At 52.1% G+C, this 461,373-nt stretch carries 401 protein-coding genes, 30 tRNA genes and 1 other RNA gene (2 of these 432 cut by a window edge); 288 read left to right on the forward strand and 144 right to left on the reverse strand.

The genetic code is table 11. The features are described from left to right. The 3 genes from K0I31_RS05865 to K0I31_RS05875 form a co-directional block, all read right to left on the reverse strand. Positions 1–205, reverse strand: partial view of a hypothetical protein gene (locus K0I31_RS05865; RefSeq protein ID WP_011864962.1) — the 5' portion only. Its footprint begins 2 nt before the window's first position; only the first 205 of its 207 coding nucleotides appear in the window; it begins with the start codon at positions 203–205; only part of the stop codon is in view: it crosses the left edge, with 1 base visible at position 1. Between the two features lie 135 nt (positions 206–340). Beyond that, positions 341–1,642 carry an NAD(P)/FAD-dependent oxidoreductase gene (locus K0I31_RS05870; protein WP_220080212.1) on the reverse strand — a complete coding sequence of 434 codons (1,302 nt, stop codon included), beginning with the start codon at positions 1,640–1,642 and terminating at the stop codon, positions 341–343. Positions 1,643–1,954: 312 nt separating this feature from the next. Next, the gene (locus K0I31_RS05875; protein ID WP_011864964.1) at positions 1,955–2,329 is read right to left on the reverse strand and encodes a hypothetical protein; all 375 of its coding nucleotides are present in this window, start codon (positions 2,327–2,329) and stop codon (positions 1,955–1,957) included. A 466-nt stretch (positions 2,330–2,795) separates the two neighbouring features. On the opposite strand from K0I31_RS05875, the gene K0I31_RS05880 reads away from it, so the two are divergent. Together K0I31_RS05880 and K0I31_RS05885 are read left to right on the forward strand one after the other, a co-directional pair. Continuing rightward, a complete protein-coding gene (locus K0I31_RS05880; protein WP_220080213.1) occupies positions 2,796–3,953 on the forward strand; it encodes an efflux RND transporter periplasmic adaptor subunit in 1,158 nt (385 codons plus the stop codon). A gap of 12 nt (positions 3,954–3,965) precedes the next feature. Then, positions 3,966–7,088 carry an efflux RND transporter permease subunit gene (locus K0I31_RS05885; protein WP_220080214.1) on the forward strand — a complete coding sequence of 1,041 codons (3,123 nt, stop codon included), beginning with the start codon at positions 3,966–3,968 and terminating at the stop codon, positions 7,086–7,088. 104 nt (positions 7,089–7,192) lie between these two features. On the opposite strand, the gene K0I31_RS05890 is transcribed toward K0I31_RS05885, so the two are convergent. The 3 genes from K0I31_RS05890 to yiaY all read right to left on the reverse strand — a co-directional run bounded on the left by K0I31_RS05890 (position 7,193) and on the right by yiaY (position 12,171). Further along, complete coding sequence (locus K0I31_RS05890) at positions 7,193–8,338, reverse strand: hypothetical protein (RefSeq protein ID WP_220080215.1); 1,146 nt, start codon at positions 8,336–8,338, stop codon at positions 7,193–7,195. Next, on the reverse strand, positions 8,335–10,353 hold the full coding sequence (locus tag K0I31_RS05895) for a DUF3857 domain-containing transglutaminase family protein (RefSeq protein ID WP_220080216.1): 2,019 nt from the start codon (positions 10,351–10,353) through the stop codon (positions 8,335–8,337). The genes K0I31_RS05890 and K0I31_RS05895 overlap by 4 nt, the downstream gene beginning before the upstream one ends. A 669-nt stretch (positions 10,354–11,022) precedes the next feature. Then, entirely contained in the window at positions 11,023–12,171 is a 1,149-nt protein-coding gene (yiaY, locus tag K0I31_RS05900) for an L-threonine dehydrogenase (protein WP_220080217.1), read from the reverse strand. A gap of 515 nt (positions 12,172–12,686) precedes the next feature. On the opposite strand from yiaY, the gene malQ reads away from it, so the two are divergent. The 6 genes from malQ to K0I31_RS05930 all read left to right on the forward strand — a co-directional run bounded on the left by malQ (position 12,687) and on the right by K0I31_RS05930 (position 25,008). Beyond that, positions 12,687–14,924 (forward strand): 4-alpha-glucanotransferase, encoded by a 2,238-nt coding sequence (gene malQ / locus K0I31_RS05905; RefSeq protein WP_220080218.1) that lies wholly within the window; start codon positions 12,687–12,689, stop codon positions 14,922–14,924. A gap of 47 nt (positions 14,925–14,971) precedes the next feature. Further along, positions 14,972–17,269, forward strand: a complete 2,298-nt coding sequence (glgB, locus tag K0I31_RS05910) for a 1,4-alpha-glucan branching protein GlgB (RefSeq protein ID WP_220080219.1) — start codon at positions 14,972–14,974, stop codon at positions 17,267–17,269. After that, complete coding sequence (gene glgX, locus K0I31_RS05915) at positions 17,260–19,485, forward strand: glycogen debranching protein GlgX (protein ID WP_220080220.1); 2,226 nt, start codon at positions 17,260–17,262, stop codon at positions 19,483–19,485. Before glgB ends, glgX begins: the two co-directional genes overlap by 10 nt. After that, a complete protein-coding gene (locus K0I31_RS05920; RefSeq protein WP_220080221.1) occupies positions 19,482–21,992 on the forward strand; it encodes a glycogen/starch/alpha-glucan phosphorylase in 2,511 nt (836 codons plus the stop codon). The genes glgX and K0I31_RS05920 overlap by 4 nt, the downstream gene beginning before the upstream one ends. A gap of 78 nt (positions 21,993–22,070) precedes the next feature. Beyond that, the gene (gene glgC, locus K0I31_RS05925) at positions 22,071–23,345 is read left to right on the forward strand and encodes a glucose-1-phosphate adenylyltransferase (RefSeq protein WP_220044626.1); all 1,275 of its coding nucleotides are present in this window, start codon (positions 22,071–22,073) and stop codon (positions 23,343–23,345) included. Then, positions 23,338–25,008 carry a glycogen synthase gene (locus tag K0I31_RS05930; protein ID WP_220080222.1) on the forward strand — a complete coding sequence of 557 codons (1,671 nt, stop codon included), beginning with the start codon at positions 23,338–23,340 and terminating at the stop codon, positions 25,006–25,008. The genes glgC and K0I31_RS05930 overlap by 8 nt, the downstream gene beginning before the upstream one ends. 121 nt (positions 25,009–25,129) lie before the next feature. Here the strand turns inward: K0I31_RS05930 and K0I31_RS05935 are convergent, their stop codons facing one another. Further along, complete coding sequence (locus K0I31_RS05935) at positions 25,130–25,603, reverse strand: LabA-like NYN domain-containing protein (RefSeq protein WP_220080223.1); 474 nt, start codon at positions 25,601–25,603, stop codon at positions 25,130–25,132. 193 nt (positions 25,604–25,796) lie between these two features. Here K0I31_RS05935 and K0I31_RS05940 point away from each other — a divergent pair, with 193 nt between their 5' ends. After that, positions 25,797–27,380, forward strand: coding sequence for a tetratricopeptide repeat-containing sulfotransferase family protein (locus tag K0I31_RS05940; protein ID WP_220080224.1), 1,584 nt, complete (start codon positions 25,797–25,799; stop codon positions 27,378–27,380). Positions 27,381–27,533: 153 nt separating this feature from the next. Here K0I31_RS05940 and K0I31_RS05945 read toward each other — a convergent pair whose 3' ends face one another. Both K0I31_RS05945 and K0I31_RS05950 read right to left on the reverse strand, forming a co-directional pair. Then, positions 27,534–28,685 carry an aspartyl/asparaginyl beta-hydroxylase domain-containing protein gene (locus K0I31_RS05945; RefSeq protein WP_220080225.1) on the reverse strand — a complete coding sequence of 384 codons (1,152 nt, stop codon included), beginning with the start codon at positions 28,683–28,685 and terminating at the stop codon, positions 27,534–27,536. Positions 28,686–28,701: 16 nt separating this feature from the next. Beyond that, positions 28,702–29,769, reverse strand: a complete 1,068-nt coding sequence (locus K0I31_RS05950; protein ID WP_220080226.1) for a sulfotransferase family protein — start codon at positions 29,767–29,769, stop codon at positions 28,702–28,704. A gap of 324 nt (positions 29,770–30,093) precedes the next feature. Between K0I31_RS05950 and K0I31_RS05955 the strand changes: the two genes are divergently transcribed. From K0I31_RS05955 to K0I31_RS05970, 4 genes are all read left to right on the forward strand, one after another. Beyond that, positions 30,094–31,308 carry an efflux RND transporter periplasmic adaptor subunit gene (locus tag K0I31_RS05955; protein WP_220080227.1) on the forward strand — a complete coding sequence of 405 codons (1,215 nt, stop codon included), beginning with the start codon at positions 30,094–30,096 and terminating at the stop codon, positions 31,306–31,308. Beyond that, positions 31,308–34,412, forward strand: a complete 3,105-nt coding sequence (locus tag K0I31_RS05960) for a multidrug efflux RND transporter permease subunit (RefSeq protein WP_220080228.1) — start codon at positions 31,308–31,310, stop codon at positions 34,410–34,412. The genes K0I31_RS05955 and K0I31_RS05960 overlap by 1 nt, the downstream gene beginning before the upstream one ends. Before the next feature lie 1,084 nt (positions 34,413–35,496). Next, the gene (locus K0I31_RS05965; protein ID WP_258406635.1) at positions 35,497–39,066 is read left to right on the forward strand and encodes a pilus assembly protein; all 3,570 of its coding nucleotides are present in this window, start codon (positions 35,497–35,499) and stop codon (positions 39,064–39,066) included. 81 nt (positions 39,067–39,147) lie between these two features. Continuing rightward, complete coding sequence (locus tag K0I31_RS05970; RefSeq protein WP_220080230.1) at positions 39,148–39,459, forward strand: TapY2 family type IVa secretion system protein; 312 nt, start codon at positions 39,148–39,150, stop codon at positions 39,457–39,459. Between the two features lie 124 nt (positions 39,460–39,583). Here the strand turns inward: K0I31_RS05970 and K0I31_RS05975 are convergent, their stop codons facing one another. The 3 genes from K0I31_RS05975 to ettA all read right to left on the reverse strand — a co-directional run bounded on the left by K0I31_RS05975 (position 39,584) and on the right by ettA (position 44,123). Next, positions 39,584–40,714, reverse strand: coding sequence for a PepSY-associated TM helix domain-containing protein (locus K0I31_RS05975; RefSeq protein WP_220080231.1), 1,131 nt, complete (start codon positions 40,712–40,714; stop codon positions 39,584–39,586). Positions 40,715–41,130: 416 nt separating this feature from the next. Continuing rightward, positions 41,131–42,249 carry a metallophosphoesterase gene (locus tag K0I31_RS05980; RefSeq protein WP_220080782.1) on the reverse strand — a complete coding sequence of 373 codons (1,119 nt, stop codon included), beginning with the start codon at positions 42,247–42,249 and terminating at the stop codon, positions 41,131–41,133. Positions 42,250–42,458: 209 nt separating this feature from the next. Then, complete coding sequence (gene ettA / locus K0I31_RS05985) at positions 42,459–44,123, reverse strand: energy-dependent translational throttle protein EttA (RefSeq protein ID WP_011864985.1); 1,665 nt, start codon at positions 44,121–44,123, stop codon at positions 42,459–42,461. Positions 44,124–44,434: 311 nt separating this feature from the next. On the opposite strand from ettA, the gene K0I31_RS05990 reads away from it, so the two are divergent. The 11 genes from K0I31_RS05990 (at position 44,435) to K0I31_RS06040 (ending at position 54,548) form a co-directional block, all read left to right on the forward strand. Continuing rightward, positions 44,435–46,060 (forward strand): DUF3943 domain-containing protein, encoded by a 1,626-nt coding sequence (locus K0I31_RS05990; protein ID WP_220080232.1) that lies wholly within the window; start codon positions 44,435–44,437, stop codon positions 46,058–46,060. A gap of 329 nt (positions 46,061–46,389) precedes the next feature. Continuing rightward, on the forward strand, positions 46,390–47,643 hold the full coding sequence (glyA, locus tag K0I31_RS05995) for a serine hydroxymethyltransferase (protein WP_220080233.1): 1,254 nt from the start codon (positions 46,390–46,392) through the stop codon (positions 47,641–47,643). Positions 47,644–47,767: 124 nt separating this feature from the next. Further along, a complete protein-coding gene (nrdR, locus tag K0I31_RS06000; RefSeq protein WP_011864988.1) occupies positions 47,768–48,241 on the forward strand; it encodes a transcriptional regulator NrdR in 474 nt (157 codons plus the stop codon). 37 nt (positions 48,242–48,278) lie between these two features. Continuing rightward, the gene (gene ribD / locus K0I31_RS06005; RefSeq protein WP_220080234.1) at positions 48,279–49,439 is read left to right on the forward strand and encodes a bifunctional diaminohydroxyphosphoribosylaminopyrimidine deaminase/5-amino-6-(5-phosphoribosylamino)uracil reductase RibD; all 1,161 of its coding nucleotides are present in this window, start codon (positions 48,279–48,281) and stop codon (positions 49,437–49,439) included. A gap of 6 nt (positions 49,440–49,445) precedes the next feature. After that, positions 49,446–50,111, forward strand: coding sequence for a riboflavin synthase (locus tag K0I31_RS06010; protein ID WP_220080235.1), 666 nt, complete (start codon positions 49,446–49,448; stop codon positions 50,109–50,111). Positions 50,112–50,193: 82 nt separating this feature from the next. Further along, positions 50,194–51,297, forward strand: coding sequence for a bifunctional 3,4-dihydroxy-2-butanone-4-phosphate synthase/GTP cyclohydrolase II (gene ribBA, locus K0I31_RS06015; protein ID WP_220080236.1), 1,104 nt, complete (start codon positions 50,194–50,196; stop codon positions 51,295–51,297). Between the two features lie 123 nt (positions 51,298–51,420). Next, complete coding sequence (gene ribH, locus K0I31_RS06020) at positions 51,421–51,897, forward strand: 6,7-dimethyl-8-ribityllumazine synthase (RefSeq protein ID WP_011864992.1); 477 nt, start codon at positions 51,421–51,423, stop codon at positions 51,895–51,897. A gap of 14 nt (positions 51,898–51,911) precedes the next feature. Next, positions 51,912–52,316 (forward strand): transcription antitermination factor NusB, encoded by a 405-nt coding sequence (gene nusB / locus K0I31_RS06025; protein ID WP_011864993.1) that lies wholly within the window; start codon positions 51,912–51,914, stop codon positions 52,314–52,316. A gap of 131 nt (positions 52,317–52,447) precedes the next feature. Further along, positions 52,448–53,404 carry a thiamine-phosphate kinase gene (thiL, locus tag K0I31_RS06030; protein WP_220080237.1) on the forward strand — a complete coding sequence of 319 codons (957 nt, stop codon included), beginning with the start codon at positions 52,448–52,450 and terminating at the stop codon, positions 53,402–53,404. Between the two features lie 2 nt (positions 53,405–53,406). Next, positions 53,407–53,901 (forward strand): phosphatidylglycerophosphatase A family protein, encoded by a 495-nt coding sequence (locus K0I31_RS06035; protein WP_220080238.1) that lies wholly within the window; start codon positions 53,407–53,409, stop codon positions 53,899–53,901. A 209-nt stretch (positions 53,902–54,110) separates the two neighbouring features. After that, positions 54,111–54,548, forward strand: a complete 438-nt coding sequence (locus K0I31_RS06040; RefSeq protein WP_220080239.1) for a GFA family protein — start codon at positions 54,111–54,113, stop codon at positions 54,546–54,548. Between the two features lie 91 nt (positions 54,549–54,639). On the opposite strand, the gene K0I31_RS06045 is transcribed toward K0I31_RS06040, so the two are convergent. The 7 genes from K0I31_RS06045 to barA all read right to left on the reverse strand — a co-directional run bounded on the left by K0I31_RS06045 (position 54,640) and on the right by barA (position 63,874). Next, positions 54,640–55,845: a hypothetical protein gene (locus tag K0I31_RS06045; protein ID WP_220080240.1), complete on the reverse strand. Its 1,206-nt coding sequence runs from the start codon at positions 55,843–55,845 to the stop codon at positions 54,640–54,642. A gap of 158 nt (positions 55,846–56,003) precedes the next feature. After that, a complete protein-coding gene (locus K0I31_RS06050; RefSeq protein WP_220080241.1) occupies positions 56,004–57,218 on the reverse strand; it encodes a hypothetical protein in 1,215 nt (404 codons plus the stop codon). Between the two features lie 202 nt (positions 57,219–57,420). Continuing rightward, positions 57,421–59,082, reverse strand: a complete 1,662-nt coding sequence (gene recN / locus K0I31_RS06055; RefSeq protein ID WP_220080242.1) for a DNA repair protein RecN — start codon at positions 59,080–59,082, stop codon at positions 57,421–57,423. Positions 59,083–59,232: 150 nt separating this feature from the next. Next, positions 59,233–60,201: an AEC family transporter gene (locus tag K0I31_RS06060; protein WP_220080243.1), complete on the reverse strand. Its 969-nt coding sequence runs from the start codon at positions 60,199–60,201 to the stop codon at positions 59,233–59,235. Between the two features lie 96 nt (positions 60,202–60,297). Beyond that, a complete protein-coding gene (locus tag K0I31_RS06065) occupies positions 60,298–60,492 on the reverse strand; it encodes a DUF3319 domain-containing protein (protein WP_011865000.1) in 195 nt (64 codons plus the stop codon). Between the two features lie 3 nt (positions 60,493–60,495). Continuing rightward, positions 60,496–61,098, reverse strand: a complete 603-nt coding sequence (locus K0I31_RS06070; protein WP_011865001.1) for a YjaG family protein — start codon at positions 61,096–61,098, stop codon at positions 60,496–60,498. Beyond that, positions 61,091–63,874, reverse strand: coding sequence for a two-component sensor histidine kinase BarA (barA, locus tag K0I31_RS06075; RefSeq protein ID WP_434086788.1), 2,784 nt, complete (start codon positions 63,872–63,874; stop codon positions 61,091–61,093). Before barA ends, K0I31_RS06070 begins: the two co-directional genes overlap by 8 nt. A 115-nt stretch (positions 63,875–63,989) precedes the next feature. Between barA and rlmD the strand changes: the two genes are divergently transcribed. The 13 genes from rlmD to rpoS all read left to right on the forward strand — a co-directional run bounded on the left by rlmD (position 63,990) and on the right by rpoS (position 77,915). Then, positions 63,990–65,324 (forward strand): 23S rRNA (uracil(1939)-C(5))-methyltransferase RlmD, encoded by a 1,335-nt coding sequence (rlmD, locus tag K0I31_RS06080; RefSeq protein WP_220080245.1) that lies wholly within the window; start codon positions 63,990–63,992, stop codon positions 65,322–65,324. Positions 65,325–65,488: 164 nt separating this feature from the next. Next, positions 65,489–67,693 (forward strand): GTP diphosphokinase, encoded by a 2,205-nt coding sequence (gene relA / locus K0I31_RS06085; protein WP_220044647.1) that lies wholly within the window; start codon positions 65,489–65,491, stop codon positions 67,691–67,693. 102 nt (positions 67,694–67,795) lie between these two features. Continuing rightward, positions 67,796–68,593 (forward strand): nucleoside triphosphate pyrophosphohydrolase, encoded by a 798-nt coding sequence (gene mazG, locus K0I31_RS06090; RefSeq protein ID WP_220080246.1) that lies wholly within the window; start codon positions 67,796–67,798, stop codon positions 68,591–68,593. Positions 68,594–68,703: 110 nt separating this feature from the next. Continuing rightward, positions 68,704–70,341: a CTP synthase gene (gene pyrG, locus K0I31_RS06095; protein ID WP_011865006.1), complete on the forward strand. Its 1,638-nt coding sequence runs from the start codon at positions 68,704–68,706 to the stop codon at positions 70,339–70,341. 131 nt (positions 70,342–70,472) lie between these two features. Next, positions 70,473–71,768 carry a phosphopyruvate hydratase gene (eno, locus tag K0I31_RS06100; protein ID WP_011865007.1) on the forward strand — a complete coding sequence of 432 codons (1,296 nt, stop codon included), beginning with the start codon at positions 70,473–70,475 and terminating at the stop codon, positions 71,766–71,768. Positions 71,769–71,867: 99 nt separating this feature from the next. Then, positions 71,868–72,170, forward strand: a complete 303-nt coding sequence (gene ftsB, locus K0I31_RS06105) for a cell division protein FtsB (protein ID WP_220080247.1) — start codon at positions 71,868–71,870, stop codon at positions 72,168–72,170. Between the two features lie 42 nt (positions 72,171–72,212). Next, the gene (gene ispD / locus K0I31_RS06110; protein ID WP_220080248.1) at positions 72,213–72,941 is read left to right on the forward strand and encodes a 2-C-methyl-D-erythritol 4-phosphate cytidylyltransferase; all 729 of its coding nucleotides are present in this window, start codon (positions 72,213–72,215) and stop codon (positions 72,939–72,941) included. 3 nt (positions 72,942–72,944) lie between these two features. Next, the gene (ispF, locus tag K0I31_RS06115) at positions 72,945–73,430 is read left to right on the forward strand and encodes a 2-C-methyl-D-erythritol 2,4-cyclodiphosphate synthase (RefSeq protein ID WP_220080249.1); all 486 of its coding nucleotides are present in this window, start codon (positions 72,945–72,947) and stop codon (positions 73,428–73,430) included. 9 nt (positions 73,431–73,439) lie between these two features. After that, positions 73,440–74,507 (forward strand): tRNA pseudouridine(13) synthase TruD, encoded by a 1,068-nt coding sequence (gene truD, locus K0I31_RS06120; RefSeq protein WP_220080250.1) that lies wholly within the window; start codon positions 73,440–73,442, stop codon positions 74,505–74,507. After that, positions 74,500–75,249: a 5'/3'-nucleotidase SurE gene (surE, locus tag K0I31_RS06125; RefSeq protein WP_220044652.1), complete on the forward strand. Its 750-nt coding sequence runs from the start codon at positions 74,500–74,502 to the stop codon at positions 75,247–75,249. Before truD ends, surE begins: the two co-directional genes overlap by 8 nt. Continuing rightward, positions 75,246–75,881, forward strand: a complete 636-nt coding sequence (locus tag K0I31_RS06130; RefSeq protein WP_220073922.1) for a protein-L-isoaspartate(D-aspartate) O-methyltransferase — start codon at positions 75,246–75,248, stop codon at positions 75,879–75,881. Before surE ends, K0I31_RS06130 begins: the two co-directional genes overlap by 4 nt. Positions 75,882–75,930: 49 nt before the next feature. Continuing rightward, on the forward strand, positions 75,931–76,863 hold the full coding sequence (locus K0I31_RS06135; RefSeq protein ID WP_258406580.1) for a peptidoglycan DD-metalloendopeptidase family protein: 933 nt from the start codon (positions 75,931–75,933) through the stop codon (positions 76,861–76,863). Between the two features lie 77 nt (positions 76,864–76,940). After that, the gene (gene rpoS / locus K0I31_RS06140; protein WP_011865015.1) at positions 76,941–77,915 is read left to right on the forward strand and encodes an RNA polymerase sigma factor RpoS; all 975 of its coding nucleotides are present in this window, start codon (positions 76,941–76,943) and stop codon (positions 77,913–77,915) included. Positions 77,916–78,198: 283 nt separating this feature from the next. Here rpoS and mutS read toward each other — a convergent pair whose 3' ends face one another. Then, entirely contained in the window at positions 78,199–80,766 is a 2,568-nt protein-coding gene (gene mutS, locus K0I31_RS06145; protein WP_220080251.1) for a DNA mismatch repair protein MutS, read from the reverse strand. A 330-nt stretch (positions 80,767–81,096) separates the two neighbouring features. On the opposite strand from mutS, the gene recA reads away from it, so the two are divergent. The 14 genes from recA (at position 81,097) to K0I31_RS06215 (ending at position 91,213) form a co-directional block, all read left to right on the forward strand. Continuing rightward, positions 81,097–82,158: a recombinase RecA gene (recA, locus tag K0I31_RS06150; RefSeq protein WP_011865017.1), complete on the forward strand. Its 1,062-nt coding sequence runs from the start codon at positions 81,097–81,099 to the stop codon at positions 82,156–82,158. A gap of 79 nt (positions 82,159–82,237) precedes the next feature. Next, positions 82,238–82,690 (forward strand): recombination regulator RecX, encoded by a 453-nt coding sequence (recX, locus tag K0I31_RS06155; RefSeq protein ID WP_220080252.1) that lies wholly within the window; start codon positions 82,238–82,240, stop codon positions 82,688–82,690. 244 nt (positions 82,691–82,934) lie between these two features. Continuing rightward, positions 82,935–85,559: an alanine--tRNA ligase gene (gene alaS / locus K0I31_RS06160; RefSeq protein ID WP_220080253.1), complete on the forward strand. Its 2,625-nt coding sequence runs from the start codon at positions 82,935–82,937 to the stop codon at positions 85,557–85,559. A 306-nt stretch (positions 85,560–85,865) separates the two neighbouring features. Further along, a complete protein-coding gene (gene csrA / locus K0I31_RS06165) occupies positions 85,866–86,063 on the forward strand; it encodes a carbon storage regulator CsrA (protein WP_011865020.1) in 198 nt (65 codons plus the stop codon). 213 nt (positions 86,064–86,276) lie between these two features. Then, positions 86,277–86,368 (forward strand) — tRNA-Ser (locus K0I31_RS06170). Positions 86,369–86,389: 21 nt separating this feature from the next. Then, positions 86,390–86,466, forward strand: a tRNA-Arg gene (locus K0I31_RS06175). A gap of 37 nt (positions 86,467–86,503) precedes the next feature. Continuing rightward, positions 86,504–86,580 (forward strand) — tRNA-Arg (locus K0I31_RS06180). A gap of 25 nt (positions 86,581–86,605) precedes the next feature. Further along, a tRNA-Arg gene (locus tag K0I31_RS06185) sits at positions 86,606–86,682 on the forward strand. A gap of 54 nt (positions 86,683–86,736) precedes the next feature. Beyond that, a tRNA-Arg gene (locus K0I31_RS06190) sits at positions 86,737–86,813 on the forward strand. Positions 86,814–86,821: 8 nt separating this feature from the next. Continuing rightward, positions 86,822–86,913 (forward strand) — tRNA-Ser (locus tag K0I31_RS06195). Positions 86,914–87,458: 545 nt separating this feature from the next. Then, a complete protein-coding gene (locus K0I31_RS06200) occupies positions 87,459–87,698 on the forward strand; it encodes an OadG family protein (protein ID WP_258406185.1) in 240 nt (79 codons plus the stop codon). 19 nt (positions 87,699–87,717) lie between these two features. After that, entirely contained in the window at positions 87,718–89,523 is a 1,806-nt protein-coding gene (oadA, locus tag K0I31_RS06205; RefSeq protein ID WP_220080254.1) for a sodium-extruding oxaloacetate decarboxylase subunit alpha, read from the forward strand. An 8-nt stretch (positions 89,524–89,531) separates the two neighbouring features. Then, a complete protein-coding gene (locus K0I31_RS06210; RefSeq protein ID WP_220044658.1) occupies positions 89,532–90,665 on the forward strand; it encodes a sodium ion-translocating decarboxylase subunit beta in 1,134 nt (377 codons plus the stop codon). A 362-nt stretch (positions 90,666–91,027) separates the two neighbouring features. Beyond that, entirely contained in the window at positions 91,028–91,213 is a 186-nt protein-coding gene (locus K0I31_RS06215; protein ID WP_011865024.1) for a hypothetical protein, read from the forward strand. 29 nt (positions 91,214–91,242) lie between these two features. On the opposite strand, the gene K0I31_RS06220 is transcribed toward K0I31_RS06215, so the two are convergent. Together K0I31_RS06220 and K0I31_RS06225 are read right to left on the reverse strand one after the other, a co-directional pair. After that, positions 91,243–91,428: a hypothetical protein gene (locus K0I31_RS06220; protein WP_011865025.1), complete on the reverse strand. Its 186-nt coding sequence runs from the start codon at positions 91,426–91,428 to the stop codon at positions 91,243–91,245. Between the two features lie 131 nt (positions 91,429–91,559). Beyond that, on the reverse strand, positions 91,560–92,810 hold the full coding sequence (locus K0I31_RS06225; RefSeq protein WP_220080255.1) for a dicarboxylate/amino acid:cation symporter: 1,251 nt from the start codon (positions 92,808–92,810) through the stop codon (positions 91,560–91,562). A gap of 277 nt (positions 92,811–93,087) precedes the next feature. On the opposite strand from K0I31_RS06225, the gene K0I31_RS06230 reads away from it, so the two are divergent. The 8 genes from K0I31_RS06230 to K0I31_RS06265 all read left to right on the forward strand — a co-directional run bounded on the left by K0I31_RS06230 (position 93,088) and on the right by K0I31_RS06265 (position 101,997). Beyond that, a complete protein-coding gene (locus K0I31_RS06230) occupies positions 93,088–93,510 on the forward strand; it encodes a YqaA family protein (protein WP_220080256.1) in 423 nt (140 codons plus the stop codon). Positions 93,511–93,595: 85 nt separating this feature from the next. After that, positions 93,596–96,430, forward strand: coding sequence for a M16 family metallopeptidase (locus K0I31_RS06235; protein WP_220080257.1), 2,835 nt, complete (start codon positions 93,596–93,598; stop codon positions 96,428–96,430). 180 nt (positions 96,431–96,610) lie between these two features. Further along, complete coding sequence (gene gshA, locus K0I31_RS06240; RefSeq protein ID WP_258406581.1) at positions 96,611–98,200, forward strand: glutamate--cysteine ligase; 1,590 nt, start codon at positions 96,611–96,613, stop codon at positions 98,198–98,200. Between the two features lie 2 nt (positions 98,201–98,202). Next, complete coding sequence (locus tag K0I31_RS06245; RefSeq protein WP_011865030.1) at positions 98,203–98,643, forward strand: hypothetical protein; 441 nt, start codon at positions 98,203–98,205, stop codon at positions 98,641–98,643. Between the two features lie 98 nt (positions 98,644–98,741). Continuing rightward, positions 98,742–99,359 carry a transglycosylase SLT domain-containing protein gene (locus K0I31_RS06250; RefSeq protein ID WP_220080258.1) on the forward strand — a complete coding sequence of 206 codons (618 nt, stop codon included), beginning with the start codon at positions 98,742–98,744 and terminating at the stop codon, positions 99,357–99,359. A gap of 320 nt (positions 99,360–99,679) precedes the next feature. Beyond that, entirely contained in the window at positions 99,680–100,189 is a 510-nt protein-coding gene (gene purE, locus K0I31_RS06255) for a 5-(carboxyamino)imidazole ribonucleotide mutase (RefSeq protein ID WP_041510500.1), read from the forward strand. Between the two features lie 447 nt (positions 100,190–100,636). After that, positions 100,637–101,185: a sigma-70 family RNA polymerase sigma factor gene (locus K0I31_RS06260; RefSeq protein WP_220080785.1), complete on the forward strand. Its 549-nt coding sequence runs from the start codon at positions 100,637–100,639 to the stop codon at positions 101,183–101,185. Then, complete coding sequence (locus K0I31_RS06265; protein WP_220080259.1) at positions 101,185–101,997, forward strand: hypothetical protein; 813 nt, start codon at positions 101,185–101,187, stop codon at positions 101,995–101,997. The genes K0I31_RS06260 and K0I31_RS06265 overlap by 1 nt, the downstream gene beginning before the upstream one ends. Positions 101,998–102,047: 50 nt before the next feature. On the opposite strand, the gene K0I31_RS06270 is transcribed toward K0I31_RS06265, so the two are convergent. Next, the gene (locus K0I31_RS06270; RefSeq protein WP_258406583.1) at positions 102,048–102,491 is read right to left on the reverse strand and encodes a hypothetical protein; all 444 of its coding nucleotides are present in this window, start codon (positions 102,489–102,491) and stop codon (positions 102,048–102,050) included. Positions 102,492–102,638: 147 nt separating this feature from the next. On the opposite strand from K0I31_RS06270, the gene K0I31_RS06275 reads away from it, so the two are divergent. Together K0I31_RS06275 and K0I31_RS06280 are read left to right on the forward strand one after the other, a co-directional pair. Beyond that, positions 102,639–105,953, forward strand: a complete 3,315-nt coding sequence (locus tag K0I31_RS06275; RefSeq protein ID WP_220080261.1) for a S41 family peptidase — start codon at positions 102,639–102,641, stop codon at positions 105,951–105,953. 276 nt (positions 105,954–106,229) lie between these two features. Then, positions 106,230–107,057 carry a DUF2490 domain-containing protein gene (locus tag K0I31_RS06280; protein ID WP_258406584.1) on the forward strand — a complete coding sequence of 276 codons (828 nt, stop codon included), beginning with the start codon at positions 106,230–106,232 and terminating at the stop codon, positions 107,055–107,057. A 34-nt stretch (positions 107,058–107,091) separates the two neighbouring features. Here K0I31_RS06280 and K0I31_RS06285 read toward each other — a convergent pair whose 3' ends face one another. The 5 genes from K0I31_RS06285 to K0I31_RS06305 all read right to left on the reverse strand — a co-directional run bounded on the left by K0I31_RS06285 (position 107,092) and on the right by K0I31_RS06305 (position 110,328). Continuing rightward, a complete protein-coding gene (locus K0I31_RS06285) occupies positions 107,092–107,487 on the reverse strand; it encodes an OsmC family protein (RefSeq protein WP_220080263.1) in 396 nt (131 codons plus the stop codon). A 217-nt stretch (positions 107,488–107,704) separates the two neighbouring features. Beyond that, positions 107,705–107,923, reverse strand: coding sequence for a hypothetical protein (locus K0I31_RS06290; RefSeq protein WP_220080264.1), 219 nt, complete (start codon positions 107,921–107,923; stop codon positions 107,705–107,707). Between the two features lie 110 nt (positions 107,924–108,033). Next, complete coding sequence (locus tag K0I31_RS06295) at positions 108,034–108,384, reverse strand: DUF3325 domain-containing protein (RefSeq protein ID WP_220080265.1); 351 nt, start codon at positions 108,382–108,384, stop codon at positions 108,034–108,036. After that, complete coding sequence (locus tag K0I31_RS06300) at positions 108,381–110,093, reverse strand: PepSY-associated TM helix domain-containing protein (RefSeq protein WP_220080266.1); 1,713 nt, start codon at positions 110,091–110,093, stop codon at positions 108,381–108,383. Before K0I31_RS06300 ends, K0I31_RS06295 begins: the two co-directional genes overlap by 4 nt. A 4-nt stretch (positions 110,094–110,097) precedes the next feature. Further along, the gene (locus K0I31_RS06305; RefSeq protein WP_220080267.1) at positions 110,098–110,328 is read right to left on the reverse strand and encodes a hypothetical protein; all 231 of its coding nucleotides are present in this window, start codon (positions 110,326–110,328) and stop codon (positions 110,098–110,100) included. 488 nt (positions 110,329–110,816) lie between these two features. Between K0I31_RS06305 and hpf the strand changes: the two genes are divergently transcribed. Beyond that, complete coding sequence (hpf, locus tag K0I31_RS06310; RefSeq protein WP_011865043.1) at positions 110,817–111,173, forward strand: ribosome hibernation-promoting factor, HPF/YfiA family; 357 nt, start codon at positions 110,817–110,819, stop codon at positions 111,171–111,173. Between the two features lie 151 nt (positions 111,174–111,324). Here hpf and K0I31_RS06315 read toward each other — a convergent pair whose 3' ends face one another. Both K0I31_RS06315 and K0I31_RS06320 read right to left on the reverse strand, forming a co-directional pair. After that, the gene (locus K0I31_RS06315) at positions 111,325–111,741 is read right to left on the reverse strand and encodes a hypothetical protein (RefSeq protein ID WP_220080268.1); all 417 of its coding nucleotides are present in this window, start codon (positions 111,739–111,741) and stop codon (positions 111,325–111,327) included. Between the two features lie 139 nt (positions 111,742–111,880). Further along, positions 111,881–112,966 (reverse strand): M35 family metalloendopeptidase, encoded by a 1,086-nt coding sequence (locus K0I31_RS06320; protein ID WP_220044671.1) that lies wholly within the window; start codon positions 112,964–112,966, stop codon positions 111,881–111,883. A 504-nt stretch (positions 112,967–113,470) separates the two neighbouring features. On the opposite strand from K0I31_RS06320, the gene ohr reads away from it, so the two are divergent. Next, positions 113,471–113,905: an organic hydroperoxide reductase Ohr gene (gene ohr, locus K0I31_RS06325; RefSeq protein WP_220080269.1), complete on the forward strand. Its 435-nt coding sequence runs from the start codon at positions 113,471–113,473 to the stop codon at positions 113,903–113,905. Positions 113,906–113,971: 66 nt separating this feature from the next. Here the strand turns inward: ohr and K0I31_RS06330 are convergent, their stop codons facing one another. Further along, complete coding sequence (locus tag K0I31_RS06330; RefSeq protein ID WP_220080270.1) at positions 113,972–114,913, reverse strand: LysR family transcriptional regulator; 942 nt, start codon at positions 114,911–114,913, stop codon at positions 113,972–113,974. Between the two features lie 138 nt (positions 114,914–115,051). Between K0I31_RS06330 and K0I31_RS06335 the strand changes: the two genes are divergently transcribed. Genes K0I31_RS06335 through K0I31_RS06350 form a run of 4 tightly spaced genes read left to right on the forward strand, consistent with a single transcriptional unit; the run spans position 115,052 to position 117,823 of the window. Beyond that, positions 115,052–115,300 carry a hypothetical protein gene (locus K0I31_RS06335; protein ID WP_220080271.1) on the forward strand — a complete coding sequence of 83 codons (249 nt, stop codon included), beginning with the start codon at positions 115,052–115,054 and terminating at the stop codon, positions 115,298–115,300. A 1-nt stretch (position 115,301) separates the two neighbouring features. Beyond that, the gene (locus K0I31_RS06340; protein ID WP_220080272.1) at positions 115,302–116,234 is read left to right on the forward strand and encodes a sodium-dependent bicarbonate transport family permease; all 933 of its coding nucleotides are present in this window, start codon (positions 115,302–115,304) and stop codon (positions 116,232–116,234) included. Positions 116,235–116,243: 9 nt separating this feature from the next. Then, complete coding sequence (gene purE / locus K0I31_RS06345; RefSeq protein WP_011865050.1) at positions 116,244–116,726, forward strand: 5-(carboxyamino)imidazole ribonucleotide mutase; 483 nt, start codon at positions 116,244–116,246, stop codon at positions 116,724–116,726. Continuing rightward, positions 116,726–117,823 carry a 5-(carboxyamino)imidazole ribonucleotide synthase gene (locus tag K0I31_RS06350; RefSeq protein WP_220080273.1) on the forward strand — a complete coding sequence of 366 codons (1,098 nt, stop codon included), beginning with the start codon at positions 116,726–116,728 and terminating at the stop codon, positions 117,821–117,823. The genes purE (K0I31_RS06345) and K0I31_RS06350 overlap by 1 nt, the downstream gene beginning before the upstream one ends. Before the next feature lie 238 nt (positions 117,824–118,061). Here the strand turns inward: K0I31_RS06350 and ssrA are convergent. Together ssrA and smpB are read right to left on the reverse strand one after the other, a co-directional pair. Next, positions 118,062–118,417: a transfer-messenger RNA gene (gene ssrA / locus K0I31_RS06355) on the reverse strand. Positions 118,418–118,538: 121 nt separating this feature from the next. Next, on the reverse strand, positions 118,539–119,030 hold the full coding sequence (gene smpB / locus K0I31_RS06360; protein WP_011865070.1) for an SsrA-binding protein SmpB: 492 nt from the start codon (positions 119,028–119,030) through the stop codon (positions 118,539–118,541). A gap of 202 nt (positions 119,031–119,232) precedes the next feature. Between smpB and K0I31_RS06365 the strand changes: the two genes are divergently transcribed. After that, the gene (locus K0I31_RS06365) at positions 119,233–119,664 is read left to right on the forward strand and encodes an SRPBCC family protein (protein WP_011865071.1); all 432 of its coding nucleotides are present in this window, start codon (positions 119,233–119,235) and stop codon (positions 119,662–119,664) included. 28 nt (positions 119,665–119,692) lie between these two features. After that, complete coding sequence (locus tag K0I31_RS06370; protein ID WP_220080274.1) at positions 119,693–120,025, forward strand: RnfH family protein; 333 nt, start codon at positions 119,693–119,695, stop codon at positions 120,023–120,025. Positions 120,026–120,232: 207 nt separating this feature from the next. Here K0I31_RS06370 and K0I31_RS06375 read toward each other — a convergent pair whose 3' ends face one another. Next, positions 120,233–120,733: an outer membrane protein assembly factor BamE gene (locus K0I31_RS06375; protein WP_220044679.1), complete on the reverse strand. Its 501-nt coding sequence runs from the start codon at positions 120,731–120,733 to the stop codon at positions 120,233–120,235. Positions 120,734–121,129: 396 nt separating this feature from the next. Here K0I31_RS06375 and K0I31_RS06380 point away from each other — a divergent pair, with 396 nt between their 5' ends. The 6 genes from K0I31_RS06380 (at position 121,130) to K0I31_RS06405 (ending at position 130,206) form a co-directional block, all read left to right on the forward strand. Continuing rightward, on the forward strand, positions 121,130–121,939 hold the full coding sequence (locus K0I31_RS06380) for an SAM-dependent methyltransferase (RefSeq protein WP_220080275.1): 810 nt from the start codon (positions 121,130–121,132) through the stop codon (positions 121,937–121,939). Positions 121,940–122,022: 83 nt separating this feature from the next. Then, positions 122,023–122,244: a hypothetical protein gene (locus K0I31_RS06385; RefSeq protein WP_220080276.1), complete on the forward strand. Its 222-nt coding sequence runs from the start codon at positions 122,023–122,025 to the stop codon at positions 122,242–122,244. 47 nt (positions 122,245–122,291) lie between these two features. Continuing rightward, the gene (locus tag K0I31_RS06390; protein WP_220080277.1) at positions 122,292–124,040 is read left to right on the forward strand and encodes a tetratricopeptide repeat-containing diguanylate cyclase; all 1,749 of its coding nucleotides are present in this window, start codon (positions 122,292–122,294) and stop codon (positions 124,038–124,040) included. A 1,302-nt stretch (positions 124,041–125,342) separates the two neighbouring features. Then, the gene (gene aceB / locus K0I31_RS06395; protein ID WP_220080278.1) at positions 125,343–126,977 is read left to right on the forward strand and encodes a malate synthase A; all 1,635 of its coding nucleotides are present in this window, start codon (positions 125,343–125,345) and stop codon (positions 126,975–126,977) included. 106 nt (positions 126,978–127,083) lie between these two features. After that, a complete protein-coding gene (aceA, locus tag K0I31_RS06400) occupies positions 127,084–128,409 on the forward strand; it encodes an isocitrate lyase (protein WP_041406525.1) in 1,326 nt (441 codons plus the stop codon). A gap of 348 nt (positions 128,410–128,757) precedes the next feature. Next, complete coding sequence (locus K0I31_RS06405) at positions 128,758–130,206, forward strand: HDOD domain-containing protein (RefSeq protein ID WP_220073459.1); 1,449 nt, start codon at positions 128,758–128,760, stop codon at positions 130,204–130,206. Positions 130,207–130,208: 2 nt separating this feature from the next. Here the strand turns inward: K0I31_RS06405 and K0I31_RS06410 are convergent, their stop codons facing one another. The 4 genes from K0I31_RS06410 to K0I31_RS06425 form a co-directional block, all read right to left on the reverse strand. Next, positions 130,209–130,682: a nuclear transport factor 2 family protein gene (locus tag K0I31_RS06410; RefSeq protein WP_220080279.1), complete on the reverse strand. Its 474-nt coding sequence runs from the start codon at positions 130,680–130,682 to the stop codon at positions 130,209–130,211. A 23-nt stretch (positions 130,683–130,705) separates the two neighbouring features. Then, entirely contained in the window at positions 130,706–131,530 is an 825-nt protein-coding gene (locus K0I31_RS06415) for a M90 family metallopeptidase (protein WP_220080280.1), read from the reverse strand. Between the two features lie 251 nt (positions 131,531–131,781). Continuing rightward, positions 131,782–132,207 (reverse strand): CopG family transcriptional regulator, encoded by a 426-nt coding sequence (locus K0I31_RS06420; protein ID WP_220080281.1) that lies wholly within the window; start codon positions 132,205–132,207, stop codon positions 131,782–131,784. Beyond that, positions 132,167–132,910: an AAA family ATPase gene (locus tag K0I31_RS06425; RefSeq protein WP_011865083.1), complete on the reverse strand. Its 744-nt coding sequence runs from the start codon at positions 132,908–132,910 to the stop codon at positions 132,167–132,169. The genes K0I31_RS06420 and K0I31_RS06425 overlap by 41 nt, the downstream gene beginning before the upstream one ends. 616 nt (positions 132,911–133,526) lie before the next feature. Here K0I31_RS06425 and K0I31_RS06430 point away from each other — a divergent pair. From K0I31_RS06430 to K0I31_RS06440, 3 genes are all read left to right on the forward strand, one after another. Further along, positions 133,527–133,751, forward strand: a complete 225-nt coding sequence (locus tag K0I31_RS06430) for a DUF3820 family protein (RefSeq protein WP_220080282.1) — start codon at positions 133,527–133,529, stop codon at positions 133,749–133,751. A 127-nt stretch (positions 133,752–133,878) separates the two neighbouring features. Then, on the forward strand, positions 133,879–134,181 hold the full coding sequence (locus tag K0I31_RS06435; RefSeq protein WP_011865085.1) for a hypothetical protein: 303 nt from the start codon (positions 133,879–133,881) through the stop codon (positions 134,179–134,181). Positions 134,182–134,431: 250 nt separating this feature from the next. Then, positions 134,432–134,932 carry a GNAT family N-acetyltransferase gene (locus tag K0I31_RS06440; RefSeq protein WP_220080786.1) on the forward strand — a complete coding sequence of 167 codons (501 nt, stop codon included), beginning with the start codon at positions 134,432–134,434 and terminating at the stop codon, positions 134,930–134,932. Positions 134,933–135,073: 141 nt separating this feature from the next. On the opposite strand, the gene K0I31_RS06445 is transcribed toward K0I31_RS06440, so the two are convergent. Together K0I31_RS06445 and K0I31_RS06450 are read right to left on the reverse strand one after the other, a co-directional pair. Next, positions 135,074–136,834: a bifunctional metallophosphatase/5'-nucleotidase gene (locus K0I31_RS06445; RefSeq protein WP_220080283.1), complete on the reverse strand. Its 1,761-nt coding sequence runs from the start codon at positions 136,832–136,834 to the stop codon at positions 135,074–135,076. A 141-nt stretch (positions 136,835–136,975) separates the two neighbouring features. After that, positions 136,976–138,109 carry a CNNM domain-containing protein gene (locus tag K0I31_RS06450; protein WP_220080284.1) on the reverse strand — a complete coding sequence of 378 codons (1,134 nt, stop codon included), beginning with the start codon at positions 138,107–138,109 and terminating at the stop codon, positions 136,976–136,978. 145 nt (positions 138,110–138,254) lie between these two features. Between K0I31_RS06450 and rlmN the strand changes: the two genes are divergently transcribed. The 9 genes from rlmN to K0I31_RS06495 all read left to right on the forward strand — a co-directional run bounded on the left by rlmN (position 138,255) and on the right by K0I31_RS06495 (position 147,893). After that, positions 138,255–139,376, forward strand: a complete 1,122-nt coding sequence (gene rlmN / locus K0I31_RS06455) for a dual-specificity RNA methyltransferase RlmN (protein ID WP_144203467.1) — start codon at positions 138,255–138,257, stop codon at positions 139,374–139,376. A gap of 32 nt (positions 139,377–139,408) precedes the next feature. Then, positions 139,409–140,197, forward strand: a complete 789-nt coding sequence (pilW, locus tag K0I31_RS06460) for a type IV pilus biogenesis/stability protein PilW (RefSeq protein WP_011865090.1) — start codon at positions 139,409–139,411, stop codon at positions 140,195–140,197. Then, positions 140,197–141,207 carry a RodZ domain-containing protein gene (locus K0I31_RS06465; RefSeq protein WP_220080285.1) on the forward strand — a complete coding sequence of 337 codons (1,011 nt, stop codon included), beginning with the start codon at positions 140,197–140,199 and terminating at the stop codon, positions 141,205–141,207. The genes pilW and K0I31_RS06465 overlap by 1 nt, the downstream gene beginning before the upstream one ends. 19 nt (positions 141,208–141,226) lie before the next feature. Then, positions 141,227–142,342 carry a flavodoxin-dependent (E)-4-hydroxy-3-methylbut-2-enyl-diphosphate synthase gene (gene ispG / locus K0I31_RS06470; protein WP_011865092.1) on the forward strand — a complete coding sequence of 372 codons (1,116 nt, stop codon included), beginning with the start codon at positions 141,227–141,229 and terminating at the stop codon, positions 142,340–142,342. A 153-nt stretch (positions 142,343–142,495) separates the two neighbouring features. Then, positions 142,496–143,767, forward strand: coding sequence for a histidine--tRNA ligase (hisS, locus tag K0I31_RS06475; RefSeq protein WP_220044695.1), 1,272 nt, complete (start codon positions 142,496–142,498; stop codon positions 143,765–143,767). 14 nt (positions 143,768–143,781) lie between these two features. Next, positions 143,782–144,405, forward strand: a complete 624-nt coding sequence (locus K0I31_RS06480; RefSeq protein ID WP_011865094.1) for a tetratricopeptide repeat protein — start codon at positions 143,782–143,784, stop codon at positions 144,403–144,405. Between the two features lie 11 nt (positions 144,406–144,416). Next, on the forward strand, positions 144,417–145,604 hold the full coding sequence (bamB, locus tag K0I31_RS06485) for an outer membrane protein assembly factor BamB (protein WP_011865095.1): 1,188 nt from the start codon (positions 144,417–144,419) through the stop codon (positions 145,602–145,604). 94 nt (positions 145,605–145,698) lie between these two features. Next, positions 145,699–147,168 (forward strand): ribosome biogenesis GTPase Der, encoded by a 1,470-nt coding sequence (der, locus tag K0I31_RS06490; RefSeq protein ID WP_220044696.1) that lies wholly within the window; start codon positions 145,699–145,701, stop codon positions 147,166–147,168. A gap of 191 nt (positions 147,169–147,359) precedes the next feature. After that, entirely contained in the window at positions 147,360–147,893 is a 534-nt protein-coding gene (locus tag K0I31_RS06495) for a hypothetical protein (protein WP_011865097.1), read from the forward strand. Positions 147,894–147,960: 67 nt separating this feature from the next. Here K0I31_RS06495 and xseA read toward each other — a convergent pair whose 3' ends face one another. After that, a complete protein-coding gene (gene xseA / locus K0I31_RS06500; RefSeq protein WP_220080286.1) occupies positions 147,961–149,289 on the reverse strand; it encodes an exodeoxyribonuclease VII large subunit in 1,329 nt (442 codons plus the stop codon). A gap of 119 nt (positions 149,290–149,408) precedes the next feature. On the opposite strand from xseA, the gene guaB reads away from it, so the two are divergent. The 3 genes from guaB (at position 149,409) to tadA (ending at position 153,238) form a co-directional block, all read left to right on the forward strand. Then, entirely contained in the window at positions 149,409–150,875 is a 1,467-nt protein-coding gene (guaB, locus tag K0I31_RS06505; protein WP_011865099.1) for an IMP dehydrogenase, read from the forward strand. Between the two features lie 102 nt (positions 150,876–150,977). Further along, on the forward strand, positions 150,978–152,555 hold the full coding sequence (gene guaA, locus K0I31_RS06510) for a glutamine-hydrolyzing GMP synthase (protein WP_220080287.1): 1,578 nt from the start codon (positions 150,978–150,980) through the stop codon (positions 152,553–152,555). Positions 152,556–152,701: 146 nt separating this feature from the next. Further along, positions 152,702–153,238 (forward strand): tRNA adenosine(34) deaminase TadA, encoded by a 537-nt coding sequence (tadA, locus tag K0I31_RS06515; protein WP_220080288.1) that lies wholly within the window; start codon positions 152,702–152,704, stop codon positions 153,236–153,238. Between the two features lie 54 nt (positions 153,239–153,292). On the opposite strand, the gene K0I31_RS06520 is transcribed toward tadA, so the two are convergent. Together K0I31_RS06520 and mltF are read right to left on the reverse strand one after the other, a co-directional pair. Beyond that, positions 153,293–153,430: a hypothetical protein gene (locus tag K0I31_RS06520; RefSeq protein ID WP_190272411.1), complete on the reverse strand. Its 138-nt coding sequence runs from the start codon at positions 153,428–153,430 to the stop codon at positions 153,293–153,295. 50 nt (positions 153,431–153,480) lie between these two features. Beyond that, positions 153,481–154,911, reverse strand: coding sequence for a membrane-bound lytic murein transglycosylase MltF (gene mltF / locus K0I31_RS06525; RefSeq protein WP_011865102.1), 1,431 nt, complete (start codon positions 154,909–154,911; stop codon positions 153,481–153,483). Positions 154,912–155,236: 325 nt separating this feature from the next. Between mltF and purL the strand changes: the two genes are divergently transcribed. From purL to K0I31_RS06560, 7 genes are all read left to right on the forward strand, one after another. Then, positions 155,237–159,118 (forward strand): phosphoribosylformylglycinamidine synthase, encoded by a 3,882-nt coding sequence (purL, locus tag K0I31_RS06530; RefSeq protein ID WP_220080787.1) that lies wholly within the window; start codon positions 155,237–155,239, stop codon positions 159,116–159,118. A 1,241-nt stretch (positions 159,119–160,359) separates the two neighbouring features. Then, positions 160,360–161,916, forward strand: coding sequence for a cytochrome ubiquinol oxidase subunit I (locus K0I31_RS06535; protein ID WP_220073471.1), 1,557 nt, complete (start codon positions 160,360–160,362; stop codon positions 161,914–161,916). 15 nt (positions 161,917–161,931) lie between these two features. Continuing rightward, positions 161,932–163,071, forward strand: coding sequence for a cytochrome d ubiquinol oxidase subunit II (cydB, locus tag K0I31_RS06540; protein ID WP_011865105.1), 1,140 nt, complete (start codon positions 161,932–161,934; stop codon positions 163,069–163,071). Between the two features lie 14 nt (positions 163,072–163,085). Further along, complete coding sequence (gene cydX, locus K0I31_RS06545) at positions 163,086–163,202, forward strand: cytochrome bd-I oxidase subunit CydX (protein ID WP_041510590.1); 117 nt, start codon at positions 163,086–163,088, stop codon at positions 163,200–163,202. An 848-nt stretch (positions 163,203–164,050) separates the two neighbouring features. After that, positions 164,051–164,599, forward strand: coding sequence for a hypothetical protein (locus K0I31_RS06550; RefSeq protein WP_220080289.1), 549 nt, complete (start codon positions 164,051–164,053; stop codon positions 164,597–164,599). Positions 164,600–164,701: 102 nt separating this feature from the next. Next, positions 164,702–165,766, forward strand: coding sequence for a hypothetical protein (locus K0I31_RS06555; protein ID WP_220080290.1), 1,065 nt, complete (start codon positions 164,702–164,704; stop codon positions 165,764–165,766). Positions 165,767–165,872: 106 nt separating this feature from the next. Continuing rightward, on the forward strand, positions 165,873–166,355 hold the full coding sequence (locus K0I31_RS06560; RefSeq protein WP_220080291.1) for a hypothetical protein: 483 nt from the start codon (positions 165,873–165,875) through the stop codon (positions 166,353–166,355). Positions 166,356–166,913: 558 nt separating this feature from the next. Here K0I31_RS06560 and K0I31_RS06565 read toward each other — a convergent pair. From K0I31_RS06565 to K0I31_RS06575, 3 genes are all read right to left on the reverse strand, one after another. Next, positions 166,914–168,917 (reverse strand): methyl-accepting chemotaxis protein, encoded by a 2,004-nt coding sequence (locus K0I31_RS06565; RefSeq protein ID WP_220080292.1) that lies wholly within the window; start codon positions 168,915–168,917, stop codon positions 166,914–166,916. Between the two features lie 186 nt (positions 168,918–169,103). Beyond that, positions 169,104–172,175: an efflux RND transporter permease subunit gene (locus K0I31_RS06570; RefSeq protein WP_220080293.1), complete on the reverse strand. Its 3,072-nt coding sequence runs from the start codon at positions 172,173–172,175 to the stop codon at positions 169,104–169,106. Between the two features lie 3 nt (positions 172,176–172,178). Next, positions 172,179–173,294: an efflux RND transporter periplasmic adaptor subunit gene (locus K0I31_RS06575; protein ID WP_220080294.1), complete on the reverse strand. Its 1,116-nt coding sequence runs from the start codon at positions 173,292–173,294 to the stop codon at positions 172,179–172,181. Positions 173,295–173,436: 142 nt separating this feature from the next. On the opposite strand from K0I31_RS06575, the gene K0I31_RS06580 reads away from it, so the two are divergent. Together K0I31_RS06580 and K0I31_RS06585 are read left to right on the forward strand one after the other, a co-directional pair. Beyond that, positions 173,437–174,048 (forward strand): TetR/AcrR family transcriptional regulator, encoded by a 612-nt coding sequence (locus K0I31_RS06580; protein WP_220080295.1) that lies wholly within the window; start codon positions 173,437–173,439, stop codon positions 174,046–174,048. A 239-nt stretch (positions 174,049–174,287) separates the two neighbouring features. Further along, entirely contained in the window at positions 174,288–175,202 is a 915-nt protein-coding gene (locus K0I31_RS06585; RefSeq protein WP_220080296.1) for an outer membrane beta-barrel protein, read from the forward strand. Between the two features lie 150 nt (positions 175,203–175,352). Here the strand turns inward: K0I31_RS06585 and K0I31_RS06590 are convergent, their stop codons facing one another. The 3 genes from K0I31_RS06590 to K0I31_RS06600 form a co-directional block, all read right to left on the reverse strand. Then, complete coding sequence (locus K0I31_RS06590) at positions 175,353–175,925, reverse strand: chalcone isomerase family protein (RefSeq protein WP_220080297.1); 573 nt, start codon at positions 175,923–175,925, stop codon at positions 175,353–175,355. A 32-nt stretch (positions 175,926–175,957) separates the two neighbouring features. Then, entirely contained in the window at positions 175,958–176,437 is a 480-nt protein-coding gene (locus tag K0I31_RS06595; protein ID WP_220080298.1) for a DUF2947 domain-containing protein, read from the reverse strand. Between the two features lie 107 nt (positions 176,438–176,544). After that, positions 176,545–179,025: a 6-hydroxymethylpterin diphosphokinase MptE-like protein gene (locus K0I31_RS06600; protein ID WP_220080299.1), complete on the reverse strand. Its 2,481-nt coding sequence runs from the start codon at positions 179,023–179,025 to the stop codon at positions 176,545–176,547. Between the two features lie 431 nt (positions 179,026–179,456). Here K0I31_RS06600 and pseB point away from each other — a divergent pair, with 431 nt between their 5' ends. Beyond that, the gene (gene pseB / locus K0I31_RS06605) at positions 179,457–180,455 is read left to right on the forward strand and encodes a UDP-N-acetylglucosamine 4,6-dehydratase (inverting) (RefSeq protein ID WP_011865119.1); all 999 of its coding nucleotides are present in this window, start codon (positions 179,457–179,459) and stop codon (positions 180,453–180,455) included. Next, positions 180,455–181,621, forward strand: a complete 1,167-nt coding sequence (pseC, locus tag K0I31_RS06610; protein WP_220080300.1) for a UDP-4-amino-4,6-dideoxy-N-acetyl-beta-L-altrosamine transaminase — start codon at positions 180,455–180,457, stop codon at positions 181,619–181,621. Before pseB ends, pseC begins: the two co-directional genes overlap by 1 nt. Here pseC and K0I31_RS06615 read toward each other — a convergent pair. From K0I31_RS06615 to K0I31_RS06680, 14 genes are all read right to left on the reverse strand, one after another. Continuing rightward, a complete protein-coding gene (locus K0I31_RS06615) occupies positions 181,605–182,810 on the reverse strand; it encodes a class I SAM-dependent methyltransferase (RefSeq protein WP_220080301.1) in 1,206 nt (401 codons plus the stop codon). The two genes, pseC and K0I31_RS06615, sit on opposite strands and share 17 nt — an antisense overlap. Further along, entirely contained in the window at positions 182,811–184,001 is a 1,191-nt protein-coding gene (locus K0I31_RS06620; protein ID WP_220080302.1) for a class I SAM-dependent methyltransferase, read from the reverse strand. It lies immediately after the preceding gene. Between the two features lie 10 nt (positions 184,002–184,011). After that, complete coding sequence (locus K0I31_RS06625) at positions 184,012–184,740, reverse strand: SDR family NAD(P)-dependent oxidoreductase (protein ID WP_220080303.1); 729 nt, start codon at positions 184,738–184,740, stop codon at positions 184,012–184,014. Continuing rightward, positions 184,740–185,882, reverse strand: a complete 1,143-nt coding sequence (locus K0I31_RS06630; protein ID WP_220080304.1) for an AMP-binding protein — start codon at positions 185,880–185,882, stop codon at positions 184,740–184,742. Before K0I31_RS06630 ends, K0I31_RS06625 begins: the two co-directional genes overlap by 1 nt. Continuing rightward, the gene (locus tag K0I31_RS06635) at positions 185,882–186,127 is read right to left on the reverse strand and encodes a hypothetical protein (protein ID WP_011865125.1); all 246 of its coding nucleotides are present in this window, start codon (positions 186,125–186,127) and stop codon (positions 185,882–185,884) included. Before K0I31_RS06635 ends, K0I31_RS06630 begins: the two co-directional genes overlap by 1 nt. Then, positions 186,124–186,690, reverse strand: coding sequence for a UDP-4-amino-4,6-dideoxy-N-acetyl-beta-L-altrosamine N-acetyltransferase (gene pseH, locus K0I31_RS06640; protein WP_011865126.1), 567 nt, complete (start codon positions 186,688–186,690; stop codon positions 186,124–186,126). The genes K0I31_RS06635 and pseH overlap by 4 nt, the downstream gene beginning before the upstream one ends. 9 nt (positions 186,691–186,699) lie before the next feature. After that, entirely contained in the window at positions 186,700–187,461 is a 762-nt protein-coding gene (locus tag K0I31_RS06645) for an SDR family NAD(P)-dependent oxidoreductase (protein WP_220080788.1), read from the reverse strand. A gap of 18 nt (positions 187,462–187,479) precedes the next feature. Further along, complete coding sequence (locus K0I31_RS06650) at positions 187,480–187,713, reverse strand: acyl carrier protein (protein WP_220080305.1); 234 nt, start codon at positions 187,711–187,713, stop codon at positions 187,480–187,482. Positions 187,714–187,797: 84 nt separating this feature from the next. Next, complete coding sequence (locus K0I31_RS06655) at positions 187,798–188,535, reverse strand: cytidylyltransferase domain-containing protein (protein ID WP_220080306.1); 738 nt, start codon at positions 188,533–188,535, stop codon at positions 187,798–187,800. Next, positions 188,536–189,612 (reverse strand): pseudaminic acid synthase, encoded by a 1,077-nt coding sequence (pseI, locus tag K0I31_RS06660; RefSeq protein WP_220080307.1) that lies wholly within the window; start codon positions 189,610–189,612, stop codon positions 188,536–188,538. A gap of 1 nt (position 189,613) precedes the next feature. Next, positions 189,614–190,723, reverse strand: coding sequence for an aromatic ring-hydroxylating oxygenase subunit alpha (locus tag K0I31_RS06665; protein WP_220080308.1), 1,110 nt, complete (start codon positions 190,721–190,723; stop codon positions 189,614–189,616). Continuing rightward, the gene (pseG, locus tag K0I31_RS06670; protein WP_011865132.1) at positions 190,720–191,790 is read right to left on the reverse strand and encodes a UDP-2,4-diacetamido-2,4,6-trideoxy-beta-L-altropyranose hydrolase; all 1,071 of its coding nucleotides are present in this window, start codon (positions 191,788–191,790) and stop codon (positions 190,720–190,722) included. Before pseG ends, K0I31_RS06665 begins: the two co-directional genes overlap by 4 nt. Further along, on the reverse strand, positions 191,768–192,520 hold the full coding sequence (locus tag K0I31_RS06675) for an SDR family NAD(P)-dependent oxidoreductase (RefSeq protein ID WP_220080309.1): 753 nt from the start codon (positions 192,518–192,520) through the stop codon (positions 191,768–191,770). Before K0I31_RS06675 ends, pseG begins: the two co-directional genes overlap by 23 nt. Next, a complete protein-coding gene (locus K0I31_RS06680) occupies positions 192,520–193,611 on the reverse strand; it encodes a 3-oxoacyl-ACP synthase III family protein (protein ID WP_011865134.1) in 1,092 nt (363 codons plus the stop codon). The genes K0I31_RS06675 and K0I31_RS06680 overlap by 1 nt, the downstream gene beginning before the upstream one ends. A gap of 132 nt (positions 193,612–193,743) precedes the next feature. Between K0I31_RS06680 and K0I31_RS06685 the strand changes: the two genes are divergently transcribed. Next, complete coding sequence (locus tag K0I31_RS06685) at positions 193,744–194,766, forward strand: ketoacyl-ACP synthase III (RefSeq protein WP_220080310.1); 1,023 nt, start codon at positions 193,744–193,746, stop codon at positions 194,764–194,766. Here the strand turns inward: K0I31_RS06685 and K0I31_RS06690 are convergent. Both K0I31_RS06690 and K0I31_RS06695 read right to left on the reverse strand, forming a co-directional pair. After that, a complete protein-coding gene (locus K0I31_RS06690) occupies positions 194,749–195,012 on the reverse strand; it encodes a hypothetical protein (RefSeq protein ID WP_258406585.1) in 264 nt (87 codons plus the stop codon). The two genes, K0I31_RS06685 and K0I31_RS06690, sit on opposite strands and share 18 nt — an antisense overlap. Continuing rightward, positions 195,009–196,304, reverse strand: a complete 1,296-nt coding sequence (locus K0I31_RS06695) for a motility associated factor glycosyltransferase family protein (RefSeq protein WP_220080311.1) — start codon at positions 196,302–196,304, stop codon at positions 195,009–195,011. The genes K0I31_RS06690 and K0I31_RS06695 overlap by 4 nt, the downstream gene beginning before the upstream one ends. 234 nt (positions 196,305–196,538) lie before the next feature. Here K0I31_RS06695 and K0I31_RS06700 point away from each other — a divergent pair, with 234 nt between their 5' ends. Beyond that, positions 196,539–197,873, forward strand: a complete 1,335-nt coding sequence (locus K0I31_RS06700) for a tyrosine-type recombinase/integrase (RefSeq protein ID WP_220080312.1) — start codon at positions 196,539–196,541, stop codon at positions 197,871–197,873. A gap of 61 nt (positions 197,874–197,934) precedes the next feature. On the opposite strand, the gene K0I31_RS06705 is transcribed toward K0I31_RS06700, so the two are convergent. From K0I31_RS06705 to K0I31_RS06745, 9 genes are all read right to left on the reverse strand, one after another. Beyond that, on the reverse strand, positions 197,935–199,494 hold the full coding sequence (locus K0I31_RS06705) for a hypothetical protein (protein WP_220080313.1): 1,560 nt from the start codon (positions 199,492–199,494) through the stop codon (positions 197,935–197,937). A gap of 49 nt (positions 199,495–199,543) precedes the next feature. Next, entirely contained in the window at positions 199,544–200,740 is a 1,197-nt protein-coding gene (locus tag K0I31_RS06710; RefSeq protein ID WP_220080314.1) for a reverse transcriptase family protein, read from the reverse strand. 127 nt (positions 200,741–200,867) lie between these two features. After that, complete coding sequence (locus K0I31_RS06715; RefSeq protein ID WP_350354879.1) at positions 200,868–202,262, reverse strand: retron Eco8 family effector endonuclease; 1,395 nt, start codon at positions 202,260–202,262, stop codon at positions 200,868–200,870. After that, entirely contained in the window at positions 202,235–203,107 is an 873-nt protein-coding gene (locus tag K0I31_RS06720) for a retron Eco8 family effector endonuclease (RefSeq protein WP_220080316.1), read from the reverse strand. Before K0I31_RS06720 ends, K0I31_RS06715 begins: the two co-directional genes overlap by 28 nt. Positions 203,108–203,318: 211 nt before the next feature. Continuing rightward, positions 203,319–205,094, reverse strand: coding sequence for a replication endonuclease (locus K0I31_RS06725; RefSeq protein ID WP_220080317.1), 1,776 nt, complete (start codon positions 205,092–205,094; stop codon positions 203,319–203,321). After that, on the reverse strand, positions 205,087–205,488 hold the full coding sequence (locus K0I31_RS06730) for a hypothetical protein (RefSeq protein WP_220080318.1): 402 nt from the start codon (positions 205,486–205,488) through the stop codon (positions 205,087–205,089). The genes K0I31_RS06725 and K0I31_RS06730 overlap by 8 nt, the downstream gene beginning before the upstream one ends. A 276-nt stretch (positions 205,489–205,764) precedes the next feature. Next, positions 205,765–205,953, reverse strand: a complete 189-nt coding sequence (locus tag K0I31_RS06735; RefSeq protein WP_039034371.1) for a helix-turn-helix domain-containing protein — start codon at positions 205,951–205,953, stop codon at positions 205,765–205,767. Positions 205,954–206,071: 118 nt separating this feature from the next. Further along, positions 206,072–207,217 (reverse strand): hypothetical protein, encoded by a 1,146-nt coding sequence (locus tag K0I31_RS06740; protein ID WP_220080319.1) that lies wholly within the window; start codon positions 207,215–207,217, stop codon positions 206,072–206,074. A gap of 203 nt (positions 207,218–207,420) precedes the next feature. Further along, complete coding sequence (locus K0I31_RS06745) at positions 207,421–208,314, reverse strand: hypothetical protein (protein WP_220080320.1); 894 nt, start codon at positions 208,312–208,314, stop codon at positions 207,421–207,423. Positions 208,315–208,702: 388 nt separating this feature from the next. Here K0I31_RS06745 and K0I31_RS06750 point away from each other — a divergent pair, with 388 nt between their 5' ends. From K0I31_RS06750 to K0I31_RS06770, 5 genes are all read left to right on the forward strand, one after another. Continuing rightward, a complete protein-coding gene (locus K0I31_RS06750; RefSeq protein WP_220080321.1) occupies positions 208,703–209,980 on the forward strand; it encodes a tyrosine-type recombinase/integrase in 1,278 nt (425 codons plus the stop codon). Positions 209,981–209,982: 2 nt separating this feature from the next. Then, complete coding sequence (locus K0I31_RS06755) at positions 209,983–210,588, forward strand: hypothetical protein (protein ID WP_220080322.1); 606 nt, start codon at positions 209,983–209,985, stop codon at positions 210,586–210,588. 104 nt (positions 210,589–210,692) lie between these two features. After that, complete coding sequence (locus K0I31_RS06760; protein ID WP_220080323.1) at positions 210,693–210,884, forward strand: helix-turn-helix domain-containing protein; 192 nt, start codon at positions 210,693–210,695, stop codon at positions 210,882–210,884. A gap of 128 nt (positions 210,885–211,012) precedes the next feature. Then, positions 211,013–211,438: a hypothetical protein gene (locus tag K0I31_RS06765; RefSeq protein WP_220080324.1), complete on the forward strand. Its 426-nt coding sequence runs from the start codon at positions 211,013–211,015 to the stop codon at positions 211,436–211,438. Between the two features lie 163 nt (positions 211,439–211,601). Next, positions 211,602–212,258 carry a YagK/YfjJ domain-containing protein gene (locus tag K0I31_RS06770; RefSeq protein ID WP_220080325.1) on the forward strand — a complete coding sequence of 219 codons (657 nt, stop codon included), beginning with the start codon at positions 211,602–211,604 and terminating at the stop codon, positions 212,256–212,258. A 289-nt stretch (positions 212,259–212,547) separates the two neighbouring features. Here K0I31_RS06770 and K0I31_RS06775 read toward each other — a convergent pair whose 3' ends face one another. From K0I31_RS06775 to K0I31_RS06785, 3 genes are all read right to left on the reverse strand, one after another. Continuing rightward, positions 212,548–213,033 carry a hypothetical protein gene (locus tag K0I31_RS06775; RefSeq protein ID WP_220080326.1) on the reverse strand — a complete coding sequence of 162 codons (486 nt, stop codon included), beginning with the start codon at positions 213,031–213,033 and terminating at the stop codon, positions 212,548–212,550. Between the two features lie 180 nt (positions 213,034–213,213). Next, positions 213,214–213,289 (reverse strand) — tRNA-Arg (locus K0I31_RS06780). A 76-nt stretch (positions 213,290–213,365) separates the two neighbouring features. After that, positions 213,366–214,526, reverse strand: a complete 1,161-nt coding sequence (locus tag K0I31_RS06785; RefSeq protein ID WP_220080327.1) for a flagellar assembly protein FlgT — start codon at positions 214,524–214,526, stop codon at positions 213,366–213,368. Positions 214,527–215,054: 528 nt separating this feature from the next. On the opposite strand from K0I31_RS06785, the gene K0I31_RS06790 reads away from it, so the two are divergent. Together K0I31_RS06790 and K0I31_RS06795 are read left to right on the forward strand one after the other, a co-directional pair. Beyond that, positions 215,055–215,564 (forward strand): FlgO family outer membrane protein, encoded by a 510-nt coding sequence (locus K0I31_RS06790; RefSeq protein WP_258406637.1) that lies wholly within the window; start codon positions 215,055–215,057, stop codon positions 215,562–215,564. Further along, positions 215,561–216,007 (forward strand): LPP20 family lipoprotein, encoded by a 447-nt coding sequence (locus K0I31_RS06795; protein WP_220080329.1) that lies wholly within the window; start codon positions 215,561–215,563, stop codon positions 216,005–216,007. The genes K0I31_RS06790 and K0I31_RS06795 overlap by 4 nt, the downstream gene beginning before the upstream one ends. A 78-nt stretch (positions 216,008–216,085) precedes the next feature. Here K0I31_RS06795 and K0I31_RS06800 read toward each other — a convergent pair whose 3' ends face one another. The 3 genes from K0I31_RS06800 to flgA all read right to left on the reverse strand — a co-directional run bounded on the left by K0I31_RS06800 (position 216,086) and on the right by flgA (position 217,667). Continuing rightward, on the reverse strand, positions 216,086–216,511 hold the full coding sequence (locus tag K0I31_RS06800) for a flagella synthesis protein FlgN (protein ID WP_220080330.1): 426 nt from the start codon (positions 216,509–216,511) through the stop codon (positions 216,086–216,088). Positions 216,512–216,521: 10 nt separating this feature from the next. Beyond that, entirely contained in the window at positions 216,522–216,839 is a 318-nt protein-coding gene (gene flgM / locus K0I31_RS06805) for a flagellar biosynthesis anti-sigma factor FlgM (RefSeq protein ID WP_220080331.1), read from the reverse strand. 120 nt (positions 216,840–216,959) lie between these two features. Beyond that, entirely contained in the window at positions 216,960–217,667 is a 708-nt protein-coding gene (flgA, locus tag K0I31_RS06810) for a flagellar basal body P-ring formation chaperone FlgA (protein ID WP_220080332.1), read from the reverse strand. A gap of 209 nt (positions 217,668–217,876) precedes the next feature. Between flgA and K0I31_RS06815 the strand changes: the two genes are divergently transcribed. The 50 genes from K0I31_RS06815 (at position 217,877) to K0I31_RS07060 (ending at position 266,841) form a co-directional block, all read left to right on the forward strand. Then, positions 217,877–218,797: a chemotaxis protein CheV gene (locus tag K0I31_RS06815; RefSeq protein WP_011865144.1), complete on the forward strand. Its 921-nt coding sequence runs from the start codon at positions 217,877–217,879 to the stop codon at positions 218,795–218,797. A 137-nt stretch (positions 218,798–218,934) separates the two neighbouring features. Beyond that, on the forward strand, positions 218,935–219,774 hold the full coding sequence (locus K0I31_RS06820) for a CheR family methyltransferase (protein ID WP_220045234.1): 840 nt from the start codon (positions 218,935–218,937) through the stop codon (positions 219,772–219,774). 188 nt (positions 219,775–219,962) lie between these two features. Continuing rightward, a complete protein-coding gene (gene flgB / locus K0I31_RS06825; protein ID WP_011865146.1) occupies positions 219,963–220,361 on the forward strand; it encodes a flagellar basal body rod protein FlgB in 399 nt (132 codons plus the stop codon). A 2-nt stretch (positions 220,362–220,363) separates the two neighbouring features. Further along, positions 220,364–220,783 carry a flagellar basal body rod protein FlgC gene (gene flgC, locus K0I31_RS06830; protein ID WP_011865147.1) on the forward strand — a complete coding sequence of 140 codons (420 nt, stop codon included), beginning with the start codon at positions 220,364–220,366 and terminating at the stop codon, positions 220,781–220,783. 10 nt (positions 220,784–220,793) lie between these two features. Further along, a complete protein-coding gene (gene flgD, locus K0I31_RS06835) occupies positions 220,794–221,576 on the forward strand; it encodes a flagellar hook assembly protein FlgD (protein WP_011865148.1) in 783 nt (260 codons plus the stop codon). Positions 221,577–221,639: 63 nt separating this feature from the next. Further along, entirely contained in the window at positions 221,640–223,001 is a 1,362-nt protein-coding gene (gene flgE / locus K0I31_RS06840) for a flagellar hook protein FlgE (RefSeq protein ID WP_011865149.1), read from the forward strand. Positions 223,002–223,200: 199 nt separating this feature from the next. Next, on the forward strand, positions 223,201–223,944 hold the full coding sequence (gene flgF, locus K0I31_RS06845) for a flagellar basal-body rod protein FlgF (protein ID WP_220080333.1): 744 nt from the start codon (positions 223,201–223,203) through the stop codon (positions 223,942–223,944). A gap of 10 nt (positions 223,945–223,954) precedes the next feature. Beyond that, positions 223,955–224,743: a flagellar basal-body rod protein FlgG gene (gene flgG, locus K0I31_RS06850; protein ID WP_011865151.1), complete on the forward strand. Its 789-nt coding sequence runs from the start codon at positions 223,955–223,957 to the stop codon at positions 224,741–224,743. A gap of 24 nt (positions 224,744–224,767) precedes the next feature. Then, a complete protein-coding gene (flgH, locus tag K0I31_RS06855; RefSeq protein ID WP_041407052.1) occupies positions 224,768–225,442 on the forward strand; it encodes a flagellar basal body L-ring protein FlgH in 675 nt (224 codons plus the stop codon). A gap of 11 nt (positions 225,443–225,453) precedes the next feature. Then, positions 225,454–226,545: a flagellar basal body P-ring protein FlgI gene (locus tag K0I31_RS06860; protein ID WP_220080334.1), complete on the forward strand. Its 1,092-nt coding sequence runs from the start codon at positions 225,454–225,456 to the stop codon at positions 226,543–226,545. 47 nt (positions 226,546–226,592) lie between these two features. Then, entirely contained in the window at positions 226,593–227,618 is a 1,026-nt protein-coding gene (gene flgJ, locus K0I31_RS06865) for a flagellar assembly peptidoglycan hydrolase FlgJ (protein ID WP_220080335.1), read from the forward strand. Between the two features lie 64 nt (positions 227,619–227,682). Further along, on the forward strand, positions 227,683–229,599 hold the full coding sequence (gene flgK, locus K0I31_RS06870; protein ID WP_220080336.1) for a flagellar hook-associated protein FlgK: 1,917 nt from the start codon (positions 227,683–227,685) through the stop codon (positions 229,597–229,599). A gap of 11 nt (positions 229,600–229,610) precedes the next feature. Continuing rightward, positions 229,611–230,801: a flagellar hook-associated protein FlgL gene (gene flgL / locus K0I31_RS06875; RefSeq protein WP_220080337.1), complete on the forward strand. Its 1,191-nt coding sequence runs from the start codon at positions 229,611–229,613 to the stop codon at positions 230,799–230,801. A gap of 87 nt (positions 230,802–230,888) precedes the next feature. After that, positions 230,889–231,710 carry a flagellin N-terminal helical domain-containing protein gene (locus K0I31_RS06880; RefSeq protein ID WP_011865157.1) on the forward strand — a complete coding sequence of 274 codons (822 nt, stop codon included), beginning with the start codon at positions 230,889–230,891 and terminating at the stop codon, positions 231,708–231,710. A 236-nt stretch (positions 231,711–231,946) separates the two neighbouring features. Next, entirely contained in the window at positions 231,947–232,765 is an 819-nt protein-coding gene (locus tag K0I31_RS06885) for a flagellin N-terminal helical domain-containing protein (protein WP_011865158.1), read from the forward strand. A 104-nt stretch (positions 232,766–232,869) separates the two neighbouring features. Then, complete coding sequence (locus tag K0I31_RS06890; protein WP_011865159.1) at positions 232,870–233,259, forward strand: flagellar protein FlaG; 390 nt, start codon at positions 232,870–232,872, stop codon at positions 233,257–233,259. Positions 233,260–233,289: 30 nt separating this feature from the next. Next, the gene (fliD, locus tag K0I31_RS06895; protein ID WP_220080338.1) at positions 233,290–234,663 is read left to right on the forward strand and encodes a flagellar filament capping protein FliD; all 1,374 of its coding nucleotides are present in this window, start codon (positions 233,290–233,292) and stop codon (positions 234,661–234,663) included. Between the two features lie 27 nt (positions 234,664–234,690). Then, positions 234,691–235,011 carry a hypothetical protein gene (locus K0I31_RS06900; RefSeq protein WP_220080339.1) on the forward strand — a complete coding sequence of 107 codons (321 nt, stop codon included), beginning with the start codon at positions 234,691–234,693 and terminating at the stop codon, positions 235,009–235,011. Positions 235,012–235,017: 6 nt separating this feature from the next. After that, entirely contained in the window at positions 235,018–235,428 is a 411-nt protein-coding gene (gene fliS / locus K0I31_RS06905) for a flagellar export chaperone FliS (protein WP_144204202.1), read from the forward strand. A 267-nt stretch (positions 235,429–235,695) separates the two neighbouring features. Continuing rightward, a complete protein-coding gene (locus K0I31_RS06910) occupies positions 235,696–237,129 on the forward strand; it encodes a sigma-54 dependent transcriptional regulator (RefSeq protein WP_220044735.1) in 1,434 nt (477 codons plus the stop codon). Positions 237,130–237,350: 221 nt separating this feature from the next. Further along, complete coding sequence (locus K0I31_RS06915; protein ID WP_434086919.1) at positions 237,351–238,373, forward strand: sensor histidine kinase; 1,023 nt, start codon at positions 237,351–237,353, stop codon at positions 238,371–238,373. Beyond that, positions 238,366–239,709: a sigma-54-dependent transcriptional regulator gene (locus K0I31_RS06920; protein ID WP_220080341.1), complete on the forward strand. Its 1,344-nt coding sequence runs from the start codon at positions 238,366–238,368 to the stop codon at positions 239,707–239,709. The genes K0I31_RS06915 and K0I31_RS06920 overlap by 8 nt, the downstream gene beginning before the upstream one ends. Positions 239,710–239,908: 199 nt before the next feature. Continuing rightward, positions 239,909–240,241, forward strand: coding sequence for a flagellar hook-basal body complex protein FliE (fliE, locus tag K0I31_RS06925; RefSeq protein WP_011865166.1), 333 nt, complete (start codon positions 239,909–239,911; stop codon positions 240,239–240,241). Between the two features lie 58 nt (positions 240,242–240,299). Continuing rightward, positions 240,300–241,997, forward strand: a complete 1,698-nt coding sequence (gene fliF / locus K0I31_RS06930; RefSeq protein WP_220080342.1) for a flagellar basal-body MS-ring/collar protein FliF — start codon at positions 240,300–240,302, stop codon at positions 241,995–241,997. Further along, on the forward strand, positions 241,990–243,033 hold the full coding sequence (gene fliG / locus K0I31_RS06935) for a flagellar motor switch protein FliG (protein WP_011865168.1): 1,044 nt from the start codon (positions 241,990–241,992) through the stop codon (positions 243,031–243,033). The genes fliF and fliG overlap by 8 nt, the downstream gene beginning before the upstream one ends. Then, on the forward strand, positions 243,033–244,052 hold the full coding sequence (gene fliH / locus K0I31_RS06940) for a flagellar assembly protein FliH (RefSeq protein WP_220080343.1): 1,020 nt from the start codon (positions 243,033–243,035) through the stop codon (positions 244,050–244,052). The genes fliG and fliH overlap by 1 nt, the downstream gene beginning before the upstream one ends. Then, positions 244,024–245,364 carry a flagellar protein export ATPase FliI gene (gene fliI / locus K0I31_RS06945; RefSeq protein ID WP_144204208.1) on the forward strand — a complete coding sequence of 447 codons (1,341 nt, stop codon included), beginning with the start codon at positions 244,024–244,026 and terminating at the stop codon, positions 245,362–245,364. The genes fliH and fliI overlap by 29 nt, the downstream gene beginning before the upstream one ends. A gap of 29 nt (positions 245,365–245,393) precedes the next feature. Beyond that, positions 245,394–245,840 carry a flagellar export protein FliJ gene (gene fliJ, locus K0I31_RS06950; protein ID WP_220080344.1) on the forward strand — a complete coding sequence of 149 codons (447 nt, stop codon included), beginning with the start codon at positions 245,394–245,396 and terminating at the stop codon, positions 245,838–245,840. Positions 245,841–246,229: 389 nt separating this feature from the next. Then, positions 246,230–247,927 (forward strand): flagellar hook-length control protein FliK, encoded by a 1,698-nt coding sequence (locus K0I31_RS06955; RefSeq protein ID WP_258406586.1) that lies wholly within the window; start codon positions 246,230–246,232, stop codon positions 247,925–247,927. 98 nt (positions 247,928–248,025) lie between these two features. After that, positions 248,026–248,547 (forward strand): flagellar basal body-associated protein FliL, encoded by a 522-nt coding sequence (gene fliL / locus K0I31_RS06960; RefSeq protein ID WP_144204209.1) that lies wholly within the window; start codon positions 248,026–248,028, stop codon positions 248,545–248,547. Between the two features lie 42 nt (positions 248,548–248,589). Beyond that, positions 248,590–249,615 (forward strand): flagellar motor switch protein FliM, encoded by a 1,026-nt coding sequence (gene fliM, locus K0I31_RS06965; RefSeq protein WP_011865174.1) that lies wholly within the window; start codon positions 248,590–248,592, stop codon positions 249,613–249,615. Between the two features lie 25 nt (positions 249,616–249,640). Then, positions 249,641–250,024, forward strand: a complete 384-nt coding sequence (gene fliN, locus K0I31_RS06970; protein WP_011865175.1) for a flagellar motor switch protein FliN — start codon at positions 249,641–249,643, stop codon at positions 250,022–250,024. A gap of 27 nt (positions 250,025–250,051) precedes the next feature. Continuing rightward, the gene (gene fliO, locus K0I31_RS06975) at positions 250,052–250,411 is read left to right on the forward strand and encodes a flagellar biosynthetic protein FliO (RefSeq protein WP_434086920.1); all 360 of its coding nucleotides are present in this window, start codon (positions 250,052–250,054) and stop codon (positions 250,409–250,411) included. A gap of 11 nt (positions 250,412–250,422) precedes the next feature. Beyond that, entirely contained in the window at positions 250,423–251,175 is a 753-nt protein-coding gene (gene fliP / locus K0I31_RS06980) for a flagellar type III secretion system pore protein FliP (RefSeq protein WP_434086921.1), read from the forward strand. 8 nt (positions 251,176–251,183) lie between these two features. Continuing rightward, positions 251,184–251,453 (forward strand): flagellar biosynthesis protein FliQ, encoded by a 270-nt coding sequence (gene fliQ / locus K0I31_RS06985; protein ID WP_011865178.1) that lies wholly within the window; start codon positions 251,184–251,186, stop codon positions 251,451–251,453. A 42-nt stretch (positions 251,454–251,495) separates the two neighbouring features. Further along, positions 251,496–252,293 carry a flagellar biosynthetic protein FliR gene (fliR, locus tag K0I31_RS06990; protein ID WP_220073505.1) on the forward strand — a complete coding sequence of 266 codons (798 nt, stop codon included), beginning with the start codon at positions 251,496–251,498 and terminating at the stop codon, positions 252,291–252,293. Next, positions 252,293–253,426, forward strand: coding sequence for a flagellar biosynthesis protein FlhB (flhB, locus tag K0I31_RS06995; RefSeq protein WP_011865180.1), 1,134 nt, complete (start codon positions 252,293–252,295; stop codon positions 253,424–253,426). Before fliR ends, flhB begins: the two co-directional genes overlap by 1 nt. A gap of 152 nt (positions 253,427–253,578) precedes the next feature. Further along, positions 253,579–255,678 carry a flagellar biosynthesis protein FlhA gene (gene flhA, locus K0I31_RS07000; protein ID WP_144204212.1) on the forward strand — a complete coding sequence of 700 codons (2,100 nt, stop codon included), beginning with the start codon at positions 253,579–253,581 and terminating at the stop codon, positions 255,676–255,678. A gap of 11 nt (positions 255,679–255,689) precedes the next feature. Then, positions 255,690–257,114 (forward strand): flagellar biosynthesis GTPase FlhF, encoded by a 1,425-nt coding sequence (gene flhF, locus K0I31_RS07005; RefSeq protein ID WP_220080348.1) that lies wholly within the window; start codon positions 255,690–255,692, stop codon positions 257,112–257,114. Between the two features lie 4 nt (positions 257,115–257,118). Beyond that, positions 257,119–258,000, forward strand: coding sequence for a MinD/ParA family protein (locus K0I31_RS07010; protein WP_041406542.1), 882 nt, complete (start codon positions 257,119–257,121; stop codon positions 257,998–258,000). After that, positions 257,993–258,712, forward strand: coding sequence for an RNA polymerase sigma factor FliA (locus K0I31_RS07015; protein ID WP_011865184.1), 720 nt, complete (start codon positions 257,993–257,995; stop codon positions 258,710–258,712). The genes K0I31_RS07010 and K0I31_RS07015 overlap by 8 nt, the downstream gene beginning before the upstream one ends. A gap of 42 nt (positions 258,713–258,754) precedes the next feature. Further along, complete coding sequence (gene cheY / locus K0I31_RS07020; protein WP_011865185.1) at positions 258,755–259,138, forward strand: chemotaxis response regulator CheY; 384 nt, start codon at positions 258,755–258,757, stop codon at positions 259,136–259,138. Positions 259,139–259,151: 13 nt separating this feature from the next. Then, positions 259,152–259,889, forward strand: a complete 738-nt coding sequence (locus K0I31_RS07025; RefSeq protein ID WP_220044748.1) for a protein phosphatase CheZ — start codon at positions 259,152–259,154, stop codon at positions 259,887–259,889. A 15-nt stretch (positions 259,890–259,904) separates the two neighbouring features. Further along, complete coding sequence (locus K0I31_RS07030) at positions 259,905–262,160, forward strand: chemotaxis protein CheA (RefSeq protein ID WP_220080349.1); 2,256 nt, start codon at positions 259,905–259,907, stop codon at positions 262,158–262,160. 93 nt (positions 262,161–262,253) lie between these two features. Then, positions 262,254–263,363, forward strand: a complete 1,110-nt coding sequence (locus K0I31_RS07035) for a protein-glutamate methylesterase/protein-glutamine glutaminase (RefSeq protein WP_220080350.1) — start codon at positions 262,254–262,256, stop codon at positions 263,361–263,363. Next, positions 263,356–263,979, forward strand: coding sequence for a hypothetical protein (locus K0I31_RS07040; RefSeq protein WP_220080351.1), 624 nt, complete (start codon positions 263,356–263,358; stop codon positions 263,977–263,979). The genes K0I31_RS07035 and K0I31_RS07040 overlap by 8 nt, the downstream gene beginning before the upstream one ends. A 46-nt stretch (positions 263,980–264,025) precedes the next feature. Beyond that, complete coding sequence (locus K0I31_RS07045; RefSeq protein ID WP_220080352.1) at positions 264,026–264,817, forward strand: ParA family protein; 792 nt, start codon at positions 264,026–264,028, stop codon at positions 264,815–264,817. Next, positions 264,801–265,802, forward strand: coding sequence for a chemotaxis protein CheW (locus K0I31_RS07050; protein WP_220080353.1), 1,002 nt, complete (start codon positions 264,801–264,803; stop codon positions 265,800–265,802). Before K0I31_RS07045 ends, K0I31_RS07050 begins: the two co-directional genes overlap by 17 nt. Before the next feature lie 7 nt (positions 265,803–265,809). Then, complete coding sequence (locus tag K0I31_RS07055; RefSeq protein ID WP_011865192.1) at positions 265,810–266,304, forward strand: chemotaxis protein CheW; 495 nt, start codon at positions 265,810–265,812, stop codon at positions 266,302–266,304. Positions 266,305–266,433: 129 nt separating this feature from the next. After that, positions 266,434–266,841, forward strand: coding sequence for a DUF2802 domain-containing protein (locus K0I31_RS07060; RefSeq protein WP_011865193.1), 408 nt, complete (start codon positions 266,434–266,436; stop codon positions 266,839–266,841). A 30-nt stretch (positions 266,842–266,871) separates the two neighbouring features. On the opposite strand, the gene K0I31_RS07065 is transcribed toward K0I31_RS07060, so the two are convergent. Further along, positions 266,872–267,228, reverse strand: a complete 357-nt coding sequence (locus K0I31_RS07065; RefSeq protein WP_220044754.1) for an EscU/YscU/HrcU family type III secretion system export apparatus switch protein — start codon at positions 267,226–267,228, stop codon at positions 266,872–266,874. Further along, positions 267,228–269,396 (reverse strand): hypothetical protein, encoded by a 2,169-nt coding sequence (locus K0I31_RS07070; RefSeq protein ID WP_220080354.1) that lies wholly within the window; start codon positions 269,394–269,396, stop codon positions 267,228–267,230. The genes K0I31_RS07065 and K0I31_RS07070 overlap by 1 nt, the downstream gene beginning before the upstream one ends. 238 nt (positions 269,397–269,634) lie before the next feature. On the opposite strand from K0I31_RS07070, the gene K0I31_RS07075 reads away from it, so the two are divergent. Further along, complete coding sequence (locus K0I31_RS07075; RefSeq protein WP_434086922.1) at positions 269,635–270,366, forward strand: MlaA family lipoprotein; 732 nt, start codon at positions 269,635–269,637, stop codon at positions 270,364–270,366. A 130-nt stretch (positions 270,367–270,496) separates the two neighbouring features. Continuing rightward, the gene (locus K0I31_RS07080) at positions 270,497–271,600 is read left to right on the forward strand and encodes a response regulator (RefSeq protein WP_220080356.1); all 1,104 of its coding nucleotides are present in this window, start codon (positions 270,497–270,499) and stop codon (positions 271,598–271,600) included. Between the two features lie 104 nt (positions 271,601–271,704). Here K0I31_RS07080 and K0I31_RS07085 read toward each other — a convergent pair whose 3' ends face one another. Then, positions 271,705–273,174, reverse strand: coding sequence for a peptide MFS transporter (locus K0I31_RS07085; protein WP_011865198.1), 1,470 nt, complete (start codon positions 273,172–273,174; stop codon positions 271,705–271,707). A gap of 576 nt (positions 273,175–273,750) precedes the next feature. On the opposite strand from K0I31_RS07085, the gene rfaH reads away from it, so the two are divergent. The 32 genes from rfaH (at position 273,751) to cysC (ending at position 311,930) form a co-directional block, all read left to right on the forward strand. Next, complete coding sequence (rfaH, locus tag K0I31_RS07090; protein ID WP_220080357.1) at positions 273,751–274,278, forward strand: transcription/translation regulatory transformer protein RfaH; 528 nt, start codon at positions 273,751–273,753, stop codon at positions 274,276–274,278. A gap of 704 nt (positions 274,279–274,982) precedes the next feature. Continuing rightward, a complete protein-coding gene (locus tag K0I31_RS07095) occupies positions 274,983–277,718 on the forward strand; it encodes an SLBB domain-containing protein (protein WP_220080358.1) in 2,736 nt (911 codons plus the stop codon). 85 nt (positions 277,719–277,803) lie between these two features. After that, positions 277,804–278,778: a Wzz/FepE/Etk N-terminal domain-containing protein gene (locus K0I31_RS07100; protein WP_220080359.1), complete on the forward strand. Its 975-nt coding sequence runs from the start codon at positions 277,804–277,806 to the stop codon at positions 278,776–278,778. 206 nt (positions 278,779–278,984) lie between these two features. Next, positions 278,985–280,109, forward strand: a complete 1,125-nt coding sequence (wecB, locus tag K0I31_RS07105) for a non-hydrolyzing UDP-N-acetylglucosamine 2-epimerase (protein WP_220080360.1) — start codon at positions 278,985–278,987, stop codon at positions 280,107–280,109. Between the two features lie 16 nt (positions 280,110–280,125). Further along, positions 280,126–281,391: a UDP-N-acetyl-D-mannosamine dehydrogenase gene (wecC, locus tag K0I31_RS07110; protein WP_220080361.1), complete on the forward strand. Its 1,266-nt coding sequence runs from the start codon at positions 280,126–280,128 to the stop codon at positions 281,389–281,391. Then, on the forward strand, positions 281,391–282,581 hold the full coding sequence (locus tag K0I31_RS07115) for a UDP-N-acetylglucosamine 4,6-dehydratase (protein ID WP_220080362.1): 1,191 nt from the start codon (positions 281,391–281,393) through the stop codon (positions 282,579–282,581). Before wecC ends, K0I31_RS07115 begins: the two co-directional genes overlap by 1 nt. Before the next feature lie 12 nt (positions 282,582–282,593). Then, the gene (locus K0I31_RS07120; RefSeq protein WP_220080363.1) at positions 282,594–283,739 is read left to right on the forward strand and encodes a LegC family aminotransferase; all 1,146 of its coding nucleotides are present in this window, start codon (positions 282,594–282,596) and stop codon (positions 283,737–283,739) included. Positions 283,740–283,749: 10 nt separating this feature from the next. Next, a complete protein-coding gene (neuC, locus tag K0I31_RS07125; RefSeq protein ID WP_220080364.1) occupies positions 283,750–284,928 on the forward strand; it encodes a UDP-N-acetylglucosamine 2-epimerase in 1,179 nt (392 codons plus the stop codon). 6 nt (positions 284,929–284,934) lie between these two features. Beyond that, on the forward strand, positions 284,935–286,008 hold the full coding sequence (gene neuB, locus K0I31_RS07130) for an N-acetylneuraminate synthase (RefSeq protein WP_220080365.1): 1,074 nt from the start codon (positions 284,935–284,937) through the stop codon (positions 286,006–286,008). Next, entirely contained in the window at positions 286,001–286,648 is a 648-nt protein-coding gene (locus tag K0I31_RS07135; RefSeq protein ID WP_258406587.1) for an acetyltransferase, read from the forward strand. The genes neuB and K0I31_RS07135 overlap by 8 nt, the downstream gene beginning before the upstream one ends. A gap of 16 nt (positions 286,649–286,664) precedes the next feature. After that, positions 286,665–287,726, forward strand: coding sequence for a nucleotidyltransferase family protein (locus K0I31_RS07140; RefSeq protein WP_220080366.1), 1,062 nt, complete (start codon positions 286,665–286,667; stop codon positions 287,724–287,726). Beyond that, the gene (locus tag K0I31_RS07145) at positions 287,726–288,724 is read left to right on the forward strand and encodes a Gfo/Idh/MocA family protein (protein WP_220080367.1); all 999 of its coding nucleotides are present in this window, start codon (positions 287,726–287,728) and stop codon (positions 288,722–288,724) included. The genes K0I31_RS07140 and K0I31_RS07145 overlap by 1 nt, the downstream gene beginning before the upstream one ends. A gap of 4 nt (positions 288,725–288,728) precedes the next feature. Next, positions 288,729–289,418 (forward strand): acylneuraminate cytidylyltransferase family protein, encoded by a 690-nt coding sequence (locus K0I31_RS07150; RefSeq protein ID WP_220080368.1) that lies wholly within the window; start codon positions 288,729–288,731, stop codon positions 289,416–289,418. Beyond that, on the forward strand, positions 289,418–290,191 hold the full coding sequence (locus tag K0I31_RS07155) for an oxidoreductase (protein WP_220080369.1): 774 nt from the start codon (positions 289,418–289,420) through the stop codon (positions 290,189–290,191). The genes K0I31_RS07150 and K0I31_RS07155 overlap by 1 nt, the downstream gene beginning before the upstream one ends. After that, positions 290,188–291,531, forward strand: coding sequence for a polysialyltransferase family glycosyltransferase (locus K0I31_RS07160; protein WP_220080370.1), 1,344 nt, complete (start codon positions 290,188–290,190; stop codon positions 291,529–291,531). The genes K0I31_RS07155 and K0I31_RS07160 overlap by 4 nt, the downstream gene beginning before the upstream one ends. Further along, a complete protein-coding gene (locus K0I31_RS07165) occupies positions 291,524–292,954 on the forward strand; it encodes a lipopolysaccharide biosynthesis protein (RefSeq protein ID WP_220080371.1) in 1,431 nt (476 codons plus the stop codon). The genes K0I31_RS07160 and K0I31_RS07165 overlap by 8 nt, the downstream gene beginning before the upstream one ends. Beyond that, positions 292,944–293,960 (forward strand): N-acetylneuraminate synthase family protein, encoded by a 1,017-nt coding sequence (locus K0I31_RS07170; RefSeq protein WP_220080372.1) that lies wholly within the window; start codon positions 292,944–292,946, stop codon positions 293,958–293,960. Before K0I31_RS07165 ends, K0I31_RS07170 begins: the two co-directional genes overlap by 11 nt. Continuing rightward, positions 293,953–295,116, forward strand: coding sequence for a UDP-N-acetylglucosamine 2-epimerase (neuC, locus tag K0I31_RS07175; RefSeq protein WP_220080373.1), 1,164 nt, complete (start codon positions 293,953–293,955; stop codon positions 295,114–295,116). The genes K0I31_RS07170 and neuC (K0I31_RS07175) overlap by 8 nt, the downstream gene beginning before the upstream one ends. A 10-nt stretch (positions 295,117–295,126) precedes the next feature. Next, entirely contained in the window at positions 295,127–295,810 is a 684-nt protein-coding gene (locus tag K0I31_RS07180; RefSeq protein WP_220080374.1) for an acylneuraminate cytidylyltransferase family protein, read from the forward strand. Next, positions 295,807–297,039 carry a glycosyltransferase family protein gene (locus K0I31_RS07185; protein ID WP_220080375.1) on the forward strand — a complete coding sequence of 411 codons (1,233 nt, stop codon included), beginning with the start codon at positions 295,807–295,809 and terminating at the stop codon, positions 297,037–297,039. Before K0I31_RS07180 ends, K0I31_RS07185 begins: the two co-directional genes overlap by 4 nt. Beyond that, positions 297,036–298,280 carry a hypothetical protein gene (locus tag K0I31_RS07190; protein ID WP_220080376.1) on the forward strand — a complete coding sequence of 415 codons (1,245 nt, stop codon included), beginning with the start codon at positions 297,036–297,038 and terminating at the stop codon, positions 298,278–298,280. The genes K0I31_RS07185 and K0I31_RS07190 overlap by 4 nt, the downstream gene beginning before the upstream one ends. Next, complete coding sequence (locus K0I31_RS07195; RefSeq protein WP_220080377.1) at positions 298,270–299,103, forward strand: glycosyltransferase; 834 nt, start codon at positions 298,270–298,272, stop codon at positions 299,101–299,103. Before K0I31_RS07190 ends, K0I31_RS07195 begins: the two co-directional genes overlap by 11 nt. Next, complete coding sequence (locus tag K0I31_RS07200; protein WP_220080378.1) at positions 299,103–300,041, forward strand: UDP-glucose 4-epimerase family protein; 939 nt, start codon at positions 299,103–299,105, stop codon at positions 300,039–300,041. Before K0I31_RS07195 ends, K0I31_RS07200 begins: the two co-directional genes overlap by 1 nt. 9 nt (positions 300,042–300,050) lie before the next feature. Then, complete coding sequence (locus K0I31_RS07205) at positions 300,051–300,599, forward strand: sugar transferase (RefSeq protein ID WP_220080379.1); 549 nt, start codon at positions 300,051–300,053, stop codon at positions 300,597–300,599. Positions 300,600–300,937: 338 nt separating this feature from the next. Further along, a complete protein-coding gene (locus tag K0I31_RS07210; RefSeq protein WP_220080791.1) occupies positions 300,938–302,884 on the forward strand; it encodes a nucleoside-diphosphate sugar epimerase/dehydratase in 1,947 nt (648 codons plus the stop codon). A gap of 63 nt (positions 302,885–302,947) precedes the next feature. After that, positions 302,948–304,306 (forward strand): phosphoglucosamine mutase, encoded by a 1,359-nt coding sequence (gene glmM / locus K0I31_RS07215; protein ID WP_220080380.1) that lies wholly within the window; start codon positions 302,948–302,950, stop codon positions 304,304–304,306. A gap of 146 nt (positions 304,307–304,452) precedes the next feature. Next, on the forward strand, positions 304,453–305,337 hold the full coding sequence (gene rfbA / locus K0I31_RS07220; RefSeq protein WP_220080381.1) for a glucose-1-phosphate thymidylyltransferase RfbA: 885 nt from the start codon (positions 304,453–304,455) through the stop codon (positions 305,335–305,337). 196 nt (positions 305,338–305,533) lie between these two features. Then, complete coding sequence (locus K0I31_RS07225) at positions 305,534–306,277, forward strand: phosphatase (RefSeq protein WP_220080382.1); 744 nt, start codon at positions 305,534–305,536, stop codon at positions 306,275–306,277. Positions 306,278–306,968: 691 nt separating this feature from the next. Continuing rightward, positions 306,969–307,874 (forward strand): sulfate adenylyltransferase subunit CysD, encoded by a 906-nt coding sequence (gene cysD / locus K0I31_RS07230; protein WP_220080383.1) that lies wholly within the window; start codon positions 306,969–306,971, stop codon positions 307,872–307,874. Positions 307,875–307,939: 65 nt separating this feature from the next. After that, positions 307,940–309,349 (forward strand): sulfate adenylyltransferase subunit CysN, encoded by a 1,410-nt coding sequence (cysN, locus tag K0I31_RS07235; RefSeq protein ID WP_220080384.1) that lies wholly within the window; start codon positions 307,940–307,942, stop codon positions 309,347–309,349. 161 nt (positions 309,350–309,510) lie between these two features. Beyond that, positions 309,511–311,238: an SLC13 family permease gene (locus K0I31_RS07240; protein WP_220080385.1), complete on the forward strand. Its 1,728-nt coding sequence runs from the start codon at positions 309,511–309,513 to the stop codon at positions 311,236–311,238. 62 nt (positions 311,239–311,300) lie between these two features. Then, positions 311,301–311,930: an adenylyl-sulfate kinase gene (cysC, locus tag K0I31_RS07245; protein WP_434086911.1), complete on the forward strand. Its 630-nt coding sequence runs from the start codon at positions 311,301–311,303 to the stop codon at positions 311,928–311,930. Between the two features lie 35 nt (positions 311,931–311,965). Here cysC and K0I31_RS07250 read toward each other — a convergent pair whose 3' ends face one another. The 12 genes from K0I31_RS07250 to K0I31_RS07305 form a co-directional block, all read right to left on the reverse strand. After that, the gene (locus tag K0I31_RS07250) at positions 311,966–313,222 is read right to left on the reverse strand and encodes a CDP-glycerol glycerophosphotransferase family protein (RefSeq protein ID WP_258406588.1); all 1,257 of its coding nucleotides are present in this window, start codon (positions 313,220–313,222) and stop codon (positions 311,966–311,968) included. Positions 313,223–313,300: 78 nt separating this feature from the next. After that, entirely contained in the window at positions 313,301–313,717 is a 417-nt protein-coding gene (tagD, locus tag K0I31_RS07255) for a glycerol-3-phosphate cytidylyltransferase (RefSeq protein WP_220080387.1), read from the reverse strand. A 100-nt stretch (positions 313,718–313,817) separates the two neighbouring features. After that, positions 313,818–315,299 (reverse strand): sugar phosphate nucleotidyltransferase, encoded by a 1,482-nt coding sequence (locus tag K0I31_RS07260; RefSeq protein ID WP_220080388.1) that lies wholly within the window; start codon positions 315,297–315,299, stop codon positions 313,818–313,820. 21 nt (positions 315,300–315,320) lie between these two features. Continuing rightward, positions 315,321–317,366 carry a WecB/TagA/CpsF family glycosyltransferase gene (locus K0I31_RS07265; RefSeq protein WP_258406589.1) on the reverse strand — a complete coding sequence of 682 codons (2,046 nt, stop codon included), beginning with the start codon at positions 317,364–317,366 and terminating at the stop codon, positions 315,321–315,323. 443 nt (positions 317,367–317,809) lie between these two features. Beyond that, entirely contained in the window at positions 317,810–318,856 is a 1,047-nt protein-coding gene (locus K0I31_RS07270; RefSeq protein WP_220080389.1) for a glycosyltransferase family 2 protein, read from the reverse strand. Continuing rightward, the gene (locus tag K0I31_RS07275) at positions 318,853–320,151 is read right to left on the reverse strand and encodes an oligosaccharide flippase family protein (protein ID WP_220080390.1); all 1,299 of its coding nucleotides are present in this window, start codon (positions 320,149–320,151) and stop codon (positions 318,853–318,855) included. Before K0I31_RS07275 ends, K0I31_RS07270 begins: the two co-directional genes overlap by 4 nt. A gap of 281 nt (positions 320,152–320,432) precedes the next feature. Then, entirely contained in the window at positions 320,433–321,737 is a 1,305-nt protein-coding gene (locus K0I31_RS07280; protein ID WP_220080391.1) for an O-antigen ligase family protein, read from the reverse strand. Continuing rightward, positions 321,692–323,107 (reverse strand): GumC domain-containing protein, encoded by a 1,416-nt coding sequence (locus tag K0I31_RS07285; RefSeq protein ID WP_350354875.1) that lies wholly within the window; start codon positions 323,105–323,107, stop codon positions 321,692–321,694. Before K0I31_RS07285 ends, K0I31_RS07280 begins: the two co-directional genes overlap by 46 nt. A gap of 16 nt (positions 323,108–323,123) precedes the next feature. Then, complete coding sequence (locus K0I31_RS07290; RefSeq protein ID WP_220080392.1) at positions 323,124–324,440, reverse strand: polysaccharide biosynthesis/export family protein; 1,317 nt, start codon at positions 324,438–324,440, stop codon at positions 323,124–323,126. A gap of 11 nt (positions 324,441–324,451) precedes the next feature. After that, positions 324,452–324,811, reverse strand: a complete 360-nt coding sequence (locus K0I31_RS07295) for an STAS domain-containing protein (protein WP_220080393.1) — start codon at positions 324,809–324,811, stop codon at positions 324,452–324,454. A 440-nt stretch (positions 324,812–325,251) separates the two neighbouring features. Continuing rightward, complete coding sequence (locus tag K0I31_RS07300; RefSeq protein ID WP_220080394.1) at positions 325,252–325,644, reverse strand: ATP-binding protein; 393 nt, start codon at positions 325,642–325,644, stop codon at positions 325,252–325,254. Further along, a complete protein-coding gene (locus tag K0I31_RS07305; RefSeq protein WP_220080395.1) occupies positions 325,641–326,879 on the reverse strand; it encodes a PP2C family protein-serine/threonine phosphatase in 1,239 nt (412 codons plus the stop codon). The genes K0I31_RS07300 and K0I31_RS07305 overlap by 4 nt, the downstream gene beginning before the upstream one ends. A 400-nt stretch (positions 326,880–327,279) precedes the next feature. On the opposite strand from K0I31_RS07305, the gene K0I31_RS07310 reads away from it, so the two are divergent. Genes K0I31_RS07310 through K0I31_RS07320 form a run of 3 tightly spaced genes read left to right on the forward strand, consistent with a single transcriptional unit; the run spans position 327,280 to position 333,195 of the window. Then, the gene (locus K0I31_RS07310) at positions 327,280–328,140 is read left to right on the forward strand and encodes a phosphate/phosphite/phosphonate ABC transporter substrate-binding protein (protein WP_220080396.1); all 861 of its coding nucleotides are present in this window, start codon (positions 327,280–327,282) and stop codon (positions 328,138–328,140) included. Continuing rightward, the gene (locus K0I31_RS07315) at positions 328,137–331,667 is read left to right on the forward strand and encodes a PAS domain S-box protein (protein WP_258406590.1); all 3,531 of its coding nucleotides are present in this window, start codon (positions 328,137–328,139) and stop codon (positions 331,665–331,667) included. Before K0I31_RS07310 ends, K0I31_RS07315 begins: the two co-directional genes overlap by 4 nt. A gap of 16 nt (positions 331,668–331,683) precedes the next feature. Beyond that, positions 331,684–333,195: a sigma-54-dependent transcriptional regulator gene (locus K0I31_RS07320; protein WP_220080397.1), complete on the forward strand. Its 1,512-nt coding sequence runs from the start codon at positions 331,684–331,686 to the stop codon at positions 333,193–333,195. A gap of 35 nt (positions 333,196–333,230) precedes the next feature. On the opposite strand, the gene K0I31_RS07325 is transcribed toward K0I31_RS07320, so the two are convergent. Continuing rightward, complete coding sequence (locus K0I31_RS07325; RefSeq protein WP_220080398.1) at positions 333,231–334,697, reverse strand: capsule assembly Wzi family protein; 1,467 nt, start codon at positions 334,695–334,697, stop codon at positions 333,231–333,233. Positions 334,698–335,081: 384 nt separating this feature from the next. Between K0I31_RS07325 and cysQ the strand changes: the two genes are divergently transcribed. The 4 genes from cysQ (at position 335,082) to K0I31_RS07345 (ending at position 338,291) form a co-directional block, all read left to right on the forward strand. Then, positions 335,082–335,876 (forward strand): 3'(2'),5'-bisphosphate nucleotidase CysQ, encoded by a 795-nt coding sequence (cysQ, locus tag K0I31_RS07330; protein ID WP_220080399.1) that lies wholly within the window; start codon positions 335,082–335,084, stop codon positions 335,874–335,876. Between the two features lie 28 nt (positions 335,877–335,904). Then, entirely contained in the window at positions 335,905–336,795 is an 891-nt protein-coding gene (gene mak / locus K0I31_RS07335) for a fructokinase (RefSeq protein ID WP_220080400.1), read from the forward strand. Between the two features lie 110 nt (positions 336,796–336,905). Then, complete coding sequence (locus tag K0I31_RS07340; RefSeq protein WP_258406591.1) at positions 336,906–337,610, forward strand: YdcF family protein; 705 nt, start codon at positions 336,906–336,908, stop codon at positions 337,608–337,610. Between the two features lie 12 nt (positions 337,611–337,622). After that, on the forward strand, positions 337,623–338,291 hold the full coding sequence (locus tag K0I31_RS07345) for a DUF2982 domain-containing protein (RefSeq protein WP_220080402.1): 669 nt from the start codon (positions 337,623–337,625) through the stop codon (positions 338,289–338,291). A 172-nt stretch (positions 338,292–338,463) separates the two neighbouring features. Here K0I31_RS07345 and K0I31_RS07350 read toward each other — a convergent pair whose 3' ends face one another. The 4 genes from K0I31_RS07350 to galU form a co-directional block, all read right to left on the reverse strand. After that, a complete protein-coding gene (locus tag K0I31_RS07350; protein WP_011865230.1) occupies positions 338,464–338,919 on the reverse strand; it encodes a bactofilin family protein in 456 nt (151 codons plus the stop codon). 110 nt (positions 338,920–339,029) lie between these two features. Further along, positions 339,030–339,506, reverse strand: coding sequence for a ferredoxin-type protein NapF (napF, locus tag K0I31_RS07355; protein ID WP_220058563.1), 477 nt, complete (start codon positions 339,504–339,506; stop codon positions 339,030–339,032). Positions 339,507–339,550: 44 nt separating this feature from the next. Further along, on the reverse strand, positions 339,551–340,564 hold the full coding sequence (gene galE, locus K0I31_RS07360; protein WP_220080403.1) for a UDP-glucose 4-epimerase GalE: 1,014 nt from the start codon (positions 340,562–340,564) through the stop codon (positions 339,551–339,553). Continuing rightward, positions 340,564–341,484, reverse strand: a complete 921-nt coding sequence (gene galU / locus K0I31_RS07365; protein ID WP_220044803.1) for a UTP--glucose-1-phosphate uridylyltransferase GalU — start codon at positions 341,482–341,484, stop codon at positions 340,564–340,566. The genes galE and galU overlap by 1 nt, the downstream gene beginning before the upstream one ends. 454 nt (positions 341,485–341,938) lie before the next feature. On the opposite strand from galU, the gene phhA reads away from it, so the two are divergent. The 5 genes from phhA to maiA all read left to right on the forward strand — a co-directional run bounded on the left by phhA (position 341,939) and on the right by maiA (position 346,859). Next, positions 341,939–342,736, forward strand: coding sequence for a phenylalanine 4-monooxygenase (phhA, locus tag K0I31_RS07370; RefSeq protein WP_220044804.1), 798 nt, complete (start codon positions 341,939–341,941; stop codon positions 342,734–342,736). A 33-nt stretch (positions 342,737–342,769) separates the two neighbouring features. Next, positions 342,770–343,108: a 4a-hydroxytetrahydrobiopterin dehydratase gene (locus tag K0I31_RS07375; protein ID WP_011865235.1), complete on the forward strand. Its 339-nt coding sequence runs from the start codon at positions 342,770–342,772 to the stop codon at positions 343,106–343,108. Between the two features lie 233 nt (positions 343,109–343,341). Beyond that, positions 343,342–344,886 (forward strand): transcriptional regulator TyrR, encoded by a 1,545-nt coding sequence (gene tyrR, locus K0I31_RS07380; RefSeq protein WP_011865236.1) that lies wholly within the window; start codon positions 343,342–343,344, stop codon positions 344,884–344,886. A gap of 246 nt (positions 344,887–345,132) precedes the next feature. Next, entirely contained in the window at positions 345,133–346,119 is a 987-nt protein-coding gene (locus K0I31_RS07385; RefSeq protein WP_011865237.1) for a fumarylacetoacetate hydrolase family protein, read from the forward strand. A gap of 95 nt (positions 346,120–346,214) precedes the next feature. Continuing rightward, positions 346,215–346,859, forward strand: coding sequence for a maleylacetoacetate isomerase (gene maiA / locus K0I31_RS07390; protein WP_220080404.1), 645 nt, complete (start codon positions 346,215–346,217; stop codon positions 346,857–346,859). Positions 346,860–346,888: 29 nt separating this feature from the next. Here maiA and K0I31_RS07395 read toward each other — a convergent pair whose 3' ends face one another. Then, positions 346,889–347,779: a LysR family transcriptional regulator gene (locus K0I31_RS07395; protein ID WP_220080405.1), complete on the reverse strand. Its 891-nt coding sequence runs from the start codon at positions 347,777–347,779 to the stop codon at positions 346,889–346,891. 200 nt (positions 347,780–347,979) lie between these two features. On the opposite strand from K0I31_RS07395, the gene K0I31_RS07400 reads away from it, so the two are divergent. After that, positions 347,980–349,197: an MFS transporter gene (locus tag K0I31_RS07400; RefSeq protein ID WP_220080796.1), complete on the forward strand. Its 1,218-nt coding sequence runs from the start codon at positions 347,980–347,982 to the stop codon at positions 349,195–349,197. Positions 349,198–349,212: 15 nt separating this feature from the next. Here the strand turns inward: K0I31_RS07400 and K0I31_RS07405 are convergent, their stop codons facing one another. The 13 genes from K0I31_RS07405 to K0I31_RS07465 all read right to left on the reverse strand — a co-directional run bounded on the left by K0I31_RS07405 (position 349,213) and on the right by K0I31_RS07465 (position 358,303). Further along, on the reverse strand, positions 349,213–350,580 hold the full coding sequence (locus K0I31_RS07405) for a sigma-54-dependent transcriptional regulator (protein WP_220080406.1): 1,368 nt from the start codon (positions 350,578–350,580) through the stop codon (positions 349,213–349,215). Between the two features lie 2 nt (positions 350,581–350,582). Further along, positions 350,583–352,406, reverse strand: coding sequence for a sensor histidine kinase (locus K0I31_RS07410; RefSeq protein ID WP_220080407.1), 1,824 nt, complete (start codon positions 352,404–352,406; stop codon positions 350,583–350,585). 83 nt (positions 352,407–352,489) lie between these two features. Further along, a complete protein-coding gene (locus K0I31_RS07415; RefSeq protein WP_220044809.1) occupies positions 352,490–353,887 on the reverse strand; it encodes a TRAP transporter large permease in 1,398 nt (465 codons plus the stop codon). Next, a complete protein-coding gene (locus K0I31_RS07420; RefSeq protein ID WP_220073564.1) occupies positions 353,887–354,525 on the reverse strand; it encodes a TRAP transporter small permease in 639 nt (212 codons plus the stop codon). The genes K0I31_RS07415 and K0I31_RS07420 overlap by 1 nt, the downstream gene beginning before the upstream one ends. Positions 354,526–354,612: 87 nt before the next feature. Next, complete coding sequence (locus tag K0I31_RS07425) at positions 354,613–355,578, reverse strand: TRAP transporter substrate-binding protein (RefSeq protein WP_220045243.1); 966 nt, start codon at positions 355,576–355,578, stop codon at positions 354,613–354,615. 309 nt (positions 355,579–355,887) lie between these two features. Beyond that, positions 355,888–357,120, reverse strand: a complete 1,233-nt coding sequence (locus tag K0I31_RS07430) for an MFS transporter (protein ID WP_258406592.1) — start codon at positions 357,118–357,120, stop codon at positions 355,888–355,890. A gap of 141 nt (positions 357,121–357,261) precedes the next feature. Then, positions 357,262–357,489: a hypothetical protein gene (locus K0I31_RS07435; protein ID WP_011865247.1), complete on the reverse strand. Its 228-nt coding sequence runs from the start codon at positions 357,487–357,489 to the stop codon at positions 357,262–357,264. 152 nt (positions 357,490–357,641) lie between these two features. Next, positions 357,642–357,717 (reverse strand) — tRNA-Val (locus tag K0I31_RS07440). Between the two features lie 38 nt (positions 357,718–357,755). Next, positions 357,756–357,831: transfer RNA gene (locus K0I31_RS07445), tRNA-Val, on the reverse strand. 37 nt (positions 357,832–357,868) lie between these two features. Beyond that, positions 357,869–357,944: transfer RNA gene (locus K0I31_RS07450), tRNA-Val, on the reverse strand. A gap of 38 nt (positions 357,945–357,982) precedes the next feature. Continuing rightward, positions 357,983–358,058: transfer RNA gene (locus K0I31_RS07455), tRNA-Val, on the reverse strand. Positions 358,059–358,117: 59 nt separating this feature from the next. Beyond that, positions 358,118–358,193 (reverse strand) — tRNA-Val (locus K0I31_RS07460). Between the two features lie 34 nt (positions 358,194–358,227). Continuing rightward, a tRNA-Val gene (locus K0I31_RS07465) sits at positions 358,228–358,303 on the reverse strand. A 1,042-nt stretch (positions 358,304–359,345) separates the two neighbouring features. Between K0I31_RS07465 and gltX the strand changes: the two genes are divergently transcribed. From gltX to K0I31_RS07520, 11 genes are all read left to right on the forward strand, one after another. Continuing rightward, entirely contained in the window at positions 359,346–360,755 is a 1,410-nt protein-coding gene (gene gltX / locus K0I31_RS07470) for a glutamate--tRNA ligase (RefSeq protein WP_220080409.1), read from the forward strand. A gap of 103 nt (positions 360,756–360,858) precedes the next feature. Continuing rightward, positions 360,859–360,934: transfer RNA gene (locus K0I31_RS07475), tRNA-Ala, on the forward strand. Between the two features lie 80 nt (positions 360,935–361,014). Next, positions 361,015–361,090, forward strand: a tRNA-Glu gene (locus tag K0I31_RS07480). 107 nt (positions 361,091–361,197) lie between these two features. Next, a tRNA-Glu gene (locus tag K0I31_RS07485) sits at positions 361,198–361,273 on the forward strand. Between the two features lie 107 nt (positions 361,274–361,380). Then, positions 361,381–361,456, forward strand: a tRNA-Glu gene (locus K0I31_RS07490). 107 nt (positions 361,457–361,563) lie between these two features. Further along, positions 361,564–361,639, forward strand: a tRNA-Glu gene (locus K0I31_RS07495). A 106-nt stretch (positions 361,640–361,745) separates the two neighbouring features. After that, positions 361,746–361,821: transfer RNA gene (locus K0I31_RS07500), tRNA-Glu, on the forward strand. A gap of 106 nt (positions 361,822–361,927) precedes the next feature. Continuing rightward, positions 361,928–362,003, forward strand: a tRNA-Glu gene (locus K0I31_RS07505). Between the two features lie 121 nt (positions 362,004–362,124). Then, a tRNA-Glu gene (locus K0I31_RS07510) sits at positions 362,125–362,200 on the forward strand. A 74-nt stretch (positions 362,201–362,274) separates the two neighbouring features. Next, positions 362,275–362,350: transfer RNA gene (locus K0I31_RS07515), tRNA-Ala, on the forward strand. Positions 362,351–362,768: 418 nt separating this feature from the next. Further along, positions 362,769–363,191, forward strand: a complete 423-nt coding sequence (locus K0I31_RS07520) for a cytochrome P460 family protein (protein ID WP_258406593.1) — start codon at positions 362,769–362,771, stop codon at positions 363,189–363,191. Positions 363,192–363,325: 134 nt separating this feature from the next. Here K0I31_RS07520 and K0I31_RS07525 read toward each other — a convergent pair whose 3' ends face one another. Next, positions 363,326–365,155: an ABC transporter ATP-binding protein gene (locus K0I31_RS07525; protein WP_220080411.1), complete on the reverse strand. Its 1,830-nt coding sequence runs from the start codon at positions 365,153–365,155 to the stop codon at positions 363,326–363,328. Between the two features lie 182 nt (positions 365,156–365,337). Between K0I31_RS07525 and K0I31_RS07530 the strand changes: the two genes are divergently transcribed. From K0I31_RS07530 to K0I31_RS07565, 8 genes are all read left to right on the forward strand, one after another. Beyond that, positions 365,338–366,945, forward strand: coding sequence for a DNA-3-methyladenine glycosylase 2 family protein (locus K0I31_RS07530; RefSeq protein ID WP_434086912.1), 1,608 nt, complete (start codon positions 365,338–365,340; stop codon positions 366,943–366,945). Positions 366,946–367,011: 66 nt separating this feature from the next. Then, positions 367,012–367,599, forward strand: a complete 588-nt coding sequence (locus tag K0I31_RS07535; protein WP_258406595.1) for a methylated-DNA--[protein]-cysteine S-methyltransferase — start codon at positions 367,012–367,014, stop codon at positions 367,597–367,599. A gap of 114 nt (positions 367,600–367,713) precedes the next feature. Then, on the forward strand, positions 367,714–369,039 hold the full coding sequence (locus K0I31_RS07540; RefSeq protein ID WP_258406596.1) for a DEAD/DEAH box helicase: 1,326 nt from the start codon (positions 367,714–367,716) through the stop codon (positions 369,037–369,039). Positions 369,040–369,072: 33 nt separating this feature from the next. Next, a complete protein-coding gene (locus K0I31_RS07545; protein ID WP_011865254.1) occupies positions 369,073–369,543 on the forward strand; it encodes a dual specificity protein phosphatase family protein in 471 nt (156 codons plus the stop codon). 190 nt (positions 369,544–369,733) lie between these two features. Beyond that, on the forward strand, positions 369,734–371,230 hold the full coding sequence (locus tag K0I31_RS07550; RefSeq protein ID WP_258406597.1) for a phospholipase D family protein: 1,497 nt from the start codon (positions 369,734–369,736) through the stop codon (positions 371,228–371,230). Between the two features lie 94 nt (positions 371,231–371,324). Next, a complete protein-coding gene (locus K0I31_RS07555; protein WP_220080412.1) occupies positions 371,325–372,218 on the forward strand; it encodes a chemotaxis protein CheV in 894 nt (297 codons plus the stop codon). 300 nt (positions 372,219–372,518) lie between these two features. Continuing rightward, positions 372,519–373,742 carry a serine/threonine transporter SstT gene (sstT, locus tag K0I31_RS07560; RefSeq protein ID WP_220044820.1) on the forward strand — a complete coding sequence of 408 codons (1,224 nt, stop codon included), beginning with the start codon at positions 372,519–372,521 and terminating at the stop codon, positions 373,740–373,742. Between the two features lie 372 nt (positions 373,743–374,114). Continuing rightward, positions 374,115–374,519 carry a hypothetical protein gene (locus K0I31_RS07565; RefSeq protein ID WP_011865258.1) on the forward strand — a complete coding sequence of 135 codons (405 nt, stop codon included), beginning with the start codon at positions 374,115–374,117 and terminating at the stop codon, positions 374,517–374,519. A gap of 86 nt (positions 374,520–374,605) precedes the next feature. On the opposite strand, the gene K0I31_RS07570 is transcribed toward K0I31_RS07565, so the two are convergent. Beyond that, on the reverse strand, positions 374,606–375,259 hold the full coding sequence (locus K0I31_RS07570; protein ID WP_220080413.1) for an RluA family pseudouridine synthase: 654 nt from the start codon (positions 375,257–375,259) through the stop codon (positions 374,606–374,608). Between the two features lie 248 nt (positions 375,260–375,507). On the opposite strand from K0I31_RS07570, the gene K0I31_RS07575 reads away from it, so the two are divergent. Continuing rightward, positions 375,508–376,428, forward strand: a complete 921-nt coding sequence (locus tag K0I31_RS07575; protein ID WP_220080414.1) for a M14 family metallopeptidase — start codon at positions 375,508–375,510, stop codon at positions 376,426–376,428. 68 nt (positions 376,429–376,496) lie between these two features. Here the strand turns inward: K0I31_RS07575 and K0I31_RS07580 are convergent, their stop codons facing one another. Together K0I31_RS07580 and K0I31_RS07585 are read right to left on the reverse strand one after the other, a co-directional pair. After that, positions 376,497–377,147: a LysE family translocator gene (locus K0I31_RS07580; RefSeq protein ID WP_220080415.1), complete on the reverse strand. Its 651-nt coding sequence runs from the start codon at positions 377,145–377,147 to the stop codon at positions 376,497–376,499. A 138-nt stretch (positions 377,148–377,285) separates the two neighbouring features. Beyond that, on the reverse strand, positions 377,286–378,125 hold the full coding sequence (locus K0I31_RS07585) for an AraC family transcriptional regulator (protein ID WP_220080416.1): 840 nt from the start codon (positions 378,123–378,125) through the stop codon (positions 377,286–377,288). 208 nt (positions 378,126–378,333) lie between these two features. On the opposite strand from K0I31_RS07585, the gene nadE reads away from it, so the two are divergent. After that, positions 378,334–379,167: an NAD(+) synthase gene (nadE, locus tag K0I31_RS07590; protein ID WP_286670309.1), complete on the forward strand. Its 834-nt coding sequence runs from the start codon at positions 378,334–378,336 to the stop codon at positions 379,165–379,167. Between the two features lie 107 nt (positions 379,168–379,274). Here nadE and K0I31_RS07595 read toward each other — a convergent pair whose 3' ends face one another. Beyond that, complete coding sequence (locus K0I31_RS07595) at positions 379,275–379,781, reverse strand: DUF6942 family protein (protein WP_220080417.1); 507 nt, start codon at positions 379,779–379,781, stop codon at positions 379,275–379,277. 114 nt (positions 379,782–379,895) lie between these two features. Here K0I31_RS07595 and K0I31_RS07600 point away from each other — a divergent pair, with 114 nt between their 5' ends. Then, the gene (locus K0I31_RS07600) at positions 379,896–381,473 is read left to right on the forward strand and encodes an alpha/beta hydrolase (RefSeq protein ID WP_220080418.1); all 1,578 of its coding nucleotides are present in this window, start codon (positions 379,896–379,898) and stop codon (positions 381,471–381,473) included. Positions 381,474–381,578: 105 nt separating this feature from the next. Here the strand turns inward: K0I31_RS07600 and K0I31_RS07605 are convergent, their stop codons facing one another. From K0I31_RS07605 to K0I31_RS07620, 4 genes are all read right to left on the reverse strand, one after another. Continuing rightward, entirely contained in the window at positions 381,579–383,747 is a 2,169-nt protein-coding gene (locus K0I31_RS07605) for a sensor domain-containing diguanylate cyclase (RefSeq protein WP_220080419.1), read from the reverse strand. A gap of 408 nt (positions 383,748–384,155) precedes the next feature. Next, a tRNA-Pro gene (locus tag K0I31_RS07610) sits at positions 384,156–384,232 on the reverse strand. A gap of 179 nt (positions 384,233–384,411) precedes the next feature. Further along, the gene (locus tag K0I31_RS07615) at positions 384,412–386,199 is read right to left on the reverse strand and encodes a DUF3413 domain-containing protein (protein WP_220080420.1); all 1,788 of its coding nucleotides are present in this window, start codon (positions 386,197–386,199) and stop codon (positions 384,412–384,414) included. Between the two features lie 100 nt (positions 386,200–386,299). Next, positions 386,300–386,515, reverse strand: a complete 216-nt coding sequence (locus K0I31_RS07620; protein ID WP_011865270.1) for a YejL family protein — start codon at positions 386,513–386,515, stop codon at positions 386,300–386,302. A 77-nt stretch (positions 386,516–386,592) separates the two neighbouring features. On the opposite strand from K0I31_RS07620, the gene yejK reads away from it, so the two are divergent. From yejK to K0I31_RS07705, 17 genes are all read left to right on the forward strand, one after another. Further along, entirely contained in the window at positions 386,593–387,624 is a 1,032-nt protein-coding gene (gene yejK / locus K0I31_RS07625) for a nucleoid-associated protein YejK (protein ID WP_011865271.1), read from the forward strand. A gap of 231 nt (positions 387,625–387,855) precedes the next feature. Next, positions 387,856–388,740, forward strand: a complete 885-nt coding sequence (locus K0I31_RS20185) for a 6-carboxytetrahydropterin synthase (protein ID WP_144198469.1) — start codon at positions 387,856–387,858, stop codon at positions 388,738–388,740. Between the two features lie 69 nt (positions 388,741–388,809). After that, positions 388,810–389,664 carry a M23 family metallopeptidase gene (locus K0I31_RS07635; RefSeq protein ID WP_434086923.1) on the forward strand — a complete coding sequence of 285 codons (855 nt, stop codon included), beginning with the start codon at positions 388,810–388,812 and terminating at the stop codon, positions 389,662–389,664. A gap of 273 nt (positions 389,665–389,937) precedes the next feature. Continuing rightward, entirely contained in the window at positions 389,938–390,669 is a 732-nt protein-coding gene (locus K0I31_RS07640; protein WP_220080422.1) for an LON peptidase substrate-binding domain-containing protein, read from the forward strand. A gap of 57 nt (positions 390,670–390,726) precedes the next feature. Further along, complete coding sequence (locus K0I31_RS07645) at positions 390,727–391,365, forward strand: sigma-70 family RNA polymerase sigma factor (RefSeq protein ID WP_220080423.1); 639 nt, start codon at positions 390,727–390,729, stop codon at positions 391,363–391,365. Then, on the forward strand, positions 391,358–392,116 hold the full coding sequence (locus K0I31_RS07650) for a ChrR family anti-sigma-E factor (RefSeq protein WP_220080424.1): 759 nt from the start codon (positions 391,358–391,360) through the stop codon (positions 392,114–392,116). The genes K0I31_RS07645 and K0I31_RS07650 overlap by 8 nt, the downstream gene beginning before the upstream one ends. A gap of 49 nt (positions 392,117–392,165) precedes the next feature. Next, complete coding sequence (locus K0I31_RS07655) at positions 392,166–393,110, forward strand: YbgA family protein (protein ID WP_220080425.1); 945 nt, start codon at positions 392,166–392,168, stop codon at positions 393,108–393,110. Beyond that, positions 393,107–394,555: a deoxyribodipyrimidine photo-lyase gene (gene phrB / locus K0I31_RS07660; protein WP_220080426.1), complete on the forward strand. Its 1,449-nt coding sequence runs from the start codon at positions 393,107–393,109 to the stop codon at positions 394,553–394,555. Before K0I31_RS07655 ends, phrB begins: the two co-directional genes overlap by 4 nt. A gap of 1 nt (position 394,556) precedes the next feature. Next, the gene (locus K0I31_RS07665) at positions 394,557–395,000 is read left to right on the forward strand and encodes a nuclear transport factor 2 family protein (RefSeq protein WP_220080427.1); all 444 of its coding nucleotides are present in this window, start codon (positions 394,557–394,559) and stop codon (positions 394,998–395,000) included. A 9-nt stretch (positions 395,001–395,009) separates the two neighbouring features. Further along, positions 395,010–395,732, forward strand: coding sequence for an SDR family NAD(P)-dependent oxidoreductase (locus K0I31_RS07670; protein ID WP_220080428.1), 723 nt, complete (start codon positions 395,010–395,012; stop codon positions 395,730–395,732). Beyond that, the gene (locus K0I31_RS07675; RefSeq protein ID WP_220080429.1) at positions 395,729–396,982 is read left to right on the forward strand and encodes an NAD(P)/FAD-dependent oxidoreductase; all 1,254 of its coding nucleotides are present in this window, start codon (positions 395,729–395,731) and stop codon (positions 396,980–396,982) included. The genes K0I31_RS07670 and K0I31_RS07675 overlap by 4 nt, the downstream gene beginning before the upstream one ends. Beyond that, the gene (locus K0I31_RS07680) at positions 396,979–397,782 is read left to right on the forward strand and encodes a DUF1365 domain-containing protein (RefSeq protein WP_258406598.1); all 804 of its coding nucleotides are present in this window, start codon (positions 396,979–396,981) and stop codon (positions 397,780–397,782) included. The genes K0I31_RS07675 and K0I31_RS07680 overlap by 4 nt, the downstream gene beginning before the upstream one ends. Before the next feature lie 102 nt (positions 397,783–397,884). Continuing rightward, positions 397,885–399,165, forward strand: coding sequence for an SAM-dependent methyltransferase (locus K0I31_RS07685; RefSeq protein ID WP_258406599.1), 1,281 nt, complete (start codon positions 397,885–397,887; stop codon positions 399,163–399,165). Further along, positions 399,143–399,643: a DUF2878 domain-containing protein gene (locus K0I31_RS07690; protein WP_220080430.1), complete on the forward strand. Its 501-nt coding sequence runs from the start codon at positions 399,143–399,145 to the stop codon at positions 399,641–399,643. The genes K0I31_RS07685 and K0I31_RS07690 overlap by 23 nt, the downstream gene beginning before the upstream one ends. A gap of 47 nt (positions 399,644–399,690) precedes the next feature. Continuing rightward, complete coding sequence (locus tag K0I31_RS07695; protein ID WP_220080431.1) at positions 399,691–400,179, forward strand: chalcone isomerase family protein; 489 nt, start codon at positions 399,691–399,693, stop codon at positions 400,177–400,179. Then, complete coding sequence (locus K0I31_RS07700) at positions 400,176–400,709, forward strand: DUF3833 domain-containing protein (protein WP_220080432.1); 534 nt, start codon at positions 400,176–400,178, stop codon at positions 400,707–400,709. The genes K0I31_RS07695 and K0I31_RS07700 overlap by 4 nt, the downstream gene beginning before the upstream one ends. Before the next feature lie 254 nt (positions 400,710–400,963). Next, on the forward strand, positions 400,964–402,349 hold the full coding sequence (locus tag K0I31_RS07705) for an FAD-binding oxidoreductase (RefSeq protein ID WP_220080433.1): 1,386 nt from the start codon (positions 400,964–400,966) through the stop codon (positions 402,347–402,349). A gap of 94 nt (positions 402,350–402,443) precedes the next feature. Here the strand turns inward: K0I31_RS07705 and K0I31_RS07710 are convergent, their stop codons facing one another. Together K0I31_RS07710 and K0I31_RS07715 are read right to left on the reverse strand one after the other, a co-directional pair. Continuing rightward, positions 402,444–403,034 carry a VOC family protein gene (locus tag K0I31_RS07710; RefSeq protein ID WP_220080434.1) on the reverse strand — a complete coding sequence of 197 codons (591 nt, stop codon included), beginning with the start codon at positions 403,032–403,034 and terminating at the stop codon, positions 402,444–402,446. Positions 403,035–403,106: 72 nt separating this feature from the next. Next, positions 403,107–403,646 (reverse strand): L,D-transpeptidase family protein, encoded by a 540-nt coding sequence (locus tag K0I31_RS07715; protein ID WP_258406600.1) that lies wholly within the window; start codon positions 403,644–403,646, stop codon positions 403,107–403,109. Positions 403,647–403,815: 169 nt separating this feature from the next. Between K0I31_RS07715 and K0I31_RS07720 the strand changes: the two genes are divergently transcribed. Together K0I31_RS07720 and K0I31_RS07725 are read left to right on the forward strand one after the other, a co-directional pair. Beyond that, positions 403,816–404,643, forward strand: a complete 828-nt coding sequence (locus tag K0I31_RS07720) for an ion transporter (RefSeq protein ID WP_011865290.1) — start codon at positions 403,816–403,818, stop codon at positions 404,641–404,643. A gap of 58 nt (positions 404,644–404,701) precedes the next feature. Beyond that, positions 404,702–406,189 carry an MATE family efflux transporter gene (locus K0I31_RS07725; protein WP_220080436.1) on the forward strand — a complete coding sequence of 496 codons (1,488 nt, stop codon included), beginning with the start codon at positions 404,702–404,704 and terminating at the stop codon, positions 406,187–406,189. Between the two features lie 168 nt (positions 406,190–406,357). On the opposite strand, the gene K0I31_RS07730 is transcribed toward K0I31_RS07725, so the two are convergent. Beyond that, positions 406,358–406,627: a DUF2986 domain-containing protein gene (locus K0I31_RS07730; RefSeq protein WP_220080437.1), complete on the reverse strand. Its 270-nt coding sequence runs from the start codon at positions 406,625–406,627 to the stop codon at positions 406,358–406,360. A gap of 124 nt (positions 406,628–406,751) precedes the next feature. On the opposite strand from K0I31_RS07730, the gene yqfB reads away from it, so the two are divergent. Together yqfB and K0I31_RS07740 are read left to right on the forward strand one after the other, a co-directional pair. Further along, positions 406,752–407,075 (forward strand): N(4)-acetylcytidine aminohydrolase, encoded by a 324-nt coding sequence (gene yqfB, locus K0I31_RS07735; protein WP_220080438.1) that lies wholly within the window; start codon positions 406,752–406,754, stop codon positions 407,073–407,075. A 75-nt stretch (positions 407,076–407,150) separates the two neighbouring features. Beyond that, positions 407,151–407,795, forward strand: a complete 645-nt coding sequence (locus tag K0I31_RS07740) for an esterase/lipase family protein (RefSeq protein WP_258406601.1) — start codon at positions 407,151–407,153, stop codon at positions 407,793–407,795. A gap of 20 nt (positions 407,796–407,815) precedes the next feature. Here K0I31_RS07740 and K0I31_RS07745 read toward each other — a convergent pair whose 3' ends face one another. After that, positions 407,816–408,274: a hypothetical protein gene (locus tag K0I31_RS07745; RefSeq protein ID WP_258406602.1), complete on the reverse strand. Its 459-nt coding sequence runs from the start codon at positions 408,272–408,274 to the stop codon at positions 407,816–407,818. A gap of 273 nt (positions 408,275–408,547) precedes the next feature. On the opposite strand from K0I31_RS07745, the gene K0I31_RS07750 reads away from it, so the two are divergent. The 4 genes from K0I31_RS07750 to K0I31_RS07765 are packed head-to-tail and all read left to right on the forward strand — an operon-like array spanning position 408,548 to position 410,811. Then, positions 408,548–409,282, forward strand: coding sequence for a DUF1538 domain-containing protein (locus tag K0I31_RS07750; RefSeq protein WP_220080441.1), 735 nt, complete (start codon positions 408,548–408,550; stop codon positions 409,280–409,282). Then, positions 409,282–410,070, forward strand: a complete 789-nt coding sequence (locus K0I31_RS07755) for a DUF1538 domain-containing protein (RefSeq protein WP_220080442.1) — start codon at positions 409,282–409,284, stop codon at positions 410,068–410,070. Before K0I31_RS07750 ends, K0I31_RS07755 begins: the two co-directional genes overlap by 1 nt. Beyond that, complete coding sequence (locus K0I31_RS07760; RefSeq protein WP_011865298.1) at positions 410,060–410,410, forward strand: P-II family nitrogen regulator; 351 nt, start codon at positions 410,060–410,062, stop codon at positions 410,408–410,410. The genes K0I31_RS07755 and K0I31_RS07760 overlap by 11 nt, the downstream gene beginning before the upstream one ends. Beyond that, positions 410,407–410,811 carry a CBS domain-containing protein gene (locus K0I31_RS07765; RefSeq protein WP_011865299.1) on the forward strand — a complete coding sequence of 135 codons (405 nt, stop codon included), beginning with the start codon at positions 410,407–410,409 and terminating at the stop codon, positions 410,809–410,811. The genes K0I31_RS07760 and K0I31_RS07765 overlap by 4 nt, the downstream gene beginning before the upstream one ends. An 80-nt stretch (positions 410,812–410,891) precedes the next feature. Here K0I31_RS07765 and K0I31_RS07770 read toward each other — a convergent pair whose 3' ends face one another. Both K0I31_RS07770 and K0I31_RS07775 read right to left on the reverse strand, forming a co-directional pair. Next, positions 410,892–411,248, reverse strand: coding sequence for a glutathione S-transferase N-terminal domain-containing protein (locus K0I31_RS07770; protein WP_220080443.1), 357 nt, complete (start codon positions 411,246–411,248; stop codon positions 410,892–410,894). A gap of 212 nt (positions 411,249–411,460) precedes the next feature. Then, entirely contained in the window at positions 411,461–414,811 is a 3,351-nt protein-coding gene (locus tag K0I31_RS07775) for a DUF748 domain-containing protein (RefSeq protein WP_220080444.1), read from the reverse strand. A gap of 170 nt (positions 414,812–414,981) precedes the next feature. Between K0I31_RS07775 and K0I31_RS07780 the strand changes: the two genes are divergently transcribed. From K0I31_RS07780 to K0I31_RS07805, 6 genes are all read left to right on the forward strand, one after another. Next, positions 414,982–415,974 (forward strand): 2Fe-2S iron-sulfur cluster-binding protein, encoded by a 993-nt coding sequence (locus tag K0I31_RS07780; RefSeq protein WP_220044855.1) that lies wholly within the window; start codon positions 414,982–414,984, stop codon positions 415,972–415,974. Positions 415,975–416,105: 131 nt separating this feature from the next. Then, the gene (locus K0I31_RS07785) at positions 416,106–416,537 is read left to right on the forward strand and encodes a GNAT family N-acetyltransferase (protein ID WP_220080445.1); all 432 of its coding nucleotides are present in this window, start codon (positions 416,106–416,108) and stop codon (positions 416,535–416,537) included. 72 nt (positions 416,538–416,609) lie between these two features. After that, on the forward strand, positions 416,610–417,314 hold the full coding sequence (locus tag K0I31_RS07790; protein WP_220080446.1) for a DUF445 domain-containing protein: 705 nt from the start codon (positions 416,610–416,612) through the stop codon (positions 417,312–417,314). 218 nt (positions 417,315–417,532) lie between these two features. Then, a complete protein-coding gene (locus K0I31_RS07795) occupies positions 417,533–417,883 on the forward strand; it encodes a VOC family protein (protein ID WP_144198548.1) in 351 nt (116 codons plus the stop codon). Between the two features lie 2 nt (positions 417,884–417,885). Beyond that, entirely contained in the window at positions 417,886–418,233 is a 348-nt protein-coding gene (locus tag K0I31_RS07800) for a 5-carboxymethyl-2-hydroxymuconate Delta-isomerase (protein ID WP_220080447.1), read from the forward strand. Between the two features lie 73 nt (positions 418,234–418,306). Further along, the gene (locus K0I31_RS07805) at positions 418,307–419,080 is read left to right on the forward strand and encodes a substrate-binding periplasmic protein (protein WP_220080448.1); all 774 of its coding nucleotides are present in this window, start codon (positions 418,307–418,309) and stop codon (positions 419,078–419,080) included. Positions 419,081–419,154: 74 nt separating this feature from the next. Here K0I31_RS07805 and asnB read toward each other — a convergent pair whose 3' ends face one another. The 5 genes from asnB to purM all read right to left on the reverse strand — a co-directional run bounded on the left by asnB (position 419,155) and on the right by purM (position 425,735). Then, a complete protein-coding gene (asnB, locus tag K0I31_RS07810) occupies positions 419,155–420,813 on the reverse strand; it encodes an asparagine synthase B (protein ID WP_220080449.1) in 1,659 nt (552 codons plus the stop codon). Between the two features lie 338 nt (positions 420,814–421,151). Next, positions 421,152–422,813, reverse strand: a complete 1,662-nt coding sequence (locus K0I31_RS07815) for a M28 family metallopeptidase (RefSeq protein WP_220080450.1) — start codon at positions 422,811–422,813, stop codon at positions 421,152–421,154. A gap of 221 nt (positions 422,814–423,034) precedes the next feature. Continuing rightward, positions 423,035–423,781: an HAD-IIA family hydrolase gene (locus K0I31_RS07820; RefSeq protein ID WP_041406575.1), complete on the reverse strand. Its 747-nt coding sequence runs from the start codon at positions 423,779–423,781 to the stop codon at positions 423,035–423,037. A 272-nt stretch (positions 423,782–424,053) separates the two neighbouring features. Then, on the reverse strand, positions 424,054–424,698 hold the full coding sequence (gene purN, locus K0I31_RS07825; protein ID WP_220080451.1) for a phosphoribosylglycinamide formyltransferase: 645 nt from the start codon (positions 424,696–424,698) through the stop codon (positions 424,054–424,056). Continuing rightward, positions 424,698–425,735: a phosphoribosylformylglycinamidine cyclo-ligase gene (purM, locus tag K0I31_RS07830; RefSeq protein WP_144198564.1), complete on the reverse strand. Its 1,038-nt coding sequence runs from the start codon at positions 425,733–425,735 to the stop codon at positions 424,698–424,700. The genes purN and purM overlap by 1 nt, the downstream gene beginning before the upstream one ends. A 211-nt stretch (positions 425,736–425,946) precedes the next feature. Here purM and upp point away from each other — a divergent pair, with 211 nt between their 5' ends. After that, the gene (gene upp, locus K0I31_RS07835; protein WP_011865313.1) at positions 425,947–426,573 is read left to right on the forward strand and encodes a uracil phosphoribosyltransferase; all 627 of its coding nucleotides are present in this window, start codon (positions 425,947–425,949) and stop codon (positions 426,571–426,573) included. 93 nt (positions 426,574–426,666) lie between these two features. Here upp and K0I31_RS07840 read toward each other — a convergent pair whose 3' ends face one another. Continuing rightward, positions 426,667–427,986 (reverse strand): Na+/H+ antiporter family protein, encoded by a 1,320-nt coding sequence (locus K0I31_RS07840; RefSeq protein WP_220080452.1) that lies wholly within the window; start codon positions 427,984–427,986, stop codon positions 426,667–426,669. A gap of 313 nt (positions 427,987–428,299) precedes the next feature. Between K0I31_RS07840 and K0I31_RS07845 the strand changes: the two genes are divergently transcribed. Continuing rightward, positions 428,300–428,905 carry a peroxiredoxin gene (locus K0I31_RS07845; RefSeq protein WP_011865315.1) on the forward strand — a complete coding sequence of 202 codons (606 nt, stop codon included), beginning with the start codon at positions 428,300–428,302 and terminating at the stop codon, positions 428,903–428,905. 122 nt (positions 428,906–429,027) lie between these two features. On the opposite strand, the gene cyaB is transcribed toward K0I31_RS07845, so the two are convergent. Continuing rightward, positions 429,028–429,594: a class IV adenylate cyclase gene (gene cyaB / locus K0I31_RS07850; protein WP_258406603.1), complete on the reverse strand. Its 567-nt coding sequence runs from the start codon at positions 429,592–429,594 to the stop codon at positions 429,028–429,030. Between the two features lie 296 nt (positions 429,595–429,890). On the opposite strand from cyaB, the gene K0I31_RS07855 reads away from it, so the two are divergent. Next, positions 429,891–430,637, forward strand: a complete 747-nt coding sequence (locus K0I31_RS07855) for a substrate-binding periplasmic protein (RefSeq protein ID WP_220080454.1) — start codon at positions 429,891–429,893, stop codon at positions 430,635–430,637. Between the two features lie 151 nt (positions 430,638–430,788). Further along, positions 430,789–431,805, forward strand: a complete 1,017-nt coding sequence (locus K0I31_RS07860; RefSeq protein ID WP_220080455.1) for a DUF3137 domain-containing protein — start codon at positions 430,789–430,791, stop codon at positions 431,803–431,805. A gap of 100 nt (positions 431,806–431,905) precedes the next feature. Here K0I31_RS07860 and rnt read toward each other — a convergent pair whose 3' ends face one another. Next, on the reverse strand, positions 431,906–432,619 hold the full coding sequence (gene rnt, locus K0I31_RS07865; RefSeq protein ID WP_220080456.1) for a ribonuclease T: 714 nt from the start codon (positions 432,617–432,619) through the stop codon (positions 431,906–431,908). A gap of 168 nt (positions 432,620–432,787) precedes the next feature. Between rnt and K0I31_RS07870 the strand changes: the two genes are divergently transcribed. From K0I31_RS07870 to K0I31_RS07945, 16 genes are all read left to right on the forward strand, one after another. Continuing rightward, positions 432,788–433,648, forward strand: a complete 861-nt coding sequence (locus K0I31_RS07870; protein WP_258406604.1) for a flagellar protein MotY — start codon at positions 432,788–432,790, stop codon at positions 433,646–433,648. Between the two features lie 609 nt (positions 433,649–434,257). Beyond that, a complete protein-coding gene (locus K0I31_RS07875) occupies positions 434,258–436,411 on the forward strand; it encodes a prolyl oligopeptidase family serine peptidase (protein ID WP_220080458.1) in 2,154 nt (717 codons plus the stop codon). 158 nt (positions 436,412–436,569) lie between these two features. Further along, entirely contained in the window at positions 436,570–436,968 is a 399-nt protein-coding gene (gene ybgC, locus K0I31_RS07880; RefSeq protein ID WP_011865322.1) for a tol-pal system-associated acyl-CoA thioesterase, read from the forward strand. Then, positions 436,958–437,647: a protein TolQ gene (gene tolQ, locus K0I31_RS07885; protein ID WP_220080459.1), complete on the forward strand. Its 690-nt coding sequence runs from the start codon at positions 436,958–436,960 to the stop codon at positions 437,645–437,647. The genes ybgC and tolQ overlap by 11 nt, the downstream gene beginning before the upstream one ends. Next, entirely contained in the window at positions 437,647–438,081 is a 435-nt protein-coding gene (tolR, locus tag K0I31_RS07890) for a protein TolR (protein ID WP_220080460.1), read from the forward strand. The genes tolQ and tolR overlap by 1 nt, the downstream gene beginning before the upstream one ends. Positions 438,082–438,084: 3 nt before the next feature. Continuing rightward, positions 438,085–439,020, forward strand: coding sequence for a cell envelope integrity protein TolA (tolA, locus tag K0I31_RS07895; protein WP_220080461.1), 936 nt, complete (start codon positions 438,085–438,087; stop codon positions 439,018–439,020). Positions 439,021–439,029: 9 nt separating this feature from the next. Then, on the forward strand, positions 439,030–440,355 hold the full coding sequence (tolB, locus tag K0I31_RS07900; RefSeq protein ID WP_220080462.1) for a Tol-Pal system beta propeller repeat protein TolB: 1,326 nt from the start codon (positions 439,030–439,032) through the stop codon (positions 440,353–440,355). A gap of 34 nt (positions 440,356–440,389) precedes the next feature. After that, positions 440,390–440,932 (forward strand): peptidoglycan-associated lipoprotein Pal, encoded by a 543-nt coding sequence (gene pal / locus K0I31_RS07905; protein ID WP_011865327.1) that lies wholly within the window; start codon positions 440,390–440,392, stop codon positions 440,930–440,932. Between the two features lie 19 nt (positions 440,933–440,951). Continuing rightward, the gene (gene ybgF / locus K0I31_RS07910) at positions 440,952–441,674 is read left to right on the forward strand and encodes a tol-pal system protein YbgF (RefSeq protein WP_220080463.1); all 723 of its coding nucleotides are present in this window, start codon (positions 440,952–440,954) and stop codon (positions 441,672–441,674) included. A 159-nt stretch (positions 441,675–441,833) separates the two neighbouring features. Further along, positions 441,834–441,909, forward strand: a tRNA-Lys gene (locus K0I31_RS07915). Between the two features lie 38 nt (positions 441,910–441,947). Further along, positions 441,948–442,023 (forward strand) — tRNA-Lys (locus tag K0I31_RS07920). A 38-nt stretch (positions 442,024–442,061) separates the two neighbouring features. Further along, positions 442,062–442,137: transfer RNA gene (locus K0I31_RS07925), tRNA-Lys, on the forward strand. 38 nt (positions 442,138–442,175) lie between these two features. After that, positions 442,176–442,251: transfer RNA gene (locus tag K0I31_RS07930), tRNA-Lys, on the forward strand. Between the two features lie 38 nt (positions 442,252–442,289). Further along, positions 442,290–442,365, forward strand: a tRNA-Lys gene (locus K0I31_RS07935). Between the two features lie 38 nt (positions 442,366–442,403). Continuing rightward, a tRNA-Lys gene (locus K0I31_RS07940) sits at positions 442,404–442,479 on the forward strand. Between the two features lie 39 nt (positions 442,480–442,518). Next, a tRNA-Lys gene (locus tag K0I31_RS07945) sits at positions 442,519–442,594 on the forward strand. A 183-nt stretch (positions 442,595–442,777) separates the two neighbouring features. On the opposite strand, the gene K0I31_RS20120 is transcribed toward K0I31_RS07945, so the two are convergent. Further along, positions 442,778–442,906 carry a hypothetical protein gene (locus K0I31_RS20120; protein WP_258406605.1) on the reverse strand — a complete coding sequence of 43 codons (129 nt, stop codon included), beginning with the start codon at positions 442,904–442,906 and terminating at the stop codon, positions 442,778–442,780. A gap of 869 nt (positions 442,907–443,775) precedes the next feature. Between K0I31_RS20120 and K0I31_RS07950 the strand changes: the two genes are divergently transcribed. Further along, a complete protein-coding gene (locus tag K0I31_RS07950) occupies positions 443,776–444,918 on the forward strand; it encodes a DcaP family trimeric outer membrane transporter (protein WP_220080464.1) in 1,143 nt (380 codons plus the stop codon). A 53-nt stretch (positions 444,919–444,971) separates the two neighbouring features. Here the strand turns inward: K0I31_RS07950 and K0I31_RS07955 are convergent, their stop codons facing one another. From K0I31_RS07955 to acs, 3 genes are all read right to left on the reverse strand, one after another. Continuing rightward, a complete protein-coding gene (locus K0I31_RS07955) occupies positions 444,972–445,229 on the reverse strand; it encodes a GrxA family glutaredoxin (protein WP_011865330.1) in 258 nt (85 codons plus the stop codon). A 65-nt stretch (positions 445,230–445,294) separates the two neighbouring features. Next, positions 445,295–447,040 (reverse strand): DNA repair helicase RadD, encoded by a 1,746-nt coding sequence (radD, locus tag K0I31_RS07960; protein WP_491573763.1) that lies wholly within the window; start codon positions 447,038–447,040, stop codon positions 445,295–445,297. Positions 447,041–447,157: 117 nt separating this feature from the next. Continuing rightward, the gene (gene acs, locus K0I31_RS07965) at positions 447,158–449,110 is read right to left on the reverse strand and encodes an acetate--CoA ligase (protein ID WP_220080466.1); all 1,953 of its coding nucleotides are present in this window, start codon (positions 449,108–449,110) and stop codon (positions 447,158–447,160) included. Positions 449,111–449,288: 178 nt separating this feature from the next. On the opposite strand from acs, the gene K0I31_RS07970 reads away from it, so the two are divergent. The 5 genes from K0I31_RS07970 to K0I31_RS07990 all read left to right on the forward strand — a co-directional run bounded on the left by K0I31_RS07970 (position 449,289) and on the right by K0I31_RS07990 (position 456,114). Next, positions 449,289–452,711, forward strand: a complete 3,423-nt coding sequence (locus tag K0I31_RS07970) for a hybrid sensor histidine kinase/response regulator (protein ID WP_220080467.1) — start codon at positions 449,289–449,291, stop codon at positions 452,709–452,711. Between the two features lie 28 nt (positions 452,712–452,739). Continuing rightward, positions 452,740–453,351, forward strand: a complete 612-nt coding sequence (locus K0I31_RS07975; protein ID WP_220080468.1) for a fumarylacetoacetate hydrolase family protein — start codon at positions 452,740–452,742, stop codon at positions 453,349–453,351. Between the two features lie 88 nt (positions 453,352–453,439). Continuing rightward, positions 453,440–454,066: a type B chloramphenicol O-acetyltransferase gene (gene catB, locus K0I31_RS07980; RefSeq protein ID WP_220080469.1), complete on the forward strand. Its 627-nt coding sequence runs from the start codon at positions 453,440–453,442 to the stop codon at positions 454,064–454,066. Positions 454,067–454,402: 336 nt separating this feature from the next. Next, the gene (locus tag K0I31_RS07985) at positions 454,403–455,692 is read left to right on the forward strand and encodes an NAD(P)/FAD-dependent oxidoreductase (protein ID WP_220080470.1); all 1,290 of its coding nucleotides are present in this window, start codon (positions 454,403–454,405) and stop codon (positions 455,690–455,692) included. 176 nt (positions 455,693–455,868) lie between these two features. After that, a complete protein-coding gene (locus K0I31_RS07990) occupies positions 455,869–456,114 on the forward strand; it encodes an HP1242/YdcH family protein (RefSeq protein WP_011865337.1) in 246 nt (81 codons plus the stop codon). A 102-nt stretch (positions 456,115–456,216) separates the two neighbouring features. Here the strand turns inward: K0I31_RS07990 and K0I31_RS07995 are convergent, their stop codons facing one another. Then, entirely contained in the window at positions 456,217–457,086 is an 870-nt protein-coding gene (locus tag K0I31_RS07995; protein ID WP_220080471.1) for a LysR substrate-binding domain-containing protein, read from the reverse strand. 200 nt (positions 457,087–457,286) lie between these two features. On the opposite strand from K0I31_RS07995, the gene K0I31_RS08000 reads away from it, so the two are divergent. Both K0I31_RS08000 and fghA read left to right on the forward strand, forming a co-directional pair. Then, a complete protein-coding gene (locus tag K0I31_RS08000) occupies positions 457,287–458,417 on the forward strand; it encodes an S-(hydroxymethyl)glutathione dehydrogenase/class III alcohol dehydrogenase (RefSeq protein ID WP_258406606.1) in 1,131 nt (376 codons plus the stop codon). Positions 458,418–458,477: 60 nt separating this feature from the next. Next, positions 458,478–459,314 (forward strand): S-formylglutathione hydrolase, encoded by an 837-nt coding sequence (gene fghA, locus K0I31_RS08005; RefSeq protein ID WP_220080472.1) that lies wholly within the window; start codon positions 458,478–458,480, stop codon positions 459,312–459,314. 22 nt (positions 459,315–459,336) lie between these two features. Here fghA and K0I31_RS08010 read toward each other — a convergent pair whose 3' ends face one another. Both K0I31_RS08010 and K0I31_RS08015 read right to left on the reverse strand, forming a co-directional pair. Then, positions 459,337–460,875, reverse strand: coding sequence for an MFS transporter (locus K0I31_RS08010; protein ID WP_220080473.1), 1,539 nt, complete (start codon positions 460,873–460,875; stop codon positions 459,337–459,339). Positions 460,876–460,889: 14 nt separating this feature from the next. Beyond that, a protein-coding gene (locus tag K0I31_RS08015) for an HlyD family secretion protein (protein ID WP_220080474.1) crosses the window boundary here: on the reverse strand, positions 460,890–461,373 show its 3' portion. It continues 575 nt past the right edge of the window; only the last 484 of its 1,059 coding nucleotides appear in the window; the start codon falls outside the window, past its right edge — the gene reads right to left on this strand; it ends in the stop codon at positions 460,890–460,892.

Consider the following 461,373-nt stretch of genomic DNA (forward strand, 5'->3'; position numbering starts at 1 on the left):
AATTTTCTTTGCTCAGGTCTTCTTTGACCGATTTGACCGCATCGCGGGACGCATGACCAATCGCCTTGGTAGTGTCGCGGGTGGCGTGGCCGATATCTGTGGTCACCTCTTTGGTGGTGTTACCTATTGAGCGACCTGCATGCTTAAGGTCGGCGCAGGCGCTAAGGGCGCCAAGGATCATAACCGCGCTAATAATTTTTTTCATAATGATCTCTTGTTGACAAAAGTTGTCACATTTTAACCCGTTAGCCCATCGAGCGAAAGCCTCCCCAAAAGGGAGGCTCATAATGGCTAGGGCTGTGCACTCGATTAGCGCCTCGACTGTTACTTGGTGAACGTCTTAGTGCAGCTTGAGGTGAGGGTGGATGATGCGGCTGATCCCTTTGGCGAACATCAACAGGGTGCCTTTAAATATCCCATGTAGTTCAATTAGATGGCGACGATAGAGCGAGGTATAGACGAACCTGGCTATTTTGCCTTCCACCAATACGCCACCGCCGATGAAGGACATCAGGTTGCCCACGGTATGGAACTTGGATAGGTTTACCAGCGAGCCGAGATCTTTATAGAGGTACTCCTTGCTGGGGGGCTGCCCGGCTAGCATCAGGCTGATGTTGTCCGCCGTCATCAGCGCCATCTGCCGTGCCGACTGGCCTCTCGGCGGCACCCAGGAGCCGTCTGGCTGCGGGCAGGCGGCGCAGTCGCCGATGGCGAAGATGTGGGGATCCCGGGTAGTCTGCATGTTGGGTTTAACCATCACCTGATTGATCTGATTGCTTTCCAGGCCGCCAATCTCACGCATAAAGTCGGGCGCCTTCACCCCGGTGGACCAGATGGTCATGTCGCTGGCGATGGTCTGGCCGTCGCAGGTATGCAGCGCATTTACATCCACCCGGTCGATACGAGTATTGGTCATGACCCGAACGCCAATCTGATTAAGCTGGTTCGTTACCGCCTGGGAGATCTCCTGCTTCTCCACCTTGGGCAGGATGCGTGAGTCGGCCTCGATCAGCGTGACCTCTAACAGGCTGGTGTCTATCTTATAGCCGAAGCCGCTGAGCTGCTCGACCGCATGGTGCATCTCGGCGGACATCTCGACGCCGGTCGCCCCGGCGCCGACCACGGCGATTTTGATCTTGTCGTCCAGCTGGTGGTGGCTGGCATAACGCATAAATTTATTGAGCAGCATGGTGCGGATCTGCATCGCCTGTTGGGTGTTGTCGAGGAAGACGCAGTGTTCCCTGACCCCAGGGATCTTAAAATCGTTGGCGATACTGCCGATGGCCAGCACCAGATAGTCGTAATCTATGCGTCTGGCAGGCAGGAGTTCATTGCCCTTTTCGTCTAAGATGGGGGCCAGGATCACTTGCTTGTGCTCGCGGTCGATATCTGTCATCGCCCCCTGCTGAAAATGGTAGCCGTGGGCGGCGGCATGACCTCGGTAGCTGATGGCATCTATGCCGATATCCAGCGCCCCGGTGGCGACCTCGTGCAGCAGGGGTTTCCAGATATGGCTGTCGGCGCAGTCGATAAGGGTGATCTTGGCCTTGCCCTTACGTCCCAGTTTACGACCTAACTTGGTCGCTATCTCCATTCCACCCGCACCACCGCCAACGATGACGATATTGGCCACTGCACCCATGAGGCTATTGCTCCTATATTCAGCTTAACTTGATGATTGGCCGGCATTGTTCTGCCAGTAAAACTGTCTTGAATCGAGAAAAGTGTAAGCTTGAGGTGATATTTTGGCAATTAGCCTAAGTTGGCGTGATTAAGTGGGTAAAAATAGCGGTTTTATATATAACTAATTGTTTTGTATGTAGTGTCGTTTGTGGTTTCTGCGGTTTTATTCTGTGTTTGTCACATTTTGGTGCGGCGTAAATGTGATCTAGATTGTTTTGTGAGCGGAAAAATGTGAGCCAGATCTTGTGTGTGATCTGGCTCCGGGGGATGGCTACGCGGCAGAGTCGAGCTTAGATAATCTCTGGTGATAATCTTTGATCAGATGCGCCATGATCTCCTGCACCGAGCTGTCTTTGGTGGCATCGTCCATGAAGATCTTAAAGGTCACTAATACATGGCCATCATTTTTCAGGCGGTCGCTTTGCATCGAGAAGTAGGCGCTCTCGCCATCGGCTTCCCTGATGGTAAAGCCGTCATGTTCGAAGATGCGGTGACCGGATCTGTCGTGCCACTTGGTGATGCGACTCAGGCCGATTTCGCATGACTGATTGAATTCGATATGGTTTTGCCAGGTGGTTGGGTGAGCGGGATCCTTAATATGCGGGCATCTGACTGTATAGTTATAGACATGAGAAATGGCTGTCATAAATTACCTTCCTGATTATGGATACAAGGGCCATCATAGGCACTGCATTTCTTTAGGGTCAACAACTATTCGTCCAGTATTTGCCGATTTACCCGGCCATGGGAGAAGACCCTTAACCTGTTGTAGCACGATAGGATTGGCCATAACCTTGTGCTGTGTCTCATTTTTAAGCCCATTTTGCCATCTGCTTAATAAAGCATCAGCTAATAGACGTTTTTTTCCCGAATCGGCCTATTTTGTGAAAACTTGCGCTCAGAAAAATCCACTGACCCACGCCGCTAGCCCAAGATGAAAAATTTAAAAAATGCCAAATGAGTCAGTTAATTGCCCTTGCTATTCCTGGTGAAAGTATTAGCTTGTTACTAATATGATAAGCAGTTGTAAATGACGCTGCCCGTCATTCACATCTGTCTGCCGTCTGATGAAAGTTATCCATGAATTGTCGCTTGGCGCTCTGGAGGCCCTAATGCTTGGTAGAAACGCTTCACCTCTCGCTCGACTCACCCTGTTTAGCACGGCGCTGCTGCTCTCGGCTTGCGGCAAGGCGCCGGCCCCCGGGCCCGCCGTTATGCCCAGCGTGATAGTCAACACCGCCCAGGTTAAGGAGATCCGCGCCAAGACGGAGATCGTCGGTCGCACCCGGGCATCGGAAGATGTGGTGATCAAGTCGCAGATCCAGGGGCAGCTGCTGAAGCGTACCTTTGTCGAGGGGGAAGACATAGATGCCGGCGAGCTGCTGTTTGAGATAGACCCCTCCACCTTCGAGGCCGAGCTGGCGCAGCAACAGGCGGTGCTCAAGCAGGCCATCGCCTCTCGCGATGTTGCTGTGATGAACTGGGAGCGTGGCCGTCGCCTGCTGCCCGATGGCATGATCAGCGCCCAGGATATGGACGAGCTTACCAGTCGTAAGCTGACCACGGCAGCGGGTGTGGTGCAGGCCGAAGCGGCGGTGAAGGCCGCCGAGTTGCAGCTCAGCTATACCAAGGTTTACGCCCCCATCTCGGGCCGCATCAGCGGCGCCAAGGTGAGTCAGGGGGATATCATCACGCCTCAGTCTGAGCTGGCCAGCCTGGTGCAGTTGCAGCCCATGTGGGTCAACTTCCAGGTTGCCGAGAAGACCATCATCTCCGCCAAACAGAATTTTTCCAAGGCCGCCAAACATGAGGTGAAGATCTCGGATATCGTGATCCGCCTGCGTCTGCCCAACGGCACCATGTTCGACGAGACTGGGTATATCGACTTTATCAGCAATAGGGTCGATGCCGCCACCGGCACCCTGGAGCTCAGGGCCACCTTCAATAATGAGAGTAAGCTGATGCTGCCTGGGCTGTTTGTGACTCTGGTTATCGAGTCCCCCATTAGTGAGCAGGCCATTTTAATTCCACAGGCGGCGGTGCAGGAAGATCAGCAGGGACGTTTCGTCATGGTGCTGGATGGTGACAACAAGGTGCAGAAGCGGGTGGTCGAACTGGGTGATAGATTCGGCGTCGACTGGCGCGTGCTCAGTGGCCTCAACGAGGGTGAACGTATCGTGGTGGATGGTCTGCAGAAGATCCGTCCGGGTATCGAGGTGAAGGCTGTCGAGCAGCAAGCGGTGCCTTTCCAAGAAGCTAACGATGCCTAATCGGGGGTCATTATGATCAGTGAGTTTTTTATTCATAGGCCGAAATTTGCCTTCGTGATCTCAACCGTGCTGACCCTGGTGGGATTGATCTCCATCCCCATCTTGTCGGTGGCCGAGTTTCCCGAAATTGCGCCGCCACAGGTGAGCGTTAGCACCAGCTATTCCGGGGCCAGTGCCGACATAGTCAAAGACACCATAGCCCAGCCCATCGAGGCGGAGGTTAACGGCGTCGAGGGGATGCTCTACATGCAGTCCAAGAGCGCCAACGACGGCAGCTACTCCCTCAACGTCACCTTCGATGTGGGCACTGACGCCGACATGGCCCAGGTGAAGGTACAAAACCGGGTGCAGCAGGCGATGCCCAGACTGCCCGAGGAGGTGAAACGCCAGGGGGTGAAGGTTGAGAAGCAGAGCCCCAACATCCTCATGGTGGTGAACCTAGTTTCCCCCAACGAGACCTTCGATTCCCTGTTTATTACCAACTATGCCGGCCTGAACGTCAAAGACGCCCTGGCGCGACAGAATGGTGTCTCTAAGGTGCAGGTGATCGGCGCCCTGGATTACGCCATCCGTATCTGGCTGGATCCCAATCAGATGGCCAGCTTTGGCGTGACCGCCAGCGATGTGATCGCTGCCCTGAGAGAGCAAAATATTCAGGTGGCCGCCGGTCGTATCGGCGCCGCGCCGGTGGATCCCCAGCAGCAGTTTCAATATACCCTGCAGACCAAGGGCCGTCTGAAAGACCCCGAGGAGTTTGGCCGGGTGATGATCCGCGCCAATCCCGATGGCTCTAAGGTGATCGTCTCAGATGTCGCCCGGGTCGAGCTGGGCTCTCAGACCTATGACGCCCAGGGTAAGCTGAACAACAAACCCTCAGCCATCATTGCCATCTATCAGGCACCGGACGCCAACGCCCTGGAGGTCGCCAAGGCGATCAAGGCCGAGATGGATACCCTCGCCAGCCGCTTCCCGGACGACCTCGAGTACAAGGTACTCTATGACACCACAGAATTTGTCGAGACCTCGATCACCGAGGTGGTGCAGACCCTGTTTATCTCGGTCGCCCTGGTGGTGTTTGTGGTCTACATCTTCCTGCAGGATGCGCGTTCGACCCTAGTGCCGGGGATCGCCATTCCCGTCTCCTTGGTAGGTACCTTCGCCTTCCTGTTGGCCTTCGGCATGAGCATCAACACAGTCTCTCTGTTCGCGCTTATCTTGGCGATCGGTATCGTGGTGGATGATGCCATTGTGGTGGTGGAGAACGTTACCCGCCTGATGGAAGATGAGGGGCTGTCGCCCACAGAGGCGACCTCCAAGGCGATGAAGGAGGTGACGGGCCCCGTTATCGCCACCACCCTGGTGCTGCTGGCGGTGTTTGCCCCCACGGCGGTGATGCCTGGGATCACGGGGCAGATGTATGCCCAATTCTCTGTGACTATCTGTATCTCAGTGCTTATCTCCTCGGTCAACGCCCTGACCCTGAGTCCGGCCCTGTGCGCCTCCCTGTTAAAGCCACCCAAGAAACATACCCACGGCTTCCACTACCTGTTTAACACCTACTTCGAGCGCTTCACCGGCGGCTATATGAAGCTGGTCTCCTCTCTGGTACGTAAGCTGGTGCTGGTTGGCGTGGCCTATGCTTGCTTGATCGGCGTCACCGGCGGCATCGCCAAAGTGCTGCCATCGGGTTTCGTGCCCATGGAGGATAAGAAGGCCTTCATGGTGGATATTCAGCTGCCAGATGGTGCCTCGCTCAACCGCACCGAAGAGGTGATGCGTAATCTGGTCAAGCTGACGCTGGAAGAGCCTGGGGTGGAGAATGTGATCCATGCCAGTGGCTTCAGTATCCTGACCGGTTCTGTCTCCTCTAACGGCGGCCTGATGATCGTGACCCTGTCGACCTGGGAGGAGCGTGATTCGCCCGACATGGTGGAGGCGGCGATTGTCGCCAAGTTGCAGGCCAAGTATGCCGCCAATCCGTCGGTGAAGGCGATGGCCTTCTCGCTGCCACCTATCCCGGGAGTTGGGAGCGTCGGCGGTTTCGAGTTTGTGCTGCAGGACACCCAAGGGCGTTCGCCCCAGGAGCTGGCCTCTGTGATGCGGGCGCTTATCATGAAGGCCAACGGTCAGCCTGAGATCGCCATGGCCTTTAGTAACTTCCGCGCCGATGTGCCGCAGATGTATGTGGATGTGGATAGAGACAAGGCCAAGGCGTTGGGGATCTCGTTAAATGAGATCTTCTCTACCATGCAGACCATGCTCGGCTCTATGTATGTCAACGATTTCAACCGCTTCGGTAAGGTGTTCCGGGTGATACTCCAGGCCGAAGGCGAGTTTAGAAATTCCGACAAGGATATTGCCAGCTTCTATGTGCGCTCGGCAAGTGGCGAGATGGTACCCCTGAGCACACTGGTGAAGGTGACGCCCATCCTGGGACCGGACGTGATGAACGCCTACAACATGTTCAGCTCGACCACCATCAACGGCTTCCCGGCACCGGGCTTTAGCTCGGGTGATGCCATCGCCGCCATGGAAAGGGCGGCTCAGGAAACGCTGCCTGCGGGCTACAAGTTTGAGTGGACGGGGCAGACCTACCAAGAGATCAAGGCGGGTAACCTGGCACCGTTGATCTTCGCCCTGGCGTTGGTGTTTACCTATCTGTTCCTGGTGGCCCAGTACGAGAGTTGGAGCATTCCCTTCGCGGTCATGCTGGCGGTGCCTATTGCTATCCTGGGGGCCTTCCTCAACATCTTGCTGGTGGGGAGCGAGCTCAACCTCTACGCCCAGATAGGCCTAGTGCTCTTGATCGGTCTGGCCTGTAAGAACGCCATCCTGATCGTCGAGTTTGCCAAACAGCTCAGGGAAGAGGGCAAGAGTATTCTGGACGCGGCAGAAACCGCTGCTAGGTTGCGTTTTCGCGCCGTACTCATGACCGCCTTCTCCTTCCTGCTGGGGGTATTACCCTTGGTGATTGCCACTGGCGCCGGCGCAGGAAGTCGTCGCGCCCTGGGTTATTCCGTCTTCGGAGGCATGATGGCGGCGACTCTGGTGGGCACCCTGTTAGTGCCTGTGTTTTACGTCATCATGCAGAAACTGCGTGAGCGCATGAAGGGAGAGAAAACACAGGACGTGTAGCACTCATACCATTAAAAAGGCGGCTTAGGCCGCCTTTTTCGTTTACTGCAATATGAAGCTTGAACGGAGGGCGCTCCCCAAATGAGTTTGGGGAGTGCTGTCGATTAGAGGCGAGAGATCTGTTTGTAGCTTTGGCTATCGAAGAAGGCTGCAACCTTCTGTGGATCCGTTTCGCTAAAGTCTTCCTGGGTTAATTTAACCTTGAACTGTAGCTGAAAGGCCCTAAAGATATGGCTGGCTTCCTGATGATGTTCTAGCTCAATGAGTCGGTTTAGGTAGATAGCATAGGCTAGGGCATCACTAGGATTACTTTGAATATATTTTACAAACTCTTGACGTGCGAAGCTCAAATCATTCTGAGTTAAGGCGTAAAGTATCCCTTCTAGAGAGAAACTGGTTTGTAGATTATTTAAATAGATCAACTCTTGTTGGCGAGCCTGTTGGTACCCTTGGTACTCATCCTTGTGCAGATAATAGTATCCCCAGAAGGCGCCTGTCCTTGGGGCCAATGGCGGTGCATCTTGGTACAGTTTATCGATTGTGGATGAGGATGGATTGTCCACTAATGCTATGGCCGCATATACAAAGTCATTGAGTAGTGTTGGCTGTTGTTTAATCTTGGTCGGCAGCTTGTCAAAAATCGCCATAACCTCCTGCTCACTCATTTTGCCACCAGTCTGCGCCGCCTTGAGCACCTTCACATAGTCAGATTTGAGTAGCGCCTCGACATTTCTTGTATATGAAAAATAAGCGTCCAGTCCCGAGCTTATGTGATTGATTAGTTGCCAGTTAACAATTTTAAGTTCATGTTTTTCATTGCTTTTATTGTAACGATACTGCATTAGGAACGCGGTCGGGAGCTCGTCAAGATAAGTGCTAAAGACTAAGTTGTCGGCAATGACACCTTCGAAACGCCAGTATTTAGTCGATTTAAGGGTCTTTATAAACTTGGTCGTGAAAAAGCGATAGAATAGTTCCTCTTCTTTGTTGCTTAGGTCTGGATACGCCTGGTGTGCATAGTCTAATAAGGTCTTCTTATCCCACCATTTTTCGGCCAGTGCTGGATTGCTATTAGTGATGTCTTCGGCGATCAATTGTCCCTGCTGAAGAACAAACGCCAGAGAAGACTGTTCTGATTTTGCCTGTTTATTGGGCGTCGTACTCCCTTGGCTCTTGGGCGTCGACTGACATCCGCCGAGTAAGAATAGGAAGGCGAAGAGCGAGAAAGCAATTACCTTAGCATTTATCATTGTGCGCCCTCCGAGCCAAGTTGTTGTTGAAGATATTCAATCCCTGGATTGATTGGCTGACTAAAGTCTCCCGTGACGCCGCCACTGTAATAGAGATCGTCGTCTACCTCTCTTAACGCATCGATAAAATCTTTACTCTCTTTAGTGCTGAGGGTTTTCTCATCGATAATCAGCTTATGGCGGCGAATAAATTGTCCGTTGATGTAGGCTTCGGTGGAACGATAGTCTATGCCTTTGCTGCTTATCTGCTTGTCTTGTTCACTTATCTGATAGTCGATGTTCTCAGGCATGGAGACCTTGAGTGTCTGTTCGACCGTCACCATGCTAGGTAGGGCCAATGGTTGGCTACGATGTATCACTTTAGGGAGTTCGACGTAGTTTTTAACGTAACTGGCAAATAGGCCGAAATTGAGGGTCTTATTTTGAGGCTGCCAAAAATCACCTATACGGTAGTGCTCAGACAGGATGAGTTCGTTACTCTTATCTTTGATGTCAGTAACTTGTGTCGGTGTGGCGAGCTGTATGTCGCGATAGAATTTCGCGTAATAGTTCAGGTAATGCTGCTCGATCTCACTGTGGGATACGCTAGCCAGTTGGTAACGCATGTAGTCTGCTTCGTGGCCAAAATACTTGGTGGTGATGTAGAGATCCACTGGCGACTCATAATTTGAAGAGACGTAATGCTGTTCTATTTCGACCCTATCGACCTTGATGTCTGCCTTAGGCATAGCCGTAAGGGATTGGGTCTTTTCATCCAGCACTAGGGCGAAACCGAAGTCGGGTTGGGTGATGGCATTCAACCCAACCGCCTGATGGTTATTGGTGGCGTCGATGAAATATGGTTTACCATCGTAGCTAAAATAATTGATCACGTGATTGAAAAGCATTGGTGAGGCCTGCCGTTCGTTCAGCGCTTCACCGCGCTCACTATTGACCAGTGCGGGAGAGCTCTTCACATCTATGGCATCGAACAGGGCAATGAGCAGACTGGCTTTGTCTTTACAGTCTCCATAACGACGCTCGAAGACGGTATTAGGGCTGTGGGGAATATGACTATTCTGACCGATTTCAATCCCAAAATAACGAACATCTTGTTGAACGAAGCGGATGAATTCGGCTATCTGTTCGGTCTTGGTTGAATACGTCTTGGTGACCTCATCGATATAATCTTGTAGTAGCTTGGATCGCTGCTCGGCAAAGTGATAATGGGCTAATGCCCAACGATTAACTTCTGCCCAAGAGCCTGTGCTGCTGACAAAGATCACTGGCGCCCAGAGGTAACTGGCCGGAATACCCTCTTCATATTTATATTTGCCGACATTCGAGAGGTTCCATTCGTAGACTTGGCCATGAACCGAATCACTCGTGGTCGGCTTGCCAATCTTGTTCTCTTGAATATAAAAGGGTTTATCGCTGGCGTTCACTATCCTTAGGTGAAGTTTATCAACCGCAATTTCCCATCCCATTGGGTAGGTGCTGCCAAATTCCTCGCCATAGACGGGGTTTCTTCCTTCGATAGTGTATTGATAACGTACCGTATCACCGACGCGCACATCCTTTAAAACGATAACCGCCGTTGCTAGGCCATTGAAAAGGTCGCTGCTAAGCTCTTGTTCTTGATGAATAACGTCTATTTTGGCGCTATCGAGTCTATCCTGCCAGGAGGATTTTCGCTCCACTTCGAGTGTATGTAGTGTCAACTTCTCGAATTCGGGATTAAAGGTCAGCTCAATTTTCGATAGCTCCTTTACCCCTTCCTGATTGAGGGCTGTCGCGGCAAAGTCTTGATAATACTCGTTACTGTTTGCCGTAAAACGTTCTTGTCGCCCAACCATACGATAATGAATTGGACTCTTGTCTTTATTGAGGCCAATCGAAGCGAGAGGCTGAGGGATGATCCATTGGCTGGTCGGGGCAATGGCTATCTGATAGTCCCCAGATTTTATTGTTTTTGCTTCGCCGTATAGAGAGATGAGGGATAGGTAGCAAACAATGAGTAATTTAATAAGTTTCACGTGGTGATACTCCTTCCATAGATGCTGGCAGAGTATCACAAGTTCGCAACATTAGAAAAATAAGCCTAACTTTCTTTGACTTAAACCATTCTATCCGCTGAAAAGAAAAAGGCTCGCCGGCAATAGTTGCCGACGAGCCTTTTAGCTAGCTGAATCTTTGCAGGGAAAAAGCGAGCTGACACCATTTTATAACACATGTATCCGAAGGGACTAGTCCAAAAGTGTGACATGAAAAGAGTATTTAGCTATTAGTGCTGGATTTTTATGATAAAAACTTCGAAAAGCCGGGTGTTTCATCGCTAGATGAGTGATTTTGTTTGTATCACGGCCGTTTGCCGAGGCTTTGACCCGGGAGGCTGGATAGAAGTGGCCTTGCTCGTGTGGGTGTAAGTCTCGACCAGCTCGCATGTCGATTGGCTAATCGCTAGCCAATAACAAGCGAACTAATAGTAAGCCAACTAGTAACAAGCGACGAATAAAAAGCGTATGAATCGAGAGCTGGCTGATAAAAACTGTGTGGGCTTAAGGAGCTGCTCGAGCCGAGCGGTGACAATACACGATTAAATCCTCTACAGGAGGTGGTTTAAGGTTGGCAATAAAAAGGCCCACCAGAGGTGGGCCTTGGGAATTTCAACTTGCAGGGAGAAATTCGAAACTTGCTAGGCTAGCCTATAGCGCGTTGGTGAAGATCTGGCAGATCTCTTCGTGGGTCGCCTGTTTAGGGTTGGTTAGACCGCAGGCATCTTTCAATGCGTTGTCGGCAAGCGTTGGAATATCTTCCGCCTTCACGCCCAGCTTGGTGAGGTTCTCTGGGATCTTCACCGCAACAGACAGCGCCTTGATCGCTTCGATTGCGGCCGTTGCGCCTTGCTCGTCAGTCATGGCGCTGACATCGACCCCCATCGCTTTGGCTACATCTTTAAGACGCGGCGCGGCAACCTGTGCGTTGTAGGCCTGAACGTGTGGCAGTAGCAGGGCGTTACAGACACCGTGTGGCAGGTCATAGAAACCGCCTAACTGGTGCGCCATGGCGTGTACATAACCCAGGCTGGCGTTGTTAAAGGCCATACCCGCCAGGAACTGAGCGTAAGCCATCTGATCGCGGGCCTCCAGGCTCTGACCGTTCTCAACAGCTTCCACCAGGTTACCCTTGATAAGCTCGATCGCCTTGATAGCGCAGGCATCTGTGATAGGGTTGGCGGCGATAGAGACATAGGCCTCGATGGCGTGTGTCAGGGCGTCCATACCGGTCGCGGCGGTGAGGCCGGCAGGCTTGAGCAGCATCAGCTCGGGATCATTCACCGACAGGATAGGCGTGGTGTGCTTGTCGACGATCGCCATCTTGATGTGACGGGCTTCGTCTGTGATGATGCAGAAACGTGTCATCTCACTGGCGGTACCGGCTGTGGTGTTGATGGCGACCAGCGGCAGTTGCGGCTTAGTCGACATATCCAGGCCTTCATAGTCCTTGATGTTGCCGCCGTTGGTGGCAACCAGGGCGATACCTTTGGCGCAGTCGTGTGGTGAGCCGCCGCCCAGTGATACCACGAAGTCACAGTCATTCGCCTTGAGCAGCGCCAGACCCGCCTCGACATTGCCTACTGTTGGGTTAGGTTGCACGCCATCGAAGATAGTCGATGTGATGCCCGCCGCGCCAAACTTCTCGACGATCTGACCCACAAGGCCGATCTCTACCAGTGGCTTGTCGGTGACGATCAGCGCACGCTGAAAGCCTAAGGTTTTAATATCACCAATTGCGTCGTCAACAGCATTTTGTCCCAATACGTTGACTGATGGGATAAAAAATTTAGCAGCCATAAAATCACCTTTTTTATGCTTAAAGTTAAAAGTTGTTATCTTTTCTGGTAACTAAAGTACCAACGCGGTTATCGCAAAGGTGTGATCTTCCTCATAATTAGTGGTTATCCAGTCGAAAGCATGGCAAAAACTTAGATCAATACGACTAAATTTGTAAATTTATGACAAATACGAAATTTGACTGATTTTCAATTTCGAAAATCTATCACGGCAACTTTCATAAGTTGAAATTGACTCGTTGAGGCCAAATCACCCGATAATTAGCTGTTTGTTTTTCGTGCATCTAATTAGGTCGTCTGCACAATATTTGTGCAGGCTGATTTTCATCAAACGCCTGAGTGTCCAGTCAGCTCATCTGTCTTATCCCAAAAGCAAGTTTTATAAGCTATTGATTATTATGTTTAAAAAGAGTTCATCTGATTGACATAAATCTGTCGTCAAGCTGTTACCTGTGCTTGGCATGTTTACTGCTCAAGGAAATAGGGCAGTTTGACTGACTAGCAGGGAAATGGGCGATGGGCTTAGAAAAGTTACTCTATTTGCAGGGCGTAGGCGCCAGCTATAGCGATTACTCGGGCCGCCTGGTGCACCATAGCCAGGCCGAGCGCTTAAGGCTCCTCGCCTGTCTACTGGCTAACTGCACTCAGCCTAAGTTTCATCTGGATGATCTCAGCCCAGATGGTTTCGTCGCCGCCAATGGCGAGGCGATTGAAAAACGTAATTTCGACCTAGATGTCGCGCCCTGGCAACGCCCGTTGGCGATCTTTCAATTTGCCTGTCTGACTGAGCCAAGCTTTACCTTATCGCTGCCAGCCGAGATGCAGCGTGACCTTAGGGTGCGCATCCTCACCGAAGGCGGTACGCAACTCGAGATGAGCATACCTTTTGCAGCGCTGGAGCGGGTGGGCGACTATTATTGTGAGCCCCACCTCTATTACCGTTACCGGGTATCCATCGCGCCTTACCTGACGCAGGGCCAATCCCTGCCCATGGGCTATCACAAGCTGTCGGTGGGTTTCTGTAAAGGGACCCTTGATGGCAAGAGTAAGCTCAATACCATGGCCATCGACTGGCAAACCGAGGGCCATCACGGCACCTGGCTACTGGCGCCGCCCAAGGCCAAACAGCTACGGGAGACGGATAAACCCTGGGGGGTAAGCATCGCCCTCTATAGCCTGCGCAGCGACAGTCAGTGGGGCATAGGGGACTTTGGCGATCTGGGGGCCTTGATCGCCTGGCTCGGAGATTATGGCTGCGACTTTATTCAGCTCAATCCGCTTCATGCCCTGGGGGATTCCTTCAATCTGGAAGAGGCCTATATCAGCCCCTACAGCCCGAGCGACAGACGCAGGCTCAATCCTCTCTATATTCATATCGAGTCTGTGCCCGAGGCCAATGAGATAGCGCCGCTGCTGCAAACTCTCGCCCTGGATCGCGAGCGTCTCAACCGTGACAACTGGCTCGATTATCCCAAGCTCACCCAGCTAAAGTATCGCCTCTTCATCGCCCTCTATCAGGTGTTTAGCCGTGACGTGCTGGGTAGCGGTGGGCCGCGCGAGCAGGCCTTCATGCAGTTTGTGGCCCAGGAAGGGGAGGCGCTGAGCAGTTTCTGCCAGCTGGAGGCAGACAAGGCCCAAGCTCAGGGAGAGCAAATGGCCGCAGATCCGCAGTTACATAGTTACTTGCAGTTTGTTGCCCACGAGCAGCTGATCGCCTGTCAGCATCAAGCGCTGGCGGCGGGCATGAGCATTGGCCTTATCGGCGACATGGCCGTTGGCGTGCGCGGCGATGGCGCCGAAGTCCATCACAATCGAGACGCCTATTGCCAGCAGGCCAGCATAGGTGCGCCGCCGGACGATTTTGCCCCCAAGGGGCAGAACTGGGGGCTGACGCCGCCGGATCCTATCGCCATGGCCCAGTCGGGATTTAGCCATTTTATTGCGCTGGTTCGCAGCAACATGCGCTACTACGGCGCCATCAGACTCGATCATGTGATGGCGCTGCTGCGTCTCTGGTGGTGGCCGAGTGAACCCCAGGAGGCTCCCGGGGCCTATGTGTACTACCCCATAGATACTCTGCTAGCGATCGTGCGCCTTGAGAGCATGCGCAGCAACTGTGTGGTGATAGGCGAAGATCTCGGCATAGTGCCGGACGAGGTGCGCGCCAAGCTAAGTGATGGCGGCATCTATGCCAACGAACTCTTCTATTTCTGCAAGAAGGGCGAATCCTTTAAGTCGCCACAAGATCACAGGGCCGACAGCCTGATGATGCTGGCCAACCATGACGTGCCTACGCTACTGGCCTGGTGGTCTCAGAGTGACCTGCATCTTAAGCGTCAACTGGAACTTCTCGAAAGTGACCAGGCGCTAGAGCAAGCCCTGGAGCGACGCGACGGCGAGCGCCAGCAGCTGCTGGCCTGGCTCGAAGCCAACGGCGAAACCGCCTCGCTGGAGGAAGATTATCTGCTCCTGCTCAGCGCCTGGGTAACGGTGGCGGCGCGTTCTCATTCGCGGCTGTTTAGCGTGCAGCTGGCGGATCTCTGCTGCGAGCGACACGGGGTCAACATCCCCGGAACTTGGCAGGAATATGCCAACTGGCAGCGACGACTGCCCTATAGCCTGACCAGCCTGAGACAGTCGCCCTCAATCAAGCGCCTGCTACGCAGCATCGTCGAGGGACGCAGCTCGGCCGAGGCCAGCGAGCAATTTTGCCGGGCAGACGAGCGTCTTCGTCAGCCTGTTTTCAGTCGATGACACAGCTATGACACTCCTATGAAACAGACAAGCAAAGGGATAACCAGATGACTAAGCAGATACCAGTGCAGACACCTGCGCCGACACCACTGATAGCGCCAAGTGAAATTGAAGCCCTGCTGGCTGCCGACTACGTGGATATCTTCGCCTTGTTGGGGATGCATGCCATAGAGATGGCTCCGGCGACTAAAGCGGGTAAGGGCATCAAGGAGGCTAAGGCGGTAAGCTTGGTTAAACGCTTGGTGGTGCGCTGTTTTCTGCCGGGGGCCGAGCGCGTCGAGCTGATCGCCAAGCAAGATGGCCGCAAGGTGGCCGAGCTGGAAAAGTGCCATGAAGAGGGGATCTTCGCCGGACTCGCCGGGCGGCGCATCAACCCCTTCGAGTATCGCCTGCGGGTGCATTATCCCTTCAGCGTCGAGGAGATAAACGACCCTTACCGATATGCCAGCCTGCTGAGTGATGAGGCGTTGTACCTCTTCAGCGAGGGGCGTCAGGAGCAGGCCTATCGTTTCATGGGGGCCAACTGGCGTGAGGTTGATGGGGTGAGCGGCGTGCAGTTTTGTGTCTGGGCGCCCAATGCCAAGCGGGTCTCCTTGGTGCACGATGCCATCGACTGGGACGGTCGCCGTCAGGTGATGCGCCATCATCCGGCCAACGGCGTGTGGGAGATCTTCATCCCCTCGATGAAGGCGTTGACCCACTATAAATATGAGATTGTCACCCAGGAGGGAGAACGAGTGCTCAAGGCCGACCCCTTCGGCCGCGCCATGCAGGGCGCCCCGGGTAACGCCTCAATCGTGCCGCCTCAACTTGACTATGCCTGGCAGGATAAGCGCTGGCTGGCGAAACGGGCCAAGCAGAGCTGGCACGATCAGCCCATCTCCATCTATGAGGTGCATCTTGGATCTTGGCGTCGCCAGGGGGAAAACGGCGAGCAGTACCTCAGCTATAGTCAGCTCATCGATCAGCTGATCCCCTATGTGGTCGAGATGGGCTACACCCATCTGCAGCTGATGCCCCTGTGCGAATATCCCTTCGACGGCTCCTGGGGTTATCAACCTGTGGGCCTGTTTGCGCCGACCCACAGATTCGGCCAGCCCCACGAGCTTAAGGCCTTCGTCGATGCCTGTCATCAGGCGGGCGTTGGGGTGATCCTCGACTGGGTCGCGGCGCATTTCCCCAAGGATCCCCATGGGCTGACCCGCTTCGACGGCTCCTGTCTCTATGAGCATGAGGATCCCCGTCAGGGAGAGCATCCAGATTGGGACACCCTTATCTACAACTACGGCCGCGGCGAGGTGCAGAGCTACCTGCTCAGCAACGCCCACTACTGGCTGCAGGAGTTTCATTTAGATGGCCTGCGCCTGGATGCCGTCTCTTCCATGCTCTATCTCGACTACAGCCGCGAGCCACATCAGTGGCTGCCTAATGCCCATGGCGGGCGCGAGAATCTGGATGCCATCGCCTTCTTGCAGGACCTTAACACGCGTCTCTACCAAGGCTTTCCCGGCATAATGATGATCGCCGAAGAGTCCACCGCCTGGCCCGGCGTCACCAAGCGGGTCGATGAGGGCGGCCTGGGCTTCGGCTTCAAATGGAACATGGGCTGGATGAACGACAGCCTGAGCTATATCGGCCGGGACCCCATCCATCGCAGCCATCATCATAACGAGTTGACCTTCAGCCTGATGTACTGCTTCACCGAGCAGTTCATCCTGTCGTTGAGCCATGACGAGGTGGTGCATGGCAAGGGCTCCTTGCTGCATAAGATCCCAGGCGACGACTGGCAGAAGTTTGCCACCCTGCGAGCCTATCTGGGTTTCATGTGGGGGCATCCGGGTAAGAAGCTGCTCTTCATGGGCGCGGATTTTGCCCAGCGCGACGAGTGGGATCATCAGCATAGCCTCGACTGGCACCTACTGGCGTTCGAGCCCCACCAGGGGATGCAGCGCTGGGTGAAAGATCTCAACAGCCTCTATCGTCAGAGCGTTGCCCTCTATGGTGACGATCACCACGGCGAGAGCTTTCGCTGGCTCGACTGTGACAACGCCAGCGCCGGCGTGCTGAGTTTTTTCCGCCAGAGCGGCGACAAGCAGCTGATCTTTATCGTCAACATGACCCCTGAGGTCTACCGCGAGTTTCGTATCGGCCTGCCGCAGCCCGGGCGCTACCATGAGCGCCTCAACAGCGACAGCCACTACTATGGCGGCAGCGACGTGGGCAATCAGGGGGTTATCCACACCGAGCCAGAGGCCTATCAGGGCCAGGCTCAGAGTGCCTGCATCAGCGTGCCGCCGCTGGCCTGTCTGGTGCTGGAACTGGACGAGAGTGTGTCATGCGACTGACCCACGGTAAGCCTTATCCCTTGGGGGCAACCTTAGATAGCGAGGGGGTGAACTTCGCGCTGTTTTCCGCCCACGCCACTGCCGTCTACCTCTGTCTGTTTGACGAGGAGGATAGGGAGGTGGCCAGGCTGCGTCTCGAGCGTCAGTCCCAGCAGATCTGGCACGGCCATGTGTCTGGGCTTAGGGCGGGTTGCCGCTACGGCTACCGGGTTGATGGCCCCTATCAGCCCTTGATTGGCCACAGATTTAATGTCAACAAGCTGCTGCTCGACCCCTATGCCAGGCGCCTGAATGGCGCGATTAAAGATCATAAATCCCACTACGGCTATCAGTTTGGTCATGAGCAGGAAGACTTAAGTTTTTGCGAGCTGGATAACGCCGAGTTGATGCCCAAGTGTGTGGTGGTGGATCTCGACAACCTTAAGCCCATAACGCCCCTGGTGAATCCTTTCGATCTGGGCGATAGCCCGCTGTCCCTGCGCCGCAGCGTGATCTATGAGCTGCATGTGAAGGGCTTTAGCCAGCAAAATCCCGAGGTGGCCAGTGAGCGTCGTGGTCGCTTCGCAGGCCTCGGCGACCCTGCCAGCCTACAGCACCTGAAAAGCCTTGGGGTCACTGCCGTCGAGCTTCTGCCTGTGCAGCAGTTTGTCACCGAGGCCTTCCTGCAGCAGAAGGGGCTGACTAACTACTGGGGTTACAACACCATAGGCTATTTCGCGCCCCATCAGGCCTACCTAAGCGAGTCTGAGGGTAATGAGGCGATAGAGGAGTTTCGCGACATGGTCAGCGCCCTGCACGGCGCCGGCATAGAGGTGATCCTGGATGTGGTCTACAACCATAGCGCCGAGGGCAATCGTCTCGGGCCTACCTACTGCTTTAAGGGGATAGATAACCTCAGCTACTACCGTCTCCACCCCAGCGAGCCGCGCTACTACATCAATGACACAGGCTGCGGCAATACCCTCAACCTGTCACACCCCAGGGTGTTGCAGCTGGTGATGGATTCGCTGCGTTACTGGGTCGAGGTGATGGGGGTCGACGGCTTCAGGTTCGATCTGGCCAGCACCTTGGGGCGTGAGGATCATGGCTTCGATGTGGGCTCCGGCTTCTTCGATGCCATCAGCCAAGATCCTGTGCTCAGTCGGGTGCGTCTCATCGCCGAGCCTTGGGACATAGGCCCTGGTGGCTATCAGCTGGGGCAGTTTCCCATAGGCTGGAGCGAGTGGAACGACAGGTATCGCGATACGGTGCGCCGTTTCTGGCGCGGCGATGCCGGCATGTTGCCCGAGTTCGCCACCCGTTTTCATGGCTCCAGCGATCTGTTCGAACACGCCGGGCGCAAGCCCGCCGCCAGCATCAACTTTATCACTAGCCACGACGGCTTTACCCTGATGGATCTGGTGAGCTATCGCCACAAGCACAATCAGGCCAACGGCGAGCAGAATCGTGATGGCCACAACGAGAACTACAGCGACAACTATGGCCACGAGGGCCAGAGCGACGAGCTGGCGCTCACCGCGCTGCGTGCCCGCCAGTGCCGCAACATGCTCACCACACTGTTTATGTCTCAGGGGGTGCCCATGCTGCTGGCCGGCGACGAGGTGGGTCATAGCCAGCTGGGCAACAACAACGCCTATTGCCAGGACAATCCCGCCAGCTGGCTCGATTGGCGCAAGGATATCGACAGCGACGAGCTGCTGAGTTTCACCGCTAACCTCATCAAGCTGCGCCGCCGTTTCCCCATGCTGTGCCACAGAGACTATATCCACGAGAGTGCCAACCAGGCCTCCCCAGGCCTCGACTGGTTCTGTAGGCAGGGCGAGCCCATGACAAAGGCCCACTGGGGCGAGGCGCAGACCCGCACCCTGAGCCTAGTGATCAGCGGCGAGTTGGAGGCCCAGGCCGGGTGCCGTCAGGCGCTGCTGCTGATGTTTAACGCCGACAATAGGCCCCAACAATTCACCCTGCCGAGTCTCGAGGGGATAGTGCAGTGGCAGTGTCTGCTCACTACCCAGGACAGCCCACAGTATGGCGAGTCCGCCAGCTATCAGGCCTTGCTGCAAGGCGCCAGTCTGGTGCTACAGGACCGTAGCCTGATGATCTATTACGCCCAATTTACCTCGTTCGCAGTAGAGCCCTCAGCGGTAAAAGAGCCTTCAGCGAAAGAAGAGCTCTCAGCGAGAGAAGAGCCTTCAGCCAAAGGAGAGTCTAGATGAGTTCGACAGCTAAGCCGGTGAAGTCCACTAAAACGAGTAAGACTAGCAGCAAGCCTGTGGTAAAGGTCGAAGCCAAGGCTGACAGCCTTATCTGCGATCCCTGTGAGACCCTGGGGGCCTGTTTCGAGCGTCACATCGACAAGAGTCTGACCCCCAAGGAGCGTGACGAGCAGGCGCTGTTTTACGCCTTCGCCATGAGCGTGAAAGATCAGATGCTGCCCAAGTGGCGCGCCACCCGCCAGCTGGATCGCGACACGGGCAACAAGAAGGTCGCCTATCTGTCGCTGGAGTTCCTCATGGGGCGGGCCCTTGGCAATGCGCTGCTGAATCTGGATATGAACGATGAGAGCGCCCAAGTATTGAAAGACTATGCTGTGGCGCTGGAGACTCTGGAGGCTCAGGAGCATGACGCCGGGCTGGGCAACGGCGGCCTGGGACGCCTGGCGGCTTGCTTCCTCGACAGCTGCGCCAGCCTAGATCTCAATGTCACCGGCTACGGCATAAGGTATGAGTACGGCATGTTCGCCCAGAAGCTGTGTGACGGCTATCAGGTGGAGCGCCCCGACCGCTGGCTCAGGGACGGCAACCCCTGGGAGGTGAGGGTGCCGAGCCACAACGTGACTGTGCCTTTCTTCGGCCATACCGAGTCCTATATCGACCGCGACGGTAAGCGCCAATACACCTGGGTGGAGACTCAGGATGTGCTGGCGGTGGCCTATGACATCCCTGTGCCCGGCTATCGGAACGAGCGGATAAACACCCTCAGGCTGTGGAAGTCTGAGGCCACGGACGATTTCGATCTCGAGGAGTTTAACCAGGGGGATTATACCGAGGCGGTGGCCCGTAAGAACCTGGCGGAGCAGATCACCATGGTGCTCTATCCCAACGATGCCAGCGAGAACGGTAAGGAGCTGAGGCTGCGCCAGCAATATTTTCTTTCTTCTGCCAGCCTGCAGGATCTGCTCAATACCTGGGTGAGCCAGCGCGGCCCCGACTTTAGGGATTTTGCCCGCCAGCATGTGATGCAGCTTAACGACACTCACCCCAGCGTGGCGATCCCCGAGTTGATGCGCCTCTTGATGGACAAGTATGGTCTGTCCTGGGAGCAGGCCTGGGATATCACCAGCCAGACCATGGCCTACACCAACCACACCCTGCTACCCGAGGCGCTGGAGCGTTGGCCGGTGCGCATGTTCGCCCACATGCTGCCCAGGTTGCTGGATATCATCTATGAGATCAACGCCCGCTACCTGGACATGGTAGCTCACCATTGGCCGGGCGATGGCGACAAGCTGCGAGCCATGTCGATCATCGAAGAGGGCGATGAGCCCCATATCCGCATGGCATACCTGGCGATTGTCGCCAGCTTCTCGGTGAACGGCGTCGCCGGGCTGCATACTCAGCTGTTAACCTCTGGCCTGTTTAAGGACTTCTACGCCTTGTGGCCCGAGAAGTTTAACAACAAGACCAATGGCGTAACACCGAGGCGTTGGCTGGCTCAGAGTAACCCTGCGCTGGCCGAGCTGCTGGGCAAGCGATTGGGTGAAGGCTGGGTGAAAGATCTTAGCCGCCTCAGCGCCCTCAATGCCTTCACCGATGACGAGGGGCTGCTCAAGGCCTGGCAGGAGGTCAAGCATGGCAACAAGCAACAGCTGGCCGAGCTGGTGGAGCAGGAGTGCGACGTTCGCTTCGATCCTAAGATGATGTTCGATGTGCAGGTGAAACGCATTCACGAATATAAGCGTCAGCTGCTCAATATCCTGCATGTGATCCACCTGTATCACCAGATCCAGCAGGGCAAACTCACGGATATCACCCCAAGGTGCGTGCTGATCGGCGGCAAGGCGGCCCCTGGCTATGCCATGGCCAAGCTGTTGATTAAGCTCGCCAACAATGTGGCCCACATGGTCAACTCAGATCCCCTGGTGACCCCATATCTGCGTTTCGCCTTCTACCCCAACTATAACGTCAGCGCCATGGAGCGTATCTGCCCGGCGACGGATCTCTCCGAGCAGATCTCTACCGCCGGCAAGGAGGCCTCGGGCACCGGCAACATGAAGTTTATGATGAACGGCGCCCTCACCATAGGCACTCTGGATGGCGCCAATATCGAGATGCTCGAAGAGGTGGGCGAGGATAATTTCTTCCTTTTCGGCCTCACCGCCGACGAGGTGGAGGCTTTGAGGCCCCACTACGATCCCCTGCACTTTATCGCCAAGTCACAGGCGCTGACCGAGGTGATGAGCCTGCTGGAGAGTGGCCACTTTAACCTGCTGGAGCCGGGGATCTTCGACCCCATCATCAACAGCATTCGTTGTCCTCGGGACCCCTGGATGACCGCCGCCGATTTCGAGTCTTACCGGCTCGCCCAAGTGCAGGCGGCCAAGGCCTACCGGGATCCCCACCATTGGACACAGATGAGCATACGCAATACCGCCGCCAGTGGTCGCTTCTCCAGCGATGTCACCATTGGTCAATATCGAGACGAGATCTGGGGGATAGCCTAATGACGTTTATCGAGCTAAGTCGGGCCGCTGCGGCGCCCAAGCAACTGGTGTGTTTTTTATCTCAAGGAGTGAGTACCTATGCCTAACATGAATCCTAGCCCACGTTATATCAGTAATTTAACCCGAGAAACCTATGCATTAATCTTGGCCGGGGGGCGAGGTTCACGTCTGCATGAATTGACCGACTGGCGCGCCAAGCCGTCGCTCTATTTCGGTGGCAAGTTCCGCATCATAGATTTCCCGCTGTCGAACTGCATCAACTCGGGCATTCGCCGCATCGGTGTGGTGACCCAGTACAAGTCGCATTCGCTGATCCGCCACGTGATGCGCGGCTGGGGCCACTTCAAGAAGGAGCTGGGGGAGTCGGTAGAGATCCTGCCTGCCTCTCAGCGTTATTCCGAGAGCTGGTATAAGGGCACCGCCGATGCGGTATTTCAGAATATCGACATCATACGCCACGAGCTGCCCAAGTATGTGATGATCCTCTCTGGCGATCACGTCTATCGCATGGACTATGCGGGTCTGCTGGCCGCCCATGCCGAGTCGGGCGCCGATATGACGGTCTCCTGCCTCGAGGTGCCTGTGGCCGAGGCTGCGGGCGCCTTTGGGGTGGTCGAGGTGGATGAGCGCAACAAGATTTTGGGCTTCGAAGAGAAGCCTGAGCTGCCCAAGCACCTGCCGGAAAATCCCGAGATGTGTCTGGCGTCTATGGGTAACTATGTGTTTAACACCGAGTTTTTGTTCGAGCAGCTCAAGAAAGATGCCATGAACGAGAATTCGGATCGCGACTTTGGCAAGGATATCATCCCGTCGATCATCGAGGGGCACGAGGTCTACGCCCACCCCTTCAGAAGCGGCTTCACCGATGAGGAGGCCTACTGGCGCGACGTGGGCACTTTGGATTCCTTCTGGCAGGCCAACATGGAGCTGTTATCGCCCACGCCGGCACTCAATCTCTATGATGCCAAGTGGCCCATCTGGACCTTCCAGGAGCAGCTGCCGCCGGCCAAGTTTGTCTTCGATGACGACGAGCGCCGCGGCATGGCGGTGGACTCCATCGTCTCCGGTGGCTGTATCATCTCTGGCTCCACCGTGAGACGCAGCGTGCTGTTTAACGAGGTGCAGGTCTGCTCCTACTCCACGGTGGAAAATTCTGTGGTACTGCCCGATGTGGTGGTGCTGCGTCACTGCCAGATCAAGAATGCCATATTAGACAGAGGCTGCATCATCCCCGAGGGTACGGTAATTGGCCACGACCATGATCACGACAGGGCGCGGGGCTTTAGGGTCTCGGAAGGTGGGATCACCCTGGTGACCCGTGACATGTTGGGGCTACCGGTGGGTTATGAGTAAGACGCAGGGGGAGAGCGCCATGAAGCGCGTGTTGATGGTCGCCGCCGAGAACGGCGCGCTCAAGGGCGCCAAGGTGGGCGGCATGGCCGATGTGATCCGCGACCTGCCGGGTGCCCTTTATCCGCTGGGCGTATGCAGCGATGTGATCATGCCAAGCTATGGTTTTCTGCATCGTCAGCAGGGGGCCGAGCCCCTGGGCGAGCTGGTGGTCGACTTCTATGGTCAGCCCCACTGGCTGACCCTCTACCGCGCGGCGCATCCCAGCCTGCCTGAGGTGAACCTCTTCTTGTTGGATCACCCGCTGTTCGATCAGGGCGGTAAGATCTACACCCCGGGGGCGAGCGATCGCCCTTTCGCCGAGGATGCCAACAAGTTCGCCCTGTTCTGCCTCGGTGTCGCCAAGGCGGTGTTGTCCGGCTTGATGCCAAGGCCGGATCATCTGCATCTGCATGACTGGCACTGCGGCGTGCTGGCGCTGCTGCGGGCCTTTGCCCCCGAGTATGCCGCGCTGCAGGCGATCCCCTGTGTGTTGTCTATCCACAACCTGGCAATTCAAGGGGCGCGGCCCTTAACTCAGGAGCACTCCTCCTTGCAGGCCTGGTTGCCGAGTCTGTTTGCCTCGCTTGGCAGTGATGCGCTCAATCAGGTGATCGATCCCAGGTACCCCCAATGTTTCAATCCGCTGCGCGCCGCCATAGTGCTGAGCGATCGCGTGCATCTGGTGTCCCCCAGCTATGCCCAGGAGGTGCTGCATTCCTCATCGCCTGAAAAGGGGTTTATCGGCGGTGAAGGCTTAGAGGCGGACCTAAAGCAGAAACAGCAAGCAGGCGCGCTGCATGGCATCTTAAACGGCTGCGAGTATCCGAGTAAGTTGAAACGTTCGGGTCAGCTCAGCAAGCGTCAGGCGCTGCTCAGGGGCAACACAGACAAGCTGTTGCCGCTCATCGACAGCGCCGAGCAGGCGATACAAGGCTGGTTATGCCAGACGCCTTGGGTGCGCAGCGTCGATCAGCAGGCGCTGATGACTCTTGCCCGGCTGAGGCGACAATCGGAATTTCAGGATGCCCCCAGGCTGCTGCTGACCTCTGTGGGGCGCCTGACGGATCAGAAGATGGCGATCCTCTGCTATCGTGATGAGCAAGGTATCAGCACACTAGAACATCTGCTAAAGCTCTTGGCTGAGCATGCGCCTAACGGCCTGATGGCTATCCTGGGGAGCGGCGATGAGGCGATAGAGGCGCAACTGGCACAGCTCGCCGGGCGCTATCAGAACCTGCTCTTTATCAACGGCTTCGACTTGCCATTGTCTGACACCCTGTACGAGTGCGGTAACCTGTTTATCATGCCCAGCTCCTTCGAGCCCTGCGGCATCAGTCAGATGCTGGCGATGCGGGCCGCTCAGCCCTGTCTGGTTCATGGCGTCGGGGGGCTGAAAGATACGGTGAGTCATGGCGAAGACGGGTTTGTCTTCTATGGCGACAGTCTGGCGGAGCAGTCGAGCGCCTTGTTGGAGACCCTGTCGCAGACCCTGCCGCTCATCGGTAAGGAGGCCTGGCACGTTATCTGTGATAATGCCAGTCAGAAGCGTTTTAGCTGGGGCGCCTCGGCAAAGCGTTACTGTCAGCACCTCTACTGCCTGACAGCCTCAGGCGATAATGACTGACCTTGAGGGACTAACGTGAGTGGTTAACGTCAGGGGCTAATGTGAGGGGCTAATGTCAGGGGCTATCGTGATGGGTTAACGTCAGGAGCTAGCTTGAGCGGCTAGCTCCCGAGATGTGCGACTAGCGCAGCAGTTCACCTTCTATGGGATGAAACTGGGTGGCTGCGTCCATCAGCGCCTTGGCACTGAGCTCAGGCACGCCGTAAACTTCAGTTTCTAGGGAATACTTGCGGCCAATATGCTCGAGCAGCATGGCGAAGTCGCCATCGCCCGAGAGTAAGATGACAGTATCCACCTCTGGGGCATGCTCCATGATATCTATGGTGATCCCAACGTCCCAGTCGCCCTTTGCGCTGCCATCGCTGCGCTGGATAAAGGGTTTCAACTTGACCTCGAAACCGATATGTTTCAGCGCATCCTGAAACTTTATCTGGCCATCATCACCCCGGTCGATGGCATAGGCTAGCGCCGCAACTATCTCCCCCTGCTCACTAAGACGCTGCCACAGCGCGTGGTAGTTAAACTGACGACCATAGGCCTGGCGGCAGGTGTAATAGATGTTTTGTACATCGACAAAGAGGGCGATCCGTTTCAATTTGACAGCTTAGCTTGTTGAGTCATGGCTTGACCTTAACTTAGTGGCTTGATGAGGGGAAGGGGCTGGGGGAATAAACTGACTTTGTTAACACTTCGTTGCTTTTGTCTGGGGGCGATGTTTAGAATAGGCCTGCAAACCAAGATCACAGTCGCAGTCACTTAAATAATAACGATAACAACAGGAGTATGACTTGAGTCGAGAAGCGCGCTATTTAGAAGAAGCCAGAGGCTTTTATCAGAGTGGAAAATTCTCCTCTGCCGGTATCTATGCCCGTAAGGTGATTCGCAGAGAACCCAGTAATGGTGAGGCGCAGGCGCTATTGGGTCACCTCGCTTTTCGAAGTGGTGAGCATCAAGAAGCCTTGAGCTGCTACCTAAAGGCCCAAGCCGCTGGATTTCAAGATAAAGAACTGCGCCTAAATATGGTGACCCTGCATGAGCGCCGCGAGGCCTTCTTCGATGCCGTCAACTTACTCAGAGACTTGGTTGAAGAAACGCCGCAAGATTTAAGCCTGCAACTGCGTCTGGGGATAAACGCCAGCCGCACCGGCGATATGGCGACGGCCGAGTCGGCGCTACTCGCTGCGTTAGCGGGTAATGAGCAGGCGGCGCAGGCAAGCCTCAACCTTGGGCATGTCTATAAGGCCAAGGGGGACACAGATAAGGCCGCAGCCTTCTACCATGATTATATTCATCTGGCGCCCAGTCAGCAGGCGACCGCCTACTGGAGCCTGGCGGATCTGAAAAACTACCGGTTCACCGAGCAAGATGAAACTGCTCTTAAGGCCAATATTGCTGCCGAGGAGTTCTCTCAGGCGAGTCAGTCGCTATTTCATTTTGCCCTGAATCGTGTCTATGAGCAGCGCAAGCAAGGTGAGCAGGCCTTCGATGCGGTGCGAATGGCCAACCAGCTGATGCGTCCACTACGCCCCTTTAAGAGAGAGGCCTTTACCCGCTTGGTCGATAGCCTCAAATCGGCTGAGGTGAAGCCGTGCGGTGAAGAGACTAGCGGGCCTTGGACACCTATCTTTATCGTTGGCATGCCGCGCTCGGGCACCACCCTGTGTGAGCAGATCCTGGCCAGCCACTCTCAGATTGCGGCGACAGATGAGCTGCCCTTCATGGAGCGTCTGGCATTGAGTCTGGAGATGAAGGGAGGCTATGGCGCCATGTTGCCCCGGCTGTCAGATGAGCAGATAGCCCAGATGCGCCAGCAGTATATCGAGCAGGTGAACCAGTATCTCCAGGCCCAGGGTGAAGCGTCGCCAAGCCTTGTGATAGACAAGAACCCCAACAATTTCATCCATATTGGTCTCATCAAGACACTGTTTCCTGAGGCCAAGATCATCAATGTGATCCGCGATGCCAGAGACAACGCCATGGGGGTCTATAAGCAGCACTTTAGCCATGGTCATGACTACTCCTACCATCTGGATGATATCTGCCACTATTGGCAGCTATATCTGGAGTTGATGGCCCATTGGCAGCAGGCCTACGGCGATAGCCTGTATCACCTCTGTTTCGAGCAGTTGGTGAAGGCGCCGGATAAGCAGATCCCGGCCATGGTGGACTATGTCGGTCTGGCGCTCGAGCCTGCCTGTCTTAAGTTCTATGAATCAAAACGCAGCGTGCTGACTCCTAGCGCCAGCCAGGTTAGACGGCCGATGAATGTAAAGGCGATAGGTCAGAGTGAGGCCTATGCAGCCTTTATTCCCAATGCCTATCGCACCCTGACCGAGATTGCCGATAGGGCCCACAAGAGCTTCTTGAGTTGACGTGGCGTTAGCCAAGCTTGTTGAAGTAAAAGTTGACTAAAACAAAGGGCGACACAAGTGTGTCGCCCTTTGTTATATGGCTGAAGCCGATTGGCTAACGTTAACGGCCATCGCTAACGGCCAGCGCGAACGGCCATTACGAACGCCTAGAGGTTAGTTAAGCTGACCGTGGCACTGCTTATATTTCTTGCCAGAGCCGCAGGGGCAGGGGCTGTTGCGAGTCAGTCCGGGCTCGGGTTGCTGTTTCTTCATCGTGCTAGCGACTGGCGACGATGGTGCGGGTCTTGTTTGTGAAGATATGGGGGCGCTGGGTGTTGACGTAGGTTGAGGCGCGGCTGTATTTATCTGAGCCAATTCAGGGCTCATGGCCGGCCCCATGATCAGATGCACAAGTATCTTCATCGCCGACGTCTGACTGTCCACCATCACCTGCTGTTCCAGCGGTGCCGCCTGCGCCAAAGTTTGTTGTCGCAGTCGATGGAAGGCGTCCCAGCCGGCCTTATCATCGCCAAACTGTGACCAGAGTGCCTGCCAGTCTAGCGCGAAGTCATTGAGTAACTTGATAAAGGCCCGAGTTGCCACTGAGCTATTGCCCGTTGCGCTTTGGACCTGAGCAGTCAGCTCCTGGGTTAGCAGACGTACCTCGCTGGGGGGCATCACCAAGGGGAAGTTCACCTTCTCTGTGATGATCTCTGCAGGTTTTTCAGGGATGAAATTTAAGTGTTTAGGCTTAAAGCTTGGGTCATCTAAGTCGCCATAGGCCAGCGATGCCTCGTTGACCATTTGCCAAAAACGACTCGAGCCCATGGTGTCGATAACCAGATGCACCCGCATCTTGTCACTCTTGTTCACCACCTTGTGGTATTTCCAGGAGTCGAAAATCCAGCATTCTCCCTCGCCCATGTGTACCTGCTTATCGTCGCAGTGAAACTGCACCGCCTCGTCTGTGACTATGGGGATATGGATACGCACCCGGTTGTGCCAATGGTAGTTGATGTCGCTGTGCAGGGGCACCTCGCAGCCGGGGGCTAGACGCATCAGACGAGAGCGGCCAATTACCTCGCCGAAGGAGGCGATCACCTGCTGGAGATAGGGACTCTGCAGCAACGCAGGAGTGGGGCTCATAGGGCCCTTAAATTCGTTGTTAAAGCTGCCGCCGACCGAGATAAGGGCGATGGCCGAATTGCCTTTAAAGCTCTCATGATGGGCGCGCCAATCATCTTCATCGAAGGCGGCTAGCTCCTGTTGCAGGCGCTCGACATCGAAACTCAGGGGCAGGCGGTAGAACTCTTTCGCTAACTTCATAATCTCTCTTGTATCCCTATTGCAGTTTGCCGTGGCAGGCCTTGTATTTCAGCTCAGAGCCGCAGGGGCAGGGGGCGTTACGGGCGGTGTTTGGGTAGCGAGTGATCGAACCCTCGGTTGACTGGGCATTAGCTTGCTCGGGTTTGGTCTCTACCTTATAAGGGGGAGTTGACGCTGGCGTTTGTTGGTCCTCTGGTGGCGAGGGCAGATTTGTCGCAAAAGGCAAGATGTCTCGTGACGCCAGTCGCTGATTTATCTTATGCAAGCAAGCTTGTGTTTTTGGCCAGATGGTGGCGATGGCCGAATAGTTGGCCAGCCATTTATCGGCCTTAGGGGCCGAGACTGTGTAGCGTGAGAGAGGCAGCTTGGCTTCGCAGCGCTCGGCTAGTGAAGCGTCTAAAGGAAGCTGGCAGAACTTGACTATTTTCTGGGTGGTGCCCTTAGGATCGGCAACCAGATCATGATAGCTGACTAGGTGCCAACGCTCTTTCGGCAGCTTGTCCAGCGAGGCCATGATGTGCTCGTTGGCCTGACACCACTGGAAGCAGGCGACCTGTTCTAGTGGCTTTCCTCTGAGCGCCTGCCAACCCGGTGGCAGTAGGAGTGACCAGTCGCCGCCCCAGCCGGGCAGGCCAGGGTAGGTGCGAAAACGGCCGCTGCGCCAGGCCTGCATTATGCTGGCAACATTTTCCTTGGGATCCCGCACCAGATAGATGAAGCGGGCGTCGGGAAAGAGCTTAGCGAGAAAGTCGATACGCAGGCTGTTTTTTGGGGTTTTCTCCAGAAAGCGGATCGGTCCTAAGCTCTTCTGGTAGGGTTTCTCCTGATGATCCCTCAGTGCGGCCTCAAAATCTGCCTTGAGCTGCTGGTCAATATCCGCATCCCAGTCGCTGATATCCAGCGCGTTGGAAGCAAATCCCTTGGCGGTGATGTTGAGCTGCCTGTGCTTTTCTATTACAGCGTGGCTCTCGCCACCAATGGTCCAGAGTGATTCGCTATGGCTTAGGAGTTCAAAAAGCAGGGTGCTGCCGGATCGCGGCGCCGAGATGATGATAATGGGTCTATCGAAACAGGATTGATGCAACAGCGCCACCTTCTGTAGGGTGTTTTGATATTGTTATGGTGGCTTTACTTTAATGTTATTGCAGAAAAACTCAAGTGGGCGGCTCGTTTGGCCGTTCCAAGTTATGGCTCTGGTAGAGGGGATGTGCAGGGTTCAACAAAAGTGAAGTCTGGGCGTCTGAATGAGTTTTGGCGATAGGTAGATGCGGGCCGACACATCTGCTTGCACTCTAACGCTTCAATGAATGTGACGCTTTGCGCAGCTTTACATTGCTTTACCCTCCAAAGGGCGGCGCCATTTTACAATAGGGGCAGTCGAAAAGCCCATGGATAAGATACCGCCCCAATGGATAAAAAATACCTGTATGTTCCTCTTGGCGTGCTGGCGCTAGCCGCCTTGCTCACCTTTGCCGTCGCCGCCAATCAGGCCAAGAATCCGTCGTCAATATCTCAGCCCCAAGCTGTAAACGGCAAAGCTGCTAATGCCAACACAGCTAATGTCAAAGCTGGGGCCAGAGCCGTGCCGATTGCCAGTGCCCGGGTCGAGGCCCATGAAGTGGCTCAGCATCTCTCTTTGGTGGGCAAGCTTGCCGCCAATCGCTCGGTGCAGATAGCTGCCGAGGTATCGGGTAAGGTGCAGGCGATCAACTTAAGCGACAACCAGGCTGTGTCTCAGGGGCAGGTATTGGTGCATCTCGAAGATGCCAAGGCCAAGGCAAATCTTGCAGAGGCCAAGGCCTATCTGAACGATGAGCGGCGCAAGTTAGGCGAGTACAAACGGCTCATAGAACAGCACGCCATTACCCAGACAGAGATAGATGCTCAGCTGGCCAGTGTCGATATCGCCGAGGCCAGGCTGCAGGCCGCCCAGGCGGATCTGGATTATCACACCCTCAAGGCCCCTTTCGACGGTGTGATTGGGCTGGTGGACTTTAGTCTGGGCAAGCTGGTGAGCGTGGGCAGCGAGCTGGTCAGCCTGGACGATCTCTCCAGCATGCGTCTGGATCTGCAGATCCCCGAGCGTTATCTGTCGCAGATCTACTTGGGCATGCCAGTGGTGGCCAGCAGCAGCGCCTGGCCAGGCGCCCAGTTTCATGGTCAGGTGGTGGCCATGGCGCCGCGGATCAATCCCGAGACCCTTAATCTTAAGGTGAGGGTGAATTTCGACAATCCCAGCCTTCAGCTCAGGCCTGGCATGTTGATCTCGGCGCGGCTTAATTTTGCCCCTGTGACTCAGGCGGTGGTGCCGGTTCAGGCGCTGGAATACTCAGGCACCAAACGTTTCGTCTATGTGATCGATGGCGACAATATTGCCCGCCGCACTCAGGTGACCCTGGGGGCGCGTATCGACGATCAGGTGTTGATCGATGAAGGCTTGTCTTTGGGCGACAGAATCGTGGTTAAGGGGCTGGTCAACATGCGTGATGGCATCATGGTTGAAGATGTTGAAGCTGGCCAGCTCGCCGAGGGGCTGGGAGGCAGGCGTTTGACTCAGACCCAGGCTCAGACTCAGACTCAGGTCCAGACGGGCGAGACCGAAACCGCGCGGGGGCAGAGCTAATGTTGCTGTCGGATGTGTCGGTAAAACGCCCTGTGGTGGCGATCGTCTTAAGCTTACTGCTGTGTGTATTTGGTCTGGTGAGTTTCTCCAAGCTGGCGGTGCGAGAGATGCCGGACGTGGAGAGCCCCGTGGTGACTGTGATGACCAATTACAGCGGCGCCTCGGCCAGTATCATGGAGAGTCAGATCACTACAGTGCTCGAGGGTGAGCTGACGGGGATCAGCGGCATCGACGAGATCACCTCCGTGACCCGCAACGGCATGTCGCGCATTACCATCAGCTTCGATCTGGACTGGAACCTGACCGAAGGGGTGAGCGATGTGCGCGACGCCGTGGCCCGCGCCCAGCGTCGTCTGCCCGACGAGGCCGATGAGCCCATCGTCTCCAAGGATAATGGATCGGGCGAGCCTTCCGTTTACATCAACCTCAGCTCCAGCACCATGGATAGGACTCAGCTGACCGATTATGCCCAGCGGGTGCTTGAGGACAGGTTTAGCCTGATCACCGGGGTGAGCTCGGTAAATATCTCCGGCGGTCTCTACAAGGTGATGTATGTGCAGTTGGATCCTAAGTTGATGGCCGGGCGCGGGGTGACCACCACAGATATTACCGATGCGCTGCGCAGCGAGAACGTGGAGAGCCCAGGCGGTGAGGTGCGCAACGACACGACTGTGATGACGGTGCGCACCGCCAGACTCTACCTGCACCCTGAAGACTTCGATTACTTGGTGGTGCGAACCGCCAGCGACGGTAGCCCCATCTATCTCAAGGACGTGGCGCGGGTGTTTATCGGCGCAGAAAATGAAAACTCCACATTCAAGAGTGACGGTGTGCCTAACCTCAGCTTAGGAATTGTGGCGCAGTCGGACGCCAATCCTTTGCAGGTGGCGCAGCGGGTGCGCGAGGAGGTGGATAAGCTACAGAAATTCCTGCCCGAGGGCACTCAGCTGTCGGTGGATTATGACTCGACCGTCTTTATCGACCAGTCTATCGGTGAGGTGTACAACACCCTCTATATCACCGGGGCTCTGGTGGTCTTGGTGCTCTATCTGTTTATCGGTCAGGCGAGAGCGACGCTGATCCCCGCGGTGACTGTGCCTGTGTCGCTGATCTCGGCCTTCATCGCCGCCAACTACCTGGGTTACTCCATTAACCTGCTGACCTTGATGGCGCTCATCCTGGCTATCGGCTTGGTGGTGGATGATGCCATCGTGGTCGTTGAAAACATCTTCCATCATATCGAGCGGGGGGAACCTGCGATTCTGGCGGCCTATAAGGGTGCCAGAGAGGTGGGGTTTGCCGTGGTGGCGACTACCGCCGTGTTGGTGATGGTGTTTCTGCCTATCTCCTTCATGGAAGGCATGGTGGGGCGCCTCTTTACCGAGTTTGCCGTGATGCTGGCCATGGCGGTGATCTTCTCATCGGTTATCGCCCTAACCCTGACCCCAGTGCTTGGCAGCAAGCTCCTCAAGCGTAAACACAGGCCTAATGCCCTTAACCGCCTGATGGACAGCGGCTTTGCTCGACTCGAAGCCTGGTATCGTCGCGCCGTAGCCTGGGCGGTAGGTTACCGCTTGGCGGCGCCAGTGGTGATTGTCGCCTGTGTCATAGGTAGCGGTCTGCTGATGAACCAGGTGCCGGCGCAGCTGGCGCCTCAGGAAGATAGAGGCGTGATCTTCGCCTTCGTCAAGGGCGCGGAGGGCACCAGCTACAACCGGATGACGGCCAATATGGATATCGTCGAGCAGCGCCTGATGCCGCTGCTCAGTCAGGGCGTGATCAAATCCTTTAGCGTACAGGCGCCGGCGTTCGGGGGGCGGGCCGGGGATCAAACCGGCTTTGTGATCATGCAGCTAGAGGATTGGCAGACCCGTGATATCAACGCGCAGCAGGCGCTGGCTGTGGTGGCTAAGGCGCTGAAGGGGATCCCCGATGTCATGGTGCGGCCCATGTTGCCCGGCTTTAGGGGCAAGTCCAGCGAGCCGGTGCAATTTGTGCTGGGCGGCAGTGACTATGATGAGCTGTTTAAGTGGGCGAGCGAGCTTAAGGCGATCGCCGATGCCTCGCCAATCGTCACGGGGGCCGATCTTGACTATGCCGAGACTACCCCAGAGCTGGTGGTGAGCGTGGACAGGCAGCGCGCCGCCGAGTTGGGGATCAGCGTGGCTCAGGTGTCCCAGACGCTAGAGGTAATGCTAGGTGGACGCAGCGAGACCAGCTTTATCGAGCGCGGCGAAGAGTATGACGTGTATCTGCGGGGCAAGGAGGAGAGCTTTAACAGCATGGCGGACCTGAGTCAGATCTATATGCGCGCCGCCAACGGTGAGCTGATCACCCTAGATGCCATCACTCATATCGAAGAGGTCGCCTCGGCCCATAAGCTAAGCCATACCAATAAGCAGAAGTCGATAACCCTCAAGGCCAACCTCGGTGAGGGCTATACCTTAGGTGAGGCGCTGGACTTCCTCGATGCCAAGGCTATCGAGATCTTACCTGGCGATATCAGCATCAGCTACACGGGGGAGTCGAAAGAGTTTAAGGAAAATCAGAGCAGCGTCATGCTGGTCTTCGGCTTAGCGCTGCTGGTGGCTTACCTGGTGTTGGCGGCCCAGTTCGAGAGCTTCATCAACCCGCTGGTGGTGATGCTGACGGTTCCCATGGGGATCTTCGGCGGCTTCATAGGTCTCTATCTGATGGGGCTCGGGCTCAACATCTATAGCCAGATCGGGATGATCATGCTGATCGGCATGGTGACTAAGAATGGCATCCTGATCGTCGAGTTTGCCAATCAGCTCAGGGACAGGGGCGCCTCGCTGGATCAGGCGATACTGGACGCCTCGGCGCGTCGCTTGCGACCCATCCTGATGACGGCCTTCACTACCTTGGTCGGTGCCGTGCCCTTGATTTTATCGAGCGGCGCCGGTTCTGAGAGCCGGATCGCCGTGGGCACAGTGGTGTTCTTCGGCATGGCGTTCGCCACCCTGGTGACCCTGTTGGTGATCCCCGCCATGTATCGGCTGATCTCGGGTCGCACCCGCTCACCTGGCTTCGTCGCCGCCCAGCTTGAGACCGCCATCGCCAAACAGCAGGCTAGTGGCGCCTGAGTGGCTGATTGTTAGATTAGACGACTCGATGCAAGAGTGACGCTCCTGTCTTGCCTCTGTGTGAGATAGGGGCAAGACAGAGACAAGACCTTCACAGTGCTTCATCTGATCCTTAGGGGGTAAAGGTAAAATGCCTTTCACAGAGAACTTGTCTCAGTGCCAATGCTGTCGAGGTCGATGTTGAGCCGGTTGACCCTGTAAGTTGCCAACTCTTGGCTTGCTAACTTGTTTCCTTAAATACAGAGAGTGTTATTCAAAGGCATTAGTTAGGAAGAGCAGATTTAAAGATGGAGCTGACTCATTGCCGATGAAATTGAGGCGTTGGATTATCTTTTACTTATTATTTCACATTGATAATCGTTTCTAAATTTGTTGTCTTAAAGATGATTGTCATAAAATGTGATTGTCATAAGAGATGATTACCTCAAACAATTCATTAGATTAATTTCATGTTTCTATGTTTGGCCTAAATAGCCATTAAGTTGAAAAATTTACATCTTAAAGAAAAAGTGAATATTTCACAGGTTTTGTTGATTAAATATTCACCATAATAACTGAGATGGAGCGAGTGTCATTAATACGACGGCTGACTCTATCTTGTTTTCATCTGGCTAGTTGTTTAATTAACGCCACCTGCTTTCTAATAAATCCTTTTTTCTCAGTTGTTTAATTTATGTTGGATTTTTTGCTTTAGTTTGGGATTGTTTGTTTATTAAACTGGTCATGCCAGTGTCAATAAAATAGCACTCCTGCTGGCTAAGTCCGCTATTCATTCAAAATTCGATGTTCCTCCTGTTTGCATGATTCAATTTGGTTAAAAATGTTGCATTTTGTATCGATGGCGTGTTAAATCCGCTTTCTATCGCACTTTTGTCTCATCTTGTATTGCCAAATTCATGCTTCCGGCTAGTTTTCTCTTGTCTGAAAGTCTGTCTTTGGTTGATAGCCTTTGTCATCTAGGGTTGAGAGTGGAGCCGTAAGAGTGGGGTAAGGGGTCATTTAAAAAATTAAAAAAATTTGAAGTAATAGGTTTAGTGAAATGGATATTTTGCGCGCTGGTCAGTCTGCTCTGGCAAATATCATAATGCAGCGAAAGGGAGAGCTTGTGAAAAGCTTTGTTGCTCTGTTGACTGCCATCATGAGTCTTCTCTCGGCTTCTTCGTGGGCCGACGATACCGAGTTATATGTCTATGAGGCGAGCGCCCGTACTGGGGCTAGGCCACAAATCCTGATCATCTTCGATAACTCTGGCAGTATGAGCACCAAAGTCTATGACGTGGATAAACCTTATACGCCGGGAGCTGGGGGCGGCTCGCGTTACAATAACGGCAAGAAAGGGATGCTCTATTACGTAAAAGGTGATCAGGGTAAGAATAAGTTGCCCGACCCCGATGACCCTAATGAACGACGTAAATTTTCAGGCACCATCAATAGCTGCGGTAGCTCCTGGGAGTTCCTGAACGACTATGGCATCTTTACCGGTTTCTTCCGTAAGTATACCTTTAGCGGTGCCAACGGTGCCTGGCGTGAGTTTGGCGATAACAATGGTCTGAATGCTAAGGCGGTGGATTGCTACGAAGATATTCAGGAAGGCAATTATCTTAATGCTAAGGGATTAACCTCGGGGCTACCTGTCGATAGTTTGGGATCTCCCACCACGCCTATCATGTATAACAATGTCAGCAGTAGTTCGAGTGATAGCATCAAGAAGACCGCCAAGGAGCAGGCGCAGCTTACCGGCTTTGGTACCGGGCGGGTGCTCACCGTGTATACCGAGGATTACCTTCGCTGGCATCACAATGCAAACAAGAAACAAGAAGATAAAACTCGCTTAGAGCTGGCCAAAGATGCGATTAAAAACGTCATCTTAACCACCCCGGGAGTGGATTTCGGCCTGGCAATTTTCAACATGAATGGCCCAGATGACACCCTATATAATGGCCGTAACGGTGGGCGCATCATCAAAGCCATTCAGACCCTGACGCCAGGGCAAAAAAAGACACTACTCAGTGGGGTTAAAGATATTGAGTATGGCTGGAACACCCCCCTGTGTGAAACCCTTTACGAGGCCTATCGTTACTTCGCCGGTAAGTCTGTGGAGTTTGGCGATGATGATAAGGATTATACCTATGAATCATGGGGCCGATGGGTAACTTATAGAGCCAATAAAAATGATAGTTTGGACAAGGATGCGCTTGTTAAGGGAACAAATACCTATCAATCCCCCTTTAAGAAGTGTCAGAACAACGCCTATATCGTCTTCATAACAGATGGGGAACCGACCCTAGACAGCGCCGCCGATGTGGAAGTCACGAAGTTAACCGGTGGCGTCGATAAGCACAGCACTAGTTACATGAGCGCGCTTTCAAGCTGGATGTATCGCAAAGATGTAAACCCTAACATGGATGGCGATCAGCATGTGATCACCCACACCATTGGCTTCAGTGAGGGGGCAAAAAATGCCGAAGATCTGTTGAAGAAGGTGGCGAGCAAGGGGGGCGGAAGCTATTTCGATGCCACCGATGCGACTAAGCTGCAGGGCTCTATTCAACAGGCGGTGAATGAGGTGTTGGCCAACAGCGCCAGCTTTACCTCGCCTTCTGTGGCCAGCAACAACTTTAACCGTACCCAGACTTTTAACTATGCCTATTATTCCATGTTCCTGCCGGACAGAGGTCCGCGCTGGACTGGGAATATCAAGAAGTTCAGAGTCGCCGCCGATGGGACAGTTTTGGACGCAGAGGGTAAAATAGCGCTGGGTGATGACGGTAACATCAAGGACAGTGCCTGCTCCTACTGGACGCCCAAGAAGCTTTGTGGCGATGGCAACGATGTGCGCAAGGGGGGCGTCCTGTCGGCGATGCAGAGTGCCGATAGCCGAACCCTCTACAGTAATCTGGGGGGCGGCATGGATACGCTCAGCCTGTCGGCGGCGGCCAAGAAGGCAGGTGGCCAGGAAGACCTGGCCAATTTCATGGGTGTTGATAAGAGTCAGCTTACTAACCTATTCGATTGGGCCAAGGGGCTGGATGTGGACAACGATAAGAACCAGACGACCATTGCCGATCCCGCCAAGAACTGGCGCAATGACATCATGGGTGATGCCCTACACTCTAAACCTTTGGCATTGAACTTTGGCAGTAAGTCTAGCCCGGATATTCGTATTTTGGTTGGTACCAACCATGGCTTCATGCATATGTTCAAGGATGACACCACTGCCAATGAAGTTAGCGAGAGCTGGGCCTTCATGCCTTATGAACTGCTGCCAAATATTCAGACCCTGAGAAACAATGTGCCGACGGGCGTGCACTCAGTCTATGGTATCGACGGTTCTCCAGTGGCCTATGTGAAAAATGGCGCCTCAGGAGTAGAAAAAGCCTGGCTCTTCTTCGGCATGCGTCGCGGTGGTGATAGTTACTATGCCCTGGATATCAGCAACCCTGATTCGCCAAGCTTCAAGTGGCGTATCGATGCGAGCTCTCCGGGCCTGAGTGAGCTTGGACAATCCTGGTCGACACCAGTGGTGACCACTATTCGCAGCGCCAGCGGCACGGAAAAACCTGTGCTCATCTTCGGTGCAGGGTATTCACCTGCGGGTAAAGATGGTAAAGACCTTGGCACTAAGGATAACAAAGGGCGTGGCGTGTTTATCGTCGATGCCGATACCGGCAAACTGATCCATCAATTTGGCGCCGGTGGTGGCACGGCCCTGCCAGGGATTCAGGACAGTATTCCTAGCGGTGTGGCGGTACTCGATGCCAGTGGCGATGGCAATACCGACCGTATCTATGCGGTCGATACCGGTGGTAGTGTCTGGCGCATGGATATGCCAAGGGCGGATAAGGCTAGCTGGTCAGCCTTTAAGTTTGCCGATCTAGGTGGCAAGTCGCTGCTGCAGAATCGTCGCTTCTACTCGGCCCCAGTTGTAGCGCAGACCATGATTAACAATGTTTCAGTGGTTGATTATACAGTCAATGGCAAGACTACTAGGGTAACCACGAGTCAGAATGTACCTTACGATGCCGTGGTGGTGGGCAGTGGCCACAGGGCGGCGCCGTCCGATACCTCCCGCGAAGACATGTTTTTCACCCTACAAGATAGAAACGTGGTGACTCAGACCTTCGGCGGCACGGGCAGGCCTAAGGCGCCAGCGCCTTTGACTCTTAGCGACCTCTACGAAACGACCAAGTTGAAGGCTAATCAAGCGCCCGACAAGATTGCTATTAGTAAGAAGCGCGGGTGGTATTTTAAACTTCCTGGGCTTGGTGAGAAGAATCTGTCACCGGCGACCATCATTAACGGTCAGGTGTTCTTCACGACCTTTGTGCCGGGTACAGCAGCGAGTAACAACCAGTGCTTAACGTCGGGCATGGGCTTCCTCTATCCCTTTAATCTGCACTATGGCACGAGTAACTACACGTCGGTCGCTCTAGAGGCGGGTAACTTGGTATTAGACACTCCTCAGCTTGTGATCCCTGCCGACAACAAGGGGGGGCAAGGAAAGGATGGTGATGCCTACATGTATCTGATCGGCATAGGTAACGCCGCCGAGAAGATGGAGAAGGTTAAACCCGACGACGATTGCCCCGCCGGGGACAATCGCTGCATAGGTGGCCGACTGCGTGCTCATAAGATCTACTACTATAGTGAGTAGCAAGTGGTCAGAAGCAAATTACACCGTTGACTAATAGAGGCTGAGCGCCTAGCTACTCAGCCAAAGAGTGAGAGGAATAGCGTGAATAAATTAATTTTGCTGGTGCTACTGGCATTATGTGTAATAGCCGGGCCGCTCAAGGCCGAGCCGAGGGAAGACTATAAGTGTTTCATTGAGACCAATGAGGGGCAGGTGCTGGTGCGTTTCTCCTGGCAGCCCAGCAAGGCGCCACAATATAAAAAGCAGCTCGTCGGTAGTCAGCTGTCCGCGTTACTGCACACGGACGGTAAGCCCATGACGGTGAAGCGCGTCTATGAGTGTGCCAAGAAAGAAGAGGCGTTTAGTACCAGTCAGGGCCGCATGCTAGAGCACAATTGGCCCATGGAAGGTTAGTTGCCACTAAGAGTGTAATCGAGAGTGCCGTCAAGAGTGTCATTGAGAGCGCTATCGAGGCGTCATAAAAAAAGCCGGGTTATTACCCGGCTTTTTACTTCTATCAAGTGCGAATTATCAAATATCAGGCCTTGGCCAAACCTTCTTTAGCGTCTCGTTTGCTAGGACTCTCGATCGTTTGTTTTACGCGGCGCCGTGTTTGCGGTTTACGCCGCGATCGCCACATCAGGTAACCGGAAAGGGCCATCAGGCTAGGTAAGAAGCCCACTACACACCAGAGGATTTTGCTGACCAGTCCGCCGAAGTTGCCGTAATGCAGCGGACGGAAACTATCGACAAACTGATAAAGCGCGCCGGCCTTGGTGGCATCGACACTGGCACTGAGCTGCCCGGACTTATCATCGAAACTGACGATAGAGCCATAGTCGCTGCGAAGCGCGCCGCGATCTTGGGCGGCGCCAAAAAGGTGGATGCCGGCATAGCTCTTGTCGGGGAAGCGCACATAGTGGGTCTGAAAGCCTGGGATCACCTGAGTCGCCTGTGTCAGCAGCGCTTCCACATCCAGCTGCTTGTTGTAGTAACTCTGGGTGATGACTAGGGTCTTGGGGTCGGGTTCGTGCCACTCCTCGATGATGTGCTCTATGTTCCACCAGGCACCGGTGAAACCCAGGATCAGGAACAGTGGCGCGCCTATGATCCCCAGCATCTTGTGGCTATCGCTGAGAAACAGGCGCAGGCTCTTGCCCCATCTAAGGGTGAAGAAGGTTCGCCAAAACTGACGGTGTAGTATAAATCCAGATAAGGAGAGCAAGATCAGCAAGATAGATACTAATGCGGTAACCGCTAGCCCCAGATGATCCGCAAGCAGGGTGTAGTGCAGCTCCAGCAGCCAGTCCAGCAGGTAGTGACTCAGGCCGACCGGTTGGCTCAGTAGGCTGCCTTGGCTTGGGTCGACAAACAGGAGTTGCCAGTCATAGGTCCCCTGTTTGGCGACATAGAGCTTATCTGCCTCGCCGGCGTTAGTCGCAAACTGCCAGCCAAGAATTTCATGTTGCGGCAACGCCTCGTCAGCCGACCTCAGTAGCTGGGTGAAACTCAGGCGAGTCTCGCTGGCGGCGAGCACCTTTTCGGGCATCAATAGGTGTTCGAGCTCGCTCTTAAACACCAGCACACTACCGGTCAGGGCGATGATAAAAAGCGGCAGGGCGGCGACGAGTCCGAGCCAGCCATGCCATTTCCATAGGAGACGACGCATTAGATTATTACCTTTCGTTATGGCGCCATTGCCATGCTCCACGCTGTGTGGGCGGCAGGGCAGAAGAATAAAATTGGAGTTTAACATTAATGAGAATTAATTTCATTCTCAACTTGTGGCATATGGAAATGGGTCACACTTTGGCTAAAAACAGTTGGCTAAAAACAGTGGATGAAAGCGTCTGGTGAAAGGCAAAAGAGGTGACTGCATAATAGGTGGAAATGGAAGGATGACAAGGCGTGAGGCTCTCGAGTTAAGCCTCTGTTTTTAGACTCTGTTTTTAGCTTCTGTTTTTAGGCTGTTTTTTAGAGGTTGTGTAGAGCTTGCTGAAAGGCAAGGGCCTAGCCAAGTCCCTGCATGGTTAAGTTAAGAAGTCGCCTAGCTAGTCGATTAGTCGCCTAGCTAGGCGGCGGATATCATAGCGGTGTTTGACTGCCGTCATACTGACCGCGGATCAGCTGGTCTTTCTCTATGAGGAGCAGTTCACCAGACAGGCCTTTTTTGATGCTGCTGTCGATGGCGATAACCCGGTTGTCGAACAGGCCTAGTACCCGAGTCTGCGAGGTATGGCCCACGACGATGCGCTTGACCTTGAAATAGTCCAGGATGTTGGCCAGCTCCTGGGTATCGAAGTCGGGCTTGAAGTAGCCGCGATACCAGGTGGGGCCGTTGCCGAAGAAGAGAAAGTTGAGCAGCTCATCTTGCTTCAGCTCGGCCTTACTCTTGTCGATATTTTCCCGATAGAGGCTGTTGGCCCTGGCCAGAGTTAGGCCGCGGTCGACCCACTCCTGACTGATGCCGCCGTGGAGGAAGAGGGTGTCGTTGAGCTTAACGATAGTGTGCTTACTTCTCAGCCATTGGCCGAGTTCGCTGTCTTGACCGTAGAGCGCATCATAGGGGCGATCAAGCAGCTTGCTTGCAGTCTGGTACTTGTCGTTGACGTAGCGCAGGTCACCGCGCATCACCATCTGTTCGTGGTTGCCCATCAAGAGGTGCAGCTGGCCGCCGGCGGCCTTGGCCTGCTTGTCGAGCTTGTACATGAACCAGAGCACCTCGTTAACCTGAGGGCCGCGGTCGAACATATCGCCCGTCATCACCATATGGCCCTTGCCGAAGGCCCAGTTGTTATCCTGGTCGATGATCTTATGGCGGCGCAGCAGCTGCAGCAGCACCTCATATTGACCATGAACGTCGCTGAGTGCCACTATCTTATCCACTCCCTGATAGCTGTCCGCCAGTACCTCTTTAGCCTGCGGATTCAGGCTGGGCTCAGGAAGCTTGCCGCAATGTTCGGGGCGACTCAGCTTACCTTGATTGACGCGGGTCTGTTTATGCTCGCCTTCGCAGATCCAATCGGCTATCTCGGCCTTGGGGTTAAGAAATAGATAGGGGCCGTCATTAATGCCTGAATTGGTACTGGCTTGAGTCACTGCCTTAGTATCTTGCTGAGTTTGCGCCTGAACGGCTAAAGCCTGTAGGGGCAGTAGACCGGCCAGGCATAAGCTGGCCGCCTTTAGCGCTGAGTCTAGTGGCATTAGCCAGAGTGATCTATTCAAGACAAATCCTTTGATTATTCTGATGTTGTTGGCGGATAGGCGTTCAATCGTAGCACGCTTTTGTTCCCATGTTACCCCTTTTAAAGAGGGGAGCAGCGTTGGGAAGAGAAGATAAAAAAACGGAGGCTGCTGCCTCCGTTTGTGTGCTTTGCGCTACTGAAATTGCTCGAGAGTGCGAGATGCGCGCGTTAACTCATGCGCTTGTACTTGAGACGGTGGGGCTCAATCACATCCGTACCCAGAGTCTCTTTCAGCCAGGTCGAGTATTCTGTGTAGTTACCTTCGTAGAAGTTCACCTGACCTTCGTCGCGGTAATCCAGGATATGGGTGGCGATTCTGTCGAGGAACCAACGGTCATGCGAGATCACCATGGCACAGCCAGGGAATTCAAGCAGGGCTTCTTCCAGGGCGCGCAGGGTTTCGACGTCGAGATCGTTGGTGGGCTCATCGAGGAGCAGCACGTTGCCACCTGCCTGGAGCAGCTTGGCTAGATGCACACGGTTGCGCTCACCGCCCGAAAGGGTGCCGATGATCTTCTGCTGATCGCCGCCGCGGAAGTTGAAACGGCCCACATAGGCGCGGCTCGGGATCTCAGTGTTGTTGATACGCATGATATCTTGACCGCCGGAGATCTCCTCCCATACGGTCGCCTTGTCGTTCATGGCATCGCGGAACTGCTCCACCGAGGCGATCTGAACCGTATCACCCACTTCGATGCTGCCGCTGTCTGGCTGTTCGGCGCCGCTGATCATCTTAAACAGGGTCGACTTACCGGCACCGTTAGCACCGATAATACCGACGATGGCGCCTTTAGGTACGCTGAAGCTCAGGTTGTCGATCAGCACGCGGTCGCCATAGGACTTGGTAAGGTTGTTCACCTCGATCACCTTGTCACCCAGGCGTGGCCCTGGCGGAATAAACAGTTCGTTGGTCTCGTTACGTTTCTGGTAGTCGTTGGTGTTCAGCTCTTCGAAGCGTGCCATACGGGCCTTGCCCTTTGACTGACGACCCTTAGCGCCCTGGCGAACCCACTCGAGTTCCTTGGCGATGGTCTTCTGACGGGCACTTTCGGCAGCCGATTCCTGCTTCAGACGGGCCTCTTTCTGTTCAAGCCATGAAGAGTAGTTGCCTTCCCATGGGATACCCTCGCCACGGTCGAGTTCTAGGATCCAACCGGCGGCATTGTCGAGGAAGTATCTATCGTGGGTAATGGCCACAACGGTACCCGTGTATTCCTGCAGGAAGCGCTCTAACCAGGCCACAGACTCGGCGTCTAAGTGGTTGGTCGGTTCGTCCAGCAGCAACATGTCTGGCTTTTCAAGCAGCAGGCGACAGATGGCCACACGGCGACGCTCACCCCCTGACAGTACCTCAATCTTCTCGTCCCAGTCCGGCAGACGCAGGGCGTTGGCGGCGCGCTCGAGAATGTTGTCCAGGTTGTGGGCATCCTGGGCCTGGATGATGGCTTCCAGCTCACCCTGCTCCTTGGCCAGGGCGTCGAAGTCGGCATCTGGCTCTGCGTACAGGGCGTAAACCTCATCGAGACGGGTCAGGGCGTTCTTGGCCTCGCTAACCGCCTCTTCGATCGCTTCGCGCACTGTCTGCTGGGGATCTAGCTTAGGCTCCTGGGGCAGGTAACCTATCTTAAGATCTTGCATCGGACGCGCTTCACCCTCGATCTCGGTATCGATACCGGCCATGATGCGCAGCAGGGTGGACTTACCCGAACCGTTAAGACCCAAGACACCAATCTTGGCGCCGGGGAAAAAGCTTAGGGAAATATCTTTGAGGATCTGCTTCTTCGGCGGGACTATCTTGCCCACGCGTAGCATGCTGTATACAAACTGAGCCATAAAAAAGTTTACTCACTGACGAAACAATGGGGGCAATTCTACTGTAATCGCCTTAGAACTTAAATCGGATTTTCGGTCCCTTTTCGCTGGCCTCGCCGCCATGTTCTATGATGAGAAGTTTTTGTTTTGTGACATCTTGTAAAAATTGTTAACATCCTGAGCCGCTCAAGGGGGCACAGCTAAATGCTAGGCGCCATGAATTGAGCGGATGAACACAGTTTCTGATAAAAAGCATCGATTAAAAGCTTTGACCTCAAGCGTTGAAGAAAGAACACAAGAATAAGAATAACGATAAAGATAAGGGATTGATCTTGAAAGCCACATCACCTGTTATTGCCGCCTCCCTGTTAGGTGGTGCCAGCCTGTTATTGCCACTTGTCGCACATGCCGAGCCAGAACAGGCCAAGCCTGTTCAAAAAGCGCTAGCTCAAGGCCAATTGGCGTATGCCTTAGCCTCTGCGTCTCAAGTGCAGCGGCCAGCGGATAAGCCGGCGCAAATAGCGCCGGTAGAGACCATAGACTTGCCACTTTCACCCAGCGAGAAGGATTGGTGGGGCGCGACACTGGAACTCTCAACCGTGCTGGTGCTTGGCGAGCTGCTGTACAAGACAGGCTCACAGGCCATGGAAGATGATTTCGATTATGAAATCGATGGCAATGCGGCGGAGTTTTTCTACGACAGGCTGACCACGGGGGCCTCCTGGAAGTATGACGATAACGATATCGGTATGAACTGGGGCCACGCCTACGCCGGCGCCCTCTATTATCAGGCATTTCGAAACCACGGTTTCAACTACTACGAGTCGACCCTGGGCACCTTTGCCGCCTCCACTATCTGGGAGGTGTTTGCCGAGTATAAGGAGGTCGTGAGCATCAATGATCAGATAGTCACCACCTGGGGCGGCGCCGTGCTGGGGGAGAGCCTGTTTCAGTTTTCTGAGATGTTGGCCGCCAAAGAGGGCTGGTTGCCAACCGGCCTGAGTTACCTGTTTAACCCGTCGCGCACGCTGCGGAGCTGGTTTGGTTACCCGAGTCCCAACCGATTCGATCGCAGCCAGACTCAAGACAGCTTCTCCGTCTATACCGGCGTGCGTTACGCCAGCAAAGACAAGGCGGATGTTAGCAGCACCATGGCGATGCTAGGGATGCGAGCGGCCATCGACAGCCGCGAAGGGAAATATGACACCCTCAGTGGCACCCCGAGCCGAGTCGAGATGATGATGGAGACCGCGGTTTCTCAGGAAGGCGTGGAGGAGTGGCAGATGGCCACGCAACTGCTGCTGGCAAGCTATGGCCGCAAGCATAAAGGCGGCGGGCTCGCCAGCGACTGGTCCCATAGTTTCTATGTCGGTCCGTCGACCGGCATGGAATACACCAGCTTGGGGCTGGAGCTGGATGAAGACTTCTACGCTGTGGTCAACCTGCTGGGCTTATCAATGGGGGCCAACTGGTCCAATCAAGATATCAGCATCGACCTGCGCGGCGATCTCTTTGGTGACTTTGCCATGGTGAAACCTTTCGCCACCAAAGATTATCTCTCCCAAGGACGTTACTTCTGGGGCACCAAGTCTGTGCTCTGGGAGGGGGAATATGGCTATGCCTGGGGGCACACCTTTAACCTGTCGCTGGAGGCCAGCTATCGCAACCTCCTATTAGGCATGAAGCTTAAGTCCCAGCGCTGGAGCTCAATCAACGACAAAGAGAACGAGCGCGCGCCCCAGTGGAACCCCAATAACAGCGATCTGGACTTCGACGATGCCAGAGACAGATATGAGATCTATCTCAGCTATGGTATCAGTAAGGATCTGACCCTGAGCCTGCACCATGAGCGGATCGACCGCAGCGGCGAGATCCATGGCATAGACAATCCGGGTATCTACAGCCGCCTCGATGACAGTGAGCAGCGCAGCTGGCTGCAACTCGAATACTACTACTGAGTACCATGACTGATCACGGTTACTGATTACCGTTACTGATTACGATTGCTAATGCCAAATGACGGCCCTGTGCCGTCATTTTTGTTGGGTAATTAAAACAGTGTTTTCGTTCAAAAGGCTGTAAACCAGCCATTTTGTCCCTTGCAAAAAAGGAGGCTTGGCAAATCAGGCCACCTTAGCCCCACTTTTGTCCTAAGGTGCATTTTGATGAACATTTCTCAGCCTGAATCGCAACTAATTTCATGTCGCAAATGCTGGGATTGTGATCGAATGCACTGTAGAATACCGCGCAACCCTACCTTATAAGACTTTCACAGCTGGAGTGACCAATGCTGAAAAAAGAGATGAACATCGCTGACTTTGATCCGCAACTGTTTCAAGCGATCCAGGAAGAGACTCGTCGTCAAGAAGAGCACATCGAGCTAATCGCCTCGGAGAACTACACCTCTCCTCGCGTGATGGAGGCTCAAGGTTCTCAGCTTACTAACAAGTACGCCGAAGGCTATCCTGGCAAGCGTTACTACGGTGGTTGTGAACATGTCGACATCGTCGAGAACCTGGCCATCGAACGCGCCAAGGAACTTTTCGGTGCGACCTATGCTAACGTTCAGCCTCACTCCGGCTCACAGGCTAACAGCGCAGTCTACATGGCGCTACTGCAACCAGGCGATACCGTTCTGGGTATGAACCTGGCTCACGGCGGTCACCTGACGCACGGCTCTCCAGTAAACTTCTCTGGCAAGCTGTACAACATAGTTCCTTACGGCATCGACGAGTCTGGCAAGATCGACTACGACGAGATGGAGTGTCTGGCCGTTGAGCACAAGCCTAAGATGATGATCGGTGGTTTCTCTGCCTATTCTGGTATCGTCGACTGGGCGCGCATGCGTGAAATCGCCGACAAGATTGGCGCTTACCTGTTTGTCGACATGGCTCATGTTGCAGGTCTTATCGCCGCCGGTGTCTATCCAAACCCAGTACCACACGCACACGTGGTGACTTCTACTACTCACAAGACCCTAGCCGGTCCTCGCGGCGGTATTATCCTGTCTGCGGCGAACGATGAAGACCTGTACAAGAAGCTGAACTCTGCGGTATTCCCAGGTGGTCAGGGTGGTCCTTTGATGCACGTTATCGCCGGTAAGGCGGTAGCCTTCAAGGAAGCGCTGTCTCCTGAGTTCAAGGAATATCAACAGCAGGTAGTGGTTAACGCCAAGGCGATGGCTAACACCTTCATCGAGCGCGGTTTCGATGTGGTTTCTGGCGGAACCGAAAACCACCTGTTCCTGCTGGATCTGATCGCTAAAGATATCACAGGTAAAGATGCCGATGCGGCGTTGGGCCGTGCCAACATCACGGTAAACAAGAACTCAGTACCTAACGACCCACGTTCACCTTTCGTGACCTCGGGCCTGCGTATCGGTTCGCCAGCCATCACACGTCGTGGCTTCAAAGAAGCTGAAGCGGTTGAGCTGACCAACTGGATCTGTGATGTGTTAGATGACATCAACAACGAAGCCACTATCGAGCGCGTGAAGAACCAGGTGCTTGAATTGTGCGCTAAGTTCCCTGTTTACGGTTAACCTTAAGGGGTAAATCGGGTAAACTCCGATGGCCGCTACTGATTTAATATTGGTAGCGGCCATTTTTGTATCTATTTCAAGGGAAAGCTCCCCAAGATACCGATTAGCATTTGCTGGAGGCTCAATGCATTGTCCGTTTTGCAGCGCAACCGACACTAAGGTGATCGATTCTCGTCTGGTGGCCGATGGTCATCAGGTGCGTCGTCGCCGCGAGTGTCTGCTTTGCCACGAGAGATTTACCACCTTCGAAGGCGCCGAACTGGTGATGCCGCGTGTGGTTAAACAAGATGGCAGTCGCCAACCCTTCGACGAAGACAAGCTGCGTGGCGGCATGCTGAGGGCGGTCGAGAAACGCCCGGTGTCGATGGACGAGATAGAGCAGGCGCTAAGCAAGATCAAATCGACCCTGAGAGCCACGGGCGAGCGCGAAGTGACCTCTAAGATGATAGGTAACCTGATGATGGATCACCTGGTCAACCTCGATAAGGTGGCCTATATCCGCTTCGCCTCTGTGTACCGCGCCTTCGAAGATGTCTCCGAGTTCGGCGAGGCGATTGCCAAGTTGCAAAACGATAAGAGCAAGTCGGGTAAGTCGTAATCGATGCGTATCGGGCTTCCCCAATTATTCTCAAGAGATGGCGATGAGCATGGCCTGGTCCAAATTTGATTCCCAGATGATGGCGCGTGCCATCCAGTTGGCCCGCAAGGGGCAATACACCACCAGTCCCAACCCTAATGTCGGCTGTGTAATAGTCCAGGGAGAGACCCTGGTGGGCGAAGGATTTCATATCGCCGCCGGCGGCCCTCACGCCGAGGTGCATGCGCTGCGTATGGCCGGCGATAAGGCCAAAGACGCCACCGCCTACGTAACCTTAGAGCCCTGTAGCCACTATGGCCGCACGCCCCCCTGCGCCGAGGCGCTGATCAAGGCTGAGGTTTCCCGCGTGGTGGTGGCGGTGACCGACCCTAATTCTCAGGTGTCAGGTCGTGGCATCAAGATGCTTCAAGATGCAGGCATTGAGGTCGAGGTGGGTCTGCACCAGGAAGAGGCCGCAGCACTTAACCCAGGCTTCATGAAGCGGATGCGCAGCGGCCTGCCTTGGGTCGGCATCAAGCTTGCCGCCAGCTTGGATGGTAAGACGGCGCTCTCTAACGGCGTCTCAAAGTGGATCACAGGTCCAGAGGCGCGCCGTGACGTGCAGCGCATGCGCGCCCGTTTCGATGCCGTCGTGACCGGCATAGAGACGGTACTGGCCGACGACCCTAGCCTGAATGTACGTCATCAGGAGCTGGGCAGCCTGGGCGAGCAGTTAACCGAGGTCGATATTCGTCAGCCACTTCGCGTGGTGCTCGACTCCCGTGCGCGCCTAAGTGCCAAGGCTAAACTGTTTGAGACACAATCCCCCGTGCTGCTGGTGAGCTGTCAGCCCTATCCCGAGGCCGTGGCGAGCGCCTGGCCTGAGCATGTGAGTCAGTTGCAACTGCCGAGTGACAATGGGCAGGTGCCACTAAAGGCGCTGCTGGAACATCTGGGATCTCAGCTTAACAGCGTGATGGTCGAGGCTGGGGCGACCCTGGCCGGCGCCTTCATGGCGCAGGGGCTGGCAGACGAGCTGGTGCTGTATCAGGCGCCGAAAATCTTAGGCGGCCATGGCCGTAACCTGCTGGCACTGCCGGACTATACTGAGATGACGCAGCTGCCCGCGCTCAAGCTTTGCGACGAGCGTGCGATCGGGGCCGACAGACGCCTCACCTTTCAATTGAGTCACAATCATTTACCGAGCGATAAAGAGTAGTTAGTCATGTTTACTGGGATCATCGAGGCTGTTGGCAGCCTGAGAAAAATTGAGCGTCGCGACGATGATATTCGCCTGACGGTGGCTAGCGGCAAGCTGGATTTAAGTGACGTTAAACTCGGTGACAGTATCGCCACCAATGGCGTGTGTCTGACCGTAGTCGAGCAGATGGCCGACGGCTATGTGGCCGATATCTCAGCCGAGACCGTGGCCCTTACCGGCTTTGCCCATTATCAGGTGGGGCAGAAGGTTAATCTGGAAAAGGCGGTGACGCCGACGACCCGCCTTGGCGGTCATATGGTTAGCGGTCATGTCGATGGCGTGGCTAGCGTGGATGACAGACAGTATCGCGGCAAGGCGATCGAATTTTGGCTGACGCCCCCCAAGGGGCTGGCCCGCTATATCGCCCACAAAGGCTCTATCACCATAGATGGTGTCAGCCTGACGGTGAACGAGGTGGACGGCGAGCGTTTTCGTCTGACCATAGTGCCTCATACCGCCAGCGAAACCACGCTTATCGATTTGAAGGCGGGTGACAGGGTCAATATCGAGGTGGATCTGATCGCCCGGCATCTGGAGCGCCTACTGAGTTTTCAGGCGGCAGAGGAAAATCCAGCCAAAGGCTCAGAGGTCACCATGGATCTGTTAGCTCGCTCCGGCTTTTTAAGATAGACGCTGGCAATCCCAGCCAATAGCAGATTAAATAACTCTTACTATAAGAATATTTCAAGCTCTAATAAATCAAGGTCTAACAATGGCACTACACAGCATAGAAGCGATTATCGAAGATATCCGTCTGGGTAAGATGGTTATCTTGATGGATGACGAAGACAGAGAGAATGAAGGCGACCTGATCATGGCCGCTAACCTAGTGACGCCCGAGGCGATCAACTTCATGGCCACCTATGGCCGTGGCCTCATCTGTCAGACCATGACCAAGGCGCGCTGCGAGCAGCTCAACCTGCCGCTGATGGTGAGCAACAACAATGCCCAGTTCTCCACCAACTTCACCGTGTCTATCGAGGCGGCCGAAGGGGTGACCACTGGTATCTCGGCCTATGACAGAGCCGTTACCGTGCAGGCCGCCGTGGCTCGTGACGCTAAGCCGTCGGACATCGTGCAGCCAGGGCATATCTTCCCACTGATGGCCCAAGAGGGCGGGGTGCTGATCCGTGCTGGTCATACCGAGGCGGGTTGCGACCTGGCCCGTCTGGCGGGCCATGAGCCGTCGGCGGTGATTGTTGAGATCCTCAACGAAGATGGCACCATGGCGCGTCGTCCAGATCTTGAGGTGTTTGCCGAGAAGCATGGCCTCAAGATAGGCACCATCGCCGATCTTATCGAATACCGTAACACCAAGGAAACGACCGTGGTGCGCGAGGCCAAGTGTAAGCTGCCGACCCGTTTCGGCGAGTTCGACATGATTACTTACCGCGATACCATAGACAACCAACTCCACTATGTGCTGGTGAAGGGTGAAGTTCAGCCTAACGCTCTGGTACGCGTGCATCTGCAAAACACCTTCAACGACCTGCTGCACTCAGAGCGCGACGAGAAGCGTAGCTGGCCGCTGGAGAAAGCCATGGCGTGTATCGCCGATGAAGGCGGCGTCTTGGTGGTGCTGGGTCATCAGCAGAGCAACGAAGAGTTGGTGGCCAAGGTGAAGGCCTTCGAGGCAGAAGACAAGGGCGAAGTCGGCGCACCGGCGCAGTGGCAAGGCACCTCACGTCAAGTGGGCGTGGGCTCGCAGATCCTGGCCGATGTGGGCGTAACCAGCATGCGTCTGCTCAGCTCGCCTAAGCGTTACCATTCGCTGTCGGGATTCGGCTTGGAAGTTACTGAATATATTGCAGAATAAGCTAGTCTGCTTGTAATTCATCGAATTGAGTTAAATTGCATGGGGATCAACGCGGTGGGCTGTGGTATCATACCGCCTCTTTTTTCCCGTGCCGGGTTTGTTAAGCTAATTTAGGTAAGATAAATGAACGTAGTTCAAGGTAATATCGAGTCGAAAAACGCCAAAGTGGCCATAGTGGTTTCACGTTTTAACAGCTTCGTGGTTGAAAGTCTGCTAGAAGGCGCGGTGGATACATTGAAGCGCTTCGGTCAGGTCGCCGACGACAACATTACCGTTGTCCGCGTACCGGGTGCCGTAGAGCTGCCGCTGGCAGCCCGTCGCGTGGCGGCAAGTGGTAAATTTGACGGCATCATAGCGCTGGGCGCCGTGATCCGTGGTGGTACGCCACACTTTGATTTTGTTGCAGGCGAGTGTAACAAGGGGCTGGCTCAAATAGCGCTTGAGTTCGACCTTCCTGTGTCATTCGGTGTATTGACCACAGATACCATTGAACAAGCTATCGAGCGTTCTGGTACTAAGGCGGGTAACAAGGGCGGCGAAGCGGCACTTGGTCTGCTAGAGATGGTCAATGTTCTGCAAGAACTAGAACAGCAGTTGTAAGATTAGGAACCAAGATGAAACCTTCAGAGCGCCGTAAAGCCCGTCGTCTAGCGGTACAAGCTATCTATTCATGGCAGCTAAGCGGCAATAATGTTGCCGACGTGGAGCATGAATTTCTCACCGAGCAGAAGATCGATGGCGTCGACGTTAGCTATTTCCGTGAATTGCTATCAGGCACCACGACCAAGTCGGCTCAGTTGGATGAGTTGATTATGCCTCACCTAGAGCGCCCGTTCGATGAGGTTTCGCCTATCGAGAAGGCGGTGCTGCGCATCGCGACCTACGAGCTGACCTTCCGTAAGGATGTGCCTTACAAGGTAGCCATCAACGAGGCTATCGAGCTGGCCAAGGCCTTCGGGGCCGAAGATGGTCACAAGTTCGTTAACGGCATTCTCGACAAGATAGTCGCTAAAAAGTGATACAATTAACGGCGTCCCAGGATGCCGTTTTTTATATTCAGGTTTAGCCTCGACGTCGCCTTAGTTAGCTCGATGTTGTCTTCGCTTAAAAGTGTGCTAGCTGATTAACCCTTACTATGGTTTTTAAGACTGTGAAAGAGTTTAAATTAATCGATCATTTCTTTGCTAACCTTGGCCAGACCCGCCGCGATGTGCACCTAGGGATCGGCGACGACTGCGCCCTGGTCCAGCCCGCCGAGAACAAGGTGATTGCCATCTCCTGCGACACCCTGGTTGAAAATGTACACTTCTACGCCGACATGCCGGCTAAGGCCCTGGGTTACAAGGCGCTGGCGGTTAACCTGTCGGATCTCGCCGCCATGGGCGCAGAGCCCGCCTGGATGACGCTCGCGCTTACCCTGCCCGAGGTGGATGAGGTCTGGCTGGAGGAATTTAGCCAGGGGCTGAATGAGGCGGCGCAGTACTACGGCGTCGCTTTGGTCGGCGGTGATACTACCCGCGGCCCCAAGTCGATCACCATCACCATCAATGGTCAGGTGCCAGAAGGCAAGGCCCATACGAGGGGCGGCGCCAAGAATGGCGACTGGATCTATGTGACCGGCTCCCTCGGTGATTCGGCCGTGGGGTTAGCGATTCTGGGTGATAAGCTCAATATCGACGGGGAGGCGAGGGAGTATTTTATTCAGCGCCACTATTTCCCCACGCCAAGAGTGCTTGCGGGTCAGTCGCTTAGAGGATTGGCGTCGAGCGCCATCGATCTCTCCGATGGTTTTGTCTCGGATATTGGCCATATCCTCAAGCGCTCGGCGGTGGGCGCCGTGGTGGATGTGGATCGTCTGCCCCTGTCGGCGCAGATGCGTGAATCTTTGGCTGAGACCGAGGCGCTGGGTTATGCCCTAACGGGTGGTGAAGATTACGAGCTGCTGTTTACCGTCCCCGAGGCCCAGCGCGGCGCACTGGAGACAGCCCTGGCCCACGCTGGCGTCAGTTTCACGCAGGTTGGCCAGATCGCCACTGGCGATAAGCTGCGCCTCATCAAGGATGGCGAGCCCTATACACCGTCTCAATTTGGTTTCGAGCACTTTTAAACATGCAGTTATGGTCGACCGATCCGGTTCTTAAAAAGCTTTCTCTGGCAAACCCTATTCATTTCCTGGCCCTGGGCTTTGGCTCAGGCCTCGCCGCTAAGGCGCCTGGCACCTTCGGCACCCTGGCGGCAATACCGCTTTATCTACTCATGGCTGGATTGCCCCTGGGCTGGTATCTGGGGCTGACCCTGTTGAGCGTGCTCGCCGGTTTCTATATCTGCGACAAGGCCTCTAAGGATATGGGAGTACATGATCATGGCGCCATCGTCTGGGATGAGGTCGCGGGCCTGCTTATTACCCTGATCGCCGCTCCCGCAGGCTGGCTCTGGGTGGCGGTTGGCTTCGGGTTATTTCGCTTCTTCGATATCCTTAAGCCCTGGCCCATCAAGGTGCTGGATGCCAAGGTGCATGGTGGTATCGGCATCATGATAGATGACGTGCTCGCCGGCGTGTTTGCGTTTTTGTGCCTGCAGGGAATTGTCTACCTGATTGGATAGCGATTGGCTTGCCCAACTGTCATTAAGTTCAAATTGAGTTCAAGTTAAGTTCAAAATTAGTTCAATTTAAGTCCCGAGTGTCGAAAGCCACAGCGCCAAGACAATCGGGATTTTTGTTTTTAGCACAGCAGCAAAAATTTGATTTGTTGCTGCGCTGACTGCATGCTCAGTTTAACTTTTAGTTGCTTTCAGGCAAGAGGAGACAGGTTATGGATGATGAGAGCCTTAACCAAAACAAATCGGACGTTGAGTTTAGTGGTAGTTGTCTTTGTGGTGGCGTGGCCTTTAGCTTAGTGGGTCGTTTCGATGCTTTCTATTTGTGTCACTGTAACCGCTGTCAGAAGGGCACCGGCTCGCTGCATGGGGCCAACCTGTTTTCCAATCATTTGGCCCTTGACTGGCGGCGTGGCGAGGCCTTGCTGCAAACCTTTCAAGTAGCGAATACTCGGCACAAGCGATGTTTTTGCAAGGTGTGTGGCTCGCCTATGCCTTATCGGTTGGCGGCGTTAAATCTGGTCGTGGTGCCTGCAGGCTGTCTGGATGTCGAGGTGCCCATTGCGCCGACGGCAAAGCTGTTTATGGCGGAGCGGGCGAATTGGGGGGAGGAGGTCCAATCTGTGCCGGTTTTCGATCGCCTACCGGAATAGCATTTTAGCGCTAAAAGTTTTTGGCGTTAGACCTCCCCTGAAGCCGGTCAGGGGATGAGCTGTGATGACGGAAAAAGAAACTGTAGGCTCGTTATTCTGGTGAGCTCTCCCTAGGTTTTTCGTCATTGGTCTCTGTCACCATCTCTGCTGAGATGGCAGGAGCTGTTAAGCGGGTAACAAGCTCGGCGCGCAGCGATTCCACCTTGTTAGCCGTTGACTGGTAACTCTCGAAAGAGGAGATGCCAGAGCAGAGGATAAATTTCCCCATGGGATTGTAGGCGTACTCTTGCAGGGTCGATAGCGAGAGATCGTTAGGGCACTGCTTGATGCTTTCTTTGCCAGTTAAGATTTCCGCGTAGAGATTGGCTGTGTCTTGTTGTTGGAAAAGTGGCAAGAGGATGACTTCGGTGATCTTCGAGGTGATGCTAGCATCTTCACCCGTTTCAAAAGATTGTGTAATCTTAATCAGGAAGTGCCACTCACCACGTTTAACCCGCTTTAGTGACAACACTTCTTCTGAGGTGGACTGCAGCCAGAGGCTAGGTATTTTAGTATCCTCATCCTCTGTTTGCTTTTGACTGACGAGCACCTCGCCCAGTTTCATGTTTTGCTTGAGCGCCGAGATTGCGACTATTTTATTGGGAAGCATGTTGACCCGTTTAGCCACCTGCAGCCAGAACAGCATATCTTCATCTATGGCGGCGATGAGGGCTGCTGAATCCGTGCCATTGATGTAGGCATCGACAAGGTACAATTTCTGAGCAGCTGTAAGATGCTTGAAAGGAATCATGCTGCGAGACGAATTAAAGTGGGTGTCATCTTGCCAATGACCGAGGGAGAGAAGGGTGCGGTAGCGCTCAATTAGCCAGGCATAGTCATCGAGTGTGGCCTTAAGTGTTTCTGGCTCGGCCAATAGGGGAGCACACTCATCGAGATAGCCTTCTTGTTTGAGGCAGTTGGAAATAGCCCATTCGGGAAGCTCGAATTTTTCGTCGACAGTCTTTTTTGGCCTATCTAATACACCAAGTTGTTTGTGCGCTTGATAGCGTTCAAGCCCGAGAGCCATGGGGTTATCTTTTTTCGGCGCATCAAAGCCAAAGGCGTAAAGATAAGGGTTGTTTTCAAGATGCTGACTCAAGGCGGCCTCTTCGGCGTTCACCTGCTCAAGAAAGGCGCTGGCCTGCGCTGATGGCGCGCTATCTTGCAGATTAATCAGCAGCAAGATGAGATAGCCACCGACGAGAATGAATAGCAGGGTAAATAAAATCCATTTCAGGGCACGAAAAAAGTGTCGCATTTCAAATCCTTGTGGCTTTTAACTTAGTATCGACGGCAGAGCACTCAGTCTATCAGAGTCTCTTTGCTATGCCTGGTTTTGATCGCCTACTGGGAGCGTTAAAGATCTCCTTTAATGTGTCGGGGGATGAGAGGAAGGCGATGATCGAATCAGAAGGCTTATTCTTCAGGCGAGTTCTCCTTAGCTGCTTCTCTAACCTGAGCTCCAATTTCAGTTGAATTGGCAGGGTTCGCGGTTAAGCGTGTGACAAGCTTCTGGCGTTGTGATTCCAGGTTATTAATGCGGGCCTGGTAACCCTCAAATGATGGAATACCAGAACAGAGGATAAATTTACCCATGGGATTATAGGCGTATTCTATTCGGGTCGATGACGAGAGATCGTTAGGGCACTGTTTGAAGCTTGCTTTGCCAGTTACGATATCTGCGTAGCGGTTGGCGGTATCCTGTGGCTGCATAAGTGGCATCACGAGTGCCTCGACTATTTGGGTTGTGATGTCTGCCTTGTCGTCAACGCCAGAGACAGCCTTAGATATTTTGGTAAAGTAATGCCATTCACCTCGCTTGACGCGCTCAAGGGATAAGACGCCCTTGGGTATAGGCCGTTGCCAAAGGCTGGGCAACAAATAGTCTTCGCTCTCTTTATTCATTTGTTCGATGAGCGCTTCACCCAGCTTCATGTTTTGTTGGAGTATCGAGATGGCCATGAGTTTGTTGTGAAGCAAGTTTATTTGTGTAGATGCCTGCTGCCAGAATCGCATATCCTGATCTATATCCGCCAGAAACATGCTAGGTTCGTGGCGGTTTTTCAGAAAGCTATTGAGGATATATAGATGCTGCGCTGCTATAAGGCGGGCTCCGGGGATTGGATTGACAAACAGGTTAAAGTGCGTGTCATCTTGCCAGTGCCTAAGGGAGATTAGAGTACGGTAACGCTCAATCAACCAGGCATAGTCTTTAATAGTGAGTTGTAGTTCGTTTGATTCGGTGAGTAAGTTTATACATTCGCTCAGATAACCTTCTTGACTGCGACAAGTCGGAAGTGTTGACTTCGGCAGCTCAAAGGGATGGGGAAAGGCCTTTTCGGACTGCTGCATCACATCCAACTGTTTGAGCGTCTGATAGCGTTCAAGTCCGACCGCCATGGGGTCATTATCTTCCGGCGCATCAAAGCCAAAGGCGTAAAGATAAGGATTGTTTTCCAGATGCTGACTCAAGGCGGTCTCTTCGGCGTTCACCTGCTCAAGAAAGGCGCTGGCCTGCGCTGATGGCGCGCTATCTTGCAGATTAATTAGCAGCAAGATGAGATAGCCGCCGACGGGAATGAGCAGCAGGGTAAATAAAATCCATTTCAGGGCACGAAAAAAGTGTCGCATTTCAAATCCTTGTGGCTTTTAACTTAGTGTCGACGACAAAGGACTCAGTTTATCAGAGTCTCTTCGCTGTGCAACAGCGCTACATTAGATGCGCAATAGGCTCGCCTCAGAGGTGCTTATGAAATGAAAAGCGCGGCTAAAATATTGCCGCGCTTGCTCTCGTTAATCTACTCAATGGCTGTCAATGTCAGGGCTCATCGGTCTAGCCTTGCAGTAACTCCTTGGCGTTGGCCAGGGTGTTGTTGGTGATGACGTCGCCACCAAGCAGGCGCGCCAGCTCTTCGATACGCTGTCCCTTGTCCAGCGGCACCATAGAGGTCTCGGTTTGTCCTGCCTTGCTCTGCTTGTTAACGAACATATGCTGATGACCATTGCCGGCGACCTGGGGTAGGTGGGTCACACACAGCACCTGTGTCGACTCGCCCAGGGCGCGCAGCATCTTGCCCACCACGGCGGCGGTCGGGCCTGAGATCCCCACGTCGACTTCGTCGAAGATGAGGGTCGGGGTGGCGACCTTCTTGGCGGTGATCACCTGGATGCCGAGACCGATACGCGACAGCTCGCCGCCCGAAGCTACCTTGGCGATGGGCTGCAGCGGCTGACCCGGGTTGGTGGTGACCTGAAACTCCACAGTATCGCAGCCGTTGGGGGACATCATCTCGGGGTTGAACTGCACGTCGATGATAAATTTGCCCTTGGGCATGCTGAGTTCATGGATAGAGCGGGTAACCTGCTTGTCCAGCTCCTTGGCGTAACGCTGGCGGCTCTGGCTGAGCTTTTGGGCATGGGCGATGAAGCTATCGCGGCAGCTCTCGAGTTGCTGGGCTATCTCATCGAGCTTCTCCTCATCCGAGTCCAGCTCACTCAGCTCCTGGCTTAGTGCCTGATGATGCTGATAGAGATCTTTGGCGTTCACATGGTGCTTACGTGCCAGCATCATGATCTTCGACAGGCGCTGCTCTAGGGCGGCAAAATGATCCGGGTCCAGCTCCAACTTATCTAGGTAGCGTTGCAGCTCACTGCTGCTCTCCTGTACCTGGATCAGGGCATCGTTAAGCATGTTGCCCACCCCTTTAAGCTCAGGATCGTAACCTTCGAGCTCCTGGGCCTGATCTAGACTCATGTTGAGCAGCGATTCTATGGCGCCCTCTTCATTATCCTGTAGCAGGTAGAGGGTGCGCTGGCAGGCCTGGATTAGGGCAGTGCCGTTGGCCAGTTTCTTATGCTCGGCCTCTATCTCATCGAACTCTTCTTCGCCCAGGGCGAATTCGTCGAGTTCTTCGACCTGATATTGCAGCAGCTGCTTGCGGGCGATGCGCTCATGTTGCGACTGTTGTAGCTGGCTTAGCTCCTTTTGGATCAGCTTGAAGCGCTGGTAGCTGGCGCTGCAGGCCTCGAGCAGCATCTTGTGGTTGGCATAGCTGTCGAGCAGAGTAAGTTGATGCTCACTCTTTAACATGGCGTGGTGGGCATGTTGGCCGTGAATGCCGATAAGTAGCTGGCCTAGGGCGCGCATCTGGTTGAGGGGCACAGGGTTGCCGTTGATGTAGGCGCGTGAGCGACCGTCGCTGCCTATGGTGCGGCGCAGGATACATTCGTCGTCTAGCTCAAGGTCATTGTCTTCTAACCAACGTTTGGCCAGCGGGATATCGTCGAGGGCGAAGCGGGCACTGACTTCGGCCTTGCTGGCACCCGGTCTGACGGTATTGGCATCGGCGCGATTGCCCAGGCATAAGCCTAAGGCATCGATGGCAATCGATTTCCCCGCGCCGGTTTCGCCTGTGATGCTGGTCATGCCAGACTTAAAGTCGAGTTCTAAAAAGCGGACAATGGCAAAGTTATTGATGCTGAGCTGACAAAGCATGATGACATCCTTTTACAAAGTACTGTATTCATGCACAGTATATACTGAATTTTTATACAGTAAATACCTGTGTGCTTTTTACCCATGAAAATAAGTTTTAGGACTCTGCAGTCCGACAAAACAAGGCGCCGGTTAAAACAAGCCTATCCGTTATAAAAAGCTTGCGGTGCCCGAGTCCAGCCAATGGTGCAGTAGCGGAATGGTGGCAAAGCTGATCACTATCCCCAGGCTGATGGTCTGGGCGCTACTGGTGGCACCTACGTTGAATCTGTGGGCCAATAGGTAGACGCTGGCGGCGGTGGGCAGGGCGGCCAGAATCACCCCCATCTGCAGCAGTTGTCCGCTAACTCCTAAGGCGCCCAGGAGCAGATAAGCCAGCAGCGGCTGTAGCAGCAGCTTACTCAGGTTGAGCATGGCCAGCTCGGCAAGGCGTGACTGTATGCCTGCGGCGTTTCTGCCTCCCTGGTTGGCCTTGCACAGCACCATGCCGATGGCGAACAGGGCGCAGGGGCTGGAAGTCATGCCGAACTGCCTGATGATCTCGGCTATGGGGCGGTACAGCTCTATATGAGCGGCAGATATCGCTACGCCGGCCAGGCTACCCAGTATGATGGGGTTTTGAATGAGGGCGAAAAACACCGTCTTGAGAGCGCTGTCTGTCTGTCCCTGAAACAGCGCCAGCTGGGCCAGCACTATGGCAAATACGGTTACCGATAAAAGGCTGGCTAAAGCGGCAGCGGCCAATGCTAGCTGATCCCCGGGAAACAGCATCATCATCAGCGGAATGCCGATGAAGGAGGTGTTACCAAAGGTGGTGTTGAGGGCGCGAATGGCCGCCAGAGGTTTATCCTTGGGCTGTAACCAGAGTGATAGCAGGCCAGTGAGCAGATAGATGAGGGTCATGGCCAGGCTGTAGCCGCCAATAAATCCCCAGTTGGTGATCTCTTCGATCGGGGTCTCGGCCAGCACTATCATCATGATCGCCGGAAAGGCGATGTAATAGACATACTGATTGAGGACGTTGTCGCTGCCTTCGGGCAGTAGCCGCGCCTTTTGCACGATAAAGCCGGTGACCATGATGCCAAACACGACAAAGAGTGGCGAGAGAGTGGTTAACATAGGGAGACGACTTCCTTGGCTGGGATCCGAGCGGTGATAAACCGAATACGCCGTTAGGGTATCACTTTGCCCGCCGCGTCCCTATAACGCTAAAGTCTAATGCTTGGGGCCGGAGCGCCGATGGAGTGGCTTAGGTGGCGGCAATATCCCCAGCTCCTGGTAGAAATGGATCTGGCGCCTGAGCTCAAACAGGGAGCCGACGCGTCGCTGCTCCCCTATGGTGAGGCACCAGGTATTTGTTAACCCATCTGGGTTGGTGAGCACAAATCCCTGGTAGATAAGTTTGCGCATGGGTTAGGCGCCTACTGAGATCCCTATGTTAGATACGCCTGCCTGCACTAACTCCTTGCGCAGCGCCTTGACGAAGTCGGCGGTGATCTTAGGGTTCTCTTCGATGATCTCCAGCAAGGATGCCTGAAGCGCTTTCTCTTCCTGCATCACCTCGTGATTGAAGATATGATCATCCAGTGCTTCTTCATCCATCTCTTCTTCGAGTGTGGCCTCGATATAGTTGGCCACAGTGGCGGAGGAGAGCTTGCTGATGTTGGTGATGTCGTCTTCCACCTTGCTCTGAATGGCGCTAAGCAGTGAGGTGAGGGCGACGGCGGCGTCCATGGCAGGATAGACGCCGTAGACATCGAAATCGCTCGGCTCAGGTGTGTTGAGATCCAGTCGCTCGAGGTAGAGATCGATATTCAGTTTCAGCTTCTGATCGTACATGGATTGCCATAGCAGGTTGAGCACGGTATCGAGCACCTGTGGGTCGCCAAATTCGCAGACCTCACTGAACAGCTGATAGTTAGGGTACATGCGTTGGCAAAGGGCGATGGCGAACAGCTTCTTCTGTTCTGGTTCGAGGGCCTTGAGGCGCTTGAAAAACCCGGGTTTATTACTCATCGATCACATCCATAGATAACTGGGCTATTACTTGATTTGCCGCCGATTCTACCTTAGAAAGCTCATCAAGTAACTCAAGTATTTCCGGCTCGACCAGATCGACGCTGGCATTTTGCTTGAGTGACTGTTCAATCTCTCGACAGAGTCGCTGAGTCGTCGGCACGCCGCAGTAGCAGCTGGCGCCGTGGAGCTTGTGCACATGGCTGACCATGGCCTGGCTGTCCTGACGCTCGAGGGCGCCCGAGATGTGCTCACGGGTCTCGGGCAGGGAGTCGACCAGCATCTGCAGCATCTCCAGCGCCAGGCTGGTTTTCTGATTGGCCTGGGTCAGGCAGAGATCCCAATTGAGGGTGTGCTGGTCGAAATGGGTAAACTGCGGCCTGGTCTTCCAGCGACTGATAACGCTCTTCAGCGCCGCCTCATCGATTGGCTTAGGCAGGTAACCATCCATGCCGCTCTGATCAATGCGCTCGCGCTCCTCGGCGATGGCGTGGGCGGTCACGGCGACAATCGGCGTATTGCGATTAAGTGAATGCTCACGTATCTGCTTGGTGGCGCTAAAGCCGTCGGTGCCCGGCATCTGAATATCCATGAAGATGAGATCGAAGCTCTTGGCCTTGGCGATCTCCACCGCCTCTTGGCCGTTGTCTGTGACCGTCACCTGAGTAACCAGCTCCTTGAGCAGGGTCTTAATCAGCTTGAGGTTGGCGGGGTTATCGTCCACCGCCAGCACGCTCATGGGTTCGCGCTCCTGGGTTTCTTTGACCGCTTCCTGGAAAGGCATGGCCTCATATTGGGCGCGGTGGGGATTGATCAGGGTAACGGCCAGGGCGCGCTCACCCACCGGCGCCTGCATCACCTTGTCCACGTTGGGCTGGATCAGGCTCATCTTGGCGGCGCTGTCTGTGCTGCTACACAGGTAAAGGGTGTAGTCGCTGATCTTGGCTATCTTATTGAGCACGTTTAACAGGTTAGGACTGCTGGCCAAATCGTTGCAGCTGATGATGGCGTAGTCGAAGTGGCGGCCCTCTTCGCCGGCCACCCTGGCCAGATCTTCGGCAGTGGTGATACTGATATTTTGCATGCCCCAGTGGCTAAGCAGGTTTTCATGTACCTTGCGCGACAGCTCCCGCGGCTCGAACAAGAGCACCGTCTTGTCGATGAGGTTGTCGGTTTCCAGCGGCTGGCTGATGGGGTAGGGACTCAGCTTGAGGGGCAGGGTGAACCAGAAGGTCGAGCCCTTACCCGGCGCCGAGATACAGCCGATCTGACCGCCCATGCGGTTGATCAGACGCTTGGTGATGATAAGCCCGAGGCCTGTGCCGCCGAAGCGACGCGAGATAGAGGAGTCTGCCTGGCCGAAGGCCTGGAACAGTTGAGCCTGGTGGGGCTTGTCTATGCCTATGCCAGTGTCTGTGATCTCGCAGCGCACGTTGACCTTCTCGGCCTCTTCACTGGTCAGGCGCATCTTGAGGTGCACGCTGCCGCTGTCGGTAAACTTGATGGCGTTGCCCACCAGGTTTGTGATCACCTGGCTGACCCGCAGGGCATCGCCTGAGACGTTGTCGTTGATGCTAGGCTCGATATCTACCACCAGCTCGAGATCTTTCTCCTTGGCGCTGTTGGCCAGCAGAGAGATGGTGTCGTCGATCACCTCACGCAGGGCAAAGGGCATGTTCTCCAGCTCCATCTTGCCCGCCTCCAGCTTGGAGAAGTCGAGGATGTCGTTGATGATCCCCAAGAGGTTGGTGGCGCTCTTCTCGATAGTCTTGATGTAGTCCTGCTGACTGGCGTGTAGCGGCGTCTTCAATAGCTGTTTGGCGAAGCCGATCACCCCGTTAAGGGGCGTGCGCAGCTCGTGGGACATGTTGGCCAAGAACTCTGACTTGATGCGGCTGGCCTCCAGGGCGCGCTTCTTGGCGAGATCCAACTCGACGTTTTGGATCTCTATCTGCTCCAGGGTCTCGCGCAAGTCTGAGGTGGCCTGATCGATATTTTGCTGCATCTCCTCATGGTATTCCGACAAGGAGCCCGCCATGGCATTGATGCCCCGCTTGAGCAGGTCCAGCTCACCAATCAGGTTGCCATCGACCCTGGTGTCCAGCTTGCCTTCGCGGATCTTGGCCACCACGCGCACCATCTCTGTGATGGGGTGGGTGACGTTTTTCACCAGGCGGAAGGTAAACAGTAGGTTCAGCTGCACGCCGATCAGGACAATAATGAAGGCGGCTACCGCTGCCCTGTGCTGCTCCAGCAGGGCGTTCTCCTTGTTGAGCAGCACGGCGATGTAGCCGAGCTTGGCGGAGTTGACCTGCTGGGCCATGGAGTTGCTGTCGTAGGGGCTGACCACAAGTTCGCGCTGGCTGGAGAAGATGGGGCTGCGCATGATGATGCTGTCGCCAAACTGCTCCACCTCTGTGGTCTGCAGCGAGTCGATGGGCTCGTTGTAGCGCATAAACTCGTGGCTCTTATAGTGATGTGAGGTCACTATCACCCGGTTGTTGGTGTCGAAGATAGCAATAAACTGCACTAGGTTGGACTTATTGAGCTGCACAGAGGTGATCAGGCGTTTGGTGGTTTCGAAGTTTTTGGTTTCCAGGCCGATCTCGGCGGAGATGGCCAGCGGCTCAATAATATTGCCGCCACGTTCGATTAAGCTTTCTTCCAGCTCATAGAAACGATTTATGGTAAAATAGCTGCCAAGTAAAATACCAACCAAAATAGTGGGCGCTAAGGCCAGCACGAGAACCCAGGCTCTCAGGCTGTATTTAGTCATATTGTCTGCACTATTCATTGAGTTGGTATTATTTATCTACGATGGATATAGGTTACATTAGACTGCCAGACTTTGTGCAGTCTTTACTAGTATTTTTATTGTTTTAGAGGCCTAAATGGCACAATTTTATAAAGCTAAACCCCGCAAGACACAACAAACCCAGGCCAAGCAAAGTTTCCATGTTAGTCAGCTGGATCATCTGGGGGCGGGGATAGCAGAACATCAGGGAAAAATCGTCTTCATTCCCGGCGCACTGCCGGATGAAACGGTCACCGCGCAGATAGTCGAGCAGAAGAAGCGCCATGCCAAGGCCAAGCTGATTAAGGTAGAGAGCGCCAGCGCCGCGCGTATAGAACCTAGTTGCCCTTACTATGGTCGCTGCGGCGGCTGTGACCTGCAGCATCTTGAGCTTTCTGCCCAGCGCGATGCCAAGCAGGCGGCGCTGGAGAACCTGATCAACAAGATGGGCCGCACCCAACCCCAAGCCATGAGCGAGCCGCTAAGCGGCGAAGGCTGGCATTATCGTCGCCGCGCCCGTCTGGCGACTCAGTACCTGCGTGATACAAAGCAGCTCAACCTGGGGTTTCGCGCCCTGGCCAGCAGCGAGGTGGTCAATATCGACGCCTGTCCTGTGCTGGCAAAATCTTTGTCTGAGCTTATCGCGCCGCTGAATCAATGCCTCAATCGCCTCAGTGCCAAGCGTAGCCTGGGCCATGTGGAGCTGTTGTCGGTAGATTCTGGCCCATGCGTGGTGCTACGTATCACCAGCCCCCTGAACGATAAAGATAAGGCTCTGCTAGCTAGCTTTGGCGAGCAGCATAAGGTGAGGCTTGTCTTACTCGATGATGACAGCAAGCTTGAGACCCTATGGGGGGATGAGGGGCTGCCCTTCTATACCCTAGAGGATGGTAGTCAGCTTGGCTTCTCACCGGGCAACTTTATTCAGGTCAATGGTGAGATCAATCAACAGATGGTGACTCAGGCGATCGACTGGCTTCAGGTTCAGCCGGGCGAGCGGGTGCTGGATCTCTTCTGCGGTGTAGGTAACTTTACTCTGCCGCTGGCCAAGGCGGGCGCCCAGGTGGTGGGCGTCGAAGGGGTCGAGGCCATGGTGGCGCAGGCGAGACGCAATGCATCCATGAGCGGCGTCGAGGGGGCCGAGTTCTACCACGGCGACCTGAGCGCAGATCTCTCCGCTGCCCCTTGGCTTGGCCGCATCGACAAGTTACTGCTGGATCCTGCCAGAGCCGGCGCCTATGAGAGTCTACAATGGTTAAAGAAGATGAAGCCCAAGGCGATCGTCTATATCTCCTGTAATCCTGTGAGTCTGGCCAGAGATTGTGAGCCGCTGCTGGCACAGGGTTATCAGCTTAGTCGCCTGGGACTCATCGATATGTTCCCTCAGACGCATCACATCGAGGCCATGGCCTTGTTTGAGTTGGAGAAATAGTTAGGCCGAGCGGCCAAATAGTCGCCGACTATCAATTGACATTGGCGGGGGAATCCCCAAGATAGTGAGTTTGGTATTGGCGATGTCAGCCAGCGTGGTTTGGATGACGTAACAGGTCGAGCAATATTTAGGGGCAAGCACTTAAGTTTAAGGACATGCAGTAGATGGTATCTGTTAGAGAAGCACATTTTAAAGACACAGATTTTCAATTGACCGAATGGGTTAATCGTTATCTGAGTGACGCCGATGACGCCAGCACCTTACTTGCGCTAATAAAGCAGGTAGAGGCCCTGGTGGCGAAACATGATGCTAACGATACCCTGCTGATCGGCCGCGCCCGCGAGCTGATTGAGATCCTCGCGCCGCTGAACATGGATATCGAGACCCTGCAGGCGGCGGTGATCTTCGTGGTGTTCGACGCCGGCCTCATGACTGAGGAGCAGATGCTGGAGCTGTTTGGCGATAAGCTCACCACGCTAGTGAATAGCGTGGTGACCATGAATGCCATCGGCGCCCTCAAGGTCAACGAGCAGAGCCGTAACGCCGAGCCCCAGATAGATAATATCCGTAAGATGCTGCTGGCCATGGTGGAAGATGTGCGCGCCGTGGTGATCAAGTTGGCCGAGCGTATCTGCCTGCTGCGAGAAGTGAAAAATGCAGACGAGGAAACCCGAGTGCTGCTGGCGCGGGAGATTGCCGACATCTATGCGCCGCTGGCCAACCGCCTGGGCATAGGCCAGCTCAAGTGGGAGCTGGAAGATATCTCCTTCCGTTATCTGCATCCTGATACCTATAAAGACATTGCCAAGCAGCTCGATGGCAAGCGGATGGATCGTGAGATCTACATAGAAAATTTCGTCAATCAGCTGCAGCAGCGACTGGACGAGGAGCAGATCCGCGCCAAGGTCTATGGTAGGCCTAAACATATCTACAGCATCTGGAAGAAGATGCGAGGCAAAGATCTCACCTTCGATGAGCTGTTTGACGTGCGCGCCGTGCGTATCGTCACCGAGCGCTTACAAGATTGCTATGGCGCTTTAGGTGTGGTGCATACCCTTTGGCACCATATTCCCAAAGAGTTCGACGACTATGTCGCCAACCCTAAACCCAATGGCTATCAGTCGATTCACACCATAGTAGTGGGCCCAGAGGGCAAGACGGTGGAGATCCAGATCCGCACCGAGCAGATGCATGAAGATGCCGAGCTTGGGGTGGCCGCCCACTGGAAGTATAAAGAGGGCACCACAGGTAAGCAGAGCGGCTACGAAGAGAAGATTAATTGGCTGCGTAAGATCCTGCAGTGGCAGGAAGATGTGGCCGAGAGTGGCAACCTGGTGGATGAGGTTCGCAGTCAGGTGTTTGAAGACAGAGCCTATGTCTTCACCCCGAATGGCGACGTGGTGGATCTTCCCATGGGCTCCACCGTGCTGGATTTCGCCTACTATATTCACTCACAGGTAGGCCATAAGTGTATTGGCGCCAAGGTCGATGGCCGTATCGTGCCCTTTACCTATCAGGTGGAGACCGGCGAGCGGGTCGAGATCATCACCTCCAAGCATCCTAACCCTAAGCGGGATTGGCTTAATCCCAACCTCGGTTATATCAAGGCGTCGCGCACTCGCTCTAAGATCCAGCACTGGTTCAAGCAGCAAGACAGAGACAAGAATATCGTCGCCGGGCGCGAGATGCTCGAGGCCGAGCTGGCACGTTCTGGATTGACCCTGAAAGATGCCCACAGCGCCGTTGAGCGTTTCAACATGGTGGGGATGGATGACCTGCTGGCCGGTATCGGCGGCGGCGACGTTCGTCTCAACCAGGTGGTTAACCATGTGCAGAGCCGGATGCGGGTCAACGAGGTCTCCGAAGAGGAGGCGCTGGAAGATCTGCTGAAGAAAAACCAGGCGCGTGCCACAGGCAAGGGCAAGGGCCAGGTCGAGGTGAATGGCGTCGGTAATCTGCTCAGCCATATCGCCAAGTGTTGTCAGCCGGTGCCTGGGGATGAGATCTTCGGGTTTATCACTAAGGGCAGGGGGATCTCGGTTCACCGAGCCGACTGCGAGCAAGTCAAAGAGCTGATGCGGGTGCACCCAGAGCGCAGCGTGGATGTGGTCTGGGGCGAGAACTACTCAGGCGGCTATAAACTTAAGCTAAAGGTGCTGGCTAATGACCGTAGCGGTCTGCTGAGAGACCTCACCTCGGTGCTGGCGGCGGAGAAATCTAACGTGTTGGCCATGAGCTCATCGTCGGATGTGAAGACCCAGACGGCGGCGATAGAACTTGAGCTCGAGCTGTATAACCTGGAAGGTCTATCCAGGGTGATCGCCAAGCTGTCTCAGGTAGCCGGCGTCATCGAGGCGCGACGTCTCTAACCGCGCGGTAAGCCTGTCTATCGCAGCGCAGATAAAAAGCACAAAGTTCACAGATGATAAGAGTAAGAGGCGGCCCTGGCCGCCTTTTTGATGAGGTAAGCGATGCAGAGTAAATCAGATATCCAGAGATTGCTGACCATCATGGAGCGGCTAAGGGACCCAGAAACGGGTTGCCCCTGGGACAAGGCCCAGAGCTATCAGACCATAGTGCCCTTCACCCTGGAAGAAGCCTTCGAGGTGGCCGATACCATAGAGCGCGGCGCCCTGGATGAGCTCCCCGGTGAGCTTGGGGATCTATTGTTTCAGGTGATCTTCTATTGTCAGCTGGGCAAGGAGCAGGGCAGGTTCGATTTCGACCTGGTGGTGGAGAAGATCTGTACTAAGCTCACCGAGCGTCATCCCCATGTGTTTGGCGAGATGACTCAGGCATCCAGCGACTCGGTGCGTGAAACTTGGGAGAGCATCAAGGCCAAGGAGCGCGCCGGGCGCTCGCTACACTCGGTGCTCGATGATATTCCGCGCTCACTGCCGGCCCTGACCCGCGCCGCCAAAGTGCAGCGCCGAGTGGCGACCGTGGGTTTTGACTGGAATGACTTAGGGCCTGTGGTGGCCAAGATCCATGAGGAGATCGACGAGGTGATGGTGGAGGTTGCCGCCCAGGACAGAGACAAGATGGAAGATGAGCTGGGAGACCTGCTGTTTGCCGTGGTGAATCTGGCCAGACATCTCAAGCTGGACCCAGAGCAGGCGCTGCGCCGGGCGACCAATAAGTTCGAACATCGCTTTCGCGGCGTCGAGGCCTTAGCGGCCCAGTCGGGCAAAGCCATGCAGGAGCATAGCCTCACTGAACTGGACGCCTATTGGGAGCAAGTCAAGCGAAATGATCTCCTAAAAGGCTAAAATAGTTGCCGTTACCTATTTGTCGAATCCAAAGGGCTTTGATATAATAACGCCCCGTCCTAGTGCTTTCTTACAAGCACATATTTCCAACTCATTTTCTCAGGTTCAGCATGACTACAAGGTATATCTTCGTTACTGGTGGCGTGGTTTCATCACTAGGTAAAGGCATTGCAGCAGCATCATTGGCGGCAATTTTAGAGGCTAGAGGCCTTAACGTAACCATTATGAAGTTGGATCCTTATATTAACTTGGATCCGGGTACCATGAGCCCAACCCAGCACGGTGAAGTATTCGTCACCGAAGATGGCGCTGAAACTGACCTCGACCTGGGTCACTACGAACGTTTCATCCGTACCAAGATGAACCGTCGTAACAACTTCACCACGGGTCGTATCTATGAGGAAGTGCTGCGCAAAGAGCGTCGCGGCGACTACCTAGGGGCCACCATTCAGGTGATCCCACACATCACCAATGCGATTAAAGAGAAAGTACTTGAGGGCGGAGAAGGGCACGACGTGGCGATCGTTGAGATCGGCGGTACCGTGGGTGATATCGAGTCATTGCCTTTCCTTGAGTCTATTCGTCAGTTGGGCGTAGAACTAGGCCGTGATCGTACCCTGTTTATGCATTTGACCCTGGTGCCTTTCCTAGGCGCGGCGGGCGAAGTCAAGACCAAGCCGACACAACACTCGGTGAAAGAGCTGCGTTCAATCGGTATCGCGCCAGACGTACTGGTTTGCCGTGGTGACCGTGCGATTCCGTCTAACGAGAAGGCGAAGATCTCGCTATTCTGTAACGTTGAAGAACGCGCCGTGATCTCGCTGAAAGATGTCGATAGCATCTACAAGATCCCTGCATTGCTGAAGGCACAAGGCCTGGACGATCTGGTCACCAAGCGTTTCGGCCTTGAGTGCAGAGAAGCCGACCTGTCTGAGTGGGAAAATGTTATCTATCAAGAAGCCAACCCAACCGGTGAAGTCACTATCGGTATGGTGGGCAAGTACACCGAACTGCCAGATGCTTACAAGTCGGTGAACGAAGCGCTGAAACATGCCGGCCTGTTTAACCGCGTGTCGGTCAACATCAAGTATATCGATTCACAAAACATCGAAGCCAAGGGCACAGAAGTGCTGGAAGGCCTTGACGGTATCCTGGTACCGGGCGGCTTCGGTGAGCGCGGCGTCGAAGGCAAGATCATGGCGGCGCAGTATGCCCGTGAGAACAACCTACCTTATTTCGGTATCTGTCTGGGTATGCAGGTTGCACTGATCGAGTTTGCGCGCCACGTGGCTGGTTTAGAAAATGCGCATTCAACCGAGTTCAACAAAGACACGCCGCATCCAGTTGTGGGCTTGATCACAGAATGGATTGACGAAAAAGGTAATATCGAGCAACGTCATGAAGAATCAGATCTCGGTGGCACCATGCGTCTAGGCGCGCAGCTGTGTCATCTGATCGAAGGTACTAAGGCGGCAGAAGCCTACAAGGGACTGACCTGTGTAGAGCGTCACCGTCACCGTTACGAAGTGAACAACACATACAGAGAACGTTTAGAGAAAGCCGGCTTGGTATTCAGCGGTCTGTCGACAGATCGTCAGCTGGTTGAAATGATTGAACTCCCTAACCACCCATGGTTCGTGGCGGGTCAGTTCCACCCTGAATTTACATCAACGCCTCGCGATGGTCAGCCATTGTTCCAAGGTTTCGTTGCAGCAGCCGTTGCGTACCAAAAACGCGATTTAGGCTAATCTTTATACAAGGGCCGCTTCCGACTCTCGGAGGCGGCTTTTTTGTTTCAGATGATGTAAATTTAGCGATAAGAATTTTAGTTTTGCATTAACTTTTAAACTTAAATCTTAAACTTAAAGTCGAGGAAATTATGGCTAAAATTATCAATGTCATTGGTCGCGAGATCATGGATTCACGCGGTAACCCAACGGTTGAAGCGGAAGTGCATCTAGATGGCGGTTTCGTAGGCATGGCAGCTGCTCCATCTGGCGCATCTACCGGTAGCCGCGAAGCACTAGAGCTGCGTGATGGTGACAAGAGCCGTTACATGGGTAAAGGCGTTTTGACTGCTGTTGCTAACATCAATGGTCAGATCCGTGATGCCCTAATGGGTAAAGATGCGACGGCACAAGCCGAGCTGGATCAGATCATGATCGACCTAGATGGCACTGAAAACAAAGACAAGCTGGGCGCGAACGCTATCCTGGCCGTGTCTCTGGCTGCCGCTAAAGCCGCTGCTGCTTTCAAAGGCATGCCACTGTACGCGCACATCGCCGAGCTAAACGGCACTCCTGGCCAGTACTCTATGCCTGTGCCTATGATGAACATCCTTAACGGTGGTGAGCACGCCGACAACAACGTTGATATCCAAGAGTTCATGGTTCAGCCTGTTGGTGCTAAGAGCTTCCGTGAAGCGCTACGCATGGGCGCCGAGATCTTCCACAACCTGAAGAAGGTTCTGCAAGAGAAGGGTCTTAACACTGCAGTGGGTGATGAAGGTGGTTTCGCGCCAAACTTAGCCTCTAACGCCGATGCACTGGCGGTTATCAAGGTTGCGGTAGAAAAAGCCGGTTACAAGCTGGGTGAAGACGTGACACTGGCCCTTGACTGTGCAGCCTCTGAATTCTACAAGGACGGTCAATACGACCTGTCTGGCGAAGGCAAGGTATTTGACTCAAACGGTTTCTCTGACTTCCTGAAGTCTCTGACCGAAGAGTACCCAATCGTGTCTATCGAAGATGGTCTGGACGAGTCAGATTGGGATGGCTGGGCTTACCAGACTCAAATCCTGGGCGATAAGATCCAACTAGTGGGTGACGATCTGTTCGTAACCAACACTAAGATCCTCAGCCGTGGTATCGAGAACAAGATCGCTAACTCTATCCTGATCAAGTTCAACCAGATTGGTTCTCTGACCGAGACTCTAGCAGCAATCCGCATGGCGAAAGACGCTGGCTACACTGTCGTTATCTCTCACCGTAGCGGTGAGACCGAAGATGCGACCATCGCAGATCTGGCGGTAGCGACTGCGGCTGGTCAAATCAAGACGGGTTCTCTGTGTCGTAGTGACCGTGTTGCTAAGTACAACCAACTGCTACGTATCGAAGAGCAGTTAGGTGAAAAAGCACCTTACAAGGGTCGTAGCGAGATCAAAGGCCAAGCATAACCGAGTTTTTACGGTTAATTTGGTAAAAGGCCACCACTTGGTGGCCTTTTTTGTTGTAATATCAGTTCAGCCTTTTAACAGAGATAAAGCCCATTAAGGATGAAGCGACTTCTTATCGCCATGTTTGTGCTGCTTGGTCTGCTCCAGTATCGACTCTGGTGGGGACAAAATAGCCTTCCCGAATCTTTTCAGCTGCAGGAACAGATCAAGTTTCAGCGCGAGAGTAACGCCAAACTCATCGAACGAAATCAGGTACTCAAAGAAGAGATTCTCGACCTTAGACGCGGTACCGAGGCGCTGGAAGAACGCGCCCGTAACGAGCTGGGGATGGTGAAACAGGGAGAGACCTTTTTTCGTGTAGTGGGTGAGCCTCAGCGTAAAGCCGAGATTGGCGAGCAGTAGGCTCAGCCGGTTTCGCCTAAAAAGTGACACGAGTTAACATCTATGATTAGTCGCATACAAGAGCTGGTTGCTATTGTGCCCGCCGCCGGGATCGGCGCGCGAATGGGCGCCGAGATCCCCAAGCAATATCTGATGTTAAATCATCAAGCTATCCTGGCGCACACCCTAGATCGCCTACTGGAACATCCACGCATCGACAAGGTGATCCTTGCTCTAAGCCCAGAAGATACCCATTTCGCCAAGCTGACCCAGGCGAGCCATCCTAAATTGATGACAGTTATCGGCGGTAAAGAGCGCGCCGATTCTGTGCTAAGCGCCCTCAAGGTCGCATCTCAATCTGCCTGGGCGCTTGTGCATGACGCGGCCCGTCCCTGCTTAAGTGCGGCCGATATCGATAAGCTGATCGCCGCCTGTGAGACAGAAACAGGCCATCAGCAGGGCGCCATCCTCGCCATGCCGGTACGCGACACCATGAAGCGTTCGGGCAAAGGCGGCGCGATACAAGAGACGGTATGCCGGGAGAATCTCTGGCATGCGCTTACTCCCCAGCTGTTTCCCGTGATCAGTCTCAAGCAGAATCTAGCTGATGCCCTGGCGGCGCAGGTCGCCATTACCGATGAGGCCTCGGCGATGGAGTGGGCCGGTGGCCAGCCGCTGTTGGTGAGCGGACGATTCGACAACATCAAGGTGACCCATCCAGAGGATCTGCAACTGGCGGCGCTCTATCTGCAGGCGGCCGCCAGTGACTCCAATTCCAGTACAGGTGAATGACAGATGAATATACGTATCGGCCATGGTTTCGATGTGCATAAATTTGGCGGCGAGTTGCCGCTGATCTTAGGCGGCGTTGAAGTCCCCTATGACACTGGCCTGGTGGCCCATTCGGACGGTGATGTGGTGCTGCATGCCATCTCAGATGCGATTCTCGGCGCCATGGCGCTCGGGGATATAGGTAAACATTTCCCCGATACCGACCCAGACTTTAAGGGGGCCGACAGCCGCGTGCTGCTACGTCATTGCTACCAGCTGGCGCTGGATAAGGGCTATAGGCTGGGTAACCTGGATGTCACTATTATTGCCCAGGCGCCTAAGATGCTGCCGCACATTCAGGCGATACGTGAGTGTCTGAGTGCGGATCTTGAAAGCGACATAGTGGCGATCAACGTCAAGGCCACCACCACAGAGAAGCTTGGCTTTACCGGACGCAAAGAGGGGATAGCGGTGGAAGCCGTGGTGCTGATGTGCGCCGCCCCGAGATAAGAGAGAGTTATGACCCCACTACATTATTTGCATGGCCAGCCCGAGGCGAGCGCCGACTTAAGAACCTTCAACAGCGATTTTATCGTGCAGGAGATCTTGCCATTCCTTCCGACGGGCGAGGGCGAGCATCACATGCTGCACATCCGCAAGGAGGGGTTAAATACCGCCGATGTGGCGCGCATGCTCTCAAGCTTTGCCGGCGTGCATCCAAAAGAGGTGACCTTCGCCGGCCAAAAAGATAGACACGCCATCACAGAACAGTGGTTTGGGGTGCGTATTCCCGGCAAGAGCATGCCAGACTGGCAATCGCTCAATAGCGAGCAGCTCACGGTGCTATCAAGCGCCCGTCATGGTAAGAAGCTGCGCACCGGCGCCTTGGCGGGTAACCGCTTTAACCTGACTCTAAGGGCCGTGTCTGACATGGACGCACTGGTGCGGCGCATCGAGCTGATTAAAGCCACAGGCGTGCCTAACTATTTTGGCGAGCAGCGCTTCGGCCATGACGGAAAGAACCTGATTTTCGGTCGTCAGATGCTCTCGGGCAAAAAGAAGGTGAAAGACAGAAACAAGCGCAGCATCTATCTCTCGGCGGTGCGCTCGCATCTCTTCAACCAGGTGGTGAGTGAGCGACTTCGTCTACACCAGCTCAAGACACTCGATGGTGACTGTGTGATGCTGGCCGGTAGCAAGAGCTACTTCGTGGCTAATCCCTGGGATGAAGCGCTGCATGGTCGTCTGGCGGAAAACGATATTCAACTCTCGGCGACTATGTGGGGCCGAGGCCAGGCGCTGAGTGAGGCCGAGGCGTTAGCCTTCGAGCAGGGCGTTTGCGGTCAGTATCCTGAAGATCTTGCCGGCCTTGAGCAGGCGGGGCTCAATCAGGAGCGCCGCCCGCTGCTTCTCGCGCCGCAGCAGCTAAGCTATGAAATTCAAGATGACACCTTAGTGATTAAGTTCGCTCTGCCGGCTGGTAGTTTTGCCACCTCTGTACTGCGGGAACTGGTGAATTATCAAGATGTCAAAGAGCGGGAATATCAGGCCAGAAAGGCCGCAGCGAGCGAGCAAGACCATGATTAAGATATTGGTAAGCAATGACGATGGCATCACGGCGCCGGGGATCGCGGCGCTGTCCAATGCCCTGGCGAAGCACTATGAGGTGATGACGGTCGGTCCTGATCGCAACTGTTCGGGTGCCAGTAACTCGTTAACCTTGACTAACCCTTTGCGAATTAATAAGTTAGATAATGGTTATATTTCCGTCAGTGGCACGCCAACCGATTGCGTGCATCTGGCGATTCGCGAGTTTTATGCCCATGAACCGGATATCGTGGTTTCTGGCATCAACGCCGGTGCGAATATGGGGGATGATACCCTTTATTCTGGCACGGTTGCGGCGGCGATGGAGGGGCGTTTCCTGGGCTTGCCGGCGATTGCCATCTCTCTGGTGGGCCGAGAGCTAAAGCACTATGACACGGCGGCCTACTATGCCTGTAAGATAGTGGCGGGTCTGATAGATAGCCCTATCGCGTCGGATCAGATCTTAAATGTGAATGTGCCGGATCTGCCGCTCGATGAGATTAAGGGCATTAGAGTTACCCGTCTGGGCGCCAGACATAGAGCCGAAGGCATGGTGCGCATGCAAGACCCTGCCGGACGGGAGATATTCTGGCTCGGCCCGCCGGGTGAAGAGCAAGATGCCAGCGAAGGCACAGATTTTCATGCCGTGGCCAACGGCTACGTGTCGGTCACCCCCTTGACTGTGGACCTGACCGCGTTTGAACAAGTACCAAAGATAAAGCAATGGATAGAGCAATTATGAATGGGGTAGCCACTACGGCGGCATTGAATCTGGCGCGTCACCTTCAGGGGGCGGGGATAACTAATGCCGACGTCTTAGCTGTGGTGGCGAAAACGCCAAGAGAATTGTTTCTCGATGCGGCCCTAGGCCATAAGGCCTATGAAAATACTGCTCTGCCCATAGGACAGGGGCAAACCATCTCTCAGCCCTATATCGTGGCGCGTATGACTGAACTTTTGTTAGAGTCGCGTCCCAAAAGGGTGCTGGAGATAGGCACAGGCTCAGGCTATCAGGCGGCTATCCTGGCGCAACTGGTGGATGAACTCTGCACGGTTGAGCGCATCAAGAGTCTCCAGATCCAGGCGCGCCAGCGTCTCAAGCGGCTCGATCTGCATAATGTCTCCTTTAAGTATGGCGACGGCTGGCAGGGCTGGGCCAACAAGGGCCCCTTCGACGCCATCATGGTGACGGCGGCGGCCAGCAGTGTGCCGCAGGCATTGCTGCAGCAACTGGCGGACGGTGGCGTGTTGGTGATCCCTGTCGGCGAGGAGACACAGCAACTGATGCGTGTGGTTCGCATGGGCGATCAATTTCATTCCCAGACCATAGAGATGGTAAAGTTTGTGCCTTTGGTCAACGGTGAACTCGCCTAGTGGTGGCTGTCATCTGGTGCGCCGACGCTAAGGGAATAAGGGAGCCGCTATGCTAAGCGTCCCGAGTCGGTTGAGGTTTTGTCAAAAGCCATTAGGCATACTGTGCGCCATACTGCTCAGCTGTCTGCTGAGCGCCTGTAGTTTTCAGGCCCATTCTCCCGCTCCCGTGGTGAACGTCAACTCGCCGGTGAAGAAAGCCTATAAAAAGGGAGGCCTCACCTCCGACCACTATAAGGTCAAGCGCGGCGATACCCTCTATTCGATCGCCTGGGCAGCCAACAAAGATTTTGCCGAAATTGCCCGATATAACGGGCTTCGCAAGCCCTATACCATCTATCCAGGGCAGGTTTTAAAGCTTAAATCGACAAACGCTGTTACAAATAGCAAAACCCAGCGTAGCACTCAGGTATCGAGTAATAAAACGCAACAAAATACAGCTAAAAATCAACCTAAACAAACAGTTAAATCTAGCCAGCAAGCTGCTGCCAGTAAAACGGCACCGGTGAAAAAATCGCTTGATCGGGGCGATAAATCTGCGTACGCTGTAACAACTGGTCAACAAAATGTTAACGGCGTTATCCACAAGCCCAGTAGCACCCTACCCAAGAAGGTCCAGCGCTGGCATTGGCCCGTTAAAGGCAAGTTGATCGGCACATTCTCTACCAAGGAACAAGGTAATAAAGGGATTAAGATCGCAGGATCCCGAGGCGATCGCATTCAGGCCGCCGCCGATGGGCGAGTGGTGTATGCGGGAAATGCGCTAAGGGGATACGGCAATCTGGTGATCATTAAGCATAGCGATGACTATCTCAGTGCTTATGCTCATGCCGATAAGATCTTAGTAAAAGAGAAGCAGTTCGTTACCGCGGGACAAACGGTGGCGAAAATGGGACAAACGGGTACCAATAGGGTGATGTTGCATTTCGAGATACGGTATCACGGCAAATCCGTCGACCCACTTAAATTTTTGCCTAAATCATAATTTTATAGGCGCCATTTTGGCAATTGGAGGACAGTAAAGTGCAGTAAATTAGCATGTAAAATTTGGGAGAGTATATTATGGGTCGTAAACAATCTACCGCCGTGGCGGAGCCCTTAGTGGACTTGTCTAAGAATGAGTCTGATCTATCAGTGACCAACAGCAAGGAGGTTTTGAAAGACGCAGAACTAGAACAGCAAGTACAAGATGACTTACAAAAGAACTTAGATGCCACTCAGCTGTATTTAAGTGAAATTGGATTTTCCCCCCTATTGAGTGCGGAAGAGGAGGTTTATTTCTCACGTAAGGCCCTAAAAGGCTGTGAAAAATCTCGCAACCGTATGATTGAGAGTAATCTCAGACTCGTCGTAAAAATTGCACGTCGTTATAACAATCGTGGTTTAGCCTTACTGGATCTGATTGAAGAAGGTAACTTAGGTTTGATCCGTGCCGTAGAAAAGTTCGATCCCGAACGCGGCTTCCGTTTCTCAACCTATGCCACTTGGTGGATCCGCCAGACCATAGAACGTGCCATCATGAACCAAACCCGTACCATTCGCCTGCCTATTCATGTGGTGAAGGAGCTGAATGTTTACCTTCGCACCGCCAGGGAACTCGCGCACAAGCTAGATCATGAGCCAACCGCAGAAGAGATCGCCGAGCAGTTAGACCTGCCAAGTAGCGATGTCAGTAAGATGCTCAAGCTTAACGAGCGTATCACTTCGGTCGATACCCCACTGGGTGGCGACAACGACAAGGCGCTGCTAGATGTATTAGCCGATGACGATTGTGTAGGCCCGGATTACAAGGTGCAAGACGACGATATGTCTAAGTCTGTTGTGCGCTGGCTCGACGAGCTGAACAGCAAGCAGAGAGAAGTTCTTGCCCGTCGTTTCGGTCTGCTTGGCTATGAGCCATCGACCCTGGAAAATGTCGGTAAAGAGATAGGCTTGACCCGAGAGAGAGTACGCCAAATTCAGGTGGAAGCCCTGAAGCGGCTTAGAGATCTGCTTAGCGCTCAAGGACTATCGGTAGAAGCTATCTTCAGAGTATAAATGTGTATCGGGGTGTAGGCTAAAGGATTACCGCGGCTTTCTTGTTATCGCCTTTGTGAGCAGTCGGTGAGACTGAAAGGTTGATAAGCAATGCTAGCGTCTTATGGAGAAAACTCGCGGAAACTGCCTTAAGGTGTAAACCTGTGTCTTGAAGGGCCGACCCCAGAATTAAAAAAAGCGCATCCAAAAAGGTGCGCTTTTTTGCTGTCTAGATTTTGTAACTCGCTTTAGCTCTAGCTACTTTTAAGTGCTCAAATTGCTTGGCGTATAAGTACTCGAAAGCTTAGCGTAGCTGCTTGAGCTCATAGAGGAGATCCAGCGCCTGTCTCGGCGTCAGGCTGTCGGGAACTATGGTATCTAACCTGTCCAGCGCCTTTGAGGTCTCAGGCATGGTCAGGCTCAGCTGGGCCTGTCTCAGTTCGGGGAGCCCCTCCTCTCTATCCCGGCTCTCAAGATGATGCAGCTTGTGCTTGGCGGCCTGCACCACCTTGGCCGGAACACCAGCCAGCGCCGCGACCTGAAGGCCATAACTCTTACTCGCCGCACCTTCCTGCACCGCGTGCATGAAGGCGATGGTGTCGTCATGCTCTATGGCATCGAGGTGCACGTTGGCCACATTTTCCATCTGATCCGGCAGTTGGGTAAGCTCGAAATAATGGGTGGCAAACAGTGTCATAGACTTTAAGTTCTGCGCCAGATGCTCGGCGGCGGACCAGGCAAGCGACAAGCCATCATAGGTCGAGGTGCCGCGGCCAATCTCATCCATCAGCACCAGGCTCTCGGGCGTGGCGTTATGCAGTATGTTGGCGGTTTCCGTCATCTCCACCATGAAGGTCGAGCGGCCTGAGGCGAGATCGTCGGCGGCGCCGATACGGGTAAAGATGCGATCCACAGGGCCGATGGCGGCTTTCTGGGCCGGCACGAAGCTACCTATATGGGCCATAAGGGTGATCAGTGCCACCTGGCGCATATAGGTCGACTTACCACCCATGTTAGGACCGGTAACGATTAGCATGCGTCTTGCTGGGTTGAGGCTGACAGGGTTGGCGATAAACGGCGTCTGACTGACGCGCTCGACCACTGGGTGTCTTCCCGCCTCGATATGTATGCCGCTCTGGGCCGTGAGTTCCGGTCTGTGGTAGTCAAGCTGCTCGGCGCGCTCGGCGAAGTTGGTGATCACATCAAGCTCGGCGGCCGCGCGGGCAAAAGCCTGTAGCTCGTGCAGGCGCGGCATCAAAAGATCGAACAGCTCTTCCCACAGCTGTTTCTCAAGTGCCAGCGCCTTGCCTTGACTTGAGAGTACCTTCTCCTCATGCTCCTTAAGCTCGGCGACGATATAACGCTCGGTATTTTTAAGGGTTTGTCTGCGCTGGTAGCTCATAGGCACCAGATCCGACTCGCGGCGACTCACCTCTATGTAGTAGCCGTGCACCCGGTTATAGCCCACCTTGAGAGTCGAGGCGCCGGTGGCAGCCTTCTCCCGGGCTTCCAGCTCGGCGAGATAGTCGGTCGCGCCCTGACTGAGTCTTCGCCATTCATCCAGCTCGCTGTGATAGCCCTCTTTGATCACGCCGCCGTCGCGGATCAGCATAGGCGGATTGTCGACGATGGCGCGGCTTAGCAGGGCATGCTCCTCGGGGAAGTCGCCCAGGTGACTCGAGAGCGCCTTAAGGTGAGGGCTGTTGCAGTCTGCCAGCTGCTGCTGTATTTCGGGCAGCAGGGTTAGTGCCTGACGCAGACGGGCAAAGTCACGCGGGCGGGCACTACGAATGGCCAGACGCGCCGTGATACGCTCTATGTCGCCCAGGGCTTTTAGCTGCTCGTGCAGGTTCTCGTGATAACCGTTGTCCAGCAACTCGTCTATGGCATCATGACGGGCGCGGATGATGTTATGGTTGCGCAGCGGCTCATGGATCCAGCGCTGTAACATGCGGCTGCCCATGGGGGTCGCCGTGTTATCCAGTACCGAGGCTAGGGTGTTGTCGCTACCGCCTTGCAGGTTACGGGTCAACTCCAGATTCTTACGGGTGGCCGCGTCCAGTACTATGCTGTCGCACTGATTGAAGCGGGTGATGGCGTTGATATGGGGCAGGGAGGTGCGCTGGGTATCTTTCACATACTGGATAAGACAGCCGGCCGCCTGTAGCGATAGCCTGACTTCTCCCAGGCCAAAGCCATAGAGATCTTTGGTACCGAACTGTTCCAGCAGCAGCTTGTAGCTGGTGTCGTAGTCGAACTCCCATTCGGGGCGGCGACGCTTACCCGACAGTGAGGCGATCAAAGCCGGCTCGCTGAAATCTTCGCTGTAGAGTAGCTCCGCTGGATTGGTGCGTTGCAGCTCGGCTTCCAGCGCCTCTTTGCTGGCAAGTTCGGTGACCACGAAGCGTCCGGATGAGACATCCAGGGTCGCGTAACCAAAACCCACCTTGCCGTGATAGACGGCGGCCAGCAGGTTGTCTTGCCGCTCCTGCAGCAGGGCCTCATCTGTAAGCGTACCCGGAGTGACGATGCGGACAATCTTACGTTCTACCGGCCCCTTGGTCGTGGCGGGATCGCCTATCTGCTCGCAGATCGCCACAGATACCCTGAGCTGCACAAGCTTAGCAAGATAGCCTTCTACCGCATGGTAGGGGATGCCTGCCATGGGGATAGGATCGCCGCCACTCTTGCCACGCGCGGTCAGGGAGATCCCCAGCAGCTCAGAGGCCCGCTTAGCATCGTCGTAGAAGAGCTCGTAAAAATCTCCCATACGATAAAAAAGCAACATATCGGGTGTTTCGGCTTTCAGCGTCAGATATTGACGCATCATGGGGGTGTGCTTTTCAAGATGTTGAGTATCGACGGCGTTCATGAATTAACCAAGGTATCCTGCTACAAAAATGTCTGTCATAGCCCTGCGGCCAGCACAGAATGAATGGCCACAATACTAACAATAAATTGATGGCGGTTGCGCATTTATCCTGTCTGTTTGGATAAATTTAGTGCTAATGCGACTGGGGCTGGTAAGCCGACTTTGTCTGAGCTTAGGTAAAAATAATCGCATACAGCACTTGATACTGTATGATTGTACAGTATACTAGGTTGCATATTGAGACAGCCTAAAGCGATGCAGAAACCGTCTGCGGGCTTTAACTTAACGGATACCCCACAGCGCAGCGTCTGTGATTGAGAGGAAAGCAGAATGAAGATTGATGCGAATAAAGAGAAAGCCCTGAGCGCGGTCCTTGGCCAGATTGAGAAGCAGTTTGGTAAAGGCTCTATCATGAAGCTAGGTGAAAACCGCTCTATGGATGTTGAGACTATCTCAACGGGTTCTCTGTCGCTTGACGTTGCATTGGGTGCAGGCGGTCTGCCACTGGGTCGTATCGTTGAGATCTATGGTCCTGAATCTTCGGGTAAGACCACCCTGACACTGGAAGTGATCGCCGCTGCCCAGCGAGAAGGTAAGGTTTGTGCCTTCATCGATGCCGAGCACGCACTGGATCCTATCTACGCACAAAAACTCGGTGTGGATATCGATAACCTGCTGTGTTCTCAGCCTGATACCGGTGAGCAGGCGCTTGAGATCTGTGATGCTCTGACTCGTTCAGGAGCCGTCGATGTGATCATCGTCGACTCGGTTGCGGCCCTGACGCCTAAGGCGGAAATTGAGGGTGAGATCGGTGATTCTCACATGGGGCTTGCGGCGCGTATGATGAGTCAGGCGATGCGTAAGCTAGCGGGTAACCTCAAGCAATCTAACACCTTGCTGATCTTCATCAACCAGATCCGTATGAAGATAGGCGTGATGTTCGGTAACCCTGAGACCACTACCGGTGGTAACGCGCTTAAGTTTTACGCCTCTGTTCGTCTGGATATTCGCCGCACCGGCGCCATCAAGGACCGTGAAGAGGTCATTGGTAACGAGACTCGCGTTAAGGTGGTGAAGAACAAGATTGCCGCGCCATTCAAACAGGCAGAGTTCCAGATCCTTTATGGTGAAGGCATTAACCGTACCGGTGAGTTGGTAGACCTTGGCGTGATGCACAAGCTGATTGAAAAGTCAGGCGCTTGGTACAGCTACAAGGGTGACAAGATTGGCCAGGGCCGTGCCAATGCCGGTAAATACCTGGTAGAGAACCCAGAGATTGGCGCCGAAATCGACCAGGCACTACGTGCCATGTTGCTGGGTGGTGGTCAAGCGGTGGCTCAGTCGGCCACAGGCGATGAGAACGTTGACCTGGAAACCGGTGAAGTATTTTAAGCTCGCCGAGTCAACTAAGCCTTTCCTTAAGACCTTGGCTTTGTAATGACAATGATTTTGTTATGACTATGGTTTCTCAATGACTATGTCGGCGATGCAAGTAGCGGTGGGCCTCCTGGCCCGCCGCGATTATTCCCGCTATCAGATAAAGAGTAAGCTGAACCAGAAAGGCTTTCTGGATGGCGAGATAGAGGCTGTTCTTGGTCAATGTGAAAGCCAGGGATATCTCGATGATGCCAGGTTTGCCGGGCTCTTGTTACGCTCGCATATCGCTAAAGGCCATGGTCAGAACAAGATACGCCAATCTATGTCCCAGAAGGGACTGACTAAAGAGATTATCGAGTCTAGCCTCAATCAGAGCGACTGCGACTGGTTCGAACTGGCGAGACAGAAGGCTGCTAAGAAATATGCCACTAGCGGCCCCATTCAAGATCAGAAAGAGCGCGCCAAACGAGTGCGTTATCTTCTCTCCCAAGGCTTTGGCTTCGATCAGGTTGCCTATGCTTTAGAGGTCGACCCAGACTTCGACTAATATCCTCATCCTTACCAGGATCAATACTGAGCTCTAGTCCACTATCCTGATTTCCCTTTATCTCCTTTCGCGCGCTACCGCTAAAAGACCCAATGGAAACTTAGCCTTTTTACGCTTTCTTTGGGGATCCTCGGCTAAACCTCTGGTTGTTCATCTATAGACTGCTTATAATGCTGGGCTAACTGAGCATCGTCGGTGAGCCTTTTGCTTTCATCGCTAAAATAATCAAATTCAGGATGATTTCATGTATCAAACCACTGCAGCGCTGAGAAGTGCTTTCTTGGAGTTTTTCCGCAGAAACGGTCACCAGGTTGTGGACAGCAGTTCACTGGTACCTGGCAATGATCCCACCTTGCTATTTACCAACGCAGGGATGAACCAATTTAAAGATGTTTTCCTTGGGGAAGACAAGCGCGACTACAGCCGCGCCACTACGGCACAACGCTGCGTGCGCGCCGGTGGTAAGCACAACGACCTGGATAATGTCGGTTACACCGCACGTCATCACACCTTCTTCGAAATGCTGGGTAACTTCAGCTTCGGTGATTATTTCAAGCAAGATGCGATTCGCTTCGCCTGGACCTTCCTGACCGAAGAACTCAAGCTGCCAAAAGAGCGCCTGTGTGTCACCGTCTATGAGACAGACGATGAAGCCTTCGAGATCTGGAACAAAGAGATTGGCGTCGCGGCCGAGAACATCATCCGCATCGGCGATAATAAGGGCGCAGCATACGCCTCTGATAACTTCTGGCAGATGGGCGATACAGGTCCTTGCGGTCCTTGTACCGAGATCTTCTACGATCACGGCGAGCACATCTGGGGCGGCCGTCCCGGCACACCGGAAGAAGATGGTGACCGTTTTATCGAGATCTGGAACATAGTATTCATGCAGTACAACCGTCAGGCCGACGGCACCATGGATCCGCTGCCTAAGCCTTCTGTCGATACCGGCATGGGCATCGAGCGTATCGCCGCCATCATGCAGGGCGTGCATTCAAACTATGAGATCGATATCTTCCAGTCATTGATCAAGAAGACCGCCGAGATCTTGGGCGTGACCGATCTGGAGAACAAGTCGCTGCGCGTAGTCGCCGACCATATCCGTTCTTGCGCCTTCTTGGTGGCCGATGGCGTGATGCCATCAAACGAGGGCCGTGGTTACGTATTGCGCCGCATTATCCGCCGCGCCGTGCGTCATGGTAACAAGCTAGGTGCTACCGAGGCCTTTTTCTACAAGCTGGTCCCTACACTGATCGAAGTGATGGGCGATGCCGCTAAAGAGCTGGTGGCGACCCAGGCGATCGTCGAAAAGGCGCTTAAGGCGGAAGAGGAGCAGTTTGCCCGTACGCTCGAACGTGGTCTTGGTATTCTCGATAATGCCCTGAGCCAGCTAGCGGGTAAGGAGCTTGACGGTGAGACCGCCTTTAAGCTGTATGACACCTATGGTTTCCCAGTGGATCTCACCGCAGACGTGTGCCGCGAGCGCGATATCACGGTCGATGAAGCCGGCTTCGAAGCGGCCATGGCCGAGCAGCGTAGTCGCGCCCAGGCGGCGGGTCAGTTCGATACCGATTACAACGACAGCCTGAAGATCGATGCTGAAACCGAGTTTTGCGGTTATAGCGACCTTAATGGCGAAGCCAAGGTCATCGGCCTCTATGTCGATGGTCAGGCGGTCGACGCGCTAGCCGAAGGCGACCAAGGTGTGGTGGTGCTCGATAGCACGCCATTCTATGGCGAATCTGGTGGCCAGTGTGGTGACAAGGGCCAGCTGAGCGCAGAAGGTGTCGAGTTCGAGGTGAAGGACACGCAAAAATATGGTCAGGCAATGGGCCATATCGGTCTGGTTAAGGCCGGCAGTATCGCTATGGGTCAAACCCTTAACGCGGCAGTGGACAAGAAGCTCAGACATCGCACCGAGCTGAACCACTCTGTGACTCACTTGCTGCACGCCGCACTGCGTCAGGTGCTGGGTACTCACGTGAGCCAGAAGGGCTCTCTGGTTGAGCCTGAGCGTCTGCGTTTCGACTTCTCTCACTTCGAAGCGGTTAAGCGTGAAGAGCTTAAGCAGGTCGAAAATCTGGTTAACACTCAGATCCGTCGCAACCACGAGCTGAAGGCCGAGGTGATGGATATCGACCAAGCGAAAGAGAAAGGCGCCATGGCCTTGTTTGGTGAGAAATATGACTCACAGGTTCGCGTGGTGACCATGGGTGATTTCTCTATCGAATTGTGTGGTGGTACTCACGTGGGCCGCACTGGCGATATTGGTCTGTTTAAGATCACCTCAGAAGGTGGTATCGCAGCCGGTATCCGTCGTATAGAGGCGGTTACAGGGGCGGCAGCAATCGCCTATGTGGGTGAGCAGCAGGCGCAGCTTGAACAAGCCGCCGTGCTACTTAAGGGCGACAGCGCCTCGGTAGTGGCTAAGCTTAAGGCTCAGCTGGATAAGACTAAGCAGCTTGAGAAAGAGCTGTCTCAGCTTAAAGACAAGCTCGCGGCCGCGACCAGCGCCGATCTTGCCGGGGAGGCTCAGGAGCTTGCCGGGGTTAAGGTACTGGTTAAGTTGCTCGAAGGCGTCGAAGCAGGTGCACTGCGTGGCCTGCAGGATGAGCTTAAGCAGAAGCTGCAATCTGGCATAGTTGTGCTTGGCATCGCTGGCGACGCTAAAGTGAACCTGATTGCCGGCGTCACCAAAGACTTGACTGGTAAGGTCAAGGCCGGTGAGCTGGTGGCTATGGTGGCCGCTCAGGTGGGCGGTAAGGGCGGTGGACGCCCAGACATGGCCCAGGCCGGTGGCAGCGAGCCCGAGAAGTTAGCGGGCGCCCTGGATTCTGTTATCCCTTGGTTGTCAGAACGTTTGGCCTAAGTTGCCTCAATAGAAAAAAGCGCTCCATGAGCGCTTTTTTTGTGCCATATTGATTGAAGCTTAAGCTGAGGTACAGTTTAAAGTGTTAAATTTAATGCTGGTTTAACTGACTGCCATTACTATCTTGGTTATCTGTCATGCCTGATCCCGATAAATCAGCGATGTGCGGCACATTTAAACGAATTAACATGCAATAAAAGGGTGTTTTTTATCAGAACACTATTAATTTGTACTAAGCTGACCGTATAATAAGGTCATAACGGAATAATGCCGTATAAGCAGAATTAGGAACTAAAGGAGCAAAAAATGCTGATATTGACTCGTCGTGTTGGTGAAACACTGATGATTGGTGATGAAGTTACTGTCACCGTTTTAGGCGTAAAGGGTAATCAAGTTCGTATTGGTGTTAATGCACCAAAAGAAGTTTCAGTTCATCGTGAAGAGATTTATCAGCGTATTCAGTCTGAAAAGTCAGGTAGCTCTTCTGAAGGCGGCAATTTTTAAGCGATAGATTTAACCGGCGTTACACTATAAGAGTCAGCGAGTTTGCTGGCTTTTTTGTTTTTGGCTGACAGCTTTTTAACCATAACGGCGACATAGCATACAGGCGCTTAGGGGAAATAGGGATAACTGCTTAAAAACAGCTCAAACAGAATTTGTTTAGGAGAAATGGTTTGACTTATTTTCTTCAAACAGTAATATGTGCGCCAAGAAAACGGAGAGGTGGCCGAGTGGCCGAAGGCGCTCCCCTGCTAAGGGAGTATGGGCTTTATCTCCCATCGAGGGTTCGAATCCCTCCTTCTCCGCCATTTCTTAACTGACAAAACAGGGCGCGTGTAGCTCAGCTGGATAGAGTACCTGGCTACGAACCAGGCGGTCAGAGGTTCGAATCCTCTCACGCGTACCATTTGTTTTTCAGTAAAAGTAGGTTATAGATATAAGATGCGCGTGTAGCTCAGCTGGATAGAGTACCTGGCTACGAACCAGGCGGTCAGAGGTTCGAATCCTCTCACGCGTACCATCTCCTAACTTACCAAAATTTCTGTGCGCGTGTAGCTCAGCTGGATAGAGTACCTGGCTACGAACCAGGCGGTCAGAGGTTCGAATCCTCTCACGCGTACCACATTTATAAATCGACGGTTTTTGGCCGTCGTTTTGTTTGAAAGCCTAGAATTTTGCGCGTGTAGCTCAGCTGGATAGAGTACCTGGCTACGAACCAGGCGGTCAGAGGTTCGAATCCTCTCACGCGTACCATTTTAGACGGAGAGGTGGCCGAGTGGCCGAAGGCGCTCCCCTGCTAAGGGAGTATGGGCTTTATCTCCCATCGAGGGTTCGAATCCCTCCTTCTCCGCCATTATTAAAACCCGCAACTTAGGTTGCGGGTTTTTTTATGCCTGTTTCCCCATGTCGTTTGAAGTTCAACGCTCAAAAACTCAAAGTCTATCGTCATCTGGCTCATATCTAAGCCAATCCCGCTCATCTCTCAATATCGCCGCACTTATAGCCGAGGCAGATTGCATAATCTTGCATCTCACTCTCGATCTCGTTCGTTTTCGTGAATTCAATTTTCAAGCAGGTTAGGGCTTTTTAATCTAATCCTAGATTTGATGGCTAATTTTTTATGTGATCGTCAAAAATAGTCGCCATTTATTGTGAAATAACCGAAAGCCCCTTATCAATTAGTCGTAATTTGGTAAGACCAATTTACAAGGCGCTCGCCTTTTTGTTATAGATTGGTTAAGGTTTCCTGGCTAAAGGCGATCTTTTTGCGCCTCAATCGACGACACCTGTCATGTCACCTGTCGATTTTAATGCGTATTACCTGAATAAATAGCATGTCCTGCGGCTAGGCCGTAAGTCTGATGTGCTCGATTAACCTGAGAGGATAGTATGGATTCAATGGCTCAACAGATAATGGAAGCACTGATGATCATGGTGCTGGGTATGGGGTTGGTGTTTATCTTCCTAACTATACTCATTGGGGTCGTTAATCTGGTGGCCTGGAAATGTGCGCCTAAACCTAATCTTGCACCACTAGCCGAAGCGAGCGAAGCGCAAGTTTCACGCTTTCCAGGCGTCGACCCTAAGATGGTCGCCGTGATCACCGCCGCCGTCCATCAATATCGCGCCAAAGCATAAATAGAAGTAGGGAGTTTTTATGAGCAAGCCACTTGCATTAACCGACGTCGTCCTGCGCGACGCGCATCAATCGATTCTTGCCACGCGTCTTCGTATCGACGACATGCTTCCTATCGCCCCCTTACTCGACAAGGTGGGCTTCTGGTCGCTGGAATCCTGGGGCGGTGCTACTTTTGACGCCTGTATTCGTTATCTGGGGGAGGATCCCTGGGAGCGCATTCGCGAGCTTAAGAAGGCCATGCCCAATACGCCGCAGCAGATGTTACTTAGGGGGCAGAACCTGCTGGGCTATCGCCACTATGGTGACGACCTGGTGCACAGGTTTGTCGAGCGCGCGCATCAAAATGGTGTGGATGTGTTCCGTATCTTCGATGCCATGAATGACGTGCGTAACCTGGAGACGGCGGTTAAGTCTGTGGTCGAGGTGGGCGGTCACGCCCAGGGCACCATCTCCTACACCACAAGTCCGGTACACACCCTAGAGACTTGGGTGGACATGGCTAAGCGTCTGGAAGATATGGGCTGTCACTCGCTCTGTATCAAGGATATGGCCGGCCTGCTCAAGCCTTTCGATGCCTTCGATCTCATCAGCCAGCTCAAGGCGCAGACCAACCTGATCATTTCTATGCAGTGCCACGCCACCACGGGCCTGAGCACGGCGACCTATCAAAAGGCGATTGAGGCTGGCATCGACGTGCTCGATACCGCCATCTCTTCGATGAGCCAAACCTATGGTCATAGTGCTACCGAGACCCTGGTGGCCATGGTGGAAGATACCGACAGAGCCACGGGTTACGACATGGCGCTGCTCGAGCAGATCGCCGCCTACTTCAGAGAGGTGCGTAAGAAATATGTCGCCTTCGAAGGGGAGCTCAAGGGGATAGACTCGCGTATTCTGCGCGCCCAGGTGCCAGGTGGCATGCTCACCAACATGGAGAACCAGTTGAGAGAGCAGGGCGCCGCCGACAAGCTGGATCTTGTGCTCGAAGAGATCCCTAAGGTGCGTGAAGATCTTGGCTTTATTCCGCTGGTTACCCCGACCTCACAGATCGTAGGTACCCAGGCGGTGATCAACGTGCTCACAGGTGAGCGTTACAAGTCGCTCACCAAGGAAACCGAAGGTGTGCTCAAGGGTGAGTATGGTGCCACGCCTGCGCCGGTAAACAGTGAGCTACAGGCTCGCGTGCTGGCTGGCGCTGAGGCGATCTGCTGTCGCCCCGCAGACCTGCTGCCCGCCGAGCTGGATAGCCTGAGAGCCGAGCTGAGCGAGAAGGCCGCCAGCGAGCAGATAAGCCTGGCATCTGAGCTGGACGATGATGTCTTGACCTACGCGCTCTTTCCGCAGATCGGCCTTAAGTTCCTCAAGAACCGTGATAATCCGGATGCGTTCGAGCCTAAGCCAGAGGCACCTCAAGCCACAACTCAAGCTGCGACTGCAAGCGAGCCTGCTAGCGCGCGTCAGCCACAGGGCAAGGAGACCTATACGGTCAATGTTCAGGGCCAGAGTTTCGTGGTCGAGGTTTCACCAGGTGGCGATATCAGTCAGATAGTGCCGAGCGAGAATGTGGTGCCTTTTGCCGCGCCAGAGCCTGCCGCACCCGTGGTCGGCGAAGGCTCTCCCATGAACGCCCCCTTGTCTGGCAACATCTTCAAGGTGAATGTGCAGCCAGGGGATGCCGTTAAGGCGGGAGATGTGGTGATCATCCTCGAGGCAATGAAGATGGAGACAGAGATCCGCGCCGAATCCGATGGCGTAGTCGCCAAGGTGTGGGTTAAAGAAGGCGACTCTGTTGCCGTTGGCAATCAATTGCTTGCCATTGCATAGGAGCTAAGATGGACGGATTAATCGCCTTTTGGGCCGAGTCGGGTATTGCTAACTTTACCGGCGGCCAATTGTTGATGATGGCAGTGGGGGCACTCTTGCTCTATCTCGCCATCGCCAGAGGTTTCGAGCCCCTGCTGCTCTTGCCTATCGGGTTTGGCGCCATACTGGCCAACATTCCCAACGGCGGCTTCACCGAAGAGGGCGGCATGCTCTATTACGCCTACCATGTGGGGATCGAAACCGGGGTCTTCCCCTTGCTGATCTTCATGGGGGTCGGGGCCCTGACCGATTTTGGGGCCCTTATTGCCAACCCTAAGATGTTGTTGCTGGGGGCGGCGGCGCAGTTTGGGATCTTCGCCACCCTAATCGGTGCCATCGCCCTTAACGCCGTGCCGGGCTTCGAGTTCACCATGAAGGATGCGGCGGCCATCGCCATCATTGGCGGCGCCGATGGCCCGACGGCCATCTTCCTCGCCTCCAAGCTGGCGCCTGAGCTGCTCGGTGCCATCGCGGTCGCGGCCTACTCATACATGGCGCTGGTGCCCATCATTCAGCCGCCTATCATGAAGCTGCTGACCACTGAGGCCGAGCGTCAGATCAAGATGGAGCAGCTGCGTGAGGTGAGTAAGCTTGAGAAGATTATCTTCCCGCTGGCCGTGCTGGGGCTGACCATTCTCTTCCTGCCGGCGGCGACGCCTCTGGTGGGCATGTTCTGCCTGGGCAACCTGATGCGTGAATCTGGCGTGGTCGATAGACTCTCCAACACGGCGCAAAATGAGCTGATCAACATAGTGACCATCTTCTTAGGCCTGGCGGTGGGCTCTAAGCTCTCGGCTGATAAGTTCCTGCAGCTGGAAACTTTGGGCATCCTGGTGCTGGGGGCCGTGGCTTTCGGTATCGGCACAGCGGCCGGTGTGCTGATGGCGAAGCTGATGAGCAAGTTGTCTGGCGGTAAGATCAATCCGCTGATCGGCGCCGCCGGGGTCTCGGCCGTGCCTATGGCCGCCCGTGTGGTCAACAAGGTGGGTCTGCAGGCCAACCAGCAAAACTTCCTCTTGATGCACGCCATGGGGCCGAACGTGGCCGGTGTGCTGGGCTCTGCGGTCGCCGCCGGTGTCTTGCTGGCGGTACTGGGTGGCTAGTTAAAGCTGATTACATACACGTTAAGCTGATGAAGCGGTCGACACCTGTGTCGGCCGTTTTTTTGACTAAGTATTTGGCTGGGTATTTTAGGGCGGTATTTAAGTGCCGTTTTTAGGTTCAGTTGCTGAGCTCTGTCGTTAACTCCTGCTGTAAAGTCCGCTTTTAATAAGATCAAACAGAACTCTTCTGCAAGACAGCTTTCTCAAAGACAACTATCCATTCGGCTTCCCTTAATCAAGCTAATGCTAAAGCGCTTGATGCAGATCAACGCCTAACTTACCGAATTAGTGTCTTATAGTGTGATGCAGCTCTCAATACGTCAGTTTTGGTGAGCCATGACCCAATTAGTGAGGAGTAGACGATGGAATTACGACCCAATTGCTATACCGATATCTGTGTGAACGGTAAATGGTTTCACTATGACCACGGCGATCATTCGGTGTTTATGTTAAACGGCGGCGATCCATTGACCTTCGAGTTGAGCGAGCTGCCGACTACCGAAGCCGAGCTCGAGGCGCATCTGGCGACCTTCACCCAGCAGGGGTAATTTCCCCCCGCAGGGCGACTGATATTGTGTTAACCGCGCAGGTTTTGCCCTGCGGTGAGCCAGAGCAGAAAGCCGAGTGAGAGCATTAGAGTAGCGCTGATCGCTATGATATAGATAAAGCCCTTCTTGCCTTGTTTCAGTGGCACGCCGTTGAGATAGAGAAACAGCGCCCAGAACAAACTTAAGATGATTGGCAGTAAAAACAGGCGAGCCATGGCGGTTAATTGATACCTTATTGCTGGGTGCAGTTAATATATGATTTAAACTTACTATTTCAAATTTAACAAGCAATTAGCAATAAAAAAGCCGCATTAAGCGGCTTCTTTTTTATCGAGCGGAACTGAGACTAGCTGGCAACCTCAGGAGCGTCGCTCTCTTCATTGCGATAGAACTGCTCCTGGTCGAGCTGACCCTCAGACTTGCCCACCACCACGGCCGTCATCATGTCCCCGGTCACGTTAGTTGCGGTACGTATCATGTCGATCACCCTGTCGATTGAGGCGATAAAGGCGATGCCTTCGAGGGGCAAACCTACCACGCCCAGGGTGACAGAGAGCATCACCATGGCGCTACCGGGTACGCCTGCCGTACCCACAGAGGCCACGGTGGCGGTAACGGCGATCAGCATATAGTCGGTCATCTCCAGCGGGATGCCATAGATCTGCGCGATGAAGATGGCCGCGATGGCCGGATAGATACCGCCACAGCCGTCCATGTTCATGGTGGCACCTAGCGGCAGCACGAAGGCGCCATATTTCTTCGATACGCCCATGGTCTCAGTGGCACGGGTGCTGGCGGGCAGGGTGCCGAAGCTAGACGCCGTGGTGAAGGCAACCAGCTGGGCTGGCATCGCCTTTCTGAAGAACTGCACCGCGCTCAGGCCGGCGCCAAATCTGACCAGGCCACCATAGACGAAGATCATGTGGATCAGCGCGGCGATATAGATGGCGCCGATAAACTTGCCCAGCGGCAATAGGGTAGAAAGGCCATATTCACCTACTACCCAGGCCATCAGGCCGAATACGCCGATAGGGGTCAGTTGCAGTACCATGCGGGTCAGTTGGAACATCACCTCGGCGCCCGCTTCTATGGTGCGTTTGAGCGGCTCGGCCTTCTCGCCAATCTTGTTGATGGCGATACCGACTAAGGCGGCGAAGACGATGATCTGCAGCACCTTGCCTTCGGCCAGGGAGGCAAAAGGATTGACCGGGATCATGTCCAGCAGTACCTGGGCAAAGCCTGGCACGTTACGTTCGCGCACCTCTGTGGTGGCCAGCTCCAGCGAGCCACCCATGTCGATCAGCGACCCAACCGCCAAGCCGATAAGTGAGGCTATGGTGCCGGTCAGCATGAACATGGCCAGGGTCTTGATACTCAGGCGCTTGAGGCTAACATCATTACCCAGAGAGGTGATGCTGACGACGATGGCGCAGAATATCAGCGGCGCAACCAACATCTTGATTGCCGCGATAAAGAGGTCGCCCAGCGGCTTGAGTTGGGTTGCCTGCTCGCCCAGGACAACGCCCAGGCCAACCCCTAAGATGAAACCGGCGAGAACTTTCTGCCAAAAGGGGATCTGTTTAATTGTTTGCCACATGGGATCTATTCCAAATTTATTAAGTCGTTATTGTGGATGGCGTTTCGAATCAAAAATGAATTGCTTGTTCTAGCATGAGCCATCCAGGTATTTCAACCTTAGCGAGTGAGCCAGATATTGTATCTGGCTGATGCCTTGCTTACCAAAGCGATTTTGTTATAACTTATTGTGATATAAGAGTTTGTTTTAATAAGATTAAATTTTTACTTTTAGGTAACATGATCACCTTGAAAACAGCACACATAAAAATTTACTTTTTTTCATTAGGTAAGGGATCATGACGGCGTTATGGTTGATCTTTAGCGGCGCCTTTTTAGCCGCCACCTTGTTACCGGGTGGATCTGAGGTACTACTGGCGGCGCTGATCAATCAGGCGCCCGAGACCTGGGTCTCCCTAGTGGTCATGGCGACCCTGGGCAATACCTTAGGGTCTCTAACCAGTTACTATCTTGGCGCCCTGGGGCGTTTCGCCAAGACGCCCGAGGAGATGGCCAGCGGCCGTTATCGTCATGGGCTGCAGCTCATCGAGCGCTACGGCTACTGGAGCCTGCTGCTTGCCTGGACGCCCCTCATCGGCGATATCTTATGCCTGCTGGCAGGCTGGCTCAGGATGCCACTGGTCAAGTCCAGCATAATGATTTTTATAGGGAAAGGAGTGCGCTATCTGCTGGTTGCGGCGTTGGCGTTACATTGGTTGTAAGCGGTGTGGTCTTTTGGGACGAACTTATTTTGGCAAAAGCTGTCTCGATAAAGGCTGGCCTCACTGTTTCAAATAGGAGTAAAGAATGAAAAAATGGATATTGGCTGCGGCGATCTCGGCCGCGCTAAGCGCCTGTGCCAACGCACCGGCAAACGTGGCGCTGCCTCAGGGCGTTTCGCTGATTGAAAATGTGGCCCTGGCCGAGTCGGGCGTCGGCATTCCCTACAAGAAATATCAACTGGCCAACGGCCTGACGGTGATCCTGCACCAAGATCATTCCGATCCTCTGGTGCATGTGGATGTCACCTATCATGTGGGTTCGGCAAGAGAGCTACCAGGACGCTCTGGATTTGCGCACCTGTTTGAACACATGATGTTCCAGGGCTCAGAGCATGTGGGTGACGAGCAGCACTTCAAGACGGTAACCGAAGCCGGTGGCACACTTAACGGCACCACCAACACAGACCGCACCAACTATTTCGAGACTGTGCCCAGCAATCAGCTAGAGAAGATGCTCTGGCTGGAGTCGGATCGCATGGGGTACTTCTTGCCCGCGCTGACCGACAACAAGTTTGAGGTGCAGCGCGAGACGGTGAAGAACGAGCGCGCTCAGCGTATCGACAATCAGCCCTATGGTCGCATGAACGAGCGCTTCAATCAGGCCTTCTACCCCAGCGGACATCAGTATTCCTGGCCCGTCATCGGCTGGCCAGACGATCTCAATCGCGCCCAGCTCGATGATGTTAAGCACTTCTTCCAGCGCTGGTACGGCCCGAACAACGCCACACTCACCATAGGCGGCGATTTCGACGAGATGCAGACCCTGGCCTGGGTGAACAAATATTTTGGTGAGATTCCAAGAGGCCCAGAGGTGAAGCCTGAGGCCAAGACGCTGGTCACTCTAGACAAGACCCGCTACATCTCCATGGAAGACAGGGTGCACCTACCGCTGCTGCGCATGGCATTTCCAACTGTGTATGCCAGCCATGAAGATGAAGCGGCGCTGGATCTGCTGGCCAACATCATCGGCGGCGGACCTACCTCGCTGGTGTACAAGAACCTGGTGAAGGATGGCTATGCTGTGCAGGCCGGCGTGAGCCACCCCTGTCAGGAGCTGGCCTGTCAGTTCTCTATCTATGCCCTGGCAAACCCTGCCAGAGGTGGTCAGCTGGCGGATGTCGAGCGTCGTATTCGCGAGTCTATCGCCGAGTTTGAACAGCGCGGCGTGACAGATGACGACCTACAGAAGGTGAAGGTGCAGTTTGAGGCAAACACCATCTTCGGTCTGCAGAGCGTCAAGGGCAAGGTATCGACCCTGGCCCTGAATCAGACCTTCTTCGGTAATCCCGATATGATAGCCCACGATCTCAAGCGCTACGCCAACGTCACCAAGGAAGATGTGATGCGGGTGTTTAACACCTACATCAAGGGCAAGCCGTCTGTTGTGATGAGTGTGGTGCCTCAGGGGCAACAGCAGCTGATCGCTCATAAAGATAACTTTGTCGCACCTGCGCCGCGTGTGGCTGCCGAGGCCGTGAGCGGCATGGTTGATGTGCCAAAGGCTGGAAGCAGCTTCGATCGCAGCGTCATGCCGAGCGCCCAGCAGGCACCCGTTATCACGGCGCCAAGCCTGTGGAAAGATAAGCTGAGCAACGGCATAGAGGTCATGGGTACTGAGAGCGATGAGACCCCAACCGTCGAGCTGCTTATCTACCTCAACGGTGGCCATCGCCTGGCCGACGTGAAACAGGCGGGTTTAGCCGGTCTGACCGCGGCCATGCTCAATGAATCCAGCGACAAGCGCAGCACAGAAGAGCTGGCCCAGGCGCTGGAGATGCTCGGCAGCAGCGTCAGCTTCGGCAGCAGCATCTATCAGAGCTATATTAAGGTCTCGGCCCTGACCTCGCATCTGGATGAGACCCTGGCGATCGTCGAGGAGAAACTGTTCCATCCTGGCTTTAAAGAGAGCGATTTTGCCCGGGTGCAGCAACAACATCTGCAGAGCCTGCAACACATGCAGTCGGACCCTAACTATGTCGCCGACAGTCAGTTCGATGCCTTGCTCTACGGCAAATACACCGCCCTTGGGGTGAGTGAGATGGGCACGCCCGCTAGTGTGTCTCAGTTGACCCTGGATGATGTCAAAGCCTTCTACAACAAGCAGTTCCGCGCCGGTAACGCCCAGATAGTGGCCGTGACTAACCTGTCCAAGGCCCAGCTGATGCCTAAGCTGAAGGGGCTGGCTCAGTGGCAAGGGGAGGCGACGCCATTGCCGAGTCTTGCCGCCATGCCAGCCCTCGATGCCGGCACCGTCTATATCCTGGACAAGCCGGGCGCGGCCCAGTCGGTGATCAAGATAGGTAAGCGCGCTATGCCCTATGACGCCACCGGTGAGTTCTTCAAGTCATATTTGATGAACTATCCACTGGGCGGCGCCTTTAACAGCCGCATCAACCTCAACCTGCGTGAAGACAAGGGCTACACCTATGGTGCCCGCAGCTACTTCAGCGGGGGCAGCGAGCTTGGTTTGTTCGAGGCTTCGGCCAGCGTGCGCAGCGATGTCACCGCCAAGGCGCTCACTGAGTTTGCCAAGGAGATCAACGCTTATCAGGCTGAAGGGATGACAGACACGGAACTGGCCTTCCTGCGCAGCTCTATCTCTCAGGGCCAGGCACTGGATTATGAGACGCCATATCAAAAGGCGGGCTTCATGCGTAAGATCCAGCGCTACAAGCTTGCCGCCGATTACACCCAGCAGCAGGCCGATATCATCAAGGCCGTTGGCAAGGATGAGCTGAACCAGTTGGCCAAGGAGAAGCTGAGCCTGGACAAGATGATAGTGCTGATTGTCGGTGATAGGGCGAAGATCGAACAGGAGATTAAAGCTCTGGGCTACCAGGTGAAAAATTTGCAGTTGTAATCTGTAGCTTGCGCCCCAATATAGGCCCTAGCGGTGAGCATTTACTCTGCTCACCGCTTTATTTTTTCCCTTGCCAAGGATCTAGCACAGCGGCTATTTTGTGGTGATGGCGAAAGCAAACGCGCTTTTTGCAGGTCTGACTTGCAAGGCAAACGGTTGAAGCAATGAGAGACGAAGAATTTGAACTCTTTCGATGAAGTGATAGGCCTACTCGACAACGAGCAGGGAAGCGCCGCACTGGCAGGTATGCAACGAGGTATCGAGCGCGAAGCATTGCGTATTGAGCCAAATGGTCATCTGGCCATGGATAAACATCCTAAGGCGCTCGGCTCGGCACTGACCCATTCGCGGATCACCACAGACTACAGCGAGTCCCTGTTAGAGTTTATCACCCCTGTCTATCAAGATATCTCAGCCTTGCTGACGGATCTCACCCAGACCCACGCCTTTTCGGTAAGGCACCTGGGCCAGCAGCAACTCTGGCCGGTGAGTATGCCCTGTTATGTCGGCGATGTGGCCGATATCCCTATCGCCGATTATGGCAGTTCTAATACCGGGAAGCTAAAGCGTTTGTACCGCAAAGGCCTCACCTATCGCTATGGCGCCCAGATGCAGATCATCTCTGGCGTGCACTTTAATTTTTCCGTATCCGACGCCCTGTGGGAGCTGCTCTACCAAGCTTCGGATAAACGCCTGAGCAAAGGCGATTTCATCTCTGAATCCTATTTTGGATTGATCCGTAACTACCGCCGTCTGGTATGGGTATTGCCATATCTGTTTGGCGCCTCACCGGCGCTGTGTGGCTCCTTCATCAAAGATCAACAGACAGATCTCGCCTTCGAGAAATTAGGCAAAGGCACCCTCTATCTGCCCTATGCCACCTCATTGCGCATGAGCGATCTGGGTTACACCAACAAGGAGCAGGAGCGACTCAACATCAGCTACAACTCTCTGGCTGAGTACCTCGAGGGGATCAACGCGGCGATCAAGATGCCATCGGCTCATTTCGAGGCGATTGGCGTCAAGGTCGACGGCGAGTTCCGTCAGCTAAATGCCAACGTGCTGCAGATCGAAAACGAATTCTACTCGCCCATCCGCGCGAAGCGGGTCACCCTCGCCGGCGAAAAGCCTTCTCAGGCCTTGGCCCGCGCCGGGGTCGAATATATCGAGGTGCGTGCACTGGACGTCAACCCCTTCAGCCCTGTGGGGATAGATGCCGATCAGGTGCGTTTCCTGGACCTCTTCCTGCTGCACTGCCTGTTGACGCCATCGCCAAAGAGCGATGCGACAGATGAGGCCGCCATCGGCGCTAACCTAAGTAAGGTGATCACCCGTGGCCGTGAGCCTGGATTGACCCTTAATCGTGGGGGCGAGCAAGTCACGCTACAGGCCTGGCTCGAGTCTCTGTTTGGTGAGTTAAGCACCTTGGCTAAGCTGCTCGATGGTGAGGAACAGGCTTATCAAGACAGCCTAGCCCATTGGCTCGAGGCGGTGCGCGACCCAGCCGAGACGCTATCTGGTCGCGTGATGTCGGCACTATTGGCCGAGGGGATAGATCATAGCCAGTGGGTGAAATCCCTGGCGAAAGACTATTACCATGCCCTGCGCGAGTATCCGCTGACGCCTGAGGTTGAGGCGGCCTATGAGGCGGCGGCCGAGCAATCCTTGGCGGCCCAGGCCAAGCTCGAGGCGGAATCAGTGCAGGATTTCGAGCAGTATCTTGCCGACTATTTTGCCGAGGCGCCCGCGCCGATAGACCAAGTGGTATAAGCATGAAGGCTCGCGCTATTGGTGCAGGTATTGGTCTGCTGACACTGTCTATGCTGTCGGGCTGCGCCTCCGGCCCCGACAATGAATCGCTGTGCGCGACCGTGTCTGGCTATCAGATGCCGGATGAGTCTCAGGGCTTGTACCGCGCCGTGGTGACCCATCTTAATGGTAAGCCTGTGATCTCAAGGCCCAACTATCGTCTCGCGCCGGGGGAGTATCAATTCACCCTGGCCGAACTCATCGACTCGCCGCGACTCAAGGTGAAGCTTGCGGCGCGCCAGACCAAGACGCTGACGCTGCATCTCGAGGCGAATCAGCGCTATCATCTGGCGGCTCAGTTTAATCAGGACAAGATCTATCGCGGCCTGGATACCGACTATTGGCAACCCGTGGTGTGGGCCCAGGAGTCTCATGAGTGTGAGTTCCTCAACGAATCAAACTAATGGATTGATAGCATGGGGTAAATTTGCCGTCTGGCGATTGCTTCTCTACAGCAAGGATGTGAAACTAGCCCAATGTGTTTAATGTTTTCGGTCTGTTGATGAGAAAGATTTCCTTAGCCTTACTTGCCGTTAGCCTCCTGTCATTGGGGGGGTGTGCCACCTCACCGCCAGAGGATCCTGAAAACCTCTGCGCCATCTATCAAGAGAATCGAGACTGGTATGAGGCCGCGGTCGATACCCGCGAGAAGTGGGGCGTGCCGGTACATGTGCCCCTGGCAATGATGTATCAGGAGAGTTCATTTAAACACAACGCGGCGCCGCCGATGGAGTACTTCTTGGGCTTTATCCCCATCGGCCGTGCCAGCGACGCCTATGGTTACGCCCAAGCTAAGACGCTAACCTGGGATGACTATGTGCGCGAGACGGGCAACTCCTGGTCGAGCCGCAGCAACTTCGACGATGCCATGGATTTCATGGGCTGGTTTATCTACAAGACCCACAAGATCAATGGGGTTTCCAAGTGGGATGCCCGCAATCAATATCTCAATTATCACGAGGGGTGGGGCGGTTATAAGCGTGGTACCTACAGGCAGAAGCCTTGGCTGATCAAGGTGGCCGATAAGGTCGACAAGCGCTCTAAGCGTTATGCCGCCCAGTACCGCAGCTGTCAGGAAGACCTAGACTCCTCCTGGTTGTGGCGCCTCTTCTTCGGTTAACCTTTGGTGTGGGCTTCGTCAGTTTTTAAACTTTAGGCGAAGCCCAAAAAAGGTACATGCCGCGTCGTTAATGTGCCTCCTCCATGTGCCTCCTCGGGGCGTTATTCCCTCTTTGTTCCTCGAAATACTGCCTATCTTAAACTCAAAAACTCACTGTTTTTATCAGCGTACAATAACTGGCGGTTATTTTGAGGCTAAGTCAATGCTGCTTAAGTCTTTTTGCGCTACTTGGGTTAATCCAGGCGATCACTGTTATCTGCATTTAAAAATGACTATAATGCGCGCAAAACAATAGCCTTACCCTACAAAAAGGATAAAAGATGACTAAGCCATTTGTTGCCGTACTCATGGGATCGGATTCTGATCTCCCAACAATGCAAGCCACCTTAGATGTACTTAAAACTTTCGGTATTCAATACGAAGCCAAGGTGACCTCGGCGCACCGTACGCCTGCAGCGACCCACGCTTACGTTCACGATGCTGAAGAGCGTGGTTGTAAGGTCTTTATCTGCGCGGCGGGTCTGGCGGCTCACCTGGCAGGTGCCGTAGCCGGTATCACCACACGTCCGGTTATCGGTGTGCCAGTAGATTGCGGTCCACTACAGGGCCACGACGCTCTGCTATCGACAGTGATGATGCCTGGCGGCGTGCCTGTGGCTACGGTTGCTATCGGCAGCGCGGGTGCGAAGAACGCCGGTTACCTAGCGGCGCAGATGCTGGCTGTTGGCGATGACGCCCTTGCTCTTGCCGTAAAAGAAGAGCGCGCCAAGTCGGCTGAAGCCGTACAGGCAAAAGATGCCAAGCTACAAGAGAAGCTGGCTAACGCTTAATGCCTGCCTAATGGCTGTTTGATGCCTGTTATAAAGGCGACTTCATCAGCCAGAGACGCCACCTATTCGGGTGGCGTTTTTTTATCTCATCTCTGATTGAATTTTCTCGTCACTTTTTTAACTGACGCTTAACCCTTTTTCATTTCCCCTACGTCTATAGCTGTGAAGGGCGCTTTTACCTAATGGCTAGGATGAATAGCTTGGATGAAAGGCTACTAGGATGACAGTGGCGTGGGATAGATTTAGTCCTAGGCACTCGATTCGCCCGGATAGATACCCGTAAATTGCTGAAAAGCGAAGCAACTTGTTGCCAAAGCATGGACAAACCCTGTCGAGGGATGCAGACTCAGCTATTGCATGAGTTTAACGCCGCTCGAGGAGTCGGTATGAGGGAGTCCCAGCGTGGAACAGGTATCTGAAGTAACCGCAGATAGTGATCAAATCCTGATGGCGCAATACGCCCAGGGAGATCAAGGCGCCTTTGAGCAGCTTTATCATAAACACAAGGGCGGCCTGTATCGCTATTTCAAGCGTCAACTAGGCGACAGTGCCCTGGCCGAAGATCTCTATCAAGAGACCTGGAGCCGGGTGATAAAGGCCGCCGCAGGCTATGAGCAGCGCGCCAAGTTTACCACCTGGCTCTATCGCATCGCCCATAACTTGCTGATCGATCATGTCAGGGCGCTGAAACCTGTGGACAGCCTAAGCGACCCGGCAGGTGAGGAGCAGTCCTTGGAGGCTGTCATCCCCAGCGATGACAGCGGCCCGGACGGTCGGCTCGAGAATGAGCAGAAGGCCTTGATCTTAAAGCACTGCATCAGCCTACTGCCCCATGTGCAGAAAGAAGCCTTTCTGCTGAATGTGGAGATGGGATTTACCGCGGCGGCGATAGGTGAGATCGCCGGGGTTGGCATGGAGGCCACTAAGAGTCGAATTCGTTATGCTAATCAGGCGCTCAAGGCCTGTGTGCAACAGAAAATGGCAGGAGCAGTCTAATGTCAGATGAAAACGATAAAATGCTCTCGGATGCCGAGCTAAAGGCGCTCTATCTGGCTAAGGCCACAGAGCAGCCATCAACTGAGCTGGATGCCCGTATCCTGGCGATGGCCCAGCAACGCTTAAGTGAACATGCTGGCGAGAGCGGGCAGAGCGGGCAGAGCGGGTCAGCCAATGTTATTCAGGTAAGCTTTTGGCGCCGTTATCGCTGGCCGCTGTCATCGGCCGCCTCAGTGCTGCTGTTATCCAGCCTGTTACTGCTAAATCTCAATGGGCCCACGCCCATAAACGATCAAGTCCGGCCCATGCTTGCCAGTGAGCCTCAGGCGATGCGCATGGCTGCGCCGTCCGAGAAGCAAGAGCCGAAAGTGCAGCAAGAGCCGATCGTTCAGCAAGAGGCGAAAGTGCAGCAGGGCCCGAGTGCCCAGGCTGATGCAGCAGATGCCGAGCTGGCAAGCCCTCAGGGCTTGCCTATGATGGCGCGTAAAGCGCCTGTTGATCTGAAAACTGAGAGCCAGAGCGATGGCCAGGGTGAGCTCGAATCGTTAACGGCGCAGCAAGTCGGTGCTGCTGCTCTGGATACTACAACAGATGCAAAAGCAACGACTCAGGCCAAGGCGGTGATATCGGATATTCAGGCGGTGAACCATCTGCAGCAGCTGGTCGATAGCAAGCTGTGGAGTGATGCCGATACCCTGTACCAGAGACTGCTCAAGGAGCGTCCAAGGCTGGAAGATAACAGCCATCCCCAGCATGCGCAGTGGCAAGCGTTAGTGAAGCAGATTAAGGCTCACTCGCAGAGTAAAGAGTGACAGTAACTGAAACAATAGCATTGAAAACGGGGCCTTAGTGCCCCGTTTTGTTATTCAAACCAAGATTTTACCGCATCCCAAATTCCCAGCGAGTGCCCCTCGAGCAGATCTATCCCCAACGCGGATTTCAGCAGATAGAGGAGGAGTAACCCCAGGCTCAAGCTGATCAGGATAAGGGCGATGACGACGCCAAACAGCGCCAGGCTGGAGAGACGTTTCTCGCGCCGGGTGAATGCCCGGCGGTTGCGCCCCAGCAGCATCACATAGTAGAAACGCCAGGGGATAAAGGGGATGGAAAAGGTGCCTCGGCTGTCTATGGCGTGTCGCTGCGAGCTGCGTCCCTGCAAGGCGTTATCTATCGCCTCGAGCTGTGCCTGACTATAGCTTGCCGCCAGCGCCTTGGGTTGGCTCGCCAGAAACTGGGCGATGCGCTGACTCTGTTCGCTAGAGGCTGGCGCCTTTTTTGTTACCTTAGTGTCGATATCCTGTCCCATAGCCACCCGAGATAGAAGGAATTTTGGCCTAAGTATAGTTGTACACATTTGCTAATACTTCTTTAGCCACAAATTACTGTAGATTTAAGGAAAGTTTGCTACCTTGTTGCCCCATAAGAATAAATCCGACTTAATTATGGGCGCTTTATGAAACTCTCTCACCTGTTTGCCTGCTGCGCAATTGCATTGGGCACCGCTTCTTCCGCACCACTTTTTGCCGCTCAAGCTGAAAATGTAAAAGCAGAAAGCCAGGCTACTGAGCAGAACGTCGGCTACTACCGCTCGCCTGCGATTCATGGCGATACCTTGGTGTTTACTGCAGAAGGGGATCTCTGGGTTCAACAATTAGGCGATGCTCAGGCGAGAAGGCTTACCAGCCTGCCGGCGCAAGAGCTCGGGGCAGCTATCTCAAACGATGGCAAGCAGCTTGCCTTTGTCGCTAACTATGAAGGGGCGAGCGAGGTCTATGTCATGCCCATACAGGGCGGCGTCGCCAAGCGAGTCAGTTTCGAAAACAGCCGCGTGCGGGTGCAGGGCTGGACGCCAGATGGCAAGGTGCTCTACGCCACCGATAATGCCTTCGGCCCGGCCAACTATTGGGTGCTGCGCAGCGTCGACCCTAAGAGCTTGACCACTCAAGATCTGCCGCTGGCCGATGCCATCGAAGGCGTGGTGGATAACGCCGGTGAATATGTCTACTTTACCCGCTTCGGTCTGCAAGCCACCGGCGATAACGCCAAGGTGTATCGCGGCGGCGCCAAGGGAGAGCTGTGGCGCTATAAGCTTGGCAGTGACCAGGAGGCTCAGCCCTTAACCGCCGAGCATGAAGGCTCGGTGCGCCAGCCCATGTTGTGGCAAGATCGTCTCTATTTCGTCAGCGACAGCAGCGGTAACGATAATATCTGGTCCATGGCCTTAGATGGCAAAGACCTGCGTCAGCTTACTCAGTTTAGTGACTGGCAGGTACGCGGTGCTCGTCTCGAGCAGGGACGCGTGATGTTCCAGCAGGGCGCCGATATCAAGCTTTATGATATCGCCAGCAATCAGGTGTCGACCCTGGATATTCACCTGACCTCAGATTTTCCTGAGCGCCGTGAGCACTGGGTCAACAAGCCGATGAAATATGCCACCTCCACCAGCCTGGCGCCCAGCGGCGACAAGGTGGTGATCACCGCCCGCAGCCATGTGGCACTGGCGGGCACAGATGGCTCGCGTCTGGTTGAGCTGGCCCTGCCTGGAGACTACCGGGTTCGCGGCGCAGTGATGAGCCCTGATGGCAAGTGGGTCTATGGGATCAGCGATGCCTCGGGCGAGCAGGAGATCTGGCGCTTTAGCGCAGATGGCAGCGATGAGGCTAAACAGCTCACCCAAGATGGCAAGGCCCTGCGTATGGCGCTGAGCCTCTCACCCGATGGACGTTACATTGCCCACGATGATTACAACGGCGACCTCTGGCTCTTGGATCTCAAGAAGGGGCGTAACAGCAAGATATTGACCAATGGTCAGGGACTCGGGCCCTATGGTGATGTGGTCTGGTCGAACGATAGCCGTTTCATTGCCGTCACTAAGGATGAACGAGGTCAGCTAAGACCACAGATAGTGCTCTATTCTCTGGAAGAGGAGAGAGCCGAGGCGCTGACCAGCGACAAGTATGAATCTTTCTCGCCTGCCTTTAGCGATGATGGTCAGTGGCTCTATTTCATCTCTAACCGTGAGTTTAATGCCACCCCAACCTCGCCTTGGGGCGATCGCAACATGGGACCGGTTTTTGACAAGCGCGGGCAGATCTTCGCCCTGGCGCTGACGCCTAAAGCGGTATTCCCCTTCAGCAAGCCTAACGAGTTAAATCAGCCGGCGGCCAAAGAGGAAGAAGCGGCTAAAAAGCCAGCCAAGACACAGGTTCAGTGGCAGGGGCTCAGCAAGCGCCTGTGGCAGGTGCCGGTCGCCTCTGGTAATTACAGCCAGTTACAGGTCACCGAGAAGGGGCTCTACATGCTGGCAAATTCTGTCGATGGCGCCCAGGCTCCCAATCTGATGTGGGTCAAGTTCGACCCCCTCGGCCCTAAGGTGGAAACCTTCAGCGAAGATGTGGCCAGTTATGCGCTCTCTGGTGATGACAGCAAGCTCTTCCTGCGCCGCCACAGCAAAGGCGGCATGGATATGCTGATCGTCGATGCGGGCGAATCCCTGCCCAAAGATCTTGCCCATGCCAAGGTACAGACAGAGCAGTGGCAACTGGCGATCTCGCCGCAGCTCGAGTGGCAGCAGATGTTTGAAGATGCCTGGCTGATGCACAGAGATTCCTTCTTCGACAAGAAGATGCGTGGCCTCGACTGGCAGGCGACCAAGGCCAAGTACCAGCCGCTGCTAGCCAGACTGACCGACCGTCACGAACTGAACGATATTTTCATGCAGATGATGGGTGAGCTCGATGCCTTGCACTCTCAGGTGCGCGGCGGCGATCTGCCGCTAGATCCTAATCAGCCCCAGGGCGCTAACTTAGGTGCCCGCCTGTTACAGACCAAGCAAGGGGTCGAGATAGCCCATATCTATCAAAACGATGCCGAGTTGCCGCAGCAGGCTTCGCCGCTGGCTAGAGTCGATGTTGATGCCAAGGTGGGCGACATCATCTTGGCTATCAACGGCAAGCCGGTTGCAAACGTTGCCGATGTGGCCCGCCATCTGCGCAACCAGGCGGATAAGCAGGTACTGCTGACCCTCAAGCGCGATCGCAACAGCTTCAAGACAATCGTGCTGCCGGTCGCAAACCGTATCGATGCCAAACTTAGATACCTGGACTGGGTCAACAACAATAACCAGAAGGTGACTAAGGCGGCAGGCGGTGACATAGGTTACCTACACCTCTATGCCATGGGCTCGGGCGATATCGCCAACTTTGCCCGCGAGTTCTACGCCAACATAGAGAAGAAGGGCCTGATCATAGATGTGCGCCGCAACCGTGGCGGCAACATCGACAGCTGGATCATAGAGAAACTGCTACGCCGCGCCTGGATGTTCTGGCAGCCAACCCAGGGCACACCGAACACCAATATGCAGCAGACCTTCCGTGGTCATCTGGTGGTGTTGACCGATCAGCTAACCTATTCAGATGGCGAGACTTTCTCTGCCGGTATTAAGGCTCTAGGCCTGGCACCGCTCATCGGTAAGCAGACCGCCGGGGCCGGTGTCTGGCTATCGGGTCGTAACTCGCTGACCGATAAAGGGATGGCGCGGGTTGCCGAGTATCCTCAGTACGCCATGGACGGACGCTGGATAGTGGAAGGCCGCGGTATCAGCCCAGATATCGAGGTCGACAACCTGCCACATGCCACCTTTAAGGGCGAGGATGCCCAGCTGAATAAGGCGCTGAATTACCTTAAGCAGAAGCTGGAGTTAGAACCTGTGCTACCCATTAAGGCGCAGCCTATGCCAAGCAGCGGGATGGCCCAAGACGTCAAATAACACTTTGATTTGCCCTTAAGTTAACTCAAACCATTTTAGGGGGTTACCGACCAAGCAGTTCCCAGGTCGGTAACCTCCATTTTTATGGGCGGCTGTTGCTGTTTTTTTCTGCTGTATCAGATACAAACTGCAAAATTTGTATTAGCTTATAGGTATGTCGCAGTCATAGTTTAGGTTGCTAGGTCGAATATTAGGAAGGTGAACATGAAAACCACTTATGGAGTTAGCAAAGGTCACACAGTTACAGGTGCCTTGTTGCGACTAGGCGCTGTATTATTGAGTACGGCTTCCTTAGGTTCAGCACCGTTAGCCCATGCCGAGCAGCAGGGATTTTCTGTCACCCTGGGCGGTTTTTACGCTAACTCTGATTCCGGCATTGTGGTACAAAACCCAGATCTCGGTAAAGACTTCACCCTAGATTTCGAGAACGATCTGGCCCTGGTCGAGAAGGAGCTCCTGCCCACCCTGGAACTGGCCTACTGGTTTAATGAAGATCACGGCGTCTATCTCGATTGGAAACGACTGGATCGCGAGGCCCGTAATCGCTCAATCTCTAAGCCCTACGAGTATACCGAGGTGAACTCGGGCCAGACCTACCTGGTGCAGGCGGGGGCGGATATCAGCACCATCTTTAACGTGGATATTCTGCGCCTGGGCTATCGCTATAACTTTTACAGTGGCGAGGATGTCGACCTGACCCTGCTTGCCGGTCTGCATATCATGTGGCTCAAGCTGCAGTTTGTGGGGGAAATTGGGGCCTGCGTCGACGACCAGTGCCAGGTGGTGGACGTTAATCCCAAGAGCAATGCCCTTACCGAGGTGACGGCGCCGCTACCCGATCTCGGCCTGCAAGGGCGCTACCGTATTAACGATCGCTGGAGCCTCTCAGGTTGGGCGCAGTATTTCTATGTCAGCCTGGGGGATACCAAGGGGCAATTGTTCGACTTCAGCGCAGGGGTCAACTACCAGCTGAGTGATTCTCTGGATGTGGAGTTGGGTTATAAGTATTACAAGATAGATGTCGAGGTCGAGAAAGATCTAGCCGATTTCGATATCTATTATGGTTTCAAAGGCCCGGCTTTGTCGCTAACCTACCAGTTCTAGTCCGTACCGATACTAGCCCTCAGAAACATTAGTGCTAGCCCCTTTGGCGCGGCGTTATCTCAATGGCTATCTCTTTGGCCAGTGAGTTGGCGATAAAGCAGTGTTTGTGGGCGAGGGCATGCAGCTTAGCTAGCTGTTCTTCGCTCAGTGGCTGCGCCAATTCAACCTCTGGGGTAAGTGCTATGTGGGTGATAGCCATCTGCCCCTTTTGATTTCTCCCCAGCTCGGCCCTTGCCTCGTCGTGATAACTCAGCAGCGTCAGACGTTTCTTCTCCACTATGGTGAGAAAACTCAGCATGTGGCAGGCCGCCAGCGCGCTAAGCAGACTCTCCTCAGGATTGACCTTATCCTGGCTACCCAGATACTCGGGGGCGGCCGAGCCGGCGACGACTTGGCCGCTGGCGAAGCTAAGCTGGTGATCCCGGCTCATCTTTTCGTCGCCTGTACCAGAGTCTTTAGCTAGAGGCTCTCTTTGCAGAGGCTCTGAGTTTTGTGCAGTGTGATGGCTACCATGAGTGGCTGGTGGCCAAGAGACGGTAACCGAAAAAGACATGCTGTCGGGCCCACTGGAATGCGAAATAGAATGCGGCCACTATAGCAAACTTTGAAAACCTTTTGGGAAAGGTTGGAAACCTTATGAAATGAGGTTACGCCGCATCCCGCTGCGCCGCTTTTTCAAGGGTGCTCTGGTCGAGAGCACTTAGCTTTAGCGCGAGTGACGATAGCGTGACCCTGTCTTGAGTTAGTTCGGCGACGTTTGCTAGTTGTCTATGGTGCTCGTCACCACGACTCTTGGTCATCGCAGCTTTATCGCTGGCGAGTTGGCGTGTCCATCTCTGATAGGCCGCCGCAGGTGAAATTCGCATGGTATCTGCCCTTGCTGTTTGGCGCCTGTCTATCAGGAGTGTCATCAGGCGCCATAGTGTTTACTGAGCAGATAATAAACAGATGCTGCTGTATCCAGGCTGAATGAAATTTAAACAAACAGGCTAAAGTCAACCAGCGCCAGCAAGGCGGCGACGGCTAGGCTAGCGGGCAGGCGTTTTGCCTGGTAGCTAAGCAGCAAGATAACCGCCAGCGCCGCGGCGCTCATCACGCCAAACAGCAAAATTGTCGCGTAGGCGGGCTCATATTGGCCGAGCAGCGCGAGAAAGCTTAAGGCGAGCGAGGCCCAGCCTGTCAGGGTAAGCGCCCTCTGTTGAATCTGTGTGGGTGGACGTTTGAAGCAGCTCTTGAAGTGGCTGAACATGGCCAGTGCCAGGGCGCCAAAGGCAATAAAGGCCATACAAAGGGCTAGGCAAAGGGATAGGCCGATGGATAGGTTCATTGGCGGACCTCCTCTAAATCACCATCTCTTGTTTCACGAGTCATAGCCGATGTGTTGGGTCTGGTAGCTCTTACAACGCTGGCCCTGCCAGCTCTTGCCGTGTCTGTTCTCGGGCTGGTGGCACTTTGGCGCGGATTGATTAGCTTTGACTGCCTTACCTGCCTGGCGGCAAATCCCAGTGCCAGGGCAAACAGCAGGCTGACCATATCGAAGCCTACCAGAGTCCATTGATTATCAATCATGTTAGCGAGCAGACTCTGCCCCGAGGTGACGGCGCCCACTAGCGGCAACGCCGCAAAGGCCAGGGTGCCCAGCAATAGCCATTGACGCCAGCGCCGCCAGGACTGCGCGCCGCGAAGGCCATCCCACAGGGCGACTAGGGCGATGACTGCCAGCGTGATAAAGAAGGCATCCACCTCACGCTGCGGTCGGTCAACCATATAGAGCGGCAACAGACGGTTTGCGTAGAAAAAGATTGCGGTGGCGAGAGGAAGGCCGCAGATAAAACTGATGTTGAGCCCATCCACTAGCCTGAGGCCGACAGTCGGCTCGGTGCCAGATTGAATCGCCTTTTGTTGTTTCTGGGCGATCTTTACCGCCCATAGCAGGGTGCCAGTGGCGACCATGGCGCAGCCGAGCAGGCCGCAGAGGAAGAAGAAACCTCGCAAGGCCCAGTCGGCAAAGCGCGCGGTATGCAGCGCCATCAGGGTGTCATAGGTCTTGTAGGTGGCGCTGTCCGGATCAGCCTTAGATATCAGTTCACCCTTTACTCCGTCGAAAATCAACAGATTACGCCTATCTGTCACCGTCTGCTCGCTGTTGAGGGCGAAGCTGATGCGGCTGTTATCTTTCCCTGGCGCGCTGATGCTAACCTGCTTAAGCGGCGCCGCGTCCCACTGCTGTTGTATTTGATGTAGCAGGCTAGTGGCCTCGATGAGTGGCGCCGCTTCTTTGCTGGGCTTAGCCTGAATACGGGCGGGGTTGAGGTCGGCCCTGAAGGCGCGCACGTCGCCATCGTACTCTTGCAATGCGCCCCAAGGCATGAACATGAACATCAGAGTGATGAGACCCGTATAGGTGATGATCAGGTGATAGGGCAGGGCCATCACGGCGCTGACATTGTGGGCGTCGAGCCATGAGCGACTGCCCTTTGCCGGCCGAAAACTGAAGAAGTCTTTAAAGATCCGTTTGTGGATCACCACGCCGCTTATCAGGGCGATTAGCATCGCCATGGTGGCGAGCCCCACTATCCAGCGCGCGGCCACAACAGGCAGATAATGCAGATCAAAATGCAGGCGGTAGAAGAAGTTGCCACCTCGCGATTCGCGGATCTCGGTGATTATCTGCTGACCATCCTTGCTGATCACATGCTCATGGAACTTGCCGCGACGCTCACCCTTTTTAGGCTCGTCTGCCCAGCCGAAGCTGAGGTAAGGCTTGCGCTCACTCGGGAAGGAGATGGTCCAGCTCGCGGCGTCGGGGGCCTTGTCGGCCAGATAGGCCTGGCCCTTTGCGATCTGTTGACCAATTCGCTGCTGGTCATAGTCTTGAAAGACAGACTTGTGCAGCTCGGGTTTGCTCCATAGGCTGATCTCGTGACGAAAATAGCTCAGGCTGCCGGCAAAGAAGATAAGCAGTAGTAGCCAGCAAACGGCGAGGCCAGCCCAGGTGTGCAGCCAGGTCATGGAGCGGAAAAAAGTCTCTTTCATGGGATTAACCTAAAACGAGTGTGAGGCCATAGAGCAGGGTGCAAAGCGCCACAGGTTCCAGCACCACGCGCAGGTGAGACCTGAGGCTAAAGAGGCGGATGATCATCATGGCGAAGATGCTAAAGGAGACCATAGTGCCGACAAGCACCGCATCGAGACGGCTAAGGGGCAGAGTTTGTGCCAGCAGCATACAGGCGAGCGCCGCCACGCCGTAACCACCCAGCAGGGAGGCCAACAGCCGCAGGACAACCGAAGCTCTGGGAGAGAGGTCTCGCCCGAATGACGTTAGACGTGGAGAAATGCTTGTATTCACTATGGATAAATTTATGAACTAAGGGTTAGCTTATTCTACACTTGTTGAGATAGGTTCTCATTCGTATTTACGTGTAAAGCTGTTATCTCAAGTTACTCTTAGGTTTGCCCTTTGGCCCTCCCTTAGTTTGTGGGCCAGGATGAAGATGACGTCTTAAAGACAGATTGATTAAATTTTGTTTACTTTGTGGGATTTATGGCCAAAACCGCCTGTTTATGCCTGATATCCTGTTTTAGCCGCTTGCTTTTAACCAGTATGGGGAGTACATATTAGTAGACACTGAATGGAGATTTACTTGGATTTCGCCCATGCTTACATAGGCGTCAATTGAAAAAAAGTGCTTCAGCCCCTTGTTTTTTCTTTCACTCATCCCAAGTTCATTATTGAAGTCATCCTAAAAAGGAAAACCTATGAAAATAAATCTTTCTGGTCATCACGTAGATATCACCGATTCAATAAAAGAGCATGTGAATCAAAAGTTTTCCAAAATCGCGACCCATTTCCCAACGCTCATTTCACTCGATGTCATCATTGCTAAAGAGCACGGAGAGTTTCAGGTCGAACTCAGTACCAATTACGAAGGTAGCCGGATATCAGCCTCTGGGAGTGACGATATCATGTATCCTGCTATCACTAATGCCGCCAAAAAACTGGATGCGGCGTTAAAGCACAGAAAAGGCCATTTGAAGGCAGATCTGCATCAAAAGCCGGTAAGTACCACACCTGAGATTGCCCATGAGATCATCCAGGAGATGAAGTTGGTCTAAGCCTACAAGGCATAAGAGACGAGAAAGCCACCTTAGGGTGGCTTTTTTGCATCTGGGCTATTTTGAATAAGTGCTTTTGTGAATAAGTGCTTTTGTAGATAAGAGCTCTTGTGAAGGGCCGTTGCGAATAGTGGCCGATGCGTATCTGAGGCTAAGGCAGGTCGACCTCGAGCGCCGGGCATTCAAGGGCTGTGCTCTGCGTCTTGTCACTCAGGTCTTGATAGAGGGTTAAGGGACGAAGCTTAGCCTGATAACGACCCGAAGGGATAACAAATGCCTGCGCCAGTTCCAGCGAGACGCTCAAGGACTCGCCCGCTGGTAGCAGCAAATAGTCCTCATCAAGTGGTTCGCCGCGCTTGGCGAGTGCGCCCTGATATTCAAGCGTCTGTTGGTTATTCAGGTCGGTCAGGGTCAGAAACTTGCTAAACCAGGCATCGAAGGGGCTGTGCCTGCTCAGCAGGTACCAGTTAGTGTTTGCCGGTGCAGTTATCTCGAAGGTGAGGGTATTGTCTTGCTCCGCCTTTATGAGGCGACACGTGGGCAGCGCTTGATGTGCGAGGCTATTCATACTTATGGTCCAAAGTAGCAAGAGACTAAGTGACAGAAACCTTAAAGGCGTAAACATAGGCGTTAACCTTGGCATTAGCTAAACAAAAAAAAGGGCGGATAATTCCGCCCTTAGATTGACAAGAAAGATAAGAAATAGATTAGTTTAAGTTAGGCGTGTTTTCAGCAAAATATTCATGGCTGTCAGCATTTTGAATCGCCTGTGAAGGATCGCTGATCGCCAGTGACTTAGCACCGCTCTGACCGTAAACAATATCATCTGTACCCGCTACTACGTTGAAGTGGCTGGTCTCATGGATGATGGTGCCGCCCTTAGAGTCAGTTCCCGACGTTGGGGCTGTCCAGAAGGCATTACACATGTAGATCTTGTATGGCTGAGTTGGGTAAACATAAGCGTAGTATTGCTTCTTACAGCTACAGTCGAAGGTCAGTGGCTCGTTGTTGAGCGTGCTATCGATCTTGCTGAAGTTGTTGCTTACCGTGTTCCAGCGAGACGAGCTGTAGGCGCCGAACCAGGTGCTGTAACGCTGTGAGTTGCTGCTGGCCGTGGCCAGGTGCTGGTTAGCGTCGGCAGACATTGTCTTAGCCGCGGCTAGGCCGGCAAGGATATCACTCTGCTGTGAGTTGCTGCAGCGACCGGTGAAAGAGATGCCGTCAGGTGTTGTGCCGCCACCATCGCCAGTGCCTGGCTTGCCCTTGTTAGCGCCGCCTTTAAATTCGCGACCTTCCAGGTAGAAGCTCGCGGGAGCTGAGTGTATGCCTTCTACGCCAAGGCGAGCCAGTTTCTTGGCTTGGCCTGGGTTTGGCGCAAACAGCTGCATAGAGCTGACATCATAGCTGATCTCATAGTTTGCCGTAGATGACATGTCATACAGTGACGATAGCTCTACCTGGTAAGAGATGCTCTCACCGGATTTTAGCTTGATGTAGTCTTTATGGCTTGGTGCTGGACGCTTGTAGTGAGCACCAAGGTAAGGGCGCTCTTGACCGTCAGCGGTAACTTTAAATAGCGACTCTTCAACACCGTCTGCCGCAGTAAACCACTTGAGTAGTTTCACCGGAACGTTTGCTTCGTTGGTCAGGGTTAGGGTAACCATCACGTCCTGATCGCTGCTGAAGCTGTCTTGGCTCATCTGCAGTTTAGCGGCGATCCCTTCGGCAAGGGCTGATTGACTCAGTAAGGTGGTGGCAATAGCGAGTGTTGATAATTTGAATAGCTTGCTCATCAATTTGTCCTTTTGATTGAGGTTATTTTTATAGTGTTAACAAATGTTACTCAGTTGTTACATTTTGGAGTTTAATCAAATTAAGGTTTGAATAGCAAGCATTTATTGGAGCTTTATTTTGAATAACTAAAGTTGGCTAGTGCAATGTACTTTATCTGACTAACGACAGGAAATTGGCTACCCCAACGTCAGCGGTTTAGCTGCCATGTTCAAGCGTTGCTCTAACCCTCTCTTTAGCAGATTTTCCAAGTCTTAACTGCCCATCTCAGCTTCGATCACAGGAGGTTAACGCCTCTTTGAATGGCCGTTAATTCGAATCCCTTTTCGAAAAATCGGAAAAAAATAAGTTGTGCGCAATTTAAATTTTGGGTATAACTATCGCAAATAAATTGCGCGCAATTTAAATTGCATTCTGATTCGTATTCAAGAGTCGTATTCAAGTGTGCATTATAAATTGCAAAAGCGCTTTGCTTTCAATGAACCTATTCGAAATGAGGAAAGACCATGAAGACTTTATATGAGACTCAAGCCACTGCGAGTGCCGGACGTAACGGACAGGTGACGACAGACGACGGTAAGCTGTCTATCGCCCTTAGCTATCCCAAAGAGATGGGCGGCAGCGGCGAGGCGAGCAACCCTGAGCAGCTATTTGCGGCGGGCTACAGCGCCTGTTTCTCCAATGCCGTTCTGCATGTGGCCAGAGAAGCCAAGGTAAAGCTGACGCAGGCACCGGTTACCGCTAAGGTGGGCATTGGCGCTCGCGCAGAAGGTGGTTTCGGCCTAACCGTGGCCCTGAGTGTCGAGCTGGCGATATCTGATGAGTTATCTCAGGAGCAAGCCGCAGAGCTGGTAAGGACGGCCCATCAGGTCTGCCCTTACTCTAACGCAGTGCGCAACAACATAGATGTTGCGCTAACTGTGAATGGCGAGTCTCTGTAACTAGCTAGCTACTCTAGCTTATTAGCGAGTTCCAGGCTGGCAGCCCTAGGTGAAGGTGTTAACACACTAAAGCCTGTGTTTTGCCAGCTCGGTGAGTAGCATCTCACGTCCCTCGCTTTCCACATGGGTCAAGAAGGCCTGAGCGATTGCCGAGGGACGTTTTGATTTAAGCCAGAGAAAATACCAGTTGGAATTGATCGGCAGCTCCTTCACATTCAGCTGCGCCAGCCCGGTATTGCCGCCAAAGGCGAGGGTATGGGCCGAGAGTATGCTGACACCCAGTCCTGACATCACCGAGTGTTTGATCGCCTCATTACTCTCTATGGTCATCTTCACGTTAAGCTTCACCCCCTGTTTCGCCATGAAACGCTCAATCGCCAAACGGGTGCCCGAGCCATTCTCACGCATCAAGAAGGGCGCCTCACAGAGCTCGGCTAACGAGACGCCATCCTGACTGACTAAGGGATGATTCTCCTGGGCAATAGCCACCAGGGGATTGTTGAAGAACTCGATGCTATCTGTGTTGAGATCCGCTGGTGGATGACTGAACACATAGAAGTCGTCAATGCCCTGTTTGAGGCGATCGATGATCTGCTGGCGGTTACCCACATTGAGCTGCACAGCGACGTTGGGGTAGCGCTCGCAGAAGGGGCCGAGCAGGTGGGGAATAAAGTATTTAGAGGTGGTCACCACTGCCAGGCGCAGGGTACCCGATTTGAGCTCCCCCATGTCCGAGAGCGACATCTCCAGCCTCGTAAAGCTGTCGAGGATCTCTGTGGCCGATTTAACCACCTCCAGCCCGGCCTCGGTAAACACCACCTTGCGACCCACTATGTTATACAGGGGGAAACCTATCACATCGGCGAGCTTCTTAAGCTGCATCGAGATGGTGGGCTGAGTGAGGTGCAGGGTCTCGGCGGCGCCGCTGACGCTGCCGCTATCATAGACAGCCAGCAAGATCTCCATCTGCCTGAGGGTACCAAGATGTGCCTGTAGTCTGAGGGACATAGTCGCTCCATATATAGATTTTTATCTATATAAAAACATAAAAATATCTATTTTTATATATAAATTGTTTTTGGCAAGATCGTTCCAGCTAAAAGAACACCGAATTTTTCGCGGTATCAGTCGTAAACGGGGGATCTTATGAAACAGTTAACTCAGCTTGTCCTGGCAGAAAAACAATCACTCTTCAGCCTAGTCGTCGGTCTGATGGTGACCACGCTGGCGTTTGCCACCATGCGGGAAGGGCACAACGGTATGGGGCTGCTGGTTGTCGGTCTTGGCCTGATCTCACTGACCTTGGTATCCATTGCCGCCAAGTTATCGTCTAAGTTCTCGAATAAGCGTCGCGTCGTAAAGCCAGCCACTCGCCTGCAAGTGAAGGGCGCCTAAGATGCAGCTAGATATCACCATCGCCTTCTTTATCCTGGGGGCGCTAGCCACCCTTATCCGCTCCGACATTCAGTTTCCCAAGGCACTCTATCAGAGTCTGACGCTATTTCTCATGCTGGCCATCGGCCTTAAAGGGGGCGTGGCTCTGTCAAAATATGGCTCAATGGCGCTACTGCCACAATCCTTGCTGGTGATTGGCATGGGGCTGATTATTCCGTTGATCGCCTTTCCTATTCTGCGCTATATCGGTCAGCTCAAGCTTGAAGATGCGGCCTCAATTGCCGCCCACTATGGCTCGGTCAGCATAGGCACCTATGCGGTGGCCGTGGCGTTTCTCGAGGCGCAAGGCATAAGCTACGAAGCCTACTTCCCGCTGTTTGTGGTATTGCTGGAGATCCCTGCCATCGCCGTGGGTATTGCCCTGGCCAGACGCTCGGGGACTAACCTTAAGTGGCGCACGCTTATCCATGAGGTGTTCTGCAACCAGAGCCTGGTGCTGCTGGTCGGCGCGCTGATCATCGGCTACTTGTGGGCCGACCGTATCGAGGGTGTGACCCCGCTATTCTTTAACCTGTTCCATGGTGTGTTGGCCCTCTTCCTGCTGGAGATGGGAATGCTTGCCGCCAGCCGTCTAAAAGAGCTGAAGCAGATGGGCAACTTTATGTTGGCATTCGGCGTATTCATGCCGCTAATTGGTGGCTTGCTGGGCAGCATTCTGGGTTTACAGATGGGGCTGTCGAGCGGCGGCGCCACTCTGCTGGCGGTGCTTGGGGCGAGCGCCTCATACATAGCGGTGCCGGCGGCAATGCGGGTAGCGATTCCCGAGGCGAACCAGAGCCTGTCTATCACTTATTCACTGGCAATTACTTTTCCGTTCAACGTACTGGTGGGCATCCCCACCTATGCGCTGTTCACCTATTGGTTATCAAATTAAGAGGCACGTATGAATAAAGCAAGAGTAGCAATCATCATGGGTTCACAGAGCGATTGGCCGACCATGAAAAATGCCACCACAGTCCTGGATGCCCTGGGGATCGCCTACAGCAAACAGGTGGTCTCGGCGCATCGCACCCCTGAGCGTCTGGTGAGCTTCAGCCACGGCGCGGCCGATGAAGGGATCGAGGTGATCATCGCCGGTGCGGGCGGCGCGGCGCATCTGCCGGGCATGACGGCAGCCATGACACATCTGCCTGTGATAGCGGTGCCAGTGATGAGCAAGGCCCTGAAAGGGATGGATAGCCTACTATCTATCGTGCAGATGCCAAAAGGCGTTGCGGTAGCGACTCAGGCAATTGGCGATTCAGGCGCCTTCAACGCTGGCCTGATGGCGGCGCAAATCCTGGCCCTGGGTGATAGCGAACTGACCCAGCGTCTATGTGATTGGCGTGCTAGCCAAACCTCAGGTGTGCCGCTGGAGGTGGAATAATGCGCATCGGCATTATTGGTTGTGGTCAGCTGGCGCGCATGATGGCGCTGGCGGGCATTCCATTAGGGCTGAAATTCAGTTTCGTCGCCGATGGTGGCCCTGATACGGATCTTAGCTGCGTCGAGGGCCTAGGCCCTGTGGCGTCCTGGCAGCCGGGGCAGAGTGTCAGCGCACTCTATGAAGCCTTGGGCAAACCCGAGGTGATCACGGTCGAAAAAGAGCAGGTGGATCTGGATCTAGTGCGCGTGCTCGAGGCCCACAGCACCATCAGACCGAGTGTCGATAGCATTGCCAAGTGCAAGAGCCGTATTCATGAAAAGCAGCTATTAGCTGAGCTTGGTATTCCCTGCGCCCCCTTTACCTATGATGTCAGCCTCGAGAAGAGTGCCAAGACCTTAGGTTATCCCATGGTGATCAAGTCCCTCGATGAAGGCTATGACGGCAAGAACCAGTGGGTGGTACGTAGCGATGATGATCTTGCTAGTGTTGCGCCTGATCTTAAACAAGGTCATTACTTAGCCGAGCAATGGATCCCCTTCGATGCAGAGGTGTCTATTATCGGTGTGCGCAGCGCCAGCGGCGAGGTGAGTTGTTATCCCTTGACCGAGAATCAACATCAAAACGGTATTCTGCTGCGCTCAATGGCGCCCGCCAGAGGGGTAAGCGCCGAGATGGTGCAGCAGGCGCAAAGCTATATGACCAAGCTGCTCGAAGCACAGCAGTATGTCGGCGTACTCGCCATGGAACTGTTTGTGGTGGGTGATAAGCTGCTGGTGAACGAACTGGCACCTAGGGTACACAACAGCGGCCACTGGACTCAGCTTGGTGCCCAGACCTGCCAGTTTGAGAACCACATTCGCGCCGTCGCCGGAATCGCCCTGGGAGCAACCTCGGCCATAGGTAAGACCGGCATGCTGAATCTACTAGGTGTCGTTGCTCCGCCAATGGATGCCCTAAGCAGCAATGCCAGCCTTCACTGGTACAACAAGGCCGCCAAGCCCAATCGCAAGCTAGGACACATCAACTTCATGCTGGATGACTACGCCCAACTAGCCAGCCAGATGCAAAGCGTCGAGCAGTCGCTGGTGAAGTGCTAGGCTAAGTGATTCATGTGCAAGTAAGAGATTGGTATCTAAGATTTAGATTCTAAAATTTAGCGTCTTAAATCGATAACGAGAAAAGCTCCGACAAGATCTGTCGGGGCTTTTTTATCTTTGATTTTAAGCTGGTAAATAGACTTGCTGCATGCGCTTAAAAAGCGATAGATACAAAAAAGCCGCTAAACCCCTCTGGTAAGGGCTTAGCGGCCTTTGAAGGTTATCGCTAACCTGATGTTGGTGGAGGCGGCGGGACTTGAACCCGCGTCCAAAAAGCCTACATCCTCGGCGCTACATGCTTAGTCTTTCTATTGGTTAACCAACAACACTCCGAAAGACAGGATTGTTATTGGCGAGTTCAGTACTGTTTCGCGGTTCACCCCTGAACATGGTTCCCTCGCTATCAAATGTAAAGGTGACCATCTTAATACTCTGCCCATTTGAGAAACGTGAGCAAGATGGCTAGCTAGCCTAAGCTGCTAGAGCGTAGTTATCGTCGTTTGCAACTATAACTGTGCGGCTTTTTACGAGGCCAACCGCCCCTCGGCATGCTCCTAGGGTTTCGTGAATCTTGTCGAATCCAGAATCGCCCCCAGTACAATGTCGATTGTAACCCGCGTCGTCCTCGATTACCAAGGATTAATCATGGGGCTACTATCGTTTGTTCGTTATCCGTACGTTTTATGCCAGACAAGTCGCTGAATCACAGCGATTATTATCGTGCGGCATGTTTCATGGTACGAGATTTTTCAATCTTCCACTCGCGCTCTTTGGTGTCGTCGCGCTTATCGTGCTCTTTCTTACCCTTACCCAGGCCGATCTCTAGCTTTACCCAGGCATTTTTGCGCCAATACATGGAGATAGGTACGATAGAGTAACCTTGACGCTCTACCAGGCCCTGCAGCTTATCCAGCTCTCTGCGGTTAAGCAGCAGCTTACGATCGCGCATGGGGTCGCATACCACGTGAGTCGATGCGGTATTGAGCGGTGTGATGGTGCATCCAAACAGGTAGGCTTCGCCGTCTCTGAGGAACACATAGCTCTCAGACAGGTTTACCTTTCCGACTCGGATCGATTTCACTTCCCATCCCATCAGGGATAAGCCAGCTTCAAATTTCTCTTCAAATTTATAATCGAAGTTTGCGCGTTTGTTGCGTGCAATCGTCGCCGGTGGGTTCTTTGATTTTTTTGCGTTTTTCTTAGCCATAGGAGGGCTATTATACGCGCGGTTAACCAATTTGGAATTGGCTCGCGCGATTATTTGTTTAATTTGCCTGCTTAAATGGGTCGAGGTGGTGTTTTTTTGAGCTTGGCATGAGTGCTGGGTGAGGTGACCGGTGTTGCCTAGCATGTTAAAATCAATTTTTTGCTTTATGGTGTCAGGCCAAGGTTTCAGGTTAAACAGTCATATGCCCAAGATTTCCCGTAGCGTATTAGTGCGCTTTAGTGCCATGCAGATGTACGAGTTAGTCAACGATGTGGAGTCCTATAAGGAGTTTCTGCCGGGTTGTGTTGGCGGTAAGGTGCTTGAGTTTGATGGTAAGACTATGGTGGCCTCGGTCGATGTCTCCAAGGCGGGGATCAGCAAGACCTTTACCACACGCAATCAGGTGATCCCGGGTAAGCGAATTGAGCTGGCGCTGGAAAACGGCCCCTTTAAGCATCTGCATGGTCAATGGGAGTTTACCGAGTTGACGGAAGATGCCTGTAAGGTGGATTTCGAGCTTAACTTTGAGTTTTCCAGTTCGATTGCGGATCTGGCCTTCGGTAAGGTGTTCAAAGAGCTGATGTCTTCCATGGTGACCGCTTTTACCAGCCGCGCCAAAGTGATTTACAAATAACAGCTTTTTAATCTTCTTAGGATGTAAGATGAGCGATCAAGATAAGTTTGCCGTTGAAGTGATTTATGCACTGCCTAGCCATCAGAAGCGTATCAGCGTCATGGTGTCGCCGGGCACCAGTTGTATCGAGGCGGTGAAGCAGAGCGAAATCTGCCGGTTCTTTCCTGAGATTGATCTGGAGAAGGTAAAACTAGGTATCTTCAGCCGCGCAGTGAAGCATGATGAGGTGCTAGAACCCGGGCAGCGAGTGGAGATCTATCGCACCTTGATTGCCGATCCCAAAGATGTGCGTCGTCAACGTGCCGAAAAGGCTAAGAGCGAGGGCCGCGCCAACAAGACCACTGGCGCTAAGGTGAGCTAGTTAGGTCTGTGTTCCCTATGGGGATTTTATCGCGTATTAAGTAAGACGAGATAAGCCGTCAGACAGGATAGGCTGCAAGGCGCATTAAAGAGTTAAGAATTAAGAGAAAGCCGCTAGACAGTAAAAAGGGTCTTAAGCAATGCTTAGGACCCTTTTTTCGTCTTAAAACCCAGGCGCTTAAAACTGGCCTGGCGTTAGTTAAAGCGTTTATTCAAACTCTTTAACTTCGTTGAGTTCTTGTGCTTTCTTCTCTTCCACGAGCGGCTTGGTATCTGGACGCTGCTCAGGGTTTAGCGGAACCAGGTCGCCCTTTGCGGCACCTAGCTCTGGTAGCGAGCTCTGATCCAGCGGGGTGTTAAAGTCGGCGGCCAGTTCATAGTCGCCTTCTACTTTAGAAAGCTTGTCATTGGTAAAGTGCAGCACCAGCTCTTTGTGGGTGATGCTGGCGTCACGACCACTCTTGTAGTGATAGACATAGTACCAGGTGTCGTCCGAGAAGCTGTCTCTTAATACGGGACGGCCCAGGATATATTCGACCTGCTCTTTGGTCATCTCGATTCTGAGTTTCTCGACCTGCTGCGTCTCCATGTAGTTGCCTTGCGGCACATCTGGCTTATAGATCAGCCAGTCAAACACGCTACATGCGCTTAATGAAAGAGACAGCGCCGCTGCGCCTAATAGAGTAATACTATGTTTTTTGATGGTCATTGAATGCGCTACTTCCCTAAATATCTGCCGGCCATGATACCCAAGCATTCCCCATGCTGACAAGCGCTATCGCCGTTTTCTGGATCTCGCCTGCGTATCAGCTAAGGCTTGTGTGTTTGGGGCGCCCAAGGGGAGGGCGAATAGTTCAGACAGGTGTGTTAAGGATTAGTTTCACTAGCTTGAGCGAATTTTGTCCAAGTAGCGCGGGAGAATCCCTGAGTCGTGATGAAAATGCCAGACTAATTAATTGTTAGTATTTGTTTTATCCCGAATTGTGGTAAGTTAATTTGGTTTACACCTTTGCAGCATTGGCTTAATTTGTTTGATTGAAAAGTAGCAATTAGCCAAGGAGCGAAGGGTGGTTGATTACCCGAGCAATGGACGGAAGCATCGATAATGGGTGAAGCCTATACAAGAGGCAGTTTGGTTTGCGTTGGCACAGGTCTTAACCTGGGCGGTCAGATAACCGTGCTAAGTAAGAGTTATATCGAGCTGGCCGACGTGGTTTTTTCTTTGGTGCCCGATGCCTTTGCCCTCCAGTGGCTTGAGAGCATGAATCATGATGTTCGATCACTGCATAGTTACTATGCCCAGGGTGAAGAAGTTAAGAGCCGTCGTTATACCTATCAACAGATGGTCGAGGCGATATTGACCGAGGTTAGGGCGGGTAAGCGGGTCGTGTGCGCCCTGTATGGTCATCCAGGTGTGTTTGCCTGTGTGTCCCATATCGCCATTCGCCGGGCGCGCGAAGAAGGTTTCGAGGCTAAGATGGAGCCGGGGATCTCGGCCGAGGCCTGCTTATGGGCCGACGTGGGAATAGATCCGGGCCAGTCTGGCCATCAGAGCTTCGAGGCCAGTCAATTCATGTTCTACTGTCATACGCCGGATCCCGCCACCCATCTGCTGCTGTGGCAGATAGCCATCGCCGGAGAGCACACGCTCACCAAGTTTCATACTAACTCGGATTGTTTGCAGGTCTTGGTTGAGCAGCTTAGCGAGTGGTATCCGTTAGACCATGAGGTCATTCTATATGAAGCGCCCAATTTACCGACTCAAGCGCCTCGAATTGAACGCTTATTACTCAAGGCTTTACCCCAAGCCAAGTTAACTTCTATTACTACCTTGCTAATTCCACCGGCGGCGCCGCTGAAGGTGAACCATAAGGTTTTGGCAAAACTCGGTATTTCAGAAGCTTTATTGGGCTAAAAATGAGACGGAGTTTGATTAAAGCTAGAGTGGTCAAACTTTTGTCTAGCAACTAGTGTTATTACATAACAATGGAGAATGATATGTCTAAGCTAAGCGATTTTTTTCAGAAGTTAGGTTCGGATGCCGCGCTGTTAGAGGCTTACAAGGCTGATCCAGAAGGTGTGATGAAAGCCAATGGCCTAACGGATGAAGAGATCCAGGCGGTGTTGTCGGATGATAAAGCGCAGCTCGATTCGCTCTCAGGTGACACCAGCGAAGTACAATCTTATTTGATCATCACTAACCCAGATGACAGTAAGTAACTCGTAGAAACTATATGTATTACCTCAGACTATTTTTGGCTTGTGTCTTGTCGATAGCGCTTTGCGGATCTGCCGTTGCGAGCGATGTCGATTATGACGCGGTTATCGATGAGCTAAAGGCATCGTTAATTGCAGAGCCGGCCAAGTCGTCTGAGGTAATTGCCTACCTTAAAGAGAATACCCAGCACTTGAGCCGCGAACAGAGGGCTCGGGTGTTGACCCTGGAGAGTAACAAGGAGATGTATAACGGTGCCTACGAGCGCGCCTTCAACCTACTCACTCAGGCCGAACAGCTGAGCCACTCTCCCGAAACTCAAAATTCCATCTATCTGTATCAGGCCACAGCGCTGATCGCCATGAAGAACTATCAGGGCGCCTTGGATGCGATGGCCAAGAATCTCGACCGTATCGAGCAGATAGATGACGTCACCATTAAGATGACCTCTTATCTGAGGTTGGCCAACCTCTATCTGGATCTCGAAGTCTATGACGAGGTGAAGCGCTATGCCTCGTTGGCCTATGCCCTCAGCCGCGACAGATCGCCGAAAGAGCAGTGTTATGCCCAGCTGTTTTTGGCGGTAGGGGAGCTAAAGCTCTCCCACTATCATGAGGCTAAGCAGTTATTTGCCGATACCCGCACCTTCTGTAGTGAACATAATATTCCGCTTATTGTTGCCATGGCCGACAAGGGCAAGGGCACTTCACACCTTAAGCTAGGCGAGCTTGAGCAAGCGGAGAAGCTGTTCCTTTCAGCGCTTGCAAAGTACAAGACATTTAAGTTTCAGTTAGAGATTAACGATGTTAATGCCTTGCTGGCCGAAACCTACTTGATGAAGAAAGAGATTGAGAGCGCCAAGCAATACGCCCAGCAAGTAATAGATGTTGAGGACGAGCCAAGCGTGCTCAACGCCAAAAAACGCGCCTATAAGATGATGGCCGATGCCTTGGCTTTAGAGGGAAGCTACCAGGAGGCCTATCGTTATCTGGACGAGTATATGCAGCTCAGTGAGGCCGATATCGACGAGACCAAGGCAAAAGCCTATGCGTATCAGATGGCTAAGTTTGAGAATGCCGAGAAGGCCCGTGAAATTAAGATGCTCAACCAGGATCGGGCGCTCTATACGGCGCAGCAAAAGGTAGTTGAGCTGGAAAGATACAACGAGAGTATGGCGCTGATGATTGCCATAGGTTGCTCTATCTGTCTCATTATTTTTGGTGCTTCTATGTTTGTGCAGAAGCGCAAATATAAGCGCATCTCTCAGCGGGATCCTTTGACCGGAGTATTAAACCGAGGCACGGGGCAAGACTTTGCCGAAAATCTCTTCGTCGATGTCTTGGCTCATCGCAGCGTGTTTAGTGTGGTGATGTTTGACTTAGATCACTTCAAGGCGATCAACGATACCTATGGCCATAGCGCCGGAGATTGGGCATTGCGGCGAGTAGTCGATGCGGTGACGCCAAGCCTCAAGAGTCGGGATCTGTTTGTGCGCATGGGCGGTGAAGAGTTTGCGCTCTTCTTGCCGTACACGGATGAGCAGGCGGCCCTCAAGATAGCCAAGCAGTGTCGCCTGGCAATCGAGGCGATTCAGACCCGGCCTCACTATAGTGACCTGAGCATTACCGCCAGTTTCGGGGTCTGTACCAGTGTGGAGGAGGATCTTAGCCTGGATCCACTCATGAAGCGGGTCGATATCGCCATGTATCAGGCCAAGGGCAATGGCCGTAACTGCGTGGTCATGTACCGCCCAAGCATGGAGTCTACGCCCGACACTCCCATTAATGCGGTGAATGCTTAGCCCTAGCCCTAGCTAACTGGTTTGCCGTTATTTAGTTCAAAATCGTTACCCCTAGACGAGTCATTGGATTGACGGCACTCGTCTTTAACTCAGCTAGTCCTTCTTGTCTGCACTAGCGCTTCTCGTTGGTGTTAGTGCTTCTAGCCTATGTTTGCTGTCTAAGCTGTTCTCTTCTAGTGAAGTTTTTGCCTTTATGCATCCTTAGCGATTCCCTGTTGCATCGATGGGAGCCTATCAGCCCTTCCTGCATACAGGTACTCGATGTTTACCGAGTGGTTCACTTCTTTTGTCTAGTTTTCCCATCTTAGGCTGTGCCTCCAGTCCCATGTTGCCAGTCGCTCATCTCTAGGATTTGTGCGGTTCGCCATCAGTATTTTGTTATTTGAACTCAGATTTCCTGTCTTTCATTACTGCTGATATTAAAGCTGAGCGGCTAGTGATCGTGCGAGTTAGTCATTTTGCGCTGATTGCTTAGCGACAGAGGGAGAGCGATAGAAGGAGAGCGATAGAAGGAGAGCGATAGAAGGAGAGCGATAGAAGGAGAGCGATAGAAGGAAAGCGACAGAAGGAGAGCGAGGCTTGTCGAAGGGCTGAGTTTGATGCCTTGTCTTGGCAGCATGATAGGCGTCTCTGCTGGGTTAACTATGCAATTTATTCGGTTTTTTTTGATTTTTTTTGCAGTAAACCAAAAAAAATCGTGATGTTGATCGACAAACGTTACCGAATTGTGACAAGCCATTTAGTCTCTTGCTTGTATCGTTTACGTAAACGTCAAATTAAAACGTGCGTTTGATTTTGGGTGTTTTTGGGTTGCTTGTAAAGTATTGAAATAATTTGACTTTAATAGCCTTACTTGCAAGTAAAGCAAAACGTGCCGCCTTTTTATCAGTCAGGTTTCTAGGTGAAATATCTGTATCGATAAAATTACTTTCGGTAATAAATTTACGTAATAACTTTCAGTGGGTGGGGCTTGGTTCATTTGTCAGACAACTTTTAAATCTAGTCATTTTTTGATTTGTTATTTGTAGTATTTGTCGTTTATAAACATGGTTTTGTGTTGGTGTATCCTACTTGGTCTTACCAATTTTTTGTGATGTAACTCAGCTTTTTTCGCTGCTTTTCTCACCGCCCGTATTGTTGCAATCCCAACAGTTTGTTAGTAGGTTTTGTTCAAAACGTACATTTGTAACCCCTTGCTGGTGTTTCAAGCTGTATGGCCATCATTACAAGGTATGGCGGGCCTTAGGTTAAAGGCAGGAAGAATTGAAATTAACGGTAAGTGAGCGCTTGGGAGATATCGGGATGACTGAACAGGTAATGAATAAACATCAGCTAGAGACGGGATTGTCTATCCTGGGGGCGCCAGTGCCGGGGCAAGATATAGTGCTTAACGAAGGTGCGCTGAGTTTGCTTGAGGTCTTGTGTGATCAGTTTGCGGCAGAGGTACCTAAGCTACTCGAGATGCGCAGGCAGAAGCAGGAACTGATCGATAAGGGCGCGCTGCCCGATTTCTTACCCGAGACCCGTGCCATCAGAGACGGCGACTGGCAGATCCGCGGTATTCCCCAAGACCTGCAAGACAGACGCGTCGAGATCACAGGGCCAGTGGATCGCAAGATGATCATTAACGCCCTCAATGCCAACGTTAAAGTCTTTATGGCCGACTTCGAAGACTCTCTGGCGCCTAGTTGGAGCAAGGTGATTCAAGGCCAAATAAATTTGCGTGATGCCGTTCGTGGCGAGATAGAGTACACGGCGCCCGAGACAGGTAAGCATTATACACTCGATGATGATCCTGCCGTGCTTATCGCCCGTGTACGCGGTCTGCACCTTAAGGAGAAGCATGTCGCCTTTAATGGCGAGGCGATCCCTGGGGCACTGTTTGATTTCTGCCTCTACTTCTACCACAACTATCGCCAATTGCTGGAGAAGGGCAGCGGACCTTACTTCTATATTCCTAAACTCGAGAGTCATGTCGAGGCGCGCTGGTGGGCCAAGGTGTTTGCCTATGTCGAAGAGCGCTTCTGTCTAACGCCGGGCACCATCAAGTGTACCTGTCTTATCGAGACACTACCGGCGGTGTTCGAGATGGAGGAGATCCTCTATGAACTGCGCTCTAACATAGTCGCGCTCAACTGTGGCCGCTGGGACTACATCTTCAGCTACATCAAGACATTGAAGAAGCATAGCGACCGCATCTTGCCAGACCGTCAGGCGGTTACCATGGATAAGCCGTTCCTGAGCGCCTACTCACGCCTGCTTATCAAGACCTGTCACAAGCGTGGCGCCTTGGCGATGGGAGGCATGGCAGCCTTCATTCCGGCTAAGGATCAGGCGCAAAACGAGGCGGTACTGGTTAAGGTGCGCGGCGATAAGGAGCTTGAGGCGCGTAATGGCCATGACGGCACCTGGGTGGCACACCCTGGACTGGCCGACACCGCTATGGGGATCTTCAACGAATACATTGGTGAAGATCACGTCAACCAGCTGCATATCACCCGCGATGTCGATGCGCCGATTCTGGCCAGGGATCTCCTGATGCCTTGCGAAGGTGAGCGTACCGAGTCGGGCATGCGCCTGAACATTCGAATTGCGCTGCAATATATCGAGGCCTGGATCCGCGGCAACGGCTGTGTGCCCATCTACGGCTTGATGGAAGATGCCGCCACGGCAGAGATCTCACGTACCTCTATCTGGCAGTGGATCCAGCACGAGCAGAAGCTCTCTAACGGCAAGCTGGTCACCAAGGCGCTGTTCAAGGAGATGCTGGTTGAAGAGCTGGCAAACGTCAAACTTGAGGTGGGACCGGATCGTTTCACCCATGGCAGCTTCACCCAAGCCGCCGTATTGTTGGAAGAGATCACCACGGCAGATGAGTTGGTGGACTTCCTGACCCTGCCGGGCTACGAGATTTTGACCCAGGGCGATAACGCCTAACGAGATGATTTTATAAATGAAAGGGTAATACCCAAACCTATTTAGCGCCTTTGAATGTGAGTGGTATTGAGGGAGCTGGATGCTAACACCTGAGATGGAGAAGATTATGACTAAGGCAACTACACAGATTTCACGTCAACAACAGATTGATGCGATTAAGCAAGATTGGGCTGAAAATCCACGTTGGGCCGGCGTTCGTCGCCCCTATTCAGCAGAGGACGTAGTGGCCTTACGCGGTTCGATTGTCCCGGAAAATACTCTGGCAACCCGCGGCGCCGAGAAGCTATGGCAGCTGGTTAACGGTGGCGCTAAGAAAGGTTATGTTAACTCACTGGGTGCCCTGACCGGTGGTCAGGCGGTACAGCAGGCCAAGGCGGGTATCGAAGCCATCTACCTGTCGGGCTGGCAGGTGGCTGCCGATGCTAACCTGGCGGGCACCATGTACCCAGATCAGTCGCTCTATCCGGCAAACTCAGTGCCTGCAGTGGTTCAGCGCATCAACAATTCGTTCCGCCGCGCCGACCAGATCCAGTGGAGCAACGAGATAGACCCACAAGATGAGCGCTACACAGATTACTTCTTGCCTATCGTGGCCGATGCTGAAGCCGGTTTCGGTGGTGTACTTAACGCCTACGAGCTGATGAAGAACATGATCGATGCCGGCGCGGCGGGTGTGCACTTCGAAGATCAGCTGGCCTCGGTGAAGAAGTGTGGCCACATGGGCGGTAAGGTGTTGGTGCCGACCCAAGAAGCGGTGCAAAAGCTGGTTTCGGCGCGTTTGGCTGCCGACGTGAGCGGCGTACCAACTCTGGTTATCGCCCGTACCGATGCAAACGCTGCGGATCTGCTGACCTCTGATTGCGACCCTTATGATCGCGACTTCATCACCGGCGAGCGCACTTCAGAAGGTTTCTACCGTGTGAATGCTGGCATTGACCAGGCTATCTCTCGCGGTCTGGCCTACGCCCCATACGCGGACCTTATCTGGTGTGAGACAGCCAAGCCTGATCTTGAAGAGGCACGCCGCTTTGCCGAGGCGATCCATGCGCAATACCCAGATCAGCTGCTGGCCTATAACTGTTCACCTTCTTTCAACTGGAAGAAGAATCTGGATGACGCCACCATCGCCCGCTTCCAGCAGGAACTGTCGGACATGGGCTACAAGTACCAGTTCATCACCTTAGCCGGTATCCACAACATGTGGTACAACATGTTCGACCTCGCCTATGACTATGCGCGTGGTGAAGGCATGAAGCACTATGTCGAGAAGGTACAGGAAGTCGAATTCGCAGCGGCGAAGAAAGGCTACACCTTCGTGGCGCACCAGCAAGAGGTGGGTACGGGCTACTTCGATAAGGTGACCAATGTGATCCAGGGCGGCGAGTCTTCGGTCACGGCACTGACTGGCTCTACCGAAGAGGAGCAGTTCTAAAGTTTCGACTTGCTGTCCTTTAGCAGCGGTTGTTCCTCGCACTGTGTTCCTACGTGCAGTGCGAGGTTTTTCTTTCCTTTCTACTTGTTTATTTTTGCTTGCTTTGGCGGTCCCTCTTGAGCCGCCTTTTTTATTTTGTGCTTATCTATACGCTCCCGCAGCCGATAAAGAGATGAAATCCTCGCCAAGCGAGTAGCTGGCCCTGGATAAAGCCCAATTGCCACTGGCGGCTGATGTAATTGTTATGTTATAAGTTTTTCTGCCTATAATTCATCAAAGACGGCGCCGGCAAGCGAGCGCTATCCTTATTTTTTCATATAAAAGAGTAGATACGCATTGAACACTGCCATGTCAGGAAAAGGTGCAGAATACTGGACCAAACGCATCAGCGAACAGGAGATGCCGGCACTTAGCTCGACGGTGAAAACCCTTGAGAAACTAGCCAAAGATGATGTTTCCTCCCTGGCGATACTCGGCCGTAGCGTGATGCATGACAATGCGCTGACCTCGCGAATTCTTAAGGTGGCCAATAGCGCCATCTATAATAAGGGGATCTCCCACGTCACCACTGTGAGCCGCGCGGCCGTGGTACTGGGCTTCGATACCATACGCAACATCTGTATTACCGCCAAACTGCTCAGTAGCCTGCTAGAAAACAAGGGCTTATCTGAGCCTGTGTATCACAGGCTGCTCACCCTGATGGCCAGAGCCTTCCAGGCTGCCATGCTGGCCAAGATGATGCTTAAAGATCATGACGAAGAGCTGCAAGAAGAGGTGTTTATCGCCGCGCTGCTCTATCACCTGGGGGAGAGCGCCTTCTGGAGCATGGGCGGTGAGACCACAGAGCAGCTCGATGCGCGCCTCAATCAGGTCGATGAGAAGGAAGCCAATAACGTGGTCAGAGAGGTGCTGGGCACCTCCTTTACTCAGCTTTCCATGGGTATAGCCAAAAACTGGGGCCTCGGTGAGGTGCTGGTGAAGTCCCTGTCTAACCCCAACGAGCGCACGCCTGAGATCCGCTCCATCTATCTTGCCAATAAGATCAGCGAGTTGATGGCCAGCGACAGCAAGGATATTGCCGAGCTGAATCATCGAATCAAGCAGGCGGCAGACATGCTGGATCTCGAGGTGGATGAGTTTAAGGGGCGGATGATCCAGTGCAGCCACGCCACCCGAAAGCTGGCCGATACCTATGGCGCCAAGGTGCTGGTGGCCTTTTTGCCCGATACTCACCAATTGACGCTGGCGGCGGAGCCTGAGGCCGAGCCCATTAAGGTGCGTGAATTTAATGTCGACCTGCAACTGAAGAAGCTCAGGGAGCTCACAGATTGCGCCATTAACAAGGCGAACTTTAATGAGGTGATCACCATTACTCTGAGCGGTCTGCTTGATGGTATCGGCATGGATCGCTGCGCCGTCATGCTGCTCTCACCAAACCGTAAACGCCTGCAACCTCGCGTGGTGTTAGGCGAGAACGGCGATAAGATGAAGAATGAGTTTATCGTCGAGCTTAATCACGACAAGAATGTGTTTGCCGAGAGTGTCGATCTCAAGAAACCGCTGTTTATCGACAACCCTAGCTCGGAAAAGTGGCGTCTCTATACCGACGAAGAACTCAGGCGCCACACTTCAGCCATGGGCTTCATGCTGGCGCCGATATTGGTGGATAACAAGGTGATTGGCCTGTTATATGCCGACAGACACAGCTCGGAGCGCAAGCTGGCGGAAGTGGATTTCGAGCGCTTTACCCACTTCGCGCAGCTGACCAATCTCTGTCTATCTGTCTCTGTGCATTAGCACTACTCTTTCTGACTTGCGGCGCTGATTTGCGCCGTGATCCGTTTGGCCATGGCGTTGGGGATAGGAAAACTCAGGTGGTATTGCAATATCTTCCAGCCTTGTGGCGTCAGTACCAGAGTGCCTGTGCCGCGGCAGTTGCCGTATGACTTACTGCTTAAGTGCTCATCGAAGACTATCACGTCGCCGTGTTGCTCAAGCTGCCTCGAAACCAGGGGGTAGTGCCAGCCCTTTGTCGGGCGGGCATAGGCGGAAAATTCCTGCATGTTCCAGTTTTCCGTGGCATCGGTACCGATAAAGTGGGCATCCTGGGTATAGAGGGCGAAGTAGTTGTCCCAATCGGCGCTCGCGGCGTAGCCGTGAAGCTTGTCTAAGGTCTGGGTCGCCTCTAGCGGGATCTCGGCCCGGCAGATGCCGCTCAGCAGCAGGGCGCTGGCTGCCAAAAGCCAGGTCAGCATGGGATGTCTGACTGTCATGGTAAAACTCCTTTTTCGTGTCGTTAATGCCAGTTTACCGGATCTAGCTTGAAAAAATGACTCATCTGTTGATAGAGGGCCTGATGCTGCTGGTAAAACTCATGGGGGCGTTCGAAGAAGGTCTCGGTGATCACCGCGAAGAACTCTGCCTCGTTGGTGGCGCCGTAATAGTTAAACAGGCTGGGTTGATGCCACTTGGCATCTTCGCGCAGCCGCGTAAACTCCTGCGCCATGACGGTTGACCAAGATTGATAGTCGTTGGCATGGGCTAAGATGGGCGCACCGTTGGAGTGTCCATCTTCCTGATCCAGCTGATGGGCAAACTCGTGGATCACCACGTTGTGGCCATCGTAGGGCTGGGCAGCATCTTCCTTGGCCGTATGCCAGGAGAGCACCACCTTGCCAAATTCCCAGGACTCGCCGGAGAGTATGTTTTTGCGCTCCCAGAAGGTGCCATCGCCATTTTGCTGAGTCTGACTGACGATAAACAGGCTAGGGTAGACCAAGATCTGTTTCAGCTTAGGGTAGTAGTCGGTGTCGCGATTGAGCAGTAACAGACAAGCCTGGGCGGCTATGGTTACCCGGATCTCATCATCAATCTCTATCCCCTGGCAGCCGACGAACTGCTTCTCGGCGATGAAGATCTGGATGTGGCGCTTGAGCTGTAACTGCAGGTCGCTGGGGAGGGCGCGAAAATAGGGCATGCGGCGTTTGAGTATGGCGCGCCAGCTCTCGGGAAAGGGGCGCTTGGCGATCTGCGCGCGGCGATACCTGACATACTTTGGCTTAAACAGTATGTAACCTATGGCGGCGCTACTGACCAGCGCGAGAATAAAGATGGCTAGCATAAAAATCTCCCTATGATATAGCAAGATATGGTGTTGCTTGCCGCAAATTCAATCTTAGGGCCAGAAAAAGCGTGGAGAAAAAAGGCGTGGAGAAAAAAGCTGGCAGCCCTAAGTTCGGAAAATGAAATCTGTCGCTGCCAGAAAGGTTAGGGAGACGGGGCGAAAATGGCGACGCGCTGGGTGATGATGAGCCCAGCGCGTCTGGGGATATCGCTAATCGATTAATACTATCGCTAACTCATTCGACTAATTTAATCGACTATGATTGATTGTTCCTTCTGTTGCCGTTCGCTTTCCGATAACGAGTAATGGTGCTCGATGAGAAAGCGGATCAATTTCGACTTAGCCACGTCGCAGCCGCTGGCCAACTCGGCGAGGTGCGCGATGGCAGACTCGCTCAGGGTAAAGGTTGCCTTGCGATAGGGCCCAGTGCCCTTAGGCACCACCTTAGGTGTCGCCTGAGATGCGTGGCGATTCAAAAAATCGCCATCGAAGCCAGTCTCTAAGGCAATAACCTCGGCCATCTGCTGCACATTGCTCGGCTGCCCTGCGGCATAGTGTGTCGCATCCTCGATGAAGTCATCGATCAAGGCATCGAGCGAAATATTCAGCAGCTTACGGTTTTGTCTCGCGGCACTAGACTGCGTAGAGCTTTTCTTGAGATCGGCCAGACCCATAGTTACCCCTTAACTTATCCATCTGTTTTTCGGCGAGACGATTGCGAATTTCTGTAGCACTCGAAGCTTGCAGCATTTCACAGGCGATGCTGCGGATCTCCTCGGCGGCCTTGCCTTTTGGCTGAGTTTCCATGACAGACAGACCCGATTCTTCGCTGTCATCATATATGTTTCGGCTGTAGGTGATGGCGTCGAGCACGTTGATGTCGTAAGTCTTACACACCTCTTTCGCCTCAAAGATGCGGTTAGCCTGGTTTGGTAGGCTAGGGCATTGAGTGATCACGAAAGATGCGCGCATCTTAGGGTTAATCATCATACAGGTAGCGACGATATCATCCATGTGGCTGACGGTTTTCAAGTCTCTACGCTTAGGACGTAGTGGCATCAACACATGGGAGGCAACCGACATGGTGGCGCGCAGAGCCAGGTTATCCTGACCGCCACAGTCGACGATGACATAGTCATAGTGTTGCTCCAGGCTGAGCAGATCGTTGCGTATCTTGCCGTAGAGCTGTACGCAGTTGATGCTGGCCAGGGTGCCATTGTTGTTACGAGCTTGAATCCAGTCTGAGGTGGTCCGCTGGGGATCACAATCGACCATGATGACCGACGCGCCGCATTCTACCGTGAGAAATACCGCTATGTTTTGGGCTAAACAGCTCTTTCCGCTACCGCCTTTTTCACCGCCAACTAAAATGATCATTCTATTTCCTCTCGACTGCCAATGATTGCCGATGTTTGTTGTTAGGTTCCCAAGTGATGTACTGCTGTCTCGCGACCTCACCTGTTTGGGCATGAGTCCAATTTAGGTGTTAATTAATTGTTGGTCAACTACATGAAAATTGACGTTTTTTTTGATTATGGCGCTTGTCATTAAGTTGACGTTTTGGCCTGTTTGGCAGATATTTGACGCTAAGGGCTTGAGGTATGAAGTCTCAAGGATAATGTCTTTTAAAACATAAGGTTACTTTTTATTTGTTGGTTTTATTGCCTGGCTTGTCATGCCTATGTCTTAAAAGTGTAAGACTTTCACCCTACTTTTATTTCAAAAGGTGTGTATATTTAATTTTTATATTTCTAAATGTTATATGTGTAATGACTAAAACTTTGAACTCGGTTTGCTTGTCTCTGGAAAAATTTACCTTATGTTTCAAGGCGGCGGGCGGGAAATGAACAAGTGTTACTGCTATATATAGCAAGCTCCTTTTTATCCAAGCACTTTTTATTCAGAGCACTTGGTTTGGCGTCAGAGGTCACGTAAGCTGGACCCCGCACACCTCCCGATAGCCATTTAGGATAGTTAAGTTAGGATAGTTAAGATGGATCAACAGGCCTTAATCGAGGCGATTAATCAAAAAATGCCCTTTGGTAAATATGCAGGATTACGCTTACTCGAGCTGCCAGAGCCCTATTTAGTCTGGTTTCACAGCAAAGGCTTTCCCGACGGCAAGTTGGGTCAGCAGCTGGCGCTCATCTATGAGGTGAAGCTCAATGGCCTCGAGGGCATGCTCAAGCCGTTATTAGTTCCGCGCACTCAAGGATAAAACTCGGGAATGAGAGCTTGATCTAAAACTGATTCATTGAATGCTGTTTTAGGTACGCCGGGTAGAGATTTATGGCAAAGGCCATGTTTTAATGCAGGGGTTAAAGGCAAACACTTAAGGAATGACAATGATAACTAAATTAGTTCGTTTAGCCGCTGCGGCCACCTTAGCCCTGGGGATCTCGAGTGCCTGGGCGGCTGGTGTAGTGCATCAGGGCACAGTGGTCGATACCATGAACGGTGGCGGTTATACCTATGTTCAGATCAAAGAAGCCGACAAGACTTTCTGGGCGGCTGGACCTCAGGCAGAGGTGAAAAAAGGTGACGTAGTTGTCGTTCAAGAGCAGATGTGGATGAATGACTTTACCAGCAAGACGCTTAACCGTACCTTCGACGAACTGCTATTTGTGGGTCGCATCGACAAGAAGTAGCCTAGGCGGCTTAGCAGCCTGGCCAAGCGTGAAAGACAGAATGTAAGAGTCTAAACATAATAGATAGTGCCGCTAACTTGTTATCGGCACTATTTTTTTGCCAGATGGGCGACTAATATAAGCTGCAATTTACGACAAGCCAGTTTGCTAAAAGTGGTGGCAAAGAGTTGGTAGCGGCCAGTGTTACTCGGCCGGTATTACTCGGCCAGTATCTCTTGGCAAAAGCCACTCTGTGAGATTTGATTAGGTGATGATTAAGATAATTCCCTACCGAAAGGGATATAGCACTCAGGTCAGCGAGGTCTATCATCTGGCGGTGCACGCGATTGACGAGACCCATTACAGTGAGGCGCAGAAGTGCGCCTGGTCGAGGGCGCCGCGCTCTGGCTATCACTGGCATAAACGCCTGACCCGCTCACAGGCCTGGTTGGCTGTCGACACAGAAAGCCTAGTTGGCGGGCTACCCCGCTGCGTCGGCTTTATCAATGTGGAGACTCACTATGCCTCGCGAGGATATATCGACAGTCTCTATGTGCACCCTGAATATCAGGGGCGGGGGATAGCACGTCAACTGCTACGCCAGCTAGTGTCATGGTCGGCGGCGCAGGGGATGCTCGAGCTGAGCGTCGATGCCTCTAGTCTGTCGCGGCCACTGTTTTTGGCCGAGGGGTTTGCTCTGCGACACAAGCAATATCAGGAAAAGGCAGGCCAAATATTTATGGCCTACTATCTGGTGAAGTCTCAGGCCTAGTCTAGCTAAATAGCCTTCCTAGTTAGCCTCGCTACTTAGTTTTCCCACTTTAATCTCGATATGTTCTCAGACAAGCAAGTTAAATAAACCTAATAACGTCCCCGAGTTTTCAGGCCTAACTTAATTCTGATTTGGACCGAGCTATAGGCCGTCCAGGTGACTGGTATACAACACATGGGGCGGCATGACGCCGTGGAGCCCCTCTTCGCGCTGCATGTAGCGGATGAAGGCCTGGGGTAGGGTGAGCGCCTCAATCGATTCCTGTTGCTCGGCTCTGAGCAGGTCCTGATAGCCTTCCTTGCCCGATGCCGTATAGGCCGAGGAGACGCCGCTATACATGCGGTCTGGCATCACACTGTGCCACTGCATCTCGCCAGCAATTTCGGTCAAGATCTCCAGCTGCAGGATGCGGGTGCCCAGCGGCTGCCTGCCGTCATAACAATATTTGAGGCCATAGGTGTAGGGGAAGCTGCCGGCGCCCGTGCCGGTAATGCTGTTGTTGGTGGCCGAGTTGATGGCCGACTCTAGGGTCTGATACAGGTAGCGGCCCAATATGCGATATTTCACCAGGGGGAGGGCGAAGGGCAGCAGGCGCCCCAGCACGTCGGCCATGGTCACTGTGCCCTTGTTGAGTGACTGCCTGACGCCGCCGGCATTGTGCAGGGCAAAGTCCACCTGAAGATCGAGTCTGCGGGTCTCATGATAGATACTCTTGCAGACCCAGGGGGCGATTTCGCTGCCATGGGGCAGCGCCTTGCTCGGCAGGCGGGTGTGGATCAAGTTTTTCGGCACAAACCCCAGCACTTGATGCTCCAGCGCGTCTACGGCCGGGCGATAGCGCTGGGCGATCACCTGATTGATCTCGCTTAGCTCTTCATCCCACAATCCTTCATTCCACAGCACGCCAGGATGCGACATGAGCTGCTGTTTCAGCGCGTTGTAGGTAGCGGCGGTGACCTCTTGCTCCCCTTCGATGATCAGATGCTCATCAAGCATGAAGTAGTTGTGTCCGGCAAGTGACGTAACGCGCCCCTTGTCGTCAAATTCGATGTCGCACAGCCCTAGGGTTTCGGCGTACTTGCCTGCATGCAAAATAGGCGTGTCTTCCTCGCAGTAGCCATAGGGTAGGGCGTTGATGCCGATGGCGCCGAAATCGCCCTGCAGGGTATGTGAGTGACCACCGACGATCAGGCTGATGCCGGGGACTTCTCTGGCTAATTCTTTATCCTTATCCCAACCTAGATGGCTCAGCACCAAGATATGATCTATGCCGTCGGCCTTGAGTTTGGCTACCGTATTGGCTGTGGTCGCGATGGCGTTGGCAAAATGGGTATCTTCATCTGGCCTGGCGATCTCTTTCATCTGATCTAGGGTGATCCCTATGATGGCGATCTGCTTGTCGCCCAGGGGCTTTAGCAGCACCTTGGCCATCTGGCGCTCGGGAATATAGTCAAATAGCTTGGGGTGGCCGGCGAGTCTGTCCTGCTTTAGGGGATCTTCCTGGCTGAGGTCCATGTTGCCGGCGAGCAGGGGGAAGTTAATGGTATCGAGAAACCGTTTAACCGGTTGATTGCCAGCGTCTATCTCATGGTTGCCCAGCACCATGGCATCTGGGGCGAGGCGATTGAGCAGATCGGCGTTGGCGACGCCCTTAAACTGATTGAAGTAGAGAGTGCCCTGAAAGCTGTCGCCCCCATGCAGAAACAGAAAATCTTGCCCGGCATCTACCGCTTGCTGACGCGCTTGCTGCACCTGATAGCCGATCCTGGCATAGCCACCGCTATGGCTATAGACCTCATAACTTTGTTGCTCATGGGTGAGCAGAAATTGAACGCGTGAAGGATCGAAGTGAGAGTGGGTGTCGTTGATGTGTGCAAGCTTGAGCGAATATCTGTTGGTCATGTAGGCTCCATCTGTGAAGCGGGCAAGTATACCTCAGCGGGGGTAAATGAAAAAGGGAAGCATTCGCTTCCCTTTGTTAACTTTTCTTAAGTATTTAATGAGCTGCTAATTTATATCGGCTCAGTACTTAAGTTATTTGGGTTATTTGCTCACCTTACCCAGAGGTTCTGTCTCCGCGACGCTGGCCTCTTGCGGCTCGCTCTGCGGCGTTTCGTCATCTTCTGACGAGCCCTCATCCGAGATGCGTATCCCCTTGTGAGTCATGCGGCGTTTCCACAGGCGTCTTGCCAGTTGCTGCATGTCGGTCACTGGGTCGTTGCTGTCGACAATCTCCAGGCCCAGCAGGGACTCGATGATATCTTCCAGGGTGACTATACCGTGGCCACTGCCGTATTCATCCACCACCATGGCGATCTTGGTGTTGCGCTTAATCATCAGCTGGAACAGCGGCAATATCTTGGCCGTTTCCGGCACGATAACCAGGTTACGACGCACCGCCGAAATAGGCGCCTGAGGCGTGTCCCGCTCCGACAACAAGATAGTGTTGCGGTTAACATAACCCACGATATTGTCGCGATCGCCATCGAAGACCGGGATACGGGTAAAGGGGCTCTTCTTATGCAGCTTGGCAAACTCGGTCTGAGTCATGGAAGCTGGCACGCTGAACATCACGGTTCTCGGCGTCATGATGGCGGTAACCGGCATCTCCTTGACCGACAGCATCTGCGTCAGAATCATAGATTCCTGCTCGTCCAGCTCACCCGATTCATGGCCTATCTTGGCCATGGCGCTCATCTCCTGGCGAATGTATTGGCCATCGTCGCCCTTGCCCAGCTTGCGAGTCACCTGCTGTGACATCCAGATCAGCGGCTTAGTAATGCGTTCCATCCACAGCAGCACCAGCGATACACTTGGAGCTAGGCTGCGCCAGTAGTTTGCCCCCAGTGTCTTAGGGATGATCTCTGAGAAGAAGAGGATCAAGAAGGTCAGAACGCCCGAGAAGACACCTAGCATCTCATCGCCAAACACCTTTGCGGCCTGCGCACCGGCAACGGCGGCACCCACGGTATGGGCGATAGTGTTCAGGGTCAAGATAGAGACCAGTGGCGATTCCACATTCTCCTTCTGGTGGCTCAAACGCTCGGCCGCCGCGGGATGGGTTTCTTTCAGGTTCGCGATAAAGCTAGGGGTAACAGACAGAAGCACGGCTTCGAATACACTACAGAGAAAAGAGATCCCGATAGCGACAAAGACAATAACAATAAGGGTTATCATGGGGGAGGTAAAACAACTCCAGGTAGCAAGCCAATATTAGCTTGGGAGGGATTCTAGCATAGTCTATTTCCTTACTGGCTAAAATTTATTGATATCTGTATAATTCGCCGCCCTGTGGCAGGTTTTGGTGTTGAGGTTAGTCAAAATGAGTGAAAAAAAGATCAATTTATTGGATCTCGATCGTAAGGGATTGAGAGCGCTATTTACCGAGATGGGTGAAAAGCCTTTCCGTGCCGATCAATTGATGAAGTGGCTTTACCATTTTGGCGTGAGTGACTTCGAACAAATGACCAACATCAACAAGGTGTTACGTGCCAAACTGGCCGCGCGTTGTGAGGTGGTGGCGCCCGAGATCTCCAGCTACCAGAAGTCTGCCGATGGCACCATCAAGTTCGCCATCAACGTGGGCAATGGCCAAGAAGTTGAAACTGTCTACATCCCCGAAGAGGACCGTGCCACCCTGTGTGTCTCTTCTCAGGTTGGTTGTGCCCTTGAGTGTACCTTCTGCTCGACTGCCCAGCAGGGCTTTAACCGTAACCTTACCGTGTCTGAGATTGTTGGCCAGATCTGGCGTGTGTCCCATTTCCTCGGTTTCCAGAAAGAGACCGGCGAGCGTCCTATCTCCAACGTGGTGATGATGGGCATGGGAGAGCCGCTGCTGAACCTGAAAAACGTTATGCCGGCTATCGATATTATGCTGGATGACTTTGGCTTCAGCCTCTCTAAGCGCCGCGTGACCGTGTCTACCTCGGGCGTGGTGCCTGCGCTGGATATCTTGGGTGATAACCTGGATGTGGCGCTGGCGGTAAGTATTCACGCGCCAAACGATGAGCTGCGTGATGTGCTGGTGCCGGTCAACAAGAAGTATCCGCTGCAGGAGTTTCTGGCGGCGATCCGTCGTTATCTGGCCAAGTCCAACGCCAACCGCGGCCGCGTGACCCTGGAATATGTGATGCTTGATCATATCAACGACAGCACAGATCAGGCCCATGAGCTGGCAAAGTTGATGAAAGATACCCCTTGTAAGATCAACCTGATTCCTTTTAACCCTTATCCGGGGTCGCCATACGGGCGTTCATCGAACTCACGTATCGACAGATTCTCTAAGGTGTTGATGGAATATGGTCTGACGGTGATCGTTCGTAAGACCCGCGGAGACGATATTGACGCGGCCTGTGGCCAGTTGGCCGGGGATATTCGCGACCGAACCAAACGTTTAGCGAAAAAACGCATGCAAGATAGTCAGATTTCAGTCACAATAAACTAACTTATTGTATCTGCTACTAGATAGGCTTGCGAATGTTAAGCAAAAAGCCAACATTGACCCTGTTAGTCATCCTGACCTCGGCGCTGATGTCAGGATGCGTGACTGAAAGAACCTACAGTGGCACAGATGTGCCCGTTCAAGAGCGTACCTTCGACAACGTTTCTGCCGCCCGTCAACGGGTGCAGCTGGGCCTGACCTATCTGCAGAAAGGCAACAGCGAACAAGCCAAGTACAACCTGGATAAGGCGCTCGAGTTTGCGCCTAACATCGAAGATGTACACGTAGCCTTAGCCTATTACTATCAATCGGTTGGCGAATTAGAGCTGACCGAGAAGGCGTATCGCAACGCCATCAACGCCAGCGATGCCAGCGGCGATTCCATGAATAATTTCGGCGTGTTTCTCTGCCAGCAGGCGAAGTACGATCAAGCCGAAGAGATGTTTCTTCGGGCGGTAAAAATGCCCAAATACACCCGTTCGGCCTCCAGCTATGAGAACCTGGGGATCTGTAGCCGCAAGTCGGGTGACCTGCAAAAAGCACAACGCTACTTCGAGATGGCACTTAACTACGACCCGCGTCGTGCCAACTCCCTATTAGAACTGTCTGAGATCGAATTGGATCTGGGGAACTACTCCGCCGCCAAGAAAGGCCTGGCGCGTTACCATAGAGTAGTGCCCGAATCGGCTCAGAGTCTGGCGTTGGGAATTAAAATTGAGCAAGGCCTAAATGACCCTGAAGCGATGAGAAAATTTGGCATTCTTCTCCTGGCTAAGTTTCCCGCTTCCAATGAGGCCAAGCAGTATAGAGCAAGCATGCACTAATGACTGATAATCAAATCGATATGCTCAAGGATGATGCTGAGAAACCAAAGGAAACCGGTGAAACACTGGGCCAGTGGTTAAAGGCGGTGCGTGAGTCGCGCCAGATGACTTTAGCCAGCGTGGCCGAGCAACTCAATCTGCGCCCATCGATTGTTCAAGATCTCGAGGCGGACAACTATGACAACATAGCGTCGGCGACCTATGTCAAAGGCTATGTGAAGAATTACGCCCGTATCCTGGGGCTGGAGATGGCCAAGGTGGATGCCTACCTGGCCGAAAGCTTTCCCGTGGTCAGCGCGCCTACCATGCAGAGCTTCTCCCGCAAGACGACGCGCCAGGCCAGAGACGGTCGCCTGATGCTGGTAACTTATCTCATCATCTTCGTCTTGTTGGCCTTGCTGGTACTCTGGTGGGTGCAAAAGTCCGCCATGGTTGCCGATCTGGACCTTTCCAAGCCATCGGTGGAAGAGACTGCCGAGCTCTCGACCCTGCCAGCCTCGTCTGAGCCTATGCTAGCTCAAGACCCACAGGCGGGTACAGGCATCGAGATGCCAAGAGAGCAAGCTGCGCCTGATCAAACTGTGTCTGATCAAACTGTGCCTGATCAAACAATGGCGGAGGAATCTGCCGGTGCACAGCTGACAGGCGAACAGGCCGAAAACCTGCCATCTGAGGCGCGCTCGACACCTGAGACTGGCGTCGCGCTGGAAGTGATTAACCCAAATTCCCAAGCAGATGAACCCCTTAAGAGCGAAGGCGATGCCGTGTTGGCTCTGAGCCTGAGTGGTGATTGCTGGATCAAGGTGACAGATGCCGACGGCAAGGTGCTGGTCAATGGCCTCAAGCTGGCAGGCAAAGAGATGAATGTCTTTGGTCAGGCGCCGTTTAAGGTTATATTGGGGGCGCCTCAGTCGCTGACCATGCGTCTCAATGGTGAACAAGTTGATTTGGCCAAGTATCCCAGTGGCCGAGTTGCCAGACTGACGGTCGGTAGCGCCGTCAATCTTTGAAGTAAAAGAGTGAATTAAGATGTACAACGAGTCCCCAATCATTCGCCGCCCTTCGACACGCATCTATGTGGGCGATGTGCCCATCGGTGATGGCGCGCCAATCGCCGTGCAATCTATGACCAACACCCGCACCACAGATGTGGAGGCCACGGTGGCTCAGATCCGCGCGCTGGAAAATGTCGGCGCCGATATCGTACGTGTCTCTGTGCCCACCATGGATGCCGCCGAGGCGTTCAAGGTGATCAAACAGCAGACTAAGGTCCCCCTGGTTGCCGATATCCATTTCGATTACCGTATCGCCCTGAAAGTGGCGGAATATGGCGTGGATTGTCTGCGTATCAACCCGGGCAACATAGGCAACGAAGAGCGCATCCGCAGCGTGGTGGAGTGTGCCCGCGACAAGAATATCCCGATCCGTATCGGTGTTAACGGTGGTTCATTAGAGAAAGACCTGATGGACAAGTACAAGGAGCCGACGCCGCAGGCCTTGCTGGAATCGGCCATGCGCCATGTGGATATTCTCGATAGACTCAATTTCGATCAGTTTAAGGTGAGTGTGAAGGCATCAGATGTCTTCCTGGCGGTGGAGTCATATCGTCTGCTGGCCAAACAGATCAAGCAGCCGCTGCACCTTGGGATCACCGAGGCAGGTGGTGCCCGCGCCGGCGCCGTGAAGTCGGCCGTTGGCCTTGGCATGTTGCTGGCCGAAGGGATTGGCGACACCCTGCGTATCTCGCTGGCCGCCGATCCCGTTGAGGAGATCAAGGTCGGTTTCGACATCCTCAAATCCCTGCGTATTCGCTCACGCGGCATCAACTTCATCGCCTGCCCATCTTGCTCGCGTCAGGAGTTCGATGTGATCGCCACGGTGAACGAGCTCGAGCGTCGCCTGGAAGATGTAGTGACCCCTATGGATGTCTCCATCATAGGTTGTGTGGTCAATGGTCCGGGCGAAGCTCTGGTATCTGACATTGGCCTGACCGGCGGTAATCGTAAGAGCGGTTACTATGACGACGGTGTGCGCCAGAAGGAGCGTTTCGACAACGAGCATATCGTCGATCAGCTCGAGGCGAAGATCCGCGCCAAGGTCGCCAGCGTCGACGCGCGTATACCGACCACCGATATCACGGAATAACCCTTTGCTCGCTGCGCAGAAGATGGGGCTTTTAGCTCCGTTTGTGGCGCAGCTCACTGGCGCGCCGCGCCGGTTTTGCGTTTATTGTTGATGCGCCTATAATGCGAGGCGCTTTTTTATTTTTTACAGCTAAATTTCGGACGAGTTGATACAGTGGCAAAACAGATTCAAGCGATTCGCGGAATGAACGATATTCTGCCGACCCAGAGCCCGCTATGGCAAAAACTAGAAGCAGTGTTGCGTGATACCGTTGCGGCCTATGGTTACAGCGAGATCCGCACTCCTATCGTAGAGAGTACCGACCTGTTCAAACGTTCCATCGGCGAAGTGACAGATATCGTCGAGAAAGAGATGTATACCTTTGCCGATCGCAATGGCGATCTGCTGACTCTGCGCCCAGAAGGCACAGCCTCTACCGTGCGTGCGGGTAACGAGCACGGCCTGCTTTACAATCAAGAGCAGCGTCTGTGGTACATGGGCCCCATGTTCCGCCACGAGCGTCCACAGAAGGGGCGCTACCGTCAATTTAACCAGTTCGGTGTCGAGGTCTATGGTATCGCCTCGGCCGATATCGACGCCGAAGTCTTGATGATGTCCCACCGCCTGTGGCAGAAGCTGGGGATCAGCGAGCATGTGAAGCTTGAGCTGAACACCCTGGGGGATGCCGAGGAGCGCGCGGCCTACCGTGATGCCCTGGTCGCCTTCCTGGAGCAGCACAAGGAGAAGCTGGACGAAGACAGCCAGCGCCGCATGTATTCAAATCCGCTGCGCGTACTGGACAGCAAGAACCCAGATGTGCAGGCGCTGCTGGGTGATGCCCCGGCGCTGATGGATTACCTCGGCGAAGAAAGTCGCGGTCATTTTGCACATTTGTGTGAACTACTTGAAGCCGTTGGCATCCAATACGAAATTAACCCTCGTCTGGTGCGCGGTTTAGATTACTATAACCGCACCGTATTCGAATGGGTCACCGACAGCCTGGGTGCTCAGGGAACCGTGTTGGCCGGTGGTCGTTACGACGGCCTGGTAGGTCAACTGGGTGGCAAAGACACCCCGGCGGTAGGCTTTGCCATGGGGCTCGAGCGCATCGTATTGATGCTGGAGACGCTGGCGCTGACCGACGATGTATCCGGTCCGGTGGATGTGTATGTTACGGCCATGGGCGATGATTGCCGTGTGGCGGCCATCAAGGTGGCGCAGCAGTTACGTGAAGTCGACGGCCTCAAGGTGATGAGTCACTGCGGAGGCGGTAACTTCAAGAAGCAGATGAAACGTGCCGATAAGAGCGGCGCCAAGCTTGCCATAGTGATCGGTGAGACTGAACTGGCCAATGGTCAGGTGGCGCTAAAATATCTGCGTGAAGAGAAAGAACAAGAATTGGTTGCACAGGATTCGTTAGCAGCTTACGTTGCAGAACTGATTTAAAGAGGAAGAGAAACGTGGAAATTTATAGCACAGAAGAACAACAAGTCGATGCTATCAAACAGTTCTGGAAAGACTATGGCAACTCGATTGTCATAGGTGCAGTGGTAGGCCTGGGTGGCCTTTACAGCTGGAACTACTATTCAGATTATAAGGTGGCTCAGGCAGAAGAAGCCTCTGAAGCCTTCCAAACCATCAGCAACTCGGTCAAAGCCGATTCAAGCATGCTGGCGGCTGCAGAGAGCTTTGCTAAAGACCACGACGGTCAGCAGGGCTATCAGGCGCTATTACAACTGATCGTGGCCAAGGCCGCGGTAGAAGCCGGTGAGTTGGATAAGGCCGAGCAGGCCCTTAAGCAGATCTTGGTCAGCAAGCCTGAAGAAGGTCTGGTTGCGGTTGCGACATTGCGTCTTGCCCGCGTGCAGGCAGAGCAAGGTCAGCTGGCAACAGCACTGGCGACTCTGGAGCAGCTTAATACGCCTTCGTTTGCCGTACAGCGTGATGAGTTAAAAGGTGATTTCCTGGTACGTCAAGGCGATGCCGACAAGGCAAAGAGCGCCTATCAGTCAGCCCTGGACAATGGCGGAGCGACTTCAAGCCCAGCCTTACAGATGAAGCTAGATAACCTGAACAAGGCATAAGGAAGCTGCCCATGAAGTCTTGGTGCAAAACATTACTGGCTTGCAGCTTGAGCCTGGGGTTGCTGTCGGCCTGTTCTTCTAACGATGTTGAGGAAGAGCCGGTAAGTCCGCTGCCGCAGATCGAGGCGAGCGTCTTCCCCGAGGTGAGCTGGAGTGCCTCCGTCGGCAGTGGTGTGGGTGACTATTACTCTAAGATCCGTCCTGCGGTGCGCTACGGCAAGCTGTTTGTTATGGATCGTTACGGTGAAGTCGCCGCCTACGACGAAGCCACTGGTGAGCAGGTCTGGTCGCTCGAGATCAGCTCTTGGTTCAAAGAGGGCGCCTTGTCTAAGAACAAGGGCGCGCGTCTCTCTTCTGGCATTACTGCCGCCCGTAACAAGGTGTTCTTCGGTGGTGAGAGTGGCCTGCTGGGCGCCGTCGATGCCGAAACCGGCGAGATGGTCTGGCATGTGACCGCAGGCGGTGAGCTGCTGTCGGCGCCAACTGTGGGTGAAGATGTGGTGGTGGTGCACACCAGCACAGGTGCTCTGGAAGCCTATAACGTCGATGACGGCAAACAGCTGTGGGTTTACGAGAGCAAGTTGCCAACCCTGACCCTAAGGGGCACAGGTTCTGCTGCCTATGAGGCCGGAGGCTTCTTTGTCGGCACCGCCGATGGCAAGGTCGCGGTTGTGGTGAAAAGCAACGGTCAGGCCGCCTGGGAGCAGCCTATCTATACGCCAAAAGGGGGTAACGAGTTTACCCGCATGGCCGACGTGGATATGAAGCCGCTTATCGTGGGCGAGAACATCTATGCGGTGAGCTATAACGGTAACCTGGTCTCTATGGAGCTGCGTACAGGCCGTGTGGTCTGGAGCCGTAAATATTCTAGCTTCAACGAGTTGGCTTCGGCCGGTCTGAACCTTTACCTGGTGGATGACCACGGCCGTGTGTATGCGGTCGATAAGCGTAACGGCCTGGAAAGCTGGAGCAACAGCGAGCTGACTAACCGTGAATTGACCTCGCCAGTGGTCTTCAAAGACTACCTGGTGGTGGGTGATTTCGAAGGCTATCTGCATTTCATCGATCGCGCCTCAGGTAAGCTGGTGGGCCGCGTCGAAGTGGATAGTTCAGGTTTATTTAGCCAGCCACTGGTAATAGATGATAAGATCTACGTCCAGAGTCGTGGCGGCAAGGTAGCAAGAATTACGCTTCCCTAAGGCGAGCTTTAACAGTTTTTAAAGCCCCTGGACCTTGTGCTGGGGGCTTTTTATTTAAGATATTCAGATAGATTTGTAGATTAGAGGCAAAAAAATGATTCCAGTTGTGGCCCTGGTAGGCCGACCAAACGTAGGTAAGTCGACCCTGTTCAATCGTCTTACGCGCACCAGAGACGCCTTGGTAGCTGACTACCCAGGTCTGACTCGGGATCGTAAGTATGGTCGTGCACATCTATCTGGTTACGAATTTATCGTGGTGGATACCGGCGGTATCGACGGCACCGAAGAGGGGATCGAGACCCGCATGGCCGAGCAGTCGCTGGCGGCGATCGAAGAAGCCGATGTGGTGCTCTTCCTCACCGACGCCCGCGCGGGTCTGACGGCCGCCGACGAGGCGATCGCCGAGCACTTACGCCGCCGCGAGAAGACCACCTTCGTGGTAGCCAACAAGGTCGATGGTATCGACGCCGACTCTGCCTGTGGCGAGTTCTGGGCCCTGGGCCTGGGTGAGGTATACCAGATGGCAGCCGCCCAAGGGCGCGGTGTGACCAACATGATCGAATACGCGCTGACCCCTTACGCCGAAGCCATGGGACTGACCCGTGACGGCGAAGATGAAGAGGAAGCCGACGAGCGTCAATACACAGAGGAAGAGGCCGAGGCCGAGCAGCAGCGTCTGCAGGACTTGCCAATTAAGCTGGCGATTATCGGTAAGCCTAACGTGGGTAAGTCGACCCTGACGAACCGTATTCTGGGTGAAGAGCGCGTAGTGGTCTACGACGAGCCGGGCACGACCCGTGACAGTATCTATATCCCGCTGGAGCGCGATGGTCAGGAATATGTGATCATCGACACCGCGGGTGTGCGTCGTCGCAGCAAGGTGCACGAGACGGTTGAGAAATTCTCTGTGATCAAGACCCTCAAGGCGGTCGAAGACGCCAACGTGGTGCTCTTGGTGGTCGATGCCCGCGAGGGGATCGCCGAGCAAGACTTAGGCCTGCTGGGCTTCGCCCTGAACGCGGGGCGCGCCCTGGTGATTGCCGTGAACAAGTGGGACGGTATCGATCAGGACGTGAAGGAGCGCGTGAAGAGCGAGCTCGACCGTCGTTTGGGCTTTATCGATTTTGCCCGTATTCACTTCATCTCGGCGCTGCACGGCACGGGTGTGGGTCACCTGTTCGAGTCGGTAGAGGAAGCCTACGAGAGCGCCACACGCCGCGTGAGCACCTCTATGCTGACCCGCATCATGCAGATGGCTCAGGACGATCACCAGCCACCGCTGGTGAACGGGCGCCGCGTCAAGCTGAAGTACGCCCACGCCGGTGGTTACAACCCGCCAATCGTGGTGATCCATGGTAACCAGGTGAAGAAGCTGCCGGATTCTTACAAGCGTTTCATGATGAACTACTACCGCCGTTCACTCAAGGTGATGGGTACGCCGATTCAGGTACGCTTCCAGGAAGGGGGTAACCCGTTCGAAGGACTGAACACCAAGAAGCTCACCGTGAGTCAAGAGCGTCGCCGCAAGCGTATGATGAGTCACATCAAAGACAAGAAGAAGTAACTTTCTCTGTCTCGCTAAAAAGGTCAGCCTAAGTGCTGGCCTTTTTGTTATCTAGGTGTTTTATCCTGATCAATCTTTTTTCTTTGGTCTTATAAACTACTTACTGCAAGCAAGTCGAACCTTTATAGGGATGCCGACTATACTCAAGAGTGCAGTAATTAAGGTAGTTTAACTCACCTGAGGATAGTGTTATGAAACACCAACAACCCCTGCTGCTTGCCGCCACGCTGGCTCTCTTGGCCGGCGCCGCCCAGGCTGCAGATAAACAGGCCTTACTGGAAGACGCGCTCAACGCCGCGCCGCCGACCCTGAGGGATAAGGTCACAGTGATGGACTGGGACAATAATGTCCTGCAAAAAGGTAGTGTCGACTATACCTGTTTCCCGACCCCGCCTAGTCTGCAAGGCACGGCGCCCATGTGTATGGATGGGCCCTGGATGGAATGGGCCGACGCCTGGATGAACAAGAAGCCGTTTCAGGCCAAGGCTGTGGGTATTTCCTATATGCTGGCCGGTGATGGTGGCGCGAGCAATACCGATCCCTACGCCGAGGGCGAAACCAAAGACAATCAGTGGATCGTCGAAGGGCCGCACCTGATGATCATCATGCCGGATCCCGCCTTGCTCGACAGCCTGCCTACAGACCCTTATGCCGGTGGTCCCTATGTGATGTGGAAGGGCACACCTTACGCGCACATCATGGTGCCTGTGGGGCCAAGAAAATAGGCCTTCGATTTTATTGAGTTGCTAAATACTCATTTTAACGCCCGTAAGGGCGTTTTTTATGTGAGGGTTAAACTACCGTCGATTGCACTTCGCCATCGACCAGCTTAGTGGTGAGGCGATCGCCCGTGCGGATATCTTGCGCGCTGTGCAGCACCTTGCCCTCGGCGTCGAGTGTGATGCTATAGCCACGGCTCAGGGTCGCCAGTGGGCTGACCGTCTCCAGCTGATGGGCGACAAATTGCAGGGATTTTTCTGCTGAGTTGAGCCTCGCCTGCATGGCGCTGTGTAATCTTTGGTTCTGATGGGTCAGACGGCTGGCGGCCAAGGCCAGCTGATGACTGGGAGAGACCTGGTTTAATCTGGCGTGCAGGGATTGTTGACGGCGCTCCATCTGGTGCAACTTACCGGTTAAGGCGGCGCCGAGCCTGAGTTGCAGCTCGTCAAAGCGCTGCTCATATTGCTGCAGGCGGCGCTTGGGATCCTGACGCTCTAATCTGTGGTGTAGCTGGCTGAAACGCTGGGCCTGTTTCAGGTCATAGTGTTGCCAGCCCTGCTTGAGGCGTGTCATGGCCATCCTGAGTTTGTCGGCCTTGCTGAGCGCATCCTGGGATAGCAGCTCGGCAGCTGCCGAAGGGGTAGGGGCACGCAGGTCGGCGACATAGTCGCTGATGGTGGTATCCACCTCGTGCCCCACCGCCGAAACGACGGGCAGGGCGCTGTTATAGATGGTATGGGCCAGGGCCTCGCTGTTGAAACACCAGAGATCTTCCAAGGAGCCGCCGCCGCGGGTGAGCAGCAGCACATCCACTTCCATCCTGTCGTTGGCCTGCATGATGGCATGACACAATGACTTATCGGCGTGCTCTCCCTGTACCTGGCTAGGGTAGATGATCACCTCGATGGAGGGGTCGCGCCTCTTGAGTACATGCAGTACGTCTCTGATGGCCGCGCCCGTGGCCGAGGTGACCACCCCTATGCGTTGAATATTGCTCGGCAGCGGCCGCTTGGTGTCGGCGGCAAACAGGCCTTCGGCGGCCAGCTTCATCTTGAGGGCTTCATATTGCTGGGCCAGTAAACCATCGCCGGCAGGGAGCATGGAGTCGATGATCAGCTGATAGTCGCCCCTGGGCTCATAGACGCTGATGGCGCCCTTGACCAACACCTGCTGGCCATTGGCCGGACGGAAGGTGACGGCGCGATTGCGGCCCTTAAACATGGCGGCGCGGATCTGGGCGTAATTGTCTTTGAGGGTGAGATACCAGTGGCCCGAGCTGGGCGCCGAAAAATTGGATATTTCTGCTTCGAGCCAGACTTTACCCAGTTCACCTTCGAGTAATTGCCTCACTTCTCCATTGAGGCGCGACACGGTGTAAACATTATTTTTCGGCATTTTCATAGGTTTTTTGCTACTAAAGCGACTTTTTTACTATTTTCCATTTACCAGACCCAATATGCAAGGTATAATCCCGCCGCAATATTTTACCTCTTATATCACCTACATGGGGAGATGTTGCCATGCTACGTTTAAAAAAAGAAGCACTAACCTTTGATGATGTGTTGCTTGTTCCTGCACACTCGACCGTACTCCCTAACACTGCCGTTCTCAAGACTCGCTTAACCCAAAAGATCGAACTCAATATGCCTATCGTGTCTGCAGCCATGGATACCGTGACTGAAGCGCGCCTTGCCATCGCTATGGCACAGGAAGGTGGTATTGGTTTCATCCATAAAAATATGAGCATAGAGCAGCAGGCCGAGCAAGTTCGCCAAGTAAAGATCTATGAAGCCGGTATCGTTCAGCAGCCTGTAACGGTCACGCCTAATACCACACTTGAGCAGCTGAAAGTCCTGACCGAGAAGAACGGCTTTGCGGGCTATCCTGTGGTTGACGAAGCCAATGAGTTGGTGGGCATCATCACGGGCCGTGACGTGCGTTTCATCACCGACTGGTCTCGCACCGTCGATCAGGTGATGACGCCTAAAGAGCGTCTGGTGACTGTACCTGAAGGTACGCCGCTGGATGAAGTGCAGAAGTTGATGCACGCTCACCGCGTCGAGAAAGTACTGGTCGTCGACGGTGACTTCAGACTCAAGGGCCTGATCACAGTTAAAGATTTCCAAAAAGCGGAAGAGAAGCCAAACGCCTGTAAAGATGAGTTGGGTCGTCTGCGTGTCGGCGCCGCCGTAGGTGCCGGTGCCGGTAACGAAGCGCGTGTCGATGCGCTGGTGAAAGCCGGTATCGACGTGCTGCTTATCGATTCATCTCACGGCCACTCTGAAGGCGTATTGCAGCGTATTCGCGACACCCGCGCCAAATACCCAGATCTACAGATTGTCGGTGGTAACGTAGCAACGGCCGAAGGCGCCTTGGCACTGGTCGAAGCCGGTGTGAACGCCGTTAAGGTAGGTATTGGTCCTGGCTCTATCTGTACCACTCGTATCGTCACCGGTGTGGGCGTACCGCAGATCACCGCAGTATCTGACGCTGCAGCCGCAGTTAAGCACTTAGATATTCCTGTCATCGCCGATGGCGGCATCCGCTTCTCGGGTGACCTGGCTAAGGCGCTGGCCGCCGGTGCATCATGCATCATGGCGGGTTCTATGTTTGCCGGTACCGACGAGGCGCCAGGTGAAACTGAGCTATACAACGGCCGTGCATACAAGTCATACCGCGGCATGGGCTCTCTGGGCGCCATGACACAAGGTTCTTCTGACCGTTACTTCCAAAGCGATAACGCTGCCGACAAGCTGGTACCCGAGGGTATCGAGGGTCGGGTGCCTTATAAGGGTAAGCTCAAGGAGATCATCCATCAGTACATGGGCGGCCTACGCTCATGCATGGGCCTCACAGGATGTCCTACCATTAAAGATCTTAATGAGAAGGCGGAGTTTGTGAAGGTAACCTCGGCGGGTATGGGTGAGTCCCACGTTCACGACGTGACCATCAGCAAAGAAGCGCCTAACTATCGTAGCCGTTCTTAATTATTGAAATCAGGCAGTGTCATTGAAAAATACACTGCCTTTTCTTAAGCCGGGTCTTAATAAATGACATTGGCGAAAAATCTGAAAGATAAAAGGTAAAGCATGAGCAACATTCATGATCATAAGATCCTCATACTCGATTTTGGATCTCAGTACACGCAATTGATTGCCCGCCGTATCCGTGAGATCGGTGTCTACTGTGAGCTTTGGGCCTGGGATGTGTCTGAAGAGCAGATCAAAGCCTTTGCGCCTAACGGCATCATCTTGGCCGGTGGCCCAGAGAGCGTCACCGCCGACAACTCGCCTCGTGCACCTGAATATGTGTTTAACGCCGGCGTACCTGTACTCGGCATCTGCTACGGCATGCAGACCATGTCAGAGCAACTGGGCGGCAAGGTGATCCAAGGCGTAGGCGAAGGTGAATTCGGTTATGCCCAGGTAGAAGTTCAGGCGGCATCTGAGCTGTTCAAGAGCATCGAAGATGCGGTCAGCGACAGCGGCAAGGCGCTGCTTGACGTCTGGATGAGCCATGGTGACAAGGTTTCTGAGATCCCTGAAGGCTTCGTGACTGTGGCTAAGACAGACACCTGTCCTTATGCCGCAATGGCTAACGAAGAGAAGTGTTTCTACGGCGTTCAGTTCCACCCAGAAGTGACTCACACCCGTCAGGGCAAGCGTATGCTGGAGCATTTCGCTCTGGATATCTGTCAGTGTGAGGCCAACTGGAAACCTTCTTCTATCATCGAAGACGCGGTTGCTCGTATCAAGGAGCAGGTCGGCGATGACGAGGTTATCCTGGGTCTGTCTGGCGGTGTGGATTCTTCAGTTGTGGCCATGCTGCTACACCGCGCCATCGGCAGCAAGTTGACCTGTGTGTTTGTGGACAACGGTCTGCTGCGTCTGAATGAGGCCGACCAGGTGCTCGAGATGTTTGGCGACCACTTCGGCCTGAATATCGTTCACGTCGACGCCGAATCGCGCTTCCTCGACGCGCTGGCCGGTGAAGCCGAGCCAGAAGCCAAGCGTAAGATCATCGGCAAGGTGTTTGTCGATATCTTCGACGAAGAGTCACGCAAGTGCGTTAACGCCAAGTGGCTGGCCCAAGGCACCATCTATCCCGACGTTATCGAGTCTGCAGGCAGTGCCACAGGCAAGGCTCACGTGATCAAGTCACACCATAACGTTGGCGGTCTGCCTGACGATATGGAGCTGGGTCTGGTCGAGCCGCTACGCGAGCTGTTTAAAGATGAAGTACGTAAGATTGGTCTCGAGCTTGGTCTGCCGTACAACATGCTTTACCGTCACCCATTCCCTGGCCCAGGCCTGGGGGTACGTGTACTGGGCGAAGTGAAGAAAGAGTACTGTGACCTGCTACGCCGCGCCGATGCTATCTTTATCGAAGAGCTGCACAAGGCCGACCTGTACAACAAGGTGAGCCAGGCCTTTACCGTCTTCCTGCCGGTTCGCAGCGTAGGTGTGATGGGCGATGGCCGTAAGTACGACTGGGTAGTATCCCTGCGTGCGGTAGAAACCATCGACTTCATGACGGCGCACTGGGCACATCTGCCATACGATTTCCTCGGCAGAGTCTCAAACCGTATCATCAATGAGATCGACGGCATCTCTCGTGTGGTTTACGATATCTCGGGTAAGCCACCTGCAACCATCGAGTGGGAATAATCCCGGGATAAGATGCGTTGAAAGATAGAAAGGGGGCATAGTGATATGCCCTTTTTTATTTCAGTGGCATTAGGTTCCAGCTAGAAAACTTAGCCGAGAAGCTTAGATGACAGCATGGCCCTTTGAGCTAAAACGATAGAGAGCAGATGAGTAAGCTGATAGATAATCAAGTCAGCCTGGATGAGCAGGCGGTAAAAGATGAAGCCTATATGCGCCAAGCCATGGCGCTGGCTGCCCAGGCCGAGTTGCGGGGGGAGGTGCCCGTGGGCGCGCTGTTGGTGAAAGATGATAGTGTGATAGCGACCGGCTACAACCTCAGCATCTGCCGCCATGACGCAAGTGCCCACGCCGAGATGGAGTGCATTCGCGCCGCGGGCCAGGTGGTGGAAAACTATCGTCTGCTGGATACCACGCTGTACGTGACCCTAGAGCCCTGCGCCATGTGCGCCGGCGCCATGGTGCATGCCAGAATTGGTCGATTGGTATTTGGCGCCGCGGATCTCAAGACCGGCGCGGCCGGTAGCGTGGTGGATCTGGTGCGCAGCAGCGCCTTCAATCATCAGCTTGAGGTGACGGCTGGGGTGCTGGCGGAGGACTGCGGTGAGCAGCTCAGCGCCTTCTTTCGCCGGCGGCGTCAGGAGAAGAAGGCACTTAAGATGGCAGAAAAAAAACAAGGGCAATAGGCCCTTGTTTTTTTTTATGCGTTGTTCGCTTGTTTTGCTTCAGTCTGATTCGGATTAGTCGATTGGACTCAGGCTGCCAGTTTGCTTGATGAAGGTGAAGAACTGCTTCTGTCGGTTGATGGTGTGCTGGTGGCGTATCTTAAGCAGGGTTCTTCGTCGTGAAGACAGATTGTTTAAGGTTTTTTTTCTCATGATGAACCTCCGTTAGGCCATTACCCAGACAATCACAGGCCGCGTCATATCTAGTTGGGCTGCGCGGCGGAAATCTCGCTTTGTGATTGTTTTTCGGCCGTTTGTTGTTGCGCTTCCATCACCTCATCTTGTAGTTGTTGATTCTGATTGTCAATCCATACCAAGGTGTCGTAGTAGCGCCTGATGTTATCCACGTAGTGAACTGCCTCGCTGCCGCGGGCATAGCCGTAGCGGGTCTGCTTATAGTATTTACGCTTCTGCAGCAGGGGCAATACCTTCTTCAGGTCGCGCCAGGCACTGGGGTTAAGCCCCATAGATTGTGCCAGCTTGCGGGCATCTTCCACATGGCCATAGCCTATGTTGTAGGAGGCCAGGGCAAACCACATGCGCTGATTCTCCGGAATCGACTCAGGCAGGCGATTGAGAATGTCGCTCAGGTATTTGGCGCCGCCGCGTATACTCTGCTCAGGGTCGAGACGGTTGTCGATCCCCATCTGTTTGGCCGTGGGCAGGGTGAGCATCATCATGCCGCGCACGCCGGTGGGCGAGCGGGCGTTGGGGTTCCAATGGGACTCCTGATAGGCGGTCGCCGCCAGCTTACGCCAGTCGAGATCGCCGGCATATTCGACAAAGTTATCGCGGTACTTGGGTAGCCGGCTATCTATGGCACGCAGGAAGGCGCGGGTGTCCACATAGTCGAAGCGCTTCACATGGGCGAAATATTTCTCGTTCAGGTGGGCCAGGGTGCCGGCTCTTTTTTCCTGATGCCAGAAGCTCAGCAGGTCACTCATCAGCTGATCGCTGCCGTTTGGCGGCAGCAGCCAGACCACGGCCTGTCCCTCTCGTAACACAGGGCCGGCCCTGAGCTCAGGCATATAGCGGCGGTTGATCTCGAAGGTGGTCGAATCGGCGATGGTGTAGCTGATCTCGTCGCGGGCGATCATTGCTAGCAGCTCTTCGCTGTCCTTATCCCACTGTTGATCCCATACCAGCTCGGGGTAGAGCTTTTGCATTTCCGCCAGGGTCTCGATAAAGGAGGAGTCTGAGATCACGGTAATGTTGTCATCCAGCTGACTCACATCCGTTGGGTACTTGGCGCCCTGTTTGTAGACCAGCACCTGATTAACATAGTAGAGCGGCGGCCCTAGCCTGAACTGCTCTCGGCGGCTCTGGGTGTCGGCCAGCCCGGCGGCGATCAGGTCTATCTCACCATTTCGCATCGCCTGGTAGAGATCGCTGATGGTGGGGTAGGGCTGCATGTTGAGCGTGAGCCCCTGATGTTTGGCGAAACGCTCGGCCATCTCATAGTCAAAGCCGGCGAGGCCCTGACCCGTGGTGACATAGATCTGCGCGCCGTAGAGGGTGCCCACGTTGAGCTGGGTTTTCGGCTGGGTTTCAACCGCTTTTGCTGCGTCCACGCGCTCGCCCTGACAGCCAGTCAGTAGCGAAACACAGAATAGAATCAGCAGGAAACTTCTCATTAAGTTACTATTTTTTAATCCGTTTTATAAAATGCGGCCGATGATTATATCACAAGCTGGTCAAAGGCAATAATGGCGATTATGTCGGCAGAGTTTGGTTGTTTTTTGTTGGATGAATTTAGCGTTTTGCCTGCTTAAGTATGGGGCATGAATTTGGCGCCGCGCCAGTTTCTTTGTTACGTAAAGCTGTTTTCGCGCTATGGTGATAATAAATCGAGGGAAACGCTGTTTTGAAGCCATGCTACGGATGATTTGTGCCCCACATTTCCCTATAATAGCGCCAGATCTGACCCTGCAATTATAAATAATAAGGTGAAAAGACGTGATGGAGATCATCCGCGGAGCCCCTGCATTATCAGCGTTTAGAGTCCAAAAGCTAATGGAGGCCTGTCAGAGTGCGGCGCTTCCAGTACAAGATATCTATGCTGAGTTCATTCATTTAGCCGATTTAACAGAGGCGTTGGACGCTGGCGAAACCCAGCAGTTGACCAAACTGTTAACCTATGGACCTGCGATTGAAGCACATGCGCCCCAAGGCAACTTGTACTTCGTAACGCCACGTCCGGGCACCATCTCTCCATGGTCGTCTAAAGCGACCGACATCGCTCATAACTGTGGTCTGAACAAGGTCAAGCGCCTAGAGCGCGGTATCGCCTACTATGTTCAGGCCGACAATCTGGATGACGCCCAGCAGAAGCAGCTGCTTGGCCTGCTGCACGACCGTATGGTCGAAGTGGTTCTGCCAGATTTCGAGCAGGCGAGCAGCCTGTTTGCCCGCACCGAGCCTGCGGTCTTTACCAGCGTCGACGTGCTGGGTGAAGGCAAGGCGGCACTGGAAGCGGCCAACGTTAAATTGGGTCTGGCGCTGGCGCCGGACGAGATCGACTACCTGGTAGAAAACTTCCAGCGTCTGAATCGTAACCCTAATGATGTCGAGCTGATGATGTTTGCCCAGGCAAACTCAGAGCACTGCCGTCACAAGATCTTCAACGCCGATTGGACCATCGACGGCGAGGTACAGCCAAAGTCGCTGTTCAAGATGATCAAGAACACCTTCGAGAAGACCCCAGATCACGTGTTATCTGCCTATAAAGATAACGCCGCCGTGATGGAAGGTTCTGTCGCCGGTCGTTTCTTCCCCGAGCCAAACGGGGTGTACGCCTATCATACCGAGCCTATGCATATCCTGATGAAGGTGGAGACTCACAACCACCCGACAGCCATCAGCCCATACCCGGGTGCGGCCACAGGTTCAGGCGGTGAGATCCGCGACGAAGGCGCAACCGGTCGTGGCTCTAAGCCAAAGGCAGGCCTCACTGGCTTTAGCGTATCAAACCTTAAGATCCCAGGCTTCGTTCAGCCATGGGAAGGCGATTATGGTAAGCCAGATCGCATCGTGACCGCGCTGGATATCATGACCGAAGGTCCACTGGGCGGCGCGGCCTTTAACAACGAATTTGGTCGTCCGGCGCTGCTGGGCTACTTCCGTACCTATGAGCAGGAAGTCTCTAGCCACAACGGCGTCGAGGTACGTGGCTATCACAAGCCAATCATGCTTGCCGGTGGTCTGGGTAATATCCGCGAAGAGCATGTGCAGAAGGGTGAGATCACCGTGGGCGCCAAGCTTATAGTACTGGGTGGCCCTGCGATGAACATCGGCCTGGGCGGCGGCGCGGCATCTTCAATGGCTTCAGGCCAATCGAGTGAAGATCTCGACTTTGCCTCGGTACAACGTGATAACCCAGAGATGGAGCGTCGCTGTCAGGAAGTGATCGATCGCTGCTGGCAGATGGGCGAAGCCAACCCGATTCAATTTATCCACGACGTGGGTGCGGGCGGTCTGTCGAACGCCTTCCCTGAGCTGGTGGACGACGGTGGACGCGGCGGTCGTTTCGAGCTGCGCAACGTGCCATCGGACGAGCCTGGCATGAGCCCGCTGGAGATCTGGTGTAACGAGTCGCAAGAGCGTTATGTACTCTCTGTGGCGCCGGAAAACCTCGAGCTGTTCACCGCCATCTGTGAGCGTGAGCGCGCGCCATTTGCCGTGGTGGGTGAGGCGACTGAGGAGCGTCACCTGACCCTGTCGGATGAACACTTCGACAACAAGCCTATCGATCTGCCGCTAGAGGTTCTTCTAGGCAAGGCGCCTAAGATGAGCCGTGACGTGGTGTCGCAAAAGGCGGACTCGCCTGCGCTGGCACAAGAGACCATCGAACTCAAAGATGCGGTGCGCCGCGTACTGCGTCTGCCAACCGTTGCCGAAAAGACCTTCCTGATCACTATCGGTGACCGCACGGTTACCGGTCTGGTGAATCGTGACCAGATGGTCGGTCCTTGGCAGGTGCCTGTGGCCGACTGCGCCGTGACAGCATCAAGCTTCGATTCTTACAGCGGTGAAGCCATGTCTATGGGCGAGCGTACGCCGCTGGCATTGCTGGACTTTGGCGCCTCGGCGCGCATGGCGGTAGCCGAATCTATCATGAACATCGCCGGTAGCGATATCGGTTCACTCAAGCGTATCAAGCTGTCGGCCAACTGGATGTCTGCCGCGGGTCACCCGGGTGAAGACGCAGGCCTGTACGAGGCGGTCAAGGCCGTGGGCGAAGAGCTGTGTCCTGAGCTGGATCTCACCATCCCAGTGGGTAAAGACTCGATGTCGATGAAGACCGCCTGGCAAGATGGCGGTGAAGATAAAACGGTTACCTCGCCTATGTCGCTGGTGATCACTGCCTTCGGTGCGGTGCAAGATATTCGTAAGACGGTAACCCCAGAGCTGAGAAGCGACAAGGGCGACACCGAGCTGCTGCTGGTGGACCTTAGCCAGGGCGAGCGTCGTCTGGGCGGTTCTTGTCTGGCTCAGGTATACGGTGAGCTGGGCGACAAGGCGCCAGATTTGGCCGATGCGGCATTGCTGCGCGGCTTCTTCGAGGTGACTCAGGCGCTGGTGGCTGATAAGGCACTGCTAGCCTATCACGACCGTAGCGACGGTGGTCTATTCACGACGCTGGTTGAGATGGCGTTCGCCGGTAACACGGGTCTGGATGTGGATCTCAGCGCGCTGACGGGCACTCATTTAGAGCGTCTGTTCAACGAAGAGCTGGGCGCCGTGATCCAGGTGCGCGCAGCCGATAGCCAGGCTATCAAGGCGCAGTATCAGGCGGCCGGTGTGGCTTGCCATGTGGTTGCTAAGCCAGTGGCTGGCGACAGCATCATCATCCGTGATGCAGCGACTGAGGTATTAGCCGAGTCACGCACCGAGCTGCGTACCATCTGGGCCGAGACCACCTATCGCATGCAGGCGATGCGTGACAACCCTGAGTGTGCTGAGGAAGAGTTCAAGCTCAAGCAGGTGGCAGATGCCCCAGGCTTGACCGTCGATCTCAAGTTCGACCCGAGCGAAGATATCGCCGCGCCTTATATCCTCAAGGGCATAGCGCCTAAGATGGCTATCCTGCGTGAGCAGGGGGTTAACTCTCACCTCGAGATGGCTGCTGCGTTTGACCGCGCCGGCTTCGAGAGTCGCGACGTTCACATGTCTGACATCCTCTCGGGCCGTATCAGCCTCGAAGAGTTCCAGGGCCTGGCGGCTTGTGGTGGCTTCTCCTACGGTGACGTACTGGGCGCCGGTGAAGGTTGGGCTAAGTCGATTCTGTTTAACAGCCGCGCCCGCGAAGAGTTCAGCCGCTTCTTCGAGCGCAGCGACAGCTTCGCCCTAGGGGTATGTAACGGTTGTCAGATGCTCTCTAACCTGAAAGATATCATTCCGGGTACCGAGCATTGGCCACACTTCGTGCGTAACCGCTCCGAGCGTTTCGAGGCGCGTTTCAGCCTGGTGGAAGTGCAGAAGAGCCCATCCTTCTTCTTCGAAGGCATGGAAGGTTCACGTATGCCGATCGCCGTGTCTCATGGTGAGGGGCGCGCCGAGTTTGCATCGCCTGAGGCGCTGGCCGCCGCAGAGGCGTCTGGCACTATCGCGCTGCGCTTCGTCGATGGCCATGGCCAGATAGCGACGCAATACCCAGAGAACCCTAACGGTTCGCCAAACGCCTTAACCGGTATCTGTAGCACAGACGGTCGCGTCACCATCATGATGCCGCACCCAGAGCGTGTGTTTAGAACCGTAGCGAACTCTTGGCATCCTGACGAGTGGGGCGAAGATAGCCCATGGATGAGAATGTTCAGAAACGTCCGCGCTAAATTAGGTTAACCTAAGCTTGGCGGTATAATTGATGCAAAAAGGGCCTCGAAAATTCGAGGCCCTTTTTTTATACCCATAAAGAGTTAGTTTAAACCCACACAGATACATGCACTTAGCCTTACTTTATTACATTCTGAACTGCTAAACAGCCATAAAGTAGGGGTATCGATGGTTTTTTCCTTTAATTCGCGCAAATCACGCTTAATGGGATCTGCCCCGAAAATCGCTAAAAGGCGACATTATTTATTTAGCGTCTGCTAAACTAATCTAAAATCATCTAAACCAAGTCGTTAGAAAGTAAAAAGCCACCGCCTTCGAGGAGAAAACGGTGGCCGTTTTGCGCTAACAAAACTTCAAGCAATGGAGGGTTAAGGTGCTATTTACAGCTCTCTTGCAGTATAGAGTTCAACAAAAGTGCGCTTGTAGCTGTTAACTAGACGATCAAATAGGTTTTTCATAACGGATTCTCCACACAGTGATTAATGATGTGAGCGGAGTGTGGCTTGCCGGGCAACTTCACCGGGTTGATTGAGCCGTCTCCTTAACACAGGCATATAGTAAGCAAATGTCGCCTAGGGAACAAACGATTAAAATTGCAAGTTCACATTAGTAATTTTAATCTCTGAAGGCTGTGCTTGGTGTGGTGTTGATGTTTTTAATTTTGTATGTCATTGATTTTGCTTGTTTGTGTTGTTAGTTATGCGGTGTTTTTGGGTTACATATATTGACTCTTTAATTGTTAAATCTTGTTAAATGTTGCGTTTTGCGCGATGTGAGCTGAAATTTGCTAAAAATAGCCTTTTTATCAAAATTTAATGACCTCCTATCACGTTTTCAATGTTTTGGCAAGCGTGTTGCCGGGTGAAGTGTGGCGCCGTCCGCAAAACCCACTATCCGCGCCGTGTTTGATTGATTTGAATCAAATTTGAATGGTATAAAATGGTTAGGGTACGTTTGATATGCCTTGTTGTAAGTTTTTGAAAAAAATAATTTAAATTGATTTTCTCGGCCGTGTTCTGCGACGGGGGTTTAAAAACCAAAAGGTTTTGTGAGCCGCCTCTCAAAAACTGGGGTGAGAGGGCCTTTTTGAGCGTCAGCGACGCTTGAGCGAGGCAAAAAGTTAAAATTTGGCGGTTTGTGAGACTCGGGTCTGACAAATTACTTGAATAATAAAATTCCTAAATAGGCATTTTTCCGGGTTGATGGGGATCTAACCTTGAAGAATGATCGCACCACCTAAGGAGTCACTGATGATTGTTGAAGAGGTTGTAGAGCTCTCGCGCTTACAGTTTGCGCTGACAGCTATGTATCACTTCCTGTTTGTACCTTTGACCTTGGGGCTGGCGTTCTTGCTGGCCATTATGGAATCACTCTATGTGATGACCAATAAGCAGATTTATAAAGATATGACCAAGTTCTGGGGTAAGCTTTTTGGTATTAACTTCGCCCTGGGCGTAACCACAGGTCTGGCGATGGAGTTCCAGTTTGGGACTAACTGGTCATACTATTCTCACTATGTGGGTGACATCTTCGGTGCGCCACTGGCTATCGAAGGCTTGATGGCCTTCTTCCTCGAATCTACCCTGGTGGGTATGTTCTTCTTCGGTTGGGACAGATTCAGCAAGCGTCAACACCTGGCGGTGACCTGGTTGGTGGCCCTGGGCTCGAACATGTCGGCGCTGTGGATCTTGGTAGCCAACGGCTGGATGCAGAACCCAGTCGGTAGTGTATTCAACTATGAAACCATGCGTATGGAGATGACCAGCTTCGCCGAAGTCCTGTTCAACCCGGTTGCGCAGGTGAAGTTTGTTCATACTGTGGCTTCTGGCTATGTGGCCGGCGCCATGTTTGTTCTGGCCATCAGTTCTTACTACATCCTAAAGAAGCGTGACTTGCCGTTTGCCCGTCGCTCATTTGCCATCGCGGCAAGCTTCGGTATGGCGTCTATCCTGTCGGTCATCGTACTGGGTGACGAGTCAGGCTATAAGGTGGGTGAGGCCCAGCGCGTTAAGCTTGCGGCTATCGAAGCCGAATGGCACACAGAACCTGCACCAGCGGCCTTTACCGCTGTGGGTTTCCCTAATCAGGAAACCATGCATACCGACTACGCCATCAAGATCCCATATGCCATGGGTATCATCGCCACCCGTTCTATCGATGAAGAGGTTACCGGTATCCGCGACCTTATCGTCGAGCACGAGGAGCGTATTCGCAACGGTATGAAGGCTTATGCCATGTTGACCGAGCTGCGCGCCGGCAAGGAAACCCCTGAGCTACGTGCCGCCTTCGAAGAGGCTAAAGTCGACCTGGGTTATGGTTTGCTGCTGAAGCGTTACACAGACAACGTGGTCGATGCCACAGAAGAGCAGATCAAGGCCGCGGCCAAAGACTCTATCCCATCGGTTGCGCCTATGTTTTGGAGCTTCCGTGTGATGGTTGGCTTGGGTGTAATCATGCTGTTCGTGTTTGCGGCGGCCTTCTGGCAGAGCACACGTCATCAGATCGAAGAGAAGCCTTGGGTACTTAAGGCGGCGCTATACAGCCTGCCACTGCCTTGGATCGCCATCGAGTGTGGTTGGTTCGTGGCCGAGTACGGTCGTCAGCCTTGGACCATTTCCGAGGTGCTGCCAACCTTCATGTCGGCCTCTAGCCTGACGGCTGCGGATCTCTGGTTCAGTATCATCTCTATCACGCTCTTCTACACAGTCCTGCTGGTGATTGAGCTGTTCTTGATGATCAAGTTTGCACGTAAGGGACCTAGCAGTCTCAAGACGGGCCGTTATCACTTTGAAAACCTAGAAGCTTAAACCGGAGATCTCATTATGTTTGATTATGAAATATTAAGATTTGTCTGGTGGGCGCTGATTGGTGTGCTGTTCATCGGATTCGCCGTCACCGACGGTTTCGACATGGGCGTGGGTGCCTTGCTGCCTATCATAGGTAAGGACGATACCGAGCGCCGTATTATGATCAACTCGATTGCCCCCCACTGGGATGGCAACCAGGTATGGTTAATCACTGCCGGTGGCGCCCTGTTTGCCGCCTGGCCTATGGTATATGCGGTCTCTTTCTCTGGCTTCTATGTGGCCATGATGTTGGTGCTGTTTGCCCTGTTCCTGCGCCCCGTGGGCTTCGATTACCGCTCTAAGATCGAAGATCCAAGATGGCGTAAGGCCTGGGACTGGGCGCTGTTTGTCGGTGGCTTCGTACCGCCACTCATCATAGGCGTCGCCTTTGGTAACCTGCTGCAAGGCGTGCCGTTTAACTTCGACGAGTACCTGCGTGCAACCTACCACGGTGGTCTGTTTGGCCTGCTTAACCCATTTGGCCTACTGGCCGGTCTGGTGAGCGTGTCTATGATCATCATGCAAGGCGCCTCTTGGCTACAGATGAAGACAGAAGGCGAGCTGCGCGTACGTGCGGCGACGGCGACCCAGGTGGCTGCGGCCCTGGTTGCTGTGCTCTTCACCCTGGCCGGTGTATGGCTAGCCAATGGTATCGACGGCTATGTGGTCACCTCGACTATCGACACCCACGGCGCATCTAACCCAGCCCTTAAGACGGTTGCGGTAGAGGCGGGTGCCTGGCTAGCTAACTACGACAAGTACCCAGTGACCATGCTGTTCCCAATCCTGGGTATTGCCATGCCGGTACTTGCGCTGCTGGCGAGTCGTTTCAACCGCTCTGGTTTCGCCTTCCTGTTCAGCTCGCTGGCGGTGGCTATGGTGATCCTGACTTGCGGCGCGGCCATGTTCCCGTTCGTGATGCCATCATCACTTGAGCCAAACGTGAGCCTGACCATGTGGGATGCCACAGCGAGCCACATGACACTGACTGTGATGACCTGGGCGGCCGCGATTTTCGTGCCTATCGTGCTAAGCTACACCATCTGGACTTACTTCAAGATGTTTGGTCGCTTGAGCCGTAGCTACATCGAAGACAACAAGACGTCACTTTACTAACAGGAGCCGACACTATGTGGTATTTTGCTTGGATATTAGGCATTTTGCTGGCGTGTTCTTTCGGTATCATCAACGCCTTGTGGTTAGAGAATACTGAGAACATGGATAGGGATTCAGAGCTTAACGATTAAGCCATGAATTCTGAAGTGAGAAACCCCGTATGAGAATGCGGGGTTTTTTATTGCCCGTGTTTGGGGCGCACGGGCTGGTGGCGAAGGGGGATTAAGAGCCCTTAAAGGTCGTTACGTCTACCTGTATTGGTATTTGCTATGGACTTGAAGGTCGCACCTTCATGGCTATCTAACGCCTGCCCGACGAGGGGGGATCGTGGTAATTGCGTATGGCAGCAATTGGTATTGGCTAGTACATTGAAGGTCAATCCTTCGTGGCAACCTATAGCCTGCGGCTCGCTTTTGTGCAGATACATCTGCTACACGCCGTGAATACTTCCTTGTAGGCTCGACGATGGCATCCCTGCCATCGACGTCCGCAGATGCATCTACACTGGGGGCCAACGTCTCTTCGATTTGGCGGTATTGGTGTATTTAAAGGGTGAAAGCTAACTGAATTTTGCCCCAAAGTTTTTAGCAAGTTGTCGGCGGAGCAGTAACGAATGGGCTTCAGGCCTAGCAATTTTCATCGCTACACCCGCGTGATGTAATTCACTACTCCCCAATCAAAAAACTGGATAACTATACAGTCATATTCAAATGACAAGGGTTTTGAACGATTTTTATCCTGTATTTGTGCGCGTTTTCTCATTTCGGTGTAAATAAATGGCTTTAAAATTATATATTTACGATATTCGTTAAGTAGGTGATAGGTTTGGAAAACACGCGTGCGCGTTTTTCCAGGTGGTATATTTGGTAAAATGCTGATAAGTTCATTACATACAGATAGTTAGCTGTGCGTGTTTTCACTGGTCCAACGAGGTAAACGCGCATGCACACTAATAAAATGTTAAGCCACAAGGAGAGATATGATCGAGCTGCTAAAAAATCCATCTGTATCCGCTTTTGTTGGTGCATTTTCAGCTTTTATGCTCGTTGTGGTCGCGGATTGGTTTCGTCGAGGTAATGATAAAAATTTACTGAGTTGCCTAATCTCAGATACAGCTGATCACGCAAGAAAGAAAATTGAGTCGGTTCAAATAAACCTCAATGACTTAAATAACAATGGCCGCCTCTCAAAGGCGGCTTTTATGCCTTTTAAAACATCACATATAGATCATGTGCTGCTTAAAGTTTTAACTCGGCTATCTGCAAATGAAAAGCAAGCTGCTGATGCCATTGTTTACTGGGCGGAGGCAACAGATAATCAACTTGATGAACTTGCAGAAACAGCATGGTCAGCAATACAGCAACTTAAAGAAACAGGAAAAGGCCCTGAAGTTGAGGCCATCCTCAGCGAGTATCGTAGCGAGGCCAAACTAGCTATACGCAATATGGAAATAATTATTCAATACTGTGAATCCTATGTTAGTGGTAGGCCACATGAAGTAGTCGAGTCATATAATGTCAGCGAGTAAAGGCTTAACAAGTTGAGCAAGCGGGACAAAGTGCTACGCACTTCGCCCCTTCGCAAGGCGTTAAGTAAAAACTAGACACCACAAACTAGATTAGAACCGAAAATGAATTCATCTGATAGCATATTATATTTCCCATCCATAGAGATTCGGGATCCGAACTGGCTAAAAGCAAGCCTTCTCATTTGGGACAAGGTTTATAGGATCGCTCCAAATGACTATACCCCAAGAGACGATGATAACGTTAAGTCTGCAATTGATGCTGGATTAGTCGATAGCTTAGAGCTTAGCAAGACTGAGCTATCAGAAGCCTATGATATGTATAACAATTTTTTAGAGGCACAGCCATTTACCCCTGATGGGCTAGATAGTTATGGTTCATATGATCAGCTTCACAAAGATAAAATAGATTCCCGCCTATATCCCATACTAGAAAAAGTAGCTACAGAAGTTGACGGGGGCTTTCTAAAGATACCCTCTGAGCTCGCACGAGGGTACATGCTATTTTTAGCAAATAATGCAGCAAAGCGTAGAGGGATAAATATTGCCACTGACAATGCTGATGCATGGGTAATAGCGTCATATTTTAATGAAGGTGGAAATTTTTCTGAGTTTGTTTATGGCGCTGAAGATCCTCAAAATTCAATGGCATATACAAATGTAGGAATTAAAGACCTAATTCCTATCGATCTTGCTTCAGCGAGTATTTCAGATATCATCAAATTTTCTACCAAATATAAAGATGAGAAAGATTGTTTTAAATCTGTAACTACAGAATTCCTAAATGAACTTCGAGGTTGTGCTGAAAAAGACCATGCCATTCATATTGTAGAAAAATATGGTCAGGACTTAATTAATGCAAAAAAAGATTTCGTAAAGTCTTCAAGTTTCTTGAATAAAAGCGCTATTCGCTCGTCTTTGGTGGTCGGGGTTCCTGTCACTTTTACAGTCCTCAGCAGTCTCGGAGATATGCTAGGGACAGAAAACAACCTTCACTTGTCATCTTCATTGTTGCTGGGTTTTGTTGCAGCTATGGCAGAGAATAAGCTATCAAGTAATTCAAACGAGAATTCAGTTGGTAACTACCTAGTCAACATGGATAAAGATCTCGCTAAAAGTAGAATGCAGCCAAATTATAGCTACTTATTTGACCAATTTATTAATGATTAAAATAAGAAGAAATGATTTAAGCCTATGAAAGCAACTTACTTAACAAGCAAATTCAGGTGACGCCTACGGCGCACCTGATTTGGGCGTTATATTACTAAGGTGAATCGTGCTAGGTAAGAAGGAAATTGTCGGTTTTAAAGTTGGTAAAACTTTGGCTGATAGTCGCGATTTAAGAGACATTGAGATTTGGGTGGCAGGTGTTCTGGTCACGCAAAGAGATGGTATCGCCCATATTCCTAGTTTATCAGGAATTGCTTTTTCCGAATCAGAAAAAGTTAGAGACTTCGCAAGATTCAATCATTATTTTCACGGAAAGGATGAGAAAGAAATACACAAATTCATTCTTGGTACTCGCATTTCTGACTTTGACTTCAAAGATTCAGATGAAATATTTGCCGAGCATCAGGTTTTTGATTGGGGCCCAAACACAGATTACGTAATGTGTTTTCTTGTGCCTTACCGTGAAAAGTTGTTCATCACAATCTCCTTAGACGGCGAGAAAGAATCGGAAATTCAATCAGTCGAAATTGATGAAGACTCATTAAGAGAGCTCCTTTTCAATTTCAGCATTGCATTGAGCAGGTCTTAAGATAGCAAGCCAATAATGCTTTGGGGGGAATTGGCTCTGCTTCTCCGTCGCAAAGTATAACCAAGCATTTATACGCCCTCTATTGGCGGGTTACACATATAAAAATTAATTCGAATCTGAAGGAGTTGCGCTAAGAATCTAACTTGCTTTTTCCAAGTATGATTTTGTTTTGATTGTCTATGGATATCAAATGCAGCTCAATCGAAGAGACGATAGATACTGGTGTAAACACATTTGTGACCTTCCGAGGCATGGATGCCGAGGTAGAGCTCACAAGGAAGTGCTTGCAGCGTGTCACAAATGTGTTTGCACATAAGGCCTGCGGCAGGCAATTGATACACCATGAAGCCATGGTTACGGCTTCCTTGCCGATGGCAAATGTCGGCAAACGTTAAACATCCATTCCAAGTCACAGCGCTTCAATCGTTAAACTACCTAGGCATTAAATTTCGAAGAGTCGACACCTCGCTAAGCACACCAGGTACTGGTATGTCAGTCAGACATAAAAAAGCCGCTTTGAAGCGGCTTTTTTCTTTGAGATGAGCGGTTACGCTGAATTTACGACTTAAACACGCTGATCTTCTGTTTGATCTCGGCGGCGATGTGGGAGAGGTTTTGGGCGGCGTCGACTGTGTCGCCGGCGCGCTGTTCGCCGTCGCGGGCGAGCTCGGTGATCTCATGCAGGTTGCGGGTGATCTCGTCGGCGACCGCGCTCTGTTGCTCGGTGGCGCTGGCGATGCTGCTCGACGCGATAGCCAGCTCCCCGATACTGATGGTGATCTGGTTGAGGTTAGTCGCGGCCTCCTGTCCCTGGGCGGCGGAGGCGGTGCCCAGCTGATGGCTCTGGCCCATCTGCTCGGCGGTGAGCTTGATCTGCTGCTGCAGCTGAGTGATGGTCTGACTGATCTCTGAGATCGAGGTCTGGGTGCGCTGGGCCAGGGTTCTCACCTCGTCGGCCACCACGGCGAAACCGCGGCCCTGTTCGCCGGCGCGGGCGGCCTCGATGGCGGCGTTGAGTGCCAGCAGGTTGGTCTGCTCGGCGATGCTGTTGATCACTTCGGTGACCTGGCTTATCGCCTCGCTCTCCTTGCTGACATTCTCGACGCTCATGTGGCTTGCATCGAGCTGCTCGCTGAGTTTGCCAAGGCCCTGTACCAGCTGATCGAGCTGCTGGTGGCCGTCGCGTGAGGCGTTATCCACCTGCTGGCTCTGGCTGGCGCCTTCGCTGGCGTGGTTGGCTACATCGCGTACCGAGGTGGACATCTCTTCGATGGCCGTGGCGATCTGGTCGGTCTGCGCCATCAGCTGCTGGGCCTCTTCGCCGTTGAGTCTGGCCACTTCCTGGGCGCTGCTGGCCTGCTCCTCAAGCGTGTTGACCGAGGCGCGCAGGGCGCCGACCAGCTCACGCAGGCTCAGGGCCATCTGGCGGGCGGCGTGGGTGATTCTGTCGACCTCGTTGTCTGTATCTGGGCTGACCTGATCGAACTCTTGAGTCAGGTCACCCTTGCCGAGCTCGGTGAGCTGGTGCTGCAGATGACGCAGCGGGCGCAGTGTCTTAATCAGCACCATGGAGAGCAGCAGAGTGATCAGCAGCACGCCCACAGCGGCGACGCCGGCATTGATGCTCAGCAGTTTCAGGCTCTCTTCGTTCAGCTCACGCTTCTTGGCCTGACCCAGCAGGGTCCATTGCCAGCCGGGAATGGTAACGGCGTAGGCGTACATGGGCTCCTTGTTGCCATTGAGGTATTCGCTCTCCTGGCCGCCGCGTTTGGCCGCGTCAAGAGAGAGGCCATCGAGTATCGCCTCGGTCAGTATGGTGCCCGACTCCTGGTTGGGCTGGGCGATGATGGCGTTGTCCACGTTGCGGATCAGGGTGAAGTAACCCGACTCCTCCAGCGTGAGCTGGTTCATGGAGCGTTGCAGCTCGGTCAGCGCCTCTGAGATATCGAAGCCGATATAGAGTATGCCAATGATGTCGCCCTGTGGGCCCGTGATGGGGCGATAGACTGTCATATAGTCTTTGCCGAACAGTCTGGCGTAGCCTTCATATTCTTTGCCCGCCATCAGCGCGCCGTAGCCCGGGTGCTTCTTACCCAGGTAGGTGCCCAGGGCACGTTTGCCGTCGGCTTTTTTCAGCGAGGTGGAGATGCGGATAAAGTCGTCGCCGTCGCGCACGAAGACGGTGGCGTTACCGCCTGTGAGGTTGGAGTAGCGATCCACCTTACTCTTGGAGGCGTTGATCTGTTCGCGCTCGTGTACCAGGGCCGGGGTGGGTTTCCCCATCACCAAGACGGTTTTATCAGGCTTGAAGAATTGGCCTGGGTACATGGCTCTGAGCACATCGGCGTTGCGTCTGGCGAGAGACAGCAGGCTGTTGTACTCGAGTTCAATCAGGTCGGCTGTGCTGTGCATCTGCGCTTTTACGGCCGTCTTACCTTTATCTTCCAGCACGTTGGCGGCTGTGATGTAGGAGACGCTGCTGAGAATGGCAAATACGACGACGGTGAGGATCAGGGCAAGGGCGCCTATCTGTTTGGCGATAGGCCAGTTTTTATAGTTCATTATGGTAATCCACCTTGTGGTTAGACTTTCGCTAATGTAACTAAGGTGGTGCGAGATTGTTTTGACGCAGGTCTATTTCGGTAAAGGAAAAATTGCCCCAAGCCTCGGCAATTAGTCTAAATATGCACTGGATCACCCTGGGCGGGCGAGCCAGTGCATCTTGTGATTAGTAAATTGACGAGACCGTTAGCTGGGCTGCAGTGCGGGCACGGGCGCCGCCTGGCGCTTGGTCATCAGCAGCTGGTACATGGTCGGCACCCAGACCAGTGACAACAGTGTGGTGAGCGCCGTACCGCCGGCGATGGCGATGGCAAACGGTGGCCAGAAGCCGCCACCTGAGATGATAAGCGGCAGGAAGCCGCCTATGGTGGTGATGGTGGTTGAGCCGATATGGCGGCCGCAGCTGCTGACCACAGCCACTATGGCTGGGATGCCTGCCTCACGCTTATCTGGCATATCCTCAAGCTCCGCCAGGATGACGATGGCGGCGTTGATCGCTAAGCCCATCAGGCCCAGCAGGCCGATGATCACCGTAAAGCCGAAGGGATAGTTAAACAGGTAGACGGCGAGTAGGCCAAGGCCTGCCGATTGCACCGCGCTCAGCAGTATGATGCCGGTCAGGCGGAAGGAGTTGAACGACAGCACCACGGTCGCCAGCAGCAGAGTGATCACCAAGACTATGTTGGACAGCAGGTTACCTACGGCCTCGTTACGCTTGGCGCTCTCGCCGCCTACCTCGATACGATAACCGGCGGGCAGGGGGAGGGCGTCGATGCGCGTCTTGGCCTGGTTGAGTACCTGCTGGGGCAGCACATCGCTCTCCAGATAGGCCTCTATGGTGTTGACCCGCTGGCCGTCACGTCTGGGGATGGCGCCCAGGCTGACGTCGATACGGCTGCTGGCCAGCGCCGAGAGCGGGATGCCGACGCCGTTGCTCGACAGCAGATTGATCTGTGACAGCTCGGTCTGCTGCTCGCGCATCAGATCTTGGGTGCGTACCCGGATCGGTAGCGACTCCGTCTGCTCCAGTATGCTGCCGCCGTTAATGCCGGTAGTGGCCATCTGGATCTGGTTGGCGATATCCGTCAGGCTCAGGCCGCTCATCTTGCTGGCATCTTCGTTTACCTGAAACCAGACCTTAGGCGCGCCGGCGCTCAGGGTGGCGCGGGTGTGCAGCACGTGATCTGTGGTGATCAGAATGCGCCGCACCTCATCGCCTATCTCTCTTAAAGTATCTAAGTTGTGGCCGTAGATGCGCAGCTCCACGGGGGCGTTGAACGGTGGGCCCTGCTCTAGCTTACGCACCAGGATCTGCGCCTCGGGGAACTCGGTATCGAGCTGTGTCTGCAATCTTGGGATCAGCTGGTTGGCGCGCTCGAAGTCGGCAACCTTAATCATCGCCTGGGCGTAGTTAGCCGCCCCCTGCTGACGTTGTAGCAGGTTGTAGTAGAAGGAAGGCGCATTGCCACCAATCACCCAGTCGAGCCTCTGCATCTCGCCGGTGGCCCTGAGCTTGGCATCGATGCGCTCCACCAAGGCGCGGGTGTTTTCTATGCTGGACTGGGGCGCCAGGTGCACCTCTATCTGGAACATGTCCCTGTCTGACGGCGGGAAGAATTGCTCCGTCATCTGCCCCGAGGCGATAAAGCCAGTTATGGGCAATATGCCTATCACCACGCCGGCCAGTAGGGGCCGCTTGAGGGCGATATGCAGGGTTTTGCTAAAGGCGCGGGCGATGATGGGGAAGTTGACCCCACGCTGATACCAGTGAGTGGCGTCGCCCTCGGCGCCGAAGCGGCCCGCGAAGCCGGCGATCAGCGTGTGGGAGATGAGGTAGGAGCCTAGCAGGGCGAAGATCACCGAGATGGCGATACCGCCGACAAACTCTCCCGCGGCCCCCGGCATGAGGATGATGGGGGTGAAGGCCAGCATGGTGGTGATGGTAGAACCCGCCAGTGGCAGCCAGAGATGTTTGAGGGTCTCGCCGACGGCGCTGAGGCGATCCAGCCCCTGACGTCGACGCTGGGCGATGGCATCGACGATGACGATGGCGTTATCCACCATGATCCCCAGCGCCACTACCAGGCCGGTTACCGACATCTGATGAATCGGCAGGCCGACATACTTCATGCAGGCCAGGGTGAAGAGGGCGGTCAGCGGCAGCGACAGGGAGACGATCACCGCGTTGCGCAGCCCCAGGGTCAGCATGAGCACCACCAGAATGATGATGAAACCCAGCAGCAGGCTGGCGATCAGGTCGCTCAGGCGGGTGGTGGTATAGCCTTCTTGATCGAACAACCACTGGATCTCCACGTTGGAGGAGAGATCCCCCTGCACCTTCTCGACCACGCGATGCACCTGCTGTAGCCAGAGGTCGACCCGGGTGTTGTTGAGCATACGCGCCGATACCATGATCCCCTGAGCCTGCTCTATGAGGGCGATACTGGCGGCGGGGGTCTTGGGCTGGCGCTGCACGCTGGCGACTTCGCCCAGGCGTATGATCTGACCGTTTTCATCGACCTTGAGTGGCACCTGTCTGATGCGGGTGACAGAATCCAGCTCGCCGGAGACCTCTACCAGGGCGCGAAAGGCGTCGTTGGTGATCTCACCTGCCGAGACTTTAGTATCGGCGTTAGCCAAGATCTGGGCGATGGCGGCGGCGCTAAGACCTATACGGTTGACGTTTTGGGCGTCTATTTGCACCAGGATCTCTTCGGTGGGGGCGCCATAGAGTTTCACGAAGTCTGTGCCCGGGATCAGCCTGAGCTGACTCTGTAGCTCCTTGGCATAGCGGTTGAGGATATCCTGGCGCGGCTCGCCCGCACCTTGCCATACCAGACCCAGAATGGCGGTGTTGGCATAGCCCAGCTGATCATCCAGCAGGGCATTTTGCGCCGCGGGGGGCAGCAGGTTCTTGGCATCGTTGATGAGATCCCTGGCCCTTGACCAGACAGGGTCCGTCTCTGTGATCCTGTCTTTCAGCTCTAACTGGATGACGGAGATCCCCGGGCGTGAGGTGGACTGCACCAGTTTTAGCTCTTCCAGGCGTCTGAGTTGGTTCTCCAGCACCTCGGTGACCAGGGCTTCGACCCGCTCGGCCGAGGCGCCCGGATAATGGGTGACCACAGAGGCGAAGCGGTTGGTGATACTGGGATCTTCCATGCGGGGCAGGCTGGTGATGGCGCCAAGGCCGGCGACGATCAGCAGGGCGATCACCAGGCTGGCCAGACGACCATTTTCGACTAAGGCTTTTATCATGACTTACCTCGTCGCCACTTGGGTGTTGAGCATAACGCGCTCGCCCACCACCACCTTGTGTAGGCCCTGGGTGACGAAGCGCTCATCTTCGCTTATCGCCCCCTGGATGAAGGCCTGATCGCCACGGGTGTAGAGGATCTCTATGTCGCGCCGTTCGATAAGGTATTGATCCGGTTGCTGTTCGACCAGCACATACAGGTTCCACAGGCCGCGAAGGCCGTCGGTGAGCGAGGAGATGGGCACCCAGAAACCGGCGGTATCGACTGTCTTGTTGTAATGCAGGTAGGCCAGCTCGCCGTTGATCACTTTGGCATCTGTAGGCAGGGTCAGACGCACCGGTACGGTACGTGTCACAGGATTGACCTCGGCGCCAATGCCGGCCACGGTGGCGAGATAAGGGGTCTCTTTCACCGTCAGGGTCAGCTGCTGGCTGTCTTGCAAACTTTGCGCGAGTCCTACGGGCACGCCGACGATGGCCTGGGGATTGTTGTGCTGGATCAGGGTGAAGAGGGGCGCGCCCAAGGCGACCACTTCGCCTAAGTTATTGTTACGTTTGGCGATAATACCATCAAACGGTGCGACTAGGGTGGACTTGGCGATCCGCAGCGCGTTGGCCTCGATGGCGGCGCGCAGGCGCTGCTCGGCGGCTTGCAGGCTGCTGAGTTGTCCCTTGAGTTCGTCCAGTTGCTGGGCCGAGGCGTAGCCCTGTTGTTTCAGTGCCTGGCTGCGCTTGAGGGTGCTCTGGGCCAGCTCTCTGTCGGCGCGGTTTTGCGCCAAGCTTGCTAGCAGCTCGCGCTTCTCGGCTTCAAGCAAGGAGGTGTCCAGCTGGGCCAGTAGGTCGCCCTGTTTGACGTGATTACCACTGTCGACCGCCAGGTGTTTTATCTTACCCGCCAGCTCGAAGCCGATAGCCGTGGTATTGCCCGCGCGTATGCTGCCGGTAAATACCTGCTCTGTGTCATAGCTGATCGAGCGGATCAGCCGCTGACTGGAGACCTTGGGGAAATGTTCGCTGTTGGGGGCGCTGGTGGACTCATCCTGTTGGCAGCCGCTGGCCGCGAGGCTGAGGCTGCTCCATAACAACACCCTGGCGAGGGACTTGGCGGTAAAGATCGTCATACTGATACACTTCCGTGGTTAACAGTTGGTGAATAAATCGTTAAACTAGACTTGCTAGTCTAATTTGCAAAAACTGGACTGTCTAGTCTAGTTTGTGTATAAATATGTCGTGATAAAAATGAAGACCTTATAGGACGTTTCAATGGTACAAACACCCCTTAGCCGCAGTGAACAGAAGAAGGCGCAGATATTACACGCCGCGATTGAGCTCTTCTGTGGGCAAGGATTTCCCAATACCAGCATGGATGAGGTCGCGAAGTTGGCGGGCGTCTCTAAACAGACCGTCTATTCGCATTTTGGCAGCAAGGATGATCTGTTCGTTGCATCAATCGAATCTAAGTGTGTCGTACATCAGGTGACGGCGGAGCTGTTTACCAGCCCCCAGGATCCCGAGCAGGCATTGCTGCATTTCGGTAACTATTTTGGCGAGATGATAGTGTCACCCGAGGCGATAGAGGTGTTTAAGACCTGTGTGGCCCAGGCCGATACCCACCCGGAAATTTCGGCGCTGTTTTTTAATGCCGGCCCAGAGTTTCTGCTCAATCTGCTGGAGAATTATTTCGAGCAGGTGGAGAAACTCGGCGAGTATCATTTTGGCGATCTGCGCCATGCCTCGGTGCGTCTGTGTATGATGCTGTTTGGCGAGATGCGTCTCAAGCTAGAGCTAGGCTTACCGATTGAGGACCTGATCGCTAAGCGCCCGGCCTACATCAAAGAGACGGTGAGCATGTTCCTGCGTGCCCATCGGGTTTAGGCGCTGGCAATTTTAGTTCAGAGCGCGGCTTTAATCAGAGTTTTAGCCGCGCTTTTAGTACCAGAGCTAGCCGTTTTTGAAGGGAAAGTGATCTTTTCGCCAGTCTGGTCGTACTAAGCTTGTGTGTAGTAATTTTAAGATTGGAATTTGGTCGGGCGCCTAACTTGGTCGGGTGCCCACATTGAAATCGGGCAGCCGGCCAAACATTAAGTCTAACTGAGTCGCCCCAGGGAGAGGGTATGAAGCCAAGCCTATTATCTCGCAATACGGTCAACGCCCTGGTTTTAGGGTTAACCTGTCTGATAGCCGTTTCCGCCCAGGCGGCACAAGGGGGAGCGCGACAGGCGTCGCCCTTAACCCTGTCGGTATCGCGCATCGGCGTCGGTGAGGCCGATGTGGGTGATAGCGGCCTGGCACTACAGCGCGACACCTGGCTGTTCGGTGCCAAGACCAGCTTTGCCCTAAACAGGCAATGGTCGCTCAGTGCCAATATTAGTTACGACAGGCTGGATTATGACTGGAGTGGCCGCGGCGCCTCACTGCTGGGTGGTAATCTGGCGCCCTGGTCCAATGTGGACAGGTATGGGGTTGGCCTGGGGCTCAGTTTTCGTCCCAACAATCGTTGGCTGTTCATGCTGGCGCCTAAGCTGCAGTACGCCTATAGCGAGGGCACCTCATCGTCCAATGCCCAAAGTTATGGGGTGGTCGCCTCAGGCATGTATCGCTTCAATGGCGGCAACATGTTGGGCCTCGGGGTCGCCTACCTGAACGATATCTCAGAGGTGCGCACCTTGCCTTATCTGGCGGTGAACTGGCAGATAACCGACAAGCTTAAGCTTGCCAACCCCTTCTCGGCGGGCTTTAGCGGCCCCGCAGGCCTGGAGCTGAGCTATCAGTGGTATGAGTCGCTTGATGTTGGCGTCGGCAGCTCGAAGCGTACTCAAAGATTCTTGGTGAAAGATGAGGATGTGACCCTGGAGATAGACGAGTGGGTCGGCTTTGTCAGGGCGGGCTGGCAGGCGAGCGAGCCACTCAAATTTGATGCCTATTTGGGCTATTTCTTCAGTGGTGAGATAGAGCTCTCCTCACCGAAAACCCAGGAGTCGCTGGAGAATCAGCTGGCACTGGCGTTTTCCGCCCAATATCGATTCTAGGGTGCCGCTTAAGAATAAAAAAATGTGATGAATCAGAAAATGCGATGAACACAAAAATGGCCTGAACATACCGTCAGGCCATTTTTTTATGATTTTTCAGTTAGCTGTCATTGAGCTTTCAATTAGCTATCGATCAGCTTCAGCTATTGTTTATTCGCCTAGCATAGCCCGCTTGAGACTCTTCTGGGCCGGCTTATCGCCCAGCCAGATCTTCAGCAGCGCTTTACGAAAGGCCTCGCCCTCGACCGTCGCCTGTTTTTCGCCATTCTTATAGGCGGTGACGCCAAGATCTTTTACTGCCTCCAGGGTAAATTGATCCCCCTCGGCAATCGGCGCCGAGAACAGGGCCATGAAGGCATCTATCTGGGGCTGAATCGCCTCAGGCTCTCCATCTGTGGCATCGTCAAAGCCTTCGATGATCGCATCTTGCATCTTCTCAGAGGTGATCATGCCTGAGACGATATTCAAGCGAATCGCGACCCTAGGGGCGTTGAGCACACTCTCCAGCGTTTGGCTCGGGCTCTGGGTGTATAGGCTGCCCACATAGAGATCCATAAAGAATTTGCTGCGAATGCCGGCGCCGTTAAGCTGCAAGGCTTGTTCGCTTAGGACTATCTCATTGGCAAGGGGCACATCTGCCAATGTCTTAGCGGCCAGAGGAGTGCTGAGTATGGTACTGATCACGGCGCTGATAAGGAGTAGGTGGCGTAGGAGGGACTTCATATAACCTCTTATAAATATTGTGTAAATGGCGGTTAGCCGCGTTTACCCAGCTGATATTGACCACTCTGATGGAAGAAGGCGGCCTGTTTCTTCTTGGGGGCAATCAGCAGTGGGCCGTCATCGAAGAAGAGAAAACATTTCCAGTTGCGCACGAAGACGTCCCAGCGGGTCTCGATGATCTGATACTTGTCGTAGCAGAAGTAGACCTGCGTCTCGTCTTGCCAATCGAAGTGGCCCTGAAACAGCTCGGGCAGAGCGGGTGAGTCGCTGTCCCAGGCGCTCTGCCAGTGATCGGTTTCCTGCCAGGCATCGCCTTTCGCGGCCCAGTCGCCCTTGGCAAACTGCTCGCTGCGGCTACTCTTGTTACTCACCCACTGATTCCACACCGTCATGGATGATTTCTGATCCAGCGGCTTGATGCAGGCCTTGTCTTCATCTGTGACGGGGAGATCTTTATGGTTAAAGATCCATTTACGTTTGTATTGTTCGAGTGGGATATAGGTGTGCGCCACAGGGCCTCGCTATCGGCTGTAAGTTATTAACGCCAGACATTATACGGCGTGCCACAGGACAAGGGAAACGGCGCCGCGGGATAATTTTGCCCCTGGCGCCGAAAAACTTAGGGCCTGAGCTGTCCCAGGTAGTTGAGCGCCGCCTGATTATGCTCATCCAGCATGAGGACGTTTTCGAAACAGGAGATGGCGCCGTCAATCTGACCCGCCTGGGCCAGAAAGATCCCCAATTTCAACATCACAGGAATGTCCTGAGGATACTTATCTAAGTAATCGAGGTAGACACCCAGCGCTGCCTGCGGATCGCCACTCAAGTTCAGCGCATGGGCATACTGGGGCAAATATTCGTCGCTGTACTCATTTATCTTGGCGTAATGCTCAAGTGCCAGCGGGAGGTTATTGAGCTGCAGAGAAAGCTGGATGGCGAGTTTATGCTCGGCCTCTTGAAAATCATTCTCAGGGATCTTCTGTAGCGTTTCTAGTGCCAATTCGGGTTGGTTTTCCAGCATGTATTGATAGCTTAAAGCGAGAAAATGCAGGCGATTGACCTCGGGATCCGTTTGAATAAAAGGCGCCGTGTATTGTGCAATTTTGGAGATACCCAGCAGATGCTTGTTGTGCAGCAATATCTGTAATTTTTTAAAGGCGTTTTCGATAAAGGGGACGGGGGCGTCATCTGTATCATCGATAAACTCTTTAACGACAAACTGTTCAAGATAGATCTCTTCACTCTTCTTAAGAAGCGATTTTTGCTCAGCTGACAAGGCCTCATAAGCCTTGGGGTGTTGCTGTTGCCAGATAATAGCCCGACCCCACTGCATATCATTGTGCCATTGCTGACATAAGGCACTTATGTCGCAGTCTGGTTTTTCCTCTTCGAGTCTTGAGTGTAGGCGTATGATGGCATCATCAATTAGCTGTGCTATCTCTTGGGCAATGCTCTCAAATGCCGAGTAGTAGATTCGGGTATGTTTGTTGACATCTTCTTGGGACCAGTCCTGCTCTTTTTTGGTTGAGAAGAAATGTGAAAATTCATAGTAGCCATAGAATTTGATGAGGTTGGCTAGATCTGGGTATTTTTCATTGATTCTCTGTTCGAGTTTTTCGAGTTTCTCCGCTTGAATAGCTATACGCTCAGGCGTCTTGGCAATCTCCAGTTTGTCTATGATGCTATGAGCCTGTTTTAATTCAGCATTAAGCAAGGTGAGTTTCTCAAGGTGAGATTCAATTTCCGTTAAGGTGTCTTCTAGATAGCGCTGCTTTTCGCTTGTTGTAGTGCGGTGCTTTTGCGGTAAAAGTAGAGCGCGTTGGCTTGTGGTTAGTGGCTGGATCTCGATTTGGTCGGTAGCGAGATAGTTGACCCCTTTAACTTTCGCCGCATCAAGAGATAAGTTGATGTATTGGGTATCTGGGGTATTGCTTATTGCCTCTTCAAGGGAGGTAATGGCGTGTAGCAATTGAATTGGTGTTTCAGCCATGTCGCCGGCATTTGTTTCAACCCATTCGAACATGACTCCTATGTTAGGCCCCAGACTGGCGCCATATGTCCCTTGAGCATGGGTGACACCTGTTTGGGAATGACAGAAATCTACACCGCAAAGCAGTACCTGGCTAAAGCCCATTTCCGTGGCGATCTCTATGGCGCTGTTGGTAACTGTTGGCCCAATGGATCTTATGTTGTGGTTATCTCTCTCGTGCAGCCATGGAAGGTGATTGCCCGTATATAGCGAGCTACCTTGCCATTGACCTAAAATTTGTGGCACCACATGGTAAGAGTTGATCAATAAACTCTTATGCTCCAACTGCATAAACTCTTTATTGACATCAAAGCTGTGGGTTTGCGGATCGACGGAGACAACTATGTCGACAGAGATCTCTTGTTTGACCAGTTTGCCTACGACTCGCGATGCGGCGATGATGACTAGGTCGTCGTTGTTTTGCTTAATCCATTCTAAATGTTCATCTAGGGATGGACCTCCCCCTAACACTATACAGGTTTTATCGCGAAAGGCTTGTTTGAGTATTGATACAGGCTTTTGATTTTCACCGAGGTTTTTAAATTGTGCCTTGATGAATATTTTTTGTGTGAAACCAATGCTTTGCTCAAAATACTCGTGATCGACACTCGTTTCTACTAGTTCATTCAATGCGCAATATGCATCGAGATAGTTGCCTTCTACGGCAATGGAACGGTGAATTTTGAATTGTTTCTTAACTATGTAGAGATTGTTGTCATGGGCCGTTATTGCCTCTTGAAAATCATTCGCTGAAATGATTTGCATGTCATCTTTGAGGTGTTCAGGAATCTCTATGGTTAGCAGAGAAAGTACGTCAGCCAGCTCGACGAACAGATATTTGCTGCCTTTTGCCTGTGGTTGCGACATGAGATAGTTTGCCAGTAGGCCAGAATCCATGCCTATGATGATGTGCAGTGTATCTTCTTGCTTAAAAGCGTCCTGATATTTCTTGTTGTAAAGAGAAGCGGAGTCCAGCTTTTCAAAGGTATGTCTATTTACACTGGGTAAGTAGTACTCATTGAACTGACTGATTGCAAACGTTTTGGATATTTCTGATTGGGTGTTCAGCATTCTGGCCTCTTTGCCTTCAAAGCAAGGTGTTCGTCAAATTATTGTCAGCTAAAGTCGATGTTTTCACCAAATTTAGTCGCAAATTCTGCTTATTCGATAAAATGCGATAATTGTGCCATTAGGTTTACAAATTAGATCCTTAGGACAATTTTGTGAGAATTTGTTCAAATAGCAGACTTAGATGGCAAACAAATGAAATAAGGTTAGACAATTGATATGAAGTTACTAAGATTACAAAAGGTTAGATGAAATGTTGCAAGCGAAAAACTGCACATTTGTGAGCCTCTTGGTGATTATTCTGTCCGCATCTTAATAAGTGGTGTAATAATTGCTGTATAGCTTGCTAAGAATAAGATGACTTGGCCTCTTGGCTGTGCGAAGTTTAAAACGGCGTATGATGTAAGCCGAAAAGAGGCAACTTTGGAGAGTACATGTTTAACAATAAATCGATCCTGATAACTGGCGGTACGGGCTCCTTTGGCCAGAAATATACTAAGACGATTTTAGAGAGATACAGTCCAAAGCGATTGATCATCTTATCGCGAGATGAACTCAAGCAGTATGAGATGCAGCAAATTTATAATGCGCCTTGTATGCGATATTTTTTGGGGGATGTCCGTGATGGTGACCGTATGATGCAAGCCTTTAAGGATGTGGATTACGTGATTCATGCCGCGGCCATCAAGCAAGTGCCTGCCGCAGAATATAACCCCATGGAGTGTATCAAAACCAACATTCATGGTGCTGAGAATGTGATTAAGGCTGCAATCGCTAACAAGGTAAAGAAAGTGATCGCCTTATCAACCGATAAGGCTGCAAATCCCATTAACCTCTATGGTGCAACCAAATTAGCGTCAGACAAACTGTTTGTGGCCGGGAACAACATTGTTGGCGATGGCGAGACGCGCTTTTCTGCGGTGAGATATGGCAATGTAGTCGGCTCACGGGGATCTGTGGTTCCTTTTTTTCAGAAGTTAATTAAGGAAGGGGCTCAGTCTTTACCCATCACTCACCCAGATATGACACGTTTCTGGATCACCTTACAAGATGGAGTCGATTTTGTTCTGAAGAACTTTTCACGTATGCAGGGGGGGGAGATATTTGTCCCCAAAATTCCATCGGTTCGAATAACGGATCTCGCTCAGGCATATGGCCCAGGGTTGAGCCACGATATTGTTGGCATCAGGCCCGGCGAAAAAATGCATGAAATCATGTGCCCTGCAGATGATTCCCACCACACCATTGAGTTTGATGATCATTTTGTGATCACGCCGAGTATCTCCTTTTTCGGTCGGGAGCATGATTATTCGTTAAACCAATTGGGTGAGAAAGGGAGTTTGGTTGAGCAAGGTTTTGAATATCATTCGGGTAATAATCCACATTTTCTTACCGTAGATGAGATTAAGCTATTAGACGGAGATAAGGCCTAATGATTCCTTATGGTCGCCAAGATATTTCGTCTTCGGATCTCGAAACCTTGAAGCAGGTGCTGCTCAGCGACTTTTTAACTCAGGGTCCCCAGGTTCCATTATTTGAAAGTAATATCTGTAAGGCGACTGATGCGTCCTTTGCGGTAGCAGGAAACAGCGCAACCTCTATGTTGCATCTTGCATGTTTGGCTTTAGGCGTCAAAGAGGGAGATCTTGTCTGGACAAGCCCCATTACCTTCGTCGCTTCGGCAAACAGTGCTCGTTACTGCGGAGCAGATGTTGACTTTATCGATGTGGATGCCCATACCGCCAATTTGAGTATTGATGCATTAGCGATGAAGCTGGTTGCTGCAGAAAAGGCTGGTCAATTGCCTAAGGTGATAATCCCCGTACATATGGCTGGCCATAGCTGCGATATGCAGGCCCTATCTGAGCTGGTAAGGCCATATGGCATTAAGATCATAGAAGATGCAGCTCACGCTATTGGAGGTCGTTACCAAGGACGTCCTATAGGTTGCTGTGAATATAGTGATATATGTGTTTTCAGTTTTCATCCTGTGAAAATTATCACTACTGGCGAAGGCGGAGTGGCGACTACAAATGACCCTGCATTGGCAAAAACTATGGCTAGTCTTCGCAGTCATGGAATCTCTAAGTTACCTCAAGAGTTGACTAGGCCTGAAGAGGGAGACTGGTACTATGAACAGGATACACTGGGTTTTAATTATCGTATGACAGATTTACAAGCAGGATTAGGCAATAGCCAGATCCAGCGATTGCAGGAATTTGTCAAACGACGTAATGAGCTAGTGCAGCGATATCATCTCTTCCTGTCTGCATTAGATATTGAGTTTATTCGGCCGAGTGAGCAGTGTTTGAGTGCTTATCATCTCTTCATCATTCGCTTGCCAAAAGAGCTTGATCGAAAGGTAGTATTTAATGCCATGAGAGCCGCCGGGATTGGCGTGCATGTGCATTATATCCCTGTATATCTACAGCCTTATTATACGGGCTTAGGTTTCAACCAAGGCCACTGTCCCGAGGCCGAATCTTATTATGCTAGCTGTTTAACTTTACCTTTGTATCCGACATTAACCGACTCAGAGCAGGACTATGTTATTGAAACTTTGGCCGCTGTGCTCGATAAGGTTAAAAGGGATCGATAACTTGTGCCGACCAACTTTGAGAAACCTGATGCATTTTTTCTCTGGTTGGTGCATATAAAGGCAACATGAAAACCGGATACCTTGTTGAGGCGATTGCCGAACTGCATCGAATAGATGAACCAACATAGGTATGTCCAGCCAGCTCATAGTCATAAAGAATGATGCTATTAGCTTGTATCAAATCGATAAGCTCGGGATAGCTCTGGGTTAATTGGTAAAAATCACCTCCTATGCCCCATATGCCAATAGTGTCATTTAACATCAATGCTTGCTGTATCTGCTTAAACAACGAATCCTGAAAGGCATGATAATCGTTAAAACGCTTGACCACAGCGACATCGGCCCCCGAGGTCACGGGAAGGACTGTGGTAGAACTTTCTTGCGTCGTCTTACTTAGCAGTATTAATAGCCGTGGAATATCACCAGTTGTCAGTTGCTGTAAAGCGTCAATCTTTAGGCCTGCCAAGCGGGCTATTTGGGCTAATGAATCTTTGCTGTAATAGTGAATATGTTGCCCATGAACTAGATTGGTAAAGGCCAGATGTTCAATGAATGCATCTGGGCTGCAATCAGGCACTTCGATAAAAATATGCCCGTCATCGCTTAACATTGATCTTATCTGCGTCAGAAAGTGAATGGGATCAATTAGGTGTTCCAACACATGAGTGCTAATCGCCAAAGAGATTGGCTGGGTGACAAATTCAGCTTGCAGTGCCTCAAGTTTATTAAGATCTGCACTCAGGTATTCGATGGTTTCTGATTGAATATGATTGTGAAAATCTACACTGGCTAGGGTGAGTTGCCTTTCTTTATGGGTATTTTCAATATGCTTTAATGTGGTTCCTGCACCCGCACCAAAATCTACGATATGCGCGCCATCTTGAATATAAGGAGCAATAAATTCGAGCATCTCTTCATAGGGAGATTTTTGACCATTTGGCGTTTCGCACCACATGTCGGGTTCAGCTTGGTTAGAAAAATAGAGGGAATCGAAGATACTCTGAGTGTAGGGGATTGCAACCTGAACATGATGGCACTTGGTACATTGGCCAATAGGGAAACGTAACTCTTCCCTGTTTAGCTCATCATGGCGTTTATCCCAAATGCCGGAAATTAAGGTCGCTACTAGCTCCCACGAATGCGCTTTGCACAGTTTACAGTCAGTCAGGTGTTCTTGATTGATTGGCATCTAGGCATTCCCGTCGATAAAAGGGTCAATTACATTAGGCCAGTCTCGGCTGATGACGTGCATTTTTACTCTAGTTTCAGCGAGTTGAGGCGTCATAAATACAGGATGGTTAAATTGGGGAATTTCGTCGCTGCCTAGAATGTGCTGGCGTTGTAATGCTTTACCTTTGAGAGAGTAATCAAATAATACAACCTCTCCTTTCGCTATGAGTTCCGTAAGCTCTGGGTGTTCGTTTAGCATATTATAAAAGTCAGCTCCGATCCCCCAAAGACCTACCTTACTTTGTTCATTGAGCGCTGCGTTAACCTTTCCTACCAATCGATTTCTGAGATCACGGCAGCATGATTGATAGTGAAGGATGACATCGGCGGCATTAAATAAAGAAGGAACCTGTTCCTCCAATGACCCGTTATGAGGTTCAAGTAGCATTTGTAACCTGGGGATATAGCCGGTCGTCATTTGAGCTTGCTTTACTATGGTTAATCCGGCCTGCTTAGCGGCAAAAGCCAGAGAATCTCGCGTGTAGTAATGAATGTGTTGAAGATTAACTAAATTACTCATGCCAATAGACTTTTCATCGTGACGGAGGGTGAAGTCTGGCACTTCTATGAAAATCTTTCCGCAAGGGCTGAGCCTGGCTTTCAGTTCTGCTAAAAAGCTGACAGGGTCAATAACATGTTCGAGTACATGTGATGCCATGGCAAGATCAATGCCGTCAGGCCAAAGGTGATTGGAAAGCTGGCTAAGATCATTGAGATCGAAGGCCATATAGGTGATATCTTGCTGAGAGAATCTGTCGTTAAAATCGATACCGATTAGTTTGCTCTGCTTAGCTATATCTTTTGCTGCCGCTAACAGTTTTCCCTCACCACATCCAAAGTCCACTATGGTTGTTGGGTATTGGCCATTGAAGGCAAAGTCAATCATCTCCTCGTAGGGACGTTCACTGCCTACCAATGATTCGTGCCACATTACGGCTTCTTGGGATGAATGAAAGTAGAGTTTCTCAAATAATTCCTTGGTGTAAATCAGGCTCACTTGCACGTGTCCACAGGATTGACATTTCCCCAGGGGATAATTGGAGTTTTGTCGTGAAAGCTGTTTGCTGTCCTTATCCCATATGCCAAAGGGAATTGCAGAAAATATTAGCCAATTCTGTTGTTTACAAAGTTGGCAATGCGCCTGTTTCATAACCCAGTTCCTAGTTAGTGATTCCGCCATCAATGGTGAGTGTCTGCCCGGTAATAAAGGCGGCCCCATCGGATAGCAAAAAGCTGATCGCTGGAGTGATATCGTCGACCTTACCTAATCTATGCATTGGAGTGCGGCGTATGATCTGGTCTCGTTTCTTATCTGAGAGCGTTGATGACATCTCAGTATCCAGGTAGCCAGGTGCAATGGAGTTGACAGTAATGTTTCGGCGTCCGTTCTCTCTTGCCAGTGCTCTAGTTAGGCCGTCTAAACCTGCCTTTGAGGCCGAGTAGGCGGCGAGCCCCGTGTAGCCTCGACTGCCAATTATCGAGCTAATATTGATAATTCTACCGGCACTGTTTTGACGTAAGAATACACGTAGCACTTCCCGGGCTGTATAGAGCGCCCCGTTTAGGTTTACTTGTATCAGCGCGTCAGACTCAATGTTGGGAAACGTCGCTAGTACTCCTTCTTTGGCGATCCCCGCATTGTTGATCAGCCCCCAAAGAGGCGATTCATTAGCCCAGATGCAGGCCTCTTTAACAAATTGCGATGTTTGCTCTGCGTTTCCAATTTCACAGGGAAACCATTTAAAGTTTGGATTACTCTGTTCCAGTGACTCTATGGCTGACGTTGGTTTTCGGCTGCAAGTTGAGACTTTATAGCCTTGCGCTAACAGGTGAGCCACTATGGCCAAACCTAGGCCTCTGCTGCCACCGGTCACAATGATATGTTTCATTAATTTGTTCTCACTTTTTTACCACTGGCTGACAGAGTGATCTGCTCGCTAAAGCGAATGATGCGTGGCGTTGCAGCAGGATCGCGTCCAAGTGACCAGGTTTTAAGTGCTTCTCTGGCCTTGGTTTCATCTGTTGCACAACATTCTAGGCAGATTAGTGCCCCCGTGATTGGGTTTGACTTTGCAAATACTCGGGCATCGAAAATTTCCTCAATAGCAAGGATCTCTTGCTCGAGTGTTTCAAGGTTAACTTTAACACCGCCGACATTGACTAGATTGTCTTCTCTACCGACAAATATCACTCTGTCTTGGGTTAATCTAATGCGATCGCCGGTATCTATTTCGACTAAGCCATTGTCGAGGTGCAGTGTGTTGTTAGCCGAAATTTGCCAGCCATTAAATGTTTGCTGTAACCAGCTAAGTGGGAATCCTTCTATGCCGTCTTTTATTGAAAAGATCACGCCAGCCTCTGTCGTAGCATAGATATGCCTTAGCTGGGCCTCAGGGAAACTTTGTCTAATGCTATCTAAAGTACGCTGATCGGCAATTTCTCCCCCAAGACTGATGATGGTTAGTGGCGGCCTTGTTAGATGCCAACAAAGCAACATGGCCCGCATCATGGAGGGGGTCGCACTTATTGCATTAATATCCTGACTAATCGCCAGTTGAGCCTTGGCTTGTAGATTGGTATCAACTGATGCGACTAAAAGATCTTGGCTTACAATTGCTTGTAAGATGACCTGAAGTCCGGCAAAGCTCATTGGATGATAACAAAGTAGCCAGCGAGTGTTCTCTTTTGTTTGGCTTTTTAGATTCTTGGGTAGAAGCTTTTCGAGTCGATGAAAAACTAATTTGGGCTTTCCCGTTGTCCCAGAGGTTAGTAAGCCAACGGCAAAATGTTCTGGCAGTTCATCGAGATTGATCTCCTGTTGAGTGCGATTAAAGATGACAGGAATGTTAGCGGTCTGGCCGTCGATGATAGCTTGTATCATCTCTTTGACTAACGGCTTACCGTTAGTCGTCGAACCGGCCGTAATTTCGATGAATTTCCGTCCTTGTAGGTAGGACTGAGGCTGAAATGAGTCGCTACTGAATTGACTTCCTTGCTCAACTAGGGTGAAACCTCGGGGGATTGTGAACATTAAGCGGCCGTATTTTCGTATAGAGTGATCAGTTCGGCGATGCTATGGAACTGCTTGAAACCGTCCCTAAATGGATCGAGCCCAGTGTTAAGCTCCAGGCTGACAATTAGGGTTGCCAGATCCAATGAGTCCATAGGAAGGTCGGACAGAAACTCAGCTTGTTGATCGAAGTCAGGACAGATTTCTCCCTTATTCTCAATGATCAGTCTGGTTTCTTTCATTATGATATCTGCAATTTTACTCATGCATTATTCCAATCGTTAAAGGCTGCTGAAATTTTTTCCAAGCTAAAATGTTGTTTCTGACTGAGCCAATCTTGCCTCAATTGTTCAAAGATATGGACGTCTAAAAACTCACCATTTTTGTAGATATGTTGTTTAAGGTGACCGACAAGCCTGGTCTTGTGTAACGTTTGTAGCTTGACCACTTTTTCATTGGCGTCGAGTACATAGTTAACTATTTTGTTTAGCTTAAGTTGGTGAAACACGTAGTTGCAGATATAAGTGTGCATGGTGACGCCATATTTAAGTCGAGCCTGACGCTCATAAATATAGGAACCTGTGCTGCAACGTTGGTGAAATCTGTCTATATCTGAGAAACATAAGAAGCCAATAGAGACACCATCATCTTGTATCATGTAGGCTCGGTAATCATCTCGCTTCGCTAAAGATTCTATCCAAGCCCGCTGCTTGTCTACCGACGGATTTTCGAGATCGGTAAACATGTGTTTAGTGATTTCCGGAGTCGTACGCCACTTAAGCAACAGCTCGGCATCGTTTACATCTACACGCTTAAAGTTTAATGCCATATCTTCTTCTTAATTTGCTAAATATCCACCTTCAACGGGCAAGGTCACTGCATTGATCCATTTAGCGGCGTCACTCAGGAGAAAGGCAACCGCATTAGCGACATCTTCGGGTTGGCCTAAGCCCATTGGATGCTGATCTAACATATGTTGAAACTGTGCTTCTGTCATGCTCTCTTGAGTACGAGTCGCCATTTCTGTTGCGACCAATGCTGGTGCGACACAGTTTACCCTGATGTTATCCCTAAGCAATTCCATGGCGAGACCTCTGGTTAGAGACATCAGTCCTGCCTTGCTTGCACCATAAAGCGTGTTTCCTGTTTGGCCTATTAATCCGGCGATGGAGGAGACAAATACTATCGCACCTTGTTTTGAACGATCACGTTTTAGTCTGAAGCCTTTGCTAATAGCCATGGCGCTAGCCAGGTTGACATGCATGGTTTCGTCAAAGAAGGCTTGGTCGAAAAGTCGGATCGGTTTGGTGATTTGTATACCTGCACAGTGTACAAAACCGTCTAAATAACCATGTTCTTTCACCAGCATTTTCACCCAGTCGGTAAGCTTATCTGTGTCGGCCATGTCGAAAGGTGCACAAACGTGGCCATTACCGCTTAATTCGGTGAGCGTTTGTTCGAGTGCTTTTGAGTTACGGCCATTGAGAATAACCTTAGCACCGAGTTGGGAAAACAATATGGCACAAGCCTTTCCTATGCCTGCGGAGGCGCCAGTGACAAGCACTCGCTTGCCACTGAAATCCATTGGATTGACATTCATCACGGTAGTGTAATCGCCTTAGGCGGCTAGATGTTCTTCTACTAAACTGACAAGATCGCCGACAGTGTTGATCTCTTCTAACTTGTCACCTTGAATCACTATATCGAAGTGCTCATCGGCCATGGCGATGACGCTTAGAAATGCCAAAGAATCCCATTGCTCTATGTCCATCAAGACCTCATCCCCCTTAAGCGTATTCTCGTCCAGTTCAAGGATCTCTTCTAGGGCATTTAAAAATTCTTGTTTGTTCATAATATGTTACCTCGAGTTATTTATGTTCTTTATATTAAAACTATTGTTATTTACTTTATCGGCAGCGCACAGGAATGATTTATCTTAATGTGCAATGCGCTGCGCGACATGTTTGTTGATTTGGGCGAGCTCCGGATTGTCTGTCAGCAGTTTGCAAATTGTTTTATGATCTGCTGTGAGCCAATTTTCGCCTAATAATTGGATGGTTTGTTCGACCAGACGTAGGTCGTCTATTTCGTCTACGCAAAGCCTAAACTCACCCCAAGAGGCCTTTCCTGTTTCAATTGGTATTATTTGGGCGTCTGGTTGGGTATAGAGAAATAGTGTTACATGTTCTCGTTGTGCCTGAGTGTGAGCATGTTGAAATGCCAGAGTAAGGCTATGCATACTAAATACTTCTACATCAAATCCCCTAGGAAAAAAGGCCAGGCTAATGTGCGTATATTGGGCGGGATCCCCCGTTTGATGCTTACGAATGGCTTGATCGATTAATTCTGGGCAGATCAACGGACAATCACCTGTAAGGCGTATGATAATGTCTTCTTGCTCTGCACCCACTGAAAGTGCCGCCTCGTAGAACCTTTGTAAAACGTCCTGCTCATCTCCTCTAAAACACTGCAGTTGCTTGGTATGGCAATAATCGGCGATAGCCTGGTCATTATCTTCGATCGTAGTCGCGATAATATGGGTATCAATGAGATGTGATTGAGCAACTCTCTCGATGTGATATTCGAGCATAGGCTTATTGGCAATGGGAGTCAGTACTTTACCTGGTAATCGGCTTGATCCCATTCGCGCTTGTGTGATGCAGATTACGCGCATTTAATCCTCTCGTTTAACCAAGGGCTTGGAGAGATAGCTCTCTCTCATTGGTTCACCAAAGGCAATATCTTGGGATGCCTTTTGCCCCAGTATTTGAGGCAGATAGCGAGTGTGCAATCCATGTGCAGGTCTTACCGAACGTACATTGTCGCGAGTGAAAGACTCTCCCTTCTTGATAGCTTGGCTAACGTAGAGTGAACGACGAAAATCGCGACCACCCGCCTCACTCGGTTTAATCTCATAACCGGCATGGCCTAGGGCGAGATGGGCTTTGTCCACCTCTTGTTTCAATGTTGCAAATGCATCGGGTTCCAGAGAAAAGGCGGCATCAACAGAGCCATCGTTTCTATCGAGAGTGAAGTGTTTTTCAATAATACTAGCCCCTAGCGCAATCGCCGTTATGGCTGCCGTGGTTTCTAAAGTGTGATCGCTTAGACCGATAGGAAAATCGAAACGTTGACATAAGTCTGTGAGCGTGCGCAGATTGCAATCTTCAATAGGCGTTGGATAACCACTAATACAATGCAGCAGGGCCAGTTGGTTACCGCCCGCATCGGCAACTGCCTCAACGGCTTCTTCAATTTCGGCGAGTGTCGCCAAACCTGTCGAGATGATGAGTGGCTTACCGGTTTTCGCAGCGGCTGTGATGAGGCCGATATCATTGATCTCAAACGAAGCAATTTTATAGGCCGGGCAGTTTAGAGACTCAAGCAGTTCAATTGCCGATAGATCGAACGGAGATGAAAACAGCACTATGTTATTTTGTTTTGCTCGTTCAAATAGTGCCTCATGCCATTCCCATGGCGTATGTGCTTCTTGATAAAGGTCATATAAGGTTCTGCCCGCCCATAAGCCTCCCTGTAGCAGGAATTCTGGGCTATCGTGGTCAAGTGTAATGGTATCTGCGCTATAGGTCTGTATCTTGATGGCATCAACCCCTGTGGCTGCTGCTGCATCTATCATGCTAAGCGCTTTAGACAGACTACCTTTGTGATTCCCCGACAGTTCGGCTATCACATAAGGTTTATGTTGTGGACCTATCTGCCGGCCATTTATAGAAATGTTAGGCGTAAACATCTTAATCCCTCAATGGTAAATGGGGCTGGACATCGTGACGCCAGGCGTCATGAAAATGCAGAATTCTCTCCTCGCATTTGCCCAGTATCCCAGCAGAGTCAATGCTCTGCATATTAGCCTGACATGATTCTGCTACCAATCTGTCTTCTTCTAAGATGGTATGATTGAATTCAGTAAAGTTTGCCTTGATCGCCGCCTTAACCGCATCGCTGGTAGCGCCTCCATCTACTCTTCTCATCATACGTAATTGAAAATTCAGCTGAGACTGAGTGCTTCCTTTGGGCTCATAAGTTTGCAGTGACATGAGCGAACCGTTGGTCAGTCCAATAGCTAAATTGGGATAGATGAAAAAATGATTGTATTCACTGTAGGAAGTGCTTTGCTCGAGTTTGAGATGCTTCCTGGCGCCTGCCCACCATTTCTTTGGTGCGTCTTGCAATGGAGTGTTGCCTGTCGTATGTCCATTAAAATGAGCAACCTCAACTTCAGGTTTGGCAAATTTGGCAAAGGTTTCGGGGTGAGTCCCGGCTACATGATAGACTTCGAGAACCGTCTCGCAGGCTAGCTTCCAATTTGTTTCCCAATGATAATTGCCTTGTTGCACTGGGTCGACGAAATCATTGGATATTTCTTCTAATACATTGAAATAAGGGCCTAAAAATTCATCTAATCTTGGACCTTCTTTGGCAACGCGAACAAACAACATGTTACCGCAACTAGCCAGATTAAACTGTTTTAGGGCGAGTTTTTTCTTGGCTAAATCATCCAAGCCAAAGTCAGTACGATTTTGTGGTACCCCACTAAGGGCGCCATCGCTCTTGTAACTCCAACAATGGTATGGGCAAAGCAGTGGTCTGTTACCACGTTGTGCTGTTTGAAGTTTTGCCTTGCGATGGCTGCATACGTTGAGTAGTGCACTGAGCTCGCCATTAAAGTTTTGCACCACAACAGGGGTGTTACCTACCTGTAATGTAATGAAATCATGATTTTGAGAGATCTGGTCTTTAAAACCGACAAATACCCAACTCTTTTCGAATACCTGGGTCTGTTCAACCTCAAGTGTTTTCGCGTCATAGTAGTGTTCTGGATGTAAGGATTGTTTTGCAATCATTGGTGTTTCGACTTCTCTTCTAGGCCAATAACTAATCTATCTATTACTCTTTGGCAGCCTTGGCCGTCAATCAGTTGACGAGCCTTATCACTCATTAGTTGTCGACAGCATTTATTATGCCAAAGTGCGTAGGCCTGAGTTGCTATTTCATTGATGAGCGCTAGGTTACTTTCACTCTCCGGCTCAGATTGTTCATAGTGCCGGCAATCTATTGCCTGATACCAGGTATTATTCAAGGGCGAGGTTAAGGCTGGTAGCTGGTTGTCGACGGTTACCAAGGCAAGAGTTGGTACGCCTTGGCTGGCTAGTTCTCCAAGGGTTCCTCCTGCCGCCGATATGGCTAATCCTGATAGCGTCATCACTTCAGCAACAGATTGTGGGTCGCAAATAAGTGAAAAATTTACCTGTTCTCGTGTCAGAGCTTCTAGGGCAATTTGATCTTGATGAGGTTTTCCCAAGAGTAATTGTACCTGACATTGGTTTAAAGTCTTTAGTAGGGCTTTAGATAGCGGTAGGGCTAATGATTTGGTATCAGTACCACCCAACGAGATTAAAAGGTTAGGGCGCGCCATTAACGGTGTAAAATGGCAAGTCGTAAACTCTCGTCTTAAATAGGTAAAATGTGGCCCAAGGCAGTAGTTAGCATGCGGTGCCCTGCTTTGATAATCCGTTTGGGTACAGTTAGGTGCAGGGTTGATAATTAAATCGGCTAGTATTGGGTCATCATCAAGGGCATCATCCAGTTTAACGAGGTAGCTTCCAGTACTTACAAGTTGATGCCATTCGTTGCCAGTTAACTCGTAGTCATCGACTATTATTGTGTCGAATTTATGCTGTTTTAATTCGCTACCGGTCAAGCTAGATGATATTTGGAGCAGATTAAAATTAGCCCGTTTAAGTTTACTCAGTAGCGCATCGCTGCAGGTCTTATAGACAAACCAAATATCAAATTGATTTGCGGCAGCTTCAGCTAGGGCGTAGAGGCGCATAATGTGTCCGGCGCCAATTCGGTGGGAATTGTTACCGTAAAAAGCGGCTTTAGGCTTAGCCGGCAAGGAATCCACCATCTACAGCGAGCGTGATGCCAGTAGTATTGCGACTTAGATCGCTTAATAAAAAGTAAACACTGTTTGCGACATCTTCTGGTGTGCTTAGTCCAAGTGGATGGGCTTCGATTAATCGTTGGCTTAGCTCCACGCCGAGCGTAGCAAATTGTTGTTCAGCCTTGGCACCAGATACCAGAGCCGGGGCGACGCAATTTACTCTAATCTGTTTAGCGGCTAGCTCTAAGGCCGCCGACTGTACCATAGACGAGAGTGCAGCCTTAGATGCGGCGTAGAGCGTTCTTGCTTTTAGCCCTCTCTGTCCAGCCGCAGAGCCGATGAAGATAAAACTTGCCCCTGGATTAAAGTGTCTGGCTTTGGAAAAGGCAGAGGTAAGCATAACAGCAGCAGAGAAGTTTATATCTAGGTATTGATGGATCTGCTTGGGAGTAATACCTCTTAGTGGGCTGTACCCTTGAAAGCTCGCGCTATGTACTAGCCCATCTATCGCACCATATTGCGTGACGATAGATTTTGCCCAAGTCGTAATATTTTGCAGTTCACTAAGGTCAAAAGGGCACACTATGTGTTCTTTCCCCTTCAGCATACTCAATGTCTCCTGCAGTGCGTGTTCTCGACGTCCCACAAGAATTAATTTTGCCCCACAATTATCAAGCTTTTGACAAATTGTGAGGCCAATATCTGAGTCCGCAGCAGCGCCTGTGACTATATAAAGTTTGTTGGTGAGATCCATTATGATTGCACTAAAGTTAATGGTTCAAAATCGTCAGATATTTCAATTAATTCTGGGGCTACGATGGGACCAATATCTGTGATAATGGCGCCCCAAGACCATCCGACTCCGAATCCGCCAAGCATCACTTTTTTCGTCTCATTGGTGAAGAAATTGGTGAGCTTATGACAGATCGCAAGTGGCACCGAGGCGCTGGAAGTGTTTCCAAAGTCGGCCATATCAATCAAGTATTTTTCTTCGGCCACTTTAGCTTTCTTACGAAGATGCTCAAGAATAAACTGGTTTGCCTGATGCATTACAACCATGTCTAAATCATCGGCTTCAATATTGGCTAGGGCCAAGGTTTCCTTGATGAGTTTAGGAACGACTCTTAAGGTAAATGAAAATACCGCAGCTCCATTGAGGTAGAGTCTGGAATCTTTGTAGAGCCTTTCTTCTTCCTCTGTTGATCTCGGTTCTCGTTCTGGCATGGTAGGTACGCGGCGTCCACCCGCCTTTACCGCTATGTGCTGGCCGCCGGTACCATCAGTACCGTAGACGGCATAAGAATCTGGCCAATTTTCATCATATTCTAAAGCGGTAGCGACGCCTGCATCGCCGAACAGTGGCAGGGTTCCACGGTCATCAGGAAGTAGGTGACGACTAGAGGTATCTCCGCACAGAACCAAGGCTCTCTTACCGCTTGAGCTATTGAGCAGTTGACTGGCTATCCATGTGGCGTACACAAAACCAGAGCAGCCAAGACTGACATCTAAACATGCAGCAGTTTGCGGAAGCCCGAGCCTGTGTTGCATTAAACAAGCTGTTGCCGGCAGCGCATAATCTGCATCTTGAGATACATAAATTAATACATCTATTGATTCGGGGGCCCAATCAAGCCTTTCTAGTAGTCTTTGCGCCGCAGCAATACACATGTCAGATGCACAGAGGTGTTTGGGGAGTATTCGTCGGCTATGAATACCAGTACTGGCATAAATCTTATCGGCTTCTTCTTGGGTGAATATGTCGGGTGTTTCTACATATGAATGTCTATGGGGGGGAACAGCGGCTTGCATTCCTGCAATTTTAACTGACTTAATCACAGCTTCCATAAATAACCCTGTTGAATTAAACGAATAATGTTGGTTTTAACTATAACATTGAATAATATAGCTTGAAAGTGCCGTGCTTGCGCCAAAAGTGCACTAACCTTTTGCTATATAGTGAAAAATCAGGGATAAGAAATGACCATTACTTCCGTGAACAAGGTGTCGATCACAGGCATTGTCTCCGTCTTACCTGAAATTAGTTGTGAAAATGTTGATGAATCTTCGAGTAGTGCAAGAGAAGAGATGGCTCGTATTGTTGCCTCGACTGGGATTCGCGCAAGACGTGTTGCTTCAGCTGACCAAACCGCGTTATCGCTTGGTAAAGTAGCGTGTGAATCATTGATAGATGCAATGGATTGGAAGCCGGAAGAGATTTCGCTCGTCGTCTTTGTTACCCAAACCCCGGATTACCCTTTGCCAGGGAATGCAGTCCAGTTGCAACATCAGCTTGGCTTGAGCAAAGATACTATCGCCTATGATGTAAACTTGGGATGTTCAGGGTTTGTTTATGGTTTATGGCAAGTTGCCCAGTTAGTAGCAGGACTGTCAAAGGGTAAAGCGCTATTGGTTGTGGGGGATACAACGACACATCAATATCGTCAGGATAATCGAGCGGTATCCTCATTATTTGGTGATGCGGTTAGCGCTATCGCAATTGAAAAGTGCATGGAAAGCGATGAGATGGTGTTCTCGCTAGGAACCGATGGTGCCGGAGCGCCTTATCTTATTCAACCTAAAGGGGGAGCGCTCTCTCCCGGTGAATCCCCTGAACTCTTTATGGATGGCATGCAGGTATTTGTGTTCACCCTAAGGGAAGTTCCCTCTTCAATCACAGCCTGTTTAGCCGCTAAGGGCTGGCAAAACGCTGATGTCGATTATTGTGTAATGCATCAAGCAAACGAAATGATGCTAAAGCGATTAGGAGACAAGTTAGGTTTAACACATGAACAGCTAGTTATATCTATGGGGGAAGTCGGTAATACCAGCTCTGCATCCATACCTTTGGCATTAGGGTTAAGTTTAAGTGAACCGCTGCTAAAGGGAAGCGTAAACTTGGTACTGTCTGGATTTGGCGTTGGTTGGTCTTGGGGGACGGTTGCTTTAACACTAACCAAGCTTAAAGTTTGCCAGGTTATAGATCTAAGTCTGGCTCAATAGCGCGCTTAATTCGTGTTCTAAGTAGTCCGCAAGCCCTAACCAGTCATGGCGCTCCTGAGCTGCTAGCATATTAGGAATCAATTGAAAAATCACTTGTGCCCTTGGGTGTGAGCTGAGAAGGGGTTCTAATAGATCTAGTCCTTCGCGCAACCGCTGAGAGCCTTCTGCTTCCTGGCCTAATCGAAACGCGTGAGCGGCTTCAACAAAGTCACTTGTAATTACTGCATATGTCTCTTTTATATTCAAACTAACTCCTTGTACTGTGCGCCAATTATTCTGGCCCCTTCTAAACTCGATTGGTAGAATTTCACTTTGGGATGAATGCGAATATAGTGTTCCAGACTGCGAAGATAAGCTCTAAAGTTGAGATCTGTGGCGACACGTTTGCCATGGCCATTGAGAACCCAATGTTTTTTCTGCAATTGAGTCGAAGGTCCTAACATGCCGTCTTCCCAATGGGCGTGGGTTTTATTATTGGGGTAACAAAAATCACAGCCAAATAATGTGATTTCTTTGATTCCCAATGTTACCGCCAGATCAATCGCGGGGTGGATGACGCTGCCGTTGGTAAATAGCCTGATTTTTTGGTGGTGCTTAGCTAATTGATCGTAAATAGGGCTGGTTGAGTAGGCATTGAATTTGGGGCCTAGCCAATTAGATATCACCTCTTTTGATAGTGTAGGAAAGTAAACTAGGGTTATATCTTCCGGTATGTTTTCAGGGAAGTGTTCCAAGGTTATTTTACTGTCAATAGAAACTACTATGTCTGGAATGATTTTATTTTCAGTTAACGCCTTTAATGATGTATCAACGGCAATCATCAAGGGGCGTTGCCCAATCGGCAGAGCGCGTTGCCTGAGCAGATAGGAGTAATGTGTTTCTAGCGTCGGGCCTGCTCCAATCAGATGAGCATGAGATTGATGGTGAGTCATTTTCAGCGTTGCAGCATCTGGATCCTGTTCAATTGCCGATAGGTTTTCAAGTAAACGTTGCTGAATTTCTGGATTGTCTATCGTGTGGTGTTTGTTGGCATATGCACGATTATTTTCTAAGACCAATAGGTCTCTTAACTTTGCATTTTCATCATCAACCAGGAGTAGGTCGGGCGTAATGGCAATATAATGAGTTGCCAGCTTGTTCTGCTCGAGTTGGTGCACCAAAACGACTCTTTTATCGTTCAGCCATTCACTCTGATCTGTGTAAGAAAGCAATAAAGCAAACAGCGCGATATTTAGTGGGCAGATAAGTATTTGCTGTAATTGAGGATTATCTATCAGCAAGCTAGGTACATCGCCCATACCGATACCGTACACTGCGACATGCTTGCAGCCGCTGGGAAGCTGTTCGATAAATAGACGTGCTTCGGCCATTCTATCGTGGCGGCTACTTAGTTGAATGCCATTAACGCTAATGGTTTGAGTTTGGCCGGTAACAAGAGCGGCATCTAAATGATCGAAAGATGCGTGTTGAAGTGCAGAGGCAATGATAGGCCAACGCTGGCTGATGATGTTGAGATTGGCATTAAAAAGCTCAGTCATTGACACTGTCCCTCGAAGTCATGCTTCATCTATTAGGCTAGTTCACTAACTGGTCTCCCCACAGGAGAGCTTTAGCGACTTTAACGAAAATTGATGATTTTTAATCATTCTTTATTATTCAACATCTTATGATGTATTTTGGCATTTTTGACATTAACCGAAATTACTGTAAATTGGTTAAAATTACTCCCTATGGCGGCACAGGGGCGGCACCAGATTTACAGGTAAGTCATTATGAACACTGAAATACCTTTCACAAAACGTAGTTTTGAACAGCTAAAATTACCCCAAAAACGATATAGAATCCATGATATTGCCCATAGAGACTCAATTAAAGGCTTATTTTTAGACGTTTTGCCGTCTGGAAAAACCATTTTTCGCTTTCGCCGCAAGCGCTTAGGTCGAGACGTCACAATTACTATAGGGCACTTCCCAACAATTACAATAGAAAACGCCCGTAAACTCGCCGCAAAACACGCATCTGAATTGGCCGAAGGTCAGAACCCCAATGAGGTAAAACGCCAGCAGAAACTTGATGCAGAGCTTGAACGCGCGCTTTCAATGTCGGTACAGCAATTGTTTGACGTTTTTGAAGTGGAATTTGAGTTAAAGATTAAATCGGGCGAGCGGCGTCAAAAGTCCTTACAAGATATTCGCGCTACATGGCGAACCCATCTGCAAACACGAATCGGCCATTTGCCTATCGATAAGATCACTGAGCAAGAAGCCAGTAATCTGTTAAAACTGATTCTAACTAAACGCTCGGTGTCAGTACGCAATAAGTGTTTAACCTTGCTTAAGTCGATGTTTGCCGAGCAGCAGATCAACCCCTTTGGCAAAATCAAAAAACTGGCCGATACCAAACGCGAACGCATTCTGAGTCAGTTGGAAGTTAAGAGCTTGCTTGAGGCGCTCAATGATGAAGAAGCCATTTACCGTGATGTGGTCATGACGCTACTGCTTACTGGTCAACGTAAAAGCTGTGTATTCAGTATGGAGTGGAAGGAAATCGATCATCAGCGTGGTATCTGGCTTATCCCAACCACTAAGATGAAAGTGAAAAAGCCTCATGCAGTACCATTAACCAAGGAGGTGATGGAAATTCTTGAGCGGCGAAGTAGTGAGGCCAAACGGGGTGAGAAATATGTCTTCCCGGCAAGTAAAAGTCTGTCAGGTCACATCACTGAAAAGTCAGGTAAGGGCAGCTTTTGGTGGCGTATTACTCAAAGAGCAGGGCTGAGAAGTGAAAAGAAGGGCGAAAGTGTCACCATTCATGACCTGCGCCGAACCATTGCCAGTTGGAGCGTGATGCGCGGCGGCAACATTCAAACTACCAGTAAGCTACTCGGTCACAGTGATATTAGTATTACCGCCAGCACCTATGCGCACTTAGATATTGAGCAGGTGAGGCGAGAGCTTGGGATCACCACGGCGGCCTTATTGGGTTTGGGAGGAGAGACAGGTCAAAAGCTGGAAAGCAGGGTAGAGCGGCTTATCAGGGAGATAGGGGAACTCTCGCCGGATGAGCGGCGAGAGTTGATGGGGAAATTGTTTATAAATAATGGATAAACTAGTTTAGATAGGAAATACAACACCACAGATGAATAAAGCTCCTTTGAGTAATTAAGGTTTACAATTTAAATCTGTTTCGAATTGCTAGTCCTATCAAGAATAATAGTGTCATTGATAGAGTTGAATAAATTATCATGGATACACCATAATAATATGGTAAAGAGTCTTTGAATAGTTGTTCAATAGCATGTGTTCTTAAGTCTTTTGCTACGTTCAAAAATGGTAAGCTATTTGACATTACTAACTCAATAGAACATCCAAAAGTTGTAATAACGTCAAGGCTTCTATCTTTAACTGAACTGTAGGCGCTTACTGTAAAGAGTGACGCTAAAGAAAGAGAGGCTAGAATGAATAATATTACAGGCCTAGCAATGCTTCTGCCGTAGTCGCTCATCAAACTGTAAGCAAGATCAGGTAATGATTTTAAAACTCTGTTTTTCTTCCATCTCCTTGATGAAAGTTCAATTGCATGAAACTCGATAGCTCTGTCATGGTCTTTATTTTGCTCAGCCAATTCTTTGAAACGTCTTATTTTGGGAATTAGTGCCTTATCAGAGATTTCATGTGTAGTTATTAGCCCAAATAAGTGTTTTTTTTCAGTTTTTGGTATGGAATATTCAAATTCATCTAAAGAAAAATGATTATTTAACTTTGTATGGCATAAGTTCGGCAGGAAGTTAAATTTATTCTCACTGAAGTCGACTCCTCCAGAGAAGTTTGAAAATCTCAGATCTATATCTCTAATAAAAAACGAATTTTTTAATTTTGATAAATTGAAACTGCCGCCAAAAAAACCTGATTGTGATGAAATGTAGGAATTGTTTAAGTCGGAATTTGTAAGATTTATATTGCCATTTTCGACTCTGATTCTATCAAGGTTTATTTTTGAATTGGAAATGTTGGCACTAACAAGTACTAGGTTGCCACATGACATTTTTGCTCTTTCAAAGCTCAAGTTTCTGCGACTTAAGTTAGTGCCTTTAAAAATCACGCTGGACTCATCTAATGTAGATTCTTTAAAGGAAAGTGAAGTGTTTTTGTCGATTGATTCAAGTTTCGAGTTGGAGAAGTCGATCAAAATATTTCTGAATTGAACTCTCTTGAAGTTTATTTCTCCAGCACTCTTTATACAGTTATCGAATTTTAGTTCACCATTTGAAAATTCAGAGTTCTCAAATGTTAAATGCCCTCTTCCAAAATCAGAGTGATTGAAAATTACTTTATTGGAATTGAATTTACAATTAACAAACTTAATGTTGGCTTGGTAAATATAAGTTTTTTGAAAGTTAATTGTTTCAGCTTTGAACTCAGCATTTGAAAAGTCCAATTCACGACCAAAAAATTTAGTGTTAATGAATTTAATTTCATTGCATTTAAAGGAAGCACCTTTAAATTTAACATTAGCGCTCCCAAATTCAGCATTTGTGAAGTCAACTTTTTTACAGTGAAATTTAAAGTTTTCAAATGAAATGTCTCTTAGTACAAGTTGTCTAAAATCATAGCTAGAAAAATCAATAGTCAAATTCGGATTTCTTTTTATAAAACTATTCCACTTTTTTGATCCTTTCAGCCAAAGTTGAACAGCAGAATCCCCTGATAATAAAGATATGCCTGTCATATGCTTCCTATAATATAGTAGGTTTCTATTATTTTGGTTTTTGTAGGCGTTATTTCTCTAGCTTGTTTATCGATTTTTCAATAGCATTAACCATTTCCAAATATTTTCTAATATACTTGTCTTCGATGCATTGATGCTTACTATCATATACTAAAAAAGAGATAATGTAGGATCTGTAACCAGCTAATTTATGTATCAACTGAGATCTGTAATATTGCTTTTCAAAAGCAACGGTTGCTGGAGGATACGGTATATTTGATTTATCAATACTTTCTTTTAGAATCGTTTTGAAAATGCTCTCAGGGCTAAGGTTTTTCTTGGTTATGGCATGTATTACTTTTGATATAAAATGGGTCTTCTTATTCGAGAGCCTAATGGATCCAGTAGAAAAGTGGCCTTCACAACCTTCTATTACGTAGCCATTGAGAGAGATTGTATGGTGTGAGCGAATAGTCTTTTTAGGGTTTAAATTGAACTTATGCTGACCAATTGAAAGAATGTCTGAAATATCATCAATAAATTTATCTGAATGAATGAAACTGAGTATTTCTAATTTTTGCTCTCTATTATCTTCAGCATTTATTAATAGTGATGGGAATTCTACACGCTTAAATTTTTTAAATTTATTTGAGATTTTCATTGAGAAAATCATGTCATCAGCGTAACGACTGTAAGTAATGTTATTGTGGTAGCAGTAGTCTTCAATCAATAGATCAAACTTTCTAAATACTATGTTTGAAATAACAGGAGATAATTTGAATCCTATGGGGAGAACAGTGACACCTCTAAGTTCTATATTTGGAGAGTCATCTGGAATAGTGTATGTAACTAAATTTATGAAAGTAGTTAGTAAAGACTGTTTGTTTCCATTATTTATAAGGTAGTCTTTTTTGAAATAATTTTCAAAGGCTTCTGTTAAAAGATCTATTCCTATGGAGTGAAAAAAGTTTTTTATATCAAGCCTGATAAAATGAAAATTTTCCCTGTGAGGCTCAATAAAATCGAGGTAGGAGCGCCCTTTAATGAAAGCCTTTGCACAACGATTTATTTCGATGTTATTTAGAAATAGCTGGTTAAGTTTATTGTGTATAGCTAAAATATTTTCACCTTCATCTCCATTCACTTTTAAAGAATAAGCAAATTTATTTCCGATTTTTTTTTCGGAAACCAACTCCTTTGCTATTGGTTTGACAGGACTATCATTAAGTCCAAGTGTTTGGGTGAAAAATTTTTTGTCTAATTTCATACTTTAAATTTGATTGAGTTCGATACCGAGCAACCCTCACGAGCATTGACTAGGTGACACCTAGTCAATGATCGTGCCGTAGGATAGGGATACGATCAGATAGGATGCCAATTAGTCATTAGTTAGGCTAAGAAGCGTCTAGCGCTTGATAGGTTACCCTATCCCTATAATTTCTATCGACTTTAATCAAGCTGATTATTCCATGTAACTCTTGAAAAGTAAAGTTAAAGTTTTCTTCAAAACTTACAGATAACTCTTTCTCTTCGTGTTCTTCTATTTTATTAATGCAAAAATCGGTAAAGGCTGTGACCCAGCCATGTGTTTTTCCAATTTTATAAGGGAAAAATCTTAGAACGTCTTCTTTAATTATTTTTATTGCTTGTTTTATATTGGGATTCAACATAGTGCTCTTTTTATTTAATAATGTATCAGATTTCCCTTCAAATACTAGCCTAAATACGTTAGCCAATTGATTATCTGTAAGCTTTAGTTTACTTATTTTTCGTTCTAGAGTTCTTATATAGCGACGCTTTATTTTAATAGAAAACGATTTTGTTTTTTTGTCGACAGTTTTCACTCCATTAACGCAGTGTAACTTTCCAAATGTTTTTTCAACATTTTTTGATGAATTGTATTCAGCAATCAGCAGGTTTATGTTTTCGCCAGAAAAATTATGATTTATCTCAAGGCTATCAATTGTGTTCTTAATCCATTCTACAAAATAAACAATACTCGCTTTGTTAATTAGTAGTCCTTCGGTTGTCGTTGATACTACTAATTTGTTTAGTTTGTGATGAATGGTTTTGTTTATAATATTGGCGAAGCTTAATGCGTTAAACTTATCGAATTCTATGGTGTTCTGATTTATTGATGATTTTGGAAGTTTATAATTAAGTAAAAAGTCTGCGTTGGCCTTTACTCTATAGTCTTGTGATTGATATGTTGAGTATTTAAGCTGCTTTGATAAATTGTGAAGGTTGATTTCGTTTTTCTTGAACGTGATAGTGTTCTTAGCGGTATCAATGGTAATAGCCTTATCCATGTCATAAAGAATGCTATATTTTATTGATTTTTTTCCAATGCTATTTGCTACCCCATTTATTGTCACTTCATTTGCCTTGCAAATATCAATGTTGTATAAGTGTGGAAACTTGGATATAAGTCTAATGTTTCCAAACAATTCTAGTTCTGTTTCGCCCTCTACAAATAATATATACTCGCTAAATAGTAGCCTCGCCTCATTATCTGAAAATATATTATAGAATCTTCTATCTTGATTTTGAGTACATATCTTCGAAATTTTTGTATTATCCCTGTCATCTTTTGACAAGTGCAATATTTGATGTTCTCCCGGTTTGTTAAATAGTTTTATAATTTGCTTTGTTATATTTGGTGAGTGTGTGGATAAAAATATTCTTGGCATCGGGGTTGCGTATTTACCCTTCTCGAACACGGGTTTTGTTTTTTTGTATTTTTCAAATAACTCAGATATTTTTAGTACAAATAATTCATTTTTTTGCAGTGAATTCCAAGCTCCGGCTCGTCCACATAGACTAAAGGTTCAATAAACTCCCTTCGACTAAGAGTTATTAATAGAGAAATAAACAGCTCAAGATATTGATACGAGTTCGTTCCATCCGATTGAGAATCAAGTGATTGCCCGTTAATGTTAAATGCATCACCGTTTAGGCCAACCTTTATATAATTTAGTATCTCCTCTTCATACTTGTAATCAGTTGTCGCAATACTGCTTTTCATGTTTAACACAAAGTCTAAGTAAGAGTTACTTTTAGGTGATACCTTATCGTTTATATATTCTACATGTTTATCTTTGTCAATTTCAGACAAATTTAAAAATTTTAGCTTGCTAATATTTTTCCATATATTAGTCCAATCATGCAGGTCTAATCTCCTCATATCTAAAATGAAAAACGGATGAATTCTATGAAGTATTTCATGAATACTCTTTTTGCTATCTGACCATTTAACTGAACCATCTTTGTGAATGAATATTGTTAGAGTGTAGCTATATGTTTTCTTATCATTCCGATTATCGTTGAAGAGTTCGTTGAAAATATGGTTGTGATATGTGCCATTTTTTTTTGAAATATTGGACGAAACTACACTTCGCAACCTTCTTAAATCATAAGTGATAGAAATGCTGCCTACCTTTGAGTAGCCAGAGTTCAATTCTGGAGGAATTACTCTTTTATTTGATAGTTTATCGTAGAAAAAAGTTAATGCTTTGGCTAAATTTGTTTTCCCTGCATTATTCATTCCTACTATACAGTTTATTTCTGATATGTCGTTTATTGAAATGCTTCTGAAGGAAAGTACATTCTCAATACTAATTGATTTAACTGCCATGTCAAATTTAGTTGTATGGTTGAATAGTCATTAATTGTATCAGTAGTGGTACAGGTTATAAATAGTTTACGGTTAGAAATTGTATCTTTAGTGCATTCGATAGCTCTACTACAATAGTCTAATAGGATTCGTAGTTTTTTATTGTTTTCAATGGTACAAGTTCCGTTGAGAATGAGAGATGTTGCTAGGTATAAAGTTGATTTATGTACACTTATTGACAGCACTCCAAGGAAAAGCGGTCTGTGCTGTCAGCCTGAGAAAGCGTCCATTGGTGGATTCGGGTGATGATTTCCACCCCAAAGCTGACAATGCCTCTGATGCGCGTTAGCGCTTCATCTCCGTAGCGGTTGGTTTTGATTGCGGGAATGTCCGGGGCAAATTCGGAACTGATTCCCGGACTCTCGGCTTCTATTCCCGCAAGGGTTGCCGAATTTTCGGGAATGGTTCCGGGCTGTGTTTCCGGAGCTAATTCTGGGCTATTCCGGGAATGTTCAGGATTTCCGGGGCTGGTTTCCGAAAATAACTCCGGATTTTGCTTGGCTTCACGTACCTGTTCATATAAGGGGCGGATCACTTGCTCCTGCCGTTTGCAGAATACGCCCCCCATTTGCTCGGTGTAGCCTTGCCAGTCGCCTTGGTCTGCGCATTGGCGAATAGATTCAATCCAATCCAGTTCTGCGGCCTTAATGGCTTCCATGCGTCTTAGTTCCCGCCATACGGTGACACAGGCCCCGCCCAATTGCTGAAACTGGCGAATGCCCCACAGCGACGCCCAAGCGCGAACCCGGATTGCTGAGTCTTTGGCATCCTTGCCATATAGGTCTTGGTCTACGCCTTCACCATCGATGTTCTTGGAAATGTACTTGGCGATATAGCCCGTTGCAGAGCCTTTGCTTGGGTCGATTTCTTCCACCTTAAGGCGGTGTTTGGCTGCGCCCGGTTCATTGCCGTCTTCTTCAAAGGCGTAGCGGTGAAACACTTTTAGTAGGGCTTGGGCCTGCTCGGGTTCAACAAACAGTAACAGGTGCCAATGGGGGGGGCCGTCGTGATGAGGCTCGGCAACTCGAAAGCCAAAAATGCCAATGCCCTGATTGCCAAGGGCGGCGCGAATTCGCTCAAAGGTGCGGCGAAGGTATTGCTGACCATCGAGAGGGGTTGCGCCATTCCAGTTTGGATTCCTCATTCCGGCCTTGGACAGACTGCGGTGATACTTTGAGGGGCAGGTGAGTGTGATGAACAGCGCCTGATGGCCCATGGTCTTGCTGCACTCTTCGAAGCCTCGGGTTCTGACCATAAGTTCTTGTCTGCGAATGCTCGGATTGGACACATTTAGGCTTGAGAGTTCGGCAAGGCTGGCGCTGTAACCATGCTCATTGGTGGCTATGGTGCCTTCCAAAAAGCTTTGGTTTTCCTGCCAGCGGTGACGGATTTTGCCAAGGCCCAGGTTGCTGATGTAAATCCCCTTGGCCCGATTTACCTGGTTGTAGCGCCGTGACAGGGTTTCACCTTCCCTGATGTGTTTGGTTTTAAGCTTTCTGCGCCACCACTGCTCATCCTTGGCGCGATTGATAGCGCCCTTTACTTTAATGGCGTCATCCCCAGCAATATGGCCCAAAGCGATAGCTTTCAAAACCCGCTTTGCAAGCGGCGGCGGTGTTATACCTTGGCTTTGGATGTAGCCAGTAATCAGAGCATAGAGCGCGACCAGATTCAGGCAAGGATTGTTGGCAAGAAGCCTTAATACATGGCGGGAGTGAATCTTGGCTGCCTGTGTGCAATCTCTGTCTTGAATGTTGATGTGATAGAAACGCTTGGACTTTCCCATAACAGCGGCAATGGCTTTACGCTCGGCCAGCACATGCAGGTTAGCTTCCCGGCGAGAGTCTTTGGCGGCATAGTCGGCCATGATCTCTTGCCGGAATACCTCGGGCACACCATAAAGCTGTTTGTTCAGCCATTCGTTATCGTGTGGATGGACTTCAGGCATAGTCGGCCCCCGTTAACGAGTCGCTTCTAGGTAAATCTGTTTCTGAAATCAGGGCGGCAAGCTGTTGCCCCTTGAGGCTTAAACTGACCCGGCACCATCTCATTCCGGCAAAGAAGCTATCCTGCTCCTTTGTCAGCCCTTCCCGTTTGAGCGCAAACAGGCTGCGCTTATTGAAGTGGCCGGGATAATCCGGCATTTCTGCTACCTTACCCAAATCTGGGCAAAGTTCGGTGCAGACGTCCACCGAACGGCCCTGTGCCAGCCACGCAAGCAAAGTTGCCTGTTCGGTGCTGAGTTGGCTATCTGCTTTGGTTAGGTTCGGTATTGCCGTTACCAAATTCGGTACAGGCTTTCGGTTGCCGTTATGGTGCTTGTTCCGCTTCACTTTGCTCATGGCTGCACCTCCTCAAGCTGGGGTGCCAAGCTATGGCAAGTGGAGTAGGGCCAATTTGGGATGGATGTGTTGGCCCCTGTTAGGTAACGGGCACCGAATTTGGTGATTGAACCGTATCCGTTAACGGTGGCTGTACCCGTTGGGATTTTGCACTCCGTACCCGTTAACGGGTACAAGGGGCGAATAGTCGTTAACGGGTACATGGCCCCGTTATGTAACCTAACGGGACGACTGCAGCGGTTGGGTAAACGACCCTTGATTGATTTTGAGTTTCGCTTAAAGAGTGTGTTCATAGACCCTTCCGTTAACGAAGGTGTCTATGTCGATTTGGCGGTACATTACGCGCCGCCCAACTTTGACGAACTTAAGTGGATAGCGCCCGGTACAGCGCCAAACGGACAGGGTGCCTTCAGTCACGCCAAGCGTCTTGGCTACTTCGGCTGGGGTTAACAGTGGATTTGTCATGGTTGCTCCTGATCAATTTGAATGAGTCAGGAGCAAGATTAGGGAAGGGCGGTTAGCATGTATGCGCTACTCAGGGCGTAAAAGGTGCTTCTCACCCTGAGAAGCATATCTTAACTAATTATAATTTATTGATTATTTGCTGAAGTTTAAGCATGGCCTCAACTCGCTCTGAAACCTGCGGTTTTAGCTCGGGAGGCAATGGGGGCAAAGAAATCGCTTCATAGCCAGCCGCTTCTACGGGGCCAGCAAAGTCGTGTTCCCACACTTCACCATTGTCCGAATTGATGAGGTACATATCATCTTGCTCAAGGTCGATATCGTTTGACTTGGCAAACTCAAGCCACGCGTGTTGCTTTACTGGGTCTGTTTCGGACTCGGCTAATTGAGCAAGCGAGTCACGCTGAGGCTCTTGAAATGTAAACAACTTGTCCCATTGGTTCAGAAATTCAATTTCGGTCTTTGATTCGTCGTCCAACGCGATTTCCCAGAGTTCGATGACTCGCCACATGATTTCACCTGCGTCCAGTTGATAGCAAACGGACTGTTTGGGAAGTGAATAATCTTCGGCAGTAAGAATCTCTTCTACATTTGGGGTCGCAAGGTCGGAAATAGTGGTAGCAGCTCGAAAAGTTTCCAGAGCTTGTTTAACAGGTAACATACGGCCGTAGTTATCTGCCCACTCTATTTGAACTTCCGCTAATCTATCCCCTGCAAGCTTGCGCTTGTACCAGTGTTCGCTGGCGTCATTTTGGTACACTCTTGAGTACTCTGCATCTAACCAAAGCATTTCCAAAAGCCTTGATTCTTTGTTTCCTTCTCGGGATATCTTTCTAAGTCTTTCGAACAGCGTCGGCACGTCGATTTTTATGCCTTCAAACTCAAAGGTGTGATCACTAGGCAAAGTATATAACGAGTCATCTTCGTCAAAATTACAATACAGATAATTGAATACTTGCCGGTTTATAAGCTCTGCATGTGATGAGTTAATGAACTCCAATTCGGAAGCTACCAAATGTGCCAACTTGGTAGCGACATCCTCAGTTTGTTTCAGTGTCGCCGCTTTTTGAATACAGCGTTGGTATGCCTCATCAGGGGTTGGTCTATCTAGTTTTGAAGGATCTGCTGCGTTTTTTAATGCGGCATAACTTTGCTGCCCAAAGTAGGCGGCAATGACTTCGTACACCTGGGCTCGGGTGAGGGTACAATTCGGCAGTGATTTGGCCTTAACGGAAATGTTATAGGCTTGAGTGGAAAGCATGTTCATAAACAAACTCCACGGATCGAGCGCTGTACTGTGTTTCAGTTCCGCATGTGATTATGGAAAGCGAACTCGACCCGGCTTGTCTATGGAATGTGATAGATGGGTAAAGCTATATTTTAAGGACTTTCGTCAGATTGCCTGTTTTCACTCACATGCAAGTGAGGCGGGCGCCTAAATGTGAGTTTAGATGGACTTTGTTACTTGAGTCAAGACAACTTATTTTTAATACGTTCTTCTTCCAAAAACCATTTATATACGGTTTGCATGCCTTGATATTCAGAACTAAATGGGTGGTTGATATCCTTCGCATAGGCTGCAATCGCAGTGTAGAGGGTGATTCTGGCTTGACTTGGGTTTTGGTAAGACTTTTTCCGATAGAGTGAGATGGCGTAATCTTTACGCTGGCGATTTTTGGAATGTCGAGATGGCTCGCCCTTTTTTGAATAAGATTTTGCCGACTCTATGACACCTTGTACTTTAAGGATTTCCTCTCTAAGGGATTTACTATTTGGATTTTCTTGTCCCAAAACTTTTCCCCAAAGCTGATCAAAAAACATAGTGGATTGCTCTGGTAAATTCCCAAGATGACAGGCGATTGCACTTTTTAAAAGATTGAATCTTTGAATATTCTCATCACTATCTTCATCACCTTCAATGTAGATAATTGGCCTTACTCCCTTGAAGTCTTCAAGGAGAATTCCTAGTACAGGTTTTATGTTTATCAAAAGCTCTGAAATGGTTTTAGAAGAAGCAACCAATTTAACTTTCTCTGGGTCTGGTTGGATATCGAGAGCTTTAATCACAAGTTGAGAAAGTGCACTAAAAACTTTAGCTATCGCTTTATTGCTCTCATCGAGTAGCTCTAGTCCATCAGGATCTTTTGCCAGAATTTTAAGTTGCTCTTCTTGTGAAGCATTTTCTGCTCCATATCGATCGCCACCTTTAATATATTTATCTAATGCACGCATTGCATTACTGTATGATTCAAATTCTTTAGTGGATTCTTCTCCACTCAATATTCTCTGCGCTTTGCTTAAGCCACAGGGTGTGGCTGAAGAGGTAGTGGGGGGATTTTTATTTTGTTCCGAAGACTCATCCATTTTCAGGTATTTCCTTGTCTAGAGTAAGACAAAAACTATTAGAAATGGGGCAAAAAGTCTACAACTGAGGTTAACTGAGTAAAACAGGCGTTATTCAAAAAAGTTATAACAAAAAGTGCTAAAAAAGGCCTGTTCTATGGCGGCACAGGGGCGGCGCCAGATTTTGCTAAAAACGTAAGTGATTGAACTTTATAAGTAAAAAGGTCCATCTGGTCTCCCCACAGGGGATAAGCCAATCTAATGCACCTACCTTAACGAATCTTAATAAACCCATATACAGCAAGACTTTAATCGGGTTTTGATGATAAGCTGACCTTAACAAATCTATGCGAATATAGCTATAAATTTACCTCTCTGGTGGTTTATAGGTGGTTTATGGGTGGCTTAAATGGAACGGTTTAAATTTACGAAGTCAAAGCTTCAAGCCCTTGCTAGTAAAGGGATTTCGGCTTGGTACGCCGATTCAGAGGTTAAAGGCTTATGCTTTCAAACGACTTTAAAAGGTGGTTTATTTTTCAAGTTGATTAAGAAGTTTGAGGGAAAGAAACTTACTATCAGCCTTGGCAGTTTCAACTCGATGACCATTGAGCAAGCCCGTAAAGCCGCATTAGATAACCTTGAGCAATTAAGGCAAGGCATAAATCCCAACGCAGAAAAGGCAGCGAAGAAAGCCCGCAGACTGAACAGCTTTACTTATGCAGATCTGTTTGCCGTTTACAAGGCTGACTTTCAAATCAGGATCAAGGCTGGCGAGCGCAGAGCTAAATCGCTAGAAGATGCTGAATCAATGTTTAAGCTTCACGCGCAGCCATTATTCAAAAGCAAAGACGTTCGCGATCTAAGTAATGATGATGCTCGGAAAATTATTGTTGACCTTAAAACCGCCAAGAGCGCAGCAGTTAGCAACAAGTGTCTGACTCAAATCAAATCAGTTTTTAACTACGCCAAAAAAGAAGGTCTAATTTCTGACAATCATTTTGCAGTTGCTAAGAAGTTTGCAGAGCAGCCGCGAGAGCGAGTATTAACCGAAGAAGAGGAAGGTAGATTGTTGTCGGCGCTTGATGAAGAACCGCAGATCTATAAAGACATTGTATTAATCGCTTTGATGACGGGACAGCGTAAAAGCTGCGTATTGTCTTTGAGGTGGGAAGAGATAGACCCGCAGCAAAGAATCTGGGTAATTCCCGCCAGTAAAGCCAAGTCTAAGAAAGGGTTGGTGGTGCCACTAATACCTGCTGCAATGGAAATTTTAAACCGAAGGAGTCAAGAAGCTGAGCAAGGCGAATCTTTTGTATTCCCTAATAAGCGAAGCAAACTAGGTCATGTGGTTGAGAAAACGGGGCAAGGCTCATTCTGGAGGCGCGTAACAAAGCGTGCAGGGCTTTATTCAGACGACAAAGCCCAACGGTTAACCTTTCATGATTTAAGGCGCTCAACAGCCACCAGAATGGCTAGGGCGGGCATTGAGCTAGCCATTATTCAAAAGGCGTTAGGTCATAGCTCTATAGCGATTACACAGCGCACCTATGCACACCATGATTTAACTCAGGTTCGTGCAGGTCTTGAGCATATCCGGAATGAGCCACAATCAGCCATAGACGCTCTTAAAGATCAATTGAAGGCACTTACACCAGAACAACAAAAAGAATTGCTAGGAGGGCTTTAAAGGTGAGTAAAAAAAAGCAAGATATACCGCTTTTTAGTGAAGAAGATGAAAAAATAAGACTCCATGCTTTGATAGAGCGTCATGATAAGGATGTTCAAAAGTTAGTTGAATTAATCGACTTACTGATTGACGACGTTAGCAAGCCTTTTATTAATCAAGCTGATATTGATCAGCATTTTAAAAATAGTGTTCGTTACCCTAGACCTTCTATCGTTTTTGGTAGAGTAAAGGGACAAGCGTGGATCAAAGGCTTAATAAATCAATACATAAAGGATGTCTGTGATTCGGCAGGTAACGTCGGGGGCGCGCGGGGGTTTAATCGTGGCGCAGAAGGCTTAAATAGGTTACATCTAGATGGTGAAAAAAGAAAAAAAAGCAATGCAGGTCAGACTCCCAAAGCAATACTGGCAGAGTTTAAGGAAGAAGTTTTGTATTCGCTTACCTCTAACCCTAAGCTGACTGGATTAACCGCAGAGGGGATTATTAAAGAACTTAACAGTTTGCTTGATGAGCGGAAAAGGCAAAGATTCGCAGGTTATTTAAATGCAGATAAAACCAATAACCTAGCAATAATTCGTAAAGTTAAAAAGGAACACTTAAAATCGTGATTTTAATGTTTTAGATTAATATCGCGATTTACTTATTTGCTGTTAAATATCATGCACATGTATGCTCTTGGAGTAAGTTAAATACACTATGAGGGCACAAATACATGAACAATCAAAACCTACTAAACAATTCAGAAGCAGCAGCTTATTTAGGCGTAACAGAGGGAACTCTAACAGTCTGGAGAAGCTGCGGCAGATATAACCTCCCTTTTGTAAAAGTTGGTCGCTTAGTCCGTTACAGGCTGACCGATTTAAACGCATTCTTAGAAAGCAGAACCCAAACCAAAACCGCTTAGGTTTATCTCTTATAGGGAAAATCCTAGGCATTTAACCGCCTGATTTAAAGTTGGTTATTTTGATTGGTTCTAAAAAACTATCTATAAACCTACTTTTGAAGGCAAACCAATCAAAAAAAGAGGTAAATATGAAGCGTATAAATGCAAAGAAACTAGATGCTGCAAAGAACTTGTTAGCTCGAATGCTTGATGGTGAGGAGTTCACAGAGAAAGATATTTCTGACCAATATGGGTACGGGGGAAGTAGGTTGATTGACGTAATTAGATATGAACCGCTATGGGTTCCTGTTCCCGATGCTAGAAAAGGTCGGATTTATAGGGTTATGCCTGATGAGATTCGAGGTTATTTTGACGAGAACTGCCGCAAAATTCAGAAGGATAAGCAACAAAGTAAGTATTACGCACAAGAGCATGCGCAGGCTAAAAACAAGCTACTTGAGATTTCAAAGAGAAACCAGGCATCAAAGAGTAGAGTGCTAAATATGGTCTACGAGGTGTTAAACGAACTGACGGCCAACGATGACCCAGAAAAACAAAAGGAGCCTAAGCAGTAAGCCTAAACCCCTTTCATAAAACTATGGTTAGCGGCTCAATCTTAGCGGAACGACCGTTAACCATCCCTTAAGGATAGCTTAGACATGCTCAATCATTCAAGCGTAAATGCGGCGTTTAGAAATTCACTGGTTTGTGACCCCTCGAAAAATAAGAAGGTTCAAGGTGGCTGGTATCTGGCGATTATCAAATCACTGGTTTGTGACCCGTTTAAATATTATCTATGGGGCATCAATGAAGTATGTTTGTAAGAAATCATCATTTAAATATGGAGATTGCATCATTGAGATCCCAAACGGCTCATTAGGTTGGTGTCGGGATATTATGTTTTCGGCACTTAATCAAATTGAGGCATTGCTATCGGTTACAAGTCGAGTGTTCATCATTCGATTTGATAGTCATGTATCTGGTTACTCGCAAGACAACGCGCAGATCTCAGTATTTAGAAGGAGGTTAATAAAATCTTTGAGAAGGCGTTACCCTGATTTGCTTTTCGGTTACATATGGGTAAGAGAACAGGAAAAAGCCAAGCAGCAGCATTACCACTTTGCATTCATTGTCGACGCTGAAAGGGTTCCTTCTGCAAGTGTGGTACTTGATGCAGCGATAAAGACATGGGAAAGGCTGACAGATATTCACCCACACGTACCTAAGCATCCGTATTACATTGTTAAGAGGGGAGATGAGCAAAGCTTTATAGAGGCGGCGGAGCGCATTAGCTACTTGGCAAAGTCTAGGGGGAAAGGTTACAGACCTGAACAAACTAAAGACTATGGGGCAAGTAGATTTAAGATGAAAGCTGCAAACGATTCCAGATTCTAGTCGACACAGGGGGGAGCTGAGCTACATACCTACCGTCCACCAGCTGGTGATTAGCAAGGCTAATTAAGATAGGAAGCGCTGTCTTTTTAAGTAGCCCAAAAAAACAACCATAAAAAACCTAAAATAAACCTGTCAAAACTTGTCGTTAAATTGAGTTATTAGAGTCCATAAAAAGGAATAAACGACAGATTTTCGGACGCATTAGAGATGTGTCAAATTGGTCAATGTTATTTTTAGCTTTATTCCGTTGTTAAGCACTTAAAATAAAACGGTATACCTATTCAGGAAATCAATTGTTTATCGGCTCTTGGTATGAGGCGCAGGGAGTGACATTTGAATATAAAGGATGCTCATTAAGATATTCTACAGTGCGCGCTATTGTTGGTTTCCCTCCAGCGTCGAAAACCATGTATATGACAGCAACATCTTTATCTTGCGGGGCATTAATTTGAGCCGTATAAAGAAAGCCGTTCTCATTGAAGATATCAACATTAAATCGCCTATCTTCCGTTTTAACTAGCCAGTCAAAATATGCAGCACTATTCATACTCCAGTTGAGGTCACCACGAAACTCTACTGCGTTAAACCCCTCAGTATACCCAATGCCATAAATATTGTAGGAATGACCTGTTAAGTATTGATAATCAACACGCATTGCAATGCAGACATTGCTGTATTGTTGAGGTGGGGGAGCAGGTTTGTCTGCTGGTGTATCTGAATCACTACCGCCGCATGCTGATAGTAAGAATAGAGAGACAACAGCTAGTTTTTTCATATGACAAGTAATTCCATCCATAGATTAACTGGCGATGATATAGCTAGATAAGCTTAAAGTCACTGAATAACTTAGAATGCACCATCCTAAATTGCCCTAATGTTTCTAAAGTGGTCTATAGGTGGTTTATTTGTATGACTCTAATTCAACACGTTGTTATTTAAGTGTTTTTTTTGATAATGGTCTCCCCACAGGGACTCGAACCCCGATCGATCGCTTAGGAGGCGACTGCTCTATCCTGTTGAGCTATAGGGAGACGCAAGTGATTATACTGTTTTTCATCGCGATGAAAAGGCTTTAGATTTAGTTGCTTAATTAGTGCACTAATTAAGTTAGATTTTAATCGCGATGTCGTTAATTTGTATGTTGATCGCGCCGTTAGCGCCTTGCAGCAGGGCGGTGGCGCTTTCCTGTGTCACCTGGTCTATGGTGATCTTGGCGCGCGATTCGCTGGCGACCGCACGCATATTATCAAGTCGATCCGGCAGGTTTTGCTGTAGCACCAGTTGGAATTTATCCCCAACTTTCACGCCATGATTGCGCCCCAGGTTGATGATCACCCGGTTGTCGACACGGGATACCACCTGACCAAGTAACGGGCGGCAGTCGAGCACCTTGTCGATATCTTCGCTGGCCTGGGTCAACAGCATTTCGATGTTCTTACCATAGCTGGATGCCCAAAAACGGTTGCTCTGGGCTGGTACCGTCGCTTGGCGCTCAAATTCCCATGGGGCAGGGGCGTCATAGTACTCACTCCAGATCTGCTCGCCGCTGATGCCATGATACAGAGATAGACGTAGCTGAAACTGGCGCTGAGGATAGCTATCCCAGAGGCCAAACAGGCTGGCTTCGACCGGCTCGGTAGAGATGTCGATGATCTCCGGCAGCAGAATGTATTGACTGTCGGTGATTTCGCTAAGCCAGCTGGGGAGGCGATAGCCGCGGATGTCGATCAATGACTGCTCGATATCGAGTCGCTCGTTGGCATGAACATGGGCGAAACTCGCCTTGCCCTCGCGGGCGATGATGCTGCCGAGCTTTTCCGACAGGGCTTTCTCGAAGTTACCAAGGTTGCCATATCTGAGTTGGCTGCGATCGGCAATTTGCGCCTGGGGCACCAGGATGGCCGCCTTGAGTTGACTCATCCCACAGGTCTGCACCTTAGCGTTTTGCAGTACATCGACTCTTAGGTTGACGCTGAGGGTATCGCCCTGGATACGCTCGCTGATAAGCTCGACGCGGCCGGCTTCGGCCTGCTGCGACATCGAGAACTGAGTCTGGGTTAGCTGACCGTTCTGTGTCTGCTGCATGCTGGTAAACTGGCCACCCGATTGCAAAGTGACATAGCTCAGCGCCTGCGCTATGGCATCTTCTCGCGCCTGGGTGATATTGCCGTTGATGATCTTGGCTTCGCCCTGGGCCTCAAGCCACTGAGCCATCACCTGAGTGTTAAAGGCGGCGAGTAACAGCAATAGTAATTGAATTCGTTTCATTGTATCTGTCTCAACTGAGCCGGTTTATCTAGCGCGTAGCTGGTGCCAAAATGCTGACAGTTTTTGCGCCCATTCTCATGTTCCCATTGATTAGTTAGACTCAAAGCAATATCTATGCCTGAGTTGGTTAAAGTCAGTCAAAGTTAGCCAAAGCTAGTCAAAGTAAGCCAAATTCGGCCACCGTCAGGTCATTTGCCGAACACTAGGATGACGAACGCCAATCAGTCCCTCAAGGATTCGCCGAGTTTGCGCCCAATACGTGAGGCTAACCCTAATAGGTGTAAATCGAACAATGCTAAGCTTATGGCATATATATTGCTGCATAATTGCCAATAGGTTTGGTTGGCCGAAATTATGGCGCAGCCAAGTGGGTATATTGGCCTGGGTCAATATCGAAAACCATGGGACATCATGATGCGAAATGCTTTGATAATATCTTCCCTGTTGCTATTGGGGGCCTGCGCGGCAAATGAGCCCGCCACGCCAACCTTGCAGAGCGGCAATAGTTTGCCTGCGAGTTCATCTGTGATGCATTTGACTCAGCAGCTGGCAAATGAATTGGTGCGCCAGAACGATCAGTTGACGCCTAAGCAGCCCCTGCTGGTGGCGACGCCTGTGTTGCTGGATAACCTCAAGTCGACTAACGCCTTGGGGTTACAGATACAACAGGGGCTGATCGCGGCCATGCATGATCATCAGTTTAATCTGGTGGATCTAAACGTAGGCGAGAACGTTAGGGTGACAGATCAAGGTGAGCTGTTGCTGACCCGAGACTGGCGCCAATTGCCAGCGGATCTGCCGGTTGAGCATGTACTGGTGTCAACCATGAGTCTTAAACCCGATGGCGTGGTGGTAAACAGCCGTATCGTGAATGTAACTAATAACCGTGTTGTATCTGTGGCAGCGGCGAGTGTGAGTCAGGCCGAGCTGGCGGACTACCTTAGCCTGTCTGAGAGAGTGGTCGCCCAGGATGGCAAGCTTATTCGTTACAGCAGCCAGGGTCAGGGAGATGTCCAGATTAAAGGGGTCAAGCAATGAGATATCTAATTAGTGTGTTGCTGCTCGTCCTGAGTGGATGTGCGTCTCAAGACAGATACATTCAATGGGAAACCCAGGCGCCGGAAAGTTTTCCTAAGTTAACCGCAATCGGCTATGCGCCGCTGGCGACTCAGCCAGCGAAAGAGGCATCGCAGCGGGTGTTGATGGCGATGCAGGCGTCGAAGATCGCGGCTTACCGTGAGCTAGCAGAGCAGGTTTACGGCCAGCAGCTATCGGCGTCGAGCAGCGTGAAAGATTGGATGCTTTCCGATGACAGTATTCAGGCCTCGGTGAGCGGGGTGATCCGCGGCGCCAGAGTGGTGAAGAGCTACCCGGTCGGAGATCATTATGTGACTGAGCTGGAGCTCGACTTCCAGCAGGTGTGGGCTTTATACCAACAGCAGAATCGGCCGCAGACGGTGAAGGAAGTGACCTATTTTTAGGTGCCCGCAAATAAAAAAGCCTCTATTAAGAGGCTTTTTTAATGTCTTCAGCTTGAGCCTATAACTCTATGTTCGTGATTAGGCTTTCAGATTATTGCCGAGCGTGGAGATAGTCGAGGTCTTGCCTTTGCCGTCATAGGTGAGGCTACTGGCATTACGACTGGCCTGCAGGGCCTGGGAGAAACGATTGACGCTGGCCATGCTGTGTTCGATAAGCACGGCATTCTGCTCGTTAAGCTGTTTACACTCTGCCAATGCCTGCTTGGCATCGTCGACTAAGGAGATAAGCTGAGGCTCCTGAGTGAGCCTGCTCAGATCAGGATGCGCAGCTAATTCGGTATCACCTAGTTTGATCTCATTTAACAGCTGGGCCTTTTCATTGGCCAGACGCAATAGTTGATCTGCGTCTTGCGCGATCAGGGCATCCTTCTCTGCCGTGATGGTCTGCTTCAAGCTGTCCAGTAATTTGTGTTGATTGGCGATGATATCGGTTATCTGCGTCATAACGTATTAGTTAAAGATCCTGAAGTTCCTTTTCAAACTGCGCTATGTTGCTGGCGAGTTTGTCGGCATCTATCTTATAGCGTCCCTCGGCGATGGCCGCCTTGATCTGTTCGACTTTCTTGATATCGATTTCAGGAATGTCATTTAGTTTGGCCTGGGCACTTTGCAGCTGCTGCGCCTGAGAGGTGATAGAGACAGAATCGCTCTTCACCGTCTGCGCTGGTGCGCTGGTGGCCGCTGCGCCACCTTTGTGCTGCGAGGCTTTCGAGCTGGCGCTGCCAACCCGACTGTTAGTGTTTGTATTTACGTGCTTAATATCTATAGGCATTGTGGGGTCCAACTTACATAAATGAGATCAACATACTTGTCTATCGGCACTCATGGTCAAAGCTTTAGAATAAAGTTTCAAAAAACAGTATAAATTTTTGCGCGTCAAAGGTCATCAGGATCACATCCTGACTTCCACCTCGCCAATGCCTGTCACATGTGCATCAACTGTCTTGTTGGAGCGGCTATTGCGCACCTGTATCTTATCGCCAAGGTTACCATCTTTTAACGCTTCACCGTTGGTTTTTATCACAAAATTATTGGCCCTTGCATAGATGGCCACGATATCGCCCTTGCAGACGAAGCAGAGGTTGCTGGCAAACAGCGGCTGATTGGCGGGAATTCTGCGCTTTACCCGGGTGCCGGTCACGGCGGCAAGTTCATCAAATTGCTGACCTCTGAGCTGGCTCTGCTCCACATAGTCGAGGCGAATCTGATCCGATTCGATGAGATCGCCGGGCCCCAAGGTCTGATTGGCCACCACCACAGGAAAGAGCACCTCGACGCGAACCGAAATGTAGATCTGCCAGGGGTAATCGAGATCTGGACTGGCGCAGCTGATCTTGACCGTGTTGTTTTTACTGATGGCGCGATCGCTGGCGATTTCCACCTTGGGCTCGCCTAAACAGGCGGGAGGATTTAGGCGGGTGTCCAGGCTTTGGGGGGTAATAATGACCTTGGCATCTTGGGGGAAGACCATTTTTTCCTGTACTGCCTCTGTAGCTAATCGCGCTATGGTCGATACAGAGGGAACGCTGGCGGTCTCTGCCGCCTTTAAGGGCAGAGAGATGAGTAGCAAAAACAGAAAATATGCAAAATTTACTTTCATAATGAATTGACTAGCTTGATTAGCCAGATTACACCTATACTTCGTTTTAAGAGCCAAGGCTTTGCCATTTTTTGTGAGAAATGAGTGTCATAAATTTGACAAAGTAAAGGTCTGGTTGTCATATAACTAGATAAAGCAATTAGTATGCCTATACTCATATTTACCATGGGAACGGCTTCGCATTCACCCGACAACAGGGCAAAGGCATTATGTCGAGTATTCTTGAATCAGTTAACAAACGCACCCAACTTGTAGGACAAAACCGCTTAGAGCTATTGCTGTTTAAGTTAAACGGGCGGCAAAGGTTTGGCATTAACGTATTTAAGGTGAAAGAGGTGCTGCAGTGCCCGCCACTGACAGGCCTGCCTAAGCTCAATCCCTATGTGAGGGGCGTGGCCCATATTCGCGGCCAGACCATTTCGGTGATCGATCTCAGCGCGGCCACCGGCGGCAGACCGATAGAAGATACCGAAGGTTGCTTCATCATCATCTCCGAGTACAACCGCAGTGTGCAGGGGTTCCTGGTTAAGTCGGTCGAGCGTATCATCAACATGAACTGGGAGGCGATCATGCCGCCGCCGCAAGGCGCGGGACGATACTCCTACCTGACCGCCGTGACCGAGATTGAGGGTGAGCTGGTGGAGATCCTCGATGTCGAGAAGATCCTCGATGAGATCTCGCCGGTGAAGACTCAGATCAGCCAAGAAGTCGACGAGCAGTTGACCATAGACAGAGAGCGTCACTATCACATCATGGTGATCGACGATTCGGCCGTGGCGCGTAAGCAGATCATTCGTGCCCTGGAATCTTTGAGCCTGCAGATAGATACCGCCAAAGATGGCCGCGAGGCCTTAGATAAGCTGGTGAGCGTCGCCGCCGAGATGGATAACGTGGCCCATGAGATCCCGCTGATCATTTCCGATATCGAGATGCCTGAGATGGATGGTTATACCCTGACGGCAGAGATCCGCGACAATCCTAAATTGAAAGATATTAAGGTAGTGTTGCATACCTCGCTCAGTGGCGTATTTAACCAGGCCATGGTGGAGAAGGTGGGCGCTAATGACTTTATCGCGAAATTTAATCCTGATGAATTAGCGGCGGCGGTGAATAAGCATCTTAGTTTGTAATTTGTACTAAGTTGGGCCTGAGCCTAAATTTGGTAAGTTTAGGCTTGTATCAGTGAGTTAGCTAATGTATAACGCTGACCTCTGTAACGCTTGCTATAGTGTATGTTGTAGCCTGTTTTCTTTTTTGATATTGGGATATCAAGGTGCCGAATAAATCACTTGCCGAAGCCGAGTACAACCAATTTAAATTATTTCTGGAACAACACAGCGGTATTGTGTTGGGCGACAATAAGCAATATTTGGTTCGTAGTCGACTCGCGCCTCTGATGGGGAAATATAACCTTCCCTCATTATCTGAAGTGGTTAAACATTCGATGAAGCCCACCGAGCGGCAACTTCGTGCCGAGGTGATCGACGCCATGACCACCAACGAAACCTTGTGGTTTCGCGATCGCTATCCCTTCGAGTTGTTAGGCAATAACCTGTTACCCGAATATGCCCGCCTAGGACGGCCGCTGAAGATCTGGTCGGCCGCCTGTTCGTCGGGGCAGGAACCCTATTCGCTAGCCATGACCATCTTGGAATATCAGCAGCGCAAGCCTGGCGCCTTGCCCGGCAGTGCGACGATTCTGGCAACGGATCTCTCCCCCTCAATGTTAGAGCGCTGTAAGGCGGCCGAATATGACAACCTCGCCTTGGGGCGAGGTCTGTCCGAGGAGCGTAAACGTCAGTTTTTTGAACCCACGGGGACTGGCTCCATGGTGGTGAAGGCCAACGTCAAGCGTTTGGTGAATTTCAGGGCGCACAATCTGCTCGAGAGTTACACCTTGCTCGGCAAGTTTGACATCATCTTTTGCCGCAACGTGCTGATCTATTTTGCCCCAGAGGCAAAGGCCAAGATATTGCGGCAATTTGCTGCCGCCCTCAATCCCAAGGGGATACTGTTTCTGGGGGCCTCGGAGTCGATTGCCGGCCTGACCGACGAGTTTGATATGGTGAGGTGTAACCCTGGAATCTATTACCAGAAGCGGACCTAAGGTCGCAAACCTAGCCCTTCAAGGGGCTAACCCTCTGAGTTCGCAATCAAGTTTCAAATGCCAGCAATCGCTGGCATTTTTTATGCTTGCCATTTCTATATCTGCTTTGCCTGAGCAAGTTACCTAGAACTGATTTTATTGGCACAAGTATTGCTTTGTTTACGGTATTCGTGTGTGGAGGCAATTTTATGGCGATTAGTTTCGATAAGGCATTGGGGATACATCAGTATACCTTGGGGATACGTTCGGCGCGTGCCGAGGTGATCTCGTCAAATATCGCCAATGCCGATACGCCCCATTACAAGGCGAAAGACCTGGATTTTGATAAGGCGCTGCAGGCGGCGCGCACGGCCCAAAGCGGGCTTGCGATGAGCCGTAGCAACGAGAAGCACTTCGATTTGGCGGCGCTTTCCCAGCAACACATTAGCTATCGGGTGCCCAATCAGCCCGATACAGGTGATGGCAATACTGTGGATATTCAGCAGGAGCAGTCAGAGTTTATGCAGAATGCGCTCGAGTATCAGATGTCGTTAGGTTTTCTTGACGGTAAGTTTTCCGGCCTGAAAAAAGCCCTTAAAGGAACGTAATCATGAGCCTTTTTAATATCTTCAATGTGGCAGGCTCTGGCATGTCGGCCCAGTCGGTCAGGCTAAATACCACTGCCAGTAACATCGCTAATGCCGATTCAGTCTCCAGCAGTGTGGATAAGACCTATCGCGCCCGTCACCCGGTTTTCGAGGCCGAGCTAGCCAAGGCCAGTCATCAGCAGAATACCAGTCAGGCGGTCAAGGTGGCCGGTATTGTCGAGAGCGATAAGCCGTTACAGAAAGAGTATTCACCCGATCATCCGTTAGCGGATGCCGATGGGTTTATTTATAAGCCAAATGTCAATGTGATGGAGGAGATGGCCAACATGATCTCGGCCTCTCGTTCCTACCAGATGAACGTACAGGTTGCCGACGCGGCAAAATCTATGCTTCAGCAAACCTTGCGCATTGGCAATTCCTAGGGGGTAAGTCGTGAGCCTAGTTAATCCGTTAAATACTCAGGTTGCGCAAACCAGTTCGACCCAGAGCGCCAAGTCGGTGACGCCTCAGGCGTCGAGCAGTCAGGCAACCACACAGACTACGGGAAATCCGTTTCTCGACAGCATGCGTCTGCAAGAGGAGTCCTCGATCCCTGAGGCCAAGAGTCAGGAGCTGACCCAGGAGGATTTCTTCTCTCTGCTCAGTCAGCAGCTGTCGATGCAGGATCCTTTTAAGCCGGTGGACAACGATCAGATGATCGCCCAGATGGCGTCTTTCTCCACCGTAGATGGCATCACCAAGCTTAACGAGGAGATAGTTAACCTCAACACCGTGATGACCTCGAGCCAGGCGCTGCAGGCGTCAGGTCTGGTGGGGCAGAAGGTGTTGATCCCATCGGATACCGGTCATATTTCGGCTGAAGATCCCGTGCTTAAAGGGGTGATCAGTACCCCAGAGCCTATCGAGTCGATAACCGTGCGTATCGAAGACGAGAAGGGGCAGCTGGTGAAGACCTTCACCGTCGATGGTAGCGATGGCGGCAATATAGATGTCTCCTGGGATGGACTGGATAAGGATGGGGAACCCGTTGCCAGTGGTAACTATTCCATTAAGGCATCGGGCAAGGTAGATGGTAAGAGTGAAGATTTAGCCGTATCGACCTACGCTCACGTGACGAGTGTTTCGCTGGGAACGGCAAGTACCGGCGCAATTCTCAACTTGAGAGGCATAGGCGGTATCAAACTCGGTGATGTTCTGGCCGTGTCTGAAACCTAGACAAAGCAGAGCGTTAGGGCAGTTAGGTCCAGAACAGATAACAAATTTTTAGTGAGGTGATTTATGTCATTTAACATTGCATTGAGTGGTATCGCGGCGGCGCAAAAAGATCTCAATACCACGGCGAATAACATCGCTAACGTTAACACCACAGGCTTTAAAGAGTCGCGCGCCGAGTTCGCCGACGTGTATGCCAGCTCTATCTTTGCCAACAGCAAGACTACTGTCGGTGGCGGTGTTACCACGGCTCAGGTGGCACAGCAGTTCCAACAGGGCAGTCTGCAATTTACCAGCAACGCGCTGGATATGGCGATCAATGGCGGCGGTTTCTTTGTGACCTCATCGGAAGTGGGTTCACAGGATCTCTCCTACACCCGCGCCGGTGCCTTCAAGGTCGATGCCGACAGTTACCTGGTGAACTCTGCAGGTAACTACCTGCAGACCTTCCCGGTGGACAAAGATGGCAACTCGACCTCTGTGAGTCTGACAACTACTCAACCGGTGAAGATCCCTGACACTGCCGGTAGCCCACAGAAGACAGACAATATCGGTATTCAGATGAACCTCAACGCGGGTGAGGGCACGCTGGATCCAGCGAACTTTAATCCGAATGACCCCGATACCTACAACAACTCGACTTCGGTCACCATGTACGACTCACTGGGTGAGCCACATATTCTGACCACCTATTTCGTGCGTCCACCCGAGGCGGCTTACACAGGCACCAGTAACTGGGTGGCCTTCTATGCGGTTGACGGCAAGCAGGTGGATTTGGCGGGCGCCGCGGGCACCTATGGTCGTGATACTACGGGTGACGGTGTGGCTGACTCGACCGGCACAGCGGTTAACGCCAGCGGCTGGAAGGGCTCTGTGCTCTCGTTTAACGATACTGGTGCCTATACCGGCAGCGATCCTGCGGTGATCACCACAGAGACGCTCGGTGTCGGCGGCGCTAATGTGTTAGGCCCAGGTACAGATGGTAGCCAGACACTCACCCTTAACTTCAACAGCCCGACGCAATATGCCTCGCCATTCGAGGTAACCGAGCTGAGCCAGGACGGTACCACAGTGGGTCGTCTGACTAACGTGGAAGTGGGCGCCGATGGCTTGATTAACGCCAGCTACAGTAACGGCTCTACCGTGCCTCTGGCGCGTGTCGCCCTGGCGCGCTTCTCCAACGAGCAGGGCCTGACTCAGGTGGGTAACACCTCCTGGAAGGAGAGCCTGGACTCGGGTCCGGCACTGGCGGGTGAGGCCAACAGCGGCACCTTCGGTAGCATTCGCTCATCGGCGCTGGAGCAGTCAAACGTCGACCTGACCACTGAGCTGGTAGATCTTATCTCGGCCCAGCGTAACTTCCAGGCGAACTCGCGTACCTTAGAAGTGAACAACACCCTGCAGCAGACGGTACTGCAGATCCGTTAAGCTACCGCTTATTAGGACGAGTGAAATGTGTTGCCTTGGCGGCAACACATTTCCGCTTCTCTTGCCGCTTCTCCTTTCCTTCCTTAGCTTCATTTCTATCTGCTTGATTTCACCTGCTTAACCAAATCTATTGCTTGGCATGATGTTTGCTTTGTTCTGTTATTAGACAGTTTTAGTTGAAACATTGACGGAGCAGCAAGTGGATAAATTACTCTATGTCGCCATGAGTGGCGCCAAGCAGAATATGAATTCGCTGGCAGTGCGTGCCAACAACCTTGCCAATGCCAATACCGACGGCTTTAAGTCGGATCTGGAACAGGCCAGATCTATGCAGGCCTTTGGCGAAGGGTTGCCGACACGGGTGTTTTCGATGACAGAGAACCCGTCGGCTAACTTTGCCGCCGGTCCGATTAAGACCACGGGACGGGATCTCGATATCGCGGTGAAAGGTGACGGTTGGATTGCCGTGCAGGCCGTCGATGGCGGTGAGGCCTACACTCGCTCTGGCAGCCTGAGTTTCGATACTTCAGGCCTGCTGCGTAACGACAGAGGCAACCCTGTGATGGGTGATGCCGGTCCTATCGTGTTACCCCTTCCTATCGAAAAGGTCGAGATTGCCCAGGATGGCACCATCTCGGTAAGACCGCTCGGCTCAACCGCTGAGGTGATCGAGGAGGTCGGCCGTATCAAGTTGGTTAACCCTGGTAATCAAAACCTGATGCGTGGCGAAGATGGTCTGTTCCGTCAAATGTCTGGCGTTAACGCCCCGGCCGATCCCAATGTTGCCGTGGAAAGTGGCGCCATCGAAGGCAGCAATGTCAACGCCGTCGACGAGATGGTCTCTTTAATCGATCTGCAGCGCCAGTTTGAGATGCAGGTCAAGATGATGAAAACCGCCGAAGAGATGGATCAAGCCTCTTCGTCATTAATGCGCATTAGTTAGGAGATAGATTATGCATCCGGCGTTATGGATTAGTAAGACTGGCTTAGATGCCCAGCAAACAGATATCTCGGTGATCTCCAACAATGTGGCGAACGCGAGCACAGTTGGGTACAAGAAGAGCCGGGCTGTTTTCGAAGACCTGCTCTATCAAACCGTCAATCAGGCGGGTGGCATCAGCGCCTCCAACACCAAGTTACCCAACGGCCTGAACATAGGTGCGGGTACCAAGGTGGTGGCGACCCAGAAGATGTTCACCCAGGGCAATATGCTCACCACAGACAACTCACTGGATCTGATGATCGAAGGCCCGGGTTTCTTCGAGGTGCAGCTGCCAGACGGCACAACCGCCTATACCCGAAATGGTCAATTTACCTTGGACGATACCGGGCAGATAGTGACGCCAGGCTCTGGCTATGTGCTGCAACCGGCGATCACCATCCCGGATGATGCGACTAGCATTACCGTGTCTGCCGAAGGGGAGGTCTCGGTGAAGACCCCTGGCGCGGCGGAAAACCAGGTGGTGGGTCAGCTGAGCATGTCAGATTTCATCAATCCGAGCGGCCTGGATCCTATGGGGCAGAACCTCTATCTGGAAACCGGTGCCAGCGGCACGCCGATTCAGGGCACAGCCTCTCTGGATGGCATGGGCGCCATTCGTCAGGGCGCGCTGGAAACTTCTAACGTTAACGTGACCGAGGAGCTGGTGAACCTGATCGAGAGTCAACGTATCTACGAGATGAACTCTAAGGTGATCTCGGCCGTCGACCAGATGCTCTCTTACGTCAATCAGAATTTGTAGAGGTTTGATATGACTAAGTTTGATATGGCTAAGTCATCTGTCTTAGTGGTCGCGCTGGCGTTGGTGGGCTGTGCCTCAACCAACCAGAAGCCGATCGCCGATGACCCTTACTATGCACCAGTGTATCCCGAGGCGCCGCCGACTAAGATCGCCGCCACGGGCTCTATGTATCAGGATAGCCAGGCCTCTAGTCTCTATTCGGACATCAAAGCGCTTAAGGTCGGCGATATCATTACCGTGATCCTGCAAGAGTCGACCAAGGCGAAGAAGAGCGCCAACAACGAATTGAAGAAGGGTTCAGATCTGACGCTGGATCCTATCTATGCCGGAGGCGGCAACGTCACTATTAGCGGCTCACCCATAGATCTGCGCTACAAAGACAGCATGAACACCAAGCGTGAGTCGGATGCCGATCAGAGCAACAGCCTGTCGGGCAGCATTTCGGCCAATGTGATGCAGGTGCTGAATAACGGTAACCTGGTGATCCGCGGCGAGAAGTGGATCACCATCAATAACGGCGATGAGTTTGTCAGGTTGACCGGCATAGTACGCTCGCAGGATATCCGTCCCGACAACACCATAGACTCTCAGCGTGTGGCCAATGCCCGTATTCAATATAGCGGCACGGGCACCTTTGCCGATGCGCAGAAAGTGGGTTGGTTAAGCCAGTTCTTTATGAGCGACTGGTGGCCCTTCTAAGGAGCGATGCCATGAAGATGAAATTAATAATGGCCTGTGCCCTGATGGTGTTTTCCGCAGCCAGCTCGGCCCAGCGCATCAAAGATATCGCCAATGTACAAGGGGTACGTAGCAACCAGCTGATCGGCTATGGTCTGGTGGTTGGCCTGCCGGGCACCGGCGAGAAGACACGTTATACCGAGCAGACCTTCAAGACCATGCTGAAAAACTTCGGCATCAATCTGCCGGATAACTTTCGCCCCAAGATCAAGAACGTCGCCGTGGTGGCGGTGAGTGCCGACATGCCTGCCTTCATCAAGCCCGGTCAGACGCTTGATGTCACCGTCTCTAGCTTGGGTGAGGCCAAGAGCCTGCGCGGCGGTACCTTGCTGCAGACCTTCCTCAAGGGGGTCGACGGTAACGTGTATGCCATCGCCCAGGGCAGCATGGTGGTTAGCGGCTTTAGCGCCGAAGGACTCGATGGCTCTAAGGTGATTCAGAATACGCCGACCGTGGGGCGAATCCCCAATGGCGCCATCGTCGAGCGCACCGTGGCGACGCCATTTTCTACCGGCGATCACCTGACCTTTAACCTGCGCCGCGCCGATTTTTCGACGGCCAAGCGCCTCGCAGATGCCATCAACGATCTCTTAGGCCCTGGCATGGCCCGCCCACTGGATGCGGCTTCGGTGCAGGTGAGTGCGCCGCGGGATGTCTCCCAGCGCGTCTCTTTCCTGGCGACGCTGGAAAACATCGAAGTCGAGCCAGCGTCCGAGTCGGCCAAGGTGATCGTCAATTCCCGCACCGGCACCATAGTGGTGGGTAAAGATGTGCGCCTGCTGCCGGCGGCGGTGACCCATGGCGGCCTGACGGTGACTATCGCCGAGGCGACCCAGGTGTCTCAGCCTAATCCCTTGGCGGGGGGCGATACCGTGGTCACCAGCGACAGCACCATAGATGTGTCCGAAGCGGATAATCGCATGTTTCTGTTTAACCCTGGTACTACCCTCGATGAGCTGGTGCGGGCGGTGAATCTGGTCGGCGCCGCGCCATCTGACGTGTTAGCCATACTGGAAGCGTTAAAGGTGGCAGGTGCTTTGCATGGTGAGCTTATCATCATCTAAATTTTGTCGCAGACGAGTTAGTCGTCGCCAAGGCATCGGGACTCAACATGGATAAGCTGTCAAACGCATCGCATTTCTTGGACATAGGGGGCCTGGACTCCCTACGTGCCAAGGCGCAAAAAGATGACAAGGCGGCACTCAAAGAGGTGGCGCAGCAGTTTGAGGGCATCTTCGTGCAGATGTTGATGAAAAGCATGCGCGATGCCAATGCGGTGTTTGAGTCAGATAGCCCCATGAACAGCCAGTACACCAAATTTTACGAGCAGATGCATGATCAGCAGATGTCGGTCAACCTTTCGGATAAGGGGATGCTGGGCCTTGCGGATCTCATGGTGCAGCAGCTCTCGCCGCAGACCAGCCGGATGACGCCGGCTTCTGTGCTGCGTGGCGGCATGGTGAGTCCGGTTGCTAATAGTGCGCAACAAGTAGATAGACAATCTCTGGCTCAAGCAGAAGTTCAAAGCAAGGAATTAGGCGCCGATAAGCCCTTGCCGCGGATATTTGATGAGCTAGTGAGCGGCAAGGTCTTGCCGTCTCAGGCGCCAACAGGTTTGGCTAATAAGGGCTTCGAGAGCCGTGAGGCGTTCGTTAAGGCGGTCTATCCCCATGCGGAGCAGGCGGCTAAGGCCTTGGGTACCAGCCCAGAGGTATTGATTGCCCAGTCGGCACTCGAGACAGGTTGGGGACAGAAGATGGTGCGCCGCGCCGATGGTCAGCCTAGCAATAACCTATTTAACATCAAGGCCGATCGCCGCTGGGATGGTGAGCGGGCCGGCGTCAGTACTCTGGAGTTTGAACATGGGGTTGCGGTGAAGCAGCGCGCCGATTTCAGGGTGTATCAGGATATTAAACAAAGTTTTGACGATTTCGTCTCTTTCATCTCCGAAGGCGAGCGCTATCAAGAGGCGATGGACAAGGCCTCTAATCCCGCCGCCTTCATTCGAGGCCTGCAAGATGCCGGTTATGCCACAGACCCAGATTATGCCGACAAGGTGATCAAGGTGATGCAGGCGGTAACTCAGACAGTGGCTCAAACGGTAAACAAACAGCTTGGCGCGGCCATTGGCAAGTGACAAGTGGAGAAAGATAAGTGATGAGTGCTCAGTTAGCAACAGGTGCAATAAGAGGTAAAGCATAATGTCGATGGATCTGCTGAATATCGCCCGTACCGGCGTGCTTGCCTCTCAGTCGCAGCTGGCGGTGACCAGTAACAACATTACCAATGCCAATACTCAGGGTTACCACCGTCAGGTGGCTGAGCAGTCTAGCCTGGAGTCCCAGCGTCTGGGCAACAGCTTCTATGGCGCCGGCACCTATATTACCGACGTCAAACGTATCTATAACGAATATGCGGCCCGTGAGCTGCGTATCGGTCAGACGGCGCTGAGCCAGGCGCAGACCACCCAGACTAAGATGAGCGAGCTGGATCAGCTGTTTTCTCAGATAGGTAAGGCGGTGCCGCAGAGCCTTAACGATCTCTTTGCCGGGCTCAACAGCCTGGCGGATCTGCCCGATGATATGGGCATTCGCGGCAGTCTACTGGGTAATGCGGACCAGATCGCCAAGTCGCTCAATCAGATGCAGTCGCAGCTCGATGGTCAGATGAAGCAGACTAACGATCAGATCTCGGCTATGACAGATAGGATCAATGAGATCAGTACCGAACTTGGCCATATCAATCAGGAACTGATGAAGTCTCAGGGCGCCGACATGCAGCTGCTCGATAAGCAGGATGCCCTAATCCAGGAGCTCAGCGAATACGCTCAGGTTAACGTGATCCCACTCGAATCTGGCGCCAAGAGCATCATGCTCGGCGGCGCCGTGATGTTGGTATCCGGCGAAGTCTCTATGCAGATGGGCGCGACCACGGGTGACCCGTATCCTGGTGAGTTGCGTATCACCACTACGGCCGGCAATCAGACCTTAGTGGTCGATCCCAGCAAGATGGGCGGTAGCCTGGGAGCCCTGTTTCAATTTCGCGACGAGACACTGATCCCGGCGCAGCTAGAGATGGGCCAGTTGGCTCTGGGTATTGCCGACAGTTTTAATCAGGCGCAGTCCCAAGGCTTCGATCTTAATGGTGAAGTCGGCAGTGATCTCTTCTTGGATATTAACGATCCAGCCATGTCTGTGGGCCGCGCCGGCGCCTATGACAACAACACGGGTAACGCGGCACTTAGAGTCAACATAGATGATGTCAATGCCCTGTCCGGTGGCAGCTACGAGCTGACCTTTACTGCACCTGCTACTTATGAGCTCAGAGATCAGCAAACCGGCTCCGTGACGCCATTGACCCTTAATGGCAGTCAGCTGACCGGTGGTGACGGCTTTAGCATCAATATTGATTCTGGCGCCATGGCCTCGGGGGATAGGTTCGAGATCCGTCCCACATCCGGCGCTGCGGCCGGTATCAAGGTGGTGATGACAGATCCTAAGGGGATTGCCGCCGCTGCGCCAAAAATCACACAAGATGCCGCAAATTCTGGCAATACCCAGGTGAAACTAGTGAGTATCGACAATCGCAGTGTGGCTAACTTCCCTTTAACCGGCAGCGAGTTGACCTTCGAGATAGATACCACGGCAAATACCTTCGAAGTATTCGATGCGGCGGGCAACTCGCTTGGTGCGCCGACAGCCTTTACGCCGCCATCCATCAGTGCCTATGGCTTCACCTTCGAGGTGGATGCCAGCGCGCCAGCCACTGACAGGTTTACCTTCGACCTCAGCTTCGCCGAAGGGGATAACACCAATGCGGTCGCCATGGCAAAGCTCGCGGAAACCAAACTGATGAACAATGGCGGCTCGACTCTGGCCGATGTTTACGAAGGCACCAAGTTGCAGGTGGGTGGCAAGGCCAAAGCCGCCGAGGTGGCCTTCGGGTCGGCAGAAGCCGTCTATTCTCAGGCTTATACCCGGGTGCAGAGTGAGTCAGGGGTAAACCTGGATGAAGAGGCCGCCAATTTGATGCGCTTCCAACAGTCTTATCAGGCCTCGGCGCGGATCATGACCACGGCCACTGAAATTTTCGACACCCTCTTTAGTTCGGTGAGATAGGAGCCTTTATTATGCGGATCTCAACGGCGCAGATGTTTAATCAAAACATTAATAGCGTGCTTAACAAGCAATCGGCGACCAGCAAGATCATCGATCAGATCGCCAGTGGTAAGCGGGTCAATACTGCGGGCGACGATCCTGTGGCGGCTATCGGAATCGATAACCTTAATCAGCAAAATGCTCTGGTCGATCAGTTTATGAAGAATATCGACTACGCCACCAATCGCTTGGCCTTAACCGAGAGCAAGCTAGGCACAGCCGAAACCCTGACCGGCTCGGTTAGAGAGCAGATCCTGCGTGCAGTGAATGGCAGCCTGTCTGATTCTGAGCGGCAAATGATTGCCGATGAGCTGAAAGGCACATTGGAAGAGTTGGTTTCTGTGGCCAACACCAAAGATGAATCGGGCAACTATATGTTTTCCGGCTATGAAACTGGCAATCAGCCTTTTGCTTTCGATGCGGCGGGAAATGTGGTTTATAGCGGTGACAGTGGTGTGCGCCAGGCCATAGTGGCTTCAGGTGTCACCCTGGGCACCAATGTGCCAGGCGATCAGGCCTTTATGAATGCGCCATCAGGTCTTGGCGACTTTAGCGCCAATTATTTGTCGACTCAGACGGGGGATTTTCGTGTTCTGAGCGCCGCGATTAGCGATCCCGCCACCTATGTTGATGATACCTATAGCTTTACCATGAATGGCGCCAATCTTGAGATCCGCGATTCGTCCGCGACTCTGGTAACGACTGTGCCTAATTTCGATGCCGCCAATCCCATTAACTTCAACGGTATCGAGGTGAAACTCGATGGTCAGCCTGCCCCAGGGGATACCTTTAGTATCACGCCGCAATCTCAGGTGAGCGTCTTCGATACCATCAACCAGGCGATCACCTTGCTTGAAGATCCTAATAAGGTGAATACTCCCCAAGGTAAAGCTGAGTTGGCACAGATGTTGAATAATATCGATAGTGGTGTCAATCAGTTGAGCATTGCCCGGGGAGAAGCCGGTAATAGCTTAAAGCAAATTGAGCGTTACAGTTCGACCCATGTGGAAGAGAAACTGGTGAACAGTTCGGCGCTCTCAATGCTGGAAGATTTAGATTATGCCTCGGCGATAACTGAGCTCGAGAAACAACAGTTGGCCTTAAATGCCGTATCGAGTGTGTTTAGCAAAGTCGGGTCGACGACACTTTTTGATTATATCTAAACGGGCTCAGGCCTTTGACAAACTTAACTTCTAATTTATTAGCCAAGCTCAACGTCTTGGCAGTGCAACCAAGAAGAGGAAAACACAATGGCTATTAATGTTAATACCAATGTCACATCGATGAAGGCGCAGAAGAACCTAAATACTTCTTCTCAAAATCTGGCAACCTCTATGGAGCGCTTGTCGAGTGGCCTTCGCATCAACAGTGCGAAAGACGATGCCGCCGGTCTTGCGATCTCAAACCGTTTGAACTCTCAGGTTCGTGGTCTTGAGGTGGGGATGCGCAACGCGAACGATGCTATCTCTATCGCGCAGATCTCTGAAGGCGCAATGCAAGAGCAAACCAACATGCTGCAGCGTATGCGTGATCTGTCGATTCAATCTGAAAACGGCGCCAACAGCACTGCCGATCTACAAGCGTTGAAAGATGAGATGGACCAGCTCGCAGAAGAGATCACGGCGATCGGTAACAGTACCGCCTTTGGTAACACTAAGTTACTTACGGGTGAGTTTTCTGCTGGTAAGCTGTTCCAGGTAGGCCACCAGGACGGTGAAGATGTCACTATCTCAGTAGGCACATTGAACGCAGGTGTACTGTCAGTAAATAGCCTTACTGTGTTAACGTCAGCCGGCCGAGATTCCGCTATCGGTAAAATTGATGCGGCTATTAAGGTTATCGATACCCAGCGTGCCAAGTTAGGTGCGGTGCAAAACCGTCTGGCGCACAACATCAGTAACAGCGCAAATACTCAGGCTAACGTTGCCGATGCCAAGAGCCGCATCGTGGATGTGGATTTTGCCAAAGAAACCTCAACCATGACGAAGAATCAGGTGCTACAGCAGACAGGCTCTGCCATGTTGGCACAGGCTAACCAGTTACCTCAGGTTGCCCTGTCACTACTGGGTTAATCTCTCAGTTTTGGCCCACAATAAAACGGTGCAAATTAGTTTTTTGCACCGTTTTTTTCGTCTCTGTGTGATGTAAGTGCATGATATATATGTATTATAAAAAATAGCCTATTTTTTATAAAAAATTTTCTAAAGATCGAAAACCCTCTGCCGTTAAATATACTGTAACCCAGTAAGACCGGCCTGGCTTAAGTAGACAGGCTTAGTTTTAAGCCAGGTATAAAGAGGAATCGATTATGGCTATTACAGTAAACACTAACGTAACATCTCTAAAAGCACAGAAAAACCTAAACGCTTCAGGTAGCAACTTAGCGACTTCTATGGAACGTCTGTCTAGTGGTCTTCGCATTAACAGTGCAAAAGATGACGCAGCCGGTCTTGCGATTTCTAACCGTCTGAACTCTCAGGTTCGTGGTCTTGAAGTAGGTATGCGTAATGCTAACGACGCTATCTCTATCGCCCAGATCTCCGAAGGTGCGATGCAAGAGCAGACCAACATGCTGCAACGTATGCGTGACCTGTCTATTCAAGCTGAAAACGGCGCGAACAGCACTGCAGACCTTCAAGCTCTGAAAGATGAGATGGATGCACTTGCGACCGAGATCACTGCAATTGGTACTAACACTGCTTTTGGTGATACTAAGCTGCTTAACGGTGATTTCTCTGCTGGTAAGACTTTCCAGGTTGGTCACCAAGATGGCGAAGACATTAAGGTTTCTGTCGGTAAGTCTGATGCAGCTGCACTTTCAGTTAACTCACTGACAGTATTGACCTCTGCTGGTCGTGCTTCAGCTCTGACTAAAATTGATGCTGCAATCAAGAAGATCGATACTTCACGCGCTAAACTAGGTGCTGTGCAAAATCGTCTGGCACACAACATCAGCAACAGCGCTAACACTCAGGCTAACGTCGCTGACGCTAAGAGCCGTATCGTAGACGTGGATTTCGCGAAAGAAACCTCTGCTATGACTAAGAACCAAGTGCTTCAGCAAACCGGTTCAGCTATGCTAGCTCAAGCTAACCAGCTGCCACAGGTTGCCCTATCTTTACTCTAATAAAGTAATGGGTTAGACCGAGTTTGATGAAGACAAGGGAGGTTCGGCGACGGATCTCCCTTTCGTGATTTTAAGGATAAATTAACGAAGTAGAGGTATAGGTCATGGATATTAATACTGTTAATTCATCCAATGCTACAGCTGCTAAAATTGATATAGGCATGACGCCTGTTAAAGCAAATGCGGCAGAGGACGTGGAATTAGCCAAAGGTTCGATCAAGGCGGTCGAACAGAGCAATCAAGCCGAAGCGGCTCAGGCCGAAGAGCAATCGCCCGAAGCGATGCAGAAGTTGGTTGAAGAGATGTCAAATATGATGTCTGTGATGCGTAAAGGCTTGGCTTTTAAGATTGACGAAGATTCTGGCACAAATATTGTTAGCGTTATGGACATTGATTCGGGTGATGTGATCCGTCAAATTCCAAACGAAGAAGCATTGAGGTTGGCGCAGAAACTTTCTGAAGTCACTGGATTATTAATGAAAACTGAAGCCTAGGTTTCAGCTGGCGTTTGAGTAGAGGTAGTTATGGCATTAACGGCAACAGGCATAGGTTCAGGGCTTGATATCAACACGATTGTGGGGGTGCTGGTTGATGCTGAGAAGGTGCCTAAAGAAGCGATCTTTAATAAGACAGAAGACACAATCGATGCGAAAGTCTCAGCCATGGGCTCGCTAAAGAGTGCTCTGTCAAAGTTTCAGGATGCCCTTGAAAAACTCAAAGATGGCAGCAGTCTAAATCAACGTCAGGTTTCAACCGGTGACAGCAGCTTCTTTACGGCCACGGCTGATAAGAATGCGCAGACGGGTAGCTATAACATAGTCGTTGAGCAACTCGCCCAGCGTCACAAGGTGGCAGGGGCCTTCACGGCCGATGCCAGTGCAGCAGTAGGTGAGGGCAGTCTCGGCTTTACCGTAAATGGTCAGAGTTTCTCGGTCGATGTGGCCGCAGGCGACTCGCTGTCAGCCATTGCAGACAAGATTAACAGTGCCGACGACAATGTCGGGGTTACCGCAACGATAGTCACTACCGATGGTGGCAGTCGTCTGGTGATCAGTTCCGATACCGAAGGGCCGGATAATAACATCAGCGTAACTGCAAGCGATACGTCTGGTACAGGTCTTAGCGACATGTTTGGCCTAGGAAATCTGAGCGAAGTGCAGGCCGCCAAAGAGTCAATCGTCTACATAGATGGTCAGAAGCTACAGTCGCAAACCAACGAAATCAAAAATGCGATAGCCGGCGTGACCCTTAATCTCACCGACGCCGATCTAAATAAGACCTCAGTGCTTAAGATTGAACTCGATGAAGATGCGGTAAAAGAGAATGTTCAGGGCTTCGTCGACGCCTATAACAGCTTAATGAGCACCATAGATAAGGTCTCTTCCTATGATGCGGAAAAGGAAGTGGCATCGGCACTCCAAGGGGATTCGATGATACGCTCAATCGAGTCTCAGATGCGTAATATGATCTCAAATCGTGTCGATCTTGGTGGTGGGCAGTCGGTCGCCCTCTATGACATAGGCATAGAGGCGGATCGCTACGGCAAACTGTCGGTCAATAGCACTAAGCTGGATAAAGCCATCAGTGACGATATGAGTAGCATCGAGAGTTTGTTTGCAACAGATACCACAGGTTTGGCCAACAGATTGGATAGTTTAGTTGAGGGTTACGTTAAGAGTGGTGGCCTGATCGATTCTCGTAATAATATCTACACCGCTGATAAGAAGCGACTCGATGCGCAGCGCGAAGCATTTTCTTTGAAGATGGAGCAATTAGAATCCCGTCTATTTAAGCAGTTTAATGCGATGGATCTGGTTGTGGGTAAGCTGAATCAACAATCTGTCGGTATCGTTAATGGGTTGAACTCGCTACCGGGCGTCGTATCTCAGAAAGCCTAGTTGAGAGTGCTGTAAGAAGGAAGAGCATTGGAGCCTTTAGATAAGCTAAACGAACAAATTACCTTAGTTATGCGGCGTCTGGAACAGTTACCTGCCGAACAGGAAGACGCCGATGAGTTGGTATCGAACTTGCTAGACTTGGTTGGAAAGCGTCAACTTTTGCTCGACGAGGTGCTCGCCTCACCGAAAGAGGAAGACAGAGCCCTATTGCAGACTCAACTGGAATTAACCAGCAGCTTTACGACACAGGCGGTTAGCCTGTTAAAGCATCGTCAGGAGTTACTGCATGTCGGACGTAAGAGTCAACGCCAACTTAATGTTTATAAGTCTATAGATGCAGAAAGGTAGGTTTTTATGAGAAAGTCACTGCAGTCATATCGAAAGGTGTCATTAGAGAGCGAGATCTCAGTCGCTTCTCCACACCGAATTATCCAAATGATGTTTGAAGGTGCGCTGCAACGATTGGCCCAGAGTCGTTATGCAATAGAAAACAACGATATAGAAAATAAAGGTATCTATATCGGCAAGGCAATCGGCATCATCACAGGGCTTAACAACAGCCTGAATATGGAGGCGGGTGGCGAGATCGCCAGTAATCTTAGCGACCTCTATGATTTCATGTTGCGTAAAATCTCCGAGGCCAACATGAATAACGATGTAAAGGCAATCGATGATGTGAGCGAGATCATCCGAACCATCAAGGAAGGCTGGGACGCGATTCCCCAAAATGAACACCATTTAGCATCACACACAGAGGCAATCTAATCGCCTCGACTATCTTTCTGAACAACAACTTTTTGTCAGGCGTCAAACGATTGGCGCCTGATGCTTGATACGTTGAGAATTTGCTCTAAAATCAGATGAGTTTGTCAGAAAATGAATCTGATACTTGCTAATGTGCTGCTGATAATACACTATTCCGTGTGATAGTCATTTTTTGGAAAAACTGGATTAAAACGATTATCTCGCTTTCGAAGCAACTAACACTAATAATTAATGCGAATAACACTGAGTGCTTTACGGCCTTCTTAAATGATGCATACAGATCAACGAATTCTACTTGTCGGTAATCAGTCAGAGCGAATTAATCGCTTATCTTGTGTTTTTGAGTTTCTTGGTGAGCAGGTCGAGTTGCTTGCCGTCGACAAACTCGAATCTCGAATGTCGAATACCCGCTATAGAGCACTTGTGATTGCACAAGAGGCGCAAAACAAGACCCTGTTGCAATCTATCGCCACCTCTATGCCTTGGCAGCCAATCTTGTTGTTGGGCTCCAATGGCGATGTGTCGGCAGGCAATGTGTTGGGGTGTATCGAAGAGCCGTTAAATTATCCTCAGTTGACCGAGCTGCTGCATTTTTGCCAAGTATTTGTGCAGGCTAAGCGTCCAGATATTCCTACCAGTGGTAACCAGACAAAACTGTTTCGCAGCCTAGTAGGCCGCAGTGAAGGGATCGCCCAGGTGCGTCACCTGATCAATCAGGTCGCGGGCTCAGATGCTACTGTCTTGGTCTTAGGCCAGTCCGGTACAGGCAAAGAGGTGGTTGCTCGCAATATCCACTATATTTCCGATCGCCGTGATGGACCTTTCATCCCGGTGAACTGTGGCGCCATCCCGCCAGAGCTACTCGAGAGTGAGCTGTTCGGTCACGAGAAGGGCTCATTTACCGGTGCGATTAGTGCCCGCAAGGGACGCTTCGAACTTGCCGAAGGCGGAACCTTGTTCCTCGATGAGATAGGCGACATGCCCTTACAGATGCAGGTGAAGCTACTGCGTGTATTGCAAGAGCGCGTCTTCGAGCGTGTCGGTGGCAGCAAGCCTATTCATACCAATGTGCGTGTCATCGCGGCGACCCATAGAGAGCTTGAAACCATGATCGCCAATGGCGAGTTTCGCGAAGATCTCTTCTATCGCCTCAATGTGTTTCCCGTGGAGATGCCGGCCCTTTGCGAGCGTAAAGACGATATCCCACTTTTGCTGCAAGAATTAGTGAGCCGCGTTTATAACGAGGGACGTGGCAAGGTGCGCTTTACCCAGCGTGCGATTGAGTCACTCAAGGAACATAGCTGGTCGGGTAACGTGCGTGAACTCTCTAACCTGGTTGAGCGTCTGACGATCCTCTATCCGGGTGGCTTGGTCGATGTTAATGACCTGCCGCTTAAATACCGCCACATAGATGTGCCTGAATATCAGGTTCAGGTCAGTGAAGAGGAGTTGGAACGCGATGCGCTGGCCTCTATCTTCAGCGATGAGGTAGCGGTCGATATTCCCGAGAGCCGTTTCCCTAGCGAGTTGCCACCAGAAGGGGTGAACCTTAAGGATCTGTTGGCTGAGCTTGAGATCGATATGATTCGCCAGGCACTGGATCAACAAGACAATGTGGTGGCCCGCGCCGCAGAAATGCTTGGCATCCGCCGTACCACACTGGTTGAGAAGATGCGCAAGTATGGCATGAGTAAAGATTAATTCCTGCTCGCCGCACTCCATAATCAAGGGCCCATTTCTGGGCCTTTGTCGTATCTGACTCATAATTCTCTGTTAATTCTGACTTTTTGTTAGCTTTTTAATTGGCATGTTACCTGCATTGGCCTGTTTAGCAGCAAATTATTGACGGAGTGGTTATGGCCGCGAATCCAAAGGTGGCATATACAGCGCAGGCGCAGGTAACACTGGCTCCTTCCCAAGTTATGGGGGGTGAGGTGGCAAACGATGCCATCTCCAGCCGCATGGAACATATACTCCAGGCCATGCCATCGGGCGTAGTGATCCTCAATGGTGATGGTGTGGTGACAGATGCTAATCCCGTTGCCGTGCAATTGCTAGGGCAGCCCTTGGCGGGCATGCGCTGGTTACAGGTGATCAACCGTGCCTTTTCGCCCCAAGATGACGACGGTCACGAGGTCTCGTTGAAGAACGGTCGTCGGGTGAAGCTGGCGATCACGCCGCTAACGCCCGAGCCTGGTCAGCTCATCGTCTTGACCGACTTGACCGAAACCCGTCTGCTGCAGAAGAATCTCTCGCATCTGCAACGCCTCTCGGCCTTAGGTAAGATGGTAGCCAGCCTGGCCCACCAGGTGCGTACACCTTTGTCGGCGGCCTTACTCTACGCCGCGAACCTGGGGAGCCCTAAACTGACCCAGGCCTCGAGGGCGCGTTTTCAGGGCAAGCTTATCGACAGGCTCAATGAACTGTCGCAACAGGTGGATGACATGTTGCTGATGGCCAAGGGGCGTCAGCAGGAATTGACCGAAGTTTGCGACATGCAGCAGGTGATGACTAGCGTGATGGCCAACTGCGAACCTATCGCCGAGCGTAAGGGTTGCCAGCTGCATCTTAAGCTAGACACTCACTTGCGCTTTAAGGCTAATCCGGCGGCGCTAAGCTCGGCGATCAACAATCTGGTGATGAACAGTATCGAGGCCGGGGCCAGTCAGATCTGGCTTAATGCCCAAGATGAGGCGGGGACTGTCGCCTTCGAGGTGGTCGACAACGGTAAGGGGCTCGATACCAACATGCAGGAGAAGGTGTTAGAGCCTTTCTTTACCACTAAGGCCCAAGGCACAGGTCTGGGCTTAGCGGTAGTGCAGACGGTTGTGGCAAATCATCAGGGCCGCTTGCAACTCAATTGTATCGCGGGAAAGGGATGTCGCGCCTCGTTTAACCTGCCGGCTGTATCGGCCGAATCTGGGCTGGAGGTAAGCCATGGCTGAAGCCAAGATATTACTCGTTGAAGATGATGCGGCGCTGCGTGAAGCCCTAGTCGATACCTTGTTGCTGGCGCAGTATGAATGTGTCGATGTGGAATCGGCCGAGGCGGCCATCGTCGCGCTCAAGGGCCAGGAATTCGACATGGTGATCAGCGACGTGCAGATGGAGGGGATAGGCGGTCTCGGGCTGGTGAACTATCTTCAGCAGCATAATGCCCAGGTGCCTATCTTATTGATGACGGCCTTTGCGACCATAGACAGTGCGGTAAGCGCCATTAAGCTCGGCGCGGTGGACTATCTGGCGAAACCCTTCGCCCCAGAGGTGTTGCTCAACCAGGTGTCTCGTTATCTCAAACCTAAGCTTATCGAAGATCAACCTGTGGTCGCCGACGAGCGCAGCCTGGCGCTCTTGGCGCTGGCACAGAAGGTGGCCCAATCCGATGCCTCTGTGATGATCATGGGGCCGAGTGGCTCGGGTAAAGAGGTGCTTGCCCGCTATATTCATCAACACAGCCAGCGTGCCAACGAGCCATTTGTGGCAATCAACTGCGCGGCAATTCCTGAAAACATGCTCGAAGCCACACTGTTTGGTTACGAGAAGGGGGCCTTTACCGGCGCGTATCAGGCCTGTCCCGGTAAGTTTGAACAGGCTCAGGGCGGCACCTTGCTGCTCGATGAGATCTCCGAGATGGATTTGGGGTTGCAAGCCAAGCTGCTCAGGGTGTTGCAGGAACGGGAAGTCGAGCGACTCGGCGGCCGTAAGACGATCAAACTCGATGTGCGCGTGCTGGCGACCTCTAACCGAGATCTTAAGGCGATGGCGACTAAAGGCGATTTTAGGGATGATCTCTATTACCGTATCAATGTGTTTCCACTCACCTGGCCGGCGCTGCATCAACGCCCGGCGGATATCTTGCCGCTGGCGAGACACCTGGTGTTGCGTCATGCCAAGGCTGCCGGTTTAGCCGTGGCGCCAAGCCTGGACGATCAGGCAAGCAGGCGTCTATTGGGCCACAGGTGGCCGGGTAACGTGCGAGAGCTGGATAACGTGGTTCAGCGCGCCCTGATCTTACAGACAGGCGACACCATCTGCGCCAAGGATATCGTTATCGATACTCAAGATGTGGTGCTGGAGCCCAGCTTTGAGAGTGAAAAGGTAGCCGAGCCTGAGGGGCTGGGGGATGAGCTCAAGGCACAGGAACATGTGATCATCTTAGAGACCCTTAATCAGTGTAATGGCAGTCGCAAGCAGGTGGCCGAAAAGCTGGGTATCAGCGCCCGGACCCTGAGATATAAGATGGCGCGTATGCGCGACATGGGTATTCAGATCCCTGCCTGATAGGCGTAGCCGTTTTGGTCTATCTGCGTTAGTGAAGGAAACAAACCGCCGCTTTAGCGTCTCTACCGCCCATTTGAACATTTCGAAGCCGACACCCAATATACTGGTTTTGTCGGCTTTTTCTATTTTTGGCAAACATATTGCATTGGTCTGAATAAGAATAGATTTCGTCAATTTCACGACGATAGCGGAGGCCAAGATGCAGATAGGTGCCAATTCATTACTGCAAGAGATGCAGACACTCACAGGCGAAATTAAGCCTAATGGGATCACACCTAATATCACCCAGCAGGTGGCGAACACCAGTGGTAGCGACTTTGGTAGCCTCTTGTCTGAAGCGGTGGGCAATGTCAACGCGCTGCAGGCCACCTCATCCTCGCTGCAGACACGTCTGGATATGGGCGACACCCGGGTGACCCTGTCAGATACCGTGATCGCCAGAGAGAAGGCCAGCGTGGCATTCGAGGCCACCGTTCAGGTGCGCAACAAGCTGGTGGAAGCCTACAAAGAGATCATGAGTATGCCTGTCTAGGCATGGACTCCCTAAAGACTAAGAAAGATAACGGCAGGTATTTATCGTGAGCACAGATATGGTAGTCGGAACTGGCGCTGGCACAACACAGGATATGTTGGCAGGCGGCGTACAAGAAGAACATAAGCCGAGCGGCGGTATGTTTGGCGGTGTCGACATGCTCAGACAGATCACCATGATCCTGGCGCTGGCAATCTGTCTGGCGCTGGCCGTCTTCGTCATGTTGTGGGCCCAGGAGCCCGAATACCGTCCTCTGGGTAAGATGGATACCCAGGAGATGGTGCAGGTCTTGGATGTGCTGGACAAGAATAAGGTCAACTATCAGATCGATGTCGATGTGCTCAAGGTGCCCGAAGATCAGTACCAAGACGTCAAGATGATGCTGAGCCGCGCCGGTATCGATAACTCGCCGAGTCGTGACGATTACCTATCAAAAGACAGCGGCTTTGGCGTGAGCCAGCGCATGGAGGCCGCCAGACTGAAAAACAGTCAGGAGCAAAACCTGGCGCGCACCATCGAAGAGTTAAAGAGCGTCAGCCGTGCCAAGGTGATCCTGGCCATTCCTAAAGAGAACGTGTTTGCCCGTAATCGCTCCAAGCCTAGTGCGACCGTGGTGGTCAATACCCGCCGTGGCGGTCTGGGCCAGGAGGAGGTCGATTCCATCGTAGATATCGTTGCCTCGGCGGTGCACGGTCTCGAGCCGACTCGCGTTACTGTCACCGACGCTAACGGCCGCTTGCTAAACTCAGGCAGCCAAACCGCAGGTTCGGCCAGAGCCAGACGCGAGCTCGAGCTGGTGCAGCAGAAAGAAGCCGAATACCGCAGCAAAATTGAATCGATTCTGATGCCGATTCTGGGACCAGAGAACTTTACCGCCCAGGTCGATGTGAACATGGACTTCACCTCGGTCGAGCAGACCGCCAAGCGTTATAACCCGGATCTGCCCGCGGTGCGCAGCGAAATGACGGTTGAGAATAACTCTACCGGTGCGAGCACTGGTGGCATCGCCGGCGCGCTGAGCAACCAGCCACCGATGGAAGCCAATATTCCTCAGCAGGCTACCGGGACCAGCGCTCAGGAGCAGACCCTGCCGGGTTCCAGCCATAAGGAGGCGACCCGTAACTATGAGCTAGACACTACCATCAGCCATACCCGCCAGCAGGTGGGGGTGGTCAGACGGGTTAGCGTGTCGGTGGCGGTCGATTTCAAGACGGGACCTGCCGGTGAAGACGGTCAGGTGACCCGCGTTGCTCGCACCGAGCAGGAGCTGAGTAACATTCGCCGCCTGCTAGAAGGGGCCGTAGGCTTCAACACCCAGCGCGGCGACATGATAGAGGTGGTCACCGTTCCCTTCATGGATCAACTGGTAGAAGAGGCGCCGGCACAGGCCATTTACGAGGAGCCTTGGTTCTGGCGAGCCATCAAGCTGGTGATGGGCGGTCTAATCATCCTGGTGCTTATTCTGTTCGTGGTGCGCCCTATGCTCAAGCGCCTTATCTACCCAGATGGTCAGAAGATGCCGGATGCGCCATCTTTGGGTGACGAGTTAGCGGAGATTGAGGATCAGTATGCCGCCGATACGCTTGGCATGCTCAATCGTCCCGATGCGGAATACAGCTATGCCGACGATGGGTCAATTTTGATACCGGATCTGCATAAAGACGATGATATGATAAAGGCCATACGTGCATTGGTGGCCAACGAGCCTGAGTTGTCTACGCAAGTCGTCAAGGGATGGTTACAAGAAAATGAGTAAAGACAAAGAGATCGACACAGCTAACGGTGAGTTCAATACCAAAGATCTGACCGGTATCGAGAAGACAGCCATCCTGCTACTCAGCCTTAGCGAAGCCGACGCCGCCTCAATCTTGAAACACCTCGAGCCTAAGCAGGTGCAAAAGGTGGGTATGGCCATGGCGGCCATGAAAGATTTCGGCCAAAACAAGGTGATCGGCGTACATAAGCTGTTTCTGGAGGAGGTACAGAAATACTCCTCCATCGGCTTTAACAGCGAAGAGTTCGTGCGTAATGCCCTTACCGCAGCCTTGGGTGAAGATAAGGCGGGTAACCTTATCGAGCAGATCATCATGGGTGGTGGTGCCAAGGGCCTGGAGTCACTCAAGTGGATGGACGCCCGTCAGGTGGCCACCATTATTCAGAACGAACACCCGCAGATCCAGACGATTGTGCTCTCCTATCTCGAGCCGGATCAGGCCGCCGAAATTTTTGCCCAGGCACCTGAAAATACCCGTCTCGATTTGATGATGCGTATCGCCAACCTCGAAGAGGTGCAACCGGCGGCGCTGCAAGAGCTAAACGACATCATGGAGAAACAGTTTGCCGGTCAGGGCGGCGCGCAGGCGGCGAAGATGGGCGGCCTGAAGGCGGCGGCCAACATCATGAACTACCTGGATACTGGCGTCGAAAGCCAGCTGATGGAGACGCTGCGCGAGACCGACGAAGAGATGGCGCAGCAGATCCAAGATCTGATGTTTGTCTTCGAAAACCTGGCAGATGTCGACGACATGGGGATTCAGACCTTGCTGCGTGAAGTGCAGCAGGATGTGTTGATGAAGGCCCTCAAGGGGGCAGACGATCAACTCAAAGAGAAGATCCTCGGCAACATGTCCAAGCGTGCCGCCGAGCTGCTTAAAGACGATCTCGAGGCCATGGGCCCAATACGGATCAGCGAAGTGGAAGTGGCTCAGAAGGAGATCCTCTCTATTGCCCGTCGCTTAAGTGATGCAGGTGAGATTATACTTGGTGGTAGCGGCGGAGAAGAGTTCCTCTAATGACCATGTCTGGCGACAAGAAGCCCCAAGAGGGCCAAGGCGTACACACCACACAAGCCGATTTTAGCCATTGGCAGCTGCCCGATGTAACCCCTGTGGTGAATGAGCCCAAGGAGAACATGTTCGGCCGCATAGCCCCGCAAAAGGCGGCCAAGGCGGTCGATGAGCCGGTGATGCCTCCCACCCTGGAAGAGATCGAGTCGATCCGCGCCGAGGCCGAGGCCGAAGGCTTCGCTCAGGGCCAAGAAGCCGGTATGGCCAAGGGCTTGGAAGAGGGTCGACTGAAAGGCCTAGAGCAGGGCCACGAAGAGGGCCACCGTCAAGGCCAGGCTCAGGGTATGGAGGCCGGCCTCGCCGAGGCAAAACAGACGATCGCGAAATTTGAAGCCCTGATGCAGCAGCTATCAATGCCGCTCTCTCTGCTCGACACCGAAATAGAACAAGCGCTGGTTCAACTCAGCATGACCCTGGCCAAGGCGGTTATCGGCCACGAGCTTAAGACACATCCTGAACATATTCTCGCCGCCCTGCGCCAAGGGGTCGACGCCTTACCGCTCAAGGAGCAGGGGGCGCATCTGCGTCTACATCCAGAGGATCTTGCTATCGTCGAGCGACTCTATGAAAGCGCGCAGCTAACCCGAAATCATTGGGAGTTAGAGGCAGACCCAACCTTGAGCCGCGGCGAATGCATAGTGAGCAACAGCCGTAGCCGGGTGGATATGGGCCTGGATCATCGCATCAAGGCGGTGTTCGATAAGCTTATCGCCAGTGAGCAGCGCCTCGAGCAGCAAAGGCTACAGCAGCTAGCTGCCATGGAGAAGGTTCCCGATCATCAAAACCAAAACCAAGATCTAGACGGCGACGCAGCGCAAGCGGGCCTCGAAACAGATAGCCAGACAAGCGATCCGCAACAAACGCAAGCTGTTGACGCATCGCAAGTCGCGCCGAGCGAACAGATTGCACCAGAAGCACCGCAAGAGACGAGCCCAGATGAAGACACGTCAAAACCGGCTTCTTGATAAGTTAAGGCAGCATACCCAGGCGGTCGCCCCGTTTATGCCGGAGGCCTCGGGCCAGCTGGTGCGCGTGGTGGGCCTCACCCTGGAAGCCACCGGCTGCAAGGCGCCTGTGGGCAGCCTGTGTAGCATAGCCACCATGGCGGGAGATCTGATCGCCGAGGTGATAGGCTTCGATGACAAGCTGCTCTATCTGATGCCCATCGAGGAGCTAAGCGGCGTTATGCCAGGTGCCAAGGTGACGCCGCTGGGTGAGCAGACAGGGCTGAATGTCGGCATGGGCCTGCTTGGCCGCGTGCTCGACGGCAATGGTGCGCCGATTGACGGCTTGGGGCAGCTGCATACCGATCAGAAAGCTACCCGTCATGCCACCATGCTAAACCCCTTGGCGCGTCGCGCCATTAGCGAACCTTTGGATGTCGGGGTTCGTGCCATCAACGCCATGTTGACCGTAGGTAAGGGCCAACGTATGGGCTTGTTCGCTGGTTCGGGGGTGGGTAAGAGTGTGCTGCTGGGCATGATGACCCGGGGCACCACGGCCGATGTGATCGTGGTTGGTCTGGTCGGTGAGCGTGGCCGCGAGGTGAAAGAGTTTATCGAAGAGATCTTGGGCGCCGAGGGACGTGCCCGCAGCGTGGTGGTGGCGGCGCCCGCCGATACCTCGCCGCTGATGCGTCTTCGAGCCTGTGAGACCTCGACCCGTATAGCCGAGTATTTTCGCGATCTGGGTTACAACGTGCTACTCCTGATGGACAGCCTGACCCGCTACGCCCAGGCTCAGCGTGAGATCGCTCTGGCCGTCGGTGAGCCACCGGCCACCAAGGGCTATCCGCCCTCTGTGTTTGCCAAGCTGCCTAAGTTAGTGGAGCGAGCCGGTAACGGCGGTGCCGGCCAGGGCTCAATTACCGCCTTCTATACCGTGCTGACCGAGGGCGATGACTTGCAGGATCCGATCGCCGATGCGGCGCGGGCCATTCTCGACGGTCATATCGTGTTATCGCGGGCGTTAGCCGATTCGGGTCATTACCCGGCCATCGACGTCGAGGCCTCTATCAGCCGTGTGGCGCCTATGGTGATCAGTGACGCTCATCTGGAGGCGACGCGCCGGGTGAAGCAGATGTATTCCCTGTACCAACAGAATCGCGACCTCATCTCTATCGGTGCCTATACTCAGGGGAGCGACCCGCGTATCGATAACGCCATACGCCTGCAGCCAGCCATGAACGCCTTCCTGCGCCAGACCATGAAGGAAGCCATCAGCTTCGATTCCAGCGCCTTGATGCTGGGTCAATTGAGCGCCCAGTGTCAGGTCTAGCCTGAATTTTATCGGAGAGCGTAACGGCCATGGCAAAGCATGATCCCTTAGAGACAGTTCTTAAATTAGCCCTCGACGCCGAGGAGGCCGCGGCGACTCAGCTAAGAGGCGTGCAGTTGACGCTGAATAAATGTCGCCAGCAGCTCGATGCCCTGCAGCAGTATCGTCTCGATTACATGAAGCAGATGGAGGCGCAGCAGGGGCAAGTGATTGCCGCCAGCAGTTATCATCAGTTTCATCAGTTTATACGTCAGATTGACGAGGCGATCGAGAAGCAGGTCTTCGCCGTGTCGGAGACGGATAAGCAGCGTCAGAAGGCCCAGCAATATTGGCAGGGTAAGCAGCAAAAGCGCAAGGCGGTCGAGCTGTTACTCGCACATAAAGCCGAAGAAAAACAAAAGTTTGAGGCCAAACAGGAACAGAAGATGATCGACGAGTTTGCCTCTCAGCAGTTTTTCCGCCAGTCTGCCCGATAGCCTTAAGCTATATATGTGTGTAGAGGCTGGCGCCTCTTTATTGTCCTCAAAACAATTCTACCGTCTCGCCACTTTTTTCAAGGCAAATTGTAATACCAATCACGGTAAGTAAGTGATCAGAAGTAGCGTAGGAAAAACGTTCGAGAATAATGCATGATTTTTCGATAAGTAGTTATTTTACAATTAAAAATAATAACGCCGTTTTCGGGCATTTTAACAAGCTAGCGTGATCAGTTATTTACTAGGATTGGTATGATTAACTTGGCATTTTTATTGCTTGATATTGAGTAGTAAGGGCCAATGAGTCCAAAGCTTAGCGAATAATTGACGCTCGGGTGGCACGTGACATTGTCGTGCCCAAGATGAGTGTTGGAGGAAGCATGCCACAGATGACCCAAATACTCCTATCTAATGTCGAGTCCGGCAAAGAGAAGGGCGGGGTGTTGCCCAGCGCATCAGATGCGAAGTCGACCACAGAGTCAAAGTCAGAAAACAAAGGGTTTTCAGAGGCTTTGGCTAAGGCGAGTGGCCAGGGTGAGGTGAGCTCACAGGCAAAAACGCGCCCACAGTCCCAGGTCGAAAACACGGCTCAACGAGATAACACTGCTAAGACCGATGCTAAGCAGGAGAAGGCGCCCACGCAGGACAAAGACAGTGACGATGTCTCCAACGTGCTGGCGCAGATCCATCTGGCGAACAAGCTGGGGGATGAGGCGGAGATTGCCGCCGACGGCGTCATTTTGCCGCCGGGTGATGCTGATGGTGAGTCATCTGCCGACAATGAGCTGTTTCCTACCTTGGTAAAAGGGGCTAAGGACAAGGTCGATACCGAAAAAGCGGCCTTAGAGGGTATAGATGAGCTGCTTAAACCAGGCGCCGGAGATGATCATATCTTACCCGTCATCAATCCAAATGGCCTGGGGAGTGAGGCGATATTGGCTCAGCTTCCCGAAGATGCTTTAAGTGAGGTGATGGCGCAAACCGGTCTGTCCAAGGATGAGCTGACGGCCTTACCGCCGCAGATGCTCGAAGGGCTTATACATGGCATAGCGGGTAAGAATAAGTCTGGAAATGGTGAGCTTGGTCAAGCTGAGGCGCTAGAGAGTGATGCTGCTAAGCTGGCGGCACTTATTAATGACGCCAAGCAATATCTCTCGGCCATGGCGAGTCAGTCACAGATCAACCTTGCTGCAACTCAAACTGAGCCTTCACAAGGCGTAGGCGGGACCAGTCAGGCGGGACTAAATCAGGTTGGGCTAAATCAGAATGAGATTAGTCAAACAGGCCTAACCTCGGCCAATAACGCGAGCGGCGTGGAAAGTGCCGTTAATGAGAAAGGCGTGAAAGCCATATTGGGTGAAGCCAAGGTTGGTGAGTCTAAGTTTGGTGAAGCTAAGCAAGCTGACGCCAAGCTTGCCGCCGAGCAGGCACAAAATGGTGCTCTGAAGATGACCTCGGGCGCAGAGGGCCGCGATGGCAAAGCCGCGCAGGAGCTGCTGAAGGGCGCTAACCTTGCCGTGACCATGTCGCCAAAGGCCGGTGAAATGCCAGATGCCGCGGCAGATACTAAGCTAAACGCCTTATCTCTACAGGGCTTGCAAGGTGCAAGAAATGAGGCCCTCCCGCAATATCAAGTCTCTATCAAGCCTCAGGGCGAACCTGTGACACAGATGCAGGAGATGATCCATAAGTTCTCGCCCGTGATGCGTCAGCAGCTGGTGGCCATGGTGAGCCAAGGCGTGCAGCAGGCGGAGATTCGCCTAGATCCGCCCGAGCTTGGCCACATGATGGTTCGGGTTCAGGTGCAGGGCGATCAGACCCAGGTGCAGTTTCATGTGACCCAGACCCAGACGCGGGATCTGGTTGAGCAGGCGCTCCCACGTCTGCGGGAGCTACTGGCCGAGCAGGGGATGCAGCTGACCGACAGTAACGTCTCTCAAGGCGGTAAAGAGCAGGGCGGCAATGGCGAGCAAGGCGAGGGAGTGGGCCATGGTCTGTCTGAGATGGATGAAATTTCGGCAGAAGAGAGCCTGTTAGTGTCGAATAACGCAACAAGTTATCGTTCGGGTATAGATTATTACGCGTAAGCAGGTAACCTATAGGTTGGTATGATTGCCCAATCGTTTGATATGCGCTAAAAATCATGACGATGCTGAGTGTGAGCCGAGTGTGATAGGGATAAGAGATGGCGGAAGAAGAATCGTTAGAACTTGAAGAGAATGTAGAGCCTAAGAGCAAGAAGAAGCTCATTATCTTTGCGGCCATTGGTGCACTCTTGGTGGTCTTGCTGGGCGTGGGTGCCTGGTTGTTGCTGTCGGGCGATGAGCCGAGTGATGAGACCATGGCCGAAGGGGAGCAAACCGAGCAGAGCGAGCCGGCCAACAGCCGTGAAGCCTTTTATGTGGGGATGCCGAGACCCTTCCTGTTTAACCTGCCTGGGCAGAATCGCTCCCGTCTGGTGGAGATCAAGGTGCAGCTCATGGTGCGTGGCTCTGACGATGACGTCTTGATCAAGAAGCATATTCCGCTTATCGAGGATGCCCTGCTGACCACCTTTAGTAGTGCCGATGTGCAGAAGCTCAGCTCCCTTGCCGGTAAGGATGAGCTGCGCCAGTTGGCCCTGCTGAATGTACAGAATACCCTGCAACCTGTGACCGGACGTAAAGTGGTTGAAAAGGTGCTGTTTACCGGCTTCGTGATGCAGTAATGCCGGTGATTTATAAGCTAACAAGTATGATAGGACGATATTGTGAGTGATCTATTAAGCCAAGACGAAATTGATGCGCTACTTCATGGTGTCGACGACGTCGAAGAGGAAGAGGTGAGTGACGCGCTCGATGCGCGCGCCTATGACTTTTCATCACAAGATCGTATCGTCCGTGGTCGTATGCCGACCCTGGAGATCGTCAACGAGCGTTTTGCTCGCCATCTGAGGATCAGCATGTTTAACATGATGCGCCGTGCGGCCGAGGTGTCGATCAACGGCGTGCAGATGCTCAAGTTTGGCGAATATGTCCACACCCTGTTTGTACCGACCAGCCTGAATATGGTGCGTTTCAGTCCCTTGAAGGGGACTGCGCTGATCACCATGGAGGCTCGCCTGGTGTTTATTCTGGTGGATAACTTCTTTGGCGGCGATGGCCGTTTTCACGCCAAGATCGAGGGACGGGAATTTACTCCGACAGAGCGGCGCATCGTGCAGCTGCTTTTGAAGATCATCTTCGAAGATTATAAGGAAGCCTGGGCGCCTGTGATGGATGTCGAGTTCGATTATCTCGACTCCGAGGTGAACCCGGCGATGGCTAACATCGTCAGCCCGACCGAGGTGGTGGTGGTGAGCTCCTTCCACATCGAGGTTGACGGTGGCGGCGGTGATTTCCATATCACCATGCCATATTCGATGATCGAGCCGATTCGTGAACTGCTCGATGCCGGGGTACAGAGTGATACTCAAGATACCGACATGCGTTGGTCTCAGGCCCTGAAGGATGAGATCATGGACGTCGAGGTGGGCCTGGATGCCACCATAGTCGAGAAAGAGATCTCGCTGAAGGATGTGATGGGCTTTAAGGCCGGCGACATTATTCCGGTGGAGATGCCCGAATATATCGTGCTGCGGGTCGAGGACCTGCCCACCTATCGCTGTAAGCTGGGGCGTTCGCGCGAGAATCTGGCACTGAATATCCGGGAGAAGATCCCAAGGCCCGAGACGGTAAAGACTGAGCTACAACTTGTGACTAAGAAGAGTAAGTCTCGGGATCTCAACAATATTTAATGGAATGCGTTTAAGGTAGAAATCAATGAGCACAGAAGATACAGGGGACGATTGGGCCGCAGCCATGGCCGAACAGGCGCTGGAGGAGGCTCAGGCGGTCGAACTCGACGAGCTGGCCGATAGCTCAAAGCCGCTGACCGAAGAGGAAGCGGCCAAACTCGATACCATCATGGATATTCCTGTGACCATCTCCATGGAGGTGGGCCGCAGCTTCATCAATATTCGTAACCTGCTGCAGCTCAACCAGGGCTCAGTGGTGGAGCTTGACCGGGTGGCCGGTGAGCCGCTGGATGTGATGGTAAACGGTACCCTGATCGCCCACGGTGAAGTGGTGGTGGTCAACGACAAGTTTGGTATTCGTCTCACCGACGTTATCAGCCAAACTGAGCGTATTAAGAAACTCAAATAAGGAAGGCCTATGGGGACCTCATCCTTGATGGCCGTTGCGGCCGCCGCGACGACTACTCAGGTAACCGGTGAGCGAGAGTCGGCATTGGCCACCATGACCAATATGCTGGGTGGCTTGCTGGTGGTGATCGCCTTGATCTTCCTGCTCGCCTATCTGGTCAAGCGTCTAAAGCTTGTGCCCACCTCCCACGGCGTGCTTAAGACCCTGGCGGTCACACCGCTGGGGCAGAGAGAGAAGATGGTGTTGGTCGAGGTCGATGGCCAACAATACCTGCTGGGGGTCACATCGCAGCAGGTTTCGCTTATCGATAAACTCGATACTCCAATTATCATTGAACAGGACTCCTTTGCCAGCCGTCTGCGTCAGGCAAAGTCATCACAGTCATGAACCCAATAAAAATCATGAAACGGATCTTGACCTCATTCTTGTTACTCCTGGTCGTGATGGCGCCGCAACTGGCGCTGGCCCAGGATGGGATTCTCCCCGCGGTAACTGTCACCACAGGCGCCGATGGCTCGACCCAATATTCGGTGACCATGCAGATATTGCTGCTGATGACCGCGCTGAGCTTCCTGCCCGCCATGGTCATCATGCTTACCTCTTTCACTCGCATCATAGTGGTGCTGTCGATTCTGCGCCAGGCGATCGGCCTACAGCAGACGCCGTCGAATCAGGTGCTGATCGGCATGAGCCTGTTCATGAGTTTCTTCATCATGGCGCCCGTGTTCGACAAGATCTACGATCAGGCGGTCAAACCCTATATGGATGAGGCCATGACCATAGAGCAGGCCTATGACAAGGGCAAGGAGCCGCTGCGGGCCTTTATGTTGGCTCAGACCCGGCTCACGGATTTGGAGACCTTCGTCGAGATCTCTGGCTATCAGAATATTCAATCGCCCGAAGATGCGCCCATGAGCGTGCTGATCCCTGCTTTCATTACCAGTGAACTCAAGACCGCCTTCCAGATAGGCTTCATGCTGTTCGTGCCCTTCCTGGTGCTTGATCTCGTGGTGGCCAGTATCCTGATGGCCATGGGTATGATGATGCTGTCGCCCATGATCGTCTCCTTGCCCTTTAAGATCATGTTGTTTGTGTTAGTGGATGGTTGGAGCCTGGTGATGGGCACCCTGGCCAACAGTTTTGGGATCTAGGAGCCGTTATGACACCCGAAGCCCTCATCGACATCTTTCGTGAAGCCCTCTCGGTTATCGTGACCATAGTGTCGATGATCATCGTGCCCGGGCTGGTGGTGGGTCTGGTGGTGGCGGTGTTTCAGGCGGCGACCTCGATCAACGAGCAGACCCTGAGCTTCCTGCCCCGTCTGCTGACCACGCTCTTTGCCCTGATGATCTTAGGCCATCTGCTGGTGCAGACCATGATGGAGTTTTTCTTGCAGATGGTGAATCTTATCCCTCAGGTGGTGGGCTAGGTATGAATCGCCGCGCCCGCCCGGCTATCGAGCGTCGCTGAGATGGAGATCTTGCTATCGACTATCATGCAGACGCTGTCGGCCTATATGTGGCCGCTGTTTCGAGTGTCGAGCATGTTGATGGTGATGGCGGTATTTGGCGCCAATACCACACCGACCCGTGTGCGCCTGCTGCTTTCGGTGGCGATCACCTTCGCCATCGCCCCCATGTTGCCGGTCAATACCGAGGTCGAGCTATTTTCATTAGGCGCCGTGTTCGTGACCGTGCAGCAGATCTTGATTGGCGTTGCCATGGGGTTTGTCACCTTGCTTATCATGCAGACCTTCGTGTTGACCGGACAGATCATCGGCATGCAGACCAGCTTAGGCTTCGCCTCCATGGTGGACCCCGGCTCAGGCCAGCAGACCCCGGTTATCGGTAACTTCTTCTTGCTGCTGACGACCATGATCTTCTTGGCGGTGGATGGTCATCTGGTGATGATCCGCATGTTGGTGGCCAGCTTCGATACCATTCCCGTGTCCATGGAGGGAATAAGCATCGCTAGCTATCGGCGTCTGGCGGAGTGGGGCGCCTATATGTTCGGTGCGGCGCTGACCATGTCCATCTCGGCGATTGTGGCGCTCTTGCTGATCAACCTCTCTTTCGGGGTGATGACCCGCGCCTCGCCGCAGCTTAACATCTTCGCCATCGGTTTCCCCGTGACCATGGTGAGTGGTTTGATTATTCTCTGGTTGACCTTGACGCCTATTATGGCGCATTTCGACGAGGTCTGGCGTTCGGCCCAGTTGTTGCTGTGCGATCTGGTGCAGCTGCAATGTAGCACTGCTGGGAGCTTCTGATGGCCGATAACGATACCAGTCAGGAGAAGACCGAAGAGGCGACCCCCAGGCGACGCGAACAGGCGCGAGAGAAAGGGCAGGTCGCCCGATCTAAGGAGCTGGGCACCTCAGCTGTGTTGATGTCGGCGGCGGTAGGGTTTGCCGTCATAGGGCCGAGCCTGGGCCAGTCGTTGATGAGCGTGATGACCAAGCTGTTTACCATGAGCAGACAGGAGATCTACGACACCAATAGCCTGTTCAATATCTGGATGATGGTCTTCAAGGAGTTGGCGATCCCTATGGCCAGCTTCGTGCTGTTTCTCGCCTTTATCGCCTTCTTGGGTAACGTGGTGCTCGGTGGGATAACCTTCTCCGCCAAGGCGTTCATGCCCAAGGGTAATAAGATGAATCCCATCAGCGGTTTTAAGCGTATGTTCGGGGTGCAGGCCCTGGTGGAGCTGACTAAGGGGATCGCCAAGTTCTCCGTGGTGGCCCTGATGGCTTATCTGCTGCTGAGCTACTATTTCAACGATATTCTTACCCTGTCCCAGGGGCATCTGCCGGGCAATGTCTATAACGCCCTGGATCTGCTGGTGTGGATGTTTATTGTGCTCTGCTCCTCTACCGTGATCATCGTGGTGATCGATGTGCCGTTTCAGATCTGGAACCACAATAAACAGCTGAGAATGACCAAGCAGGAGATCAAGGACGAGTACAAGGACACCGAGGGTCAGCCTGAGGTGAAGGGCCGGGTGCGTCAGATGCAGCGTGAGATGGCGCAGCGGCGCATGATGGCCGAGGTGCCCAATGCCGACGTGATTGTGGTCAACCCAGAGCACTATGCGGTGGCGGTAAAATATGATGTGACCAAGGCCGCCGCGCCCTATGTGCTTGCCAAGGGGGTAGACGATGTGGCCTTTAAGATCCGTGAGATCGCCCGCGAGCATGATGTCGCCATCGTCTCGGCGCCGCCATTGGCCAGGGCCATCTATCACACCACCAAGATAGATCAGGAGATCCCCGAGGGGCTGTTTACTGCCGTGGCCCAGGTATTGGCTTATGTGTTCCAACTGCGTCAGTATCAGCAAAAAGGTGGTAAGCGTCCGACGCCTATCCCTATCAATCAGCCGATCCCTGATGAGCTAAAATACTAACGCTTTAAGTTGGTTAACTCTTATTTTGCGTCTGTACTGTCTGATATTTGTTCGTTTGTTATCCGCTCGAGTCGCTGCGAACTAAGCCGGCCTTAAGTTGGCGTACTTTTTGCTGAATCCTAGCTAGATGTCAAAGTTCAGGCGCTAGATTGATGGATTTGAAAGCAACGCTCGGTCAGATAAAACAGGTAAAACCCGCCAATTTTAAAGGGATAGGTACGCCCATATTGGTGCTTGCGGCGCTGGCGATGATCGTCTTGCCCATGCCGGCCTTCCTGCTGGATATCCTGTTCTCCTTTAATATCGCCTTGGCCCTGGTGGTCTTGCTAGTGGCCATCTATACCGACCGCCCCCTGGATTTTGCTGCCTTTCCCACTGTGCTGCTGGTTGCTACCCTGCTGCGTTTGGCGCTTAACGTCGCCTCGACCCGTATCGTCTTGCTCGAGGGGCACAACGGTGGCGACGCCGCCGGTAAGGTGATTGAGGCCTTCGGCTCTGTGGTGATTGGCGGTAACTATGCCGTGGGTCTGGTGGTGTTTCTTATCCTGATCATCATCAACTTCGCCGTGGTAACCAAGGGCGCCGGACGTATCTCTGAGGTGAGTGCTCGCTTTACCCTAGATGCCATGCCAGGTAAGCAGATGGCAATCGATGCCGACCTTAACGCCGGGATCCTTAATCAGGATCAGGCCCGTATTCGCCGCGCCGAAGTGACCAAGGAAGCCGACTTCTATGGTGCGATGGATGGTGCTTCTAAGTTTGTAAAAGGCGATGCCATCGCCGGTATCATGATTCTGGTGATCAACATCCTGGGCGGTTTCGTCATAGGTATGGCCCAGCATGGGCTGGACTTCTCCTCTGCGGTCGAGATCTACACCCTGTTGACTATCGGTGACGGCCTGGTGGCGCAGATCCCTGGCCTCTTGCTCTCTATCGCCGCGGCCTTGATGGTGACCCGTCAAAACGAATCTGGCGACATGGGACAGATGGTGATGAGCCAGATGTTCGATAACCCTAAGTCGCTTGCTATCGCCGCGGGCGTCCTGCTGACCATGGGCATAGTGCCTGGCATGCCGCATTTCGCTTTTCTCAGCTTTGGCCTGATCACCGCGGGCGGTGCCTATTTTCTGCATCGTAAGAAAGATCTCGACAGACAACGTGCCCTGGAGATCGCTAAGACCTCACCTGCGACTCCCGGCGATGCCAAGCCTAAAGAGCTTAGCTGGGATGATGTGCAGCAGGTGGACACCATTGGTCTGGAGGTGGGCTATCGTCTGATCCCGCTGGTGGATAAGGGCCAGGGTGGTGAGCTGCTGGGACGTATCAAGGGCGTGCGTAAGAAGCTCTCCCAAGAGCTGGGCTTCTTGGTGCCCGCCGTGCATATTCGCGATAATCTAGATCTCGCGCCAAACACCTATCGTATCTCCCTGATGGGCGTGGCCTCTGGTGAGGCGGATATTCGTCACGATTGTGAACTGGCCATCAACCCAGGTCAGGTCTACGGCAAACTTGATGGTGTCGAGACCACAGATCCCGCCTTCGGCTTGGAAGCTGTGTGGATCGCCCCTGAGCTCAGAGAACATGCTCAGACGCTAGGTTATACCGTGGTGGATGCCGCCACCGTAGTGGCGACTCACCTGAGTCAGCTGTTAACCAATAACGCCTCCAAGTTGCTGGGCTACGAAGAGGTGCAGCAGCTGATGGATATGCTGGCCAAGCATTCGCCTAAGCTGGTCAGTGGCTTCATTCCCGATGTCTTGCCGCTGGGCACTGTGGTCAAGGTGATGCAGAACCTGCTTAACGAAGGCGTGTCGATCCGCGACCTTAAGACCATAGTTCAGACCCTACTCGAGTACGGGCCTAAGAGTAACGATACCGAGGTGCTTACCGCCGCGGTACGTATTGCACTTAAACGCATGATTGTTCAAGAAATAAGCGGCCCAGAGCCGGAAATTCCTGTCATTACTTTGGCGCCTGAATTGGAACAGATGTTGCATCAGTCTATGCAGGCAACGGGAGGCGAGGGGCCGAATATCGAACCTAGCCTTGCCGAGAGGATGCAAAAGTCGTTACTCGACGCATCCCAGCGTCAGGAGATGGTGGGCCAACCAGCCATCCTACTGACATCGGGTATGTTACGTTCGACGCTGTCGCGTTTTGTTAAACATACGATTCCAAATCTGCGGGTGATCTCTTACCAAGAGGTACCCGATGAAAAACAAATTCGCATCGTATCAGCGGTCGGCCAGTAGAGGGTATTTAAGTGAAAATAAAACGTTTTTTAGCAAAAGATATGCGCTCTGCATTGGCCCAGGTGAAAGAGACATTAGGTTCGGATGCGGTGATCATGTCGAACAAAAAAGTTACCGGCGGTATCGAGATCGTCGCCGCGGTAGACTACGATGAGCCTAAGCCGAGTGTGGCGAAAAATGATGCCGCGCCTCTGTCACCCAGCTTTCTCGAGCTGGCCGAGGAGAAGGTTTCCATCGGTCGTCAGCCCATCAAGACAGAGTCAAAAAAACAGCCATCACCCGTGGCCGATTCGCTACAAGCCCTGCTCGAGCGTCAACAAAATCGCGTCAGTCAGCAATTAAGCCAATCGAATGAAGCACTCGAGATGCCTGCCTGGGCCCAGGGATTGAAGGCGCCCAGCGATGAGATGGCCGCGCCTAATATGCATGGCGGCATGCAGGCTAATCCCCATGCCAACACACATGAGAGCCAGAATTTTAACCGTGCTAAGCGTGATAAGAGCGTGCCAGCTAGCGAGCTCGAGTCTATGCGTGAGGAGTTGGCATCACTTCGCAACCTACTGACACATCAGGTGACCTCACTGCTGACCGAGCAGAAGAGTCGTCTGGATCCTGTGGGCGCCATGTTAGAGAGCCGCCTGCTGGACGCCGAGTTTAGCCCAGAGGTCGCCGCCAAGTTATCGGCCCTTAGCGAGCACTATGTACCGGCAGATCTGGTAAAGGCCTTGCCACGCAGCCTGGCAAATATGCTCGACAACCAAGGTGACGACATCGTTCGTCAAGGCGGTGTGGTCGCCTTCGTGGGGCCAACCGGTGTGGGTAAGACGACGAGTGTCGCAAAATTAGCCGCTCGATTCGCCGCGCAGCATGGTTCAGATCAAGTTGCACTCATTACAACGGATCATTATCGCATTGGAGCCTATGAGCAGCTGGCAACCTATGGCAAAATAATGGGGTGCCCGGTCAAGCAAGCTCATGATCTCAATGAGTTGGAACAAATTCTTTATCAGTTCCGCAATCGCAAGCTAGTATTGATAGATACGGCGGGCATGGGACAGAGAGATGTGAGATTGTTCCAGCAACTTGATAATTTAACTGCAAATAGCAGATTACCTATTCGCAGTTATCTGGTACTGTCATCTACAAGTCAAAGAAGAGTGCTTGAAGATGCCGTCGCGCAGTTTACCCGGATTCCATTATCCGGCGCGATTTTGACCAAATTAGATGAATCAGTGGCCTTGGCACCGGCGTTGAGTGTGTTGATTCAAAGCGGATTACCTTTGAGTTATGTCACCGATGGACAAAGAGTGCCAGAAGATATGCAAGTAGCCGACACCTTAGCCTTAGCCAACAAGGCCCTGTCGGTACTCGAAAAGAAAGTGCAACCAATACAGAATAACGAAAGGTCATATGAACAGGCCTACGCATTTGAGTAATATAATGAGTCGGGATCAAGCAAGCGGTTTACGTATGATGAATCAACCATATAACGAAAAAGTAAAAGTAATTGCCGTAACCGGTGGTAAGGGTGGCGTAGGTAAAACCAGCGTATCGATCAATACCGCCGTCTCCCTGGCCGAGAAGGGCAAGCGTGTGCTTGTGCTCGATGCCGACTTGGGCCTGGCCAACGTCGATGTCATGTTGGGCCTAAGAGCCGAGCGCAATCTCTCCCACGTATTATCGGGTGACGCTGACCTTGACGATATTATCGTACGCGGTCCTAAGGGGATTGGCATTATTCCAGCTACTTCTGGCACCCAGGCCATGGTCGAGCTGACACCGGCCCAGCATGCGGGCCTGATCCGTGCCTTCAGCGAGATGAAGACCCAGTTTGATATCCTGGTGGTCGATACCGCGGCAGGTATCTCAGACATGGTGCTCAGCTTCTCTCGCGCCTCTCAAGATGTGTTGGTGGTGGTGTGCGACGAGCCGACCTCTATTACCGATGCCTATGCTTTGATTAAGATTCTTAGCCGTGAGCACGGTGTATTCAGATTTAAGATTGTGGCAAACATGGTCAGAAGTTTGCGAGAAGGGATGGAGTTGTTTGCTAAACTTAGCAAGGTAACCGACCGTTTTCTCGACGTGGCCCTGGAGCTGGTTGCGACTATCCCCTTCGATGAAAACCTTCGCAAATCAGTTCGTAAACAAAAGTTGATCGTCGAGGCATTTCCTAAGTCGCCTGCGTCAATTGCTTATCACGGCCTAGCGAATAAGATTATTAGCTGGCCAGTGCCACAACAACCGGGCGGACACCTGGAGTTCTTTGTAGAGCGATTGGTTCAACGTCCCGAATATCAAGAGGATCGTACGAGTGAGTAAAGCCGCTGCGTATACTTGTTTAGATAACAAAGCTTCTATTGTCGAACAGTATGCACCGTTGGTAAAAAGGATTGCTCACCATTTACTCGCTCGTCTACCCGCCTCGGTGCAATTGGATGATCTGTTACAAGCAGGTATGATGGGCCTGCTTGAAGCCTCGGCCAAGTTCGATGGCAGCAAGGGCGCCAAGTTTGAAACCTTCGCCGGTATACGTATTCGCGGCTCCATGCTCGACGAGATTAGGCGAGGAGACTGGGTACCCAGGTCGGTTCACCGTAATCAGCGACGCATAGCCCAGGTGATTGACGAGCTAGAACAAGAACTTGGACGTGACGCAAAAGACAATGAAATTGCGGATCGACTTGATATGACGCTCGATGAGTACCATCATATTCTTAATGATGTTTCCGTCGGGAAAGTAGTTGGAATTGAAGATCTTGGTGTATCGGTCGATGTAGTAAGACAGGAAGACGATCATCAGGACGACGCATTTGAGTCACTGGCAGAGACACAGTTCCACGAGGCCCTCGTCGAGGCGATTAAATTACTGCCAGAAAGAGATGGATTAGTTTTGTCGTTATATTATGACGAAGCATTAAATTTAAAAGAGATCGGTGCCGTACTTGATGTAAGCGAATCCCGAGTAAGCCAGATACACAGCCAGGCGATGCTCAGACTCAAAGCTAAACTCAAGCATTGGACCAAAATATAACGATTACATGAGCAATATAAAAACAGCTCCGCGGAGGAAACCTTGGACAAGAATATGAAGATTCTCGTTGTTGACGACTTCTCAACAATGAGACGCATCATCAAGAACTTGTTGAGAGACTTGGGTTTTAATAACACTCAGGAAGCAGATGACGGTTCGACAGCCTTGCCTATGTTGCAAAAAGGCGATTTTGACTTTGTCGTGACCGATTGGAATATGCCTGGCATGCAGGGGATCGACCTGTTAAAGGCTATCCGTGCTGATGACAACCTGAAGCACATTCCTGTGTTGATGGTGACTGCGGAAGCGAAAAGGGAACAGATCATTGCAGCGGCGCAGGCCGGTGTGAATGGCTATGTGGTGAAACCTTTTACTGCGGCGACATTGAAAGAGAAGTTAGACAAAATTTTCGAACGACTCGGTTAATCAAGGTTGAGCTATGCAGGCAGAAACTTCAGGGCTGATCAATCTAGCACAGGCCAAGCAACTCGTTGATCTGCTAGAGGCGGGTCAACAAGAGATGGCCGATGAGCTAATTCGCGATATCGCCAGCCCGATTCAGAAAGAGCTGTTTGACGAGGTGGGTCGCCTAACCCGTCAGCTTCACAGTGCCATAGTGGACTTTCAGGTGGACGGTCGCCTCGTGGAGCTGGCCAATAGCGAAATTCCCGATGCCAAAGAGCGCCTCAATTATGTCATCGACATGACGGAGCAGGCCGCCAATAAAACCATGGACGCCGTCGAAGAGTCTCTGCCCCTTGCAGATGCCCTTACCATGAACGTACAGGCCGTTAAGCCTTCCTGGGATCGCCTGATGCGTCGCGATATTCAGCTGCACGAATTTAAGGCGCTTTGCCATGATGTTCAGCAGTTTATCGAACGCAGCGAATCCGATTCCAATCGTTTAAAAGAGTTACTCAACAACATATTGCTGGCCCAGGACTTCCAAGATCTGACCGGACAGATGATCCGCCGGGTGATCGAGCTGGTGCGAGAGGTTGAGAATAACCTGGTCTCTATGTTGACCGTATTTGGCGAGCAGCCCGCAACGGATAAACCCCGTGCATCTGAGAAGTGCGTCGAAGCTGAAGGTCCTATTATGAACGCTGATCAGCGTGATGATGTCGTGACAGGGCAAGATGAAGTCGATGACTTGCTGTCGAGTCTAGGTTTCTAAGTAGGAGTCATATGAATGTCCTTTGATGTTGATGAAGAGATACTGCAGGACTTTTTGATTGAAGCGGGCGAGATCCTTGAGCTTCTCTCTGAACAGCTGGTGGCGTTAGAAAATAACCCCGACGACACCGAACTACTCAATGCCATCTTCCGTGGATTCCATACCGTTAAAGGCGGCGCCGGCTTCTTGAGTCTGACGCCCATGGTGGATGTTTGTCACGAAGCGGAAAACACCTTTGACCTGTTACGCACGGGTAAGCGCAGCGTTTCTGCCGAGCTGATGGATATCATTCTCCAAGCCGTCGACACCATCAACTCTATGTTTGCCGAGACCCAAGCGGGTGTCGAGCAAAGCCCTGCCGATGAAAGCCTGTTAGCTAACCTTAAATTATTGAGCTCTGGTGGTTTACTGCCATCGGAGCAGGGCGGGGCATCAGTTGAAGCCGTTGCCGAAACGCCGGTTGAACCGGCTGTCGAAATACCAGCAGATGATGGTATCGAGCTGTTTGATATGCCGCTCGATGACGGTGTCGAACTGTTCGACGAGCCGGTAAACGATGCGCCCGTGACCTCCATCGCCGGTGAAGGCGACATCGATGAGATCGATGAATCTGAATTCGAAGCCCTGCTCGATGCCCTTCACGGCAGTGGTAAGGGGCCATCAAGTACGGCGCCTGCCGGTGCGGCGCCGATTCAGGCGAGCGATAGCGACGACATAACAGACGATGAGTTCGAGTCGCTGCTCGATGAACTTCATGGCTCGGGTAAATTCCAGGCCCCTTCGGCCCCAATTGCCAAGGTGCCTGAGCCAACCTCGCCGCCGGTGGATGCCGATGAGATCACCGACGATGAATTTGAGAAGCTGCTCGATGAGCTGCATGGCGCCGGTGCCGGCCCTGGCAGTGAGACAAGCAAACCAGTAGCTCCTGCCGCTAAGGCGCCAGCAGCGCCTGCGCCGGATAAAGTCGCCGCCCCTGCGCCAAGTAATGTTAAGGCTCAGAGCGTTAAGGCACAGCCCGTTGAGGCGCCAGCTCCTAAGCCAGTGGTGAAAGAGAAAGCCGCGGCCAAGGCGCCGGCAACTAATATGCCTCAGGCGGAAACCACAGTGCGCGTCGATACCGCGCGCCTGGATCAGATCATGAACATGGTCGGTGAGCTGGTATTGGTGCGTAACCGCTTGCTTAGCTTAGGGATCTCCCGCGATGATGAGGATATGTCTAAGGCGCTGGCGAACCTGGATCTGGTAACTGCCGATCTCCAGGGCGCTGTGATGAAGACGCGCATGCAACCGATCAAGAAGGTCTTCGGTCGCTTCCCTCGCGTGGTGCGTGACTTAGCGCGCAGCCTGAATAAAGAGATCGATCTTCGCATGATAGGTGAAGATACGGATCTGGATAAGAATCTGGTGGAAGCCCTTGCGGATCCTTTGGTTCACTTGGTGCGTAACTCGGTTGACCATGGTATCGAGATGCCTGACGAGCGTGAAGCTAACGGCAAGTCGCGTACCGGGACTATTACCCTTTCTGCCAGTCAGGAAGGTGACCATATCCTGCTCAAGATTGAAGATGATGGCGCCGGGATGGACCCAGAGAAGCTGAAGCAGATCGCCATCAAGCGTGGCGTGCTCGATGAAGACGCAGCGGCGCGCATGTCTGACGAAGAGGCTTATAACCTCATCTTCGCCCCGGGCTTCTCGACCAAGGTGGAGATCTCCGATATTTCCGGCCGTGGCGTCGGCATGGATGTAGTGAAGACGCGTATCACTCAGTTAAACGGTACCGTGCATATCGATTCATTGAAAGGTAAGGGGACTTGCCTGGAGATCAAGGTGCCGCTCACCCTGGCTATTATGCCGACCCTGATGGTGGAAGTGGCTCAGCAGGTATTTGCTCTGCCGCTGTCGAGCGTTAGCGAGATCTTCCATCTGGATCTGACCAAGACCAATGTTGTCGATGGTCAGCTGACCGTCATAGTGAGGGAAAAGGCGGTGCCGCTCTTCTATCTCGAGCATTGGCTGAGTCGTAAGGCGGTGAGCTTTAAGCATGGCGACAAGCAGCACGGCCACGTGGTGATAGTCCAGCTGGGTACTATGCAGATAGGCTTCGTGGTTGACTCCTTGATCGGTCAGGAAGAGGTAGTGATCAAGCCTCTGGGCACCTTGTTACACGGCACCCCAGGCATGGCTGGCGCGACTATTACCTCTGACGGTGGCATCGCATTGATATTAGATGTACCCGGCTTATTGAAACATTACGCCAAGAACAAGAAATAACAGCTAGCGGCACAGTGAGCTAGAGGATCAGCGTGATGCCCAGAGGCGTCACGCTTTGTTTAGGCAAGGATCCTGTTGTAGATAGGAATTTGAATGGCCATAAAAGTATTAGTTGTCGATGATTCAAGCTTTTTTCGTCGCCGAGTCAGTGAGATTGTCACCAAGGATGCGGAGTTAGAGGTCATAGGCACGGCGTCTAATGGCGCCGAGGCGGTCAAGTTGGCGCAGCAGTTAAAGCCACAAGTGATCACCATGGATATCGAGATGCCTGTGATGGACGGCATCAGCGCCGTGCGTGAGATCATGGCGAAGTGTCCAACGCCCATCTTGATGTTTTCATCCCTTACCCATGATGGCGCCAAGGCGACCTTGGACGCCTTGGAAGCGGGTGCGTTAGATTTTCTTCCTAAACGATTTGAAGATATTGCCACCAACAAGGATGAGGCGATTGCTCTGTTGCAGCAGCGCATCAAGGCACTCGGTCGCCGCCGTGTGTTCCGCCCCATTCTGCCAAGAAGTGTGCCGCCAAAGCCTGCGACAACAACTGCTTCGACAGCGCCGGCACGAGAGATGGCGCAGCGTCCAGCGCCGCGTCCGAGCGCGCCTGTTACCCGCGCTAGTGGTAAGAAATATAAGCTTTTGCTGATCGGTACCTCAACCGGTGGGCCTGTTGCGCTGCAGCGGATATTGACCAAGCTGCCAGCGAACTATCCTCATCCTATTCTGCTTATCCAGCATATGCCGGCGGCCTTTACTCCAGCCTTCGCCGCACGCTTAAATGGTCTGTGCGTCATCGAGGTGAAGGAGGCGCAAAATGGCGATCAGCTCAGGGCTGGCTGCGCCTACCTGGCGCCAGGTGGCATGCAGATGATGTTAGAGCGCGGCGGCACCTATGGTCGCATCAAGATAGTGGCCGGTAGCATGGATATGAACTACAAGCCCTGTGTTGACATTACCTTTGCCTCGGCCTCAAAGCTCAGTGGCGGCGAGACCCTGGCCGTGATATTGACAGGCATGGGCGCCGATGGCCGCGAAGGGGCCAGGATGCTTAAGAATGTCGGGGCGACTATCTGGGCTCAAGATGAGGCCAGCTGCGTCGTTTACGGCATGCCACAGGCGGTGACCGCCGCCGGGATCTCCAGTCAGTCGATAGCACTCGATGATATGGCCGAGGCCATCATTCGCGAGAGCGGACGTGGCTAGGCAGCGACAAGGCCTCAGCACCACTGTGCTGTTGCTGTTTTTTCTCTTGTTAGTTTGCTGCCTGGTGACCGGATCACTCTATCTCGACCTGAGGCATAAGAATGGCTTGCTCGAGGAGAAAGTAGCCCAGCTAGAGAAGAGTCAGGTGCTGCTGATGGTGCCCGATGAGCAGGCAAAGGCCTTGGCCGATTGGATGGAGAATAATCCAGAGTTTACTCAGTCTATCATCAAGCAGGCAGAGCCTGGCAGCCAGGTGAGAGTCGAGATTGGCCCCGAAGTGCCAGAGGCGATCGCCAGGCAAGAGGCAGTTAGCCTTACAGACAGGCTTAGTGAACAAACCGATAGTCTCGATGAACAGACAGCTAATTTTAATGAACAGCAAGATCAGACCAGTCTAACGCCCTTGTTGCCTGCGGCGGATGCTGAAGAATCAAGCCAGGGTGAACATCTGAGCGAGCACCAGCGCGAGCAAAAGGTGGCCAGCGCCACAGATAAGGCGAAACAGGATGGTCAAACGCCATCGCAGCCAGTTAAGCTGTCAGAAGATAAAGATGGTGTTAAAGTAATAAGCCTGCCCCATGGCGGCATTCGAGTCACGACTCGCGAAGATAATTAAAACGATAACCTGATGGCGATACGCGCGGCGATTTAAGGGGTTTTACTTGAAGATCTGGACCATAGCAAATCAAAAAGGGGGCGTGGGTAAGACGACCACAGTGGCGAGCCTGGCTGGCGCCATGGCAAAGCGGGGCAAACGAGTCTTGATGATAGACACAGACCCTCATGCGTCTTTGGGCTATTACCTGGGCATAGATTCCGAAGAGGTGCCCGCCTCGCTCTATGATCTGTTTCTAAAACACAAGAACCTGAATAGAGATCAGGTGCTTGCCCATATAGTTCCCACAAAGGTGGAAGGGATAGATCTCTTGCCGGCCACCATGGCGCTGGCAACGCTGGATCGCTCGCTCGGTCATCAGGAAGGGATGGGGTTGATCCTTAAACGCCTACTTGCCTTAGTCGCCGACCAGTACGATGTAGCCCTCATCGATTGCCCGCCAGTATTAGGTGTGTTGATGGTCAACGCCCTCGCGGCCAGCGAGCACATCATTATCCCGGTGCAGACTGAGTTCCTGGCGATCAAGGGGCTAGATCGCATGGTCAAGACCATGACGCTCATGGGGCGCTCTAAGAGCACCACTTACAGCTATACAATCGTTCCGACCATGTACGACAGACGCACTAAGGCGTCGCCTGCCGCCCTGCAGCAGCTGGGAGAAGAGTACGGCGATGTGCTTTGGCCAGATGTCATCCCTGTGGATACCAAGTTTCGTGATGCCAGCCTGGCGCACCTGCCAGCCTCGCACTACGCCAGCCATTCACGCGGTGTTAAGGCCTATGAGAGATTGCTCGACCACCTGCTGATCAAGGAGTTTGCGCATGTCAAACTCGGTTGACGAAGCGGTCTTTAATTATTTTTCCTTGCTGCTCTCCGAGCCCGGTGAAGAGAGCGTCACGGCCGACAAGCCTGAAGTAAAGGGCGAGCAGGCGATAGCACAAAATGGTCAAATGAGTAGCCCTTCACCTGCAGTAAAACGTCAGCCTCTTAGCGAACAGTCTAAACCACGCCCGGTAGTCACTCAGGCTACGCCGACACCGCTCAATAAGCTCGCGCTCGAGCAATTGTTGGCGCCGGTGAGTGAGTTAGATGCTCAGACAGAAACTAATACAGAAACTCAAATAGCAAGCAAGGTGGAGCTCAAAACGCTCGATACCAAACCTGCTAGCGTCGAAGCGATGACGCAAGCTGTATCGGTTCAAACGAAATCTGAGTCGCAAGTTAAGCAAAAAATCGAAGAAAAATTAGAAACTTCGGCTAGTATTAAGCAAGAGGAAATTGTTACAGAAAAGGTCGATTTGGCCGCGGCGCCGCAGACGCAAATCGGCGCGACACCACCAGGGGTGACAGAGGCGCTAGTCGAGCAGCTCGACGAAGAGTTTCAGGTGCTGTTTTTCAAGGTGGCGGGGCTCACGTTGGCCGTACCCTTGGTGAGCCTTGGCGGAATTGTTAAGGTGGAGCGGATCAATCATATTATGGGGCGACCGGCCTGGTATCTTGGGGTTCAGACCCACAGGGATTCGCAACTCAATATTGTCGATTCGGGTGCCTGGGTGATGCCGGAAAAATATGATGATAAACTGGCGCAATCCGTTGATTACCAATATATTGTACTCTTAGAGGACAGTAATTGGGGACTGGCCTGTGAGTCTTTGGTGAATTCCGTCAGAATTTTAAAGTCAGAAGTTAATTGGCGTACCAAAGCGGGTAAGCGCCCTTGGCTGGCTGGCGTCGTAAAAGAACAGATGTGCGGCATTTTACATGTGCAGGCACTGATTGAATTATTAAATTTGGGTTTAGGTAGTCAGGACTCTATTGGCTGAGGTTGATATGGCAGATGCAAAAAACGTCGCGGCAGTTGCCGCAGGTAAAGATGATGAAGTGTTGCAGTGGGTAACCTTCCGTTTAGACAATGAAACCTATGGTATCAATGTGATGCAGGTGCAAGAGGTGTTGCGTTACACAGAGATAGCACCTGTACCTGGGGCACCTCATTATGTGCTGGGGATCATTAACCTGCGTGGTAACGTGGTTACCGTTATCGATACCCGCTCTCGTTTTGGTTTGCCTTCTGCCGAGGTGGATGACTCTACCCGTATCGTGATCATCGAAGCTGAGAAGCAGGTGATTGGTATTCTTGTCGACAGTGTCGCCGAGGTGGTCTATCTGCGGGGTTCTGAGATAGATAACGCGCCGAATGTGGGCACAGAAGAGAGCGCCAAGTTCATTCAAGGCGTGAGTAATCGCGATAACGAATTGCTCATTCTGGTGGATCTCGATAAGTTACTCTCTGATGAAGAGTGGATGGAGTTGGCTCAGCTTTAAGGGCCCAGCTTTACGTAGTTTGCTATCGAGATATCGCCATTGACGATAAAAAGCCGTCGCCTCGTTCGATGGCTTTTTTCTGTTGTAAATGGTCGAGCGTAGAAATCAAGGTTAATGGAGTTGGCATTTATGATAGGCGATGAGATCTTAATCGCGGCATTACTGTATGTGGTTGCCTGTCTCGCACTGGTGCTGTATCAACAGAAACAAACTAGCAAGCTCAGAGCTAAGATTGACGCCCTGACGCTGCTGGTTAAAGAGAACGACAGGCAGCGCGAGGCGGTTAAGCAGGAGCTACAGGAGCTGAGATCGGGCACCATAGGCGTTGGGCGTCGCATGCTCGAGCTGGAAAAGCGGGTGACCAAGCAGGAGGCGCGCATCGATGAGACTGTGGCGGATGAACCTCAGGCAAGGCTCTATACCCGAGCGATGAAGATGGTCGAACTTGGCGCAGATATCGATGAGCTGGTTAAGGAGTGTGAGCTGCCTAAGGCGGAGGCCGAACTGTTACTGCGCCTTCATGGTAAGGGGCGATAGCGCGCCTTTATTGAGCTAGTTGTCTAAACACTACACCTCTTGCATGATTCTTTTGTGCATGTTGTCCCAGCGCTCAGGAAACTTGCCGTCCAGCATATAGACGAAGGCGATCAGTTCGGCGATGAGCAGATATAGCTCCTTGGGGATCTCTTCACCTATCTCGAGTTTTTGCAGAAAGTTACTCAAGTTGGCATCTTGATGGATATAGATGCCAGCCTCCTTGGCGATGGAGATGATCTCCTCAGCGACTAAATCCTCCCCCTTGGCAGTGATTTGCGGCGCCGACTTTCCGTCATAGCGCAGCGCCGCGGCTTGAGTGGGTCTGTGTGGTTTGCTGTCTGAACTACTTTGTAAGTCATCAGGTTTATCGTCGTATGTGTTCATCATTAGGCCTTAATTTTTACCAAGTAGTGCTCGCCCGGTAGTAGAGAGGCGGGTACCTGAGAAACTTGGGTGCGAATCTTGTTTGGGGTTAAGCCGATCGCCTGGATCTTCTGCTCCAACCCCATGAGTCTTTGTTCGATACTGTCGAGCAGACTCTGATCCTCTGAGGTGAAGCCCAGATTCAGCCACCCATCTTTAACATCTGCGTTGATCAGTAGACCCGCCTGACTCAGATTAAACTTAAGCTGCAGCCGCCAGTGGGGCGATGCATTTTTTTCCTGCTCTTCCTGACTGAAGTGTCCCTCAAGCTCTTCATGTCTGTGCTCTATCATGTAGGGCAGGGTAAAGTACCAGTTCGTTGACTGCGGCGTATCGCTGCTTGCCTGCTGATAGAGGGACAGGTTAGATACTAGCTTGCCAAGTGATTCGAGACCGCCGCTTTTTTCGAGCAGGCCGAGTAGCTGGCTGTTTGATGTGAGCTGCTGCAGGGCTTGTAAGGGGCTTGAGGTTTTACCGCCGGCCTGGGTTTTCACCTGTCTGCCAAGGAGCAGCTGAAACAGTACCCCTATGGTACCGGCATGACTGGGGATGCTGGCAAGACTAGATATTGGCGTTGCCGGCGCAGCGATACCGGCAAAACTATCGATAAGCTCCTGTTTCAATGAGCTAGGACTCGCTAACTGGGTAAGTGGCTTGGGGAAGGCGAGTGGCAGAAGTTGTTGCATCAACTGCAGCAAGTTTTGACCCTGCGCGCCTTTAGCTGCCGGCATGGCTTTATCTGCGAGTTGACCGAGCGCGAGATTCAGCCCTCTATGATTTAGCTCCTTGGAATTGAGCCCTTTAGCGTTTAGTGCTGCCGATAGTGTTGTTGTTTGGCTCACACCTGCTGACTGCGGTGATATACCCCTTGGCGATATTTGTCCTTGCTGCTTCCCTAAGGCGGCAAGCTGAGCGAGCGCGGCATGGCTAGATTGCAACTGGCTGCTAGCGTTGGCGTTTCCTTGTTCACCGGATGTGGCTTGGGATATGGATTGGAGCATGGCATGGCGGACAAGCTGATCGTTAGCATCGAGCCTGATCCCTGTAACCATGGTGCTGACTCTCTGATATAGCTGACTCTGATTTATTTGGGCAATATCTTTTAGCTGCTGGGTCTGGGCATTTTTAAACCCAGTTGTAGTTACCGAATCTAGCGCTGAAGTTAGTGAGTTACTATTCCGCGAATTGATTGCCGCGGCTGCCAAGTCATTGTTTTGGGCTGCTTGAAGCGGTATCTGGCTAATCTGCAGATTCGATATCGCTCTGTTTGCTGCAATATTTGCTAGGGCTAGGTTTGTCGCTACTAGATTTGTCGGTCTAGCCATTGCCGATGCCTTGCTTGGCATGAGAGCAGGTAAGGACTCTCCGGAGCCTTTTGGTGTGGTTAACTCTCTGATAAGCCCATTTAACGATTCTGGCGTTAACGATGTTTTTGCCAAGCTGTTTATTAGCTGATGGTAAGCGCTGGCTAACTCAGGTTTGCTGATAAGCGCCTGTGATGTCTGGGATGATAGATAGAATGTGGGGGAGCTGGTATTGCTCAGCAGCGCCGCTTTACCCATTGGCGTCAGCAGCAGATTCACTTCTGCCAATTTAGGAGTGAGCGCCAGGGTTAATTGTCCATTGTCCATGGTAATTTTGGCTAGGTACTGACCATCAGCGATGGGAGGGCTAGGTAATCTAACCAGCTGTTGATCGCTAAAAAACAGCTGATTTGCGGTTATTTGCACCTCACCTAAGGGGTAGCCCTGTGGGCGGTTAGCGAAGTTAGTAAGCTGGGCCAGACTTATCTGGTTGGCATTGATATAGGCAACCAGCCCTTTGGGTAAGGGCAGGGTAATCGCCTCTCCATGGGCTTGCACGGTAGCACTTAACATGGAGCTTGAATTCGCGGCGGCGCCCAATTGGGTCAATACTGTAAGACGGACGGTATCTTGTTTTAGGCTTTGCTGATCTTTGCTTTCTTGATAGGTGATCGCCAGCTCGCGATGATTGAGCCTGAGCTTGTCGCCCTGAGGAGTCGATGCTACCTCAACCGGAATATTTTTGGCCTGAGCAGCCTTGTCTGTTTGAGTGAGAAGCTCACCGCCAGATACCGCTGGGGCGGGCATGTCGATACGGGAATTACTCAATTGTTAACCTCAAATTGATGCTCCATGAATGTCTTATTACAAAATTCAATTTGACCTATCGCTTTAGCTGAGTATCCTTAGCGATCTGAAAAGGAAAACCAAACTGTGTAGTCTAGTATTGACACTTTATCGTCAACAATAGCTGGTGACTTTAGCCGTGTGAATACTAATTAGGAAACTAATTTATATGAAGTGTAAATGGATTGCGTTGAGTCTGCTATTGGTTGGTGCCCAGGTGATGGCACAGACAGACACAAGCGATGAGCGTGCAACGGATAGCACCACAGCAGATGTCACCATTATCTATAACGATGAGCGCGATCCCTTGGAGGGTTTTAACCGCGCCATGTGGGATTTCAACTATCAGTTTCTCGACAAATATTTCTATCGCCCCGTGGCTCATGGCTACAATGATATCTTGCCCAGGCCGGTGAAGACTGGCGTTAATAACTTCGTCCTCAACTTCGAAGAACCCAGTTCCATGGTGAATAACGCCCTGCAGGGCAAGTGGGGTTGGGCGGCCAATGCCGGGGGGCGATTTACCATCAATACCACAATCGGCCTGTTAGGGGTGATCGATGTAGCCGACATGATGGGCCTGCAACGTAAGCAGGACGAGTTTAATGAGGTGTTAGGCTACTACGGTGTGCCTAACGGCCCCTACTTTATGGCGCCGTTTTTAGGCCCCTACGTGACTCGAGAATTGGCCTCGGACTGGGTGGACGGTCTCTATTTTCCCTTGTCTGATTTGACCATGTGGCAATCCTTAGCCAAGTGGGGACTGAAAAACCTACACAGGCGCGCATCGGCGATTGACCAAGAAAGACTTGTCGATAATGCACTTGACCCCTACACTTTTGTTAAGGAAGCGTATTTTCAGCATCTTGACTATAAAGTTTATGATGGCGACATACCCGTGTCGACTGATGATGACGAATTGCTCGACGAATACATGACAGAGCTTGATTAACATCAGTGTCCCGCATAACCCATTGTTTCATAATAGGCGAAGGAACTAGCGATAAGATGTTGCTTATCTAGGCGTATATGGATGTACTAGATTTTTCGGCTTAGCCAGAGTGCAAGCCTGGGGAAGCTAAATGGCGTTAGAAGATCTAGTGATACTGTTAGTGGAAGACGACCCGGTATTTCGCAGTATTGTGGCCGCCTTCTTGACCAATCGCGGTGCGACTGTGATCGAGGCCGATGATGGTCAGCAGGGGTTAGAGCGGTTTAGTCAGCACGATTTCGATATCGTGCTGGCGGATCTCAGCATGCCTATCCTGGGTGGGCTGGATATGCTCAAGCAGATGATAAAGCGCAAGCCAGATACCCTCTCAATCGTCATTTCCGGTAACCAGGTGATGGCCGATGTGGTCGAGGCGCTCAGAGTCGGCGCTAGTGATTATTTGGTTAAGCCAGTTAATGACCTCTGTCTTATCGAGAATGCCATCCGCCAATGTGTGGGCGGCAGCAGTCAGCAAGATGTGCAGCTGGAAGATCTCGACGAATTATCCTATCAAGAGTTGGAAGAGCACCTTAATCTGCTTGAGCAGAACGCCGAGGCAGCTAAGAGCGTTCAGCAGCAGCTGTTTCCTCCCTCTGTTATCGATTATCCCAAGGCCAAGATCGACTATAGCTTGTTCAAGCATGATGAGGTGAGCGCCTACTTTATCGATAGCGTCAATGTGGGCGAACGGTATCTCATCATGTATATGGCGCATTTCCATCCACAAGATAACCGCTGCGCCTTTGCGAGCGTATTGCTGAAGAGCTTTGTCAATCAGAAGCTTAAACAGTTTCGCAATGACAATACCGAAACCATCATCGAGCCCTTTAATATGCTGAGTTACCTCAATGAGCGGATGAGCAAGTCGGGGTTAGATATCTATGTGGATATCGTTTACGCCGTGGTTGAGCTGACTCATTATCGGGCATCAATCGCCCAGGCGGGTAAGGGACTGAGGTGTTATATTCGCAATGAGGAAGGCTTGATGCCGCTGGCGATGCCTGACGCCCTGCAGCTGGGTATTTTAGAGTGGGGCCAGCCCAGCACTCAGTTTCGCAATTTAATGCCGGGAGAGAGCCTTTGTGTGGCTTCTAGCAACATTGAGCATAGGGAGATGTTACTCAATGATGAGTTTGTTGGGTTGAGTTACAGTCCTGAGGTTGCCCCAGGTGGTTATGTGCAGATGAGCTTCTAGTTATTCCTCGAAATATTTTATTTTCACCAAGTCAAAAAACAAAAAACGCCACATTGAGTGGCGTTTTTTATGGAACTAAATTTTAGTTATCTAGCGATAAGTCATTAGCGCTTAATTGCTTCATGCTCGGCAGTGATAGCAATCTCTTCTTCTAAGGCTTCTTCTTCTGTGTGGTGGCTGTCTTCGGCGCCATGCATCCAGTCAACCAGTTTATCCGCCATGAAGTAGAGGATAACGCCTGACAGAGCGGCTGTGATAGCGATGCCTGCGAAGATAGACATAGCGTTGGCTAGCTGCTCCTCTTTCGCGCCACCGTGGCCGATGAATGAACCGATAATACCGCCAATCTTGTTAGCCGCGGCAACAAACAGGAACCATGCACCCATCATGAGTGAAGCGATACGCAGTGGAGCCAGCTTAGTGACCATAGACAGGCCGATTGGAGAGAGACACAGTTCACCCATGGTGTGGAAGAAATAAGCACCTACCAACCACCACATGCTTGATTTAGCATTAGCGTCACCGCCCATCTCGAGTACCGCACCGATCATGAACAGGAAGCCTGTTGCAAGCAGCACCAGACCTAGCGCGAATTTCACCGGAGAGTTTGGCTCTCTGTCACCCAGGCGAACCCAGATAGAGGCAACTACAGGGGCGAAGATCACGATGAACATAGCGTTCAGTGATTGGAACCAAGTAGTTGGGACTTCCCAGCTGCCGATCATACGGTCGGTGAAGTCGTTGGTGAAGAGGTTCATTAGGCCACCGGCTTGCTCGAAGCCAGCCCAGAAGATAATGGTAAACAGACCCATGACCATGATCACTTTGATGCGATCACGCTCAACTTTGGTTAGTGGCTCTTTGCGCACTTCACCTTTTTCTGCTGCTCTCTGCTTTTCAAGTTGGGCGGCTGGTACACGACCGATATCGCCTAGCAGCTTTTGTGCGAACAGGAACTGGATGATCAGTGAGAGGATCATACCGATACCGGCACAGATGAAGCCTGCTTGGAAGTTACCATCGAAGTAAGCCACGACCGAACCAACTATGATGCCCGATAGGAAGGCACCTACGTTAATACCCATGTAGAAGATGGTGAATGCACCGTCACGGCGGTGATCGCCTTCTTCGTAGAGGTCACCCACCATAGTAGAGATATTTGGCTTGAATAGGCCGTTACCTAAGATTAGGACGCCCAGACCAACATAGAAGACTTCAGTTTCCATGCCTTGTACCCAAGCATGCGGGGTACCAAGAATAAATTGACCGGCGGCCATCAGGGCACCACCTATCATGATGGCTTTACGTTGACCTAGGAATGTATCGGCGAGCCAGCCACCGATGAGGGGAGTCAGATAAACAAGACCTGTGAATGTACCGTAAAGATTTAGGGCGTCTGCCTGGGTCCAACCTAGACCGTGACCACCTTGGGATTGTACTGCGTCGACGAGATAAAGTACTAGGATGGCTCGCATCGCATAGTAACTGAAACGTTCCCATAACTCAGTTGTAAACAACAGGAACAGTCCCTTAGGATGGCCGAGCATCGTACCTTGGGGTTTTGCTGCACTCATGTAAGTCTTCCACCTTCAGCTTGTGATTGCCTACATAACAAAAACTATGTAGAAAAATGGTTGTTGCTAATATAGCTCGCTTGTTGGATAGAGACGCTCGATTAGTCTAACTTAATGAAAATGTTATCTAATCTGTCTTGTTGCGCTCTAAGCTTGTTGCGAGAATTTATTATATTTTAATATTTAGGGTATTAAATTTTATCAAACCCATCTTATATACCCTTTTCATCGCCTAAAAGTCAATTTACCTGGGTTAACTGACCAACAAATCATCACTGGTTGGAGGGGGTAGGGCATTATTGTTTACGGTCTGTTGCGCATTGCAGAAAGTTTTGACCTGAGGTTACAAAGCGGGCGGGAAAAATAGAGGAAAAACGCTCTTTTCTTTGACCTAGAGTATTTGCTATGATTTCGGCCGTGAATTGGATGTCACCTGAATTATCTCGTTATCTTTGCGTTGCGCGTTATTCTGAGCGTCTTGCAAAACACAGCAATTGTGAAAGTAAGTCCGCAGTGGTTTCTGTCATAGCGGTTATTAGTGTTAGCTAACGATAAAACTAGGTTCTTAAGGAAATTATGAAGTCTTGGTATCTTGTGTATTGCAAACCTCGCAGCGAAACGCGCGCGCAGCAAAATCTTGCATTGCAACAGATAGAGACCTACCTGCCCACTCTCCCGCAACAGATCACTAAGTCCGGTAAGACCAGCGTAAAGCGTTTACCGCTATTTCCCTGTTACCTATTTATCTATTTCGACCCGCTAGAGATCAGCGTCAGCAAGATTCACTCGACACGAGGCGTGTCTCGAATCATAGGTTGCCGAGAAGAGATGACGGCGATCGACGATGCCATAGTGCATTCCATTAAGATGCGTGAGGCCAAGTTGCTTAATGCGCTGCAATTACCGAGTGATGATTTGTTGAGTGGTAACGATCAGCCTAGGTTGTCTGTCGGCGATAAGGTGAAGTTTGTTGAAGGGCCATTTAAGGAGCTTGAAGGGATCTTCGAAGAGCAGAGTGGCGATAAGCGTTGTCACATTCTGTTTGAGATCATGGGGCAGCAAAAGAGGGTGTCTGTCTCAAGGGCCAGTATCAAGGGTATTTGAGAGAGGTAGCCGATTGGGTAGCTTCTGATTGGTCAAATAGCTCTTTGAAGCAAAAGCTAGACGTTTATAAGGGATAAGAAGTAGGTCGTTGGCGCTAATCTTTGTAAGAGATCTGCTATAACGCGCGATTTGTTGTTAGATTAATCTTCCCGTTTTGTTGGCATTTTGGTCATTCGGTAACAGATTTTGGTCGTTGAAGGACTGTATTGAGTGATTTTAAGCTGATTGTGCTTACCGCATTCGATTGTATTAAACGATTGACGAGTATATGAGCAGTAATTGTCATTTTGTTCCAGTACAATGAATCGCTTTCTTCAAGATAGCGCAAAAGTACTTTATTTAATGTGTCATTTTGTAGTGCATATTAACCAAAGTGTTTTAGTAAAGAGTGATTTAAAAGTTAGATTTCGCGTGGCGAAGGGCATGTTGGGAGCCGTAACCTATGGGCGGTAGCGTGCCCGCGGGGCATCGAATGAACACTAAGCATTTTGAGATAGTATTCGTTAAGCGATTGCCGAAAATGATTGTCAGGAACAAGCATTAACAGCTTTAGCTGGCCCAAAGAGTGAAGTCCAGGATGTACTGAGTCAGATCGCCGCCACGCGGTCCTGTATCGTGTCCGAATGCCAGTAATTGTCTTAGATTTTATCTGCTTAAGCCGGAACGTTTTATTTAGACCTTGCCTTTATCAATGGAGAACATCGGTGTTACAACGAACCAAAAAAGTCATTATAACAGCGGTTGCCGCACTGTTTTTGGTGGGGACCCAGGTGCAGGCGATCACGCCGTCGCCGCAAATGATAGAGCAGTTTAAAAATCTGCCAGCTTCCGAGCAGCAAAGACTTGCACGTCAGTATGGAATCGATCCTGCGATGCTTAGCGGTGCGAGTGCCTCACAGCAAAACCTCGATAGTCCGCAGGTTGTCCAGCCTCGTGCAACTAATGAAATGGTCGATCATTCCCGCGATGCGGCTAATGAGCTTAATTTCTCACAGGATGAACAGAAGAAGCTGCTAGCACGTTTTGGCTACGAGCTTTTTCAAGGTGAACCTACCACTTTTGCCCCTGTCTCCGATGTGCCAGTTCCTGGTGAGTATTTGGTTGGCCCTGGTGACAGAATTAAGGTACAGCTCTTTGGCAAAGAGAATAAAGAATATGACCTGGTGATTAATCGAGACGGGAACATTCAATTCCCCGAACTCGGTCCTATCTCGGTAGCGGGTTTAAGTTTTGCCGAGCTTAGAGAGTCTCTGAGTCATCGTATTTCTCAGCAGATGATAGGGATTGAGTCGAACATCACCATGGGTGAGCTGCGCTCTATTCGTATCTTTATCGCCGGTGACGCCTATAAGCCAGGTTCTTATACCGTCTCGAGCTTGTCTACTATCACCCAAGCGTTGTTTGTCGCCGGCGGGGTGAACGAGATTGGTTCACTGCGTAACATTCAGGTCAAGCGTAATGGCAAGCTAGTCGGCAGCATGGATCTTTACGATCTCTTGATGCGAGGTGATGCGTCAGGTGACATACGTTTGCGTTCAGGCGATGTAGTATTTATTCCTCCTGTAGGTGGACTCGTCAGCATTACCGGCGAAGTGCGTCGCCCAGCAATCTATGAGTTGAAACGAAATGAGACGGTTGCCGATATTGTCGCAATGGCCGCAGGGGTAAAGCCTGGCGCTTATCCTAAGAGTAGCAGTATAGAGCGATATAATAGTAATGGCCTTCGCAGTATCGTGAATGTCGATTTAACTTCTACTCAAGGTAAATCAACAAAGGCCCAAGCCGGTGACTTTATTCGTGTAAAAAATGCTTCTGGCCAGTTTGAAGATGCCATTACCGTGGTTGGTGCTGTCGTTCGACCAGGAAAATACCAATGGTTTGATGGCCAAAAAATAGGCGATCTTCTGCCATCACTTTGGGGCGATCTTTCAATTTCAGCCGATCTCAATTATGCGATTATTGTGAGAGAGGTGAATCGCTACGGAAAGGTTAAGGTACTTCAATTCTCTCCTAGCCGCGCTATCGCCGAGAAAGATGTCACGCAAGATTTGTTATTAGCCCCTCGTGATAAGGTCATGCTGTTCAACTATAGCGATGATACACAAAATCGTTACGAGCTTAATAAGTTGGTTAAACATAGAGTTAAAAAGGTGACCTCACTTACGGGTGATAGCCTTGTAGGTAACGATCTGTTTAAGGCTGGCTTCTCTCAGCTCGATAAGATGCAACTTTCACAACGTAGTCAAATTGGTGGTGTCGTTGTAGCTAAAGAAGCGCCTGATGATAAAGAGCAGCTTGTAAAGGGTGAAGTCAATAAGATGCTGGCTAACCTATTTGAGGATAAGGAACTCATTAAGCTTAGTGGCTCAATGAATCGTAGTGAGCTGCTTTATCCAGTTGTTGCACAGCTAGCTGCTCAAGGTAACTCAGATAAAGGCACGCAAGTCGTCGCCATCAGCGGTAAGGTACGTCATCCAGGTGTGTATCCCCTTTCTCAAGGGGCTAAGGTTAAAGACTTAGTCATTGCTGCGGGTGGATTGGTTGAAGGTGCCTACACGGCTCGAGCAGAATTGACCACCACGGTAATTGGAAGCGAAGAGTCTAGCATTAACCATTCAAGTGTTAATTTAGATGACGCATTGGCAGGGATTGATAGTGCCAATGTGGCGTTAAGTTCCAGAGACATCTTGACGGTAATGACAACGCCTGACTGGCAAGAAAATAAAGCCGTTGAGATTCGTGGTGAGGTAAAATTCCCAGGCATGTATAACATTCGCCGTGGTGAAACGCTTGCCGACGTGATCGATCGTGCTGGCGGATTTACCCAGTATGCCTATTTACCATCCTCGGTGTTTGTTCGTGAGTCAGTACGCCAGCAAGAGCAGCTTGAAATTAAGAAGCTTGCAGACCAACTGCGCCGTGATATTGCCACTCGTGGTGTTTCCAAAGATGGCAATGTAGTTAATTACAGCGATGCTAAAATGATGCTTGCCGACCTTGAAAACATCAAGGCGGTAGGCCGTTTGGTTGTTGATTTGTCTGCTATATCGATTGGTATCGAACAGGCCGATATTCAGCTTGAAGATCAAGATATTCTCTATGTGCCGTCAGTTAAGCAGACGATTGCGGTAATGGGTGAGGTACAACATGCTGCCACTCATAGGTTTAAAGAAGGCTTAACGTTAGATCAGTATCTTGAGATGTCTGGTGGCGCCAGAGAGCGCGCCGATGAAGACAGAACCTACATTATTAAGGCAAATGGTTCGGTGCTCCTGCCGAATCGTTCAATGTGGTTTAGCAGTAATACTGAGCTCAATCCTGGTGACACCATTATTGTACCGCTGGATACAGAGTATAAAGATAACCTCACACTCTGGACCCAGGTTACTGGCATTATTTATAACAGCGCCGTTGCATTGGCCACTATAGCCAAGTTATAGGCTTTAATATGAGCACTTTGATGAGCTTAGTTATCGAAGTGCTTTGTTTCTTCTTAGGATAATGAGACTCAGAGACACAAATTCTATGTCCACCGAGATAAAAAACTACGGCGATGCCCAATTTTCCGATATGCGCGCTCAAGTACAACAAGCTAATGATGAAATAGACCTTAGAGAACTGTTTTCAGTCATCTGGCAAGGCAAGTGGCTAATTATTGCTATTACAGCCATATTTGCGATTGGCTCGGTTATTTTTACCATTGTGCAGCCCAATATCTATAAGTCTGAAGCGCTTTTAGCTCCTGCAAGTGAGGAGCAAGGCGGCGGTCTAAGTGCGCTTGCTTCTCAGTTTGGCGGCTTAGCGAGTATGGCTGGTATTAACCTAGGTAGTGGCGGTGGTGTAGATAAGACCCAAATGGCTATCGAGGTGATGAAATCGCGTCAGTTCGCGAGTGATTTTATTCAAAAGCATCAACTGTTACCTGACTTAATGGCCGCAGAAAAATGGAACATGGCTGATAACAGTATTGTCTATGACAATGAGTTATATGATGTTGACTCAAAAAAATGGGTAAGGGAAGTCAAAGCCCCTTTTAAGCCTGAACCATCAATGCAGGAAGCTTTTAAAGAATTTAGTGAAGTAGTTAGCATCAATTCTGCAAAGGATACGGGGATGGTAACCGTGTCGGTAGAGCATCTGTCGCCAGCGGTTGCTCAACAATGGGTCAGTTGGTTAGTTGAAGATATCAACAAAGAAATGAAAGAGCGTGATGTCGCTGAAGCCATCCGCAGCAGTGACTTTTTAAACAAACAAATTGCACAAACTAACGTTGCAGATATCCGCACGATTTTATACAAGCTGATTGAAGAGCAAGCTAAAACAATCATGTTCGCTGAAGTTCGTGATGAATATGTATTTAAAACGATTGATCCAGCACTAGTGCCTGAAGAAAAGGCTAAACCAAAACGTGCACTCATCTGTGTATTGGGTACCATGCTAGGTGGCATGTTAGCTGTAATGCTGGTTCTTATAAGACATTTTGTAAGAAAAGAAAGTTAGAGCAAAATTTTTATGGGTCTATGGGAACCACTGCTGTTAAATATAGAGCAGAAAAACGGTAAAACCTAGGTCCTTCATGGGACAGCGGAAATCCGACTGTCTCAAAATGGACGAACAGTGGCTCAGCTAGGTTTAAAAGGCTGAGATGAAAATGTGAAATACAGCGATTTAAATGTAGTTAAATCGTAAGAAAAAGGCCAGATGTAATGACAAAAAAGAAAGTGCTTACCGTTTTTGGCACCCGTCCAGAAGCAATTAAAATGGCCCCTCTAGTTCATGCCTTAGCATCCGATGACCGTTTTGAGGCAAAGTGTTGCGTAACAGCTCAACACAGAGAAATGCTCGATCAAGTACTCGAATTATTTGAAATAATACCTGATTACGATCTTGATTTGATGAAAGCAGGGCAGACTCTCAATGATGTCACCGCTGGCATTATTCAAAAGTTAAAACCAGTCCTTCAAGAATTTAAGCCAGATGTTGTGCTTGTGCATGGTGATACAGCAACCACTTTTGCAGCGAGTCTTGCCGCTTACTATGAACAAATTGCAGTAGGGCACGTAGAGGCAGGCCTGCGTACTGGTAATATTTACTCTCCTTGGCCGGAAGAAGCAAACCGCCGCTTGACGGGAGTGCTGACTAAGTATCATTTCGCACCGACAGAAACCTCTAAGCAGAATCTTCTCAAAGAAAACTTTGAACCAAGCCATATCATAGTAACAGGTAATACTGTTATCGATGCGTTATTGATGGTGAAAGACAAAATTGACTCAGATATAGACCTTAACAATACGATAGCCGAACAGTTTCCTTTCTTAGATGAAAACAAAAAGCTTATCTTGGTCACTGGTCATCGCAGGGAAAGTTTTGGTGGTGGATTTGAGCGTATTTGTGAAGCGTTAGCAACTGTAGCGAGAATGCATCCTGACGTACAAATTCTATATCCAATGCATTTGAACCCAAATGTAAGAGAACCAGTAAATCGTATATTGGGTGATATAGACAATATTTTGTTGATCGAACCTCAGCAGTATCTTCCTTTCATTTACCTCATGGATAAGGCGCACATTATTCTTACTGATTCAGGTGGAATTCAGGAAGAAGCCCCTTCTTTAGGTAAGCCAGTTTTAGTTATGCGGGATACTACAGAGCGTCCAGAGGCCGTTGAGGCGGGCACCGTTATGTTGGTTGGTACTGATGTTAACCAAATAGTGACTAACCTAAATGAGCTCCTGAGTGATGCAGATGCATACCAAAAGATGAGTTATGCGCATAACCCCTATGGTGACGGTAAAGCCTGCCAAAGAATTTTAGAAGAATTAGTTAAATAAGAATTTAGGAAAAGAAATGTCATTCGAAACAATTTCAGTCATTGGACTTGGTTATATTGGTCTACCTACTGCTGCAATGTTTGCTTCCCGCAAAAAGAAAGTTATTGGTGTTGATATTAACCAACACGCTGTAGACACAATCAATCAGGGTAAAATTCATATCGTAGAACCTGATTTGGATATGATAGTACATTCTGCTGTAACTGAAGGCTACTTGAAGGCCGTAACAACTGCTGAACCAGCGGATGCATTTCTTATTGCAGTGCCTACACCATTTCTACCTTGTGATGAAGGCCAGATCCCTGAGCCCGACTTAAGTTATATTCAATCTGCTTGTAATGGAATTGCACCCGTATTGAAAAAGGGTGATTTAGTCATTTTAGAATCAACTTCCCCTGTTGGTGCGACAGAGCAAGTTGCTGAGTGGTTGGCTGAAGCTCGTCCAGATATATCTTTCCCACAAACAGCAGGTAATGAAGCAGATGTAAACGTGGCTCATTGCCCTGAACGTGTTCTACCTGGTCATGTGGTTCGTGAGCTTGTCGACAATGATCGTGTGATTGGTGGGATGTCTTCTCGTTGTTCTGAACGTTCAGTAGAGCTATACAAAACATTTGTTCAAGGCGAGTGTGTAATCACTAATGCGCGTACAGCCGAAATGGCAAAGCTTACTGAAAATAGCTGTCGTGATGTACAGATTGCATTTGCTAATGAGTTATCGGTTATTTGCGATAAATTAGATATTGATGTTTGGGAGCTAATTGCTTTAGCTAATCGCCATCCACGTATCAATATTTTGCAGCCAGGTCCAGGAGTTGGCGGTCATTGTATTGCCGTCGACCCTTGGTTCATCGTGTCTAAGACTCCTGATGAAGCCCAATTAATTCACACGGCTCGTAAAGTGAATGATGCGAAGCCAGAATGGGTTATTAACAAAGTCAAGTTGGCCATCGTAGACTTTTTGCAAGCGAATCCATCTAAAACAGCTTTGGATGTGACTATAGCTTGTTATGGACTAGCGTTTAAGCCTGATATAGATGACTTACGTGAAAGTCCTGCAATGCAAATCGTGAAAGAAATTGCCTCTTTACACATAGGAAGCGTTATTGCAGTGGAACCTAATATCCATCAATTGCCAAGATCACTAGAAAAAGTTGATCTTCAGAGCTTTGATGTTGCAAAAGCGGCAGCTGATGTTCACGTTATGCTTGTTGATCATATTGAATTCAAAGAGCAATCAGTAGCTTCTGAGTTTTTAGTTGATACAAAGGGAATTTGGTAATGAATTCTATACTTTCCCTTGTAGGTCGCACTGATGCGTTGTTTACACAAGACATTTCTCAGCACGAAGCTGAGCTATCTCGTATTGTTTCACAGTCACGCTTTCTTGTTCTCGGTGGTGCGGGGTCGATTGGCCAAGCGGTCACTAAAGAAATCTTTAAACGCCATCCTCAGAAGTTGCACGTTGTTGATATCAGCGAGAACAATATGGTGGAGTTGGTCCGCGATATTCGCAGTTCATTCGGTTACATAGATGGTGATTTCCAAACTTTCGCATTGGACATCGGCTCTATTGAGTATGATGCGTTTATTAAGGAGGATGGCCAATATGACTACGTATTGAACTTATCTGCACTTAAGCATGTTCGCAGTGAGAAAGACCCATTTACCTTAATGCGTATGATTGATGTCAATGTATTCAACACTGACAAGACGATTCAACAGTCGATTGATGCTGGCGTTAAAAAGTACTTCTGTGTCTCGACGGATAAAGCAGCCAACCCAGTCAATATGATGGGGGCGTCCAAACGCATTATGGAAATGTTCTTGATGCGTAAGAGTGAGCAAATTGCCATCTCAACTGCGCGTTTTGCTAACGTGGCCTTTTCTGATGGTTCGCTGCTGCATGGTTTTAACCAACGTATCCAAAAAAATCAGCCGATTGTCGCACCAAACGACATCAAACGTTATTTTGTCACTCCTCAAGAATCGGGTGAGTTGTGTTTGATGTCGTGTATTTTTGGTGAAAATCGCGACATTTTCTTCCCGAAACTCAGTGAAGCATTGCATCTGATTACATTTGCAGACATTGCGGTGAAGTACCTAAAGCAAAGAGGCTTCGAGCCGCATTTATGCGCGGATGAAGATGAAGCTCGTGAACTGGCGAAAACGCTACCAGCACAAGGCAAATGGCCTTGTCTTTTCACCGAAAGTGATACGACGGGTGAAAAGGATTTCGAAGAGTTTTTCACTGATAAAGAAGTGCTTGATATGGCACGTTTTGAAAATTTGGGCATCATCAAAAATGAACCTCTGTACCAACCGGAGTTGTTGAGTCTTTTTGAAGAACAAATTGCCCATATGAAAGATCAACGAGCTTGGAGCAAAGAGCAGATTGTGGCGCTCTTCTTTACGATGATCCCCGACTTTGGTCATAAAGAAACGGGCAAATACCTCGATAGCAAGATGTAAGGGTAAAGAAGAATGAACGCACAGTTACTGGTTGAGTTTGTACGCGACCAATACCAAACCCAAGATTTTATTCCATTGCATGCCCCTACTTTTGCGGGCAATGAGAAAGCGTATGTAATGGAAACCATTGAAAGCACGTTTGTCTCCAGCGTCGGTAAGTTTGTCGATGAGTTTGAACGTAAAATGGAAGCGTTTACTGGCACTCCAAAGGCAGTGGCGACGGTCAACGGTACAGCAGCCTTGCACGCCGCCCTCTACATGGCAGGGGTTGAACGTGGAGACTTCGTGATCACGCAAGCGCTGACGTTTGTTGCTACTTGTAATGCGCTTTATCACATGGGCGCCGAGCCGATTTTTGTGGATGTTTCCCCCGTGAGCTTGGGGCTTTGCCCTAAAGCGATGGATGCTTTCTTAGAAGAGAATGCGCAAGTCACTGAGCGAGGTTGCATCCATAAGCAAACTGGCAGAAGAATCAAAGCCGTGGTGCCGATGCACACTTTTGGTCATCCGGTAGAATTGGATGAACTGCTTGCTGTTTGTTTGAAGTGGAATATCTCGTTAGTCGAGGATGCTGCGGAAAGCCTAGGTTCGTTTTACAAGGGTAAGCACACGGGGACAATCGGTGATTTTGGTGCGGTTAGTTTTAACGGTAATAAAATCATTACCACAGGTGGTGGTGGTATGGTGTTTTGCAGAAGTGAAGAGGCGGGTAAACGCACGAAACATGTTACCACAACCGCCAAAGTTCCCCATCCTTATGAGTTCTTCCATGATGAGCCCGGTTTCAACTACCGTATGCCTAACTTAAATGCGGCGCTGGGTTGCGCACAGATGGAAGTACTTGAACACTATCTGACGCAAAAACGCCACCTTGCACATCAATACCAAGCGTTTTTCGCCAGCAGCGATGTGACCTTTGTGGTCGAGCCAGATTACGCGCAATCTAACTACTGGCTCAATGCCATCATTTGCGCGGATGCACAGCAGCGCAATGAACTGCTTGAGCAGAGCAATGCTGCTGGCGTAATGACTCGCCCAATTTGGCAGCTTATGCATCGCTTGCCTATGTTCGAACAAGCCCTGCGCGGGGATCTTACTCATTCGGAATTTATTGAGGCGCATTTAATCAACTTACCGAGTACGCCTGTAGGCATTTAGGTGAGGGAATATGAGCGATTATAAGCAAAAAGTTGCCGTTTTCACCGGAACAAGAGCAGAGTATGGTCTGCTCTTTTGGCTTCTAAAAGACATCCAAGCCGATCCTGACCTTCAACTTCAACTGCTGGTCTCAGGTATGCATTTATCGCCCGAGTTTGGTGAAACCTATCAGCAAATTGAGCACGATGGCTTCCATATAGACGAAAAAGTCGAGATCCTGCTTTCCTCAGATTCAGCTGTAGGCACAGCGAAAAGTATGGGGCTAGGCGTGTTGGGGTTTGCGGATGCCTTGGCAAGGCTTAAACCAGATGTTCTGGTGATTCTTGGCGATCGTTTTGAAGCTTTAGCAGCGGCACAAACGGCCATGATTTTGCGTATTCCAGTGATTCATTTACATGGCGGCGAGATCACCGAGGGGGCTTATGATGATGCGATCCGTCATGCCATCACCAAGCTGAGCTACCTGCATGGTACATCGACGGAAGCGTATCGTCAGCGCGTTATCCAGCTAGGAGAAGCGCCAGAGCGTGTAAAAAATATCGGCGCTATTGGACTTGACCACCTTAAACGCGCTCAGTTTATGGATGTGCCTGCTCTGGCTCAATCTCTTGACTTTGCTCTGACTCAGCCGTACTTCTTGGTGACCTACCATCCCGTTACCTTGGGTGAAGAAGCACCAGAAACCAGTTTTCAAGCGTTACTGGATGCGCTGGATTCGTATCCTGAGCATCAAGTTATCGTCACTTATCCGAATGCAGATGATGGTGGACGTCGTATCATCCCAATGCTTGAAGCGTATGCAGCAGCGAATCCAGAGCGTGTGCTTGCTATTCCTTCTTTGGGGCAAGTGCGTTATCTCAGTGCTGTTAAGCATGCTTGCGCGGTGATTGGCAACTCTTCCAGTGGCATTATTGAAGTTCCTGCTTTTGATGTACCGACAGTGAATATTGGCGTGCGTCAGCAAGGGCGTTTGGCCGCGAAAAGTGTCTTGCATTGCCGGGTATCTAAAGAAGAGATTGAACAAGCAATTCAAACGGCCATTACCAGAGGTTATAAGGCTGACGGTGAAGTGATCAATAATCCTTATGGCCAAGGTGATAGCAGTGCACAAGTGATTGCAATGATAAAATCACTTCATTTTGAACCTTGTAAGTCATTCTATGACTTACCCTTTGAACCAATAGAGTGAGACAGCATGACTCTAATCATTGCAGAAGCGGGTGTAAACCATAATGGTGACGAAGAACTGGCGTTTAAACTCGTCGACGCTGCGCATCAAGCTGGCGCCGATATTGTTAAGTTTCAAACCTTTAAAGCTAAAAAGTTAGTGACAGAACAGGCCAAGCAAGCTGATTACCAAGTGGTCAATACGCAAAAGCAAGAGTCGCAGTTAGCCATGCTTAGCCGACTTGAGCTGTCTTACGCTGCTCACCACCAGTTAGTCAAACATTGTGAGTCACTTGGTATTGAGTTCCTTTCGACCGCTTTTGATTCTGAAAGCTTAGATTTCCTCGTCAACGACCTTGGTTTAACGCGACTTAAATTGCCCTCTGGTGAGCTGACCAATGCGCCATTAGTCCTTGAGCATGCACGCACCGGATGTGATTTAATTGTGTCTACGGGGATGGCGACACTGGCCGAAATAGAAATGGCATTGGGCGTCATCGCTTTTGGCTATACTGAAGCGGATCATGTCGCACCGTCGGTACTGGCTTTTCAGCAAGCTTACGCATCAAATGAAGGGCAGAAAGCTCTGAAAGAGAAAGTGACCATCCTGCACTGCACCACTGAATACCCAGCCCCGATGGCAGAAATTAATCTGAAAGCGATGGATACGCTCGGCAAGGCGTTTGATTTACCAGCGGGCTACTCTGATCACAGCGAAGGGATCACCATACCGATTGCCGCCGTTGCGCGAGGCGCGGTGTTGATCGAAAAACACTTCACGCTGGATAAAAATATGGAAGGGCCAGATCACAAAGCATCACTTGAACCTGATGAACTTACCGCGATGGTGAAGGCAATCCGTCAGGTTGAGTTGGCGTTAGGGTCAGCGGTGAAATCTCCAACCGTCTCTGAAGTCAAAAACAAAGCGGTAGCACGTAAGAGTCTGGTGGCAAGTCAAGCGATTCAAGCGGGAGATGACTTTAGTTCAGATAACGTGACGATTAAGCGCCCAGGTAATGGCATGTCACCTTATCAGTATTGGGAGATGCTCGAGCGTAAGGCAAGCCGAGCTTACCAAGCCGGAGATTTGATAATTGAATAAACCGCTACCGCTTGTTTTGATAGGGGGGGGCGGCCACGCCAGTGTTTTGGCTGATATCTTACTCGGCCAAGGACGAGTAATACTTGCCGTCATTTGCCCTGATGACGTTTCATCACGGGCGGTATTGGCAGGCATTCCCCATCTTACCCAAGACGAGGATATTACACGCTTCTCTCCTGATAGTGTGCGGTTGGTAAACGGTATTGGCATGATGCCTCGTTCAACTTTTCGTCAGAGTATTAACGAAAAGTTTCTCGCACAAGGGTATGTTTTTGAAACGGTGATTGCGAGTGACGCTAAGGTATCTTCCTTTGCTGAAGTGAAACAGGGAGCACAGATTTTCCCAGGTGCGAGAGTACAGACTGGCACGGTTATTGGCGAGCATACCATAGTGAATAGCGAAGCTTTGATTGAGCACGATTGCAGGATTGGTGCCTACAATCACATAGCGCCTCATGCCACCTTATGTGGCGACGTGTTTACGGCTGAAGGCGTGTATATCGGTGCAAATGCAACAGTCATTCAAGGTTTGATATTGGAATTGCAGAGCGTCGTTGGTGCTGGGGCGATAGTGACTCAATCACTTAAGAAGGGTAGTACAAGCTATCCAGCTCGCGTCTATATTAAAGAAAACAAATAAAATTCAAGGATATTCCATGAGCTATTGCTGGAACAATGTATTGATTAAACCTGACTCAACTATACGTGAAGCATTAGAAATTATTAATAATGAAGCTCTAAGAATTGCGTTGGTCGTGGATTATAACCAGCATTTAATTGGTGTCGTGACTGATGGTGATATACGTCGAGGACTACTTGAGAATCTTTCTCTTACTGAATCTGTCAATCGAGTAGCTAACCTCTCTCCTTTAACTGTCAGATTGGGAACAGCTAAAAAAGACATTGTTAAACTTATGGAAGAAAGAGGGATTCTTTCGATACCTCTCATTGATGATGAGGGGAGAGTCGTGGGTCTTGAAACCTTACATGGCGCATTGCATCGCCCGAAATATCAAAATCCAGTTTTTTTGATGGCGGGCGGATTTGGTACTCGTTTGCGTCCGCTGACGGATAACTGTCCTAAGCCAATGCTCAAAATCGGCAACAAACCAATCCTTGAAACAGTGATCCGTAGTTTTATTAAGGCGGGCTTCGTTAATTTCTATATATCAACTCACTATATGCCTGAGTTGATCCATGCTCACTTTGGTGATGGTTCAGAGTTCGGCGCAAATATCAAGTATGTCCACGAGGAGTCACCATTGGGCACTGGTGGAGCGCTGGGATTATTGCCGAAAGATCTACCAAAAGATTTGCCGCTTATTATGATGAATGGTGATGTGCTGACCAAGGTCGATTTTCAGCGCCTTCTCGATTTTCATGTGAACCATGACGCCGACGCAACCATGTGTGTTCGCGAATACGACTATCAAATTCCCTACGGTGTGATCAACGGCGAAGGCAACAAAATTATCAGCATGGTGGAGAAGCCGATTCAACGTTTCTTTGTCAATGCAGGGATTTACGTGGTTTCTCCGAGAGTCATTCAATCGGTACCAGAAAATCATCGTATTGATATGCCGACCCTATTAGAACAACACATGCAGGAAAGAAATAACGTCTTGATGTTCCCAATTCACGAGTATTGGTTGGATATCGGCCGAATGGATGATTTCAATAGAGCGCAAGCGGATATTCATACTTTGGGATTGGACTAATGGAACGAGTTGCTGTTGTTGGGCTAGGAAATATCGCGACTCGCCATCGACGGAATTTAAAACAGTTATTCCCCAACGCGCTGCTGTATGCGATGTCGGCCAGTGGGCGTGTTCCTCAAGAAACGGTCAATGATGCAGACTTACTGGCGACGTCTATTGAGGAACTCATCGTTCAGCGTGTTCAACTCGTGATCATTGCATCGCCAGCGCCTTTCCATGCACTGCATGCGATCCATCTGATCAAAGCGGGGATTCCAGTTTTAATTGAGAAACCAGTGACTGCAACAGTCGGTGAAGTGAAAAGACTACAGAGCATTGCCTCACAGTACAAAACACCAGTTTCAATTGGTTATTGTCTACGTTATCTCTCTTCGGCACTGCAGATGAAAAGCCTACTTAGCTTAGACAAAATTGGGCATTTGTATCATGCTCATGTCGAGATAGGGCAGTATTTGCCTGATTGGCGACCCAGCAAAGATTACCGTGACAGTGTTTCCGCGAAAGCCAGTTTAGGCGGAGGGGCTTTGTTAGAGCTTAGCCACGAGTTTGATTACACTCAATGGCTACTGGGTGAGCTAACGCTCGAACACGCAGTTTTGCGCCAAACCAAAGAGCTTGGTCTTGAAGTTGAAGACAGTGCAGATATGTTGTTAAGCACCTCAAAGCAAGCGATCGTACACATGCACCTTGACTTTTTGCAGCGAAAGGCGTTTCGGCAATGTCGTTTTGTGGGCAGTAAAGGGGCGCTGGAGTGGGACTTAATTGGCAATGAAATCCGATTTGTTACACCGCAAGGCATCCAAGTACTTTACAGTGAGCCCAAATGGGATAAAAACCAAATGTACACAGCGATGCTTGCCGACTTTGTCGCGCAAATCCATCAACAACCCAATCAATGCGTCTCTCTTGCTGAGGCAGCTCAAAGTGTTGAACTTATAGAAGAAATCAAACAGCGTTTTCCAATCACATCGGTGTCGGGTGGGTTAGAAAGTGAATAATCGAATGAAAAACTGTGCTTTTATTTTTGCCCGAGGTGGTTCTAAGGGACTGCCAAGAAAAAACGTCAAATTACTAGCAGGCAAACCATTACTGCTATATTCCATTGATACGGCTTTGGCTACCCCCTCGATTGAGCATGTTTTTGTTTCAACTGATGATACTGAAATTGCAGACGTCGCGCGTGCATCGGGAGCGATAGTGATTGAGCGTCCTGCGGAGCTCGCTAGTGATACAAGCCCTGAATGGCTGTCTTGGCGTCATGCTATTGAATGGGTGCAGGTACACTATGGAGAGTTTGATGGATTTATTAGTTTACCTGCCACCAGTCCGTTGAGAAGTATTGATGATGTGGAAGGTGCTATCAACAAACTATTTACCACCGAAGCAGATATCTGTATCTCAGTGACACCAGCTAGTCGCAGTCCTTTTTTTAATATGGTGAAGCAGATCGAAACTGGGATGGTTGAGCTCGTCGATAAGCCACAAGGTGAAGTGGCTCGCCGTCAAGATGCACCTCCGGTGTTTGATATTACCACGGTTGTGTATGCAACGACGCCTTACTTTGTATTGAATCATTACGGAATTTTTTCCGGCAAAGTAACGAGCATTGAGGTACCTAAAGAGCGAGCAGTAGATATCGACGATATTTATGATTTCAAATTAGCAGAAGCGATTATTGGGGGAGAGCACTAATGGAAAAATTACTCGAAAGCAAAACCATTCTAGTTGCTGGTGCCGGTGGTCTTTTGGGGACCCGTTTAGTTCCCGCTTTACTCAAGCAAGGTGCTAAGGTCATTGCGGCGGATATTCACGTAGAAGAGATGTGTGAACGCCTTTCTTCACTTGGCGTTGACTTACAAGATAAGAAGCTAAGCTGTTGCGAGCTGGATGTGACTAAAGAACAGAGTGTCAAAGCTTTTTTTAGTCAGCAGGCTCAACACATTGATGGCGCGGTCAACTCAACCTATCCTCGCAATAAAACCTATGGCAAGCACTTTTTTGAGGTGAGTTTAGAGAGCTTTAATGAAAACTTGTCTCTGCATTTAGGTAGTGCTTTTCTTTTTACCCAACAATGTGCTGCTTATTTTAAGTTGCAGCAACAGCCTTTTTCTCTGGTGAATATCTCCTCGATTTATGGTGTTGTTGCACCAAAATTCGAGATTTATAACAACACGCTGATGACGATGCCTGTTGAATACGCAGCGATCAAGTCTGCTATCCAACATCTCAACAAATACGTGGTGTCTTACTTGAATGACAGCCGTTTCCGCATCAACAGTGTCAGCCCTGGTGGCATTTTTGACCATCAACCTGAAGCGTTTTTACTGGCCTATAAAGAGAAAACGCATGGCGCTGGCATGTTGGATGTCGAAGAAGTGGTTGGCTCGGTTTTGTTTTTGCTTTCAGAGCAGTCACGTTATGTTACAGGTCAAAATATTATTGTAGATGATGGATTTTCACTGTGACTCGTATAACTACATTAGTTGTTCCTAGCAATGATGCTGCTTTAAGTGAGTTTGTAAAACTTTTTGATAGAAGCTCTTGTTTAGTGCCTGTTTTTTATTTGGAATACGACTCGAAATTGGTGCTAAAAATTAAAGAGCGAGGCTGGTTGGTTTATCGCAAGCATTTATCATTAGAGGATGAAGTTAAAAGTAGTTTAAAACTGAGTAAAGCTTGGTTTAGAACTTTTTTTGTTAGATTCTTAGATGACAGCAAGCTTGGATGTTTTGTTCAGACTTATCTGTTGAGAAGATATCTATGCAATAGATTAATAAGAAATATATTGAATGCTAGCTCTTCGCTATTGAAGATAATAGAAGAGCAAAATATTAAAGCTTGCTTAATTTCAACGGATCGCAGTGTTGGTATTGAAGCTTCTATAATGTATTTGTCTAAATTAAATCCTATTAAAATTTATGTCTTGTCATTTGCTTATTCGGCTGACTATCAATCATCTATTAAACTCAGGGGGAAAAGTATTTATAGCTATATATATCCAAGAGCATCAAGTAACAAATATCATGGTAAAGGCTGTAATGGAAAATTGTTCTTTAGGCCATTTGAACATTTGGCTCTTAATGAAATAGGGGTCTTTCCTAAAAATCCTTGGGTATTAGGAATGGGGCATTGTGATTTAATGTTGGTAGATAGTGAAAGAGAAAGGAACAGGCTAATATCACTTGGTGGCGAGGAAGAAAAATATATAGTTACTGGAACAGTTTCACATGATTGCCTTTATGAAGCAAATGTGAAAAGAGGTGATATTAAGACTGAATTGGCTAAAAGATATTCTCTAGCAGGAGAGGCGATAGCTATAATAGCACTTCCTCAATATTATGAGCATGGGTTGTGTGATAAAGAAAAACACTTTTACATTATAAATAATCTTATAAAAAGTGTAATTGGGTTGGGTTTTGAGATATTGATTTCACTCCATCCTAAAATGAACAGAAATAATTATGTTTATTTGGAAGCTGAATATGGTGTTGTTGTTTTAGAGCAGGAATTATCTGAAGTGATTGTTGTTGCCGATCTGTTTGTCTCTACCTATTCATCAACAATCGTTTGGGCAAGAATGTGCAATATTCCAGCAGTCATTTTCGATTTTATAAACCTAAACTATAAGGATTTTTATAATGAATTAAATTTTCCTGTGGTAAAAAGTTTTGGTGACCTGTCAAGTACTTTGACCGATATTTATTCGACAGATTTTATAAAACACCAAAGAGAGCTCGACTCCAAACAACTGTCTCCATTTGATGGAAAATGCTTAACTAGAATAGAAGATATAATTCGTGAGTAATGCTTATCAAAATGCTATAGGGCTAGTTGTTGTTGGTTTTCTTCCATATATTGTAAACTTTCTCGTTTTGCCCTTATACAGTCAATATTTAACACCTGAAGATTTTGGAATTATTGGTATAGCGATGGCTTGCATGATGATAGCTAGTACATGGAGTCATTTACAACTACCCAGTGCATTATCCAGATTATATTTTGATTATAAAGATCTAGAGCAAAATGAATACCTAGCAAGTGTGATTAATGGTAGTTTTTTGACTAGCTTTTTATTTTGTTTGTTATATTACTTCTTCAAGGACGATATTGCAAACCTTGCATTTAGCCGTGATGGATATAGTGATGTTATTGCAGTTTCCATATTTATTCTGTTATTTAACTCACTTAATTTAACGTTGGAAAGAGTTCTTATCAATCAGCAAGATGGGGGGAAGATTCTTGCTAGAAGTGTTCTGTGTCAGTTCGCTTCCGTTGTTTCAGGGGTTTATTTTATAACCGTATGTGAATATGGTGTGATTGGGTTTCTTTACTCTCAAGTTATTTATTATTTCACTATGTCTATTGTCTCTTTTTATTTCATAAGGGATAAGTATAAATTTGTATTGAAATGTGATTTACTTATTGAGTCGCTTAAATACTCAGTACCGTTGATCGCACATGCATTAGGTGGTGTTGTCTTTATGTACGCAGGAACATTTTTTATCGAAAAATACCTTTCGTTATCTTTGTTAGGTGTGTTTTTTATAGCTGAAAAATTTTCTCAGGTAATTAAATCTCTTGTTAATTCCATAAATAATGTGATAATGCCCTACTATAATAAGTTGTCAGTTAATAATCAGAATAATGGGAAAGCCTTTTTGGAGAAGCTTATTCCGTTTTGGTTAAGCCTCTATGTTCCATTGGTTTTGTTATATGTATTTGCTGCTGAGCTCTTTGTAAATGACTACATTGAAGGAGAGTATAAAGGTTTATTTGAACTTTTAATTATACTTTGCTTTAGTTATATCTTTAGAGGCCTTTATTGCTTCTCATCTGCTCCCTTGTTTTTTGGCAAGAAAACAAAAGTAATTCCGAAAATTACGATTGTTACTGGTTTGTTTTCATTGGCTTTTAATTATTTTTTGATTAAAGCTTATGCTTTAAGTGGTGCTGGGTTAGCTGTTCTGCTTTCATTCTTTATATCATTTTCCTTAGCGCATTATTTTGCTAAAGAAGTCTATAGAATTAAAATTCGACTTAACTTTGCTTGGTTGTTTGTTGTTTCATCGGTATTTGCTGTTGTAAATTTCATTGTCGGTAGCGATACATTTTTAAGTTTTGCTTTTGTTAATTTTCTTGTTGTAGCTTTGTTTTTTGTTTTGGTGTTTTTTAATTTCCTAAAATTGAAAGATAAATTGATTTCCACTTGGAGTAGATATGGGAAGTGATAATGTTTTGGTAATTGCTGAAGTAGGTCAGGCGCATGATGGAAGCTTGGGAATACTACATTCATATATTGATGCTATTGCTTCTACAGGAGTAAATGCAATCAAATTTCAGACGCATATTGCTGAGGCTGAAAGTAGTCGTGAAGAACCATTTAGAGTCAATTTCTCATATGAAGATAATTCTAGATTTGATTATTGGAAACGAATGTCATTTTCGTTGAATGATTGGAAAGGAATAAAAAAACACTGTGACGACGTTGGCTTGGAGTTTATAAGTTCTCCATTTTCTGTTGCGGCCGTAAATTTGCTAGAAGAAATCGGAGTAAGTCGATATAAAATAGGATCAGGCGAAATTACAAATAAATTAATGTTGGATGCTATATGTCGCACAGGTAAGCAAATAATTCTTTCGAGTGGGATGAGTGATTTTAGTGAATTAGATGACACTATTGAATTTTTAAAAAGTAGAGGCTCATGTTTCTCGATATTGCAATGTACTACGATGTATCCCACAAGTCCTAAACATATTGGCCTTAATGTAATTGATGAACTCAAAAATCGTTATAATGTAGCTGTCGGCTTGTCAGACCACTCTGGAACGGTCTTTCCTTCACTAGCTGCTGTTGCCCGGGGAGCTCAAATATTAGAAGTGCACGTTGTATTCGATAAAATGATGTTTGGGCCTGATTCAACTTCCTCTTTAACTATTAATGAACTTTCTTTTTTGTGCAAAGGGGTTTGTGATATTAAAACTATGTTGGATAATCCTATTGACAAAAATATTACAAGTGTTGATTCAAACTTGAAAGTAATATTTGGTAAGTCTTTGTCTGTCTGTCGCGAGATGAAAGCCGGCCAGACATTAAATATTTCTGATTTAGAGTCAAAAAAACCAGGGAACATGGGAATTCCCGCTTCTGATTATAAAAGTGTTGTTGGTAAAACTTTGTCTCGAGATATCCCATGCTGGAGCTTTTTAACAATGGATGATTTAATTGATGAGTAACTTTATTAAAACTAAAGTCTGTGTAGTTGTCGCCAGTCGTGCAAATTATGGTCGGATTAAATATTTATTGACAGCCATAAAAGAACATGAACAATTAGAGTTGCAACTTATAGTGGGGGCATCTTTGCTATTAGATAGATATGGCAAAGCTGTTAATATTATTAAGGCTGATGGTTTTATTCCTGATAGGGAGATTTACTATAATTTAGAAGGCGAAAATTTACTTACTCAAGCTAAGTCCACAGGTATGGGTATTATAGAACTCTCAACAGCATTTGAACAGTTACAGCCTAATTTTGTGGTTTCAGTAGCTGATCGATATGAGACTATGGCAACGGCAATTGCTGCGACCTATCTGAATATTCCCTTGATTCATGTTCAAGGTGGAGAGGTTAGTGGAAATATTGATGATAGAGTTAGACACGCAATTACAAAATTAGCTGATTTTCATTTTGTATCTACCGAGAAAAGTAGGGATAGAGTGATCCGTATGGGGGAGAATGAAAACTCGGTATTTAATTTTGGATGTCCGGCTATGGATGTCATACAGAATGCTGATAAGTCTATTGATAATACAATTATGAGCAAGTATGGTGGAGTAGGTTCTTTGGTTGATTGGACTAAACCATATATTTTGATGATTCAACATCCTGTTACAACTAGCTACGGCTCGGGTTTTTCTGAAGTCAACGAGACTCTTAAGGCTCTATTAAAATTTGATTCGATTCAAAAGATAGTGCTTTGGCCGAACTCAGATGCAGGTGGTGAAGATGTTTCTAAGGGGATTCGAGTTTTCAGAGAAAGAAATATGAATAGAAATTTCCATTTTTATAAAAACTTTTCTGCTGAAGATTTTATTAGAGTGTTAAGTAATGCTGTTTGTGTAGTCGGAAACTCTTCATCCTTTTTAAGAGAGGGGAGTTTTCTAGGTGTACCAGCTGTTGTAGTTGGGGATCGACAGAATCAACGAGAGCACGGAGAAAATGTTCTCTTTGCTAATTATGAAGATAACGATATTCACGAAAAAATTACTTTACAAATAGAACATGGTAAATATAACCCAAGTAATATATTTGGCAAAGGAGACGCAGGCAAAAGAATTGCGGCATTAATTAAAGACCTTAAGCCAAATTTGCTTAAGCCTATTACATATTAGGAAGATTTTAATGATAATAGCCGTTATACCAGCGAGATCTGGTTCCAAGGGATTTCCAAATAAAAATATAGCATGTGTTGGAGGTAAAACACTTCTCGAACATGCGATAAAAGTCGGTTTGGACAGCAAATGTATCGATAAGGTGTATGTCTCTACTGATTCTCTAGAGTATCTTAAAATAGCTATGTCGGCAGGTGCGTTCAGTTTAGGGATTAGACCGGATACATTATCCGGAGATGATGTGTCTACGGTTGACGTATTAGAATTTATGTTGGGCCACCCAGACCTTGTAAATGTAACGCATGTCGTTTTGCTTCAACCAACTTCACCAATAAGAACTTCACATCAAATAGATGACTGCGTCACCATGGCTATTGAAAGTCGTCAGTCAGTCGTATCTATAGCCAAAGTGGAGGACCCTCATCCATTTAAAATGAAAAAGATTGTTGATGGAAAGTTGGTTTCATATATAGATGGTTGCAGCTCTGAGACGGCTAGACAGAGCCTTCCTTCTGTTTATGAACTTACAGGTGCAATATATGTGTCTAGTAAGGAAAATTTGCTTAATAATCACTCTCTTTTTTCGAATGAAACCAAACCGTATATTCAAGATAGATTCGTAAATATTGATATGAAAGAAGATTTAGATTATCTAGAGTTTCTATTAGCAGCGGGTAAGGTAGAGATACTGTGACTGAAGTTATTGATTATTTATTTTTGATCGAGCATGAAGATAGGGAAGGGCAGTTAGTTAGGCTATTGACATCTATGCTCAATGATAAAGGATTTAGTTGTAAAGTTTTATCTATTGAATTTCATCTGCATTTAATAAATCGTTATTCTCCTCGAGTTTTAGTTTTTCCATATGCAATTGACTCTTCTAGATATCCCCTATGTATTTTTCATGGAGCACGTTTTTCGCGAACAAAGTTTGTTTCTTTAAATTGGGAACAATTACTTAGCGCATCCAACAAAAAATTCAAGTCCCCAAAGTGCGATATTGTTAAAAATAGAGTTCATCATTTAGCTTGGGATGATGAATTTAAAGTTTTCCTTGAAGAATCAGGAGTGAGCTCTGATAAAGTTACAGTGATAGGTAATCCAAATGTTGAGCTATTATATAAAGCTATGGCATCCACTAAAGAAGATATTGTTTCTGCAAAGCTAAAATTGGGCTTGCAACCTAATGCTAGTATCATATTCTTCCCAATGAATTATGGTTGGGCATTTTCAACAGATACTGTTATTAGGGGGAAGATTAAACAGGGTTACGATTGCAGTGTTGCGTGGGAATATAGAGATTATTCTTATCAATGTCTAGTGGAGTTCGTCAGTTTTGTATCTTCGTTATCAAAAACTTATAATAATGCACAAATTGTTATTCGCCCTCATCCATCTATTTCTATCGAGCAATATATAGATGTTTTTAAAAAGCTTAACGTTTCTATACCTTCAAACTTGAAAATAACAAAGTCATATACTGTAAAAGAATGGATGGCAGTATCTGATATTGTTGGAAGTTCTTGGAGCACGACAGTTTGGGATTGTCATCAAATGGGTATACCTGCTTTCTTATTTACACCAATAAAAAGACCGGTTTGGCTGAATATTGGTTGGAATGATCAGGTTAATAATATTTCATCGGTTGAGCAGTTTGTGGAACTATTTGTTGCGAAGGGTAGTTCAGTAAGTGCTGAATTTAAATATATAGATAATATCTTTAAATGGTTGTTGTCAGTTAATGATGTAAATAACAGCGAGTTGTTGGGTTATAATTTTTTGAACGATTTTAATTTCAAAACGTCACTTTATAAAGCCAGATGTGGTTTAAGATGTTTTTCAGCAAAATATTTGAATGGAATTTTTGTGAGTAAGGGGGCTATGCGAGATTATTTTGATGTTAGAAGTGATTTTCGGAAATGAATAAAGTTACCTTGCAGAACCAATATACAAAGATTATGTTGCTTATTGTTTGTGGGTTGCTATTTAGGAATACGTTGGGAACTGTTTTGGGAACATCAGCATCATGGTTACCTATTCTTGGCCTCTTTATTTTCACTGCCTTTTATTTTCTGAGCGTACTAAAAAACAGTAAGATGCAGGTAAATCAGATATTATTTTTGGTTTATATTTTTTATTTGTTGTTTCTGATGTTGTTCTTTCCAATTTTTTCTGAATTCGGTTCTTATCCGTCAGCGATAATTGGTTTTTCTAATTTAGCGACCATTCCTTGTTTCTGGTTTTTTTTGTTTAGGAAAGGTTATAGCAAAGAACTTGTTAATTGTTGTGTAAGTTTGTTTATTTTTGTTGGGGTGATAAATTCTATTTTTTCATTTGTACAGTTTTTTTATTCCGAAAATTTGTTTGGTCTTATTACTAATGATATCTATGCTAATGGTGAAGTGTTGATGAATGAGAATGTTTCTCGACGCGCCATATCCTTTATTGCGTCTCCTCAATCGCTTTCATTGTATTTGGCATTTTCGTTTGCGTTAACCTTCAGATATTCTAGTGGGAATTCTTTTATATTGGCGTCCAGGTTGATCATACTTATGTCTGGAGTTCTTACAGTTAGCAAAGCTTTCTTTGTGTTTGTTGTGGTTTTTGTTGTTGCTAATTACTTTAGTTTTAAGTCTCTATTCAAAGGCGGGTTAATTTTAATGGTTTTCCTCTCGTTTGTAGCCTTTTTTAGGGATAGTCTTGGCAGAGTTATACAGATTTTTGAATTCATTTCTGAACCAGAAAAATACTCAGCGTATGTTATTTGGCGTGATTCATTTTTATATGGAGTCGAATTTCCTGAGGCTCTGTTTGGTCGAGGAATTGGTGTTTTTTCTAGAGGCTCGCAAATGTTATTTGACTATGTCTTGTTATTTGGTTCGGCGGAAAGCTTTTTTATTCAAATATTAGTAGAGCTTGGTGTTTTTGGTCTCGTACTTTTTACTCTCCTTTTGTTTGTTTCGTTATCGTCCTTGCTGGCGCATGAACGGGTGATTTTTTCTAGTCTGTGTGGTTTTATAGTTGTAGGTCTGTTTTCACCCGCAATCTATGGGTACTCTGTTGGGGTATGCTTTTATTTTTGTCTTGTGTTAGGATTTTTAGTTAGAAATAAAGAACAATCTAATAGAGTTTTTTTACGAAGGAATTCAAACAGTGTCATTTAATCGTAACGTGGCTTTTATCGTATGTGTTTACAATGGAGATAACTCCGTATTTCTCCGGGAGTCTTTAGATTCTATCTATTCTCAGAAATTACCAAAGTGTACAGGCTTAAAAGTATATCTGCATGTAGATGGGGACGTTGGTGAAGATATAGAAAGTGTTATCAAGCAATATCCGATATACAAATTGTTGCGCAGTAAAAAAAATGTAGGATTAGCTAAGGGGTTGAATAAGCTGATAGATTCGCTAGAAGACGAAGCGTATATATTTAGAATGGACTCAGATGATTTATGTCGACCTAATCGGGTTATTGAGCAAATAAATTTCATGGATTCTAACGGTCAAGTTGATTTTTGTGGTGGTTCTATTAGTGAGTTTATCAAGGATAAATCTAATGCCGTTACAACTAGACAGTATCCTGAAAATATGGCTCGAATAGTTCCTACTTTCTTAACGTCATCACCTTTTGCTCACGTTACTATTTGCTTTAGGGGGGATTTTTTTTCAAAATTTGGAGACTATCCAGTAGAGTTCCCTTTAAATGAGGATATAGCGTATTGGTTAATGAGTCTTAAGGGGGGGGCTATTGGAGCCAACGTAAATAAAGTTTTAGTCGATGTTAGAATGGATGATGCTTATTCAAGAAGAACTACTAAAAAAGCATACAATGAACTTCGGGTATTTTGGGCTGTCGCTCAATGGCAGAGAAAAGGATATGTATATCCTGTGTTACGGTTTTTGTTTAGATTTCTCCCAACAAGAGTAGTTAAGTACGTTTACAATTCAAAATTTCGGACGTTATTATTAGAGAAAGAGAGTGATTAATGATTTTGGTGACTGGTGCAACTGGTTTTATTGGTTCTCATATACTTAGTGTTTTAGGAAACAGTGCAGTGGTTCTGTCTCGAAAACCTGTGCCGAATTATTCAGGAAAATATATCACTAGTGATTTGACTCGACCAGATTTCAGTGAGGATTTTTTTGAAGGAATAGAGGTGGTAATTCATTGTGCAGCTAGGGTTCATGTTATGAGCGATAAATCTGCGGATCCTTTGAGTGACTTTCGTATTGTTAATACCATTGCTACTATTGAGTTGGCAAAAGCAGCTGCGAAGTCTGGTGTAAAAAGATTTATTTTTATCAGTAGCATTAAAGTTAACGGTGAACTCACTAAGATTAATTATCCGTTTAAAGCAACAGATATTCGCAATCCTTCCGACTATTATGGTGTTTCTAAGTCTGAAGCTGAAATTCAGTTAATGGAGCTTGGCAATAAGACCAGTATGGAAATCGTCATCATTCGTCCTAGTCTAGTGTATGGGCCAGGAGTAAAAGGTAATTTTCATTCCTTAATGGAACTTGTTTATAAAGGGTTGCCTCTACCTTTAGGATGTGTAGTAAATAACAGACGTAGTTTAGTGTCGATCGTTAATTTAGTAGATTTAATCGTTACTTGTATAGATCATCCTAAAGCATCTAATCAAGTTTTTCTTGTGTCTGATGATAACGATATATCAACATCATCAATGGTGAAAAAAATTGCCGATGCAATGACGAAAAAATCTTGGCAATTACCCATCCCTGTTTGGTGTTACAAAATATTTGGTAAATTATTTAATAGATTAGATATAGTAAATAGGCTTGTAGGGTCTTTACAGGTTGATATATCACATACTAAAGATACGTTAGATTGGGTTCCTCCACAGACGCTTGAAGACGGTTTCAAAGAGACTGCGGAAGCTTTTCTCCTTAATAAAAAGTAGAGTATTTACATGATTCGTCTAATTGATTTCTTTGCCGCCTTCTTTGGCTTGCTGTTGCTTTGGCCTGTATTACTGATCGTAACTATAATTGGCATGTTCGATACTGGTTCTCCAATTTTTGTTCAAACTCGTGTAGGTCGTAATAAAAAACCATTTAAATTGATTAAGTTCCGTACTATGTCTGTTGAAACAAAATCAGTAGCTAGCCATCTGGCTAGCAATGCTTCAATCACTAAGCTTGGGGCCTTTCTGCGCAAGACAAAAATTGATGAGTTGCCACAGTTGATTAATGTGGTTAAAGGAGAAATGAGTTTAGTTGGACCACGTCCAAACTTGTTTAATCAAGAAGAGTTAATTAAAGATCGGGATGCCCTTGGTGTGTATGAAGTTTTACCTGGAATAACGGGCTTAGCCCAAGTGCAAAACATTGATATGTCTACACCTAAGTTATTAGCTGAAACAGACAAGCAGATGATCGATACCTTAAATATCAAAAACTATTTCAAGTATATATTGATGACAGTAACAGGTAGTGGTAGCGGTGATGCGGTAAAATAGTGTTATCTAATGGTAGAGACACTGTATTGTGTTGGTTTAGTTACAATGTTGCTGATGCAAATCGTCTCAGTTTGACATGAAAGCTTGATTCCGTGTCTTATGGGGTGTTTTTAAATTTGGTACCCAAACTATGGCCAGAACTATAGCTTCGGTATCGTGTTGTCCAAAAGGTAGTTTGTCGTTACCCTTTTGAGTCTAGATCCTCTCGTAACAAGCTTCGATGGTGATCCCTATAGGCCATTGATGTGATAACATGAGTGCCTTAGCGATTGTATTGTGGTTGAGTCCCGTACTTTAAGATGTAGTTCATTATGAATTTAAATTTTTTGGAGCGAAAAATGGATTTTTTGCAAAGCTTGTTTGGTTTGAAACGCACACATAAGCGTGTTGTTAGCCTCATCATTGACGCATTATTTCTCAGTTTTGCGTTTTGGGCCGCATTGCTCGTGCGCATAGATGACATTGCTGTGCTGGCCAATTCTCAATATTGGCTACTACTTTTTATCGTCGTTCCTTTGAGCTTAGTGGGGTTTGCAAAGCTTGGGTTATATCGTGCTGTATTGCGCTACATGGGGTTGCAAGCCCTTACGGCGATCGGCTTCGGTGTGATGCTCTCAACCATCATGTTGGTGCTTTTTGCCTTTTATGTTGATGCGCAACTGCCGCGAACCGTACCAATAATTTATGCTGCATTTTCATTAGTGTTTATCGGTGGCACCAGGGCAATTGTTCGCTCTATGGTGGGCTCTGGCATGAAGCGTGTCGGGGAACCCGTCATTATTTATGGTGCAGGTGTCAGTGGCAGACAGTTGTTAACTGCACTAGTACAAAGCCATGAATATTATCCGTTTGCGTTTGTTGATGACGATGAAACGCTTCACGGTACAGTTATCCAAGGGGTTCATGTTCATTCTCCCTCTATAATTCGCAAGTTAATCAAGCAAAAAGCGGCGACCAAAATCTTACTCGCTATTCCAAGTGCGTCGCGGTCACGTCGTCAAGCGATTTTGGAGCAGTTAGAAACGCTGGCTGTACAAGTGCTGACCTTACCAGCTATGGCTGACCTGGTCAGTGGCAATAAGCTTTATAGCGACATTAAAGAAGTTGAAATTGATGATTTGCTCGGTCGCGATTGTGTGACGCCTAGAGCTGATCTGTTGGCAGCTAATATTCGTAACAAAGTGGTGATGGTGACCGGAGCCGGTGGGTCAATCGGTTCTGAGTTATGCCGGCAGATCTTAAAGCAGTCACCTAAGAAATTGGTGCTGTTTGAATTGTCTGAGTTTGGTCTCTATTCCATTGAGCGAGAACTAAATGCCATGGCAAAAGAGTTATCTCTTGATGTGAAGATTTACCCAATGATGGGGTCTGTACAGCGAGAGAATCGTGTTCAGGCTGTGATGGAAGCTTTTGAGGTGCAAACTGTTTATCACGCTGCAGCTTATAAGCATGTACCTTTAGTCGAGCATAACGTTGTAGAAGGTGTGCGTAATAATGTGTTCGGTACTTTGTATACAGCTCGTGCCGCTATTGCGGCAAATGTCGAAACATTTGTGTTAGTAAGTACTGATAAGGCTGTTAGGCCAACGAATGTGATGGGGACAACCAAGCGTATGGCTGAGTTAGTCCTGCAGGCATTAGCGGATAAAGGAAGTGCTACTCGTTTTTGTATGGTTCGATTTGGTAATGTTTTGGGTTCTTCCGGGTCTGTTGTGCCGCTATTTAGAAAGCAGATAGCAAATGGTGGCCCTGTTACAGTAACGCATCCAGAAATTACCCGTTTCTTTATGACCATACCTGAAGCTTCTCAGTTGGTGATTCAAGCTGGCGCTATGGGCAAAGGCGGGGATGTCTTTGTATTAGATATGGGCAAGTCAGTGAAGATCGTTGATTTGGCCACTAAGATGATTCGTCTGAGTGGTTTTGAAGTCAAAGATGATAATCATCCTGACGGTGATATAGCCATTGAGTTTTCAGGTTTGCGTCCAGGTGAAAAGCTCTATGAAGAGTTACTGATTGGCGACGATGTGACTGGTACTGAGCATGAGCGCATCATGACGGCCAATGAGGCTTTTTTAAATTGGGCTGAGCTTGATGCGATCTTGGCGCGTTTAGATAAAGCTTGTCATGAATTCCAGCATGAAGTGATAAGAGATATTCTTCTTTCTACTCCTACAGGGTTTAGTCCAACTGACGGTATTTGTGATTTAGTCTGGTTACAAAAAAATCATGAACAAGATGCCAGTAAAGTTGAGGACAACAAGGTCGTCCCTTTAGTTTCCTAATATCTTTGTGAATGTCAAAAAGCCAATTTATTGATTGGCTTTTTTGTTGTATAAGGTTTTTATATGTCCCGTAAATATTTTGGAACCGACGGCGTACGCGGCAAAGTCGGTGAGTTTCCTATTACCCCTGACTTTGCTATGAAGCTAGGTTGGGCTGCCGGCACTGTTTTAGCTTCATCAGGTACTAAAGAAGTATTAATAGGCAAGGATACTCGTATCAGTGGCTATATGTTAGAAACCGCTATGGAAGCAGGTTTGTCTGCCGCAGGAATTGATGTGGCTTTAGTTGGCCCAATGCCGACACCCGCAGTAGCCTACCTAACCTCAACGTTTCGAGCAGATGCGGGTGTTGTAATTAGCGCCTCTCATAATCCGTACTACGACAACGGCATTAAATTCTTCTCAAATTCGGGTACCAAGCTCAATGATAAGCAAGAGCTTGAAATCGAAGCTTTACTAGAGCAAGCACTTAACCACACTGCTATGCAGTGTGTACCTTCTGCCGAGTTAGGTAAGGTTCGCAGGATTAATGATGCCGCAGGTCGTTACATCGAGTTCTGCAAGGGCGTTTTTGCGAACGATCTCAGCCTGTCTGGACTTAAAATTGTTGTTGATAGTGCTAATGGCGCAGCTTATCACATTGCGCCTAACGTATATCGTGAACTCGGCGCAGAAGTTATCAGCATCAATGACAAGCCTGATGGTTTAAATATTAATGAACATTGTGGCGCGACCAGTCTCGACAGTTTGCAAACTGCAGTGATGGTGCATGAGGCTGATTTAGGGATCGCGCTAGATGGTGACGCTGATAGGGTTATGTTCGTTGACCATAACGGCCATGTTGTCGATGGTGACCAAATCCTGTTTATTCTAGCGAGTGCCGGCAAAGCCAGTGGTTCCTTTGAAGGCGGTGTCGTTGGCACTTTGATGTCAAACCTGGGTCTTGAGCTCGCGTTAAAGGCGTTAGATATTCCATTTGTTCGAGCAAAAGTGGGTGACCGCTACGTGGTTGAGCAACTTAAAGAAACGGGCTGGAAGCTCGGTGGTGAAGGTTCTGGTCATATTTTAGATCTTAACCATGCTTCAACGGGTGACGGGATTGTCGCTTCGTTATTAGTGTTGCAAGCCGTTTTGAAAGCACAAACCAGTTTGGCTGAAGTTGCATCGGGTATGAAAAAACTGCCACAGGTGTTAATTAATGTTCGTTTGACACAAAACAATGCCGATCAAATCATCGAGTCTCAAAGTGTTAAACGAGCTGTTGCAGAGTCAGAAGAAATTTTGGCCGAGAATGGTCGCGTGCTATTACGTAAATCGGGCACGGAGCCATTAATTCGCGTTATGGTCGAGTCCACCGATGTTGAAATGAGTCAACAGCAAGCAGAAGCGATTGCACAGGCTGTATCTACCGCAGGTGTTTAAAGTTTAATTTTTACTAGTTTTAGACCTATTGATGCCACTATCCTTTAAGGTAGTGGCATTTTTATTTTAAACTCATTTTTTACACGGCTGTTGGTCTGTATTAGCGTGGTAAATGGAGTATTAGAGCTTATTGAAGAGAGCGTACTTTGAAAGGTATTTTATTAGCCGGTGGCACTGGCACGCGGTTGTATCCCATCACACGAGGCGTATCTAAACAGCTATTGCCGGTGTATGACAAGCCAATGATCTATTATCCGCTCTCTGTTCTTATGCTGGCGGGTGTCCGTGATATTTTGATCATCACGACTCCTGATGAACAGATGTTGTTTCAGCGTTTATTGGGCGATGGCAGTGATTTTGGTATTTCGCTTTCCTATCAAGTACAACTAAAGCCTGAAGGGATAGCACAGGCTTTTATCATTGCAGAGGAGTTTATTGGTACCGATAGCGTGTGTTTAGTGCTGGGAGATAATGTGTTTTATGGGCAGGGTTTCAGTCTCACGCTGAAACAGACTGTAGCTGATCTCAGCAAGGCAGATTCGGTAGGAGCGACTATCTTTGCCTATCAGGTCGATCAAGCAGAAAGATTTGGCGTGGTGGAGTTTGATGATGATTTCAACGCCTTGGCAATCAATGAAAAACCAGCTTCCCCCAAATCTAATTGGGCGGTAACCGGACTCTATTTTTATGATAATCAAGTCATCGACATCGCTAAAGGATTAAAGCCCTCAGAACGTGGGGAGCTTGAAATTACTGAAATTAATCAATCCTATTTAAAGCGCGGTGAACTAAAAGTCGAATTATTGGGACGTGGTTTCGCTTGGCTCGATACCGGTACCTTCGACAGTCTGCAGCAGGCTTCATCTTTTGTGCAAACCATAGAAACTGTACAGGGGCTAAAAGTGGCTTGTCTTGAAGAGATAGCTTGGCGTAATGGCTGGTTAACTAGTGAGGATATCCTTCGCCTTGCCCAGCCTATGCTGAACAATAGTTATGGGCGCTATTTGATGTCTTTGATAAGCGCCGTGTGACAAAGCTTGCTACATGACAAGAAGTGCGAAAGAGTTGATTGTTAGATATTAGGTTGTTCAGGTAATGAGCTATGAATGGAGCCGTCAAATCGGCTCAAATTGCGAGCTGTATTATGGAAAATGCGGTATAAATAAGTAGACTAGAAACACAGCTTAACTTCTTCTCTTACCAGGTCACTTACTAACGGAATCGCCGATGAAGTTTCTTGTTGATGTACATGCACATACTATAGCTTCGACACATGCCTATAGCACGGTTCATGATTATCTGGCTGTGGCAAAAGAGAAGGGCATCAAGCTGTTTGCCATTACTGATCATGGGCCCGATATGGCTGATGCGCCTCATTTTTGGCATTTCGTTAACATGCGTGTGTTGCCTCGAATTGTCGATGGTATCGGTGTGCTCCGAGGCATTGAAGCTAATATCAAGAATGAAAATGGTGATATTGATTTCTTTGGTAGTTATCTCGATGAGTTAGATATCGTGCTAGCGGGGTTTCATGAGCCTGTTTTTCCGCCATCGACTCAAGCTGCTTATACTAAGGCTCTCGTCAATTGCATTGAAAGTGGCAATGTCGATATCATCAGTCATCCTGGTAATCCTGCTTATCCCATCGATATCCAACGTGTTGCCGAAGCGGCGGCGGCTCACAATGTTGCCCTTGAGATAAATAACTCCTCATTTTTGACCTCGCGACAAGGTAGCTTGAAAAACTGCACGGCAATTGCCCATGCAGTAAAAGAGGCCGGAGGCTATTTGGTCTTGGGGTCAGACTCCCATGTTGCCTTCAGCTTAGGTGGCTTTGACAAAGCGATTGAGTTGATTCAAGAGGTTGAATTCCCGGTTGAGCGAATTCTAAACCATAGTCCCAAAGCCCTGCTGGAGTTCTTAACGTCAAGGGGCCATAAAGGGTTGGATGAGTATGCGAGCATTGTTTAAGGGGCGATGTTTCAATCATGAGGAAAAGTCTCGAATGAGTAAAACAGCAGTTGAACGATTGCTCATGTTTAAGTGAGGCTGCCGACCCTTGACCCTTGACCCTTGACCTTTGACCTTTGACCTTTGACCTTTGACCTTTGACCTTTGACCTTTGACCTTTGACCTTTGACCTTTGACCTTTGACCTTTGACCTTTGACCTTTGACCTTTGACCTTTGACCTTTGACCTTTGACCTTTGACCTTTGACCTTTGACCTTTGACCTTTGACCTTTGACCTTTGACCTTTGACCTTTGACCTTTGACCTTTGACCTTTGACCTTTGACCTTTGACCTTTGACCTTTGACCTTTGACCTTTGACCTTTGACCTTTGACCTTTGACCTTTGACCTTTGACCCTCGACCCTCGACCCTCGACCCTCGACCCTCGACCCTCGACCCTCGACCCCATTTCTTAATTTCCAATCTCCAAGCATCTCGACTTCTATTCCATCTTCTCTTCGATTACTTGTTATTTCTTTTTGGTATAAATAAATTAATATTTATAACTTCTAAAACGACTCCGTGCTGGTATTATCCTGTTTAGGCCGGTTTTGGTTAACCATGCTTAGATTTTATGTTGAATGAAATGTAAAGTAGGTTGGCGTATCGGTTAATAGCAAATTGATAACATTGGAATAAAACGGAAAGCCATATGTCGACACAGCAAACCCACCTTAAACAACTCGAGGCAGAATCGATTCAGATCATGCGTGAAGTTGCCGCAGAGTTTGAGAATCCCGTGATGCTCTATTCTGTAGGCAAAGACTCCTCGGTGTTGCTGCATTTGGCGCGTAAGGCATTTTATCCTGGCAAAATTCCGTTTCCTTTACTGCATGTCGATACCAACTGGAAGTTCAGGGAGATGATCGCGTTTCGCGATCGCATGGCCAAGCAGTATGGTTTCGATCTCATCGTGCATAAGAACCCCCGTGGCCTGGAGATGAACATCTCGCCCTTTACCCATGGCAGTGCCAAACATACGGATATCATGAAGACAGAGGGCCTTAAGCAGGCGCTGGACATGCATGGTTTCGATGCCGCCTTCGGTGGCGCCCGCCGCGACGAGGAGAAGTCCCGCGCCAAGGAGCGTGTCTATTCGTTCCGCGACAGCAAGCATCGCTGGGATCCTAAGAATCAGCGCCCCGAGCTGTGGAATATCTACAATGGTAAGGTCGATAAGGGCGAGAGTATCCGTGTATTCCCGCTATCTAACTGGACCGAGCTGGATATCTGGCAGTATATCTATTTGGAAAATATTGAGATCCCATCGCTGTATCTTGCCGAGCCGCGCCCGGTGGTGAAGCGCGATGGTACCTTAATCATGGTCGACGATGATCGTATGGAGCTGGAGCCAGGTGAAACCGTTGAGCAGAAGATGGTGCGTTTTAGAACCCTAGGCTGTTATCCGCTCACCGGCGCCGTTGAATCTCAGGCGACAACTTTGCCGGAAATTATTCAGGAGATGCTGCTGTGTACTACCTCAGAGCGTCAAGGACGGGTGATCGATAACGACTCCGCCGGCTCGATGGAAAAGAAGAAGATGGAAGGTTACTTCTAACTTAAGGCATTGCATTGACGGCCCATTGGCCAGGTACGCAGCAGATAACGATTACGAGAAATACCATGACGACTGAAAACACATTATTGCAGACCGACATCGAAGGTTACCTAAAGCTTCACGAAAACAAGGATATGTTGCGTATCTTGACCTGTGGCAGCGTGGATGACGGTAAATCGACCCTGATCGGCCGCTTGCTGTTCGATAGCAAGATGATCTTCGAAGATCAGATGGCGGCTATCGAGAAAGATTCCAAGCGTTTTAACACCACAGATCAGGCCTTTGACTTGGCGCTGCTGGTCGATGGTTTGCAGTCGGAGCGCGAGCAAGGGATCACTATCGATGTGGCCTACCGCTATTTCGCCACCGAGCAGCGTAAATTTATCATCGCCGACACGCCGGGCCACGAGCAGTACACCCGCAACATGGCCACGGGTGCGTCGACATCCGATCTGGCGATTATCCTGATCGACGCCCGTCATGGGGTGCAGGTACAGACACGTCGTCACAGCTACATCTGCTCACAGCTTGGCATTAAGCATGTGATCATCGCCATCAACAAGATGGATGCGGTCGGCTACGACCAAGGGATCTATCAGGGGATCAAGAAGGCGTATCGCGAGTTTGCAAAAGAACTTGCCTTTACCGACGTGCGCTTCGTGCCGATCTCGGCGCTCAAGGGCGACAACGTGGTGAACGAGAGCGAGAACATGACCTGGTATCCAGGCTCGACGCTGATCAAGCTGCTCAACACAGTTTCTGTCGAGCAGGACAGGAGCGAATCGTTCCGCTTTCAGGTGCAATACGTTAATCGTCCAAACCTCGACTTCAGGGGCTTCTGTGGCACAGTGGCATCGGGCGAGATCCGTGTCGGTGACACCATCGCCGCCTTGCCATCGGGCAAAGAGAGCCGCATCAAATCTATCGTGACCTTCGACGGCGAGCTCGAAAAAGCTGTGGCAGGGCAGGCGGTGACCTTAACGCTCACCGATGAGATAGACGTCAGCCGCGGCGACATGTTGGTGCGCCCCCACGATAAGCCGAACTCGACCACTCATTTCGAAGCCGACGTGGTGTGGATGACCGAAGAGCCCCTGTGTGTCGACCGAGAGTATGCGCTTAAGCTTGGCAGCAAGGCGGTATACGGTTATGTCGATGCCATCAACTATAAGGTGGATATCAACCATCTGACCCAGCACAGCGCCCAGCAACTGGCACTGAACGAGATGGGCAACTGTCACTTCTCGGTTACCGAGCCAGTGCAGTTTGACGCCTATGAAGATAACCGTGCAACCGGCGCCTTCATCATCATCGACAGGCTCACCAATGTGACTGTGGGCGCGGGCATGATCCGCAAGGCGATCGATGCTGGCAAGGGCAAGCAACGTGAGATCTCGGCCTTCGAGCTGGAGATGAACGCCTTAGTGCGTAAGCATTTCCCGCACTGGGGTGTGAAGGATATTTCCAAGGCCTAATTACCTATAATTTAGTGGCAGATATTAGTGACAGACATTAGTCGCTGATATCTGTTATGGACAGTTGAGGCCAAGGGCTAGCGCTAAGTAAGGTGTTTAATATCGTTTTGATGGCGAACACCGACTTAGAAGCGTTAGCCTGAGGCTTAAGAAAGCAAACTATGACATTTAACGCTTATCTCACCATCGCCATCTTCCTCGCGACTATCGTGGGGTTGGTGCGTTTCCAAAACCGGCCGGCGCTGGTGTTTGGCGTGACCTTGTTGGTGCTGGTGGCGTTTAATCTGGTCACCAAGGAGCAACTGCTCTCCAGCATGTCTAATCCTGGCTTGGTGACCTTGGTACTGCTAATTCTTTGCTCCTTTGCGCTGGAGAAGACCCGGCTACTGCGGGTCATCGCTGCCAAGGTGATCGTCAGCGGTTACCGTACCACCTGGCTACGCCTGTACGGCATGACGGCGCTGAGTTCGGCCCTGCTTAATAATACCGCCGTGGTGGCGACCCTGTTGTCGCCTATTCGCAATAACCCGCACCATGTGGCGAGTAAGTTATTACTACCACTCTCTTACGCGGCGATACTGGGCGGTACCCTGACACTGGTGGGCACCTCGACCAACCTTATCGTCAACAGTATGGTGATTGACGCCTCAAACCAGTCGCTCTCTTTCTTCTCTTTCACCGCCATCGGCGCTTTGTTGGTGCTGGGCTGTGGTCTGGTGCTGCGTATCGCCTCCAGATGGCTGCCGGATATCGCTCACCAGGAGACCTGCTCCAAGGGCTACTTCATCGATGCCAAGGTGGTGGCAGGTTCTGAGCTGATTGGCCGCTCGGTGGAAGACAACGGCCTCAGGCATCTCGAATCCCTCTTCCTGGTCGAGGTGGTGCGTAATGGACGCCTCATCAGCCCTGTGACCCCCACCGAGGTGCTGCTGCAGGATGACAGGCTGATCTTCAGCGGCGACATCGCCAAGGTGATGCAGCTTAGTCAGTTCTCTGGTCTTGAGATGTTTGCCGAAAAAAATGGCCTGCTCGACAGCAACCTCACCGAAGTGGTGGTAAAGCAAGAAAGCGTGCTGGTGGGTAAGACTATGAAGAAGGCAGGCTTTCGAGCCCTGTTTGACGCCGCCGCCGTGGCCATTCGCCGTGACGGCGAAGAGATCTCGGGTAAGCTCGGTGAGGTGCAGATTAAGGCGGGCGACTTCTTAGTGCTGGCGGTCGGTAAGGACTTCCTTACCCGCCACAACATTAGCAAGAACTTTATCGTGATCAGTGGCGTCGAGCCCGAGACCCGTAACAACGGTAAGAAGGCCTGGATCTCTATCGGTGGCTTCGTGCTGACACTGGTGCTCGCCGCCACAGGTGTAGTGGAGATGCTCCAGGGGATGTTGCTGCTGCTGGGCGTGTTGATTTTTACCCAGTGCCTCAACGTCAACGAGGTGGTGCGCCGCTTCCCGGTGGATATCTGGTTGGTGGTGGCCTCGGCCATCTTGCTCTCCCACGCACTGGTCAACAGCGGTGTGGCCGAGCTGGTGGCTAGCTGGGTAGAGGGGACTGCGGAGAAAGAACACCTGATGCTGGCGTTATTGCTGGTCTATCTCGCCACCTGGCTGATGACAGAGCTCATCACCAATAACGCGGCGGCGGCGCTGATGTTCCCTATCGCCTACAGCATAGCACTGGGCTTCGGGGTGGACTTCTTACCCTTCGTGATGACGGTTGCCTTCGCCGCCAGCGGCAGCTTCATCAGCCCCTATGGTTATCAGACCAACCTCATGGTGTATAACGCCGGTCGCTATCGCCTGATGGATTTTGTTAAGGTAGGCGTGCCCGTGAGCCTGACCTATGGGGCCATAGTTCTACTGACAGTGCCCTTGTTTTTCCCGTTTTAGACGAGGGGCGAGACGATTGGTTTCGCCCATCGTGATTGCAGTTAACCCGTTAAGGAATGCCGATGTCCCCCTATAAGACACTCGATGTTAATGTGAAATCCAGCGATGTTCAGTGGCATCAGGCCAGCGTGATTCACGCAGAGCGCGAGCAGGCCAACGGCCACAAAGGCGCCGTGCTCTGGTTTACCGGCCTGAGCGGTTCGGGTAAGTCGACGGTAGCCAACGCGGTTGACCGTCTGCTCCATGACAGAGGTTGTCATACCTATGTGCTCGATGGCGATAATGTGCGCCATGGACTCAACGGCGACCTGGGCTTTTCCGATGAGGACAGGGTCGAGAACATCCGCCGTATCGGTGAGGTGGCTAAGCTGTTTGTCGATGCTGGCACTCTGGTCTCGACCGCCTTTATCTCGCCATTTAGTGCCGATCGTCAGCTAGTGAGAGATCTGCTGTCGGCCCATCAGTTTATCGAGGTCTTTATCGATACGCCGCTTGAGGTGTGTGAGCAGCGCGACCCAAAGGGGCTCTACAAGAAGGCGCGCGCCGGTGAGATTAAACACTTTACCGGTATCGATTCTGCCTACGAGGCGCCGGTTTCCCCCGAGGTGCATGTCAAAACCGCCGAGCAGTCGGTGCAGCAGTGTGCCGAGCAGGTGGTAGATTACTTAGTGCAGCAGGGGCTGCTGGCCTAGCTAAAACTCTGGCAGAGCACTTGGCTCGAGTAGGCCTAGGCCTCTTGAGCGCCGACCCAGTGTGTCTGGCCGCTCGTTTGCCTCATCCATTGCTCCAAGGCGCCGAAACTGCTCGGCGCATCTGCCTGCCAGTAGGTTTCTACCAGCTGGCGATAATCCTCCATCTCTTCAGCCTTCACGCTAAAGTCTCCCGCGGCTAAAAATGTCAGCAGCTCGCCAAAATCCTTGAGATGCCAATGGCGGGCACGCATCTTATCCAGCAAGGGGAGCGATGCGGCGTAGTCATACAGGCTGCGCTCGGCTGTTACCGCTTGCTCTTGTTGCTGATGCAGGCTCTGTTTGCCGCTATCCAAGTCGTAGAGACGAAAAGTTAAGCCATGGTAGAGGGCATCGATAAACAGCGATGAGGTGTCTGTGATCAAAAGGTCTATCTGACCGAGGATATCGTACACATCCTCTCTTTGGGAGATATCTATGATGTTGGCAAAATGGCTATAGCGCCCGGCCAGATGGGCCTCGTTGGGGTGAAACCTTAGCAGCAGCACCTGCCCATTGGCCCGCAGGCTCGCCGAAAGCTTGGCCCAGTTAAAGGCCTGGTCATAGGGGCTGGTCTGGTTGGGCTGCGCCATAAGTCCAGTGTCACGCCAGGAGGGAGCGTAGAGAATCGCCTGTTTAAAGGGATGACCAATCAGCTGGCTGAGAGGCGTTGCCGCGCTTGGGTAGCGGCTAAAATAATCGGTACGTGGATAACTGGCCCTGAGCAGTTGCTCGGGCTTGAGCCGAAAGGCGCTTTGGAAGCAGCGACTCATCTGAACGCTGGGGCTGAGCATCAGATCCGGGCGAATATGCTGCTGATGGTAATTGAGCCTGGCAGGCTTGGGGGAGCGGTAGATCTTGGCCAGCGGGCCAGAGTCGATATCGAACTCAATCTTTTTCATTGGCGAGCCGTGCCAGAGGTTCACCTTTACCGTACCTTTCCCCAGATGTTGATTAATATCCCCCAGATAGCTGCTGTAAAAGTAATACTTTGCCGTCAGGCAGTGATAGATGCCTTGCAGGGAGCGGCGAGGGTAGGCCTCATGGCCCTGGGCTCTGAGGCGTTTAATCAGCGCTTTGTCGCCGCTTATCCAGATGCAGCGGATAAAGGCTTCGCGGCGCCAGTGCAGGTAGAGGTACTTGCTATTGTCGGTGAAACGATTCTTATAGCTGCCAAAGACCGCCTTGTGGCTGCGGGGGGCGTAGGCAGACAGCTGATAGATGCCCTGGGTGACCAGTGCCCTTATCAGTGACACTAGCTTGGTCCCAGACAGTCTCATGAAAACCAATAGTCGCTTCATATCGCCTCCTAAGTCTCGTTAGTCTGAGCCGCTTTAGTCGTTTGAGGCATCGGGAAAGGGCCGCAAAAAGGCGAGATCGTTTTTTATTTCGGTCGTCGAGATCTCGTCGGTGCGGGGCAGGTAGATCACATCACACAGGTGTTGAAGATGATCGAAATGTCCCTGCCAGTCATCGCCGATAGCGAAGATATCTATATTATATTTTTCAATGTCAGTGACTTTCTGGCCCCAGTGGGTCTCGGGCAACACGAGATCCACATAGCGGCAGGCGGCCACTATTTCGGCGCGCTGCTGGTAGCTGAAGAAGGCGGCCTTGCCCTTTTGGGCATTAAACTCGTCGGTTGAGACGCAGACGATCAGCTTGTCGCCAAGTTGCTTGAGTCTGGCGAGCAGGCGCACATGACCATAGTGGAACAGATCGAAGGTGCCGTAGGTTATGATGGTTTTCATCTTGCGCTCCTTATCCCTATAGATATTCACGTTTATTTGAATGAGTCATAGTGTCGTATTTGTATCGGTGAGCTTTGTTATCGATACTCGTCAGCTCACCCTAAGCCCTGGCGCGCGACAAGCGTGCCGGCTGGGCGAAACAGCTCGCCATTAGCCTCAGGTATTTCAGCTTGCCCGGTTCGGCGTTAAAGCTAAGGGCGACCAGCTGTTTCTCTTCCAGCGGCGCATCGTTCGGGAGCAGCAGCTGCACGGGGCCCCATAGTCCGACGGTCGCGCCGAGTCCATGCAAATTGCCATTGTCGGCAGGACTGCAATCGGCGTTGCAATCAGGGCTATCGCCAAAGAGGGCGAGCTTACCCCTGAGCACTTGAGTCAGGCCCGGCAGGCTGGCCAGCAGTGGATTTGTGACTTGCCAGCGCTTGAGCCTGAAACCTAACACTCTGTCATTGGTCAGGTGCTGGCTGCTAACCAGTGGCCGCCTGGACAGAATGGCGAGGTAGGCGCCTATGGCCAGTTGTAGTGGTAGCGTCAGTAGCAGGAGTGCCAGGGCGAGCAGTCTGTCACTTAGCCTTACTCTGTTGTTTATGTCTGTGCTATTTATGTCATTGGCTTTAAAAGTCGAGCCTTGGCGATGCTGCGCCGCGCGGTTGGGGGCGATGAGGCTTTCATCTTCTATGCTGATATAGCCCTGGTGCTCCAGATTGATCAGCAGGCGCTGGCAGACGATCGCCCTATGAAGGTTGAGGTCGCGTCCCACATAGGTGTTAGGCAGTACCAGGCTGTCACTGAGCTGGACGCCTGCGTCGATGAGACAGTGCTCGCCAATCACGAAGTCGCCATCCAGGCGCACGTTGTCATCAAGCTGGCTGCATTGTCCTATCATGCCCTGGCCATTGGCCGCTCCGTTAAACACCACCTTTTGTGCCAGATAGCACCCGCCGCCATTTTCGTTGGCCTGAAAGCGCTGTAGGGGTTTGAGTCTCGCCAGGCGATTGCTGGCAAAGTTGAGGTTGGCGGCCAGGTAGTCGTTCAGGCTGTCTAGGTGGTGCTGGTGGCCATGGAGTACCAGGGTGACCCCCTGAGGCTTGCAGGCAGTTGCGCTGGGATGAGCGATGAGCGGCCAATTGAGATGGTCCAGATTGGCGCTGGCGCCAGGGAGCATGATCATCCCTGTGGGCATGCCGGCTATCTTGGCGCTGACCAGCTCCTTGGGAAATTGCTTGGCAAAGCCGATGAACGCCTTTATCACTGGCGTGCGCAGTATATCGCCCCTAAGCAGCAGGGCAGGCTGCTCTGGGGTTAATTGCAGACGGGAGATCACCTCGGATGCTGGCTCATCCGCCTTACAGAGAAAGTAGTCGATATCGAGTCCCCAGCGCTCGCCCTTGCCAAGCAGCGCTTCGATGTCGCCGGCCTGAGTGCCCAGAACAAGTTTGACTTGGGTGATACCTGCATTGCTGAGATCGTCCAGGGTGTACTCAATCAATGCGCGATTGCCCACGGGCAGCAGCGCAGGGCAGTAGTATTGATCCAACGGCGCTAACTCATGACCCGAACGATTGGCTAAGATGATGGCTTGCATAAGGTTGCTCTCCACAACAGATTAATAGGCGCCCCTGGCGAACAGCACGGCGGGTATGGTTTTAAGCAGTAAGCGGATGTCGGCCCACAGGGATTGCTGATAGATGTAATCCACATCCAGCAGCACCTGCTTGTCAAACGGGATGTCGGAGCGACCGCTGACCTGCCAGATGCAGGTGATGCCGGGCTTCACCGACAGACGGCGGCGATCGCTAAGGCTGTACTGACTCACCTCGCTGGGCAGCGCCGGGCGGGGGCCGACCAGCGACATCTCCCCCTTGAGCACATTCCATAGCTGCGGCAATTCATCGATAGAGGCCTTGCGGATCAGCTTGCCGATACCTGTGATGCGGGGATCGCGCTTCATCTTAAACAGCACGCCGCCATCCATCTCATTGCTGGCCTTGAGCGCTGCCAGTCGCGCCTCGGCATCCTGGTACATGGAGCGAAACTTCCACATGGTAAAGGGCTTGTTGTTGAGGCCCGCGCGCTGCTGGCTGTAGAGAATGGCCCCAGGTGATTCGAGGCGGATCAGTAGTGCGGTGAGCAGCAGCAGTGGCGTGAGCAGAACAAGCAGTATGCCTGCGCCCAGGATATCCAGCAGGCGCTTGCTGACGCGGTTAAGGCTAAGTTTCAGGGCGTGTGCGCTGCGTTTTAGCTGCGCACCTTGAGTGCGACCATCAAGTTTCGGTGTGCTTATTTGGCGAGCCAGGGCCGCCTGGCCAGCCTGAGCTCTAGCTTGAGTTTGCGAAGAATGCGGCGCGCGGCGCAGCTTGATTGAGATGGTCTCAATAAGGACGTGATAGAGAAACCTGGGGTTTCCCAACAGGTAGCGGCGCCACATGCGTGCGGGCTCAGCCAGCAGGCGGGCTATCCACTCCATGCCTATCTGACGGACCCAAAGCGGGGCGCGTATGATGCGCTCCGAGTAGAAGTCGAACAAGCCGCCAACGCCTATGCCCACAGCGAGATTGAGCTGGGCCTGGTGTTTGGCCAGCCAGAATTCTTGCTGGGGCGCGCCCATGGCTACCAGGAGTATGCTGGCCTTGGAGGCGTTGATCTGCGCGATCACCTTAGCCGTCTCCTGCTCTGAATCTAAATAGCCATGATGGGTGCCGGCGATATTGAGCGCCGGATATCTGGCCTGCATCTTGTCGGCGGTCAGCTGGGCGATGCCGGGGCGGCCACCCAGTAGGTAGATGGCGTAGCCGGACTTGGCCAGGCGCTCACACAACAGCGGGAACATGTCGGTGCCGTTGAGGTTATCCCCAAGCGGCGTGCCCTTGAGGCGACTGGCGAGCCTGAGCCCCAAACCATCGGCCAGGATTAGATCGGCCTGGGTCAGGTTGTGATGATAGGCCTTATTATCGCGGCTGATGTTCATGCAATCTGCGTTGACGAAGCAGTAGCGCTCCATAGCGCCTTGTCGCTCACAGGCTGCAAGCATACGCTCAAGTAGTTGATTCATGCTGAGATTGGCAATCTTAAGCCCAAACAGTGAGAGGCTGTGGCGACTGCCAGGCAGGCTTGGCGCCAGCAGCGTCATGGTCAGCGCGCGCAGTAGCGCCAGCAGATAGCCCTGGGGACTTAAGAAGGCGACGTCTATCGCCGCTTCTGGTGATTCGAAACTCAGCCCCATTCTTAGGTATAGCTGCTCAAAATTGATGAGGCCTGGGCGAGATGGCGAGCCTGGACACTGAGTCAGAGCGAGTTGCAGGCGATCGCCTATTAGGCTGACATCGCCTCTGATAAGGTTCCAAATGCTCGGCAGGGCGGCGAGGTGAGTCCCTTGATAGAGTCGATAGAGTGGGTGAACCCGGCTCTGGCCATCGAAGAAGTAGATGGTCTCCAGCGCCTGGCCACGAAAGAGTCTGCAATAGGCCATTGACGCCAACAGGAGCGGCGCCCAGATGGGCAGAATTAGCATCAGCAGCATCAGGTCTATGGCGCGCACCATGTTAGGTATAGATGTAGGCTTGCTCGCCAAGCTGGCCTCTGTGACATTATGCTCCTTGTTGGCAATGCTGCTGGTGGTGACCGACTGGGCGGCGCGCATCTCATTTCCCATGGTGAAGCTCCTCTTGCTGGATGGACTTGCTTGGCGCTTATTAAATGGCTAGTGTTAACGGGTTCGTTTTAATGAACTCGTGTTAATTGGCATTGGTTAATTAGCTTTAAAAAATGAATCATGCCTACAGGCTAGATAGCACAAGGGATGCCAACCTTAATATCTGTTGTAAAACATGTGGTTAGTGTTTTTGCTTGCTGTCTTTTCGCATCTTGAAGTGGGGCGGATTGCGCCCTGCATCGCGTATTGCAATTCTTTCTGTTTAGCCTTTGCAAGCATTGGCTAGGTATAAGCCAGGCATTAGCTAGGTATTAGCAGACTTGTCACTGTACTTAAGCAGTATTGCTTTGCTCAGTTGAAAAGGAGCCGCCCACTCATGCTGGCGAGTGGGCGGCGCGGTGATGAAAAAGCGCTTACTGTGAAAACGGTTACTGTGAAAATGGTTACTGAGAGATAAGCGACCCCTTGACCCCATCTTTGGCGATCCGCTGGCGCTGACGCCTGCCGATGATCTCCTGCCCCAGCTGCTCGCAGGCCTGGTACAGGGGCTTAGGCAGCAGCCATAACAGGTAGGCGGCGCCCAGGGTGGTGAGGGTGCGTCCCGTCTCCTTTAGCAGGATCTGTGGCGCGTGGATCAGCGCGCGGTTTACCATGTGCACCGCCATCTTGCCGTTGCCGCTACGGATCGATTGGCGCGCTAGGTAGCGCAGCTGATAGCCGCGGGCGTGACGCTCGTGCTGTTTCAGCACCTTGGGGGCAAACAGGCGCGCCTTGGTGATCATCCTCTCCCAGGAGGCCAGCTGCTTGTTGACGTCCGCCGATAGCCCGGCAGGGTTAAGACGATAATAGGTGAGCGGCTCGGGGATCCCTGCCATCAACCAGCTGGTGGTGGCAACAATTCGCAGCCAGCACTCGATATCTTCCGACTGGCGAAAACTCTCGTCGAAATAGCAGCTCTGCAGTCCTTCGCTGTCGCGGATATGAAAGCGGATGGCATTCAGGGTCTCGCGGCGGATCACTGGCGCCGAGCCGTTGCCGACCGGGTTACGGCACAGGAGGTGGGCCGCATCTATGTCGCTCAGCTGGGGCATCTGATAGAAGTTTGTCGGGATGCCGTCATGTTCCATGAAGGCGGAGCGGGAGAAACTGATCCCTACTAAGGGGTGTCTGTCCAGATGCTCCACATGGCGTGCCAGTTTGTCGGGGTGCCACTTGTCGTCGGAATCGAGAAAGGCCACATACTTGCCGATGGCGTGACGCACGCCCGTGTTGCGGGCGGCGGCCAGCCCCTTGTTGACCTTGTGCTGCACTATGCGCACCCGCCTGTCTTGCACCTGCTGACAGATCTTGAGGCTGTTATCTGTGGAGCAGTCGTTGACCAAGATCAGCTCGAAGTCGGTATAACGCTGTGCGAGCACAGATTCGATCGCCTCACCCACGAAGGCCTGCACATTGTAGACGGGCATTACAACGGAAACGGTAGGACTCATAATGACTCTCCTTGAAGGCTAGGGCTCGACGGCGCGAAGGCGGGCAAGCTGAGGTATAGATAGAGGGAAAACAGGGGCAGCACAATGAGGTGCAGGGCGAGTACCGCCGTGGCGATACCGACCAGCCCCCACGGACTGGCGAGCAAGATGCCCAGCATCAGCAGCGCGGTAAAGGCGCCATTGCTGATGAGGTTGAATCGGCTCTTGCCCAGGGCGATCAATAGCTGGCTGGCGGCCTCGCCGAGGGGACGGGTGAGACCGCTTAGACAGAGCAGCAGGAAGATGGGCAGGGCGCCGGCATCTATCCATTGCTGGCCATACACCAGGGGCAGATACCAGGGGGCCAGCAGCGCCTGTAACGTGATGATCGGTAGGCTGATCCCGGCGATTAATTTCAGGGATTTAAGGTAGTGAGTGGCCTTATCCTCGCCGGCGCACAGGTGTGAGTAAAGCGCCGTGCCGTAGCTCTGGATCAGCCCCATGCTGATCCCCAGGCTGGCGTTGAAGGCAAAGAAATAGATGCCCAGCGCCTCGACGCCCAGCAGGTAGCCGATCAACAGATAATCTATATTCTGGCGCAAAAAGAGCAGCAGATCGCTAAGGCCTATCTGCACGCCGAAGCGCGCCATCTGCGTTGTTGTCATGCCCGCTGGTAGCGAGCTGGGTTTAATACCTCTGTGATATGGCAGTGGGTTGTCTTGCCTGTGCACCCAGATCCAGACGAGTACGGCCAACACCTTAGGCACTATGATGGCCCAGATACCTAGGCCGCACAGGGCTAAAAGAGCGGTGAGCGCGCCATCGAACAGCGTCTGCCACAGCACGGCGCGGCCGACGATTCGCATGCGGTTATGTTTGAGGTTCTGCGCCGCGTACAGCATGCCAAAGGGCAGCAACAGATAGCTGCTGGCCATCAATAACATGGGGGCGATGAGGCTGGGTTTGTGATAGTAGAGGCTCAGGGGAAGACTCAGCAGGCACATGATGGTTAAGGCACTCAGGCAGGCGATCCAATTGAGGCGGTTGGCGCTGCCCTGGCTGGCAATATAGTCTGAGCTATCCATCTTGATCAACGCCGCCGAGCTGATGCGCCGGGTTGGGGTGACCAGCAGCTCGAAGCAGGTGAGTATGATGGCGACCTCTCCAAACACCTCTGGGGTCAGCAGCCTGGCGATGATGATGCTGGCGCCCAGTCTGACGATACGGCCCAAGATCTGCGCCGAGCCCAGCCAGAAGAGGGCGTTGGCGAGGCGCTGCTCTGAGAGTCTGATAAAGAGATGGGTTATGTTGTTCATCTGATTTCCCCTTGTGCGTCCTGCGCCATTTCCGCCGCTGCTGTTGTCGAGTTGATCTGCTTTGCTACGAGCTTTAGATCTCTCCTAGTCATTTCACTATCTGTGCCAGGTTGTGGAATTACATTTTGAAAAAATTAACCAGCTGTTTTTAAATGGATATTTGCCTATTAACCTAAGAGGCGCTATCGCGGCAATACTCCCTGGGAGGCATTTTGCAAAGCAGCAGACGCAGCGTTTGCATTTTGCCTTGTGTCTTCATTTTTAATTTTTCAATTAAGTGCCTAGGTCGGCTGGCTAGCCGTCGCAGGCGTGGCCGCCTCTGTCTGGGAGCCGATTTGATCGTCTCGCGAGGCCTGTTTGTGGGCCAGCCCTACCAAGATGAGGCCGGGCCAGAAGAGGTAGGCCAAGATCTCCAGGTTCTCGCCGAAGGTATAGAGGAGCAACATGCTAAGAAACGCCAGGGCGGTGGCGCACAGGGGACAGTTAAGGGCGGGTCTGAGCAGGCTTAAGATGCCGATACCCAGGGGCAGGGCCAGGGCGATAGCGCCGACTATACCTTTGACAAACAGCAGACCATACCAGGTGTGGTGGGAGCCGATGGGCATATATTCCACCAGATGAGGGCCGCGCTCGACGATGCCATGGCCCCAGAGCACAGCCTCATTGGCCCAGCGCTCCAGGGCGATGTTGGCCAGCTCCTGACGCACCCGGGTGGAGCCCGCCCTGGCGGCCTTTACCGCATGAATCGTATTGTCGATGGATTCGATAACCTGTGTGCCCACCATGCCGCCCAGCAGAGTGACTGGGCTGGCAAGCAGGTAGAGCCAGGGGGAGCGATGCCAGCGGACCAAGGCGAAAAAGCCGAGGATAAACAGATAACAGATGATGGCGAGGCGCGACTGGGAGATGAGGATCATCATCAGGCCACCGCCCAGGCCATAACGGCGAAACTTAGGGGTTAACTCCTGTAAGGCCCCCAGGCTGACCAGGTTGCCCATCAGCCCGAGCGCAGGTGCCCAAGGGGTGAACAGGCGCCAGCGCGGGGTGCCGCTACCCGGGTCTATCTCATACAGGCTGACGCTGAAGAACTCGGGCCCTGGGCCGCCCACTATGCTCAGGGGCGACACGTATAGGGTGCTGGGGAGTTTTATCAGCCAGGCGATCACAAACAGCGGTAGCAGCATTAGGGTGTGTTTGCCCACTACACAGAGGGCGCGATAGATAATACTGGGGCGAATATCGAGCGCTCCTAGCAGGGGAAATATGGCGATCAGCGCCCAGCCCTTGGCCCAGCCGATGGAAGATTTTATCAGCTTAGGGATCCCCAGTGCCTGCTCCAGATGACCGATGATCAGCACCAGCAACATGACGAACATCCCCAACAGCCAGGCCTTCTGCGCCATGGAGATGCGATAGTGGGCGCCGTCGAAGGTATAGCGTTTGAGCATGCGTAGCAGCAAGACCCAGCCAACCACAGGGGCGACCAGATACATGGCGCCCAGCAACCAGAAGCCATAGGTCCAGGTGATCGCCTTGTAGACTAACTTTTCGTCACTATTCGCTGCATGATAGGTTTGCGTATCCATAATACCGCCAGGCCTCCGATTGCCATGAGAGAGCTGAGGGCGCCGCCGATCAGCGCCAGGAGTTTGTGCATGGGATCTTGCTTGAGAGGCAGGCTGGGGGCCGCCAGCAGCTGCACCAGGGGATAGGCCGAGTAGATGTCGGCCTTACCCACATCCATCTTGGCCAGCGCCGAGGTAAACACCGCCGTGGCGAGCTGATGTTCCCGGTGGAGATCCTCGAGCTTGGCCGCATCGTCGTTGCTGTGGGCTAGGCGATCGTTCCAGTTGGCGATCTGCTCATCTAAGGTGGCGATCTCCTGAGTCAGCCCCTGCACCTCGCTAGAGAGGTTGAGTAGCTGCTGCATCAGCTGCGCCCGGCTGTCGAGATCGTCGGCGGACAGCTTGAGCATCAGCTCATCGTCGCGGTAGCCAAGCAGGAGCTGGCATCGACGCTGCAGCGAGGCGAACAGTGTCTGTTGCTGGTGGCGCTGGGTGACCACCTGAGGGTGCTTGTTGCCGTATTGACCGCCGAATTTGGCCAGCATAGTGGTGGCGTCGGTGTAGAGCACAAGTAACTGCTGAAACAGCTGGTCATTCTTGAGCTTGAGCAAGTCAGCCGCCTGCTCCGGCGAGAGCGCCAGATGGGCCTGTAATTGACCGCGACTGGCGAGCATCCCCTGCTGCTTGGCGACCATGGTCACTCGCTTGTGGCGCAGCCGCTCTATGGTCAGCGCCAGCTCCTTAAATTGATCCAGCGACACCAGGCCTATCTCTGACTGAAAGGCGAGGATCTTCTGCTGGCTCAGGCTCACCTTCTGGGCAAAGCCCTCGATCCCCAGCTTGATGCCGTTCTCTCGCTGGCTGATCTCATCTTCCCGCAGGGTCTCGAGCAGGCGCTGCAGGGCATGGTAGTGGGCCCAGGCCTTCTGCTGGGCGCTTTCGGCGTCGCGGCTGACCAGACTAAACTCCATAAACCCGGTCTGATTGGGCAGCTTAAGCTTAGGTTTGCCCAGCTCGCCGGGAGCTAGGCTCAGGCTGCTGGCTGCGGCGGCGAGCAGCACCTCGCTGCTGGCCAGCGCCTTGTAGTTCTCCCTGGGATCTATGGCGCTGCTGAGATAGGGAGAGCTGGATGAGCTGCTGGCATGGCCTATGCTGTCCAGGCTCACCTGAGCCCCGGCGCCGGCACCGGGGAGGATCAGGGTCCACTTGCTCACATAACGCGGCGGCGCCAACAGCAGAAACAGCCCCACCAGTCCCCAGATCAGCGCCAGTGCGCCCAGGGCCGTCTTGATGTAGACCCAACGACGTCGGTTGAGGGGCATCTTACTGCCCGTCACCAGGAAGTGCTTAAATTTGGCAAGGCTGGAAGGGGCGGCTGGCGTGGTCATCATGGTCATCCTTTACCGGTTAAAGCAGGCCTAACAGGCTGACGGGCACCAAGAGATCCGTCAGGGTGCGGGCGACCTCGCGAAGGTTGGTGACGCGGGAGTCGTAGCAGGCCAAGCCGTCACCTGGCAGGAGCACGGGATTGATCTCGGGTTGATAGGAGTGGCTGATGAGGCTGCTCAGAGAGCGCTCCACCACATCTATCTGCTCGCTCATGGGATTCTTGGTGATTAGTATTACGTGGCGTGAGGCGTTGGTGCTCTGGGCACCGCCCATGCAGTTGGCGGCGATGGCGCCGCTCAGCAGCCGGGTGCCATAGGGAAAGCGAGTCGCCTCGGTATCCACCGCCGACTGAGAGTTGCTGCTGGCCGGTTGGGTCAGGTTGGAGATAAACACCCGGATCCCGGGAATGGTGATCTGCGACGGGCGCGCCAGGCTGTCGTCGAAGTAGTGGGTTTCGGGCACATGAATATGGTCCCCGGACATCAAGATGAGGTTGTCGACCTCCTTGCCGCTGAGGATGCCGCTAAGATCCAGCCGATACTGTTTGCCCTGACGGGTGAGCACCACCTGGCGTATGTCGGCGTCGGGACGTACGCCGCCAGAGGAGCGCAGCGCCTTGGTCAGGCTGCGACCTTGGGCGTTATCGCCATGAAAGCTGGCGTGCTGCTCGGCGATATCCACCTCGCTGTGGCGATTGATCTTGTGTTGCCCCGGTTCATAGACGGCGCCTGAGACACGAATGTTAATAGCCCCCCATTGCAGCGGCATTATGCTGATCCGCACCGTGCCGGCCAGCATGAGTTGTTCCTTTATCAGCTCGTCGCTGAGGGCCTGTTTCAGCTCAGGGATGGCAATGCCTTCCGCCCGAATGGCATTGAGGTAGGGCAGATAGATGTAGCCGTCGGCATTGACCTCCACATCGCCGCTAAACTCCTCGCCGTTAAGGATCTGGATCTTGAGACGATCCCCGGTCGACAGCCTGGGAGCGCTTAGACTATCTAAGGAATAGAATTGGGGCTCGCCGCCTGCGGCCACCAGATCGCCGCGGGTGTCTTGATTTGGGCTGCTTTGCTCTGTCTGCTCACTATAGCGGCGGCTGTAGGGCACCATGTCATCATAGTAGTGGCAGTCCTGGGGCTTGCTATCAAGCTGGCGCTGACACAAGGCCTGCTGTTTGGGCTGGGCCGGGGTGACGCAGCCGCCGAGCGAGGAGAGCGTTAGCAAGAAGATGAGCGAAGAGGCATGGCCACTCAATGAAAAACCGTTTTGTTGCTCACTTGCTTGCTTACTCGCTTGCTTTTTTGGCCGATAGGCGCCGAACTGAAATGACAACATGGCGTGTCTCCCTATGAGGCCTTGGCCGCGGCAGAAGAGCAGATATATTCGCAGGCCGCCTCGCGGTTTTCGAACAGGGTGAAGATCTGGTGTAGCCGGGTCAGCTCGATCAGGGCGCGTACCCCTGGCGTTGGGGAGAGCAGCACCACATCACCGCCCAGCTGCTTGGCCTTCTTCAGCACGGAGATCAGGATAGAGAGGCCGCTGGAGTCGATATACTCCACCTGACTCAGATCCATGACCAGCCTGTGGCTGCCACTCTCCAGCTGGCGGATGATGGCCATGCGCAGGGTGGCGGTTTGGGACATGATCACCTGACTCGGCAACACCACCATGGCGGCGTTGTGATGGGCTAAGGGGATAAATTTCATAGTCGACTCCTTGGCGATGCCATCTTAGTGGATTGGGTCACTCACCTTTTCGGTGGTGGACGATTAAGGCTTTGCACAAGCCGGGCCAAGTTTTAAAAGTCTTTAATTACATGTGGTTAGCCTTATTTTGGCTCTTGTTATACCGACGGTCAGCGCAGGCTTTGGAATTGTGCATTGCAATTTGCATCGCCCTGCGCGTTTTTGCATTGGCGAGCTTGGGCGATATTGGAATGAGATTGGAGTGAGATTGGAGTGAGATTGTGCCGAGATTGGGGTGAGCTAAAGGCAAAGTATCGCTTAGGAATGCTGCAGAGGAGTGGGCTAGAGACTAGCGGGAGGTGAAGGGTGAGGTTAGGGGTAAGCCGAGCGGCTTTAAAGAAAGAGGGAGTTGACTTAGTTTAGGCGCGCGTTTATTCGCGCGCCTAACCCATGATCTAAAGTCAGCGGCGCAGCAGGCTAAGACGCAGGTGGCTGCCCTGCACCGAAGGTTGAAACCTCACCTGATCCATCCAGCTGTTCATTATCCACAGGCCGCGGCCTGAGCCTGCCATGGGCTGAGGGCAGTTTGGCTCGCCGCTCGCTTTATGGGGAGGGCGCTTGTCCAGTAGATCTACGGTGATCTTGTCGTGGTCGCAGTGCAGGATCACTGTGATGTCACTCAGCTCGCTGCTGGCGTGTTTGATGCTATTGCCAAGCGCCTCCAGGATGCAGGTGACCACCTTGAAGCGTTCCTGCTTGAGGACGCTGTTTTGCAACATGAATTGTTCCAGTTCCAGGCAGAGCAGATCTTGCTGCCAGGCCTTGTTGGTTAGGGTGAATGTTAGGCTGTTCATGCGCTTTTCCTCCCTTGGGTGTATAACGCTGCCGGCGCCGCGGCGCGGCGATGAAAGGTGAGTAGCAGCAGTGAGGTATCGTCCTGGGGACTCGATTGCTGCCACAGCTTGGCCTTATGGATGAGATGCCTGATCAACGACTCGGCGCTCAGGCCGCTCGCCCGATGACAGAGCCGCTTGAGCCTGGCCTGACCAAACTCGCCAAACTTGGGGTGACGACTCTCAAAGAGACCATCTGAGTAGAGTAGCAGTCGCTGATCCGGTCTCAGATAATAGCGGCTGCTGCGATACTGGTAGTGTTTGTCTATGCCTATGGGGAGCTGAGGCTCGGCGTCGAGCGTGTCGCTGCCTCGATTATCCAGCAGCAGCGGCGCGGGATGTCCGGCGTTGGTCAGGTCTAGCTCGCCACTCTGGCAATTGACTATGCCTAAGATAAGCGTGGCGAAACGCCCGCACTGCTGGGGATCATCAAATAACTGGTTGAGCCGGGTGACGAGCCTGGCGCTGTCCAGGGACTCCCAGTCGGCGCGCTGGCGTGACAGCTGCTGCGCCAGGGTGAAACCCTGCATGGAGGCGGCGATGCCATGACCGGCCACATCCAAGAGATAGAACCCCAGATGGCTTTCATCTATGGCAAAACATTGAAAGATATCGCCAGCCAGGCTGGTGGCGGGTTGAAAGTGAGAGCTTATCTGCCAAAGGTTGAGGTGTTGATCCTGCGGCGGCAAGAGCGCCCGTTGCAGCTGCGCCGCGCTGGTGAGATCTTCCTTGAGTTGCCCTAGGTATCTCTCCTGGGTCTGCATCGATCTGTGTAGCTTATGGTTCTGCACCGCCAGGCTGCGCTGCAGACTCACCAGGCGTTTGGCCGCCAGCAGGCGCACCTTGAGTACCGAGGCCTGAAAGGGTTTGGCGATAAAGTCATCGGCGCCGGCTTCAATCCCCTGGATCATGTGCTCGGTTCGGTTCTTGCCCGTGAGCAGTATGATAAATGGCGGTTGACTTAGCCCTTTGACCCTTTGGCACAGGGTGATGCCGCTCATGCCCGGCATGCGCCAGTCACTGATCATGATATCCACGCTTGTCTGTTGCAGCTTTACCAATGCCTGCTGCGCGTTATCACAGCTGGATACCGCAAAGCCGAGCTGGCGCACCAGACTCACTATCATCAGGCGCTCACAGCTGCTGTCTTCGACGACGAGTACCGAGAGTGCGGTCGGCTGGCTTGGCTGTTTCATGGTGGCGACTCCCGGCCCTTGGGCAGTAGACATAGTGAAGTGGAGATAGTGCTTAATGCATGACTAACAACTTCTGTGCCATCGCGCCTCGGCTTCATCTATTCATCTACTTATTTGTCTATCTATTCAATGTAATAGCGTCTCTTTGTTTAGGGTTAGCAACTTAATCATGATGGGGTTTACACCATTGGCTAAATTGCAAAATGCGAGGCTTGCATTCATAGTGAGACCTAAGGTGTTGATCTTCATCGGACAGCAGGGAGGCGCGGCGCACTTGAGGAGAGGTCACTTACTGAAGAGGGTAAGGGCTCAAAGGGACAGAGGCAAAAAGCTTTGGCATAGCGATTGCTGAGCAAGGGGTATCCCTCTCGTCGACAGTGATTGGTGTAAAGGAAATAAGATGAACATTCTGCCTCGATTCATAAGCCTATGTATAACCCTTATCCTGCTGAGCCCTGCGCTGGCAAAGGATTTGGAGGTCAAGCCGACCCTTGTCTTCGGCGTCGTGCCCCAGCAAGCCTCGGCCAAGTTGGCCCAAAGCTGGTCGCCACTGCTGGCGCTGCTGTCGCAAAATGCAAATATCAAAGTGCAATTTGCGACCGCGCCGGATATTCCCACCTTCGAAGCCAGACTCGCCGCCGGGGAGTATGACATCGCCTACATGAACCCCTATCACTATGCGGTGTTTAGCCGAGCCGATCACTACAAGGCGTTGGCGCGCGAGCGTGACAAGCAGCTGCAGGGGATCATAGTAGTGAGAAAAGATGCGCCCTATACCGAAATCAACCAGCTTGATGGTAAGACCCTGGCCTTTCCCGCGCCGGCGGCCTTTGCGGCCAGCGTGCTGCCCAGGGCCAATCTGAGCCGTCTCGGGCTCAACAACGAGATCCGCTATATAGGCTCCCATGACTCTGTCTATCTGGCGGTGGCCAGAGGCCTGGCCGATGCCGGCGGCGGGGTGCAGCGCACCTTCGCTAACATGACGCCCAAGACCCGCGAGCACCTCAGGGTGCTGTGGCGCACCCCAGGTTATACACCCCATGCGATTGCCACCCATGTGCGACTCGACGAAGCCTTGAGACAGCGCCTATTAGCGGCGCTCGTCTCTCTGCCGGGCACCCAGGCGGGGCAGGCGGCACTGGACGCCATAGGTTTTCGACCGCTCGTCGAGGCCAGTGACAGCGACTGGGACGATGTGAGGGCGCTGCAACTGGGTGAGCTATCCCAGCCGCTGAAATCGACTGAGGGAGGCGCGCCATGATCTCATTTCGCCTCAAGACGGTACTGGGGATCGCGCTTATCGAGGGCGTGTTGTTGCTGGTGCTCGTCTACACCAGTATCGATTATCTCAAGAGCTCGAATGAGGCGGAGATCCAGCGCCGCGCCAGCTCCATCATCAGCCTGTTTGCCGCGGCGACCAAGGATGCGGTGATCAGCACAGATCTGTCGACCCTGGAGGAGCTGACTCAGGAGCTGCTGAGTAAAGATCATGTGCGTTATGTGCGCGTCTATGATCAACAGAATCTGCTTATCGACGAGCGCGCCGCCGGGGTCAGCGAGGCCGACTATCCACATCTGTTGCCAATAAGTCAGCCTATCGAGGTGGCGGGATTCGCTTTCGGTCGGGTGGAAGTTGGCCTGGATACCACAGATTATGAGCTGCTGGTCTCCAGCGCGACCCGGCAGTTTCTCTCTATCGCCGGGCTGGAGATGCTCTTGGTGGCGCTGTTTTCCTGGCTTCTTGGGATCTATCTGACCCGTAACCTGGACTCGTTAAAGCTGGCCTCGGAGCGGATCCTGGGCGGCGAGACGGGGGTGCAGGTGCAAGTGAACAGTGACGATGAGCTGGGGCAGACGGCGAAGGCCTTCAATCGCATGTTAGACAAGGTAGAGAGCAATCGCCAGGAGTTGGAGCAGGCCAATATCCAGCTGTCGACCATCTTGGAATCGGCGGTCGATGGCTTCATCATCTTCAACGTCGAGGGAGAGATAGTCGAGGTGAACCCGGCCATCGTCTCACTGTTTGGCTATGAGGCGCAGGCGCTGATAGGCCAGCCCATCGCTAACCTGGTGCCGCTAAATTATCGCGAGCAATATCATCAACAGTTGATGCAGTTTATCGCCTCTAACCGCAGCCGGTTGAGCCATAAGCAGCGTGAGCTGCTGGCACTTAGGGCCAACGGTGAGCGCTTCCCCGTGGACATGGCGATCTCCAAGATGGTGATCAACAACCAGACCATGTTACTGGGCTTGGTGAAAGATCTCACAGAGATCAAGCGTAAAGAGGCGCGAATCCGCCGCAGCGAGGCTATCTTGCTGGCAACCCTGGAGGCCAGCCCGGATGCGCTGATCACCATAGATATCGCTGGCAAGATCCAGGCCTTTAACGACGCGGCCAGCAGCCTGTTTGGCTATGGACGTAAACAGGCCATCGGCGCTCAAATGGCCGACCTCTTGTTTGTCGACAGCCAGCATGAACGCTTTAGCAACTGCCTGCAAACCTTCCGCCAGACTGGAGCCGGACCTGGCATTAAATCCAATATTACCCTGCATGCCCGCAAGCAAGATGGCGAGGCGCTGCCGGTAGAGCTCAAGTTGGTACCTGTGCAGATGGGCGATGAGATATTGCTGACCGCCTTCTTACACGATATCTCCAGGCGCCTGGCCTATGAGCGCGAGCTACAGAGTGCCAAGGAGCAGGCAGAGGCGGGCAGTCAGGCCAAGTCGCGCTTTCTGGCGACCATGAGCCATGAGATCCGCTCGCCACTCAACGCCGTGCTGGGCAGTGTCGATCTTATCTTAGGCTCGAGCCTGGATGAGGAGCAGCGCCTCTATGCCCAGACCGCTAAGGAGGCGGGCACGGCGCTGCTCTCTACCATCAACGATATCTTGGACTTTTCTAAGATTGAGGCGGGGGAGATAGGCGTCGAGCTGGAGACCTTCTCGGTGCAGAAGCTGCTGGATCAGGTGATCAATATCTTGCAGCCCAAGGCGCGAGAGAAGGGGATAGCCTTCGCCTGTTTTATCAATCGCAATGTGCCCGATGAGGTGGAGGGGGATCTACAGCATCTCAGGCAGGTACTGCAAAACCTGGTGGACAACGCCATCAAGTTCTCCCATCGCGGTTACATCACCCTTGAGGCCTGGGTGCCCGATGCGGCCCAGAGCGACGCCTCGCTCTGCTTTAGCGTGGCCGATCAGGGAATTGGGATAAGCCAGTCGGCGCAGCGCAAGCTGTTTAAGGAGTTTAGTCAGGTACATGACCAGCGCAATACTCAATATGGCGGCACAGGTCTGGGGCTGGCGATATCCGCCCAACTGGTGCGTCTCATGGGGGGCGAGCTTACCCTGGAGAGCCTGCCGGAGCAGGGTAGCTGCTTCAAGTTCGATGTCAGAGTGAAACTGACCAGTCAAGGAGCCGCAATGCCCCGCCATCTTCCCGCCCATGCCAGAGTCTTACTGTTGCATCCAGATAGCCACTTCCACAGAGTGCTGAGCAAGCAGTACAGCCAATATGGGGTAAGCTGCGTCTGTGTGGATTCGCCTGAGCAGCTGTTTCAGCCCCATCTGGTTAAGGGGCGTTTTAATCTGATCCTGCTCGATGAGTCCTGCTTACATAGTTTGAGCCAAGCTGACTGTCAGCGCCTATCTCAAGGCTATCTGACCGAGCAGGGCCGCCTGCTGGCCCTGATGGATAGCCTGGTGGCATCGATCGACAGCCAGCTGAGTGAGCCAAGACCGAATCTCACCGAGATTGACATCAGCGGCCATGTGACTAAACCGCTCATGCGCCGGCAGATGTTGCAACTATTGCAAGATGGCGCGGCGCCGGCACAAGATACGGCCCGTCAGAGTGAGCATCTCACCGCCTCGAGTCAGAGCCAACTGCCTATCTTGATGGCCGAAGACAGCAAGTCGAATCAGCTTATCGGCGGCGCCATGCTGACCAAGGCGGGCTACCGGGTGGAGTTTGCCAACAATGGACGCGAGGCGGTGGAGTGCGTCGCCAAGCATGACTATGGGCTGGTGCTCATGGATATGCGCATGCCGGAGATGGATGGGCTGGAGGCCACCCGGCGTATACTGGCGAGTCATCCGCACACCATCATATTGGCGATGACCGCCAATGTGCAGAAAGAGGATATCGAGGACTGCTTCGACGCCGGCATGCAAGACTTCATCGCCAAGCCGGTGAACCGGGCCGAGCTGCTACAAAAGGTCGCCTATTGGCTCGATAAGGCGAGCCGTCAGGCGCCTGAGAACTCGACTGAGCAGGATAACCATCGAGAGCCAGATAATGAGATATATGGTGAGAGGCATGAAGAGAGATATGAAGAGAGCAGTGACCGACGGCTCGAGACTCAGGCGATTATTTCACTGGCGAACCAGGACAGGCTGCTGGATAGTCAGGTGATCGCTGAGCTGACCCAGACCTTAGGTCAGGCCTCGCTGGATAACATGTATGGCGTCTATCTCAAAGAGACAGAGTCGCGCCTTACCTGTTTGCGCGACTTGCCCTTAGATGCGTTAGATAAGTTAGATGAAGCTAGTTTCGAGCAGCTGGAGACCCAGGCCCATACCCTCAAGAGTAGCTCGGGTAGCTTCGGCGCCAGCGCGCTGGCCGAGGTCGCCAAGGCGCTGGAGCAGGCGGCGCAGCAGCGTGATCGGGCGCAGGCTGGAACTTTGCTAAGTGAGCTCTTTACTGTGGCCGAGCTGACGATGGCGGCCATAGCGGCTAAGATAATCCATAATCAAGATGAGGCGGTGCGGCGCGTTGCCGATGCCTGAGTTCAAAGGAGTGCATATGGAAATGAAGGAGACATTTACCGCCTTACTGGTGGAGGATAGCCTGTCTCTTGGCGCCCTGTATACCGAGTATCTGCGCGGCGAGGGCGCCCTGGTGACTCAGGTCAACTATGGCGAGGATGCCCTGAGGGAGCTGGCGCAGTGGCAACCCGACATCTTGGTGCTGGATATCAAGCTACCCGACATGTCGGGAATGGATATCTTGACCCAGGCGCAGGCCCAGTACCCTGATACTGTGGTGATCATGATCACCGCCCATGGCAGTATCGATATCGCGGTGGATGCCATGCGCGCCGGCGCCTTCGACTTTTTGGTGAAACCCTTCGATGCCAAGCGGCTCAGCATTACCCTGCGCAACGCCAGAAAACAGCGCCAGCTGGTGAGCCTGGTCAGCAAGTATGAAAACAGCCTGCCTAAGTCTAATTACATGGGCTTTATCGGCGAATCCCTGGCGATGCAGACTGTGTATAAGACCATAGACTGCGTGGCCAACAGTAAGGCCTCAGTGTTTATCATCGGCGAGAGCGGCACCGGCAAGGAGGTGTGCGCCCAGGCGGTGCACCATGCGGGCACGCGCCGCGACGGTCCCTTCATCGCGCTGAACTGCGCCTCAATACCGAAAGATCTGATAGAGAGTGAGATCTTCGGTCATACTAAGGGGGCCTTTACCGGCGCCCATGCCAGCCGTGAGGGCGCCGCCAGCCGCGCCCATGGTGGCACCCTGTTTCTCGACGAGCTGTGTGAGATGGATCTTGAGTTGCAGAGTAAGCTGTTGCGATTCATTCAGACGGGTGTGTTTCACCGGGTCGGCAGCGCCAAGGAGGAGGAGGTGGATGTGCGTTTCGTCAGCGCCACCAACCGCGATCCTTGGGAGGAGGTGAAGGCGGGGCGTTTTCGCGAAGATCTCTTCTATCGCCTGCACGTGATCCCCATAGAGCTGCCGCCACTGAGGGTCAGGGGCAAAGATATCCTCTTACTGGCCAACAAGTTGCTGGCCGAGTACTCCGCCGAGGAGGGCAAGGTGTTTACCGAGCTGAGCGATGAGGTGCGCCAGCTGCTGCTGAGCTACCCTTGGCCAGGTAATGTGCGTCAGCTGCAGAACGTCATTCGTCAGGTGGTGGTGCTTAACGAGGGGCCGAGTGTCACCAAGGAGATGTTGCCGATGCAGATCGTCTCTGGTGCCGCCGCGCCAGCAGAGGCTAGCCAGGGCAGAGTGTCTGGCGCAGCTAGCGCTATTGGTCAGGAAGCTGTTGCCCATGAAACACTCGTCCGGGAAACTGTCGCCCAGGAAACTGTCGCAGCAAGCGAGGGGGCTGATAAGGCGTTAGCCACGGGCAATGATGAGATAGTGCCTCTGTGGATCGCCGAGAAGCAGACCATAGAGGCGGCTATCGCCCGCTGTGACGGTAACGTCCCCAAGGCCGCGGCGCTGCTGGATATCAGCGCCTCGACCATCTATCGCAAGCGTCAGAGCTGGGAGGAGATGGAGCGCGAAAGCTTAAATGCTTAGCCTGAGCGTCAAGATCAACTTTGGCCAAGCTTAGGCTAGAAGCTTCTTTCCCACAGGGCATACAGGCTGGTGTCCCAGTCGTGACCGCCGCTATGGACAAACTGGCGATAGCTGAGGGTGCCACCTAGCTTGATGATGCCCTCAAACCAAGGTCTGTGGTAGCTGGTATCGAACTGATAGACCCGCTCATATTCGCCAGGAGAGACAGGGTTACCGCCTGCGCTATTGCCCGTATCTATACCGTCGGTGTTGAGCCTGAGCCAGCGCAGCTTGTTGGTGACGCTGTGGCCATCGCCCAGCTGAGTGATGCCACCAAGGACCAAGGTCTCGGAATCGTTATCATAGGTGCTGCCCAGGCTCCTGCCGTAGTAGCGGTAGCCACTCTGGTAAAAGCCATGTTCATACAGACAGTTATAGGCGTTAGGGTCGATGCCACAGGCCACCTTGGTATCGGCATACTCGATGAAGACCCGGGTGCTCAGTGCATCTAGCATAAAGTCTACCCCGCCCAAGTTGGCGGCATTGATCAGCTTGTTTTTGCCGTGGTGATAGTCTTCGTGGATCCGTTCGAAATAGATGCCATAGGGGACGCCGAAGGCGGTGTCTGACCAGCGAAAATCATAACCGGCGAGCATGTTTTCCTGGCCGTTGGTGACATCACCCTCAGACTGGCCGCCATTAAACAGGCCATCCCACCAATCACTCAGGCTGTTGCCATAGCCTTCGCCGCCCCACTGCATGGTCCATGAGAAGCCGACCTCTAGTTTAGAGATAGGTCTGAGGGTGCCGCGAGCGCCCCAATGCCTGGCGTCGGGCACATAGCGATCGCTCTCCATCTGGCTGAAGCTGGTGGTAAAGGTCCAGGGGCCTATCCAGTTGAGCCAAGGTGATTCGAATGCCGCGCTGTTGTTGCGGCTTAGTGTCACACCTGGCATGGGGCGGGCATTGGTGGTCTGGATTAGGCCGGTATCCCATCCTGGTCCCCAATATTTTTGCTGCGCGCCGGCGCTGAGGATCCAGTTGCCCAGGCTAAGGGCGGCGAAGCTGTTGTCTAGTCGGCTGCTGTTGCCATCAATCGGGTCTTGATGATAGCTGGCCGAGAGGCGACCGCTAAACCACTCCTTGGTGACCTCGACGTCCACCTTGGCCTCGGCCTTGTCTCTATAGTCATGACCAAAGCCCAGGAAGCGCGCCCTGTCGGTGGCCGCGCCCAGGCCGATGCGGGTACTAAGGTCTCTATGGTCTCTGGCATAGGCACTCATCACCCTGTCGTAGGCCGCGGCCTGGGCCGGAGAAAGCTCGGGCAATTCGGCTGCATCGAGATCTTGCTTGAGCCCGGCCCACATCAGCGGATAGGTGGTCACCGGCTGCTTGATTATCCCTGTATCGGCAAGCAGTTGAATGTCGGCTCGCAGCGGCAGGTCGGTCGGTTCTATCCACCAGGCGGCAAATGCAGAATGGCTGCTAACAACTAGGAGGGGAACGGCTAGGTATCGTTTCATCGGCTCATCTTTTCGATCTGAATTTTTGCGCGAATATGATGATTAATTGGCTAATTAACAAGGGAAATATCGATAATTGCCGGATTAATCACCCGGCTTTGTAGCTTTGTGTTGCCTGGGTGATTTTTAGGTGAATTAAGCGTGGGGTTTCGGTGGTGATTTTGTGCTGGCGATAGAGGTGAAAGGTTAACAGCTTGTGGGCGCTCTTCGGTTGGCTGCAAGCCTGACAAGGTGCTGAATACGAATGCAAGGCGCGGCGAAAGGCTTTTCACTGCCCCGCGCCTAGCTTAGTATCTTTTACGCAAAGTATGATCAAATTGTTATTAAATTCTTAGCCGTGGAGATGGCATACTAAGGCAATCTAGGGCGAAGAGAATTTATATTGTGAGTCATATATTTAAGCAAGAATGGTTAGATGAGCTGGTCGAGATCGCTAAGAAGGCGGGCGATGCCATCATGCAGGTCTATGGCAGCGACCAGATGGATATTCAGGCCAAGGCCGACGATAGCCCTGTGACCACGGCCGATCTGGCCAGTCACAAAGTGATCGTCGAGGCGCTTGCGCATCTGACGCCAGACATTCCCGTGATGTCTGAAGAAGCCGCCGACATTCCCTGGGAGACGCGTAAGCAATGGCAGCAGTATTGGCTTATCGACCCACTGGACGGCACCAAAGAGTTTATTAAACGTAACGGTGAGTTCACCGTTAACATCGCCTTTATCGACAAGGGGCGCGCCCTGGCTGGGGTCGTCTACGCGCCCGTGCTGGATAAGTGTTATTACGGCGCCCAGTATTATGGCGCCTGGTTGGCCTGCGCCGATGGGGTGACAGATTTGAACCAGCTGGCGGTTGCGGCGCCGAGTGTGCCCAGGATTGTCGGCAGTCGCTCTCATGTGAGCCCTGGGCTTGCGGCCTATCTCGAGGAGATAGGCGAGCATGAGATGACCAGTATCGGCAGCTCGCTGAAGTTTTGTCTGCTGGCCGAAGGCATGGCAGATATCTATCCCCGCCTGGGCCTGACCAGCGAGTGGGACACGGCGGCGGCGCAGGCAGTGTTGGAAAGCGTTGGCGGTCTTGTGGTGAATGCTGATAACGGCAAGCCGCTGGACTATAACCAGAAAGAAGATATTTTGAATCCCTACTTTATCGCTACCGCAAAGCATTGGCGCGATAAGTAAGAAAAAGAGAATAAGATTGGAGCAGAGTATGATGAGAATGGGTGTTGACCTGGGGGGCACTAAGATAGAGCTGGTGGCCCTGAATGAGGTCGGTAAGGAGCTGTTTAGACAACGTATCCCCACGCCGCGTGAATACAAAGCCACCCTGGATGCCATCGAGGCACTCGTCAATGAAGCAGAGTCCACTCTGAGTCAAAAAGGCACAGTGGGTGTCGGTATTCCCGGGGTGATCTCTCCTTTCTCCGGTCTGGTGAAGAACGCCAACTCGACCTGGATCAATGGCCATCCGCTGGATCTGGACTTAGGTGCGCGCTTGGAGCGTGAAGTGCGCGTAGCCAACGATGCCAACTGTTTCGCCGTGTCCGAGGCGGTAGATGGCGCCGCGGCCGGTAGGGGCCTGGTGTTTGGGGTGATCATAGGCACAGGCTGTGGCGGCGGTATCGCCATCAACGGCAAGGTTCACGGTGGCGGCAACGGTATCGGTGGCGAGTGGGGCCATAACCCGCTGCCCTGGATGACACCCGACGAGTTCAACTCCACCGAGTGTTTCTGTGGTAACAAAGACTGCATCGAAACCTTTATCTCTGGCACCGGCTTCGTGCGCGACTATAAGGCGGCTGGCGGCGATGCACCCAGCGGTATCGAGATCGCCCGTCGAATGGAGCAGGGTGAAGCGCTGGCGACCGCGGCGTTTGAGCGTTATATCGACCGTCTGGCCCGCTCGTTGGCCCATATGATCAACATGCTGGATCCCGATATTATCGTGCTGGGTGGCGGCGTATCCAACATAGAGGCCATCTATCCAAGATTGCCCGAGGTACTGTCTAAGTACGTGCTCGGTGGTGAGTGCCGCACCCCTGTGGTGCAGAACATGTATGGCGGCTCATCAGGGGTTCGCGGAGCCGCCTGGCTCTGGTAATGACTTCCTTTCATCCCTAGGTTACACTTGCCCCCACTTTTCATTGGGGGCAAGATTTAGGGGCAAGGATAGCCGTGTTCTGGGTAAAAAAACTAATTTCACAACTCTTAATGCCGATCCCATTATCGGTATTGTGCCTGTTTATCGCGATCTTGATCCTTCGGCGACGCAAGTTCGTTAAGGCGCTGATCACACTCTCTTTTACCATCTTATTGCTGGCGAGCAGTCAATGGGGCAGTCATCAGCTGACCGCACCGCTCGAGGGGCAATACCCAGTCAACAACGACCCGATAGAAAACGCCTGCGTGGTGATGGTGCTGGGCAGTGGTCACGATTCTACTATCGCCGATCGCGCCACCCTGCAGCTCTCTGCCACCGCACTGGCCCGTCTTACCGAAGGGGTGAGACAACTTAGCCTAGGGCAGGATTGCCAACTGGTGGTCAGTGGTTGGGGTGGCAGTGACGCTGTGCCTCAGGCGCAGGTGATGGCCAATGCAGCCATCGAGCTCGGGGTGAACCCTGAGCGGATCATTCAGTTTCCCCTGGCCAAAGATACCCTGGAGGAGGCACAATTTCTCAAATGGGAGATAGGTGACAGGCCCTTCAGGCTGGTGACCTCGGCCACCCATCTGCCACGGGCCATGATGATCTTTCATCAGGCTGGCATGCACCCTCAGGGGGCGCCGGCAGACTTTATCGCCCGGGGCGGCTACTGGTGGCAGCTGGATGCCCGTAACCTGTTGGCCTCCCAGCGTTCGATCCATGAATATGTGGGGCAAACTTGGCTTAAGATTAAATTTGCTTTGGCAGATTAGCGTTTGGAGATTATGGAACAAGAAGCAGTTGTCATTCGCGCGGTGACCAAGCGTAACGCGCGCACCTTTACCCTGATTGGCGGCATCGCCTTAATCAGTGCCCTGTGCATGTTTATCGCCTCCAGGGCGCTGATGGGGCCGGGCATGGTCTGTTTCATCTTCGGTATGATCTTTACCGTGTTGGGGATAGCCAAGTGGATGCAGCCCGAGGTGAGTATAGAACTGAGGCCCAGGGGGCTGGTGTATCACCATCACAGGGGCAGCATCTATCTGGAATGGGACAACATTCAACGGGTCGATATCCCTCGCAGCATTCAGACGTTCGATAGCCATGATCTGCCCTATATCGGGGTCAGGCTGAAATCCCTGTTGCCGCTGATCGACGATATACCTCCCAGGCTGGCGACTGGTCTCCTGAGCGAGCAGCGCCCGCTGCTGATCTCCTCCTTGAATCTGGACGGTGAACTTGCGGACCTCGAACATTATCTCAACTCAGAGTTCACTCCCATCACACTAGAAGGCACAGATTTCAGTGGCGTGCAGGCGATGTTTGCCCGGCGCTGCGCTCAACTCAATACTCAGCTGGGTTACCATGTTTACTTGCCGGAAGATTGTTTAGACAGAGCGCCGAGAGAGTTTCTCGCGCTGCTGAGGGAATATAGAAGCAACCTTAGGCAATAGCAGGTCATCCTGACCTGCTAGAAAGCGACTGCTGACCATAGACTCATTATTATGAGTACAAGAAATGGGGGCAAGGGATGGATATAAAAAAGGCCACACAATCCTGTGGCCTTATTTGTTAAAGCTGTCCACTTAATATAGCCAGATAGGGCTCTAGCCAAGCTTACCTAGATTAGGCAGATTTAGTGAGTTCTTTAAAGTAATTGTCTAACTGAGACTCTGCCTCAGGTTCGGCATCAGATTTGGTTTCAGGGTTAATTGCTTGGACGTCTGGTTCGCTGGCGAGCAGAGCGACCTCTTCGCGTACGCGCATCCCGATAAACTGACCCCCTTCGAAGATCTCCATCGAGTTACAGGCGATCTCGCCCTCGACGCTACCTGTGCTGGTGATGTTCAGTTTTTCACACTTCATCTTGCCCTTAAACGCACCAGAGACCTTAATTTCCTTACACTGCAGCTCGCCTTCGATATAACCATCGACTTCGATCGTCAGCTTACCGGTCGCGCTGATTTTGCCGTGTAGTTCGCCGCCGATGAGGGCTTCGCCGGCAAAATGAGTTTCCCCTGATAATTTAGTCCCTTGCGCAATAAAGGTGAGACCTGCTTTGTTATTTTTCTTTCCAAACATAATGATTAACTTTTTGCCCGTTTTGCCCAATATTACCCTTAAACTTTGTGTAACAAAACCACTAATATTTGGCGCTGCCTGTCAGTTTTTTGGCAATGCTTTTCACTACATTAGCTAAGTTTTATCGATTGATTAGGGCAGGGGGCTACGCAGGCGCCGCAGCCGTTACACAGCTCGGTATCGATCACAGGCTTGGGCGCCTGACCTATGCTGGCGGTAAAGCTGATGGCTCTGGGATCGCAGGCATCTTTACAGGTCTGACACCAGATGCCGCTGTTGGCGAGACAGCTCTGGTCGATACTGGCCTTGATCTGCCAGGGAGTTTCTTCGATGTCGGTAAACAGCGGCTCGGGACACACCTTGGCACAGGCGCCGCAGAAGGTGCATTCATCCTGACTGAAGCTGACCTCGGGAAAGCCACCATCGCCACGGGAGAGGATCTTGGTCTCACAGGCATCGATACACTTATCGCAGCGGGTGCAGATATCGGTAAATTCGACATCTGTGCGGCTCCAGGGCGGGCGGATCACCTGGCTCTTGCGGCGACTGAAGAGGTTACGGCGGCTTTGGTTGATGCGATTGCTCATAGATTCACTTGCTATCAAATGGGGGGCCTGAGCCCCCGACTGCTTTAGGCCTTGTAGCCGCTCGGGTTAGAGGACTGCCAGTGCCAGCTGCTGTTGGCCATATCTTCTATGGTGTGGGTGGCCTGCCAGTTCAGCTCTGTCTGCGCCTTGTGGGGATCGGCGTAGCAGGCGGCGATATCGCCAGGACGGCGCGGTGCGATCTGGTAGGCGATAGAATGACCGCAGGCCTTCTCGAACGCCTTGACCATATCCAGCACGCTATAGCCTTGGCCTGTGCCCAGGTTATAGGTGACCAATCCTGGCTTAGTGTTGAGTTTCGCAAGTGCCTTCAGGTGCCCCTTAGCCAGATCAACCACATGGATATAGTCGCGCACCCCGGTGCCATCATGGGTGTCGTAGTCGTCGCCGAAGACGCTCAGCTTCTCGCGTTGACCCACGGCAACCTGAGCGATGAAGGGCATCAGGTTATTGGGGATATCGTTGGGGTCTTCGCCGATGAGGCCGCTATCGTGGGCCCCCACAGGATTGAAGTAACGGAGTCTGGCGATGTTCCAGCTCGGGTCCGAGTGGTGCAGATCTTTAAGGATATGCTCGACCATCAGCTTAGACTGACCATAGGGGTTAGTGGCGCCGGTTGGGAAATCTTCGGTAATAGGTAGTGAGGCGGGATCGCCATAGACGGTGGCCGATGAGCTAAACACCAGGTTTTTCACGTTAAATTCGGCCATCACCTCGCACAACACTAAGGTGCCGGTAACGTTGTTTTCATAGTAACGCAGCGGCTGGGCGACCGACTCGCCGACGGCCTTGAGGCCGGCAAAATGGATCACGGCATCGATATCATGGTCGGTAAAGACCTTCTGCAGGAAAGCCTTGTTGAGCACGTCGCCCTGATAGAAGGTGACCCCTTTATTGGTGATCTGCTCGACCCGTTTGAGGGCCTCGACGCTTGAGTTGCTCAGATTGTCTATGATCACTACCTGTTGATCATCATTGAGTAGCTCAACGACAGTGTGGCTACCTATGTAGCCTGCGCCACCAGTGACTAAAATCGTCATTAATCTTTATCCTGTTGTAAATCTGAAACTAATGTTTTGAGGTAGTCGGCAAAATCCCTGCCCACTTCGTGATGGCGCAGCGCGTATTCGACATTGGCACGCATGTAGCCGAGTTTGTTGCCACAGTCATGGCTCTTGCCATGCATGTAATAGGCGTTGACGGTTTGGCTGTTCATCAACATGGCGATGGCATCTGTCAGTTGGATCTCATCGCCGGCGCCGGCGGGAGTTTTGCCCAGCAGCTGCCAGATCTGCTTAGGGAGCACGTATCGGCCAACCACGGCTAAGTTAGATGGCGCCTGGCCCACCTTAGGTTTCTCCACCAACTCATTGATAGGTTTAGATTGCCCGGCCTCCAGCTGATGGCCGTTCACATCGGCGATACCATACTGGTCGACGCTGCTCTCTGGCACGCCCTCGACCATGATCTGGCCCACTTCGGTTTCATCAAACAACTTGACCATCTCGGCCAAGTTATCCCGGCTGAGATCGCAGCTGGCATCGTCTATGATGACGTCCGGCAGTAGGACCGCAAACGGCTCGTCGCCCACGACCTTCTGGGCACATAAGATGGCGTGGCCCAGCCCCTTGGCCTGAGATTGGCGCACGCTGATCACAGTCACGTCGCTTGGGCAGATGGCCTGCACCTCGGCCAGTAGCTGACGCTTTACCCTACGTTCGAGCTGGGCCTCGAGCTCGAAGCTGGAGTCGAAATGGTTTTCGATGGAGTTCTTACTGGCATGGGTGACCAGGACTATCTCATTGATCCCGGCGGCTATCGCCTCGTTGACCACGTATTGGATCAAGGGTCTATCGACTATGGGCAACATCTCCTTGGGGATCGCCTTGGTTGCCGGAAGCATGCGTGTGCCGAGACCCGCGACGGGAATAACGGCCTTGCGAACTTTGTGCTGTTTCATCCTAATCCTAGTTGGCTGCGCAAAATGCCCTTTTATTCTAATAAAAACGCCCTGAAAAGCCAGGAGATTTAGGCGCATTGGCCGCTAGCTTCTCGGTATCCGTCGAACTAGTCGGTGTCGGCCTTAGCTCTAATCTGACGCCATTAGAGGCGCGCTGGATGCCAGAACTGGGATTGAGCTGAGTAAGCAAAATACCTTTACATAAAAATTTGTCTCATGGGGTAAGCAGATGAAATTGATGTCAAAGTCGGCATTTGTGTCAAGAGTGTTACATGTTTATTTCTCTGTAAGTGCATAAATAAAAACGATTTAAATTTTCATTTTCTGCCTGATGTAAATTTGAGGTTACATCTTGAGCGGCGCTCAAGCCAAATTATAAAGTGTGATCCTGTTAACAAACTCCGGCGTTTAGTCAAATATGGAGGCAGGAGCAGTCATTTGTGTTGTATTTATCATGAGTAAACAAACTACGTATCAGGCCAGACTGCCTGATAGCCAAGGGTTCATCCAATACCCTGACAATGAACATGAGATCTGGCAAGCGCTGTACGACAGACAGAAAGGCAATTTGCCCCACTATGCCTGTGATGCCTATCTGAAAGGGCTCGAAGATCTTGCCTTGCCTGCAGATCGCATACCGCAGCTCGGCGAAATAGACGCTGTGCTGCAACAGGCCACAGGTTGGAAGACGGCCGCCGTGCCGGCGCTGATCTCTTTTGAGAAGTTTTTCCAGTTGCTGGCCAACCAGGAGTTTCCGGTTGCCACCTTTATCCGCAGTAAGGAGGAGTTCGACTACCTGCAGGAGCCCGATATCTTCCACGAGATCTTCGGTCACTGCCCGCTGCTGACCAATCCTTCATTTGCCCGTTTCTCTCACGAATACGGTAAGTTGGGCCTGGCCGCCTCGAAAGAGGAGCGTGTCTTTCTCGCCAGACTCTACTGGTTTACCGTGGAGTTTGGTTTGATCCGTCAGGCCAACGATGAGCTGAAGATCTACGGCGGCGGCATATTGAGTTCGCCCGGTGAGACGCTATACGCCATGAGCGACACCCCGGTGGTGAAGCCTTTCGATCTGTTGGATATCTTAAGAACCCCTTATCGCATCGATATCATGCAACCAATTTATTACGCTATTGATTCAATTGATTATTTAGACGAAATCGTCAAAATGGACATCATGGGCGCCGTGACTAAGGCACGCCAGCTCGGCCTGCATGCCCCCATGTTTGAGCCAAAATCGAAAGCCAGTTAATAGAGCCAGATAAGAAAATCAGAAGGAAGAAGTATGACTGAATTAGCCCAAATGAAATGCGAAGCCTGCCAGGCCGACGCGCCTAAGGTGACCGATGCCGAGTTGGCCGAGCTGATCCGCATGATCCCAGATTGGGGCGTCGAGGTGCGTGACGGTATCATGCAGCTTGAGCGTGTCTACAAGTTTAAAAACTTTAAGCTGGCGATGGAATTTACCAATAAGTTGGCTGACTTAGCGGAGGAAGAGTTTCATCATCCCGGCATTCTAACCGAATGGGGCAAGGTTACTGTGACCTGGTGGTCTCACTCGATCAAGGGACTACACCGCAACGATTTCATCATGGCGGCCAAGACAGACCAGTTATTGGACTAAGTTAAAATTGATTTAAAAACAGCGTCATAGCCTAGCTATGGCGCTGTTTTTTTGGTTGCGTTTCGAATCCGGTGTAAACAACTCTTGCCACAAATCTCATTACACTCTAACGTATAGGCGTTTTATCGGCATTTCTGCGTGGCGTGTCACACTTTTTCTGGCATGAGACGCAACCATGCTCGCGATAATCCCAAAAACCGTGAAGTAATAAATATAAAAAGGGACGAAAGGGTATGCGCTTAGAAGTAAGTTGCATCGACCGCGTGGGTCTAGCAAAAGACATTCTGGTGATCCTCGAAGGCTATGGCATTAACCTGATAGCTATCGACGCCAGTAACCAGGGATTTCTCTATCTGCAGTTTGCTGAGGTCAACTTTGATGTGCTCAGTGAGCTGCTGCCGTTAATCAGGAAGGTGGAAGGGGTGCACGACGTGCGCACCGTCTCTTTCATGCCTTCCGAGCAGGAGCATTACGCGCTTAAGACCTTGTTGAAGACGCTGCCGGATTCGGTCTTCTCCATCGACGTTAAGGGGCGGATCCGTATCGTCAACGAGTCGGCGCTGATGACAGTCAACATGGGCGAGCACGAGGTGCTCGACGAACCCCTCAATCATTGGGTGCAGGGCTTTAACTTCAACCGCTGGCTCAGCGAGCCGTTGGTGTTGGCCCAGGCCACCCGGGTTAACATAGGCCAGAGCGAATACCTGGCCGAGATGCTGCCCATCTATCTGCCCGACGAGAACGACAAGACCATTTTGGCTGGCGCCGTAGTCTCCCTCAAATCGCCCGCACGGGTCGGCAAGCAGTTTAACGCCCTACAGAATCAGACCACAGGGTTTGAGAATGTGCTGGCGGTCAGCGACAAGATGAAAGAGGTGTTGGTGCAGGCCAGACGCATGGCCCAGCTCGATGCGCCTCTGCTGATCACGGGTGAGACGGGCACAGGTAAAGAGCTGATGGCCAGAGCCTGCCACGATGCCAGCATGCGTCGTGAGCATCCCTTTATTGCGATTAACTGCGCCGCCATGCCTGACAGCGCCGCCGAAGAGGAGCTCTTCGGTTATGTCAGCGGCGGTGAGGTGGTCAAGCGTGGCTTCTTCGAAGAGGCCAAGGGCGGCACCGTCTTCTTGGATGAGATTGCGGAGATGTCCAAGGCGGCCCAGGTCAAACTGCTGCGTCTGCTGCAGGATGGCACCTTCCGCCGGGTGGGCGGCGATGTGGAGGTGCGCTCAGACGTGCGCATCATCTGCTCGACCCAGAAGAACCTGGCCGAGCTGTGCCAGACCGGCGAGTTCCGCGAAGATCTCTACTATCGCATCCATGTGCTCAGCTTCCATATGCCCTCGCTCAGAGAGCGTAAGGTGGATGTGATCCCCCTGACCGAGATGTTCCTCGAGCATTACAGTCAGCAGCTGTCTATTCCTATTCGTCGTATCTCGGCCCCATGCCGCGAGCATCTGCTGGGCTACGCCTGGCCGGGTAACGTGCGCCAGCTGAAAAACGCCATCTTCCGTGCGGTATCCATGTGGGACGGCTCGGCGGAGCTGACCGTGGATCAGCTAAAATTACCGTCATACGCCGAGGGCTTTGGTTATTTCGATCATCAGTTTGAGGGCAGTCTGGATCAGGCGATGAAACAGTTTGAGGCGAGCCTGCTCAGACGTCTCTATCCTGCGTACCCCAGTACCCGCCAGCTGGCGAAGAAACTCGGGGTGTCTCACACGGCTATCGCCAACAAGCTGAGAGAATATAAGATCAGCAAGCAAAAAGGGATGTAAAACCTTATTGCCAGTTGGCTGGCGGTTTTCTAGGCAGAGATAAGGCCGAAACCCCATGAATTTGGGGTTCTCTCTGCCTGTCATGAATTGTTTACAAATTTGAATGTTATGGGAAGGAGTGTGATTTGTATCACGCTATTCCTATCTTGAGGCGCATAGGGTATTTCTATGCCAAATTGATAGTCCCAGACCCATTAGCGGCGCGCCCCTAAGGTCTGGCAAGAGAAGAATTCGGAAGGAGTGGGTATGAAGTTAGCAAGTTATAACAACGGCCGTCGTGACGGTCAGCTGATGCTTGTGAGTAAAGATCTAACCAAGGCTGTTGCGGTACCGGCCATCGCGCACACCATGCAGCAGCTGCTCGACGCCTGGGATCTGCTTCAGCCGCAACTGCAAGAGCTTTATGAGGCCCTCAACCAAGGCGTGCTAGACAACACAGTCGACTTCGACGAGAACAAGTGCCTGTCACCGCTGCCACGTGCCTATCAGTGGGCGGACGGTAGCGCCTATGTGAACCACGTTGAGCTGGTACGTAAGGCCCGTGGCGCCGAGATGCCAGAAACCTTCTGGACAGATCCTCTGGTGTATCAGGGCGGTTCTGACAGCTTTATCGCGCCTAAGGCGGATATCGAGCTGGCCAGCGAAGAGTGGGGCATAGATTTTGAATCTGAAGTGGCAGTGATCACCGACGACGTGCCTATGGGCATAGACGCAGAGTCGGCCGAGAAGCATATCAAGCTGCTGATGCTGGTGAACGATGTGTCGCTGCGTAACCTGATCCCAGCCGAGCTGGCCAAGGGCTTTGGTTTCTTCCAGTCTAAGCCATCAAGCAGCTTCTCACCTGTTGCCGTGACTCCTGATGAGCTGGGTGACAAGTGGCATGAGTCTAAGGTGCATCTGCCGTTGATCACCCATCTGAACAACGAGCTGTTTGGTAAGCCAAACTGTGGCATCGACATGACCTTTAACTTCAGTCAGTTGATTGCCCATTTCACCAAGACTCGCCCGCTGGGCGCCGGCGCCATCATAGGTTCGGGCACCATCTCTAACTATGATCGCAGCGCTGGCTCTAGCTGTCTGGCCGAGACCCGTATGCTGGAGACCATCAGCGACGGTAAGCCATCGACCTCATTCATGCGTTTCGGCGATCGCGTGCGCATCGAGATGCTGGATGAAAATGAGCAATCTATCTTTGGTGCCATCGACCAGCAGGTGGTTGAGTACAAAGGTTAACTCTCAAAAACTTTTGAGACTTCGGGGCGACCAAGGTTGCCCCGTTTTTGTAACAGCCGCCGGGCAATGGGCGGAGAGAGAAAAGGAGCCGTGTGATGAAATTATTGGGCTACTGGCGCTCCAGCGCCGCTTATCGGGTGCGTATCGCATTGAATTTGAAGGGACTGGATGCAGAGCTCGAATCTGTGCATCTGGTGAAGGATGGCGGCGAGCAGCACTTGCCTGAGTATGCCGCGCTCAATCCCCAGGAGCTGGTGCCTACCCTGATCGAGGGCGATAACGAATTTGTCTTGTCTCAGTCGCTGGCGATCATCGAATATCTCGACGAGCAATATGGCGGCGTTATGATGCTGCCAAAAGATCCTAAGGCGAGAGCCGAGGTGCGCGCCATGGCGCTCTCTATCGCCTGTGAAGTGCATCCGCTGAATAACCTTAAGGTGTTGCAGTATCTCACCAACACACTTGAGCTGGATGAGGACGCTAAGAATGCCTGGTATCATCACTGGATCCACCAGGGCTTTGGCGCGTTTGAAAAGCAACTGGAAAAGCACGCCGGCACCTACTGCTATGGCGATGAGGTGACGCTGGCGGATCTCTGCCTTATCCCTCAGGTCTATAATGCCAATCGCTTCAAGGTCGACTTAGGCGCTTATCCCAACATTCGCCGTATCTGGGATAATTGCCATAAGCTCGAGGCCTTCCAGTTGGCGGCGCCCGAGCGTCAGGCCGATGCCAGTTAGATTGGTCCCATGAAGCCGTTAGCATCCCGCTAAGGGTTATTCATCAAGAACTCGACGAACGCCCTGTCGGCCAGACCGATGGGGCGTTCTCTATTCCAGGCAATATGCAGGTCCAGATGCACCGCAGGTGAGAAGGGGATGGCGCGGATAGGATCTCTTTCTTCGATAACCATCTCCAGCACACTGGTGATGGCAAACCCCTGGGCGACTACCTGCTTGATTAGGTTGATAAGGTTGGTCTCGAAGGCAATATTCACCTCGAGATCCAGCGCCTTGGCCTGAGACAGCATCCACTCGCGGTGAAAATAGCCGGGTTTAAACATCACCAGCTCCTGCTCGAAAAACTGCTCTAGGGTGATCCCTTTGTGCTCCGCCAAGGGATGATCTTCTCCCACGGCCACCACCATCTGCTCTCTGAGCAACAGATGACTGTCGAAATTAGGCTGCAGATCCTGGCCCGTGATGATGGCGATATCCACCTCTTCGTTTTGCAACATGCGCAGGCTGTCGCGGGTACCGCCCTCAAATAGTGACAGCTTGAGATCCGGATACCTGTGCCTGAAGGCCATCAAGCGAGAGGGCAGGTAGTAGGAGCCCAGCATGCCGGGCACAGCGATGCGCACCTCGCCCTTGGTGAGGTTGGCCATGGACTTAATATGGGCCTCGGCCTGTTTTACCTGCTTGAGGATCAGCCTGGCGTGTTGCGCCAGCGCCTCGCCCTCGGCGGTGAGGGTGAGGCGGCTGCCATCCTGACCGCGATAATGTTTGTTGCGGTTGACGAGCGTGACCCCGAGGGATTCTTCGAGGCGTTTTATCCCCTGACTCAGGGCGGGCTGGGCGAGGTTGAGCTGCTTGGCCGCCAGGGTAAAGCTGCCCTTGGTCGCCAGCGCCTCGAACTGCCTAAGCTGTTTGATATCCATCTTTCATCCCACCTTCTCGCATTTTTCTATCACGCCGAGTTAGCACCATTGTCTTAAGCGCTTTTTAGCAGATTGTTTTCAAGCATTGGTTATCGGAATTGTCTATAACAAGTTATTATCGATATCATATATATAATCTATTTTTGTTATGTTAGCGCCGGTGCTAGCCTGTGTCTATCTATCCTATTGAGCGCGACAACATGACCGCCAGCCGTCCACTACAACTTCGTCTGATCTGGGGCCTCTCTCTGGCTTCCGTGGTGATCTACATCAACCTGTATATGGTGCAGGGGATGTTGCCGCTGATCGCGACCAGTTTTAGCGTGTCGCCGGCCCACGCCACCCTGTTGTTGTCTGTGACCAGCTTCTCCATGGCCTTCGCGCTGCTCTTCTATGCCACCCTGTCTGACAAGCTCGGCAGGCGCAAGCCGCTGCTCTGGAGCCTGGCGCTGCTTGTGGTGGCGGATCTCATGTTGATCTGGGTGCAGGATTTCTCGGCGTTGGTGGCGGTGCGTTTGTTTCAGGGGATACTGCTGGCGGCGGTGCCCGCCATCGCCATGGCTTATTTTAAGGATCTGCTCGATACCAGCGTGCTGCTTAAGGCGGGGGCCATCTATATCGGCGCCAACAGCCTGGGAGGCATCGCCGGGCGCCTGCTCGGCGGTCTGATGACAGAGTATCTGACCTGGGTAGAGGCCATGGGCTTGGTGAGTGTCTTGACCCTGGCTGGCGTGGTGGGTGTACTCATGTTACTGCCGCGACTCGACCGGGTGCGGATCCGTCGCCGTCAACACAAGATCGGTTTTGGCCTGGCCGATCTCAAGGGCTTTGGCCTGCACCTTGGCGATGCCACCCTGGTGAAGCTCTACCTCTTGGGTGCGCTGGCCTTCATGGTGATGGTCAATCAGTTTAGCTATATCCAGCTGCACCTGATGCAGGCGCCGTTTGGCTGGGGCAAGTTTCAGGTCACCCTGATCTTCCTCTGTTATCTGAGCGGTACCTACGCCTCGTTCCGCTCCGCCAAGTGGGTGACCCGCCTGGGGCGCCAGCCGCTGTTTATCCTCTCGGCGGTGATGATGTGCGTCGGTAGCTTGGTGACCCTGGGGGATACCAGCAGCGCCATCGTTATCGGTTTCCTGCTGTCGAGCTTTGGTTTCTTCACCTTCCACAGTGTCTGTAATGCCTGGGTAGCACAGCGCGCCCAGCAGCACAGAGCGAAGGCCACGGCGCTCTACCTGTGTAGCTACTATCTGGGGGCGGCGCTGGGCGGCCCTTTCCTCTTGCCCTTCTGGCAGCATTGGGGCTGGAGCGGCGTGGTGGCTGGCAGCCTGACCCTGCTTAGCGGCGTGATCCTTTTGGTGGTAATGCTGCAGCGCACCCATAGGCCGCACACGCCGCTGTTAGATGCGGCGGGTTAACGCCTAGGGCTTCGATTAGTTGATGAAGGTCTTACGGTTGAGGCCGAACTTCTGCATCTTGTCATAGAGGGTCTTGCGCGGCAGCTCCAGCTGCTCCATGGTGAGCTTGATGCTGCCCTTGTTGTTACTCAGCGCCTCTTCGATCAGCAGCCGCTCGAAAAACTCCACTCTTTGTTGAAGCGACATGTTGGCGTTGAGTTGACTGCTCTGTCCCAGGGAGGTGGCAAAGGCCGCCTCTGGCCCTAAGAGCACATAACGCTCGGCCAGATTGCGCAGCTCCCTGACATTGCCGGGCCAGTCGTGTGAGACCAGCAGGGCCGTGTATTCGGCCGTCAGGGGGATCAAGGCCTTGTGATAGCGGGCCGAGGCGACCCGGGCGAAATGCAGAAACAGCAGGCCGATATCTTCGCGTCGCTCCCTGAGGGCCGGAATCGGCACCGTCACCAGATTGAGGCGATAGAGGAGATCCTGGCGAAACTCGCCTGTGTCGCACAGACTCTTAAGATCCACCTTAGTGGCGGCGATGATGCGAATATCTAAGTCTATGCTCTTATTGGAGCCGAGGCGCTCCACCTTCCTGTCTTCCAATACCCTGAGCAGCTTAACCTGCAAGGACAGCGGCGTGCTCTCAATCTCGTCGAGAAACAGGGTGCCGCCGTTGGCATACTCGAACTTGCCGATACGTGTCTTGTCGGCGCCGGTGAAGGCGCCAGATTCGGCGCCAAACAGCTCGCTCTCTATGATGGTCTCTGGGATGGCGCCGCAGTTGATGGCGACGAAGTTGGCCTCGGCTCTGGGGCTGTGGTCGTGCAGATAGCGGGCGACCAGTTCCTTGCCCGTGCCAGTCTCGCCTTCGATCAACACATCGGCGGGCATGTCGATCACCTGATGGATGATGTGGCGCATCTGCCTGATCCCCGGGCTGTGGCCCAGGATACGTGGCCCAGGGGTGCTCTGGGATTCCAGCTCACGTTTCAGGCTGCGGTTTTCCAGGGTGAGGGCGCGTTTCTCCAGCGCGCGCTTGGCGATATCCAGCATGTGCTCGTTGTTAAAGGGTTTCTCGATAAAATCATAGGCCCCCTGTTTCAGCGCCTGCACCGCCATGGCGATATCACCGTGGCCGGTCAGCAGTATGATGGGAATATCCTTGTCCTGAGCCAGCAGGGTGCGCATCAGCGACAGGCCGTCAATATCTGGCATGTTGACGTCTGAGATCACTATGCCCGGCCAGTTGTCGGGCAGGCCGAGGCCAATCTGTTTGGCGTCGGTGAGGGCCAGGGCGCGGTAGGATTCCAGTTCAAACAGCTGCACCAGGGCCGAGCCTATCAGGGGCTCGTCGTCGACGATTAAGATGTCGTATTGATTAAAAACTTGATTTTGCATCGTTATCCTACTGCATGAATGGGCAAGGTGATCTGGAAGATGGCGCCGCCCTGTTCGCGATTGGCAACGCTTATCTTACCCTGCATCGCCTCGACGATACGCCGGGAGATCGACAGCCCCAACCCCAGTCCTTGACGCGAGCTGGTGTAGTAGGGGTCGAAGATCTTCTGCATCTGGCTCTCGTCTATGCCGGTACCTGTATCTTCTATGGTGATCTCCAGCCGATTGCTCACCACCACGCCTATGATCATCTGTTTCGGGTTGCTGGCGCGCATGGCCACCATGGCATTGCTCATCAGGTTGATCAGCACCTGCTGTAGCCTAATCGGGTCGCCCCAGAGCAGCGTCTGACACTCTGTGTTGTTGAGCACCAGATCTATCCCCTGCTTGTCCACCTCGGGCTGGACTATGGTCAGCGCATCCCTGATGCACTGCGCCACGCTAATCGCCTTGTCGTTGCCCTGGCTCTTACGGGTAAAGCTCTTAAATTGCGAAACTATGGCTGCCAGACGGTCGGTGAGCTCTATGATGGTCATTATGTTGCTGGAGACATCGTCCCACTTGGCGCGGGAGAGCAGGGTCTGGGTGTTCTGTGCATAGCTGCGAATCGCCGCCAGCGGCTGGTTGATCTCATGGTTGATGCTGGCCGACAGGCTGCCGATCACGGTGAGTTTAGCGGCCTGGATCAACTCATCCTGGGCCTCTTTGAGCTGTTGGTGGCTGGTCTCCAGCGCCTGGGTGCGCTCCTTGACCCTTTGTTCTAATTGCTCATGGGCTTGTTGCATGCGGCGGGTGTTCTTACGCTTCTCGATGGCGAATAACAGCGCCAGCGCGCACAGCAGGTAGAGGGCGCCATAGAGCAGGAGCAGTGGCGGCAGCGAGCGGTAGATGGGCGTCATGGGCGAGAGGATATGCACCTGCCAGCCCGCGTCACTCATGTAGGCGGTGTTATCCATAAACTCGGCGCCGCGCTTGTTATCGCCTATCTGATAGATCTGATAGTCTGCCGCCAGGGATGGGGCGAAGGGCGGTTCGATCGCCAGCGGACTGATCTCGCGGTTGGCGTAACGTCTCGAGGATTCGATGCGCTGCTTGAGCTGATGAGTCACAGGCGTCAGCGCGGTCAGGCGCCACTCAGGTCGGCTTGAGAGGAAGATAATATGGTCCGGGTCGCTGATGGCGAACTCATAGTTGCTGCCCCTGGCCATGCCCGTGCTCTGCTGCTCTATCTCGGTAACATCGACCTTGACCACTATGGCCCCTAACACCTTGGCCTCGCCCTGGCTGGGGGTGACCGGATAGCCGTGGCTGTAGATGGGATAGGAGAAGTAGTAGCCGCGTTTGTTCGAGCTGGTGCCGACGGCGAAATAGCGGCCCATCTTGCCCTCGATGGCATCCTTGAAATAGGGTCTGAAGGCGTAATTCTTGCCGATAAAGGAGTAGCTCTGCTGCCAGTTGCTGGCGGCGATGGCATCGCCGTCGATATTGACCAGATAGATATCCAGCGCCTCTGTGATGCTCTGGATCTCCTCCAGATAGCGGTTGAGTGGCGTGATGGTATCGGGGTCGTCCTGTTTTAACAGGGCACTGGCCAGCAGCGGGTTGGTGGAGAGCACATGGGGGATGCTCTCATAGCGACTTAGAGACCCCGAGAGGAAGCTCAGCAGCTCCTTCATCTGGGCGTTGGATTGTTGCCGCGTCATCTCATAGCCATGTTCCAGATGGAACCAGTAGGCGACGCGTAGGGTAAAGGCGAGGCCCAGGAGTATGATGAAGCCGACGCCGAGGTATTTTCTTCTTGTTATAATTTTCGACATATAAGGCATGTCCAATTGAAAAAGCGAATCTGACAGGGGACCGATTAGATCCCGTTTCAGACTCGCCCAATTGTTAAGCAAAATCAAGTGATTTAATAACCGTTTAACTTATCAATATATTCCGGCAGGAACAGAGAGATCTGCGGAATATAAGTGATCAGCGCCAGGAAGAAGAGCAGCAGCCCCAGCCAAGGGATACAGGAGTGGATCACCCACCCCATGCTGCGTCCGGTGATCCCTGCGGTCACAAATAGGTTGAGTCCCACAGGCGGCGTTAACATGCCTATCTCCATGTTCACCACCATGATGATCCCCAAGTGGATAGGGTCTATCCCCAGCTGGGTGGCAATAGGGAACAATATGGGCGCCATGATCAGCAAGATGGCCGATGGCTCCATAAAGTTACCCGCTGCTAGCAGCAGCAAGTTGACTATGATGAGGAAGCCCCACACAGGCAGTCCCATGCCCACTATGGTCTCGGCAATAAGATGCGGAATGCGCTCTGTGGTGAGCACGTGGGCGAACAGCATGGCGTTGGCGATGATGAACAGCAGCATGATGCTGACCTTGGCGCCATCGCGCACCACGTGACGGATCTCCTTGTCGGCCGGGGTCTTGAACACAGCAAGCACCATGAAGCCCAGGTTACGCAGCACGGCTCTGATCAGCGGCTCGCCGCTGTCGCGCCAGCTGACATTTTTCAGGGGGCCGATATCACGATAACCAAATACCGCGATGAAATAGGCGTAGACGCAGGCAACCGCCGCCGCCTCGGTCGGGCTGGCGATACCGCCATAGATGGAGCCGAGCACGATAACGATAAGCGCCAGGCCGCCCATCGCCTTGGCGCTCGATATGGCCAAGGGACGAAAACCGGGGAAGGGACGGGAAGGCAGCTTCTTGATGCGGGCCACGATATAGATAGCGAGCATCAACAAGAGTCCCATCATCAGGCCGGGAATAAGCCCCGCCATGAACATACGCGCCGCCGAGACTTCCGTTGCCGCCGCGTAGACCAGCATGACGATAGAAGGCGGGATCAAAATCCCTAGCGTACCTGAAGTGGTGATCACGCCAGCGGCAAATTTCTCAGGATAACCAGCACGAACCATGCCGACGATAACGATAGAGCCGATGGCGGCAACCGTGGCGGGTGATGAGCCTGATACCGCGGCAAACAGCATACAGGCCATCACTGAGGCCATGGCGAGACCACCGCGGATATGACCTACGCTGTCCATGGCAAAGTCGATGATGCGCCGGGCGACGCCGCCGGTGGATAGAAACGCCGACGACAGAATGAAGAAGGGGATCGCCAGCAGTGTGTAGTGCTCCGAGGTGGACTCATAGAGTTTCAATGCGACCGAGGCCAGTGAGTCATCGGAGAAGAGTAATATGGTCAACATGCTGGAGAAGCCGAGGGCGATGGCAATCGGCATGCCCAGCAGCATACAGAGAAACAGGCTGATAAAGAGGGTTGCTATAGTCATTATTTTTGGTCTCCCGGCTGCTTGTCGTCGGCCTGGGCCTCTTGATCGATAAGGTGCATGCTCTCCTTGGCCTCATCGGCAAAGGCAAAGCCGTCGGTTTTATTGGTGATGATGGCAAGAGCCAGCTGCAAGAAGCGCCAGGTGAGCAGAATAAAGCCGATGAGCAGTATGCTTTGAGAGATCCACAGCGGCACTGCAGGCTCTTCGACGTCGATGCGCAGATATTCCCAGGCAAAGTCGCCGTCCAGTCCGCCAATCAGAAAATGAGGGAAGTCGATATCTTCCATGGGCACGCCAATTTGATACATCTTGGCCAGGTAATCCCAGCTGCCGACCAGGAACATGCCGCAGTAGATAAGGCAGATGGCCACGGCCAGTATGGCTGTGTACTTACGTCCCTGGGCGGGGAGTTTTTTCACGAAGGCATCGACGCCTATGTGGGCGCCGACCTTGACGCCATAGGACATGCCAAACAGCACGAACCAGCCGCAGATGGTGAGCGTTAGCTCCTGGATCCACAGGAAACCTGTGTTAAAGAAGAAACGAGCGATCACTTCGACAAAGACCAATAGGGTCATGGCGGTGATCAAGGCGTTAAGTACCACCTCTTCGATATGAGAAAAAAAGCGAGACATCATCTCTAAGACTCCTTAGATAGGAAAGAGGCCGAATGCCATGGAAACGGCCTCAATGCTTTCCTATTAAGTTTAGTGGGTTAGCGCTTATTATTCGTTTGAGGCAACGGCGGCATCGATAAGATCTTTACCTATCTTATCTTCGAACTGTGCCCATACTGGTTTCATGGCGTTGACCCAGGCGGCGCGCTGCTCTGGCGTCAGGTAGGTGACCTCAGAACGCTTAGAGTCAATGATGGCCTGCTTGTCTTTGTTCACCTTGGCCGCGGCGATCTCGTTACCATAGGCAATGGCTTCATCCAGTGACGCCTTGATCACCTTGCGCTTGTCGGCGGGTAGCGACTTCCAGAAGGTGTTTGAGGTGACCACCATGTAGTCGAGCACACCGTGGTTACTCTCTGTGATGTTGCTCTGTACTTCGTAGAACTTCTTCGAGTAGATGTTAGACCAGGTGTTTTCCTGACCATCGATTGCGCGGGTTTGCAGTAGGGTGAAGACTTCAGAGAAGGGCTTCTTCACCGGAATGGCTTCGACCGCCTGGAACTGGGCCGCCAACACATCTGAGGCCATGATGCGGAACTTCTTACCCTGGGCATCTTCTGGCAGGACAAGCGGGCTACTGGCCGAGAACTGCTTCATACCATTGTGCAGGTAACCCAGGCCGACGACGCCCTTACGCTTCATCGAGTTCAGTAGTTGCTGGCCGGCGTCGCTCTGTTGGAAACGGTTAACGGCGTCCATGTCTTTGAAGAGGAAAGGGAGATCGAATAGCTGCAGCTTCTTGGTGTAGCGCTCGAACTTGGAGAGCGATGGTGCGACAAACTGCACGTCGTTCAGTAGCAGGGCGGAGAGCTCGTTGTTGTCACCAAATAGCTGAGAGTTTGGGAACACGTTTACCTGGTATTCACCGGGTAGACGCTCTTCTACTAATTGCTTGAACTTAAGTGCCATCTGGCCTTTAGGAGTGTTTTCGGCCACCACATGGGAAAATTTAATTTCCGTTGGCGCCGCCCAGCTGTTTAAGCTGGCACCCAGAAGGGCCGCGATTGAGGTCATCTTGACGATCTGTTTGATAAAGGTACAGGTGTTGAGTCTGGTCATTTTGTTATCCCTATTATTGTTAATCCTTCAGTGCCTTAGGGCGACTGCCGGTTCACAGTGTGCTTAACTCATAGAAATTATAGGCAAGGACCAGGCCAAAGATGTTTAAATTATGTAAATTACATTATATCAACATGTTGCGACCTGTTGGTTGATTAGTAAACCGCTGTGCTTGGGGAGGATGTCGCCCATTGGTCTTATTTCAATGGGTGGGAATCCACCCATTTTGCGGGGTTAAAGTTTGAGCCAAGTCCCGTTATCGAGTTAATTGTGCGCCGGCCAGTATTCACGTTTGAAGTGACCGTGATATAGGATGGCGCCGGCAGCCGCCGCGCACAGGGCTCCGATTAACAGCACAATCTTGACATCGAACACGGCTAACAGGCCGCCAAATAGGGCGGCGAGCAGGTTGCCGACACAGAAAATGGTTACCAGCATGCCCATAAGCTGTCCCTGGGGTCTGTCTTGATAGGCATGGGACAGGTAGGTTGGCAGGAAGCTGTTGTAGATGGCGATGCCCGCGCCTATGGTCATGAAGGTGAGCAGGTAGCTGTCATTGGTGAGATAGGGAAAGCAGGCCAAAGAGGCGCCAAACAGCAAGATCCCCACCAGGCTCGCGCTGGCGTGGTTGAGCCTGCGCTGTAGCACAGGGGTAAACCAGATGCTGGTGGCGATCATGCAGCCGGTGAGCAGCACGGTTACCCAGCTGATCTGCGCCGGGGTGAAGTCTGCCTGTTGCACCAGGTGCAGCGGATAGAACTCATAGTAGAAGTTAACCCCCATGGTCAGCAGCAGGTAGAGCAGAAAGAAGCGTCTCAGGGCCGGCTCTCTGAGCAGCACCAAGCTGGAGCCTTTCTCGGCGTTGGCCTGGGTCTCATCGAGCTGACGGGGCAGGAGTTGATGGCTCAAGAGGGCACACAGAATACAGGCAAGTGCCGCCGCGCCAAACACTGTCTCCATCCCCCAATCGATGAGGTAGCCGCCGGCTAACGGCCCAAGTAGATAGCCGCCATAGCCCATGGCGCTGATCAGTGAGAAACTGCGGGTCTTATCGATTTGCGGATGGAGATCGGCCGCTATCGCCCTGGCGATGGCGATGTTGCCCTCGCAGATCCCCGTCAGTAAACGCGCGAGACAGAAAAGCACAAACTGCTCCGAGTGCGCCGCGAAGGCCGTGAGCCCATAACCCAGCGCGCTGCCCATCAGGGTGAGGCTGAGCATACGCTTGCGCCCATAGGTGTCAGACAGGCTGCCGATGAAGCTGCCGCCTATGATGATCCCCAGCGGATAGATGCCTAAGACGATACCCATTAGAAATTCGCTGGGCAGACCCATGAAGTGGGTAAGGGGAGAGCTGTTGTCGTGAAAAAGTGGCGCCAGCACAGGATATGGCAGTGCAATGCCCGCCACACTGATCAGGGTAACGATTAAGGTGACGCCGAGAATGCGCTGAGATGTCTGCTTTGGAGCGGCTTGTAGGGAGTCGGTGGCCTTCATGACAGCCTTCAAAAGAATCAATAGGTAGGACAACTCTACCTCAGTGATTAATTAAGTAAAGTTTTTTGTTTATTTAATTAGGTGGAGGAGGATAGGGATTGAAGTAAGCTATTTATTTTATTGGCAATAACATCAGCATTATTATTTTGGCGGGTTGATGCGTTTTAGAATTGCTTCGCTGGGCAGCAGCTCTAGGTGGCCCTGAGCATCGAAATACCAACCCGTGATGAAACCTTTTTGTCGCATGGCGACCAGGTTTTGCATCACCTCCTTGGCTTCGATCATCGCTTCCTGCTCATCGCATTCATGGGTGAGTTTGAGGTACGCGGCAATGCTTGCCAGCGACGCAGATTGAGTAACATCGGCCATGTTCAACCACCTTGAGTCGTACTTGGTTTGAGCAAAGTCTTAATGAAGAATAGTTGAGGCTAAGGGATTCGCAATAGCGAGAACCGGGCGCGATGACTTGCTGCTAGGCTGTTTGATTATAAATAGGGGAGTGAAGCAATAAAGAGGAAATATGGTGGTCGATACTGGGCTCGAACCAGTGACCCCCTCCTTGTAAGGGAGGTGCTCTCCCAGCTGAGCTAATCGACCTGGGACTGTATGTGATTTATCGTTTCATAGCCATGCTATGGTGGTCGATACTGGGCTCGAACCAGTGACCCCCTCCTTGTAAGGGAGGTGCTCTCCCAGCTGAGCTAATCGACCTGGGATAAATACAGCATATTACATATTTTGATAACAATGGTGGTCGATACTGGGCTCGAACCAGTGACCCCCTCCTTGTAAGGGAGGTGCTCTCCCAGCTGAGCTAATCGACCTGGGACATTATTATATTCGATATTCTCTCGTGAAGAGATGGTGGTCGATACTGGGCTCGAACCAGTGACCCCCTCCTTGTAAGGGAGGTGCTCTCCCAGCTGAGCTAATCGACCTGGGAATATCTCACAACATTAAACTCGATGCACCACATATTTCAATCTAGGACAAAATATGGTGGTCGATACTGGGCTCGAACCAGTGACCCCCTCCTTGTAAGGGAGGTGCTCTCCCAGCTGAGCTAATCGACCTGGGACACATCAAATTTTTCAGCCATACAGTGTATGGTGGTCGATACTGGGCTCGAACCAGTGACCCCCTCCTTGTAAGGGAGGTGCTCTCCCAGCTGAGCTAATCGACCTCGCTGTGTGGGGCCGTATTATAGGGGGGAACGATCTACTGTCAACGCTTTTTTCGAGAAAATAATGAGTCCGGTTCAAATTTGTTCGGATCGTCTTAATGTTAAACAAATCAGGATGATTTCCGGTGTCGCCCTGGCGAAAGCCTGAGCAGAAGGGGGCTCCAGCTTGCCGACCAGAGTTAGGACTTGGCAGAGACGAGCGGAGCAAAACTGGTCTGCCTGATAAAAACATTCGGTAATAAGGGGCGAGCATAGGGGGACTTGCTGGTTTTTAACGCGTTGCTTTTCACCTTTCTCTATCACTAGGCTGACAAATCAATGTAGCACTTGGTTAAGTGAGTCGGTGTAACTGTCTGCATCATATCCTTCACCATGTCCTTCAGCATTTTTCCGCACCATCTTATTCTGCACCATATATAGTCGCTGCAAATGATAAGAAGAGGAGCTGGTCGCTTCTTATCATTTAGACATGAATCATTTAGGCCTCATCACTTGGACTCTCTAATCGCTGCTGACTAATAGCCGCTTTCTATTTTTGCTTGCTATCTATTCTTCTATAGGTCCTTAACCTTAAATAAGGGGGCTTAAAAAAGGAGCTTATTATGAGTGCCGTGTAACAGCGGCCTGAAGCGCGCAGCACTTTATGCCTATGATCATCTCTATCTGATCAGGTAACCTCTTTTAATCATCGCTTCTATTATCTATGTCTCCTCTATTTCTAGCATTCCCATTTTTATCTTCATTGGCCTTAGCTCTATAGAGGAAGACAGTCATATAACAAGACGTCGTCTATATCGAGAAGCGGGTAGGTGGGTGTAGTGACAATCTCGCGGCGGCACATTTCTAGCGTTGCTTTCATCTATTGAATATCTGCCGAGGTAAGCCGCATATCCTGTGATGGGGCGATCACCTTTTCGGGCCGCCGGGCAACCTGCGGTTGTTCTGGCTATTTTCTCTTATCCCATTTGGCTGTTAGAATAGCGGCCACATTAAATAGCTCAGTCTATATTTAGACCATTCGATAACAGGTTACTGTCCCATTATGACGATTAAGACGCGTTTTGCTCCAAGTCCTACCGGTTTTCTTCACGTAGGTGGTGCACGTACTGCACTCTATTCATGGCTCTATGCCCGCGCTAACCAAGGTGAGTTTGTCTTGCGTATCGAAGATACGGATCTCGAACGTTCAACTCCTGAAGCCTGCGCAGCTATCTTAGAAGGTATGGAGTGGCTTGGACTGAACTGGGATGAGGGTCCGTACTACCAGACTAAGCGTTTCGATCGCTACAACGAGATCATCGCGCAGATGCTAGAGCAGGGCACCGCCTATAAGTGTTACTGTAGCCGCGAGCGTATCGAGGCGATGCGTGAAGAGCAGGCCGCCAAAGGCGAACAACAAAAGTATGATGGTTGCTGCCGTGACAAGGCGCCGCGCGATACCGACGAGCCTTTCGTGGTGCGTTTTAAAAACCCAACCGAAGGTAGCGTGGTGTTCGACGATCACGTACGTGGCCGTATCGAGATCTCAAACGAGTTGCTGGACGACCTGATCATCGCCCGTACCGACGGTACGCCTACCTATAACTTCTGCGTTGTGGTTGACGATTGGGATATGGGCATCACCTGTGTTGTACGTGGTGAAGACCATATCAACAACACTCCACGCCAAATCAACATCCTTAAGGCACTCAATGCGCCTGTACCTGAGTATGCCCACGTGGCGATGATCTTAGGTGACGACGGTGCCAAGCTGTCTAAGCGTCACGGCGCCGTTGGTGTGATGCAGTATCGTGATGACGGTTACCTGCCAGAAGCGCTACTTAACTACCTGGTGCGTCTAGGCTGGTCACACGGCGATCAAGAGGTCTTCTCTATCGAGGAGATGAAGCAGTACTTTAAGCTAGACGACATCAACAAGGCAGCATCTGCCTTTAATACCGAAAAACTGATCTGGTTGAATCAGCACTATATGAAGGAGCTGGCGCCTGAATATGTGGCCAAGCACCTTGAGTGGCATATGCAAGATCAAAACATAGATACAGCAAACGGTCCTGCGCTGGCAGAAGTGGTCTCAGCATTGGCGGAACGCGCCAAGACCCTAAAAGAGCTAGCTGCTTCTAGCCGCTACTTCTATGAAGACTTTGCCGAGTTCGATGAAAACGCCGCTAAGAAACATCTGCGTGGGGTTGCCTTAGAGCCGTTACAACTGCTGCAAAAGAAATTTGCCGAGCTGAGCGAGTGGAACGTAGAAGCGATTCATCAGGCTATCGAAGCGACTGCTGCAGAATTAGAGCTAGGCATGGGTAAGGTCGGTATGCCACTGCGTGTTGCGGTAACCGGTGCCGGTATGTCGCCTGCTGTAGATTTAACCGCTTTCCTCGTCGGAAAGGCCCGTTGTGAGCAAAGAATCTCCAAAGCGATTGAATTTGTAGCAAATAGAATAAATTCCTAAAAAACGAGTTGACACTTTTGGGTGTGCTGCATAGAATGCGCCTCGCAGTTGAGACACAGTCGGCAGATGCTCGCAGTGCACTCAAAGGTGACAAGTTAGGTAAGGGGCCTTAGCTCAGCTGGGAGAGCGCAACACTGGCAGTGTTGAGGTCAGCGGTTCGATCCCGCTAGGCTCCACCATCTAATTTGAAAGCGTTGAAGCAATAGCCTACTGGCTTTAACGAGTATTCACTCGATACGGAGTATAACGTATCAAAAGTGTCCCATTCGTCTAGAGGCCTAGGACACCGCCCTTTCACGGCGGTAACAGGGGTTCGAATCCCCTATGGGATACCACTTTCTTGAGTGGTTGACTGCGAAGTTGACGATTCGATAGCGTTGAAGCAATAGCCTACTGGCTTCGACGAGTATTCACTCGATACAGAGTATAACGTATCAACAGTGTCCCATTCGTCTAGAGGCCTAGGACACCGCCCTTTCACGGCGGTAACAGGGGTTCGAATCCCCTATGGGATACCACTTTCTTGAGTGGTTGACTGTAAAGTTGACGATTCGATAGCGTTAAAGCAATAGCCTACTGGCTTTGACGAGTATTCACTCGATACAGAGTATAACGTATCAACAGTGTCCCATTCGTCTAGAGGCCTAGGACACCGCCCTTTCACGGCGGTAACAGGGGTTCGAATCCCCTATGGGATACCACTTTCTTGAGTGGTTGACTGCGAAGTTGACGATTCGATAGCGTTGAAGCAATAGCCTACTGGCTTTAACGAGTATTCACTCGATACAGAGTATAACGTATCAACAGTGTCCCATTCGTCTAGAGGCCTAGGACACCGCCCTTTCACGGCGGTAACAGGGGTTCGAATCCCCTATGGGATACCACTTTTTGAGTGGTTGACTGCAAAGTTGACGATTCGATAGCGTTGAAGCAATAGCCTACTGGCTTTAACGAGTATTCACTCGATACAGAGTCTAACGTATCAACAGTGTCCCATTCGTCTAGAGGCCTAGGACACCGCCCTTTCACGGCGGTAACAGGGGTTCGAATCCCCTATGGGATACCACTTTTTGAGTGGTTGACTGCAAAGTTGACGATTCGATAGCGTTGAAGCAATAGCCTACTGGCTTCGACGAGTATTCACTCGATACAGAGTCTAACGTATCAACAGTGTCCCATTCGTCTAGAGGCCTAGGACACCGCCCTTTCACGGCGGTAACAGGGGTTCGAATCCCCTATGGGATACCACTTTTTGAGTGGTTGACTGCAAAGTTGACGATTCGATAGCGTTGAAGCATTTCTCTTATGAGATGGCCTACTGGTTTCAACGAGTATTCACTCCCTTACGGAGTCTAAATGTAAGACCGGCGTCCCATTCGTCTAGAGGCCTAGGACACCGCCCTTTCACGGCGGTAACAGGGGTTCGAATCCCCTATGGGATACCACAACTTATTTTGAGAAATTTTGAAATAAGATGTTGTGTTTGTTCAGGTTTTACTGTATAGTCACAATCAGTTTCGGGGCCTTAGCTCAGCTGGGAGAGCGCAACACTGGCAGTGTTGAGGTCAGCGGTTCGATCCCGCTAGGCTCCACCAAATAAGCGTTTAGTTACGCGGAAAAAACCACCCAATAGGGTGGTTTTTTTTCATCTATAGCTTATTCACATTTCAGGCTGTTCTCACTTAAGTTTGTTTCCAGTATTGTCTGTTTCATTTGGGGCTCTCAATTTGGTTTGCCCATTTGATTCTCTGTCATTAAGTTTTTGTCTCACCTCAGCTTTCTCCAACCAAGGGAGATCTCTTCATCATAGATGCTTAAGTCCTCATTGATGAGAAAATCCTACCCTTCGGCAAAGCTCATCTATTGCGTCTACACTGACAAAACTAACTGCTAGGCGAGTGGCTAGTGTATTTGGGCAACAGAGTGAGTCAGACCATGAAGAGATCCCTTTTTCTGCTGTTAACAGTAATTTCATTAATTTCATCAGTAAGTTATGCAGAGGATACGACACCTTTGCCGTCCCATAAGATCGCCTATCCTCAAGGCTGGCAAACCTGGTCGAGCATTGCCGTGTCCCATCGCACCGATAACAACACGGTCAGGGCCATCCTGGGTAACGAGATTGCGGTCAATGCGGCCCGTAGTGGCAACCATATGCCTTGGCCTGATGGCGCCATCTTTGCGAAGGTAGTGTGGAAGGCGGGCGAATTAACCCATTGGCCGCAGGCGATAGGCCCCAAGACATTCGTCCATGCCGAGTTTATGTTTAAAGACTCGGTGAAGTACGCCGACACCTACGGCTGGGGCTGGGCGCGTTGGGTAGGGGAGGAGCAGACCCCTTTCGAGGGCGGTATGCAGGTCTGTATTAGCTGCCATACGCCGGTTAAAGACAACGACTGGGTCTTTACCGAACCGGCCTGGTTTCCGAATAAGTGATAGAGGTTGCCGTTTTATAGGCTGATAGTGGGATTAAAGGCATCTGGTGGTAAGCCTGAGAAGCGTATCGACTGGCACAACGTGCAGAAATGGCGGCCGTGCCAGTCGATGGATTAGTGCTTGGTAGACTTCTTTTACTCTATGCCGAGGAAGCCACCTGTCTGATGGGCCCAGAGCTGGGCGTATATCCCACCCTGTTTGATCAGTTCCTGGTGTGTGCCTTGCTCGACGATTTTTCCCTGATCTAACACAATCAATCTGTCCATGGCGGCAATGGTCGACAGGCGGTGGGCGATGGCGATCACCGTCTTGCCCTCCATCAGCTGATAGAGACTCTCCTGAATGGCTGCCTCTATCTCAGAGTCCAGCGCCGAGGTTGCCTCGTCCAGCAAGAGGATAGGGGCGTTCTTTAGCAGTACTCGTGCGATAGCGATACGCTGGCGTTGACCGCCTGAGAGTTTTACGCCACGCTCGCCCACCTGAGCATCGAGCCCATGATTGCCCTCTGGATCGCTAAGTCCTTGAATAAACTCGTAGGCCTGGGCCTGGCGAATTGCATTTTCCAGCTCTTCCTCGCTCGCATCCGGCTTGCCATAGCGTATGTTGTCGCGAATGGAGCGATGCAGCAGGGAGGTATCCTGAGTCACCATGCCTATGTTGGCCCGCAGCGAGTCTTGTTCCACCTCGCGAATGTTCTGCCCATCTATGGTGATGCTGCCTTGTTCCACGTCGTGAAAACGCATCAGCAGGTTCACCAGGGTGGACTTGCCGGCGCCCGAGCGGCCCACCAGGCCGACCTTCTCGCCGGGTTTTATCTTGAGATCGAGATCTTCAATGACGCCGCTGGCCTCGCCATAGTGGAAGCTGACTCGGTTAAAGGCGATCTCACCATGAGAGACTGTGAGTTGGCTGGCGTTGTCGCTGTCCTGCACACTGGTGGGGCGCGACAGGGTATTCATGCCGTCGGCGACCGTGCCGATATTTTCAAACAGTGAGCTGATCTCCCACATGATCCATTGGGACATGCCGTTGAGCCTGAGAGAGAGACTGACCGCCACGGCGATGGCACCTATGGTGATGGCGTTGTCGCGCCACAGCCAGATGGAGACGGCGGCAACGCTGAAGGCGAGTAAGTAATTAATCACCTGCACGCTGACGTTGATGCCGGTTACCAGACGCATCTGGCGATAAACCGTATCGAGGAAGCCTGTCATGCTCTCCTTGGCATATTGAGCCTCTTTCTGGGTGTGGGAAAACAGCTTCACAGTGGCGATGTTAGTGTAGCTGTCGACGATGCGTCCCGTCATGGTCGAGCGGGCATCGGCCTGTTCGGTCGAGACCTGTTTCAGTTTAGGGAGGTAGTAAAATTGCAGCCCCACATAGATCATCAGCCAGACCAGCATAGGAAGCATGAGGCGCAGGTCGGCATCGGCGATGATCACCAGCATGGAGAGGAAATAGACCAGAATATAGACCAAGACATCCAGCAGCTTAGTGACCGTCTCACGCACGGCCAGAGAAGTCTGCATCACCTTGGTGGCGATGCGCCCGGCAAAATCGTTCTGATAGAAGGCGATGCTCTGTTTAAGCAGATACCTGTGGGCGAGCCAGCGGATCGACATGGGGTAGTTACCCAAAAGCCCCTGGTAGATCACCAGGGCGTGCAGCAACACTAGCACAGGGATCACCACGAGCACCAAGACGGCCATCAGCAGTAACTTGTCACCCTGCTCGGCAAACAAGGTCTCTGGGTTGTGGCTGGCGAGCAGATCCACCAGGTCGCCCATAAACGCAAACAGTGAGACCTCGAGGATCGCCAGCAGCGCAGTCAGTATCGACATTAATGCGAGCGGCAACTCGAACCCGCGTGTGTAATGCCTGCAAAACCGGTAGATCCCACGGGGCGGCTGTACCGCTTCCTGGTCGGGTAGGGCGGAAACCCATGATTCGAAACGCTTAAACATTTAAGTCCTTATAAAATTTAGGCTTATTAGGATGATAGTCGATCTGATTGCTATCACTCATCATATAGCAGGCGTCATCCGAGTGCGACGAATTGTTGCTTAGATAGTAATTCTCACCATGAGTGCCGTTTTCCGCTAGTATCCAAACCCTGGCTGCATTAGAGTGGCCTTATCAAAGCAAAATGAGTCATCTTCAAGTGAGTCAGCAAACACAAGAGTCTAGTGCTGAAACCAGCAAAGCCACGCAAGCTGAGGTGCAGCATCCCAAGGCGGAACAGTATCGCATCGCGCGTCTGTCACGGGATGCCAGATTCGATGGCCTGTTCTTCGTCGGCGTCTTCTCCACCGGCATCTATTGTCGTCCTATCTGCCCGGCGGTGCCTGCCAAGGAGGCCAATGTCAGGTATTTCGACGATGCCCTGTCGGCGGCTCAGGCTGGCCTGAGACCCTGTCTGCGTTGTCGCCCGGACAGCGCGCCGGGCTCAAATCCCTGGCTTGGCAAGCAGACCAGCCTGAATCGCGCCATGAGTCTGATCGACGCCGGCGTCTTGTGCGGCCCCCAAGCGATCCCTATGACTGGGCTCGCCGAGCGATTAGGGATCAGCGAGCGTTATCTGAGGCAACTGTTTCACGACAGCCTGGGCACTTCGCCCAAGCAATATGCCCTGTATCAACAGCTGATGTTTGCCAAACAGCTGCTGCATCAGACCAAGATGCCGATCACTCAGGTGGCCTTTGCCGCCGGGTTTAACAGCGTGAGGCGCTTCAACGAGATCTTTCGCCAGCAGCTGCAGTTGACCCCGAGTGAGATCCGTAAGGCTACGGGCCAGCCGTCGCTGCCTGTCCAGGGGTTGACACTCAAACTTGCCTATCGTCCGCCCTATGATTGGCAACACCTGCGCAGCTTCTTCGCCCAGCGCGCCGTGCCCGAGATGGAGTGGCTAGATGAACACAGCTATGGCCGCACCTTCGTGCTCGGCGCCGCTAAGGGCTATTTCTGCGCTTTCCATAGTGAGCAAGAGGCCTGCTTTAATGTCACCATTCATCTCGCCGAGGCGGACTCACTCAGTCAGCTCAAGGGGATCATCAGCCATATTCGTCGCATTCTGGATCTCGACGCCGACATGCTGACCATAGGCGATAAGCTGCAAGCGCTGGGTAAGGCATTGCCTCAGATGTCACCTGGTCTGCGTTTGCCCGGCGTCTGGTCGCCTTTTGAGGCGGCCTGTCGCGCCATCTTAGGTCAGCAGGTGAGTGTGACCCAGGCGATCAAGCTCTTGGGGCAACTGGTGGCCGATTATGGCGAGACGATTAGCCTAAATGAAAAAACGGTACGTCTGTTTCCGACTCCTGCGGCGCTCGTGGATGCCAGCCTGGATGGGCTTAAGATGCCGGGGATCAGAAAAGAGGCGATTCGCGCCCTAGCGGCTTTTGTGATGGCTAACCCCGAGGCGGAGATAGACGACTGGCTGCAGATCAAGGGGATAGGCCCCTGGACTTTGGATTATGTGCGCTTGCGGGGGCTAAGCCTGCCAGATGTGCTGCTGGTTGGCGATCTCGTGGTTAAACAGCAACTGCTTTCGAATCTAACACATCAGCAAACATCCGAGCAGCCATCAGAGCAGCCACTCGAGCTAGCTGCTTGTGATGGCGAGGCAGTTGAAGAGAAAGATCACAAGGCGGCGAAGAAGCGGGCGCAGACACAATATCAGGCGCTCAGCCAAGCCGTGCTGCGGCAGGTCGCCCCCTGGGGCAGTTATCTCACCCTGCAGCTCTGGAATCAGCAGTAGAGAAAACCGCGCACAATACATTTAGAAATAACCTAATGAATATAGATATAAACTAGGGAATTTAAAATGATCCAAAAGACCAAAGATCTTCAGTACATTCCCCTAAGCCGGGACGCTGGACTAAGCGGCTATCAGGCGCTTGCCGAGCGAGTCATAGACACGCCGCTGGGAAAGGTGAGTCTGGCGGCCAATCAGTTTGGTCTGTCGCACCTGAGCTTCCTGCCCGGGCAAGATGACGACTTTGCTGCGCGTGAGGTGACCCTGGTCGCGCGCGATCGGCAGGCGCTGGAGCAGGCCGAGGCGCATCTCGACCAGGCAGAGCGCGAGTTATCCGCCTATTTTGCCGGTAAGCTGACCACCTTTAGCCTGGCCTTGGCGCCGGTAGGCACACCGTTTCAGCATCGGGTGTGGCAGGCGCTGCTCGCTCACCCCTTCGGTGATGCGGCGAGCTATTCGGATATCGCCAGCGCGATAGATAACCCCAAGGCGGTGCGGGCGGTAGGCAGCGCCAACGGCGCTAACCGAATCGCCATCATCATTCCCTGTCATCGCATCATAGGCAAGGGCGGGGCGCTGACGGGTTACGCCTATGGCCTGGGGATAAAGCGGCAACTACTGGCCCTGGAGGCCGAGGCCGTGGGCGAAAGCCTATAAGCGATCTAAGATAAGATTGGCGCCTAAGTCGATTAGGCAGTAAAAATTAGGTGTTCAGCGGCAAACTTAGGTACAATGCGCGGCTCTATTTTGTACGGTTAGCTAAATCTTATCATGACAACTAATGCGCTCGACCCATCTGCTCTTGACCCATCTGCGCCATCGGACCTGTCGCTGTCGACGACCGATTTTAGTCAGTTAAACCTGGTCAAGGCGCTGCAGGCCAGACTGCATCACCTAGGTTATCAGCAGGCGACGCCGATTCAGGCCAAGGCGATCCCCGCCATCTTGGCTGGTCGCGATCTGCTTGCCGGTGCCAAGACAGGTTCGGGTAAGACCGCCGCCTTCGCACTGCCCTTGTTGCAGAAGCTGGTGGGACAGAGAGCCGGTGGCGGCAATTATGTTGGCGCACTGGTGTTGGTGCCGACCCGTGAGCTTGCCCAGCAGGTGGCCGATAGCTTCATCAGCTATGGCGCCGAGCTGGCGCCAAGAGCCAAGGTGGTCGCCGTATTCGGTGGCGTCTCGGCGAACAGCCAGATGCTGGCCCTGCGTGGCGGCGCCGATATTCTGGTGGCGACCCCGGGCCGTCTGCTGGACCTGCTCGGCAGCAATGCCGTTAAGCTCTCTCAGCTAAAGGCCTTAGTGCTCGACGAAGCCGATCGCATGTTGAATCTGGGCTTCACCGAGGAGCTCGGCGAGATCCTCAAGCAACTGCCCGACCAGAAACAGACCCTGCTGTTCTCCGCGACTTTTCCCGAAGAGGTGCTTAGCCTCACCGCCAAGCTGCTGACCGCCCCTGTCGAGATCCAGCTGCAGGAGGCGCAGAGCGCGGATATCGAGCAGCGCGTCTACACAGTTAACCGTAGTAACAAGACGGCGCTGCTTGCCGAGCTTATCAAGGTGCGTCAGTGGCGACAGGTGTTGGTATTTGCCAGCGCTAAGCGCAGCTGCGATCATTTAGCGCAGAAGCTGGAGAAGCGCGGCATCAGCGCCCAGGTCTTCCATGGTGACAAGGCCCAGGGCACCCGTAGTCGTTTCCTCGATGGCTTTAAGAATGGCGAAATTACCGTGCTGATCGCCACCGACATCGCGGCCCGCGGCATCGACATCGACAAGCTACCCGTGGTGATCAACTTCGAACTGCCAAGAAGTCCCGCCGACTATCTGCACCGTATCGGTCGTAGTGGCCGCGCCGGTGAGACAGGTGAGGCTATCTCTCTCATCAGCCACGACGAGTATCATCATTTCAAGGTGATCGAGAAGAAGAACAAGCTGCGTCTGCCAAGGGAGCAGTATCCTGGCTTCGAGGCCGATGCCGAGGCGCCGCTGGATTGTCCTTCGCGTCAGGACAAGCCTATGGCGAAACCCGAAGGCACGGGCAAGAAAAAACGTAAAAAGTTACCCAAGATCAATGACGCGATCTGGAAGCGTCCCTCATAGTAGGGCGCGTTTATCTAACAGAGTGAAACAGAGATGCAGCAGCTTTTTTGGTTAGTCGAAGGCGAACTTGCCGGTCGTTGTGGCCCCAACCTGGTGCCTTGGGATCTGAGTGAACTCAAGGCGCAGGGGGTCGGTGCCATACTCTCGGTCAATGGCGGCGATCTCTGTGATCCTGATGAGATGGCGCGGTTAGCACTGCGCTACGCCTGCATTCCGCTGTCGGGCAATATTCCCCCCATGGAGGGCGACGAGGCGCACTGCGTGGCTCAGCTGCCCAAGGCGCTGGCCTTTATTCGTCAGTGTGAGGCCGATGGCCTGCCTGTGATGATCCATTGCCGCTCTGGCAAAGACAGAACCGGGCTCTTGATGGCCTACTATTTGATGGAGAATGGCGCCGCGCCGCTACATGCAGTGAGTCAGGTGAGGGCGGTGCGTGATATCGCCTTTAGCGCCGAGGGCTGGGATCAATTCGTCTACGACGTCTTATACGCTTTACAGGAGTAAGGCTAACGCCTATGTTAGTGACTAGGCGTATAAATTCATGGTGTTAGGGCAAGTGATGAACCTCTCTGTGGTAAGCAAAAGCATGATACGATTGGCCTTGAAGTTGATGGCTTTGCCCTCGAAGTTGATGACTTTGCCCTCGAAGTTGATGACTTTGCCCTCGAAGTTGATGACTTTGTCCTCGAAGTTGATGACTCTAGCCTTGACCCTGAGCCTAGTGTCGGCCTGCAGCAGTTTACCGCCGCCCCAGCAACTTACCCCCAGCCATAAGCTGGCGGCGCCGACCGATTCCGGCCTCTATCGTTACCTTGAAGGCGATCTCAAGGCGCATCCAAACAAGACGGGCTTTCTGCCACTCTCATCCGGTGTCGATGCCTTCGTGGCTCGCCTGGCGATAGTCGATGCGGCCAGTCAGAGCATAGATCTGCAATATTACATCTATCACGACGATGAAACCGGCCGCCTGCTGATCTGGCACCTGATCGACGCCGCCGATCGTGGCGTGCGGGTGAGGGTGTTGCTCGACGACCTCACCACCAAGACTCTGGACGACGGCTTGGTGCTGCTCGCCAGTCACCCCAATATCGAGATACGCCTCTTCAATCCCTCCTATGAGCGCACCTTTCGCAGCTTCGCCATGTTGACCGGCTTCTCCCGCCTCAACCATAGGATGCACAATAAATCCCTTACCGTGGACAACCAGATAACCATTGTTGGTGGGCGCAACATAGGCAATGAGTATTTCTCCAAGAATGACGATGTGGATTTTGGCGACTTCGACCTCCTGACCATAGGCGAAGTGGTCGATGAGGTATCGGATCAATTCGACCGCTACTGGAACAGCGAGCAGGTCGAGAGTGTGGTCAACCTGGTGCCACCACCGACCAGTGAGATGTACAAAGAGGCGGCCAAGATCATGGCCAGAAACAAGCAGAACTTCCTCCACGATGAGTACCTTAATCGCCTCGAACTGAGCGAGCTGCTGACACAGATCACCTCCAAGGGGCTCGCCTGGTATTGGGGTGATGCGCAGCTGCTGTACGATCCGCCCCAGAAGGCGAGCAGACAGGGCCATCAGGAGTGGTTGCTAACTGACCTTAGCCAATTCCTGGGCAAGGCGCGCAAGGAAGTACTAATCGTCTCGCCGTACTTTGTGCCTACCGACGGCGGCTGTCAGGCCTTGGTAGAGGCGGCCAAGCAGGGGATCAAGATCACCATCATCACCAATAGCCTGGCGGCCACCGATGTGTTGGCAGTGCATGCGGGCTACAAGGCTTATCGCGAGCGGTTGCTGGAAAACGGCATCGCCCTGTATGAGGTGAAGGTGGATATCAACAACCGTCCCAGCGCCTGGAAGGGCAGTTCGCGCACCAGCTTGCATGCCAAGACCTTTGTGCTGGACAGGGCCTCAGTGTTTGTCGGCTCCTTTAATTTCGACCCCAGATCGGCCTGGATCAACACTGAGATGGGGCTGATTGTCGACCAGAGCGAGTTTGCTGGCGAATTGGTGGATGAGATTCAAAAGTCCCTCAAGCGCAGCAGCTACCGCTTGGATCTCAAAGATGGCGAGCTGATCTGGCATGACGATCTTAAGGGCCAAGTCTATTATGCCGACCCCGATGCCAGCTTCTGGCGTCGTTTTATGGCTGATTTTATCGGTCTGCTGCCGATAGAGTCACAGTTGTAAGGCCAATTTATCAAGGCTTGAGCATCGTCAATTTAATCTGGCTATGCTAGGGTTAAACTTATCGCTAATTAAGCATTTACGTGTCGGTAAGAATATGAAAAGTAAGGCGAGCCAATCTCAAGGCCTATTATTGTTCCGCTTGTCCCATACTCAGTTGTTTGCCCTCGGCACGCTCAAGATCCGTGAACTGGTTCCCTTCTCAAAACTCAGCGCCATCCCTCAGTCTCATCCCGCTATTTTGGGCGCCGCGACCGTCAGGGGCCACACCTTTCCCATCATAGACATGGCCGCGGCCGTGGGCTATGCGCCCATCACGCCCGAAGAGTGCGCCAACGCCTATATCATCATCACAGATTGTCAGCGCATGGTGATGGGGTTTCTGGTGCGCAGCATAGATAAGATCATCGAGTGTAACTGGCGGGATATCGAGTCGCCGCCGGATAACCTGGGCAAGAATGCCTTTCTCACCGGGGTGACCCGGGTCGATGACAAGTTAGTGCAGTTGCTGGATGTGGAGCTGTTATTGTCCAAGATCTTCCCCGCCAGCCCAGATACCACCCGGGCGATACTGACAGATGTGCAGCGGGAGATCTTAAAGCCGCTCAATATCTTGCTGGTGGACGATTCCATGGTGGCGCGCAAGCAGCTTAGCGACGCGCTGGACAGCATCAATATTCCCTATCTGGTGACCTCAGATGGCAGAGACGCGCTCTCCATCATGGAGGAGGCCGCCAAGGAGGGAAGGCCGGTGGATCTGCTGGTGAGCGACATCGAGATGCCGGGGCTCGACGGCTACGAGTTGGCGTTCGAGGTGAAGAACACGCCTGCCTTGGCCGACGCCTATATCATTTTGCACACTTCGCTCTCGAGTGAGATCAGCGTGAGTCAGGCCCATCAGGTGGGTGCCAACGAGGCGCTGACCAAGTTCGACGCCCACGAGTTGATCGACGCCATGCTCAGGGGCGCCAAGCGGCATCAGGCCAGTTAAAGATTAGATTTTTGTTATCTTTATGATGCTAGTGGGTAATATCTAAAGCGAAATCGAGTGGTTTGCTAGACAAGACGGGGGAGTTTCTATAAAACACAGGATGAAGGAAGTTTAACCTTGGGCCAGATCCTGTGTTTGACACCAGCTTTTACTCTCATCCTTAGTACGTTTCGGTCATAACGGCCATGCGTGACCAAGGCGAGAGACGATAAATAACATAAAGAAAGCTGTTCTGCTCAGCGAACGTTGACGGCGATGAGCAAAGGTTAAATTCAATTAATTATAATGATAGGTCAATCAATGAATCAAAATCGTTCCTTATTTGCCAAGTTGGCAGATGGCAGCTTAGTGCTGCAAATTATCTTGGGGATCATTGCCGGGGTTGCCCTGGCGAGTTTTTCACCTTCCTCGGCTGAGAGTGTCGCCTTTCTAGGTGATCTGTTTGTCGGCGCGCTAAAGGCGATTGCGCCGATCTTGGTGTTTATTCTGGTGGCGGCCTCGATAGCCAATCAGAAGAAAAACACCAAGACCAACATGCGACCTATCATAGTCCTCTATCTGTTTGGTACCTTTGCCGCGGCGATCACCGCCGTGACTATGAGCTTCCTCTTCCCCACCTCTCTGGTGCTGGTGAGCGGCGCTCAAGGTGCGACGCCGCCGGAAGGGATTGGCGAAGTCCTCAATACCTTGCTCTTCAAGGTGGTCGATAACCCGGTTAACGCCCTGATGACGGGCAACTATATTGGCATCCTGGCCTGGGGTGTGGGCCTGGGCATCGCCCTGCATCACGCCTCTGAGAACACCAAGACGGTATTTGCAGATGTGAGCCACGGCATCTCTCAGATGGTGCGCTTCGTGATCCGTCTGGCGCCTATCGGTATCTTCGGCCTGGTGGCTAACACCTTCGCCGCAACCGGTTTTGAGGCGATTGCCGGCTATGCTCAGCTGCTTGCCGTGCTGCTGGGTTCTATGTTGATTATCGCGCTTATCATCAACCCGCTTATCGTCTGGTTTAAGATCCGCCGCAACCCTTATCCGCTGGTATTTACCTGCCTCAGAGAGAGCGGTGTGACTGCCTTCTTTACCCGCTCTAGCGCGGCCAACATCCCGGTGAACATGGCCCTGTGCGAGAAGCTGGATCTGCATGAAGATACTTTCTCGGTATCTATCCCACTGGGCGCGACCATCAACATGGCGGGCGCGGCGATCACTATTACCGTATTGACTTTGGCGGCGGTGCACACAGAAGGGATTCAGGTGGATATCCTGACCGCGATTCTGCTGAGCGTCGTAGCGGCGGTTTCGGCCTGCGGCGCCTCTGGTGTGGCCGGTGGCTCGCTGCTGCTTATCCCGCTGGCCTGTAGTCTGTTTGGCATCTCTAACGATGTCGCCATGCAGGTGGTGGCCGTGGGCTTCATCATTGGGGTGATTCAAGACTCGGCGGAGACCGCCCTTAACAGCTCCACCGACGTGCTCTTTACCGCGGCGGCCTGTGAGGCGGCCGAGCGTCAGGCGGAGATTTAAGCCTGCGTTAGCCTGATTAATAAGTTTTCGAATTGAAAAGGAGCCGCTTGGCTCCTTTTTTGTGTCTGGCTTTTTTAACTGGTTTTCGTGCCTGAATCGTGTGTCTAGATTTGTGTTTGGGCCGATTTTGGCCTCATGGCATGAGCCGATGCGGCCGATAAGGTTTAGAGAGTGACGGCTTTGGCGTGTTGAAAAAAATTTGTATTACACTTTACTTAAATAATGCATTAAAAGTGATTTAGATCGCGTTTTTATTTCCGCTCTAGGTTACAATTTCACACAAAGGAGACGACAAGTCGATTTAACTTGTTGGTTTATGGTTGCTTTTTCACAATGTTGTAACATTTGCGGTAATTTAGAGGTTAAATAAATATGAGTTCTGAGCTTAGGGTAATGTTAGGCAATGCCAGTGCTAACGGTTCACAGTCATTACTTCAAGTTATCGAAATGTCGGTTGTCGAAAAGCGCAAACGTTTACGTTGGCAGGAGCAAGATATGGAAACACGCGAAATTATTGGCCAGTGGATAGATGAGCGCCCCTCTCTGGGCGACAAGATCACCCTTTATCGTCAAGGCGATAAGCTGTTTCTAGAGACCTGGTATAACGATGGATGCCATAGTTTTGATGAGATGCAGGCAACTAGACTCGATAATGGCCTCAAGCTGGAAGATCTCGGTGGTAACCTGTTCGGCGAATATTTCCTGCTCTCCGACGACAACAACCTGCAATTCTGCAACAGCAGTGAATGCTTCTATACCGCTAAACGCGCGGCATAAGCTAAGAAGAAAGGCGCCAGATTGGCGCCTTTTTTGTGTCTAGCTTTTACCACTCTGAGAGTCGCCATTCCAGAAAAGCAAAGGCTTTAGAAGGGATGCAGACTCGAGAAGCTCAGTCTGGTCTGCTTGTAGGGATGAGTGATACTCAGGTGCTCGGCATGCAGGTGCAGGCGCGGCGCGGCGGCAATAATGGCGTCGTCGCCATAGAAATCATCCCCCAGTATGGTGTGGCCCAGCGCCTTCATGTGTAGCCTGAGCTGGTGGGTTCGCCCCGTGATCGGCTTGAGCTTCACCAGTGTGCTGTTGCTTCGCCGCTCTAGCACCTCAAAATAGGTGGTCGCCGGTTTGCCATCCTCGGCAATCTTCTGTAGCGGCGGCTGCTCGCTATCTGGCTTCATCGCCAACTCTATCTTGCCACTGTCCTGGCTCATCAGGCCCGCAACCTCGGCCACATAATATTTCTCTGTGGTGCGGTTTTGAAACTGGGTCTTGAGGTGAGACTCGGCCTTCTTGTTGAGGGCGAACACCATGATGCCAGAGGTGGCGCAGTCGAGCCTGTGCACCAGAATGGCTTCGGGAAAACGCTGCAACAGACGGTTGATGGCGCAGTCATGGGTCTCCGCGGCGCGGCCGGGATTAGACAACAGGCCAGATGGCTTGTTGATAATGATGATGTCGCGATCTTGGTAGCGTATATCGAGCCAGGGAATAGCCGGGGGCTGGTAACTAAAAATTTTCATCGTCTCTCCTCGGCGGCGATCCTAACAAAGAATCACGGCCCTGCCTATCCTATGGGCATCTGTTTGCGCCCCTCTTGGCGTCTTTCATTTCACCTTGGCTGCGATTTTACGGCTGGGTTTACAAAGCCTGGCGAGTTGAATTTTCTTAAGCTTGCTCACAGGCGCGCCGAGTTTAGGTATCATGGGGGAATGTGGCCCCGCCAACAAAGGGCGGCTTGGCCGAGGCAGATAACAAGATGGAAAATAAGATGACAGAGCAACAAGGTTATTGGATTGGTGAGGCGGGTAAGCCCTGGGGCGAGGCGGAAAAAGCAAAGTGGCGCGCCGCGCAGCAGAAGAAGCGCTCCTATGAGCAGGAGGTGCTGAGCATGTTCAGCCAGGTGAGCGAGAGTTTTGAGGCGCAGCAATATGGCGAGCTTGACTATGCCGAGGGTCAGTATCCGCTCTATGGCTTTAAATCTCGCGACTGGGACCAGGCCAAGCCCACTATCTTAGTTACCGGCGGCGTACATGGTTATGAGACCAGTGGCGTGCAGGGCGCGCTGCGTTTCTTAATCGCCAAGGCCGCCGAGTACAGCCAGGATTTCAATATCCTGGTGGCCCCCTGTGTCAGCCCCTGGGGTTATGAGACCATCAATCGCTGGAACCCCGAGGCAATCGATCCTAATCGTTCCTTCTATGCCGACAGCCCTGCTCAGGAGTCCCGCGCCCTGATGCAGTGGGTGGCGAGTTTCGACTTGTCCTTGATGGCGCATATCGACCTGCATGAGACCACAGACACAGACAACAGCGAGTTTCGCCCAGCTTTAGCGGCAAGAGATGCCAAGGTGCAGACTAACTGGAATATCCCGGACGGTTTCTATCTGGTGGGGGACAGCGAGAACCCTAACGATGAGATGCAGGCGGCCATCATAGCGGCCGTGGGCAAGGTGACCCATATCGCCCCGGCCGACGAGCAGGGACGATTAATCGGTGAGCCTATCACCCAGTTTGGGGTGATCAACTACGCGACCAAGGCACTGGGCCTGTGCAGCGGCTTTAGCGATGCCAGATACAACACCACCACAGAGGTCTATCCAGACAGTCCGCTGGTGGACGATGAAAACTGTATTCAGGCCCAGGTGATGGCGGTAAGCTCGGCGCTGGATTATATCCGCAGCCAGGGCTGAGCTAGACCCTCACCCGAGTAAGCCCGGGCGCCGCTGTCTTGAGGGCTGAGGGCTTAACGGTCAAGGTTTTAACGGGCGAGGGTGCCGGTGAGAATCACTCCGGCGACGAAGATAAAGAGCAATCCGGTCAACAGGTTGATCATTGGGGTTGCTCTTTTCATTTTGAGCTGCATCCTGGGATGAGAGAGCACCAGGGCTATCAGGCTAAACCACCCCAAAGAGAGGGCGAACATCATGGCAGTGGCGGCCACCTTAGTGCTCAGGGTCACCTCTGGGGTGATCAGGGTCGAGAATAGGGTGATGAAAAATACCAGCGCCTTGGGATTGAGCAGGTTGGTGGAGACCCCCTGCATGAAGCCCTGAGCCGCGCCGAGCCCTCGACCCGCCGCACTTGCCGCATTCAGATGCGCCTCATCGCGCCAGTGGGCGATGGCGGCGCGTATCGCGCCTATGCCCATCCAGCCAAGGTAGCTGGCGCCAATCAGCTGCACCGCCATGAAGAGGTTAGGGGAGCCCTTGATGATAAGGCTCACCCCGGTGAGGCTCAGCAATGTGTGTAGCGTGATGGCCACCGCCAGGCCCAGCGCGGCGGCGACCGCCGTGCGTCTGTGCTCCTGGGCGGCCAGCCTGACCACCAGGGCGAAATCCGGGCCAGGGCTTGCCAGGGCGACCGTGTGTATGACGGCCAATGAGAAAAGCAGTTGCAGCTGTAGTTCCATCAGTGTTGAACTCTCACGCGTTAGATTTAAATCGATGTCGCCATAGTAAGCCTATCCGCGGCGCCGGGATTGTAAAATATTGCGCGTTTGCTTTTAGGCCTGATGTTTTTGCCTGTGGGCTAACCTATCACTAACCTATCAGGGCGTGACCCGTTTCTGAAAATGGGCTGGAGTGATCAAAAACGCCCGCTTGAACGCCTTATTGAAATGGCTCTGATCGAAGAAACCTAAGTCATAGGCGGTGCTGATGGCGCTGTCGCCCCGCATCAGCGCCTTCTTGGCATATTCCAGCCGCAGGCGTTTCAGGTAGGCGTGGGGCGTCATGCCGGTGGCCGCCTTGAATTGACGCAAGAATTGAAACTTACTCAAGTCGACGGAGAGCGCCAGCTGCTCCAGCTCGAACTCCTGACCCAGCCCTTGGTGGAATTGCTGTTTGATATTGTCCAGCTGGGCACCGCTTAACCTGGCCTGACTGCTCGGCAGGTTACGCAGTTTGCCATGGCGATAAAACAGCTCGCTGATAAAACCGAGCAGCAAGGTCTCCGCCTCCAGCGGCGTGATGTTGGCCTGATGCAGGGTCAGCTGGCTGTGCAGGCGGATAAAATAGGCCCTCAGCTTAGGGTCGTCCAGGATAGGCGTGCTGAAGTAGAGCTCGCCCTGGTTGAGCGCCTCGCCAACCTGCTGCACATAGCTGGTGGGCAGAGACATCACCAGCGCCTCATAGCCGCCATCGGCGATACTCTGGCCGTTGTGGCTCTCGTCCGGATTCAGGGTGGATAGGTTGCCCGGCGTCAGGCGGTACTCGCTGCCCCTGTGATGATAGCGTTGGCCGCCATGGCTGACCACGCCTATGTGGTAGTCCAGATGCACATGTTTCTCGAAGGCAAAATGGGTAAAGCGGGCGCGGCTAAGCTCCATCTCTTTCAAGATGCTCGCCTGCCAATAATCTATCTTCTCTACCGCGCTTGTTGCCATCATCCCGCTTCGCTTGACTCCTGATCGGACCCTCCGATCGTCTGATTAGCCAGTGTAGATCAGGGCGTTTTCTCCTGACTAGTAAATAATTGCAGCCTCTCGGCCCATTTATTGGATTGCGGTGAGCTTAGGTCGTGAATTTCCCGAGGAATTGGCTCATAATGGTCAGCTTAGAATCATGCTGACAGTTAACCTAAGTGGAGTCGGACCAGTGAAAGGACAGATCATACGTGAAATGAAGGTGCAGCCGCATATTGAGGTGGAATATGAGGTGCAAAGACGTATCGCCTTTATCAAAGCGAAACTCAAAGAGGCGCGTGCCACCAGTCTCGTATTGGGGATCAGCGGTGGGGTAGACTCCTCGCTGGCGGGCCGTCTGTGCCAGCTGGCGGTGGATGAGCTGAACAGCGAAGGCGAGTATGAAGGCAGTTATCAGTTTATCGCGGTGCGTCTGCCCTTCAAGGTGCAGAAGGATGAAGATGAGGCGCAAATGGCCTGTCAGTTCATTCAGCCAAGTAAGCTGGTGACGGTCAACATAGGTGAAGGGGTCGAAGGGATCCATCATCAGACCCTGGCGGGCCTCGAAGTGGCTGGCGTCATCTCTCATCCCCACAGCAATGTGGACTTTGTGAAGGGTAACGTGAAGGCCAGAATGCGTATGATCGCCCAGTATGAGATCGCCGGCCTGACCGGTGGCCTGGTCGTGGGCACCGACCACAGCGCCGAGAACATCACCGGCTTCTACACCAAGTGGGGCGACGGTGCCTGCGATCTGGCGCCGCTGTTTGGTCTGAGCAAGCGTCAGGTACGTCAGCTGGCGGCAGCTCTAGGCGCACCTAGCGTGCTGGTCGATAAGGCGCCGACGGCGGATCTTGAGTGTGACAAGCCACAGCTCGAAGATGAGGTCGCCCTGGGCCTGACCTATGATCAGATAGATGATTTCCTCGAAGGTAAGCCGGTGGAGGCTGCGGTCGAGGCGCGTCTGATCGCCATCTACAACGCGACCCAGCACAAGCGTAAGCCTATCCCGACGCTATACGACTAGCGCCTGCATGACTTATTTTGCTGAATGAGTCATAGGTAAAAGAATCGATAAAGGCGCCTCGGGCGCCTTTTCCTTTGGTGAGGCCTGTTGGGTTCAGGACTAATCGGCTAGTCGGTGAGCGATTCGCGAAGCTCACGCAAATCCGCTATCAGGGCGTTAGGACACTGGCGATAATCCAGATAGGGGAGCAGGTAGATTTGATTATCGTTATCTTGCTGGTGTGTAAAGGTCTTGGGCTCATTCAAGGGCGTCAAGCCCAGGGCGATGGTGCTCTGCTGGCCGCAGACATAATGTTCCTTGGCCTGGGGTGAGAGGGTATCGGCGCCGAAACGTATCTGCTCGTCGTGCTGTAATAGCTTGTGCATGTAACCGCGCCAGTCGTCGTCCGGTGCGCTCAGTTTTGCCATGATCACCAAGATCTTGCGCCAGTTATTGCCGTTGAGAGCGATCAGGCTCTCTAAACTGCCTATATTTAAGCTAGTTATTTCTGAGTCAGTTTTATTTAAATCGGCTGGCTGGGCATGCTGCCAGTCGGCAGGCAGAAGGGGAGGCGTTGGCAGATAAAAGCAGCGCTTGGCGCCATCCTGCCCTAAGGGCTTCACATTCTTAGACATATTATTCATTCCTTGGGCTTTGGGACTGGAGTTTACGCAATAAAGCCGTGTATGTTAATGGTTAACGGACTTGCAGCGCGTGAGCGCGCACATGGAGCCTAGCGGTCATTTCTTATGAAAACATTGCTCATTCACTCGACAAAACATCTTTCCATCGCCGTCACCTATGCCTGTCTCGGCATTGTCGCGGCCGCGCTCGCCTTTGGGGTCTGGTTTTTAAATGCCCGTCCCGACCTGTCCATCTGGCACTCGACCATGCTCGAGCATCAGTTTCGCCTCGATAGCGAGGTAGACGATTTCCCTGCTTATCAGGCGCTGGAGGCCAAGCTGTTCGAGGAGGTGGAGAGTAAGATCTATAGCCGCACCCAAGACCTGGATCAGCCCCTCAATCGCTATTGGCATGGCAGCTTTGCCGACCCAGACAACTGGCCTAAGGCCTGGAATCGCAGCTATGAGTGGGCCAAGCCAGATGCCGAGTTTGGGGTCCTGTTGCTGCACGGCATGTCAGACTCTCCCTATGCCTTGTCGCACTTTGCCGAGCATTTTAAGGGGCGCGCCCATCTGCTGGGGCTAAGGTTGCCGGGCCACGGCACCATACCCTCTGGCTTGGTGGAGCTTAAGTGGCAGGAGATGGCTAGGGCGGTGGAGCTGGCGACCAAGCATCTCAAGCTGCAGTTGGGTGATAAGCCGCTCTATGTGGTGGCCTTCTCTACCGGCGCGGCGCTGGCGTTAAATCATGAACTAGAGCGGCTCGCGCATAATTCGACACTGAGTTACCGCGGCATGATCTTCCTCTCGCCGGCCATAGGCCTGTCGCCCGTTGCGGCCGGTGCCAAGTGGCAGGACAGGTTAGGGCGGCTGTTGGGGCTGGAGAAGCTGAGTTGGAACTCGATTCAGACCGAGTACGATCCCTTTAAGTACAACTCCTTCGCCGTCAATGCCGGCGATGTGGTCTATCAGCTGGCAGAGCGCAATCAACAGCTGATGCAGGCGATGCCTCAGGAGCAATTGGCCGAGCTGGCCGACATCTTAACCTTTCAGTCGGTGGCCGACGCTACTGTCTCGACCCCGGCTGTGGTGAGCAATCTCTATGGGCGTCTGCCTTCGAAGCAGCATCAGCTGGTGCTGTTCGATATTAACCGTCAACCCCTTAGTCTGGCCCTCGTGGTGAGCGATCCGCTGACCGCCTTGTTGCCTTCACTCAGTCTCGATGCCCCAAGATTCGATCTGACCCTAGTGCAGAATCGCCAAGCTGTTCCGGAGCGGAATCAGGAGAGAGAGCCGTCACAAAACGAGCTGCTAAAGAGTCTCGACGAGGCCGAAGCTAACAGATATCGGCCAGGGCAAGTGGTTGTCCACCAACCCTTAGGGCTCAGTTGGCCGGCGGGCATCTATTCGCTCTCCCATGTGGCCCTGCCTTATCCCGCGAGCGATAACCTGTACGGCACGGCGTTTGTGAAGGGGAGTCACAGGGTGCAGATTGGCGCGGCGGCTACCCGCGGGGAGCGCGGCGTGCTGGGGGTGTCGGCAGCGGAGGTGCTCAGGCAGAAATGGAATCCTTTCTTCCCTTATCTGTTAGCGCGGGTGGATAGCTTTATCCAGGTGCGCCAAGGGGCCAATGCCACGCCTTCAAACGAGCCAGCCGCCTTTGCGGCAAGGCTTGAGTCTTTAACAGAAGGCCAGGCTCGTTAACAGAAGGCCTGGCTCGGTAAGAGAAACTAGGTTAATAAAGCCTAGGGGCTAAAAGCGCGTGAGTTAAAACTGCGTGAATTAAAACTGCATAAGTGAAAACCGGCGTTAGCTTAGCTGATCTTCGGCCGACAGCAGGGAGCAGATCACCCGGTTACGACCATTCTCCTTGGCCTCGTAGAGATTAAGGTCGGCCATCTTAAACCAGTGATCTATGTCGTTCATGTAGCCGGCATTGCTGATCACTGCGCCGATACTCACGGTCAGGCTGATCGCTGCCTGGCCCGGCACGTCAATCTGATGCTCCGCGACCAGGTCCTTAAACTGATTCAGGTGTTGCTCTACCTGCAGGGCGTTGCACTGGGGGAGCACCACCAAAAACTCTTCACCACCATAGCGAGAGACAATATCCGTGTCCCGCTTAAAGAACTGCTTCATCAGTTCGGCCAGGGCGATGAGGGCGCTATCGCCTATCTGGTGGCCATAGGTGTCGTTGATCTTCTTAAAGTGGTCGATATCTATGATGCAGAACGCCAGCGCCGCATAGCTGCGCTTGCACATGTCGTGAATATTGCCGAAATGATTTTCCACATAGCGGCGATTGTAGAGCTGGGTCAGCTCATCGCGCTCCGCCAGCGCCTGTAACTTGAGGTTGGCATCTTCCAGCTCAACTGTGCGCATCGCCACCTTCTCTTCCAGCTCCAGCTGGTAGCTGATCAGCTCCTGCTTACTCTTCTGAATGCTGCTGGATAGGGCGTAGATCTCCTGGGGCGTGGTGTCTGCCATCGCCTCATCCTGATGTTCGGCCATGCCCCACTGGCTGAATTTCTTGGCGATGGTCTCAAGCGGCTGGGTCAGGCGATTACTGATCACCTTGATCAGCAAGATGGTTATGATGAAGGCAATAAACAGCAGACTGAAGGTGGTCAGGTACTGCTGCTCCACCTGCTTCACCAGCGGCGAGAAGGGCATCACCACATAGAGTGACCAGCCATTTTTCAGCACATATTTGGCATAGGCGAACTCAGGGTTAAAGCTGTCGAGATTGCGAAAGTTGATCATGTTCAGGCTGGTACGGTAGCGCTGACCCGAGGTGGAAACCTTAAGCGGGGTCAAGGGCGCCAGTTCGAGCATCTCAGAGGCGTAGATCACCAGGCCGTTCTCGTCGGTGAGCACCATGGCCTGCTCGTTAAACTCGCGGTTGCGCTCATCGATACTGGCGAACTTGGTAAGGTTTAACGAGCCTTCGATGATCCCTATGGGGCTGACCGGGTTGTCCTTGGAATAGAGCGGCGCGCTGATGGCGACTATGGGATCTGTGCCAAACCCCCGCCCGAGGAAGGCCGGAGAGATAAAGGTCAGCTGATTGTAGAAGGCCTCCTGAAAATAGTGCCTGTCGCTGATGCTGAGATCTTTGTTTTGAACTGTCTCTTTGCCCAGGCGTGAGATGGGACTGGCCGCCGAGATAAGCCCCTTGTCGTCGGCTATCAGCATAGAGATGAAAAATGGGTAGCTCTGGTGCAATTTAGATAACAGGCTCTGCCACTGAGCCGCATCATAGTTAGACAGGCTCAACCAGCGCGCCGCGTTGTCTATGGCGCTGATATGCCCCTCGATAAAGCTCTCTGTGGCCTTGCCAAGGTGGGCGGCCGAGTCTTCCAGGTTGAGCTTCACATCCCGCTGCTGCTGATCGATGGAGTTGTTGTTGAAGATCAGTGCCGATACCAACAGGGCCAGGGTCAGCACCTGGGTAAAGGTGTAGGTGAGCTGGGCGTTGAAGCTTTTGCGCTTCTTGTTCATCAGCTTGCCGTCGATATGCAGCTGGCTGGGCAGCATGGTGACACAGATGGCGCCGAGAGCCGTATAGAGCATGCCGTTAATTCCCTGCTTGAGGGTGATAAAGGTCATGTAGCTGTTGGGCATCTGAAACACCAGGTTGGCGTACAGATAGAAGAGCGGCATGCCCAGCAAGAGCCAGAAGGTGATATCCGCATACAGGGTGTAGAATTCTTTGCGCCGCGCATAGCCCAGCCACAGCGCCTCTAACGGGAACAGCAGGAACATGTGCCAGCTGTCCCAGGCGATATAGAGGCCGGTGGCACACAAAAGTGAGGTTAACAGGGCATACCAGGGGCCGAGGAAGATGGCCACGATCACAAAGAAGAGGTTACCAATGATCAGCTGTTGGTTACCAAACAGGGGAATAGGTGCCAGGTTGACCAGCAAGCCCAGTAGACCCAACAGTACGGCGAACCCAAGGTGATTCTTATTGATCAATTACTTTCTTCCCTAATCTTTCATTGACGACGCAGATAACGCTGACAGAACTGTCATAGCGAATGCTCTCAGTCCGCGACCCGAATAGGCTTTCGTCGGCCGCTTCTGACCCTTTTTCAAGGCCTGTATCGATACTGATACGCTTAAATAGGAGTGTAAGGGAATCCCCAGTTAAATGCTAACCAAATGTTTCTTATCACTCTTTTGTGGTTGTAGATGCTGCTTGTACGCGTTAGGGAACGCTTTTGTACTACTTGGTGCTGGCGAGAAAATCTGAAAAATTATGGGATGGTTGGAGATTGGTCTTTAGGTTGCGAACCAGGGAGGCAATAATTGAAGCAGAAGTATTCCCCGTCAACAAATCCGAGACAGCAAAAAGCCAGCTTCTCAGCTGACTTTTCTAGTATTTGGTCGGTATGAGAGGATTCGAACCTCCGACCCCTGACACCCCATGACAGTGCGCTACCGGGCTGCGCTACATACCGATTTTATCCAAAGCAGCAAAGACTTGGGGTCTGCTTCGAACAGGCTGAACTTTATCAAGTCGTTTGCCCCTGTGCAAGTGTTTCGGCTGTTGAGCCCGATCGACTGGCTAGTTTATAGTCGCTGTCGTCTCAACCTAAGTCGTTGGCGCATAGCGATCTAATGTTCAGTGACTCAGGGTTTAGTGATTGTAGAAGCGTCGTCCTTCGCGCATCACTTGGATCAGTTCGGGTGCGCTGATCTTCTTATTGCGCAGACGCTGGCTATAGTCACGGTTATAGATACGGTACTTGCCGTGTCTGTCGATCACTGTGATCTCATCTTCCTGATAGATGCCAAACACCAGGTTGTCGCCGATATAGGTCCAGTTCTCGCTTTGGGGCTGCAGTATGTTGCGCCCGGCGCTGTAGTCGCTCGGCTTGTTGGTGCAGTCGAGCAGCTGGGTCATCAGGGTCGGCACCACGCCGTAGTGGCTGCTGGGGTAGGTGACCGTCTTGTCATACTCCATGTCGGGCCAGTGGATGATCAAAGGCACATGCACGTTGGCCGGTGACAGGTTGCCACGCTGGTTGTCGTTGTCGCCGGTAAACACCTTGCCCGACACGCCGGTGACCATCACGAAGGTGCTGGCCGGTAGACGTTCGATAAGCTTTTGCAGCTGCTTGTCGACAAAGTTGAGCGACTGACGGTATTGGTTGAACAGCACCTTCTGCGCCGGCTTGAGCGGCGTGCTCGGCTTCACCGTCTCGATACCCAAGAAACCGATAGGGGTGTCGTAGCTGTCAGGGCTCTGCAGGTTGAGCAGGGCAAACCAAGGTTTGTCCTGCTGCATGCGCCACTGGTTAAAGCTGTCGATGGATTGAATGTCGGCATCGGCCACGCCGTTGGTGAGCGGCTGAATGTGCGAGGTCATATCCTGATAGATGGCCTGTGGCTCGATATTGCTGGTTTCAGGGGCGAAACGCGCCAGGGTGTAGCCCTGTTTAGCCAGCTCCTGAGTGAACACAGGCGAGCGATAGCTGAGATCGCTGGCGGCGATATAGCTGCCCTGCAGGCCGTAGAGCAGGGAGAACATGCCACTGTTGTGCATATTGCCGCCGCTCAGGTGCTGCTTAAATTCATGGTTGTGTTTGCCGTATTCGTACAGGAACGGCATGGTCTCTTTATCTACCAGATCGGCCCTGAAGCCATCGATGGCGATCATCAAGATGTTAAGCTCTGGCTCGGCACTACACTGCAGCGGCGATATTGGATAGTTGAGACTCGGTTGTAGCTTGCTTGGGTCTTGTGCCTTGCTGCTTTTCTCTATGCCGTGGCTCTCCATGAAGGAGCGCGCGGTGGCAGGATAAGAGAGTGGGTAGGCATCATCTAGGCGGGTGATCTCCGTGATGTCGGCGGCATCGGCCCAGATATGAATCAGGTGGCTGCTGACGAAACAGAGGCCGATAACCAACACCACCTTAGGGCCGTAGTTAGACTTGCGGATCTTCTCTATGCGTTTCCACAGGTAGTTGGCGGCGGTCAGCTCCAGGATGATGATCCCCAGCGGCGTGACGATATAAGAGGTGCCTTGCAGCAGGGCATTGAGATCGGCCCAGGCGATGTCGAACACAAATGGACTAAGGTGCAGACCATAGTCGTCGTAAATCAGGGTGTCATACAACAAGATACACAGGCCAAGGGTGGCGGCAAAGGCCGCGAGCCCGCGCAATATCTTGGAGTAGGGCAGCAGTAGGGTGATGGGAAACAGCACCACCAGATAGACGATGAAGGCGAGGAAGCTAAAATGCCCCAGGGTGCTGATGGCCAGGTAGCTCCAGCCAATCCAAGACTCGGGCGCGCCCACGGTTTCAATATAACGGACGCCGACTATCATCGCCAAGAAGCCGTTGAAGAAGGCAAACCAATGCCCCCAACTGACTAAGCGTGACACACGATCACGGCCCATCTCTTTTTTACGCTCGATCATAGGGATCCGTTATTTGTTGAAATACTTGTCTATCTTAATTTTTTTTAAGGCGGATTGGCCAGTTTTTTGCGAACAAAAACCGCTTTTTTAGCCGTTAGTGTTAGCTTTTTACCGACTGGGTCAGCGCCTTGGCAAACTGCTCGGCCACTTGGGCGCGCGCTTCCTCAGGCACCTTACGTAGCAGCAGATCTGTGACACAGTTGCCCAGTACCATGAGGCTGAGGTCGGTTGGGGCCTGGTGCTTGTCGAGTACTGCCAGGATCTCAGCGATAACGGCTTCGACTTGGGCGTTTGAATATTTAGATTGGATAGCCATATTTAAAAATTTTTTCACTTTAATTTGAAATAGCGGCATATAATAACGGATTTCTACCAACATCACTATCGAGGCTTATGAGTATTAACGTCGAACAAGCAATTATTCACGCGATATCCCAAGATGGCGAAGGCCAGCTCAGCTGTAGATTGCGTCCACAACCGCTACTAAATAGTCAAGCCGTCGAAGCCATGCTCGAAGAGCTGCATCAAACCTACACCAGTAAGTCGGGTAAGGGGTTTGGTCATTTTGGTACCCACGGCGAAGATGGTGAAGCCAACCCACAGTTTAAAGAGGCCCTGAGCCAGTATCTGGGTGGCGAGCTTGGGTTCGTCGAGTTTTCCGGCATGGCGGGTAAGCTGCTGCAGGAAGAGCTCGCCAAGTATGACTTCAGCCAGGGCGGCTTCCTGCTGCTGGCCTGTTATACCTATATGACCAGCGACTACCTGTTTGTTTCTCTGCTCAATGCCAAGTCGTCGATGACGGTTCTGGACGATATGGAGCTGTCGCAGAACACTCACCTGGATCTCAACAACGTGCAGCTGGCTGCCCGTATCGATCTGACCGAGTGGCAGGCCGATCCGGATTCGCTCAAGTATATCTCCTTCGTGCGCGGCCGCGCCGGACGTAAGGTGGCGGACTTCTTCCTCGATTTCATGGGCTGTGTCGAAGGGGTAAACACCAAGGCGCAGAACAAGTCGCTGATGAACGCGGTAGAAGATTTCGTGGCCAGCAGCGAGCTGACCAAGGATGAGCGCCAGCAGTGCCGCGAGAAAGTGTTCGAGTATTGCACCGAGCGGGTCGATAGCGGCGCCGACATACAGCTTAAAGACTTGGCAGATGAACTGGCGGATGCGGGCATGGACTCCTTCTACGATTTCGCCCAGGGCGGCGACTATGAGCTGGAAGAGGAGTTTCCCGGTGATAAGCCGACCCTGCGTCAGCTGAAAAAGTTCTCCGGTACTGGCGGTGGCGTGACCATCAGCTTCGACGGTCAGCATCTGGGCGAGCGGGTGATCTATGACCCCATCTCAGATTCTATCTTGATCAAAGGGGTGCCTGCTAACCTGAAAGATCAGTTGGATCGTCGCCTCAAGGGCGGTCAATAACCCCATTAACGGGCTATTCAGCGCCAGAAAAAAGCGTCTGTGTTAGACGCTTTTTTCGTTTATGATGCTTTAAAGGGGGTCAAGTAGGTCACGCGGCGAACGCTTAGGCCCTGTGCGACTTGCTAAAATATCGCAGATGAGTTGAAATTATCTGTTGAAACTAGAGTGTCCTCCGGCCGTTTGCCGATGGGATCAATTAAGGTGGACTGTTTTTCTGCCGACGGAGCGTAAATGCAACTTTTTGTTAGAGATTTAACCGTAATCGATTTTTCTTACCTGTGTCCTATCCGTGGCATGGTGGGAGAGAGCTGGATCGTCGATGTGCTGCTCGATGGCGGCCTGGACGATCAGAACATGGTGCTAGATTTTGCCAAGGTGAAACGCACCATCAAGAACACCATAGATGATGTAGCCGATCACCGCCTGCTGATCCCCACCGCCTGCGCCGAGGTGAGATGGCAGCAGCAGGGCGATCGTGTCTGGATGGACTTTAACAGCCTACAGGGAGATATCCATCTCGCCTGTCCCGCCCAGGCCTTTGCCCTGATCCCAACGGAAATTATCGATTTCGACAGCGTAAACGCCTTCTTGCAGAAAGCCTTGAAAGAGGTGTTGCCTGACAACGTGCAGGGCATTGCTCTGACACTGCGTAACGAGCTGCATGAAACGCCTTATTATCACTATTCACATGGCCTGAAGAAGCACGATGGTAACTGCCAGCGCATCGCTCACGGTCATCGCAGCCCGATCAACGTGTTTGAAAATGGTATCGCCGCGCCAAAGTGGGACGAGTATTGGGCCCGCCGCTGGAAAGATATCTATCTCGGCAGCGAAGATGACCTGGTTGAGGTGGACGAGCTGGACCTGTCACCGCAGACAAGCGTGAGCGATGAGACCCACTATGGTTTCCACTATGTGGCGCCGCAAGGGGATTTTCAGCTGGCCATGCCTAAGAAGCGCTGTGAGATCATCCCACACGATACCACGGTAGAGCTGCTGGCCGACTTTATCGCCACTACACTGGCGAGCGAAAACCCAGAGAGCGAATTTAAGGTGATCGCCTATGAAGGCGTGGGGAAGGGCGCCATCGCCTCTAAAGGCGAGCGCCACGTCTAGCCGCTTGTTATACGTTTTAGTTAGCCTTAGTCCTTTATTAGCCTGAATCGATAGGAGTCGAATTTGAACTTGTTGCGCTTAGTTGTGGCTGTACTCTGTCTTGGTGGCGCCGTGGGCGCTAAGGCCGAGGTTAACTTGAGTGGCAAGATGGAGCAGGGCGCGCTGATCCGCGGCCAGGCTCAGGCGGGAACCCAGGTATGGCTCAACGGTGAGCCGGTAAAAGTCAGCCCCGGGGGGCTGTTTGCCTTCGGCTTCGAGCGGGAAGCCGCTCTGAATCAAGAGCTTAAACTTGTCTACCCAGATGGCCTGACCCAGCTTATGCCCCTCAAGATAAGCGAGAAACAGTACAAGATAGACAAGGTCAACGGCATCGCCAAGAAGATCATGAAGCCGGATCCTAAGGCCCTAGAGCGCGCGGCCAAAGACAGCAAGCAGGTCAAGGCGGCCAGAGCCACCTTCTCGGGGCAGACCGCCTTTGCTCAAGACTTCATCTGGCCGCTGACGGGGCGCATCTCGGGCGTGTATGGCAGCCAGCGCGTCTATAACGGCAAGCCGGGCAATCCTCACTATGGCGTGGATGTCGCCGCCAAGACAGGCACTGTTGTGGTGGCGCCCGCCGATGGCGTGGTGACCCTCTCAGTACCCGACATGTTTTATTCTGGCGGCACTATGGTTATCGATCACGGCTATGGGGTGAGTTCCAGCTTTTTGCATCTGAGCAAGCTGTATGTGAAGCCGGGTGAGATCATTAAACAGGGCCAGCCGGTTGCCGAGGTGGGCGCCACCGGACGCGCCACCGGGCCACATCTTGACTGGCGTCTCAACTGGTTCCAGATGCGACTGGATCCCGTGACTGTGGTACCGTCCATGGCGAGTGTGCTTGAGCGTCAAACCCAGGCCAAACAGATCAAACAGGCCAAGTAGGGAAGTAGGGAAGTAGGGCGAGTAGGGAGAAGCTCTCTCTGAAAAGGAGAGTGGAGCGAAATATTAGTGAAGGCGGCCAAGGGTCGCCTTTTTTGTGTCTCTTGTTATTAATCCTTCGCTTTAGCTATTCCTCTCTTGCTTATCCCATCTGGTACTTAGGTGATCGATTCTCATCGGCGCTGCGTATGCAAGTTATAGGTCATGCAGATATCGTAAGCAGCAAAGCTACTGCGCTTTGATTTCTGTGTCGGAAAGCATTTAAGCAGAAGAGTCGTGTCAATCAGTATGAAGATCACCCATGAAACCAGCCCTGCTACCGGGGCGCAGCAAGCGGGTCACAAAGAGTCGCGGCAACAGCAGCCCACCAGGCTAGCGGAGCAGACCCTAGCGGTCTTTCCCCTGCCGCTGTTTGTGCTGCCGGGGGGCGTGCAGCGTCTGAGGATCTTCGAGCAGCGCTATCTTGCCATGGTTTCAGAATCCTTGGTTTCAGAATCCTTGGTTTCAGAATCCTTGGTTTCAGAATCCGTGGCGGCCGAGTCTACAGGCAAGGGCTTCGTGATCGCCCGCTACGATAAGGCGTTTGATTTCAATGTGCCCGACTGGGGGACTAAGGTGCAGATTATCGATTTTCACCACGGCGAAGATGGCCTGTTGGTGATAGATGTCAGAGCTAACCATCTGGTGAGCCTGGACAGTTTCGATGTGCGTGGCGATGGGCTCTTGATGGCTCGCTGTCATTACCGCGACCACTGGCCGACGCTTGCCGCCAGTGCCAAGCGCGGCGAACTGGGGCTCGCCCTTAGCGCCCTGTTTGCCAAGCATCCACAATTTGCCGAACTTTACCCGCAACCAGAATTTAATCGGCTGGATTGGGTCTGCGCTCGCTTTTTAGAGATATTGCCTTTATCTTTGAATGAGAAGGAGAAATTCATCTTGCCCGGCAGTTTTCCTCAGGCAAAATCGTTTCTCGATACATTCATTTTGGGTCAGGATAAAATTAATTGATCCTCGCCGCGCACACCTGCGTATAGGCCTTTATGTTAGGGTCATACGTGAGTACAGATGCAGACATTTGTTAGCGCAGGCGCCCCGGAGAAAGGGAGTGCGAATATCAAGAGTCAACCAGAGACGCAGGTGCCCGCCGAGCTGTCGACCTGGCTGGTGCGGGTTGCCAATGCAAGGGACAAGCAGGCGTTTACCCGTCTGTTTCAATTCTTTGCACCCAAGATCAAACGCTTTGGTATCAAGCAGCTAGGCAACGAGGCTCAGGCACACGAGTTGGTGCAGGAGACCATGAGTAACGTCTGGCGCAAGGCACACCTCTATGACGGTGATAAAGGCGCGGCCACCACTTGGGTCTATACCGTGATGCGCAACGCCGCCTTCGATATGCTTAGGCGCGTCAAGGCCAAGGCCGAGATGAACCTGGGCGACGATATCTGGCCATTGGAACAGGCGCAGGCTCAGAGTGATGAAGAGCCGCTGCATTTCGCCGATCATCTGATGGAGAAGCAGATGCTGGCCTATGTCGACAGCCTGCCAGAGGCTCAGCGCGCCGTGGTAAAGGGTGTCTACTATCAGGAGCTCTCCCAGGAGCAGCTGGCCCAGCAATTTGGCGTGCCAATCGGCACCATCAAATCCAGACTCAGGCTTGCCCTGGCAAAACTCAAGCAGCAGATGGGAGACCAGCAGCATGATTAATCACCATCCCACTTCTGACGTTTTGGCGCAATTTGTCGCAGGTACCTTGCCAGCATCGGTATCCGTACTGGTCGCCAGCCATGTGGAGCTTTGCAGCGAGTGTACCCGCGTGGTGCAGGCCCTCACCGAACAGGCCGCCATCGACGCCTTCGGCGAGTCTAGCCAAGAAGGCTCGCGAGATGCGTCTCAACCCGCTGGCTTAGCGGATATTTCTGGTTTAGACGATGTTGATGGCTTGGACGATTTTGATACGTTCGACCAGTTCGGTGACTCAGATGATTACGCCGGTCTTGATGATTGCATTAACGCCATCACGGCCCTGGAGCGTGACGATACGCAGCAGTTGCCGCAAACCGTCACCGAGATAGCCGTGGGCGGCGAGCGTATCCCGCTGCCGACGGCGCTTAGGTCTATCCCCCTTAAAGAGTGGCAGGGTATGGGTAAGCTATCCCGCTCGCGCCTGGCGCTGGATGATGGCGACCTCAGGATGAGCCTGCTGCACATAGACAAGGGCGGCAGCGTGCCTTGCCATACCCATAAAGGCTTCGAGATCACCTTGTTGCTGCAGGGCAGTTTCACCGATGAGATGGGCGAATATCGCAAGGGCGATTTCATCTGGCTCGACGGTCAGCATACCCATCAGCCAGTGACCGAGGAGGGCTGTGTCTGTCTCACCGTATCGAGTGACGCCATTCGTTTCACCCAAGGGATGAGCCAGCTGCTTAACCCAATCGGACGTTTCATCTATTAGTCCGAGTACTAATTCGAGTACTAATCTGAGTCTGCCAACTGGAGGCGCCATGAAGAAGAAATTAAAGATTGGCATCAGTGCCTGTGTGATGGGCGAGCCGGTGCGTTTCGACAGAGGCCATAAGAAATCGGGCTTCTGTATGGAGCAGCTGGCGGAGTTTGCCGAGTTTAAACCTGTGTGTCCCGAGATGGCCATCGGCCTGCCGGTGCCGCGCCCGACCATCAGGCAGATAGTGCGGAATAACATCATTACCGTGTCCCGTCCCGACGGCAGCGGCGATGTGACCCAGGCCCTTAAAGAGTTCGGCGCCAATGCCGCCCAGAACTATCAGGATCTGGCGGGGTTCGTGTTTTGCGCCAAGAGCCCCAGCTGTGGCATGGAGCGGGTCAAGGTGTATCATCACCACGGCAAGGGCTCAGAGTCCACCGGCGTCGGCATCTTCGCCGAGCAGGTGATGAAGGCCAATCCGCTCTTGCCCTGTGAGGAGAATGGCAGGTTGAATGACCCCATCATTCGCGAAAACTTCACCACCCGCATTTTCACCTATCAGAAGTGGCTGGATCTCAAGGCCGAGGGGCTGACCCGGCACAAGCTGATTCAGTTTCACAGCGCCCACAAGTATCTGGTGATGAGCCACCATGTCGAGAGCTATCGCGAGTTGGGCCGTCTGTTGGGACGCGCCGACATTGGCCTCGAGGAGCAGAGCGAGCGTTATGTCTCGGGTCTGATGCAGGCGCTCAAACATAAGGCGTCCCGTCGCAGTCACACCAATACGCTGCAACATCTGCAGGGCTACTTTAAGCGACAGCTTGACGAGCATAAGCGCCGCGAGCTGACCCAGGAGATCGCCGCCTATCGCGAGGGGCTGTCGCCGCTCTTGGTGCCGCTGACCCTGATAAAACATTATCTTATTGAGTTTCCAAATGAATACCTGCTGCAGCAGGCCTATCTGAACCCCCATCCTAAGGAGCTGAGATTGAGGTACGGCTATTGAGCGCACTCTTGTGGCTGAGACGGGATTTCCGTCTCCATGATAATCCCGCCTTGAGTGAGGCGGTGCGGCTCGGGGTGAAACAGGCGATCTTTATCGCCACCCCAGCCCAGTGGCAGCAACATGATATGGCGCCGATAAAGGCCGATCTCATTCGTCGTCACCTCGAGCTGATGGCCGGTGAGTTAGCTGAGTACGGCATCGAGCTGGTCATCTTGTCTGCTACAGATTTTAGCGATCAGGTGAGGGCGTTATGCGAATACTGCCGCGACCATGGCGTCAACCTGCTGCTGGCCAACAACGAGCCTGAGCTCGATGAGCAGGAGCGCGATAAACAGGTGATGGCGGCGGGGATCGATCTGCGCCTGTGGCAAAACGATTGTATCTTGCCGCCGGGCAGCGTGCTCAACCAGCAAGGGGAGATGTTTAAGGTCTTTACCCCCTTTAAGAAGGCCTGGCTAAAGTGTGTGGCGGCCCAGGGCATAGAGTGTGTGCCGACGCCGGCCAAATCGACGCCGGCAAAATTGGTCGGTGATGTTCAAGCAGCGGCTAAGCTAGCACAACAGCCAACACCACAGCCAACATCACAATCATCAAGCATAAACCTAGATTATCCCCTGGTGGACTCCAGGCGATGGCCCGACAGTGAGCAGGTGATGAGCCAGCTGCTGCCCCATTTCTGGCAAGATAAGCTGCTCGATTATGGCGAGCGGCGCGATTTTCCGGCCATCAAGGGGACATCAGGCCTATCGCCTTATCTGGCCATTGGGGCGATTAGCTCGCGCTGGCTGGCGCTGCAACTGGTGCAGCGCCATCCCGAGGTGATCTACGACACACAGCACGGCGCCTTCACCTGGCTCAACGAGCTGATCTGGCGGGATTTCTACAAACATCTATTGTTTCACTATCCAGAGCTTATCAAGGGCAGAAGCTTTCAGCCCAAGTACGAGTCGCTGCCCTGGCCCAATAACGAGGCCCACTTTCAGGCCTGGTGTGAGGGGCGCACCGGCTACCCCATAGTCGATGCGGCCATGAAACAGCTGCACCGTACCGGCTGGATGCACAATCGCCTGCGCATGATAGTGGCGAGTTTCCTCACCAAGCACCTGCTGGTGGACTGGCATAAGGGGGAGCGCTTCTTCATGCAGCAGTTGATCGATGGCGATTTCAGTGCCAACAACGGCGGCTGGCAGTGGGCGGCCAGCACGGGCTGTGATGCCCAGCCCTATTTTAGGATCTTTAACCCCATCACCCAGAGCCAAAAGTTTGATCCTCGGGGTGACTTCATCCGTAAATATCTACCAGAGTTGAGCGAGGTGCCCGACAAGCAGATCCACTTCCCCCACGACTATTTAGCGAGTCAGGGCAAGGCTGAGATCTACCCCGCTCCGATAGTGGACCATAAGGCGGCGCGCCAAAGGGCCCTGGCATTTTATAAGGTGGAATAGGATGACGAAGATGACGGCTAGCGCCCTGTGGTTACAAAACTTTACTGCCGTATACCGCGAGCTGGGTACCGATAATCTAGAGGCGCTGCGCAAGATCTATCATCCAGAGGTGGTGTTCTGCGACCCTCTGCATCGCGTCGAGGGGCTGGATAACCTGCTGGGCTACTTTCAGGGCCTCTATCGCCAGGTGATCAGCTGTGAATTCACTATTGAGCATGTGTTTGAGCAACAAGGTGAAGCCGCCGTTTACTGGACCATGACCTTTAGGCACAAGCAGCTTAACGCCAGTCAGCCCATCGTCGTCGAGGGACACTCTCGACTGAAGGCTAAAGACAACAAGGTTGTCTATCACAGGGATTATTTCGATGTCGGCGCCATGTTGTATGAACAGCTGCCGCTGCTCGGTGGCCTTATCCGCGCGGTCAAACGCCGCGCCGTGAACTAGGAGGCCGGGATGAAACTCATGATAACGGGCGCCACCTCTGGGATTGGCACGCAGCTCGCCCTTGGCTATGCCAAGGCCGGCCATCAGGTAATCGCCTGCGGTCGCAGCCAGACAAAGCTAGATGCGCTAACAGAGGCGCAGCCTAACATCAGCACCCTGTGTTTCGATCTGATGCAGTACGATAGCTATCCTGCGCTCGCTGCCGACCATGGGCCGCTGGATCTGCTTATTCTCAACGCCGGCGACTGCGAATATATCGACGATGCGCTTAATTTCGATGCCAAGCGTTTCGACAAAATTATCAATATCAACCTTATCGCCATCGGCTACGCCCTGCAGGCCTGGTTACCCAATTTGAAGCCTGGCGGTCGCCTGGTGTTGGTCAGTTCCAGCGCACAGCTACTGGCTCTGCCTCGAGCCGAAGCCTACGGCGCCTCTAAGGCGGGGCTGAGCTACCTGGCTAAGGTGCTGGCGATCGATCTGGCTAAGCACCAGATAGAGGTAACCTTAGTGCATCCAGGCTTCGTGCAGACGCCGCTAACGGATAGAAACACCTTCGCCATGCCCATGATGATCGGCGCCGAGGAGGCCGCCTCGACCATAATGCGCGGCATCGCCAAGGGCAAGCGCGACATTCGCTTCCCACGTCTGTTTATCTGGCTGATGCAGAGCCTCTCACTGTTACCTTTTTCGCTCTGGCGCCGTCTCGCCATGAGGATGGTGTCTCCATGAAAAAAATTGCCATTATTGGCTCGGGCATCTCGGGCCTGACCTGCGCCTATCTGCTGGACAAGCATTATGAGGTGACCCTGTTTGAGCAAAACGATTATGTGGGTGGACACACGGCCACGGTCGATGTGCACCATGAGGGGCGAGACTATGCCATAGATACCGGCTTTATTGTGTTCAACGACAGGACCTATCCCAATTTCAATCGTCTGCTGGCCATGCTTGGTATCGAGGGGCAGGTTACCGAGATGAGTTTTAGCGTGCACAACCGCCAGACGGGATTCGAGTACAACGGCCACGGTCTCAATAGCCTGTTTGCCCAGCGGCTTAACCTGTTTCGTCCCCGTTTTTGGCGTCTGCTGAGTGAGATCTTAAGCTTCAATCGTCTCTGCAAGGAGTGTTACGGCCAGGATTCTGTGCCTGATGGGATGACCCTGGGGGAATTTCTGCAGCAACATGGTTTTTCTCGCTTTTTCAGCGAGCACTACATTCTGCCCATGGGCGCGGCCATCTGGTCGACCAGCCTGAAAGAGATGCAGGCCTTCGAGCTTAGGTTCTTCATCCGTTTCTTCTACAACCATGGCCTGCTCAACATCAGCGACAGGCCCCAGTGGTATGTGGTGCCCGGCGGCTCCCGTCAGTATGTCGAGGCGATCCTCGCCGGCCTCTCTTGTCCGGTACATTTAGGTAGCCAGATTGAGGGGGTATATCGCCAGGAGGGAGAGGTGAGGCTGGTGCTGCAAGGGGGCGAGATACAGGTATTCGATGAGGTGATCTTCGCCTGTCACTCAGACCAGTCCCTCGCCCTGTTAGGGGACGCCACGGCCGATGAACAAGAAGTGCTGGGCGGCATTCCCTATAGCCGCAACGAGGTGGTGCTGCACACAGATATCAGTCTGCTACCTAAGCGGCCACTGGCCTGGGCGAGCTGGAACTATATGTTGGATGATAATCTCGAGCGCGCCGCCTGCGTCACCTACAACATGAATATCCTCCAAGGGATCGACAGCGATACCACCTTTTGCGTCACCCTGAATCAGAGTGAGGAGATAGCCGAAGATAAGGTACTGCGCCGCTTCGTCTATCACCATCCGGTGCTGAACGAGGCCAGCTGCCGCGCCCAGCAGCGACGCCTGGATATATGCGGTAAGGCCCACACTCATTTTGTCGGCGCCTACTGGTACAACGGCTTTCATGAAGATGGGGTGCGCAGCGCCCTGGATGTCACCAAGCGCTTCGGGATGAGCCTATGAGTGTCAATGGCCAATCATCTTCTTCCTCTCAAGCGAGCGAGCAGCGAGAGCCAAATGCGCCTGTGGAGCACAGCGGTATCTATACCGGCCAAGTGCGCCATCGCAGGTTTGGCGAGATCCCACACGCCTTTGGCTATCGCCTCTACATGATGGGGCTGGACCTCGACGAGCTATCAGCAGTGACATCCCGCAGCTGGTTGTTTGGCCAGCGTTGGTTCAACCCCATACGTTTTAATGAAAAAGATTACCTCAAAAATGAACCCGGCAGCCTTAAGCAGCGTATTGCCCAGAAAGTTGCCGCACTCGGTGGAAGTTGGCAGACAGAAAACAGGGTAGTGATGCTGGCTCAGTGCCGCTGCTTAGGGGTTTATTTCAGTCCCATCAACTTCTACTTCTGTTACGACGCGCAGCAGGTTTGCCGCTACATGTTGGCCGAGGTGAGTAACACCCCCTGGAACCAGAGGCATTACTACCTGCTGAGCCTGGAGGGCGAGATGAAGCTCAAGAAGGCATTTCATGTGTCGCCCTTTATGGCGATGGAGATGACCTATCATTGGCGAGTTTCGCCGCCGGCGGTCAAGGCGCTGGTGCATATCGAGAACCATCAGGAGGCTAAGGTGTTCGATGCCACCCTGGCACTCGACAGGCAGGGGATCACTCCGGGTAATCTGCTGAGCACCTGGGTCAGGATCCCTGCCATGACGGTGAAGATGCTGCTCGGGATCTACTGGCAGGCGCTGAAGCTGTTTCTCAAGCGGGTGCCCTTTATCGCGCACCCAGATGCCGATAGCGCGAGTTAAACCAGTAGCCAGTCACGCTAGAGGTGCAGTTAGCGCAGGCGGACAGCAGCAGAGCATGGCGACAACCCAGAAGCAGATGGTATTTCATTTAGCGAGGTAGAGATGGAACAGACAATCAAACAAGTAAATGGTGTAAGGCCTCGCGCTGTGGCAGTGGAGCTGGGCACAATGCAGAAGTATCGCGCCCTGGTCATTCGCCTGTTGGGCCAGCTCAAAGGCGGCTTTATCACCCTCATCGAAGGTGATACACAGCAGCAGTTTGGGGAGCGAAGTGCAAGCCTAAGCGCCCAGATAATTGTGTTGGATCCCAGCTTCTATCGCGACCTTATCCAGGGGGGCAGCATAGGCGCCGCCGAGGCCTTTCTCGATGGCAAGTGGACCAGCCCGGATCTCACCCGCCTGATTCAGGTGATGGCCCGCAATCAAACCCGGCTGGACGCGCTGGAGCAGAAGATGGCCTGGCTCACCCGCATCAAGCATTTGCTGCTAAGGCTGAGTCAGCGCAACACAGAGCAGGGCGCCAAGCGCAACATCCTGGCTCACTACGACATAGGTAACGAGCTCTACGAGCGCTTCCTCGATGACTCTATGCTCTACTCCTGCGCGCTTTACGGCGACTGTGGTCAGACGCTCGCTCAGGCGCAGCAAAATAAGCTACAAGCCATCTGCGAAAAGCTTGAACTAAAACCAGGCGAGCATGTGCTGGAGATAGGCACAGGCTGGGGGGCGCTGGCCATCTATATGGCGCAGCACTATGGCTGCCGCGTGACCACGACCACCATATCCGATGCCCAGTATCAATATGCCAAGACACGTATTGAGCAAGCGGGTCTTAGTGAGCAGATAACCCTGCTCAAGCAGGATTATCGGCGCCTAACAGGCCAGTACGACAAGCTGGTGTCGATAGAGATGATAGAGGCGGTGGGCCACGAGTATCTGGGGACATTTTTTGAGACCTGTTCGGGCCTGCTAAAAGATGATGGCAAGATGCTGCTGCAGGCGATCACCATCAGCGATGGCCGCTACGAGAAGTACCGTAAAGGCGTCGACTTCATTCAGAAATATATCTTCCCCGGTGGCTGCCTGCCGTCGGTGGCCGTGATGAGTGAGCAGCTGGCCAAGCGTACCGACATGGTGATCTGCGATCTGGAGGATATCGGCCTGCACTATGCCAGAACCTTGTACGACTGGCGTCAGGCGTTCGAGCAGGCCTGGCCGGAACTGGAGGCGCTTGGCTATGACGAGCAATTTAAGCGTCTCTGGGTGTTTTACTTCTGCTACTGCGAAGGGGCATTTAAGGAGCGACTGATCGCCACCCATCATCTGGTCGCCCGTAAGCCCAGGTATTTTGGTGCTCAGGATGAAAGCGTTCTGGCTTATTAATCTTGGCCTGTTTCAGCTGGCCTGGTGGTCGGCGGCCTGGTTAACAAACTCGGCCAGCTACATCATCTCTGGGCTGATCGTGCTGCACTGTCTGCTGTCCCCCTGCGTGAAGGCGGATCTCAGGCTGATGGCGCTGTTGCCGCTGGGGCTGCTGGTGGATGGGGCGCTCATCGCCCTCGGCGCCTTTCGTGGTGTCGAGTCTGTATTTCCCCTCTGGCTAGCCCTGCTGTGGGTGATCTTCCTGATGAGCCTCAATCACAGCTTACGTCTGTTGTCCGGGCTCAGGCTTCCCTGGCTGATGCTCATCGGCGCCCTTGGCGGGGCGGGCAGCTATTGGGCCGGGGTAAGCCTGGGCGCCTTAACGACCCAAGTCTCGGCTATCAAATTTTGGTTGATCGCGGCGCCTGTTTGGGCAGTGCTCTTGCCCTTGCTGGTTTGGGGGCAGGGGAAGGTGCAAGCTAGCAAGCTCATTCGGTAACAAGCTCGTTAGGTTAGAAGCTATTAGGTAAGAAAGCGAGGTGAGTCATGGGCAAAGTTCTATTGCTATTACTCTTAAGCCTGAGTGCTCAGGCCGCGGATCTCGACAGGCTACATAAGATAGGTAGCGCCGAGATGCAGTATCTATTTTGGACCTTGTACCGCGCCGAGCTGTATAGCGCTCAGCCTGACTATGAGGCGAGTGCCGATAAGGCGCTGAAGATAAATTACTACCGAGATATCGAAAGCGATCTGCTTATTGAGGCCACGCTAGAACAGTGGCGTCACCTGGGTTACTCAGATGAGCAGATAACCTCTTGGCAGCGGCAAATCCAGGGGCTCTGGCCCGATGTGCGCGAGGGCGACAGCCTGACCCTATGGGTGAACAGCCAAGGCGACAGCTATTTCTACTTCGGCGACAAGCCGCTTGGGCAGATCCAGGATCGCACCTTCGGCGAGGCGTTTCTGGCCATCTGGTTATCTGAGCGCACCTCAGAGCCTGAGTTAAGACAGGGCCTATTGGGATTAAGACAATGAAAAAGTTCGTTTTAGCATTTGTGACTTCCTTTTTTATCTTGCTGCTTAGTGCCTGTGGCAGCGCCTCACTGGAGGACTACAGCGACACCACTCCAGAGCTGCATCTGGACAGCTTTTTTGACGGTAAGCTAAAGGCCTACGGCATAGTGCTGGATCGATCCGGCACCCTGATAAGGCGCTTCGAGGTGGATATGCTGGCTAACTGGCAGGGAGATAAGGGCGAGATCCAGGAGTGGTTTGTGTTCGATGACGGCGAGAAGAGCGAGCGCACCTGGCAGCTTACCAAGCTTGATGATAATTCCTATCAAGGCAGCGCCCAAGACGTGGTAGGCACAGCCCTTGGGCAAACCCGAGGAGCGGCGCTGTTCTGGCAGTATGAACTCGAGATACCTATAGATGGCGAGATCTACCAGGTGACCTTAGATGATTGGATGTTTCTGCTCGATGATAAGCGCCTGTTCAACAAGACAGAGATGAGCAAGTTTGGCATCAAGGTGGGGGAAGTTATCCTCTACATAGAGAAAATTTAGGGCTAAACCGCCAACCCGTTTACTGTCGTCATTTTAAATCGCGTTTGAGCATGGGTCTGGTTATCCAAACCTCATGGTTTCAACTAACATAAAGACTGATGCTCTTTTGATACGCCGTATTTATATCCGTGAATGAATTCCATTACTCCAACTAGAACCAAGCATTATTGACGTTACACTTGAGGGAATGAGCATAGCACTTATTGGCACATACATTGTTTGCGCGGCGATGTGACGCTTAAGAGGCAGCTTATATGAAAGGTATACAACAATCTCAAGTGGACAGTTTTAAGGCTGGATTTGGTGGCGATGTTATTTTGCCCGAAGACAGCAACTATGACGAAGTGCGACAGATCTGGAATGCCATGATAGATCGAAAACCGGGGATGATCGCCCGTTGCACCTCGGCAGAGGATGTGGTCAAGGCCGTCAACTTTGGCCGGGAACATGATTTACTCATCTCGGTTCGCGGCGGTGGCCACAATATCGCGGGTAAGGCGCTTTGTGACGATGGCCTGCTGATCGATCTGTCCTTGATGAAACAGGTCAAGGTCGACCCCGACAAACAACTGGCTTTGGTTGAGCCGGGTTGTACCCTGGAGGATGTAGATGCCGCCACCCAAAAACATGGCCTGGCGGTACCCGTGGGGATCAATTCCACCACAGGGATCGCAGGATTAACCTTAGGTGGTGGCTTTGGCTGGTTAAGCCGCAAATTGGGCATGACAATCGATAACCTGGTGTCGGCCAATGTCGTGACCGCAGAAGGCAAACAGCTCGTTGCCAGTCAGGCCAGCGAACCAGAGCTCTTCTGGGGACTGCGCGGCGGCGGTGGTAACTTCGGCATAGTCACTCAATTTGAGTTTAAGCTGCATCCCCTCGGGCCCGACGTCCTCAGCGGCCTCATCGTGTTTCCCTTCGAGCAGGCAAAGTCTGTTATCAGCCAGTTTGTTAACTTTACCGCCAATGCGCCCGAGGATCTGAGTGTCTGGATGGTGGCACGTAAGGCGCCGCCATTGCCATTTCTCCCTGAGTCGGTTCACGGCAAAGAGGTGATAGTGCTGGCAATCTGTTATGCCGGCGATCCCGCCGAAGGTGAGAAACTGATCGCGCCGCTTCGTCAATTTGGCACGCCTGTGGGTGAGCATGTGGGCGTACAACCCTTTGCAGCCTGGCAGCAGGCCTTCGATCCTCTGTTGACGCCCGGTTCACGTAACTATTGGAAGTCCCATAATTTCACCCAGCTTAGTGAAGCGGCTATCGATACGGCCATCGAATATGCCGGTACCCTGCCCACCGAGCAGTGTGAGATCTTTATCGCCTCAATCGGTTGCGCCACCTGTCTTCCGGCCGCCGATGCCATGGCTTATTCGGCCCGGGATGCTCAGTACGTATTGAACGTGCATGTGCGCTGGGAGTCTGCCGATGATGATAAACGCTGTATCGCCTGGGCGCGGGAGTTCTTCGATAAGACCAAGCCTTTTGCCAGCGGTGGCGCCTACATCAACTTCCTGACCGATGATGAATCCGATCGTACCGAGTCGGCGTATGGGGAAACCTATGGGCGATTACGTCAGCTGAAGAAGCAGTATGATCCGAACAATCTGTTTAGGGTAAATCAGAATATCAAGCCCGCTTAGATTGGGGCTTAGGTTGAAAGCAAAAACCAAGTGACTGTTTGTTTTTCAAACAACAGTCACTTGGCAGGTTCCTGACAACGGTTAGGCTACTTGGCTATTTAGCTTCGGAGGCGATAACTGCCTTTATGCCGTGGGGATGGACCTTGATGCAGAGGTTGCCCCGCTTGAAGGCTATGGTGGGGTTAGCTAGGCGCTCATGTTCCCCCTGGGGCGAACTCATCTTCACCTTAACATCCGTTTCCTGAGCCAGCACTCTGGCGAGTGTCGGCACCCGCTCGAGCAGCTGCTCGCTCAGTGTCTCTGTGGTGGTCGCACCGCCCGGCAGCACCAACTCGATATGTTCCCAGCCCTCGACCGGGTAGCGTTTATCGCCGGGGTAGGGCAGCTCGATACATTCTATCGTCAGCTCGCCCAGCACCATGGGAGCGTCGAGGGCGATGATGAGAATGGGGCGACCGTTGATCATATTATCTGAGATGATCTCACCCTGACGGCAGAAGGCCTCTCTTAGGCTGTCGGCGCCTTGGCTAGTGTTGACCCTGAGGGCGGCATGGTCGCACTCGAGATCTAGGGCATCCAACCCTAGCTCCTTCATGAAATCTAAAATTGCATGGCTGAAGGTAGGCCACTGCAGCTTGAGCGCGTCAAAGGTCAGCTCATCGGAAACTTGAGATTTAGTCATCATATTTGTCTTGTGGACTCAAAATTGGGTATTGATGCCATGCTAGCGGCACAGGCACCGGGTTCGGCACTGGTCTTATGGCCAGATCTCTATGGGGGTGCCGGTATCGACGGCGCGCCACAGCTCGTCTATCTCTTCGTTCTTGATGGCGATACAGCCGTCGGTCCAGTTGAGGCGCTGCGCTTCATCCGGGGTGAGTGAGGAGTTAGGATTCTGGCCGTGGATCATGATCTGTCCGCCGGGATTGATCCCCAGCGCGGCGGCCCTGAGTTTATCTTCGTCGTTGGGGTAGGAGATATGGATAGCGCGGTAGTAGGCGCTGTCGGCCTTCTTATAATCCAGGATGTAGCGCCCCTCTGGGGTGCGCTGATCTCCCTCTTGCAGCTTGTGGCCGACCGGGCGATCCCCCAGGGCAATCTTGTAGCGTCTTAACACTTTACCTTGGCGCATCAATAACATGCTGGCTTCAGACTTATTAACCACCACGAGGTCGACCTTGCCAATCTGGCTCTTACTGGCGCTATGGGGCGAGCTGAGGCCGCTCGATTGCGCCCAGGTACCCCCTAACGGGGCGAGCAGGCAGAGCAGCAGGAGTTGTTTAAAAAATGTCTGCATCGTCTTGGTTCGGTAAAATAAAGCCACTACTTGGGTGTTCATCATACCTTATTTTAGATTAAGCTGGATCGGTTAATTCCATGTTGCATCAAAGCGCATGGGGTTGGCACGTTTTTATGGTACGAGAGATGGTAAAAGATATAGCAAGCGATAAGGATTGTTGATTTAGATGGATGAGACCCCGCAAGAGGCACGTAAACAGAAACTCAGAGAGATTATCTTCGGCACAGACACGCCGGCCGGTCGCTATTTCGACCTGAGCCTGATCGTCTGTATCGTGTTGAGTGTCGCCCTGGTATTTGTCGATACCATAGACAGCGTGCATAACCGCTACGGCGACTGGATCCGCATCGCCGAGTGGGGCTTTACCGGCATCTTTACCCTGGAGTATCTGCTTAGGCTCTACTGCTCGGCCCATCCGGTGCAATATGCCCGCAGCTTCTATGGTGTGGTGGACCTGCTCTCCATTCTGCCCAGTTACCTGGCGCTCATCTTCCCGGGCGCCAACTTCACGCTGGTGATCCGTGTGCTGCGGCTGTTCCGTATCTTCAGGGTGCTCAAGTTGCTGCGTTATCTCAGCGAGGGCAACATACTGCTGCGGGCCATGATGCAGTCGAGCCGTAAGGTGTTTCTGTTCTTCTTCTCCGTCAGCCTGATCGTCATGGTGCTCAGCGCCATCATGTATGTGGTAGAAGGACCTGAGCATGGTTTCACCTCCATGCCCAAATCTATCTACTGGACAATCGTGACCATCACCACAGTAGGTTATGGCGATATTACCCCGCAGACCACACTCGGCCAGGGGATCGCCGCGCTAACCATGCTGATAGGTTACTCCATCATCGCCATTCCGACCGGTATCCTGACCTCGGAGATCTCCCAGGAGATGGTGCGCAAGAAAGATCTGCGCCGCTGCAGCAACTGCCTCAAGATGGGCCACGAAGTCTCGGCGCTCTACTGTGACAAATGCGGCAACGAGCTGGAAACAGACCTCTAGGGAGCCTTATGTTTACAATCTATTCGCCAGTATGCGTGATTGACCGTGAGGGAGCGTTATGACCACGGCTAAGTTTGTCCAGGGCTCCATCATGCGCCACATACTGGTGATGAGCTCCACCGCCGCCATCGGCATCTCGGCGTTGTTTGTGGTGGATCTGATCGACATCTTCTTCCTCAGTCTGCTGGGGGAGCAGGAGTTGGCCGCGGCCGTGGGCTACGCGGGCACCATCTCCTTCTTTACTACCTCAATTGGTATCGGCCTCTCTATCGCCCTCGGCGCCCTGGTGTCTCGTGCCGTGGGGGCCAAAGAGTTTGAGCTGGCCAAGCGTTTGCTGCTTAACAGTGCCGTGGTGACAGTGCTGGTGGCCTCTGTTGTCGCCATCATAGTCACCTGTTTTATCCCCGAGCTACTTACCCTGGTGGGTGCCACGGGCCGCACAGGTGAGCTGGCCGCCGGTTACCTCTATATTCTGGTGCCCTCCATGCCCATCATCTGTCTGGCGATGGCCCTTGGGGCCGCGCTCAGGGCGGTGGGTGATGCCAAACTCTCCATGGTGTCGACCCTCACGGGGGGCGGGGTTAATTTGGTGTTCGACCCTATCTTCATCTTCCTGCTGGCCATGGGCATAGAAGGGGCGGCGCTCGCCTCTGTGCTGGCGCGTCTCGCCGTGTTGCTGGTGGCCGCGAGGGGCGTGGTGGTCAAGCATAAGCTATTTGGCCGTTTCGATTTGACCGCCTTCAAGGAAGATATCAAGCCGATTTTTGCCATCGCGGGCCCCGCGATGATGACCAACATCGCCACCCCCATAGGCAACGCCGTAGTGACCCGCGCCATCGCCGAGTTTGGTGACAGTTATGTGGCCGCCTGGGCGGTGTTGGGCAGGTTGACGCCCGTGGCCTTTGGCATGATCTTCGCGCTGAGCGGCGCCATAGGCCCCATAGTCGGGCAGAACTTCGGCGCGCGGGAGTTTGCCCGTGTGCGTCAGAGTCTCACCAAGGCACTGCAATTCTGCGCCCTGTATGTGGTGACTGTCTCCTTGCTGCTGATGCTGCTGCAGGAGCAGATAGTAGCCCTGTTTGCCATGCAGGGGGAGAGTGCCGAGCTGATCCGCTTCTTCTGCCGCTACATCGCCGTCTTCTTCGTCTTCTCCGGCGCTCTGTTTGTGGCGAACGCCTCCTTCAATAACCTGGGCAAGGCCAAGTACTCGACCCTGTTTAACGTGGGTAAGGCAACCCTGGGCACCATTCCCTTTGTTTATTATGGCGGCCAACTCGGAGGCGTCGAAGGTGTGCTGATCGGCCAGGTGCTGGGAGCGATCCTCTTTGGCGTACTCGGAGTGTTAACCGCTTATCGTCTGGTAGATAAGGTGCAGGCGAGCGCCGTACCTGCGGTCAGTCAGGAGGTGCTGGACGAGGAGCTTAGCCCCAGCAGCCCCAATCCACTCTCGTCCTCCTGTGCTCAGATGGCGCAGCTCAGCGAAGAGCAAGATTGCGAGGAGAGCAATAGGGTGAGTGAGTTGGTCACTGGCCCGGGTCGCGACTAGTAATTCTTGGTTTTAACAAGAATTGATGAAAACCGCTCTGAAAGTGAGAGATACAAAAACGGCGCCCGTGATGGCGCCGCTTGGGGGAAGGACTGAGCACTAGTCCTAGCTCTTTCTATTTAATAGCCTTGAGCCTTATTGCTCAGCGGGGGATTACTTAGAGGCCTGTTATTCAGAGGCTTTTGCCTCTGCGGCTTGTGAAGTTTCTTCCTGCTCAGCTGTTTCAACAGTCTCAACAGCGACTTCCTGCTCGCCCTCGACCTTAGCGGCCTTCTCGGCGGCATTAGCCTTGGCAGCCATCTCGGCCTGCTCCTGAGCCAGCATCTTGGCGCGATCGCCCTTAGAGATATATTTCTTTACGGTCGGCGGCGTATGTTTGTTGTGACGGGCCTTGGCGCGCTTTGCCGTCTTCTTCAGCATCTTTTGTTTCTTGTTCATACTTCCACCAGGGTGTTTGATTCAGATAAAATAAGGGCTTAAACCTAGTTAGCTTAAACCGGGGGCGGATTTTAACCTAATCTGTGCCAAGCGGCTATAGGCAAAAATAGCAGATAGAGGAAATATGACCCCGTTAACCTATGATGGCAAGATCACCTTCTTCGAGCGATTCGAAGCCGATATCCTCAGCGGGGCGAAAACCATCACCCTCAGGGATGAGAGCGAGTCGCACTTTCGCGTTGGTGACCGCTTGTCGGTATCCACCTTTGAAGAAGGGCGACACTTCTGCGATATTCAGGTGGAGCGAGTCGAAACGCTTGCCTTCGAGGCATTAAACTCCCGGCATGCCGTGCAGGAGAACATGACGCTTGAGCAGTTAAAGGCGGTGATCACCGAGATATATGGTGAGATTGATACTCTCTATCTTATCGAGTATCGCCTGCTCTAGTTTGTTTGACCCAGGATGAACAAGGAAAAGTTGGAATAACAAGGACAAGCCGGAATGACAAGGAGCCAGTCAGCGATGAAACCCCACAATGAGTCAGTGATCTTACTCCATGGTTTGGCGCGCACTCGAGGCTCGATGGTGAAGATGGAACATGCCCTGTCGGCTAAGGGCTATCAGTGCGTGAATCTGGGGTACCCTTCGACTCAGTTCGATATCGAGACCCTGGTCGGTGAGCATATCGACAGGGCGCTGTCACAGTGCCGGGGCGAGAGAGTGCACTTCGTGACCCATTCCATGGGCGGCATCCTGGTGCGCCAATATCTGAGCCAACATACTTTGCCTGCACTTGGGCGTGTGGTCATGCTTGGGCCGCCCAATCGCGGTAGCGAGGTGGTGGATAGTCTCAAAGATTTCCCCGGATTCAAGTGGATAAACGGCCCGGCGGGTCTGCAGCTGGGCACGGAGGAAGAGAGCGTGCCCAATCGCTTGGGCAAGGCGCACTTTGAAGTGGGAGTCATTGCCGGTAGTCGCAGCGTGAATTTGCTGCTCTCGACCTTATTGCCGGGGCCCAACGATGGTAAGGTCTCTGTGGCCCGCACCCGCCTGGACGGGATGCGGGATCATATCAGCCTGGCGGTTACCCATCCCTTCATGATGAATAATCCCAGCGTGATCGCCCAGACGGCGCATTTCCTGGCCCATGGACACTTTAAGCGCTGAGACGTGACTCGGCGCTCGAATTAGCCTTTGTTGGCAAACTTGCTGATGTCGGCGTCGGTGGCGCCGTCGTTACACTCGCCGCGGATCTCACCGCGTCCTTCTTCTATGATACGGCTCAGCTCCAGGTAGCCTTCGCGGCAGTAGCCAGTCATGGCGATGGTCTTCTCAAGGCCTAATTCTATCTGCTGCGTCCAGCGGGTCAGATCCGGCTCATAGACAGAGCGTTTCTTGCTGCCCGAGCGTTTCATCTTCTCTATCTGGCGTACCCGCTGCATGTGGGGTTGCTCAAGCGTCGGTAGATCGGCGTACTTCACCCTGTAGGTAAACAGCTTGATGCCGTTGCCCTTGATCGAGGTATGGAAGGTATCTTCAACGCGCACCTTAAAATCATCGACGTCGCGTTTGCTGGCGCAGCCGCCAAGGCCAAGGGTTACTGTGAGCAGCAGTGTGGTGGTAAGCAGTGGGGAGCGTATCGGCATCTTGTTGTTATCTTTATTTTTCGTCGAGGTTAACATTCGTTGCAGGGTCAGCATAACCCAATCGCCGGGGGAGATCACCCTAGGTGACCTGACTTTACCTAAATTGACTCTGGCTGAGTAACTTGGGCTGAGTAACTTGCATTGGCCGAGTAACTTGAACTGGCTCACGTAAATGGGGCGGGATGTGAGAAAATTGTTGTTATTTGTTAGCGTCTTGGCACACTCAAGGTAAGGGGAAATGTGTTAGGAGATCCCCTGTGCTAAGGAGTCTGCATGTCGGCCTTGATCAGCCTGTTTCGTTCATTACTCGGCAGTTTTCGGGATCTGGTGCCCATCATCTGTGTGGTTGCCTTCTTCGAGATCTTCGTGCTGCATCAGGCCCCGGCTAATCTGGCCGAGATCCTGCTCGGGCTGGTGTTTATCGTCTTCGGTTTGACCTTCTTCGTCTTTGGGCTCGAGATGGGCCTGTTTCCCATAGGTGAGTCTCTGGCCCAGGCGCTGGCGCGTAAGGGCAGCGTCTTCTGGTTGGTGGTCTTCTCCTTCTCCCTGGGCTTTGGCACTACTTTAGCGGAGCCCGCGCTGACGGCTGTGGCCAACGAGGCGGCCGAGGTCGCGGCAAATTCTGGGGCCATTACAGCAAGCCAGGATGCCATGGATAGCTATGCCATGGGGCTCAGGCTGACGGTGGCCATCTCGGTGGGGCTGGCGATTCTGCTTGGGGTGATCCGCATACTTAAGGGCTGGCCCATTCATTATCTGATCATCGGCGGTTATCTCTGCGTCATGGTGCTGACGGCCTTTGCGCCTGAGAATATCATAGGGATCGCTTATGACTCTGGCGGCGTGACCACCTCCACCATTACCGTGCCGCTGGTGACCGCCTTGGGAGTCGGCTTGGCCAGCGTGATCAAGGGGCGTAACCCCATGTTGGATGGCTTTGGCTTGATCGCCTTTGCCAGCCTGACGCCGATGATCTTCGTATTACTCTACGGCATGTGGGTGTTGTGATGACTTACCTGAGTGAGATGCTAGACACCCTCTTATTGACCATGCGTGATGTGGTGCCCATCGCCGCCATCTTGTTTGGTTTTCAGCTCGGGGTACTTAAGCGTGCCATTGCCAATTGGCGCCGGGTGTTGCTGGGCTTTGTCTATGTGATCATCGGCCTTAGCCTGTTTCTGGTGGGGCTGGAGCTGGCGCTGTTTCCCATCGGCCAGAGCATGGCCAGTCAGCTGACCTCGCCCGATTTTCTCCACCCTGAGGGCGGCGACACGCCCTTTATCTGGCAAGATTATCTTTGGGTCTACCTGTTTGCCGCGGCTATTGGTTTTAGCACCACGATTGCCGAGCCTTCATTGATTGCCGTGGCGATAAAGGCCAACGAGGTCTCGGGCGGTGCCATAGGCATTCAGGGGCTGAGGATCTCGGTGGCGATCGGGGTGGCCATGGGGATTGCCCTTGGCTGTTTTCGTATCGTGGTGGGTGACCCTATTCATTACTACATCATGGCCGGCTATGTGCTGGTGGTGATCCAGACCTATTATGCCCCTAAGATGATAGTGCCACTGGCCTATGACTCGGGTGGGGTGACCACCTCGACCGTTACCGTGCCGCTGGTGGCGGCGCTGGGGTTGGGGTTGGCAACCAATGTGGCGGGGCGCGACCCGCTTATCGATGGCTTTGGTTTGATTGCCTTTGCCAGCCTGTTTCCTATGATCACAGTTATGGGCTATGCCCAGTTAGTCGAATTCTTAAGTCAGCGAAAATCCGCTAAGGAGCGAGACCATGCGCTTTAAACTTATCGTCGCCTTCGTCGATGAAACCTGTACCGATACCGTGCTCGATGCGGCGAGAGAGGCGGGCGCCACAGGAGCGACTGTCATCAACCATGCCCGCGGCGAAGGACTGGAGAAGAAGAAGACCTTCATGGGCCTAGGCCTGGATATACAGCGAGATGTCATCCTCTGGTTGGTGGAGGAGCACATGAGCCGCAGCATTCTGGAAACCATTTGCCGGGTAGGGGAGTTTGACACTAACCCGGGGCAGGGGATTGCCATACAGATAGATGTGGAGGACGCCGTGGGCGTCGCCCATCAGGTGGAAAAACTCAGCAAAGAGATTGAGGATCAACTATGAAACCAAGCAGGCTAATTAAGAACAGCGACGTCATGAAAGACAGCTATGTGATGGTCGATGGTCTGCATACCGTGGCCGAGGCGATCAAGCTGGCTGTGGGTAACGATGTCAGCATGTTGCTGGTGAACAAGCGACATGAACACGATGAATATGGCATGGTGCTGATGAGCGATATCGCCCGAAAGGTGCTGGCAAAAGACAAGTCGCCGGAGCGGGTCAATGTCTATGAGATCATGATAAAGCCAGTGCTGTCTGTGCATGCCGACATGGATATTCGCTATACCGCCAGGCTGTTCGAACGCTTCGGCATCAACAAGGCCCCGGTGATTGAGGCCGGTAAGATCTTAGGTGTGGTGACCTATCATGACATAGTGCTCAAGGGGATGATGCCCCATCTCTAACGACTTGAGCCAGACAATAAAAAGGGCACCCTAGGGTGCCCATTGCGCTTAAGCGATAGCTAAGGTGCCTAGGTTAAACCTTAGGCGAAACGCTTGTTGAGATAATCTATGATATCTGAGGATTCATACATCCACTGAGTCTCTCCCGCCTGGTCGATACGCAGGCAAGGCACCTTGGCCAGTCCACCCTGTTCTACCAGCATCTGTTGATGCTCGGCTTGTTTGGCGTCGACAGTGACGATATTTAGCCCTTGGCGACGAATGGCGCGGCGTACCTTAACGCAGAAGGGGCAGGCGGCGTATTGATAAAGCTGAAGCCCTTGTGTCTGCTCGTCAATCTTTGCCTGTTCGGCCAGCGGACGCTGACGCTTCTTTGGGGTAAAAACAAAATTCAAAAACAGGATAATGCGGCCTAATACCCAGCGAACAATAAACATTAACGACTCCTAGATAATTTTGATGGGGCGGATTCTAACGCAAGCGTGATGGAGATCAAAGCCTCGACGTAAACTGAGCGCTGGTGAGCGGCATTTCACCCTGTTTGGCGCCAAGTATGTTGTGAAGACACTATGGCCTGTAGCGGCAAATAAAAAACGGCCAAGCTGTCCATAAACTGGAGCCTGGCCGTTTGATGAGGTTAACGCCTCTGCTATTCGGCGCTTAGGGTCAGCAGGGCCTGTGAGGCGCTGGTGTCGAGCGCGGCTTGACTGTCGAGCACGAATACCCGGCCCGGTTCAATCTTGGCCTCTTCAATCAGGTATTGCTTCACGGCCAGGGCCCGGCTCTGAGCCAGCTGACCCAGGGCGTTATCGTCGAGCTGCTGGGCCGAGACCAGATAGTTGTACAGGGCGATATGCCAGCGGGTCTGCAGCTCCTCGTCGCTCAGCTTCTCGGTACTCTTATTCCCGGCACTATTGTCCTGCTGGGCCTGCTGCTGTTTGATCTCCTTGAGCACCTCGCCGGGATCTTTTTGCAGCGTCTTCTCATAGAGGGACTTAAGTGCATCGGAGAGTACCCCTGTGGTCGGGAAGGTGCTGGCGGTGAGTTCAGCTGGCATCTGCGCCTCGGTGAACTTGGCATCATCAAGCTGCGCCTGGGCAACCAGCGCCTGATGTAGCTTGGCCGTCATTAAGGTCTGACTGTCGCTCACCGGATCCACCGCGCCCTTGGCGCTGACGGTGAGTTTAGGCCTGTCGGCCAACCCCTTGGCCAGCTTGCTCAGCAGCGTTTGGCTCTCCTCTGGCAGCGTCGCCAGACCTGGGGTAAAGGCCACCTTATCCAGCTCATCGTCTGAGCCCAAGAGGCCGGCTAACAGGCTGAAGGGCGCGGTGACCGCCTTAGTGATCACATTGGTGAAGGCGATGGCGATGATGCTACCGAAGCTAAAGCTTGGCTCGTTGAGATCGCCAGAGACCTGCAGGCCTAGGTCGATCACCCCGTGTCTGTCTTGTAACAGGGCGATGGCCAGGGTGACAGGCAGAGAGGTTGCCAGGCTGGAGTTACTCTTCTTACCCAGCTGCAGTTGATCGACCACCAGATGGTTGTCGCCCACCAACTGATTGTTCTCTAGCTGATATTTAAGATCCAACGACATCAAGCCTTTGTCTATGTAGTAACCTGCATAGGTGCCCGAATAGGGGTTAACCGAGGTGAGCTCCACATGCTTGAAACTGAGGTCGAGGTCCAGGTAAGGCTGCTCTAGCAGGGGATTGATCTCACCCTTGAGGACGACCGGGGCGTACCTGTCTATCTTGCCCTTGATATCGACCTTGGCGGCCTTCTCGCTGCTGGAGGAGAGGTTGGCGATATTGCCTTCGAGCTGCTCTATGCTGGCGGCGAAGTTAGGGGTGAGCGAATTATCGGCAAAGAAGGTCGAGCCATCTTTGAACACTATCTTGTTGATGCTAAGGGCCATCGGCTTGGCCGCATCGGCGGTTTGCGCTGTGGCCTTTTTCTTGGCAGCTTGTTGTTCCTGTTTGTCATTTTCCTGTTTGTCATTTTTCCGGGTGGCAGGCTTAGCGGCGCCTGATGGGTCGGCATCGGTCACCGCATCATCCGCCGTAGCATCATCTGTCGCCACGACAAGAAGATCCTGGAAGTTAGTGGTGCGATCTTCGTTGATCAGAATGCGTCCGTATGGCTTGTTTAACGTGACCTGATCGATTGCCAGTTTATTGGCCTCTTTATCGAAGTCGAGCTGGTTGAGATCCAACTGCTGCCATTTTACTAGTGTCTTGTTGGCCTTAAGGTCTTTGACCTGAAGATCGTCAACCTGAAGTGTGCCCTGATAATTTAGTTTGCCGTTGGCGTCGGCAAGCAGTTGTCCCGATGTCGCCAGGCGGCCATCGTCAATCTTGATGTTCACAATAGGCGCAATGTAGTTCTGGAACCAGTTAAGGCTAAGCCCCTCGAGTGAAAGTTCGGCGCTGACCTGCTTGGCCAGGGCGTCGATCTGCCCCTGACTCTGCACCTTGGCACTTTGGTTGATGGCTAATGCCAGCTGATAGTCGATGGGCTGTGTCAGGCTCTCATCTACCGCGCCTGTGGAGAGTTGCAGCTGGCCTATCTGCCAGCGGTTCTCCTCTTTAAACAGCTGCTCGGTCAGGTTTAGCTGATAGTTGCTCAGGCTGATCTTCTCAAGCTTAGCGTGCCAGCTTGGTGCCTGAGTGTCTGTCTTCTTGTCAGAATTTGCCACTTGCTTGCTGGTATCGGCTACGGCGACTTGTACATTGGCACCTTTTACATTGCCATCTTGAGTGTCTGCAGCCTGCTCGTTTGCTGTACTAATGTCAGTCGCTTTAGGCGTCTCAGTCGATTTCGCCTTATCACCATTACCTATTGGTGCCAGCAGGGCGGCGAGATCTACCCCTTTATCATCTAGGCGTGCGTTAACCAGGAGGTCGCTCGAGGTCAGGGCGGCGACATCGACTTGCTGCTGGCCAAGATCCGCTGCGATGCCCGAGAGGGCAAAACGTCCCAGGGAGATAAGCTCTCGCTGCTCATGGGTGATCCGTAGGTCACTGAAACTCAGCTCGCCGGCGCTGGTGCTGGCCTCAAGCTGGTCGTCATCCATGGCGACGCGGTACTCGGTGGCGAAATCCACATAGCCCTTGTCCAGTGACACATGGAAGGCCTTATCGACAAAGGTCCACAGCTGCGGCAGATCGATATGGCTCAGGCGGACATCGCCGACAAGCTCGAAGGGCGTGAGCTGCACCTGGCCCTTGAGGGCGATTTTGCCGCCGCGATCGCTATGAAACTCCATGTGGTAGCGGTTGGCCTTCTGCGCCGCCTCATTTTTGGCATCAAGGCTCTGGCCCTCAAGAGGCTGCGGCTTTGCGGCATCGCTGCTCATCTTAGTGGCAACTATGGGGTTATGGGAGTCGAAGCTGGCGACCTTGAGGTTAACCTTGGGATAGCTGACTTGCCCTTGAGTGATCTCATCGAGTAGATGCAGATTGGCATCGACGATCGCCAGATTCTTGAGGATAAAGTGAGGGATCCTCTTACCGTCCTCTGGCTCGGGTTCCGGCTCTGGTTGCGCCTCGCTGTTTTTCGCCAGGGTCTCCAGGATGTCGGAGAAGTTAAACCTTAGCGCCTCTTTGCTATCTAAGCGCTTTACCTCGGCGTGGGGATTTTCCAGTGTGATGTCGGTGAGGCTCAGCCCTTGCTGAAACAGGGAGTCCCAAAATTGGATATTTAGGCCGAGGCGCTTAAAGCCAACAAAGGGCTGGTCGTTTTTTTCCTTGATGGCAAAGTCAGTGAGCTCGACCTCGAGGGTAAAGGGGTTGATCTTCACCTGGGTGAGGGAGACGGGTCTTTGGATCTGGTTCGACAGCTGCTTAGGGATTTGCAGGGTCAGCAGATAAGGAAGCAGTAGACCCAGTAACAGGGTCCATGTTAAATACAGGGTAATTGAGATACCAATATATCTTTGATATTTGGGCAGCTGTTTGTATTTTTGTCCGAGTTTTGCGAAAAATGATGGGACGGAAGACATAATGACCTTAATGACGTTGTAGACGAACTGAAAAGATTCAAGGAAGGGGGGACGGCGAGTCCAATCCGCACGTTTGTGAACCAGTCGCTATAATTTTAGTAGGTTTATTATCGATAATGAACGGCTAAAGATTAAATTTATTTAAATTTTTACGAGATAAATCGACATATATGACAACATTTTACCTCGACGGTCAGGCATTTGAGGCCAAGGCCGGTGAGTCGGTATTGGACACCCTGATACGCCATGGTCAGCGGGTCAATTACTCCTGTAAGAAGGGGGTGTGCAAAACCTGTCTGCTACAACATGTCGATGGCGAGATGGCGATCGGCGCCCAGCGCGGCCTGACCTTGGGGCTCAAGCAGCGTCACTATCTCTGCTCCTGTCAGTGTAAGCCCACACCCGCCCTGCGCCTCAAGTCTATTTTGCCCCAGGACCTCTTCATCGGCGCCAAGATCCAGGAGAAGCAGTTTATCAATGAGGCCGTGGTGCGTGTTCGCTTGGCACTCGATGAGCCTTTGGCGCACCATCCGGGGCAGTATATTAATTTACGTCGCTTCGACGGCCTGACCCGCAGTTATTCACCTACCAGCCTGCCGGGGGAGCCCTTTTTAGAGCTGCATGTGCGGCGTAAATACAACGGTCAGTTCAGTGACTGGCTGTATCACCACGCGGGGATAGGTGAGAGCCTGCTGGTGCAGGGGCCGCTGGGCAGTCGCTATTATCGAACCGCCTATCGCGATGCCAAGCTGATCATCGTCGCCTTCGGCAGCGGCCTGGGAGTGGCCCACGGCATGTTGATGCAGGCGTTGGCCCAGGGGCATCAGGGAGAGATCTTCCTCTATGTCGGCGCACGGGACGATAACGACCTTTACCTGCACCCTAAATTACTTAAGATGATGCTGGAGCATCGCCAGTTTCATTATCAGGCCTGTATCACGGGGCAGAGTGAGAGCAAGGGGCGGCGGGTGATCCACGCCAACCCTTTTAGCGAGGCGCTCAAGTGTCATCAATTCGACCGTCAACAGCACCTGTTTCTCTGCGGTGAACCTGGCCTGGTCAACGAGAGCCGGGAGATCGCCTTTCTTAACGGTTTCCCCATCGAGCGGATCCACAGCCTGTCGTTCGAGTATAAAGATCTGCGTAAACGTCCAAGGGGCTAGCCTAGACTTATGTAGTATCCACAATGGACTGTTATTTTAATCCTAATGTGATAACATCAACTAAATCATAAGGATGTAGCTGTATTTGTCGCCCCTCATTCCCAGGGCAATACAGATTTCAAGGACGGAATATGCTGATACGAATTGCAATTGAAGATGACTTGACCCTGCTGGCCCCCCTGTTTGACCGTTATCGTCAGAGCCTTGGACAAACCTCCGCACTGTCCGACAGTGGTGACTTTCTGCAGGCCCGCCTGCATGAGAATGATTCGGTGATCTTCATTGCTCAGCTGGACCAGGCGATTGTCGGTTTCATTCAGCTCTATCCCTCTTTCTCCTCGCGTCTACTCAAACCCGTCTGGTACTTTGACGATCTTTACGTCGAAGAGGCCTTCCGCCATCAAGGCATCGCCACCCGTCTGGTTGAGAAGGCCAGGGAACTGGCAGACGAGACCAATGTGATGGCTGTGCGCCGCGAGCACCTCAGCGGCGATGGCTTTATCTTTGTCGATGAATGCGACACCCGCGCCCTGTTTGCCGAGCAGGCGGTTAACCAAAACTGATAGGCTGTCTTCAAGGATTTTGCTTGTGGTAAGATAGCGCGGTTTTTTTGTCTTATCCTTGGAGATAAATCGGTGAATAAGAGTCTTATCACTAATTTACTGGCCGCCGCGTTGGTGGTCTGTGGCTATCTTTTTCAGCACGCTATCCTCTTTAGCATCGGCCTGTTTGCCCTGTCGGGGGCGGTGACCAACTGGCTGGCGATCCACATGTTATTCGAGAAGGTGCCAGGCCTCTACGGCAGCGGCGTGGTGCCGGCTCGCTTCGAGGAGTTTAAGGCGGGGATCGCCCATCTCATGATGGAGCAGTTTTTCACCAACGACAATATCGATAAGTTCCTGTCACAGCAGGGGGGCAGCGTGGCGCACATCAACCTGGAGCCCGTTATCGAGAAGGTGGATATGTCGCCGGCCTTCGATGCCCTGGTGACCACGGTCGAGCAGTCTTCGTTTGGCGGCATGCTGGCCATGTTTGGTGGCACAGAGGCGATAGCCCCACTGAAAGAGCCATTTATCAATAAGATGAAGACCTCCTTGGTGGAGCTGTCACAGAGCGATGATTTCTATGAGTTGCTGAAGAATGAGATAGAGCAGCCGGACGTGTTAGCCGATCTCAGGGCGAAGGTGAAGAGCATAGTAGACCAGCGCCTGGCAGAACTCACGCCGCAGTTGGTGAAAGAGATAGTGCAGGAGATGATCAAGCAGCACCTTGGTTGGCTGGTTGTCTGGGGCGGCGTATTCGGCGGTCTCATCGGTCTGCTGGCAGCCTTGCTGGACTAAGTTCTCAAGACTTACTGCTAATAAGCTGTATTTCATAACCTCAATGATTCAGAAGGGAGCCAGGCTCCCTTTTTTGTTGGCTAAAATCTAGGCTATGTCGGTGGCAGGGGAGATTTAACACTCGCTTTACTTTTAGAACGAGGGTAGATTGAAAAGTGATACTTGGCTCACGTTTATGGGCCAAAACCTAATAACTATTATCCCTGCAAGGAAATGCAATGAATCAAGACCAGACCATTAACTATATCGAGATCCCGGTTAAGGATATTGCCGCGACCAAGGCCTTCTTTGGCAAGGTGTTTGGCTGGCAGTTTGAAGATTATGGTCCCGAGTACAGCTGCTTTACCAATGCCGGTATTGCCGGTGGATTTTTTCTGTCGGACAAAGGATTCGATATCGCCTCTGGCTCACCCTTGATCGTCCTCTATGCCAAGGCGCTAGAGGTATGCCTAACCTCGGTTGCCGATGCGGGCGCCGTGATCACTCAGGAGATCTTCTCGTTTCCTGGCGGTCGTCGTTTTCATTTTAAGGACCCAAACGGTAACGAGTTTGCGGTATGGTCTGAGTAAGAATGCCTCATTGTATCGTCGAATATAGCGCGCCGCTGGCGCAGCAGATTGCCATCGACAACCTGGTTGAGCAGGTGCATCGTGGCGCCATCGAGAGTGAGCTGTTTGAGCCTGCCAGTATCAAGTCTCGCGCCTATAGCGCCGAGCATTACTGTGTTGGCGAGGCAAAAGCTGCTAGCTTTATTCATATCAGCTTTAAAATCATGCCGGGACGCACTAGCGAGCAAAAATTGCACCTGATGCAGTGTGTCGATCGCCTGATCGCGCCGCTGTGCGCTTCTGTATCCAGCATCACCATGGAGGTGCTGGATATCGAACGAGAGCATTATTTTAAAAGGTTAAACGATTAAACGGCTGATGAGCCGGGGTTTTATCAGGAGCAGTATGGTCAACGGGAGATGGAGTCCCAGGAGTCATTCTTGAATGCAGCTTACTAGGGCCTTGATGTTGGCGGCGGGCTTGCTCGCCGCGCAGCCCATTTACGCCGGCGAGGTCGAAGATGAGCGAGTGATGCGGGTCTGCGTCGACCACTATCCGCCGTTTCAGATCCTACAGCCTGAGCACCCACCCATAGGCGAGAATATCGCCGCGCTCGAGCTGTTTGCCAGCCTGTTGCAGCGCCAGTTAACCTTTATTGCCAGCCCTAACTTCGCCCGTTGCCTGCATATGCTAGAGCAGGGTAGCGTCGATGTGTTGGCCGGAATATATGCCAAGCCTGAGCGGGCCGCCTTTAGCTATTTTCTGCCCTATCGCAATGATGGTCGCTTCGTCTTCATCAGCCAACAGACGCTGGCGAACGTGAATGACTATGAGGATCTCAGCGCGCTTTCTATCGGTGTGTCGCGGGAGACAGAGTATTTCGATCGTTTCGACAGCGATGCCAAGCTGAATAAGGTGCAGACCAATGATGTGATCTCGGCGACCAATATGCTACTCAAGGGACGCTTCGATCTGCTAATCGTCTCAGAGGTGGTACTGCCGAGCCTGAGGGCCCGTTTCAGTGATTTCGACGACAAGCTTAAGGTGCATCCCTATACCCACGAGGAGCAGCGCCTGGTCTATTTCGGCGTGAGTAAACGACATCAGATGGCGATCCCTTTGGGTGAGATGCAGGCGATTATTGGCAAGGCCTATGAAGAGGGGCGCTTCATGCAGGCGGTCGAGGAGTTTGCCACGCATCATCTCGAGCATTATTGATTCACAGAGCGTTAAAAAGTGCATAAAAAAGAGACCCTGTGGTCTCTTTTTTTATGCTTGTTCAAATCTAGCGTCTAGTAGGCACTCTCGTGCACCGATTGTACCGCACGACCCGAGGGGTCGATGATCCCTTGCAGGCTCTCATCCCAGGCCAGCGCCTCGGGGGTAGAGCAGGCGACCGACTTGCCACCCGGCACTGTCTCGGCGGCCGATGGCAGCGGGAAGTGCTCTTCGAAGAAGCAGCGGTAGAAGTAGGCTTCCTTGGTTTCCGGCGTGTTGTAAGGGAACCTGAACTTGGCGTTGGCCAGTTGCAGATCGTCCACCTGGGTCGCGGCATGTTCCTTCAGGCCATCGATCCAGGAGTAGCCGACGCCATCACTAAACTGCTCCTTCTGACGCCAGGCCACCTCTTGCGGCAGCTTGTGCTCGAAGGCCTGACGCAGGATATGCTTCTCGATACGGCCATCTTTGGACATCTTGGCCTCAGGGTTGATACGCATCGCCGTGTCGATAAACGCCTTGTCGAGGAAGGGCACGCGCGCCTCTAAGCCCCAGGCCGCCATCGCCTTGTTGGCACGCAGGCAGTCGAACAGGTGCAGCTTGTCTAGCTTACGCACCAGCTCCTCGTGGAAGGCCTGGGCGTTTGGCGCCTTGTGAAAATAGAGGTAACCGCCAAACAGCTCGTCGGCGCCTTCGCCAGACAATACCATCTTGATCCCCATCGCCTTGATCTTACGTGCCATCAGATACATGGGGGTTGCCGCACGTATGGTAGTGACATCGTAGGTTTCCAGGTGATAGATCACATCCTTAAGCGCATCTAGGCCTTCCTGGAAGCTGAAGGTGATCTCATGGTGTATGGTGCCTATGGCATCGGCCACCTTCTGCGCCGCCGCCAGATCCGGCGCGCCGGTCAAGCCAACGGCGAAGGAGTGCAGCTGCGGCCACCAGGCATCGCTGGCGCCGTCATCTTCGATGCGGCGCTTGGCGAAGGTCTGGGTGATGGCCGACACCACCGAAGAGTCCAGTCCGCCGGAGAGCAGCACGCCATAGGGCACATCTGACATCAGCTGACGCTTGACTGCGGCTTCTAGTGCCTCGCGCAGTTCTTCCACGCTGGCCTCGTTGTCTTGCACCGCCTCGAAAGACTGCCAGTCGCGCTGGTAGTAGTGGGTCTCACCGCTCTTGGTCAGGTAGTGGCCAGGTTTGAAGGTCTCGACCGTCTTACAGACGGGCATCAGCGCCTTCATCTCCGAGGCGACATAGAAGTTGCCTTCGGCATCATGACCAGTGTAGAGGGGGATGATCCCCATGTGATCCCGGCCAATCAGGTAGCTGTCGCTGCGCTTGTCGTAGAGGACGAAGGCGAAGATACCGTTGAGCTTGTCCAAAAACTCGGTGCCATATTCCTGATACAGGGCGAGGATCACCTCGCAGTCTGAGTTGGTCTGGTAGCTGTACTTGTCACCCAGTTCGGCCTTGAGTTCCTTGTGGTTGTAGATCTCACCGTTGACCGCCAGGATCAGGCTTTCATCTTCTGACAGCAGCGGCTGGGCGCCATGCTCGATATCGACGATGGCCAGACGCTCATGGGCGAGGATCGCCTTGTCGCTGGCATAGATCCCTGACCAGTCGGGGCCGCGATGGCGCAGCAACTTGGACATCTCCAGCGCAACCTGGCGTAGCGGCGTGGCATCGGTTTGGATGTCGAGAATCGCAAATATTGAACACATAATGAAAGCTCCAGAAAACGGTATAAATCTCAGTTGCCAATCACTTTGACAGCATTTTCTTCATCTGCCAAGCCTGAAAATTATCAAAACGTCATAAAATTTGCGTTTTGGATGATGTTTTTGTGGTTTTTATGGCGACGGTTTTGAGTTTTGTTTTGCTGTTTGTGGTTTTAATTGTGAAATCTCTATTTTTGTTCCCATATCTGAGGTGGGATTTGTGCATTCTTAATCTCAGTCTGGATTTTAGTCGAGTTGGTAAAAAGTGGCGTGACTGGCGGATAAATAAACAAAAAGGCTTCCGATGGAAGCCTTTTATTCATGTGTTGCCGAAATCCTAGTTACTCGGCGGTTGCAGTCTTGTTTGTGGTTGCTGGGCGCAGTTGGTGGAACTCGGTGCCGGCATAATAGCCGGGCCAGTCGCCGTTGTTACCCAGGCGTTGAGCGGCCTGATAGTAGACTCCAAGGTCTTCCAGGGCGCCGGAGAGATCCCAGTCGGCGCGATATTCGTCGCAGACATTGTGGTAACAGCCCTTCATCTGCGCTTTCATCTCAGCCTTGTACTTGGCCGTGGCATCATCGACCGGGTTGTTGCCGCCACCGGCAAATACCGCAGGCACACCATACTTGGCGAAGCTGAAGTGGTCTGAGCGGAAGAAGCCGCCAGATTCAGGACGTGTCTCACTCACTGCGGTGCGCTGCTGGCCGCTGGCCGCCTCGATCAGATAGGTTTCCAGCTGTGACTTGCCTTTGCCTACGATAGTGTAATCCGATGTACGGCCATAGATATTGGTGCTGTCCAGGTTGAAGACCGCTACTGTCTTGTCCAAAGGATAGACAGGGTTGGCGGCGTAGTAGCGCGAACCTAACAATCCCTGCTCTTCGCCTGTGGTGGCGACGAAAGTGAGCGAGCGCTTGAGCGGCTTGCCTTGCTTGGCCTGGGCGGCGAACTGGCGGGCGATCTCCAGGATCCCAGCGGTGCCAGAGGCATTGTCCAGAGCGCCGTTATAGATCTGATCGCCCTGCTTGCTGGTGTCCAGGCCGATATGGTCCCAGTGGGCGGTAAAGAGGATCTGCTCATCACTGGCGCCTTGGCCGGGGAGGGTGGCAACCACGTTGTAGCTATCGGCATATTCCGCCTTGTTGGCGAAGGCGATGCTGGCAGATTTTTGCAGTGCGACATTCACCGGGCTGCTGGCGGCGCGGTCGCTTAAGGTCGCCAGGGACAAGCCAGCGCTGTCGAATAGTTCGCTGGCTTTCTCCTTGGTGATCCAGCCTTCGACCTGTACGCGGCTGTCTTGCGTGGCCTTATCCAGTACCAGATCTTGCTGAGCCCCTGTCCAGCTGTTTTCTACCACTGACCAAGGATATGAAGCCGGCTTGGTATCGTGGATGATGATGGCGCCGAGTGCGCCTTGGCGGCTGGCTTCCTCAAACTTATAGCTCCAGCGGCCGTAGTAGGTCATCGCCTTGCCGTTAAACTTGCCTGACTCGGGCAGGGCAAAGCCGGGGTCGTTCACCAGGATCAGAGCGATCTTGCCCTTCATATCCAGGCCTTGATAGTCGTCCCAATCATATTCAGGCGCCTTGATGCCATAGCCCACGAAGACCAGCGGCGCATCTTTAATCTCCACCCCTTGATTGTCATGGCGACTGCCCAGGACGATATCCTGACGGTAGTGCATCGGCAGATCGCCCAGGGTCACGGTTTGCGACTCGCTGGCGGTGTAGCTGACCATAGGCACAGGTTGTAGGAAGCTGTCATCGTTGGCACCGACCAGTCCGGCGGCGGCAAAGGCCTTGCTGAGGTAATCCAGCGTCAGCGCCTCACCCTGGGTAGTAGGGGCGCGGCCCTCAAATTTATCTGAGGAGAGGGTCTGAATATCCAGCCTGAATCTGGCTTCGTTGAAGGCGGGAACTTGCTCTTCGCTACTTAGCTGGGGAGCATGCTGGCTACAGGCGCTGAGGAGCACCAGAGCACAGGTGGGTAGGGCAAAACGCATGGGACTTCCTATTTGTTTTTGTTATTTATTAATCGCGACCACATGATGAATAAGATGACCGGCATTATCAAGGGAGTCGGGGCGATTAAATGTTACGCTTTATGTTTGATGAAAGGCTGATGGCAGCTGGGCTGACAGGGATAAATCTTGTGCAGGTAGAGGATAAAAAACGCGCGGTCTGGACCGCGCGTCTTGGCTAGTGATTTCTTTGGCTAAACAGCTTAGATGACGTCGATATCACCTGCGCAGTCAAAAACATGGTTGGGCCTGAATGGCTCCTTGTCGATATCTTTTATCTGGCTGACGCCGCTGGTGACTAAGATGGTCTCCAGACCCGCCTGGAATCCTGCCAGGATATCGGTGCGCATGTTATCGCCGATGATCACGGTATTTTCCGAGTGGCCGCCGATATGGTTCAGGGCGCTGCGGATTATCCAAGAGCTGGGCTTACCCACGTAGAAGGGCATGCGACCCGAGATGCGTTCGATAGGCGCGCACAGGGCACCACAGGCAGGGCTGTGGGCCGGGCCGTGAGTATCCGGGTTGGTGGCGATGAAACGGGCGCCGGCGGCAACAAACTGGGCGGCCTTGTGGATCATGTCCCAGTTGTAGGAGCGGGTCTCACCGACGATGACAAAATCTGGGTTGATGTCGGTAATGGTAAAGCCAGCCTTATAGAGTTCATGGGTGAGGGCGCCTTCGCCGATCACAAAGGCCTTGTCACCCGTCTGATGCTTGAGGAAGTCTGCCGTGGCCATGGCCGAGGTGTAGAAACACTCCTCTGGTACCTGGATCCCGGCGGCGCCGAGGCGGTTTTGGAGATCTTTACCCGTCTGTACCGGGTAGTTGGTCAGTATGACCAGCGGGTTTCCCTGCTCGAGAATGCGATGGATAAACTTATCGCTGCCAGGGATCAACTTATTGTCATGTAGCAGTACACCATCAATATCACAAATTACGTTTTTCATCTTAGGTCTCATCTTGCTAGCAGAAAGTCAACTGTCTTCATCTAAAACCAATTGTGTTTTAAAAACAACGTAATTTGGTGAATTATTTAGTCTGGCCAGCAATAAAGGGACGCTTTGGGTTTAGTGGTTAAGTTGGCTGGGAGGTTCTGCTGTGGCTCAAGGTATGTCGTCAAAGAGGTAAGGCATAACATACAAGCTGTTTAAGAATGCGCTTACGCCAATAAAAAAGAGACCCTGAGGTCTCTTTTTTAGATAGCTGACAATAAGCCGGGTCAGTCGGCGGCGTAGCCCATGGGGCTTAACAGTTGATCGTCAAGGTAGGCCTTGCCGTCTGTCATACGCAGGCGCTGCTGGCTGAACCACTTTACTACCAGGGGATAGATGGCGTGTTCCTGCTCATGGACCCTTTCTGCCAGAACGCTGGCATCATCCTCGGGATAGACGGGCACCTTGGCCTGCAGGATCACAGGTCCTGCATCCAGCTCTGGGGTCACGAAGTGTACGCTGGCGCCATGCTCGCTGTCACCGGCGTCGATCGCCCGCTGATGGGTATTCAATCCTGTGTATTTCGGTAGCAGTGAAGGATGAATGTTGATCATTCGTCCCTCGAACTGCTTGACGAAATCGTCGCTCAGGATACGCATAAAGCCCGCCAGCACGATAAGATCTGGCTGGTACTTGTCGATGGCCGCCTTGAGTCGCAGATCATAGTCGCTGCGAGACTCGCCCTCATGGGGGATCACGCAGCTGGTATCGATCTCACTCTGATGCGCACGCACCAGGCCATAGGCATCGGGCTTATTGCTGATCACCCCAACGACTTCGGCGTCCAGGTTATCGTCACAACCGTCGATGATGGCTTGCAGATTGCTGCCATTACCAGAGACCAGGACGAGGACGCGACAGCAGTTGGACATTAGCAAATCTCCACTTGCTCTTCGTCGCCATTGCGGCTGGCAATGTCACCGATGAGCCAAGCGTTTTCACCTTCGGCCTTAAGCAGGGTTAGCGCCGCATCGACCTGATCCTGTGGTAGGGCGATGATCATGCCAACACCACAGTTGAAGGTACGGTACATTTCAAACTCGGCGATATTACCGTTTTCCATCAACCAGTTGAAAACGGTAGGCCATTGCCATGAGTCGCCTTTTACAACGGCCTTGGCATCATCGGGTAGCACGCGTGGGATGTTTTCCCAGAAGCCGCCGCCAGTGATATGGGCCATAGCATGGATGTCATGCTTCTCAAGCAGCTTAAGCAGCGGCTTAACATAAATCTTGGTCGGTTCCAGCAGGTGATCGATCAGCGGCTTGCCTTCGAGGTCTTGCTGAGGATCGGCCTTGCTCACTTCCAGTACCTTGCGGATCAGCGAATAACCGTTTGAGTGTGGACCGCTTGAGCCCAGGGCGATCAGCGCGTCACCGGCAACCACTTTAGAACCGTCGAGTACATCTTCTTTCTCGACCACGCCGACGCAGAAGCCTGCTAAGTCGTAGTCTTCGCCTTCGTACATGCCAGGCATTTCGGCGGTTTCACCACCGATCAGGGCGCAACCTGATTGAGCACAACCTTCGGCGATACCGTTAACCACAGAGGTCGCGGTCGCAACATCTAGCTTGCCAGTAGCGTAATAGTCGAGGAAAAACAGGGGCTCTGCACCGGCAACAATCAGATCGTTGACACACATGGCAACCAGGTCGATACCTACGCTGTCATGTTTCTGATAATCGATAGCCAGTCTAAGCTTGGTACCAACACCATCGGTGCCAGACACAAGAACTGGATGTTTGTACTTAGTTGGCAGCTCGCAAAGTGCGCCAAAACCACCTAGGTTGCCCATGACTTCGGGGCGGTGGGTACGTTTAACGGCAGATTTGATATTGTCTACAAGGGCATTGCCTGCGTCGATATCAACACCTGCATCTTTATAGCTTAGCTGGGTAGGAGTGCTCACGGAGGATCCTCTCGGGTACATCGTTATTGGATTTTTATGCGGCGCTATTCTATCAGCTTGTGTAGGCACTCGAAAGGGATGATTTTGAATATTCAAACGGACTTAGGTCACGATTTACCGTGTTTGTAAAACTTTATGTTTTCGATTGTGAACAAATCTACTAGAATCGGTACAATTTGCTGGAAAAACTGGAATAGATCAGGAGAAAACGATGAAAGTGGTCGAAGTTAAGCATCCTCTGGTACGTCATAAGATTGGCTTGATGCGTGAAGGAGATATTAGTACTAAGCGTTTCCGTGAGTTAGCGGCTGAAGTGGGTAGCCTGTTGACCTATGAAGCGACCGCTGACTTTGAAACCGAGAAGGTCACTATCGAAGGATGGAACGGTCCAGTAGAAGTTGAGCAGATCAAGGGTAAGAAGGTTACCGTAGTGCCTATCCTGCGTGCCGGTCTTGGCATGATGGATGGCGTACTTGAGCATGTCCCGAGTGCACGTATCTCTGTTGTGGGTATCTACCGCGACGAAGAGACGCTGGAACCTGTGCCTTACTTTGAGAAGCTTGCCAGCAATATGCATGAGCGTATCGCATTGGTGGTCGACCCTATGTTGGCAACCGGCGGCTCTATGATCTCAACTATCGATCTGCTTAAAGAGCGTGGCTGCACCTCAATCAAGGCCTTGGTATTAGTCGCGGCGCCAGAAGGCATCGCGGCGCTTGAGAAGGCCCATCCTGATATCGAGCTTTACACCGCCTCTATCGATAAGTGCCTTAACGAGAACGGTTACATCCTGCCTGGTCTGGGTGATGCCGGTGATAAGATCTTCGGGACTAAGTAACACGAGCGAAGATTGTTAGACGCCATTGAAAAATGGTGAGCAGTAAAAAAGGAGCCTAAGGCTCCTTTTTTTATGGATCTTTGTCAGTGTTGGCTAGAGCACCATGGCCGCTATCCAACCCGAGATCAACAAGGGGATGTTGTAGTGGATAAAGGTTGGGATCACGCTGTCACGAATGTGATCATGCTGACCGTCGGCGTTAAGACCGGCCGTTGGGCCCAGGGTCGAATCCGAAGCCGGTGAGCCCGCATCACCCAGCGCCGCAGCCGTGCCGACAAGCGCTATGGTGGCCGGTACCGAGAAGCCGAAGCTGATGGCCAGCGGCACATAGATGGTCGCAATAATCGGGATGGTGGAAAATGATGAGCCGATTCCCATGGTGATGAGCAGACCGACTACCAACATCAAGAAGGCCGCCAAGGCGCGGTTGTCACCGATGAGATGGCTGAGGGAATCAACCAGAGTGCCCACGTCGCCTGTGGCCTTGACCACGGCGGCGAAACCGGCGGCCGAGATCATGATGAAACCTATGTTGGCCATCATGCGTACGCCTTGGTTAAAGATATCCTGATCGGCCACATGCTTGAGGGCGCCAGAGAAGCTAAAGATGATAAAGCCGATGAGGGCGCCGAAGATCATCGAGCCGGTATAGAGCTGTACCGCTAGGGTAGAGGCAATAGCGATTAGGGCGATGATAATGTTACGGCGGTTGAGGGTTTCCTCCGGCTCGGCGGCGAGGATCAACTCTTCCTTATACTCTCTTGGCTTGCGATAGCTGATGAACACGGCGATGAATAGCCCCACCACCATGCCCAGGGCCGGGATTAACATGGCCGATGGGATCTGCTCGCGCACCGCATTTAAGTTGTTGCTGGTGAGGTTAGAGAGCAAGATGTCGTTGAGGAAGATACCACCAAAGCCCACGGGCAGGATCATATAGGTGGTCACCAAGCCGAAGGTGAGCACACAGGCTACCAGACGTCGGTCGAGCTTGAGCTTAGACATCACATGCAACAGCGGCGGAATTAAGATCGGAATAAAGGCAATATGAATCGGCAGAATGTTTTGTGATGATACCGCCATGGCCAGGATAGCCAGCAAGAGGAACCAGCGCACCTTGTTGACGTTGCCAGGGGTTTCTTCTTGTCCTAACTGGGCGATCACCTTGCGGGAGATAAGTGTTGTGAGTCCCGAGTGTGACAGGGCCACGGCAAAGGCGCCCAACAGGGCATAGCTCAGGGCGATCTGCGCGCCGCCGCCAAGGCCGGTATTAAAGGCATCGACCGTCTGATCTAGGTTCATGCCGCCGACGAGTCCGGCGACCAATGCACTCACAGTGAGTGCGATAACGACGTTTACTCGGGCAAGGCTAAGGCCCAACATCAAGCAAACGGCAATAACAACTGCATTCATATTGATTCAATCTGATTTTTTAATCTGTAATGGGAAGCTATTTTTGCCAGCAATAGCCCGTGTTGTCCAGCGCCATGGCGTTTTATCTAAGAATTTAGCAAGAGATGTAACCGAACTGTATTCAAGTTTACTGCGTAAGTGTAAATAAGCCTAACCGGCCGGAAAGAAGACGGTGATAACTTGGGCAACTCGATGAATATTTATTAAAAAAAGTGACAATGATCCCAAATTACTTGTGTCCCGCTGGTGACTGCCTATAATGCTTTTGAGTTCAGAATTAAAAGCTTTTTCAATCCATAGATGGAGATAAAAAATGAGCGTATTAGTAGGCCGTCCGGCTCCTGATTTTACAGCTGCAGCAGTGCTAGGTAATGGCGAAATCGTTGATAGCTTTACCCTAAGCGAAGCGATTAAAGGAAAGCCAGCTGTAGTATTCTTCTACCCACTTGATTTCACATTCGTATGCCCATCTGAGTTGATTGCTTTCGACCACCGCATGGAAGAGTTCAAGAAGCGTGGCGTAGAAGTTATCGGTGTTTCTATCGATTCTCAGTTCACTCACAACGCATGGCGTAACACCCCAGTAGACAAGGGTGGTATCGGCCAAGTGCAATACACGCTAGTGGCTGACGTGAAGCACGATATCTGTAAAGCCTACGATGTTGAGCATCCAGAAGCCGGTGTGGCTTTCCGTGGTTCTTTCCTGATTGACAAAGAAGGTCAGGTTCGTCACCAAGTTGTTAACGATCTGCCACTAGGCCGTAACGTTGACGAGATGCTACGTATGATCGACGCACTTCAGTTCCACGAAGAGCACGGTGACGTTTGCCCAGCTGGTTGGGAAAAAGGTGACAAGGGTATGGACGCAAGCCCAGAAGGCGTTGCTTCTTACCTAACTGACAACGCTGACTCACTATAAGCGATTCATATCGTTAGTAAAAGCGTTAGTAAAAAGCTGCCCTAGGGCAGCTTTTTTTATTGCTGAATTTCATGAGCCTCATGTCGTGAGGGCTCATTTACCGTCTTCCTTGCCGTCTTCCTCTAAGCGGGCGAGGGCACAGTTTGGAGTGTCTGCATCAGCTCGCGATAGGAGCGGGTTTCCCTGTCATCCTGGGTAAGACCAAGCTGCTGGGCAAGCTTGAGCAGGCCTTGTTCGTGATATTCCAGCTGGGTCTCATCGTCTGTCATGATCGCCAACTCGGCAAAATCCCCCAGGCCTTCGAGATTGTCGACCGTCACATGGTACTGGTCGATAAAATAGATGCTGCGAGTCTTGGTAAGCTGCAGCACTACCTTATAACCTAAGGTTTGTAGCATATCGGCGGCGCTGTCGATATTGTCGATGCGAGTCGCCTGACACTGCTTGTCACCAGGGCCTTTAACTATCCACAGCTTGATGTTTGATGGGTGCATCTGCCTGATACACAGATGCTTGCTCTGCTGAGCCAACTGCCCCGAAGGGGTGTCGTAGTAGCGATCAAACTCGACATTGTCTTTTAGCATAGTCTCGTGGGGGAGACTCTCTAGCCTGCTTAAGAAGGCGTCTCTATCTTGGAGCCTGTATTTATGCTCGACTTCATACTTGCCGTCAAAATGGGATTGGCTCATGGGGGATTCGCTCATGGAAATTGTTGTAACCTAGGTTAAAAAGCTGGGCCGACTATATCATCTTTCCTTCTCATCGGGGTGAGGCGAGCGGCGGGTTTTGGCACTTTTACTCTTGGCTATTTGATCTAGGCCATTTAATCCGGATAGTTTCAAAGGAAGAATGTTAATGAATTGATCATTTTGTTTACCACTGATATACCTAGAGCAACTCCCTGTGAATTATCGCCCAAGTGGCTTATCCAAGGAGCAAGAAGTCAGCTACCAAACATAGGGTATTAGACGTGCGGTATAACTCGATGCGAATCTCTCTAGCCTTTATCTCTTGCCTGATGTTAGCGGCGCCGCTTCGCGCCGAGACTGTGCTCTCCTATGACGTCAACGGCTCTAGCAGTTGGTATCCTTACTTTATTCCCGAGACCACCAAAGACCCAGGGATCCTGGCCGAGTTGGTGCCGCAGATCTTCGCCTTAACCCCAGTGAGGTTAGATGCAAAACATTATCCCCCTAAGCGGACCAATCAGGCATTGGCAACCGGCGGGCTGGATTTCGATGTGGTTAGCCCCAGCTGGTTCGAGGGAGGGGAGCTTGGCGATGCCTTCGTGCAGTCGCAACCGATTTTTGCCATAAAGGAGCATGTGGTAGTTCTGGCCGGGAACCAGGAGCAGTGGATGGATATCAACACGATCCGCGGCCAGGAGATAGGCACGGTGCGTGGCTACCTCTACCATGATGACAGTGAATATACGCGTATCGATTTCAAGTCTGAACGTGAGCTGATCATCGCCTTGCAGAAGGGGCGAATTCAGGCGGCCATCGCAGGCGATCTTACCGCGCTATATTGGGCCAAGGAGCTGGAGGTGCCCATCGCCCTGGCGGCCGTGCATTCCGATGGCGTGTTGGTGATCCGCCTGCGCAAGGAGCATCAGGCCTTACTTGGACAGATTAACGATGCGATCAGCCAGCTAAGATCCCAGGGCGTCATAGATGCGCTTCTGGCTAAATATACCTCGGGGCAGTCTGTGGCCAGCCGGTTGAGTAAATAATCTTTCGCCGAAATCAAGATTTTCTATCTCGATGCAAATCAAACCGAGTAAGCTAAACGATTGTTTTTCAATCGATCGAATCATCATCTCTTGACGTGCGCCACAAGATATCCGCTAATTGTCGCTCAAGGACATTAGCAAGGATAGATGTATGAATCCAATGGAGTTTGCGATTCCGGCCGAGGACAAGCAGGCCTTTAGTCAATATTACGCGAAACAGATAGCCCCTAGGTGTCGGCGTTATGAGTCGGCTCGTCAGGCGGCGGCCGCTAAGTATCTGGCCCGCAGAAAAATAAGCGCTCCCGTCACCCTGATAGGATTACCTGTCTTTTTGGCATTTTTTGCCCTGAGTTTTTATGGCGCAATAGTGCTCGATTTTGAAGATGGCGTATTTTATATCGGCTTTGCCGGCGCCTTTTTATCTATCGTCGCGGTGGCAAGCGTTATCATCTGGGCGAGTAGCGAGATAAATCAATTGCGCACTAAGATAGTCGATGAGATCTATCCACTGCTGCTCGGCTATTTTGGCAAGAGCTTTGAGTTGAATCCGTCGAACTTACCCGAACTGGATACTTATAAGGACTATGGTCTCTTTCCAAAATATGACAAGGGCTACTTTGACGATTCGGTTAAGGGCAAATACCACAATGTGCCTTTCTTGATGAGAGAGCTGACGCTACTCGAGTATAAAGGGACTAAGGACAATAAACCCCAATACAAGACTTTGTTCGAAGGGCTTTTGATTGAGTTTACGCTATTAAAGAAATTCTCTGGTAATACCCTGGTGCGTCAGGATAAAGGAGTTATTGGCAACAGCTTAGTGCAGTTTAAACAGAAGCTGACACGGGTAAAGCTGGAAGACCCAACCTTTGAGCGAGAGTTTCAGGTGTATAGCGACGATCAAGTCGAGGCGAGATATTTGCTAAATACGGCGACCATGGAGCGTATGCTCTCACTGTCTCGTTTCTACCGTGGCGAACTAGAGGCGAGTTTTAAAGATGGACGACTGCTGATTAAGATCGCCTGCAAGCATAACTATTTTGAACCTAAACTGGATCTGTTAAAGCCACTGGATTTTGTCGATGACATAGAGCAGGTGTTTAAGGAGATCTATGAGGTGTTTGACTTAATTAAAGCCCTGAATCTGGACAGTCGTACAGGGCTGTAAATATCGGTTTAATTATTGATAGCTCGCCGCATCCGCTACGAGCTATCAAGCTCTCACTATCAAGCTCTTAATAAGAGTTACGATTGATACTCACTATTTGTTAGCCGTTAGCACTCGTATCTGTGTCTTGCCCGCTAGCCGACTCGCTGGCTGCTTCATCGCTACCTGTTTCTTCGCTAGGCGTGGCCACCGGCCAGCCGCCTAAGGCCTTCCACTTGTTGACGATATGACAAAACAGCTCGGCGGTGCGCTCGGTATCATACAGGGCGGAGTGAGCCTCTTTGTTGTCGAAGGGGATACCGGCAATCTCACAGGCCTTGGCCAAAACCGTATGACCCAGCGCCAGCCCAGAGAGGGCGGCGGTGTCGAAAGTGGCAAAGGGATGAAATGGCGTGCGCTTGAGGGCGTTGCGCTCAATCGCCTGGGTGACGAAGCCGTGGTCGAAGGCGGCGTTGTGGGCCACTATGATGCTGCGGTGACAATTTGATGCCTTCTGGTGCTTCTTGACCTCTTTAAAGATCTCTAAGAAGGCTTCCTTCTCGCTGACGGCGCCGCGCAGCGGATTGCTTGGGTCTATGCCATTAAACGCCAAGGCTTCTGGCTCTAGGTTGGCGCCCTCGAAGGGTTCGATATGGTAATGCAGCGTCTTATCCAGCACCAAGTCGCCATTATCATCCATCTTCAGCAGGGTGACGGCGATCTCCAGCAACGCATCGGTTTGAGCATTAAAACCCGCGGTTTCAACATCTATGACGACGGGAAAGTAGCCACGAAATCTATGCTTAAGTTTGTGTGCGTCGCAAATATCGCTCATTAAAATATCCAAAGTGAAGAGTGGGGGGCTATTATGAAGTATCCGATGGGAGCTTGTCATGTTTGATTGGTCAATATATGGGCTAAAGGAATGCTAAATTAGGCCGATAGGGATAAGTAACGTAATTAACAAGAGTGACTGTCTATGTGGGTTAGGGTGCTATGTGCGATGACATTCGGGATTGGCTTGACTCTGGCGACGACGGCGCAGGCCGAGTTGCGTCACTATGTTGCCTCCTTGGAACAGTCCTCCTGGCGTCTGAGTGACAATACCCCCATTGTTTGTCGCCTGGAGCATGAGATCCCATCTTATGGCAAGGCGGTGTTTACCAGCCGCGCCGGTAAAGATCATGATTTGAACTTTAGCCTGGATATGTGGGTCAAGCCTGACGAGGTGACCAGCGCCAAGTTGATGAGCATGGCGCCCGCCTGGCGACCTGGTGTGGTATCCCGTCCCATAACCGATCTCACCTATCAGAAATATTTCAGTGGCGAGGTGCCTAAGAAGGCGGCCTGGTCCATGCTCAATGAGCTAGAGCGCGGCATGCAGCCGACCTTCTATTATGCCGACTGGTATAACCGTTCCAGCAAGGTAGCCGTGGGGCTGTCGGCGGCGAACTTCGGTCGTCGCTACGCCGAGTTTAAATCCTGTCTGGCTAATCTATTGCCCTATAGTTTCGATGATATCGCCTTTACTGTGCTGACCTATGAGTTTGGTGGTTCAGAGCTGACCCGTTACTCCAAGGCGCAGATCGCTAAGGTGCAGGAGTATCTCTCTTATGATCCTGAGGTCGAGTTGGTGTTGATCGATGCCTATACCGACAGCTTCGGTGGCCGCTCGGTGAACAAGAAGGTATCGGAGAAGCGCGCCAATTCGGTCAAACAGCTCTTCCTGTCGGCGGGTATCCCCAATGAGCGTATCCATACCTATGGTCACGGCGAGCGTCGCCACGTGGCATCCAATGACACCATAGACGAGCGGGCGCGTAACAGACGCGTGGTTATTCGCCTTAGCAAGCCGCTGGATTAGAGTAGCTTTAGTGAATTAATAATATTTATGGAAACCGGCCAACAAGGCCGGTTTTTTGTTATCGGCCCGGGATAGAAAGCGAGCGGTGGCAAAAGCCTGGTAAAAAACAGGCAAAAAAAAGCCCACTTAATCTTAAGTGGGCCGCAAATAAATCATTGCAATCAACAAATTGAAGGAAGGAAGTCAAGCATAAGAACCAGGGATGAATTCACGTGACTGGCACGGGAACTCGGAGTTCTTGTTTCCCATCTACCAGCGGGGTAGACACTTCCGGAAAACGAGGTGAATTATAGGGTCAGACCATTTGTCCTACAAACTAGAAAAATTCCCACCTTAGATTAGTATTTCTAATATCTAAAGAGGGTGTTTAAAGGGCCGAATTCACACATTTGGGGTATTTGCGCTTGATTACGCAAAATTGCTGCATAATTTCACGATTTATATAATTCATCCATGTTGTTTTTTTATTAACAAGTCAATTTCGCAAATGCCGGATTCGTTTATTTGTAGCCATTGCACGGTTTTTTTTTACTTGTATAGTACGAGGTTATTGGGCGCTAGCTCACAGGTTTACCATTAATAATAACGAGATATCCAGGACGGCTACAGATGGCTCTTAAGACGATTTTATCCAAGCAAACCCTTTTGCTTGCCGGATTAGGTTTAACACTCATGGGTTGCCAGTACCATGCCAATGAAACGGCAGCGGCGCAGGCAGCGGTTCAGCCCCAGGGCGTGGTCGAAACAATTCACGGCGTACAGGTTGCCGACCCTTACCGTTATCTAGAGGAAGAGAGTGACGCGACCCATGCTTGGGTGAAGCAGCAGCAAGAGGCTGGCCATGATTTTCTGGCGCAGCTGGAAAACAAGCAGGCGATCGTCGATCGCATCACCGAGCTGTGGAACTTCGAGAAGGTCACAGCCCCTAACGAGCGTGGTGACAACACCTTCTATTACCGCAACGATGGTCTGCAGGCACAATCTGTCCTCTATGTGAAGAACAAGGCCGGTGAAGAGAAGGTCGCCCTTGACCCAAACAGCTTCTCGACCGACGGCACCGTTGCCCTGAGCGGCGTCTCTGTCAGCGGCGACGGTAAGATCATCGCCTATGGCGTCTCTAAGTCGGGCTCAGACTGGCAGCAGTGGCAGTTTGTCGATGTGGCGACCGGGGCCAAGCTAGGCGACGAGCTCAACTGGATTAAGTTCTCCAGCGCCGAGTGGAGCAAAGACAACAAAGGTGTCTACTATTCTCGTTATGATGCGCCCGAAGGCGGTAACCTGCTGGCCGACGTTAACTTTAACCAGAAGGTTTACTATCACCAGCTGGGCACAGATCAGTCTCAAGACAAGCTGATTTACGAGCGTCCACAGAATAAAGATTGGGGCTTCGGCGCCGAGGTGTCGGAAGCTGGGGATTATCTGTTGATCTCCATCTCTCAGGGCACAGATAGCCGTAACCGTTTCTTCTACAAGTCACTGACCGATGCCAACGCACCTGTGGTCGAGCTAATCAGCGAGCTTGAGGCCGAGTACAGCTTCCTGGGTAACGACAAATCTGTCTTCTACTTCAAGACAGATCTCGATGCGCCAAATGGCAAGATAGTGGCGGTGGATGTGAACCGTCCAGCCAAGGCAAACTGGAAGACGGTTGTCCCTGAGTCGAGCGATCCTATCGCCAGCGTAGCCATCATCAACGATCACCTGGTGGTCAGCTACCTGCACGACGTGCTCGGTAAGCTCACTATCTTCAGCATGAACGGCGTGAAGCGTCAGGATGTCGAGCTACCGGGTAAGGGCAAGATTGCCGGACCATATGGTAAGCGCAGCAAGGATTACTTCTACTACACCTTCAACAGCTACGTGCAGCCACAGACTACCTATAAGTTTGATTTTAAGACGGGTGAGTCTAGCCTGTACGCTAAGCCTAAGGTTGCCTTTAACTCGGACAACTATGTCTCTGAGCAGGTGTTCTACACCAGCAAGGATGGCACGCGCGTACCTATGATGATCTCCTACAAGAAGGGATTGACCCTTAACGGTGAAAACCCAACCCTCTTGTATGCCTACGGTGGATTCTCTATCTCGTTAACGCCAAGATTCAGCCCGGCTAACATCGCCTGGATGGATATGGGCGGCGTATACGCAGTGCCAAACCTGCGCGGCGGTGCAGAATATGGTGAGAGCTGGCACCAGGCAGGCATGTTCGATAAGAAGCAGAATGTGTTCGATGACTATTTTGCCGCGGCCGAGTATTTGATTGATAACAAGTACACTAATCAGAGCAAGCTCGGTGCCTATGGCCGCAGTAACGGTGGTCTGCTGATGGGTGCGGCCGTGACTCAGCGTCCAGACCTGTTCGCCGCCATTCTGCCTGCGGTAGGCGTGCTGGATATGCTGCGTTTCCATAAGTTCACCATCGGCTGGGCCTGGACCAGCGAATATGGCAGCGCCGACAATGCCGAGCAGTTCCCTGCGCTATTGGCCTACTCGCCGTATCACAACATTAGTGAGCGTGACTACCCGGCGACCATGGTGATGACGGCGGATCACGACGATCGCGTAGTGCCGCTTCACAGCTTCAAGTTTGGCGCCCTGCTGCAGGACAGACAGACGGGAGATGCACCTATCATCATGCGAATCGAGTCAAAGGCTGGTCATGGTGCCGGTAAGCCGACGGCGATGAAGATTGATGAATTTGCCGACATTTACAGTTTCTTAATGCATAGCTTCGGCCTTGCGGTGCCGAGCAAGATAGGCGGTTAAGTAAACCAACCTAAAAAGGGAAGTGAATAACTTCCCTTTTTTATTAACAAAATTTTATGCACTTAGTCCCGGCAACAGGGGCGTCAAGCATTCACAATTGCCTGGGCACTCGGTATAGTAGGCCTCTATTTAATCTGAATGTTGAGCCGTTTCTAGCTATGTTTCGTTGGCCTATATCCGTTTACTACGAAGATACCGATGCCGGTGGAGTGGTGTATCACTCTAACTACCTCAATTTCTTCGAGCGTGCCCGCACCGAGTGGTTAAAACAGATAGGGGTAAAACAGACGCAGCTGTTGGCCGACGATATCGCTTTCGTGGTCAAACACGCCGATATCGATTTTAAGGTGGCCGCGCGTTTCGAGCAGGACCTTTTAGTCGAGTCTGAGGTCATAGAGATGAAGAAGGCCTCTATGGTGTTCCGTCAGCGTCTATTGGATCAAGACGGAACCCTCTATTGTGAAGCGCACATTCAGGTGGCCTGTGTGGCATTATCGCGCATGCGGCCAAAAGCCATTCCCCATCATATTGTTCAGGAGTTAAAGGGTGGAAGCTGATATCTCTTTTATCGGGCTGTTTTTACAGGCCAGTCTATTAGTTAAATTCGTCATGTTGACGCTGCTGGCATTGTCCGTGGTGTCCTGGGCGGTGATTATTCAACGTAGACGCCTGCTGACCTCGGCTCGTCAGCGTTCGCTCAAGTTCGAAGACAAGTTTTGGTCCGGTGTCGATCTCAATAAACTCTATAAGGAACTCTCTGCCAGACAGGAGAGCAATACCGGTTTAGAGGCGATGTTTTACGCCGGCTTTAAAGAGTATGCCCGCCTGAGTAACCTTAACGGCAAGGTGCCTGCTGCCGTGATGGACGGCTGTTATCGCGCCATGCGCGTCTCGCTCTCCCGTGAGCTTGATAAGCTGGAAACCCATCTGCCATTGCTGGCGACTATCGGTTCGACCAGTCCCTATATCGGCCTGTTTGGTACCGTGTGGGGGATCATGAACTCCTTTATCGCCTTGGGCGCCGTTGAAAACGCGACACTTGCCATGGTGGCCCCGGGTATCGCCGAGGCACTTATCGCTACGGCCATGGGCCTGTTTGCGGCGATCCCTGCGGTTATTGCCTACAACCGTTTCTCGACTCAGGTGGAGAAGATAGAGATGTCATACGCCAACTTCATGGAAGAGTTCTCTAGCATCCTGCATCGTCAGGCCTATAGTGAGAAGGAAGTCGGCTAATGCAGCAGGGTTATCAACGCAAGAGGCGTCGTCCGGTTGCCGAGATCAACGTTGTCCCTTATATCGACGTGATGTTGGTACTGCTCATCATCTTCATGGTGACCGCGCCGATCGTTACCCAAGGGGTGAAGGTGGATCTGCCCCAAGGGGAGGCCGAAAGCCTGCCCGCCGACAGTAAGCCGCCCGTGGTGGCCTCTATCGATGCCGACGGCGATTATTACCTGGATATTAGCAGCGCCAGCAGCAAAGAGGTGCTGGATCTCGAAGAGATCGCCGTCAGAGTCAGTGCCATAGTGCAGCTGGAGCCTGAGCGCCCAGTGGTGGTCAAGGCCGACAGAAGCATTCCCTATGAGCGGGTGATCCAGTTGATGGTGACGTTACAAAAAGCAGGCGTACCTTCGGTAGGCCTGATGACAGATTCGCCTGAGGAGTAGCAGGTGGCAGGGAAATCAGAATTTACCGTTCCACTCATTATTTCAGCCAGCATTCATGTTGGCGTGATAGTTGTTTTGGCCATGGGCGTCGATTTTAGTGAGAAGCCCAAGGTGGTGCCTCAGGCCAGTGCGCCAGCGGTGCAGGCAGTGGTGGTGGATCAGAAGCGGGTCAATGAACAGGTCGAGAAGCTAAAAGCCGAGAAGCTGGCCGCCGAGCGCAAGGAGAAGGCGCGTCAGGAGGAGCTGGACCGTAAGGCCAAAGAGGCTCGCCAGGCCCGCGAGCGTGAGCAGGAGCGTATCAAGAAGCTTGAGCAGGAGCGCAAGCAGAAAGAGCTAGAGACGCAAAATGCGGCCAAGGCTGCAAAGGCTGCCAAGCTCAAAGAGCAGCAGGAGAAGGAGAAGGCCGCGAAGGCCGAGGCCCAGCGTAAACAGAAAGAAGCCGAGCGCAAGGCAGCCGAAGAGGCCGCAGCCAAAGCCGAAGCCAAGCGTAAGGCGGAAGAGGCGGCTGCCAAGAAGGCCGCGGAAGAGCGCAAGCGCAAGGCAGAAGCCGAGGAGAAACGTAAGGCCGAAGAGGCCGCGCGCCGCGAGCAGGAACGTATGATGCAAGAGGCCTTAGCCGCCGAGCAGGCCGCGCTGTCGCAGACTCGCAACAAGCAGGTGATGAGTGAGGTGCAGCGTTATACCTCGATGATCCGCGCCACGATTCAGCGCCATCTGGTGGTGGATGAGTCGATGCGAGGCAAGAGCTGCCGCGTGTTTATTCGTCTGGCCAAAGATGGCTTTGTGACCGGCAACGAGATAGTGTCTGGTGATCCCGTGGTGTGCCGCGCGACTAAGGCGGCGATCAACAAGGCTGGGCGTTTGCCTGTTTCGCCTGAGGCCGATGTTTATAACAAGCTAAAAGAGATTAATCTCACCGTACAACCGGAGTTTAATTAAAGGAGTTCCATGAAAAACTTGGGAAGATGGCTCATCTTGGGGCTGGCATTTTTAACCATTCCGGCCAAGGCGGCATTGGATATAGTGATCACCGAAGGGGTCGATGCGGCGCGTCCTATCGCCGTGGTGCCTTTTGTGTGGCAGGGTAGCACGCCTATGCCGCAACAGATCTCTGATGTGGTGATGTCGGATCTGACCCGCAGCGGCACCTTTAAGCCGATGGACGAGTTGGGTCTGCCGCAGCGCAATTTAGGCTCGCTGGCGCAGATGGATTTGAAGGCTTGGTCGAATGTGGCCGCCGAAGCTGTGGTCATGGGCACGGTTAAGCCCTATGGCCCAGACCAGTACCTGGTTAATTTCGAGCTTATCGATCTGGTTAAGGCGCAGATGCAGTCTGGCGGCCCTCAATCGGCCAGTGAATACCTGCTCGATAGTCGCGAGACAGTGATCAGCAGCGCCCAGTTCAGGCAGTATGGCCACAGAATCAGCGACATCGTCTATGAGAAGCTTACCGGTATTCGCGGTGCCTTCTTAACACGCATCGCCTACGTGGTAGTGGATCACAAGGCGAAATCACCCTACAAGTTGATGATTGCCGATTATGATGGCTATAACGAGCAGATGCTGCTGCGCTCACCCGAGCCGCTGATGTCGCCAGCCTGGTCGCCGGATGGTCGCCGCTTGGCCTATGTGAGTTTTGAGAACAAACAGGCCGAGGTTTTTGTTCAGGATATCTATACTCAGCAAAGAACCAAGGTGACCAGCTTTCCTGGGATCAATGGTGCGCCTTCTTTCTCGCCCGATGGCAAGAAGTTAGCGCTAACCCTGTCGAAAGATGGTCAGCCTGAAATCTATGTGGTGGATATTGCCACCAAGGCGATAAAACGTATCACCAACCATTATGCCATCGACACCGAGGCCTCATGGACACCCGACGGTAAGTCGCTGATTTTCACCTCAGAGCGTGGTGGTCGTCCGCAGATTTATCAGGTGGCATTGGCATCGGGTAAGGTCACGCGCTTGACCTTTGAGGGGGAATGGAACCTGGGCGGCTCTATCTCGCCTGATGGTCGCAGCATGGTGTTTGTGAATCGCACCAATGGCAAGTTCAATATTGCCCGCATGGATCTTGAGACGCGTTTTATGCAGGTGCTGACCACCACACGTTTGGATGAGTCGCCAAGCATAGCGCCTAACGGTACTATGGTTATCTATGGCACCACCTATCAGGGCCAACAGGTGTTGGCGGCTGTCTCTATGGATGGACGATTTAAGGCAAGATTGCCAGTGGGTCAAGGGGAGGTGAAGTCTCCTGCTTGGTCACCTTTCTTATAAATTTACTACTGAGAACAAGATTAAGGATTACAAAATGGATCTGAATAAGCTGTTTAAAGCTATGGTTGTTGCCCTGCCGATTATGGCGATCAGTGCGTGTAGCTCAACCTCTGAGTCACAAACCGATGCGACTAGCTCTATGAGCGGCAGCGAAAGCAGCGAAATGAATGCCGGTGGTGGCGTTGAGACGGGTGGTGTAGCTCCTATCCTGACACCAGAAGAGCAGCAACGCATTAAGTACCAGGAACTGCGTAAAGAACATATCATCTATTTCGATTTCGACCGCAGCTCGGTATCGTCTGATTTCTCAGAAGTGCTTAATGCCCACGGTGAATATCTGCTCGAGCATCCAAATGTTCGTGTGATGATCGAAGGCCATGCCGATGAGCGTGGTACGCCAGAGTACAACATCGCGCTGGGTGAGCGCCGTGCCAAGGCCGTTGCCAAGTACCTGCAAAGCATGGGCGTGCTACCGAGCCAGATGAGCATAGTGAGCTATGGTGAAGAGAAGCCACAAGATTTCTCTCGCACCGATGATGGCTTTGCTAAGAACCGTCGTGCGGTATTGGTTTACTAAGCGTTAGATAGGGTTAACTATGAAGACTGCCGTTGTTACCGCGGCAATTCTGATGAGTGTTGGCGTCGCAGTAGCGGCGCCTGCGCCCGTTGAGGATGTTGCCGGTGGTTCCTCCGAAGATAGAGTTGCGCGCCTTGAGCGTATCATAAAGGCCAAACAAGCGGCCGAGTTTGAGATGCAGCAGCGCCTAGACACCCTCCAACAGGAGGTACTTGACCTGCGCGGCCTGACTGAGCAGCAAAGCTATCAGATCAATCAGATGCTGCAGCGTCAGCGTCAGCTCTATGACGATATCGCTAACCTGAGTAAGGCTAAGTCGACACCTGTGGCCGCAAACCCTGCGGCGACCAGTTCAGAGACCTCCTCTCTGGGAGAAACCGCCAGCTATGAGCGCGCGGTTAATCTGGTGCTGAAAGAGCGTCAGTACGACGAGGCGATCCCGGCGTTTCGTGAGTTTATCGCGCAATACCCCAACTCGACCTATGCGGCGAATGCTAACTATTGGCTAGGTCAGCTACTCTATAACAAGGGTGAGCTTGCTGAGGCGGGCAAGGCTTTTAATACTGTAGTGAACCAGTTTAAAGAGTCGAATAAGCGTGGTGATAGTTTGGTTAAACTTGGCATGATCGCCCAGAAGCGTAACGATAACGCCGCTGCGAAACGTTACTATCAGCAAGTCGTTAGCGAATATGCCAATAGCGCTGCGGCGCGTATCGCCAAACAGCAGATGGTGGGGCTTTAATCTCTATTTAACCAAAAAACATACTCTTAGTCTGTTTTTCATGCAAACAAAAAAAAATGGGGAATTTGCACTTGCATGAGAAGATGAAAAAGGTATTATAGGCGCCCTCGAAGCGACGTAGTCGTTTGGGCGCTAAATCAAAGAGATTTAGTTGGAAATGGGTCGTTAGCTCAGTCGGTAGAGCAGTTGGCTTTTAACCAATTGGTCGAAGGTTCGAATCCTTCACGACCCACCACTTTTCTGACAGTGGTTAAACAGTTAGGCATCTAAGATGGGTCGTTAGCTCAGTCGGTAGAGCAGTTGGCTTTTAACCAATTGGTCGAAGGTTCGAATCCTTCACGACCCACCACTTTTCTGGCAGTGGTTAAACAGTTAGGCACCTAAGATGGGTCGTTAGCTCAGTCGGTAGAGCAGTTGGCTTTTAACCAATTGGTCGAAGGTTCGAATCCTTCACGACCCACCACTTTTCTAGCAGTGGTTAAACAGTTAGGCATCTAAGATGGGTCGTTAGCTCAGTCGGTAGAGCAGTTGGCTTTTAACCAATTGGTCGAAGGTTCGAATCCTTCACGACCCACCACTTTTCTGACAGTGGTTAAACAGTTAGGCATCCAAGATGGGTCGTTAGCTCAGTCGGTAGAGCAGTTGGCTTTTAACCAATTGGTCGAAGGTTCGAATCCTTCACGACCCACCACTTCTCTAGCAGTGGTTAAACAGTTAGGCATCCAAGATGGGTCGTTAGCTCAGTCGGTAGAGCAGTTGGCTTTTAACCAATTGGTCGAAGGTTCGAATCCTTCACGACCCACCACTTTTCTGACAGTGGTTAAACAGTTAGGCATCCTAAGATGGGTCGTTAGCTCAGTCGGTAGAGCAGTTGGCTTTTAACCAATTGGTCGAAGGTTCGAATCCTTCACGACCCACCACTCTCTTGCCATTTAATTCCTTCACTTCATTTTCCTATTTGATATAGTTGTAACTGAGTAGATTTTAGTTCTTCGAGATTAGAATTCAGTCAATTGACTTTACTTTTTACCTCTATGTTGATTTAAGACTTGAATCCTTAGCGATCCACCACTTTTTCTGGGTGGTTAAATCATGATAGGGATTTAGAAAGTTGTTAGCTCAGTCGATGCTTTTAAAGCGAAGAGGCAGTTGGCTTTACTTTTTAACTCCACATTGGTCGAAGGTTCGAATCCTTCACGACCCACCACTTTCTTGCCATTTAATTCCTTCACTGCATTTTCCTATTTGATATAGTTTTAACTGAGCAGAATCTAGTTCTTCGAGATTAGAATTCAGCCAGCTGACTTTATTTTTTACCTCTATTTGGGGTTAAGGCTTGAATCCTTAGCGATCCATCACTTTTTCTGGGTGGTTAAATCATGATAGGGATTTAGAAAGTTGTTAGGTCAGTCGATGCTTGTAAAGCAGAGAGGCAGTTGGCTTTACTTTTTAACTCCACATTGGTCGAAGGTTCGAATCCTTCACGACCCACCACTCTCTTGCCATTTAATTCCTTCACTGCATTTTCCTATTTGATATAGTTTTAACTGAGTAGATTTTAGTTCTTCGAGATTAGAATTCAGCCAGCTGACTTTATTTTTTACCTCTATTTGGGTTTAAGGCTTGAATCCTTAGCCATCCACCACTTTATCTAGGTGGTTAAATCAAGAGAAGGACTTGGAAAGTTGTTAGCTCAGTCGATGCTTTTTAAGCAGAGAGGCAGTTGGCTTTACTTTTTAACTCCACATTGGTCGAAGGTTCGAATCCTTCACGACCCACCACTCCCCTTGATATTTAATTCCTTCACTACCTAGTATTCCTCTTGCTATTCAATTCCTAAGCTATTTAAATATTGATCTATTCTCTCTCATTTCTGATTTAGTGCTAAGTCCCTATGCATTAACCGCCTGATTTTTCCTCGTAACTTTGAGTTGAGTTTGCTGTTCAGATTGCATTTGCCCAACCTAGACTAATTCACTAGCTATTTCTCAAATATTAGGCATGGCTTTTAGACCTTGGTCTTATAGACGTTTTGCTAATGTTACTTGTTTGTTAACTCCGTCATATTCGTTGCGATAATAATGAAAAAGGGAGAGGACAGATGAAAAACGCAAAAGTGTCTTTGCTGGCTGCGGCGACCTTACTGGTGCTAGGTTCCAGTGCCGCTATGGCCGAGACAGAGTTCAAGTTTGGTGGCTATGTAAAGGCCGATGTCATGTTCAGTGACTACAGCAATGGTGCACCGGACTCAGGCAATCTTTCTCGCCAGTTTTATGTTCCAGGTACCATTTATGGTACGCCGGGCAATGGCAAACAAGTCGTAGATTTCCAAGCGAGAGAGTCTCGCTTTAATTTTAAGACGACGACAGATCTCGATGGTCACAAGCTGACTGGCTTCATCGAGCTGGACTTCATGACTCATACAGACGGCAACGAGAGGGTATCGAACAGCTACTCTCCTCGTATTCGTCATGCATTCGTGAGTTACGATAACTGGACCGTGGGTCAGACCTGGAGTACCTTCATGAATCCAGGCTCTTTGCCTGAGAACCTCGATTTTGTGGGGGCGGCCGACGGTACGCCTTTCGTGCGCCAAACGCAGGTCAGATACACCAATGGCGGCTTCCAGTTTGCCTTGGAAAATCCAGAAACTACGGTAACTCCTAATGGCGGTGGTTCACGTATCACCAGCGGTAGCGGCATAGTGCCAGATTTCGTGGCGCGTTATAACTTCAAGACCCAAGGCGGTGCAAAGTTCACGCTGGCAGGTATTGCGCGTCAACTTAACCTTGAGAAGAACGGTATAGATTCTCAGACCATGGGCTATGGCGTGAACTTTACCGGGGTGATTCCGGTTGGTGATGATGATCTTAAACTATCGGCGACTGCCGGTGATGGTTTAGGTCGTTACATGGCGCTTAACTATGCCAATGCCGGTGTGTTAGACGCCGACGGCGACATCAAGAGCATCAGTTCTTACGGCGGCTTTGCCTCTTATCGCCATTGGTGGAACGATAAATGGCGTTCAAGTTTTACCCTGTCAGGTTTTAAGGCGGATAACGATGTGGCCTTGACCGGTGGCGCGGTGAACGAGGAGTCTTACTCTGGCTACATTAACCTGCTCTATTCGCCAGTCAAGCCTATGACGGTTGGGGTGGAATATATGTATGCTGAGAACACCAAACAAAATGGGGACAAGGGCGAGTTGAATCGCGTGATGTTCTCGGTGAAATATGTGCTCTAGGGCGTGAACTGAACATAAAAAAGGAGGCTTAGCCTCCTTTTTCTTTGCCTCAATTACAGCAAATTGTTGTCGCGAACATATTGTTCAAATTCGGTGCAGCCACCGATATGCTCTTGATCGATGAAGATCTGTGGCACGGTTTCAACTGGCTTGCCTACCGTCTTTTCCAGATCGGCCTTAGTGATACCCTCTGCATGAATATCGACATACTTGAATTTGAAATCATCACGAGATTCAACCAGTTGCTCTGACAGTTGAACGGCTCTAACGCAGTATGGGCAGCCTGGACGGCCGAAAATTACAACAAACATATTCGCTCCAGAAGTAAATGTTGGTGACTTTATACCATAGGCCGGCTGGGTTTGCATATGACAGATCATACAAACTTATGCTGGCTATCGAATCGGCCCCGATAGTCGAAGAAACGCTCGACAAGTTCCCAGCCGCGTTTGCCCTTCTTGAGGAGCAGCAGATCCGGCATACGAAAATGGTCCCGCGCGGCGATCACCTGGTCGACCTTGCTAAAGGTGGGTTGTTTCTGGCCTGGTGTGCGTGTGTGTTGATGCACAAAGACGCCATAGAAGGCGCGGATCTGCGCCTTGGTGGCAAAATTGAAGTAACAGCAGAAATCGTTGCCCTCGATATCCAGGTAACGCACCCTGAGCCTGTCGTTGTCGGCCTCAAACAGCATCTCCTGGCAACGGAACAGGTGATGATGTTTCTGTTGTAGCACCTCTTTAAGACGCTTGTCGGGATCGATTAGCGTTGACTGACAATGTTGGCACACCTTGGCGGCAATATCGTTCTCTTCACCGCAATTTGGGCAGGCCTTGGAGCGAAATCGAAAGTCGCATTGGTGCTTGCTATCGCCGTCATCGACCACGGCCTGACAGCGTCGTCCGAAGTGCTCGATAATATCGCCATCACCGTCTACCAGCCCCCAGAAAATGTTGGCAAAGCCACATTCGGGGCAGGGGACTTGCACCGGCACGCTCTTGCTGTCGGGTTTGGGACGGCCAACTTCGGGAAAGAAGAGGTCGAAGCCGTTGGCGGCGTAGTCGATCACTAAGCAATCCCGCTTGCCTTCGCAGATCCTCAAGCCCCGGCCGACCATCTGCTGGAACAGGCTCACCGATGCCGTGGGCCGCAAGATGGCGATAAGATCCACATGGGGGGCGTCGAAGCCCGTGGTGAGTACCGCAACATTGACCAGGTAGCTGAGCTCGCGGCGTTTGAAGGCATCGATAATGGCATCGCGCTCCTGGCTTGGTGTATCTGCGGTGATTAGCCCCGCCTCGGGGCTGTCCAGTAGGGTCATGATCTCTTTGGCATGACGCACGGTCGCCGCGAAGATGATAGTGCCGGCGCGGGTGTTGGTGAGCTGTTTTATCTGCTCCACAATCGCCTTGGTGGCGCGGCCCGCGTGATCCAGCAGAGAGTCGACTTCGGCCTCATTGTATTCACCGTTGGCATTGGGTGAGAGCTCGCTGAAATCATACTGGGCCGACAGGCCATCAAGTACCTTGGGCGGTGTCAGAAAGCCCTGTTTAATGAGCGGGCGCATCGGCAACTCGAAGATACAGTGCTCGAACACCGGCTGCTCGGTATTGCCAATCTTGCCATGGTAGTGATAGCGATAGATCCAACCGCTGCCCAGGCGATAGGGGGTTGCCGTCAGGCCCAGCAGCCTGAGTTTCGGATTCTGCGTCCTTAGATGACTAAGCAGCTGCTGATACTGGCTCTCTTTCTCATTGGAGACCCGGTGACACTCATCGATGATCACCAGCGAATAGGGCTCATCAAACTGCTTGGGGTTACGCACCGCCGATTGAATGCTGGCCACCACCGTCTTGTTGCGGGTCGATTTTTGTTTCAGCCCCGCGGAAAAGATACTGGCCTCATCGGTCAGTAATCCAACTTTCTCGGCGTTTTGCGCCACCAGCTCCTTGACGTGGGTGAGCACCAAAGTGCGCCCCTTGGCGATGCGGGCAAGCTCTGCGATGACGATACTCTTGCCAGCCCCTGTCGGGAGCACGAGCAGGGCGGAGTCATCACTGTGCTTAAAGTGGTTGATGGCCGCATCCACGGCTTGGCGTTGGTAATCTCTGAGTTGCAAGGCAATTGATGGTCTGTGATTGGGGCAGTCAGGATAGCAGCGCAGCTTGGTAGCGGCTAGGGGAGATATAAAAAAAGCCCCTCGAAGAGGGGCTAGAAGAGAGAATCTAATTCAGCAAAAAGGTTATTCGCTGCGGTTGAGACGCGTCTCAATCAGGGTGTCGATCACCGCTGGATCGGCGAGGGTCGACGCATCACCTAAGTTAGTCACCTCGTTGGCGGCGATCTTACGCAGGAAGCGGCGCATGATCTTGCCCGAGCGTGTCTTAGGCAGACCGCCGGCCCACTGGATCAGATCCGGCGTCGCCAGGGCGCCAATCTCTTTTCTGACCCATTGACGCAGCTCCTGACGCAGCTCTTCGCTTTCCTGAGTGCCCTTGGTCAAGGTGACATAGGCATAGATGCCTTGGCCCTTGATGTCGTGAGGGTAGCCCACCACGGCGGCCTCGGCGACATGCTCGTGAGCCACCAGGGCGCTCTCGACCTCGGCGGTACCCAGGCGGTGGCCCGATACGTTGATCACGTCATCGACACGGCCTGTGATCCAGTAGTAGCCATCTTCATCGCGGCGCGCACCGTCACCGGTGAAATACATGCCACGGAAGGTCTTGAAGTAGGTCAGCGCAAATCTGTCATGGTCGCCATATACGGTGCGCATCTGTCCAGGCCAGGAGTCGAGGATCACCAGGTTACCCTCGGCTGCGCCATCTATGATGTTACCCATGTTGTCCACCAGTGCCGGCTGTACGCCGAAGAAGGGGCGAGTGGCCGAGCCTGGCTTAGTATCTGTGGCGCCCGGCAGTGGCGAGATCAAGATGCCACCGGTTTCGGTTTGCCACCAGGTATCGACGATAGGGCAGTTCTCATGGCCGATCACCTCGTGATACCAGCGCCAGGCCTCTGGATTAATAGGTTCACCCACAGAGCCCATGATGCGCAGCGAGCTGCCATCGAAGCCATCGAACTGCTCCTTGCCTTCTGCCATCAGGGCACGGATCAGCGTCGGCGCCGTGTAGAGGATGTTGACCTTATGACGGTCGATCATCTCACCTAGACGGGCTGGGCTTGGGTAGTTAGGGATACCTTCGTGGATCAATATGGTCGCGCCGTTAGCCAGCGGGCCATAGACCATGTAGGAGTGACCGGTGATCCAACCCACATCGGCGGTACACCAGTAGATCTCACCCTCTTTATAATCAAACACATATTCGTGAGTCATCGAGGCATAGACCAGGTAGCCACCCGTGGTGTGCAGCACGCCCTTAGGGTTACCGGTAGAGCCAGAGGTATAGAGCAGGAAGAGGGGATCTTCGGCGCCCATCTCTTCGGCCACGCAGTGCTCTGAGGCGGTTTCCATTAGCGACGCCCACTTGATGTCGCGTCCCTCAACCCAATTGACTGGGTTGCCGGTACGCTCGAGCACGACCACCTTCTCGACACAGGTCACGTCTGGGTGAGACAGGGCCTCATCTATATTGGCTTTCAGCGGGATGGTACGGCCACCGCGCACGCCTTCGTCGGCGGTGATCACAACTTTTGACTTGCCGTCGATCACTCGTGAGGCGATAGAGTCAGGCGAGAAGCCACCGAACACCACAGAGTGGATGGCGCCGATGCGGGCACAGGCCAGCATGACTACGGCGGCCTCGGGCACCATTGGCATGTATACGGTGACCACGTCACCACGACGCACGCCTTGGCTGCGTAGGGCATTGGCAAACTTACACACCTCTGTATGGAGCTCGCCATAGGTGAGGGTGCGTTGATCGGCCGCGTCATCACCTTCCCAGATGATGGCCAGCTTATCGGCGTTGTCGGCCAGGTGCCTGTCGAGACAGTTGACCGAGGCGTTTAGGGTGCCGTCATAGAACCAGTTGATCGACAGGTTGTGATCGTCGAAGGAGGTTTTCTTGACCTTAGTAAAAGGCTTCATCCAATCGATGCGCTGGCCATGGTCTCTCCAGAAACCTTCGGGGTTAACCACAGATTCCTGATACATCTTCTTATATTTCTCGTCATTAATATGGGCATTCGCCGCGATTTCGCTTGGAACTTTGTAGAGAGACTGGGTGCTCATCTGACTTCCTTTTATTTCTAATTGTGCGTAGATAAAGTATGGAATGCTTAGGCTATTTACCTCTATTAGACCTTGGTCTAGTAAAAAAATATCCTTTATTTTTAGTCTGTTGTGATTATATTTGCACGAGATTTAAGCTAGTATTTAGCGCAGAATAATTAAAAGAATTGGAATTGCTATGAATCTGACTCTGGTTGTCGGCGTGATCGCCCTGTTATACGTGTCGCTTCTCTTCCTGTTGGCTTGGGGAGCGGAGCGCTGGTTTGGGCGGATCACCAAGAAGATACAGACATGGATTTATGGTTTAAGTTTAGCGGTTTACTGCTCCTCCTGGAGCTTTCTCGGCACCGTCGGTCAGTCGGCGCAAGATCTCTGGTCCTTCCTGCCTATCTTCGTCGGTCCCATACTCATCTTTACCTTCGGCTTCGGTCTGTTGCGCAAGATGGTGATCGTCTCCAAGGCGCAAAACATCACCTCTGTGGCCGACTTTATCGCCGCCCGTTACGGCAAGTCACAGACCATCGCCGCCATCGTTACCCTGATCGCCCTGTTTGGCATCATGCCCTATATCGCCTTGCAGCTTAAGGCCATGGTGTTTAGCCTCAACCTGTTTCAGCCCGAAGACGCCCAATACGATGGCGCCTGGGTCTCCCTGATAGTCACCGGTATCCTGGCGATGTTTGCCATCCTGTTTGGTACCCGTAAGTTGGATGCGACCGAGCACAACCCAGGTATGATGCTGGCGATCGCCTTTGAGTCTCTGGTCAAGCTGGCGGCCTTCCTCTTGGTGGGGGGCGTGATCAGCTTTGGTTTCTTCGATGGCTTCGGTGATATCTGGGCCCAGGCCACCGAGCGTCAGCTGATCAATAATCCCGAGCTGCGGCTGGAAAATCTGATGCCCCAGTTGTTGGTGGGCATGGCGGCGTTTCTCTGCATGCCGCGCCAGTTCCACGTGATGATGGTGGAGTGCAAGGATGAGCGAACTTTAGTTAAGGCCAAGTACCTGTTTCCCCTCTATCTGATCCTGTTTGGCATGTTTGTGGCGCCGCTAGCCCTGGCGGGTAAGCTGATGCTAGGGGATAGCGTATCGGCCGATACCTATGTGATTAACCTGCCTTTGGCGCTGGATCAGCCCATGTTGGCGGTGATTGCCCTGCTTGGGACGCTGTCGGCGGCCACCGGCATGGTGATCGTTGCCGTGGTGACCATCAGCGTCATGGTGAGCAACGAGTGGCTGGTGCCTCTGATGTTGCACTCGGGCAAGATCCGTCAGAAGAACTTCAGCCAGTTTTCGCAGTTCCTGCTCAATGCCCGTCGCATCGCCATAGTCCTTATCTTGGGGTTGGGGTATTTCAGTTACCTCTCCTTCATGAACAGCGATTCGCTCTCGGCGCTGGGCATGCTCTCCTTCGGCGCATTTGCCCAGCTGGCGCCCGCGCTGATTGGTGGCATGTACTGGAAGCACGGCAATCGCGGCGGGGTGTATTTGGGGCTCATCGTCGGCTTTGGTCTCTGGTGTTACATACTAGTGCAGGGGATGAGCGACAGTCAGGGGGTGTTTGGCGGCGAGCTGGCGCTGCTCGACAGTATCAACCCCAACATTCGTGACATTCTCACCGCGCTGCTGGCAAACCTCGCCTGTTATGTGCTTGGCTCTATCTGGTTTCGCGCCGGGGTGGCCGAGCGCATCCAGGCCAGCGCCTTCGTGACGCCGGGCGAGCTGAAAAACACCAGTAACCGCAAGGCATCGCCCATCTCCCAGCAGGATCTCTTGATTCTCGCCAGCCGCTTCGTCAGCCCCACCCGGGCCTATGAGAGTTTCTCCCGCTTCTCCGATGAGGCGGTGCGCAGCGACAGCTGGCACAAGGTGGCCTCGCCGGAACTAATCGCTCACACCGAACATATGTTGGCTGGCGTCCTGGGGGGCTCCAGTGCCTCCTTGGTAATGGACTCAGTGCTGCAGGGGCGAGATCTGGCTTTGGATGAGGTGTTTAGCCTGGTGGATGAGGCCTCATCAAAGATCATCCTTAGCCAGGACATGCTCAGGGGCGCCATAGAGCACGCCTATGAAGGGATGAGTGTGGTGGACAAGGAGCTGAATCTGGTGGCCTGGAACTACAAGTATGTGGAGCTCTACGACTATCCCGAAGATTTTCTGCAGGCCGGCATGCCTATCGCCGATGTGGTACGTTTCAACGCCGAGCGTGGCTACTGCGGCCCCGGGGATGTGGAGGAGCAGGTGGCCAAGCGGGTGCAGCATATGCGTAACGGCACCCCACATGTATCCGAGCGTGAGCGTCAGGATGGCAAGGTGATCAAGATCCAGGGCAATCCTATGCCCAGCGGCGGTTTCGTGATGACCTTTACCGACATTACCCAGTACCGCGAGCAGGCCAGAGCGCTGCAGGAGGTTAATGAAACCCTTGAGGCCAGGGTGAAGGAGCGTACCTATGAGCTGGCGCTGCTCAACAGCCAGCTACTTGAGGCCAAGGCCCAGGAGGAGATAGCCAACGCCTCCAAGAGTCGTTTCCTGGCCGCCGTCGGCCACGACCTGATGCAGCCACTTAATGCCGCCCGTCTGTTTACGGCGTCTCTGGCACAATATCCGAATCTGGATCAGGAGGGGCGCACTACGCTTTCCCACGTCAATAGCTCACTCAAAATCGCCGGCGAGCTGCTAACGGATCTACTGGATATCTCTAAGCTAGATTCCGGCATGGTGGAAGTAAACCGCCGCGACTTCTCGGTGGCCGAGTTGCTGGAAGGCTTAGCGGTGGAGTTCGATGCCATGGCCAAGGATTACGGCATCAAGTTTTCCATGGTGGCCAGCTCCAGCATCATCAGCTCAGATCTCAGCCTGCTCAGGCGGGTGCTGCAGAACTTTCTCACCAACGCCTATCGGTATGCCAAGGGCAACCGGGTACTGCTGGGCTGCCGTCACCGCGCCGGGGCGCTGGAGATCCAGGTGATCGACACCGGCTGCGGCATCGACGAGCAGGAACTGGGAGAGATCTTTAAGGAGTTCAAGCGTCTGGACAACCCCGAGAGTAAGAGCGTCAGCGGTTTAGGTTTAGGGCTAGCCATCGCCGATCGCATCGCCCGTGTGCTGGGCCATGACATTAAGGTGGTCTCCAAGCTGGGGCTGGGCTCCATGTTTTCCATCACAGTGCCGCTTGGCGAGAAGGCCAAGGTGGCCCTGCCTAAGAAGGCCAATCCCGTTATGCAACCACTGGCCGGGGTAAAGGTACTCTGTATCGATAACGAAGAGGCGATCCTAGCAGGACTCGAGAGCCTGCTCAGCCGCTGGCAGTGCGAGGTGATCTGCGCCAGCGATCTGGCCGATGCCCGCATCAAGCTGGGGCTCAAGGGGGTGGCACCCGATATCGTGCTGGCGGACTACCATCTGGATCATGGCCAAAATGGCGTCGATGCCATGGACGGGATCCGTGCCCTCTATGGCGCTCATCTGCCGGGGATCTTGATCACCGCCAATACCCGTAAAGACTTGGTGGAAGATGTGCAGCAGCGTGGCTATCACTACATGGCCAAAATGGTTAAACCCGCGGCGCTGCGCGCGCTGATATCCAGTTTAGTAAAGTAAGAATACATCAACAGCGAAGGAGTGAAGATTGCGCTTGGTTAAATATCTAGACCAACAGGTGACGCCGAGTAAGATAGTCTGCGTCGGGCGAAACTATGTCGAGCACATCAAGGAGCTTAACAACGAGATGCCCGAAGAGATGGTGCTGTTCGTTAAGCCTAACTCGGCAATATCCGAGACGTTACTCAGCACAGATCAAGAGCCGCTACACTATGAGGCCGAACTCTGTTTCCTTGTGAAGGCGGGCCGCTTTGAGGCTGTGGGAGTCGGCTTAGATCTCACCAAACGTCAGCTACAGAGCCGTCTCAAGGCCAAGGGGTTACCCTGGGAGCGGGCCAAGTCTTTCGATGGCGCCGCGCTGTTTAGCGAGTTTGTACCGTTTGATGGCGATCTCGACTCACTCTCGTTTCGCCTGATCGTCGACGGTGAGCTGCGCCAGCAGGGGGATGTAGCCTTGATGCTTAATCGCCCCGAGGCCATGTTAGTCGAGATAGCCAGTTTCATGACCCTAGAAGATGGCGACATCCTGATGACAGGCACACCCAAGGGGGTGGGGCAGATAGTCGAAGGTGAGCACTTTACCCTCGCGCTCTATCAAGGGGAAAAGCAGCTTGTCAGCCAAAGCTGGGTGGCACAGTAAAGTGCGAATGCCCTAGTGCCAGCTTCTGTAACACTCGAATGCATGCCAGCTTGGGAAGGTGTGAGGACAAGTAACAACAGGTTTTAAGATGAAAAATTATTTTGATAGCCCTTTTGCCGGCCAATCGCTAAAGGAGCAGGTCACCAATCCCAACATTATCGTGGGCGAGCATAGCTATTATTCGGGCTATTATCATCAACACAGCTTCGATGATTGCGCCCGCTACCTGGCACCCGATAGGGACGATGTCGACCGGCTTATCATAGGCAACTACTGTTCCATTGGTTCTGGCGCCGTGTTTATGATGGCGGGCAATCAAGGCCATAGAAGCGACTGGGTCAGTAGCTTTCCCTTTTTCTATCAACAGGGTGATAGCTTTTCTGGCGCCCAGGATGGGTTTGTCCGCGCCGGTGATACCCTGATAGGCAACGATGTCTGGATAGGATCTGAAGCGATGATCATGCCCGGAGTCACAGTGGGGGATGGCGCCGTTGTTGCTAGTCGCGCCGTGGTGACCAAAGATGTGCCGCCTTATGCCATAGTAGGCGCCAACCCAGCGAAATTGATCCGCTATCGTTTCCCGGATGAAGAGATAGCCAAGTTAATGGAGATGCAATGGTGGCACTGGAGTGATGACAAGGTGAGAGCGGCGATGCATCTGCTCTGTAGCAAGGATATTGCCGGCCTTTACGCCTATTGGCAGCAGACCCGTTAACGTCTGCAGCGCGCCGCAGTCAGCGGCGCGTATCTGCTTTTATATTTACCCGTAAATTCATATAAATCATCATTTTTACTCTCTAGCTGTAACGTCCATTTCTTACTCCCTGCTTTCTTACTCCCTGTTTTCTTACTCCCTGTTTTCTTACGCCCTGTTTTCTTACCTCCTGTTTTCTTACTCTCTGTTTTCTTAGTTCGGTTTTTTCGAGCGAGTACCTAGTGAACTAGTTGACCTGACATTGCACCTAGGTATACTCGAATATCAAACGTGTTGTAAAAAATATAAAACAAAGCCGCATCATGGCGGCGCAACCTAACGATTAAGGAAAGCCGGATGTCACTCGCTCGCTGTAACTCTTATTACAATGCCACCATCAAGCAGGAGACCCATTATCCAAGCCTAGAGGGGGGGCTGGATGTCGATGTAGTGATCATAGGTGCCGGTTTTACCGGTGTGGCGACAGCACTGGAACTTGCCGAGCGTGGTGTCAAGGTGGCCGTCGTGGAGGCAAATAAGGTGGGCTGGGGGGCAACCGGTCGTAACGGCGGTCAGGTGACCGGCAGTCTATCTGGCGATAACGCCATGGTGAAACAGCTGCGTAATCGTATCGGCCATGAGGCGGAGGAGTTTGTCTGGAACCTGCGCTGGCGCGGCCATGAGATCATAAAAAAGCGGGTAGAAAAATATCAGATAGATTGTGACCTTAAATTCGGTCATCTGCATACCGCCTATAAGCCGGCCCACATGGCCGAGATGCAGACTACCTATGATGAGGGGTTAAGGCGGGGCATGGGCGATGAGCTAACCTTGCTGAGCAAGTCCGACATTCCCGACTATCTGGACACCCCGCTGTACCACGGTGGCTTATTGAATCGCCGCAACATGCATCTGCACTCGGTCAATCTCTGTATCGGTGAGGCGCGGGCCGCCGAGGCAAACGGCGCCTTGATCTTCGAGGGCTCACAGGTTTTGGACATTTCTGATAATGAGCGGGTTACCGTCACGACCGATAAGGGGCGGATCACCGCCAACTGCGCCGTACTGGCGGGCAATGCCTACCATAGGTTGGCGCGTCATAAGTTAAGGGGCATGCTGTTTCCCGCATCTTTGGGCAACTGCGCCACGGTGAGACTGGACCCACAACTGGCCAAGCAGCTCAACCCCCATGATTTAGCCGTATATGATAGCCGTTTCGTGCTCGACTATTACCGCATGACCGCCGATAACCGCTTGATGTTTGGCGGTGGCACCAACTATTCGGGGCGTGATTCTAAGGATGTGGCCGCCGAGCTGCGCCCGGCGATAGAGCGCACCTTCCCCCGCCTCAAGGGGGTGGAGATAGAGTTCGATTGGACCGGCATGGCGGGCATAGTGGTTAATCGTATCCCCCAGCTTGGTAAGGTATCCGAGCATCTGTTTTATTGTCAGGGCTACTCGGGTCATGGGGTGGCCACCTCGCACATCATGGGCGAGATCATGAGTCAGGCGGTGCAGGGCCAGCTTGAGGAGTTCGACCTCTTCGCCCAGATGAAACAGATAAGATTGCCGGTGGGTGATTGGCTCGGTAATCAGGGGATGGCGCTGGGCATGCTCTATTACCGCATGATGGAACATTTCAGGTAGCGAATGACTGGGCAAATCTCAGGTGTAAAGGCTTGTAAACAGCGCACTAAAACTTAAATTATCAACTCTTTGCAGTATTTTGTGAGGTGGATGCTGATCAGGGGCGTGATGGCGTGCTACATTTATGAACAAGGCATAAAATTTATCCATTTATCTGCTCAAGTAAAGGGGGCCTTATGCTAGGTGAAAACCACTCGCTCATTAACGACTTTCCTGATTATCAAGACCTGATCCTCAAACTCACCGAATCCGATGATGGGTTCGCGCAAGACAACAAGAAGTACAGTTCGTTAGACAAAGAGATCCGAACCTTAGAGCTTAACGATGCGCCTATCGACGATAGCGCCATGCATCAGCTTAAGCACGATAGAGCCGAGCTGAAAGACGCCCTCTATCAACGTCTGCTCGACGCCAGTAACTGACACGCGAGCAGCCGGATATCTGGCGTTAAGCGTTAAAAAAGAGAAACGCGCCTTCATACCAGATGAAGGGGCGTTTTTTATTGTCTTAAAACCTTGCAAGGTTTAGGGCAGGGCGCGGTCGAGAAACTCTACCATCAACTTCACCTTAGGTGAGAGGTGGCGGTTTTGGGGATAGAGGGCCCAGACCCCTTCGTTTGGCTCCTGATAGGCGTTGAGCACTGACACTAAACGGCCCGCCTTAAGGTCCTGACCTATATAGTAGTTGGGCAGCTGCACCAGTCCCAGTCCCTTAAGCGCCGCGTCTCTAAGGCCATGGCCGGTATTACACCTCAGATTGCCCTTTATCTTAAGCTGTCGCTCGCGCCCCTGTTCGAGGAAACGCCAGTAGTCATGATTGCCGATCAGGCAGTTGTGCCGGCTCAGTTCAGACAGGCTGTGGGGCTCGCCGAATCGCTTGAGATAATCTGGTGAGGCGCAAACATAGTTGATCCGCTGACTGATCCGCTTAGCGATCAGGCTGGAGTCGGCCAACTTGCCGATGCGAATCGCCAGGTCTATGCCCGCATCTACCAGTCTCACCTGACGGTTGGTGAGGGCGATATCCACCTCCACGTTAGGGTAGGCGAGCAGGAAGTCGTTGACGACAGGCAGGATATATTTCTCGCCATAGGCCACCGGCGCCGTCATCCTCAATAGCCCCTGGGGCAGGCCTCTTAAGCTGCTCAGCGCGCGCTCGGCTTCTTCCAGGCCATCGAGTACCTGACGGCAATGTCGGTAGTAGAGCTGTCCCTCCTCCGTCATGGAGACCTTGCGGGTGGTGCGATAGAGCAGCTTGGTATCCAGCCTCTGTTCCAGCGCGCCTACCTGGCGACTCACCTGGGCGGTAGAGATCCCTAAGCGCTTGCCCGCTTTAGTGAAACTCTCTGTCTCCGCCACCGCGACAAATTCGCTGACCCCTTCCCATTCCTGCATGGCTTTAAACCTATTATTACTATTTGGTAAAAATGATTTGTATAAAACGGAGATTATCATCTCATGTGAAATAAATAAAATAGGCTCAAGTGATCAAATCCACCGTGATGCAACTGCTGGCGAGACAAGGTAATGGTCAGCGACTACATTGAAGTGGGCAGACAGATACATAGATACAGACACTAAATGGAGCAAGCGAGATGACAGACAAGTTTATTAAATCTAAGGCCGCCATCGCCTGGGGACCGGGCCAGCCATTATCGGTAGAAGAGGTGGATGTGATGTATCCCAAGGCCGGTGAGGTGTTGGTGAAGATAGTCGCAACCGGTGTCTGCCATACCGATGCCTTTACCCTCTCGGGTGACGATCCTGAAGGTGTCTTCCCGGCGATCCTGGGCCACGAAGGTGGCGGTATTGTCGAGGCGGTCGGTGAAGGCGTCACCAGTGTGGCGGTAGGGGATCACGTGATCCCGCTTTATACCCCTGAGTGCGGCGAGTGTAAGTTCTGTAAGTCGGGTAAGACTAACCTGTGTCAGAAGATCCGCGAGACTCAAGGTAAAGGCTTGATGCCTGATGGCACCACGCGTTTCTTCAAAGATGGTCAGCCTATCTTCCACTACATGGGCTGCTCAACTTTCTCTGAATATACCGTACTGCCAGAGATCTCATTGGCCAAGGTTAATCCCGAGGCGCCGCTGGAAGAGGTGTGTCTGCTGGGCTGCGGCGTGACCACAGGCATGGGCGCGGTACTCAACACGGCTAAAGTTGAGCCGGGTGCCAGCGTCGCCATCTTCGGGATCGGCGGCATAGGCCTGTCGGCCATCATAGGCGCGACCATGGCGGGCGCTAGCCGCATCATCGCCATCGATATCAACGAGAGCAAGTTTGAGCTGGCCCGTCAGTTAGGGGCAACCGACTGCATCAACCCTAAAAACTATGACAAGCCTATCCAGGAAGTGATTGTTGAGCTGACCGATGGCGGCGTGGATTATTCCTTCGAGTGTATCGGTAATGTGGATGTGATGCGCTCGGCGCTGGAGTGCTGCCATAAGGGGTGGGGCGAGTCTGTGATCATCGGTGTCGCTGGCGCCGGTCAGGAGATCTCGACCCGTCCCTTCCAGCTGGTCACCGGCCGAGTCTGGCGCGGCAGTGCCTTCGGCGGCGTGAAGGGACGCTCAGAGCTGCCTGAGATCGTTGAGAAATACCTGCGCGGCGAATTTAAGCTCAGCGACTTTATCACTCACACCATGGCGCTGGAGGAGATCAACACTGCCTTCGACCTCATGCATGAGGGTAAGAGTATCCGCACTGTGGTGCACTTTAACCGATAGGCATCATTTGGCTTAGCTTAGGCGCAGACGCCCGCGTCTGCGCCCTTTAGGGATGAGAGTATGACCATAGAAAATATTAGCAGCAACAAGTGCTTCGGTGGTTGGCATAAGCAGTATCAGCATCAGTCTCGGGTGCTAAATTGCGCCATGCGCTTCGCCATCTACCTGCCGCCTCAGGCCAGCGAGCAGAAGGTGCCAGTGCTCTACTGGCTATCGGGTCTGACCTGCACGGATGAAAACTTCATGCAAAAGGCTGGCGCCATGCGCATCGCGGCTGAACTTGGAGTAGCCATCGTCGCGCCCGATACCAGCCCAAGAGGAATGGAGGTGGCCGATGACGCTGCCTACGACCTGGGCCAAGGCGCGGGGTTTTATCTCAACGCGACTCAGGAGCCCTGGCAGGCGCACTATCAGATGTATGATTATGTGGTTGAGGAGCTCCCAGAGCTTATCGAGGCCCATTTCCCGGTGACCGAGGCGCGCTCACTGGCTGGTCACTCCATGGGAGGCCACGGCGCCTTGACCATAGGCCTTAAGCATCCAGATCGTTATCGTTCGGTCTCGGCCTTTAGCCCTATCGTCAATCCCATCAACTGCCCGTGGGGGCAGAAGGCCTTTACTGAGTATCTGGGTAAGAATCGCGATGCTTGGCTGGCCTATGATGCCTGTGAGCTGATGAAGCAGGCCAGTTGCGATCTGCCGATTTTTATCGATCAGGGCAGTAGCGATAACTTCCTCGAGGAGCAGCTAAGACCAGAGGCCTTGATTGCGGTGGCCAAGGAGAAGGAGTATCCGCTGATCCTGCGCATGCAGGAGGGGTACGATCACAGCTATTACTTCATCGCCACTTTTATCGAAGATCATCTGAGATTCCACGCTAAGTATCTCTATGATTAATTTTGCAAGAGACCCAAATATATTATTTGGGTCTCGCGGGGTGATTTGCCCACTTCATCGTGAGCACCATGCTGGGTATGATGATAAGGGTCGTAGCGATTAACCATTGATAGTTGTTTACGCCGGCCACAGACAGCGCCTGCGTCTTAAGTTGGCTCATCAACAGCAGGGCTGAGCGCTCGGGCGTCGGCGCCAGCGTTGACTGCTGTAGGCTGGCTGTGATCAGCTGTTGGTGGTGGATGAACGTCTCGTTTAGAGGGTCATAGTTTTCGGCTAACTTTTGCATGGCGTTGCTGGTTTCTATGGTCATGAAACGAGAAAACTCCCCTATGGCAGACAGCGAGCCTAGATTACGAAATAGGTAGAACCAGGCGATCGTTTCGAGCAGGTGCTGTCTTGGTAAACTACGCAGAATATGTATGGTCAGCGTGATGTTGAGTATTCCAATGGCGAAGCCTTTAAGCAATATTGCAGGCCAAAGATAAGCTTGACCTATCAAGGCATTGCTTCCCGTTAGCCATATACAGGTAGCTATCATCATGATGATACCTATGGGGACGACTTTGAAGGGATTACGATCGGGGTTGCAGGTGGCGAAGAGTGCAACGCCAAGGCCAGCAAGCATGCCGACAAAGCCGATAAGGTTGATATAACCCGCGTTAGCGGCGCTGTATTGCATTATTTTCGTCATATACACAGAGGTGAGCATGGAGATGGCTAATACGACAAAGCCTGCGATGGAGGCTTGTAACATGCTCAGTTTCCCAATACGGCTAGCCAAGACGCTTGCTTCTAAATATTGTCCTCGTCCCCGGCGGTTTTTTATTGCTAAGCCTAATAGTGTTATCGCCGAGGCGGTAATTAGCGTAATCCAGATAATGCTCGGCGTTTCAAACCAGTCAAAGCGCTCGCCCCGAAGCAGTATGTAGGCAATGCCACAGCTAGCGATCGTCAGCAACAGGGCTTGTAACCAGTTAAAGCCTATTTCCTGTGTCTCTTCCAGATGGGGCCAGTGACCGAATCGCGCCCAGCCGAGCATGAGTAAGAAGGGGACTAGCTGTAGTGAGAAAGACCATCGCCATAAATTGTTCTCTGCCAGGATAGACAGTAGGTAGGGGTAGATGCCCAGCGGAACTAAAACCGCCACTAGCAGCACTAGGCTCTCGGCATAAGCAATAGCCCTGAAGTTAAGATTCTTTAAGATGATGGCATGGGCGAACAGCACTAGAAAGCTTGCCGATAAGCCGTGCCCAAACCAACTCAACATCTGAGGTGCTGGTTGCATGCATAGGCTGCTGGCCAGTGTACTGAATAGGCCTACGACTGCGCCAATACGAAATAGCTGCCTATAGCCGAAACGACTAGCCAGCCAGGCGCCGAGCGGAAGCGCAATCAGTAAACCAAAAGTATTAAGTGTGTTAAACCAGCTGGCCTCATCCAGAGACAGGCCGATACTCGCTGCTATCTGTGAGGCGCTACTATTATAGATTTGACCGGTAATGCTCTGGGGAATCACTGCAAGTAGAGCTAAGAGCAGAATATTGAGAACCTGTTTATTCATAAGAACCTACCATCTCAATGATTGGTATCGATTGTTACCTCAGCCGATAAGCCGGGTACAATTCTGCCTTGGAGTGCCTTGGGGATCTCGAGGGCAATCTTGATGGGGACACGTTGTACTATCTTGACGAAGTTGCCTGTCGCATTGTCCGGTGGCAGTAGACCAAATTGCGCGCCTGTCGCTGGCGCAATGCTCAATACCCGTCCTTTAAGGTGTTGCTCGGGAAAGCTGTCGAGCAGCACGTCGACAAGCTGACCTGGCAATATATTTGTGATTTGGGTTTCCTTATAGTTGGCCTCTATCCAGATAGATTCGACAGGAACGATAGCCAGAAGGGGAGCGCCTTTACTGGCAAAGCGTCCGGCGCGCAGGGCGCGATTGCCTATGATGCCGGCAACGGGGGCTCTGACCTGTGTATTCTCTAATCTTAGTTTGGCCAGTGCCAGCGCAGCATTGGCCTGCTCGGCTTGGGCATTCAAACGAGCCTTATCACTCCTA

The organism is Shewanella spartinae (assembly GCF_019457555.1).
Taxonomy (GTDB): domain Bacteria; phylum Pseudomonadota; class Gammaproteobacteria; order Enterobacterales; family Shewanellaceae; genus Shewanella; species Shewanella loihica.

Bases quoted from the DNA above. Each gene is read 5' to 3' on its own strand.
- K0I31_RS05870 (WP_220080212.1), bottom strand. From the start codon at position 1,642: ATGGGTGCAGTGGCCAATATCGTCATCGTTGGCGGTGGTGCGGGTGGA.
- K0I31_RS05875 (WP_011864964.1), bottom strand. From the start codon at position 2,329: ATGACAGCCATTTCTCATGTCTATAACTATACAGTCAGATGCCCGCAT.
- K0I31_RS05880 (WP_220080213.1), top strand. From the start codon at position 2,796: ATGCTTGGTAGAAACGCTTCACCTCTCGCTCGACTCACCCTGTTTAGC.
- K0I31_RS05885 (WP_220080214.1), top strand. From the start codon at position 3,966: ATGATCAGTGAGTTTTTTATTCATAGGCCGAAATTTGCCTTCGTGATC.
- K0I31_RS05890 (WP_220080215.1), bottom strand. From the start codon at position 8,338: ATGATAAATGCTAAGGTAATTGCTTTCTCGCTCTTCGCCTTCCTATTC.
- yiaY (WP_220080217.1), bottom strand. From the start codon at position 12,171: ATGGCTGCTAAATTTTTTATCCCATCAGTCAACGTATTGGGACAAAAT.
- malQ (WP_220080218.1), top strand. From the start codon at position 12,687: ATGGGCTTAGAAAAGTTACTCTATTTGCAGGGCGTAGGCGCCAGCTAT.
- glgB (WP_220080219.1), top strand. From the start codon at position 14,972: ATGACTAAGCAGATACCAGTGCAGACACCTGCGCCGACACCACTGATA.
- glgX (WP_220080220.1), top strand. From the start codon at position 17,260: ATGCGACTGACCCACGGTAAGCCTTATCCCTTGGGGGCAACCTTAGAT.
- K0I31_RS05920 (WP_220080221.1), top strand. From the start codon at position 19,482: ATGAGTTCGACAGCTAAGCCGGTGAAGTCCACTAAAACGAGTAAGACT.
- glgC (WP_220044626.1), top strand. From the start codon at position 22,071: ATGCCTAACATGAATCCTAGCCCACGTTATATCAGTAATTTAACCCGA.
- K0I31_RS05930 (WP_220080222.1), top strand. From the start codon at position 23,338: ATGAGTAAGACGCAGGGGGAGAGCGCCATGAAGCGCGTGTTGATGGTC.
- K0I31_RS05945 (WP_220080225.1), bottom strand. From the start codon at position 28,685: ATGAAGTTAGCGAAAGAGTTCTACCGCCTGCCCCTGAGTTTCGATGTC.
- K0I31_RS05955 (WP_220080227.1), top strand. From the start codon at position 30,094: ATGGATAAAAAATACCTGTATGTTCCTCTTGGCGTGCTGGCGCTAGCC.
- K0I31_RS05960 (WP_220080228.1), top strand. From the start codon at position 31,308: ATGTTGCTGTCGGATGTGTCGGTAAAACGCCCTGTGGTGGCGATCGTC.
- K0I31_RS05965 (WP_258406635.1), top strand. From the start codon at position 35,497: ATGCAGCGAAAGGGAGAGCTTGTGAAAAGCTTTGTTGCTCTGTTGACT.
- K0I31_RS05975 (WP_220080231.1), bottom strand. From the start codon at position 40,714: ATGCGTCGTCTCCTATGGAAATGGCATGGCTGGCTCGGACTCGTCGCC.
- K0I31_RS05980 (WP_220080782.1), bottom strand. From the start codon at position 42,249: ATGCCACTAGACTCAGCGCTAAAGGCGGCCAGCTTATGCCTGGCCGGT.
- ettA (WP_011864985.1), bottom strand. From the start codon at position 44,123: ATGGCTCAGTTTGTATACAGCATGCTACGCGTGGGCAAGATAGTCCCG.
- glyA (WP_220080233.1), top strand. From the start codon at position 46,390: ATGCTGAAAAAAGAGATGAACATCGCTGACTTTGATCCGCAACTGTTT.
- nrdR (WP_011864988.1), top strand. From the start codon at position 47,768: ATGCATTGTCCGTTTTGCAGCGCAACCGACACTAAGGTGATCGATTCT.
- ribD (WP_220080234.1), top strand. From the start codon at position 48,279: ATGGCGATGAGCATGGCCTGGTCCAAATTTGATTCCCAGATGATGGCG.
- K0I31_RS06010 (WP_220080235.1), top strand. From the start codon at position 49,446: ATGTTTACTGGGATCATCGAGGCTGTTGGCAGCCTGAGAAAAATTGAG.
- ribBA (WP_220080236.1), top strand. From the start codon at position 50,194: ATGGCACTACACAGCATAGAAGCGATTATCGAAGATATCCGTCTGGGT.
- ribH (WP_011864992.1), top strand. From the start codon at position 51,421: ATGAACGTAGTTCAAGGTAATATCGAGTCGAAAAACGCCAAAGTGGCC.
- nusB (WP_011864993.1), top strand. From the start codon at position 51,912: ATGAAACCTTCAGAGCGCCGTAAAGCCCGTCGTCTAGCGGTACAAGCT.
- K0I31_RS06035 (WP_220080238.1), top strand. From the start codon at position 53,407: ATGCAGTTATGGTCGACCGATCCGGTTCTTAAAAAGCTTTCTCTGGCA.
- K0I31_RS06040 (WP_220080239.1), top strand. From the start codon at position 54,111: ATGGATGATGAGAGCCTTAACCAAAACAAATCGGACGTTGAGTTTAGT.
- K0I31_RS06045 (WP_220080240.1), bottom strand. From the start codon at position 55,845: ATGCGACACTTTTTTCGTGCCCTGAAATGGATTTTATTTACCCTGCTA.
- K0I31_RS06050 (WP_220080241.1), bottom strand. From the start codon at position 57,218: ATGCGACACTTTTTTCGTGCCCTGAAATGGATTTTATTTACCCTGCTG.
- recN (WP_220080242.1), bottom strand. From the start codon at position 59,082: ATGCTTTGTCAGCTCAGCATCAATAACTTTGCCATTGTCCGCTTTTTA.
- K0I31_RS06060 (WP_220080243.1), bottom strand. From the start codon at position 60,201: ATGTTAACCACTCTCTCGCCACTCTTTGTCGTGTTTGGCATCATGGTC.
- K0I31_RS06065 (WP_011865000.1), bottom strand. From the start codon at position 60,492: ATGCGCAAACTTATCTACCAGGGATTTGTGCTCACCAACCCAGATGGG.
- K0I31_RS06070 (WP_011865001.1), bottom strand. From the start codon at position 61,098: ATGAGTAATAAACCCGGGTTTTTCAAGCGCCTCAAGGCCCTCGAACCA.
- barA (WP_434086788.1), bottom strand. From the start codon at position 63,874: ATGACTAAATACAGCCTGAGAGCCTGGGTTCTCGTGCTGGCCTTAGCG.
- rlmD (WP_220080245.1), top strand. From the start codon at position 63,990: ATGGCACAATTTTATAAAGCTAAACCCCGCAAGACACAACAAACCCAG.
- relA (WP_220044647.1), top strand. From the start codon at position 65,489: ATGGTATCTGTTAGAGAAGCACATTTTAAAGACACAGATTTTCAATTG.
- mazG (WP_220080246.1), top strand. From the start codon at position 67,796: ATGCAGAGTAAATCAGATATCCAGAGATTGCTGACCATCATGGAGCGG.
- pyrG (WP_011865006.1), top strand. From the start codon at position 68,704: ATGACTACAAGGTATATCTTCGTTACTGGTGGCGTGGTTTCATCACTA.
- eno (WP_011865007.1), top strand. From the start codon at position 70,473: ATGGCTAAAATTATCAATGTCATTGGTCGCGAGATCATGGATTCACGC.
- ftsB (WP_220080247.1), top strand. From the start codon at position 71,868: ATGAAGCGACTTCTTATCGCCATGTTTGTGCTGCTTGGTCTGCTCCAG.
- ispD (WP_220080248.1), top strand. From the start codon at position 72,213: ATGATTAGTCGCATACAAGAGCTGGTTGCTATTGTGCCCGCCGCCGGG.
- ispF (WP_220080249.1), top strand. From the start codon at position 72,945: ATGAATATACGTATCGGCCATGGTTTCGATGTGCATAAATTTGGCGGC.
- truD (WP_220080250.1), top strand. From the start codon at position 73,440: ATGACCCCACTACATTATTTGCATGGCCAGCCCGAGGCGAGCGCCGAC.
- surE (WP_220044652.1), top strand. From the start codon at position 74,500: ATGATTAAGATATTGGTAAGCAATGACGATGGCATCACGGCGCCGGGG.
- K0I31_RS06130 (WP_220073922.1), top strand. From the start codon at position 75,246: ATGAATGGGGTAGCCACTACGGCGGCATTGAATCTGGCGCGTCACCTT.
- K0I31_RS06135 (WP_258406580.1), top strand. From the start codon at position 75,931: ATGCTAAGCGTCCCGAGTCGGTTGAGGTTTTGTCAAAAGCCATTAGGC.
- rpoS (WP_011865015.1), top strand. From the start codon at position 76,941: ATGGGTCGTAAACAATCTACCGCCGTGGCGGAGCCCTTAGTGGACTTG.
- mutS (WP_220080251.1), bottom strand. From the start codon at position 80,766: ATGAACGCCGTCGATACTCAACATCTTGAAAAGCACACCCCCATGATG.
- recA (WP_011865017.1), top strand. From the start codon at position 81,097: ATGAAGATTGATGCGAATAAAGAGAAAGCCCTGAGCGCGGTCCTTGGC.
- recX (WP_220080252.1), top strand. From the start codon at position 82,238: ATGACTATGTCGGCGATGCAAGTAGCGGTGGGCCTCCTGGCCCGCCGC.
- alaS (WP_220080253.1), top strand. From the start codon at position 82,935: ATGTATCAAACCACTGCAGCGCTGAGAAGTGCTTTCTTGGAGTTTTTC.
- csrA (WP_011865020.1), top strand. From the start codon at position 85,866: ATGCTGATATTGACTCGTCGTGTTGGTGAAACACTGATGATTGGTGAT.
- K0I31_RS06200 (WP_258406185.1), top strand. From the start codon at position 87,459: ATGGCTCAACAGATAATGGAAGCACTGATGATCATGGTGCTGGGTATG.
- oadA (WP_220080254.1), top strand. From the start codon at position 87,718: ATGAGCAAGCCACTTGCATTAACCGACGTCGTCCTGCGCGACGCGCAT.
- K0I31_RS06210 (WP_220044658.1), top strand. From the start codon at position 89,532: ATGGACGGATTAATCGCCTTTTGGGCCGAGTCGGGTATTGCTAACTTT.
- K0I31_RS06215 (WP_011865024.1), top strand. From the start codon at position 91,028: ATGGAATTACGACCCAATTGCTATACCGATATCTGTGTGAACGGTAAA.
- K0I31_RS06220 (WP_011865025.1), bottom strand. From the start codon at position 91,428: ATGGCTCGCCTGTTTTTACTGCCAATCATCTTAAGTTTGTTCTGGGCG.
- K0I31_RS06225 (WP_220080255.1), bottom strand. From the start codon at position 92,810: ATGTGGCAAACAATTAAACAGATCCCCTTTTGGCAGAAAGTTCTCGCC.
- K0I31_RS06230 (WP_220080256.1), top strand. From the start codon at position 93,088: ATGACGGCGTTATGGTTGATCTTTAGCGGCGCCTTTTTAGCCGCCACC.
- K0I31_RS06235 (WP_220080257.1), top strand. From the start codon at position 93,596: ATGAAAAAATGGATATTGGCTGCGGCGATCTCGGCCGCGCTAAGCGCC.
- K0I31_RS06245 (WP_011865030.1), top strand. From the start codon at position 98,203: ATGAAGGCTCGCGCTATTGGTGCAGGTATTGGTCTGCTGACACTGTCT.
- K0I31_RS06250 (WP_220080258.1), top strand. From the start codon at position 98,742: ATGAGAAAGATTTCCTTAGCCTTACTTGCCGTTAGCCTCCTGTCATTG.
- purE (WP_041510500.1), top strand. From the start codon at position 99,680: ATGACTAAGCCATTTGTTGCCGTACTCATGGGATCGGATTCTGATCTC.
- K0I31_RS06260 (WP_220080785.1), top strand. From the start codon at position 100,637: ATGGCGCAATACGCCCAGGGAGATCAAGGCGCCTTTGAGCAGCTTTAT.
- K0I31_RS06265 (WP_220080259.1), top strand. From the start codon at position 101,185: ATGTCAGATGAAAACGATAAAATGCTCTCGGATGCCGAGCTAAAGGCG.
- K0I31_RS06270 (WP_258406583.1), bottom strand. From the start codon at position 102,491: ATGGGACAGGATATCGACACTAAGGTAACAAAAAAGGCGCCAGCCTCT.
- K0I31_RS06275 (WP_220080261.1), top strand. From the start codon at position 102,639: ATGAAACTCTCTCACCTGTTTGCCTGCTGCGCAATTGCATTGGGCACC.
- K0I31_RS06285 (WP_220080263.1), bottom strand. From the start codon at position 107,487: ATGAGCCGGGATCACCAGCTTAGCTTCGCCAGCGGCCAAGTCGTCGCC.
- K0I31_RS06290 (WP_220080264.1), bottom strand. From the start codon at position 107,923: ATGCGAATTTCACCTGCGGCGGCCTATCAGAGATGGACACGCCAACTC.
- K0I31_RS06295 (WP_220080265.1), bottom strand. From the start codon at position 108,384: ATGAACCTATCCATCGGCCTATCCCTTTGCCTAGCCCTTTGTATGGCC.
- K0I31_RS06300 (WP_220080266.1), bottom strand. From the start codon at position 110,093: ATGAAAGAGACTTTTTTCCGCTCCATGACCTGGCTGCACACCTGGGCT.
- hpf (WP_011865043.1), top strand. From the start codon at position 110,817: ATGAAAATAAATCTTTCTGGTCATCACGTAGATATCACCGATTCAATA.
- K0I31_RS06315 (WP_220080268.1), bottom strand. From the start codon at position 111,741: ATGAATAGCCTCGCACATCAAGCGCTGCCCACGTGTCGCCTCATAAAG.
- K0I31_RS06320 (WP_220044671.1), bottom strand. From the start codon at position 112,966: ATGAGCAAGCTATTCAAATTATCAACACTCGCTATTGCCACCACCTTA.
- ohr (WP_220080269.1), top strand. From the start codon at position 113,471: ATGAAGACTTTATATGAGACTCAAGCCACTGCGAGTGCCGGACGTAAC.
- K0I31_RS06330 (WP_220080270.1), bottom strand. From the start codon at position 114,913: ATGTCCCTCAGACTACAGGCACATCTTGGTACCCTCAGGCAGATGGAG.
- K0I31_RS06335 (WP_220080271.1), top strand. From the start codon at position 115,052: ATGAAACAGTTAACTCAGCTTGTCCTGGCAGAAAAACAATCACTCTTC.
- K0I31_RS06340 (WP_220080272.1), top strand. From the start codon at position 115,302: ATGCAGCTAGATATCACCATCGCCTTCTTTATCCTGGGGGCGCTAGCC.
- purE (WP_011865050.1), top strand. From the start codon at position 116,244: ATGAATAAAGCAAGAGTAGCAATCATCATGGGTTCACAGAGCGATTGG.
- K0I31_RS06350 (WP_220080273.1), top strand. From the start codon at position 116,726: ATGCGCATCGGCATTATTGGTTGTGGTCAGCTGGCGCGCATGATGGCG.
- smpB (WP_011865070.1), bottom strand. From the start codon at position 119,030: ATGGCTAAGAAAAACGCAAAAAAATCAAAGAACCCACCGGCGACGATT.
- K0I31_RS06365 (WP_011865071.1), top strand. From the start codon at position 119,233: ATGCCCAAGATTTCCCGTAGCGTATTAGTGCGCTTTAGTGCCATGCAG.
- K0I31_RS06370 (WP_220080274.1), top strand. From the start codon at position 119,693: ATGAGCGATCAAGATAAGTTTGCCGTTGAAGTGATTTATGCACTGCCT.
- K0I31_RS06375 (WP_220044679.1), bottom strand. From the start codon at position 120,733: ATGACCATCAAAAAACATAGTATTACTCTATTAGGCGCAGCGGCGCTG.
- K0I31_RS06380 (WP_220080275.1), top strand. From the start codon at position 121,130: ATGGGTGAAGCCTATACAAGAGGCAGTTTGGTTTGCGTTGGCACAGGT.
- K0I31_RS06385 (WP_220080276.1), top strand. From the start codon at position 122,023: ATGTCTAAGCTAAGCGATTTTTTTCAGAAGTTAGGTTCGGATGCCGCG.
- aceB (WP_220080278.1), top strand. From the start codon at position 125,343: ATGACTGAACAGGTAATGAATAAACATCAGCTAGAGACGGGATTGTCT.
- aceA (WP_041406525.1), top strand. From the start codon at position 127,084: ATGACTAAGGCAACTACACAGATTTCACGTCAACAACAGATTGATGCG.
- K0I31_RS06405 (WP_220073459.1), top strand. From the start codon at position 128,758: ATGTCAGGAAAAGGTGCAGAATACTGGACCAAACGCATCAGCGAACAG.
- K0I31_RS06410 (WP_220080279.1), bottom strand. From the start codon at position 130,682: ATGACAGTCAGACATCCCATGCTGACCTGGCTTTTGGCAGCCAGCGCC.
- K0I31_RS06415 (WP_220080280.1), bottom strand. From the start codon at position 131,530: ATGCTAGCCATCTTTATTCTCGCGCTGGTCAGTAGCGCCGCCATAGGT.
- K0I31_RS06420 (WP_220080281.1), bottom strand. From the start codon at position 132,207: ATGGGTCTGGCCGATCTCAAGAAAAGCTCTACGCAGTCTAGTGCCGCG.
- K0I31_RS06425 (WP_011865083.1), bottom strand. From the start codon at position 132,910: ATGATCATTTTAGTTGGCGGTGAAAAAGGCGGTAGCGGAAAGAGCTGT.
- K0I31_RS06430 (WP_220080282.1), top strand. From the start codon at position 133,527: ATGGATCAACAGGCCTTAATCGAGGCGATTAATCAAAAAATGCCCTTT.
- K0I31_RS06435 (WP_011865085.1), top strand. From the start codon at position 133,879: ATGATAACTAAATTAGTTCGTTTAGCCGCTGCGGCCACCTTAGCCCTG.
- K0I31_RS06440 (WP_220080786.1), top strand. From the start codon at position 134,432: ATGATTAAGATAATTCCCTACCGAAAGGGATATAGCACTCAGGTCAGC.
- K0I31_RS06445 (WP_220080283.1), bottom strand. From the start codon at position 136,834: ATGACCAACAGATATTCGCTCAAGCTTGCACACATCAACGACACCCAC.
- K0I31_RS06450 (WP_220080284.1), bottom strand. From the start codon at position 138,109: ATGATAACCCTTATTGTTATTGTCTTTGTCGCTATCGGGATCTCTTTT.
- rlmN (WP_144203467.1), top strand. From the start codon at position 138,255: ATGAGTGAAAAAAAGATCAATTTATTGGATCTCGATCGTAAGGGATTG.
- pilW (WP_011865090.1), top strand. From the start codon at position 139,409: ATGTTAAGCAAAAAGCCAACATTGACCCTGTTAGTCATCCTGACCTCG.
- K0I31_RS06465 (WP_220080285.1), top strand. From the start codon at position 140,197: ATGACTGATAATCAAATCGATATGCTCAAGGATGATGCTGAGAAACCA.
- ispG (WP_011865092.1), top strand. From the start codon at position 141,227: ATGTACAACGAGTCCCCAATCATTCGCCGCCCTTCGACACGCATCTAT.
- bamB (WP_011865095.1), top strand. From the start codon at position 144,417: ATGAAGTCTTGGTGCAAAACATTACTGGCTTGCAGCTTGAGCCTGGGG.
- der (WP_220044696.1), top strand. From the start codon at position 145,699: ATGATTCCAGTTGTGGCCCTGGTAGGCCGACCAAACGTAGGTAAGTCG.
- K0I31_RS06495 (WP_011865097.1), top strand. From the start codon at position 147,360: ATGAAACACCAACAACCCCTGCTGCTTGCCGCCACGCTGGCTCTCTTG.
- xseA (WP_220080286.1), bottom strand. From the start codon at position 149,289: ATGAAAATGCCGAAAAATAATGTTTACACCGTGTCGCGCCTCAATGGA.
- guaB (WP_011865099.1), top strand. From the start codon at position 149,409: ATGCTACGTTTAAAAAAAGAAGCACTAACCTTTGATGATGTGTTGCTT.
- guaA (WP_220080287.1), top strand. From the start codon at position 150,978: ATGAGCAACATTCATGATCATAAGATCCTCATACTCGATTTTGGATCT.
- tadA (WP_220080288.1), top strand. From the start codon at position 152,702: ATGAGTAAGCTGATAGATAATCAAGTCAGCCTGGATGAGCAGGCGGTA.
- K0I31_RS06520 (WP_190272411.1), bottom strand. From the start codon at position 153,430: ATGAGAAAAAAAACCTTAAACAATCTGTCTTCACGACGAAGAACCCTG.
- mltF (WP_011865102.1), bottom strand. From the start codon at position 154,911: ATGAGAAGTTTCCTGCTGATTCTATTCTGTGTTTCGCTACTGACTGGC.
- purL (WP_220080787.1), top strand. From the start codon at position 155,237: ATGGAGATCATCCGCGGAGCCCCTGCATTATCAGCGTTTAGAGTCCAA.
- K0I31_RS06535 (WP_220073471.1), top strand. From the start codon at position 160,360: ATGATTGTTGAAGAGGTTGTAGAGCTCTCGCGCTTACAGTTTGCGCTG.
- cydB (WP_011865105.1), top strand. From the start codon at position 161,932: ATGTTTGATTATGAAATATTAAGATTTGTCTGGTGGGCGCTGATTGGT.
- cydX (WP_041510590.1), top strand. From the start codon at position 163,086: ATGTGGTATTTTGCTTGGATATTAGGCATTTTGCTGGCGTGTTCTTTC.
- K0I31_RS06550 (WP_220080289.1), top strand. From the start codon at position 164,051: ATGATCGAGCTGCTAAAAAATCCATCTGTATCCGCTTTTGTTGGTGCA.
- K0I31_RS06555 (WP_220080290.1), top strand. From the start codon at position 164,702: ATGAATTCATCTGATAGCATATTATATTTCCCATCCATAGAGATTCGG.
- K0I31_RS06565 (WP_220080292.1), bottom strand. From the start codon at position 168,917: ATGAACTATAAAAACTGGCCTATCGCCAAACAGATAGGCGCCCTTGCC.
- K0I31_RS06570 (WP_220080293.1), bottom strand. From the start codon at position 172,175: ATGATAAAAGCCTTAGTCGAAAATGGTCGTCTGGCCAGCCTGGTGATC.
- K0I31_RS06575 (WP_220080294.1), bottom strand. From the start codon at position 173,294: ATGACGATCTTTACCGCCAAGTCCCTCGCCAGGGTGTTGTTATGGAGC.
- K0I31_RS06580 (WP_220080295.1), top strand. From the start codon at position 173,437: ATGGTACAAACACCCCTTAGCCGCAGTGAACAGAAGAAGGCGCAGATA.
- K0I31_RS06585 (WP_220080296.1), top strand. From the start codon at position 174,288: ATGAAGCCAAGCCTATTATCTCGCAATACGGTCAACGCCCTGGTTTTA.
- K0I31_RS06590 (WP_220080297.1), bottom strand. From the start codon at position 175,925: ATGAAGTCCCTCCTACGCCACCTACTCCTTATCAGCGCCGTGATCAGT.
- K0I31_RS06600 (WP_220080299.1), bottom strand. From the start codon at position 179,025: ATGCTGAACACCCAATCAGAAATATCCAAAACGTTTGCAATCAGTCAG.
- pseB (WP_011865119.1), top strand. From the start codon at position 179,457: ATGTTTAACAATAAATCGATCCTGATAACTGGCGGTACGGGCTCCTTT.
- pseC (WP_220080300.1), top strand. From the start codon at position 180,455: ATGATTCCTTATGGTCGCCAAGATATTTCGTCTTCGGATCTCGAAACC.
- K0I31_RS06615 (WP_220080301.1), bottom strand. From the start codon at position 182,810: ATGCCAATCAATCAAGAACACCTGACTGACTGTAAACTGTGCAAAGCG.
- K0I31_RS06620 (WP_220080302.1), bottom strand. From the start codon at position 184,001: ATGAAACAGGCGCATTGCCAACTTTGTAAACAACAGAATTGGCTAATA.
- K0I31_RS06625 (WP_220080303.1), bottom strand. From the start codon at position 184,740: ATGAAACATATCATTGTGACCGGTGGCAGCAGAGGCCTAGGTTTGGCC.
- K0I31_RS06630 (WP_220080304.1), bottom strand. From the start codon at position 185,882: ATGTTCACAATCCCCCGAGGTTTCACCCTAGTTGAGCAAGGAAGTCAA.
- K0I31_RS06635 (WP_011865125.1), bottom strand. From the start codon at position 186,127: ATGAGTAAAATTGCAGATATCATAATGAAAGAAACCAGACTGATCATT.
- pseH (WP_011865126.1), bottom strand. From the start codon at position 186,690: ATGGCATTAAACTTTAAGCGTGTAGATGTAAACGATGCCGAGCTGTTG.
- K0I31_RS06645 (WP_220080788.1), bottom strand. From the start codon at position 187,461: ATGAATGTCAATCCAATGGATTTCAGTGGCAAGCGAGTGCTTGTCACT.
- K0I31_RS06650 (WP_220080305.1), bottom strand. From the start codon at position 187,713: ATGAACAAACAAGAATTTTTAAATGCCCTAGAAGAGATCCTTGAACTG.
- K0I31_RS06655 (WP_220080306.1), bottom strand. From the start codon at position 188,535: ATGCGCGTAATCTGCATCACACAAGCGCGAATGGGATCAAGCCGATTA.
- pseI (WP_220080307.1), bottom strand. From the start codon at position 189,612: ATGTTTACGCCTAACATTTCTATAAATGGCCGGCAGATAGGTCCACAA.
- K0I31_RS06665 (WP_220080308.1), bottom strand. From the start codon at position 190,723: ATGATTGCAAAACAATCCTTACATCCAGAACACTACTATGACGCGAAA.
- pseG (WP_011865132.1), bottom strand. From the start codon at position 191,790: ATGGTGGATTCCTTGCCGGCTAAGCCTAAAGCCGCTTTTTACGGTAAC.
- K0I31_RS06675 (WP_220080309.1), bottom strand. From the start codon at position 192,520: ATGGATCTCACCAACAAACTTTATATAGTCACAGGCGCTGCTGCGGAC.
- K0I31_RS06680 (WP_011865134.1), bottom strand. From the start codon at position 193,611: ATGGAAGCTGTGATTAAGTCAGTTAAAATTGCAGGAATGCAAGCCGCT.
- K0I31_RS06685 (WP_220080310.1), top strand. From the start codon at position 193,744: ATGACCATTACTTCCGTGAACAAGGTGTCGATCACAGGCATTGTCTCC.
- K0I31_RS06695 (WP_220080311.1), bottom strand. From the start codon at position 196,304: ATGACTGAGCTTTTTAATGCCAATCTCAACATCATCAGCCAGCGTTGG.
- K0I31_RS06700 (WP_220080312.1), top strand. From the start codon at position 196,539: ATGAACACTGAAATACCTTTCACAAAACGTAGTTTTGAACAGCTAAAA.
- K0I31_RS06705 (WP_220080313.1), bottom strand. From the start codon at position 199,494: ATGACAGGCATATCTTTATTATCAGGGGATTCTGCTGTTCAACTTTGG.
- K0I31_RS06710 (WP_220080314.1), bottom strand. From the start codon at position 200,740: ATGAAATTAGACAAAAAATTTTTCACCCAAACACTTGGACTTAATGAT.
- K0I31_RS06720 (WP_220080316.1), bottom strand. From the start codon at position 203,107: ATGGCAGTTAAATCAATTAGTATTGAGAATGTACTTTCCTTCAGAAGC.
- K0I31_RS06725 (WP_220080317.1), bottom strand. From the start codon at position 205,094: ATGCCTGAAGTCCATCCACACGATAACGAATGGCTGAACAAACAGCTT.
- K0I31_RS06730 (WP_220080318.1), bottom strand. From the start codon at position 205,488: ATGAGCAAAGTGAAGCGGAACAAGCACCATAACGGCAACCGAAAGCCT.
- K0I31_RS06735 (WP_039034371.1), bottom strand. From the start codon at position 205,953: ATGACAAATCCACTGTTAACCCCAGCCGAAGTAGCCAAGACGCTTGGC.
- K0I31_RS06740 (WP_220080319.1), bottom strand. From the start codon at position 207,217: ATGAACATGCTTTCCACTCAAGCCTATAACATTTCCGTTAAGGCCAAA.
- K0I31_RS06745 (WP_220080320.1), bottom strand. From the start codon at position 208,314: ATGGATGAGTCTTCGGAACAAAATAAAAATCCCCCCACTACCTCTTCA.
- K0I31_RS06750 (WP_220080321.1), top strand. From the start codon at position 208,703: ATGGAACGGTTTAAATTTACGAAGTCAAAGCTTCAAGCCCTTGCTAGT.
- K0I31_RS06760 (WP_220080323.1), top strand. From the start codon at position 210,693: ATGAACAATCAAAACCTACTAAACAATTCAGAAGCAGCAGCTTATTTA.
- K0I31_RS06765 (WP_220080324.1), top strand. From the start codon at position 211,013: ATGAAGCGTATAAATGCAAAGAAACTAGATGCTGCAAAGAACTTGTTA.
- K0I31_RS06775 (WP_220080326.1), bottom strand. From the start codon at position 213,033: ATGAAAAAACTAGCTGTTGTCTCTCTATTCTTACTATCAGCATGCGGC.
- K0I31_RS06785 (WP_220080327.1), bottom strand. From the start codon at position 214,526: ATGAAACGAATTCAATTACTATTGCTGTTACTCGCCGCCTTTAACACT.
- K0I31_RS06790 (WP_258406637.1), top strand. From the start codon at position 215,055: ATGCATTTGACTCAGCAGCTGGCAAATGAATTGGTGCGCCAGAACGAT.
- K0I31_RS06795 (WP_220080329.1), top strand. From the start codon at position 215,561: ATGAGATATCTAATTAGTGTGTTGCTGCTCGTCCTGAGTGGATGTGCG.
- K0I31_RS06800 (WP_220080330.1), bottom strand. From the start codon at position 216,511: ATGACGCAGATAACCGATATCATCGCCAATCAACACAAATTACTGGAC.
- flgM (WP_220080331.1), bottom strand. From the start codon at position 216,839: ATGCCTATAGATATTAAGCACGTAAATACAAACACTAACAGTCGGGTT.
- flgA (WP_220080332.1), bottom strand. From the start codon at position 217,667: ATGAAAGTAAATTTTGCATATTTTCTGTTTTTGCTACTCATCTCTCTG.
- K0I31_RS06815 (WP_011865144.1), top strand. From the start codon at position 217,877: ATGTCGAGTATTCTTGAATCAGTTAACAAACGCACCCAACTTGTAGGA.
- flgB (WP_011865146.1), top strand. From the start codon at position 219,963: ATGGCGATTAGTTTCGATAAGGCATTGGGGATACATCAGTATACCTTG.
- flgC (WP_011865147.1), top strand. From the start codon at position 220,364: ATGAGCCTTTTTAATATCTTCAATGTGGCAGGCTCTGGCATGTCGGCC.
- flgE (WP_011865149.1), top strand. From the start codon at position 221,640: ATGTCATTTAACATTGCATTGAGTGGTATCGCGGCGGCGCAAAAAGAT.
- flgG (WP_011865151.1), top strand. From the start codon at position 223,955: ATGCATCCGGCGTTATGGATTAGTAAGACTGGCTTAGATGCCCAGCAA.
- flgH (WP_041407052.1), top strand. From the start codon at position 224,768: ATGGCTAAGTCATCTGTCTTAGTGGTCGCGCTGGCGTTGGTGGGCTGT.
- K0I31_RS06860 (WP_220080334.1), top strand. From the start codon at position 225,454: ATGAAGATGAAATTAATAATGGCCTGTGCCCTGATGGTGTTTTCCGCA.
- flgJ (WP_220080335.1), top strand. From the start codon at position 226,593: ATGGATAAGCTGTCAAACGCATCGCATTTCTTGGACATAGGGGGCCTG.
- flgK (WP_220080336.1), top strand. From the start codon at position 227,683: ATGTCGATGGATCTGCTGAATATCGCCCGTACCGGCGTGCTTGCCTCT.
- flgL (WP_220080337.1), top strand. From the start codon at position 229,611: ATGCGGATCTCAACGGCGCAGATGTTTAATCAAAACATTAATAGCGTG.
- K0I31_RS06880 (WP_011865157.1), top strand. From the start codon at position 230,889: ATGGCTATTAATGTTAATACCAATGTCACATCGATGAAGGCGCAGAAG.
- K0I31_RS06885 (WP_011865158.1), top strand. From the start codon at position 231,947: ATGGCTATTACAGTAAACACTAACGTAACATCTCTAAAAGCACAGAAA.
- K0I31_RS06890 (WP_011865159.1), top strand. From the start codon at position 232,870: ATGGATATTAATACTGTTAATTCATCCAATGCTACAGCTGCTAAAATT.
- fliD (WP_220080338.1), top strand. From the start codon at position 233,290: ATGGCATTAACGGCAACAGGCATAGGTTCAGGGCTTGATATCAACACG.
- fliS (WP_144204202.1), top strand. From the start codon at position 235,018: ATGAGAAAGTCACTGCAGTCATATCGAAAGGTGTCATTAGAGAGCGAG.
- K0I31_RS06910 (WP_220044735.1), top strand. From the start codon at position 235,696: ATGATGCATACAGATCAACGAATTCTACTTGTCGGTAATCAGTCAGAG.
- K0I31_RS06915 (WP_434086919.1), top strand. From the start codon at position 237,351: ATGGGGGGTGAGGTGGCAAACGATGCCATCTCCAGCCGCATGGAACAT.
- K0I31_RS06920 (WP_220080341.1), top strand. From the start codon at position 238,366: ATGGCTGAAGCCAAGATATTACTCGTTGAAGATGATGCGGCGCTGCGT.
- fliE (WP_011865166.1), top strand. From the start codon at position 239,909: ATGCAGATAGGTGCCAATTCATTACTGCAAGAGATGCAGACACTCACA.
- fliF (WP_220080342.1), top strand. From the start codon at position 240,300: ATGGTAGTCGGAACTGGCGCTGGCACAACACAGGATATGTTGGCAGGC.
- fliG (WP_011865168.1), top strand. From the start codon at position 241,990: ATGAGTAAAGACAAAGAGATCGACACAGCTAACGGTGAGTTCAATACC.
- fliH (WP_220080343.1), top strand. From the start codon at position 243,033: ATGACCATGTCTGGCGACAAGAAGCCCCAAGAGGGCCAAGGCGTACAC.
- fliI (WP_144204208.1), top strand. From the start codon at position 244,024: ATGAAGACACGTCAAAACCGGCTTCTTGATAAGTTAAGGCAGCATACC.
- fliJ (WP_220080344.1), top strand. From the start codon at position 245,394: ATGGCAAAGCATGATCCCTTAGAGACAGTTCTTAAATTAGCCCTCGAC.
- K0I31_RS06955 (WP_258406586.1), top strand. From the start codon at position 246,230: ATGACCCAAATACTCCTATCTAATGTCGAGTCCGGCAAAGAGAAGGGC.
- fliL (WP_144204209.1), top strand. From the start codon at position 248,026: ATGGCGGAAGAAGAATCGTTAGAACTTGAAGAGAATGTAGAGCCTAAG.
- fliN (WP_011865175.1), top strand. From the start codon at position 249,641: ATGAGCACAGAAGATACAGGGGACGATTGGGCCGCAGCCATGGCCGAA.
- fliO (WP_434086920.1), top strand. From the start codon at position 250,052: ATGGCCGTTGCGGCCGCCGCGACGACTACTCAGGTAACCGGTGAGCGA.
- fliQ (WP_011865178.1), top strand. From the start codon at position 251,184: ATGACACCCGAAGCCCTCATCGACATCTTTCGTGAAGCCCTCTCGGTT.
- fliR (WP_220073505.1), top strand. From the start codon at position 251,496: ATGGAGATCTTGCTATCGACTATCATGCAGACGCTGTCGGCCTATATG.
- flhB (WP_011865180.1), top strand. From the start codon at position 252,293: ATGGCCGATAACGATACCAGTCAGGAGAAGACCGAAGAGGCGACCCCC.
- flhA (WP_144204212.1), top strand. From the start codon at position 253,579: ATGGATTTGAAAGCAACGCTCGGTCAGATAAAACAGGTAAAACCCGCC.
- K0I31_RS07010 (WP_041406542.1), top strand. From the start codon at position 257,119: ATGAGTCGGGATCAAGCAAGCGGTTTACGTATGATGAATCAACCATAT.
- K0I31_RS07025 (WP_220044748.1), top strand. From the start codon at position 259,152: ATGCAGGCAGAAACTTCAGGGCTGATCAATCTAGCACAGGCCAAGCAA.
- K0I31_RS07030 (WP_220080349.1), top strand. From the start codon at position 259,905: ATGTCCTTTGATGTTGATGAAGAGATACTGCAGGACTTTTTGATTGAA.
- K0I31_RS07035 (WP_220080350.1), top strand. From the start codon at position 262,254: ATGGCCATAAAAGTATTAGTTGTCGATGATTCAAGCTTTTTTCGTCGC.
- K0I31_RS07050 (WP_220080353.1), top strand. From the start codon at position 264,801: ATGTCAAACTCGGTTGACGAAGCGGTCTTTAATTATTTTTCCTTGCTG.
- K0I31_RS07055 (WP_011865192.1), top strand. From the start codon at position 265,810: ATGGCAGATGCAAAAAACGTCGCGGCAGTTGCCGCAGGTAAAGATGAT.
- K0I31_RS07060 (WP_011865193.1), top strand. From the start codon at position 266,434: ATGATAGGCGATGAGATCTTAATCGCGGCATTACTGTATGTGGTTGCC.
- K0I31_RS07065 (WP_220044754.1), bottom strand. From the start codon at position 267,228: ATGATGAACACATACGACGATAAACCTGATGACTTACAAAGTAGTTCA.
- K0I31_RS07075 (WP_434086922.1), top strand. From the start codon at position 269,635: ATGGCACAGACAGACACAAGCGATGAGCGTGCAACGGATAGCACCACA.
- K0I31_RS07080 (WP_220080356.1), top strand. From the start codon at position 270,497: ATGGCGTTAGAAGATCTAGTGATACTGTTAGTGGAAGACGACCCGGTA.
- K0I31_RS07085 (WP_011865198.1), bottom strand. From the start codon at position 273,174: ATGAGTGCAGCAAAACCCCAAGGTACGATGCTCGGCCATCCTAAGGGA.
- rfaH (WP_220080357.1), top strand. From the start codon at position 273,751: ATGAAGTCTTGGTATCTTGTGTATTGCAAACCTCGCAGCGAAACGCGC.
- K0I31_RS07100 (WP_220080359.1), top strand. From the start codon at position 277,804: ATGTCCACCGAGATAAAAAACTACGGCGATGCCCAATTTTCCGATATG.
- wecB (WP_220080360.1), top strand. From the start codon at position 278,985: ATGACAAAAAAGAAAGTGCTTACCGTTTTTGGCACCCGTCCAGAAGCA.
- wecC (WP_220080361.1), top strand. From the start codon at position 280,126: ATGTCATTCGAAACAATTTCAGTCATTGGACTTGGTTATATTGGTCTA.
- K0I31_RS07115 (WP_220080362.1), top strand. From the start codon at position 281,391: ATGAATTCTATACTTTCCCTTGTAGGTCGCACTGATGCGTTGTTTACA.
- K0I31_RS07120 (WP_220080363.1), top strand. From the start codon at position 282,594: ATGAACGCACAGTTACTGGTTGAGTTTGTACGCGACCAATACCAAACC.
- neuC (WP_220080364.1), top strand. From the start codon at position 283,750: ATGAGCGATTATAAGCAAAAAGTTGCCGTTTTCACCGGAACAAGAGCA.
- neuB (WP_220080365.1), top strand. From the start codon at position 284,935: ATGACTCTAATCATTGCAGAAGCGGGTGTAAACCATAATGGTGACGAA.
- K0I31_RS07140 (WP_220080366.1), top strand. From the start codon at position 286,665: ATGAGCTATTGCTGGAACAATGTATTGATTAAACCTGACTCAACTATA.
- K0I31_RS07145 (WP_220080367.1), top strand. From the start codon at position 287,726: ATGGAACGAGTTGCTGTTGTTGGGCTAGGAAATATCGCGACTCGCCAT.
- K0I31_RS07150 (WP_220080368.1), top strand. From the start codon at position 288,729: ATGAAAAACTGTGCTTTTATTTTTGCCCGAGGTGGTTCTAAGGGACTG.
- K0I31_RS07155 (WP_220080369.1), top strand. From the start codon at position 289,418: ATGGAAAAATTACTCGAAAGCAAAACCATTCTAGTTGCTGGTGCCGGT.
- K0I31_RS07170 (WP_220080372.1), top strand. From the start codon at position 292,944: ATGGGAAGTGATAATGTTTTGGTAATTGCTGAAGTAGGTCAGGCGCAT.
- neuC (WP_220080373.1), top strand. From the start codon at position 293,953: ATGAGTAACTTTATTAAAACTAAAGTCTGTGTAGTTGTCGCCAGTCGT.
- K0I31_RS07180 (WP_220080374.1), top strand. From the start codon at position 295,127: ATGATAATAGCCGTTATACCAGCGAGATCTGGTTCCAAGGGATTTCCA.
- K0I31_RS07190 (WP_220080376.1), top strand. From the start codon at position 297,036: ATGAATAAAGTTACCTTGCAGAACCAATATACAAAGATTATGTTGCTT.
- K0I31_RS07200 (WP_220080378.1), top strand. From the start codon at position 299,103: ATGATTTTGGTGACTGGTGCAACTGGTTTTATTGGTTCTCATATACTT.
- K0I31_RS07205 (WP_220080379.1), top strand. From the start codon at position 300,051: ATGATTCGTCTAATTGATTTCTTTGCCGCCTTCTTTGGCTTGCTGTTG.
- K0I31_RS07210 (WP_220080791.1), top strand. From the start codon at position 300,938: ATGGATTTTTTGCAAAGCTTGTTTGGTTTGAAACGCACACATAAGCGT.
- glmM (WP_220080380.1), top strand. From the start codon at position 302,948: ATGTCCCGTAAATATTTTGGAACCGACGGCGTACGCGGCAAAGTCGGT.
- K0I31_RS07225 (WP_220080382.1), top strand. From the start codon at position 305,534: ATGAAGTTTCTTGTTGATGTACATGCACATACTATAGCTTCGACACAT.
- cysD (WP_220080383.1), top strand. From the start codon at position 306,969: ATGTCGACACAGCAAACCCACCTTAAACAACTCGAGGCAGAATCGATT.
- cysN (WP_220080384.1), top strand. From the start codon at position 307,940: ATGACGACTGAAAACACATTATTGCAGACCGACATCGAAGGTTACCTA.
- K0I31_RS07240 (WP_220080385.1), top strand. From the start codon at position 309,511: ATGACATTTAACGCTTATCTCACCATCGCCATCTTCCTCGCGACTATC.
- cysC (WP_434086911.1), top strand. From the start codon at position 311,301: ATGTCCCCCTATAAGACACTCGATGTTAATGTGAAATCCAGCGATGTT.
- tagD (WP_220080387.1), bottom strand. From the start codon at position 313,717: ATGAAAACCATCATAACCTACGGCACCTTCGATCTGTTCCACTATGGT.
- K0I31_RS07260 (WP_220080388.1), bottom strand. From the start codon at position 315,299: ATGCAAGCCATCATCTTAGCCAATCGTTCGGGTCATGAGTTAGCGCCG.
- K0I31_RS07265 (WP_258406589.1), bottom strand. From the start codon at position 317,366: ATGGGAAATGAGATGCGCGCCGCCCAGTCGGTCACCACCAGCAGCATT.
- K0I31_RS07270 (WP_220080389.1), bottom strand. From the start codon at position 318,856: ATGAGTCCTACCGTTTCCGTTGTAATGCCCGTCTACAATGTGCAGGCC.
- K0I31_RS07275 (WP_220080390.1), bottom strand. From the start codon at position 320,151: ATGAACAACATAACCCATCTCTTTATCAGACTCTCAGAGCAGCGCCTC.
- K0I31_RS07280 (WP_220080391.1), bottom strand. From the start codon at position 321,737: ATGGATACGCAAACCTATCATGCAGCGAATAGTGACGAAAAGTTAGTC.
- K0I31_RS07285 (WP_350354875.1), bottom strand. From the start codon at position 323,107: ATGATGACCACGCCAGCCGCCCCTTCCAGCCTTGCCAAATTTAAGCAC.
- K0I31_RS07290 (WP_220080392.1), bottom strand. From the start codon at position 324,440: ATGTTGTCATTTCAGTTCGGCGCCTATCGGCCAAAAAAGCAAGCGAGT.
- K0I31_RS07295 (WP_220080393.1), bottom strand. From the start codon at position 324,811: ATGAAATTTATCCCCTTAGCCCATCACAACGCCGCCATGGTGGTGTTG.
- K0I31_RS07300 (WP_220080394.1), bottom strand. From the start codon at position 325,644: ATGAACAGCCTAACATTCACCCTAACCAACAAGGCCTGGCAGCAAGAT.
- K0I31_RS07305 (WP_220080395.1), bottom strand. From the start codon at position 326,879: ATGAAACAGCCAAGCCAGCCGACCGCACTCTCGGTACTCGTCGTCGAA.
- K0I31_RS07310 (WP_220080396.1), top strand. From the start codon at position 327,280: ATGAACATTCTGCCTCGATTCATAAGCCTATGTATAACCCTTATCCTG.
- K0I31_RS07315 (WP_258406590.1), top strand. From the start codon at position 328,137: ATGATCTCATTTCGCCTCAAGACGGTACTGGGGATCGCGCTTATCGAG.
- K0I31_RS07320 (WP_220080397.1), top strand. From the start codon at position 331,684: ATGGAAATGAAGGAGACATTTACCGCCTTACTGGTGGAGGATAGCCTG.
- K0I31_RS07325 (WP_220080398.1), bottom strand. From the start codon at position 334,697: ATGAAACGATACCTAGCCGTTCCCCTCCTAGTTGTTAGCAGCCATTCT.
- mak (WP_220080400.1), top strand. From the start codon at position 335,905: ATGATGAGAATGGGTGTTGACCTGGGGGGCACTAAGATAGAGCTGGTG.
- K0I31_RS07340 (WP_258406591.1), top strand. From the start codon at position 336,906: ATGCCGATCCCATTATCGGTATTGTGCCTGTTTATCGCGATCTTGATC.
- K0I31_RS07345 (WP_220080402.1), top strand. From the start codon at position 337,623: ATGGAACAAGAAGCAGTTGTCATTCGCGCGGTGACCAAGCGTAACGCG.
- K0I31_RS07350 (WP_011865230.1), bottom strand. From the start codon at position 338,919: ATGTTTGGAAAGAAAAATAACAAAGCAGGTCTCACCTTTATTGCGCAA.
- napF (WP_220058563.1), bottom strand. From the start codon at position 339,506: ATGAGCAATCGCATCAACCAAAGCCGCCGTAACCTCTTCAGTCGCCGC.
- galE (WP_220080403.1), bottom strand. From the start codon at position 340,564: ATGACGATTTTAGTCACTGGTGGCGCAGGCTACATAGGTAGCCACACT.
- galU (WP_220044803.1), bottom strand. From the start codon at position 341,484: ATGAAACAGCACAAAGTTCGCAAGGCCGTTATTCCCGTCGCGGGTCTC.
- phhA (WP_220044804.1), top strand. From the start codon at position 341,939: ATGAGTAAACAAACTACGTATCAGGCCAGACTGCCTGATAGCCAAGGG.
- K0I31_RS07375 (WP_011865235.1), top strand. From the start codon at position 342,770: ATGACTGAATTAGCCCAAATGAAATGCGAAGCCTGCCAGGCCGACGCG.
- tyrR (WP_011865236.1), top strand. From the start codon at position 343,342: ATGCGCTTAGAAGTAAGTTGCATCGACCGCGTGGGTCTAGCAAAAGAC.
- K0I31_RS07385 (WP_011865237.1), top strand. From the start codon at position 345,133: ATGAAGTTAGCAAGTTATAACAACGGCCGTCGTGACGGTCAGCTGATG.
- maiA (WP_220080404.1), top strand. From the start codon at position 346,215: ATGAAATTATTGGGCTACTGGCGCTCCAGCGCCGCTTATCGGGTGCGT.
- K0I31_RS07395 (WP_220080405.1), bottom strand. From the start codon at position 347,779: ATGGATATCAAACAGCTTAGGCAGTTCGAGGCGCTGGCGACCAAGGGC.
- K0I31_RS07400 (WP_220080796.1), top strand. From the start codon at position 347,980: ATGACCGCCAGCCGTCCACTACAACTTCGTCTGATCTGGGGCCTCTCT.
- K0I31_RS07405 (WP_220080406.1), bottom strand. From the start codon at position 350,580: ATGCAAAATCAAGTTTTTAATCAATACGACATCTTAATCGTCGACGAC.
- K0I31_RS07410 (WP_220080407.1), bottom strand. From the start codon at position 352,406: ATGCCTTATATGTCGAAAATTATAACAAGAAGAAAATACCTCGGCGTC.
- K0I31_RS07415 (WP_220044809.1), bottom strand. From the start codon at position 353,887: ATGACTATAGCAACCCTCTTTATCAGCCTGTTTCTCTGTATGCTGCTG.
- K0I31_RS07420 (WP_220073564.1), bottom strand. From the start codon at position 354,525: ATGATGTCTCGCTTTTTTTCTCATATCGAAGAGGTGGTACTTAACGCC.
- K0I31_RS07425 (WP_220045243.1), bottom strand. From the start codon at position 355,578: ATGACCTCAATCGCGGCCCTTCTGGGTGCCAGCTTAAACAGCTGGGCG.
- K0I31_RS07430 (WP_258406592.1), bottom strand. From the start codon at position 357,120: ATGAAGGCCACCGACTCCCTACAAGCCGCTCCAAAGCAGACATCTCAG.
- K0I31_RS07435 (WP_011865247.1), bottom strand. From the start codon at position 357,489: ATGGCCGATGTTACTCAATCTGCGTCGCTGGCAAGCATTGCCGCGTAC.
- gltX (WP_220080409.1), top strand. From the start codon at position 359,346: ATGACGATTAAGACGCGTTTTGCTCCAAGTCCTACCGGTTTTCTTCAC.
- K0I31_RS07525 (WP_220080411.1), bottom strand. From the start codon at position 365,155: ATGTTTAAGCGTTTCGAATCATGGGTTTCCGCCCTACCCGACCAGGAA.
- K0I31_RS07530 (WP_434086912.1), top strand. From the start codon at position 365,338: ATGAGTCATCTTCAAGTGAGTCAGCAAACACAAGAGTCTAGTGCTGAA.
- K0I31_RS07535 (WP_258406595.1), top strand. From the start codon at position 367,012: ATGATCCAAAAGACCAAAGATCTTCAGTACATTCCCCTAAGCCGGGAC.
- K0I31_RS07540 (WP_258406596.1), top strand. From the start codon at position 367,714: ATGACAACTAATGCGCTCGACCCATCTGCTCTTGACCCATCTGCGCCA.
- K0I31_RS07545 (WP_011865254.1), top strand. From the start codon at position 369,073: ATGCAGCAGCTTTTTTGGTTAGTCGAAGGCGAACTTGCCGGTCGTTGT.
- K0I31_RS07550 (WP_258406597.1), top strand. From the start codon at position 369,734: ATGACTCTAGCCTTGACCCTGAGCCTAGTGTCGGCCTGCAGCAGTTTA.
- K0I31_RS07555 (WP_220080412.1), top strand. From the start codon at position 371,325: ATGAAAAGTAAGGCGAGCCAATCTCAAGGCCTATTATTGTTCCGCTTG.
- sstT (WP_220044820.1), top strand. From the start codon at position 372,519: ATGAATCAAAATCGTTCCTTATTTGCCAAGTTGGCAGATGGCAGCTTA.
- K0I31_RS07565 (WP_011865258.1), top strand. From the start codon at position 374,115: ATGAGTTCTGAGCTTAGGGTAATGTTAGGCAATGCCAGTGCTAACGGT.
- K0I31_RS07570 (WP_220080413.1), bottom strand. From the start codon at position 375,259: ATGAAAATTTTTAGTTACCAGCCCCCGGCTATTCCCTGGCTCGATATA.
- K0I31_RS07575 (WP_220080414.1), top strand. From the start codon at position 375,508: ATGACAGAGCAACAAGGTTATTGGATTGGTGAGGCGGGTAAGCCCTGG.
- K0I31_RS07580 (WP_220080415.1), bottom strand. From the start codon at position 377,147: ATGGAACTACAGCTGCAACTGCTTTTCTCATTGGCCGTCATACACACG.
- K0I31_RS07585 (WP_220080416.1), bottom strand. From the start codon at position 378,125: ATGATGGCAACAAGCGCGGTAGAGAAGATAGATTATTGGCAGGCGAGC.
- K0I31_RS07595 (WP_220080417.1), bottom strand. From the start codon at position 379,781: ATGTCTAAGAATGTGAAGCCCTTAGGGCAGGATGGCGCCAAGCGCTGC.
- K0I31_RS07600 (WP_220080418.1), top strand. From the start codon at position 379,896: ATGAAAACATTGCTCATTCACTCGACAAAACATCTTTCCATCGCCGTC.
- K0I31_RS07615 (WP_220080420.1), bottom strand. From the start codon at position 386,199: ATGATCGAGCGTAAAAAAGAGATGGGCCGTGATCGTGTGTCACGCTTA.
- K0I31_RS07620 (WP_011865270.1), bottom strand. From the start codon at position 386,515: ATGGCTATCCAATCTAAATATTCAAACGCCCAAGTCGAAGCCGTTATC.
- yejK (WP_011865271.1), top strand. From the start codon at position 386,593: ATGAGTATTAACGTCGAACAAGCAATTATTCACGCGATATCCCAAGAT.
- K0I31_RS20185 (WP_144198469.1), top strand. From the start codon at position 387,856: ATGCAACTTTTTGTTAGAGATTTAACCGTAATCGATTTTTCTTACCTG.
- K0I31_RS07645 (WP_220080423.1), top strand. From the start codon at position 390,727: ATGCAGACATTTGTTAGCGCAGGCGCCCCGGAGAAAGGGAGTGCGAAT.
- K0I31_RS07650 (WP_220080424.1), top strand. From the start codon at position 391,358: ATGATTAATCACCATCCCACTTCTGACGTTTTGGCGCAATTTGTCGCA.
- K0I31_RS07655 (WP_220080425.1), top strand. From the start codon at position 392,166: ATGAAGAAGAAATTAAAGATTGGCATCAGTGCCTGTGTGATGGGCGAG.
- K0I31_RS07665 (WP_220080427.1), top strand. From the start codon at position 394,557: ATGACGAAGATGACGGCTAGCGCCCTGTGGTTACAAAACTTTACTGCC.
- K0I31_RS07670 (WP_220080428.1), top strand. From the start codon at position 395,010: ATGAAACTCATGATAACGGGCGCCACCTCTGGGATTGGCACGCAGCTC.
- K0I31_RS07675 (WP_220080429.1), top strand. From the start codon at position 395,729: ATGAAAAAAATTGCCATTATTGGCTCGGGCATCTCGGGCCTGACCTGC.
- K0I31_RS07680 (WP_258406598.1), top strand. From the start codon at position 396,979: ATGAGTGTCAATGGCCAATCATCTTCTTCCTCTCAAGCGAGCGAGCAG.
- K0I31_RS07685 (WP_258406599.1), top strand. From the start codon at position 397,885: ATGGAACAGACAATCAAACAAGTAAATGGTGTAAGGCCTCGCGCTGTG.
- K0I31_RS07690 (WP_220080430.1), top strand. From the start codon at position 399,143: ATGAAAGCGTTCTGGCTTATTAATCTTGGCCTGTTTCAGCTGGCCTGG.
- K0I31_RS07695 (WP_220080431.1), top strand. From the start codon at position 399,691: ATGGGCAAAGTTCTATTGCTATTACTCTTAAGCCTGAGTGCTCAGGCC.
- K0I31_RS07700 (WP_220080432.1), top strand. From the start codon at position 400,176: ATGAAAAAGTTCGTTTTAGCATTTGTGACTTCCTTTTTTATCTTGCTG.
- K0I31_RS07705 (WP_220080433.1), top strand. From the start codon at position 400,964: ATGAAAGGTATACAACAATCTCAAGTGGACAGTTTTAAGGCTGGATTT.
- K0I31_RS07710 (WP_220080434.1), bottom strand. From the start codon at position 403,034: ATGATGACTAAATCTCAAGTTTCCGATGAGCTGACCTTTGACGCGCTC.
- K0I31_RS07715 (WP_258406600.1), bottom strand. From the start codon at position 403,646: ATGCAGACATTTTTTAAACAACTCCTGCTGCTCTGCCTGCTCGCCCCG.
- K0I31_RS07720 (WP_011865290.1), top strand. From the start codon at position 403,816: ATGGATGAGACCCCGCAAGAGGCACGTAAACAGAAACTCAGAGAGATT.
- K0I31_RS07725 (WP_220080436.1), top strand. From the start codon at position 404,702: ATGACCACGGCTAAGTTTGTCCAGGGCTCCATCATGCGCCACATACTG.
- K0I31_RS07730 (WP_220080437.1), bottom strand. From the start codon at position 406,627: ATGAACAAGAAACAAAAGATGCTGAAGAAGACGGCAAAGCGCGCCAAG.
- yqfB (WP_220080438.1), top strand. From the start codon at position 406,752: ATGACCCCGTTAACCTATGATGGCAAGATCACCTTCTTCGAGCGATTC.
- K0I31_RS07740 (WP_258406601.1), top strand. From the start codon at position 407,151: ATGAAACCCCACAATGAGTCAGTGATCTTACTCCATGGTTTGGCGCGC.
- K0I31_RS07745 (WP_258406602.1), bottom strand. From the start codon at position 408,274: ATGCCGATACGCTCCCCACTGCTTACCACCACACTGCTGCTCACAGTA.
- K0I31_RS07750 (WP_220080441.1), top strand. From the start codon at position 408,548: ATGTCGGCCTTGATCAGCCTGTTTCGTTCATTACTCGGCAGTTTTCGG.
- K0I31_RS07755 (WP_220080442.1), top strand. From the start codon at position 409,282: ATGACTTACCTGAGTGAGATGCTAGACACCCTCTTATTGACCATGCGT.
- K0I31_RS07760 (WP_011865298.1), top strand. From the start codon at position 410,060: ATGCGCTTTAAACTTATCGTCGCCTTCGTCGATGAAACCTGTACCGAT.
- K0I31_RS07765 (WP_011865299.1), top strand. From the start codon at position 410,407: ATGAAACCAAGCAGGCTAATTAAGAACAGCGACGTCATGAAAGACAGC.
- K0I31_RS07770 (WP_220080443.1), bottom strand. From the start codon at position 411,248: ATGTTTATTGTTCGCTGGGTATTAGGCCGCATTATCCTGTTTTTGAAT.
- K0I31_RS07775 (WP_220080444.1), bottom strand. From the start codon at position 414,811: ATGTCTTCCGTCCCATCATTTTTCGCAAAACTCGGACAAAAATACAAA.
- K0I31_RS07780 (WP_220044855.1), top strand. From the start codon at position 414,982: ATGACAACATTTTACCTCGACGGTCAGGCATTTGAGGCCAAGGCCGGT.
- K0I31_RS07785 (WP_220080445.1), top strand. From the start codon at position 416,106: ATGCTGATACGAATTGCAATTGAAGATGACTTGACCCTGCTGGCCCCC.
- K0I31_RS07795 (WP_144198548.1), top strand. From the start codon at position 417,533: ATGAATCAAGACCAGACCATTAACTATATCGAGATCCCGGTTAAGGAT.
- K0I31_RS07800 (WP_220080447.1), top strand. From the start codon at position 417,886: ATGCCTCATTGTATCGTCGAATATAGCGCGCCGCTGGCGCAGCAGATT.
- K0I31_RS07805 (WP_220080448.1), top strand. From the start codon at position 418,307: ATGCAGCTTACTAGGGCCTTGATGTTGGCGGCGGGCTTGCTCGCCGCG.
- asnB (WP_220080449.1), bottom strand. From the start codon at position 420,813: ATGTGTTCAATATTTGCGATTCTCGACATCCAAACCGATGCCACGCCG.
- K0I31_RS07815 (WP_220080450.1), bottom strand. From the start codon at position 422,813: ATGCGTTTTGCCCTACCCACCTGTGCTCTGGTGCTCCTCAGCGCCTGT.
- K0I31_RS07820 (WP_041406575.1), bottom strand. From the start codon at position 423,781: ATGAAAAACGTAATTTGTGATATTGATGGTGTACTGCTACATGACAAT.
- purN (WP_220080451.1), bottom strand. From the start codon at position 424,698: ATGTCCAACTGCTGTCGCGTCCTCGTCCTGGTCTCTGGTAATGGCAGC.
- upp (WP_011865313.1), top strand. From the start codon at position 425,947: ATGAAAGTGGTCGAAGTTAAGCATCCTCTGGTACGTCATAAGATTGGC.
- K0I31_RS07840 (WP_220080452.1), bottom strand. From the start codon at position 427,986: ATGAATGCAGTTGTTATTGCCGTTTGCTTGATGTTGGGCCTTAGCCTT.
- K0I31_RS07845 (WP_011865315.1), top strand. From the start codon at position 428,300: ATGAGCGTATTAGTAGGCCGTCCGGCTCCTGATTTTACAGCTGCAGCA.
- cyaB (WP_258406603.1), bottom strand. From the start codon at position 429,594: ATGAGCCAATCCCATTTTGACGGCAAGTATGAAGTCGAGCATAAATAC.
- K0I31_RS07855 (WP_220080454.1), top strand. From the start codon at position 429,891: ATGCGAATCTCTCTAGCCTTTATCTCTTGCCTGATGTTAGCGGCGCCG.
- K0I31_RS07860 (WP_220080455.1), top strand. From the start codon at position 430,789: ATGAATCCAATGGAGTTTGCGATTCCGGCCGAGGACAAGCAGGCCTTT.
- rnt (WP_220080456.1), bottom strand. From the start codon at position 432,619: ATGAGCGATATTTGCGACGCACACAAACTTAAGCATAGATTTCGTGGC.
- K0I31_RS07870 (WP_258406604.1), top strand. From the start codon at position 432,788: ATGACATTCGGGATTGGCTTGACTCTGGCGACGACGGCGCAGGCCGAG.
- K0I31_RS07875 (WP_220080458.1), top strand. From the start codon at position 434,258: ATGGCTCTTAAGACGATTTTATCCAAGCAAACCCTTTTGCTTGCCGGA.
- ybgC (WP_011865322.1), top strand. From the start codon at position 436,570: ATGTTTCGTTGGCCTATATCCGTTTACTACGAAGATACCGATGCCGGT.
- tolR (WP_220080460.1), top strand. From the start codon at position 437,647: ATGCAGCAGGGTTATCAACGCAAGAGGCGTCGTCCGGTTGCCGAGATC.
- tolB (WP_220080462.1), top strand. From the start codon at position 439,030: ATGAAAAACTTGGGAAGATGGCTCATCTTGGGGCTGGCATTTTTAACC.
- pal (WP_011865327.1), top strand. From the start codon at position 440,390: ATGGATCTGAATAAGCTGTTTAAAGCTATGGTTGTTGCCCTGCCGATT.
- ybgF (WP_220080463.1), top strand. From the start codon at position 440,952: ATGAAGACTGCCGTTGTTACCGCGGCAATTCTGATGAGTGTTGGCGTC.
- K0I31_RS07950 (WP_220080464.1), top strand. From the start codon at position 443,776: ATGAAAAACGCAAAAGTGTCTTTGCTGGCTGCGGCGACCTTACTGGTG.
- K0I31_RS07955 (WP_011865330.1), bottom strand. From the start codon at position 445,229: ATGTTTGTTGTAATTTTCGGCCGTCCAGGCTGCCCATACTGCGTTAGA.
- acs (WP_220080466.1), bottom strand. From the start codon at position 449,110: ATGAGCACCCAGTCTCTCTACAAAGTTCCAAGCGAAATCGCGGCGAAT.
- K0I31_RS07970 (WP_220080467.1), top strand. From the start codon at position 449,289: ATGAATCTGACTCTGGTTGTCGGCGTGATCGCCCTGTTATACGTGTCG.
- catB (WP_220080469.1), top strand. From the start codon at position 453,440: ATGAAAAATTATTTTGATAGCCCTTTTGCCGGCCAATCGCTAAAGGAG.
- K0I31_RS07985 (WP_220080470.1), top strand. From the start codon at position 454,403: ATGTCACTCGCTCGCTGTAACTCTTATTACAATGCCACCATCAAGCAG.
- K0I31_RS07990 (WP_011865337.1), top strand. From the start codon at position 455,869: ATGCTAGGTGAAAACCACTCGCTCATTAACGACTTTCCTGATTATCAA.
- K0I31_RS07995 (WP_220080471.1), bottom strand. From the start codon at position 457,086: ATGCAGGAATGGGAAGGGGTCAGCGAATTTGTCGCGGTGGCGGAGACA.
- K0I31_RS08000 (WP_258406606.1), top strand. From the start codon at position 457,287: ATGACAGACAAGTTTATTAAATCTAAGGCCGCCATCGCCTGGGGACCG.
- fghA (WP_220080472.1), top strand. From the start codon at position 458,478: ATGACCATAGAAAATATTAGCAGCAACAAGTGCTTCGGTGGTTGGCAT.
- K0I31_RS08010 (WP_220080473.1), bottom strand. From the start codon at position 460,875: ATGAATAAACAGGTTCTCAATATTCTGCTCTTAGCTCTACTTGCAGTG.